Consider the following 405014-nt stretch of genomic DNA (forward strand, 5'->3'; position numbering starts at 1 on the left):
GCCCTTGGCAATCGGGCAAAACGGTGGAGGGACGCACGGTATTGAGCAAGGCCGGTTCCCCGCTCATCAGAGCCAAGCTGTACATGGGCGCCATAGTCGCCAAAGAGCGCAACCCCGACGTGAAAGCGCTGTATGAACGACTACTGGCACGCGGCAAAGCCCGAATGAGCGCCTTGGGCGCCGCCATGCGCAAACTGCTGCAGATTGCCTATGGTGTGCTCAAGACGCAGCGACCTTATCAACCACGACAGGCCCTTTAGAGGACCTGTTGTGATTGATGGGAGAGATGGTATCTACGGTGTCCCTGCCTGCAACCGCTTGAACTCCACCAAATCATGACTGCAGAACAGCGTCAGCCCCAAGTCCTGGCGCAGGGAAAGTTCGCGCAGGCGGGCCTGGTTGTCCAGGCGGCTGGCGCGGTCGGCTTCCATCAGCCGCTGGTAGAACCTCAGCCCCGGCGTGCAGTGGCGTTCGGGCCGGCGCATCTCGTCGCGGTAGAAATAGGCGTCGCCGGCGTGCAGCAACCAGCCCCCGTCGTGCTGGACGGCGACGCCGGCATGGCCCGGGGTGTGGCCGGGCAGGGGGATCATCAGGATTTCCGGCGGCAGGCCGGGCAGGTCGCGCACGCTGGCGAAGCCGTGCCAGGCCTCGCCCCGGGGCTCGTGGAAATGCCAATGGCGGATGCCTTGCCACTGCGCCGGACTGTAGCGGCGCCGACCGATGAAGCCGTGGCGCTGGCGCTGCGCATCCCACTCCCGCTGCAGCACATGGACCTGGGCCTGGGGAAAGTCGTCCAGGCCGCCGGCGTGGTCGAAATCCAGATGGGTCAGCACGATATGGCGGACATCGCCCGGACGAAAACCCAGGCGGCGGAGCTGCGCCAGGGCGCTGAGTTCGGGATCGTACTGGATGCGATTCATCAGCCGGAAGAAGGGGCTCAGGCGCCGGCCGCGCTCCCGCAGATCGGCTTCGCCAAAGCCGGTATCCACCAGCACCAGACCGTCCCGGTCGGTTTCCACCAGCAGGCAGTGACAGGCGAGGTGGGCGGCGAGTCCGCGGCTGAAGCCGTCGTACAGCGCCCCGCCCAGGGGGCACATGCAGCCGCAGTTGAGGTGATGGATACGCATGCTCGGCTCCGCGAAGGTGACCTCCGGTAGAAGAGGCGCGCGTGGGCAAAGTTCGAGCGCAGCGGCCATTCGCGCGGGTGTCGCAGCCAGTGAAGAGAGATCGACGGACCCGGGTGGCGACGATCGATCGACCGGAGCAGGCTCCCGGATTCAGCAGCGCCGAGGCGGGTAATGGCAGTGCCAGGGCCTCTGGCTGAACCCTGAGCCATTGGCGCTGACCAAGATAGGATCGCCAGCGGACCGGCTCTGCCACCCTGGCCCTCCCAGTGCAGACGGAGCCACCCATGCCCACAGCCTTTCCCCGCCGTTCCCTCCTGGCCGCCGGCCTTTCCCTTGGCCTGCTCGCCGCCGGTACCGCCCAGGCCGACAGCTGGTGCGCCAGCAAGCCGGTCAAGTTCGCCGGGGTGAACTGGGAGAGCGGCATGCTGCTCACCGAACTGATGGGCTTCGTCCTGCAGCACGGCTACGACTGCAAGGTGGATAGCATCCCCGGCAACTCCATCACCCTGGAACAAGCCCTGGGCAACAACGACATCCAGGTGTTCGCCGAGGAGTGGATCGGCCGGAGCGAGGCCTGGAACAAGGCCGCCGCGGCCGGCAAGGTGGTCGGCGTGGGCGCACCCATCGAAGGCGCCACCGAAGGCTGGTACGTGCCGCGCTATCTGGTGGAAGGCGAGGGCGCCAAGGCGCCCAAGCTGAAGAACATCGCCGACCTGGGCCAGTACGCCGAGCTGTTCCGCGATCCGGAAGAGCCGGGCAAGGGCCGCTTCTACAACTGCCCGGCCGGCTGGACCTGCGAACTGGAAAACACCCAGATGCTGCAGAGCTACGGCCTGAGCGACAAATACACCAACTTCCGCCCCGGCACCGGGCCGGCGCTGGATGCGGCCATCGTCTCGGCCACCAAGCGCAAGCAGCCGATCCTCACCTACTACTGGTCGCCAACGCCCCTGCTGGGTCGGGTCGACATGGTCCAGCTCAAGCCGCGCGATGGCGAAGCCAAGCGCATCCAGGTGCAGGCCGGCCTCTCCAAGCCCTTCCACGACGGCGCCCCCGAACTGGTGGCCGTGCTGAGTCGGGTCAATGTGCCCATCGAACTGCTCAACCGCACCCTGGCCGAGCAGGCCGACGCCAAGCAGGACGCCCCCGCCGCCGCCAAGGCGCTGCTCAAGGCCCATCCGGAACTCTGGCAGGCCTGGGTGACCGACGCCGCGGCGCGCAGCAAGATCCAGGCGGCGCTCTAGGATGTTTCCCGAAGGCCTGACCTTTTCCTTCGCCGACGCCGTCAATCGTGGCGTCGACTGGCTGGTGACACGCTACGGCGACGTCTTCCGAACCATCTCCGACACCCTGCTGCAGGCCATCGTCTGGCTCGAGGGCCTGCTGCGCGGCACCCCCTGGTGGGCGCTGTTGCTGATCGTCGCGGCCCTGGCCGCCCATGCCACCCGCCGGGTGCTGCCGACTCTGCTGATCACCGGCCTGCTGTTCCTGGTCGGGGCCCTGGGGCTGTGGGACAAGCTGATGCAGACCCTGGCCCTGGTGCTGGTGGCCACCGCCATCGCCGTGATCATCGGCGTGCCCCTGGGCATCCTCTGCGCCCGTAGCGCCCGCCTGCGCCTGGTGCTGATGCCGCTCCTGGACATCATGCAAACCATGCCCAGCTTCGTCTATCTGATCCCGGTGCTGATGCTGTTCGGCCTGGGCAAGGTGCCGGCGATCTTCGCCACCGTGATCTATGCCGCGCCGCCCTTGATCCGCCTCACCGACCTGGGCATCCGCCAGGTCGATCGCGAGGTCATGGAAGCGGTGAACGCCTTTGGCGCCAGTCGCTGGCAGCAGCTGTTCGGCGTGCAGCTGCCGCTGGCGCTGCCGAGCATCATGGCCGGCATCAACCAGACCACCATGATGGCGCTGTCCATGGTGGTGATCGCCTCCATGATCGGCGCCCGCGGCCTCGGTGAAGAGGTGCTGGTGGGCATCCAGACCCTGGACGTGGGCAAGGGCCTGCAGGCGGGCCTGGCCATCGTCATCCTCGCCGTGGTCATCGACCGCATCACCCAGGCCTATGGCCGCCAGCGCCATGAGGTGGAGCGATGAAGATCGTCGTCGAGCGGGTCTCCAAGATCTTCGGCAAGCGCGAACAGGCGGCCCTGGCGCTGCTGCGCGAGGGGCACGACAAGGCCGAGATCCTCGCCCGCACCGGTTGCGTGGTGGGGGTGGACGATCTGTCCCTGGAAATCGCCGAGGGCGAGATCTTCGTCATCATGGGCCTTTCCGGTTCCGGCAAATCGACCCTGGTGCGCCACCTCAACCGGCTGATCGATCCCAGCAGCGGGCGCATCCTCATCGATGGCCAGGACATCCTCCAGCTGCCGCTGCCGGCGCTGCGCGAATTGCGCCGCCAGCGCATCAGCATGGTGTTCCAGAGCTTCGGCCTGCTGCCCCATCGGCGAGTGCTGGACAACGTCGCCTACGGCCTCAAGGTGCGCGGCGAGCCCAAGGCGGTCTGCCGCGAACGGGCGCTGCACTGGCTGGAGGTGGTGGGTCTGGCCGGCTACGAGCGCAAATGGCCGCACCAGCTCTCCGGCGGCATGCGCCAGCGCGTCGGCCTTGCCCGCGCCCTGGCGGCCGATACCGAGATCATCCTGATGGACGAGGCCTTTTCCGCCCTCGATCCACTGATCCGCGCCGAGATGCAGGAGCAACTGCTGGAGCTGCAACAGCGCCTGCACAAGACCATCGTCTTCATCACCCATGACCTGGACGAGGCCCTGCGCCTGGGCAATCGCATCGCCATCCTGCGTGACGGTCGGCTGGTGCAGGTGGGCACCCCGGCGGACATCCTCGGCCAGCCGGCCGACGACTATGTGGCGCGCTTCGTTCAGCGGCGTACCGCTGCGACAGTTTGAAACAATTGCGGCAGAGGCCTTCACGAGCATTTCACAGATGCGAGGCTCTGATGGTGAGACCTGCGGCCTGACCCTGTCAGGCCTTTCTCTTCCCACTGGAACCGCGCCGCAATGGACTATCTGCTACAACTCGCCGCCGACCCGACCGTCTGGGCTGCTCTCGCCACCTTGATCGTGATGGAAGTGGTGCTGGGCATCGACAACCTCATCTTCATCTCCATCCTGACCAACAAGCTGCCCGCGCACCAACAGCAGAAGGGCCGCCGCATCGGCATCAGCCTGGCGCTGATCCTGCGCCTGGGTCTGCTCGGTACCGTGGCCTGGATCGTCCAGCTCACCGAGCCCATCATCGAGGTGTTCGGCAAGAGCTTTTCCTGGAAGGACCTGATCCTCATCGCCGGTGGCCTGTTCCTGCTGTGGAAGGCGACCAAGGAGATCCACCACAACGTCGATCCCGAGCCCGACAGCGCCCTGAGCAAGGGCGGCGAGACGGCGACCCTGGCCTTCGGTTCGGCCATCGTGCAGATCCTCCTGCTGGACCTGGTGTTCTCGGTGGACAGCATCATCACCGCCGTCGGCATGACCGAGCACCTGCCGGTGATGGTGATCGCGGTGGTGGTGGCGGTGACCGTCATGTTGCTGGCGGCCGACCCCCTGGCCAGGTTCATCAACGACAATCCCACCGTCGTGATGCTGGCGCTGGGCTTCCTGATCATGATCGGCATGACCCTGATCGCCGAAGGTTTCGGCGCCCATGTGCCCAAGGGCTACATCTACGCGGCCATGGCCTTCTCGGCGCTGATCGAGGGCCTGAACATGCTGTCGCGGCGGGCCAAGCGTCGCCAGCAGGCTGCCGGCAAGTGAGGGCAGGGCGTGTCGGAAAAGGCCTTGTTACATTCCGGCACGCCTATTGCTAACAATAACTGGCAAGGTTAGGCACTATCGGTCAAGACCTTTGTCATAGCAGCGTCACACGTGAGGTTTACAACTGAAGTCATGAACATACAAGCCCAAGCCCAGAACGCCATGCATGCCCTCAGCGCCGCTTTCGCGCCGATGAGCTGCGTCATCGACGCGCCCAGCAAGCGTGGTTTTTCCTTCATCGTCGTCAACGAGCATGGCGTGGCCAAGCACACCCGCCGGATCTACCGCGACGAATACAGCAACCCGAGCCGTCTGCAGGCCATCATCGACAGCACCCGCCTGGCCATCGCCGGCTGAGATTCAGCCGGCTCCCGCTCCACCCCTCCCGCTTTACCGTCTGCGCCCCACCCGAGCTACGGGTGTACCGGCGGCAGATAGGCCAACGTTCCCCCCAACAGCCATAGCAGCACCAGCACCAGGGGTGCATGGACCAGCAGCTGCACGAAGGAAAAGCCGACCAGGTCGCGCGCCTTCAGCCCCAGCACGCCCAGCAGCGGCAGCATATAGAAGGGATTGATCAGATTCGGCAGTGCCTCGGCGGCGTTGTAGATCTGCACGGCCCAGCCCAGGTGGTACTGCAGGTCGTTGGCCACCTGCATGACGTAGGGCGCCTCGATGATCCACTTGCCCCCGCCCGAGGGGATGAAGAACCCCAGCAGCGCCGAGTAGACGCCCATCAGCAGGGCGAAGGTGTCGTGGGTGGCGATCTGGGTGAAAAATGCCGCGATATGGTGCGCCAGAGTCTGGCCATCGGCGCCATTGACCTTGGTCAGGATGGCAGCGATGGAGCCGTACAGCGGAAACTGGATCAGCACTCCGGTGGTGGCCGGCACGGCGCGGGCCACGGCGTCGAGGAAATGCCGCGGCCGCCAGTGCAGCAGGGCGCCCAGGGAGATGAACAGCAGGTTGTAGGTGTTCAGCCCGGAAATGGCCTCGATGGCCGGCTTGCTGGCGAATTCCTGCACCAGCCAGCCCGCGGCCAGGAGCACCAGCAGCACGATCAGGATCGGACTGTATTCCAGCCATTCTCCCGGGCGGGTCGGTGTGGCGGCCGGCGTGGGCGCCGGGGTGACATCGACGCCACAGGCACGGGCATCGCGTGCGCTGTCCAGCCCGGGCGCGGTGACATAGGCGATCACCGCCGAGACCACCAGCAACACCAGCAGCAGGGCGCCGGATTGCCAGAGGAACAGCGTCTGGCTGAAGGGAATCACCCCGGTGATGGCGAGGATCGAGGGCGGCAGGCTGGCCGGATTGGCCTGCAGCTGCGCCGCCGACGACGACAGCCCCAGCGCCCAGACCGCGCCCAGGCCCAGGTAGGCCGCGGCGCCGGCGGCGCGATAGTCCATCTTGAGTTCTTCGCGGCGGGCCAGGGCGCGCACCAGCAGGCCGCCGAACACCAGGCTCAGGCCCCAGTTGAGCAGGGAGGCGAGCATGGCCACCAGGGCCACCCAGCACACCGCGCCGCGTCCGGTACGGGGCACCCGCGCCAGGCGCTCGACCAGGCGCCCGGCCGGACCGGAACTGGCCACCACATAGCCGCCGATGACCACGAAGGCCATCTGCATGGTGAAGGGAATCAGACTCCAGAAACCGTCGCCAAAGGCCTTGGCGGTCTTGGCCGCCGGCGCGCCCATGCCGAGGGCGGCCAGGGCCACCACGGCCACGGCGAGCACGGCGAACACCCAGGAATCGGGAAACCAGCGCTCGGCCCAGTTGGAACAGGCCAGGGCGAACCGCGCGCTGCGCGAATCGCGGGAGGGGGTTGAGCTCATGGGAGATCCTTTTGTTGTTGTTTTTCGGGGGAACATCAGGCGTAGCGTGGAAAACGGCGCAGCCTTTTCCACGCGGTTGGGGTCATATCGCGGCCATGGCGGTCCGCCGATGCGGCCGCTCCTACAGTGTGTCCGTATCTGTAGGAGCGGCCCACGGCCGCGATAGGGACTACCGCCGCTCCACCGCCAGGGCCACGCCCTGGCCACCGCCGATACACAGGGTCGCGAGACCTCGGCGTCCCTCGCGGCGACGCAACTCGTGCAGCAGCGTCACCAGCACCCGGCACCCCGAGGCGCCGATGGGGTGGCCCAGGGCGATGGCGCCGCCGTTGACGTTGACCTTCTCGTCATCCCAACCCAGCTCCTGGCCCACGGCCAGGGCCTGGGCGGCGAAGGCTTCGTTGGCCTCGATCAGGTCCAAGTCGGCCAGTTGCCAGCCGGCCTTTTCCAGGGTCTTGCGGGTGGCCGAGACCGGGCCGATGCCCATGATCGCCGGGTCGACCCCGGCGCTGGCATAGGCGGCGATATGCGCCAGCGGCGGGAGGCCCAGGGCGGCGGCCCTGGTCGCGCTCATTACCAGCACCGCGGCGGCTCCGTCGTTGAGGCTGGAGGCGTTGCCGGCGGTGACGCTGCCGTCCTTGGCGAAGGCCGGCCGCAGGCGGGCCAGGCCCTCGGCGCTGGTATCGGCGCGGATGCCTTCGTCGGTGTCGAACAGCAGCGGCTCGCCCTTGCGCTGGGGGATGGCCACCGGGGTGATCTCCTCGCGGAAACGCCCGGATTCCACCGCCGCCGCGGCGCGCTGCTGGGAGCGGGCGGCGAAGGCATCCTGGGCCTCGCGGCTGATCTGGTACTGCTGCACCAGATTCTCCGCGGTCTGGCCCATGTGGTAGTCGTTGAAGGCATCCCACAGCCCATCGCTGATCATGGAATCGACCAGCTCGGCATGCCCCAGGCGCAGGCCGCTGCGCACCTTGGGCAGCACATAGGGCGCAAGGCTCATGTTTTCCATGCCACCGGCGATGACGATCTCGGCGTCGCCGCAACGGATCGCCTGGACGGCCAGTTGCACCGCCTTGAGGCCGGAGCCACAGACCTTGTTGAGGGTCAGGGCCGGCACCTCGTGGGGTAGGCCGGCCTTGACCGCCGCCTGGCGGGCGGGATTCTGGCCGGCGCCGGCGGTGAGCACTTGACCGAGGATGACTTCATCCACCTCGGCCGGTGCCACACCGGTCTGCGCCAGCAGGGCGCGGATGACGGTGGCGCCGAGCTCCACCGCGGGTACGTTGGCCAGGGAGCCCTGGAAACTGCCGACCGCGGTGCGGGTGGCGGCGACGATGACGACGTCTTGCATGGCTGGGGTCTCCTCAGGCCTGGATGGGGGCGCCGGTGGCGGCGCGCAGTTCATCGAGGCTCACGCCTTCGGCCAGTTCCACCAGCTTGAGGCCGCCTTCGGTCACCTCCAGCACGGCCAGGTCGGTGATGATCAGGTCGACCACGCCGACCCCGGTCAGCGGCAGGTCGCAGGCTGGCAGGATCTTGTGGGCGCCCTTGGCGGTGTGCTCCATCAGCACCACCACGCGCTGCACGCCGGCTACCAGGTCCATGGCGCCGCCCATGCCCTTGACCATCTTGCCGGGGATCATCCAGTTGGCCAGGTCGCCTTGTTCCGACACCTGCATGGCGCCGAGGATGGCGAGGTTCACGTGGCCGCCGCGGATCATGCCGAAGCTCGCGGCGCTGTCGAAATAGCTGCTGCCGGGCAGGGCGGTGACGGTCTGCTTGCCGGCGTTGATCAGGTCCGGGTCGACCGTCTCGGCGGTGGGGAAGGGGCCGATGCCGAGCAGGCCGTTCTCCGATTGCAGCCAGACGTCCATGCCGGCGGGGATGTAGTTGGCCACCAGGGTCGGTAAGCCGATCCCGAGGTTGACGTAGAAGCCGTCCTGCAGCTCCCGGGCGGCGCGTTGCGCCATCTGTTCGCGGGTCCAGGCCATCTTACTTCTCCTCGCTCAGGGTGCGTTTCTCGATGCGTTTCTCGGGGCTGGCGTTGACGATCAGGCGCTGCACGAAGATGCCGGGCAGGTGGATCTGGTCGGGGTCCAGCTCGCCGGTCTCCACCAGCTCTTCCACCTCGGCCACGCAGACGCGACCAGCCATGGCGCACAGCGGATTGAAGTTGCGCGCGGTCTTGTTGAACACCAGGTTGCCGGCCTTGTCGGCGCGTTGCGCCTTGACCAGGGCGACGTCGGCGGTCAGCGCCAGTTCCAGCACATGGGGCTGGCCGTTGAAGTCACGGGTTTCCTTGCCCTCGGCCACCAGGGTGCCGTAGCCGGTGCGAGTGTAGAACGCCGGGATGCCGGCGCCGCCGGCGCGCAGCTTCTCGGCCAGGGTGCCCTGGGGGGTGAATTCCAGCTCCAGTTCGCCGGCCAGGTACTGGCGCTCGAATTCCTTGTTCTCGCCCACGTAGGAGGAAATCATCTTGCGGATCTGCCGGGTCTCCAGCAGCTGGCCGAGGCCGAAGCCGTCCACCCCGGCGTTGTTGCTGATGGCGGTCAGTTCGCGGGCGCCGGTGTCTCTCAGGGCGGCGATCAGCGCCTCGGGGATGCCGCAGAGACCGAAGCCGCCCACGGCCAGGGTGATGCCGTCGCTGACCAGCCCATCGAGGGCAGCCGCGGCGTTGGGATAGAGCTTGTTCATGATGGAGATCCTCTTGTCGTTATTGGGCGGTCCAGCCGCCGTCCATGGTCCAGGCGGCGCCCCGTACCTGAGCAGCGGCCTGGCTGCACAGGAACAGCGCCAGTTCGCCCAACTGGTCGGTGGTGACGAATTCCTGCGACGGCTGCTTCTCGCTGAGCAGGTCGCGCCGCGCCTGGTCCGGATCACTGCCACGGCTGTCCAGCTGCTGCTGGATCAGCGGGGTGAGCACGAAACCCGGGCAGAGGGCGTTACAGGTGATGCCGGTGCGGGCGGTCTCCAGGGCGGTGACCTTGGTCAGGCCCACCACGCCATGCTTGGCGGCCACATAGGCGGCCTTGCCGGTGGAGGCCACCAGGCCATGCACCGAAGAGATGTTGATGATGCGACCCCAGTCGCGCTCGCGCATGCCCGGCAGCGCCAGGCGGGTGGTGTGGAACACCGCCGAGAGATTGAGCGCGATCACCGCGTCCCAGCGTTCCACCGGAAAGTCTTCCACCGGCGCCACGTGCTGGATGCCGGCGTTGTTGACCAGGATGTCCACGCCGCCGAAGTCGCGCTGGGCGTAGGCGAAGAGCTCTTCGATCTCCTCCGGCCTGGACAGGTCGGCGCCGTGGAAGCCACTGCGGCCGGGCAGGCTGGCCTGGGCCGCAGCGGGATTGCCGAAGCCGTTGAGGATGAGGGTGGCGCCAGCGGCGGCCAGGCGCTGGGCGATGCCCAGGCCGATGCCGCTGGTGGAGCCGGTGACCAGGGCGGTCTTGCCGGTGAGGTCCATGGCTGTCTCCTTAGACGAGGCCGGTCAGGTAGTAGAGGGCGATGACGAAGAACACCGCCACGGTCTTGATCAGGGTGATCTTGAACACGCCGCCATAGGCTTCGCGGTGGGTCAGGCCGGTCACCGCCAGCAGGGTGATGACCGCGCCGTTGTGCGGCAGGGTGTCCATGCCGCCGCTGGCCATGGCCGCCACCCGGTGCAGCACCTCCAGGGGGATGCCGGCCGCGTTGGCGGCGGCGATGAAGGTGTCGCTCATGGCGGCCAGGGCGATGCTCATGCCACCGGACGCCGAGCCGGTGATACCGGCCAGCAGGGTCACGCTGACGGCTTCGTTGATCAGCGGATCGGGGATGGCCTTGAGGCCCTGGGCGAACAGCACGAAGCCGGGCAGGGCGGCGATCACCGCGCCGAAGCCGTATTCCGAGGCCGTGTTCATCCCGGCCAGCAGGGCACCGGAGACGGCCGTCTTGCTGCCTTCCGCCAGGCGTCCGCGGATGGCGCCGAAGCCGGTCGCCAGCACCAGCAGGATGCCCGCGAGCAGCGCGCCTTCCACCGCCCAGATGCCGGTCAGCTTGGCGACCTCCTGAGTCACCGGTTTGGCCATGCCGGGCAGGGCCAGGTTATGGGTGGCGCCGTACCATTCGGGAATCCAGCGGGTCAGCAGCAGGTTGAGCACGCCCACCAGCACCAGCGGCGCCAGGGCCAGCCAGGGATTGGGCAGCGGCAGGTCGGCAGCGGTCTCGGGTTCGTTGCGCAGCGGCACGCTGGCATAGCCTTCGCCACTGTTGCGCGCCTTGCGGCGAGCGCTGCCGAGGTAGGCCAGGCCCACGGCGATGACGAACAACGATCCGGCCAGGCCCAGCCAGGGCGCGGCCCAGGCGGTGGTCTGGAAGAAGCTGGTGGGGATGATGTTCTGGATCTGCGGCGTGCCAGGCAGGGCGTCCATGGTGAAGGAGAAGGCGCCCAGGGCGATGGTCGCCGGGATCAGCCGCTTGGGGATGTCGCTCTGGCGAAACATCTCCGCCGCGAAGGGATAGACGGCGAAGACCACCACGAACAGCGAGACGCCGCCATAGGTGAGCAGGGCGCAGACCGCGACGATCACCGGGATGGCCCGCTCGCGACCGAGCAGACGAATGGCCGCGGCGACGATGGCGCGGGAAAAGCCCGACAGCTCGATCAGCTTGCCGAACAGGGCGCCCAGCATGAACACCGGGAAGTACAGCTTGAGAAAGCCCACCATCTTGTCCATGAACACCCCGGTGAAGGCGGGCGCCACGGCGGACGGGTCGGTGAGCAGCACGGCGCCGAGGGCGGCGAGAGGGGCGAAGAGGATGACACTGAAACCCCGGTAGGCGGCGAACATCAGCAGCGCCAGGGCGGCGAGTGCGATCAGGACACTCATGGCTTCTCCTAGAGCTTCGCCTGGGGCGAAGCGGTTCTTGTTGTTATAGGGCGATGCAGAGATCGCCCGAATGCAGGAGCCAGAACCGTGCCAGATTTATAGGTTATTGTTTTGTATGGATTTTTATTTTGATCGCTGCCAATTACCGCCATTTTGTCTCAAAAGCTGGACCCCGTAGGTTGGCTTGAGCGCAGCGAAGCCCAACAACAGCTCGACGCCGGCCATGTTGGGCTTCGACGATAAAGCCTTCTCCACCCAGCCTGCGCATGACTCTGTAGGAGCGGCCCATGGCCGCGATAGATCGTCAATCGCGGCCATGGGCCGCTCCTACAGGCTTTGTCTCTATCTATGGATCTGTCTCATATTCGAGACGTAAGCCCCAGCGCCATCAGCTTCTTATATAGCGTAGAACGCCCCAACCCAAGGCGCCGGGCGGCTTCGTCCACCTTGCCGCCGCAGGCGCCCAGGGTCGCCTGGAACAATTCCCGGTCGAAGCGCTGGCGGGCTTCGGCGTAGGTTTCGCCGGTAGCACTCGTCACGGGCTTGGCTGGCAGTTCGGCGGAAACGCCCAAGGCCTCCGCCAGCGCCGAGGCGTCCAGCTGGCTGTCGTCGCCCAGCAGCACCGCGCGCTCCAGCACGTTGCGCAACTCGCGCACATTGCCGGGCCAGGGCTGGCGCTGCAGCAGGGCCAGGCCGTCGGCGGTGAGGTCGGGCGTCGACTGTCCGCCCACCTGCGGCAGCCCGTCGAGGATGGCCTCGGCCAGCACCGCCAGGTCGTCCAGGCGTTCACGCAGCGGCGGGATGCGGATCGGCAGGACGTTGAGGCGGTAGTAGAGATCGGCGCGAAAGCGTCCCTCGGCCACGGCGGTCTCCAGGTCGCGGGAGGTGGCGGCGATCATGCGCACGTCGCAGGCCAGCACCTCGTTGGAGCCCAGGGGTTCGTATTCCTTTTCCTGCAGCACCCGCAGCAGCTTGGCCTGCAAGGCCAGGGGCATGTCGCCGATTTCGTCGAGAAACAGGGTGCCGCCCTGGGCGATCTGCAGCTTGCCCGGGCGGGCGCGCCGTTCGGCACCGGTGAAGGCGCCAGGCGCGGTGCCGAAGAATTCCGCTTCCAGCAGGCTTTCCGGGATGGCCGCGGCATTGATGCTGACGAAGGGCCGCCCGGCCCGTGGCGAGGCGCCGTGGATGGCGTGGGCCAGCAATTCCTTGCCGGTGCCGGTCTCGCCCAAGAGCAGCACCGCAGCCTCGCTGGCGGCGGCGCGCCGGGCGCGGCGCTTGACCTCCAGGCTGGCCGGGCCGCTGCCGACGAAGTGGCCGAAACCGTACTTGGCGGTGCGCGCATGCTGCAGCGAGCGCCGGGTAGTGGCCAGTTCTTCCTGGATGCGCAGGTAGCGGGTCACCAGCGGCGCCAATTGCTGCAACTGGTCGAACAGGGCGAAACCGATGGCACCGATCAGCTCGCCCTCGTCGGTATGGATCGGCAGGCGCATCACCACCAGCGGTCCGTTGCGGGTCTCCAGCATGTCCAGCAGGATCGGCTGGCCATTGCGCGCCACCTCGCGCAGCAGGCTGTGGGGAATGATCTGTTCCACCGGCTGACCGATGGCGGCGGCGGCATCCGGCAGGCCGAAGTGCTGGGCGTATCTCTGGTTGATCCAGACGATGCGCGCCTCGCGGTCGACGATCACCGTGCCGTTGCTGGTCTGCTCGATGATCTCGAACAGCGAGCGGATCGCCCGCTGGCGGATGTCGGCGTAGTCTTCCAGCCCGGGCAGACCCGGCGGGGTGCGGCTCATGGCTTCAGCGCATGGCGCAGCTGGTGCAGGCGCCGCTGGACGATGCGCTCGCGCCGCGCCGCGTCCCACTCATGGAAGCCGTGGCCGCTGCGCAGGCCGGTACGGCCGGCGGCCACCTGGTCTTCCAGCAGCTGCAGCGGCGCCTCGTCCCGCGCCAGGGTCGGCCAGAGATGCCGGGCAATGTCGCGAAAGGTATCCAGGCCACCCATGTCCGCCGCTTCCAGCGGCCCGACCATGGCATAGCGCCGACCCAGGGAGGCGCGCATCACCCGGTCCACCGTCTCGGCATCCGCCGCGCCGCTCTGCACGATGTGCAGGGCCTCGCGCAGCAGGGCGAATTGCAGTCGATTGCCGACGAAGCCGGGAATGGCGCGCTGCAGGACCACGGCTTCCAGTTCCGCGGCTTCCAGCAGTAGGCGCACGGATTCCAGATGGGCGGGCAGGGTGGCCGTGCCGGGCACGAGCTCCACCAGGGGAATGAAGTGCGGTGGATTCCAGAAGTGCGCGATCAGCAGGCGCTCGGGATGGCGCAGGTGCGCGGCCAGCTCGTCCGGTGGCAGGCCGCTGGTGTTGCTGGCGATCAGGGCATCGGGGCGCAGTACGGCTTCGAGTTGGGCATAGAGGCGGTGCTTGAGCTCCAGGCGCTCGGGCACGGCTTCGAACAGCAGGTCGCAGTCGGCGAGCTCGGCCAGCTCGGTGGTGGTGCTGAGGCGGCCGATGACCGCCTCGGTGTCCACCGCGATGTCGGCTTCTTCCAGCTCGGCGAGCAGGGTGCGCGCGGTGGCGGCCACCTCGGCGAGGCGGCCGGGGTCGACGTCCTGCAACTGCACGGCATGGCCGTGGCGTGCCAGGTGCACGGCGATGCCGATGCCCATGAGACCGGAACCCAGGACGGCGAGGCGTGGCGTGGTCATGATCTTTTCCTTGTGAGACGGCCGCGGCAACCGTCTCACACTTGACCGCCCCCGGCCAAGGCACCGGGTAGCGCCTTGCACCAAAGACGGGCTCCAGGGACCGGCCGGCGAGGGCGTCCTGGCCTCTGCCATGCCGCTTGGCGAAGCCTGGCACGGCCACTGCTAAGGGTCAGGTACGCCCATCCCGAGGAATGCCTTATGAGCAACGCCGGCAACGACTATCCCCTGAGCGAAGTCCCGCCCCACGCCCGCAAGGGGCTGGCCTCCCTGGCCATGGTGCTGCTGGGCTTCACCTTCTTTACCGCCACCATGTTCGCCGGCGGCAAGCTGGGGGTGGCCTTCGGTTTCGCCGACCTGCTGTGGGTGATCGCCCTCGGCAATCTGCTGCTGGGTCTCTATGCCGCCGCCCTCGGCCATATCGCCTGTCGCAGTGGCCTCAACTCGGTGCTGATGGGGCGCTTCGCCTTTGGCGAACGCGGCAGCAAGCTGTGCGACCTGATCCTCGGCTTCACCCAGATCGGCTGGTACGCCTGGGGGACGGCCACCGCTGCCGTGGTGCTGGGCAGGTACTTCGGCCTGGAGCAGGGCGCGGTGCTGGCGCTGATGGCGGTATTCGGCCTGGGCTTCTGCGCCACCGCCTACATCGGCTACCGCGGCCTGGAGATCCTCTCCTGGATCGCCGTGCCGGCCATGGCGCTGCTGCTGATCCTGTCCATGAGCGTGACCACCGCCAAGGCCGGCGGCCTGGCCGGCCTGCTGGCGATCCAGCCCAGCGCCAGCCTGGACCTGTCCACCGCCATCACCCTGGTGTTCGGCACCTTCGTCAGCGGCGCCACCCAGGCCACCAACTGGACCCGCTTCGCCCGTTCCACCCGGGTGGCGGTGCTGGCCAGCCTGATCGGCTTCTTCATCGGCAACGGCCTGATGGTGCTGATCGGCGCCTATGGCGCCATCGTCTACCAGCAGCCGGACGTGGTGGAGGTGCTTATGCTGCAGGGCTTCGCCACCGCCGCCCTGGCCATGCTGCTGCTCAACATCTGGAGCACCCAGGACAACACCATCTACAACTTCGCCGTGGCCGGCTGCAACCTGGTGCGTACCAGCCGCCGCAAGACGGTGACCCTGGCCGGCGCCCTGATCGGTACCGCCCTGGCCGTGCTGGGCATGTACGACCTGCTGGTGCCCTATCTGGTACTGCTCGGCACGGTGATCCCGCCCATCGGCGGGGTGATCGTCGCCGACTTCTGGCTGCGCCATCGCGGGCGCTATCCGCTGCTCGCCGAGGCCCGCCTGCCGCACTACAACTGGCCGGGGCTGGCGGCCTACGGCCTGGGCACCATCGCCGCCTTCGGTTCGCCCTGGGTGGCGCCCCTGGTGGGCATCGGGGTGGCGGCGCTCGGCTATGGCGTGTTCAATGGCCTGAGTCGCGGTCGTCGTGCCGCCGCCCCCGCTTCGCTCTAGGAGATCGACCATGCGCATCCTCAACGCCCGCCTGCGTGACCGCGAAGGCCTGTATGACATCCGCCTCGAAGGCGGACGCATCGCCGCCATCGCCGAGCAGCTCATGCCGCCTGCGGTAGGGCCGGACGACATCGACGCCGCTGGCAACCTGGTGGTGCCGCCCTTCGTCGAGCCGCACATCCACCTCGACGCCACCCTGACCGCTGGCGAGCCGCGCTGGAACATGAGCGGCACCCTGTTCGAGGGCATCGAGTGCTGGGGCGAGCGCAAGGCCACCATCACCCAGGAAGACACCAAGACCCGCGCCACGCGCACCATCCGCGCCCTGGCCGCCCATGGCATCCAGCACGTGCGCACCCACGTCGACGTCACCGATCCCTCGCTGGCCGCACTCAAGGCCATGCTGGAGGTGCGCGAGGAGACCGCCCACCTGATCGACCTGCAGATCGTCGCCTTTCCCCAGGAGGGCATCGAGTCCTTCAAGAACGGGCGCGAGTTGATGGAGGAATCCATTCGCCTGGGCGCGGATGTGGTCGGCGGCATCCCGCACTTCGAATACACCCGCGACCAGGGCGTGAGCTCGGTGAAATTCCTCATGGACCTGGCTGAGCGCACCGGCTGCCTGGTGGACGTCCATTGCGACGAGACCGATGATCCCCATTCGCGCTTTCTCGAGGTGCTGGCCGAAGAGGCGCGCAGCCGCGGCATGGGTTCGCGGGTCACCGCCAGCCACACCACCGCCATGGGCTCCTACGACAACGCTTACTGCGCCAAGCTGTTCCGCCTGCTGACCCACGCCGGCATCAACTTCATCTCCTGCCCGACCGAGAGCATCCATCTGCAGGGCCGCTTCGACACCTTTCCCAAGCGCCGCGGCGTGACTCGGGTCAACGAGTTGCTGGAGGCCGGCCTCAACGTCTGCTTCGCCCAGGATTCCATCGTCGATCCCTGGTATCCGCTGGGCAACGGCAACATCCTGCGCGTGCTGGAAGCGGGGCTGCACATCTGCCACATGCTCGGCTATCGCAACCTGCAATCGGCGCTGGATCTGGTCACGGTCAACAGCGCCAAGGCCCTGTGCCTGGGCGATCGCTACGGCCTGGAGGAGGGGCGGCCGGCCAACCTGCTGGTGCTCTCCGCCGACAGCGACTACGAGATGGTCCGCAGCCAGGGCCTGCCGCTGTACTCCATCCGTAACGGCAAGGTGCTGATGCAGCGCCGACCGGCACAGGTGGAACTGGCGGATCGGTAACGGGTGGCGGTCAGCCGATGCGGACAGGCTTGTGCCGGTCGCCTGCGATTTTCAGGGCTGGCGAAGATCTGATTATCACTCGGACAACCCCCTCTCCCTCTGGGAGAGGGCTGGGGTGAGGGCGCCCCATGCCGAAGTCCCCGGTGGAAAAGGCTGCGCCGTTTTCCACGCTACGGCGCTACGACACTGATANCCATTCGGACAACCCCCTCTCCCTCTGGGAGAGGGCTGGGGTGAGGGCGCGCCTCATGCCGCAGTCCCCGGTGGAAAAGGCTGCGCCGTTTTCCACGCTACGACGCTGATCCTTGGTCGAAAATCCCCCTCTCCCTTTGGGAGAGGGTTGGGGTGAGGGCGCGCCCCATGCCGACGTCCCCGGTGGAAAAGGCTGTGCCGTTTTCCACGCTACGGCGTTGATCGCGGCCATGGGGCGCTCCTGCAGGGGAATCGGAATCCGTAGGAGCGGCCCATGGCCGCGATCGGCGTCCCCCGGCAACAGCGGATCGCCATAACCGCAACCAACATTACCCATGTCGCGTCCCATCGCGTCGGGCTTCGCAGGCGCTCAACCCAACCTACGCCGACCGGACTACCGCCCACTCTCGGCGAAATCCCGCAGCGCTGCGCCGTCCAGGCGATAGCGCACCCATTCGCTCTGGGCCTGGGCGCCCAGGCTTTCGTAGAAGTCGATGGCCGGGGTGTTCCAGTCCAGCACGCTCCACTCCAGGCGGCCGCAGTCGTTGGCCACCGCTTCCCGGGCCAGTTCGCGCAGCAGGCCCTTGCCCAGGCCAGTGCCGCGGGCGCTGGGGCTCACATAGAGGTCTTCCAGGTAGATGCCGTTGCGGCCCAGCCAGGTGGAATAGCTGTAGAAATACACGGCATAGCCCACCACCACGCCGTCGTGCTCGGCAACCAGCGCCCGGGTCGGGGTGTCGGCGGCGAACAGCGTCGCCTCGATCTGGGCCGGGCTGGCCAGCACCTCGTGGACGGCCTTTTCATAGTCGGCCAGTTCGACGATCAGTTCGTGAATGCGGGTGGCGTCTTCGCGGCGGGCGGGGCGGATCTGGGAGGTCATGGGGTCCTTGGCTAGGTCGCGGGGCGGCGGCGACCTCAGGAGGGCACCACGGCCCGATTGGCGGACCCGGACAGCATGGCGGCGACCTGCGCGGCCAACTGGTCCAGGGTGAAGGGCTTGGTCATCAGCTCCATGTTACCACCCAGGAAGGAGGTCCTACTGAGGGCGCCCTCGGCGTAGCCGGTGAGGAACAGCACCGGCAGCCGCGGCCTGAGCTGCTGGATGACCTCCGCCAGCTGGCGACCATTGAGGCCCGGCAGACCGACGTCGGTCACCAGCAGGTCCAGCTGCGGGATCTGATCCAGAAGACGCAGCGCGGCCTTGCCCTCGGCCGCGCTCCAGACCCGATAGCCCAAGGCTTGCAGCGCCTCCTGATTGACCAGCCGTACCGCATCGTCGTCTTCCACCAGGAGGATGGTCTGGCCGGCGCCCTGGACGAGCTCCGCCGGCTCGGCGCGCTGCGGCTCGCGGCGCTGTTCCGCCGTGGGCAGATAGACGCACACCCGGGTTCCGCTGGCGTCACTGGCGAGGGTCAGGCGGCCATTGCTCTGCCGGGCGAAGCCATAGACCATCGACAGCCCCAGACCGGTGCCCTGGCCCTGGGGCTTGGTGGTGAAGAAGGGCTCGAGCACCTTGTCCAGCAGGCGCTCCGGAATGCCGGTTCCGCTGTCCCGCACCTCGATACAGACATAGTCTCCTGGAGGCAGTGCCTCGTCTTCGGCCGCCGGCTCGGTGACCGTCACCGGATAGGTCGCCAGGGTGACGACGCCGCCATCCGGCATGGCATCGCGGGCATTGATCACCAGGTTGAGGAGGGCATTCTCCAGCTGGTTGGCGTCGGCCAGGATCCAGGGCGCCGTCGGGTCCAGTTCCAGCGTCACCGAGATCTGCTCGCTCACGGTGCCCTGCAGCAGATCCTGCAGCGCCAGGATCAGGTCGTTGGCCGACATCGGGCGCGATTCCAGCGATTGCCGGCGCGAGAAGGCCAGCAACCGCTGGGTGAGCGCCGCCGCCCGATGCGCCGAGTGCTGCGCCGCCTCCATGTAGCGCTCCAGGCCGGCAAGTTGCCCCTTGTTCTTGATCTTCATCAGGTCCAGGGCGCCCAGCACCCCGGTCAGCATGTTGTTGAAGTCATGGGCGATGCCGCCGGTGAGCTGGCCGACCGCTTCCATCTTCAGTGACTGACGCAGCTGCTCTTCGGCGCGACTGCGTTCGGCGGTTTCCCGCTGCAATTCGCTAAGGGTAAGCGCCAGGGTACGGGTGCGCTCCTCGACCTGGACTTCCAGTTCTTCGTTGAAGCGGCGCAAGGCCAGTTCCGCGCGTTTCTCCTCGCTGATGTCGGCGATCACCGTGGTCGCGCCGATGATCTGCTGGCCGGCGTCGTGAAGCGGCACCGCGCTCACCCGCAGCCAGGATTCCTCGCCGGTGGCACTGGTGTGATAGAAGTCCTGCCCCTTGACCCGCTCGCCACCCAGCGCCCGAGCGCCCGGGAAACGTTCGGGCGGCAGCAGCCGGCCATTGCTGTCGAGCGCGGTCCAGCGCGCCACTTCCTGCGGTTGCTGGGACGGAATGCGCTGACCCGGCACGTACTGCTCATAGAAGGGATTGCTGACCAGGGTGCGGCCCTGGGCATCCATGAAGCACACCCCCACCGGCAGGTTCTCCAGCAGCGTCTGCAGGCGTTCGCGCTCCTGGGCGAGTTCGGCGAGACGGTCGCGCATCTCGAACTGGCGCAGTCGCGACCGCCAGGCGGCGGCCACGCTGCTCAGCAGGGAGGCCCCACTCAGGGGCCGCTCCAGGATGACCAGATTGGTGGCGGCCGCGGGCAGCTGACGACGCAGGAGATCGTTGCCGCGGCCCGAGCGTTTGGAGTCGGAAGCCAGCAGCACCAGCGGGATGTCCGACCAGGTCGGCTGGCGCTCCAAGGCCTGCGCCAGAGCGTTCAGCTCCTGGCGCAGAGCCTCCTCGGTAAACACGATGATGCCCGTCTCGTCGCCCAGCGCGGCTGCAACCTCGTTGAGCGTGGACAGGTAGCGCGTGTGATAGCCCTGGGTGAAGAGTCGCTGCAGGCTGGCGGCATCGCCCCGGAGCGGGGCACAGATGATCAGCTCGCAGGAAGACGTCTTGGTCTCGGTCAATCGCGCTCTTCCATCAGGGGTTGCTTGGCACCGAAGTACTCCGGGGTGCCGGTCAGCACGCCGCGGAAGTCCACCAGGGGCTGACCCACCCGGATGCCCCGGGTATCGATGCGCAATTCCCGAATCGCGTCCTCGTGGCCGCCACCGCGGTGCTTGAGGATGGAAATGGCCTTGCGCAGTCGGCCCTGGGCCTCGAAGAAACGGATCAGCACCACGGTATCGGCGATGTAGGAGATGTCGAGGCTGGAGGTCATCGTCCCGACCAGACCGTGCTGGGGATTGATGAGAAAGGTCACCACCCCGGACTGACTCAGGTAGGAAAGCAACTCGTGCATCTGCAGGATCAGGTGTTGCTCCTGGGGCATGGCGGCGAGGTAGCCGTTGAGGCTGTCCATGACCAGCAGTCGGCAGTCGTTCTCATCGACATCCCGCCGTACGCGCCAGGCGAATTCGCCGGGAGACAGTTCGGCCGGATCGATCTGGTGGACCACCAGCAGACCCTCGTCGATATAGCGATGGAGCGGCATACCCATGCTTTCCGCGCGCTTGAGCAGGGTGCCGATACGCTCGTCGAATTCATAGACGGCGCACCTTTCGCCGCGCGCGCAGGCCGCGGTGACATATTGCAGGGCCAGGGTCGTCTTGCCGGTACCGGCCGGGCCGGTGATCAGGGTGCTGGTGCCGCGCAGGGGGCCACCATGCAGAAGCGCATCCATGTCCGCGATGTTGCTGGGCACGGGCTGGCCCACGAATTCCTGGTAGTGCCCCGCGGCGGTCATGCGCGGATAGATCTCCAGGCCGCCGCGGCGCAGGACGAAGTCGTGATAGCCGGCGATGAAGTCCACGCCACGCAACTTCTGGATCTGCAGGCGCCGGCGGGCGGCGCCGAAGTCCAGGGTCAGGCGCTCCAGGGTCAGCACCCCGTGGCAGAGGCTGTGCAGATGATTGTCGCGCTCGCCCCCACTGGCGGTCAGATCGTCCACCAGCAACACGGTCAGGCCGCGCCCGGCGAAGAATTGCTTGAGCGCGAGCACCTGGCGGCGATAGCGCAAGGGATCCTGGGCCAGCAGGCGCATCTCCGACAGGCTGTCGAACACCAGGCGGCGCGGCTGGAGTTCGTCGACGCGGGCCTGGATCAGCTCGATGGTGTCACCCAGTTCGGACTCCCAGGGATGCAGGATGGTCTGCTCCTGCGCACCGCCGAGCACGGCATCGGCGGCGGACAGTTCGAACAGGTGCACGCCGTCCAGGCTCCAGCCGTGGGACTCGGCCACGCACCGCAGCTCTTCGCTGGTCTCCGACAGGGTGATGTAGAGCACCGACTCGCCCTGGCGGACGCCTTCGAAGAGAAACTGCAAGCCCAGGGTCGTCTTGCCCGAACCTGGGGTGCCCTCCAGCAGGTAGAGCCGATCCTTGGGTAGACCGCCGCGCAGGACCTGATCCAGGCCGGCATTGCCTGTCGCGATAATGGACGCGCTAGAAGAATTCATGGATGGCCAAACCTCGCGGCGTCGGAAACGAAGAGCACGGAAAACATGCGGCGCAGACGGCTGCTGGAGCAGAGGCGCCGTGCGTTACGCTGAGGTGAAGGGAGCGATGGAGCTGCGTTGGAACCATGCAGCGGAAAAAACGGAGGGCGCGATCCGCGCCCCGTTAATCGTCAGTCTAATCGTGTCGCTGGTCCAAGGCCACTCCGACCCATCGACACGGCCCGGCCCCGGCGCGGGTAAGAGCGCTCGCACCCTCAGGCGATCCCGTTGGGTCCGTCCAGCACCCGGCGAATCTTGCGCGCCAAGTCGTTGGGGATGTAGGGCTTGGAGATCACATCGAATTCCGAACCGCCGATGTCGGTGCGCTCCAGCGAATTCTCGGCGTAGCCGGTGGTGAGCAGTATCTTCATCGCCGGGTGCAGGCGTTTCACCTCGCGCGCCAGCATCACCCCATTCATGCCGCCCGGCATGATTAGGTCGGTGAACACCAGGTCGAACGGCTGCTCGTCTTCGCGCAGCAGGCGTAGGGCTTCGCTGGCATTGAAGGCGATCTGCGCGGTGTAGCCGTAGTCTTCCAGCACCAGCTTGGCCAGTTCCGCAACGTCCGGACGGTCTTCCACCACCAGGATGCGCTCGGTACCGCTGCGGCGCTCCGAGCGCTGCTCGGCCTGTTGCTGGGTGACATGGCTGTCATCCACCGGAAAGTAAAGGCGCAGGGTGGTGCCGACGTCTTCTTCCGAATAGATGCGCACCGTGCCGCCGGATTGCTTGGCGAAGCCATAGACCATCGACAGGCCGAGCCCCGAGCCCTTGCCTTCTTCCTTGGTGGTGAAGAAGGGATCCATCACCCGATCGCGGATGCTGGCCGGCATGCCGTGGCCGTTGTCGGTGATCGCCAGGCTGACATAGCGCCCGGGCATGAGGCCGTCGTAGGACATGTTCGCCAGCTCGCGCACCTCGACGTTGCGCGTCTCGATGCCCACGCTGGGCTGCGGGCAATCCGCCAGGGCGTCGCGGGCGTTGATCAGGATATTGAGCAGCGCCACCTCGGCCTGGGTGGGATCGATGCGGCAATTCCACAGCTCGGGGTCCAACTGAGTGCGGATTTCCACGTCGCCCAGGGTCCGCTCCGCCAGTTCATGGGAGGTGCGGATCAGGTTGTTGAGGTTGAGTACCCGGCCTTCGAGCTTCTGCTTGCGGGAAAAGGCCAGCAGCTGCTGGGTGAGGGTACTGGCGCGCTCCGCCGCCGACTTGGCGTGGGTGGCGCTGCGGACGATGCGTTCCTGGTCGAAGCTGGGCTTTTCCGCAGTGCGCTGGATGATGTCGATATAGCCCATCATCACCTGCAGCAGATTGTTGAAGTCGTGGGCGATGCCGCCGGTGAGCTGGCCTAGCGCCTCCATCTTCTGCGCCTGGCGCAGGGCGTCCTCGGCGTCGCGCCGCCGGCTGACATCCAGCTGGGACGCGAAGTAGTAGGTCAGCTCGCCCGCGTCGTTGTACACCGGCGAGACGAACAGCGCATTCCAGAAGGTCGAGCCGTCCTTGCGGTAGTTGATGATCTCCACCGAGATCTCGCGCTCCTGCTCCACCGCCTCGCGAATCTGGCCGACCACCGAACGATCCGTCTCCGGTCCCTGCAGGAAGCGGCAGTTGCGCCCCAGCAACTCGTCCACCTGGTAGCCGGTCATGTCGGTGAAGGCGTTGTTGGCGAAGATGATCGGGTTGTCCGGCTGCTTGGGATCGGTCACCAGCATCGGCATCCGCGTGGTTTCCACCGCGGCAAAGAAGATGTTCTTGCCCTCGTGCGAAACATCGCTGGTAGCGGAATTGTCGACCCGCGCCTTGCGGGAGGGGGGCTGTCGGCTCACGGAGGCGGGGTCCTTGCGCAGGCGAAAAATGGGCGTCTTGGCCCTCAGACAGCCAAGCGGCGAAAAAACTTCATCCGCGCCCCTCACGAGGCCGTCTGGCATGGTTCTTTTAAGGGCTGAAAGCCAGGCGTGGCGCGGGTTTGAAGGCAATTGGCCAGCCTACCGCTCACCTGCCTCAGGTGACCGTTAGGTAGGTTCGGGGAGAACCTCTCCCGCCTTCGCTGTCTGAGCTGCCATGAAGCCGAGAAGCCTTGAAATACAAAGACAAATTCTTGTTCTGGAAGACGATCCGGGGCAGCGCGAGCTGCTGACCGAAATCCTCACCGAGCAGGGGCTGAACGTCGTGGCAGTCGCCTCCAGCGATGAAGCGATGGCTCATATGGACACCCGCGGCAGCGATACCAAGATGGTCATCGCCGACGTCAACGTGCCGGGCATGCTGGACGGTCTGGCCTTCGCCCAGCTCGCGGCGGTGAGCTGGCCCACGGTGCCCTTCATCATCATTTCCGGCTACATCGACCAGGATCTCGCCGTCCTGCCGCGGCGCGCTGCCTTCCTGCCCAAACCCTGGAGCGTGGCCGACCTCAGCCAGTTGGTCGAGAGCCTGCTGCCGCGTCGCTAGTGTCCTGTTTCCTGAGATAGGACGGTTGGTGCGACCTACCTACCCAGCTCTTGTCATCGCTCCTTTCGTCCTCCGAATAGACACGCTCGTCGGCCTCGACCGGTCGGCACTGGCCAAATGATATGACGTCCGTCGGCATGCCCGTTTTGCAGGGAACCAAATGCGCTGAACGCTATCAATGTGCCATCTATTCCCGACTGGCAAGGAGCGCTTCATGGACGCAGTCATCACCCAGATTTCTCAGATCACCGATTGGGAATTTCTCATTGCGCTGGAGCGCAGCCTGGAAAGCCGCGGTCGCCTCGACCTGGCCGCGCGAGAAGCCCTCGAACGCCAGGGCAATCTGCTCTCGCGCCGTTACCTGATGCAGAAGGGCAAGCTCGGCAACGGCCCCTTCACCCCGGTGGAAAACGAGATCCTCGACGTCCTGGCCATGGCCACCGCCGCTCTGCGTCGCAGCCGCCGTCTGCCCCATAACATCGTCAAGACCCTGCGTGCAGGTGGTCTGATCGAAGCGGTCGAGCGCAACGTCTGCCACGCCGGCGCCCTGCAGTGCCGCACCGACTTCGAAGCCGACGGCATCCCTCGCGGCACCCTGGAGCGCATCGTCGATCGCAATCCCCAGGCCTTCGAGCTGGAAGCCCGCCGCGCCGCCGCCCGCTACATCGCTGACCAGGAACCCGCCTTCCGCGCCGCCGGTTGAGCCTTGCCCTGGCCGCCTGCGGGCGGCCAGGGCAGTTCAAGAGCAAGCTGATCGCCGTTCTGACCCCGTGCTACCGTTTCGAGCCTCCCGCCGAAACGAGCCCTGCCATGCCCCTCGCCGACAACCTGCTGGCCTTCACCCTGGCCGCGTCCCTGCTCACCCTTACTCCAGGTCTCGATACCGCCCTGATCCTGCGCACCGCCGCGGTAGAGGGCCGCGCCCAGGCCTGGCGCGCGGCCCTGGGGATCAATGCCGGCTGCCTGCTCTGGGGCGCCGCCGTGGCCTTCGGCCTGGGTGCGCTGCTGGCGGTCTCGGAGCTGGCCTATACGCTGCTCAAGTACTGCGGCGCCGCCTACCTCTGCTGGCTCGGTCTCAACCTGCTGCTGCGCCCCCGTAACGCCATCGCCCCTGCGGAAGGCGCGGGCGGCTCAGGCTCCAACTGGTTTCTCAAGGGGATGCTGGGCAACGTGCTCAATCCCAAGGTCGGCATCTTCTACGTGTCCTTCCTGCCCCAGTTTATCCCCCAGGGCCAACCCCTGATCGCCTGGACCTTCGGCCTGGTCGCCATCCACGTGGCGCTGGGCCTGCTCTGGTCCCTGACCCTGATCGGCGCCACCCGCACCCTGGGCGAGACCCTGAGCAAAGCCGCGGTGATCCGCTGGCTCGATCGGGTGACGGGCGTGGTCTTCCTGCTGTTCGCCGCCAAGCTGGCGTTGAGTCGGCGATAGAGAGGGGGGAGGGCGGCGCTCCTTGGGGCGCCAAGGCCAAACCCCAGAAACGACAAAGCCCGCGCCGGGTGGACCTTGGGGTGACCCTTGCGGAGCAGATTGGTCGAGCGACTACGTCACAATGTTCCTATGGAGTGCCTGTTTTAGAGGGTTTTATCGTTTACCTAGTAAGCCTGGCATACACAGAGGCATACAGGAGCAATGTTGGCCGAGCTATACCTACTGAGCGACCGCAATCCCTGTATGACAGGCAAACGCATGAATCCTCGAGTCGCTTTGCCGCAAGTTCCTCACCTGTACTGCGATAGCATCTGTCACGCTTTAAGTATTCCTCGCTTTAGCAGCGGCTGCTGCAATCAGCTGCGTTTTGCTGGCGGGCCAAGTCTTTATCTCTGGCACACAACCGTCCCGATCCATAGCGTTGGCTCGGCAATGGTATGCGAGTGCGATTTTTCTCTTCCCCGACATCCGTAGCTCCCAAACGCTTGAAGTCTGTCATCTAGAACGCTAGCTCAAGAATTTGCCTGCTGCACCCTCAGCTACAGTTTTGAGTAAAAAATCGTCATGGCTGGGGTTCGGCGAGCTTCTAACTGATAGCTGTTGCCCGCTGTTTCCAAGGTTTTCTTGCTCGGCTGGATTTTGGGGATACATGAAGGGATGCAAGCTGACACGATCGTGTGTGTCAGTCGAGTAGCGAATACGTCAGAGCTCGACGTCAACAGGCGCTTATGTGCGTGGTTCTAACGACGCTGCTGAGGGGCACGCATCCACGTCGGGCTTGGGGGGATCTGGCGGCAATTTAAGGCGATTGAATCTTCGGAGCTTGCTTCCGTAGCGTCACAGATGTTGCGTGAATGACATAAAAACGTGTCATACATCAATGAACAGGAATTGAGGCGACCTATTCGCTTTTGTTCTCGAGAAGTTAGCTCTCTTGATTTTTTCAAAGGCCAACGTTCTTAGGAAGTATCTGGTAGTTACGAAGGCCGCAGCTGAGTGCGGCCTTCTGTAGGTGGAGCTAAATGTCTATATCTGTGTCTACGTTAATGTCTTGCGTTGTCGCATATTCGACTCTAGTCGCAAGCTGGCTCCGCAGAGAGTTATAGATGCTAGGCTCTCCATTCGGAGCTTCAAATGTAAGTACAAAAGCAACTTCCTGTTTCTCTAGCTCGTGGTGTGAGTTGAGTCCAAACTGATACAGGTCTCGCGTGTAAATTCTTGCATGAAGTCTCATCGATCCAGGCTTTACAAATTTTGATTTGAAGCTGTTTGCGTGTCGCCGTATAGGGCTCCATTTAGCCAGTTCTTTTCGTGCATTCTCTTCTTTTGTTTTGGACTCTTGCATGGTGCCCAGAAGATTAACAATGGAATCTTTTCCATTACGTGCCTGCAGCGCAACCTGTAGTCTTGTTGCAAAGTAGTTGTCGCTTCCGAGGTCGGAAACCCTGGGCTTTATGATCGCGGTGAGTGATATTTTGCCTGTTAGGTTCCCATTGGCTAGCATTTCAGGCGGGATAGGCAAGTCATTCCAGTAGTAGGCGCTGCCGGCATTAAGCATGGATACCCAAGCTAAAGTAACAGTCCCTTCCTTGCATAGCCAAGGCAACGCTTCAGCTGTCCAAGGTGTACCCCAGCCCAGCTCATTACAATGTGCGTTTAGATCGGAATTGTTAATTAAGAGCGCCCGTACTAGGTCTGCGGTTGGAGCTTTCAGATTACTGAATGTATGTGCTGCAAGAGAGGATACAAGTGGAGCGGCATAGCTCGTCCCTTTCGCAATCACACCTCCAATTACTCTGAGCTCAGAAAACCACGATACATCGGGCTTTTTCATTCCCGCCGGCGCTGGACCCTTGAGGCTGACGTTGCAGGCAGTTGAGGGTACTCCAGCTGACGCCTGACGACCGCTTACTGTAAGAGCACTTTCGCAATCGGCAGGAGGGCAAAGCTTCGATTTGTTGGCGTTTGACACGTTGCCTATAGATATAACAGGGAGTATGCCGTATTCCCTGGCTATTTTATTGATCTCGTGTCCAAGCAGGCTGATTTCGTTTGAGTTGAAGTTTGGAAGTATCTCGTTGAAAGATAGATTCCATACTTTTGCCTCGCCTGCCGTGTCTTTTGCAAGACCTCTCAGGTAACTCAAGAATTGAGTTTGCGTGGGTTGTTTCTGAACTCCATTTTTGGCTATTGCTCTCGCTGTTAAGAACTTGCAGTGCAGTTCTGGGAGAGATAGATTGTTATTCCAGGCAAAGCCGTTACAAACAAGCGAGGTAACCTGGTTTCCATGAACTCCATTGGCGCTTGTCAAGTCTATCAGTGGAGGGGCTGCTCTATGCTCAAAAGGCGCATAGCTTAAGGCAGTTCTTCCCCCGTCGACGACCACTACAATAGGAAGGCCGTCAGGCTTAATACTAGCAATAGACGGTTCAGGGCCAGTCCCGGGATGGATCTCATTAGCCATTAGCCTCTGGATAGGCTCAATTCTGTAGGTGGTTCCGGAGGCTGCTATTGCATGAAGCGTCTTTAGTTCTTTGATCTGCGCCGAAAACGATGCATTACCATTTTTAATGTAATTCGCGAAAATTTTGACCAGCTCTGGATCTATGCTGTATTTTTGAGAGTCGGTCTCTGCAATGTCAGCAAATATTCCTGAGAATTCTTTGTGGCCTAAAGTAAAGTCTTCCGACTTGCAAATTTCATAAAGCGTATTTACTGCTGATCGTCTGCTTTCCTCATCAGTAAAGGGCAAAAGCCAGAAGCTAAACTGTTTTTCTTTTTCTTCGGTTTCTTTCCATAATTCTTCCGCGGTTTTCCCCCTCAAAGTCTCTGTTTCGGAAAATAATTCCGCGGAGTCAACGCGGGAGATATCAACGCGGTTGTTAATGGTTTTGGTCGTAATTATTTTTTTTGCTAACAATTCAAAGCTTCTAATGTCGCTTTCGACGAGATAGCCGTTGTAAGCAGGTGCTATCACACGGCTACCAGTGTCGCTCGAAAATATGTCCTTTGGCGTCCAGGTAGGGGCATGAGACTTCTCATCCATCCTTACTATCAGATGAGTCTTAAATGCATGATGTTTTATCTGGTCCCTTCTTGCTGCAAAGGAAGTAAAGCTCTCATGTAGCTTTTTTCTTTGACTATCTAGCCGAGCTTTAAGAATATCCTTTTCTCCCTTTCCACCACCTTTTATCGCCGTGGGTGACGGCTCTTGAAGGAAGGATAGGATAGGGTTCGCTATTGGTTTTCCATTACCTGCGGCCATTTATTTACTCTCTTAAGTAGCTGGATACAGTTTGTCGAGATGTGGAAAGTAATTTAGCGAGATCGACTTGGGTTACGCTAAAGTCTTTGTTGAGAAGCGTTGCGATATTCTTTTTTGATTCGGTAGATAGCTCTCCATTCTCAGGTGTTGCCGTGTTCCCTGGATGGCTATTTAGTATTGCTGCTATTGTGGCCGCTAAGTTTACGGGTGTTTTTGATAATATTGATCTGCGCCTAGCTGCTATGGCTAAGCTCTCAATATCTGCACCTGTTAAGTTTTCTGAGATTCTGGCAAGTACGGAGATTATGTTTTCGTCGCCTTTGTCTTGAAATAAGAAATGGTCCCAGAGGGCTTTTCTTGTTTCAATCGTTGGGATGTCAAATTTTATTTTGTAGGGAAAGCGTCGCCATATGGCTGGGTCCAATAGTCCCGCGTGGTTGGTTGCAGCAATCACAATGCTATGGTCATCGAGAGAGTCGAGCCCTTGGATTAGCGTGTTTACGACTCTTTTCAGTTCGCCCAGCTCATGTTTGTCGTCCCTTAGCTTGGCGACGGCGTCCACTTCATCTAGAAAAAGAATTCCATTCTTTTTTGGGAAAAAGTCAAAAATTTGTCTTATGTTTTTCGCGGTATCCCCTAAAAGCGAAGATACGACTGCATCTAGTCTAACTACATAAAGAGGTCTGTTTAGCTGGGCGGCTATGTGGCCTGCAACTAGGGACTTTCCAGTGCCTGGTGGTCCAGATAAAAGAAGGTTCAGACGTCCAGATAATCCGTGTGATACTAATTCATCAACATTGGATATATCTGTTATGAATGTATTAAAAACATTCATCGCTTGCTCATTTAGGAATAGTGGAGTAACAGGCCATTGTGCTTCCTCTAGTAGAGGCGTTCTGGACTTGGGATCCACGGGTAGGTTTTCTATATAGCCAGAACTTTGTAAGGGAACCCCTCGTTTTCTTAGCGTTGATTTAATTTTCTTTGCAAACTCTAAATCGTGCTCGCTAATAGCCTTTGCAATTCTATTACTTGCCTTTCTTACGTCCGTATAGTTCGCATCAAGCGCAGCTTCAATCAGCTCGAAAATGTCATCTTGACTGATTTGCATAAGGGTGCCTTTAACTGGTGTGAGGTAACCAGGCATAGTTATGCGTCGAGCTTGGTGTGTCAAGCTAATCAAGAAAAATGTAAAGCTGAATCGAGATTTGTGTCAACCTCGCGGTTGATTTTTGACTTTTCCATGGCTTCCATCCCTGGATTGGGTGATCCCTAGGTAGCGGGTCTGCGTAAACGACGCCGGCTGCAGGGATCCGCAGGGTTTTTCGTACGCTTCATCTACTGTCATCGGCCAGGCATAGCGCTCCTTTAGGTTTGCCGCAGGGGTGCAGAAAAACCTACACATTTAGTCCGCAGGTGTGGCGGGGGGACAACGGCGCGCGCCGGGTGCAGACCCATGCTGCGCGGCCCCTAGTAGGCTGGGGCCGGGATCAGCTTGTTGGCGTGGCTTGGGCGATCGCCTGAGGCCTTTCGCCGGCCAGGAGGAGCGGGGTGATGCGCTTTGAGCATGCCTGCCAACTCTCCGTCGCGATCAACTGTACTGCGCGTGGATGCGGGGGGCTCATAGTGAATGGCGAGAGGTCAGCTGTGGCAATGCTGCCGCTTGGATTGGCCATGTCGATAGGGTTGGCGCTGATGATCAAGCTGCGTTGCGTTGACTTGCTCACGTCACCCCGCGCATCGTTGGCTTATGGGACTGGTTTGAATAAAGCCTTCCAAGGAACTGGATCACTCGATAGGAGCAGGGATGGGAGCTTTCACTCCGGCTGGAGAAACGCGTGTAGCAGTGCTCGTAGATTGCGACAACGTATCGCCCGAGATTCTGGAACACGCATTGCGCGTTGTGGCCCAGTTTGGACGTGTGGTTGTGAGAAGGGGGTATGGCAATCACGGCACCTTGGCCAACAAGTGGCAGGAGGCCTTGGTCCGATTGGCCTTTACGCCATGCCTGCAGTACCAATATGCAGCTGGCAAGAATACCTCGGATATCGCCTTGGCTCTCGAGGCAATGGAGGCGCTCTTCGATCACCGTGCGGATACGTTCTGCCTGGTGACCAGCGACTCCGATTTTGCCTACCTGTGCCGCAAGCTCAGAGAGCGCGGCGCTACCGTCTGCATAGTCGGTGAACCCAAGACGCCCGACGCACTACGCAATGCCAGCGACCAGTTCTTCGAGTGGCGCCGCGAGGAGCACTTAAAGGAACCCGCTGCGGAGCATGCCGACAAGCCGGTGGCCAAAACTGAAACAAGCTCCAAGCAGGAAATCCCTAAGCCCGAGGCCATCAAGCCAGTCGTCAAACGGCGACCAAGGTTTGTGGTGGACGCCGTGTCTCTGCTGGCAGGCGGAACCAGCGAAGGCAAGGTCACCCTGAGCGCCCTTGGGCAGTACCTCAAGCGTACCGATCCTGCCTTCTCACCAAACGCTTACGGTCATTCCGGTCTGCTCGACATGATCCGAACCTACGACCTGTTGCACCTGATCCAGGAGAGTGGTGGGCACTGGACGGTTGGGCTTGCAGCCAAGGAAGAGGAGTCGGCTGAGCACGCGGCGCACGTTTGAAAAGGGGCGGGTCAGGCCTGTGCAAGATCCGCTCGAATGGATCCGCTGTGGCCGACTCGACGGTAGGGCTACTCGGTCTACCTGAGTGCCAGGACAGGCTCTGGGTGTCTTGTGAGCAGCTCGTGTCTCTAGCGAGAGCGAACCTGCCCAGCCAAAGCAGATAGCCAAACCCCAGAAACGACAAAGCCCGCACTAGGCGGGCCTTGGGGTGATCCTTGCGGATCAAATTGGTCGGAGCGACTGGATTCGAACCAGCGACCTTCTCGTCCCGAACGAGACGCGCTACCAAACTGCGCTACGCTCCGTGATGGATGGCGCGCATTCTACCTAAAACTCATGCAAGCACAAGGGGTTAGGTAAAAAAATCGCGCCGGGCAGGAATCAGAGCTCCTTGATGGTGCGAACCTGGTCCTTGTTGATGCGGGTTGGCTTGCCGTCGAGCTGCTTGAAGGTATAGAAGCCCGAGTCGTCATCGTACTTCGGCGTGTCGGTGGCCTGGATCTCGCGGCCATCGTTGAGGGTGATGACGCTGGGCGTGGAGCAGCCGGCAAGCAGGGCGCTGGCAGCGACCAGCAGGGCGGCGGGGAGCAGGTGCTTGTTCATGTGACGGTCTCCTTTCTTGGCAACCAAGCGGGCTTAGGACCGCGGGTGCAGGGCCGAGTTCGTCCGGGAACCGGTGGGTCACGCCGTCTGGCCTAGTGGATCGCCGCGTTCAGACCGCGCTTTCCAGCGCCGCGGGGTCGTTGAAGTTGGCCAGGCGAATATCGTCTTCAGTGAAGTCCACGGCGGTCAGGCCAAGGGGCAGCAGGGCGCCACGCGGACTGCGCTCGCCATCCGCCCAGGCCTGGCGCAAGGCCGGCAACAGGCGCCGGGGCAGGGCGCTGAACAGCGGTTGCCAGAAGCCACTCTGGCGCGCCATCACCGGGCCCGCGCTCGCCTGGGCCGCCGCGAGCAGTTGCAGGGCGAGGGCGGCATCGATGCGCGGCGCATCGCAGGGCAGCAGCAGCACCCAGTCATGCCGCGCCACGGCGAGGCCGGCGAGGATGCCGGCCAGCGGGCCGGGAAAGTCCGGTTGGTCATCGGCCACCAGCTGGTCGGCCCACTGGGCATAGCGCGGCGCATTGCGGTTGCAGGAGATTACCAGGTCATCGGTCAGTGGCCTTACCGCGGCCTGCACCTGGGCCACCAGGGGTTGGCCGCGCCATTCCACCAGTCCCTTGTCGCGTCCGCCCATGCGCTGGCCGCGACCGCCGGCGAGGATCAGGATGGAAGCGGGCAGAAGGGACATGCAGCTGACCTCGGGCTTTCGGACGTGGGGAGCGGGCGTTCATCCTAGCCCGGTTTCGCCGCTGACAGTCGGCGGGAGCGGGGTTTGTCCGGGCGCAACGGCTGGGCTAGACTCGGGCGCGCCCCGTGCAAAGGGGCGTGCTAGACACCTTTGATCCTTGCCGTGCGGTGGCGGGGAGTCCCTGCCCAGAAGGAGTTTGGAAACGATGAAGACGATGTTGCTCCCTGCGTTGGCTCTGGCCGCCTTGCCCGCCTTTGGCGCGGGCGGTGGTGAGCCTCCCTCGGTCAAGGTCACCTTTGGCCAGCCGACCATTCGCCAGAAGCTGTTCTACGAAAAGCTCTACGAGAAGAAGCCCTATCCCGACGCCACCCTCTATTACTACAGCAACGGCGTCTACAAGATCATCTCGCCCGGCGAGGAGCACTACGGCGTCTATGTGGTGCACGGCAAGCTGACCGACGACCAGTATCAGGTGGATTTCATCTCCCTGCCGTCCGCGGACTGGGGTGGCAAAACGGCCCGGCATTTTCTCAAGTTCGATCGGAAGGCCGGCACCTTCACCCAGCAGGCAACCTGGGAGGAAGACCCGAACATCGCGCCCCAGTACGGCCGCTTCAGCCAGGATGCCAACGACATCGCCGATCCGCGTCCCATCAAATGGGAGACCCATGCCGAAGGCGAACAACGCCAGCGCTAGGCGTGGCCAGGCGCCCTCTCGGTTGAAGGGGCGCCGGCTTTTCCTCTAGGCTGTGACGATGCAGCCTTTTCGGACCTTCCCCGCGATCCTGGCCCACAGTGCCCCTGACTGTCGACGCGGCCACCTCCCGGTCGCTGCCAGTCCGGCGCTCACCCCCTCCGGGAAACCCGCGGCCCGTCCGGCGGTCTTCCGCTGCACCCTTTCTTTCGCACACTTCGGAAACCCAAGCAGATGAGCCACAAAGCCGAGGCGGTTTTCGTACCGCTGAACATCGCCGTCCTGACGGTCAGCGATACCCGCACCTTCGAGACCGACACCTCGGGTCAGCTGTTCGTCGACCGCCTGGAGGCCGCCGGCCATTTCCTCGCCGACCGCTTGCTGCTCAAGGATGACCTCTACCGAATCCGCGCCCAGGTCGCCCACTGGATCGCCGAAGACCAGGTCCAGGTGGTGCTGATCACCGGCGGCACCGGCTTCACCGGTCGCGACAGCACCCCGGAAGCCGTGGCCTGTCTGCTGGACAAGCAGGTGGATGGCTTCGGCGAACTGTTCCGCCAGATCTCCGTGGCCGATATCGGCACCTCCACCGTGCAGTCCCGCGCCCTGGCCGGCCTGGCCAACGGCACCCTGGTCTGCTGCCTGCCGGGTTCGACCAATGCCTGCCGCACCGCCTGGGACGGCATCCTCGCCGAGCAGCTGGACAACCGTCATCGCCCCTGCAATTTCGTGCCGCATCTCAAGCAGGCCGAACCCTGCGGGCCACGCGGATGAGCCTGCTGTCGCTGGAAGAGGCCCTGGCGCGACTGTTGGCCCTGGCGGCCGAAGACGGTCCCTTGCCCCTGGAGCAGGTCGCCCTGGAAAAGGCCGACGGGCGCATCCTGGCCGCGCCCCTGGTAGCCGACCTGGATCTGCCGCCCTGGGACAACAGCGCCATGGACGGCTACGCCCTGCGCCTGGACGACTGGCAGGGCGAACCGCTGCGGGTCTCCCAGCGCATCTTCGCCGGCCAGGCACCGGCCCCGCTGGAGCCGGGAACCTGCGCCCGCATCTTTACCGGTGCGCCGGTGCCGGCGGGTGCCGACTGCGTGGAAATGCAGGAAAACACCGAGGTGCTGGACGATGGCCGGGTGCGCTTCGTCGAGCAACTGCGGCTGGGCCGCAACATCCGGCGCCGCGGCAACGAGGTCAAGGTGAGTGACGAGGTCCTGTCGGCCGGCACCGCCCTGGGTCCTGCGGAGCTGGGCGTCGCCGCCTCCCTCGGCCGGGCCCAGCTGACTGTCTTTCGGCGCCTCAGGGTCGCGGTGCTGTCCACCGGCGATGAACTGGTGGCGCCCGGCCAGCCGCTCGGACCGGGGCAGATCTACAACAGCAATCGTGCTCTGCTGATCAGCTGGTTGCGGCGGCTGGGTTGCGAGGTGTCGGACCAGGGCATCCTGCCCGACGATCTCGCCGAGACGCGCCGGCGGCTGGGCGCGCTGCAGGCCGATCTGATCCTTTCCACCGGGGGGGTCTCGGTGGGCGAAGCCGACTACCTGGGGCAGGCCCTGCGCGAGGAGGGCGAGCTGACCCTGTGGAAGCTGGCGCTCAAGCCGGGCAAGCCGCTGACCTGTGGGCGCTTCCGCGGGATCCCGCTGATCGGCCTGCCGGGCAATCCCGCCTCGACCCTGGTGACCTTCGGTCTGCTGGCGCGGCCCTATCTGCTGCGGCGGGCCGGCAAGATCGACGTGGCCCCCTTGAGCGTCGAGGTGCCGGCCGGTTTCGACTGGCCGCGTGCCGGTGCGCGCCGCGAATACCAGCGGGCGCGCCTGGAGAATGGCCGGGCGGTACCCCACCGCAACCAGGGCTCCAATGTGCTGCAGACGGCGGCCTGGGCCCATGGCCTGGTGGAGATCCGCGAGGACCGCACCTTCGCCGTGGGCGATCCGGTGCGCTTCATCCCGCTCGCGGAATTGCTCAAGGCCTAGCCAACCGGCGGTCAGGACTGAACGTGGCCGTTGGGCCACAGTCCTAGTCTCCAGATTCGCTCGCCGGGCGCTGCCCGGTACCTGACGCGGCATCTCGCCGCGCAGCGCCAACCTTGGACGACAGACATGACGACGACAGGCACCCTGGCTGACGCAGCCCTGGTCATTCTCAATGGCAAGGAAACCGGTAACGAGGACGTTCGGGAGGCCATTCTCGAGCGGCGTGCGGCCGGTCATCGCATTGATGTGCGGGTGACCTGGGAAGAAGACGATGCCGCGCGCTTCGTCGAGCAGGCGACCCGCGAAGGCTACGGTACCCTGGTCGCGGCCGGCGGCGACGGCACCCTGCGGGCGGTGGCCGAGGCCATGGCGCAGAGCCACAGCCAGGCCCGTCTCGGCCTGCTGCCCCTGGGTACCGCCAACGACTTTGCCCGCGCGGCCGGTGTGCCGGTCGAGCCTGCCGCAGCGCTGGCGCTACTGGATGGCCCGACCAGCGCCATCGATCTGGTCGAGGCGGGAGGTCAGCTGTTTCTCAACATGGCCACCGGCGGCTTCGGCTCCCAGGTCACCGCCAACACCCCGGGTGAACTCAAGCGCCTACTGGGCGGCGCGGCCTACTTCCTCACCGGCCTGACCCGCTTCGCCGAGGTGCATTCGGCCCATGGCCGCTTCCGCGGTCCCGGTTTCGAATGGGAAGGCGAATTCCTCGCCCTGGGCATCGGCAACGGTCGCCAGGCCGGCGGCGGTCATGTGCTCTGTCCCACCGCCGTGGTCAACGATGGCCTGCTCGACGTGGGTATCCTGCCGGCGTCCCAGGACGTGCTCGGCACTCTGGGCGAATTCCTCAGCAAGGGCTTCAGCACCGAGGAGATGTTCATCCGCGCGCGACTGCCCTGGGTGGAGCTGGAAGCCGCCGAAGGCCTGGACATGAACCTCGATGGCGAACCGGTCAAGCGAGACCGGGTGAGATTCGAGGTGCGTCCGGGTATCCTGCAGGTCTGTCTACCGGTGGATTCGCCCCTGCTGGGCGAGACCGCCGGCACCCTGGCCGAGCCGGCGGCGACGTCCTGAGCAGGCGCCTGCGGAGGTAACGTTGGAGCTACTGATCAATGCGGGAATCGTGCTGGCCACCGTGGCCGGCATGGAGGCCTTCGCCTGGTGGTCGCACAAGTACATCATGCATGGCTGGGGGTGGGGCTGGCATGAATCCCACCACCGCCCGCGTACCGGCTGGTTCGAGAAGAACGATCTCTATGCGGTGGTCTTCGCCGGCCTCGCGATCCTGCTGATCGCCCTGGGCAATGCCGGCTACTGGCGCCTGCAGTGGATCGGCGCCGGCATGACCCTCTATGGCCTGCTGTACTTCATCGCCCACGACGGCCTGGTGCATCAGCGCTGGCCGTTTCGCTACATCCCGCGCAGCGGCTATTTGAAGCGGCTCTATCAGGCGCATCGCATGCATCATGCGGTGGACGGCAAGGACGGCTGCGTGTCCTTCGGTTTCCTGCTGGCGCCCACCACCAAGCAACTCAAGCAGCAGCTGCGCGAGATACACGGCGGCGCCCTGGATTCTTCGCGCGAGCGCAAGGCGCGGGATCAGGTGCAGGAAGGTGCGGACTAGGCGGGAGAGGGGAGCGCCTCCGAGGAGGCGCTAAGCGGGGTCAGGCGACGGCAGGGGTGTCGTCGTAGGCGGCGAACAGAGAGTGGGCGTACTGACTGCGTTCGCTTTCGTTGCGCAGCAGGTCGATGAATTCCTTGGCCGGCGGATTCAGGGTACCCGCTTCGGCGGCGGTGACCACCTGGGCCTGTTCACCGGCTGCCAATTCGGCGAAACCGGCACCCAGACGCTCAGTGCAATAGCTGTCCACCACGGCCAGACCGTCACGCAGCAGATCGCGCAGGTTGGCGCCCTGCTGGACCTGGGCCTGCTCGTCGAAGGGATCGACGATATTGGAGCGATCGCCGTGAGCGTAGGGGGTCAGCATGTGGCGATCGATGAACTCGGGCAGCCGGGCATCGGCCTGCTCGCTGTCGGCCTGCAGGTGAGCGCAGAGGGCGACCAGGGTACGCCACTGGGTGGCGTTGAAGAATTCGGGCTTGTAACCGGACTGCGCGTTAGCGGAAAGGCCAAGGGCAAGTAGTGACGAGGAGGCAGCGAAGCGATCGTGTGAAACAGCCATTTCCGTCTTGTGCATGTGCAAATCCCATACTCGTAGGCTGACTACCGGATGCAGCGCTCTGGCTCAGGCATCCATCCATCCGCGGCCCACCAGGGGTCGCTTTAATCCGACCCGTTTATCGCATAAAAGTTTGCAGGTGGGCAGCCCCAAGATGCGCACAAATGTGACCGAAGCGCGATCGCGGGCGTCATCGCCGCGGCCGGGTCCAGAGCTCGCTCGCGCGTGGCTCGTCGCGCTGGTGGCGGGACAGCATGGCGCGGGCGGCGCCGCGGCAGACCAGGCGCAGCTTGTCGGCGGTGCTGGTGCTGACCCGCTGATCCCAGGCCTGGGCGCCCAGGTGCAGCACCTGCACGCCGATCTCGCGATAGACGCCGCGGGCGGTGGCGATGGCCCAGGCCGAACGCAGGGGCAGGGCGGCCAGGCCCTGGCGTGCCGAGTCGTAGTAGGGCTCGGCCAGGCGCACCAGACGCTCGGCCAGCTGGGCGACGGCTTCGCGATGGCGCGGCGCGGCCAGTTCGTCCGCCGGCACCCCGAGTTCGTCGAGCCATAGCCGCGGCAGATAGACGCGGCCGATGCGGGCGTCCTCGACGATGTCGCGGGCGATGTTGGTGAGCTGGAAGGCCATGCCCAGGTCGCAGGCACGATCCAGGGTTTCCTCGTCTTCGGCGCCCATGATGCGCGCCATCATCACCCCGACCACCCCGGCGACGTGATAGCAGTACTCCAGGGTGTCTTCCAGTTCCACATAGACGCGCTCCTCGACGTCCATGCGAAAGCCGGCCAGGTGATCCAGCGGCAGGGCCAGGGGAATGCCGTGGCGCCTGACCACCCGCTGGAAGGCGGCGAAGGCCGGATCCTGCAGCGGCTCATCGCCGTAGGCGGCGCGGGTCAGGCGTTCCAGCTCGGCCAGGCGTTCCCCCCCGGCGCGGCGATCGCCGTCGACCTGGCCATGGCCCAGTTCCTGGCCATCGATGACGTCGTCGCAGTGGCGACACCAGGCATAGAGCAGCACGGCGCTCTCGCGGGTTTCGGGGGCGAACAGCTTGGCAGCCGCGGCAAAGCTCTTGGAACCGACGGCGATGCTCTGTTCGGCGTGGTCGACGACGTCAGGGGTGGCTGGCATGGCTAACCGTGCTCCTCGAGGATGACGCTGGCGGTGGCCTTGGCCGAGCCGACCACGCCCGGAACGCCGGCCCCGGGATGGGTGCCCGCGCCGACCAGGTAGAGGTTGGGAATGACACTATCGCGATTGTGCGGCCGGAACCAGGCGCTCTGGGTGAGGATGGGCTCCAGGGAGAAGGCCGAGCCGACATGGGCATTGAGCTCCTGGCGGAAATCGGCCGGGGTGAAGATGCGCGAGGTGACCAGGTTGGCCCTCAGGCCAGGCATGTAGCGCTCTTCCAGGTAGGCGAAGATCTTGTCTCTCAGGAGCGGGCCTTCCACGCTCCAGTCGACGTCGGCATTGCCCAGGTGCGGTACCGGCGCCAGCACGTAGTGGGAACTGTGGCCGGGCGGTGCCAGCGACGGATCGGTGACGCAGGGCGAGTGCAGGTAGAGCGAGAAGTCGTCCGGCACGCCCGGGCCCTTGAACAGTTCGTCGATCAGGCCGCGATAGCGCTGGCCGAAGCAGACCATGTGGTGTTCGAGACCCACCGGCGGCTGGCTCAGGCCGAAATGGATGACGAACAGCGACATGCTGTGTCTCTTGCGCTTGAGGCGATTGCCCTCGACCACGCCATGGGTGTGGTGGCCAAGCAGCTTGCGATAGGTATGCACCACATCGGCGTTGGAAGCCACCAGATCGGCCGCGAGCTGGCTGCCATCGGCCAGGCAGACGCCGGTGGCCCGATTGCCTTCGGTGAGGATGCGCTCCACCGGCGCGTTCAGCCGCACCTCGCCGCCGAGGTCGGTAAAGAGCTTCAGCAGGCCGAGTACCAGCTGGTGGGTACCGCCCTTGGCGAACCAGACGCCCCACTTGCGCTCCAGCGCATGGATCAGCGCATAGATCGAGGAGGTGGCGAAGGGGTTGCCGCCCACCAGCAGGGTATGGAAGGACAGCGTCTGGCGCAGCTTCTCGCTCTTCACGAAGCGCGACACCTGGGTGTAGACGCTGCGCCAGGCGCTGAGCTGGGCCAGCTTGGGACCGGCGGCGAGCATGTCGCCGACCTTGAGGAAGGGCTTGGCGCCGAGGCGGATGTAGCCTTCTTCGAATACCGCCTGGGAATAGGCCAGGAAGCGCTGGTAGCCGGCCACGTCGTCCGGCTCCAGGGCGCGGATCTGCTCGTCCAGCCGGGCCTGGTCGTTGACGTAGTCGAAGCGGGTGCCGTCTTCCCAGCACAGCTGGTAGAAGGGGCTGACCGGCAGCAGCTCCACATAGTCGCGCATCTGCCGACCGCTGAGGGTGAACAGCTCCTCCAGGGCCGAGGGATCGGTGATGACGGTCGGACCGGCGTCGAAGGTGAAGCCCGCGTCCTCGTAGACGTAGGCACGACCGCCGGGCTTGTCGCGGCCCTCGATGAGGGTGGTGGCGATGCCGGCCGACTGCAGACGGATCGCCAGGGCGATACCGCCAAAGCCGGCGCCGATGACGATGGCCCGCTTGGGCGCGTTACCTTGGGTCATGGTGCTTCCTTGAACTGAGGAGGACGAGCCAGCGCGGCATCCAGGGCCGGTTTCAGCGGTACCGGCGGTTTGCCGGACAGGATGCGCAGCCGATCGAAGGCGGTGAGGCGGCCGGCGTAGAAGCGCTGGATCAGCGGTTCTCCGAGGCCGTAGAACCTTTGCATGACGCGCACCCGGTGCTCGGGGCGGCCGGCGAGAAAGAGCATGCGATTGAGCAGGCGGAAGAAGCCCTGGCCCTGCCAGCGGCCCTGGGCGTACTGCCGCAGGCCGTCGCGCAGCACGGCGCTGGAGGTGAAGGGCTGGGCGGCCAGGTGCTCCGCCAGGCGTACCGCTTCGGGCAGCGAATAGCCGGTGGTGGGATGGAACAGCCCGGCGGCCAGGCCGATGGGGGCGCCGGCGGTGACGTTGTCCCAGTAGCGGTCCAGATCGCCGCCCAGGGTGATGGGCAGCACGCCCTGTTCCTCGCGCAGCACCTCGGCCATCTCCCAGCCCTGCTGCCCGGCATAGTCGGCCAGGTGCTGGCGCAGGCGCTCGACCGGCAGGCTCTCGCCATCGGCGTAGTAGGTGTCTTCGATCAGCAGCCGGTCGGGGGCCAGTGGCAGGCTGTAGACGAAGCGATAGCCGTCCAGCTGATCGACGGTGGCATCCATCACGATGGGTTCGGCCAGGCCATGGGGCCGCGTGAGGCGTACCTCCTGGCCGAGAAATTTCTGATAGCCGAGCCAGAGCGCCGGATCGGGTCGCGGTCCGCGGGCGTCGATCACCGCGCCGGCGGCCAGGGTGTAGCCATCGGCGAAGACCACGCCATCGTCTTGCAGGCGCAGCACCTCGCGTCCCAGCAGCAGGCGCTCGGCGGGCAGGCGCGCGCTCAATACCTCATGGAAGCGTTCGGCGCTGATGCTGGCGTAGCCGCTACCGAGTTGCCGCTGGCGCTGGGGGAAGCGCACCTCGTAGCCCGGCCAGCGATGGGCGACCAGCGGATCGATCCAGGCATGCTGCGGCGCGGTGAGGTCCGGCTCGTGGAAGGACCAGGTGTGGTTGCCGCCCAGGCGCGGACCGGCTTCCACCAGGCGCCAGTCCAGCTCCGGGCGGGTTTCGGCCAGGCGCAGGGCGAGCAGGCCGCCGGCCAGGCCGCCGCCGACGATCAGCAGGTCAGGACGCACGTTCGAGTCCTCGCCGGGCCAGGCCATCCACCAGGCGAGCGGCCGTGGCGACGCCGCCTGCCGCTCTGGCGATGGGCACGAAGCGTTCAGCCGCCTGGCGATAGCTGGGGTCGGCCAGCACGGCGCCCAGGGCCTGGGTCAGGCGGGCCTTGCTGGCCAACCGCGGTGCCATGCAGATGCCGGCGCCGACCCGCTCCAGGCGCCGGGCGATGCCCGGCTGGTCGAACACCATGGGCAGGGCGAGCATGGGCTTGCCGGCCGCCAGGGCGTCCAGCACGGTATTGAAGCCGCCGTGGGTGATGACCGCATCGGCGCGGGCAATGGCCGCTTCCTGGGGCGCGAAGTCGGTGACCCAGGTGGCGCCGTCGTCGAGCAGGCGGCGTTCGCCGCTGGCATCCAGACGCCCGCAGTGGGCGATCAGCACCTGGACGCCCAGCTGGCGACAGGCCTGGGCGATGCGGCGGAACAGGGGCAGACGGCCACCCTGCAGGGTGCCGAAGGAGGCGAAGACGAAGGGCCGGCGCGGATCGATCTCCAGCGCCAGCCGTTGCTCGCGCACCGCCGGCGAGCGCAGCGGCCCGACCTCGTGGAAATGCGGCGGCGGGGCCTTCCGCGGAAAGTCGAAGCCCGGCAGGCACTGGCTCAGCTGCAGATAGGGCGAAAAGCAGTCGTCGAGGGTCCGGCGGTCGCCAAGGCCGAAGGCCTGGGCCTGGCGCTGGATGACCTTGCCCTGGCCGCGCATCATCAGGTCGAACACCTGGGTGGCGCCCTGGACGATCTGCCGCTCCCGCTCGCTGGCGGGGTAGGCGAAGGGCAGGGTAGGCAGCGGCAGATGGAGCTCGCGATTCATCGGCACGGCGCAGGCCAGGGACGCATAGGGCAGGCCCAGGTGATCGCCGAGCAGGCCACCGGCCGGTTCCATCTGGTCGGCGATCAGGCAGTCGACCCTGAGGTCACGCAGGGCGGCCGGGCCTTCGCGGCAGAACAGTTCGGTATTGCGCGCCATGTCGGCGATCACGCCGAATACCGACCAGGGCTTGCTGCTGGCGGTACGGGCCAGCAGCGGCGCCAGGCTACCGCGCGGATGACTGGTCGCGCCTATCGCCTGGAAGCCAATACCCGCCGGCAGCGCCCGATCGCCCACCTCCACCTGGTGCAGCAGGGTGACCCGGTGACCGAGCGCGACCAGCGCCTCACCCAGCACCAGGTGGGTGGACAGGTGGCTCGGCAGCGGCGGCGAGATCAGGGCGACATGCATGGCGGTGTCCGGTCGGGTGTCGGCCACTATGGGCACCGCAGCGATGCGGCGTCCAGCAGCTCGGCCTGGCGCAAGCCGGCCAGATCGGCCGAGCCAGTGCAGAAGCAGGCAATGCGCAACTGTTCGATCACCACCTGGAAATGCGCGATCACCGCCTCGGTGGATTCGGTGGCGCCGGGCAGGGCCGCGGCGGCCTGGCCGGCCAGATCCGCGCCGAGACGGATCGCCTTGGCCACGTCGATGCCATCGCGGATGCCACCGGAGGCGATCACCGTCGCCTGGGGGCATGCAGCGCGCACCTGGCGCAAGCTCTCGGCGGTGGGGATGCCCCAGTCGGCAAAGGCGCGGGCAACGGCGCGCTGCTGGTCGTCACGGGCCCGTTCGGCTTCCACCGCCGCCCAGCTGGTGCCTCCGGCGCCGGCGACATCGAGTACCGCCACGCCAGCTTCCACCAATTGCTTGGCGACTCGGCCCGACAACCCGGCGCCGACTTCCTTGACGACGACCGGCACGGCCAGTTGTGTAACCAGATTTTCCAGAGCGAGAAGAATGCCGTGCCAGCGGCGATCGCCACCGGCTTGCACGGCTTCCTGCAGGGGGTTGAGATGCACGATCAGGGCGTCCGCCTCGATCATCTCCACCGCGCGGCGGGCTTCGTCTAGGCCATAGCCGGCCACCAGCTGCGCGGCGCCGAAGTTGGCCAGCAGTGGCACGTCCGGCGCCAGACGGCGCAATTCACCGGTGAGGCCCTGGTCGCCACCCTGCTGCAGGGCGATGCGTTGGGACCCGACCGCCAGGGCGATGCCGAGGGTCTGGGCCGCTTCGGCGAGATGGCGATTGATCAGCGCGGCCCGCTCTGGGCCGCCGGTCATGGAGCTGATCAGCAGCGGCGCGGCCAGGGGACGCCCGAACAGGCGGGTGCCGAGGTCGATATCGTCGAGGTTCAGTTCGGGCAGGGCGCAGTGCGTGAAGCGGTAGGCGTCGAAGCCCGTGGTGACGGCGCTGCGGGCCTTGTGGGGATCCAGCACGATGTCCAGATGATCGTTCTTGCGGCTTGCCAGTTCCCAATCCACCATGTCTTCTAGAGTCCGCCCTGAATGACCTTTCGTCGGTCGTTGTGGTCTGGTAGGGGACGACGGGTTCGCTTTGCGAAGACCTAATCCACCGAGGTGCGACCGTTCGTCGGTTCCACATATGGAGTATCTCGACTCATGGCGACCGTATTAGTGCCGAACGCGACAGACAATTTTGCCGCTGCGCTGCAATGGCAGCGTACCCGTATCGACGAGCGTCTGGCAGAGCTGTTACCGGCCGGCAGCGATCCGGTCGCCGCAGCGATTCGCAGTGGTGTGCTGGCACCCGGCAAGCGGCTGCGTCCGCTGCTGATGGTGCTGGCCGCCGAGGACCTGGGTCAGGCCGACGAGGCCGTCCTCGATCTGGGCTGCGCCGTGGAAATGGTGCACGCCGCCTCGCTGTTCCTCGACGACATGCCCTGCATGGACGACGCCCGCCTGCGCCGCGGGCGGCCGACCCTGCACGTCGAGTTCGGCGAGGACGTCGCCATGCTGGCTGCGGTGGCCCTGCTCAGCCACGCCCTGCGCCTGGTCGCGGGCCTCGCCGGGGTACCAGCGGAAACCCGTACCCAGATGGTCTGCCAGCTGGCCGATGCGGTCGGCACCGCCGGGCTGGTCTGCGGCCAGTACCATGACCTGCACGGCGGCCGCCAGGCACGGCCGGCCGATGCCATCGCCCTGACCAACCAGCTCAAGACCGGCGCGCTGTTCTCCGCGGCCATGGCCATGGCCGGTGCCACCCTGGTCACCACCGCCGTGCAGCGCGAGGCCTTCCACGTCTTCGCCTGCCAGCTCGGCCTGGCCTTCCAGTTGCTCGATGATCTGGACGACGGCAAGGGCCTGGGCAAGGACGCCGGCAAGGATGGCGACAAGTCCACCCTGGTCAGCCTGCTCGGCCGCGACCATGCGCAACGCCAGTTGCACGGTCACCTCAAGCAGGCCCGCGAGGCTCTGGCCCAGGCTGGTTGCGCCGACGGCGCCCTGGCCGGCCTGCTGGATATCGTCTTTCGTCCGCGTTAGGGCGAATTACTGGGGATCCGGCCCTCTAATCTCTCGATAGCCTTGTTTCCCCCTGAGGAGTCCTGAGATGTCGAAGTGGAAAATTGCTTACAGCAACGTTGACGGCAACACCTCGGTGGTCACCACCGACGCAGACCAGAAACCGGACATGGAGCGGATCGCCCAGATCGTCCGAGACGATGCCCTGGAAGAATACGACGACAGCGAAGTCCCCCGGGATTACGACGAACCCACGGTAGCCCTGCTGGAACGCCACGGCATCACCATCACCGGGATCACCGAAGAAGGCTGATCGCCGGGGTATCTGGCTCTAGCGCAAGGGCCAGATACCACCATCCCCCACCACGAAGATCCGCCGCGCTGGATCGGGTGCCAGCAGGTGCCCGCCGGTGAAGTCGCCAAAGGCCGGCAGGATCAGCACCTCGTCATTTTCCAGACAGAAGCAGGGCAGGCGCAGCGCCTGGCGCCCACGCCCCTGCAGGCGAAACGCCGGATGGATGTGGCCGGCCAGCACCGGCAGGCGCGGGTGTGGATCGGGTTCGTGCTGCAGCGACAGGCCGTCCAGCTCCAGCGGCTCCCCCACCACGTCGATGCCCAGGGCAGCGGGTGGATCCCCGGCGCGACGATCATGGTTGCCACGAATCAGCAGTAGCCGCAGATGGGCCTGGTGTTCCCGCCAGCGCTCGAGGGTGTCCAGGGTCAGGGGTGCGCGGGATTCCGGGGCGTGCAGGAAGTCGCCGAGAAAGATGATTTCGCGACAGCCGTAGCGTGCCAGTAGGCTGTCCAGGCGCGCGATGTTGCCCGCGGTGGTCCCATGGGGCACCGGCTGGCCCAGGGCCCGGAAGGCGGCCGCCTTGCCGAAATGGATGTCGGCCACCAGCAGCGCCTGGCGCGCCGGCCAATAGATGGCCTTTTCCGCGAGCAGCCAGAGCTCGACACCGGCGAGGATGAGAGGGTGATAGGCAGGCATGGGGTCTCCAGGAAGCGCTTCCTGCTCTGATGGCGGCCAGGTGCCAGGGTTCAGACCTGTTGCAGGGTAGGCCTGCTCGGCTAGCGTTCGCTCCCTGGGTGAGGAGGTTGGGGTGAGGGCGACCCTGACACGAATGCTCCAGTGGAAAAGGCCAGGCCGTTTTCCACGCTACGGGATTCGCATCCGCATAGGTCGGGTTGAGCGCAGCGAAGCCCAACAGCCCAATCCGGCATCGCCCCTGCCGGGCTTCGATGATGGAGCCGTCTCAACCCAGCCTATCGCGACGCCGGGCCGCGAGCCGAAACACAACCTATGACCCCCATTGAACCAGGCCAGGTGCACCGTCGTCGGCAGCCCGGTAAACTGGCGGTTCACTAGAGTCCGGAGCGACCCATGTCGACATCCTTCGCCCAGATGCTGGAAAACATCACCCCCGATATCTACGAAGGCCTCAAGCTGGCCGTGGAGATCGGCAAGTGGCCGGACGGCCGCAAGCTCAGTCGCGACCAGGTCGAGCTCTGTCTGCAGGCGGTGATCGCCTACGAGGCCAAGCACCTGCCCGAAGACCAGCGGACCGGCTACATGGGTCCCCAGGAGTGCGCCTCCAAGTCGGTGCCCATCGAGAACATCCTGTTCAAGTCCGACGCCATCCACTGATTGTCCGCGCCTTACCCCGACGAGGTGCCCTTCGGCGACGAAGAGGCACCTCGCGTCTTTTGGAAATCGAGAAATTCCTACCGTGATGACCGAACTGGGCCGTGGCGCCCTGCGCAAGATGGCCGTGACCCTGGCCGACCCCGTCAACTACGCCTTTCGCCTCGACGAGCGCGAGGTGCCGGTCAATCCGCTGATCGGCCGTCGCCTGCGCCTGGAATACCTGGGCGCCATCCACTGCACCCACTGCGGCCGCAAGACCCGCAAGAGCTTCAGCCAGGGCTACTGCTATCCCTGCTTCACCGCCCTGGCCCAGTGCGACAGCTGCATCGTCAGCCCCGAAAAGTGCCACTACGAGCATGGCACCTGTCGCCAGCCGGAGTGGGGCGAAGCCCATTGCATGGTGCCCCACGTCGTCTACCTGGCCAACTCCTCGGGCCTCAAGGTGGGCATCACCCGCGCCACCCAGCTGCCCACCCGCTGGATCGACCAGGGCGCCTACCAGGCGCTGCCGATCCTGAGGGTCGCCACGCGCCAGCAGTCCGGCCTGGTGGAAGACCTGCTGCGCAGCCAGGTGGGCGATCGCACCAATTGGCGCGCCATGCTCAAGGGCGTGGCCGCACCGGAAGACCTGGTGGCGGTGCGCGAGCGGATCTTCGACGCCTGCGCCCAGGGTCTGGACGATCTCCAGGGCCGCTTCGGCCTGCAGGCGATCCAGCCGGTGGTCGACATGGCGCCCATCGAGATCCATTATCCGGTGACGGTCTATCCCACCAAGGTGGTCAGCCACGACCTGGAAAAGACCCCCGTGGTGGAAGGCACGCTGCTGGGCATCAAGGGTCAATACCTGATGTTCGATACCGGCGTGATCAACATTCGCAAGTACACGGCCTATCAGCTGGCCGTGTCCGCCTCCGCAGCAGAGATGTAAGGACGTAAGCCATGCGCACCGACCAGCCCCAGACCATCTATCTCAAGGACTACCAGGCGCCCGAGTACCTCATCGAGGAGACCCGCCTCAGATTCGAGCTGCACGACGACCAGACCCTGGTGCATGCCGAATTGCGGCTGCAGCGCAATCCGGCCCGCGGCGCGGGCCTGCCGCCGCTGGTGCTGCATGGCGAGGAACTGGAGCTGCTGGCGGTGGCCCTGGACGACCAGGCCCTGGCCGCCGGCGACTATCAGGTCGAGGCGGGCAGCCTGACCCTGCAGCCCCAGGGCGAAGCCTTCGTGCTCAAGACCGCGGTGCGCATCCATCCGGAAAGCAACACCGCCCTGGAAGGCCTGTACGTCTCCGGCACCATGTTCTGCACCCAGTGCGAGGCCGAAGGCTTCCGCAAGATCACCTACTACCTGGATCGGCCGGACGTGATGAGCGTCTTCACCACCACGGTGGAAGCCGACAAGGCCAAGTACCCGATCCTGCTCTCCAACGGCAACCCGGTGGCCAGCGGCGAAGCCGAGGGCGGCCGTCACTGGACCACCTGGGAAGATCCCTTCCCCAAGCCGGCCTACCTGTTCGCCCTGGTCGCCGGTGACCTCTGGTGCGTCGAAGACAGCTACCGTACCGGCAGTGGCCGCGACGTGGCCTTGCGCATCTACGTCGAGCCGGAGAACATCGGCAAGCTGCAGCACGCCATGGACAGCCTGAAGAAGTCCATGCGCTGGGACGAGGAGGTCTATGGCCGCGAATACGATCTGGACATCTTCATGATCGTCGCGGTGAACGACTTCAACATGGGCGCCATGGAGAACAAGGGCCTCAACATCTTCAACTCCAGCGCCGTGCTGGCCAGCCCGCGCACCGCCACCGACGCCGCCCATCAGCGCGTCGAGGCCATCGTCGCCCACGAATACTTCCACAACTGGTCGGGCAATCGCGTGACCTGCCGCGACTGGTTCCAGCTGTCGCTCAAGGAAGGCTTCACCGTGTTCCGCGATGCCGGCTTCAGCTCCGACATGAATTCGCCCACGGTCAAGCGCATCGAGGACGTGGCCTTCCTGCGCACCAACCAGTTCGCCGAGGATGCCGGCCCCATGGCCCACCCGGTGCGCCCGGATCACTTCATCGAAATTTCCAACTTCTACACCCTGACGGTGTACGAGAAGGGCGCCGAGGTGGTGCGGATGCTGCACACCCTGCTGGGCGCCGAGGGCTTCCGCAAGGGCACCGATCTCTACTTCGAGCGCCACGACGGTCAGGCGGTGACCTGCGACGACTTCATCAAGGCCCTGGAAGACGCCAATGGCACCGACTTCAGCCAGTTCAAGCGCTGGTACAGCCAGTCCGGCACCCCGCGCCTGGCGGTCAGCGACGGCTATGACGCCGCGGCCCAGACCTATCGGCTGACCTTCAGCCAGAGCTGCCCGCCCACCCCGGGCCAGCCGACCAAGGAGCCCTTCGTGATCCCGGTCCAGCTCGGTCTGCTGGATGGCCAGGGGCGCGACCTGCCGCTGCGCCTGGAAGGCGAGGGCGCTGCCCAGGGCACCGACCGGGTGCTGTCGGTCACCCAGGCCGAGCAGACCTTTACCTTCGTCGACGTGCCCGAGCGCCCGCTGCCGTCGCTGCTGCGTGGCTTCTCCGCGCCGGTCAAGCTCAGCTTCCCCTACAGCCGTGAACAGCTGACCTTCCTCATGCAGCACGACAGCGACGGCTTCAACCGCTGGGACGCCGGCCAGCAGCTGGCCGTGCAGGTGCTGCAGGGCATGATCGCCGGCGAGCCGCTGGACACCCGGCTGGTGGAAGCCCTGCGCACCGTGGCGGCGGACGAGTCCCTCGATCCGGCCATGGTCGCCGAGATGCTCTCGCTGCCGTCCGAAGCCTATCTGGTGGAACTGTCCGAGCAGGCCGATCCCGGGGCCATCCACGGCGCCCGTCGTCAGGCGCGTCGGGCCATCGCCGAAGCCCTGCGCGACGTGCTCTGGCAGCGCTATCGCAGCGCCCGCGAGGCCTCGCGCACCACGCCCTACCAGGCCAGCGCCGACCATATCGCCCGCCGCAGTCTGCAGAACGCCGCGCTCGGCTATCTGATGCTGCTGGAAGAGCCGGAGGCGCGCGACGCCGCCCTGGAGCAGTTCGACAACGCCGACAACATGACCGAGCGCCTGGCCGCGTTGAGTGCCCTGGTCAATTCCGGTTTCGAGCAGGAAAAGGCCGACGTCCTGGCGCGCTTCTTCGAGGAGTTCAAGAGCGATCCGCTGGTCATGGACACCTGGCTCAGCGTCCAGGCGTCCAGCCCCCTGCCGGGTGGTCTGGCGCGCGTCCAGGCGCTGATGGAAAATCCGGTCTTCACCCTGAAGAACCCCAACAAGGTGCGGGCGCTGATCGGGGCCTTCGCCAACAGCAACCTGGTCAATTTCCACGCCGAGGACGGCAGCGGCTATCGCTTCCTGGCCGACCAGATCATCACCCTCAATCGGCTCAATCCGCAGATCGCCTCGCGCCTGCTCACGCCCCTGACCCGCTGGAAGAAGTACGGCCCGGCGCGTCAGGCGCTGATGCGCGCCGAGCTGGAGCGCATCCTGGCCAGCGGCGAGTTGTCCAGCGACGTCTACGAGGTGGTGAGCAAGAGCCTGGCGTAGGAGATCCGACTGGGCTGCTTGTTGGGCTTCGACGACAGAGCCGTCTCAATCCAACCTATTTCGTCCCGTAGGTTGGGTTGAGCGCAGCGAAGCCCAACATCCGCCCACCGTTGCAAAGCCTGACGTCCAGCGTCGGGCTTTTTTTTCGCCCGGATTTTCCCGCGCGGCCCTAGCCTATAGCGCCTCTGCTGCCTACGGAAAAAACCGCGCACATTCCCGTGCCTGACAATTCGTCTCCGCCCTGGCGCCGCTTGGCTGATAGAAATGCTTTAGGCTGCCAGCTGTATTCAAATCGGCTGCAGAACGAGGCGCCGCCGCCGACAGGGTAGGCGAGAGGTCTCGACAGGCCTTGGATCCAGTCACCGGAAAAGCACGGAGCGGCAGATGAGTCATGCACAGCTGATGGATTGGGGATTTGTCCTGATAACCCTGTGCAATATCCTGCTGATCGCCCTGGTGGTGTTTCTGCTGTGGCAGCGGTACGTCGCCAGCGACGCGGCTTCCAAGGCCGAGGGCGTTAACGAGGAGCAGGTGCCGGTCGCTCCCGAGGTGGTCGACAGCGCGCCTGCCGACGCTCCGCCGCCGCCACTTCCCGCCAGTCCCGCCCCGGCGGCGAACCGCAACGTCGACCTCTTCGACGAGGGTCCGGAAGAGGTGTACGACGCCAACTATCCCGAGTGGAAGAAAAGCGACGACCCCTATGTCGAGGAATTGCTGTCGCACCGCGAAGCCCTGGAGCTCAAGGTCGACAACATGGTCATGCGGCTGACGCGGGCGCACAAGGTGGTGACCGGCCTGCGCGCGCAGAATCGCGAATTGCGCGCCTCCGAGGCCCAGGCCCAGCGACTGCAGGAGGAACTGACCCGGACCCAGACCAGCCTCGCCCAGATGCGTCAGGAGCGCGATGCCCTGCTGCTGCAGCTCCAGCCCGGCCGCAAGGCGGACGCAGCGCCACGCCAGCCCACCGACCCGGGCACGCCATCCCCGTCTTGAACCGCGGTATGCCCCCCGGATTCACCAGCCATCCCCTCAACCGCCGCATCCGTCGCGCTGTGCAGCGGGCGCAGCGGCGCGCGCCCTAGACTGGAAATTCTCAGCACCTTCAAGGACGATTCGATGAAACTGCTGCTCCTGCTGGCTGCCCTGGTCGCTCTCGGCCTGTTCGCGATCAGCCTCTACAACGCTCTGGTCACGGCGCGTAACGCCTACCGCAACGCCTTCGCCCAGATCGATGTCCAGCTCACCCGCCGGCACGATCTCATCCCCAATCTGGTGGAAGCGGTGAAGGGCTATCTGCAGCACGAGCGCGAAACGCTGCAGGCGGTGATGACGGCGCGCCAGCAGGCGCAGTCCGGCCTGCACCAGGCCAAGACCCGGCCGGAGGATCCCGTCGCCCTGCACGCCCTGGAGCAGGGCGAGCAGGGACTCGGCATCGCCCTCGGGCGGCTGTTCGCCGTGAGCGAGGCCTATCCGGAGCTCAAGGCCAACGACACGGTCCTGCAGCTGATGGAAGAGCTGAGCTCCACGGAAAATCGCCTGGCCTATGCCCGTCAGGCCCATAACGATGCGGTGATGGACTACAACAATCGCTGCGAGACCTTTCCCGGATCGCTGCTCGCCCGTCGCTTCGGCTTTCGCCTGGCGCAGCCGCTGACCTTGCCGGACGGGGCCGCCCGCCAGACCCCGCGCATCAGCCTGAGCTGAGCGCGTGCGCTTTCTCGACGACCAGGCCGCGGCGCGCCGGCGCACCCGGCTGTGTCTTGCCTTGCTGGCCCTGGTGGTGCTGCTCATGGCGCTGGCCAGCGCCGGTCTGGCCCTGGTGTTCCTGCCGCGGGAGGTGATCGACTACCTCGGTGGGCGTGGGGCGACGCTGGTCAAGACCGGCCTGGCATTCACCGGCATCATCGCCGGCGCTTCCTTCTGGAAGGTGCGGCAACTGGCGCGCCAGGGCGGCGAGGCTGTGGTCAGGCGGCTGGGCGCCGTGCCATTGGACGATCAGACCGACCCCCGTACCCGTCAGCTGCACAACGTGGTGGCGGAGATGGCCCTGGCCGCCGGCGTACCGGTGCCGCGGCTGTACCTGCTGCCGGACGAGCCGGCCATCAATGCCTTCATCAGCGGCTACGGACCGGCAGATGCCAGCCTGTGCCTGACCCGCGGCGCGCTCCAGCTCTTGAACAGGGACGAATTGCAGGGTGTCGTCGCCCATGAATTCAGTCATCTGCTCAACGGCGACATGCGCCTGAATCTGCGCCTGCTGGGCTGGCTGCATGGCATCAGCCTGATCGCCGACCTCGGACAGGAGCTCTTCTCGGATCGCACCTCGACCATCACCCGGGTCGATGGCAACCACCTGCTGGGCTGGTTGCTGGGCACCGTGCTGCTGGCGGTCGGCGGCTGCGGACTGTTCTTCGCCAACCTGATCCAGGCTGCCGCGGCGCGCTCACGCGAGCGTCTGGCGGATGCCTCCGCCGTGCAGTTCACCCGCCAGCCTCAGGGTCTGGCCAATGCCCTGAAGAAGATCGCCGCCCATCCGCTGCAGGGGCGGCTCTATCACCGTCGGGCGCGCAGCGTCGCGCACATGGTGCTGGGCGACTCGGGCGCCTCCTGGTTCGCCACCCATCCCCCGGTGCTGGAGCGCATCCAGCTCCTGGAACCGGACTTCGACGAATGGCAGCTGGAGCGCCTCCGGGCGGAAGCCTTGCTGCCCATGGGCGTCGCCTATGTGGCAGGGGGTACGCCGCCCGCTTCGCCGCCGCCGACCGCCGTAGCGCTGCCGGTTGCACCGGCACTGGCCGATACGCCCCTGCGCACCCTTCCACCGGCCCTGCTCGAAGTGCTGCGCCAGCCGCAGCAGGCGGCGGAGCTGTTGCTGGCACTGGCCGGCACGCCGCCGGCAGCGGGCGGCGGGGAGGGCGCGCGCTGGGTGAACAGTCTGCATGCCTCTCTGCGGCTGCCGGTGGCGCAACTGACCTTTCCAGCCATCCGCCAACTGCCGCGGCCGGTCCTGCGCCAGCTGCTGATCGATCTCAAGGCAGGCTTCGCCGCTGCGCCGGACCTGGAGTTGTCCCGCTACTGCCTGGCGCAGGTCATCCAGCGTCAGCTGATCGCCAGCTTGGCGCCGGGTCGCCAACGGCTGTCGGGGCGGGGCAAGCTGGCGCAGGCCCGGACCGGGGTCCTTACCTTCTATGCGGTGGCCGCCGAACAGAGCCACGATGACGTCCAGGCCGCTCGTCGGGCCTTCCTGCTCGCCGTCGCCCGTACCTTTCCCGGTTTGCACTGTAGCTACGCGCCGCCGCGTCCCTGGCGTCCGGCGCTGGACGGCGCCCTGGCGCAGCTCGCCCAACTGAGCGTGGCGGCGCGCACCCTGGTACTGGAGGGCCTGCTCTGTCTCATCGAGGCGGACGAAAGGGTGCAAACCGCAGAGCTGGAGCTGCTGAGGCTCTATTGTACGGTCCTCGAATTGCCGTATCCCGCCCTGGACGAATACCTTTCACTCGCCGATGACAAGCTCTCGCAAAAAGGTTGCCGTTCGGCTGATACTGGCCAGGTGATATCTGCACTGTGATCCACACTGGCGCCCGCGGCGACAGCTCGCCGAGGGATAACGTGGCGTTCATAATTCAGGATGATGCATGAAGTTCCTCGTGGTAGACGACAGTCGAGCGGTCCAGACCATCATCAAGCGGATTCTGGCGAATACCGGTTACAGGGATATCGAATTGCGCGTGGCGTCCACCGGTGAGGAAGCCGTGGCGCTGCTGGAGAGTTGGACGCCCAACCTGGTGCTCACCGACTGGCACATGCCCGGCATGACCGGTCTGGAACTGCTCCAGGCGATCCGTCAGCGGGTGGGCGCCGACATCCACGTGGGTTTTGTCACCACCGAGTCGTCGGCGCGCAACATCGAGGCGGCCTACCGCAATGGCGCAGCCTTCGTGGTGACCAAGCCCTTCGCCCAGGAAACCCTGCAGCAGGCGGTGCTCACCGTGCTGCAGGATGGCGCCAGCGCCGAACAGGCCATTGAATCCTCCGGTCGCGAGAGCCTGCCGATCCCGACTCGTTTCAACCCTGATCCACAGCGCATCCGCCAGTTGCTCGGCCTCTCGTCCATCGTCTGCCAGATAGAGCCCATGGCGCCGATTCCGGTTGATCGGCTGGCCTTGCCCTATGTGATCGGCATCTATGGCCATCCGCAGAGCAAGGCACTGGAAGCCGTTTGCCTGCTGGACCTCAACGCGGCCTGCATTCTCGGTGGCTCCCTGGCCGGACTCGCGCCGGCAGCCATCCACAGCGCCATTGCCAGCGCGACCCTGAGCCGGGAAATCTACGAGAACGCCACCGCCTTCCTCGCCGACCTCAGCGGCATGATCTCCGCCGGCAAGGGTGGTGCGCCGCTGGTACTCAGCACCAGTCACCTGGTGCAGAAGCCCTTCGAGAAGCTCTACAGCCTCTGGCGGCAGAACAATGGTCGCGCCGATTTCAGCCTGTCCTTTCCCGGGCTGGGTGACGGCTTCATCGCCTTCCTGTTGAGCTAGGGGATGGCCGACTCGCGCTTCGTCGAATGGGGTTTCCTGCTGGTCACCCTGTCCAATGTCCTGCTCATCGCCCTGGTCCTGACCCTGCTCTGGCAGCGCCTCTTTCCACGCCCCGAGGCCGCGGTCGAGGACCCAGAGGTCCCTGCGGCGTCTGCGCCCGGCGAGCCGCTGCCGCTCACCAGTCAGGCCGAGACCGCGGCCAGCCTGATCGACGCGGCGCGGCAGGCGGATGTCGAGCCCCTGGGGCAGGCCATCAGCGACAGCCTGGATCTGGTAGGCCGCCTCGACGGGGTGGGCGGTGACGACTATCCGGACTGGAAGAAGACCAACCAGCCCTATATCGACGACCTGCTGTCCCATCGCGAGAGTCTGGAATTCAAGCTGGACGATCTCAAGTCCAAGCTGGACCGGGCGCACAAGCTGATCACCAACCTGCACGTGCAGAATCGCGAGATGCGCGGCGCGGAAGCCAAGCTGCAGCGCCTCAGTCTCGATCACGATCGGGTGCAGGGCACCCTGCTGGAAGTGCGCCGCGAGCGCGATCAGCTCAAGGTGAAGGTACAGCGACTCGGCGAAGAGCTGCTGCGGCTGCGGCAACAGCCCGCGGCGCCGGCTGCGGCGGGCGTGGCCGAGGTGGATGGGCGCCTGCAGGAGGAGCTGGAGACCCTGCGCGAGAGTCTCGAAGAGGAGCGGGCGAAGCTGTCGCGCACCCTGGTGGAAAAGGAGTTCATCGAGCAGGTGTTCATCGATACCGACGCCGTCACCGACAGCTATCAGGCCCTGCAACAGGAGCATGCCGCGCTGCAGGAGCAGCTGCAGGCGCTGCAGGCCCGGCTGGACGCCGCTCAGTCGCGGTAAAGGGCATCACGGATGGCGTCGGGGAAGGGGCCGCTCATGCCGGCGATCGCCGTGTTGGTGAGGATGACCACGCTCAGCTCGCGCGCCGGGTCGATGAACCAGGCATTGCCGTAGACGCCACCCCATTGCAGGGTGCCAGGCGTCTGCGGGGTCTTCGCCACCCGGGCATCGCGCAGCACCGCCGCGCCCAGGCTAAAGCCCCAGCCCGGGGCGTCGTCGCGCTGCAGCTCAGGGATCTGGTCTTCCGTGAACAGGCGCTGGCTGGCCGGCTGGAGCAGCCGCCCCTGGCGGAGCGCCTCCAGAAAGGCGAGATAGTCGCCCGCGCTGCCCTGCATGCCGCCGCCGCCCGAGGCGAAGGCCTGCGCGGAAAGGGCACGCGCCGGTGAATAGAGAATGCCGCCCTTGGGCATGGGTAGCAGATAGGGCTCGCTCATGGGTTCGGGGCGCGGATAGCCGTCGCGATAGGCCGTGGCCAGGCGCCCGGCGTCGCTGACGTGGAAGCTCAGGTCGTGCAGGCCCAGCGGTGCGGCCACCTCCCGCTGGACGACCTCCGGCAGGGGCTGCCCGGTGGCGGCCGCCAGCACGCCGCCTATCACGTCCAGCCCCAGGGAGTAGCGCCACTGGGTGCCTGGCTGGAAGTCCAGCGGCACCCCCGCCAGGCGTCGGAGGTTTTCTTCCAGGGTCAGGGGGGCGTCATCCAGGCCGTCGGATACCCCGGCGCGGTGATAGGGACCGTCCTGGTCTTCGCCGAAGCCATAGTGCAGGCCGGCGGTGTGGCTGAGCAGCTGCGCCAGGGTCGGCGTGGCCGCAGTGCCATCGGCCAGAGGCGGGGTGAAGTAGGGCAGGTAGCGACTGACCGGCGCCTGCAGATCCAGGCGACCCTGGTCCGCCAGCCGCAAGGCGGTCACGGCCACCAGCGGCTTGGTCAGGGAGGCGAAGCGAAACAGCTGGTCTTCCTGCATCGGCCGCCGGGCTTCGCGATCGGCGAAACCGGCGGCGCGCCGATACACCATCCGGCCCTGGTGGGCGACCATGACCACGGTGCCGACGATGCGCTGCTGGGCGATGGCCTGCTCCAGGATCGGATCGAGGCGGGCGGCGAGGGCCGCGTCCTCGGCCTGGGCAAGGGGGGTACTCAGGCCGAGGCCGAGTGCGCTGGCGAGCAGTAGGGAAGACATCTGGTTTAAGCTCCTGGCGAATCGCCGGCGGCTGGACCGGCCAAAGGAGGAATCCTCGCATGATTCGTGACATTTTGAAGATGGGCGATCCCCGCCTGCTGCGGTTGGCACCGCCGGTGGCGGCCGAGCGCTTCGGTTCGGCCGAGCTGCAGGGGCTGATCCAGGACATGTTCGACACCATGGCCGCCGCGGGTGGCGTGGGCCTCGCGGCGCCGCAGATCGGCGAAGACCTGCAACTGATGGTCTTCGGCTTCGAGCGCAATGTCCGCTATCCCGAGGCGGCGCCGGTGCCCCTGCAGGTGCTGATCAATCCGCGGATCGAGGTGCTGGACGCCAGCGAGGAGCTGGGCTGGGAAGGCTGCCTGTCGATCCCGGGGTTGCGCGGCGAGGTGCCACGGCCGCGGCGGATCCGCTATCGGGGCGTGGATGGCGACGGTCGTCCGGTGGACCAGGAGGCCGAAGGCTTCCATGCACGGGTGGTGCTGCACGAATACGATCACCTGATCGGGCGACTCTATCCCTCGCGCATCCAGGATTTCGCCCGCTTCGGCTTCACCGAGGTACTGTTTCCCGAGTTGACCGCGGCCGCGCAGCGCTAGGCTCCGGCGGCCTCGAGCTGCGCCCTGACGGCCGCCGCCAACTGGGCGAAGGGCACCGCGCCATCCAGGGCGCGAGCCTCTTCGACGGGCGCCCCGGCGGAGCGCAGCAGCAGCGTCGGCACCGCGGTGATGCCCAGGGCTTCGGCGCGATCCTCGGCGTGCAGCACGACATCGGTATGGTCGCCCCGGGCCAGGCTGGCTCTCAACGCCTCGCTGTCCAGACCGCTGTGACGCGCCAGGTCGAGCAGCACGTCCAGCTCGCCGATATCCCGACCCTCTTCGAAAAAGGCCTGGAAGACCGCCAGGTGGAAGGCGTCGAAGCGATCCTGCTCGCGGGCGAATTCCGCCGCCTCCAGCGCCAGGCGACTGCGGGGTTGCACGGGCGGCAGCCGCAGCACCATGCCGTATTCCGCCGCCATGGGATAGACGGCGCGATCCCAGGTCCGGCGCAGGTAGTCACCGGCAGGGTCGAGGGTGGGCGTGGGCTCGGGACGCAATTCGAAGGCATGCCACTCGATGGCCAGCTGGTCGCCGAATTCTTCCTGCAGACGCGCCAGCTGGGGCAGCTCCAGGTAGCAGAAGGGACAGACGTAATCGCTCCAGACATCCAGACGAACGCGCGGGGTGGCGGTCATGGCAGTGCTCCGGAAGGGCATGGTGTCTGTCGGACCGCACCCGAAAGCGGATGTTCGGTGAACGTGCCGATATCCACGGCCGATAGGGCCTCCAAGTACGGGTTGCGAGCCACAGGTTGGCAGCCAGCAACCGACGTCCTCTTCATATCCGGAAACGGAATGGCCACCGGCCAATTGCGTGAAATGGGTGGCGATCCGCGCTCTAGACGCTTGCCTTGAACCTGTCCCCGACCCCAGGTTCCTATGGCTGCATCCTTTCTTTCACGCGCTAAGGACTATCACCTTGGGTTTTTTCGAACGCAAACTGACATTCCTTCGGCAAACCTTCAGCTACGTCGGCTGGTCGGTTTTCTGGCTGCTGCTGTGGGACATCGCCGTCACCGTCGACTACATGATCTTCGTCGACCAACGGGCGCAGCTGCCCAACATCCCCCTGACCCTGATCGGCTCGGCGCTGATCGTGCTGACCAGCTTTCGCAATACCAGTGCCTATCAGCGCTGGTGGGAAGCGCGCACCCTCTGGGGCGGCATGGTCAACAGCTCGCGCAGCTTCGCCCGGCAGGCGCTGACGCTCATCGACGATGGCGACGAGCATTTCAACGCCATCAAGACGGTACTCATCGAGCGCCATCTCGCCTACGTCCGCTGCCTGGCCTGCCAGCTCAGCGGCGACCCGCTGCCCAAGGAAGTCCGCACCTACCTGGGCAAGGAGGAGTGGGCGATGCGCAAGGAGACCAACAACTTCGCCAACGCCATCCTCAGCGGCTCTTCCAGCCTGATCGCCCTGGAGTACCGCGCCGGTCGCCTGGACAGCATCCGCCTGGAGCGCCTGGAAGCCACCTTCGTCGACATGTCCAACTGGCAGGGCGGCATGGAGCGCATCGCCAACACGCCCTTGCCCTATCCCTATGTCAACTTCCCGCGGTTGTTCGTCTTCCTGTTCTGCGTGTTGATGCCCATCGGCCTGGTGGAAAGCCTGGAGTGGTACACGCCGCTGGCCTCCACCGTGGTGGGCTTCATGTTCCTGGCGCTGGAAAAGGTCGGGACCGATCTGCAGAGTCCCTTCCAGCGCAGTCGGCACCAGATCACCATGGGCACCATCTGCAATACCATCGAAGGCAACCTGCGCACCATGCTGCGCGATGCCCGCGGGGGTTACGCCTCGGTCAGCGAGATCGTGCGGGATTCGCGGTTGAGCTCGCCGGAGAAGGATTCCGTCTGAGCGGCGCCCGGTGGCTGGCCATCGCCAGCCCCGGGCATGGGCCTTACTTGAAGTCCCACTGCATCTGCGCCGGGATGCTGATGTCGCGCGAGGAATGCACGCAGACATCCAGGTAGTCGGTGAAGCGCGGCGGGGCGGCGATGCCTTCGTCCAGCAGACGCTGGTTGTCGAACAGGTAGTTCAGATCGGCGAAGCCGCCGTACAGCTTGAGCGCCCGCAGCACCAGCCGCGGATTCGCCGGGCCGATGCGTTCGTTGAAGTCGGCCGCCAGTTCCTTGAGATCGGCGCTGTCCACCTGGCGATAGCGCTCGCCCACCGGGGCATCGCCCATGGCGCCGGCATAGGCCTCGTCGATTTCACCAAAGGTGCAGGCGCCGGCATTGCCCGCCGAGATGTGATACAGGCTGTAGTTCAGCTTCGGCTTGAGGGCCAGTTCCACCAGGGCTTCGGCGCAGTAGTCCACCGGAATGACATCGATCTGCTCGTCCAGGCCACAGGTGAAGCGCTCCAGGGCGAAACCCATGCGGAACACCCAGAAGATGCTGCCTGACGCCTTGCAGCCGGAACGACGGTGACCCACCACGATGGAAGGGCGTGCCACCACCAGCGGCAGCAGCGGCAACTCGTTGCGCAGCTTGAGTTCGATGGCCGCCTTGGAGGCGGTGTAGTCCACCAGTTGCTGCTCCGGCTCGGGGAAGTCCCAGGTCTCGGCGACCGGTGACTGGCGCTGCGGACCGCAGGCCATGGCGGTGCTGACGTGCAGGAAGCGCTTCAGCCGCCGCGACTGGGCGCAGGCCTCGGCCAGGGCGAAGGTGCCTTCGACGTTGACTGGCCAGATCTTCGGATTGCGCGAGAAGGAGGCGACCGCCGCGCAGTTGATGACCTCGTCCAGCGTCTGCAGGAGCGGCTTGGCGGCGTCGATCCAGTGGGTGTCCAGCAGGTCGCCACAGAGGATCTGTTCGGGCCTGAGCAGGGCGGCCAGGCGCTCGTCGACGTCATGCACGCGCAGATTCTGCAGCAGGCGCTCCAGGCCTTCTGCGGGAGTCGCGGCCCGGACCAGGAATCTCAGCCCTTCGACATGGCCCAGCTCCAGCAGGCGCAGGGTGACGGCGCCGCCGAGAAAGCCGGTGGCGCCGGTGACGAGGATACGGCGCGGCGCGGCGGTGAATTGGATGGAAGAGACGGGAAGCGACATGGCGGAGGCCCTGGTTGGCGGAACGTGGGCGTACCTTAAGGGTCGACGCTGAAGGATTTATTAAGGCCGGGGAACCCCTCCAGGCTGGCGTCTTTCTAGATGCCCAGCGTAACGACCGATAACCGCCTGGAGACCCCCATGGAACTTCCCGTTCACGATCTGACGACCCTCTTCGAACAACTGGGCCTGGACTCCGATCCGGCTGCCATCGACGACTTCATCGCCAGTCATTCGCCACTGCCCGACGAGGTCAAGGTGTCCGAGGCCGACTTCTGGTCGCCGGCGCAAAAGGCCTTTCTCAAGGACGAAATCATGGGCGACGCCGACTGGGCGCCGATCGTCGACGAGCTGAACGTCCGTCTGCATAGTCATGACTAATGCTGTAGGGCTGGAGGTCTCCAGCCCTGCCACACCTCTCGTGTCCGGAGATTTGCCATGAACGCCGTCCATGCCCAGCAGCAGCCCAACGATCCGCCCGTCGCCGATGACGAGGACGAGGTCAGCGAAGAGCAACTCGACGAATCCGTCGAGGAAACCTTTCCCGCGAGCGATCCCATCTCGCCCTGATGGATTCTTGGCGCCGTTTCGACGGCGCTGTTCCTACCCCTGATCCGGCTTTCCTGCACTTTCGTCGTGCCGTTTTCCTCCGCTGACCAGCCTTTCCCGCCGCGGCTGCTAAGGTAATCGCGTCGCGCACGCATCGCGACCGGGGTCGCGCAGGCGATCCGATGGATCGTTCAACGCAGGGAATCTCATGATCAAGACCTTTTTCGCCACCCTGGCCGGCTCGCTTATCGCTTTGGCCATGCCCTTCGCCGTGGCCGAACCCATCGTCATCAAGTTCGCCCATGTGGTGACGGACGACACGCCCAAGGGGCGCGGTGCCCTGCAGTTGCAGAAGCTGGTGCAGGAACGCCTGGCGGGCAAGGTCAAGATCGAGGTCTATCCCAACTCCAGCCTGGTGGGCGATGCCGACGAACTGGAGGCGCTGCGCAGCAACAGGGTCCAGCTGCTGGCACCCTCGGTTTCCAAGCTCAATGCCCTGGCCAAGCCGCTTAAGGTCTACGATCTGCCCTTCCTGTTCGACAATATCGAGGCGGTCAAGCGCTTTCAGCGCCGCGACAAGAGTCGCGAGCTGCTGGGCAGCCTGGTCCCCCATGGCATCACCGGGCTTGCCTATTGGAACAACGGTGGCCGGCAACTCTCGGCCACCCGGGAAATCCACGTTCCCGCCGACCTCAGGGGCCTGAGCTTCCGCGTCGAGTCCTCCGATGTGCTGGCGGCCTACTACCAGCAGCTCGGCGCCCAGGCGGTCAAGCTGCCCTTCGCCCAGGTCTACGACGCCCTGCGCACCGGTAAGGTCCAGGGCGCGGAAAACCCCTGGTCGAACCTGCTGGGGCAGAAGATCAATACCGTGCAGCCCTACATCGTCGAGGACAACCACAGCTTCCTCACCTACATGCTCATCACCAACACCACCTTCTGGAACGGGCTGCCCTTCGAAATCCGCAGCGAGCTGGAGGCCATCCTCGACGAGGTGTCCCAGTCGGTGAATCGCGATGCCGAAACGATCAATGCCAAGGCACGCGAGCGGGTGGTGGCGGCCAATACCAGCAAGATCCTGGTGCCGACGGCTGCCGAGCGCGAGGCCTGGCGCGCGGCGGTGGCGCCCCTGATCAAGGGGTACGAAAGCGAAGTGGGCAGCGATGTCCTGCGCGCCGCCGAGGCGGCCAATCGGCGCTGAGATTGCACGGGCGTCCACCCCGGATTTGCGGCAAACTGGCACGGCGTCATCCCGACAACAAGAGGAATAGCCGTGCAGCACGCGGTCATCAGCGGTAGTGGGCTCTATACGCCGCCCGAAAGCATTTCCAACGACGAGCTGGTTGCGTCCTTCAACCAGTGGGCAGGCCAGTGGAATGCCGAGCATGCCGACGCCATCGCCCAGGGCAGCCTGGCGCCCCAGCCTGAATCCAGCGCCGCCTTCATCGAGAAGGCCTCCGGCATCCGCAGCCGCCATGTGGTCGACAAGGCCGGCATCCTCGATCCGGCGCGCATGGTGCCGCGTATCCCCGAGCGTTCCAACGACGAGCCCTCGATCCTCTGCGAGATGGGTGTCGCCGCGGCACGCGAGGCCCTGGATCGCGCCGGACGGACGGCCGCCGACATCGACGGCGTCATCGTCGCCTGTTCCAATCTGCAGCGGCCCTATCCGGCGGTGGCCATCGAGGTCCAGGCCGCGCTGGGTATCCAGGGCTACGGCTTCGACATGAACGTCGCCTGCTCCTCGGCGACCTTCGGCCTGCAGACCGCGGCCAACGCCGTGCAACTGGGCCAGGCACGGGCGGTGCTGGTGATCGATCCGGAGATCTGCACCGGCCACCTGAATTTCCGCGACCGCGACAGCCATTTCATCTTTGGCGATGCGGCCACCGCCCTGGTGGTGGAGCGTGCCGACCAGGCGACCTCGGCGCACCGCTTCGAGATCCTCGGCACCCGGTTGTTCACCCAGTTCTCCAACAATATCCGCAACAACTTCGGCTTCCTCAACCGCGCGGCGGAGGAGGGCATGACCCACCCGGACAAGCTGTTCGTCCAAGAAGGGCGCAAGGTGTTCAAGGAGGTCTGCCCCCTGGTGGCCGAGCTGATCGGCAATCACCTGGCCGAACTGGACATCCCCGTCGAGCGGGTCTCGCGCTTCTGGCTGCACCAGGCCAACCTGGCGATGAATCAGCTCATCGTCAAACGCCTGCTGGGGCGCGAACCCGAGCCCAACGAGGCGCCGGTCATTCTCGACACCTACGGCAACACCAGCTCGGCCGGTTCGGTCATCGCGCTGCATCTGCACCACGAGGATCTGGCCAGCGGCAGCCTGGGCGTGCTCAGCTCCTTTGGCGCGGGCTATTCCATCGGCAGCGTGGTGCTGCGCAAGGTCTGATCGACGGCAGGAGTCTTCCCGGGATGACCGTTGTCGGACCTGGGAAGACCTCTTGAAATAGGAAGACCCCGTGCCGCCAGGAAGCCTGCTCCAGGTGCAACTGCATCAGCTGCGCCCCACCCAGCCCGCGATCGGCCACGACCAGGTGCTGTACAAGCTCGGCAAGTACGCCTGCGACCGGCGCAAGCTGTTCGACGACTACTGCGAAGCCAACGGCCAGCACCTGAGTGGTGGCTTCCAGCCGAGCACCAGTCTGCGCTCGGCCGGCGACGCCCTCGGGGTACGGCCGCCGGGTAGCTGTCCGGATGAAATGAAGACCGTCGTCATAGGTCCGGGGCGGCAGCTCTATCTCACCGACGGCCACCACACCTTTTCCGCCTTCTGGGAGCACCCCGGTGGCGGCCCCGAGACCCCGGTATGGGTCAGGGTCACCGACGATTTCAGCGACGCCGCGAGCATGGCCGACTTCTGGATCCGCCTGCTCGACGAGCGCAAGGCCTGGCTCAAGGATCCCCAGGGCCGGCCCATCCTGCCCGAGCAGCTGCCGCCGACCCTGGGCCTCTCCGCCATGGCCGACGACCCCTACCGCGCGCTGGTCTATTTCACCCGCCAGATCGGCTACGACAAGCCGCGGACCCCGGATGGCCGGGTATTGCCGTCGGAATTCCTCGAGTTCTACTGGGCCGAGTGGCTGCGCATGCTGCTGCCGCTGCGGGACTACGATCTCGACGATCGCAAGAGCTACGCCAAGGCGGTGGAGCAGGCCGCCAGGCTGATGGTGGCCAACCCGGGCATGCTGATCGGCAGCTCGGGCCGTACGGCGCTGGAGATGGGGGCCTATCGCGCCCTGGACAAGAAGGTCCTGCGCAAGCTCTCTTCCAGCGATGGCAAGTTCACCTACCTGCTGGCCGCCCGCGCCCAGCGTGCGGCCCTGTCCCGGGCGATCTAGTCGGTTTCCGGCTTAAGTGTCTGTTACTAGCAGGTTTTTTTCTTATTGGTGTTGACAGGGGAGGCCGGGCCTCTTAACATGCGCCCCGTCCTGACCGACGGGGCTATAGCTCAGCTGGGAGAGCGCTTGCATGGCATGCAAGAGGTCGACGGTTCGATCCCGTCTAGCTCCACCAAATTTCGGTTTCGCCTTCGGGGGGAATCGGTAGAAGGTTTCGTCCCCTTCGTCTAGTGGCCTAGGACACCGCCCTTTCACGGCGGTAACAGGGGTTCGAGTCCCCTAGGGGACGCCATATCAGTCACGTATCCCAGACGTGGCGAACGTTGTACGCGGGGCTATAGCTCAGCTGGGAGAGCGCTTGCATGGCATGCAAGAGGTCGACGGTTCGATCCCGTCTAGCTCCACCAAATTCGCGGTTCGCAAGGACTGCACCAGGGTAACGTCCCCTTCGTCTAGTGGCCTAGGACACCGCCCTTTCACGGCGGTAACAGGGGTTCGAGTCCCCTAGGGGACGCCATATCGGTCACGTATCCCAGACGTGGCAAGATGCTGTACTTGGGGCTATAGCTCAGCTGGGAGAGCGCTTGCATGGCATGCAAGAGGTCGACGGTTCGATCCCGTCTAGCTCCACCAAATTCGTGATTCGTAAGGGTCGCACCAGGGTAATGTCCCCTTCGTCTAGTGGCCTAGGACACCGCCCTTTCACGGCGGTAACAGGGGTTCGAGTCCCCTAGGGGACGCCACACTCGAAAGAAACCGCCTCACGGCGGTTTTTTTTCGTCCGCACGAAAGCCAGCCGCCAGAGTCTTTCACAGGAGCCGTCCGGCTACTCATCTGTGTTAGACCTGTAGGCCGAGTCCAAGCAAGGGGAGTGGGATGATCGTCGAGTATCTCTACAGCCTGGCCCAGGTGCCTGCCGCCCAGTGGAACGCGCTGCTGGCGGACGACCAGCCCTTTCTACGCCATGAATTCCTCGCCACCCTGGAAGACAGTGGCAGCCTCGGGCAGGGGACCGGCTGGCAACCGGCGCACCAGATCCTCAGGGATGAACAGGGGCAGCTGCGGGCCGCCATGCCGGCCTATCTCAAGATGCATTCCTATGGCGAATACGTCTTCGACTGGGCCTGGGCCGATGCCTGCCGCCGGGCCGGGATCGACTACTACCCCAAGCTGCTGGCCGCGGTGCCCTTCTCACCGGTACAGGGCGCGCGCCTGCTGGGCGATCCCGCCGCCTGCGCGACCCTGCTGGACGCCACCACCGGCAGCCTGGCCGGCCTGGAGCTCTCCAGCCTGCACGTCAACTTCACTGATCCCAAGGCCGATGCGCTGCTCGAGGATCGGGAGGGCTGGCTGGCGCGGCTTGGCTGCCAGTTCCACTGGCACAACCGCGGCTATGGCGACTACGGCGACTTCCTCGCCGCCCTGACCTCGCGCAAGCGCAAGCAGCTGCGCAAGGAGCGCGACCAGGTCGCCGGCCTGGGGGTGAGCTTCGAATGGCGCCAGGGCGGAGAGTTGAGCGAAGCGGAGTGGGATTTCGTCTATGCCTGCTACGCCAACACCTACGAGGTGCGCGGCCAGGATCCCTATCTGACCCGTGCCTTCTTCAGTCTGCTGGCGGAGCGGCTGCCTGCGGCGATCCGGGTGGTGCTGGTCCGCCAGGGCAGCCGGCCGGTGGCCATGGCCTTCTATCTCAAGGACGGCGACACCCTCTATGGCCGCTACTGGGGCTGCCTGCAGGAATTCGATCAGCTGCATTTCGAGACCTGTTTCTACCAGGGGATCGAATACGCCATCGCCGAGGGGCTGCAGCGCTTCGATGCCGGCGCCCAGGGCGAACACAAGCTGATTCGTGGCTTCGAGCCGACCCTGACCCGTTCCTGGCACTACCTGGTGCATCCGGGCCTGAGAGCGGCAGTGGCGGAGTTTCTCGAGCAGGAGCGCGCCGGCGTCCAGGCCTATGCGCGGCGGGCTGCCGAGGCCTTGCCCTATCGCCAGGAGGACGGCGCGGCGCCATGCTGAACTATCTCTGGTTCCTGCTGGCCGCGCTGTTCGAGATCGCCGGCTGCTATGCCTTCTGGCTCTGGCTGCGGCTGGATCGCAGTCCCTGGTGGATAGCGCCGGGACTCGCCAGCCTGGTGCTCTTCGCCCTGTTGCTGACCCGTATCGAGGCGGCCTACGCCGGACGCGCCTATGCGGCCTACGGCGGCATCTATGTGGTGGCTTCGCTGGGCTGGCTGGCGCTGGTCGAGCGTACCCGACCGACCTGGACGGATCTGGCTGGTGGTCTGCTCTGCGTGGCGGGGGCCCTGGTGATCCTGCTGGCGCCGCGTGGCAGCGCCTGACAGGCGCGAGAGGCGCTAGTCGTCCAGCAGCTCGGGCGGCACGTCGCGGCGCAGCACCAGCTGGCAGAGGGCGCTGTCCGGATCGAAGAGGATCACGGCTTCGCCGGTTTCCAGGGCGCGGCGCGCACGCTGGGTCCGGGTCGCCAGGGGCGTTTCGTCACCGTTGTCGGTACCGTCGCGGGTGACGAAGTCTTCCAGCAGGTTGTCGAGGGTGGCGGCAGCGAGCTGGTCGTGGGGGATGATCATCGAGAGGTGCCTGGAAAAAGGCGCCCAGGATACCCCAGGCGCGTTGATCGAACGCTATTTGCTGCCGTCGCCGACGACCTCCTCCAGCGGCGGCAGGTGCGTCTGGTTGTCCATCTGGGTGTCTTCCGGCAGCAACTGGTGACCGAAGCGGTCGAGGGAGCTGTCGGCCGGCTGGGCATCGCTGTCGAACACCGGCGGGCTGAGCATGTAGCCGGTCAGCAGCTGGCTGAGCGCCGCCAGGCTGACGATATGGGTGCGCTCGTAGCCGTGGGTGGCGTCGCAGCCAAAGGCCAGCAGGGCTACCCGCACGTCCTGGCCGGAACTGATCGCCGAATGGGCGTCGCTGTAGTAGTAGCGGAACAGGTCGCGGCGCACCGGGATGTCGTTGCGTTGCGCCAGGCGCAGCAGGTGCCGCGACAGGTGATAGTCGTAGGGGCCGGCGGAATCCTGCATGGCCACGCTGACGCGGTGCTCGTCGGAGCGCTGGCCGGGCGCCACGGGGGCGATGTCGATACCGACGAATTCGCTGACGTCCCAGGGCAGGGCACCGGCGGCGCCCGAGCCCACCTCTTCGGTGATGGTGAACAGCGGGTGGCAGTCGATCGGCGGGGTCTGACCGCTTTCCTTGAGCATCTTCAGGGCGGTGAGCAGGGCGGCGACGCCGGCCTTGTCGTCCAGATGGCGCGAACTGATGTAGCCGCTGTCGGTGAATTCCGGAAGCGGATCGAAGGCGACGAAGTCGCCGATCTGCACGCCCAGCTGCTCGGTCTCGTGGCGACTCTTGGTCACGGCATCAAGGCGCAGCTCGATGTGGTCCCAGGTCACCGGCATCTTGTCGATCTCGGTGTTGAAGGCGTGGCCGGAGGCCAGCAGCGGCAGAACGCTGCCCCTCAGGGTGCCGTCATCGGTGAACAGGCTGACGCGGCTGCCTTCGGCGAAACGGCTGGACCAGTGGCCCACGGCTGCCAGACCCAGGCGGCCGTTGTCCTTGATCTCGCGGACGATGGCGCCAATGGTGTCCAGGTGCGCGGAGACCGCCCGGTCCGGACTCTCCTTGTGGCCCTTGATGGTGGCGCGGATAGTGCCGCGACGGGTCAGCTCGAAGGGGATGTCCAGTTCGTTGAGCCGTTCGGCGACGTACATGACGATGGTGTCGGTGAAGCCCGTGGGGCTGGGGATCGCCAGCATGTCCAGCAGGACCTTGCGCAGGTAATCCAGATCGGGCTCGGGCAAGCGATTCATAGCGGAACCTCCCGGGACAGCGGGAACAGCAGGTCGATGAAGCGTTCGGCGGTGGGGCGCGGCTCGTGGTTGGCCAGGCCCGGTCGCTCGTTGGCTTCGATGATGACGTAGTCGGGCGAATCGGCAGCGGGCACAAGCAGGTCCATGCCGGTGACCGGGATGTCCAGCGCCCGGGCCGCCTGGACGGCGGCGTCGGCCAGCACCGGATGGAGGCTGTCGGTGACGTCCTCCAGGATGCCGCCGGTGTGCAGGTTGGCGGTCTTGCGCACCGCCAGGTGGGTGCCGGTCGGCAGGACGCTGTCCCACTCGTAGCCGGCACTGCGGATGGCGCGCTCGGTTTCCTCGTCCACCGGGATGCGCGATTCGCCGCCAGTGGCGGCCTGGCGCCGGCGACTCTGGGCTTCGATGAGGTCCCTGACGCTGTGCTGGCCGTCGCCGACGATCTCCGCCGGGCGGCGAATGGCCGCGGCCACCACCTCGTGGCCAATGACCACCACGCGCAGGTCGAGGCCCTGGTGAAAGCTTTCCAGCAGGACCCGATCGTCATGCCGGCGCGCGGTCTGGATTGCCGCGGCGAGGTGCTCGGCGTCACGGATGTCCACCGCCACGCCCTTGCCCTGTTCGCCATTGACCGGCTTGACCACCAGGGCGCCGTGCTTCTCAAGAAAGGCGGCGTTGTCGTCGTCGCCGCCCGCCAGTTGCTGCTCCGGCACCCGCAGCCCGGCCCGGGCCAGGGTACGGCTGGTCAGCACCTTGTCGGCGCACAGGGTCATGGTCACCGCGGAGGTGAGGTCGGTCAGGGACTCGCGGCAGCGGATGCGCCGGTTGCCCTGGATCAGGGTGAAGAGACCGCCCTCGGCGTCATCCACCTGCACCTCGATGCCGCGCCGCAGGGCTTCGTCGACGATGATGCGCGCATAGGGATTGAGCTCGGCCGCCGGCCCCGGACCGAGGAACAGCGTCTGGTTGATGCCGTTCTTGCATTTGATCGCGAAGGTCTGCAGCGGCCGGAAGCCCAGTTTGTCGTAGAGCCGCTTGGCCTGCAGGTTGTCATGCAGCACCGACAGGTCGAGAAAGGCCAGGCCACGGCTGGCGTAGTGTTCGATCAGATGGCGCACCAGCGCCTCGCCGACGCCGGGTCTGCTGCAGTCCGGGGAGACCGCCAGGCACCAGAGCGAAGAGCCGCCATCCGGGTCCTGGAAGGCCTTGACGTGATTGAGCCCCATCACCGAGCCGATGATGGCGCCACTGTCGTCGTCCTGCGCCAGCCAGTACACCGGGCCGCCCTTGTGCCGCGGGGTCAGTCGCTCGGTGTCGACGGGCAGCATGTGGCGCTGCTGGTAGAGGCGGTTGATCTCGCTCCAGTCCTGGGCGGAGCAGGCCCGGCGGATGCGAAAGCCACGATAGATCCGTCGGGCCGGACGATAGTCGCTGAACCAGATCCGCAGGGTGTCGCTGGGGTCGAGAAACAGCTGTTGCGGTGCCTGGGCCAGCACCTGGTGGGGCGCGGCCACATAGAGGGCGATGTCGCGCTCGCCAGGCGTTTCGGTGAGCAGTTCCTTGGCCAGGCTGGCGGGGTCGGGATAGGTATGGCCGATGAGCAGCCGGCCCCAGCCGCAATGCAGGGAGAGCGGCTGGCAGGTCGGCTGGTCGCCTTCCGCCAGGCGCGCCTGCAGCCGTTCGTAGGAGGGCGTCTGGGCGCGCTGGAGGCGCTGGTTGTAGCTGGTCGCTTTCATGGGTGTTCCGCCCTTACAGTCCGTGCTCGCTCAGCCAGAGGTTGAGCGCCGCGAGTTGCCAGAGCTTGGAACCGCGCAGGGGGGTGATGCGGTCGGCCGGATTGGTCAGCAGGCGATCGATCTCGGCGGTCTCGAACAGACCGCGATCCTGGCTCGGATCCAACAGCAGTTCCCGTACCCAGGTCAGGGTATTGCCTTCCAGGTGCTTGAGGCCCGGCACCGGGAAATAGCCCTTGGGCCGGTCGATGACTTCCTGGGGAATGACCTTGCGCGCCGCCGCCTTGAGCACCTGCTTGCCGCCGTCGCCCAGCTTGAATTCGGCGGGGATGCGTGCCGAGAGTTCGGCCAGGCGATAGTCTAGGAAGGGCACCCGGGCTTCCAGGCCCCAGGCCATGGTCATGTTGTCGACCCGCTTGACCGGGTCGTCCACCAGCATCACGGTGCTGTCCAGGCGCAAGGCCTTGTCGACGCCGGCGCTGGCGCCGGGCTTGGCGAAGTGCTGGCGGACAAAGGTCTCGGCGGCGTCTTCCTCCAGGCGCACGCCGGCCTGCACGGTGGCGGCGTACTGGGCATAGTCGCGATCGAAGAAGGCGGCGCGGTAGGCGGCGAAGGGATCGGCGGCGCCATGCACCTGGGGATACCAGTGGTAGCCGGCGAAGAGTTCGTCCGCACCCTGGCCGCTCTGCACCACCTTGCAGTGCTTGGAGACCTCGCGCGACAGCAGATAGAAGGCGATGCAGTCGTGACTGACCATCGGCTCGCTCATGGCCGAGAAGGCACGTGGCAACTGCTGGATGATCTCGTCCTCGGCGATGCGCAACTGGTGGTGGCGGGTGCCGTAGTGATTGGCGATCAGGTCGGAATACTGGAATTCGTCGCCGCGCTCGCCACCGGCATCCTCGAAGCCGATGGAGAAGGTCAGCAGGTCCTTGACCCCCGAATCGTGCAGCAGGCCGACCAGCAGACTGGAATCCACCCCGCCGGAAAGCAGCACCCCCACCTCGCGCGCCGCCCGCTGCCGGATCGCCACGGCGTCCTTGAGGCCATGCAGGACCCGTTCGGCCCAGTCGTCCAGGGTGTAGCGACGCTCGTCTTCGTGGGGACCGTAGTCCAGGGTCCACCAGGTTTCCTGGTGCTGCTGGCCTGAGGCGTCCACGGTGATCCAGGTCGCCGGGGGCAACTTCTGCACGCCCTGCAGGATGGTGCGCGGCGCGGGCACCACGGCATGGAAATTCAGGTAGTGGTTGAGGGCGACCGGATCGATGCGGGTGTCGATGTCACCGGCTTCCAGCAGCGCGGGCAGGCTGGAGGCGAATCTCAGGCGCTTGTCGGTAAAGGACAGGTACAGCGGCTTGATGCCCAGGCGATCCCGGGCGATGAACAGCCGACCGCTGTCGCGCTCCCAGATGGCGAAGGCGAACATGCCATTGAGCTTGGGCAACATGGCCTTGCCCCAGGCGTGATAGGCCTTGAGCAGGATCTCGGTATCGCCGCCGGAGTGGAAGCGGTAACCCTTGGCTTCCAGCTCGCTGCGCAGTTCCGGGTAGTTGTAGATGGCGCCGTTGAACACCATCGACAGCCCCAGCTCGGGCTCGATCATGGGTTGGCCCGAGGCTTCCGCCAGATCCATGATCTTCAGCCGCCGATGGCCCAGGGCGACCGGCCCCTGGCTATGGAAACCCCAGGCGTCGGGGCCGCGCTGTTCGAGACGGTGGGTGATGCGCTCCACCGCGCTGATGGATGCAGGTTGACGATCGAAACGAAGCTCTCCGGCGATGCCGCACATGGTGCTGTGCCTCTTGAATCCTTGGGATGCGGCGCGGTGAGTTCAGTCCCGAACCCGGCGTGCGCATCCAATGCGTGTGGACTTCTCGCCATCCTTGAGAAGCCAATGCAGGGGCGCTGTGCGAGTGAACAGGGCAGGGTGGCGGACAGCTCGTCTGTCTGGCGCCGCGGGCCTGAACGCACGCACCGACCGACAGCGGGTCTCAGAGAGGGTGGGGTACCGCCGGTCAGGGCCTCAGGTTACGAGCCCCGCGCGCGGCGGATGGTTCCATTGCAAAGGCCATGGCTGCCGTCACCGTCACAGGCGGGGCTGCAAAAACGACCTTTATATGTTATAATGTATCTTTAATCGGTGCGCAGGAGACATTCCGTCTCGGGCGCCCAGACCAGGAGACGCCTCATGAAACCCGGTATCCATCCCAACTATCGTCCCGTGCTGTTCCACGACACCACCTCGGACACCTACTTCCTGATCCGCTCCACCGCCGAGAGCGACCGTACCCAGGAATACGAAGGCGAGACCTATCCCTACATCAGCCTCGACGTATCCAGCGCCTCGCACCCCATCTACACCGGCGAGCAGCGCCAGATGAAGGTCGAAGGCCGGGTTTCCAGCTTCAACAAGAAGTTCGCCGGCTTCCCGGGCGGCAACAGCAAGTAAGCCCCTCGCGAGCAGCGCGCCGGCTCAGCGCGCGCTGCTGACCCCCTCCAGGGTGGCGAAGGAGGTGTCCTTGGCGGTCAGCAGGAAATCCTGCATGAAGGGCGCCTCCAGCATGTCTTCGCGGATCGCCGCATAGAGCGTCGCATAGAGCCCTTTCTCGCCCAGCCGCCGCGCGGTCACATAGCCGCGCGAGCTGTACTCGTGGATCGCCCAGTTGGGCAGGCAGCAGACGCCACGCCCCGAGGCCACCAGCTGCAGCATCATCACCGTCATCTCCGCCGTGCGCACCGACAGCGGCTCGACATCGGCCGGATCGAGGAAGCGGGTGAAGATATCCAGCCGATCGCGCTCCACCGGATAGGTGATCTGCGTTTCCTGGGCAAGATCCTCGGGGACGATATAGGGCCGTTGCGCCAGCGGATGCTGGTTGGCTACCGCGAGCAGGGCCTCGTAGGTGAACAGCGGCACATAGGTCACCCCCGAGAGGTCGACCGGATCGGCCGTCACTACCAGGTCCAGATCGCCACGGGCCAGCGCCGGCAGGGGCGCGAAGGAAAAGCCGGAGGCCAGGTCCAGCTCCACTTCCGGCCAGGAATCACGAAACTGGTCGATGGTCGGCATCAGCCACTGGAAGCAGCTGTGGCATTCGATGGCCATGTGCAGGCGACCCGCCGTACCCCCGACCAGACGCGCCAGGTCCCGCTCGGCACTGCGCAGGTGCGGCAACACCGCGTCTGCGGTCTGCAGCAGCCGCAGGCCGGCACTAGTGAAGCGAATGGGTTTGGTCTTGCGGATGAACAGCGGGGTCCCCAGGCGCTCTTCCAGTTCCTTGAACTGATGGGAGAGCGCGGACTGGGTCAGGTGCAGTCGCTCTGCGGCTTCCACCAGGCTGGAGGATTCACGGAGAGCATGCAGGGTTTTCAGGTGACGGAGTTCGAACATGGCGCTGGTACTGGAGACAAAGGCGCATCATGAAGACTTTTCATGGTGCTGCCTATGCTCTGACGCCTCTGGCCAGTCCTTGCCGGTTCGATTGCCGGGTGAGTTCCGACCGTCCCCGAGCGGATTGCCCACTCGGAGACAACTCTTCCCGGGTCTCAGGCCGCGTTGCTGCCCTTGGTGGCCTGGGCCGGTTCCGAATGCGCCAGGAAGTCTTCCAGGGCCGTCCGCTCGGCGTCGGTGAACACCAGGCCCAGCTTGGTCCGCCGCCAGAGCACGTCATCGGCGCGAGTGACCCACTCGTGACGCTGCAGGTATTCCACCTCACGCACATGCAGATCGGCGCCTAGCACCGCACCCAGCTCCTCCACGGAGCGCGTATCGCCCAGCAGGGTCCAGACGCGGCTACCGTAGGTGGTCGCCCAGCGTTGTGCCAGGGCGGGCGTCAGGCCGCTGACCTTGTCCAGCAATTCGCGGGTCAGCGCCTGGGGCGTGGTCATCTGCTCGCCACCGGGCAGCGGTGCCGAGGCGGTCCAGCTGTTGCCCAGCTGCGGAAAGAAAGGCTGCAGCTGCGCCATGGCCGATTCGGCCAGCTTGCGGTAGGTGGTCAGCTTGCCACCGAACACCGACAGCAGCGGCGCGCCCTGTTCCTCGGCCAGCGACAGGGTGTAGTCGCGGGTGATGGCCGAGGGGTTGTCCGATTCGTCGTCGCACAGCGGGCGCACGCCGGAGAAGGTGTGCAGCACATCGTCGCGGCTGAGTTGCTTGCGGAAGTGGGCGTTGGCCACCCCGAGGACGTAGTCGATTTCCTGGTCGGTGATGGTCACCTTGGCCGGATCGCCCTGGTACTCGCGATCCGTGGTCCCCACCATGGTGTACTGGCCGAGATAGGGGATGGCGAAGACGATACGGCGGTCTTCGTTCTGCATGATGTAGGCCTGCTCGCCTTCGTACAGCTTGGGCACGATGACGTGGCTGCCCTGGATCAGGCGGATGCCATAGGGCGATTTCTGCTGCAGGTCCTGGCGGATGAAGCTGGCGACCCAGGGGCCGGCGGCATTGACCAGGCCCTTGGCGCGGATCTGCTGGCGGCCCTGGGGCCCCTCGACCTCGACTTCCCAGTGACCCTCGACGCGCCGGGCGCTGACGCAGCGGGTGCGGGTGAGGATGTCGGCACCCTTGTCGCGCGCCTGCATGGCGTTGAGCACCACCAGGCGGGCGTCGTCCACCCAGCAATCGGAATATTCGAAGCCGCGCTTGATCTCGGCCTTGAGCGGCCCCTGGGCATCGAACTTCAGGCCACGGGAGCCCGGCAGCTTTTCGCGCTTGCCGAGGTGGTCATAAAGGAAGAGACCGGCACGGATCATCCAGGCCGGACGCAGGTGCGGACGGTGGGGCAGGACGAAGCGCATCGGCTTGACGATATGGGGCGCCTTGGCCAGCAGCACCTCACGCTCGGCGAGGGCTTCGCGCACCAGGCGGAATTCGTGATGTTCCAGGTAGCGCAAGCCACCATGGATCAGCTTGCTGCTGGCGGAAGAGGTATGGCTCGCCAAGTCGTCGCGTTCACAGAGAAACACCGACAGACCCCGACCGGCTGCATCGGCCGCGATGCCTACACCGTTGATGCCACCGCCGATGACGGCGAGATCGTAAGTCCGGGGAGTTGCAGTGGGTGCCTGGGCCATGGTGCCTCCTGTGAAACGAACATAATTATTCGGTTTCGAACATAATAGCCCAGCAAAAACTCAGGTTCTAGCCAAGCCTGTGGCTTAAGACCGCTAAAACGAAAAAAAACGAATATAGACAGAGGTGAGGCGACGAATGGTCGTCGCCTCGAGGGATCAGCGCGGACGCGCCACTTCGACCTTGACCTGCCACTCGCGCAGGCAGCGTGCGAAGGCCGGGGAAGGCTCCTGCTCCGTGAACAGCTGGTCGATCTGTTCCAGGCTGCCGAGGCGGATCATGGCGTTGCGGCCGAACTTGCTGGAGTCGGCGGCGAGAAACACCTGGCGGGCGTTATGGATGATGGCCTGGGAGACGCAGACTTCCTGGTAGTCGAAGTCCAGCAGGGTGCCGTCTTCGTCGATGCCGCTGATGCCCACCAGGGCGTAGTCGACCTTGAACTGCTTGATGAAGTCGGCCGTGGCCTGGCCCACCACGCCGCCATCGCTGCGCACCTTGCCGCTGGCGATCAGCACGTCGAAGTCGTCCTTGGCGCTGAGAATGTTGGCCACGTGCAGATTGTTGGTGATGACCTTGAGGCTGCGATGCCCGAGCAGGGCATGGGCGATGGCCTCGGTGGTGGTGCCGATATTGATGAACAGCGAGGCGTGGTCGGGCACGGCTGCGGCCACGGCTTCGGCGATCAGACGCTTTTCCTCGCGCATCTGGCCCGCTCTCATGCTGTATTCGGTGTTTTCCACGCTGGAGTCGTGGGCGGCGCCCCCGTGGTAGCGCCGTAGCAGCCCGGCTTCGGCGAGCTGATTGATGTCACGACGGATCGTCTGGGGGGTGACGGAGAAATGCTGGGCCAGCTCTTCGATGCTGACGTAGCCGCGCTCACGGACCAGTTCGAGAATCTGCTGTTGGCGAGGCGCCAGGCTCATTACGGCTTCCTTGAGGTGATCGAGTAAATTCACAGAGGATGCCGTAGCTCTATCCGGGTGGAAAGCGCTTGTCGCGCAAAGCAAGACCGGCGTCGGAAGACGCCGGCCTGGTGGGGGAGTCTTGCGGGAAGCGGCCCGGCAGGTGCCGGTCGCCTCCCGGTCGGATTCGACTCAGTCCAGCGCCCAGCCGCGGGTACGCTCGACGGCCTTCTTCCAGCCCTTGTACAGGGTGTCTCTCTTGGTCGGATCACAGGCCGGTTCGAATACGCGCTCGATGGTGCTCTTGCTGCGCAACTCGTCCAGGCTGCTCCAGAAGCCGGTGGCGAGACCGGCCAGGTAGGCCGCGCCGAGGGCGGTAGTCTCCTTCATTTCCGGCCGCTCGACCCGGGTGCCGAGCACGTCCGACTGGAACTGCATGAGGAAGTTGTTGGCGGTGGCGCCGCCGTCCACCCGCAGGGACTTCAGGGCTTCGCCGGCGTCCTGCTGCATGGCGTCCAGCACATCGCGGGTCTGGAAGGCGATGGATTCCAGGGTGGCGCGAATGATGTGGTCCACCTTGACGCCGCGGGTCAGGCCGAACAGCGCGCCGCGGGCATAGGGATCCCAATAGGGCGCGCCCAGGCCGGTGAAGGCCGGGACCAGGTAGACGCCGTTGCTGTCGGTCACCTTGGTGGCGAAATACTCGGAATCCAGGGAATCGTTGATCACCTTGAGTTCGTCACGCAGCCACTGGACGGTGGAGCCGCCGTTGAAGATGGCGCCTTCCAGGGCGTAGTTGACCTCGCCGCGGGGACCGCAGGCGATGGTGGTCAGCAGGCCGTGCTGGGACTGCACCGCCTTCTCGCCGGTGTTCATCAGCAGGAAGCATCCGGTGCCATAGGTGTTCTTGGCCTGGCCCGGCTCCACGCACATCTGGCCGAACAGGGCCGCCTGCTGGTCGCCGGCGATACCGGCGATGGGGATGCCGGTGGTCTGGCCGCTACCCAGGTGCGCCTGGCCATAGACCTCGGAAGAGGACTTCACCTCAGGCAGCATCTCGCGCGGGATGTCCAGCACCTCGAGCATGGTGGCGTCCCACTCGCGCTTGTGGATATCGAACAGCAGGGTGCGCGAGGCGTTGGTGTAGTCGGTCACGTGGGCCTGACCCTGGGTCATCTTCCAGATCAGCCAGGTGTCCACGGTGCCGAACAGCAGTTCGCCGCGGCGGGCGCGTTCACGGCTGCCTTCGACGTGGTCGAGGATCCACTTGATCTTGGTGCCCGAGAAATAGGGGTCGATCACCAGGCCGGTGGTCTTGCGGATATGGTCTTCCATGCCGTCGCGCTTGAGCTGGTCGCAGATCGCGGTGCTCTGGCGGCTCTGCCAGACGATGGCGTTATAGATGGGACGACCGGTGGTCTTGTCCCAGACGATGGCGGTTTCACGCTGATTGGTGATGCCGATGGCCGCGATCTGCTCGTTGCTGATGCTGGCCTGGGCCAGGGCCTCGACGAACACAGCGCTCTGGGTGGCCCAGATCTCCATGGGATCGTGCTCGACCCAGCCGGCCTGCGGATAGATCTGCGCGAATTCGCGCTGGGCGATGGTCACCACGTTGGCATTGCGGTCCAGCACGATGGCGCGCGAACTGGTGGTGCCCTGGTCGAGCGCGACGATGTACTGCTTGTTCTGGTCGGTCATGGTCTTGTTCCTTATTGTGATTCGCGGCGATCAGGACGCTTTGGAGGCGGAGGTCACTTCGGTGCGGGCACTTTCCTCGGCCTTGGCCGGAACGTCGCAGGCACCGGAGGCCAGGCCGGGCAGATGGCGGCAGATCAGCGCCTTGTAACCGGCGGCGCCCAGGCAGGCACCGACGATGGGGCCGAAGATGGGAACCAGGAAGTAGGGGATGTCACGGCCACCGGTGAAGGCGATCTCGCCCCAGCCGGCAAAGAAGGTCATCAGCTTGGGTCCGAAATCCCGCGCCGGGTTCATTGCGAAGCCGGTCAGCGGGCCCATGGAGCCGCCGATCACGGCGATCAGCAGGCCGATCAGCAGGGGCGCGAGCGGGCCGCGGGGCAGACCGTTGCCGTCGTCGGTGAGGGCCATGATCATGGCCAGCAGGATCGCCGTGATGACGGCTTCGACGAGGAACGCCTGGCCAATCGACAGGGAAGGATGGGGATAGGTGGAGAAAACGCCGGCCAGCTCCAGGCTCGCCTGGCTGCCGCGGACCATGTTGTGGGCCTGTTCATAATCGAAAAACAGGCTGCTGTAGAGGCCGTAGACCAGAGCCGCGCCGCAGAAGGCACCGGCGACCTGGGCCAGGATGTAGGCGGGCACCTTGCGTCTTTCGAAGCCGCCGAACAGCCAGAGGGCGATGGTGACGGCCGGGCTGAGATGCGCGCCGGAGACCCCGGCGGACAGGTAGACCGCCATGCTCACACCCACGCCCCAGATGATGCTGATTTCCCACAGGCCGAGGGTGGCACCGCCGACCTTCGCGGCCGCCACGCAACCTGTACCGAAAAAGATGAGGAGGGCTGTGCCGAGGAATTCGGCGATGCATTGACCGCGTAGCGTTGGAGCGAGAAGAGTACTCATGGAGGAGCCTCGTGGTTGTTGTATTTATAGGTGGCCAGGGAGCCATTTGTTCGCAACCGAAAATCTAATTTCAAATATGAAAACTGTCAAAGCTCCTGAGCGCAAAAACAGTGACGACGTTCGACAATTCATTGCCGATGCGACGCCGCCTGCTATTTTGGTCATAGGACTTCTGGCGACAACCGGCCCGTTGGCAGGTCTCAAGAGGTAGCCGTTGCGGCCAGGGATCATCAGGGGTCTGGTGCCCGCGCGACGGCGACGCTCGCTGTTTTTCTTCTTCTGCTCAGGTAGCGCGCATGCCCCTAGAATTTCATCAGGTCGATGCCTTCACCGATCAGCCCTTTCGCGGCAATCCCGCCGCGGTCTACCGCCTGGACAGCTGGCCAGCCGACGAGCTGCTGCAGCGGATCGCCACCGAGCACAATCTTTCGGAAACCGCCTTCGTAGTGCAGGAGGGAGATACCTGGCGCATCCGCTGGTTTACCCCGCGGACCGAGGTGCCCCTGTGTGGCCATGCCACCCTGGCCGCGGCGCATGTCCTGTTCGAGGTGTATGGCGAGGCGGGCGACCGCCTGGCGTTCATCAGCCAGTCCGGCGTCCTGCGCGTGTTTCGCGAAGTGGACGGCCTGCTGGCGCTGGATTTCCCTGCGCTAGTGCCCACGGAGCTGGGGGTGACCCCCGAACTGGAGCGTGCCCTGCGGGTATCACCGGTGGATGCCCTGGCGGCGGACAAGCTGCTGGTGCTGTTGGAATCGGAACAGGCGGTGCGTGACTGCAAGCCGGATCTGGCAGCCATCGCCCGGCTGCCCTGGCAGGGCGTCATCGTGACCGCGCGTGGCCAGGAGGTCGACTTCGTGTCGCGCTTCTTCGCCCCTGCGGTGGGCGTGGACGAGGATCCCGTCACCGGTTCGGCGCACTGCAGCCTGATTCCCTATTGGTCGCGGCGATTGGCCAAGCGGATGCTCACCGCCCAGCAGCTTTCGGCGCGGGGTGGGCAGCTCAGGTGTCGGCTGGAAGGGGATAGGGTCAGCATCGCCGGACGCGCGGTAACGGTCATGCGCGGGCAGCTGCTGCTGTGATGGGGAGACCTCGGCGGCCAGGGTGCGGCCGAGGTCTTCGGCTCCGGATCAGGCGTGCAGTGGCGGCTTGATGAGGAATTCGAGCAGCGCCTTCTGGGCATGCAGGCGATTTTCGGCTTCGTCCCAGACCACGGCGCGCGGGTCGTCCAGCAGGGTATGGCTGATCTCTTCGCCGCGATGCGCCGGCAGGCAATGCATGAAGAGGACATCCGGCGCGGCGCCATCGAGCAACTCGGCGGTGACCTGGTAGGGCTTGAAGGCCGCCAGGCGCAGGCGGGTTTCCTCTTCCTGGCCCATGGAGGTCCAGACGTCGGTGCTGACCAGGTGCGCCTGGGCCACGGCCTCGCGCGGATCCCGGGTCAACCGGACGCGCTCGCCGGCGCGTTCGAGAAAGCGCGGATTGGGCTCGTAGCCTTCCGGGCAGGCGATGCGCAGATTGAAGTCGAGCTGTTCGGCCGCCTCGATATAGCTGTTGCACATGTTGTTGCCGTCGCCGATCCAGGCCACGGTCTTGCCACGGATATCGCCGCGGTGCTCGAAGAAGGTCTGCATGTCCGCCAGCAGCTGGCAGGGGTGCAGATCGTCCGACAGGCCATTGATCACCGGCACCTGGGAATGGGCGGCGAAGGTGGTCAGCATCTCGTGGGCGTAGGTGCGGATCATCACGCCGTCGAGCATGCTCGACATGACGCGAGCGCTGTCCGGGACGGGCTCGCCACGGCCGAGCTGGGTGTCCCGAGACGAGAGGAAGATCGCCTGGCCACCGAGCTGGATCATGCCGGCCTCGAAGGAGAGGCGGGTGCGGGTGGAGGCCTTCTCGAAGATCATGCCCAGGACGCGATTGCGCAGGGGCTCATGCAGCACGCCCCTGTTACGCAGGGCCTTGAGCTCGATGCCGCGTGCGATGAGTTGCCGGAGTTCCTCGGGGGAACAGTCCATGAAAGAAAGAAAGTGGCGAACCGTCATTTCGTTACCCTAGCGTCCCGTCCCGGTAACGGCCGTCCATGGAGGGCGCGGCGAACCTGAGAGCATGCCGTTTCAAACGGCGGAAAGACCAAAGGCGAAATGGTATAAGTTCATGTCGCATTTTACCACCATCCCAGCCTAGGCCCTTCGTTTCGAGCGGCTAGCCTGGGACGGGGTAGCGAAGGGGCGGTGCCTTACAGCAGGTCAGCGGGGACGTTGCCGCCGTTGTCGGCCAGCTTCTGCAGAACGGCCTTGTGCAGCCACATGTTCATCTGGGCGGAGTCGCCCATCTTGTCGGCGGGGCAGTTCAGTTCCTTGGCCAGCTCCTGGCGGGCGGTCAGGCTGCTGTCCAGGTCGAGCAGCTTGAGCAGGTCGACGATGGAGGTCTTCCAGTTGAGCTGTTCGCCTTTCTGGGCGGCCAGACCGTCAAGCTTGGCGGCGACGTCCACCTGGCTCATGGGGGTGGCGCCGGTCGGGGCGGCCGGGCTGCCGGCGGGTGCGGCGGTATCGGTCGCGCCGGTGGTGGGCGCAGCGGCGGGGGTATCCGCATGGGCTTCACCAATGCCGAGCTTCGAGAGGATCTTGCTGAACAGGCTCATGGAGTTCTCCTGGGTCTTGGATCAGGCGCACCGAGCGGCGCCTACCCTTAACCTGACCACGGCCCGGGCGCCAAAGTTTTGCCTGGCGCCGCTCGGGATGGTCATGGTGCTGGCGAACGGCCGGGTCGGAACGTGGTCGATTGCCAGGTCGAGCCGCGCCTGTCACGGGCTGGACGTCGCGGAAATCCCGGCGTTCCACCGGCCTTTCCGTTACAATCGTCCCACCGTATTAGCGAGGTGCATCGTGGACATCATCGATACCATCAAAGACCAGATTGCCAACAATCCCGTGCTGCTCTACATGAAGGGTTCGCCGAACGCGCCTCAGTGCGGCTTCTCTTCCCGTGCCGCTCAGGTGCTGATGGCCTGTGGCGAGAAATTCGCCTACGTCGACATCCTGCAGAATCCGGAAATCCGCGCCAATCTGCCCAAGTACGCCAACTGGCCGACCTTCCCCCAGCTGTGGGTCGGTGGTGAACTGGTCGGCGGCAGCGATATCCTCGCCGAACTCTACGAGAAGGGCGAATTGCAGACCCTGATCAAGCAAGCCGTGGAAACCAAGGACGCCTGAGTCCCTGGTCCACAAAAAAGCCCGCAATGTGCGGGCTTTTTTGTGGGCATCTGCCCGATCAATCGTCGTCGTCGTGCATCTGCGACTGGATGTAGTTCTCGATCCCGACACTGGCGATGAGGCTCAGCTGGGTTTCCAGCCAGTCGATGTGCTCTTCCTCGGATTCGAGAATGTCCTTGAGCATGTCGCGGCTGACGTAGTCCCGTACGCTTTCGCAGTAGGTGATGGCTTCACGCAGGTCGGCCACGGCGCTGATTTCCAGGCGCAGGTCGCACTGGATCATCTCCTGAGTGTTCTCGCCGATCATCAGCTTGCCCAGGTCCTGCAGATTGGGCAGGCCTTCCAGGAACAGGATGCGCTCGATCAGGCGATCGGCGTGCTTCATCTCGTCGATGGATTCCTTGTACTCGTGATGGCCGAGTTTGCGGATACCCCAGTCGTTGTACATCCGCGAATGCAGGAAGTACTGGTTGATGGCCACCAGTTCGTTGCCGAGGATCTTGTTCAAATGCTGGATGACGGTGATATCGCCTTTCATGGCCGGACCTGCGAATGGGGTGGGATTGCCGGCAGTCTGAGCGTGGAACAGTCCTTTGTCAAAAGCTTAAGTTGTTGAAAAATCGACGAAAATCGAACGGTAATCGGAAGCTTTTCCATCCTTTCCGTAAGCGTTTGATTAGACAATAAAAAAGCCGGACCCAGGTTCCGGCTTTTTTTACAGGGCTCGCGCTCAGGCGCGCGGCACGTCCAGCGCGTAGGCGAGCTGCTGGGCGCCGTGCAGTTCGCCGAGGGTTTCCTTGACCACCTGCTTGGCCAGGCAGGCGCACTTGCCGCACTGAGTGGCGCAACCGGTGCTTTCCCGAACTTCCCGATAACTGCAGCAGCCCTCGTAGATGGCTTCACGGATCTGCTTGTCGGTCACGCCACGGCAAAGACACACGTACATGGATCGCCTGCTGTATGAGTGGAGGTGCCGCCAAAGCTAATGACAATGAGAATGATTGTCAAAGTTGTAGGCGGCAAAATCTCATCAAAGGCAGGATCGGCGACGGACGGTCAGTCGAGATCGACCCAGCCACCCATCTCCCGCCAGCGATTGACGATGCCGCAGAACAGCTCGGCGGTCTTCTCGGTGTCGTAGCGGGCGGAGTGGGCTTCGCGGTTATCGAATTCGATGCCGGCCGCCTGACAGGCCTTGGCCAGCACCGTCTGGCCATAGGCCAAGCCGGCGAGGGTCGCGGTATCGAAGCTGGAGAAGGGGTGGAAGGGATTGCGCTTCAGGCCGCAGCGCAACACCGCGGCATTGAGGAAGCCCAGGTCGAAGCTGCTGTTGTGGCCGACCAGGATGGCCCTCTTGCAGCCGCTGGACTTGAGCGACTTGCGCACGCCCTTGAAGATCTCGCTGAGCGCCTGCTCTTCACCCACCGCCATGCGCAGCGGATGGTCGAGCTTGATGCCGGTGAATTCCAGCGCCGCCGCCTCGATGTTGGCGCCGGCGAAGGGTTCGACGCGGAAGAAGTAGGTGTGATCCGGATAGAGCACGCCTTCCTCGTCCATGGCCACGGTGGTGGCGGCGATTTCCAGCAGGGCATCGGTGGCGGCGTTGAAGCCGCCGGTCTCGACATCCACCACCACCGGCAGGTAGCCGCGGAAGCGGCGGGCCATGGGGATGCGCGAGTCGGACATCGGCTGGCTGGCGTCCAGTTCGTCGCTGAAGGTCTCGTCCATGCTCATGCACCCACCTCCAGGCGCCAGCGCAGGGTCTCGCCGGCGCGCAGCGGAATCACCTCGTGGTCACCGAAGGGCAGGGAAGCCGGCGCCTGCCAGTCCTCGCGCACCAGGGTGACGGTTTCGGCATTGCGCGGCAGGCCGTAGAAATCGGCACCGAAGTGGCTGGCGAAGCCTTCCAGGCGGTCGAGGGCATCGCGGCTCTCGAACGCCTCGGCATAGAGCTCCAGGGCGCCATAGGCGGTATAGCAGCCGGCGCAGCCGCAGGCCGCTTCCTTGGCGTGACGCGCGTGGGGCGCCGAATCGGTGCCTAGGAAGAACTTGGGATTGCCGCTGGTGGCGGCGTCCAGCAGGGCGCTCTGGTGGGTGTTGCGCTTGAGGATCGGCAGGCAGTAGAAGTGCGGCCGGATCCCGCCCACCAGCATGTGGTTGCGGTTGTACAGCAGGTGGTGGACGGTGATGGTGGCGCCGACGTTGGCCGGGGCCTCGCGCACGAAGGCGGCGGCGTCACCGGTGGTGATGTGCTCGAACACCACCTTGAGCGTCGGGAAGCGCTGGACGATGCGCACCAGGTGCTCGTCGATGAATTTCTTCTCGCGGTCGAAGACGTCCACCTCGGCGTGGGTGACCTCGCCGTGCACCAGCAGCGGCAGGCCGATCTCGGCCATGGCTTCCAGCGTCGGGAAGAGATTGTCCAGCGAGGTCACGCCGGAATCGGAGTTGGTGGTGGCGCCGGCCGGATAGAGCTTGGCGGCATACACGAAGCCACTGGCCTTGGCGGCGCGGACGTCTTCCGGGCTGGTGCGGTCGGTGAGATAGAGCACCATCAGCGGCTCGAAGCGGCTGCCGGCCGGGCGTGCCGCCAGGATGCGCTCGCGATAGGCGGCGGCCTGCTCCGCATTGCGCACCGGCGGTACCAGGTTGGGCATGACGATGGCGCGACCGAATTCCCGGGCGGCGTCGGCGACGGTCTGCTGCAAGGCGGCGCCGTCGCGCAGGTGAATGTGCCAGTCATCGGGACGGGCAAGGGTGATCCGGTCGGTCATGCGGGATTCCAGGCTGCGGGAAAGTAGGGAAATGCTACCGGAAAAGGGGGTAGCCGGCACCCGTGCGGCGGGACCGCGCTCAAGTTTTCCGCGTCCTTGACCGATAAGAACCCCAGGTACTTTTTCTTTCCGGAGTCCGACGTGCGCCCGCGTTACCTCTTCCTTTCCTGTCTGCTGCTCGCCGTTCCGGTCTGGGGGATGACCTTCCAGAGCCGGCTCGAGAGCGTGGAATGGAAGGTGGAGGGTGACATCTTCGCCTGTCGCCTGCTGCAGCCCATCCCGCGCTTCGGCAGTGGTGGCTTCCTGCGCCGCGCGGGCGAGTCCACGGTGTTCGAATTGCGGCCCAATGGCCAGTGGTTGCCGGCGGGCAGCGCCAGCCTGAAGGCGGCGGCGGTGCCCTGGAAGCCGGGGCTGGGCGATATCAGCCTTGGCTCGGTCAAGGTGGTTGAGGGCGAGCAGGCGCTGGCCACCAGCGCGCAGCAGGCGCAGCGCCTGCTGGCGGGGCTGATGGAGGGGCGCATGCCCCAGGTGAGTCGCTCGGGGGCCCTGGACGACCGCGTCGAGGTGCGACTGTTGCCAGTGCGCTTCGAACCGGCCTACCAGCAATTCCAGGCCTGCACCCAGAAGCTGCTGGCGGTCAACTTCGAGCAGATCCGCCATTCCCAGGTCAATTTCCCGGGCGGTGGCGATACCCTCGACGACCTCGCCAAGGCCAAGCTCGACCTCATCGACGAATACCTGAACGCCGATCCGACGGTCAATCATGTCATCGTCTCCGGCTACAGCGATAATCAGGGCACCCGCCTGGACAACCGCCAGGAATCGCGGCTGCGCGCCATCGCGGTGATGGAGTACCTCAAGAGCAAGGGCTTCGCCGCGGAGCAGATCGAATTGCGCTTCTTTGGCGAGCAGTACCCCGTGGCGCCCAACACCAGCAAGGCCAATCGCGCGCTCAACCGCCGGGTGACCCTGGTGTTCTCGCGGGTCCCGCCGAGCGGCGAGCCGCCGGCTGCGCCAGCCACCAGTACCGCGGCCAATCCGCCCGAATCGCTGGCGCCCACCCCGGCACCGCCGGCCAAGCCCAAGGGCTGACCCGCCCCGACCGCATGTCGCCCAGACATCAGAGTGCGTCGCGCCCCTGTAAAAGCAGCGAGGCGACCAGTAGAATTGTCGCTTTCCGACTCAACGCAATACACGGGAGCGAACGGCATGGCGGATGTGAAGAAGGTAGTCCTGGCGTATTCCGGCGGCCTGGACACCTCGGTGATCCTCAAGTGGCTGCAGGATACCTATAACTGCGAAGTGGTGACCTTCACCGCTGACCTCGGCCAGGGCGAGGAAGTCGAACCGGCACGTGCCAAGGCCAAGGCCATGGGCGTCAAGGAAATCTACATCGACGACCTGCGCGAAGAATTCGTCCGCGACTTCGTCTACCCGATGTTCCGTGCCAATACCGTCTACGAAGGCGAGTACCTGCTGGGTACCTCCATCGCCCGTCCGCTGATCGCCAAGCGCCTGATCGAGATCGCCAACGAGACCGGCGCCGACGCCATCTCCCACGGCGCCACCGGCAAGGGCAACGACCAGGTGCGCTTCGAGCTGGGCGCCTACGCCCTCAAGCCGGGCGTCAAGGTGATCGCGCCCTGGCGCGAGTGGGACCTGCTGTCCCGCGAGAAGCTGATGGACTACGCCGAAAAGCATCAGATCCCGATCGAGCGCCACGGCAAGAAGAAGTCGCCGTACTCCATGGACGCCAACCTGCTGCACATCTCCTACGAGGGCGGCGTGCTGGAAGACACCTGGACCGAGCATGAAGAAGACATGTGGCGCTGGACCAAGTCGCCGGAAGCCGCGCCGGATACCCCGACCTATCTCGAGCTGACCTACCGCAACGGTGACATCGTCGCCATCGACGGCAAGGAACTGAGCCCGGCCACCGTGCTGGCCGAACTGAACCGCATCGGCGGCGAGAACGGCATCGGTCGCCTGGACATCGTCGAGAACCGCTATGTGGGCATGAAGTCCCGTGGCTGCTACGAGACCCCCGGTGGCACTATCATGCTCAAGGCCCACCGCGCCATCGAGTCCATCACCCTCGACCGCGAGGTGGCCCACCTCAAGGACGAACTGATGCCCAAGTACGCCAGCCTGATCTACACCGGCTACTGGTGGAGCCCCGAGCGGCTGATGCTGCAGCAGATGATCGACGCCTCCCAGGCCAACGTGAACGGCGTGGTGCGCCTGAAGCTGTACAAGGGCAACGTCATCGTCGTCGGCCGCAAGTCCGACGAGTCGCTGTTCGACGCCAACATCGCCACCTTCGAAGAAGACGGCGGCGCCTACAACCAGGCGGACGCGGCGGGCTTCATCAAGCTCAACGCCCTGCGCATGCGCATCGCCGCAGGCAAGGGCCGCACCCTGCTGTAAGGGTCGCCTGGCAACGCAAAACCCCAGCCTCGGCTGGGGTTTTTTATGGCTTACAGATCGAAGTCGTACTCGGAAATCTGCCGCTTCAGGCGGCGCTCTTCGAGCATGTTGTCGATCAGCCGCCGCTTGGTCAGGTTGGTCTTGCTGACGACGGGTTCGACGGTCTCGGGCGCTTCGCCATCGGTCTCGAAATCATCGTCTACATCGATATCGCTTTTGTCTTCGGCCATTGGTAACTCCTGCAAGGCTGGACAGGATCACACGCACTCATCGACAGGGCTGCGGGACCTTTTCGCGCACCTTATAACGACAAAGCAGGGGCCGGTAAAAAAGATTTTTTCAATCGCCAAAGGGCTTTGACAGGCCCTTTTTCAATCGTCAGAGGTTTTCGCCTTGTATTCGCAGAGATCCTCGATCCGGCAGCTGCCGCAGCGGGGCTTGCGCGCCTGGCAGACATAGCGGCCGTGCAGGATCAGCCAGTGGTGGGCATCCAGCAGGAAATCCTTGGGCACCACCTTGAGCAGCCTGAGTTCGACCTCCACCACGTTCTTGCCGGGTGCCAGATTGGTTCTGTTGCTGACCCGGAAGATATGGGTGTCCACCGCCATGGCGAGCTGGCGGAAGGCGGTGTTGAGCACCACGTTGGCCGTCTTGCGGCCCACGCCGGGCAGCGCCTCCAGTTCCTCGCGGGTCTGGGGCACCTCGCCGCCATGGCGCTCCAGCAGCAGCCGGCAGGTCTCGATGACGTTCTTGGCCTTGCTGTTATAGAGGCCGATGGTCTTGATGTACTCCGACAACCCCTCCACGCCCAGGTCCAGGATGGCCTGGGGGGTGTTGGCCACCGGATAGAGGCGGGCGGTGGCCTTGTTGACGCTGACATCGGTGGCCTGGGCGGAGAGGATCACCGCGATCAGCAACTCGAACGGCGAGGCGTAGGCCAGTTCCGTCTTGGGATCGGGATTGTCCTCGTGCAGGCGGCGAAAGATCTCCAGGCGTTTGGCGGCGTTCATGGGCTGTTCGGGTTTTCCAGTGCGGCAAGACGGTGGGCAGCCTGCTGAGCGGCGCCGCGCAGGGCAGCCAGTTGAGCGCTCTGCTCGGGGGTGGGCGCGCTACCGAAGGCGCGCTCGGCCTTGGTCAGCTGGGCACGCGCCAGGGTGGCGGCGATGCGTGCCTGCTTGAGGGCGGCGGGGTCGGTGGCTGGCGTCGCCAGGGCCGGCGCCCTGGCGGTGGCCGCTCCACGCTGCGCGCTGTCCAGGGCCACCTGGGCCTGCTCGGCGGCTTCGCGCAGTTGCTGCACCTGGGCCTCCAGGGCCGGTGTGCCGTACTGCGCCAGTTGCCGTTCGGCCTTTTGCAGGGCGACCCGGGCCATGGCGGCGGCGATCTTCAAGGGTTTGAGCGCAGCGTCCGCGGTGGCCGGCGTCTCCGCCGGCGTGCTGACTGCAGGAGGCACCTGCCGCCGCTGGCGTTCGGCCTCCAGGCGCTCGCGGTCGCGCTGCAGGCGCGCCTGGCGGGCGTCGAAGCGGCGGCGGTAGTACTGCGCGCGGCGACGCTCCGCCGGGCGATCGACCGGGGCCGGTACCGCCACCAGGTCGATGCAGTCCACCGGGCAGGGTGCCAGACACAGTTCACAACCGCTGCATTCGCTCTCGATGACGGTGTGCATCAGCTTGGCTGCGCCAAGGATGGCGTCGGTGGGGCAGACCTGGATGCACTTGGTGCAGCCGATGCAGTCGGCCTCGCGAATCACCGCGCGCTGGCTGGGCGTTATCGGATAGGGCGAGTCCAGGGGCAGTGCCGGACGCTGGAGCAGCGCCGAAAGCTCGAGGATGGTGGCCGTGCCGCCGGGTGGACACTTGTTGTGCGCTTCGCCCGCGGCGATGCCCGCCGCATAGGGCTGGCAACCGGGATGGCCGCACTTGCCGCACTGGGTCTGCGGCAAGAGGGCGTCGATGGCGGTGATGAGGTTGGTTTGGGCGTTCATGGCTTGCACTTGAAAGGACGGCGCCCTGGGGCGCCGTCGCTATCACATCACCCGCTGGCCGGGCTTGGCGCCGCTGTCGGGGCTGAGCAGGTGGATCTCGGTACCGCCGGGGCCGGCGGCCAGGACCATGCCTTCGGAGACGCCGAACTTCATCTTGCGCGGCGCCAGGTTGGCGACGTACAGGGTCAGGCGGCCTTCGAGCTGGCTCGGCTCCGGATAGGCGCTCTTGATGCCGGAGAAGACGTTGCGCTTGGCATCGCCGATGTCCAGGGTCAGGCGCAGCAGCTTGTCGGCACCCTCGACGAATTCGGCCTTCTCGATCAGGGCGATGCGCAGATCGACCTTGGAGAAGGTGTCAAAGTCGATGGTCTCGGCCAGCGGGGCCTTGGTCAGTTCGCCGTTGCCGGCGGGCTGGGGTGCGGCCTGGGCGGCCAGGTCTTCCTTGGAAGCGTCGATCATGGTCTGCACCTTGGCGGGTTCGATGCGGGTGAGCAGGGGCTGGAAGGCATTGAGCTGATGATTGGCCAGGCGCGTGTCCAGGTCGGCCCAGGTCAGGGGGGCGACATTGAGGAAGCTCTCGGCGGCAGCGACCAGGTTGGGCAGCACCGGCTTGAGCAGGATCGCCAGCTGGCGGAAGAGCTCGATGCCCTGGGCGCAGATGGCCTGGACCTCATCCTGCTTGCCGTCCTGCTTGGCCAGACTCCAGGGCGCCTTATCGGCGATCCAGGCGTTGGCGCGATCGGCCAGGGCCATGATCTCGCGCATGGCGCGGCCGAAGTCGCGGGTCTCATAGGCCTCGGCGATGCTCGGCGCGGCGGCGCGGAAGGCGGCTTCCAGCTCGGGCGCGGCCTGGGCGTCCACCAGCAGGCCGGCGTTGCCCTTGTGAATGAAGCCGGCGCAGCGGCTGGCGATGTTGACCACCTTGCCCACCAGGTCGGAGTTGACCTTCTGCACGAAGTCTTCGAGGTTCAGGTCGATGTCTTCGACGTGACGCGAGAGCTTTGCGGCGAAGTAGTAGCGCAGGTACTCGGGATTGAGGTGATCCAGGTAGGTGCGCGCCTTGATGAAGGTGCCACGGGACTTGGACATCTTCTGGCCGTCGACGGTAAGGAAGCCGTGGACGTTGAGCGCGGTCGGCTTGCGATAGCCGGCGCCTTCGAGCATGGCCGGCCAGAACAGCGCGTGGAAGTTGACGATGTCCTTGCCGATGAAGTGGTACAGCTCGGCAGTGCTGTCCTTGTTCCAGAAGGCATCGAAGTCCAGGTCGTCGCGGCGATCGCAGAGATTCTTGAAGCTGGCCATGTAGCCGATGGGGGCGTCCAGCCAGACATAGAAGTACTTGCCCGGGGCGTCGGGAATCTCGAAGCCGAAGTAGGGCGCATCCCGGGAGATGTCCCACTCCTGCAGGCCGGCGTCCAGCCATTCGGCGATCTTGTTGGCGACCGATTCCTGCAGGGCGCCGCCGCGGGTCCAGCCCTTGAGCATGTCGGTGAAATCGGGGAGCTTGAAGAAGAAGTGCTCGGATTCACGCAGCACCGGGGTCGCGCCGGAGATGGCCGACTTGGGATCTTTCAGCTCGGTGGGCGCATAGGTGGCGCCGCACTTCTCGCAGTTGTCGCCGTACTGGTCGGCGCTGCCGCACTTGGGACAGGTGCCCTTGATGAAGCGATCGGCCAGGAACATCTGTTTGTCCGGGTCGAAATACTGGGTGACCGGACGGGTGGCGATGTGGCCGTTTTCGCGCAGCTTCAGGTAGATGGCGCGCGACAGCTCGCGATTCTCTTCCGCATGGGTGGAATGGAAGTTGTCGAAGGCCACGCCGAAGTCGGCGAAATCGGCGCTGTGCTCGCGCTTGACGTTGTCGATCAGCTGTTCGGGCGTGATGCCCTCGCGTTCGGCGCGCAGCATGATGGCCGAGCCGTGGGCGTCGTCGGCGCAGACATAGAGGCACTGGTTGCCGCGCAGCCGCTGAAAGCGCGCCCAGATGTCGGTCTGGATGTACTCGACCATGTGGCCGAGGTGGATGGAGCCGTTGGCATAGGGCAGGGCGCTGGTGACGAGAATCTTGCGGGGCTCGGTCATGGTCTTGGCTGGATCGCGACGCTGATAAGGTGACCGACCATCATAGCGAAATGGCCGGTCGGTTTCATCCGTGGGGATGGGCGGGTGCAGGTCCGGACTTAGAGATCCGCCAGCTGCCAATACAGGGCACTGACCATGGCGGCACCCAGGGCGGCGCTGCGGGCACCGTTCCAGCCGACGTCCGGGCGGGGATCGTTGGCGTTGTCCTTGAACGGCAATTCCAGGGTCAGCGCCAGGCAGCCATGGGTATGACCGACGTACTTGGTGGCGAGCTTGAGGGTCTCGCTGCCGAAGTGGCCGCGGGGATAGCCGTACTGGGTCTGGAAGTCCGGGCTGGCGCGCTGGAAGCGCTGCAGGAAGGCCCGTTGCTCGGCTTCCTCGCGCTCGCCGAAGTTGGGCAGGCCGTTGCAGCCGTCGACGAAGACATAGGGCAGGGCTTCGTCACCGTGGATGTCGAGGAACAGATCGCAGCCGCTCGCCGCGATGGCCCGGCGTACCGCCAGCACCTCGGGGCTGCGTCCTTCGTCCGGCTCCAGCCATTCCCGGTTGAGGTTGGCACCGGCGGCGTTGGTGCGCAGATTGCCCAGGGCCGAACCATCGGGATTCATGTTCGGCACCACGTGCAGCACCGCGTGCTCCAGCAGCTTGCCGCCCACCGGATCGCCCTGGTGTTCGCCCAGGCCCAGCAGCCGGCGCAGCAGGCCTTCGACGAACCACTCGGCCATGGGCTCGCCGGGGTGCTGGCGGGCGATGATCCAGATGTTCTTCTTGCCGGCGCCCGGCGTGCCGATGCGCAGCAGGTCCAGCGAACGCCCCAGCAGCGAACGGCCGACGGTTTCCAGACGGACGGCGGGATGCCGCTGGGCTTCGCCCACGAAGGCCAGGTGGCGGCTCTCCGGATAGGGCTCGAAATAGGCGAAGAACAGGCTGTCGTGCTCCGGGGTGACCGTCCAGCTCAGGGTCTTGCCGTCATAGCGGCTGGGGATGCGGAACCACTGCTGGCCGCAATAGCTGGCCACCACCCCATAGTCGCGCCAACCTTCGGGGTAGGCGCACTCGCCGGCGTTGTCGAAGCTCAGTTGGCAGGGCAGGCCGCGGGCGCCTTCGAGACGGAAATGGAACCACTGGGTGAAGGGCGAGGCGGTGTCCGGGCGGATGCGCAGGCGGATGTCGGCGTGGTCGGCCAGGGACAGCACCTCGACGGCGCCGCTGTCGAAGGTGGAACTGATGTGCAGGGAAGAGGCGTTCACGCAGGGCTCCACGGGCGAGGGGAAAGCCGGGAGTGTAGCGCCGCGTGGATAGGCTTTAGCAAGGACAGTGGGTAGCATAGGCCGCAGCTTCTCTTTCCTATCCGCTGTTTCCGGGAGTCTGCATGACCGCTCCGACTCGCGAGGCCATCGAGGCCGCGCTGCGCCAGTATCACGATCCCTATCTCGAACAGGACCTGCTCAGCGCCGGTGCCCTGCGCGACCTCGCGCTGGACGGTGGCCGGGTGCGCGCCCGCTTCGAGCTGGGCTATGCCGCCGGACTGTTCAAGGGTGGCCTGGCCCAGGTGCTCAAGACCGCGCTGGAGAACGTGCCCGGGGTCGACACCGCCGAGATCCAGGTCGACTGCATAATCGCGCCCCACGCCGCCCAGCCGCAGCTGGAAGCCATGGGCAACGTCAAGAACATCATCGCCGTGGCCTCGGGCAAGGGCGGGGTGGGCAAGTCCACCACCGCCGCCAACCTGGCGCTGGCGCTGGCCCGCGAAGGCGCCCGGGTCGGCGTGCTGGACGCCGACATCTATGGTCCCAGCCAGGGCATCATGTTCGGCTTCGCCGAGGGCACCCGTCCCGAGGTGCGCGACGAGAAGTGGTTCATCCCGCTGCAGGCCCATGGCGTCGAGGTCATGTCCATGGCCTTCCTGACCAACGACAAGACCCCGGTGGCCTGGCGTGGCCCCATGGTCTCCGGCGCCCTGATCCAGCTGATCACCCAGACCGCCTGGAATGACCTCGACTACCTGGTGATCGACATGCCCCCGGGCACCGGCGACATTCAGCTGACCCTGGCGCAGAAGGTGCCGGTGGCCGGCGCGGTGATCGTCACCACGCCCCAGGACCTGGCTCTGCTGGACGCCAAGAAGGGCGTGGAGATGTTCCAGAAGGTCAACATCCCGGTGCTCGGCGTGGTGGAAAACATGGCGGTGCACATCTGCTCCAACTGCGGCCACGCCGAGCACCTGTTCGGCGAAGGCGGCGGCGGCCGGCTGGCCGAGCAGTACGGCGTGGATCTCCTGGCCTCGCTGCCGCTGGCCATGGCCATCCGCGAGCAGGCCGACGCCGGGCGCCCCACCGCCATCGCCGATCCCGACAGCCAGATCGCACTGATCTACCAGGAACTGGCGCGCAAGGTCGGGGCCCGCATTGCCCTGGGCGGTCAGGCCGGCGGCGGCATGCCGACCATCACCGTGAGCGACGACTGATTTCGTCCGTTCGCCTTTGAGACCGCGCTGCGATCCTCTAGAATGCGCGGTCAATTTTTTCGCCCCGGAGCCAGACCTGCCATGAGCATCAAATCGGACAAGTGGATTCGCCGCATGGCCCAGGAGCACGGCATGATCGAGCCCTTCGTCGAGCGCCAGATGCGCGGCGCGGACGACAGCCGGGTGATCTCCTACGGGGTGTCCAGCTACGGCTACGACGTGCGCTGCGCCAACGAATTCAAGGTGTTCACCAACATCCATTCGGCGGTGGTGGATCCCAAGAACTTCGACGACAAGAGTTTCGTCGACGTGGTCAGCGACGTCTGCATCATCCCGCCGAACTCCTTCGCCCTGGCGCGCACCGTGGAATATTTCCGCATCCCGCGTGACGTCCTGACCATCTGCCTGGGCAAGAGCACCTATGCCCGTTGCGGCATCATTGTCAACGTCACCCCGCTGGAGCCCGAGTGGGAAGGGCACGTGACCCTGGAGTTCTCCAACACCACCACCCTGCCGGCCAAGATCTACGCCAACGAGGGCGTGGCCCAGATGCTGTTCCTGCAATCCGACGAGGCTTGCGAGGTGTCCTACAAGGATCGCGGCGGCAAGTACCAGGGCCAGCGCGGCGTGACCCTGCCACGCGCCTGAGTCGATGCCATTCGAGCGAAGCCGCCTGTCTGGCGGCTTCGCCGTTTCCGGGCCTCAAGAAAAGTCCACGGCCGCCGATAGCCTGTGACCTGACTTATCTTTGGAGTGGACTTTCCATGGCCGGCATTCTCGACACCGTCGATCAACGCACCCAGCTGGTTGGCGAGAATCGTCTGGAAATTCTCATGTTCCAGCTGTCCAGCCGGCAGATGTTCGCCATCAACGTGTTCAAGGTGCAGGAAGTCCTCAAGCTGCCGCGCCTGACCCAGATGCCCAAGCGCCACCCGATGATCTGCGGCGTGGTCCACCTGCGTGGCCAGACCCTGCCGGTGATCGACCTGGCCGCCGCCATCGGCATGCGACCCATCACGCCCGACGAGAACAGCACCATCATCGTCACCGAGTACAACCGCTCGGTGCAGGCCTTTCTGGTCGGCAGCGTCGATCGCATCATCAACCTCAACTGGGACAGCATCCAGGCCCCGCCCGGCGGCGCCGGACGGCAGCACTACCTGACCGCCATCACCCGCATCGAAGACCGCCTGGTGGAGGTGATCGACGTGGAAAAGGTGCTGGCCGAGATCGCCCCCTACAACGTCAAGGTCTCCCAGGAGCGCCTGGCCGATCCGCTGCTGGCCAAGGCCCGCGGTCGCGAGGTGCTGCTGGTGGACGACTCCAGCACCGCCATCGGCCAGCTGCGCGACACCCTGGTCCAGCTGGATCTGAAATTCCACGTCGCCACCGACGGCCTGCAGGCCCTGCGCAAGCTCAAGGCCTGGGCCGACGAAGGCGTGGTGCTGACCGAGAAGCTGCTGATGGTGCTGACCGATGCCGAGATGCCGGAAATGGACGGCTATCGCCTGACCACCGAGATCCGCCAGGATCCGCGCCTCGCCGACCTCTATGTGGTGCTGCACACCTCGCTGTCGGGCAGCTTCAACGAAGCCATGGTGAAGAAGGTCGGCTGCAACGCCTTCCTCTCCAAGTTCCAGCCCGATCAGCTGGTCGAGGAAGTCCGCCGCCGCCTGGCGCTGGCCGAGGGCTGATCCCCGCGGTTTCGCCGCTCCGGCGCCTCCCTTACACTGGCGGCCTTTGTCCGCCGCCAGGAAGCCGCGCCCATGTCGCACCTCAGTGCCCTCTATCGTTATCCCGTCAAGTCGACGGCCGTGGAATCCCTCGCCCAGGCCGAGGTGGATGCCCTGGGCCTGGTGGGGGATCGCCGCTGGATGGTGGTGGATGCCGACACCGGTCGCTTCCTGACCCTGCGCCAGCTGGCGCAGATGAATCACATCGAGGCGCGCTGGCTGGCCGCCGATCGACTGCGCCTGAGCGCGCCAGGGCGGACTCCGCTCGAGGTGGCGGTGCCCGATGCCACCGGTGAGCAGCTAGGCGTGACCATCTGGCGCGACACCCTGCAGGCGCCGGTCGCCGCCGAGGCCGATGCCTGGCTGAGCGACTTCCTCGGGCGCCGCTGCCGCCTGGTGTACATCGCCGAAAGCCATGCACGCCAGATCAATACCGATTTCGCCGAGCCGGGGCAGAAGGTCCACTTCGCCGACGGCTTTCCCCTGCTGCTGACCAGCGAGGCCTCCCTGGCCGATCTGGTTGAGCGGGTGGGCAAACCGCTGGAAATGCTGCGCTTTCGGCCGAATCTGGTGGTGGACGGCACCGCGGCCTATGCCGAGGACGGCTGGAAGCGCCTGCGCATCGGCACGGTGGATTTCGCCGTCGCCTGTCCCTGCTCGCGCTGCATCGTCATCACCCAGGATCCGGTGACCGGCGAAAAGGATCCGGATCGGCAGCCACTGACCGCCCTGCGCGAATACCGTTTCCAGGACAATCGCATGCTGTTCGGCATGAACGTCATCCCCCTGGGGCGCGGTGTCATCGAGGCTGGCATGCCGGTGGAGGTGCTGGAATGACTCCCGTGCGGCGTGTGGCGCTGGTCAGTCCGGCGGGTGCGGTCAAGCAGGAGCTGGTCACCGCGGCGATAGAACAGCTGCAGGCGGCCGGCATCGAAGCGGTGCTGGGCGAGCAGGCGCTCAAGCGTCATCGCTATCTCGCCGGCACCGCCGAGGAGCGGGCCGCGGATCTGCACTGGGCCTTCAGCCAGGCGGACGTGGATGCGGTCTGGTGCCTGCGCGGCGGTTACGGATCCGCACAACTGCTGCCGTGGCTGGACTGGTCGCGCCTGTCCAGCAGCAAGGGCCGGCCGCTGATCGGCTATTCCGACCTGACGGTGCTGCTGGAAGCCTTCCATCGCCGCGGTCTCACCGCCATCCATGGTCCTGGCGCCCTGGACTGGGGGCGCCGCGACGAGGATCCGGCCACCCAGGCGGCCCGGACCCGCTCGCTGGAATCGGTCCTGGAGCTGTGCGCCGGTGGCCGTCCGGCCTGGCAGCTGGAGCGCCTGGCCGGTCCGGCCCAGGTACCTGCCGGCGAGCTGATCGGCGGCAACCTGACCACGCTGGCCAGCGTGGTCGGAACCGCCGCGGCGCTGCGTCCCCATGACGGCGCCATCCTCATGCTCGAGGATGTCGGCGAGCCCTACTATCGACTCGAACGCAGCCTCTGCCAGTTGCTCGGCAACCTCACCGAGCACCGCATCGGCGCGGTCTGCCTGGGCACCTTCACCGACTGCCCGGCGCGCAACGTCGAGCAGTCGCTGGAAGAGATCTTCGCCGAATGGCTGGCGCCGCGCGGCATCGCCCTCTATCGCGGCCTGCCCAGCGGCCATGGCCCGGACAACCAGGCCTGGCCCTATGGCGCCCGGGTGCGCCTGGAAGCGGGTCGCCTGCAGGTGCTCTAGGCCCGACCGATCCTGGGCGGATCAGTCCGCCCAGGGCGAGGCCAGCTCCAGCTTGCGCAGCATCTGGCGCTTCTTGCTGTTATAGCCCTGCATCCGCACCAGCAGTTCATCCAGGGTGGCGACCGCCTTGAGGATGTGCGGGCCCTTGTTGAGCATCACGCATTCGGCGCGGACTCCGGTGGCGGCATCGGTGATCTCGGCGCGCGAAGGCGAACCCTTCTTGGCCAGATTCTCCAGCACCTGGGTCGCCCAGATCACCGGCACGTGGGCCGCTTCGCACAGGCAGAGGATATCTTCCTGCAGCGCCGCCAGGCGCTCGAAGCCGCCTTCCACCGCCAGGTCGCCGCGGGCGATCATCACGCCGAAGCCGCCGCGCTGCATGCCGGCCAGCAGCAGTGCGGGAAGGTTGTCGAAACCGCGGCGGGTCTCGATCTTCAGTACCACACCCAGGTGCTCGGCCTGCAGGCGCTCGAGTTCCGCGAGCAGCGCACGGACGTCGTCGGCGCTGTTGACGAAGGACATCTCGATGGCGTCGGCGTGCTCGGCGGCAAACGCCAGGGCTGCGAGGTCCTGTTCGCCCAGCGCTGCCAGCCGCAGGTTGCTCTGGGGAAAGTTGATGCCCTTGTCGCCCTTGAGCTTGGCGCCGCCCGGCGCGTGGGTGATACGGACCTGCAGCGCATCCTGATCGGCGCCTTCGATCACCCCGCCGATCTTGCCGTCGTCGAACCAGACCGGCTCGCCGCCGCGCACGTCGGCGAACACCTGGGGCAGGGTGCAGCCCAGGGTGGCGGGTGTCAGCAGGCGACCGCCGCTGTCCTGGCTGGCGGGCCGGCCGGGCGTCTGGTCGGCAGTCAGGATCAGCAGATCATCCTCGGCGAGGCGCAGGGCACCCGGCTGCGGGGCGAAATCACCAATGCGGCTGTGTCTCTTGCGCCCCTCGCGCGTGACGATCAGACGCAGTCCGGGCGCAAGGTAGGTGGTCTTGGTCGCCTCCGCCCAGCAGCCGCGGTCGCCGACCTCGACCACCGTCCAGCGCCGTTGCGCCTGCCGGGTGTCCACTAGGCGGATGCAGTCGCCCACCTGCAGATCCTTCAGCCAGCGTTCGCCCGCTTGGACACTGGCGGCTGCCGGGGAGGGCGCCGGTCGCGGCTGGCGACGGCCGGTCAGCCAGATCCGCGCCGGCTGGCAGACACGGCCCTGGGCATCGCGTTCGGGCTTCACCTTCTGCACCGCCGCGCCCGTGGCGATGGGCCCGGTACGCAGCTTAGGGCCCGGCAGGTCCATGAACACCTTGCAGGGCCGGTCCAGCTCCGCGCTGGCACGGCGCACGTGCTCGATCATCCGCTTCCAGCTGGCCGGTTCGTCGTGGGCGCAGTTGATGCGCACGCAATCCATATGCGCCGCCAGCAGACCCCGCACCAGGGAATAGTTGTCCGCGGCCTCGCGCGGCAAGGTGACCATGATGCGCACCTCCCGCTCGGTGGCAGGGGAGCCGAACAGCATGCGGGCGTGATCCGCCAGCGGGTTGGCGGCCTTGGCCGTGGGGCGGGCCGCCGGGCTCCCGCCGAGCAGTCGCTCCAGGGTGTTGATAAGGGTCGCCACTGCCGGCAGCACCGCGGCTTCGGAACGACCTAGCGACGACAGCCCCAGGGCGGAGAGGCGCAGCTGCAGGCCATGCAGATCGCCCTCGCGCAACGCCAGATAGGCGAGCAGGTTCTGGGCGCTGGCATGGTAGGCAGGATTGAGCGCCTGGCGATCCAGGCGCGGATCCGCGCTGGCCTGGTGCAGGGCATCCTGGAGGGCGCGCAGTTCAGCGAGGAGGGGGGCGAGATCGTGATCGGAGGTCCGGGAACGCGAGGTCGAACGGGGCGGCACGATAGGTCTCCAGCAGCGGGGCCCAGGCGAGACGCTCACCGGGCGTTCCTGTCTCGGACCCGTGACCGCCGGAGAAGTGAAAAGCCAAGTGTTGCCAGACATTAGCGGCAGATGGCCACTCATCGCGCAGGCCGCCGCTGGCGCCCATAGGGAGTCGGCCAGGATGCTGCTATGATGCGCGGCCTTGACGACCCCCGTTTTCAGGTACCCGCCATGGTGCAGATTTCCGAACGTCTCCTGGTCCAGGCCCATCTGGCCGCCAAGCAGCCCAAGGCGCTCGGGCCGGACGAGATCGCGGCCTACAAGACCGCCATCGCCCGCGAGCTCAAGGCGCAGAACGCGGTGCTGCTCGCCCACTACTACACCGATCCGCTGATCCAGGCGCTGGCCGAGGAGACCGGCGGTTGCGTCGCCGACTCCCTGGAGATGGCGCGGTTCGGCAATCGCCATCCGGCGTCCACCGTGGTGGTGGCCGGGGTCAAGTTCATGGGCGAGACGGCCAAGATCCTCAACCCGGAAAAGCGGGTGCTGATGCCGACCCTGGAAGCCACCTGCTCCCTGGACCTGGGCTGCCCGGTGGAGGAATTCTCCGCCTTCTGCGACCAGCATCCCGAGCGCACCGTGGTGGTCTACGCCAACACCTCGGCCGCGGTGAAGGCCCGGGCGGACTGGGTGGTCACCTCCGGCTGCGCGCTGGACATCGTCGAGCACCTGATGGACAACGACGAGACCATTCTCTGGGCCCCCGATCGCCACCTGGGTCGCTATATCCAGCGCGAGACCGGCGCCGACATGCTGCTCTGGGAAGGCTCCTGCATCGTCCATGAGGAGTTCAAGGCGAGCCAGCTGGAAGACCTCAAGCGGCTTTATCCGGAGGCGGCCATCCTGGTGCATCCGGAGTCGCCCGAGGCGGTGATCGAACTGGCCGACCATGTCGGTTCCACCAGCCAGATGATCAAGGCGGCCCAGACGCTGCCCAATCGCCAGTTCATCGTCGCCACCGATCGCGGCATCTTCTACAAGATGCAGCAGGCCTGCCCGGACAAGACCTTCATCGAGGCGCCCACCGCCGGCAACGGCGCCGCCTGCCGCAGCTGCGCCCACTGCCCGTGGATGGCGATGAATACCCTGGAGCGCACCCTCAACTGCCTGCTCGACGGCTCCGGCGAGGTGCTGGTCGATCCGGCACTCATCCCCCGGGCGGTCAAGCCGCTCAAGCGCATGCTCGACTTCACCCAGGCGCTGCAGCTGAAGGTCAAGGGCAACGCCTGAGGGCGCGGCCCAGGACGCTAGCGCAGGATTTCTTCGCTCAGCTTGCGCTGGGCAATCATCTCCTGCTGGCGGGCATCGATCCGCGCGGCCAGCTGATAGTTGCTGGCGGCGCGCTGCTTGGCGAAGCCCAGTTGCTGGATGGCCTGGTTGTAGTCACCGGTGAGGGCGAAGTACTCGGCGCGTGCCTGGTGTACGCCGACCAGGTCGCCGGCCTGACCGCGGACGTCCGCCGCCTGATTCCACAGATCCGGATCGATCGGCCGCTGCTTGAGCAGCTTGTCGAGCAGTTGGCTGGCGGCCTTGGCCTGCTTGGTGCGGCCAAGCAGGTCCACCTGGGCCAGGCTCACCGCCAGATCGTCCGGATAGAGCTCCAGCAGTCGCTGCACGCGTTTCTGGGCGTCGGGCAGGCGATTGGCGGTGATGTCCAGGTCGACCTGGGCGAGGTTGTAGCTGATCTCGTCCGGCGCCTTGCGCAGCAGCGGCGCCAGGGTGTCGCGCGCCTCGTTGAGCTGGCCCTGCTTGGTCAGGCCCATGGCCAGGCCGTAGCGGACCGCGTCGTTGTCCGGGTTTTCCTGCAGCTGGGCTCTATAGCGCTTCACCAGCAGGCCGGCGGTTTCCTCGAAATACATCTGAGCCCGCACCTTCATCAGCTGGAAGCGCTTGCTATCCTCGACGCCGCCCTTGGGAAAACGCTCGGCACGCGCCTGGGTATCGGCGATCCGGCTATCGGTGACCGGGTGGGTCAGCAGGAATTCCGGCGGGGTACGGTCATAGCGATACTGCCGGGCGAGCCGACCGAACATCTCCGGCATGGCGCGCGGATCGTAGCCGGCGCGCTCCAGATTGACGATGCCGACGCGGTCGGCCTCCTGCTCGTTGAGTCGGGAAAAGCGCAACTGGCTCTGGATGGCCGCCGCCTGGGTCGAGGCGATTGCGGCGATTCCCGCATCGCCGCCGCCTGCCGCGGCGGCCACGATGCCGGCGAGCAGGGCCGCCATCAGCGGCAACTGCATGCGCTGCTGGTTTTCCACCCCGCGGGCGAAGTGGCGCTGGATGAGGTGACCCAGCTCATGGGCCATGACCGCCGCGTACTCGGCTTCGGTCTCCGACTTGAGGAACAGCCCGCCATTGACCCCGATCACCCCGCCGGGCGCGGCGAAGGCGTTGATCTCGGGATCCTTGATCAGGATGAAGACCAGGCGGTGGTCCTGCAGGTCGCTGGTCTCGGCCAGCTTGTAGACGGTCTGCTCGACGAATTGCTTGAGCTGCGGATCGTTGATAGCCGGGACCTGGCCGCGCAACATGCTCAGCCAGGCGCGGCCCATCTGAAACTCCTGCTCGGGCGAGACGATCGAAGAGCTGGCATCGCCCAGTGACGGCAGATCGTTCGCTCCCTGCGCCAGATGGGGCGCGGCGAGTAGCGCCAGGGACAGCAGGGCGGGGCGCAGGACGTTCATGGCAAGACTCGTGGCCGCAAAAGGGCTACTTTAGCGGCCCGCCGTCTGGGTGCCTAGCAAACCCGGGCACTGACCTAGCCCCCAATGGAGAATCTCATGGCCGATCTGAGCCAACCCTACACCGGCGCGGTGACCGCCCAGCTGGACGCCAGTGGCCTGAGCTGCCCCATGCCGCTGCTCAAGGCCAAGCTGGAACTCAACCGCCTGTCTTCCGGCGAGGTGCTGGCCGTGGTGGCGACCGATGCCGGGTCGCAACGCGACTTCCGTACCTTCGCCAAGCTGTCGGGACACGCCCTGGTGGGCGAAGAGGTGGCGGGGGAAACCTTCCGCTACTGGCTGCGCAAGGCCTGATCAGGCCTTGTTCAGCGCCTGGGCGGCGGCCAGGACCTCGGCGACGTGCCCGGGGACCTTCACGCCGCGCCAGATCTGGCGCACCACGCCTTCCCGGTCGATGAGGAAGGTGCTGCGATCCACGCCGATGTAGTCCTTGCCGTAGAGCTTCTTCTGTCGCATCACGTCGAACAGCTGGCAGAGGGTCTCGTCCTTGTCGCTGATCAGCTCGAAGGGAAAGCCCTGCTTGGTACGGAAATTCTCGTGGGTGCGCAGGCTGTCACGGCTGATGCCGAAGACCTGGGTGTCGGCCGCGAGGAACTGCTCGTGCAGATCGCGAAAGCCCTGGCCCTGGGTGGTGCAGCCGGGAGTGTTGTCCTTGGGGTAGAAATAGAGCACCGCCTGGCGGCCGCGCAGACTGGCCGGCGAGACCTCGAGGCCGCTGGTGGCCTGGGCCTGGAAATCCGCAAGCGGTTGGTCGAGGGTCACGCTCATGGGCAGCTCCTTGGGGGTTCCGTCAATTGCTCTGCGGCCGCCAGGGCTCGATCAGGGCATCGAGATTGAGGGCGTCGGCGAAATCCAGGAACTGGTCGCGCAGCCAGCTGATCTGGGTGCCGGCGGGCAGGGTCACGGTGATGGTGGCGTTGAGCATGGTGCCGCCGGTCTGGGGCGCCTGGTAGGAATCGCAGACCAGGTTTTCCACTTCGATCTTGTGGTCGGCGAAGAACTGGCAGAGCTCGTTGAGGATGTCCGGGCGATAGGCGGCACTGACATAGACGACGTACGGCAGGGCCTGGGGGCGATTCTCCAGGGCGGCGCTGCGGGTGACGCCGACGGTGAAGCCGTGACGCTTGCCGAGGCCGGCGAGGCCGCCTTCGAGGCGCGCCAGGCCGTCCCAGTTGCCGGAGACCTGCAGGATCAGCGCGCTGTATTCCCCGTGCCGGCTCAGCCGGCTGCTGACCACTGCGCAGCGGTTGTCCATGCAGCTGCGGTAGAGCACGTTGGTCAGCTCCATGGGGTTGGCGCCCAGCGCGCTGATGACGAGAAATTGTTCGCGAATCGGGGGGGTGGCGGACATTAGGCTTCCTGGCAGGGGGAATTACAGACTGGCAAAGGCGAAAGGGTAGCGAAAAGCGCTCGCGGGGGGAATGCCCGTTGGGGGCGCGTTGCTTGTGCTGGCGCAGAGGCGTCAGTACCATTACCGCTCTCTTTTTCCGGCAGGAGCGGTTGCATGATTGCGGGGAGCATGGTGGCGCTGGTCACCCCTATGGACGCCCAGGGGCGTATCGACTGGGACAACCTGACCAAGCTGGTGGACTTCCATCTCGCCGAAGGCACCGACGCCATCGTCGCGGTGGGCACCTCGGGTGAATCCGCCACGGTCGACGTCGACGAGCACGTTGCCGTGATCCGTCATGTGGTCGAGCAGGTCAAGGGCCGCATCCCGGTCATCGCCGGCACCGGTGGCAATTCCACCCGTGAGGCCATCGACCTGACCCGCGCCGCCAAGGACGCGGGCGCCGACGCCTGTCTGCTGGTCGTGCCCTACTACAACAAGCCGACCCAGGAAGGGCTGTACCAGCACTTCCGCATGATCGCCGAAACCGTCGCCATTCCGCAGATCCTCTACAACGTGCCGGGCCGTACCGCCTGCGACATGCTGGCCGAGACCGTCGAGCGCCTGGCCAAGGTGCCGAACATCATCGGTATCAAGGAAGCCACCGGCGACCTGGCGCGCGCCCGCGACATCCTCTCCCGTGTCGGCAAGGACTTCCTGGTCTACTCGGGCGATGACGCCACCGCCGCCGAACTCATGCTGCTGGGCGGCAAGGGCAACATCTCGGTGACCGCCAACGTCGCGCCGCGCGCCATGAGCGAACTCTGCGCCGCCGCCATGCGGGGCGATGCCGACACCGCACGCGCGCTCAACGAACAGCTGATGCCGCTGCACAAGAATCTGTTCATCGAATCGAATCCGATCCCGGTGAAGTGGGCCCTGCATGAAATGGGCATGATCGACGCCGGTATCCGCCTGCCGCTGACCTGGCTGAGCTCGCGCTGCCACGAAGTGGTACGTCAGGCCCTGCGTCAGGCGGGAGTGCTGGCGTGATTAGGAAGCAGTCGATGAAACGTGTTCTGGGTTTGACGACGCTGGGTCTGGCCGTGGCCACCGCCAGTGGCTGCAGCTGGGTGTGGGGCGAGCATGGTTATTTCCGCGATCGCGGCAATGACTATCTCGAAGCCCGCGAAACCGGCCCGATGCAGGTGCCGACCGATGTCCAGGCCAAGCCGATGGATCCGCTGCTGCCGATTCCGGCCAACGTGGCCGATACCCAGAATCGCTCCTATGGCTTCGAAGTGCCGAAACCCCAGGCGCTGGCCGTCCAGGGCAGTGGCAACGAACAGTTCAGCGTGCAGCGCAGCGGCAACGCCCGCTGGCTGGCCGCCCAGAAGGTCCCCGCCAGCGTCTGGCCGGTGGCCCGTCAGTACCTGACCGACAACGGCTTCCGCATTGCCGAAGAGCGTCCGCAGACCGGTGAGATCATCACCGCCTGGCAGGCGCCCACCGAGCTGTCGACCCCGCTGGCCCGCAGTCTGAGCACCAACGGCCGCCTGCAGCCGGGCAACGAGCTGCGCACCCGCCTGCGCATCGAGCCGGGCGTGCAATCGGGCAGCAGCGAAATCTTCATCCAGACCCAGACCCGCAGCCAGGGCAGCTCCAGCGAGCCGTCCTGGTCCAGCAGCCAGAACAGCTCGGCACTCGATGACGCCCTGCTGAATCAGGTGCTGGCCGGCCTGGACCGCAGCGAGCAGGGCAGTGGCTCGGTCTCGCTGCTGGCCGCTGGTGGCTACGATACCCCCGAGCGCGTGACCTACGAGGTCGACGGCAGTGGCGTGCCCATGCTGGTGCTGGAAAGCGATCTGAATCGCGCCTGGTCCAGCGTGGGTCGCGCCATCGAAGGCGCCGACATCCGCGTCGACGACATGGATCGCAGCCTGGGCGTCTACTACGTGAACATCGCCGAAGGCGCGCAGAAGCCCGAAGAGCGCAAGCCGGGCTTCTTCGGCCGCATGTTTGGCAAGGGCGAGACCAAGGAAGAGGAAGACGCCCGCGCACGGCGCTTCCAGGTGCGCCTCACCTCGGTAGGCAATACCGTCCAGGTCACCCTGGACAAGACCATCAACACCGCAGCACCCCAGGACATCGCCGAAGGCGTGCTGAAAAAGCTTCAGACGAGCATGCAGTATGCGCTTCGCAATCCTGGGCAGCGGCAGTCGGGGCAACTCGACCCTGGTGCACAGCCATAACAGCTATGTGCTGATCGACTGCGGCTTCTCCCTGCGGGAAGCCGAACGTCGTCTGGCCCGGCTGGGCGTAGTACCTGCCCAGCTGGATGCCGTCCTGGTCACCCACGAACACTCCGATCACGTGCAGGGCGTCGAGCTCCTGGCGCGCAAGCACGGGGTGCCGGTCTATTACAGCGCCGGTACCGGTCGCGGCCTGCGCAAGCCGGTGGCCGCCCAGGGCCTGCTGGTGGACGGCGAACGGCTGGTGCTGGACGCGCTGGAAGTGACCGTGGTGCAGGTGTCCCATGACGCCCTGGAGCCGACCCAGTTCGTCTTCGACGATGGCCGCAAGCGCCTGGGCGTGCTCACCGATCTCGGCGAGGCCACCCCTGGGGTGCTGGCGCATTACCGTGGCCTGGATGCCCTGGTGATCGAAGCCAACCACGACAGCAACATGCTCGCCGCGGGCCCTTATCCCTATCACCTCAAGGCACGGGTCGGCGGGGTGCGCGGTCATCTCAACAACCGGCAATCGGCCGAGCTGGTGATGGAGCTGGCCTGTCCGGGCCTGCAGCATCTGGTGCTCGCCCACCTGAGCGAGAAGAACAACAACCCCTGGCTCGCCCGCGCCTGCTTCAGCAATGTGCTGGGCTGCGATGCGGACTGGCTGCAGATCGCCGATCAGCAGCAGGGGCTGGAGTGGCAGGCCATCGCCTGAGGCGCTGACCGGTTTTTCTTTAGCGGTCGGGCGTTGCTGCACGGCCAAAAGATCCACGATCCTATGTAAACTGCGCTTCCCGGCTGTACTCGTCCCGAACCGGTCGTCTCACCTGCGTTCGTCCACAGCCTGCAAGCCCTTCGAACCGGAGTCCAAGATGGAAAAACGCGCAGAACTCTACCGTGGCAAGGCCAAGTCGGTATTCACCACCGACGATCCCGATCGCCTGGTCCTGTTGTTCCGCAACGACACCTCTGCCTTCGATGGCGAGCGCATCGAGCAACTCGAGCGCAAGGGCATGGTGAACAACAAGTTCAATGCCTTCGTCATGCAGAAGCTCGAAGCGGCCGGCATTCCCACCCAGTTCGAGCAGCTGCTGGGCGACAACGAATGCCTGGTCAAGAAGCTCGAGATGATTCCGGTGGAATGCGTGGTGCGCAACTTCGCCGCTGGCAGCCTGGTGCGCCGCCTGGGCGTGGAGGAGGGCCTGGAGCTGACGCCGCCGACCTTCGAACTCTTCCTGAAGAACGATGCGCTGCACGACCCCATGGTCAACGAAAGCCATGTTCAGGCCTTTGGCTGGGCCACTCTCGACCAGTTGGCCGAGATGAAGGCGCTGACCTTCCGCATCAACGACATCCTCAAGCAGCTGTTCGACGACGCCGGTCTGCTGCTGGTGGACTTCAAGCTGGAATTCGGCCTGTTCCACGGCAAGGTCGTGCTGGGCGACGAATTCAGCCCGGACGGCAGCCGCCTGTGGGACAAGGAAACCCGCAAGAAGATGGACAAGGATCGCTTCCGCCAGGGTCTGGGCGGCGTGATCGAGGCCTACGAAGAGGTCGCCCAGCGCCTGGGTGTCCCGCTCTAAACGCAAGCCGCTGATACCAGAGCTTTTTTTGCAATTGCTTGTTCGCTTTTGCCCGCATGACTGGTATCATGCGCCGCGTTGGAGAGATGCCGGAGTGGTCGAACGGGACGGATTCGAAATCCGTTGAGTCAGCAATGGCTCCTAGGGTTCAAATCCCTATCTCTCCGCCAAATACGGAAAACCCCGAGCGTGCCAGGCACCTCGGGGTTTTTTATTGCCTGCGGATTGGCTAGTCGATCTTGCGGGTAGGGGAGGCTGCAGGCGTCTGCGCGGTCTCTGCATCGGCTGGGCCAGGAGCGGAGAATTCCTGGATCCGCTGGTAATGGCTTAGCCAGAAACCCAGCTCCAGGGCCAGCGTCTTCTGCTCCAGGGGGGAGAGGGCGTTCAGGCCCTGGCGGATGGCCCGTTCGGCATAGTCGATGGCCGCCAGCTGGCCCGTCGTGCGCGCGGGACAGTTTCTGATGGCATAACGGAGCGCCTCTTTGCAGTCGCTATCCAGGCCAGTCATAAAAGGTCCTTGAGTGGATAAGGGGTTCACCGAGGCGCCGCCCTGGATGGCCAGGGCGGCTGCAGGCCCTGCTGCTGGCGATTCGCGAAAAGGCGTTCAGCCGGTCAGGGATCCGAACGCGACCAGGCGCGGTTGCCTGGGCACCGGGACCGTCCAAGTCCTTGTCAGGGCTGCGATTTCGACCACTCCTGGCGATCACGGTTGGCCGAATACTAGTTCGCCGGAATCGTCTTGAGCAGCCAATATCGCCTTGCCTGATGGGCGGTACCAGAACTTGTACCCTTGTTGTATCCGGCTCTGGAATGGCGGTCTTGCGTGATCTCGAGGCGATAAAGCGGCCGGCAGACCCGATGTCATCTTGTATGGAAGTTGGACGAAGCCGCGGCGCTTCATGTCGCATCCAGGGCCGTTTGCGGTAGCTGCGTACCGTCGAGCGGTAGGGGCCAGCGCCCGGGAATGGCTGGACGCCTCAGGCAAATGGAGCGATGCTGGAAAGGCACGCCTCAGAGCGTGCGACCTCCGATGGCCGAGCGGCAAGCGGCAGCCATTGGACGGTGGCTTCGGCGCATAACAATAAGAGGAGTCGAGCGATGTTCTACAAGGTCAGCGTGTATTCCCGGCCTGAAGATCGTGGGCTGCTGGTATGGCGGTGGAAGAAGCAGTTTCTCGGTGAATGGGTGGAGTCGCGTCAGGAATTCGAGGACTGCGACCACTGCGTCCACCATGCCCTGCAGGATGCCAAGGGGCAGAGCGTTCACCTCGAGACCGATCGCTGCACTCTCTATCGTTACCGCTTCGAAAGCATGCTGCATCAATATGGCAGCTGCTATTGCCTGAGCGGCGGCCGCTCGGCCGAAGCCGTCCTGGATCTCATCGCCCAGATCGAAGAGCGCCACAACGTCATCGTCCTGCGCGACGGCCAGCCGTTCTTCGCCCACTATCGAGCGGATCTGCAGGCCGAAGGCACGCTGGCGCCGGAGCTCTGGCAAGGTGTTGAATGGCGTGGTCTGGAGGGGCGCTTCGAGTACGTGCGCAACCGCAACTCGCCCTGGTTGCGGTAGCGACGGTCGGTCAGCGGCGACTCAGAAGGGCAGCAATTCCTGCCGCATCACGCTGATGTCGGTCGGCGCCTGGATGCCTACCTGCACGCGGTCGCCCTGCACCTTGAGGATGCGGATGTTGATGCCGCCATTGAATAGCAGATCCAGCACCTGTTCTTCATCGGCCCCCGGCTTCAGGGAAAGGTTGATGATTTCGTCGGTGCGACGGGTCAAGACCAGATAAGACATGAGCATCCCTGCCATGATTTCAGGGCGCCGATGATAACCAGCTCCGCCTCTGGTGAGAATCAGTAGACAGATTGTTGGGCTCCGCCGGTTATCTGGCGCGATGTATTGAGCAACACCGACGCCCCAGTTGCCAGCGCCTTCCAACGAATCCCAGAGCGCCCGCAAGGACCACCAGCAGGTTGATGGCATTGGTCGGACCGCTGCCGTGATAACCCGCGAGCAAGGCGACCAGGGTGGTCAGAGCCCAGACGGAGATGGCGGCGGCGACGGCGGCAGCCATTTCGTTGAAGTCGGAATGCCCCGCCGGTTTCGAGCAGGGGTGCGGATCGCTTTCGTATTCTTCTGGCATGGGAAGCTCCGGCTGCTGTTCTTGTTGGAGAGTATCGCCGTGAGTCTTATCGACTGCTGATGAACAGTCTGGATGGGATCGATAGCGCGATCAGCGATTTTTTCCGCCGAACGGACGAGAGGTAGCGGCTAGAGCCCCGGGTGGTCAGCAGAAGCGGCCCGGGCGCCGTTTCGTCTCCGGACAGCTCGTCTGACGGCTGACAACTGCCGCGGACAGGCCCGGTCACTGCAGTGTTCGACGTGACTAGCCTGGAGACCACCATGAGCGACGACAAGATCACTCTCACGACCCGCCAGGGTCATCCGGTACGGGACAACCAAAGCCTGCGCAGCGTGGGCGAGCGGGGCCCCGCCACGCTGGAAAACTACCAGTTCATCGAGAAGATCACCCATTTCGATCGGGAGCGGGTGCCCGAGCGAGTGGTGCATGCCCGGGGCACCGCCGCCCATGGCTGGTTCGAGGCCTATGGCACCATCGGCGACGAACCCGCCAGCCGCTACACCTGTGCCAAGGTGCTGACCAAAACCGGGGTGAAGACGCCGGTCTTCCTGAGGTTCTCCACCGTCATCGGGGCCAAGGAGTCGCCCGAGACCGCGCGCGATCCGCGGGGCTTCGCGATCAAGTTCTATACCGAGGACGGCAACTGGGATCTGGTGGGCAACAACCTGAAGGTGTTCTTCATTCGCGACGCCATCAAGTTTCCCGACATGATCCATGCCTTCAAGCCCGACCCCATCACCAATCGCCAGGAGCCCTGGCGCTTCTACGACTTCGTCCAGCATCACCCGGAAGCGCTGCACATGGTGACCTGGGTGAAGAGCCCCTGGGGCATCCCCGCAGACTATCGGCACATGCAGGGTTCCAGCGTGAACACCTACAAGCTGGTCAACGACCAGGGCGTGGCGGTGCTGTGCAAGTTCTCCTTCGAGCCCAAGCAGGGCATCCGGAATCTCACCAGCGAGCAGGCGGCCGAGATCCAGAAGTACGACGTGGGCCATGCCAGTCGGGATCTCTACGACGCCATCGAGCGGGGTGACTATCCCGAGTGGGAGATGTGCGTGCAGATCATGGCGGACGAGGCGCACGACGAATTGCCCTTCGATCCCCTGGACGACACCAAGCGCTGGCCGGAAGACCAGTTTCCCCTGCTGCCGGTGGGCCGGCTGGTGCTGGATCGCAATCCCTCGAACGTCTTCGCCGAAACCGAGCAGGCCGCCTTCGGCACGGGGGTGCTGGTGGAGGGCATCGACTTTTCCGACGACAAGATGCTGCAGGGGCGGACGCTGTCCTATTCCGATACCCAGCGCTATCGGGTCGGCGCCAACTATCTGCAATTGCCGATCAATGCGCCCAAATGCCCCTACGCCACCAATCAGCGCGATGGCCAGATGGCGCTGCAGGTGGATCGCAGCGGGAGCAATCCCCACGTCAATTACGAGCCCAGCTCCCAGGGTGGCCTGAGCGAGGCGCCGCGGCCGCAGCACGAGTATCGTCAATGGATCGAAGGCCATCTGGGGCGCTATCAATCCCGCAAGACGGCTGCTGACTACCAGCAGACCGGTGCGCGCTATCGCAGCTTCGAAGACTGGGAAAGGGACGATCTCATCGCCAACCTGGTCGCCGACATGCAGGCCTGTCCCGAAGACATCCAGTTGCGCATGGTCTGGCACTTTTGGCACTGCGATCCGGACTATGGCACCCGGGTGGCCCAGGGCGCCGGCATCGACCTGGAAAGGGCCAAGGCGCTACCGAATCTGCCGGGCCATCCTGCGCCCAACGAGGACGTGGCTGAACCCACCTACCAGGGTGGGGAACGGGAGAGCCGTTGAGGGGGGGACGCCGTCGCCTGCGGCTGAAGCCGAGGCGACCCGGCGGGCAGGCGCCGCCGGGGTCCGGCCCGCTCAATTCAGCGTTCTATCGCGTTCGAACCGCGCCCAGCAGCGGTCGAAGTCGGCCTGCCAGTCCGGCAGGGCGTTCGGCAGGACCGCTTCGACCTTGCTGCAGTCGAGACACGAATAGAGCGGTCGCGTCGCCGGCGTGGGGTAATGTGCGGTCGTGGTGGGATAGAGGCGGGCACGCAGTTCGCCGCGTCGCTCCAGACGTGCGGCGATGGCGGCGGCGAAGCCGTACCAGGAGGTCTGGCCTGCATTGGTCAAGTGATAGAGACCGCCGACATCGCCATGCTCCAGCAGACGTTCGACCAGTTGGCGGGTGGCCGTGGCGATCGTAGGCGCCCAGGTGGGGGCGCCGAGCTGATCCTCCACTACGTGGAGTTCGTCGCGCTCGGCCAGCAGCTGGCGCATGGTGTTGAAGAAGCACTGGCCATCATGGGAGTAGACCCAGGAGGTACGCAGCACCAGGGCGCGGCCACCGGCCGCCAGTACCGCCTGTTCGCCCGCCAGCTTGGAGCGGCCGTAGACGCTCAGCGGCGCCGGCGCGCAAGCCTCGGTATAGGGCTGATGCCCCCGGCCATCGAAGACGTAGTCGGATGAATAGTGCACGAAGGGGATATCCCGCTCACGCGCCAACTCGGCCAGGATCTGCGGTGCCCGGGCGTTGATCGCCTCGGCGCGTTCGATTTCCGCCTCAGCCTGATCCACGGCGGTATAGGCGGCGGCGTTGAGGATGAGGTCGGGTTCCAGCCGGTCGAAGGCCGCGCGCAGTTGCCCGGTTTGGGCCAGATCGAGATCCGCCTGACCCAGCACGGTCAATTGATGGGTGCTACCGAACTCGCGCTGCAAGGCGCGCGAAACTTGGCCGGAACGGCCAGTGATCACAATATTCATGAAAGCATGCCTGAACGTCTTCAGCGGAAGACGTACGTCCTGTCGATCGATTCCTGAAAAGCCCTGGGCTTTTCCCACACGAATCAACGCCTGCCGCGCGAGGCGACAAAACGAGGATTCCGATCATCTTTCCTGGGGAAAGATGGCCGCCGCAGACTATGGCGGAGTGGGCATCGACAGGATGGACAGGGTGGTCATGCTGGGACTCGAACAAGGGTACGCGCCTAGGACTGCCGTCTGTCGGCAGAGTTCAGCGGGGTACCAGGGACAGTGGCAGCAGCTTGCCAAGCTGGAGTCCGGACGTCGAGGCAGTTAGCAGCGCGGTATGGAGAACCTGTTCAAGTTCGCGAATGTTTCCCGGCCAGGGATAGGCGATCAGCGCGGCTTCGTCCTCAGCCGTCAATTCCGGGGGTGTCCGGTCGAGACGTTCGGCATGCAGTCTGAGGAAATGCCGGGCGAGGGGGAGCAGATCGGCCGGTCGCTCGCGCAGGGGCGGTACCGCCACCTGCCCCGGCGCGAGGCGTTGCCAGAGGCGTTCGTCGAAGTGGCCGGCTGCGACGGCCAGCGCCAGATCGATACTGGAGCCGGCGATCAGGCGGACGTCCACCGAGGTGCGCTGACTGCTGCCGAGCCGCAGGATGCTTCCGTCGGACAGGACCTCGACCAGCTCCTCCTGCAGCGGGCGGGAGAGGTCGGCGATCTCGTCGAGATAGAGGCTGCCCCCGTGGGCGGTACCGAACCAGCCCACCCGACTGCCCGAGGTGCCGGCATAGGCGCGTGGGACATAGCCAAAGAGTTCGGCCGCAGCATGCCGACGACTGAGCGAGGCGCAGTCGAGGCTGCTGAACAGTCCGGTGCGGCCGCTGCGCTCGTGGAGCCGTCGCGCCAGCAATTCGCGCCCGGTGCCCCATTCGCCCGTCAGCACCACGGGGGAGGGGCGCGGCGCCAGGGCATCCAGGTGCTCGAGCAGTTGCCGCGAACGCGGGTCGGCGAAGGCCAGGGCCTTGGCGCGGATGGTCAGGGAGCTTTGTTGCTCCGCGGGCACGATCAGGAGGTCGGAGGAGAGCGTCGGCATGGCGATATCGCGGGCAGTCAAAGCCTCATCCTAGCGGCCATTTAATATATCTAAAAATAAGCTTTAGCTATTTTTTAATATCGATTGGTTTTTTGGGCGGAGCGCGATCCCTTGGTACTCGGCATGCAGGGAATCCCTGTGTCGGCCACGGGGTCTCTTGAACGGCCGGGAGACTCACTGTCTGGACGTTCTGTCGTGTCGCCCACTCGGCACCGCCGTCGTCAGAGTGAGGCGATCGGCGCTATCCTGCCGCTCCGGAACGAGAGGAAAAGACGTCACATGGCTTCCTTGCGTGCGCCCTGTCCGCCTGGCGTCTGTACCTGCGAGCGCGACGCCGTGCTGGCCGATCCGGCCGCCGATGCGCGGGCGCTGCTGCTCAATCGCCAGGAAGAACAGCGACTGCTGGAGCGCCTGGAAAACGTTACCAGCGTGACCGATCTGCAGCGCCTGCAACGGCGCCTGCAGGAGCAACTCGGCATCCAGCTGGAGATCGAGCCGGGACCGGGAGAGGTACGCAGCGCGCGTGGCATGCTCATCGAGCTGCAGCCACGCCCGGGACTGTGTCGCAAGCTCCATCAGACGATACCGGCCGCGGTGCGCCGCGGTCTCAATCAGCGTCCGGAAGTGCTCTTCGCCCTGCTCAACGCCAACGACCTGCTGCGCGACGCTTGAACGCCTTCAGTCAGGCGCCTTGAAGCGGATCCAGGTCGGCGCATGGTCGCTGGTCTTCTCCAGGTCGCGTACCCAGCGATGCACCCCGGCTTCCTGCAGGGACTTCTGCAGCGCCGGACTCAGCAACAGATGATCGATACGCAGACCGGCGTTGCGCTGCCAGCGTTGGCGGAAATAGTCCCAGTAGGTGTAGATCGCCTCATCCGGATGGCAGGCGCGCAAGGCGTCCAGCCAGCCCTGGTCCAGCAGCCGTTCGAAGCAGGCGCGACTCTCGGGTTGCAGCAAGGCGTCCTTGCGCCAGGATTTCGGGTCGTAGATGTCATGGTCAGTCGGCACCACGTTGTAGTCGCCTGCCAGCACCACGGGATGCCCACTCGCCATCAGTCCCTGGGCATGCTCGATGAAACGCTCGAACCAGGCCAGCTTGTAATCGAACTTGGGGCCCGGCCAGGGATTGCCATTGGGTAGATAGAGGCTGGCGACGACCACGCCCTTGACCGCGGCTTCCAGATAGCGGCGCTGGGGATCGTCGGTCATTCCCGGCAGGCCCCGGCGAACCTCCAGTGGCTGGTCATCGCGCGCCAGGATGGCGACCCCGTTCCAGGAGGGCTGGCCGTCCCAGAGCGCACCGTAGCCCGCAGCTTCCAGTTCCGCCTGCGGGAAGTCGGCGGACTTCGCTTTCAGTTCCTGCAGGCAGACGATGTCGGGCTGCTCCCGCTCCAGCCACTGCAGGAGGATGGGCAACCGGGCACGAATGCCATTGACGTTATAGGTCGCAAGGGTAAGGGAGGTCATGAAGTGCTCCGGAAGCGGTTATAGCCATGACCCGAACGAGATATGGGCAGTTCCTCAGCCATTTTTATGTGATCTGTTTCACGTTAATTTGCGACTTACTTTTTTTGGCACCTTCGGGAACTTTTGGTCGGTTGTCGGATTGTTCCGGAAATAAATTTGACGGCGGACTTGAATCGACGCGCTGAGGATTAGTGGTGAATGGATTCACCCATCGGAGCCGATGAACGGTAGTTATAGAAAAGCATTTAAAATCAGTAGCTTTGGAAACTTATCAATGATGTCTAAATAGTGGCCATAGTCAGGCGCTATGGAATTGGCATGTGGCTTGTATAGCAGGACATGCCTGGAGGCAACGTCGCGCTTGGCAACATGGCGCGACTCTTCTCTCACTTCATATCGGCCAGTGTTCAGGGAGCGGGCTGTCGATTTAGCGCAGTTGGTGATGATGAATCCATCCTTCCTGAAGTTTTCCCGCAGAGCAGCCCAGGTGCTGCCCTTCGTTGCCGCCCTGACCCTGGCTACCGGTGCCAAGGCCGAGCAGGTCAATCTGGTCGGCCTGAACCTGTCCGGGGCCGGTTTCGCTGGCCAGGTACTGCCGGGCGTCAACGGCACCCACTACATCTTTCCCGTCGAGGCCTACTTCAAGCAGTGGAGCGGCAAGGGCATCAAGCTGATCCGCTTCCCGATCATCTGGGAGCGCCTGCAACCGGTGCTGGGCGGTCCGCTGGACCCGACCTATGCGGCGCTGGTGGACCAGACCTTCGCCAATGCGCAGAAATACGGCATGCGCATCATCCTCGACCTGCACAACTACACCTTCTATCGCGGATCGGTGATCGGCAGCGCGGCGGTTCCCTATGACCGCTACCAGGAGATCATGACCCGGATCGCCCAGCGCTGGAGCAGTCAGCCTTCGCTGTATGCCTACGACATCATGAACGAGCCCCACGATTCCATGGCCCAGTGGCCGATCGCCGCCCAGTACGGCATCAACGGGGTCCGCGCGGTCGACAAGACCAAGCCGATCATGATCGAAGGCAACGGCTGGTCGGAAGCGACCCGCTGGCCGCTGTGGAACGACTCCCTGCTGGCGCTCAAGGATCCGTCCGACAACCTGATCTTCCAGGCGCATTCCTATTTCGATGAAAGCGCCGGCGGCAACTACACCGGCATCGATGTCGGCAAGCTGAGCCAGGACTATGGCGTGGAGCGGGTCCGTCCCTTCGTCGAGTGGCTGAAGAAGAACAAGAAGAAAGGCATGATCGGTGAATTCGGCGTGCCGGATAACGATCCCCGCTGGCTGCCGCTGATGGACCGGATGCTGGCCTATCTCAAGCAGAACTGCATACCCGCCACCTACTGGGCCGCCGGCCCGGGTTGGGGCAACTATTTCCTGTCGGTAGAGCCGATCAATGGCGTCGACCGGCCGCAGTGGCCGACCCTGAATAAGTACATCGATGACAGCAGCTGCACCGCCATCGGCCCGCTGGCCAGTGGTTCCGGCAGCACGCCAGCCAGCGGTACCGGTGCCACGGGCGGCTCCAGCGGCTCCACCGGCAGCAGCGGTGGCTCCACCAGCGGCAATACCGGCTCGAACAACGGTGGCAGCTCGGGCACCGGCGCCTCCGCGGGCACCGGCAACACCGGCGGCTCGACCACGACCGGGGTGACCACCTCGATCAACGATTTCACCAACGAGGACTGGCTGCACGGCGTCTATCGCAAGGCGGCCGGCTTCTCGATTCCGGCGTCGGCGGCCAACGTGGGCGCCTTCAAGGTGGGCGCGCAGATCACGCCGGCCGATGGCAAGAGCTACAAGGTGACCTATGCCCAGGTCGTCGGCAGCAACATGAGTGTCTTCATCGAGAGTCCGCAGCTCGATGGCAATGCCTACGGCTATCCCAAGACCCTGAAGACCGGGACCACCACCTCCGGCACGCCGACGACGGTGCCGGGGACCACGACGGGCTCTACGGGCAGTACCGGCAGCACCGGCAGCGCCAGTTCGGGCAGCAACTCGGGCAGTGCGACGCCGGCCGTGACGACGCCAGTGGCCGAGGTGAAGCCTGCGACCGGCACCGGCAGCACGGGCTCCTCGGGTGCCACCACGCCCGCCACCGGTTCGACGACCACACCCACGGGATCGACCGGCACGCCCGCCAACAGCGCCAAGCTCAACCTGGTGGGGCTGAATTTCTCGGGTGCCGCCTTTGCACCCCAGACGCTGCCCGGGGTTCTCAACGTCAACTACATCATGCCGGGCGAGGCGAATTTCCAGCAGTGGAGCGCCAAGGGCGTGCGGCTGATCCGCTTCCCGGTGATCTGGGAGCGCCTGCAGACCCGCTTCTTCGGTAGCCTGGAAGGGGCCTACACCCAGCAGGTCACCCAGGTGCTGGAGCTGGCCAAGAAGTACAACATGAAGGTGATCCTGGCGCTGGACAACGGCGGCCGCTACAAGGGCACCCTGATCGGCACCGGTACCGTCACCAACTTCAACTACTGGGATCTGATGTACCGCCTGGCCTACCAGTGGGGCAACCATGCCGCGCTCTATGGCTATGACATCATGGGCAAGCCCAATGGCGCCGACAGCAGCTGGCCGGTGACGGCCCAGTCCGGCATCGATGGCGTTCGCACCATGGACCGCACCCACCCGGTGATCGTCCAGGGCAATGCCTGGGGTAGCGCGGCCAACTGGCCCGGGGTGAGCAATGCCTTGCTCAATCTGAAGGATCCGGCCAACAACATCGTCTACGCGGCCAACGTCTACCTCGACGAGGACGGCAGTGGCACCTATGCCGCCCAGAATCCGAGCACCATCGATCCGCAGGTCGGGGTCAATCGGGTCAAGCCCTTCGTCGAATGGCTCAAGCGCAATGGCAAGCGGGGCATGATCGCCGAGTTCGGCGTACCCGCAGGCGACAGCCGCTGGCTGACCGCCACTGACAATATGCTGGCCTATCTGCAGCAGAACTGCATGCCGCTGACCTACTGGGCGGCCGGTCCGGGCTGGGGTGCTTCCGCGCTGGCGGTGGAGCCGGTCAATGGCGTGGAGCGTCCGCAGTGGCCGACGCTGAAGAAATACGTCGATGCCAGCAACAGCTGCACGGCGGTAGGCCCGCGTTAGCTTTTACCGCGTGTGTCCTGAAGGCGACTAACCTCCTCGGGTTCGTCGCCTTTTTTCTTGATCGTTCGGTGAGGAAAGATGCGCTTTTCACGCCTTGCACTGATGCATTCGCGAGACGAAACGGCTCTGCAGCGGTGGTCTAAGGGACGACGAACGGCTATAGCTCGACTTGTCGGGGCACGGTTAGAGTCCATTTGACACCCCAAGCACAAGGAGTAGGTGCCATGACGCAAACCACCCAGCAGCGGCTGCAGACGCTTGAAGAGCAGATCCGCAGTCATCGACAGGACCTTGCCCGGAGCCGTCAGAGCTTTCAGGAGCAATTCGTCATCTACACCCGCCAGTTCGCCCGGCTGAGCGTGCTCGAAGCCCAGCTCGAGTTGGTGCGCCGCAATACCAAGACGCCGAGCTGAAGTCAGCCAGACCTCAATCGTCGCGTGTCAGGACTTCCAGCAATTCGATTTCGAACCTCAGGTTGGCATGTGGCTTGATCAGCGCTCCGACCTGGCGTTCGCCATAGGCGAGCGCCGCCGGTACCTCCAGGCGCCGCTTGCCGCCGACCCGCATGCCCATCAGGCCCTGATCCCAGCCCTTGATCACCCGGCCAGTACCGATGACGCACTGGAAGGGCCGTCCCTTGGCGCGGGAGGAATCGAACAGGGTGCCGTCGTCCAGCCAGCCCTCGTAGTGGGTGGTGATCAGGGCGCCCTTGACCACCGCCTTGCCGTCGCCCACCACCAGATCCTCTATCCGCAATTCGTCACTCATCGCCATGCTCCAGGCAAAAGCCGGATTCTAGCCTGGGCGCGGCGTCCTGGCGGGGCGACTTACTCCGGTACGTCACCGAACAGGCCGGCCTGGTAGTCGCGGATCGCCTGACGGATCTCCTCGGCGCTGTTCATCACGAAAGGGCCGTGGGCGACGATGGGCTCGGCGAAGGGCGCCGCATGGCCATAGAGCACCACGGCGCCGTCGCGGCTGGAGACGTCGATGTGGTCGCCGTCATCGGCGAATTCGAACAGCTGCCATGGCGCTTCGTCCTGGCCGGCGATCTGCACGGTGCCGCGCACGCCATAGCAGAACACCGAGTTTCCGGCCGGGGCGGGCAGGGTGACGCGGCCACCCGGGGCGATCTCGACGGTCATCAGGGTGATGGGTGTCGGGGTGGCCACGGCGCCCTGGATACCCTCATGGCTACCCGATGCCAGGTGCAGGCGTACCCGGCCGTCGTCGGCTTCGATCAGGGGCAGGTCCGAGGCGGAAACGCCGTGGTAGGCCGGAGGGGTGAACTTGAGCCGGGCCGGAAGATTGACCCACAGCTGCAGGATTTCCAGGTCGCCACCATCGCGCTTGAAGGCGGCGGGGGACAGCTCGGCATGCACCAGGCCGCTGCCCGCGGTCATCCACTGGATGCCCCCGGCTTCGATGACGCTCTCATGGCCGCCGCTGTCGCGGTGGGCGAGCGAACCGGAGAGGATGAAGGTCACCGTCTCGAAGCCGCGATGGGGATGAGGACCAAAGGGCAGACCGGCATTGTGCGGCGGATAGACCTGGGGACCGTGGTGATTGAGGAACAGGAAGGGGTCCAGATGGGGCAGGCCGGGGCCGGGTAGCGGTCGCCGGGTCTGGAGATCGCCGATGTCGTCACGCCGGGCGGGATGGCGGTGCAGCAGGGTACGGGCGGTCATGCGGAGGCCTCACGGAGCAAAACTCCAGTGTAAGGCGCTCCATGGCCTGTCGGTACCCCGCCGGGTATGGCCACCCTTCAGATGGAAAAGCGGACCTCGCGTTCCGGCCGGGGCGCGAGCGGCCGACGGTGATTGACCACCAGCTCGCCGATACGGATCAGGTGGGCACGGGTGACGTTGCGGCTCAGCCCCAACAGGCGGGCGGTGTGGACCTGGTTGCGATGGCAGAAGCGGTAGGCGGCGCGGACCAGGGCATCTTCGACGCGCTCGTGCAGGGCCTCCGGTTGCTCTTCGAACAACTGGGCGAAGGCGTCGGTCAGCAGGCTGTCCACCGGCGCCGCCTCGGTCGGGCGCGGCGCCGCCGGGACCAGGCTGGGACGCTGGACGAACGACAGGTCACCGGCATCCAGCAGGCCCTGGGGCTTGAGCAGCAGGGCGTGCTGCAGGGTGTTTTCCAGTTCGCGGATATTGCCCGGCCAGGGGTGATCCAGCAGGCGTCGCTCCGCCGCCGGGGTCAGGGCGACCGGCGCCTGGGCATAGGCGTGGAGGAAGTGCCGGGCCAGCGGCAGGATATCGCCCTGGCGCTGGCGCAGCGGCAACAGCGGCAGGCTGACCACATTGAGGCGGTACCAGAGGTCTTCGCGAAAGGTGCCTTCGGCCACCGCCCGCTCCAGCGGGACGTTGGTGGCGGCGATGATCCGCACGTTCAGCGGCACGCTGCGGCGAGAGCCGAGTCGCACCACCTCGCGCTCCTGCAGGACGCGCAGCAGCTTCACCTGGACCGACAGCGGCAGGTCGCCGATCTCGTCGAGAAACAGGGTGCCGCCGTTGGCCTCCTCGAACCAGCCGGCGCGCGCGGCCAGGGCGCCGGTGAAGGCGCCCTTTTCATGACCGAACAACTCCGCCTCGACCAGGCTCTCGGCGAAGGCGCCGCAATTGACGGCGACGAAGGGGCCGGCATGGCGGTGACTCAGCGCATGGATATGCCGGGCGATCAGTTCCTTGCCGGTACCGGTTTCGCCGATCACCAGCACGCTGGCGTCGCTCGGGGCGATCTTTTCCAGGTGGGCGAGCAGGTCGCGCGACTTGGGATCGGCGAACACCTGGGCCGTTGCCCGGTAGCGGGGCACCTCGGGTGTGCGCGTCAGGGTCAGCAGGGTCATCGCGGGCTCCTCAGGAGTAGAAACTGGGGGTGGGCAGGGTGTCGTTGAGGGCCCAGTCGCCCAGCTCGTGCAGCTTGTAATCGACCGGATCGTGCAGGGTCTGGGTGCGCAGGTTGCGCCAGTAGCGATCCAGGCGCAGCGCGCCGGCGGTGGCGCGGGCCCCGCCCACCTCGAACAGACGGCTGGCGAGATCGAGACCGTGACGACTGGCGGCGACCTTGGCCGTGGCGATGGCGATGGCCAGTTCGCCCCGTGCCGCGGCGGTCAGCGCGGGGCCCTGCTGCCAGGCTTGGGCGAAGGCGCCGTTGGCGCGCTCCACCAGCAGCCGGCTGCTCTCCAGGGCCACCCAGAATTCTCCGTAGTGGCGCAGGATGTAGGGGTCTTCGCTGGCGCTGGCGGCGGGGGACTTGAACCAGGGACGCGCCTGGGTGGTGGTGTAGCGGCGCGCCTCGGCAAAGGCGCCTTCGGCCAGGCCGAGAAAGATGTTGGCGAAGATCAGCTGGGCCAGCAGCGGCCGCAGGCAGGCGAAGGGGGTGCTCAGCGGACCGGGATCGAGCAGCCATTCCTGTTGTTCGACCCGTACGCCGTCGAAGCGCGCGCTGCCGCTGTCGGTCTGACGCTGGCCGTTGTTGTCCCAGTCGTCGAACAGCTGGATGCCGGCACGGCCGGTGGGTACCACGGCGATCAGCAGGCGTCCGCTGTCATCGTTTTCCAGCGCGGAAAGCAGCAACAGATCCGAATCCAGGGCGCCACTGCAAAAGCTCTTCTGGCCATCCACCTGCCAGGCATCGCCGCTGCGGCGGGCGAGGGTACGGCGATCCAGGGGATTGAGGGCATTCCCCCAGAACAGACCATCGCGCGCGGTGCCCTCCAGCCAGGGTCGCCACTGCGCGGGCTGGCCGAACAGCTGGGCGGTGGCCAGCAGCAGGTGATGGAAGCCGAAGACGTGGGCCAGGGAGCTGTCGACCCGGGCCAGTCGCCGCACCGCCTCCAGCGTCTGTTCCCAAGAGGCGCCGAGGCCGCCCAGTTCCTTGGGAATGCTCAGGGCCAGGAGACCGCTCTGGCGCAGGGCATCGCGCTCGGCCTTGGGCGTGCCGCCCTGACGATCACGTTCCGCCGCGGTGGCAGCGAAGCGCTCCAGCAGGGGAGGGAGGGGGTCCAGCAGGGAATCGGACATGGGGGACTCTTGCAATGGAGAGAGCAGACAGGCGTTAGAACGTAATGCCGGCCAAACCCTGAGTTGAAATATTTTTTTGTTATTAGTTAATGGCCCGCCGCCATCCATCTTTCATTCCGGACATCTGGTCACTGTCCTGCTGACGGCATTAAAGGCCTGGCTAATCCCGGTCGATACAGCGGTAACCTAATCTCCCAACCAGGGGCGTGTCATGTTCAACAAAGGCCTAAAACAAGAACTGCAGCGCCTCCGCGAGCAGGTGGACTCCTTCAAGCGGCTGAAGGCCGAGCTCGACGTGGAAATGCTGGGCCTGGAACTGGATGGCCGCGGGTGCATCTCCGCGGTGAACGCCAACTTCGAAAAGGAGATGAGCGTGCGCGCCGCAGATGTGCTGGGACGCCCCCTGGCGGACCTCATTCCGGCGCACGTCCGCAACCAGGAATACAGCCGCCGACTGCAGCAGGCCCTGAGCCGCGGCGAGCCCTACAGCGGTGCCCTGCATCTCTTGCGTGGCGACGGTCAGGAAGCCTGGTTGCGCGGCATCCTGCACCCCTTCCATGACAGCCAGGGCCAGGTGACGCGCTTCCGACTGTTCTGCAACAACCTGACGCGAACCATCGAGACCTCGCGCGAGCACGAAAGCCTGCTCAAGGCGCTGCGCCGTTCCACGGCGGTCATCGAGTTCAACCTCCAGGGCGAGGTGCTCGATGCCAACGACAGATTCCTGCAGGCCATGGGTTATTCCCTGGCGCAGATCAAGGGCAAGCACCACCGGCTGTTCTGCGAGCCGGCCGAGGCCAATTCCGAGGCCTACGAGCAATTCTGGGCGCGCCTGCGTCGCGGCGAATTCGTCGTGGATCGCTTCAAGCGCCTGGATGCCCATGGCCGCGACGTCTGGCTGGAAGCCTCCTACAACCCGGTGATCGATGCCCATGACCGGCTGTACAAGGTGGTCAAGTTCGCCACCGTGATCACCGACCAGGTCCAGCAGGAGCAGGCGGTGTCCGAAGCCGCCAGCGTAGCCTTCGAGACCTCCCGGCACACCGACGACACGGCCCGCAAGGGCGCGGCGGTGGCGCAGCAGACGGTGGAGGTGATGCGCGCCCTGGCCACCCAGATGCAGGAAGCGGTGAAGGGCATCGAGGCGCTGGACAACCAGTCCCAGGTGATCGGGACCATCATCAAGACCATCAGCGGCATCGCCGAACAGACCAACCTGCTGGCGCTCAACGCGGCCATCGAGGCGGCCCGGGCCGGTGAGCAGGGTCGTGGTTTCGCCGTGGTGGCTGACGAGGTCAGGCAACTGGCCTCGCGCACCAGCAAGGCGACCGAGGAGATCGTCGGAGTGGTGCAGCAGAACCAGCAACTGGCCGGCGAGGCGGTGACGGTGATCGAGAACGGTCGGCGCCAGGCCGAGCAGGGCCTGGAACTGGCGGGGCAGGCCGGCCAGGTGATCGTGGAGATCCAGGACGGCGCCCAGCGAGTGGTCGGCGCCGTGGGACGGTTCGCCCGCCAGCTGTCGAACTGATCCGGCGCGCTGAATGCACAACGGCAACCCCAGGGTTGCCGTTGTGCATTCTGGTGGTCAGCCCTGCTTGCTGCCGCCGCCGATCTGCCAGACGAAGGGCGGTTCGCTGCCGTCGATCGCCCAGGCGCCGACGATGCGTTCCTTGTAGATCAGCGGATTGTGCGAGGCGGCGGTACGGGCATTGCGCCAGTGTCGATCGAGCCCCTTGCGGGTGCTGGTGGCCGACGCGCCCAAGGCATTGAACAGGTCACTGGTGGCCCGCAGCACCAGCTCGGCGACCGCCGACTGCGCCTGGGCCGATTCCAGCTCCGCCGCCACGTTGGCTTCATGCTCGGCGGCGGCATCCCCGGCATAGCGGGCCTCGAAGGCGGCCTGGGCCGCCGCGGCGGCGGCCAGGGTCGCGGCTTCGGCGGCATAGACGAAGGCCGAGGCCTTGCCCACCACCTGCTGCACCTGGGGATCGGCACTGGCCGCGCTGGCATTGCCATGGCTGTAGACCCGCGTGCGCCCGCGCACTTCGCCAGCGAATTCGCGCACGGCGGCCTGGCCGCTGCCGGTGATCACGGCCAGCAGCACCAGCTGGTAGAAGGCGGTCTGGTACTTGAAGCGGGTGGCGAAGTCGATGAGATTCTCGGGCGCCACCCGTACGTTTTCGAACACCGAGGTGCCGCTGGCGGTGGTGCGCTGGCCGAAGCCGTCCCAGTCGTCGGACTGGCGCACGCCCGGCTGGTCGGTGCGGATGGCGGCGATGACGTCGCCGCCGGTGTCGTCGCGCTGGGCATAGACGTCGATCCAGTCGGCGAACAGGCTGCCGGTGCTGTAGTACTTGGTGCCGTTGAGGCGCCATTCGCCGTCCCGCTGGCTGACCCGGGTGATGACCTCGCCGAGCTTGACCGTGCCGATCTCGGTCCAGGCGTTGCCCACCAGGTCGCCGGCGACGAAGCGCTCGAACCAGACCCGCTGGGAGGTGCTGGCATGGGCGTTGAGGCGGTCCTCGACAAAGGCGAAGTGGCCGCGCAGGGCCTGGGGCAGATTGCTGTCGGCGGCCGCCAGCTCGATCAGCAGCCGAACCAGTTGCGGCAGGCTGGCACCGCTGCCGCCGAATTCCACGGGTACCCGCACGGCGCCGAAGCCGGCGTCCTTGAGCCAGGCGACGGGCGCATAGGGCAGGGTGCGGTTGCGTTCGCGTTCCAAGGCGCCTTCGGCGATGCGCGCAAAGAGCGGACGGAAGCGGGCGGCCAGTTGTTCGTAGTCGGGGCTGGGCGCAGGGCTGGGCGGCAGATGGCGAGCGGGCAGATTCATGGTGATCCTCGGCGATTGAAAGGTCGACGCCAGAGGCTTTGCAAGAGCGCTGCCAGGGCCTGAAAGGCCGTTTTCGCGGGGTTTGCGGGGCCCGGGGTGCCTCGCCAGCAGCAGGAGTGCCTGGCCACTGTTGCCCGGGCGACAGTGGGGTGGCCGCGCTAGACTGAGCTTTTGCCCGGAGCCCCCATGGACCTCCTGTTTCTCGGCACCTCGGCCGGGGTGCCGACCCGGCGGCGCAATGTCTCCGCCCTGGCCCTGATCGAGGACCAGGGCAGGGGCTGGTTTCTCGTCGATTGCGGCGAGGCGACCCAGCACCAGCTGCTGCGTACCCCCTTGTCGGCCACGGATCTGCGCGCCATCTGCATCACCCATGTCCATGGCGACCACTGCTATGGCCTGCCGGGGCTGTTGGCCAGCGCCGCCATGAGCGGACGCAGCCAGCCGCTGGTGCTGGTCGCGCCCCAGGCGGTGGCGGACTGGCTCGCCGCCACCCAGGCGCTGACCGCGCTGCACCTGCCCTTCGAACTGCGCTTCCACGCCCTGGAAGATTTCGCGGGCGTCTCCGTCGGGGCCTGGGATATCGACGCCTTCGCGCTTTCCCACCGGGTGCTCAGTCACGCCTTTCGCTTCCGCGAGACCCGCCGGCCGCAGCGCCTCGATCCCGCGGCCCTGGCGGCTGCCGGGGTGCCGCGTGGCCCGCTGTGGGGCCGGCTGCATGGCGGCGAGGATGTGCTGCACGAAGGCCGCCTGCTGCGCAGCGCCGACTTCCTGCAGGCGGCCCATGGCGAACGACGGCTGGTGGTGGCGGGGGACAACGACGCGCCCGCCTTGCTGACAGAGGCCTGCCGGGGCGCTCAGCTGCTGGTCCATGAAGCCACCTATGCTCAGGCGCAGATCGACAAGACCGGGCAGAGCTGGGGCCACAGCAGCGCGGCGGGCGTCGCCCGTTTCGCCGAGGCGCAGGCGCTGCCGGCCCTGCTGCTCACCCATTTCAGTCCGCGCTACCAGGCCGAGGCGGGGCGTTCGCCGTCCATCGACGACCTGCGCCAGGAGGCCGCGGCCTGTTACCGCGGCAACCTGCAGCTGGCCGAGGATTTCGCGCGCTTTCGCCTGGATCGCCAGGGCCGGCTGAAAGCCCTGGACCAGAGCGGTGGGGCAGGGGCTGACGACCGGAACCCGATAGGAATTTGAACTCTTTCGGTCTTGTCTGACCTTTGCGCCTTGGGCATAGTGCGAACGTTTATCATTCCAGGATCGATTCGATCCCTCGCACCTCGTCCCTAGGAGAAGCAAATGGCGGTGTCTTTCAACAAGGTCTCGACGCTGGGCGCCATGGCGCTGCTGTCCCTGGCAGTGGCAGCCTGTTCCAATCGCCCGGAGGCACCGACGCCACCGCCACCCGCGCCGGCGCCCGTCGCCGCGCAACCGGCCGCGCCCCAGGCACCGGCCGAACTCAAGCGCATCGAACTGGGCTACGGCGTCTATGAGCTGGCCTACAGCCCGGCCAAGCAGTCGGTCTATGCGGCGACCGCCCAGTTGACCAAGGGCGTCACCGGTGGGGTGATCTATCAGCTGGATCCGGCCACCCTGGCCATCACCGGCCAGATCCACACCGATCTGAAGAACTTCGCCCTGACCACCGATGCCAGTGGCGAGACGCTGTTCGTCACCAACTCCCTGGACGGCGGCCTCAGCCGTATCGACCTGCGCACCGGCAAGGTGGAGAAGCGGCTGAAATTCAACGAGATGGGGCGTGACGGCCATCCGGTCAATCCGCGCCAGGTCATTCTCCACGACGGCTTGCTTTACGTCGGCGGGGTCGGCGATCCGGGCGTGATCTGGGTGGTGGACGCCAAGACCCTGACCCTCAAGGCGCGCATTCCCAATGCCGGCAAGTGGGTGACCGGCCTGCTGTACTCCGAGGACACCGGGCGCCTCTATGCGGCCAACGGCAGCGGCGAAGTGCTGGTGATCAATCCGCGCACCCGCAAGATCGAGCACCGCTGGACGCCGGGCGATGGCGGCAAGTACCTCTTGCTGAACCTGGCCGAGGATCGCGCGAACCACCAGCTGTTCGTGACCGACAACTCCGAAGCCAAGACCGTGCTGGTCTTCGATATTCGTAGCGGCAAGGTGATCAAGCGCCTGCCGGTGGGCGACGCCCTGGCCATCAAGCTCAACACCACCCGCAACGAGCTGTACATCACCCAGCGCGAGACCGGTCGCTTGCTGATCCTCGACGCCACCACCTACGCCGAGAAGAAGGCCTACGACCTCAAGCCCAATCCCAACAGCCTGCTGGTCAGCCCGGATGGCCAGACGCTGTATGCGACGGTGAAGACCCCCTTCGACAAGGAATACATGAACACCGCGCCGGAAAGCGTGGTGCGCATCGACCTCTCCGCGGTGAAGTAAACCGCGCCGCCCGGGCTGCCGCAGCGTCCTGCTGCGGTGGCCCCGGGCTTCCCAAGTCCGCCGGCTTGCTCTTGAATGCGGGGGTCCCCCCACCCAGGAGCCGCCGCCTTGTCCGCCACCGATCTCAGCCTGCTGCCGCTGCTGGACGCCTCCTACCGCCACTGGCTCGGTCAGCCGCTGCCGCGTCCTGTCGGCTTGCCTGAGGCCGACGTCCCTGCCTGGTTGCACGAGCAGGCACCCTATGCCCTGCTGGCCCACGGTACCGAGAGCGATCCGCTGTTCTGCTACGCCAACCGGCAGGCGCTGAGCTGCTTCGGCTATCCCCGCGCCCAATTCATCGGCATGCCTTCGCGTTACAGCGCCTCGCCCAGGGACCGCGACGAGCGACAGCGCCTGATGGAGGCGGTGGGGCGCCAGGGCTATGCCTCAGGCTACGAAGGCTGGCGCGTCGACAAGGCGGGAGAGGCCTTCCAGATCCATGCGGGGGTGGTGTGGAATCTGATCGATCCCGAAGGTACGCGGCGGGGGCAGGCGGCGCTGTTCTGGCCGGATCCGCAGCGGATCGGGCAGGTGGAGTGAGGCCGGATCGTTGGGCTCGGCTGCGCGCGGAAGATCGAATTCGTGGACAAGGCTGCGCCGTTGTCACCCTACGCATGCCCCCGCCGTAGGGTGGAAAACCGCGTAGCGTTTTCCACGCAGAGGTTGACGCCGGATTCCCACGCTTCACCAAGTTGGCCCCCTCTCCCTGAGGGAGAGGGTTGGGGTGAGGGGGACCACAACCCTCACTCATCCTCGACGATCAGCACCACCAGATCCTTGGGCCCGTGGGCGCCATAGGCCAGCACCTGTTCGATGTCGGCGGTCTTGGATGGCCCGGAGATCAGCAAGGCGTTGGTCGGCATGCCGTCCTGCCAGCGGTGTTGTTGCTGCAACTCGTAGAAGTTGTCCACCACGGTGCTGGCCCTGAGCAGGGCGATGTGCAGCGGGGGCACCAGGCTCATCAGGCGCGGCTCCTGGCGATCCGGCCAGAGCACCAGGCTGCCGGTGGCGGCCAGGGCGCCCAGGGTGCCGGTGAGGCTGGCCGGGGTGTCGTTGAACAGCTCGGCCTTCCATTCTTCCACGGGGCGATCATAGGCCTTCCAGCGCGGTGAGCCGTCGCCCTGCCAGCGCTCCACCAGGCGCGCGCCGTGGGGCGTGCCGGGGGCGATCAGCAGTTGGTCCAGCCCCCGTTCGGCGAGGATGCGCTCGACCAGCGTCGGCCAGTCCGCCGCGGTGGTCAAATGGGTTTCGGTATGCACCGTTTCCATCAGGGTACGCAGGCGGGCGACGCGTTCTTCAGGCGGATAGCGCCAGGGTTCGGTCACCAGGGCTTCGTCGAAGGTGTCCGCCAGCGGCTGGGTGCCCTGCAGACTGCCGCGCAGCTTGGCGAGGATGTTGTCGCGGGCGCTCATGGGCGTTTCTCCAGGTGTTCGCGGGCCAATTCGTGCAGCGAGCGGGATGCCGGCCTGGGCGCGCTGTGGTGTTCCGTCCAGGGGCCGAGCTGGCCCGGGGTGAAGCGGCCGAAGCGGGTGGCCAGGTAGCTGAAGCCACGGTAGAGCAGCGGCGAGGTGTAGAGGTTCTGCCAGGCGTGCCAGGTCCAGCGCTCCCGGGCGGAGAACTTGCTGCCCTGGCCGCGCAGCAGGTGCGGCTCGGCTTCGGGGGCCTTGACGTTCTCTTCGCGCAATCGCCGCAACAGCGCCGGAATCGGGATCTTGACCGGGCAGACCTCGCCGCAGGCGCCACACAGCGAGGAGGCGCTGGGATGATCCGGTGCGCGCTCCAGGCCGACCAGGTGCGGGGTGATGATGGCGCCGATGGGGCCGGGATAGACCTCGCCATAGGCGTGGCCGCCAATGCGGGTATAGACCGGGCAGTGATTCATGCAGGCGCCGCAGCGGATGCAGTTGAGGGTCTGGCGCAATTCGCTGTCGGCGAAGGCCTGGCTGCGACCATTGTCCAGCAGCACCAGGTGCACCTCGCGCGGGCCGTCCAGTTCCCCGGCCTTGCGCGGACCGGAGATCATGTTGACGTAGGTGGTGATCGGCTGGCCCAGGGCGGAGCGGGTCAGCAGCGACAGCAGCGGCACCACGTCGCGCAGATTCTCCACCACCTTCTCGATGCCGGTCACGGCGATGTGCACCGGCGGCACCGTGGTGGACATTCGCCCATTGCCCTCGTTTTCCACCAGCAGCAGGGTGCCGGTCTCGGCGACGGCGAAATTGACCCCGGAGATGCCGATGTCGGCCTCGAAGAATTTCTGCCGCAGCACCCGCCGACCGGTCTGGATGAGTTCGTCGACGTCGGTGGTGTAGGGCTCGTCCAGATGCTCGTGGAAGAGGGTGCCGACCTGCTGCCGGTTGAGGTGGATGGCCGGCATGATGATGTGCGACGGCTTCTCGCCGGCGAGCTGGATGATGTACTCGCCCATGTCCGACTCCAGGCAGTCGATGCCCTGGGCGCCGAGGACGTGGTTCATGTCCATCTCTTCGCTGACCATGGACTTGCCCTTGATCAGCAGTTTGGCCGCATGGCGCTCGGCGATCTGCTGGACGATGGCGTTGGCCTCGGCCGTGGTCTCGGCCCAGTGCACCTGGACGCCATTGCGCGTGAGGTTGGCCTCCAGGCGTTCCAGCAGCTCCGGCAGCTTGGACAGCGCCCGGGCACGGGTGCGATTGCCCAGTTCGCGCAGGCGCTCGCGCTCGTCGGCATCGCTCATGCTGGCCAGGCGCTTGGTCATCAGCGAATCCATGGCCGTGCGGAAGTTGCGCCTGAGCTGGTCGTCGCCCAGGGCCTGCCGCGCACGGGTCTTGAAGGGAGGCGCTTCGCTAAGGTCGGTGAGGGGGATCTTCAGCATCTCGTTCATGCGGCACCTCCGATACGGCGCCAGAGAAAGCTCGCCAGGTGTTCGCCACGCAGGGCGGCGCGCTGCTTTTCCAGGGCGCCGTTGATGTTCATCAGGCACCCGCAGTCGGCGGTGAGCACCTGGGCCGCGCCGCTGTCCTGCAGGGCACGGGTCTTGTCCGCCACCATGGCACCGGAGATGTCCGGCATCCGCACCGAGAAGGTGCCGCCAAAGCCGCAGCATTCGCTTTCGTGGTCATGGTCGACACGCTCCACGGCCTCTAGCTGGCCGAGCAGGGCGCGGCCGTGCAGGTGGGTCTGCATCTCGCGGCGGGCGCTGCAGGAGGTGTGCAGCGCCACCTTGGTCGGAGCGCCGCGATCCTGGTAGTCGACCTGGCAGACGTGCAGCAGGAATTCCGCGAGCTCGTAGGTGCGCTCGGCCAGATCCTGCACCTGACGCAGGGTCTCGGGTTCGTCGGCGAACAGCTCGGCATAGTGATGGCGCAGCATGCCGGCGCAGGAGCCGGAAGGCACCACCACCGGCCAGGGCTCGGCGAACAGCGCCAGCTGGGTGCGCGCCACGGCGCGGGCCTCCTCGGTGTAGCCCGAGGTGTAGGCCGGCTGGCCGCAGCAACTCTGCGCCTGGGGGAAATGCACGCGCAGGCCTTCGCGCTCCAGCAGGCGGATGCTGTCCATGCCGGCTTCGGGATAGAAGAGGTCCACCACGCAGGTGCCGAACAGATACACCTGGGTCGGCTTCTGCTGCGGATAGGTCCGCGGCGGCGCCAGCGGTGGCGCGGTGCGGGTGACGTTGGGGGCGGCGTTGTAGAAAAGATCGTTCATCAGGCGTCACTCCGGGTTGGCCCGGTAATAAGAGGACCGGCGACGGCCTGAACCGCCGCCGGGAACCGCGTGATCAGTGCACCAGCATGCCGGTGAACACATAGGCCTGCGCCAGGGTGATCAACCCGACCAGCACGGCGAAGCCGATGCTGTGGCGCACGGTGAAGCGGAACAGGTCGGATTCCTTGCCCACCATGCCGGTAGCGGCGCAGGCCACGGCGATGGATTGCGGCGAGATCATCTTGCCGGTCACGCCGCCGGAGCTGTTGGCCGCCACCAGCAGGGTGTCGGAAACACCGATCTGGTGCGCGGTGGTCGCCTGCAGCGAGCCGAACAGGGCGTTGGACGAGGTATCCGAACCGGTCAGGAATACCCCCAGCCAGCCCAGCAGCGGCGAGAAGAAGGGGAACAGCGCGCCGGTACCGGCCAGCAGCAGGGCCAGGGTGGTGGACATGCCCGAGTAGTTGACGACGAAGGCGAAGGCCAGCACCAGTCCGATGGACAGGATCGGCTTGCGCAACTCCACCAGGGTTTCCTTGAACACGCCCAAGGCGGTCGAGGGCTTGATGCGGAAGATGGCCATGGAGATCAGCGCCGAGATCAGGATCGCCGTGCCCGAAGCGGACAGCAGGTCGAGCTTGTAGACCGCCGGCATGGGCGTCGGGGTGGCCACGATCGGCAGCGTCTTGAGCACCAGCTTGTCCAGGTAGGGCACTGGCACGTTGATCACCAGGGCATAGAGGGCACCACCGCTGGCGAACAGCGCCTTGAAGGCCTTGGTGGTCCAGATCGTCACCACCACGGTCAGGATCAGGAACGGCGACCAGGCCTTGATCACGATGCCCAGCGAATGCTCGGGCGGCAGGCGACCGCCACTGCCGAAGCCCGCGCCGCCGCCCAGCATGGCGGCGCCGCCACCGCCAGCGACCACTGCAGTCGCACCCGCGGTAGCGTGCTGCGGCTGGCGCAGCTTGAGATAGCCGGTGAGGGCGATCATGGCGGCCAGCGACGAGGTGATGTCGGGCAGTTCCGGACCGATGAAGTTGGAGGTCAGGTACTGGAACACGGCAAAGGTGCCGCCGCAGATCAGCGCCGGCTTCCAGGTTTCCCGCAGGCCGCGCATGCCGTCCATCATGAACATCAGCCACAGCGGCACCAGCAGCGACAGCAGCGGCAGCTGGCGGCCGGTCATGGCGCCGATCTTGAAGGCGTCGATGCCGGTCACCTGGCCAGCGACGATGGTCGGGATGCCCAGGGCGCCGAAGGCCACCGGCGCGGTGTTGGCGATCAGGCAGAGCCCGGCCGCCTTCAGCGGATTGTGGCCCAGGCCCACCAGCAGCGCGGCGGTGATGGCCACCGGCGCGCCGAAACCGGCCGCACCTTCCAGGAAGGCGCCGAAGCAGAAGCCGATCAGCAGCACCTGCAGGCGTTGATCGTCGGTGATCGACAGCACCGAGCTGCGGATGATGTCGAACTGGCCGCACTTGACCGTCAGCTTGTAGAGGAACACCGCCGTGACGATGATCCAGGCGATGGGCCAGAGGCCGTAGAGGAAACCGTAGCCGGCCGAGGCCAGCGCCTTGTCCACCGGCATGCGATAGACGAACAGGGCGATGAGCAGGGCGATCGCCAGGGTGATGGCGCCCGCCACATGGCCCTTGAGCCGCAGGCCGGCGAGGGCGACGAAGAAGAACAGAATGGGCAAGGCGGCGACGAAGGCCGAAAGGCCCAGGCTGCCAAGGGGGAGATAGATCTGTTGCCAGGTTTCCATCGGGTGCTCCTTGATTGTTTTTGTAGGGAGGCGGCAGGACGGGGTTGCACAAGATCGCGACCTGTGGCAAAAATTGGTAAGACCAATTTACAAGGGCGACTTCACGCACGTTAAGCGGGGTCTTTGTGCCTGTCAAACCCCTTGATGTGCGACTTTCGTCGGCCCAGCTCTTCCGCCTGGCGGACGGCCGCTGCTGTCCGCAGCATTTTTCGAGGTTTTTCATGGGGTTCGAACCGGTCAAGCAACGTCGTCTGTCCGACGACATCGTCAAGCACCTGGAGGCGCTGATCGCCGAAGGCTCGCTGCGCCCTGGCGAGCGCCTGCCGGCCGAGCGGGTGCTGGCCGAGCGCTTCGGGGTGTCGCGACCCTCGCTGCGCGAAGCCATCCAGAAGCTGATCGCGCGCGGCCTGCTGCTCAGCCGGCAGGGCGGCGGTACCTATGTCACCGAGGCGCTCAACAGCGCCTTCACCGATCCCCTGCTGCCGCTGCTGGAAAGCCGCGAGGAAACCCGCCGCGATCTGCTGGAATTTCGCCACACCCTGGAAAGCGCCTGCGCCTACTACGCCGCCCAGCGCGCCACCGAGCCGGACCTGGCGCGGCTGACCCTGGCCTGGGAGCGCCTGGAGGACTGCTACCGCCGGCGCGAGACCCTGACCCGGGAAGAGGAGGGCGAGGCCGACGCGGCCTTTCACCTGGCCATCGCCGAGGCCAGTCACAACGCCGTTTACCTGCACAGCATCCGCAGCCTGTTCGAATTGCTACGCCACCACATGGTGACCAACATCGGCGGGATGCACGCCCAACGGGGTGAGACTCGCGAGCGGCTGCTGGAGCAACACCGGGCGCTGTACCAGGCGATTGTTGCGGGGGAAGCGGAGAATGCACGCGAGGCGGCGAGCCGCCATCTGGGCTATGTGAGAGAGGTTCTGGAGGAGGCCGGCGCCATGGCAGGCCGTCTAGCACGGGCCAAACGGCGCGATGAGCTCTAAAAAAAATCTGGCGTGAAATATCATGATGTCATTATGCTAGTAGCATAAATTGAGCGTCCGCGGCTAAAGTTTAGCGTTCCAGAGCTGATAACCCGGTCACACCTTCCCGCCTTCGCTGGCGTCTAGACCGGTACCCTCCTGTGGAACACGCCTCTTCTTCGCCCTCGCTCGTCGACCTTACCTTCACTCCTGCATTGCTCGGTGCATGCGGCACCGGGGCAATCCTGTTCGTGGGCGGCGTGACGCCGACCACCCTGGCCCTGAGTGCCACCCAGGTGGTCCTGGCCGCCGGGCTGGGCTTCTGGCAACTGCGTCGCGCCCAGGCGCGCCAGGCCGAGCGCGCCGCCGAGCAGGCCGTGAGCCAGAGCCCCGCCAGCGGTCGAGACGAAGCCCTCGAAGCGCTCTGCGTGGCGGTGCTGCCGGTCTGGTCCGAGCAGATCGAAGCCGCGCGCGCCCACACCGAGCAGGAAATCGTCAGCCTGACCAGTCGCTTCGCCGAACTGGCCGACCGCATCCACAGCGTGGCCGGCGCCGATCACGGCAGCGGCGATCGCCTGGTCAACCTCATGGCCAGCAGCCAGAACCAGCTGGACGGCATCCTCCAGGCCTTGCGCGAGGCGCTGTCCAGCAAGGGCGCGCTGCTCAACGAAATCAACGGCCTGGCCGGCCTGACCGAACAGCTGAAGAACATGGCGAAGGACGTCGGCGACGTGGCGCGCCAGACCAACCTGCTGGCCCTCAACGCCGCCATCGAAGCCGCCCGTGCCGGTGAAGCCGGGCGCGGTTTCGCGGTGGTCGCCGACGAGGTGCGCAAGCTCTCCACCCTGTCCGGCGATACCGGGCAGAAGATCGGCGAAACCGTGGAAACGGTGAACGGCGCCATCGCCCGCACCCTGGAGCTTTCGCAGCTCCACGCCGAGCGCGACACCGGCACCCTGAACCAGTCCGGCGAGACCATCGAGCAGGTCATCGGCACCTTTGGCGGCACCACCCGTGACGTGGTCGAGCGCAGCGATGCCCTGGCCGACAACGCCGCAGCCGTGGGCGGCGCCATCGCCGAGGTGCTGGTCGCCCTGCAATTCCAGGATCGCGTCAGCCAGATGCTCGGCCACATCCGTGACGACCAGGCCCGCCTCGAGCGCCTGGTGATCGACCGTCGCGCCCTGGCCGCCAGCGGTCAGCCGCTGCCGACCCTCGACACCCGCGGCTGGCTCGCCGACCTGGCCCGCACCTACACCATGGCCGAGCAGGTCGCCGTGCACCACGGCAAGCGACCGGCCGCCGCCCCCGCCGAATCCGATATCACGTTCTTTTAAGGAAAGCTGTCATGAGCAACAAGACCATTCTGATCGTCGACGACTCCATCTCCATCCGCCAAGTGGTGTCCATGACCCTGAAAAGCGCGGGCTACGACGTCATCGAAGGCTGCGACGGCCGCGATGCCCTGACCAAGCTGGACGGGCGCAAGGTGCACCTGATCATCAGCGACGTGAACATGCCCAACATGGACGGCATCACCTTCGTCACCGCGGCCAAGAAGCTGCCGGCCTACAAGTTCACCCCGGTGATCATGCTCACCACCGAATCCGATGCCGCCAAGAAGGCCGCCGGCCAGGCCGCCGGTGCCAAGGCCTGGATGGTCAAGCCGTTCCAGCCGGCGCAGATGCTGGCGGCGGTTTCCAAGCTGATCATGCCCTGATGGCCCCGGAGGCTGCCCCCATGAACGACATCGTTCGTACCCGCTTGCCCATTACCGGGCCGCTGACCATCTACACCGCGGCCGACAGCAAGCCGCTGCTGATGGAGCCCCTGACCGCCGGGGTCACCGTGGCGCTGGAACTGGCCGAGGTCGATGAATTCGACTCCGCGGGTCTGCAGTTGCTGCTGCTGGCCCACCGCGAGGCGCAGCGTTTGGGCGGCAGCCTCGAACTGGTCGACCCCAGCCCCGCCGTCACCGAACTGCTGGAGCTGGCAGGTCTTGCCGACTTCTTTACCGCGGCCGCCGCGGAAGGTGTTGCCGCATGAACATGGACGAGATCCTCAAGACATTCATCGCCGAGAGCGAGGAATTGCTGCAGCAGATGGAAGCCGCGCTGCTGCAGATCGAGCAGGCGCCGGATGACGTCGAGCTGATCAATGCCATCTTTCGCGCCGCCCACACCATCAAGGGTTCGGCCGGGCTGTTCGGCCTGGACCATGTGGTGGCCTTCACCCATGTCGCCGAAAGCGTGCTCGACCGCATCCGCAGCAACGAGCTGGCCTTCGACGAGACCCTGTCGGCGCTGTTCCTGGAGGTCTGCGACCACCTCAACGGCCTGATCGCCCGGGTATCGTCCGGCAGCGAGCCGGAGCCCGACTTCCAGGCCGCCGGCGCCGTGCTGGTGCAGCGCCTGGAGCACTATCTGCAGCCGAGCGCCAAGGCGGTCCAGCCGGTCGCCGCCGCCCGTACCCTGACGGCACCGGTCGATGGCGTCGCCGCCGGCCACTGGCACCTGTCGCTGCGCTTCGGTCCGGACATGCTGCGCAATGGCATGGATCCGCTGGCCTTCGTGCGTTACCTCAACAGCTTTGGCCGCATCGTCAACATCGTCACCCTGACCGATGCCATCCCGGCCGCGGCTGACATGGATCCGGAGACCTGCTACCTGGGCTTCGAGGTCGCCTTCGACAGCGACGCCGACAAGGCGACCATCGAGGCGGCCTTCGAATTCGTCCGCGAAGACAGCCAGATCCGCATCCTGCCGCCGCACAGCCGCAGCAGCGACTACTGTCAGCTGATCGACGACTTGGCCGAGGAAGACCTGCGCCTGGGCGAGATCCTGGTGCGCTGCGGCACCCTGACCGCCACCGAGCTGGACGAGGTGCTGCGTCGCCAGGCCGATCCGGCGACGCCGCGCCAGCCCATCGGCGAAGCCCTGGTGGAGGCCCAGTTGGTCAATCCGCCGGTGGTGGATGCGGCCCTGAACAAGCAGCGCAAGATCAAGGAGCAGCGCGCGCCGGCCGGCGAAGGCCAGCTGATCCGTATCGACGCGACCAAGCTCGATCAGCTGATCGATCTCATCGGCGAGCTGATCATCGCCGGTGCCGGGACCCAGCTGATCGCCCAGCAGAGCGGTCTGGCGGCTCTGGTGGAATCCACCGGGGTGCTGTCGCGCCTGGTGGAAGAGGTCCGCGACACCGCCCTGACCCTGCGCATGGTGCAGATCGGCACCACCTTCAATCGTTTCCAGCGCGTGGTCCGCGACGTCTCCAAGGAAATTGGCAAGGACATCGCCCTGCGCATCAGCGGCGGCGAGACCGAGCTGGACAAGACCGTGGTGGAAAAGATCGGCGATCCGCTGACCCACCTGATCCGCAACGCCATGGATCATGGCATCGAATCCGCCGAGCTGCGCCTGGCGCGAGGCAAGCCGGCCCAGGGCACCGTGGGGCTCAATGCCTACCACGAGTCGAGCAGCATCGTCATCGAGGTCACCGACGACGGCGGCGGTCTGTCGCGCGAGCGCATCCTGCGTAAGGCGACCGAGCGCGGCCTGATCGCCGAGGGCCAGGTGCTGGCCGACAAGGACGTGTTCAACCTGATCTTCGAACCGGGCTTCTCCACCGCCGAGCAGATCAGCAACCTGTCCGGTCGCGGCGTCGGCATGGACGTGGTGAAAAAGAACATCACCGCCCTGCGCGGCAGCGTCGACCTCACCAGCGAGGAAGGCCGCGGCACCACGGTGACCATTCGCCTGCCCCTGACCCTGGCGATCATCGACGGCTTCCTCATCGGCGTCGGCAAGGCTACCTACGTGGTGCCCCTGGAGGCGGTGGAGGAGTGCATCGAGCTGACCGAGGCGGCCAGTGTCCAGGCCAACGGCAACGACTACCTCGACCTGCGCGGCGAGGTGCTGCCGGTGCTGCGCCTGCGCCAGCTGTTCGCCATCGAGGAGGCGCCGCCGCGGCGGCAGAACGTGGTGGTGGTGCGCTACGCCGGCCAGCGCGCCGGTCTGGTGGTCGATCAGCTGCTCGGCGAATTCCAGACGGTGATCAAGCCGCTCGGTCCGCTGTTCGGCCACAACCGCAGCCTGGGCGGTTTCACCATCCTGGGTACCGGCGCCGTGGCGCTGATCCTCAACGTGCCCGGCCTGGTTGGCGAGGCCGCGTCCACCGGCGCCGCTGCGCCGGCGCACATTCCCGCGCTTACCTGACCGACAAGGATTTAGAGTCCATGACCGTTACCAAACGCATGTCCCTGCTGGTCCTATCCGCGCTGCTGGGGATCATCCTGCTGGCCGGCATTGCCTACCAGCAGCTGAGCCAGGTGTATGAGCGCGCCAACTATGGCAACGACAACACCGTGCCGTCGATTCTGGGTATCGATGCCATCGACGCCCATTCCGCCGACATCATCACCGGCATCTACCGCCATCTGGCCGCGGATGGCGAAGCAGCCACCCGTGAGGCCGAGAAGGAGCTGACCGAGGCCCAGCAGCTGACCGAGAAGGCGCTCAAGGACTATGAGCCGCTCATTTCCGACGAGACCGACCGGCGCCTGCTGCAGGACGATCGCCAGGCCATTGCGCAACTGAACGATCTGGTGGCCATCGTGCTGCCGCTGTCTCGGGCGAGCCAGGACGAGGACGTCAAGCGCATCCTCGGCGAGAAGCGCAAGGTCATCGACCATGTCGGCGACACCCTCGATGCGCACCGCGCCTACAACCAGAAACTGGGTAGCGAGCAGGCGCTGGTCGCCGGCCATACCATGAGCCAGGCCACCATCCTTTCCATCGGCATCGCCCTGGCGACCCTGCTGGCGGTTGGCCTGCTCGGCTTCTTCATCACCCGCAACCTGCTGCGCCAGCTGGGCGGCGAGCCGGCCGAGGTGGCCAAGGTCGCCAACCGCACCGCCGCGGGCGACCTGCCCGATGATCTGCAGCTGCGTGCCGGCGACGAGTCCAGCCTGATGGCCGCCATGCAGCGCATGGTGGTGACCCTGCGCGGTCTGGTGCAGGAGATGAGCACCATGGCCAGCGAGCACGATCGCGGCGAGACCGAGGTACGCATTCCGCTGGAGCGCTTCCAGGGCACCTTCCGCAACGTCGCCGAAGGTGTCAACGCCATGGTCGCCGGCCACCTCAGCGATTCCGCCAAGGCCATGGCCTGCGTCAAGCGCTTCGGCGAGGGCGATCTGGCTGCGCCGCTGGAGCGGTTCCCCGGCAAGAAGGCGGTGATCAACGACAACCTCGAGCAGGTCCGCGACAACATCCAGCTGCTGGTGGCGGAGATGGTGCAGCTGTCCGCCGCCCATGATCGCGGCGACACCGATGCGCGCATCCCCGTCGAGCGCTTCCAGGGCACCTTCCGTGGCATGGCCGAAGGCGTCAACGCCATGGTCGCCGGCCACCTGAGCGATTCCGCCAAGGCCATGGCCTGCGTCAAGCGCTTTGGCGAAGGCGATCTGTCGGTGGCGCTGGAGCGCTTCCCCGGGCAGAAAGCGGTGATCAACGACAACCTCGAACAGGTTCGCGACAACATCCAGCGCCTGGTCGAAGACGCCAACCAACTGAGCCAGGCGGCCATGGCCGGTCGTCTCGATACCCGCGCCGATGCCAGTGCCCACCAGGGCGATTTCCGCCGCATCGTCGCCGGCATCAACGGCACCCTGGACGCCATCGTCGCCCCGGTCAACGAAGCCATGGGCGTGATGGCCGGGCTCGCCCAGGGTGACCTGAGCCGCACCGTGCGCGGTGACTACCAGGGCCAGTTGCTGGAGCTCAAGGAGTCGATCAACGGCACCGTAGGCAAGCTGAACCAGATCATCGGCGACGTGCGTCTGTCGGCCGACTCCCTGGCCAGCGCCTCGGAAGAGATCTCCGCCACTGCCCAGAGCATGAGCCAGGCCAGCACCGAACAGGCGGCTTCGGTCGAAGAGACCAGCGCCAGTGTCGAACAGATGTCGGCCTCCATCGCCCAGAACACCGAGAACGCCAAGGTCACCGACGGCATGGCCGGCAAGGCCGCGCGGGAAGCCGGGGAGGGTGGTCAGGCCGTCAGCGAGACCCTGGTGGCCATGAAGACCATCGCCGACAAGATCGGCATCGTCGACGACATCGCCTACCAGACCAATCTGCTGGCGCTCAACGCCGCCATCGAGGCCGCCCGTGCCGGCGAGCATGGCAAGGGCTTCGCCGTNGTGGCCGCCGAGGTGCGCAAGCTGGCCGAACGCAGCCAGGTCGCTGCCCAGGAGATCGGCACCGTGGCCAAGAGCAGCGTGGCCCTGGCCGAACGCGCCGGCACTTTGCTGGAGCAAATGGTGCCGTCAATCAGCAAGACCTCCGACCTGGTCCAGGAAATCGCCTCGGCCAGCGAAGAACAGAGCAGCGGGGTGAGCCAGATCAACGGCGCCATGCTGCAACTGAGCCAGATCACCCAGCAGAACGCCTCGGCGTCCGAGGAGCTGGCCGGCACCGCCGAAGAAATGAGTACCCAGGCGGAGCAGCTGCAGCGCCTGATGGGCTTCTTCAATACCGGCGAAAGCCGGGTGGTACAGGACCTGGAACGCGCGCTGGAGGCCTCGCGGCCGAAGGCCATGCAGGTCCCGGGCAAGGCACTGCGTACGGGTACCTCGGGCGTGCCTGACGGCTACGTCCCCTTCGAATCCTGATCCCTATCCTACGGCCACCTGCGGGTGGCCTTTTTGAGACCACCGACATGACCGTCATCAAGAAAATGCTGCTGCTGGTGCTGTCAGCGCTATTGGGCATCCTGGTACTGGCCGGCACCGGGCAATACGAAATCGACAAGGTGTTCCAGGCGGCCAACTACGGCAACGACAATACCGTTCCCAGCCTGAAGGCGCTGGGTGATGTCAATGACAGCCGCTCCGACTACGTGGTGAGCATCTATCGCCACGTGCTGTCGACCAGCAGCGAAGCCATGACCACCGCCGAGCAGGATCTGGCCGCGGCCAAGGAACGCATTGGCCAGAGTCTCGCCAAGTACGAGACGCTGGTCTCGGACGACCGCGATCGTGGCCTGCTGGCCGCCGATCGCACCGCCTTCACGGCGCTGTTCAACCTGGGCGACCAGGTCATCGCCCTGTCGCGGCAGAATCGCAACGACGACGCCCAGGCCCTGATGCGCAGCCGCACCGACGTGATGCTGGCCATCAACAAGGCCCTCGACGAGCACGTCGGCTACAACGAGAGCCTCGCGCAGCAGGGCGTGCAGGTCGCCCAGAAGACCAAGGTCGAAGCCACCTGGCTGGCCCTGTCCATCGCCCTGGCGACCCTGCTGGCGGTGGCCCTGCTGGGCTTCTTCATCACCCGCAACCTGCTGCGTCAGCTGGGCGGTGAGCCGGCCGCGGTGGCGACCCTGGCCGGCCGTGTGGCCGCCGGTGATCTGCCCGATGACATCAAGCTGCGCGGCGACGACAAGACCAGCCTGATGGCGGCCATGCAGAACATGGTCACCACCCTGCGCGGCCTGATCGGCGAAATGAGCAGCATGTCGGCGGCCCACGACCGCGGCGAAACCGTGGTGCGCATCCCGGCCGAACGTTTCCAGGGCGCCTATCGCAGCATGGCCGAAGGGGTCAACGGCATGGTCGCCGGGCACCTCAGCGATTCCGCCAAGGCCATGGCCTGCGTCAAGAGCTTTGGCGAGGGCGATCTGTCGGTGCAGCTGGAGCGCTTCCCCGGCCAGAAGGCGGTGATCAACGACAACCTCGAACAAGTGCGCGGCAACATCCAGCGCTTGGTCGAAGACGCCAATCAACTGAGCCAGGCGGCCATGGCCGGTCGCCTCGATACCCGTGCCGATGCCAGTGCCCACCAGGGCGACTTCCGCCGCATCGTCGCCGGCATCAACGGCACCCTCGACGCCATCGTCGCCCCGGTCAACGAAGCCATGGGCGTCATGGCCGGGCTCGCCCAGGGCGACCTGAGCCGCACCGTGCGCGGTGACTACCAGGGCCAGTTGCTGGAGCTCAAGGAGTCGATCAACGGCACCGTGGGCAAGCTGAACCAGATCATCGGCGACGTGCGCCTGTCCGCCGATGCCCTGGCCAGTGCCTCGGAAGAGATCTCCGCCACCGCCCAGAGCATGAGCCAGGCCAGTACCGAACAGGCCGCCTCGGTCGAGGAGACCAGCGCCAGCGTCGAGCAGATGTCGGCTTCCATCGCCCAGAACACCGAAAACGCCAAGGTCACCGATGGCATGGCTGGCAAGGCCGCGCGCGAGGCCAACGAAGGCGGCGAAGCGGTGGGTGAGACCCTGGTCGCCATGAAGACCATCGCCGAAAAGATTGGCATCGTCGACGACATCGCCTACCAGACCAACCTGCTGGCGCTCAACGCGGCCATCGAGGCGGCCCGCGCCGGCGAGCATGGCAAGGGCTTCGCCGTGGTGGCCGCCGAGGTGCGCAAGCTGGCCGAACGCAGCCAGATCGCCGCCCAGGAAATCGGCACCGTGGCCAAGAGCAGCGTGGCCCTGGCCGAGCGCGCCGGGTCACTGCTCGACGAAATGGTACCGTCCATCAGCAAGACCTCCGATCTGGTACAGGAAATCGCCGCTGCGTCCGAAGAACAGAGTAGCGGAGTCACTCAGATCAATAGCGCCATGCTGCAACTCAACCAGATCACTCAACAGAACGCCTCGGCCTCGGAAGAGCTGGCCGCGACCGCCGAAGAAATGAGCGGTCAGGCCGAGCAGCTGCAGCGCCTGATGGGCTTCTTCCACACTGGCGAGGGTCGTGCGGTCCAGGACCTGGAGCGTGCCATCGAGCAGGCGCGCCCGGTCGCCAGCCGCGCGGCCTCGCCAACCTCGCGTCGTCCGCAGATGGCCGCGGGCGGCCTGCCGGACGGTTACGTCCGCTTCCCGGAGTAATGGCTTCATGACTGCCCTGACCCTTGGCGACATCGCCCACGAACACCTCGGCCATCAGCATCTGACCTTCGTGGTCGATGGGGAAACCTATGCGGTGGATACCCTCGCGGTGCGCGAGATCATCGAGTTCGGCCAGCTGACCCAGGTCCCGCTGATGCCGGCCTGCATTCGCGGGGTGATCAATCTGCGCGGCGCCGTGGTCCCGGTGGTCGATCTGGAAGCCCGCTTCGGCGGGCGACCGACCCGGGTCGGCCCACGGACCTGCATCGTCATCCTGGAAGTGTGCGCCGACGAAGACACCCAGGTGCTGGGCGTGGTGGTGGATGCGGTGAGCGAGGTGCTGGAAATCGCCGCGGCGGACATCCGTCCGGCGCCGGCCTTTGGCAGTCGCCTGGCGCCGCACTTCATCGCCGGCATGGTTAAGTCCGAGGACGGCTTTCTGACCCTGCTCGACGTGGCCCAGGTCCTGGATGTGCAGGAACTGGCGAGCCTGGCCCAGGCCGCCAGCTGAGACATCCCCGCATTGCACGGGCGACGTTAACCGGCGCCTCTAAAACGAAACAGTCGTAACCGGCGCCGGAGGCGCTTCCACCATGCTGAACACTCTTCGCGTCTCGACCAAGCTGGCGATCGGTTTCGGGACCGCCATCCTGATGCTGCTGCTGGTCATGGGTGTCGCCCTGCTGAACATGGGCACCATGAAGGACTCGGCCGACAACATGTCGAAATTCCGTTTCCCCATGACCGTCCAGGCCAACACCCTGGTACGCAACACCCTCGACAGCGGCCGCCTGATGCGCAACCTGCTGCTGCTGGACGATGAGCGCGCCCTGGCCAAGACCAAGGAAGACATCGCCAAGGTCCGTTCGGGCAACGGCGAGATCCTTGCCGATCTGCAGAAGAAGATCACCAGCGACGAAGGCAAGCAGAAGCTGGCCGCTGCCGTGGATGCCCGTCAGCGCCTGCAGGACAAGTACGGCGAATTCTTTCGCCTGCTGGACACCGACCGCGGCCAGGCTCGTGACTATCTGCTGAACGTCTTCGCCCCCAACAACAACGAGCTGGTGGCCGCCCTTGGCGCCCTGAACGACCTGCAGGCCCAGCGCATGCAGGAAGCTGGTGAAGCGGCGACCGACGCCTATGTAGATGCCCGCAATCTGATGATCGTGATAGGTACGGTGGCAGTCCTGATCTCCATCCTGCTCGGCTACCTGATCACCCGCAGCCTGATCCGGCAGCTGGGTGGTGAACCCGCCTATGCCGCCGAGGTGGTGCAGCGCGTCGCCCGCGGTGACCTGAGCGTCGAGGTGGCGACCCGCGAGGGCGATACCACCAGCATGCTGGCCGCCGTGCGCACCATGACCACCACCCTGGCGCAGATCATCAGTGACGTGCGCAGCTCGGCCGATGGCCTGGCCAGCGCCTCCGAAGAGGTTTCGGCCACCGCCCAGAGCATGAGCCAGGCCAGCACCGAGCAGGCCGCCTCCGTCGAGGAAACCAGCGCCAGCATCGAGCAGATGTCGGCCTCCATCGCCCAGAACACCGAGAACGCCAAGGTCACCGACGGCATGGCCGGCAAGGCCGCGCGGGAAGCGGACGAGGGCGGCCAGGCCGTGCGCGAGACCCTGGTGGCCATGAAGACCATCGCCGACAAGATCGGCATCGTCGACGACATCGCCTACCAGACCAATCTGCTGGCGCTCAACGCCGCCNGTGGCCGCCGAGGTGCGCAAGCTGGCCGAACGCAGCCAGGTCGCTGCCCAGGAGATCGGCACCGTGGCCAAGAGCAGCGTGGCCCTGGCCGAGCGCGCCGGGTCCCTGCTGAGCGAGATGGTGCCTTCCATCAACAAGACCTCCGACCTGGTGCAGGAAATCACCGCGGCCTCCGAAGAGCAGAGCGCCGGGGTCGAGCAGATCAATGGCGCCATGCTGCAGCTCAGCCAGATCACCCAGCAGAACGCCTCGGCGTCCGAAGAGCTGGCCGCCACCGCGGAAGAGATGAGCGGCCAGGCCGAGCAGCTCCAGCAGATGATGGAATTCTTCACCCTGAGCGGTTCGCCGGTGGCCCAGCAGGTCGCCCGTCCGGGCGCCAAGCGCTCGGGTCCGAGCCTGGCCGAGCGCGCTTCGGCACTGATCGATTCACCCCGGCGTGCGCCCCGTGGCAGCGTGCCGGCCGGTTTCGCCCGTTTCGAGGAGCAAGCCTGATGCTATTGCGCCAGTTTCTGACCTTTCAGCTCGCCGGTGATCTCTACGGCGTGAACACCGGTTGCGTGCGGGAGATCATCGAGTACGGCGCGGTCACCACGGTGCCCATGCTGCCGCCGGCGATCCGTGGCGTCATCAACCTGCGCGGCGCCGCCGTGCCGGTCATGGACCTCGGCGTGCGCTTTCGCAACGAGGTGACCGAGACCTCCCGCCGCAGCTGCATCGTGGTGCTGGAGATCCAGGTCGACGGCGGCCCCCAGGTGTTCGGCATCGTGGTGGACGCGGTCTGCGAGGTGCTGGAGATCGCCGCCGACGGCATCGAGCCGGCGCCGCGCTTCGGCGCCTCGATCCGCACCGACTTCATCCTCGGCATGGCCAAGCAGGGTGCCGGTTTCGTCATCCTGCTCGACATGGATCGGGTCCTGGGCGCAGACGATCTCGCCCAGCTCGCCGCCATGACGGCTGCCTGAGTCGCCGGCCATGGAACTCCCCGCGCTGACCGACAGCGAATTCCGTCAGTTTCGCAGCTTCATCTTCCGGGTCGCCGGCATCAGCATGTCCGATGCCAAGCGCCCGCTGGTGAGCGGTCGCCTGGCCAAGCGCGTGCGCCAGCGCGGTACGCCCAGCTACGACGCCTATTTCCAGCTGATCCAGCGTGACCAGGCAGAATGCCAGATGGCGGTCGATCTCTTGACCACCAACGAGACCTACTTCTTCCGCGAGCCCAAGCACTTCGACTTCCTGCGCGAGCAGGTGCTGCCGAACTGGGACAGACGCCAGCCGCTGCGACTGTGGAGCGGCGCCTGCTCCTCGGGGGAGGAGCCCTATACCCTGGCCATGACCCTGGCCGAAGGGCTGGGCGAGCGCCCCTGGGAAATCGTCGCCTCCGACCTCAGCACCCGGGTGCTGGCCAAGGCGCGCAACGCCCAGTATCCGCTCGCCGAAGCCGAGAACATCCCGCCGGCGCTGTTGCGGCGCTATTGCTTCAAGGGCGTGGGCGAGAACGACGGCACCTTTCTGGTGGATCCGCGGCTGACCGCGCGGATCGCCTTTCGCCAGATCAATCTGAACAACTCGCTGCCGGAGCTGGGCACCTTCGACATCATCTTTCTGCGCAACGTGATGATCTACTTCGACGTGCCCACCAAGCGCCAGGTGGTGGCCCGTCTGGTTCGCCACCTGCGACCCGGTGGCTACTTCTTCGTCAGCCATTCCGAGAGCCTCAACGGGGTGACCGACGCCCTGAAAATGGTCAGTCCTTCCATCTATCAACGTCCGCTCTAGCCATGGCAGCCGCGCCGGAACTGTTTCTGCGTCCTGGCGACTGGTATTTCGGCCAGGGCGATTTGCGGATCCGGACCATCCTGGGCTCCTGCGTGTCCTTTGTCTTCTGGCACCCGCGGCGACGCCTCGGCGGCATGACCCATGCGCTGCTGCCCACGCGCCAGCGCGCCGCTCCCGGCGCACCCGCCGACGGCCACTATGTCGACGAATCCCTGCAATTGATGCTGGGGGCGATCGCCCGCCACGGCGGCGATCTCTCCGGCTACCAGGTGCACCTCTACGGGGGTGGCAACATGTTTCCCCAGCTCCTGCGCGGGCGCGTCCGCAACATCGGCGACGTCAATGTCGAGGCGGCGCTGGCGCAATTGGCCCAGGCCGGTATCCACACGGTGCGGACCCACGTCCGCGGCGCCGGCCATCGCAAACTGTCCCTGGACCTCGTCGACGGCCGGGTGCTCATGCAACAGGTGGAGCTACCCTATGTTCCGCCGCTTACGAGACTTACTCCATGAACAAGATCAAGGTCCTTATCGTCGACGACTCCGCCGTGGTGCGGCAGGTGCTCGCCCAGAGTCTCGCGGAGGATCCGGCCATCGAGGTGCTGGGGGTCGCCGCCGACCCGGTGTTCGCCCAGGACAAGATGCGCAAGCAGTGGCCCGACGTCATCGTGCTGGACGTGGAGATGCCGCGCATGGACGGCATCACCTTTCTCAAGAAGATCATGGCCGAGCGCCCGACCCCGGTGGTGATCTGCTCGACCCTGACCGAGAAGGGCGCCGCCACCACCCTGCAGGCCATGGCCGCCGGGGCGGTCAGCATCGTCACCAAGCCCCAGGCCAACCTCAAGCAATTCCTCAAGGACGCCTCGGACGACCTCACCAGCGCGGTCAAGGCCGCCGCTCGGGCCAATCTCAAGCGCCTGGCGCCGCGTGGCGTGCCGGTGGTGCCGACGCCCAAGCTCAGCGCCGACGCCATCCTGCCGTCCGGCGGCAGCCCGGCCATGGCGCGCACCACCGAGCGCATCGTCGCCCTGGGTACCTCCACCGGCGGCACCCAGGCCCTGGAAGCGGTGCTGACCTCGCTGCCGCGGGTCTGCCCCGGCATCGTGGTGGTCCAGCACATGCCCGAGCGCTTCACCGCCGCCTTCGCCGAGCGCCTGGATCGCCTCTGCGAGCTGGAGGTGCGCGAAGCGCGGCATGGCGATCGGGTCCTGCCGGGACGGGTGCTGATCGCGCCGGGTGGTCGCCACATGCTGCTCAAGCGCAGTGGCGCCCAGTACCAGGTGGACGTGGTCGACGGCCCGCCGGTCAGTCGTCATCGCCCCTCGGTGGACGTGCTGTTCCGCTCGGTGGCGCGGGCCGCCGGCAGCAATGCCCTGGGGATCATCATGACCGGCATGGGCGACGACGGCGCCCGTGGCCTCAAGGAGTTGCGCGACGTCGGTGGCCGTACCCTCGGCCAGGACGAAGACAGCTGCGTGGTCTACGGCATGCCAAAGGAAGCCATGAAGCTCGGCGCGGTGGAGCAGGAGATCGGCCTCAACCAGATCGCCGCCGCCATCCTCAAAGGTGGGGTCTAGACGAACTTGCGGGGCAGGCGGGACTCCAAGCGCGAGCACGCGAGGAGAGCCCCATGTTCGACATCTGCCACTGGATCAACGAGCCTGAAACCTGGCTGGCCGAGCCCGAGCGGCTGCGGGTCATCACCGATCGCCACAGTGACTTCTGGAACCACACCCACGACGGCGGCGAGCGCCACAGCGGCCACTTCTTCGGCGCCCGGGTCACCAGCGGCTTCACCGCCCAGCTGCGGGTGGCGGCGCGCTGCAAGAACCAGGGCGACCATGCCGGCTTGATGGTGCGGATCGACGAGCAGCACTGGCTGCGGGCCGGCATCGGCTATTTCGACGATACCCCGCAATTGCTCAGCGTCCTGACCCTGGGACGCTCGGATCTGGCCGTGGGCGCACCGCTGGGCGAGCGCGAAGAGCTGTGGCTGAGGATTACCCTGACCCAGGGCACCCTGCGGGTCCAGGCCTCGCTCGACGGTCAGCGCTGGCCGCTGCTGCGCCTGGCCAGCCTGCCCGTCGCCGCCGAGTACCGGGTCGGCCCGGTCTGTGGCACCCCGGAGCGGGGTGGCATGGAGGTGGCGTTCAGCGACTTCAGTCTGCAGGCCCCGCTGCAGCGAGGCCTGGCCGATCTGAGTTGAGGTGGGGAGGGCGACTCAGCCGACGGTGACGGGGGGCAGTTCGACCTGCTGCACCTGCACCGGCTTGCGCGGGGCAACCACCTTGGCGACCCCGTCGACGACCTTGTCGCCGTGCTGGTTGAACACCCGGGTGGCCAGGTTCACGCGAAACTTCGGCAGCTTTTCCAGCACCTCGATTTCCACCGTCAGGGTATCGCCCAGCTTGACCGGCTTCTCGAAGGTCATGGTCTGGTCGACATAGAGGGTGCCCGGGCCCGGCAGGTTGCAGGCCACCGCGGCGCTGATCAGGGCGCCACTGAGCATGCCGTGGGCGATGGGCTCGCGAAACAGCGTCTTGGCGGCGAATTCGGCGTCCAGGTGCAGCGGGTTGCAGTCCCCGGAGAGGGCGGCGAACAGCAGCACATCGCGCTGCTCGATGGTGCGGGTCACGGTCACCTTCTGGCCGATCTCGAGGGCTTCATAAGGGATGTTTTCGGTCAGGCTCATGACGCGCTCCGGCAGCTGTGACAAGGCGGCGGACGCCGCGAAGCCGGGCATTCTACCCAGGCTCGCCGCCCGAGGCTAATCGACGCCCGGAAAAGCCCCGGGAGAAGGTGACCATAAGTGACCATCTGGTCATTAGGTGACGTTCAGGGCGGATATTGATGCTGTTGCGGGCAGGGCAAAGCTGCTAGGCTCGCAGGGCCGGTTCAGCGCTGATCACGGCACTCCAACGAACAATAACCATAGAGCGGGAGCGGGCTGCATGATGCCGAATTTCTGGAGTGACAAATATCCCGAGGGCATCCAGACAGACATAGACCTGGACCGTTATCGCAACGTCCTGGCGGTATTCCGCGAGGCCTGCCAGACCTACGCCGAGCGCCCGGCGTTCAGCAACCTGGGCCGCACCCTGAGCTACCGCGAACTCTATGAGCTGTCCGGTCAGTTCGCCGCCTACCTGCAAAAGCATACCGACCTGCAACCCGGCGATCGCATCGCCGTGCAGATGCCCAATGTGCTGCAGTATCCGGTGGTGGTCTTTGGCGCCATGCGTGCCGGCCTGGTGGTGGTCAACACCAACCCGCTGTACACCGCCCGCGAGATGCAGCACCAGTTCAAGGATTCCGGCGCCCGGGCGCTGGTCTGCCTGGCCAACATGGCGCACCTGGCCGAACAGGTGCTGCCGCAGACCGACATCCGGCACGTCATCATCACCGAGGTCGGCGACCTGCTGCCGACCTTCAAGCGCCTGCTGGTCAACGCCGTGGTCCGCCACGTCAAGAAGATGGTGCCGGCCTATCGCATTCCCCATTCCATCCGCTTCGTCGATGCCATGACCAAGGGCGAGCACGTCGATTTCGTCGACGCCGACCCGGCGGCCGAGGACGTCGCCGTGCTGCAGTACACCGGCGGCACCACTGGCATCGCCAAGGGCGCCATGCTGACCCACCGCAATCTGGTGGCCAACATGCTGCAGTGCCAGGTGCTGATGACCAAATACCTGGGCGGCGGCGCCCAAGTGATGATCGCGCCGCTGCCGCTCTATCACATCTATGCCTTCACCATTCACTGCATGGCCATGCTGATCCAGGGCAACCACAACGTCCTGATCACCAATCCGCGCGACCTGCCGGCGCTGGTCAAGGAACTGCGGCAGTGGCGCTTCAACGGCTTCGTCGGCCTCAACACCCTGTTCGCCGCCCTGTGCAACAACGAGGATTTCCGCCAGCTGGATTTCTCCCAGCTCAAGGTGACCTTTTCCGGTGGCATGGCGCTGCAGCAATCCGTGGCTCTGCGCTGGGAAGAGGTGACCGGCTGCGGCATCTGCGAAGGCTACGGCATGACCGAGACCAGTCCGGTGGTGAGCTTCAATCCGCTGGAGCGGCGCCGGCTGGGCACCATCGGCGTGCCGGTGCCAGGCACCGACTGCAAGGTGGTGGATGCCGATGGCGTGGCCCAGGGCTTCGATACCCCTGGCGAACTGTGCGTCAAGGGCCCCCAGGTCATGAAGGGCTACTGGCTGCGTCCCGAGGCCACCGCCGAGGTGCTGGACGCCGAAGGCTGGCTGCGCACCGGCGACATCGCCGTGATCGAGCCGGATGGCTATCTGCGGATCGTCGATCGCAAGAAGGACATGATCCTGGTGTCCGGCTTCAACGTCTATCCCAACGAGCTGGAAGAGGTACTCTCCCAGTTGCCCGGGGTGCTGCAGTGCGCCGCCATCGGTATCCCCGACGAGGTGGCGGGGGAGAAGATCAAGGTGTTCGTGGTGCCCAAGCCCGGTGCGTCCCTCACCACCGAGCAGGTGCTCAAGCACATGCACGACAACGTCACCGGCTACAAGCGACCCAAGCTGGTGGAGTTCCGCGACAGCCTGCCGACCACCAACGTCGGCAAGATCCTGCGTCGCGAACTGCGTGACGCCGAACTCAAGAAGGCGTAACAGGACTTCACTATGTCCCCCGCGCCGCTACCTCTCGTCGACTGGTAGCGGTGCCACCGGTTTCCAAGCATGGTTTTCGCAAGAGGTTCGGGTATAAACCGCAGGCGGCATTTTGCCGTCACCTCTCCGACCTCTTTCCTTGAGGACACACCATGCGAATTAGCGTACGCCAGGCCGTGCTGGGCCTCTTCCTGCTGGGCTCCAGCGTGCTCGGTCAGGTCCAGGCCGGTGAACCCATCCGCGTCCTGTTCGTGGGCAACAGCTACACCTTCGTCAACGATCTGCCGGCGATGGTCCGTCAAATGTCCGTTGACGCCGGTCAGTCGCGCCCGCTGGACGTCAAGCATGTGACCTTCAGCGGCGCCAGCCTCGAGGAACACTGGAAGCGCCACGACGTGCAGGACGAGCTGGCCAAGGCCAACTACGACTACGTGGTGATCCAGGACCACAGCATGATGCCGGTGAAAAATCCGGACCTGACCCGTCAGTACGTGCGCCTGATCGCCGACCTGGCGCGCAAGGACGGTGCCCAGCCGATCCTCTACCTGACCTGGGCCCGGCAGAACAACCCGACCATGCAGGCGCAGCTGGACAGCGTCTACACCCCCCTGGCCAAGGAAACCGGCGCGCTGCTGGCCCCGGTGGGCCAGGCCTGGCAGAAGGCCCTGGCTGATCAGCCGCAACCGGGTCTGTTCCTGCCCGACGGCAGCCACCCGTCCTTTACCGGTACCTACCTGACCGCCTCGGTCTTCTATGCCCTGATCTACGGCACCCGTCCGCCGCTGCCGGCCGCCGGCGAAAAGATCAAGTTCGATCATGCCGATCCCGCCGATCTGCAACAGGACGCCTGGAAGGCCCTACAGTCGCTGGACATGGCTCTGCGCACGCCGCCGGCCAAGCTGAACGTAGCCAGCGTCCAGGCCAAGCGCTGAGTCCGTTCCGCCGCTGCGCGCAGTCCGGCCGCGCAGCGGTTTTCCGCCCGCCGTTCTTGTAAAGCCCCGCCGCACCCCCCAACTCTTTTACACTTACCGGTCCAAGCGACCGCCGTCGAAAGAGTTTCATGACCGATACCCCCTCCGTTGCCCGTCTCGCCGCCAACCTGGATCAGGCCTTCAACGCCGATCGCCATCGCCTGAGGCGCCAGCTCCAGGCCCTGCAGAAACAGCCTGATCCGGCCCGCGAAGCCCAGTGGCTGGAGCGTTTCCAGGCGTCCTGCGCCAAGGTCGAGGCGCGGCGTGCCAGCGTGCCGACCATCCGTTACGACGACGCCCTGCCGATCGCCGCCAAGCGCGAGGAGATCAAGCGCGCCATCGCCGGCCACCAGGTGGTGGTGATCGCCGGTGAGACCGGTTCCGGCAAGACCACCCAGCTGCCCAAGATCTGTCTGGAATTGGGCAGGGGTGTGCAGGGGCTGATCGGCCACACCCAGCCGCGCCGGCTGGCGGCGCGCAGCGTGGGCGCCCGGGTGGCGGAGGAACTGGGTTCGCCGCTGGGCGAACTGGTCGGCTATCAGGTGCGGTTCGAGGATCAGAGCACCGATGCCACCCTGATCAAGCTGATGACCGACGGCATCCTGCTGGCCGAGACCCAGCACGACCGCTTTCTCGAACGCTACGACACCATCATCGTCGACGAGGCCCACGAGCGCAGTCTCAACATCGACTTCCTGCTGGGCTTTCTCAAGACCCTGCTGCCGCGTCGCCCCGATCTCAAGCTGATCATCACCTCGGCCACCATCGATCTGGAGCGCTTCTCCCGGCACTTCGACGGCGCGCCCATCGTCGAGGTGTCCGGGCGGACCTATCCGGTGGAGACCTGGTATCGCCCCCTCAGCGCCGAGGTGGACGAAGACGGCGAGCGCCTGGTGGACGATCTCTCGGTGGATCAGGGCATCCTCCAGGCACTGGACGAGATCGAGGCCCATGAGCGCAGCGTCGGTCAGCGTCCGGGCGATGTCCTGGTGTTCCTGCCCGGCGAGCGCGAGATCCGCGACTGCGCCGAGGTCCTGCGCAAGGCCCAGCTGAAATTCACCGAGGTGCTGCCGCTCTATGCGCGCCTGACGCCGGCCGAGCAGCAGAAGATCTTCCAGCCGCGTCCGGGGCGCAAGATCGTGCTGGCGACCAACGTCGCCGAGACCTCGCTGACCGTGCCGGGCATCCGCTACGTGATCGACAGCGGCACCGCGCGCATCAGTCGCTACAGCTATAGAGCCAAGGTCCAGCGCCTGCCCATCGAAGCCATCTCCCAGGCCAGCGCCAACCAGCGCAAGGGCCGCTGCGGCCGGGTCGAGCCGGGCATCTGCATCCGCCTCTACAGCGAAGAGGATTTCCTCGGTCGACCGACCTTTACCGATCCGGAGATCCTGCGCACCAACCTGGCGGCGGTGATCCTGCAGATGCTGCATCTGCGCCTGGGTCGCATCGAAGACTTCCCCTTTATCGAGCCGCCGGATGGCAAGGCGATCAAGGATGGCTTCACCCTGTTGCAGGAACTCTCGGCGGTGGACGTCGAGGGGCGCCTGCTGCCCCTGGGGCGGCAACTGGCGCGCCTGCCCGTCGATCCGCGCCTGGGCCGCATGCTGCTCGAAGCGACCGAGCAGGGCAGTCTCGCCGAGGTGCTGATCGTCACCAGCGCCCTGTCGGTGCAGGACCCGCGCGAGCGCCCCGCCGACCGCCAGACACAGGCCGATCAGGCCCATGCCCAGTGGAAGGACCCGGATTCGGACTTCGCCGCCCTGGTCAATCTCTGGCACGGTTTCGAAGAGCAGCGCCAGGCGCTGGGCTCCAACGCCCTGCGCAGCTGGTGCCGCAAACACTTCCTCAACTACCTGCGGCTGCGCGAGTGGCGCGATGCCCATCGCCAACTGACCCTGCTGTGCCGCGAACTGGGGCTCCAGGCGCGTAAGGCCGACAGTCCGGCGCCGGCACCGGCGGAAGTCGGCAACCGACCTGCGCCGACCACCGACAAGCACGTCAACGCCAAGGCCCAGCAACATGCCGAAGCCAGCGAGGCGGCGGTACGCGCCCGTGGCTATGCGGCGCTGCACAAGGCCATTCTCGCCGGCCTGCTCAGCCAGATCGGCCAGAAGAGCGAAGACGGCGACTACCTGGGGGCGCGCCAGCGGCGCTTCTGGATCCATCCCGGCAGCGTCATCGGCCGCAAGAAACCCAACTGGATCATGGCCGCGGAGCTGGTGGAGACCACCAAGCTGTTCGCCCGTATGGTGGCCAAGATCGAGCCGGACTGGATCGAGCCGGTGGCGGGCCACCTGGTCAAGAAGACGCACCTGGAGCCCCACTGGGAGAAGAAGCGCGGCCAGGTGGTGGCCTATGAACAGGTCACCCTCTATGGCCTGATCGTGGTCGGCCGCCGCCCGGTGCACTTTGGCCCCATAGATCCGCCTGCCGCCCGCGAGCTGTTCATCCGCGAAGGCCTGGTGCGCGGCGAGATCAACAGCCGCGCCAAATGCCTGGCCGCCAATCGGGCGCTGCTGGAGCGGCTGGACGAACTGGAAGCCAAGGCCCGCCGCCGCGACATCCTCGCCGATGAGGAAACGCTGTTCGACTACTATGCTGCGCGTCTGCCGGCGGACGTCTACCAGACCGCCACCTTCGACAGCTGGTATCGCCGCGAGAGCGCCAGGCAACCCGACCTGCTGATCATGCGCGAGGAAGACGTCCTCGCCCGCGAAGCCAGCGAGGTGACCGCTGCCCAGTATCCGGACACCCTGCGCCTGGGCGAGCTGATTCTGCCGCTGTCCTACGAATTCGACCCGACCCATCCGCGCGATGGCGTCACCCTGCGAGTGCCTGCGCCGCTGTTGCCGCAGCTGCCGCCGCAGCGGCTTGACTGGCTGGTGCCGGGATTGCTCTACGACCGCTGCGTGGCCCTGGTGCGCAACCTGCCCAAGGCGCTGCGCAAGAACTTCGTCCCGGTACCGGATTTCGTTCGCGCGGCGTTGGACAAGATCCCCTTCGGCGAGGGCTCGCTGCACGAGGCCCTGGGGCGCGAATTGCAGCGCATGACCGGCGCCCGTGTTCCCGACGAGGCCTGGCCGGAAGCCGAGGCGGGTCTCGATCCCCATCTGCGTATGAACCTGGAAGTTGTCGATGCCCAGGGCAAGCCGCTGGGCGAAGGCCGCGACCTGGCCGAGGTGACGGCGCGCTTCGCCCAGGAGAGCCAGGCGGCTCTGGCCCTGCCGACGCAGAAACGCCAGGAGCAGCGCCCGGTGGAGGCCAAGGCCTTCGCCGAGGTGGCGTCCAAGACCCAGCAGCAGGTGGCCGGCCTTTCCATGACGGTCTATCCGGCGCTGGTGGACGAGCAGGGCACGGTGCGCGAAGGCCGCTTCGCCACCCAGGCCGAAGCGCGCTACCAGCATCGCCGCGCCCTGCAGCGACTGCTGCTGCAGCAACTGGCGGAGCAGGCCAAGTTCCTGCGCGGCAAGTTGCCCGGCCTCACCGAGTTGGGCCTGCTGCACCGCGAACTGGGTCGGCCGGAGGCGCTGGTGGAAGACATCCTGCTGGCCAGTCTGGACGCGGCCATCCTCGCCGACGACGCCGAGCTGCCCCGCGATGGCGCCGGCCTGGCTTCACTGGCCGAGCGGCGCAAGGGCGGCTGGACCGAGCAGGCCGAACGGATCGCGCGCCTGACCCTGGAAATCCTCAAGCTCTGGCATGGCCTGCAGAAGAAATTCAAGGGTCGCATCGACCTGGCCCAGGCGGTGGCGCTGAACGACATCAAGGCGCAACTGTCCAGCCTGGTCTATCCCGGTTTCGTCCGGGATACGCCGCTGGAATGGCTCAAGGAGTATCCGCGCTATCTGAAGGCCATCGAGCAGCGCTTCGACAAGCTCGGCAGCCAGGTGCAGCGCGATCGCGTCTGGAGCGGGGAGCTGGCCGGGCTCTGGGAGCAGTATCGCGCCCGCGCCGCCAAGCATGGCCAGGAGGGCAAGCGCGACGCCAATCTGGAGCTCTATCGCTGGATGCTGGAGGAATACCGCGTATCCCTCTGGGCCCAGCAGCTGGGCACGCGGATGCCGGTGTCGGACAAGCGATTGAACAAGCAGTGGAGTCTGGTGGAGGCCTAGCGCGGTCATCCATCGGAACCCTCCCAGGCCCGGGTCGGCCGCTGGCATAGTGAGGCCATGACCCAGGCCAGCTTTCGCTTCCACGGCGCCCTCGAACGCTTTCTGGCCCCGACCCGTCGCGGCCGGGTGATCCGGGTCGAATGCGCCGCGGTGGCGAGCGTCAAGCATCAGATCGAAGCCCTCGGTGTGCCCCATACCGAGGTGGGTCTGCTGCTGATCAACAGCGAGGCGGCTGCGCTGACGCAGCGACTGGACGACGGCGATGAGGTCATCGTTCATCCGGCGCAGGCCGAGAGCTCAGGCGAATCCGCGCCTGGTCATCCAGGGGCAGGGCGTCCGCGCTTTGTCGCCGATGCACACCTCGGCGCGCTGGCGCGGCGTCTGCGCATGGCGGGCTTCGATACCCTGTACGACAACGCCTATGCCGATCCGGCCCTGGCCGATCTCGCCCGGCGCGAAAAACGTATCCTGCTCACCCGGGATCGTGAATTGCTCAAGCGACGGCAGGTGCTGCATGGCTGCTATGTGCATGCCCTGCGTCCGGAGGCGCAGCTGCAGGAGCTCTACCAGCGCCTGGGTCTGCGTCCCTGGGCATTGCCCTTTTCACGCTGTCTGGCCTGCAACTCGAGTCTGCAGGCGGTCAGCCTGGCGGAGGTCGCCGACCGCCTGCCTCCGCGCGTGCGGGAACGCCACCGGCATTTCCTGCACTGTCCGCATTGCGACAAGCTGTTCTGGGAAGGCAGCCACTGGCGCGCCATGCGCGAGCGGCTGGCGCTGGTCTAACGCGGCAATACCTGGCGCAGCGAGCCGCCCACGTCCGGCAGGTCCATCTCGATGCGCCGCCACCAGGCTTCCGCGAAGCTGTAGCAGGCGAAGGCGATCAGGCCGAGGCCGACCACGGACAGCACCAGTCCGCCAAAGGGCAGATTCTGCAGGCCGTTCAGGGCGTCCTTCATGCCCGGCGGATGCAGCGCCTGATAGCGCGAGCCGCTGACCACCAGCAGGACGGCGATCTCGACGAAGGCCACGCCCCGGGCGATCAGCCCGAAGCGGCCGATGGGCCGGATCAATCGCAGCTGCTCCGGACTGGCTTCGAGATAACGCTCGAAGCTGGCCTTCCAGCCCTTCACGAAATGGGCGAGGCCCACGCCCAGCGGAATCAGCGCGGCGACGTACACCAGCAGGTTGGAATAGCGCCAACCGAGGAGCGTTTGCAGTAGATCGTTGGTTTCCCCACCCGAGCCACCGCCCTGGCGCAGACCACTGACCAGCAGGCCCAGGGCGAAGAAGGCCAGGGCACCATAGGTGATGCCACCCACCAGCAGGCCGGCGCGGATCACCAGGCCCTTGGGCTTGCTGCCATGGTCATCCACATCGCGGATGGCCTGGAGGATGCGCCAGGCCGCGAAGGCGACCAGGCCGACCACCACCAGGCCGACCAGGAAGTGGCCGAAGGGCTGGGCGAGCAGGGCTTCGAGGCTGTCATGGCTGTCCGCCGGCTGGCCGGAGCCGCGTGCGGCCAGCAGCGCCAGCACACCGATGATGAGATAGACGAGACCGCGGGCGGCATAGCCGCCGCGGGCCAGGAGAGTGAGTCCGGTACGGGTGCGCATCTGTTATGTCCTGTTACATCCTGCCTTGTACTGACCGGCGGCCCGCGTACGGGTTCTGGCGGGCGGACAGGCGCACCGGGGGCGCTGGCGGGACGCGGCGTTAGGCCTTAGGCTCGCACCCTTTGCCTCGGCGACAGTTTCATGGACAAAGCTCGACTGCTCACCCTCATTCTCCAGGCGCTGGAAGCCGACCGCGAGGTCATCAGCCAGCAACTGGCGGCCAGCCATGAAGCGGCCACCCACAGCGAAAGCAAGGCCGAGAACAAGTACGACACCCGCGGTCTGGAAGCGGCCTACCTGGCCGATGGTCAACGCCGCCGTCTGCACGAGATCGAGCTGGCCCTGGCCGCCTACCGTGCGCTGACACCCGTGGCCATGAGCGACGGTGTCCGCGTCGGCGCCCTGATCGAACTCACTACCGCCACGGCCAGCCGCTGGCTGTTCCTCGGCCCGGATGCGGCGGGACTCAAGGTCAGGCTGGACGGTCAGGAGGTGCTGGTGATCTCCCCGCGTGCGCCCCTCGGTCAGGCATTGCTCGGGCGGGAGGAGGGCGACGAGGTGGCGGTGACCGTAGAAGGCAAGGTGCACCGGCAGGAGATCCTGGCGGTGTATTAGCGTAGGGCAGAGGTAACGTCCTATCTCTGTCGTGGCCTTGGCTCGCTCCCATGGACTGGGCAATGGCGGCGGATCGCAGGCTTGCCGGTGCCGATGGAGATGAATGCCCGCTCGGATAGCTCCCTCTCCTCTCGGCAGAGGGTTGGGGTGAGGGTGTCCTTCCACTAAGCCCCAGTGGAAAAGGCTACGCCGTTTTCCACGCTACGACGCTATGAAGCTGCGTTGGGGACAATCGCGGCCATGGGCCGCTCCTACAGACCTCGCTTCAGGGCGTCGACCATGTTGTGCGATTGGGACAAAGCTCCAACCATCCAGGTTGGCCGTAGGAGCGGTCGCATCGGCGGACCGCCATGGCCGCGATCAAGAGACGATGAGGTCTGTCGTGATTTCGGGATTGCCGCCAGGGCAATCCCTCTCTCAGGTCTCCACCCCTTCCACCGACCGGTTGGCCCTGGGCGGTGCGGTCTCTTCCTTTTCCTGCTTCGGCCGGTGCTGATCGAGCCAGGCGCGGCTCTGCTGCTGGGCCTCGTCGACCTTCCTGTTCAGCTCGTCGAGGGTTCCGCCCAGGGTTTCCCGGGCCTGTTCGCGGGCGGCTTCTTCCACCTTGGTGGCGAAGCTGTCCGCCGCCTTCTCGGCGCTGTCGCAGCCGCCGAGGCCGAGCAGCAGGAGGATGCCGGCGAGTCCGAGGATGGCTTTGGTGCTCATGTTCGTCCGCTCCTTGTCATGAAGGCCGCTTCAACGAATCGCGCGGCTCAGAACCGGCGGCGCTGTGCTTGGCTTCGCCGCGGGTCTTGTAAAGCGAGACCAGCACGCCACCGGCCAGCAGGCCCAGGGTCACGCTCAGGGAGATCGCCGGCGGAATCTTGCCGATGATGCCCACCAGGAAGATCTTGCAGCCGATGAACACCAGCACCAGCGCCAAGGCGTACTTGAGGTAGGCGAAGCGATGGATCATCGCCGCCAGGGCGAAGTACAGCGCGCGCAGGCCCAGGATGGCGAAGACGTTGGAGGTATAGACGATGAAGGGGTCCTGGGTGATGGCGAAGATCGCCGGCACACTGTCCACCGCGAACACCAGGTCGGCGCACTCGATCACGATCAGCGCCAGGAACATCGGGGTCGCCCAGAGCACCGCCTTGCCACTGGCATCGGGCTGGCGCACGAAGAAATGATCGCCATGCAGCTCATCGGTCACCCGCATTTTCTTGCGCAGGAATTTAATGAAGACGTTGTCGTCGAGGTTGGGCTCTTCATCCACCTTGGCGAACAGCATCTTGACCCCGGTGATCACCAGGAAGGCGCCGAAGATATAGAGGATCCAGTCGAACTGGTGGATGAGGGCCGCGCCCAGGCCGATCATGATGGCGCGCAGCACGATCACCCCGAGGATGCCCCAGAACAGCACCCGGTGCTGGTACTCGCGGGGGATGGCGAAGAAGCCGAAGATCACCGCCATCAGGAAGACGTTGTCCATGGACAGCGACTTTTCGATGAGGAAGCCGGTGACGTAGTCGAGACTGGCGTCGGCGCCCTTGAGCTGCCAGACGAAGAGGGCGAACAGCAGACCCGCACTGATGTAGCCGGCGGACAGCAGCAGGCTCTCCTTGACCTCGATGGGTTTGTTCTCCTTGTGGAGCACACCCAGGTCGAAGGCCAGCAGGGCGATGACGACGGTGAAGAAGGTGAGCCACATCCAGGTGGCGGTGCCGAGGAAATCGGCGAAGAAGAATGCATGCAGGGCGTTCATGAGCCCCTCCTTAGTCAAGTTTCAAGACTATGACTCGACATGGCGGCACACGCCGTCAGAGGGGCCCGGGTCACCAGGACAGGATTTCGAACTCGCGCACATTCGGCAAGGATTGCAGTTTTACAAAATGCAACCGCTCTAGCTCAGGCTTCTCGGGAAGAGTGGTGGCCGGTGATCAGCCAGCGGCCGTCGATCTGCTCGAAGGTGAAGAGGAAGCGCGCGGGCACGCTGATGGCCTGCTCGCCTTCCCGATAGTGGAAGACATAGAGCCCGCCGACCACCACGGTGCTGAGCTGACTGCTGACCCTCTTCTTGAAGATCTGCACATCGCACACCAGCCCGTCGTTGGCGAGGAAGTTGCGGAAGTACTCGCGGCGGCTTTGCTCGCTGTCGCGCACCTCGTTAGACAGGGTCGGCACCAGGATGGCGTCCGGCGCATAGAGGGCGAGGATGGCTTCCACATCGCGGGTGGCGACGGTCGCGGCCCAGGTGTACAGCGCGGCCTTGGCTCCGGCCAGACAGGCAATCTCTTCGTTGGAACGGGCAGGAGCGGCGATCGACATGACGGAATCCTCGGGCTGATAGGTGAGTGTTATAATATAACATTCAGTCCCGGATGGTTGCGCCGTGGCGACCTATCGCTCGAGGGTGACGCCTGCGCGAGGCGTCCGGGGCACGGAGGTGTCGCCGCCGGTTGCCGGCGACGGCGGGGGCGAGGTGGATCAGCGGTTGTCGATCGTCGAGCGCAACGGGATCTCTTCGCGCGAATCGGTCTGGCTCACCGGCTGGCCGACCATCTCTTCATAGACCGCCGGCTGGGCGATGAACAGGCGCACTTCCTTGACGTCATCGAGGATGCGCCGGGCTTCTTCCACCGAGGCCACGTGCAGGGTGGCGCCCTTGTCATCGGCGACCGGGACCGAGGTGCCTTCCACCAGCGCATGGATGACGTAGGAGCCGCCTTCCATGGACACCAGATTGACTTCCTTGACCGCGCCGGCCTTGACCTGCTGATTCAGCTCTTTGACATTCATCGACACACCTCGGTTATCACGCTAACGAGCCCTGCGCAGCGGCAGGAGTAGGTAAGGATTCGAGGCGGGAGCGGGGCCGGGAGTTCCGGAGTGAGATGCGTCCGGGAGGTGTCTCTCCGCTCTTGTCAGTACCCCGTCATTTCCAGGTAGCCCATCCCCCTGGCGCTGCCCTCCACCCTAACCGGACCTTCCCAGTAGGGTGTGCCCAGGGCCATCCAGGCATCGGGGTTGACTGCCGCGATATGCAGATCGAGCTGCTGCCCCGGTAGGGTGATGGACCAGCGTACCGGCACCTCGCGGCCGGCGACCCTGTGGGTGGACTCCGGCGCCAGGCGGATATCGCCGGGATGCAGCGGCTGGTTGTGGCCATCCGCAGCGATCAGGTTGCCGAACAGATAGTGCTGGCCGTCGGCCTGGCGCAGGCGGTAGAGCATCAACTGGCGACCATCGTCCAGATGCAGGGAAAACCAGTCCCAGCCCAGCTGGTCCGCGGCCAGGTGCTGGCTGCTCCATTCGCGATCCAGCCAGGCCAGGCCCTTGACCGGCACGCGCCGTCCTTCGATCTCCAATTCGCCCTGGGCCTGGAAGAAGGGCTGACTGTAGTAGTAGGACGCCTGGCCGCTGGCGGACTTGCGGCTGACCCCGCCTTCGCCCTGGAGCACCAGCGGGCCGGTGGCGGCGAGCTCCAGCCGATAGGCGAAGCCCGGGCCCTGCGCCTGGACCTGCGCCCGACCGGCCAGGTCACCCGCGAGGCGCCAGTCGTCGATCCAGGCGGCGAAGGGCGCGGCCGTCACCCCGGCCTGGCCGATGCCGCCGCGACCCTGGGTCTGGGCAGAGAACTGGCGGGTTTCGGTGGTGAGGCCGGCGTGGCCCAGCCAGAGGTTGCCGTTGCTCCAGCCGGGCTGGTCGGCACCGGGCCGCAGGGCATTGCGGAACAGCGTCCACTGCACGCCGTAGTGATGACCCTCGGCATCGCTGAGGTTGGCGGTGACGTACCACCATTCGATGCGAAAATCCGGATGAGCACCGTGATCGGCGGGAAAGCTGAAGACCTTGCCGGGCACGACGGGGGCGAAATTCTCGCTGCCCTGGCCGAGGCCGGCGAAGCCTTCGGAAGCCGGTTGCTGGTCGCAACCGGTAAGCAGCAGGAGTGCGACCAGCAGGGCCCTAACGTTCATTGCCGAGTTCTCGCAGCAGATCCAGCGGTTGACTGCGCTGCAGCCGCAGCAGCGGCCAGGCGGCCGCCAACAGGGTCGCCAGCAGGGCAATGGCGGAAAGCGCCAGCAACTGACCTGGAAAGACCTGCAGCGGCAGTCGCCAGCCAAAGGCCTGAACGTTCACCACCGCTACCAGGCACCAGGCCAGGAGAATGCCCAGCGGCATGGCCAGGGCCAGGGTGAGAAGGGCAAGCCCCAGCAGCTGCCCCAGGCTGAGCAGGATCAGCCGCGGTCGTTCGATGCCCAGCGCCCAGAGCGGCGCGAGCTGACCGAGACGCCGCTGCGCCTGGCCGAGCAGGGCGATGAACAGGGCGAGACCGGCCACCGCCAGGGTCAGGGCGTTGAGCGCGGCGGTGGCGCTGAAGGTGCGCTCGAAGACCTGGTCGGCATAGCGCCGCAACTGCCCCTGGTCGATGGAATGACTGGCGTCCAGCCCGAAGCGCTGCTGCAGTTCGCCGCGCAGGGCCTCTACCTGCGCCGGCGCCATGCGGATGACGATGCGCACCAGGGCGGCATCCGGCCATAGCGCCCGCAGGCGCGCCTGGGCCAGCAGCAGGTGGCCACGCGGATTGCCATAGTCGGCATAGGTGGCGAGCACCGGCGCGGACCAGCGCCCCTGGCTGCCCTGCAGCTCCACCCGCTGCCCTTTGGCCACCCCGAGGCGGCGCGCCAGTTGCTCGCTGAGCATCACGCCCTCTCCCGCGAAGAAGGGCGTCCAGGCGTCGCCATCGGCATCGAGCAGCGGCCAGTGCTGGCGATAGAGGTCAGCGTCCAGCACCCCGCTCAGGGTGGACGGCTGGCCTTCAATCCTGGTCTCTAGTTCGTACACCGGGAGCACCGCGCGGACGCTGGATTGCTGGGGTAGCCAGGCGAGCAGGGCCGCGGCCTGGGTAGCATCCTGCGGGCGCAGATAGATTTCGGCGGCCAGGCGCTGGTCGAGCCAGCCATCGAAGGTGCGGCGAAAACCCTCGGTCATGCTGCCCGCGCCGACATTGGCCGCCAGCGCCAGCAGCAGCGCCATCAGCGCCTGGGACAGCCCGGGCAGCTGCTGGCGGGCGTCCGCCAGGAACCAGCGTGAAAGTGGGCGCCGGGCCTGCTTGAGGAGCAGATCCAGCAGGGCGCTCAGCAGCGGCGGCAATGCCAGGGCCGCCGCCAGCAGCAGGCAACCGAGCAGGGCCAGGCCGCTGGCCAGGCTGTTGCCGCCCAGCCACAGCCCCAGCGCCGCCAGGCCGACCAGCAGGGCACCCAGGGCCTGGCGCCTGAGCCAGCGGCCATGGGCGGCGCGCCAGGCCTCACCCTGGGCCAGCGCCAGCAGCGGCAGCCGCGCGGCGCGCCAGAGGCCGTCGGCACCCGCCAGCAGGGCACCGCCCAGGCTGAGGCCGAGGCCGGCCAGCCACCAGGCCGGGCTTAGGGTCAGGCTGCCGGCGATCTCGGCGCCATAGAGTCCCCGCAGACTGGCCGCCACGTCGGGCAGCAGCAGCGCCGCCAGTAGATAGCCGCTGGCAACTCCCAGGGCGCCCGCTACCAGGGCGATCAGGGCCAGCTCCAGGGTCAGCGCCAGCACCAGGGTCGCAGCCGACAGGCCGCAGGCACGCAGGGTGCGCAGCAGGGCGCGGCGCTGCTCAAGCGCCAGACCGGTCGCGGCATGCACGATGAACAGGCCGACGGCGAAGGCCAGCAGGCCGAGCGCCAGCAGATTGAGGTGGAAGCTGTCGGTCAGGCGGTCCAGTTCGGCGCCCTGGTCGTTCTCCACCCGTTGCAGGTCGACCCCGTCCAGGGTGGGCAGGGCGCGCTGAAAGGTCTTTGGCAGGATCAGCCGGGAAAGCTGGTCCGGTGCGTCCAGCAGGCGCTGGGCCTGACCGATGTCCATGACCAGGGTGCCAGGCGCCAGGCCGGGGCGCGGCTGGAGCGGTGGTAGCGCCAGGCCATCGGCGCGGTGCAGCACCTCACCGGCCTGGAGCCGCCATTCACGTAACGTTTCCGGCGCGATCCAGGTGGTGCCGGTCGGACCGAGAAAGTCGAACAGGGCCTCGGGCGAAGCGCTGGCCGCCACCCCCCGGTCACTGGGCAGGGTGACCGGCTCGATGCCCAGCAGCGGCAGGGCGCCCTCGCGCTCGGCCAGGGTCAGGCGGCCCTGCAGGACGGGCGACACCGGCCAGCCCTGACGACGCAATTCGACGAACAGCGCCTGGGGAAAGCGTTTGCCGTCACGGGCTTCCAGACTCGACTGGTCGGCACCGAAGAGGGCGCTGGCCTGGGCATAGCTCTGGCGGGCCTGGGCATTGAGCGCCAGCACCCCGATCAGCAGCGCCGTCGCCAGCCACAGCCCGGCGATTAGGCCGGCCAGTTGCAGCGGATGGCGCCGCCAATGGCTGGCCAGGCTGTGCAGACTCCAGTAGAGCAGTCTCATGGCTGGCCCACGGCTGCGCCGCCGAGACGCCCGCGTTCCAGTTGCAGGGTGCGATCCAGATGGCTGGCGATGCGCGCGCTGTGGGTTACCATCAGCAGGCTGCTGCCGGTCTCGGCGACCAGTTCCAGCAGCAGGGCCAGGGCCTGGTCGCCACTGGCTTCGTCGAGATTGCCGGTGGGTTCGTCGGCGAGCAGCAGGGGCGGCCGGGAGGCGAGGGCGCGTCCCAGGGCCACGCGCTGCTGCTGGCCGCCGGAAAGCTGTTCCGGATAGCGCTCCAGCAGGGCGGTCAGCCCCAGGCGCTCGGCCAGCTCGGCTTGCCAACGCGGATCATGGCGCCCGGCCAGGCGCGCCTGGAAGGCGAGATTGTCGGCCACCGTGAGGCTGGCGATCAGATTGAATTGCTGGAAGATCAGCCCGATGCCCTCGCGGCGCCAGGCGGCCAGGGCCCGTTCGTTGAGACTGTCGAGCGCCTGGCCGGCCGCCTGGATGTGGCCCCGGTCAGGCCGGTCGAGGCCGGCGACCAGGTGCAGCAGGGTGCTCTTGCCACTGCCGGATTCGCCCATGAGCGCCAGACTCGCGCCCCGCGCCAGGCTGAGGTCCACGCCGCGCAGGACCGGCAGCGGGCCCTGGGGCGTCGGATAACTCTTGTGCAGATCGGTGATGGTCAGCATCGCGCCTCCAGCGCCGGTCGTGGTCTGCAATCGACCGGGCGGGGGCGGCGACGTTCAGCGCGGCTAGCGGCGCCTGGCCTTGCCCTTGCCGGCCTTCTCGTCTTCCTCGCGCTGCAGACGCTCGCACTTGCGCACCATGGTGAGGTAGTACACGGCGCTGCCGGCGAACAGGATGATGGGCAGTGCCAGGGACATCTGCAGCAGGCTGCCGGGGAAGGCGCTGGGCACCCAGTGGTGATAGAGCAGGATGCCGATCGCCAGCAGCACCGAGTACAGCAGGCCGTAGCCACCGGCCTTGCGCGATTCGCGGGCGAGGTCGAGAGGCGGGCGATTCAGATCGTTGGGCTCGAACATGGAGGTCTCTGGCAGGCTCTGAAGAAAGCGCTAGTTTAGCGCCTGGACTCGCGTCGGTCGCCATTGCCCGGGCGTCCCGGACAAGACGTCGCAGGGATAGCCCGCCGCTCGTTCACGCGATGTTCAGGCAGACATAAGCTTGAAATCTTATCCTTTGCAGCCATTTAGAGGCCTGGCGATGGCAAGCGAGCAGGTCTCCTTGTAAGCTCGATCAGTTATTTGAACGCGCACAATGCGCACGGATAAGGAATCAACATGAAACAGTATCGGTTGGCAGCAGCGGTGGCCCTGGTGGGTCTGGTTCTGAGCGGCTGCGACTCCAAGCCCAAGGTCGAGCTGGAAAGCCCGGCCCAGAAGGCGTCCTACGGCATCGGCCTGAACATGGGCAAGAGCCTGGCCCAGGAAGGCATCGACGACCTGGATCCCAAGGCCGTTGCCCTGGGTATCGAGGACGCCGTCGGCAAGAAGGACCAGAAGCTGACCGATCAGCAGCTGACCGAAGCCTTCGCCGCCCTGCAGAAGCGCGCCGAAGAGAAGATGACCAAGGTCAGCGAAGACAACGCCAAGGCCGGCAAGAAGTTTCTCGAAGAGAACGGCAAGAAGCCTGGCGTGATCACCACCGCTTCCGGCCTGCAGTATGAAGTGGTCAAGAAGGCCGATGGCCCGCAGCCCAAGCCCACCGACGTGGTCACCGTGCACTACGAGGGCAAGCTGGTCGACGGCACCGTGTTCGACAGCTCCATCAAGCGTGGCACCCCGATCGACCTGCCGGTCAACGGCGTGATTCCGGGCTGGGTCGAGGCGCTGCAACTGATGCACGTCGGCGAGAAGATCAAGCTGTACATCCCCTCCGAGCTGGCCTACGGCGCCCAGAGCCCGAGCCCAGCGATCCCGGCCAATTCCGTGCTGGTGTTCGACCTGGAACTGCTCGGCATCAAGGACGCCGCTGCCGCGGACGCCGAAGACGCTCCGGCCGCTCCGGCTGCCGAGGCGCCGGCCGCTGCCGAAAAGGCTCCGGCCAAGAAGTAAGCCGCACTCTTTGTGCCGAACGCCCTGCCTAGCAGGGCGTTTTACATTGGACGGCGGGAAACCCTGCCGCAGCGGTGCGATCCAAGCAAGGGCGCAAAGACCTGTGGTTTACGGGTCTCTGGCCAATGCTCTCTCCTGCTCGAGGTGTCCATGAAGCCGCCGAAGAATTTTGATCGCTACCTTGGTATCGCCCAGCGCCTGCTGATCCGTGGCCGCCTGCCCGCACTGTTGCTCGGCGTAGCGCGCAAGACCAGCAAGCGCGGACTCAAGCTGGGCGAGGCCCGCGACACCCTGAGTCTGTTCCATCAGCTGTTGCTGGCCTGGTGGCGAGGCGAATACCGCGGCGTGAGTCGCAAGACTCTGCTGACCGTCGCCGGGGGTCTGGTCTACTTCCTGCTGCCCATCGATCTCATTCCCGACTGGGTGCCCATGTTCGGTCTGTTCGACGACCTCGCCGTGCTGGCCTGGGTCGGCAAGGCCTGCAGCGATGAGCTGGACGGCTTTCGGGCCTGGCGCGCCAACCGCACCGCGAGCCAGCAGGCGGCCCTGGCGGCCCTGCCCGACAAGCACGAGCGGCCGGCGCCCGGCGTCGCCCTCGATCAGTTGCGGGATTGAGGGATTTGAGCGTACGCATCAGTCGCCAGCACTGGCTGGCCTTGCTGGATGAACTGGAGAGCGCGCGGCGCAGCCGCAGTCTCCTGACCTACCGCTCGGTGATCGAACGGCTGGGGCTGCCCCAGCCGGCGATGGTCACCCTGACCACGGCGCTAGAGTATCTGGCCGCCCTCGATCGGCGCGAGGGTCGGCCGCTGCGCAGTGCGCTGGTGGTCAGCCAGAGCGGTACGCGCATCCCCCGTGAAGGTTTCTTCGACTGTGCCCTGCGCCTGGGCGCCCTGGAAGGTTCGCCGCCCGTCACCGACGCCATCAGCTGGCATGCGGCCGAAGTGACCCGGGTGTTCGATCACCGCTATCCCGACCATCGCCAGGAATAGGCGTCAGGCCCGCATCAGGTGCAGGCTGTAGCCGGGCACCCTTTTGGCATTGCGCTTGGCCTCCGAGGCCAGCGCCGCCACTCCGCTGGCATCCACCCGCTGGCCGGCCTCTCGGTCCAGTTCCACCACCCCCAGGGACAGCGACAGCAGCGGATACTCGCGCCGGCGGCCGTCTCTGTCGTAGGCCAGGAAACAGCCGGCCTCCAGGTGCTCGCTGCGATAGAAATGTCGGCAGCGCTCCTGGAAGGCCGCCATCAGGCCATTGAGGCGCCGCCGCCAGTCCGCCGACCCCAGCACCACCAGGAAGTCGTCACCGCCGATGTGGCCGACGAAGTCCTGCTGTGGATCCAGGCGCTCGGACAGGGTCTGCGCCAGGCAGAGCAAGACCTCGTCGCCCTTGGCGTAGCCATAGAGGTCGTTGAAGGGCTTGAAGCCGTCGATGTCGACGTAGCACACCACGGCTTCGCGCTGCTGATCCAGCAGCCGGGTCAGGCACTGCTGGATGGGCACGTTACCGGGCAGCTGGGTGAGGGGGTTGGCATGCTTGGCCTGCTGGATGCGCTGTTCGGTGATCAGGCGCAGCACGTCCATCACCCGTCCGACGCCGACATAGCGACCGCCTTCGGTAATGATGAAATCCTCTTCGATGCGCTGGCGTGCTCGGGCGGTGAGCAGGCGGCTGACCTGCTGCAGCGACTGGCCGGATTCGGTCGCCAGGAAGTCCTGGCTCATCAGTCGGGCGATGGGCTTGCGCGCGAACACCTCGTGGGCGAAGGGCTTGAGCAGCGCCGAACTCAGTTCGTGATGGTGGACGATGCCCACCGGGCGATCGTCTTCGTCCACCACCGCCAGGGTGTTGAGGCTCGGCTGCAGGCGGAAACGCTCCAGCACTTCGGGAATGAGCATGTCCTGGCCGACCGCGACCTGCTCGACCCTGAGACTGGCAACGGTGGTCGATTCTTCGGCAAGCTCGGAACTGCGGACTTCCATCACCGGCAGCAGGGTCTGGATCTCGCGCGGTGGGGCGGCGGTCGGTCGACCCAGCAGATAGCCCTGGACCAGATCCACGCCCATGCTCGCCAGGGTCGAGAGCTCTTCGTGGGTCTCGATGCCTTCGGCGATCACCTGGGCGCGCGAGGCTTCGGCCATCTTCAGGATGGAGCCGACGAATTCGCGCTTCACCGCATCGCGGTGGATGGACTCGATGAAGTGGCGATCGATCTTGACGAAGTCCGGGCGCAATTCCGACCAGCGCCTGAGACTGGAATAGCCGGCGCCCAGGTCGTCGAGGGCGATGGAAAAGCCCATGGCGCGGTAGTGGTGCAGGGCGGTGGCCAGCAGCGCGAAGTCATCGATGGGCGCCTGCTCGGTGAGCTCGATCACCACCTGCGCCGGGGAGAGACCCAGGCGCTGCAGTAGCTTGAGGGTCTGGCCCGACTGGTGCGCCGGCTCCAGCAGGGTTTCCGGACAGACGTTGAGAAACAGCAGGCCATCCAGCGCCAGTTCGCGAAAGGTCTGGCAGGACTGCTGGCGTGCGGCGATTTCCAGTTCGGACAGGCGACCGGCCTGGCGAGCGGTGGCATAGAGTGGCAGGGGGGATTGCAGCGGAGTATTCGAGGCGCCGCGAATGAGGGCCTCGTAGCCGAGGATGCGTCGCTCGCTCAAGGACACTATGGGTTGAAAGAGCGAATGCAACTCGCGATTGGCGAGAATGCGATCCAACACCCCAGCCTGGTCGTTAAGCGTCATGATAAGCCTGCAGGAACCCGGAAACGAAAATGCCCGGGGGTCGCAGGTGGCGACCCCCGGGCATTTCACGACAGAGATGTGACGTTTTGATGTCAGCGCTTGGGCGGCGTCTGGCTCAGGTCCAGGTAGTCCAGCAGCACATGGCCGGACTCCATGAGATAGGCGTCGTCCTGCGGCTTGGTCTTGTCGTCGTCGATCGCCGGGTTGTCCTCGTCGATCTTCTTCAGCTCCTTGAGCGGGGCTTCGCCCTTGCCCTTGCGACGCTGGTTTTCCATGGCCAGCTGGCGCTCGTCCAGCGCGGTCTGCTCGGCGCGGCGCTTCTTCTCGTCGAGGCTGACGGTGGTATCCGCCGCCAGTTCCTGGGCCAGCTTCAGGCGCTCGCGGGCAAAGATGAAGTCGGGATCCTTCTGCACCCGCACGTCATGGCGCTTGACCAGTTCCGGCAGGTAGTTGGCGAAGGGATTGCTCAGACCGGTCACCGCCGGGGCGATGGTGTCCCAGGGCATGGAGTCGGGCAGGGCGCTCTCGCCGATCTGCTTGGTGTCCACCACCGCCGGATAGTCGATGTCCGGCAGTACACCCTGGTGCTGGGTGCTCTGGCCGGAGACGCGGTAGAACTTGGCGATGGTCAGCTTCAGCTCGCCATGGTTGAGCGGCTGGATGGTCTGGACGGTGCCCTTGCCGAAGGTCTGGCCGCCGACGATCAGCGCCCGGTGATAGTCCTGCATGGCGCCGGCGAAGATCTCCGAGGCCGAGGCGGACAGGCGATTGACCAGCACGGTCAGCGGGCCCTTGTAGAAGGCGCCGCCTTCGTCGTCGGCCAGCACCTCGACCTTGCCGTCGCCATTGCGCACCAGCACGGTGGGACCCTGGTCGATGAACAGCCCGGTCAGTTCGGTGGCTTCCTGCAGCGAGCCGCCGCCGTTGTTGCGCAGGTCCAGGACGATGCCATCGACCTTTTCCTTCTGCAGCTCGCCGATGAGCTTCTTCACGTCACGCGTGGTGCTCTTGTAGTTCGGGTCGCCGGCGCGATAGGCCTTGAAGTCCAGATAGAAGGCCGGTACGTCGATCACGCCGAGCTTGTAGTGCTTGCCCTCGTGGGGCACGTCTATCACGTGCTTCTGCGCCGCCTGCTCTTCGAGCTTGACCGCTTCGCGGGTGATGGTGACGATCTTGGTCTTCTGGTCGTTCGGCGCATTGCTCGCCGGGATGACCTCCAGGCGGACCTTGGAGCCCTTGGGTCCGCGGATCAGCTTGACCACCTCGTCCAGCCGCCAGCCGATGACGTCGACCATCTCGCCGTCGCCCTGGGCGACGCCGACGATCTTGTCCGCCGGCGCGATCTGCTTCGACTTGTCGGCCGGGCCGGCCGGTACCAGGCGCAGGATCTGCACGTAGTCGTTGTCGTTCTGCAACACTGCGCCGATGCCTTCCAGCGACAGGCTCATGTTGATGTCGAAGTTTTCCGCGCTTTCCGGGGAGAGATACTGGGTGTGCGGGTCGTAGGACTCGGCGAAGGCGTTGATGTAGGTCTGGAAGACGTCTTCGCTGCGGGTCTGGTTGAGCCGCGCCAGTTGATTCTTGTATCTCTTGGTCAGCTGCTGCTGGATCTGCTGATCGGTCTTGCCGGACAGGCGCAGGCGCAGGACCTCGTCCTTGAGCTTGCGGTGCCAGAGATCGTCCAGCGCAGCGGTGTCCGCCGGCCAGGCCGCCTTCTCGCGATTGGTGTTGAAGGATTCGTCGACGGTGAAGTCGAGCTTGCCGATGCCGGCGTTGAGCAGGCCCAGGCCGTAGTTCAGCCGCTCGGTCATGCGCTGGGCATAACGACGGTAGATGGCGAAGCCCGGTTCGAGGTTACCCTGCTTGAGGTAGTCGTCGAAGCGGGTCCGCGAGGCGTCGAATTCGCGAATGTCGGCGGCATTGAAATACAGCCGGCCGGGATCAAGCATCTTCAGATAGCTGTCGTAGATCTTGATCGACTGGGCATCGTTGAGCGGCGGCTTGCTGTAGTGGTGCCGCTTGAGCAGCTCGACGATGTTGAGGCTGGCGATGACCTGGTCGCGATCGGGTTGCAGTTTCTCGGCGCCTACCGGCGCGTTGGGCTTGGCGAAGAGGGGCGTTGCGCTGACGCCAAGCAGGACAACGAGGGCGGTACGGGACAAGAGCTGCTTCATGTGTATTCGACTAATGCACGGAAAGGAATAGGCTATAGGCCCTTCCCGGCCCGGGCGGTTCCGCGGCCAGGGGAAGTATGACGGGCGCTGACGAAAGTCGTCTGACGGCGGTCTTAAGGGTAGCGGCGATCGGAGGGGAAGGCTGTGACAGCCCCGCGTCTTCCGGTCCGCTCGACTCCCGCAGAACCCGCCGGCGCAGGCGCTTTTCGTCAAAGCCTGAGCCACTATGGAGGCACCGTGAACGCATTGCAAGGTATCGAAGGGCAACTGGAATGGCAGTCACTGAGCGCGCGCGCGCTGGCGCCTGGGGAAATTCGCATCAAGGTGGCGGCTGCCGGTCTCAACCGCGCGGACCTGCTGCAGCTGGCGGGCAACTATCCGCCGCCGCCCGGCGCGCCGGCGACCCTGGGCCTCGAATGTGCCGGGGTGGTCAGCGAGACCACTGCGGATTCGCGCTGGCAGGTCGGTGACCGCGTCTGCGCGCTGCTGGCTGGCGGTGGCATGGCCAGCGAGGTGGTGGTGGACGGGCGTCAGGCGGCCTCAGTGCCGGAAGGCCTGTCGCTGATCGAGGCCGCGGCGCTGCCCGAGGTCTGGGCGACTGCCTGGAGCAACCTGTTCGATCTGGCCGCACTGCAGCCGGGCGAAAAGGTACTGCTGCATGCCGGCGCCAGCGGCGTCGGCTCGGCCGCCATCCAGCTGTGCAAGGCCTTCGGTAATCCCTGCTGGGTCAGCGTCGGCTCCCAGGATCGCCTGGCGCATTGCGAGCGCCTCGGTGCCGAGGGCGGGGTGCTGCGCAAGACCGATCTGGAAGGGCTGCGCGATTTCGCCCCCTTCCACGTCATCCTCGATCCGGTCGGCGCGAACTATGCGTCGCTCAATCTGGATCTGCTGGGCCAGGACGGACGCTGGGTGCTGATCGGCCTCATGGGCGGTCGCCAGGCCGAGATGGATCTGGGCAAGGTGCTCGGCAAGCGCATCCGCATCATCGGCTCGACGCTGCGCAACAGATCCGTGGAATTCAAGGCCAAGACCATGAGATCCCTGGAGGCCAAGGTGTGGCCGCTGTTCGCCGAAGGCAAGCTGAACGTCAACCTGGAACGCCGCTTCGCCGCCCAGAACGCCGAAGCCGCCTTTGCTGCCCTGGAAAGCAACGAGGTGAACGGCAAGGTGGTGCTGGTGCTGGACGAAGGGCTGGAGTAGCACCCACGGCCAGGGTTATCGCGGCCATGGCGGTCCGCCGCTACGGCCGCTCCTACAGATCGAGTCCGCTGTAGGCGCAACTGTCTTTATCGCGGCCATGGGCCGCTCCTACGAGGGGTGATGCTTCTGTAGGAGCGGCCCATGGCCGCGATAACATACGTGTCTGACTGACTCTACCGCCAGCTGAGGATCGGCCAGCCAGCCTGTGCCGCGCGCTCGCGTAGTACCGGATCGGGGTTGACCACGTGCGGCTTGCCCACCGCTTCGAGCAGCGGCAGGTCGTTGCGCGAGTCGGAGTAGAAGCTGGCGCCAGACAGCAGGCTGCGGTCGCCGCCGAGCAGTTCCAGCAGGCGGGTCAGCTTGCCTTCGCGAAAGGTCATGACGCCCTCCACCTGGCCGCTGTAGACGCCGTGATTGACCTGCAGGTCGATGGCCAGCACTTCTTCCACGCCGAGGCGTTCGGCGATGGGCTCCACCAGATGCACCCCGGAAGCCGAGACGATGATCACCCGGTCGCCGGCCGCGCGGTGGGCGGCGATGCACTTCATGGCGTCGCTGAAGATCAGGGGTTCGATGACGTCCTCGACCCAGGGCCCGACCTCGAAATCCACTTCCTCGGGCGTGCGGCCCACCAGGGGTTCGAGGTGGAAGGCCATGTAGTCTTCCATGGCCAACTCGCCCTGGGCGTACGCCGCCATCAGCTCGCTGTCGCGCCGCACGAAGGACTCGCGGTCGACCCAGCCGAGCACGCCCATCTGCTGGCTCCACAGGCTGGAACAGTCACCGTCGATAAGGGTTTCGTCGAGATCGAAAATCGCCAGGGTCATGCCACTTCTCTCAGGCTGTCGGAATCGACGGCCAGGGTGACGGCTGTGCCGTTCGGCTGCAAGGCCGTCGGCCCATGGTTGAGAACGTCGACATTGAGTTCGCAGGCTTCGGTGGCGATCCGGTAGCGGATCACGTTGCCCAACAGGCTGTGACCGACGATGCGGCCGCTGAAACCGCCGGCGACGCCGAGTCGGATGGCCTCGGGGCGAATCGCCACCTGCCCCTGGAAGGTCTGGCCGAACAGGCGGCTGGCCTGGTCGGCGCTGAGCAGGTTGTAGTTGCCGATGAAGCCGGCGGCGAAGGCATCCACCGGTGCGGTGTAGAGGGTCTCGGCATCGCCGCTCTGGACGATGCGCCCCTCGCGCATCAGCACGATGCGATCGGACAGGGTGAGGGCTTCTTCCTGATCGTGGGTGACGAACACCGTGGTCAGGCCCAGCTCCTGCTGGATGGCGCGGATCTGTTCGCGCAGGTGGCGACGGATGCGGGCATCCAGCGCCGAGAGGGGTTCGTCCAGCAGCAGCAGCCGCGGCCGCACGATCAGCGAGCGCGCCAGGGCCACGCGCTGGCACTGGCCGCCGGAGAGCTGGTGCGGATAGCGCTCGGCGAAGCCCTGCAGTTCTACCAGGGTCAGGGCCTCGCGCACCCGCTGTTCGATTTCGTCCCGCGCCAGGCGCTGCATGCGCAGGCCGAAGGCGACGTTCTGCGCCACGGTCATGTTGGGAAACAGCGCATAGCTCTGGAACACCATGGCGATGCCACGGCGCTGCGGCGGCAGGTGGGTGATGTCCTGTCCCGCCAGCACGATGGCGCCGCGATCGACCTCGGTGAGCCCGGCCAGGCAGCGCAGCAGGGTGGACTTGCCGCAACCCGAGGGGCCGAGCAGGGTCACCAGTTCGCCCTGTTCCGCATGGAATTCGATGTCGGTGAACAGGGTATTGGCGCCGTAGCGCTTGTGCAGTCCCTTGACCGCGAGATAGCTCATGTCCGCTCCCGATTCAGGCGATTAGCGATCCAAGTCAGCAGCAGGACCGCGAGGAAGTAGGAGATCACCAGGGCGCTGGTCAGGTGGCCGCTGCCGTTGCGCAGGTTGTAGAGATAGATCTGCAGGGTCTCGTAGCGCGTCCCCACCAGCAGGTTGGCGAAGACGAATTCGCCGATGAGAAAGGAGAAGGACAGGAACAGCGCCACCATCAGGCCGGTGCGCAGATTGGGCAGCACCACCAGCAGGGCGGCGCGCCAGGAGCTGGCGCCGAGCAGGTGGGCGGCGTCCATCAGGTCGCGCAGATTCAGCGCCTGGAGGTTGTTGCTGATGGCGCGGTACATGAAGGGCAGGGCGATGGTGAAGTAGCAGAACACCAGGATCCAGGGCGTGCCGGTCAGCGGCAGCGGCCCGCTCGCATAGAGCTGCAGCAGGCCCACCGCCGAGACCACCGGCGGCACGGCGAAGGGCAGGAGGATCAGCACGTTCATCAGCGCATCCAGCCGGGGGAAGTGATAGGCGACGGCGAACATGGTCGGCAGGATCAGCACGCAGGACAGCGCCAGGGCGCCAAAGCAGATCGCCAGGGAGCGACCGAAGGCGGCGAGAAAGCGCGGATCGCTCCACAGCTGCAGGTACCACTTGAAGGTGAAGCCCGCCGGCAGCAGGGTCGCCGACCACTGGGTGGCCAGGGAATATATAAGGGTCGCGGCGAGGGGCGTGAACAGGATCAGGAACAGGATCCAGACCACCAGCCGATGGTAGAGGCGCTCAGCTCTGGACATGACGACTCCGCCGCAGCAGCCATTGATGGACGAGGGTGATCAGGGTCATGAAGGCCACCAGCAGCATGGCCAGCGCCGCGGCCAGGTTGGGCTCCAGATAGATGTCGCCGGAGACCAGGGCGGCGATGCGCACCGGCACCACGTTGAAGTTGCCGACGGTAAGGGCATAGACCGTGGCGTAGGCACCCAGGGCGTTGGCGAGCAGGATGATGAAGGTGCCGACCAGCGCCGGACTGAGCACCGGCAGGCCGATGTGCCGCCAGTATTGCCAGGTGCCGGCACCCAGCAGCGCCGCCGCGTCGCGCCAGTCCTGCTTCAGGGCTTCGAAGGCCGGGAACAGCAGCAGCACGCCCAGGGGAATCTGGAAGTAGGTGTAGATGAGGATCAGGCCGCCCTTGGTGTAGAGGTTGAAGCCTTCGATCAGCCCGAATTGCTTGAGCGCCAGGGTCAGGCAGCCGTTGATCCCCAGCAGGATGATGAAGGCGAAGGCCAGCGGCACCCCGGCGAAGTTGCTGGTCATGTTGGTGAAGGCCACTACGAAGCCGCGCAGCCGCGAGTCGACCCGGGTCAGCGAATAGGCGCCGAGCAGCGCGATCAGCAGGCCGCAGACGCTGGACCAGAGCGAAATCTCCAGGGAGAAGCGGATGGCCTGCAGGTAGAAGGGCGAGCCGAGGATTTCGGCGTAGTTGCCCAGGCCCCAGCCGCTTTCGCTGGAGTTGAAGCTGTTGAAGGCGATCCAGGCCAGGGGCGCCAGCTGGAAGGCGCCGAACACCAGCAGGAAAGGCAGGATCAGCAGCAGGGCGAGTCGGGGCCGCTTCATGCCAGCAGCTCCCGACACAGGGGCTTGTCATGGGCGAGGCCCAGCAGCGTGCAGACGGTGCCGCAGAGCTCCACCTGCAGCGGCGTCGCCTCGCCCAGGGAGAAGCCTGCGCCAAAGACGAACAGGGGCACCTCGCGTTCTTCCGGCAGCGTCCCGCCGTGACTGCGGTCGTCGTTCATGCCGTGATCGGCGGTCACCAGCACCTGGTAGCCGGCGTCCAGCCAGGCGGGCAGGTAGTGGGACAGCAAACCGTCGGCGCGGCGCGCGGCGTTGCGGTACTCGGGGCTGGAGAGCCCGTGCCGGTGACCGGCATCGTCGATGTTCATCGGATGCACCAGCAGGATGTCCGGGTCATGGGCCAGGCGCAGGTGCTCGGCATCGTCGAACAGATGGGAATCCGGATAGTGGTCGGCGTAATAGAAGTGGCCGTGCTGGATCGGCAGGGCGGTGTCGCTGACGTGCCTGTCCCGTGCCCGGTCGAAGGGGCTGCGATTGTAGAGTTCGCTGACCCAGTGATAGGCCGCCGCCGCCGTGGTGAGGCCGGCGGCCCGGGCCAGGTGGAAGAGGCTGGTCTGGTTGGACAGCCGGTCCACGCCGTTGTGGACGATGCCGCTGCGCACCGGGGGCACCCCGGTGAGCAGGCATTCGTAGAGCGGACGAGAGAGCGAGGGCAACTCGCATTCCAGCCGGTAGAGGCGACCCCGGCCGGCCAGGCAGAGCGCCTGGAGGAAGCCGAGTCCGTGTTCGGCGACCCTCAGGGCGAGTCCGTCCAGCACGACCAGGATAACCTTCATGATGTCACTGCTGCATATTGATCAGAACGTGTTCCTGCCAGAGCCGCGGCAGGCGCTTGGAGGTCTCTTCCCAGGCCTTGGCATCGGCGATAGGGCGGGCCTTGGCGTATTGCGCCTGGGGCAGCAGCTTGGCCTGGACGTCGGCCGGCAGGGTCAGGTGCTCGGCGCGGATCGGTCGGGCATAGCCCTGGGCCAGGTTGATCTGGCCGGCGTCGGAGAAGATGTACTCGCGGGCCAGCTTGGCGGCGCTGGGGTGCTTGGCGTACTTGTTGATGATGGTGGTGTAGCCGGAGGTCACCGAGCCATCGGAGGGGATCAGCACCTCGAAGCGCGAACGATCGATCTGGTCGCGATAGTTGAGGGCATTGAAGTCCCAGACCACGCCGACTTCCACTTCACCCTTCTCGAGGTTGGCCACCACCGGGTTGGTGAAGGCCAGGCGGCCCTGCTTGGCCAGCTTGGCGAAGAAATCCAGCGCCGGCTTGATGTTCTTTTCGTCGCCGCCGTTGGCATAGGCCGCCGCCAGTACGCCGCTCACCGCCTGGGAGGCCGCGCTGACGTCGCCGATGGTGACCTTGTAATTGCCCTTGAGCAGGTCGGCCCAGGAATGGGGAACGTCCTTGACGGTCTGCTTGTTGACGATGAAGGCGATGGTGCCGGTGTAGGCCAGCGCCCAGTGACCGTCGCTGTCCTTGGCCCAGCTCGGGACCTGGTCCCAGGTGCTGGGTTTGTAGGGCTGGGTAACGCCCTTCTGCACGGCGATGGGGCCGAAGGAAGCACCGACGTCACCGATGTCGGCGGAGGCGTTCTCGCCTTCGGCAGCGAACTTGGCGATCTCCTGGGCGGAGCTCATGTCGGTATCCTGGTGCTTGAGTCCGTACTTCTGCTCAAGGTCCTGCCAGGTGCCTTTCCAGTTCGCCCAGGTATCGGGCATGCCGACGCTGTTCACCTCGCCTTCCTTGCGGGCGGCGGCTTCGAGGGCTTTGAGATCGACGGTATCGGCGAAGGCGGTACCGGCCTGTACCGCAACGGCTGTGGCCAACAGGGAAGCAAGCAGACGGGTCATACGGGCGCTCCAGGGATTAGGGCTTGGTCTAGGTCAGCAAGACACAGGCCAATCTAGGACCGGGGTATGACGATTTGATGGCAATCCGCCCAGGTTCTCCGCTGGCACGGGCGCTGCAGTCGTCACCAAGCGGTCATCTGGCCGTCTTAGTCTCCAACCAAACCCTAGTCGAGGCGTTACGGGTGCACCAATCTGAAACTGGTCTAGTCCAAAGAAGTGCGCCAGGCGCCAGCGCCATCCGCCAGGCCCTGCAGGAGCAGATCGCCCATGGGCTGTTGCCGCCCATGGAGCGCCTGCCGTCCGAGCGCCAGCTGAGCGAACTCTTCGCCACCACCCGCATCACCCTGCGCGAAGCCCTGCTGCAACTGGAAGCCCTGGGCCTGATCTATCGCGAGGAACGCCGCGGCTGGTTCGTCGCCCCGCCGCGCCTGTCGTACAACCCCCTGGCGCGGACCCATTTCCATGCGATGGTGGAAGCCCAGGGGCGGGTGCCGGCGACCGAGGTATTGGCGGCGCGGCAGATGCTGGCGTCGGCGGAAATCTGCCGCCTGCTGGAGTTGCCGGCGCTGTCCAGCGTCTATCAGATCCGCCGGGTCCGCCGCGTGGATGGCCGACTGGTGCTCTATGTCGAGCACTACCTCAATGCCGCCTATTTCCCGGGCCTGCTGGAGCACGACCTGCAGCGCTCCCTCACCGAGCTGTATCGCGACCGCTACGATATCCGCTACGGCGAGGTGCGCTTCGAGATCCTGCCCACGGCGCTGCTGCCGGAAGCGGCCCAGGCGCTGCGGGTGGCCCAGGGCAGTCCGGCGCTGCACATCACCCGCATCAACCACGACCAGCAGGGACGCCTGATCGACTGCGACCTGGAATTCTGGCGGCACGACGCCATCCAGGTCAGGGTCGAGGTGCCGGACTAGACCGGCGTCAGAGCGGCAATTCGCTGCTCGAATAGAAGGCCGTCAGCACCTTGATCAGATGGCCCAGGTCGTGGCTGCCGGCCAATTCGCGGATGGAGTGCATGGCGAAGGTGGGCAGGCCGATGTCCACGGTGCGCACGCCCAGCTGTCCGGCGGTGATGGGCCCGATGGTGGAGCCGCAACCCATGTCGCTGCGCACCACGAAGCTCTGCACCGGCACCCCTTCGCGCTCGCAGAGGTCGCGGAAGAAGGCCGCGGTCTCGCTGCTGGTGGCATAGCGCTGGTTGGCATTCACCTTGATGACCGGCCCGGCGTTCAGTTTCGGGCCGTGGTTGCCATCGTGCTTGTCGGCGTAGTTGGGATGCACGCCATGGGCGTTGTCGGCCGAGATCAGCAGCGAGCGCTGCAGGGTGCGGGTAAAGGCATCCCCGGCGGGCAGCAGGCGCTGCAGCACCTGTTCGAGGAAGGGGCCGTCGGCGCCGCAGCAGGAGGTGGAGCCCACTTCCTCGTGATCGGTACAGACCAGTACGGCGTTTTCGTCGCCCTCGTCGGCCAGCAGGGCCTCCAGACCGGCATAGCAGGACAGCAGATTGTCCAGGCGCGCGGCGGCGATGAAATCGTCTTCCAAGCCGACCAGGGCAGCGGGCTGGACGTCATAGAAGCTCAGTTCGAAATCCAGCACCTCGGCGTCGTTGAGGCCGTGCTCCTGTTGCAGGCGGGTGGCCAGCAGGGCGCGGAAGTCGCGTCGCTCGCCGGCCGGCACCTGGGCCAGGATCGGCGGCAATTCGTTCTGGGCATTGATGGCCCAGCCCTGGTTGGCTTCGCGATTGAGGTGGATGGCCAGGTTGGGAATGATCGCCAGCGGCTTGCGGAAGTCGATCAGTCGACTCTGCACCCGGCCGCCGGCGCGAAACGTCACCCGGCCCGCTAGGGACAGGTCGCGGTCGAACCAGGGCGCCATCAGCATGCCGCCGTAGACCTCGACGCCCAGTTGCCAGAAGCCCTGCCGTTGCAACTCCGGCTGCGGCTTGACCTTGAGGCAGGGGCTGTCGGTATGGGCGCCGACCAGGCGCAGACCGCGCTCCAGGGGTCGGGCGCCCAGGCGTACGGCGATCAGCGAGGAATCGTTGCGGGTGACGTAGTAGCGGCCACCCGGCTGCACGGACCAGCTCTCGCGCTCGTCCAGGCGCTGGTAGCCGGCGGCTTCGAGACGGCGGGCGAGAGTGGCGGTGGCATGGAAGGGGGTGGGGGAACTGGCGAGGAAATCGATGAGGCCTTGGATCTGATCGGTACGCATGGACGACTCCGGACGACAAGGCGTCCAGTCTAGGTTCTGGACCCGGGGGAGTCGAGCGTAGCGCCGGGCCCAGCGGCACCGCCTTGCTCAGCGGCGCTGCAGCACCAGGTGATGGATGTGCCAGTGCTTGGGCCGCCCGACCGCGGTATGGCCGTCCTCTTCCTCTTCCCGGTGCAGGAGGACGTCCCAGTCCTGGAGCAACCGCCGCAGGGCCGCGGCGTCGACTACCGTCACGCCCTTGCTGGCCCAGCTGTCCCGCTCGCCGAAGAGCTGGCCGCAGAACAGACCACCCGGACGGACCGCCGCCGTGATCCCGTTCCACAGCGCGGGGAAATGCACCGGTTCGCAGAAGGGCAGGGCGAAGCTGGAATTGAGGAGGTCGCAGCGGGGGAGGGTGACCGTCTCGAAGCGGGCCTGGCGGGTTTCCAGGCGCCCCTGTAGCAGTGCCGGCGTGCGCTCGCGCAGCGCGCTCAGGGCCTCGGGCTCGGCATCCAGGGCCAGCACCTGCCAGCCCTGCTCCAGCAGCACCAGGGTGTCGCGACCGGTGCCACAGCCCAGGTCCAGCGCCAAGCCTGGCGGACTCGACCAGGACGAGAGCGCCTGCAGCAAGGTCTCACGCGGACCGCCTGCGGCGGTGGCGGTGTAGTAGGACGTCCATTGCGACAAGCGGCGTTCCTCCGGTCGAGTGCCTCAGTAGGCCAGCGAAGGATCAGAAAGGCGCGGGACTGGTAAAGCTCATCCGCTCGCCCGAGACGGGATGGGTCAGCGTCAGCAGGCTGGCGTGGAGGCAGAGGCGGGGCCGGAGCGCCAGCGCCTCGCCCTGGGCATAGAGCTGATCGCCCAGCAGCGGATGACCGATGCTGAGCATATGGACGCGCAACTGGTGGGAGCGGCCGGTGATGGGGGTGAGTTCCACCCGGCTGTAGTGACCGTGACGCTCCAGCACCTGCCAGAAGGTCAGGGCATGGCGCCCCAGTTGGTGATCCACCACGTGGCGCGGCTTGGTCGGCGGGTCGTAGCGCAGCGGCAATTCGATGCGACCGCTGTTGGCCTCCGGCTCGCCCCAGCAGAGGGCGCTATAGGCCTTTTCCGTTTCCCGGTCATGGAATTGCCGGGACAGCTCGCGGTGGCTGTCGGCATCCCGCGCCAGCACGATGACCCCGGAGGTCTCCCAGTCCAGGCGGTGGACGATACGGGCCTCCGGATAGCCGTTTTCCTGTAGGCGGGTCACCAGGCAGTCACGGTTGTCTTCGGCGCGACCGGGGACCGACAGCAGCAGGGTGGGCTTGTCGACCACCAGCAGGGCGTCGTCCTGGTGAATGATACGGATGTTGGAGAGGGGCATGGGCTTCCTGGGGGCCTGCTTGCGAAGCCGGCCCGCGCCTGACGGGCGCAGCGGATTCGACATGGCTTAAACGCCAACGGCGGCCCTGGGGCCGCCGCTGTCCTGCAAGACGCGCCTTAGCGGTCGGGCAGGGTGATGTTGAGTTCGAGGATCGAGCAGCTGCCCTGGTTTTCCAGTTCGACCTGGATCTGGTCCTGCTCGATGGGCACGTACTTGCGGATCACTTCCAGCAGGTCCTTCTGCAGTTGCGGCAGATAGTCCGGCTGCTCGTGGCGCCCACGTTCGTGGGCCACGATGATCTGCAGCCGCTCCTTGGCTATCGAAGCGCTGTTCTGCTTCTTCCGATCGCGAAAGAAGTCGAAGATGCTCATTCGCCACCACCCCCGAACAGACGTTGCAGGAAGCCTTTCTTCTTCACGTCGAGGAAGCGATAGGCCACTTCCTTGCCGAGCAGTCGCTCCACGGTATCACTGTAGGCCTGACCGGCGTCGCTCTGTTCGTCGAGAATCACCGGAATACCCTGGTTCGACGCCTTGAGCACCGCCTGGGATTCGGGGATCACGCCCAACAGGCGAATGGACAGGATCTCTTCCACGTCCTCGACGCCGAGCATTTCGCCCTTGGTCACGCGCTCGGGGTTGTAGCGGGTCAGCAGCAGGTGTTCCTTGATGGCTTCCTCGCCCTTTTCCGCGCGCCGCGACTTGCTGGCCAGCAGGCCGAGCATGCGGTCGGAGTCGCGGACCGAGGAGACTTCGGGGTTGGTCACCACGATGGCCTCGTCGGCGAAGTACATCGCCAGGTGGGCACCCTTCTCGATGCCGGCGGGGGAATCGCAGACGATGAAATCGAAGGTCTGCTTGAGTTCGTTGATCACGCGCTCGACGCCATCCTGGGTCAGGGCGTCCTTGTCACGGGTCTGGCTGGCGGCCAGCACGAACAGGTTCTCGAGACGCTTGTCCTTGATCAGGGCCTGGGTCAGGGTGGCTTCGTTGTTGATCACGTTGACGAAGTCGTACACCACACGGCGCTCGCAGCCCATGATCAGGTCGAGGTTACGCAGGCCGACGTCGAAGTCGACGATGACGGTCTTGTGGCCGCGCAGGGCGAGACCGGTACCGATGGCGGCGCTGCTGGTGGTCTTGCCGACGCCGCCCTTGCCGGAGGTGACTACGAGTACTTTGGCCAAACTGATTCACCTTGATCGAAAGTAATAACTGAAGCGACTCGGTGCCCTCGGTGACGAGATTGCAGGCAGTGTCGCGCTTCGTGTTGCCGTTGGCGGCTTAGGCGCCAACTGCGAAAAATTCGCGGAAGTATCCGTTAAAGACGGGTGATGTTCAACACATCTCCCACCAGGCTGACCTGTACCGGATTGCCCCATTGTGGATGGCGTCGCAGGTCTTCGGCGACCTTGTACTGGCCGGCGATGGAGAGCAGTTCCGCGGTCAGCTGCTGGCAGAAAATCCGCGCTTTAGTATCACCTTTGACGCCGGCCAGTGCCCGGCCGCGCATGGGGCCGTAGACATGAATATTGCCGTCGGCGAGCAGTTCGGCGCCCGGGCTGACCGGTGCCAGCACCACCAGATCACCGGCCGGAGCATAGAGCTGCACGCCGCCGCGCACCGGTGCGGTGATGATCTTGGTCGGATTGATCGGCGGGGCGGGCGGTACGACCGGTTTGGGCGGTTCCGCCGGCTTCACCGGTTCGCGATCGCGTGGTTCGACCTGGCGCTCGCGGCCGCCGGAGCTGGGCGGCAGGATCGGCAGGTCGTAGTCGTTGGCGGCGGCCAGGTCCCCGCTGCGGCTGGCACGCAGGGCCAGGGTGCGCAGACCGTGGCGGCGGCAGAGATCGAGGAGGGCGCCCAGGTCGAGCGGGCCGGCATCCTCGGCAAGCTTGTCCAGGCCCAGCACCAGCGGCGTTTCCTGGAAGAAGTTGGGGGCCTGGGCGACCTTCTGGGCCAGTTGCCGGTCCAGGCGCCCCAGGTCGTTGCGGAGAAGCTCCAGCACGGTCACGGCGAGCATGTTGCCCTTGAGCTGGAAGACGGAGTCGCTTTCGGAAGGATCGGCTGCGGTCATGGTGGGTACTTGTGCTTGGATGGCGGGACTTATAGCGGGATGCCCCGCGTGTCGCAACCCTCACCGGGTGCGGGGGGCCGTGACTGTGAAGGCTACGGGAAATCTGCGCGAGGCCTGTAGAATGGCGCGACTTTTTCATGCAGGAGTTCCGATGGAGCGGCCGTCTTTCCGCCTCGCCTTTCTCAATCCACGTTATTGGCCGCTCTGGCTAGGGCTCGGTCTGCTCTGGCTGCTGGTGCAACTGCCCTACGCCGTGCTGCTGCGTCTGGCCCGGGGACTCGGCTGGATCTTCTATCACGTCGCCGGGCAGCGGCGGGCCATCGCCCGCCGCAATCTGGAACTCTGCTTTCCCCAGCTCGACGAGCAGGCCCGCGACCGCTTGCTCCGGCGCAACTTCGCCAGCAGCGCCATGGCCCTGCTGGAGATGGCCATGAGCTGGTGGTGGCCGCGGCAGCGCCTGGCCCGGCTGGCGCATATCGAAGGCCTCGAGCACCTGCAGGCCGCCCAGCGCGACGGGCAGGGCGTGATCCTCATGGCGCTGCATTTCACCACCCTGGAAATCGGTGCGGCGCTGCTCGGTCAGCGGCACACCATCGATGGCATGTACCGCCAGCACAAGAATCCGGTGTTCGACTTCATCCAGCGCCGTGGTCGCGAGCGCCACAACCTGGACGCCACCGCCATCGAGCGCGAGGACGTGCGCGCCATGCTCAAGGTGCTGCGCGCCGGTCGTGCCATCTGGTACGCGCCGGATCAGGACTACGGCGCCAAGCAGAGCCTCTTCGTGCCGCTGTTCGGCATCCAGGCGGCGACGGTGACGGCCACCACCAAGTTCGCCCGTTTGGGGCGGGCCAGGGTGCTGCCCTTCACCCAGGAACGCCTGGCGGATGGTTCGGGTTATCGCCTGGTGGTCCATCCGCCGCTGGCCGACTTCCCTGGCGACAGCGAGGAAGCCGACTGCCTGCGCATCAACCAGTGGGTGGAGCGCTGCGTCAGCCAGTTGCCCGAGCAGTACCTCTGGGCCCACCGGCGCTTCAAGACCCGCCCGGCCGGTGAGCCCAAGCTCTATCCGAAGAAGAAACGCTAGATGAGTCTGGGCGGCGAAGGGCGCACGGGGCTGATACTGGCCGGCGGTGGCGCGCGGGCCGCCTATCAGGTCGGGGTGCTGCAGGTGGTGGCGGACACCCTGGCGGTCCGTTCCGACAATCCCTTTCCGATTCTCGTCGGTACCTCGGCGGGGGCGCTGAACGCCGCCGTGCTGGGCTGTGGCGCCCTGGATTTCGGCCGCGCGGTGGATCGCCTGGCGGCGGTCTGGGCAGGGCTGGACACGGCGATGATCTATCGCAGCGACTGGGCCGGGGCGACCCGCCAGGCTGCGCGCTTCGGGCTGCAGACGCTGTTCGGCGCCTGGCGCCAGGAACCCCTGGCCCTGCTCGACAACGCCCCGCTGCGAGCCCTGCTCAGCCGCGAGCTGGATTTCTCCGGCATCACCGCCGCCTTGCGCCAGCGCGCCCTGCGCGCCGTGGCAGTCACGGCGTTCGGTTACGCCTCGGGCCAGGCGATGACCTTCTACCAGAGTCATGGCGCCCTGGATCCCTGGTTTCGCCACCGGCGCGTCGGGGTTCCGGCGCGGCTGGCGGTCGACCACCTGCTCGCCAGCACGGCCATTCCGCTGTTCTTTCCGCCGGTGAAGGTGGGGCGTGAATACCTGGGCGATGGCTCGGTGCGGCAGACGGCGCCCATCAGTCCGGCGCTGCATCTGGGGGCGGATCGCATCCTGGTCATAGGGCTCGGCGCGCCCGGGGGGCACGAGCACGGCCTGCAGGGTCGGCCGCCGACGGTGGCGCAGATCGGCGGCCACCTGCTCAACAGCACCTTCGTCGATGCCCTGGACAGCGACACCGAAACCCTGCGGCGTCTCAATCTGCTGAGCAGTGCGCTGCCGGCGGGGGATCCGGTCAGCGGTCGGTTCTGCCGTCCCGTGGAGATGCTGGTGATCGCGCCCAGCCAGCCGCTGGCGGATATCGCCACCCACCATCGCAAGCGCCTGCCGCCGGCCTTGCGGCAGTTGCTGCGCGGCGTCGGGGTGAACCGGCCTTCGGGCAGTGCACTGCTCAGCTATCTGCTGTTCGAGGCGGCCTACTGCCAGGAACTCATGGCGCTGGGACGGGCCGATGCCCAGGCCCGCCTACCGGAGCTGCGGGCCTTTCTCGCCGGCGCCTAGGCCTTATTCGGCGATCTGCAGTTCCCGCGCCTTGGTGTAGAAGTAGCGGATCTTCTCGTACTCGAAGGGCGAGTTGAGCTGGCCGTATCTCATGTCGGTCACGTACCTGAGGTTGATGCCGCGCAGCACCATGATCTCCGGATGACGACTGCTCTCGTCGCTGACGTTGAGGAAGTTGATCTGCGCCTCGGCGGCGAAGTCCACCGCCAGGCCACCGGTGTCGCGCAGGTTGGACGGGCCGAGGATCGGCAGCATCAGGAAGGGGCCGTCACCCACGCCATAGAAGCCCAGGGTCTGGCCGAAGTCTTCCGGCTGCTTGATCAGCCCGACGCGGGTCGCCGGATCCCACAGGCCGAACACCCCCACGGTGGTGTTGAGCAGCAGCCGGCCGGTGGTGTCCAGGGCGCGGCGGCCCTTGAACTGCAGCAGGCTGTTGAGCAGGTTGTTGACGTCGCCCAGGTTGCTGAAGAAATTGCTCACGCCCGAGCGGACGAAGCGCGGGGTGATATAGCGATAGCCATTGACCACCGGCAGCAGGACCCACTCGTCCAGCCGATAGTTGAAGTGGTAGACGTGGCGGTTCCAGGATTCGAAGGGGTCGTAGACGTCCAGTGCCACCAGTGACGCCCGTTCGAATTCGCGCTGGTCCAGCCCCGGGTTGTACTTGAGGGTCGACAGCGGATTGCTGAAGCCGTCGGCGCCCACGGGCGCGGCCGGCATGGTGTCCGAGCCGATGGTCAGGGAGGAGGAGGGCGGCGGGCTCGATTCGGCAGCGAATACCGAGGCACTGGCCATCAGGAGAAGAGCGAGCAGGGACTTAACCACGGGCGAAGAACTCCAGCATGGCGTTCGCGTTGACGCGGTAGTTGAGATTGCCGCAATGGCCGCCGTGGGGATAGACGGTCAAGCGATCGCCAAAGGTCTTGCGCAGGAAACCGAGGTCGCCCGGGCCGAGGATGATGTCGTCGGCATTGTGCATGACGCCGATCTTCGGGCTGCTCTTCAGATAGTCTTCCAGCGCGGTGAGGCTGGACTTGCGCGCCAGATCGTCGAGGTTCTGCCCCTTGAAGTTCTTTTGCCAGAACGGCATCACCTGCTCGGTCATGTAGCAGTCGAAGTCGCACTGCAGCGAACGGGCGAAGAAGCGCGTCAGGCTGGTGCCCTCGCTGATCGGGTAGGTCGGCGGGGTGATCAGGCCGCGACGGTTGATCAGGTCGGAGGTAAAGGCGATGTCGGCTGCCGAGAAGCGGAAGGACGAGCCGATCAGCATGGCCAGTTCTTCGTTGCTCAGCCGCTCCGGCGAGCGCTGGAAGTCGCGCACCACGGCGTCGTTGAAGTCGACGTAGCCCTTTTCCTGGAAGTAGCGGGTCAGCTTGGACAGGATCAGCTCGTAGAAGGTGCGGTTGTTGGTGACGCCCTTCACCTCGGTCTGCACCAGGCGATCCAGGTTGCGTACCGAGGTCAGCAGATTGACCGGCGGATTGACCATCAGCACCTTCTTGAAGTTGAAGCTGCGCTGGCTCTCGTCCAGGTAGGACACGAAGGCGGCGTCCAGGCCACCCAGGCTGTAGCCGGTCAGGTAGTAGTCGGTGACCGGCAGCTTGGGATGCTGGGCGCGCACCGCCTGCATGGCCCGATAGAGGTCCTCGGCATCGTGCGGGGTGTAGCCCGGGGTGGCCGTACGCGACACCGACACCATGAAGTCCCAGCTGGTGGGCGAAGACAGCTGCACCACGTGGTAGCCGGCCGCGTAATACAGCCGCTTGAGGTATTCCTGGGTGCTGGAGGAATAGTTGGCCCCGGTGCCGGCGATCAGGAAGATCAGCGGCGCAGGATGGTCCTGGCGGGCGAGGCGGTAGTGAAACTTCTTGACCGGCCAGAAGTTGCCAGGCAGCTGGTATTCCCGCTCCGGACGCAGGTTGAGACTGTAGTCATCCTGGTCGATGGTGCTTTCGGGCGGCAGCTCGGGGCGGAATTTTTCCGGCGTGGTGACGATGGTGGCTTCGAAAGGATTGACCAGTGGATAGCCATAGGTGGCGGCATCCACTTCGGCGGCCGCGTGCGCGGTACCCCAGAGGCCGGAAAACAGCGCGCCCAGCAGGGCGGCGACGCGCAACGGAAGACGCATGGACAGAGTCCTTTCAGAGGGCTTGAGAGCGTAGGTAAGACAACGACTCGCCGATAGGTTGCATCGGCAAGCGAAGGTTTATGCGAGGCGTCGATTACAGAGCGGTCGACGGGCTGCGTCAAGCGACATCGGATGTCGCGAAAAGTGCAGCTCTTGTCGCTAACCGGTCGTTATGCGTCGTCCAGGCGGTAGTGGCCATCTTGCATTGCCCGAATGATGGGGGTGGGGCAACCGCCCGACTTCCATAGCGAGAGGACTGCTGCATGAGCATGGTGAAGAAACTGTTGGGAATAGGACTCGGTGTTGCGCTGACCTCGGCCATGAGCCTGGCCCAGGCGGCCAAGCCGGAAATCACCATCGGCTATGTCGATGGCTGGGCCGATAGCGTGGCCACGACCCATACCGCAGCTGAAGTGATCCGCCAGAATCTGGGCTATGAGGTCAAGCTCATGCCGGTTGCCGCCGGCATCATGTGGCAGGGGGTCGCGCGCGGCAAGCTCGACGCCATGCTCTCCGCCTGGTTGCCGGTCACCCACGGCGCCTACTACGAGAAGATGAAGGACCAGGTGGTCGATCTGAACGTCAACACCCCCGACGCCAAGATCGGTCTGATCGTGCCGGAGTACGTCAAGGCCAACAGCATCGCCGATCTGCAGGCGCAGAAGGCCGACTTCGGCGGCCGGATCGTCGGTATCGACGCCGGTGCCGGGGTCATGCTCAAGGCCGACCAGGCGATCAAGGACTACGGTCTGGACTACAAGCTGGTGGCCAGTTCGGGCAGCGGCATGATCGCCGAGCTGACCCGGGCGGAAAAGGATCAGAAGCCGGTCGTGGTGACGGGCTGGGTGCCGCACTGGATGTTCGCCAAGTGGAAGCTCAAGTTCCTCGAAGATCCCAAGGGCGTGTTCGGTGGCTCCGAGCATGTGGACACTGTGGCCAACCCGGCCCTCGAAGCCAAGGCCAAGCCGGTCTGGGATTTCCTGAAGAAATTCGCCTGGCAGCCGGGTGAGGTGAACGAGGTGATGCTGGCCGTGGAAGAAGGCAAGAAGCCGGAAGAAGCCGCCAAGGCCTGGATCGCTGCCCATCCGGATCGCGTGAAGTCCTGGCTGCCCTGAGGGTTGGCCGAATGAAGAACGGGCCCCGCGGGGCCCGTTTTGCTAGCTGTGCAGCTGCTCGGCCGCGTACAGCGTGTTTTCCAGCAGGCAGGCCCGCGTCATGGGGCCGACGCCACCCGGGACCGGGGTGATCCAGCTGGCGCGTTCGCAGGCGCTTTCGTATTCGACGTCGCCGACCAGGCGGCCATCGGCCTGACGATTGATGCCGACGTCGATGACGATGGCGCCGGGCTTGATCCATTCACCCTTGACCAGTCCGGGCTTGCCCACGGCAACCACCACCAGGTCGGCCTGGCTGACATGGTGCTCGAGGGAGCGGGTGAACCTGTGGGTCACGGTGGTGGTGCAGCCGGCCAGCAGCAATTCCAGCGCCATGGGGCGGCCGACGATATTGGAGGCGCCGACGACCACCGCATCCAGACCATAGAGGTCGACGCCGGTGCTGTGCAGCAGGGTCATGATGCCCTTGGGCGTGCAGGGGCGCAGCTGGGGATTGCGCTGCGCCAGCCGGCCCAAATTGTAGGGGTGGAAGCCGTCCACGTCCTTGTCGGTGCGGATGCGCTCCAGCAACCCGGTGGCGTCCAGGTGGGCGGGGAGGGGCAGTTGCAGCAGGATGCCGTCGACGCCGGTGTCGTCATTCAGACGATCGATCAGGGCTTCCAGCTCGGCCTGGCTGGTAGTGGCCGGCAGGTCATGGGCATAGGAGTCGAAACCGACCTCTTCGCAGTCCTTGCGCTTGTGCGCCACATAGACGCGCGAGGCGGGATCGTCGCCGACCAGGATGACGGCGAGGCCAGGGGCGCGCAGTCCGGCGCTACGACGTTGAGAGACTCGCTGGGCAATATCCTGGCGCAGGCGGGCGGCAATGGACTTGCCGTCGATCAGTTGGGCGGTCATGGGCGATTTCTGGTGGTGACGGAAAAGGGTCGGCTATTTTCGCATGGACGGGCCCGCTCGCAACAGAGAAGCCTCTGCGGCGGCTAACTCATTCTTCTGCTTAAAAATTTTTAAAAAATTAGTTGACGGACCTGCGCGAGCTTTATAACATTCGCCCCGCTTGCCGAGCACAGCCCAAGTCACTGACAAGGGCCAGGCAAGAGGCTTCTCACCAAGGAAGTCTCTGCTAGGGCAGCTGCCGTAACAGGCGCCCGTAGCTCAGCTGGATAGAGCATCCGCCTTCTAAGCGGATGGTCGCAGGTTCGAGTCCTGCCGGGCGCGCCATTGGCGGTTCGGCGACGGCAAGCAGGTAAGATATGGTGGGCGTAGCTCAGTTGGTAGAGCACAGGATTGTGGCTCCTGGTGTCGTGGGTTCGATTCCCATCGTCCACCCCATATTTAGCGAACGCCAGACCTTGTGTCTGGCGTTCGTGTTTCAAGCGTCTCGCGGACGTGGTGGAATTGGTAGACACACCAGATTTAGGTTCTGGCGCCGCAAGGTGTGAGAGTTCGAGTCTCTCCGTCCGCACCAATCAAGATGCACAGCAAGAGACCGGCCCAGTGCCGGTTTTTTTGTGCCCGCGATTTAGCGGGCGGCCAGAGGATCGCTAGCGCCGGCGCCGGACCTCAGTGCAGATGCCGCAGCAGCGGCGCGCAGAGGGCGAAGGCCAACGAAGTGCCGAACAGCAGGGCCCGGGTCCAGCGTTGCGCGGTGCGCCTGTGGCACACGGGCGGCGGCGAGCCTGCCGTGGCGGACTGATCGATGGCGCTGTCGAACAGGGTGATCGAGCGGGTCAATTGGGTTCGCATGATCCGACCTCTTGCCGTATGCACTAATTGTTATTGGCACCTTCAAGATAATGCGCTGGGCGGGTAATGCAAGCTGCCTGGAGAGCCCGGACGAGTGGCGGCGGCGCCGCTGGCCGCGCAGCCGGTCAGGGACGGCCGCGCCCCAGGGCGGGTCTGGCAGGAGGTGGCGACCAACGGTCAGTTGAGTGTTGAGGTCAGCAGGAAGAAGGCGCCGCCGAGGGCTCCGCCACTGATCAGGACCAGGCTGATCAAGGCGCCGCCCACGAACTGGGCGATGTCATCACTGATTTCGTATTCCGCTTTCATGCTGGGCTCCAGAAGGTAGATGCCGCTACAGATAGCAACCGCGCGTTACAGCGCGACGACACCGGTCGCATCAAGGCTAGCTGTTCGCCCAGTTCAGCCAGAGCGTCTGTTCTTCGCTGAGCTGACCCACTTCGCGCAGCGCCTGTTCCAGGTCTTCGCGAACCCGGCGCTTGAGATCGGCGTTGAGATCGACCTGGGCGCTCTCCGCCAGCCGATCGGCGAGCGAGAGATCCGCACTGAGCTGGCGCAGGCGGGGCCCGATGAAATCCTTCTGCTGCATGAGCCGCTCCTATCTCCTGACGCTTCGGAGTGTGGCATGGGGGAGCTTCGACTGAACACAGGTGGGAAAAATATTGTCTGACTTGATTGGTCAAAAGTCGGACTTTCGGCAGCTCATGTCGTTTTCAGGTCCGAGATGTCAGCTTTATAGAGGGAAGAACAGATCATGAGCGGGAATTCGACGCGCAAGTTGCTGGTGCTGACCGCAGGTTTCGGCCTGCTGGTGATCGCCGCGGTGGCCACTACCCATCGCAGCGACTCGACCGGCAGCGAGCCGGCCGTGGTGGCCACCACCACGCCGCCGGTAGCGGCCCATGCACCCACCACGGGTACCCATCCCGTCGCCGACGAACACAAGCAGGATCTCGCGAGCTTCCTGGCCCAGGCAGCCCTGACGCCGTGCGGGTCCACCCTACCAGCGACCATCACCGACCCTGCCTGTCGCGCCGCCATCGAAACCCATGCGCGGCGCGCCGGCTATGGCGACGACGAGGTGGCGGCCTATCTGAATGCCCACCAGGGCCGATGATCCCCTGGTTTAGCGTTTTCGGTTATAAGCAAAGACTCTTTTCATATAGGTCGGCATAACCTGAGTGGTTATTCTGTGCGGCCGCAAGATGAGCCGACAACGGCAATTGGGGCTGTAATGGAAGTAGGGTCGATGGGCTTCGTGGTCGCGGGGCTGGTGGTTGGCTTCATCGTCGGCATGACAGGGGTGGGCGGTGGCTCGCTGATGACGCCCATCCTGCTCTGGTTCGGGATCAATCCGGCCGCAGCGGTGGGGACCGATCTGCTCTATGCCGCCATCACCAAGGCGGGCGGCGTCTTCGTCCACCAGCGCAATAGCAACATCGACTGGAAGGTGACCGGTTGGCTGGCCGCCGGCAGCGTGCCCGCGGCGGCCCTGACGCTGCTCGCCCTGGCCCTGCTACCCGGTGATCAGCAGGCGACCAATACACTGATCAAGCATGCCCTCGGCATCGTGTTGCTGCTGACGGCCCTGGCCATCCTGTTCAAAAAGCAGATCTTCGTCTTTGCCAGCCGCCATGCCGGCGACAGATTCCACCTGAGCGCCGGGCGGCTCAATGCCCTGACGGTCCTGACCGGCGCGGTACTGGGCTTCATGGTGACCCTGACCTCCATCGGCGCGGGTGCCCTGGGTACGGTGGCGCTCTTTCTGCTCTATCCGCTGATGGCGACCCGGCGTCTGGTCGGCACCGAGATCGCCCATGCGGTCCCCCTGACACTGGTGGCAGGGCTGGGACACGCCGGCCTGGGCAATCTGGACTGGCATGTCCTGGGCTTTCTGTTGCTGGGTTCGCTGCCGGGCATCTTCCTGGGCAGTCATCTCTCCGGACGGGTACCGGACGCTGTCCTGCGGCCCTGCCTGGCGGTCATGCTGCTGGTCATAGGCACCAAGCTGGTGGTCTGAACCTAGATGGAAAACTTAAGGTCGTTCATCGGACGACTACTGGCGATCCGCTAGTGCAAAACATCTCTAGGATAGGCGGTATTAAAACTGTTATCGCGATTGCCGATAACCTGATCGCCGAGTCCTTTCCTGGAGCTGTCCCATGTCCTCCGCCACTGCCGAATTCGCCGCTGTTGACGATGCCTCTGCCTATCACGTGCTGCGCCAGGCGCTGGACCGCTCCCTGGCGGTGATCGAATTCGATCTGCAGGGCAATGTGCTGCACGCCAACGACAACTTCCTGGAGACCTTCGGCTATCGTCTCGAGGAGATCAGTGGGCGGCATCACCGGCTGTTCTGCCCGCCCGGGGTAGCGGAAAGCGACGACTATCAGGACTTCTGGGCAACGCTGGGGCGCGGCGAATTCCATAGCGGCGTCTATCGCCGCAGGCACAAGGACGGCAGCCTGAAGTGGATCCGCGCCACCTACAATCCGTTGCTGGATGCGCAAGGGCGCCCGCAGCGCATCATCAAGTTCGCCACCGACATTACCGAGGCGCGCCTGCAGGCGGTCGAGTACGAGGGCAAGATCGAGGCCATCCATCGTTCCCAGGCGGTGATCGAATTCGATCTGCAGGGCAACGTGCTCTGGGCCAACGACAATTTCCTTGGCATGACCGGCTATGCGCTGGACGAGCTGCGCGGGCGTCATCACAGCCTGATGTGCCCGGCCGACTATGCGCGCTCGGCGGAATACGCCCTGCTGTGGAATCGCCTGGGGCAGGGCGTCTTCGATACCGGCGTCTACAAGCGCATCCGCCGCGATGGCCGGCCGATCTGGATCCAGGCCACCTACAACCCCATCCTCGACAGCGACGGTAGGCCCTACAAGGTGGTGAAGTTCGCCACCGATGTCACCGATGCGCAACTGCAGGCCGCGGAGTTCGAAGGCAAGATGGCCGCCATCGATCGTGCCCAGGCGGTGATCGAATTCGATCTGCACGGCAATATCCTGACCGCCAACGAGAATTTCCTGTCGGCCATGGGTTACAGCCTGGACGAGGTGCGCGGCAAGCATCACCGGATCTTCTGTGAACCCGAGCTTGCCCGCTCACCGGGCTATCGGCTGTTCTGGGAGAAGCTCGGCCGCGGCGACTTCGATACCGGGCTGTACAAGAGACGCGCCAGCGACGGCCGCCAGGTGTGGATCCAGGCCACCTACAACCCTATCCTCGATGCCGAGGGCAAGCCGTACAAGGTGGTCAAGTTCGCCAGCGACGTCACCGAGAGTCAGCTGCGCAACAGCGACTACGAAGGCAAGGTGGCGGCCATCGACCGCTCCCAGGCCATCGCCGAGTTCTCCCTCGACGGCACGGTAATCACCGCCAACCGCAACTTCCTGCTTGCCCTGGGTTACCAGGCCGATGAAGTGGTGGGCAAGCACCACCGCATCTTCTGTCCCGACGACTATGCCCGTTCCGCGGAGTACCGGCTGTTCTGGGATAAATTGGCGCGGGGCGAATTCGACGCCGGGGTGTACAAGAGACGCAACAGCCGGGGCGAGGAGATCTGGATCCAGGCCACCTACAACCCGATCTTCGACGCCGACGGCAAGCCGTGCAAGGTGGTGAAGTTCGCCGTGGACATCACCGAGAGCCAGATTCGCAACAGCGACTATGCGGGCAAGGTGGCGGCCGTCGACCGCGGCCAGGCGGTGATCGAATTCGACCTGACCGGCAAGATCCTCGAAGCCAACCGCAACTTCCTGGCGACCCTGGGTTATCGCCTGGAAGAGATCCGCGGCCAGCATCACCGCATCTTCTGCGAGGCGGAGCACGTCGCCTCCGGCGAATACCGCGAGTTCTGGGCGCGGCTGGCCCAGGGCGAGGTGTTTGGCGGACGCTTCATGCGGCTGAGCAAGTTCGGCCAGCGCATCTGGATCCAGGCCACCTACAACCCCATCTTCGACGCCGACGGTCAGGTGCACAAGGTGGTGAAGTTCGCCACCGATATCACGCGCCAGGTGGAGCTGGAGCAGCACCTGCGGCAGAAGATCGAGCAGATGAATCTCTCGCTGCATGCCCTGACCCGCTCCATCAACCAGATCGCCGAGACCACCGACGACGCCAACCGCATGGCTCGACGCACCCTGGAGGAAGCCGAGCGCGGCTCCCTGACCCTGGGCCGCTCGCTGGACGCCATGGAGGCCATAGGCACCACCGCCGGGGGCATCCAGGACATCGTTCAGGTGATCAGCGACATCGCCAACCAGACCAACATGCTGGCCTTCAACGCCGCCATCGAGGCGGCCCGCGCCGGCGAACACGGACTGGGCTTCTCGGTGGTGGCCGACGAGGTGCGCAAGCTGGCCGAGAAGTCGTCCCAGGCGACCAAGGAGATCAACAAGCTGATCCTGGAGTCGGTCAAGAGCATCGCCCAGGGCAGCGAGATCTCGCGCAGCGTGGGCGAGGCCTTTGGCCTGATCGCCGAAGGGGTGGGCAAGACCCAGCAGTCCATCGAGGCCATCAACGGCTCCACCGCGGCCCAGCTCGAGGATGCGGCGCGGGTCAATCAACTGATCCAGGAGCTGGACGCGGCCACCACGCTCACGCCGGTGACCGGGGGAGCGCGATCGTGACCGCGATCCAGGGCGTCGTGCGGATCGGCGAACTGGAAGTCGCCCTGTCCGCCCAGGCCCTGGAACGCGTGGTGCCCTGGCCGGAGCGCCTGGCCCCTCATCCGAGTCCGGTGCCCTGGCTGCTCGGCCTCTTCGAGCTGGGCGGCCAGCCGCTGCCGCTGGTGGACGGTCATCGCCTGCTGGGGCTGCCGGCGGGCGAGGGCGAGCGGCGGATCGCCGTGATCCGCCAGGGCGGTGGACGCTTCGGCCTGGCCATCGATGGCGTGGTGGATCTCCTCGGTCTGGCGGATGACGTCATCGTACGGTTGCATGGGGCGCCTGGACGCCTGCTGGGGCGGGTGTACCTGCGCCCGGACAGCGGTCGGCTGGTGCACCTGCTGGACCTGGACGCCCTGGCCGCCTTGCCGGGCTTCGAGGTCAGTGCCGACGTGCCGTCGACGCGGCAGCAGGTTGCCCGCGGCAAGGAAGGGGAGCGCCTCTATCTGCTGTTCGAGTGCGACGGGCGCCGCCTGTGCCTGGACGCGGCGGTGGTGCAGGAGCTGGTGGATCGACCGCAACTGACCCCCAGCGAATTCGCCAGCGACAGCTGTCGCCACCAGGTGCAGCTGCGGGGCCAGGCCCTGCCGGTGCTGGAGCTGTCCGAGCTGCTCGGCCTGGCCACGCCGGCGAACGGTCACCATGAGCAGCTGCTGGTGCTGGCGGCGGGTGACCAGGGCCAGTATCGGGTCGCCTTCGGTTTCCAGCGGCTGCTTGGCATGTGGCGCCGGGATCCGGCGCAGTGTGCGCCACTGCTGGGCTTTGGCCTGGAGCAGCCGGCGCTGTTGCGTGGGGTATTCAGCGCCGCGGACGGCGAGGCGGCAATCGTGATCGATCATCTGGCCCTGGGGTGCCAGGAGGCGGCGGTCGCCTATGCGCGGATCTATCGCACCGATCGCGACCTGTTGCGCGAAAAGCGCCGCCAGGTGCGACGTCAGCCGTGCCTGACCTTTCTCGCCGAACTGCTGTTCGCCGTACCGCTGGAGCAGGTGGCCGAGGTCCTGCCGCTGCCGGCGCACTTCCTGCGCCTCGGTCAGCGGGATCCGCGGCTGCTGGGGGTGATGGAGGTCCGCGGCCAGCAGATCACCCTGGTGTGCCTGCGCACCCTCGCCGGCGCGGTGGCGATCGCTCCCGGCCCCGGCGATCAGGTGATCGTGGTGGAAGGGCAGCGCCAGCGCCTGGGCTTCGTGGTGCAGCGGGTGGAGGCTATCGAGGCCTTTACCGAATTGCGCGCCGATGCCCTGGCGCGCAGCTGGCAGTTGCCGGGTGAGGGCGGAGCGGTGCCGGCGCAGCGGGCGCAGAGCTGGGTAGGGGTAGGGGCTCCGGGCAACAGTCGCCAGGCGACCCTGATCGACCTCGGCGCCCTGGCACGGCGCCTGGAAGGCCAGCCACGCCAGACCCTGCCGGAGCCCTTGGCCGCGGCGATCTGACCTACCGCCCGTCGCTTCGCTGAGCGGTCGGGTAACGGATCTCCGGCCCGCTGGTCCGGCGCTGCCGGGCGCCATCATCGAAGCGGCAGCGGCAGGCTAGAGCCGCTCGGGTTTTCCCTCCGATGCCAGGCTGGGTGCGCGATCGGCGCTGTTGTTGCCGGCTCGGGAGCCAGGCGTTCATCAGCACCCGGTCAAGAAATCCCGCGGCGCGTCGAACCAGAGAAAGACACAACTTTCCTGGGTGATCCCATGTTCAACGCCGCACTCAAACGTCGCATCGCCGAACTCGAAGCCGAACTGTCCGAGCACCGCCAGGTGAGCGCGGCCTTCCATCAGGATTCGCTGCATCTGCTGCTGGACGCCCAGGGCCGGATCGAGGATTTCAACGAGAACTTCGCGCTCTGCCTAGGCTACGCCCCCGGCAGTCTGACCGGGCGCAATCTGGACGACATCATTCCGGACTACGTGAAGAAGCTGGTCTGCTACGGCGACCTGAAACGCAGCTTCAGCGAAGGCCGCCAGGCCAGTGGCATCTATCGGCTGCTGCGCGGAACGGGCGGCGTCGCCTGGCTCTATGCGATCTGGACGCCAGTGCGCGATAGCCAGGGCCAGGTCAAGCAGATCCGCTGCTATGCCTATGACCGTACCGAGCAGGTGGAGACCTCCACGGAACACTCGGGCATCATCAATGCGCTGCTGAGATCCACCGCGGTGATCGAATTCAACCTGTCCGGCGAGGTGCTGACCGCCAACGAGCGCTTCCTGCAGGGCATGGGCTATTCGCTGGCGCAGATCGTCGGCAAGCACCACCGGATGTTCTGCACCCGTGAAGAGGCTGAGTCGGCCGACTATCGCGCCTTCTGGGAACGGCTCAATCGCGGCGACTACGTGGCCAGCCGCTTCAAGCGCATCGACAGCCATGGCCGTACCGTCTGGCTGGAAGCCTCATACAACCCGGTACTCAACACCCGTGGCGAGCTGTACAAGGTCATCAAGTTCGCCACCGTCATCACCGATCAGGTGGAACAGGAACTGGCGGTGGCCGAGGCCGCGCGGGTCGCCTTCGACATCTCCCAGACCACCGACGAAAGCGCCCGCCAGGGCGCGGCGGTGGTGCAGGACACGGTCGCGGTGATGACCCGCATCGCCGACGAGATCCAGGTCGCCGCCAATGGCATCGAGGACCTCGGCAAGCAGTCGCTGGTGATCAGCGCCATCGTCAAGACCATCAGCGGCATCGCCGAGCAGACCAATCTGCTGGCGCTCAACGCCGCCATCGAAGCCGCCCGGGCCGGCGAGCAGGGGCGCGGCTTCGCGGTGGTGGCGGACGAGGTCCGGCAACTGGCCGGGCGCACCAGCAAGGCCACCGAGGAGATCGTCGGCGTGGTGCAGCAGAACCAGCAACTGGCGCAGACGGCGGTCAGCAACATGGCCGCCAGTCGCCAGCAGGCGGAGCAGGGGCTGCACCTGGCCAGCAACGCCGGGGTGCGCATCACCGAGATCCAGGAGGGCGCCCGCCAGGTGGTGGGCGCGGTCAGCCAGTTCGCCCGCCGGCTGAGTTAAGGCTGAGCGTCCCAGCCGGGGGCGCTGTACCACGCATAACCGGCCGCATCCAGCTCCAGCCAGCGGCCCTGGTGGATGACCATCCGGGTCGCCACCTCCGGGCTGGCCAGGCCGATGGCCACCAGCAGGCTGCGGATCAGGGCGCCGTGGGCCACCAGCAGGGTGGGACCCTGGAGTTCTTCCAGCAGGGGGCGCACCCGTTCGGCGGCATCGGCATAGCTTTCGCCACCGGGCACCCTAAAGGTATAGGGCTCGGCCATGCGCCGGGCGTGCTGCTCGGGATAGCGCTGGGCGATGGTCGGCATGTCCAGGCCTTCCCAGTCGCCAAAGGCCTTTTCCGCCAGGCGCGCATCGCGGCCCAGGCTGAGCGGCGCACCGGGCAGCTGCGCCAGGATCAGATCGAGGGTTTCGCTGACGCGCTGCAGCGGACTGCTCAGGCAGGTGAAGCGAGAGACGTCGAGGCGTTCGCGCAGGGCCAGGCCCACGGCCTCGGCCTGGGCCCGGCCACGGGCGTTGAGCGGTATGTCCTGGCGACCCTGGAGGCGGCCGCTGGCATTCCAGTCGGTTTCGCCGTGACGGATCACCAGCAAGGGAGCGGGGAAGGGCAAGGGCATCAGTCCAGGGCCGTGGGTAGGGTGAGAAGGAAACGCAGGCGGCCGTCATCCAGCCGCGCGATCAGGCTGCCGCCATGGCCGCGGGCGACCTCCTGGGCGAGGTAGAGGCTCAGCTCCAGGCGGGCGGGCTGTTCAGGCGTGGCCTGGCTCAGCGCCGGCTGGAACACCTGGCTCAGGCTGCCAGGATCCACCACGGCGGTGCGGCTTTCCACGGCCAGGCTGTAGCAGCGTTCCTGGATCAGGCCGCGTAATAGCAGGGTACCGCCGGGGGGATTGCGGCAAGCGACCCACTCCAGCAGCGCGCCCACGGCCTGTAGCAGGCGCGGCAGATCGAGGCGCAGCGCGGCGGGTAGCTCCGGCAGCTCGCTGCCCAGGGTCTGGTCGGGAAAACGGGCCTGCAGCGTGGCGAGCAGGTTGAGCAGACGCTCGTTGACGCCCTCCACCAAGTTCAGTTTCAGCGGCAGGCCGTGGCCGAGACGCACACGGACGAAATCGGCGGCCGCAGCGCTGCGTTCAGCCAGGCGCCGGGCCTCGGCCTGCCAGGGCTCGGCTTGTGCGGCGCTCGTGGGCAGGTCCTGCGCGGCCAGCGCCTGGAGCGGACGCCGCAGGTCTTCTTCCAGCAGCACCAGCAGTTGCTCGCGCAGCGGTGTGAGATCGAGGTCGCCACGCGCGCCGGGGCTCGCCTCGCGACGCTGTTCTTCCCGGGCGAGCAATTCCCCCAGCAGACGGGCGAAGCCGTCCAGGGTGTCGATCACCGGGCGCTGCTCCAGCCGCGGTGCGGGCTGGGGATCGAAGGCGCACAGCGTGCCGAAGAAGGTGCCATTGGGCCGGAACACCGGGACCGACAGATAGCTCTTCCAGCCATAGAGGCCGGGCGCCGGATGGTCGCAGTAAGTAGGGTTCTGGGTCACATCGCTGATGATCACGGCGTCGTGGGAGGAGCGCACGTGATTGCACAGGGTGGATTCGAGATCCAGTTCGGCGCCGGCTTGCAGGCCGAAGGCGATGCGATCCTCCACCGCGCAGGCGATCCAGCGCTGCTCGGTGACCTCGGCCACGGTGGCGACCCCGAGGCCGCTGATGTCGCAGACCACGCGCAGGAGCGCCGCGACGGAATCCAGGGACGTCAGCAGCTCGACGCTTTCGACGGTGCTGGAGGGTTGGCTGGGCATGGCGCGGTAGTTCTCTTACGGACAGGGCCTGAACGCTAGGCCAAGAGACGGCGGAGAGCAACCGTCAGGCCGCAGAGCCAGCCGCCAGGCCGATGCCGTCTAGCCGATCAGATCGGTGGCGTAGGCCAGCACCGTGAGGCAGAGCAGCAGCAACAGCAGGTTGGCCGGGGTAATGCTTTTCATTGGGGAGATCCTCTCACGCAAGGGCTGTTCCTTGTCCAGGTACGCCTGGGACTGCCATGCCGGTGCTGGGGATCTCGGGGGGTGGAGCGGGTAGGTTCATCTCTGCGTCTCGATACTGCTGGCAAAGGACAGGACTCGGAACGCCACTGTCGCCGTTCGTTCAGCCGCCGGCAGAGGAGGTGCGACATCTGGTCGAAGCGGCAGTGCGAGCGGTTCGCAGTTGCCAAGCGGCGGGCGAGTGGGTAGCGTGGCGCCCCATGCGAACCTTCCTTTGCCCCATCAGCGCCTATTACTCCTACCTGACCAATATCGGGTGGTAGGTACTGCGCTGCATGACCGAATCGCCCAGGGCGGCTCGGTCAAGGCAACTTCTCCCGGTCTCCCAGGCACCGTCCAGCCACAGGAGACCCCATGGACAGCACCACGCAAGACCTGCTCGCCACCCTCGAAGCCCGCGGCTTCGTCCATCAGACCACTGACCGTGACGGCCTCGCCCGCGCCTTTGCCAGCGGCCCGGTGACCGGCTATCTCGGCTTCGACGCCACCGCCGACAGCCTCCACGTCGGCCATCTGCAGGGCCTGATGCTGATGCGCTGGCTACAGCGCGCCGGCCATCCCATCCTGCTACTGATCGGCGGCGCCACCACCCGCATCGGCGATCCCAGCTTTCGCGACAGCAGCCGCCCGGTGCTCACCGACGGCCAGATCGCCCTGAACATGGCGGGCATCGCCAAGGCCTTCCACCGCTACCTGGAGGTCGGCGATGGCCACGGTCGCGCCCAGGTGGTGGACAACGCCGAATGGCTCGACGGCCTCGGCTACCTGAATTTCCTCGGCGCCGTGGGTCGGCACTTTTCCATCAATCGACTGCTGACCTTCGATGCCATCAGGAATCGCCTTGATCGCGAGCACTCGCTGTCCTTCGAGGAATTCGGCTACACCCTCCTGCAGGCCTACGACTTCGTCGAGTTGTCGCGCCGTTACGGCTGCACCCTGCAACTGGGCGGCGCGGACCAGTGGGCCAACATCATCAATGGCGTGGAGCTGTCACGCCGGCAGGGTGGCCCTCAGCTCCATGGCCTGACCATGCCACTGCTGGCCACCCGTGACGGCCGCAAGATGGGCAAGTCGGCTCAGGGCGCGGTCTGGCTCAACGAGGAGCGGCTGTCGGCCTTCGACTTCTGGCAATTCTGGCGCAATTGCGACGATGCCGACGTCGAGCGTTTCCTGGCGCTGTTTACCGAGCTGCCGCTGGACGAGGTACGGCGGCTGGCGGCCCTGGGCGGCGCGGAGATCAATCTGGCCAAGACCGTGCTGGCCAACGAGGCGACCCGCCTGGCCCACGGCGAGGCCGCCCAGCGCGCGGCCGAGGCGGCGGCCGCCGAGGTCTTCGCCGACCGGGACGGCGGTGGTCGCTTGCCGACGCTCGCCCTGAGCCGCCAGCAGCTCGAGGCGGGTGTCAGCCTGGTCGAGCTGCTGGTGCAGACCGGTGTGCAGCCGTCGCGCAGTGCGGTCCGCCGGCTGGCGGAAGGCGGTGGCCTGCGCCTGGACGAACTGCCCGTATCCGATCCCGATGTGCGGCTCACGGCGAGCGATGTCGGTCGACGGGTAAGTCTGGGCAAGAAGCGGCATCTGCGCATCACAGCGGTGGACTGAGGAGAAGGCGATGAAGGTCTGGGTGATAGGCGCCTCGCGGGGCATAGGACTGGGGCTGGTCGAGCGCTACCTGGGTCGTGGCGACCAGGTGCTGGCGCTGGTACGAACACCGAATGCGGCGCTGGACGCCCTGGCGGCGACCACCGCAGGGCGGCTGCGGGTGGTGACCGGCGATCTCTGCGATCCCGAGCTGGGCACGCGACTGCTGAGCGAAAGCCGCGATGAGCCGCTGGATCGGCTGATCGTCAATGCCGGCATCATGGGGCCGACAGAGGAGGAGGGGCAGCGGGCGACCGCCGCAGAGCTGGGCGAGCTGTTCCTGACCAATGCCGTGGCGCCGCTGCGGCTGCTGGAGGCCCTGGCGCCGCGGATGGCTGCGGCGGGAGTGGCGGCCTGCCTGAGTTCGCAGATGGGTAGCGTCAGCCTGGCACGGGCCGCCGACATGCCGCTCTATGGCGCCAGCAAGGCGGCGCTCAACAGCCTGTTGCAGAGCTGGGTCGCCGGGCAGCAACCCGCCTTCGCCGTGCTGGCGCTGCACCCGGGTTGGGTGCGTACCGCCTTGGGCGGGGCCGGCGCGCCGGTCGAGGTGGCCGCTAGCGTTGCCGGTCTGGTAGCGACGATCGAGGCGCGGGCCGGCCAGCGCGGCTGTGCCTTTCTCGACTACCAGGGCCAGGCCCTGCCCTGGTGAGCAGGGGGCCGGATCGCTCAGTGCGGCTGAGCGATCCGGCCCTTGTCCGACCTCTGTCGAGGATCGAAGATAAGTCCATCATCCTGGAGAGCCCGCCCATGCGCATCGACGAGCACACCTTTCTGGTAACCGGCGCCGGATCCGGCCTTGGCGCCGCCACCGCCGCGGCGCTGATCGCGGCAGGCGCCCGGGTGGCGCTGCTGGATCTGCAGGCCGAGGCCGTGCAGGCCCAGGCCGAACGACTCGGCGACCGGGCCCTGGCGCTCGCCGTGGACGTGACCGATGCCGAGGCCCTGAGCGCTGCCATGGATACCCTCCTGGCCCGCTGGGGCGGTCTGCAGGGGGCGATCAATTGCGCCGGCATCGTCGGCGGCGCGCGCATCCTCGGGCGCAACGGCCCCCACGATCTCGCCGCCTTCGCGCGCATCATCAACGTCAACTTGGTGGGCAGCTTCAATGTGCTGCGCCTGGCCGCCGCGGCCATGGCCCAGGGCGAGGCCGATGCCGGCGGCGAACGCGGCGTGATCATCAACACCGCCTCCATTGCCGCCTTCGACGGCCAGATCGGCCAAGCCGCCTATGCCGCCTCCAAGGGGGGCGTCGCCGCGCTCACCCTGCCGGCGGCGCGCGAATTGGCCGGGCAGGGCATCCGGGTCATGACCATAGCGCCGGGCGTCTTCGAGACGCCCATGATGGCCGGCATGACCCCCGAGGTGCGCGAGGCCCTGGCCGCCAACGTGCCCTTTCCGCCGCGCCTCGGTCGCGGCGAGGAATTCGCCGCCCTGGTCCGCCACATCATCGAGAATCCCATGCTCAACGGCGAGGTGATCCGTCTCGACGGTGCGCTGCGCATGGCCCCGCGCTAGGCCCTGTACGAAAAGTCGCCGAGCGATGGTCAGGCGAGGCGAAAAGCGCTGAGGAAGCGGACCGGGCTCGCGAGCGAGTTTACGAGTGGTAAATGAGCATTGCGACGGGGCTGGCCATCCAGGCGCTTTTCAACGAAGCATCACCGAGTGTAGGCACTTTTCGTAAGGGCCTAGGAGAGTTGTCATGAACGATCCCATTGTTATCGTCGCCGCCGCTCGCACCCCCATGGGCGCCCTGGGCGGCGAACTGGCGGCGCTCTCGGCGCCACAGCTGGGCAGCGCCGTGATTCGCGCCGTGCTGGAGCGGGGCGGTTGGTCGCCGGAGCGGGTCGACGAGGTGCTCATGGGCTGCGTGCTGCCCGCCGGCCTCGGCCAGGCACCGGCCCGCCAGGCGGCCCTTGGCGCCGGCCTGGACCAGAGCACGCGCTGCACCACCCTGAACAAGATGTGCGGTTCGGGCATGCAGGCCGCCATCCTCGGCCATGACCTGCTGCGCGCCGGCAGTGCCGAGGTGGTGGTGGCGGGCGGCATGGAAAGCATGAGTCGCGCGCCCTATCTGCTGGAAAAGGCCCGCAGCGGCTACCGCCTCGGCCACGGCGCCCTGATCGACAGCATGTTTCTCGACGGCCTGGAAGACGCCTACGAGCCCGGGCGCCTGATGGGCACCTTCGCCGAGGACTGCGCGGCGCGCCTGGGTATCGGCCGCGAGCGCCAGGATGCCTATGCCCAGCAGTCCCTCGCCCGGGCGCGCCAGGCGCAGGCCAGTGGCGCCTTCGTCGCCGAGATCGTCGCGGTGGAGGTGGCGGGGCGCAAGGAAACCCTGAGCATCGACACCGATGAACAACCGCGCCGCGCCGATCCGGCACGCATTCCCACCCTCAAGCCGGCTTTTCGCGAAGGCGGTACCGTCACGGCGGCCAACGCCAGCTCCATCTCGGATGGCGCCGCGGCATTGCTGCTGATGCGCGCCAGCACGGCGGTGCGCGAAGGCCTGACGCCGCTGGCGACGATCCGTGGCCATGCCGCCCATGCCGGCGCCCCGGGCGACTTTCCCACCGCGCCCATCGGCGCCATCCGCACCCTGCTCGCGCGCATCGACTGGCAGCTGAACGACGTCGACCTGTTCGAGATCAACGAAGCCTTCGCCGTGGTGGCACTGGCCGCCCAGGATGCCCTGGGGCTGGACCCGGAGCGCCTGAACGTGCACGGTGGCGCCTGTGCCCTGGGCCATCCCATCGGCGCCTCCGGCGCGCGGATGCTGGTGACCCTGATCCAGGCGCTGCGCCAGCGCGGTCTGCGCCGGGGCGTGGCCGCCATCTGCATCGGCGGTGGCGAGGCCACGGCCATGGCGCTGGAACTCAACGACTAGACAAGGACAAGACCATGAGCGAACCCTCTGCCGAATCGACCCTGCTGCTGGAGATCGAGGCGCGTGTCGCCCTCATCACCCTCAACCGCCCCAAGGCGCTCAACGCCCTCAATGCCCAGCTGCTGCACGAGCTGGATGCCATGCTGGCGCGTCTGGACGCCGATCCCGAGGTCGGTTGCGTGGTGCTCACCGGCTCGGCCAAGGCCTTCGCCGCCGGCGCCGACATCAAGGAAATGGCCGGGCAGGGCTATCCGCAGATCTACCTGGACGACTATTTCCGCGTCGCCGACCGCATCGCCGAGCGGCGCAAGCCGCTGATTGCCGCTGTGGCCGGCTACGCCCTGGGTGGTGGCTGCGAACTGGCGCTGCTGTGCGACTTCATCTATGCCGCCGACACCGCGCGCTTCGGCCTGCCGGAGATCACCCTGGGTGTCATTCCCGGCATCGGCGGTACCCAGCGCCTGACCCGCGCCCTGGGCAAGGCCAAGGCCATGGAGCTGTGCCTGACCGGACGCCAGCTGCCCGCCGCCGAAGCCGAGCGCGCCGGCCTGGTCGCCCAGGTGTTTCCCGCCGACGAATTGCTGGAGCGCACCCTGGAAGCCGCCCGCGGCATCGCCAGTCGCTCGCTGCCGGCGACCCTGCTGCTCAAGGAGAGCGTCAATCGCGCCTTCGAGACCAGCCTGGCCGAGGGTATCCGCTTCGAGCGCCGGGTCTTCCATTCGCTGTTCGCCAGCGCCGACCAGAAGGAAGGCATGGCCGCCTTCGTCGAGAAGCGGCCGGCGAAGTTCGAGCATCGTTGAGCGCTCCCGGCGCCTCTCGGAGGCGCTAGACTGGCCGTTTCCGCCCAGCGTCGCAGAGCCTTCGGATGCGTATCGACCCCTTGCCACCCCTGACCAATCTGATTGCCTTCGAGGCAACGGTCAGGCTTGGCAGCTTTACCCGTGCCGCGCTCGAACTCAATCTCACGCAAAGCGCCATCAGCCGTCAGGTGGCGCAGCTGGAGGCATTTCTCGGTCGCGCGCTGTTCCGGCGGGAGCACAAGCGGCTGCACCTGACCGTCTCCGGGCAGCGCTATGCCGAGCGGGTCCAGCAACTCTTGGCGGGCCTAGCGGAAACCACCGCCGAGGTCATGGACCTCAGTGGCGAGCAGCAACTGGTCCTGGCCTGCTCCTCGGGCGTCGCCGCCCTGTGGCTGGGTCCGCTGATCGGCCATTTTGCCAGTGCCTTTCCCGGCATCGACGTGCGCCTGCGGGTGCTGGACAACCTCGATACCCTGCTCAAGCCCGAATTCGATCTGGCGCTCTATTTCCTGCGGGAACCGCCGCCGCCGGGATTGGCCGGTCGCCAGTTGTTTCCCGAATGGGTAGGCGCCTATTGCGCCCCGGACTACCTGGGCGGCCAGCAGCTGTCTCCCCCGGAGCTGCTCGACCGGCGCCTGCTGATGATCGAGGACGGGCAGCGACGCTGGCTGTCCTGGACGGAGTGGTTCGCGCGGCTAGGCTACCCAGCCCCGCGGATCCGCCAGCGGCTCACCGTGAGTCAGTACCCCATCCTGGTCGATCTGGCGATTGCCGGTCACGGTATCGTCCTGGGCTGGCGCCCCATGATCGATGCCCACCTGCGCTCGGGTGCGCTGGTCGAAGCCTGTAGCGAATGCGTGCAGGGGCAGGGGGGTTACTACCTGCTGTGGCCGGGCGATCGCCAGCCGGGCCTGGCGACGCGCCGTTTCGAAGCCTGGCTTAACGACGCCCTGAGCGCGTCACCTTGACCCCTCTTGCATGCGCCTGGCGCATGCAAACCCCTGCAATCAGCGTTTTCCTGCGTCCCGGGTAGCCCCTTAAGCTCGGCGGCAGAGGGCGGAGATCCTCGTCCTGTTTCCTTTATCGAAACTGCCGTCGCCGGTGCAGGGACTCCCGAGTTTCCTGCGCGACTCGCATTCAGGGAGCCAACAATGCAGAGCGCTACGACCTTCCCGCAGCGGTCCACCGCCCACCGCCGCCAGGCCAACAAGGCGGTCGTCGCCACCGTGATCGGCAACGGTCTGGAGTGGTTCGACTTCACCGTCTACAGCTTCTTCTCCGTGATCATCGCCAAGGTGTTCTTTCCGACCGCCAGCGAACTCACCTCCTACCTCCTGGCCCTGGCCACCTTTGGCGTCGGTTTCTTCATGCGGCCAGTAGGGGGCATCCTGCTCGGCATCTACTCCGATCGCCGCGGCCGCAAGGCGGCGCTGTCGCTGACCATCCTCTTGATGGCCGCCGGTACCCTGATCATCGCCGTGACCCCGGGCTATGCCCAGTGGGGGCTGTTCGCCCCGGCGCTCATCGTCTTCGCGCGATTGCTGCAGGGCTTTTCCGCGGGTGGCGAGATGGGCAGCGCGACCGCCTTTCTCACCGAGCACGCGCCCGCTGGGCAAAAGGCCTACTACTCCAGCTGGATCCAGGCCAGCATCGGGGTGGCGGTCGCCCTGGGTGCAGGCGCCGGCGCGCTGCTGTCGGCGTTGCTGACCCCGGAGCAACTCGAGAGCTGGGGTTGGCGCCTGCCGTTCCTGTTCGGCTCCCTGATCGGCCCCGTCGGTTTCTACATCCGTAGCCGCATCGACGAAACCCCGGCCTATGCCACCGTCGAGCGTGCCCAGTCGCCGCTGCGGGAGGTAGTGCGCATCTATCCCCGCCAGACCGCGATCACCTTTTCCATGGTCGTGCTCTGGACGGTCTGCACCTACTCCGTGCTGTTCTACCTGCCGTCCTACTCCACCCGGGTGCTCGGTCTGCCCAGTGGGCTGGGCTTCACCGCCGGCGTACTCGGTGGCCTGGTATTGCTGGTGGCGACGCCGCTGGTAGGGCGCCTGGCCGATCGCCAGGGCAAGCGACCCTGGCTGCTGGGGTCGGCCATCGCCATCTTCTGCCTCGCCTGGCCGTTGTTCTGGATGCTCAATCGCTGGCCGGGCCTGGCTTCCCTGCTGGTGTTCCAGGCCGTGCTGGGACTGCTGATCTCCGGCTATCTGGGCGGTCTGCTGGCGGCCTTCGGCGAGTTGTTGCCGACCCGGGTGCTCTCCACCGGACTGTCGGTGGCCTACAACTTCGCCGTGACCCTGTTCGGCGGCTTCGCCACCTTTACCGTGACCTGGCTGATCGCCGCCACCGGCAGCCCGCTGGCGCCGGCCTTCTACATCATGTTCGCCGCGGCCATCAGTGCCGTGGGCGCGGCGCTGTTTCGCGACGCCGCCAGCGAGCAACCTTCGGGAGAATCCGCATGACTCAAAGCACCTCTCTACTGCTGCGCAACGGCAAGCTGCTGGATCTGGCGAGCGGCATTCTGATCACCGGCAAGGAAGTCCTGGTGGAGGGTGAGCGCATTACCGCCGTGCGCGACCAGAGCGCTGCGCCGCCGGCAGGCGTCACCGTCATCGATCTGGGCGGCCGCACCCTGATGCCCGGCCTCATCGATTGCCATGTGCATGTTCTGGCCTCCAGCGCCAACCTGGGTTTCAACGCCCTGCAGCCGAACGCCATCATCATGTACCGCGCCCTGCCGATCCTGGGCGCCATGCTCGAGCGCGGCTTCACCACCGTCCGCGATGCCGGCGGCGCGGACTGGGCGCTGGCGCGCTCCATCGCCCTGGGACTGGTGCCGGGCCCGCGGATCTTCGCCTCCGGCAAGGCGCTGTCGCAGACCGGCGGCCATGGCGACATGCGGGCGCGTGGGGAGCTGCTGCTGAACGAGCCGTGCAGTTGCTGCTTCCGCGCCGGTGCCATCGCCCGGGTGGTGGACGGGGTGGACAACGTGCGCAAGGCGGTGCGCGAGGAACTGCAGCAGGGCGCCAGCCAGATCAAGATCATGGCCTCCGGCGGGGTGTCCTCGCCCACCGATCCCATCGCCAATACCCAGTACAGCGAAGCCGAGATCCGCGCCATCGTCGAGGAAGCCGAAGCGGCCAATACCTATGTGATGGCCCATGCCTATACCGCCCGCGCCATTCGCCGCGCCGTGGCGTGCGGGGTGCGCACCATAGAGCACGGCAATCTGGTCGACCGGGAGACGGCGCAGCTGATGCGCGAGCGGGGCGCCTTCGCCGTGCCCACCCAGGTGACCTACGAGATGCTCGCCGAGCACGGCGCCCGCTATGGGCTGCCAGCGGATTCCGTGGCCAAGATCGAAGACGTCCGCCTGGCCGGCCGTCGCGCCCTGGAATTTTTCGCCGAGGCGGGCGTACCCATGGGCTACGGCTCCGACCTGCTGGGCGAGATGCACGAATACCAGACCCAGGAACTGCGCATCCGCGCCGAGGTGCTGGGCAATCTGGAAGCCTTGCGCAGCGCCACCAGCGTCGCGGCGCGCATCCTCGAACGGGAGGGCGAGCTGGGTTGCATCGCGGCTGGCGCCCTGGCGGATCTGCTGGTCGTGGATGGCGATCCCTTGACCGATATTTCCTGCCTGGTGGGGCAGGGCGAGCGGTTGGACGTCATCCTGCAGGGCGGCCGTCTGGTAAAGAATCGCCTCGGGTGAAGGGAGACTTGCCGGCCTGGCGTGGTCCCCTGTAGCAGTCAATGACCATGGAGAATTCGTGATGCCCCTCGCCGCAACCGAACTCGGCAGTCACTACCAGGCCTACCTCGACTGCCTCAACCGCCAGGCCTGGACGGAGCTGGGCCGTTATGTCGACGAAGCCGTCGAGCACAACGGCCGGCCCCTGGGATTGGCGGGCTACCAGGCCATGCTGGAAGGCGATCATGCCGCCATTCCCGATCTGCACTTCGCGGCGCGCTTGCTGGTCGTGGAAGCGCCCTGGCTGGCCGCGCAACTGGACTTCGACTGCACGCCACGGGGCGAGCTGTTCGGGCTGGCAGTGAACGGACGGCGGGTGCGTTTCAGCGAGCACGTCTTCTATCGCTTCGAGAACGGGCGAATCCGGGAGGTGCGCTCGGTGATCGACACCGCCGCCATCGCTGCCCAGCTGGCCGAGGGCTAACCCGCTCGGGTCTGGCGCTGGCGATAGCCCAGGGGGCTCAAGCCCGTCCACTTGCGAAAGGCGCGCTGGAAGGAGCGGGGATCGGCGAAACCCAGACGCAGGGCCAGCTCCTCCAGGGGCAGAGCGCCTTGATCCAGCTGGCGGCAGGCCAGGCGGCAGCGACGTTCGTCCTTGAGGCGCTGGTAGGTCTGGCCGCTCGCCGCCAACTGGCGTCTCAGGGTCGCAGCCGAAAGACCCAGGGTCGCGGCCAGGCTGACGGCGTCCGGCCAGTCTTCCGGGGCACGACTGCGCAGCAGGGCGCGGATGCGGGCGATCAGACTGGCGTCGTCGCGATAGTGCACCAGCAGATTGCCCGGTGCGGCGGCGATGAAGCGACGCGCATCCGCGGCACTGCGGCGGATCGGCAGGCCCAATACGGCGGCGTCCAGCAGCAGGCAGTCTTCGCCGTGGGCGAAGCTGAGGTGGGTGCCGAAGCGCTGGCGATAGTCGGCCAGCAGTTCCGCCGGCGGCTCCTGGGCGGTCAGGCGAATCTCCGCCAGTGGCAAGCGGCGGCCTACCAGCCAGCAGGCCAGGCCGTGCAGGATCAGCCAGAGGGTAAAGACGGCAAAGCTACCCGGCAGGCTGCCGGGGGCCAGCCGCAGGGTCGCCTGCTCGCCATTGCGCTGCAGGCGCAGATCGACGCCCAAGGTCAGGCGCAGGAAGTCGGCGCTCTGCCGCAGGGCGTCGCCCAGGGTCGGTTGCAGGCGGGTGCTCTGGCAGAGAAAGGCAAAGCTGCCGGCCGGGAGCGGGCGTGGGCCAAGGGCGAAGAACTCGTCATCGAAACGCCGCGCCAGGCGATACCACAGCTGGCCGAACAGCGGCGCCGAGAGGCGCTCGCGGTCGAGCAGCAGGTCGGCTGGCTGCACGCCTTCGGTAGCGAGCAGGGCCTCCGGTGCCTGACCACTGCGCCGGCACAGCCCGGCCAGGGCCTCGTCGAGGATGCCCGGCGCCAGGCTGTCGCGCGGCAGGCCGGTCACAGATGCAGGGCCCGGCCCAGCGCCCGCAGCGCCGCTTCCTGCACCGCTTCGCCCAGGGTGGGATGGGGGTGCAGGGTGGCGGCGACGTCTTCCAGTTGCATGCCCATTTCCAGGCTGTGGGAAAAGGCCGTGGCCAGTTCCGCCACCTGCTGCCCGGTGGCCTGCCAGCCAAGGATGCGATGGTCGTCCGCACGAGCCACCACCCGCACGAAGCCTTCCGGCGCCTCCAGGGTGAGGGCACGGCCATTGGCGGCGAAGGGGAAGCTGGCGACCTTGGTCTCCAGCCCCTGGGCCTTGGCCTGCTCGGGGGTCAGGCCGACCACCACGATCTCCGGATCGGTGTAGCAGACCGCCGGGATGGCGACCGGCGCGAAGCGCCGCCGCTTGCCGGCGATCAGCTCGGCCACCACCTCGCCCTGGGCCATGGCGCGATGGGCCAGCAGGGGTTCGCCGGTGAGATCACCGATAGCCCAGACGTCGGTCATGCTGGTACGGCAGCCGTCGTCGACGCGGATATAGCGGCCGTCGTAGTCCAGCGGCAGGCGCTCCAGGCCTTCGGTGCGGGGCCGGCGACCGGCCGCCACCAGGATGCGCTGGGCCGGCAGGACCTGCTCCTCGCCGTCACCGCGGGTCATCCGCAGGCCAGCGCCGTCCGCGGCCAGACCGGCGACGGTGCAGCCCAGGTGCAGCTCGATGCCCAGCCGTTCCAGGCGGTGGCGCAGCGGGGCGGTAAGTTCGGTGTCGTAGCCGGGCAGCAGCCGCGACTGAGCCTCCACCACCGCGACCCGGGCGCCCAGCTTGCGATAGGCGATGCCCAGCTCCAGGCCGATATAGCCGGCGCCCACCACCACCAGATCCTCGGGAATCTCTGTAGGCGACAAGGCCTCGGTGGCCGAGATCACCGGGCCACCGAAGGGCAGGCTGGGCAATTCCACCGAGGTGGAGCCCATGGCCAGCACCAGGTGTTCGGTACGGATGCGCAGCCGTTCGCCACCGGCGCGCTGCACCTCCACGGTCTTGCCGTCGAGGATCTCGGCCCAGCCCTCGACCACCGTCACCCCCTGCTTCTTGAGCAGGGCGGCGACGCCGGTGGTGAGGCGATCGACGATGCCGTTCTTCCAGGCCACGGCCTGGCCGAGGTCCAGTTCCGGGCGGCCATGGCGGATACCAAGGGCGCCCTGGTCGGCGCGACCGCAGGCGCGATGGAATTCCTCGGCGACATGGATCATCGCCTTGGAGGGGATGCAGCCGACGTTGAGGCAGGTACCGCCAAGGGCGGCGCCCTCCACCAGGGTGGTGGCGATGCCCAGCTGAGCGGCGCGCAGGGCGGCGACATAACCGCCGGGGCCGCCGCCGATGATGAGGAGTCGGGTGTCCATGGCTACTCCAGGAAGAGGGTGGCGGGTTGTTCGAGCAGCTGGCGCACGGCCTGGATGAAGCTGGCGGCGTCCTGGCCATCGATCAGCCGGTGGTCGAAGGAAGCGGAGAGATTCATCAGCTTGCGCGGTACCACCAGCCCATGGCGGAAGGCCGGGCGCTCGACGATGCGATTGACGCCGATGATGGCCACCTCGGGATGGTTGATGATGGGCGTGGAGGCGATGCCCCCCAGCGGACCCAGGCTGCTGATGGTCAGGGTCGAGCCGGAGAGTTCGTCGCGACCGGCCTTGCCGCCGCGCACCGCGGTGGCCAGCCGCGCCACCTCCTGGGCGCAGCCCCAGAGATCCAGCGCCTCGGCGTGGCGGACCACCGGCACCGCGAGCCCCTGTTCGCCCTGGGTGGCGATGCCCAGGTGCACCGCGCCATAGCGCGTCACTGTGCTGCTCTCTTCGTCGAAGCGCGCATTCATCTGCGGAAAGTCCCGCACCGCCACCACCAGGGCGCGCGCCAGGAAGGGCAGCAGGGTGAGGTGGGCACGACGACCCTGCCAGCGCTGATTGAGGGTGGCGCGCAGGGCTTCCAGCTCGGTGACATCCACCTCTTCCACATAGGTGAAGTGGGGGATATGCCGTTTGGCGGCCTGCATCTTCTCAGCGATCTTGCGTCTCAGGCCGATCAGCGGGATGCGCTCCTCGCCACTGCGTTTCGCCAGGCCACCGCCGCCGGTGGCGGGCGGCAAGCCGGCGTCGCGTTGCTGCACATAGGCCTCCAGATCGCCATGCAGGATGCGCCCGCCGTGACCGCTGCCGGTGACGAAGCGGAGTTCGATGCCCAGGTCCCAGGCGTGCTGGCGCACCGCGGGAGATGCCAGCGGCGGACTGCCGGGGGCCGGGCGGGAAGCTGGTCGGTCGTCGTCGCGCGGGACCTCCGCCTCCGCGCGACGCGGGGCTGGGGCCGCCGCGGGCGTGGGCGCTTCCGCCTTCGGTGCTGACGCCGGCGCGGCTGCCACCGGCGCGGGGCGACTGGTCTCGCGCAGATTGCCGTCGCCGGCCACCTCCAGGCGGATCAGCTCGGCGCCCACCGCCAGCACCTGACCGGGCTCGCCGCCCAAGGCGACCACCCGGCCCACCACCGGCGAGGGGATCTCCACCATGGCCTTGTCGGTCATGACGTCGGCCAGGGTCTGGTCTTCGCCGACCTCGTCGCCCACCGCCACGTACCACTTGACCAGTTCCACCTCGGCGATGCCTTCGCCGATGTCGGGCATCTTGATGACATGGGTACCCATCTCAGACCTCCATCACGCGCTTGAGCGCGGCGCCGACCCGGGACGGACCCGGGAAGTAGTCCCATTCCTGGGCGTGGGGATAGGGGGTATCCCAGCCGGTCACCCGCTCGATGGGCGCCTCCAGGCGATGGAAGCAGTGCTCCTGCATGAGGGACACCAGCTCGGCGCCATAGCCGCAGGTGCGGGTGGCTTCGTGGACCACCACGCAGCGGCCGGTCTTGTTCACCGAATCGGTGAGGGTCTGCAGGTCCAGCGGCCAAAGGCTGCGAATGTCGATCACCTCGGCGTCGATGCCGGTCTCGGCGGCCGCCGCCAGGGCGACCCAGACGGTGGTGCCATAGGTCAGCACCGTGACCTGCTTGCCGGGACGGACCACCGCGGCGCGTTCCAGCTCGACCCGGTAGTAGCCGTCCGGCACGGCGCTGGCCGGATGGCCGGACCAGGGCGTCACCGGGCGGTCGTGATGGCCGTCGAAGGGGCCGTTGTAGAGGCGCTTGGGTTCGAGAAAGATCACCGGATCGTCGCTCTCGATGGAGGCGATCAGCAGGCCCTTGGCGTCATAGGGATTGGAGGGCATCACGGTGCGCAGCCCGCAGACCTGGGTGAACATGGCCTCGGGACTCTGGCTGTGAGTCTGGCCGCCATAGATGCCGCCACCGCAGGGCATGCGGAACACCAGCGGCGAGGTGAACTGGCCCACCGAGCGATAGCGCAGGCGCGCCGCCTCGGAGACGATCTGGTCGATGGCCGGGTACACGTAGTCGGCGAACTGGATTTCCGCCACCGGCCGCAGGCCGTAGGCGCCCATGCCCACCGCGGCGCCGGCGATACCGTTCTCCGAGATGGGCGCGTCGAATACCCGCGAGGCGCCATATTTGGCCTGCAGGCCCTCGGTGCAGCGAAAGACGCCGCCGAAATAGCCGACGTCCTCGCCGAACACCACCACATTGCTGTCGCGTTCGAGCATCACGTCCATGGCCGAGCGGATGGCCTGGATCATGGTCAGGGTGCTGCGGCTGCCGGCCTGGGTCGGCAGGTCGGTTTCCTGTTGTACGGTCATGGCGTCACTTCCCGAGCTGTTGGCGTTGGCGGCGCAGGTGCGGCGGCAGGTCCTGGTAGACCTCCTCGAACATGTCGGCGGCGCTAGGGGCGAGATCGCTGGCAAAGGTGCCGTGGGCTTCGGCGGCCTTCTGGGCAGCGGCCACCTCGGCTTCCAGCTCGGCGCTCAGCGCCTGGTGCCGTTCCTCCGACCAGAGGCCACGACCGATCAGGTGCGCCTTGAGCCGGTCGATGGGATCGCCCAGGGGGAAGTGCGTCCAGTCATCGGCGGGACGGTATTTGGACGGATCGTCCGAGGTGGAGTGGGGGCCGGCGCGATAGGTCACCCACTCGATCAGGGTCGGCCCCAGGTTGCGCCGGGCGCGTTCGGCGGCCCAGCGCGAGGCGGCCAGCACGGCGAGGAAGTCATTGCCATCCACCCGCAGGGCGGCGATGCCGTAGCCCAGGCCACGGGTAGCCAGGGTGATGCCCTCGCCGCCGGCGATGGCCTGGAAGGTGGAAATGGCCCACTGGTTGTTGACTATGTTGAGGATCACCGGCGCCCGGTAGACGTGGGCGAAGGTGAGGGCGGCGTGGAAGTCGCCTTCGGCGGTGGCGCCGTCGCCGATCCAGCCGGCGGCGATGCGGGTGTCACCCTTGATCGCCGAGGCCATGGCCCAGCCCACCGCCTGGATGTACTGGGTGCCCAGGTTGCCGGAGATGGAAAAGAAGCCGAGGTCGCGGTAGGAGTACATCACCGGCAATTGCCGCCCCTTGAGCGGATCCCGGGCGTTGGACAGCAGCTGGCAGATCATCTCGTCCAGCGGCGCCTCGCGGGCGATGAGGATGCCCTGCTGGCGATAGGTGGGGAAATGCATGTCGTCCGGGCGCAAGGCCAGGGTCTGGCCGACGGCGATGGCTTCCTCGCCCAGGCACTGCATATAGAAGGACAGCTTCTTCTGCCGCTGGGCCTTGAGCATCCGCGCATCGAACAGCCGCGTCTTGAGCATGGCCCTGAGGCCCTGCAGCAGCAATTCGGGCGCTTCTTCGGTGGCCCAGGGCCCGACGGCGCGACCCTCTTCGTCGAGGATGCGGATCAGCTGGGTCGCCAGCTCGCGGGTATCAACCGGTGCCACGTCGATGGGCGGCTTTTCCGCACGGCCGGCGGGGCAGAGTTGCAGGTAGCTGAAGTCGGTGGGACGTCCCGGTCGGCCGCTAGGTTCGGGAACGTGCAAGCGCAGGGGTGGGTAGTCGCTCATGGCCGCCCCTCCTGGTGGAAGAGGGTGCGGGTGGGTCGCAGGACGGGTTGGCCGTCCGGATGCGATGCAGGGTGCCACATGGTGGAGGCCTCGGCATTCTTGTTATTGGTCGCCTGAGTATAGGCCGGCATGGCTAGCCGTTTTGCCGCAATTTCGGGGTGGGCAGTCCGGCCTTTTGGTGCTATTGAACTTCGTACAAGAACAACAGTAGAGGTTTTGCACCATGGCTGGTCTGGACCGTATCGACTTGCGCATCCTCAACGCCCTGTCCGCCGATGGCCGCCTGAGCTGGCGCGATCTGGCGCAGAAGATCGGGCTGTCGCTGACCCCGACGCTACGGCGGGTCAAGCGACTGGAGGAGGAGCGTTACATCCAGGGCTATCACGCCCAGCTCGATGAAACCCGGCTGGCCGGCAGTGTCAGCGTCTTCGTGTCGGTGCGCCTGGAAAAGCAGTCCACCGACTACCTGCGCGCCTTCGAGCGGGAGATCGTCAAGGCGCCCCAGGTGATGAGCTGTTTCCAGATGACCGGGGATGCGGACTACGTATTGCGGGTGGTGGTGCAGGATCTCGCAGCCTACCAGCACTTTCTCGCCGAGACCCTGACCTGCATTCCCGGGGTGGCCAGCGTGACCTCTGCCTTTTCGCTCAAGGCCGTGCTGTTGCGACCGGCGCCGCCGCTATGAGGCGCGTGCAACGACTAGCGGATACCGAGGGAAGTGCGGACCTGCTGCGCCTGGGTTGCGCAATAGGCGCGGTCGCGCAGGCGGGCGGTATCCAGCATCAGGGTCAGGCGACGTTCGCTGGCGGGACGACAGACTTGCACCGGCAGACCGCCATCCGGGGTCAGGGGGCCGAACAGGCAGTCGATGTTGGGCAGCTGGGCGACGAACTGGTGGGTGAGGGCAAGCATTGTTGTTGTCCGAAGTACCGAGGTGGCGATGTGACACCATTCACATCGCCAGGGTTCCTCGATCTTCAGGCACTGGGCGTAACAGAATAGGCGACGCCATTCACGGCATCGATCAATTGACCGATCGACCAGGGCTTGGGCAGGAAGCGCACCTTGCACTTGATGCTGGCGGTAGACGGCGTTTCGTAGCCGGACATGACAATAATGGGCATATCTGCCCAGCGTTGGCACACCAGATTGGCCAGTTGAGCGCCATCCATGGAGCCGGGCATGCGGATGTCCGTCAACAGGATGTCGATATTGGCGTCCTCTTTCTCCAACAGTGACAAGGCAGCATCGGCGGAGTCAGCGGCGATGATATTGAAGCCTTCGGGTTCGAGGATCTCGGTAACGAAATCCGCGACCAGTGGCTCGTCGTCCACCACCAGGATGGTGGGTCGGAAGACAGGGGTTCCCGGCTGTTCTGCGCGCATGACTGGACCTTATATACAAGACGTTGCTGAGCCTTGGATAGCGGCGATCCGGGAAAATTCCCCAGGCCATGTGCCACTGAATTTGGCGTCAGATTTCTGTCTTCCTGCCGTGATTATTTTGTCGCGTGCAGCTTTCGCACGCTGCGACGCCATGCCACGCATATTTGGTTACGTTTCCTGCAAAGGCTCTAGAGCGGTGCTTTGCGACACCCTGCGGTCGTGCATGACCACCGCCGCGGTGAAAGGTTTCAGCGACCTGGCATATGACTTGTATTGGGTAAGGCAACTGCAGGACGCAGAGTGCTTTTCTTGTCACGTCCCAGTGGCCTTACCTAAACCCAGGCTTTGCTCGTACACAAAGGACATCGACGCCACGCCTCCCAAAGCAGTATCTGTCCATGACGCCTATCCGCTCCCTCGCTACCGCCCTTCGTCGTCCGCTCGCCGCGGCCGCTACCGTTCTCGCGCTGTCCGCTGGCGTTGCCCAGGCCGAGCCTGTCAGCCTGGTCGGTCTGAATCTGTCGGGTGCGGGCTTCGCGCCCCAGGTGCTGCCCGGCATCAATGGCACCAACTACATCTTCCCGGTGGAGGCCTACTTCCAGCAGTGGAGCGCGCGGGGCGTCAAACTGATCCGTTTCCCCATCATCTGGGAGCGCCTGCAACCCAAGCTGGGCGGCCCACTGGACAGTGCCTACGTCGCCCTGGTGAACCAGACCTTCGGCTATGCGCAAAAGCACGGCATCAAGATCATCCTCGACCTGCACAACTATGCCCGCTATCGCGGTCAGGTGATCGGCACCAGCGGCGTCCCCTACGCCCGCTATCAGGAGATCATGACCCACATTGCGCGGCAGTGGAGCGGCCAGTCCTCGCTGTACGCCTACGACATCATGAACGAGCCCCACGATGCCATGGCCTACTGGCCGACCGCGGCCCAGTACGGCATCAATGGCGTGCGCGCGGTGGACAGCACCCGTCCGGTCATCGTCGAAGGCAACGGCTGGTCGAGCGCCACCCGCTGGGCCGAGTTCAACGATGCCCTGCTGGGGCTGAAGGATCCGGCCAACAACATCATCTTCTCGGCGCATTCCTACTTCGACGAGAACGCTGGCGGCAGCTACGACAAGACCGACGTCAACAAGCTCGACGCCAACTATGGCGTGACCCGGGTGAAGCCCTTCGTCGACTGGCTGAAGAAGAACGGCAAGCGCGGCTATATCGGTGAATTCGGCGTACCGGACAACAATCCGCGCTGGAACCTGCTGATGGACAACATGCTGGCCTACCTCAAGCAGAACTGCATCCCGGCCTCCTACTGGGCCGCGGGTCCGGGCTGGGGCAGCTACTTCATGTCGGTGGAGCCGATCAATGGCCAGGAGCGGCCGCAGTGGCCGACCCTGCGCAAGTACTTGGACGACAGCAGCTGCACCGCCATTGGCCCGGTCGCCAGCGGCAGCACCACCCCGGCCAACGGTGGTGGCACGGCCGGCAACAGCGGTTCGGCTGGCGGTAGCGCCGGCGCCGTGGGCAATTCCGGCAGCGGCAGCAGCGCCGGCAACACCGGAAACGCAGGCAGTAATGCAGGCGTTCAGGTGCCGCCGAGCAATGGCGCGACCGCAGGCACGGTTACCTCGGTGATCAACGACTTCACCAACTCGGACTGGCACAAGGGGGTGTTCCTCAAGAAGGCCGCCGTCTCGGTACCCGGGACCGCGGTGAATCGCGCCGCCTTCAAGGCCGGTGCCTACCTGACCACCGCGGATGGCCAGGTGCGGCGGATCTCCTCGGTGCAGGCCGGCAACAGCCTGGGGGTCTTCACCGAAGGCACGCCCTTCAACGGCAACGCCGTGGGCTATCCCAAGACCGTGACCGTGTCGCCCACCGGGGTGACCAGCGCCGCCAGCGTCAGCAGCGCCATCAACGACTTCACCAATGCCGACTGGAATCGCGGCGTCTACCGTCGCGCCGCGGCCATCTCCATCCCGGCCACCGCGGCCAATCGCTCGGCCTTCAAGCTGGGTGGCTCGGTGCGCCTGGTCAATGGCCAGATCCTCAAGATCAGCTATGTGCAGGATGGCGCCAACAACCTGGGGGTGTTCTTCGACGCCAGCCGCCTGGATGCCAGCGTCGGCTACCCCAACACCCTGGTGTCCTTCAGCCGCTGATCCCCGGGGTCGGGCAAGAAAAAACCCGGTGGCCAAAGGTCACCGGGTTTTTTATTGCCTGCTCAGAGATGGATGAAGGTGGTGACCTCACCCGGCTGCACGCGGCATTCGTCGACGGCATGGATCACCCCGGTGGTCAGGGCCGCTTCCGGACTCAGCAGCCGGGCGTTGGCCTTGAGGCAGCTGTGGATGTCCAGGGCCTCGGCGGCACCGGCGGTGCGCTCGGCGACGATGCGGGCATAGAGATCCAGGTCGTAGTCCAGGCACATGGCGTATTCGGCCATGCGCGCATGGTCCACCGAGTTGTTCAGATTCCAGTAGAAGGAGTGGTAGAGGAATTTGCTGTGACGACTGGCGGTGCGGTGTTCGCCGGCCAGGAAGAGGATGTTGCCCATGGACTCGACGGTGCCCAGGTTGTGGGTATGCACCGGCAGCGGCAGGGACAGCAGGAAGTTGTACATCGTGAAGCCGTAGCTGCAATCGCCGCCCATGGTGGCGATCTTGAGCAGGATGCGCGAGGCGTCCTGCTGCACGGCCTGGGAGCACTGGGCGATCAGCTGGCCGCAGCTGGTGGAATTGATGGGACCGGTGAAATGGATGACATGGGTGCTCATGGGGCCTACCGACGCGCCGGGGAGCCCGACAGAGGGCAGGGCTCTATGTCTTCTGCTTCGGCGATTTTCGGGTGGGCTTGAGCCCTGGCGTCGGCTGGCCGACGAAGCGCGTCCCGAGCGGATGGGCTGTGCCCGGGTAGAGGCGCGGTCTCAGCGCAGCAGCAGCATCGGTACTTCGGTCTTGTGCAGCAGCTGGGTGGTGCGACTGCCGCGCAGGAAGCGCCAGACCGAGGAGTGACTGTAGGCGCCCATGATCAGCAGGTCGGCCCGGCGTTCGTCGAGGTGGCGGGGGACGATGCGCTCCACGTCGCCATGGGCCACGGTGGTATCGACCCGGCAACCGGCGCTGCGCAGCAGCAGGGCAAGGTCATCCAGGCGCTTGCGCAGGATCGGATCGTCTTCGCCGACGCGCAGCAGGGTGCCGCTCATGCCGGCCAGCAGCGGACTGCGCGCCAGCGCCAGGATGCCCTGGTGGGTGGCTTCCCGGCCGTCGTAGGCGATGGTGAATTGCCGCGGCGGCTTGAACGGCCCGGAGCAGATCAGGATCGGCCGGTGCACGGCGCGGACCACGGCCTCCAGCTGGCTGCCGATGCCGCTGTCCCCGGAGCGCTCGCCGCGCTTGCCGATCACCAGCAGGCGGGTGTCGGCTTCCAGGGTCTTGAGGGTATCCACCAGCCCCTCGGGGCGGCGCAGGATCTGCGGCGCCGAGGTTAGGCCCTGCTGCAGCAGGCGTTGGCGGGCATTGAGCAGCAGCGCCTTGGCCATGCCGGCGCCGACGTCATCGTCCAGATAGACCGGGGCGCCGTTGGCGACCTTCTTGCCGCTGCTGGCCGACTCCTGCACGTGCAGCAGGGTGACGGGCGCGTCCAGTCGTCGCGACAACCAGGCGGTGTGGTCGCAGACGCTTTCGGCGTGGGGAGATCCATCGATGCAGGCGAGCAGGGAGGCCATAACGGTATTCCTTGGCAAGACCGGGACCAGACACGATCCCTGTCAGGAGCGTAGCACCCGCCCAGTGCTGTCCAGATGACGCCTGGGTGTCATCTTCGGCTTTTGCTGGGCAGGTCACGGCCGTCATCCCGGACGCCCTCACATTTCGTAGCGATCGAGTTCCCGGGTGATCAGCAGGCGCTGGATTTCACTGGAGCCTTCGTAGATCTGGGTGATGCGGATGTCGCGGTAGTACTGCTCCACCGGGTAGTCCTCCAGGTAGCCGTAGCCGCCATGGATCTGGATGGCCTTGGAGCACACCCATTCGCCCGTCTCGGTGGCGAACAGCTTGGCCTGGGAGGCTTCGCTCAGGCAGGGCTGGCCCGCCGTGCGCAGCCGCGCCGCATGCAGGATCAGCAGCCGCGCGGCATTGAGGCGCGTATGCATGTCCGCCAGCATGTTGGCGATGCTCTGGTGCTGGATGATCGCCTTGTCGAACTGGATGCGCTCGCGGGCATAGCCGAGCGCCGCTTCGAAGGCCGCGCGGGCGATCCCCAGCGCCTGGGCGGCGATGCCGATGCGGCCGCCTTCCAGGTTGGACAGGGCGATGGCCAGCCCCTTGCCGCGCTCGCCCAGCAGGTTGGCCGCCGGGATGCGGCAGTTGTCCAGGGTGACCGCGCAGGTGTCGGAGGCGCGCAGGCCCATCTTGTGCTCGGTGCGCTCGACGCGAAAGCCGGGGGTGTCGGTAGGCACCAGAAAGGCCGACAGGCCCTTCTTGCCCAGCTCCGGATCGGTCACCGCGAAGACGATGGCCAGGCCCGCGCGGCGACCGTTGCTGACGAATTGCTTGCTGCCATTGAGCACCCAGCTGTCGCCGTCGAGTACCGCCCGGGTGCGCAGGTTGTGCGCCTCGGAGCCGGCCTGGGGTTCGGTCAGGCAGAAGCAGCCGATGACCTTGCCGGCGGCCAGGTCGGGCAGCCAGCGATCCTGCTGTGCGGCACTGCCGTAGCGCAGCAGCGGGCCACAGCCCACCGAACTGTGGATGCTCATCAGGGCGCCGAGGCTGCCGTCGCCGGCGGAGATCTCTTCCACCGCCAGGGCATAGGCGACGTAATCCAGGTACGTGCCGCCCCATTGCTCGGGCACCACCATGCCCAGCAGGCCCAGTTCACCCAGCTGGGCGACCACGGCGTCGTCGATCCACTCGGCCTTTTCCCAGGCGCGGGCGTGGGGCGCGACCTCGCGGCGGGCGAAGTCACGTGCCAGGTCGCGGATCATGCGTTGTTCTTCGGTGAGTTCGATGTCGTGCATGGGGGCCTCCCTCAGGAATGGCGAAAATCGGCGAAAAAGGCAGCGACGCGGCGTGGATCCAGGTCCTGCCAGCGGGCCGGATTCCAGTGCGGCGTGCGGTCCTTGTCCACCAGCATGGCGCGCACCCCCTCTACGATCTCGCCCTTTTCGAACCAGCGGCGATCCAGGTGCAGCTCCAGGGCGAAGCACTGTTCCAGCGACAGCCCGCCGCCCTGGCGCAGCAACTCCAGGGCGGTGGCGACCGCCAGCGGCGAACGGGCGTCCAGGGTGGCGAGAGTCTCCTGCGCCCAGTCGCGATAGGCGGGGCGCTGCTCCGCCTCCAGGCTGGCGCGCAGCTCCTCGACGGTGGCCGCCGCGAAGTGCTCGGCGATGGCCGGGCGCAGATCGGTCAGGCGCGCGGCTTCGGCCGGCGCCGCGGCAAATTCCTGCAGCAGGGCGGCCAGGTCGGTGGGGCCCTGGGCAGTGGCTGCCTCCAGGCGCTGCAGCAGGTCGGCGTTGGCCGCTTCGGGAATGAAGACATCGGCCAGGCCGGCGGCCAGGGCATCGGCCGGACCGATCTGCACGCCGGTCAGCCCCAGATAGAGACCCAGGTGGTCGGGCAAGCGCGGCAGGAAATGGCTGGCGCCGACGTCGGGGAAATAGCCAATGGCGGTTTCCGGCATGGCCATGCGGGTGCGCTCGCTGACGATCCGCAGCCGCGCCGCCTGGACCAGGCCCATGCCGCCGCCCAGCACCAGCCCCTGGGCCAGGGCCAGCACCGGCTTGGGATAGCGGTGCAGCGCCAGGTCGAGGGCGTATTCCTCGGTGAAGAAGGTCAGGTGCAGGTCGTCGCCGCGCTGGTAGCTGTCGTACAGCGCCCGGACATCGCCGCCGGCGCAGAAGGCCTTCGGCCCGTTGCCGCGGAGCACGATCACCCGCACGCCCGGGTCCTGCTCCCAGTCGCGCAGCGCCCCGTGCAGGGCGCGCACCATGTCCAGATCCAGGGCATTGAGCCCGGCCGGGCGATCGAGGGTCAGGTAGCCGACCCCGCCGCGTCTTTCCAGCAGTACCTTGGCGTCGCTCATGCACCGTCCTCGTCCAGGTAGTCCTGGATGATGGCCGAGAAATCCAGCCCGCCGCCACCCGCGCGGCTGAATCTCTGGTAGAGCTGTTGCGCCACTGCGCCGAGGACCACCGGCTGCTGCACGGCGCGCGCCGCCTCGGTGGCGAGGCCCAGGTCCTTGAGCATGAGGTCGGCGGCGAAGCCGCCCTGGTAGCCGCGCGAGGCCGGCGCCTGGGGCAGTACGTCCGGATAGGGGTTGTTGACCTCCGAACTCCAGCAGCGCCCGCTGCTGGTATTGATCACTCCGGCCAGGGTCTTGGCGTCCATGCCCAGGCGGGTGCCCAGGGCCATGGCCTCGGCCACCCCGATCATGGAGATGCCCAGCAGCAGGTTGTTGGCCACCTTGGCCACCTGGCCGTTGCCGCTGGCGCCGCAGTGCACCAGGTTGCGGCCCATGGCGGCCAATAGTGGCTGGGCGCGCTGGAAGCCGGCTTCGCTGCCGCCGACCATGAAGGTGAGGGTGCCCGCCGCGGCGCCGCCGGTGCCGCCGGAGACCGGTGCGTCCAGCAATTCCAGACCGCGCTCGGCGGCGGCGCTGGCCACCGCCCGGGCGCTGAGCGGATCGATGGTGGAGGAATCGATCAGCAGGGTGCCCGGCCGGGCCCGAGCGATCAGCCCGTCGTCGCCCAGATAAACCGTCTTCACATGGGCAGCCGCGGGCAGCATGGTGATGATCACTTCCGCGCCGCTCTCGGCAACGGCGGTGGGCGAGGCGGCGACCTCGGCGCCTTCGGCGCGCAGCGCTTCGAGGGCGGCGGTGGAAAGGTCATAGACGGTCAGCTGATGGCCGGCCTTGAGCAGGTTGCGGGCCATGGGCGCGCCCATGTTGCCCAGTCCCAGAAATCCCAGATGCATGCTGGCGTCTCCCTTACTTGAGGGTGATGGTGGTGTTGACGACCCCGGCGCTGCCGACGTCCTGCTCGTCGGGCCAGCGCGTGGTGATGGTCTTGGTCTGGGTATAGAAGAGCACCGCCTGCTTGCCATAGGGCCCCAGGTCGCCCAGCTTGGAGGCGCGCGAACCGCTGAAGGAGAACAGCGGCACCGGCACCGGGATGGGCACGTTGATGCCGACCTGGCCGACGTCGATGTCTTCCTGGAAGCGCCGCGCCGCGGCGCCGGAGCGGGTGAAAAGGGCGACGCCGTTGCCATTGGGGTTGGCGTTGATCAGGGCGATGGCCTCGTCGAGGGTGGCCGCGTGCATCACGCATAGCACCGGTCCGAACAGCTCTTCGCGATACAGGGTCATGTCGGTGGTCACCCCGGAGAACAGCGTCGGGCCGACGAAGTTGCCCTTCTCGTAGCGCTCGACCTGGATGTTGCGACCGTCCAGCTCCAGGGTCGCGCCTTCGCTCACGCCGCGCTCGATCAGGCCGCTGACCCGGTCCAGCGCCTGGCAGGAGATCAGCGGGCCGACGTCGGTGCCGTGCTCGTGACCCGCACCCACCTTGAGGCTGCGCGCCTTGGCCACCAGGTCCGGCACCCAGCTGTTGGCTTCGCCTACCAGCACCACCACCGAGACCGCCATGCAGCGCTGACCGGCCGCGCCGAAGGCGGCGCCCACCAGGTTGGCCAGCGTCTGCTCGCGGGGCGCGTCGGGCATCACCACCGCGTGATTCTTGGCTCCCATCATGCACTGGACGCGCTTGCCGGCTTCGCTGGCGCGGCGATAGACGTGGGTGCCCACGCGCGTGGAGCCGACAAAGGACAGCGCCTTGATGTCCGGATGATCGCAGAGGGCGTCCACCACCGCCGGTCCGCCATGGACCACGTTGAGCACCCCGGGCGGCACCCCGGCTTCCAGCGCCAATTCGGCCAGGCGCATGGTCACCAGCGGATCCTGCTCCGACGGCTTGAGGACAAAGGTGTTGCCGCAGGCAATGGCCATGGGAAACATCCACAGCGGAATCATCGCCGGGAAGTTGAAGGGGGTGATGCCGGCGCACACGCCCAGGGGTTGCAGCAGGGTGTAGGTGTCCACCCCGCTGGCGACATTGTTGGCCAGCTCGCCCAGCTGCAGGTTGCCGATGGCCGCGGCGTGCTCCACCACCTCCAGGCCGCGGAAGACATCGCCCTCGGCGTCGGCCAGGGTCTTGCCCTGTTCGGCGGTGAGCAGCGCGGCCAGTTCGCTCATGTGCTCGCGGATCAGCTGCTGATAGCGCAGGAAGATGCGCGCCCGGGCGCCGATGGGCGTCTTGCGCCAGGTGGCGAAGGCCGCCTTGGCACTGGCGACGGCGCGCTGCACCTCCTCGGCGGTGGCGAAGGGCACCCGCGCCAGCACCTCCTGGGTCGCAGGATTGATCACCTCGCGGCTTTCGCGGCTGGTGGAGGAGACGAACTGGCCGTCGATCAGCAGCGGCACGTCTTTGATGGCGGTCTGGGTCATGACAGGGATTCCTGAGCGGTGGCCGGGGTGGCCGGGGCAGGTTGGGCGGCGAAGTCTTCTTCGGCGTAGTCGTGGAGGTCGGCGCTGCCGCCGGCGCGGCGCTGGGCCTCGCCGAGGCGCAATTCGATGCGGCGGATCTTGCCGGACAGCGTCTTGGGCAATTCGCTGACGAATTGCAGGCGGCGTACCCGCTTGTAGGGCGACAGGCAGCCGCGGGCGAAGCCGAGCAGCTCCTGCGCGAGTTCAGGCGAAGGCGCGTGGCCGGCGGCCAGGATGACGAAGGCCTTGGGCACATTCAGGCGCAGGGGGTCGGGGCTGGGCACCACCGCCACCTCCATCACCGCCGGGTGCTCGATCAGGGCGCTCTCCAGTTCGAAGGGGCTGATGCGGTAGTCCGCCGACTTGAAGACGTCATCGGCGCGGCCGACGAAGGTGATGTAGCCCTCGACGTCACGCACCGCGGTATCGCCGGTGCGGTAATGGCCGTCGCGCATCACCTCGGCGGTCTTTTCCGGGCTGTCTTCGTAGCCCAGCATCAGCCCGGCCGGCCGTGGCTGCAGGGCCAGGGCCACCTCGCCGTCGTCGCCCGGCCGGCCATCGGCATCTAGTAGCGCGATGTGACACCCGGGCAGCGGGCGCCCCATGGAGCCCGGCTTGAGCGGCTGTCCGGGGGTGTTGCCCACCAAGGCGGTGGTTTCCGACTGGCCGAACCCATCTCTCAGGGTCAGCCCCCAGGCCGCCTGCAGACTGTCGATGATCTCGGGATTGAGCGGTTCGCCCGCGCCGACCAGCTCGCGGAGCTGCAGGCGCTCGCGATAGGCGGCGAGATCCTCCTGGATCAGCATCCGCCACACCGTGGGCGGCGCGCAGAGGCTGGTGACCGGATAGCGCGCCAGCACCTCCAGCAGCGCCTGGGGCTTGAAGCGCGGCACGTCATGGATGAACACGCAGGCGCCGGCGTTCCAGGGCGCGAAGACGCAACTCCAGGCATGCTTGGCCCAACCGGGGGACGAGATGTTGAGGTGCACATCGCCCGGTTGCAGACCGATCCAATACAGGGTGGACAGGTGCCCGACCGGATAGCTGCTGTGACTGTGCAGCACCAGCTTGGGCCGCGAGGTGGTCCCCGAGGTGAAGTAGAGCAGCAGCGGATCCGTGGCGAGGGTCGGGCCATCCGGCAGGAAGTCGCTGGCACAGGCGGCCGGCGCATAGGACTGCCAGCCGGGCACCGGCGCCCCGACGCAGATGCGGGTGAGGCCGGCATCCAGACTGGCGCAACGCTCCGTGTGCGCACTGCCCACCACCAGGTGGGCGATGCGCCCGCGCTGCACCCGATCCTGCAGATCGGCGTCGCTGAGCAGAGTGGTGGCGGGCACCACCACGGCGCCCAGCTTGAAGGCGCCAAGCAGCGTCTCCCACAGCGCCACCTCGTTGCCCAGCATCACCAGGATGCGTTCGCCGCGGCGCACACCCTGGGCGCGCAGGAAATTGGCGGTGCGATTCGACGCCTGGCGCAACTCGGCGAAGCTGTAGCGCTCTTCCCGGCCCTCGGCGTCGAGGCGCCACAGCGCCGGACCGGCATGCTCCTCGGCCAGGCGATCGAAATGGTCCAGCGCCCAGTTGAACTGTTCCAGTTGCGGCCAGCGGAAATCGCGGACGGCGGTGGCGTAGTCGGTGCGATGGCGCAGTAGGAAGTCCCGCGCTTCGCGAAAGGCGTCGCCGGCCGTCATGGGCGATACCCCGCGGCCTGCAGGGGCGGGAGGGAAGGGCAGCGTCCGGCCTGGCGCCGGGATGGGGCGTAAGGGTGGGTCATGGTGGCCTGCTCGTTATTGTTGTTGGCTAGCAGAGGTTCGCGCCATCACCGCTCGTGACGCGACCTGGTAAGCAGTATAGTTCCGGCAAAAGTCTCCTGGCTTCCGACAAAAACGCCCGACCGATATGCAAAAATCCAATAACCCGGCTGCGCGTCTCGACTGGGACGACCTCAGATTCTTTCTCGAAGTGGCGCGCACCCAGAAGGCCAGTGCGGCCGCCCGGCGGCTGGGGGTCGACTACACCACCGTGTCGCGGCGGATCGCCGCCCTGGAAAAAGCGCTGGGCGCGCTGCTGTTCGAGAAGTCGCGCAGCACCGGCTTCAGCCTCACCATGGAAGGCCAGCGCCTGCTGGTGCACGCGGAAACCCTGGAGAGCACCCTGCAGACCGCCTGCGAGCAGATCTCCGATACTCGGCTGGCGCCTTCCGGCCAGGTGCGCATCGGCGCCACCGAAGGCTTCGGCAGCTACTTCGTCGCGCCCCAGTTGAGCTTCTTCCAGGATCGCTACCCGGGCATCACCCTGGAGGTGCTGCCGGTGCCGCACTTCGTCAACCTGTCGCGCCGCGAAGCCGACATCGCCATCACCCTGGAGCGGCCCGAGCGGGGGCCCTATGTCTGCCGCAAGCTCTGCGATTACCGCCTGCGGCTCTATGCCGCCGCCGACTACCTGGCCAGCCATCCACCCATCGTGCAACTGGCCGATCTGCAGCGCCACAGATTCATCACCTATGTCGACGATCTCGCCTTCAGCCCCGAGCTGCTCTATCTGGAGCGGATCCTGCCCGAGGCCAGCAGCGGCCTGCGCAGCACCAGCGTGATCGCCCAGTACCGGGCGGCCCTGTGCGGGCACGCCCTGGCCATCCTGCCGTGCTTTGTCGCCGAGCCCGATCCGCGGCTGGTGGCGCTGCTGCCGGAGCAGATCCAGATCACCCGGCAATTCTGGCTCTATTACCGCGAAGACCTGCGTCGCCTGCGGCGCATCACCCTGGTGACCGACTACCTGCGCGCCTGCACCGACGCCAATCGCGACTTCCTGCTGGGTGAAACCCGCACGCCAGTGCTGGGCTGGCCGACGCCCTGAGGCCCGTCGCCGATCGGTGCGGCACCCCGGGACCCGGCTGGGGTCTCAGAGCTGTCGGTCGTCCGTCGACGGCCTCCAGTGAACAGATGGGAACGGCAATGGAACGATATCAGGCATTGAGTCAGGCGCTGAGCAAGGCGGCCGAGCGGGAAGAAGCCTATTGGCAGGGACTGGAGCGCCGCCTGCATGAATTGCCGGACTGCTTCACCCGCTACCTGGGCCTCACCCCGGCCGATCAGGTGGATGCCGGGCTGGGCCTGGAAAAGCGCGTGGATGGCAATATCGTGCGCGAACTGGAGGTCTATGCCCGCTATGACCTCACGGTGATCGTCGATGACCTCGCCGGCACGCCCCAGACCTTCGCCATCGGCCTGTCCTTCTTCTATACCAACGACCACTTCGTGCTCAAGGAGCGCGAGGGCGAATTCTCCGTCGCCCTCGAACCCCAGGACGATCCCGACCGCTTCTGGGCCGAAGGCTGCCGCGAGATCTACGACTCCCTGGCGCGCCGCATCCGCGGCAAGACCCTGCCGGCCATCGAGTAGCCCGTAGGCGCCTGCCGTTAGACCGGCGTGACCAGGCGTCCCTCGGCGAAATAGCGCTCCACGTTGGCCAGCACCAGGTCGGCCATGGCCTGGCGGGTCTCGTGGGTGCCGCTGCCGAGGTGCGGGGTGAGCACCACGTTGTCCAGCGCCAGCAGTGCCGCGGGCACCTCGGGCTCCTCGGCGAAGACATCCAGGCCGGCGCCACCCAGGCTGCCGGCCTGCAAGGCGGCCACCAGGGCGAGCTCGTCGACCACGCTGCCGCGGGCGATATTGATGAGATAGCCGTGCGGTCCCAGGGCGGCGAGGATCCGGGCGTCGACCAGCTTGTCGGTGGCCGGTCCGCCGGGCAGCGACAGGACGAGGAAATCCGCCGCCTCCGCCAAGTCTTCCAGCTCGGCGTGATAACGATAGGGGACGTCCGGCTGCGGTTGGCGTCCGTGATAGGCCACCTCCATGCCGAAAGCTTCTGCCCGCCGGGCGATGCTCTTGCCGATGTTGCCCAGGCCGACGATGCCGCAGGTCTTGCCGGCCAGGCGCGAGGTCAACGGAAACTTGCCCTGCCGCCAATCGCCGCGGCGCACGAAACGATCCGCGGCGCTGATGCCCCGTGCCACGTCGATCAGCAGGGCGAAGGCGGTATCGGCGACGCAGTCGTCCAGCACGCCAGGCGTGTTGCTCACCACCACGCCTAGATCCCGTGCCGCGGCGATGTCGATGCTGTCGTAGCCCACCCCGAAGCTGAACACCGCCTGCAGGCCGGGCAGGGCGCTCATCAACTCGCGTGTCGCACCGTGCACGCCGGAGGTGACCAGGGCCACCACGTCCCGCCCACGCGCGGCGAGCAGGGCGGCCTGATCGGGTGCTTCCCAGAGCCGCAGCACCTCATGGCGTGAATTCAGGGCGTCCTGCAGGGCAGGCAACAGCGGACCTACCTGCAGCAGCAGCGGACGTTCGTTCTGTTCAGGCATCTCTAGACTCCTTGAAGAGGCAGGGGCGGCGAATCCACCCCCGAAGGGGAGGACCTAGCCCAGCAGCTGCAGGCCGAGCTGGATCGCGACCCAGATCGCCAGCAGGGTGGCGAAGCCCAGCGCCAGGTTCTCGAACCAGTTGTTGCGGTACTTGTCGCCCAGCAGCGACTTCTGGTTGGACATGATCAGCAGCCCCAGGGAGATCACTGGCAGGCCGACGATGTTGAGGGCATTCACGCCGATGGTCAGGGTCACGAAGTCGGGCATGCCCGGCAGCGACCACACCAGCGGCGTCACCAGGATGAAGAGCAGGAACCACTTGTGCGCCGGGTCCTTGTGAAAGGTCTTGCCATAGCGTTCGCGGCGTTCCGGACGGATGTGCTGCAGGGCGTCGGTGATCAGCATGGGAAAGGCGGTGGTCTTGCCCACCACGCTGGCGAACAGGGTGGCGAAGACCCCGGTGAAGAAGATCAGCCAGCCGCCGGCGCCAAAGAACAGCTCCAGGGCCGCGCCCAGGTCACTCAGGGTGTTCACCTGCAACCCATTGGGTCTGAGGATCTCCACCCCGACCACCCAGATCGCCAGGTTGATGACGATGCCGACCACCACCGCGAAGAGCAGGTCGTTGCGCTGGATGCGCTTGTGTTCCGGGCCGGTCCAGCCCTTTTCCTTCATCACATAGGGATGCACGAAGTTGGCGATGGAGCCGGCCACGGCGCCGATCACCGACACGGCCACCAGCAGGGCGCCGTGCACGCCTTCGTCCGGCGGGATGCTGAAGCCGATGGTGCCGCGCAGGATGCCGCCCAAATCCGGACCCGACATCACCGCCAGGGTGATGAAGGCCAGCGTCATGACCGCCAGCAGCAGTTTCATCACGCCCTCGATCAGCGCGTAGAAATTGCGGCCCACCAGCAGCCAGACCGCGATCACCACCGCCGCCGAGCAGAGCAGCGGCTGGTCGAGGTGGAGCAGGGTGGCCAGGGCTTCGCCCGCGCCCTTGAGCATATAGGCATTGGTCAGGTGCCCCATGATCAGCGCATAGCCGAGCATGAACCAGGCGAACGCCGGGTGCAGCTGGGCATAGCCTTCCAGGATCGACATGCCGCGGTTATTGCACAGCTGGAAGCGGGCAATGATGTTGACGATGAGAAAGCGCAGCAGCAGGGACACCGCCAGCACCCACATCATGGCGTAGCCGTAGTTGGCGCCCGCCACCGAGGAGGTGATGAGGTCCCCGGCGCCCAGCCAGGACAGCACCGCGATGATGCCGGGGCCCAGCAGCTTCGCCAGGCGGCGCAGGCCGGAGCCTTGCGCCTTGTTCAGGGTTACGGATTTTTCGACGGAACCGGATCGCTCCATGGGGGCGGCTCTCCTAACGATTGTTGTTGTTGTGAATGGGCCGCAGGCGGCCTTTTCGTTAGCTTGCCCTCTGGGTTTAGCACTACATACGACGTCGTACAACGTTAAGCGGACGACAAAATGTTGCCTTCCTCGGGCTCGGCCGGGCTCGCTTCGGTGGCACCCGTACGCACCGCTGGATCAAGCCAGGTGACTTCGCCTGAGACTGTCTCTAGAATGGTCGCCCTTGATTCTGGGGGGTCGGAGTGCCGGCCTGTTCTTGTGCCACGAGGAATATCCATGCAAGTTTCCGTTGAAAACACCTCTGCTCTCGAGCGTCGCATGACCATTGGCGTGCCGGCCGAGCGTATTGAAACCGAAGTGAACAAGCGTCTGCAGCAGACTGCACGGCGTGCCAAGGTTCCCGGTTTCCGCCCGGGCAAGGTACCCATGAGCGTCATCCGCCAGCGCTACGAAGCCTCGGCTCGTCAGGAAGCCTTGGGTGATCTCATTCAGGAAACCTTCTACGAAGCCGTTGTCGAGCAGAAGCTCAACCCGGCCGGCGCACCCGCCGTCGAACCCAAGGTGTTCGAAAAGGGCAAGGACCTGGAATACGTCGCCACCTTCGAAGTCTTCCCCGAGTTCGAAGTGAAGGGCCTGGACGGCATCGAGATCGAGCGTCAGGACGCAAGCGTCGAAGACGCCGACATCGACAAGATGCTCGACGTGCTGCGCAAGCAGGGCACCCGCTACGAAGCCGTTGACCGCGCTGCCGCCAACGACGACCAGGTCACCATCGACTTCGTCGGCACCCAGGACGGCGAAGCCTTCGCTGGCGGTTCCGCCGAAGGCACCAAGCTGGTGCTGGGTTCGGGCCGCATGATCCCCGGTTTCGAAGACGGTCTGGTCGGCGCCAAGGCCGGTGACGAGCGCGTGCTCGACCTGACCTTCCCCGAGGACTACCAGAACCTGGATCTGGCCGGCAAGGCCGCCCAGTTCAAGGTCACCGTCAAGGAAGTGGCCGCGCCCGAGCTGCCCGAGCTGAACGAAGCCTTCTTCAAGCAGTTCGGTGTGGAAGAGACCACCGTCGAAGGTTTCCGCGCCGAAGTACGCAAAAACATGGAGCGCGAGCTGCGCCAGGCCCTCAAGACCAAGGTCAAGAACCAGGTCATGGACGGTCTGCTGGCTGCCAACCAGATCGACGTCCCGGCTGCCCTGATCAGCAACGAAGTGGATCGTCTGCGCGTCCAGGCCGTCCAGCAGTTCGGCGGCAACATCCAGCCCGAGCAGCTGCCGGCCGAGCTGTTCAGCGAGCAGGCCAAGCGCCGCGTGCTGCTGGGTCTGATCATCGCCGAGATGGTCAAGCAGTTCGAGCTCAAGCCCGATGACGCCCGCGTTCGCGAGCTGATCGAAGAGATGGCGGCGGCCTACCAGGAGCCCGAGCAGGTAGTGAAGTGGTACTACCAGAACGAGCAGCAGCTGAACGAAGTGCGTTCGGTTGTACTGGAAGAACAAGTCGTGGATACTGTCCTCAAGCAGGCAAAAGTCACCGACAAGCAGGTCTCCTACGAGGACGCGGTCAAACCGGCCGAGGCTCCGCAAGCAGCCTGATCTGCCTCCAGTTGCTAGTTCACCTAAGCCAGCCTCGTGCTGGCTTATGTGTTTTTGACAGGTCATCCAGATAGGGAGCTAGTGCAGGACATGTCCCGCAATTCATACATGCAATCCATGCCCGATATTCAAGCCGCTGGCGGTCTGGTACCCATGGTGGTGGAGCAATCCGCCCGGGGCGAGCGCGCTTACGACATCTACTCCCGGCTGCTCAAGGAGCGGGTCATCTTCCTGGTCGGCCAGGTCGAGGACTACATGGCCAACCTGGTCGTCGCCCAGCTGCTGTTCCTGGAAGCGGAGAATCCTGACAAGGACATCCACCTCTATATCAACAGCCCGGGTGGTTCGGTGACCGCCGGCATGTCGATCTACGACACCATGCAGTTCATCAAGCCCGACGTTTCCACCATCTGCATTGGCCAGGCCTGCAGCATGGGCGCCCTGCTGCTGGCAGGCGGCGCCGCCGAGAAGCGTTTCTGCCTGCCGCACTCGCGGATGATGATTCACCAGCCCCTGGGCGGTTTCCAGGGTCAGGCTTCGGACATCGAAATTCACGCCCGTGAAATTCTGACCATCCGCGAGCGTCTGAATAAGGTGCTGGCGCATCACACCGGTCAGCCGATGGACGTGATCGCCCGCGATACCGACCGTGACAACTTCATGAGTGGCCCCGAAGCCGTCGCCTACGGCCTGATCGACAAGGTCCTCGAGAAGCGCAACATCCCCGCCTGACCCCGCCTCGACCACCTGCCCAGGCGCCGGTCGTTTGGGCAGGTAGGCTTGAAAAACCGTGCAATAGGCTCCATCTTGTTGATGTAAGCACATTCCATTGGATCGATCGAATGACAGATACGCGCAATAGCGACGATAACGGCAAGCTGCTTTACTGCTCCTTCTGCGGCAAGAGTCAGCACGAAGTACGTAAATTGATCGCTGGACCCTCCGTCTTCATCTGCGACGAATGCGTCGACCTGTGCAATGACATCATCCGCGAGGAAGTCCAGGAAGCTCAGGCCGAAAGCAATGCGCACAAGCTGCCAGCGCCGAAGGAAATCAGCGCCATCCTCGACCAGTATGTCATTGGTCAGCAGCGTGCCAAGCGGGTCCTCGCCGTTGCCGTCTACAACCATTACAAGCGTCTGAATCAGCGCGAGAAGAAAGACGACGTCGAACTGGGCAAAAGCAACATCCTGCTCATCGGTCCGACCGGTTCGGGCAAGACCCTGCTGGCGGAAACGCTGGCGCGCCTGCTCAACGTACCTTTCACCATCGCCGATGCCACCACTCTGACCGAAGCCGGTTACGTGGGTGAAGACGTCGAGAACATCATTCAGAAGCTCTTGCAGAAGTGCGATTACGATGTGGAAAAGGCCCAGATGGGCATCGTCTATATCGACGAGATCGACAAGATCTCGCGCAAGTCCGACAACCCCTCCATCACCCGTGACGTCTCGGGCGAGGGCGTGCAGCAGGCGCTGCTGAAGCTGATCGAAGGTACCGTGGCGTCGGTTCCGCCCCAGGGTGGCCGCAAGCATCCCCAGCAGGAATTCCTGCAGGTCGATACGCGCAACATCCTGTTCATCTGTGGCGGCGCCTTCGCCGGCCTGGAAAAGGTCATCCAGAACCGTTCCACCAAGGGCGGCGGCATCGGCTTCAATGCCGAGGTGCGCAGCCAGGAACTGGGCAAGAAGATCGGCGAATCCCTGCGTGACGCCGAGCCCGAGGATCTGGTCAAGTTCGGTCTGATCCCCGAGTTCGTCGGTCGTCTGCCGGTCATCGCGACCCTGGACGAGCTGGATGAACCTGCACTCATGCAGATCCTGACCGAGCCGAAGAACGCCCTGACCAAGCAGTACGCCAAGCTGTTCGAGATGGAAGACGTGGATCTGGAATTCCGTCCCGACGCGCTCAAGGCGGTTGCCCGCAAGGCGCTGGAGCGCAAGACCGGTGCCCGGGGCCTGAGATCCATCCTCGAAGGCATCCTGCTCGAGACCATGTACGAGATTCCTTCGCAGAAGGAAGTCAGCAAGGTGGTCATCGACGAGAGCGTCATCGACGGGAGTTCCCAGCCGCTGCTCATCTACGAGAACAGCGAGCCCGCCAAGGCGGCGCCAGACGCGTGACAAAAGGGGCTTCGGCCCCTTTTTCATTTCAGCGACGGTTGTATTTTGCGGCGCCCAACCTCATGTTAGAGAAAACCGAGGCCTTAACCGCATCTGCGGCCGATTATTTGCCGAGACCCGTATCCCATGACTACGACGATAGAACTTCCCCTGCTGCCCCTACGTGACGTAGTGGTCTATCCCCACATGGTCATCCCATTGTTCGTCGGAAGGGAAAAGTCCGTCGAGGCCCTCGAGGCCGCCATGGCTGGCGACAAGCAGATCCTGCTGGTCGCGCAGAAGAATCCCGGCGACGACGATCCCGCCGCGGATGACATGTATCACATGGGTACGGTCGCCACCGTTCTCCAGCTGCTCAAGTTGCCCGACGGCACCGTCAAGGTCCTGGTCGAGGGCGAGCAGCGTGGCCGTATCGAGTCCTTCGTCGAGAACCAGGCCTATGCCCGTGCCCTGGTCACCCTGATCGAGGACAGCGAAGCCCCGGATCGCGAATCCGAGGTGTTCTCGCGCAGCCTGATGAGCCAGTTCGAGCAATACGTGCAACTCGGCAAGAAGGTCCCCGCCGAGGTGCTGTCTTCCCTCAACAGCATCGAAGACCCCAGCCGCCTGGTCGATACCATGGCCGCGCACATGGCGCTGAAGATCGAGCAGAAGCAGGAGATCCTCGAGATCACCGAGCTGGGAGCCCGCGTCGAGCACGTGCTGGCCATGCTGGATGCGGAAATCGACCTGCTGCAGGTGGAAAAGCGCATCCGTGGCCGCGTCAAGAAGCAGATGGAGCGCAGCCAGCGCGAGTACTACCTCAACGAACAGATGAAGGCCATCCAGAAGGAACTGGGCGACATCGATGAAGGGCACAACGAGGTCGACGACCTCAAGCGTCGCATCGAGGCCGCCGGTCTGCCCAAGGATGCCCTCGCCAAGGCCAATGCCGAGCTGAACAAGCTCAAGCAGATGTCGCCCATGTCGGCCGAAGCCACCGTGGTGCGCTCCTACATCGACTGGCTGGTGAACGTGCCGTGGCAAGCCGAGAGCAAGGTCCGTCTGGACCTGGGCCGCGCCGAGGAAGTCCTCGACAAGGACCACTACGGTCTCGAGGAAGTGAAAGAGCGCATTCTCGAATACCTCGCCGTGCAGAAGCGCGTGAAGAAGGTGCGGGGCCCGGTGCTGTGCCTGGTCGGTCCGCCCGGCGTGGGCAAGACCTCGCTGGCCGAGTCCATCGCCCGCTCCACCGGTCGCAAGTTCGTGCGCATGGCCCTGGGTGGCGTGCGTGACGAAGCCGAGATCCGTGGTCACCGCCGCACCTACATCGGCTCCATGCCGGGTCGTCTGATCCAGAAGATGACCAAGGTCGGGGTGCGCAACCCGCTGTTCCTGCTCGATGAAATCGACAAGATGGGCAACGACATGCGTGGCGATCCCGCCTCCGCATTGCTCGAGGTCCTGGATCCGGAACAGAACCACACCTTCAACGACCATTACCTCGAGGTGGACTACGACCTCTCCGACGTGATGTTCGTCTGCACCGCCAACTCCATGAACATTCCGGCGCCGCTGCTGGACCGCATGGAAGTCATTCGGTTGCCCGGCTACACCGAAGACGAGAAGGTCAACATCGCCACCCGCTACCTGATTCCCAAGCAGGTCAAGGCCAACGGCCTGAAGAAGGGCGAGGTGGAATTCGATGAAGCCGCCCTGCGCGACATCATCCGCTACTACACCCGTGAAGCGGGCGTGCGCAGTCTGGAGCGTCAGGTGGCCAAGGTCTGCCGCAAGGTGGTCAAGCAGCACGCCCTGAGCAAGGAGCGTACCGCCAGCGTCACCGTGGACACCCTGGAGCACTGGCTGGGCGTCCGCAAGTTCCGCTACGGTCTGGCCGAGCAGCAGGATCAGATCGGTCAGGTCACCGGCCTGGCCTGGACCCAGGTGGGCGGTGAACTGCTGACCATCGAGTCCGCCGTGGTCCCCGGCAAGGGTCAGATGATCAAGACCGGTTCGCTGGGCGACGTGATGGCCGAGTCCATCACCGCGGCCCTGACCGTGGTCCGTAGCCGTGGTCGCAGCCTGGGTATCCCCAGGGACTTCCACGAGAAGCACGACATCCATATCCACGTTCCCGAAGGCGCCACGCCCAAGGACGGTCCGAGTGCCGGTATCGGCATGTGCACGGCGCTGGTGTCGGCGGCCACCCGCATTCCGGTACGCGCCGACGTGGCCATGACCGGCGAGATCACCCTGCGTGGTCAGGTGCTGGCCATCGGCGGCCTCAAGGAAAAGCTGCTCGCAGCCCACCGCGGCGGCATCCGTACCGTGATCATTCCGGAAGAAAACGTCCGGGATCTGCGGGACATTCCGGACAACATCAAGGCCGACTTGCAGATCAAGCCGGTCAAATGGATTGACGAGGTCTTGGAGGTTGCGCTGCAATACACGCCGGAGCCGCTTCCGGACGATGGTCCGGAGCTCGTCAGCAAGGACGAGAAGCGGGATCAGGAAGGCAAGGAGCGCGTCAGTACCCACTGACGGCGCCCCTGGGCTTGATGGGCGGGCCCCCAGCTGAAGCTGCTGGTGTTCCGCCGTCCTGCTGGATGCAAGGTCCTTGATCGACGAAAAGGCGCATCTCGAGATGCGCCTTTTCGCTATTTGCTATTCGACGATTTCGCCATGGCCGGTCCGGCCACAGCTCGTGGGGGGAACATGCTACAAAACATCAGGGACCGTTCGCAGGGATGGATTGCCAAAGTCATCATCGGATTCATCATCCTGCTGATGGCACTGACCGGCTTCGAAGCGATCATCCGCGCCACGGGTCACCAGGGCGCCGTCGCGCTGGTCAATGGCGACGAGATCAAGCAGACGGAGCTGGCGCAGGCCGTGGAAATGCAGCGTCGCCAGCTGCAGCAGCAACTGGGGCAGGGGTTCGATCCGTCCACCTTGGATGACCGTCTGCTGCGCGAATCCGCGCTCAAGGCACTGATCGACAAGCAACTGCTGCTGCAGAGCGCCAAGGCCGATCGCTTCGCCTTCTCCGAGCAGGCACTGGATCAGCTGATCCTCAATACCCCCGAATTCCAGACCGAAGGGCGTTTCGATCCGCAGCGCTTCGATCAGGCCGTTCGCCAGATGAACTACAACCGCCTGCAATTCCGCGATCTCCTGCGCGACGAGATGCTGATCGGTCAGCTGCGCGCCGGCATCGTCGGCAGCAACTTCGTCACCGATGCCGATATCGAGGCCTTTGCGGCCCTCGAACGGCAGACCCGTGACTTCGCCCTGCGTACCGTCAAGGCCTCGCCGGCCGGCATCACGCCGACCCAGGACGAGATCCAGGCCTACTACGACAGCCACAAGAACGCCTTCATGACCCCCGAGCAGGTGGTCATCGAGTACGTCGAGCTGAAGAAGGATGCCTTCCTGGCCAAGGCCAAGGTCGACGAAAGCCGCCTGCAGGCCGCCTACAAATCCGAGATCGCCAATCTGTCGGAGCAGCGTGACGCCGCCCATATCCTCATCGAGGTCAATGACAAGCAGAACGACGAGCAGGCCAAGGCTAAGATCCAGCAGATCCAGGAACGCCTGAAGAAGGGCGAGGACTTCGCCAAGCTGGCCAAGGAGTTCTCCCAGGACCCGGGCTCGGCGGCCAATGGCGGTGACCTCGGCTTTGCCGGTCGCGGCGTCTATGATCCGGCCTTCGAAGAGGCGCTCTATGCGCTGGCACCGCAGCAGGTGTCGGCTCCGGTGCGCACCAGCTTTGGCTGGCACCTGATCAAGCTGCAGGGCGTACAGGCACCGGAAGTGCCCACCCTGGCCAGCGTCCGGCCGCGTCTGGAACAGCAGCTCAAGGCGGAAGACGCCGATCGCCTGTTCGTGGAAGCGGGCCGCAAGCTGGAAAGCTCCGCCTATGAGTCCTCCGACCTGGGCCAGCCGGCCCAGGAGCTGGGCCTGCAGGTCAAGACCAGCGCGCCCTTCGGTCGTGAAGGCGGCGAGGGGTTGACCGCCAACCGCCAGGTGATCGAGGCGGCCTTCAGCGAAGACGTCCTGCGCAACGGGGCCAACAGCACCGCGCTGCAACTGGATCCGGAGACCCTGGTGGTGATTCGTGACAAGGAGCACCGTACGCCGCAGCTGCAACCTCTGGATGCGGTCAGAAATGAGATCGTGACCCGCCTGACCCAGGAAAAGGCCGCAGCCGTGGCCAAGCAGACGGGTGAGCAGCAGCTCAAGACCCTGCGCGACGGCGGCAAGGCCGTGGCGGGCGACTGGCGTACCGTCGAAGCCGCCACCCGCAACCAGGAGGGTATCGATCCTCAGGTGTTGCAGGCGGCCTTCCGCATGGCCAAGCCGGAAGGCGACAAGCCGTCCTATGCCGGTGTCAGCCTGCAGAACGGTGACTTCGTCCTGATCCGGCTGCAGGGTGTCGGGGTGCCCAAGGAAGCCCTGAGTGCCGAGGACAAGGCGTTGTATCGTCGCTACCTCGCCTCGCGCGCCGGCCAGGTCGATTTCGCTGCCTACCGTCGGGCCCTGGATGCCAAGGCCGAGATCAAGCATCTCTGATACGAAAAAAGCCCGGGAAACCGGGCTTTTTCTTGGGCGGTGGTAACGCGGTCCAGGCCTCTCCGGTGGCGCCCTCAGGGGAGGGCGGGGCTGCGGGCGTTACTGAACCAGTTCCTGCTCGTCGAACAGGCCATCGAAGAGCATCGTCGACAGATAGCGCTCACCGGAATCCGGCAGGATGACCACGATGGTCTTGCCCTGCATCTCCGGCGTCTCGGCCAGCCGGACCGCGGCCGCCATGGCGGCGCCGCAGGAGATGCCACAGAGAATGCCTTCCTCGCGCATCAGGCGCTGGGCCATCAACTTGGCCTGCTCATCGCTCACCTGCTCGACGCGATCGACCATGGCGAGGTCCAGGTTGCCGGGTACGAAACCGGCGCCGATGCCCTGGATTTTGTGCGGGTTGGGCTTCACCTCGGCACCGGCCAGGGTCTGGCTGATGACCGGCGAGGTTTCCGGTTCCACGGCGACCGAGAGGATCGGCTTGCCCTTGGTGTTCTTGATGAAGCGCGAGATGCCGGTCAGGGTACCGCCGGTACCGACGCCGGCCACCAGCACATCGATGGCGCCATCGGTGTCGTTCCAGATCTCGGGGCCGGTGGTTTTTTCATGGATGGCCGGATTGGCCGGGTTGTCGAATTGCTGCGGCATGAAATAGCGATCGGGCTCGCTCTCGGCGATCTCCCGCGCCTTCTCGATCGCGCCCTTCATACCCTTGGCCGGCTCGGTCAGCACCAGCTCCGCGCCCAGCGCCTTGAGCACCTTGCGCCGCTCCAGGCTCATGGAGGCCGGCATGGTCAGCACCAGGCGGTAGCCACGCGCGGCGGCGACATAGGCCAGGCCGATGCCGGTATTACCCGAGGTGGGCTCCACCAGGCTCATGCCGGGCTTGAGCAGCCCCTTGGCTTCGGCGTCCCAGATCAGGTTGGCACCGATACGGCATTTGACCGAATAGCCCGGATTTCGTCCCTCGATCTTGGCGAGCAGGGTGACGCCCTTGGGGCCGAGGCGATTGATGTAGACCAGCGGCGTGTTGCCGATGGACTGGGCGTTGTCAGCGAAGATGCGGCTCATGGCGGATCCTGTACGGCGCGGAAAACTCGCAGCCTAGGCCTTGCGTCCGATGGCGTCCAGCCCAGGCGCGGCGTGCTATCGTCAGGCGAAACAGCTGCCGAGGATCAGTGATGGCCTTTCAGGGTACCGAGCGTTATGTGGCCACGGCCGAACTCAGTCTGGCGGTCAATGCCGCCATCCAGCTGGGGCGTCCGCTGCTGGTGAAGGGCGAGCCGGGCACCGGCAAGACGCTGCTGGCCGAGCAGGTGGCCGAGAGCCAGGGGGCGCGGCTGATCACCTGGCACGTCAAGTCCACCACCAAGGCGCAGCAAGGGCTCTATGAGTACGACGCTGTGAGTCGCCTGCGCGATTCCCAGCTGGGGGATCCCCGGGTGCAGGAGGTGGCGAACTACATCAAGCCGGGCAAGCTGTGGGACGCCTTCACCGCCGAGGATCCGGTGGTGCTGCTGATCGACGAGATCGACAAGGCCGACATCGAGTTTCCCAACGATCTGCTGCTGGAACTCGATCGCATGGAGTTCCACGTCTACGAGACCGGCGAGACCATTCGTGCCCAGCGGCGACCCGTCATCATCATCACCTCTAACAACGAAAAGGAACTGCCGGACGCCTTTCTGCGCCGCTGCTTCTTTCACTTCATCCGCTTTCCCGAGCGCGACACCCTCGAACGTATCGTCCAGGTGCACTATCCCGATCTCCAGGGGCGCCTGGTCAAGGAGGCGCTGGATCTCTTCCTCGACCTGCGCAGCGTGCCGGGGCTGAAGAAGAAGCCGTCCACCTCGGAGCTGGTGGACTGGCTGGCGCTGTTGCTGGGCGATGAGGCGGCGCAGCGGGCGCTGCACGGCGAGGGCGGTCTGCCGCCCCTGGCAGGGGCCCTGGTAAAGAACGAACAGGATCTGCAGTTGCTCGAACGCCAGGCCTTCATGCGTCGGCGGCGGAGCTGAGCGCGGCATGTTCCTCGATTTCTTCACCCGACTCAGGGCCGCGGGCATCCCGGTGTCCCTGGGCGAACTGCTGGATCTGCACGCTGCCCTGGATGCCGGCCTGGCGGTGGCCAATCCCGACGCCTTTTATCTGCTGGCGCGCGCCGTGCTGGTCAAGGACGAGCGCTTCTTCGACCGTTTCGATCAGGTCTATGCCGGCGAACTGGCCAGGTCGGAGCGTGCGCCGGATGCGCAGGCGATTCCCGCGGACTGGCTGCGGCTGGAGCTGCAGCGGCGGCTGTCTGAGGAGGATCGTCAGCGGCTGCAGGCCCTGGGTGGCCTCGATGAACTGCTCGATACCCTGCGGCAGCGTCTCGCCGAACAGCGCGAGCGGCACGCCGGCGGCAACAAATGGATCGGCACGGGCGGTACCAGTCCCTTCGGCAGCGGTGGCTACAATCCCTTCGGTGTGCGCGTGGGCGACGCCGGTACTCGCCAGGGGCAGGCGGCCAAGGTCTGGGAGCAGCGCGACTACCGCAATCTGGATGACCGCGCGCCCCTGGACCGCCGCAACCTGCAACTGGCCCTGCGCCGGCTCAGGCGCTTCGCCCGCCAGGGCGCGGCGGCGGAATTCGACCTGGAGGGGACCGTCGCGGCCACGGCGCGCGAGGGCGGGCTGCTGGACGTGCGCTATCGCCCGGAGCGCCACAACGCGACCAAGGTGCTCCTGCTGCTCGATGTCGGCGGCTCCATGGACCTGCATGTACAGCTGTGCAGCGAGCTGTTCAGCGCCTGTCGCCTGGAGTTCCGCCACCTGGAGTACTACTACTTCCACAACTGCGTCTACGAACGCGTCTGGCGGGACAATGCCCGGCGCCACGAAGAGGGGCTGGCGACTGGCGAGCTTCTGCGCCGCTATGGCGCGGACTACCGCCTGGTGATCGTCGGCGATGCCAGCATGGGGCCCTATGAGCTCACCCACCCGGGGGGTAGCGTCGAACACTGGAACGAAGAGCCCGGCGCACTCTGGATCCAGCGGCTGTGCCAGCACTTTCCGCGGGCTGCCTGGCTCAATCCCTATCCACGCGATGGCTGGGATTTCAGCACCTCCATCGGCCTGTTGCGCGAGCTGATGGGGCAGCGCATGTTCCCCCTGACCGGCGAAGGCCTGGGCGAAGCCATCCGCAGCTTGACCCGCCCATGAAAAAACCCGGCCTTGGCCGGGTTTTTTTCATCGCTCGAACTCAGCGCTGGCCGTAGCGGCGCAGGGCTTCGATGCGGTCTTCCAGCGGCGGGTGGCTCATCAGCAGACCGGCCAGGCCGTTCTTCAGCGAGCCGTTGATGCCGAAGGCGTTCAGGGTGTCGGGCATCTGCACCGGGATACCCTGTTCGGCACGCAGGCGCTGCAGGGCGCCGATCATGGCATTGGGGCCGGCCAGGCGCGCACCGGCTTCGTCGGCGCGGAATTCGCGTTTGCGCGAGAACCACATGACGATGATGCTGGCCAGGATGCCCAGGACCAGTTCGGCGACGATGGTGGTCACGAAGTAGGCGATACCGTGGCCTTCCTCGTTCTTGAAGATGGCCTTGTCGACGAAGTTGCCGAAGATCCGCGCGAAGAACATCACGAAGGTGTTCACCACGCCCTGGATCAGTGCCAGGGTCACCATGTCGCCGTTGGCGACGTGGCCGATCTCGTGGGCCAGCACCGCACGCACCTCTTCGGGCGAGAAACGCTCGAGCAGGCCCTGGCTGACCGCGACGAGGGCGTCGTTGCGGTTCCAGCCGGTGGCGAAGGCGTTGGCCTCGTAGGCCGGGAAGATGCCGACCTCGGGCGTCTTGATGCCGGCTTCGCGGGCCAGCTCTTCGACGGTCTGCAGCAGCCACTGCTCATGGCGGGTACGCGGCTGGCTGATGACCTCGGTGCGGGTGCTCATCTTCGCCATCCACTTGGAGATGAACAGCGAGACCAGCGAGCCGGCGAAACCGAACACGGCACAGAACACCAGCAGACTGCCATAGTTCTGACCGGTGTAGCGATCCACGCCAAGCACCTTCAAGGTGATGCTGGCAACGATCAGCACCGCCAGGTTGGTAGCCAGAAACAACAGAATGCGCATCATGGTGGGGTACAGCTCCTCACAGGTTTATCTGCCGGCTATATAAGGTTCCGTCCCGGTCCGTTCAACGTTTCCACTATTGCAAACTGTGTCGTCTGCCGGCCGGTTGGGCTGGCGGCGGCCAGCGCGCGAGCGCCAGCGCCGGTTGACGCCGCTGGGGGTGCCAACCGGTGAAAGACCCGGAAATGCTTTGCCGCTACTGGGCGTAGCCGCCGAGGAAGTTGCCGATGCGGCCGATCGCCTGCTCCAGGTCATCGACGCGGGGCAGGGTGACGACACGGAAGTGGTCGGGCCAGGGCCAGTTGAAGGCGGTGCCCTGGACCACCAGCAGCTTTTCCGACAGCAGCAGGTCGAGGACGAATTTCTCGTCGTTGTGGATGGGGCAGACCTTGGGATCGATCCGCGGGAAGGCGTAGAGAGCGCCCATCGGCTTCACGCAGCTGACCCCGGGGATGTCGTTGAGCAACTCCCAGGTGCGATTGCGCTGTTCCAGCAGGCGCCCGGGCGGCAGGACCAGGTCGTTGATGCTCTGGTAGCCGCCCAGCGCGGTCTGGATCGCGTGCTGCGCCGGCACGTTGGCGCACAGGCGCATGTTGGCGAGGATGTCGAGGCCTTCGATATAGCTGTGGGCGCGGTGCTTGGGCCCCGAGACGATCAGCCAGCCCGACCGGAAGCCGGCGACGCGATAGGACTTGGACAGGCCGTTGAAGGTCAGGCACAGCACGTCCGGCGCCAGGGAAGCGGTGGAGATGTGCTGGGCCTCGTCGTAGAGGATCTTGTCGTAGATCTCGTCGGAGAACAGCACCAGGTTGTGTCGCCGCGCCAGCTCGACGATGCCTTCCAGCACCGCCTTGGGGTAGACCGCACCGGTGGGGTTGTTCGGATTGATCAGCACCAGCGCCTTGGTGTTGCTGGTGATCTTGGCTTCCATGTCGGCCAGATCGGGGAACCAGCCGGCCTGTTCGTCGCACAGGTAGTGCACCGGCTTGCCGCCGGCCAGGCTGACCGCGGCGGTCCACAGCGGATAGTCCGGCGCCGGGATCAGCACCTCGTCGTTGTTGTTGAGCAGCGCCTGCATGGCCATGACGATCAGCTCGGAGACGCCATTGCCCAGGTAGATGTCTTCGATGCCGACACCCTCGATGCGCTTCTGCTGGCAATACTGCATCACCGCCTTGCGCGCGCTGAACAGGCCCTTGGAGTCGCTGTAGCCCTGGGCGGTCGGCAGATTGCGGATGACGTCCTGCAGGATCTCCTCGGGCGCCTCGAAGCCGAAGGGCGCCGGATTGCCGATGTTGAGCTTCAGGATGCGGTGGCCTTCTTCTTCGAGGCGCTTGGCATGCTTGAGGACCGGGCCGCGGATGTCGTAGCAGACATTGGCGAGCTTGTTCGACTTGGAGACCTGCATGGGGAAATGAATCCTGGAAAAGGGCGAGAAAGACTCGGCGGGGACGGACGCCGACCGGCGCTTGGCAGCATCCGGGGGCGGATGCCAGACTGAGCGGGAATCATACGGCCGCATCGCCTGTTACAAAAGATGCGCCGGCATCCAGAGAGGTCATCATGGAAAAAGTACAGCGTAGCCCGGAAGACTGGCGTGAGCGCCTGACCGACGATCAGTTTCGCGTCTGTCGCCTGGCCGCCACCGAAAGACCCTATACCGGTGCCTACTGCAACACCAAGACGCCCGGCGTCTATCACTGCGCCTGCTGCGAGCTGGCGCTGTTCGACTCCAGCACCAAGTTCGATTCCGGCTGCGGCTGGCCCAGCTATTACGCACCCATCGATGGCGAGGCGGTGCGGGAAAAGGAAGACTTCAGCCACGGCATGCACCGCGTAGAGGTGCTCTGCGCCCGCTGCGACGCCCATCTGGGCCACGTCTTCCCCGACGGTCCGCCGCCGACCGGCCTGCGCTACTGCATCAACTCGGTGGCGCTGCAGCTGCAACCCAGGGCTTCCGCGTGATCAGGGACCTCCTCAGCCTGCCGTTCGAGACCGCCGATGGCCAACGGGCCTGCCTGGCCGACTGGCCGGCGCGGGCCTATCTGGTGGTCAACACCGCCAGCCGTTGTGGCTTCACTCGCCAGTACGACGGCCTCGAGGCGCTGCAGCAGCGCTATCTGGCCGAAGGACTGCGAGTGATCGTCTTTCCCTGCAATCAGTTCGGCGGCCAGGAGCCGGGCAGCAATGCCGAGATCCAGACCTTCTGCCTGACCCGCTTCAACGTCAGCTTTCCGGTGATGGCCAAGCTCGACGTCAATGGTGACGGTGCCCATCCGCTGTTCGTCGCGCTGAAAAAGAGAGCGCCAGGGCTGTTGGGTGGCGCGATCCGCTGGAACTTCACCAAGTTTCTCATCACGCCGGCGCAGGGGCGTGTGCAGCGCTTCGCGCCCATCACCCGTCCGTCTCAGCTGGAAAAGCATGTCCGCCAGGCGCTGGCCTCCTAGGGGGCCCTCCAGCCGGGCTTTGTCTGGATGGTAAAAGTCATACGATAATGCCCGGCCTGAAGGGCGGCTGACCCGCTTTCTCTTTTCGTCGTCAAGGATCATCCCCGTGAATGCCTCCCTAGAAGACTTTCTGCTCCACGCCCGGCAGGTGCTGGAGCGCCTCGAACCCCTGTTGCCCCATCGTCGCGAACCGCTGGACTGGCAGCACTGCTATGCGGCGCGCTGGCGGCGGGAAGGCCATGGCGGCTATCTGCAGCCGCTCGAGGTCAATCTGGAACTACGCCTGGCCGACCTGCTGGGTATCGATCGCCAACGCGATCAACTCGCCCGCAACACCCGTCAGTTCGTGGCCGGACTGCCGGCCAACCACACGCTGCTGTGGGGCGCCCGGGGCACCGGCAAGTCGTCGCTGATCCGGGCGCTGCTGGCGGAATATGCCGGCGAGGGTCTGCGGCTGATCGAAATCGAACGCGACGATCTCGCCGATCTGCCGCGCGCCGTTGAGCAACTCGCCGGTCAGCCGCAGCGCTTCGTGGTGTTCTGCGATGACCTCTCCTTCGATTCCGGCAGCGACGACTACCGGGTGCTCAAGAGCGTGCTGGACGGTTCCCTGGAGCAGGCGCCGGACAACGTGGTGCTCTATGCCACCTCCAACCGCCGCCACCTGGTGGCCGAGCGGCAGAGCGACAATGCCAACTGGGAGCACGTCGACGGCGAACTGCACCCCAGCGAAGCGGCCGAAGACAAGATCGCCCTGTCGGATCGTTTCGGCCTCTGGCTGTCCTTCTATCCCTTTACCCAGGATCACTATCTGGCCGTGATGCGCCACTGGTGCGCGGCCCTGGCCGGCAAGTCCGGACTGCAGCTGGAGTGGTCGGAAGAAGCGGATCGCGAGGCCATCCGCTGGGCGTCCGGTCGCGGCAACCGCAACGGTCGCTGCGCCTATCAATTCGCCCGGCAGTGGGTCGGGCTCAAACTCTTGGAGAAAGCATGACCGTAGAACTGACGGGCGTAGGGGCCGGACTCGAGGGCTATGCCATGCTGGCCGCCCAGGTCGAAGCCCTGCTGGCCGGCGAGCGCAATCTGGTGGCCAATGCCGCCCAGCTGTCGGCCTTCATCTATCAGGAAGTACCGGACCTGAACTGGGCTGGCTTCTATTTCGTCGAGGGCGAGGACCAGCTGCTGCTCGGCCCCTTCCAGGGCAAGGTGGCCTGCATGCGCATTCCCTTCAGCAAGGGCGTGTGCGGCGCGGCAGCCCGCGAGCGGCGCACCCAGCGCGTCGAGGACGTCCATGCCTTTCCCGGGCATATCGCCTGTGACGCCGCGTCGCGCAGCGAACTGGTGGTGCCGCTGGTCCAGGGCGGTCGCCTGATCGGCGTGCTGGATCTGGACAGTCCGCATCCGGCGCGCTTCAGCGCCGCGGATCAGGCCGGTATCGAAGCCCTGGTAGAGGCCTTTCTGGCCGCGACCGATTGCTGATCGACGGGGAGGGCAGGGAAGCCCTCACTCGTAGTCGTTCTTCTTGCGCCAGCTGTCGTCCTTGAGCGTATCCACGCTGTCCGACAGCTCGTTGGCGCTGCTGCTGGCCTGCTCGGCCAGTTCGCTCTGCTGGCGTTTCACCTGGGCGATCTGCTCCTCCAGATGGGCTAGCAACTCGGTATAGCGCTCGGGTTGCTGCTGCTTGCGAATTTGCATGATCGCCCGCTCGTAGGACTGACGCGCCTGGATGTAGTGCTCGCTCTTGATCTGCTGTTCGGCCTGGTAGCGGAAGAACTCCACATAGGTCGCCGTGAGCAGATAGCGCATCTCGCCGACCCAGCGCTGCGCCTCCTGGCCGTCGAGAATGCCGATCTGGTTGGCATGGGCGACGAGTGCATGGAGCATCTCCATGTAGCCGCGGACTTCCTTGACCCGCGCCTCGGTATGCACCGGCCGGGCCGCGTTGGCGACTTCGATGTCATCGCCCTTGGCCAGGACTTCTTCCAGTTCGGTCTTGCGCGCGGTGAGACTGGCGGAAGGGGCCTGCAGGGCGGCGAGGCGCGCGATCAGCCCCAGTTCGATGCGATGGAACAGCTGCTTTAGCGGCGGGGTCATCAGCTGCCCGGGCAGGCTGCCGCCCAGTTGGGCACAGCGCTTGATGCGGTCGGTGAGGTCGGCGACCAGGCGCTGTTTTTCCAGGCGTCCCGCTTCGAGCTTCTGGTTGACGAAGGCGATCATGATCAACAGGAGGATGCCAAGCCCCACTACCGCTGCAATCATCGTTGAGGACATGACCTTCTCCATGGTGCTTGCCCGCCGTTTGTCGTACGAGCGAAGTCGTTGATTTGAAAAGTATTTAATCAGCTATTGACGCCCAGGGTAAGGCTCCCTAGAATGCGCGCACTCCCAACGGCGGCAAGCGTCAGCCGAGTGGTAGGCCGGAGTCCTCAGGGATTCTACCTGGTCCCCTTCGTCTAGTGGCCTAGGACACCGCCCTTTCACGGCGGTAACAGGGGTTCGAGTCCCCTAGGGGACGCCAAAAATTGCGGGAATAGCTCAGTTGGTAGAGCACGACCTTGCCAAGGTCGGGGTCGCGAGTTCGAGTCTCGTTTCCCGCTCCAAATACAGTCCGGTTGCCTCAGGGCAGGCGGATGCAAGGTGAAAGGCCTTGCGGAAAGAGGTTTCGTCCCCTTCGTCTAGTGGCCTAGGACACCGCCCTTTCACGGCGGTAACAGGGGTTCGAGTCCCCTAGGGGACGCCATATTGCGGGAATAGCTCAGTTGGTAGAGCACGACCTTGCCAAGGTCGGGGTCGCGAGTTCGAGTCTCGTTTCCCGCTCCAAACACAATCTCACGGTTTCATGACAGTGGGATGCAAGGTGAAAGGCCTTGCGGAAAGAGGTTTCGTCCCCTTCGTCTAGTGGCCTAGGACACCGCCCTTTCACGGCGGTAACAGGGGTTCGAGTCCCCTAGGGGACGCCACATTGCGGGAATAGCTCAGTTGGTAGAGCACGACCTTGCCAAGGTCGGGGTCGCGAGTTCGAGTCTCGTTTCCCGCTCCAAATAAACAAAGACACTGCCTCCGGGCGGTGTTTTTGTGTGCGCGTCATTCATGCCCGCCGGACGCCCGGCACCTGGCCGGGCGCGAGCCTGTCACTGGGGCGTATAGATCTGGTCGAAGACCCCGCCATCGGCGAAGTGGGTCTTCTGGATACCGCTCCAAGGGCCGAATTCCTTCTGCGCATCGATCAGTTCCAGCTTGGGAAAGCGATCGGCGTACTGCGCCAGGATCTGGGCGTTGCGCGGGCGCAGGAAGTTGTCCGCGGCGATCTTCTGGCCCTGGTCGGACCAGAGATACTTGAGGTATTCCTCGGCCTCGGCGCGGGTGCCCTTCTTGTCGACGACGCTGTCGACCACGCTCACCGGCGGTTCGGCCTGCACCGAGATGCTCGGATAGACCACCTCGAAGCCGCCGCGACCGAATTCCCGGGCGATCATCTCGGCTTCGTTCTCGAAGGTCACCAGGACATCGCCCTGCTGGTTCTTCATGAAGGTGGTGGTGGCGGCGCGACCGCCGGTGTCCAGGATGGGCACGTGCTTGAACAGGTCGGCGACGAAGGTGCGGGCCTTCTGCTCGTCCCCGCCCGGTTGGCGCAGCGCATAGGTCCAGGCGGAGAGGTAGGTGTAGCGACCGTTCCCGGAGGTCTTGGGATTGGGCACGATCACCTGGACGCCGTCCTTGAGCAGATCGGACCAGTCATGGATGCCCTTGGGGTTGCCCTGGCGGACGATGAGCACCGTGGCCGAGGTGAAGGGCGCGCTGCGATCGGGCAGGCGGGTTTCCCAGTCCTTGGGCACCAGGCCGCGATCGGCCAGGGCCTGGATGTCGGTAGCCTGGTTCATGGTGATGACGTCGGCCTGCAGGCCATCGATGACCGCACGCGCCTGCTTGCTGGAGCCGCCATGGGACATCTGGATCACTGGGGTGTCGCCGTGCTCGGCTTTCCAGTGCGCCTGGAAGGCCGGGTTGTAGTCCTTGTAGAAGTCGCGCATGACGTCGTAGGAGACGTTGAGCAGCGGCGGCGCGGCCAGGACCTTGGCGCTGGCCGCCAGGGCGGCGGCGAGCAGGGTGAAGCGAAGGATCTTCATGGGGGCATCCTGCGATTGGGGGGTGCAGGACTATAGCCTGTCGGCCCGGTAGCGTGCAGAACGCCTGGAAATAAGCTCATGCGCGGCAACGGCAGGCGGGCCGCCAATGGTAGACTTTCGCCCTTTCGCCTGCGGTTGGGCACGGCGCGGTGAACAAGGGCTCCTGATATGCGGTTGAGGTCGATCAAGCTGGCGGGATTCAAATCCTTCGTCGATCCGACGACGGTGAATTTCCCGAGCAACATGGCAGCGGTGGTCGGCCCCAACGGTTGCGGCAAGTCGAACATCATCGACGCCGTGCGCTGGGTGATGGGCGAGAGCTCGGCCAAGAATCTGCGCGGCGAGTCGATGACCGACGTCATCTTCAACGGCTCCAACAGCCGCAAGCCGGTGTCCCAGGCCTCCATCGAACTGATCTTCGACAACTCCGACCATACCTTGGTGGGCGAATACGCCAGCTACGCGGAAATCTCCATCCGCCGGCGGGTGACCCGCGAAGGTCAGAACACCTATTTCCTCAACGGCACCAAGTGCCGCCGGCGCGACATCACCGACATCTTCCTCGGCACCGGCCTGGGGCCGCGCAGCTATTCGATCATCGAGCAGGGAATGATCTCCAAGCTGATCGAGGCGCGGCCCGAGGACCTGCGGCACTACATCGAGGAAGCCGCCGGCATCTCCAAGTACAAGGAGCGGCGGCGCGAGACCGAGAATCGCATCCGCCGCACCCAGGAGAATCTCGCCCGCCTGACCGACCTGCGCGAAGAGCTGGAGCGCCAGCTGGAACGGCTGCACCGCCAGGCGCAATCGGCCGAACGCTTCCAGGCGTTCAAGCAGGAAGAGCGGCAGCTCAAGGCGCAATTGCAGGCGGTGCGCTGGCGCGAGCTGGATGGCCGTGTCGAGCAGCGCGAAAAGGTGATCCGCGACCAGGAGACCGCTCTCGAAGCCCTGACCGCCGAGCAGCGCCAGGCGGACGCCGGCATCGAGCGGCTGCGCGACGGTCATCATGAGCTGAGCGAAGCCTTCAATCTGGTGCAGGGGCGCTTCTACTCCCTGGGGGGTGACATCGCCCGCCTGGAGCAGACCATCCAGCATGGTCAGCAGCGTCAGCGCCAGTTGCAGGACGATCTGCGCGAAGCCGAACAGGCCCGCAGCGAAGCCGAGTCCCACCTGGAGCACGACCGGGTGCTGCTCGCCACCTTCGAAGAAGAGCTGGCGATGCTCGAACCGGAAGAAGAGGCGGCTCGGGAGCTGGGCGAGGAGGGCAGCGCCGCGCTGGAAGAGGCGGAACTGGCGCTGGCGGACTGGCAGCAACGCTGGGAAGCGCTCAGCGCCGCGAGCGTCGAGCCGCAGCGGGAGGCCGATGTGCAGCAGGCGCGCATTCGCTCCCTGGAGCAGAGCCTGGAGCGCGGCATGGAGCGGCAGCGCCGGCTGCGCGACGAGCGCACCCTGCTGGGCGAGGATGGTCCCTCCGAGCGGCTGGTCATGCTGGAAGAGCAGATCGCCGAAGACGAATTGCTGCTGGAAGGCCTGGCCGAGCAGGAATTGCAGGTCGCCGAGGGCTTGCAGCGACTGCGGGAAGAATTGCTGGGACTGGCCAATGAGCAGAGTCAGCGTCAGGGCGAATTGCAGCGGCTGGAAGGCCGCATCGCCTCGCTGGAGGCCTTGCAGCAGGCGGCGCTGGCCCCCGATACCGGCGCGGCTCAGTGGCTCGAAGCCGAGGGGCTCGCCGCGGCGCCGCAGCTGGCGGACGAGGTCCAGGTCACTCCCGGCTGGGAGCTGGCGGTGGAAACCGTCCTCGGCAGCGACCTGCAGGCGGTTTGTCTGGATGATCTGGAGGCCCTGCGTCTCGACAGCTTCGCCAGTGGCGCCCTGAATCTGGCACTGCCCGGCGCGGTGCCGGTCGCCGCGGGCAGCCTGCTCGAGCAGGTGCAGGCCCCGCGCGACCTGTCACCCTGGCTGGGTCAGGTGCTGATCGCCCACAGCTACGACGAGGCCCTGGCGCGCCGGGCGGCCCTCGCACCGGGCCAGAGTCTCATCACCCCGGAAGGCTACTGGCTCTCCCGGCACTTCTTGCGCGTGCGCCGCGCCCAGGCGGCCGAGGGCAGTGTGCTGGCGCGTGGGCGTGAACTGGAGGAATTGCAGGCACGCCGCCTGGAACTCGGCGAGGCGCTCGCCATGCAGGAAGAGCGACTGGAGGAGCGTCGCGCTGCCCAGCAGCGGTTGGAAAGCGAACGCGAAGAGGCGCGGCGGCGCCAGCAGCAGGAGCAGCTGCGCCTGGCCGAATCCCGCGCCCAGCTGTCCGCGCAGCAGGCGCGGGCCGAGCAGTTGAGCATTCGTCGCCGGCAGCTGGAGGCGGAGCTCAGGGATGTCGAGCAGCAGGTGGCGCGTGAGCAGGAAGAGTTGGGCGAATGCCGGTTGCGGCTGCAGGACGCTCTCGATGCCATGGCGGTGGATACCGAGCAGCGCGCGCAGCTGCAGGAGCAGCGCGACCGGCATCGCCAGGCGGTGGATTCGGCGCGGCAGCGTCAGCGCCAGGCCCAGGAACAACTCCATCAGCTGACGGTGCGGCTGACCACCCTGAGAGCCCAGCGCCAGTCGACCCTCCAGGCCCTGGAACGACTGGAATTGCAGACCGCGCGCCTCGGCGAGCGCTGCGAGCAGCTCTCGCTCAACCTGGAAGAGGGCGGCGAGCCCCTCGACGAGGTGCGGCTGCGTCTGGAGGAGTTGCTGGAGCGGCGCCTGCAGGTGGACGAGGAGATGCGCACGGCGCGCCTGGCCCTGGAAGACGCCGATCGGGAATTGCGCGATTTTGAGCGGCGGCGTCTGCAGGCGGAGCAGCAGGGGACCCTGCTGCGCGGTCAGTTGGAGCAGCATCGCCTGGAATGGCAGGGGCTGGCGACGCGGCGCAGCGGCTTCGCCGAGCAGCTGGCGGCCGATGGCTACGACCTGCCGACGGTGATCGCGACCCTGCCCGCCGAGGCCAGCGAGGCCGCCTGGGAAGAGCAGCTGGAAGCGGTCGCGGCGCGGATCGCGCGACTAGGACCGATCAACCTGGCGGCCATCGACGAATATCAGCAGCAGGCCGAGCGCAAGACCTATCTGGATGCCCAGAACGCCGATCTGGTGGAGGCGCTGGAGACGCTGGAAAGCGTCATCCGCAAGATCGATCGGGAAACCCGCAATCGCTTCAAGGACACCTTCGACCAGATCAATCACGGCCTGCAGGCGCTGTTCCCAAAAGTTTTCGGTGGCGGCAGCGCCTACCTGGAACTTACTGGAGAAGATTTACTCGATACCGGGGTTGCGATCATGGCGCGCCCGCCGGGCAAGAAGAACAGCACCATCCATTTGCTGTCGGGTGGCGAAAAGGCCCTGACGGCACTGGCGCTGGTATTTGCCATCTTCCAGTTGAATCCGGCGCCGTTCTGCATGCTCGATGAAGTGGATGCTCCTCTCGATGATGCCAACGTCGGCCGTTATGCCCGCCTGGTCAAGAGCATGTCGGAGAAGGTGCAATTCATTTACATCACGCACAACAAGATCGCCATGGAGATGGCCGATCAGTTGCTGGGTGTGACCATGCACGAACCGGGCTGTTCGCGGCTGGTGGCGGTGGATGTGGAAGAGGCGGTGGCCATGGTCGATGCCTAGTACCCCACAGCCTCGTGGCTTGGCGGTGTAAAGTTGGCAGCAGTCGTGCTAGCTTATGGCCGCGCTAGCGGTAAGTGGAAAAAGCTAAGAAGAACACTGACTTGGCGTAGGTTTCGGAGGTTTTGGAAAGACCTCGCAAGCGTCGACTTTCCAAAGTTTCCCGACGGCTGTCGGTCCATTATTTTCACAGGGGTATGTCTTTTTCATGGATATGGGTCTGCGCGAGTGGCTGATCATCATCGGCGTCATCGTCATCGCCGGTATTCTGTTCGATGGTTGGCGTCGCATGAGCGGCAAGGGCAAGCTCAAGTTCAAGCTTGACCAGTCGCTGAGCAATCATCCGGACCACGAGGACGAGGATCCGGAAATCGTCGGTCCGACGCGGGTGGTAGAGCCCAAGGAGCCGTCGCTGGACGATCCGGGCGAGCCGACACCGCCACGCTCCACCCAACGCAAGCGTCGCGAAGAACGGCGTGAAGAACCCAGTGCCGACAGCTTCGATCTGTCCGCGGGCGATGAAGGTCTGGCGGGCCTGGCGGTCGATTCCGACGAGGTGGCGACCCGGGGTCGCGACAAGCCGCGCAAGGAAAAGCCGCTGAGCAGCAAGGCGCCCGAGCGCGAGCCGGTCAGCGAGCCCGTCGGCAGCGGCAGCAGTCAGGCCGCCATGGCGCCGGTGGACGAGGTGCTGGTGATCAATGTCATCTCCCGCGACGAAAAGGGCTTCTCCGGTCCGGCACTGCTGCAGAACATCCTCGAAAGCGGGCTGCGATTCGGTGACATGGACATCTTCCATCGCCACGAGAGCATGTCGGGTAATGGCGAGGTGCTGTTCTCCATGGCCAACGCCGTGCGTCCGGGCACCTTCGACCTGGATGCCATCGACGACTTCCACACCCCGGCGGTGAGCTTCTTCCTGGGTCTGCCCGGTCCGCGTCATCCCAAGCAGGCCTTCGACCTCATGGTCGCCGCGGCGCGCAAGCTGTCCTCGGAGCTCAATGGCGAGCTGAAGGACGAGCAGCGCAGCGTGATGACCGCCCAGACCATCGAACACTACCGCCAGCGCATCGTCGACTTCGAACGCAAGAGCCTGATGCTCAAGCGTTAATCGCGCCGGAGCGAACCAAGAGCAGCCTCGGCTGCTCTTTTTGTTTGTAAGTTTTGCCGCGGCGCCGCTGGTGCCGTCAGGGCCACCCCCTGGGGTGGCGACAGTGAGAGACCGCCATGACCGACGCCCAAGATGCTGTCACCCGCATCGCCGCCCTGCGCAGCGAGATCGACGCCCACAACTACCGCTACTATGTGCTGGACGAGCCGAGCGTGCCCGATGCCGAGTACGACCGGCTGTTCGGCGAACTCAAGACGCTGGAGGCCGACCATCCCGAACTGGTGACGCCCGACTCGCCCACCCAGAGGGTCAGCGGCTCGGCCCTGGCCGCCTTTGGCACCATCCGCCACGAGGTGCCCATGCTCAGCCTGGGCAATGCCTTCGCCGACGAGAATCTGCAGGACTTCGACCGCAGCGTCGGCAAACGCCTGCGCGAGGAGTTCGGCGAGACCGACTTCGCCGGGCCGGATTCCGGCGTCGAGTACACCTGCGAGCCCAAGCTCGATGGCCTGGCGGTCAGCCTGCTGTACGAGGCAGGGGTGCTGACCCGCGGCGCCACCCGCGGCGACGGCACCACCGGGGAGGACATCACCGCCAATGTGCGCACCATCCGCAACATCCCGCTGCGCCTGCAGGGCGAGGGCTGGCCGACGGTGCTGGAGGTGCGCGGCGAAGTGTTCATGTCCCGCGCCGGCTTCGAGGCGCTCAATGCCCGGGCCATGGAGAGCGGCGGCAAGACCTTCGCCAATCCGCGCAACGCCGCAGCTGGCAGCCTGCGTCAGCTGGATTCGCGGATCACCGCCCAGCGGCCGCTGGAGTTCTGCTGCTACGGTTTCGGGCGGGTCGAGGGCGGGACACTGCCGGAGACCCAGTACGACATCCTGCAGCGGCTGCGTGACTGGGGCATTCCCATCAGTCGCGAGTTGCGCAAGGTACAGGGCGCGGAAGGCTGCCGCGCCTACTACCAGGACATCGGCCAGCGCCGCGATACCCTGGCCTACGAAATCGACGGCGTGGTCTACAAGGTCAACCGCCTGGACTGGCAGGGCGAGCTGGGTTTCCGCGCCCGCGAGCCGCGCTGGGCCCTGGCGCACAAGTTTCCGGCGCGCGAAGAGCTGACCGAATTGCTCAACGTCGAATTCCAGGTGGGGCGCACCGGTGCCATCACCCCGGTAGCCCGCCTCAAGCCGGTACAGGTGGCCGGCGTCACCGTGACCAATGCCACCCTGCACAACATGGACGAGATCGCCCGGCTGGGCGTGATGATCGGCGACAGCGTCATCGTGCGTCGCGCCGGGGACGTCATTCCGCAGATCATGCAGGTGGTGCCGGAACGGCGGCCGGCGAATGCGCGCCCGGTGGAGATCCCCACCCATTGCCCGGTGTGCGGGTCGGCCGTGGAGCGTACCCAGCTGATCAAGCGCGGCAAGGGCAAGGAGTCGGTGAGCGAGGGCGCGGTCTATCGCTGCGTCGGCCGGCTGGCCTGCCAGGCGCAACTCAAGCAGGCGATCATCCATTTCGCCTCGCGGCGGGCGATGGACATCGACGGCCTGGGCGATCGTATCGTCGAGCAACTGGTGGATCGCGCGCTGGTGAAGTCGCCGGCGGATCTCTATCCCCTGACCTACGAGCAGGTGGTCGAACTGGAAGGCTTCGCCGAGGTGTCCAGTCGCAACCTGCTGGCCGCCATCGAGGCCAGCCGCCGGCCAGCGCTGGCGCGCTTCATCTTCGCCCTGGGCATCCCCGAGGTGGGAGAGGAGACCGCCAAGCGCCTGGCACGCGCCCTGGGCAGTCTGCAGCGCATCCGCGAGGCCCTGCCGGAGGTGCTGGTCTATCTGCCGGACATCGGGCCCGAGGTGGCCTTCGAGATTCACAACTTCTTCCAGTCCGCGCACAACCGCGACGTGCTGGAGGCGCTGCTGGCCAACGGCATCGAGCTGGCCGACGAGGGGGAGGTGCATGCCGAATTTTCCGGCTACGCGGCCTTTGCCGATTTCCTCGACCAGTTGCACATTCCCTACCTGGGCAAGACCGGGGCCAAGACCCTGGCCGCGGCCTTTCCCAGCCTGGCGGCCCTGATCGAAGGCTCGCAGGACTGGCTGACCTTCAAGACCCTGTCCGGCCTCAACGAGCGAGCCAAGCAGGGGCTGCGCGAGTACTTCGCCGAGGCGGACCACGTCGCCCAGGCGCTGGCCATCGAGGCGCAGCTCAAGGCCTTCGGCATGCATTGGGAAAGTACCCGGCAGGCGGTGCAGGGTTTGCCGTTCGCCGGCCAGACCTGGGTGCTCACCGGAACCCTGGAGGCCATGAGTCGCGACGAGGCCAAGGAGCGCCTGGAAGCCCTGGGTGCCAAGGTGTCGGGGTCGGTGTCGGCCAAGACCGCCGTGGTGGTCGCAGGACCAGGGGCGGGTTCCAAGCTGACCAAGGCGAACGAACTGGGGGTCAAGGTGCTGGACGAGGATGCCTTCCTGCAGATCCTCGAGGCGCAAGGCGTCCGCTAGCCCCAGGGATCAGGCCCGCAAGGGTCTGATCTTCACTCGTTCTGCCAATAACTGCAGGCGTTGTTGGTTATAACGAAGCGGTAATAAAGACGTACCCATAGTTGTCGCTTCGTTTAAAAACTGCTTCAAGGCAGTGCCAAGGCAATAACTGAAAAAATAAGGCTTCGTTTGGTTTAAGCGAAGCCTTATTTATCGGCCATAATAATTTCCAGGTTCAAGCGGAACGCGTGGCGGGTTCGCTCGCACGTTGTTCTTTTTCGAGAACTTCTTCCACGGCGATAGCCGCCTTGGCCGTCTGGCGATAGCCATGGGGATTGAGCGACTGCCAGCGCCAGGCATCTTCCAGCATAGTGGCGAGGCTGCGTTCGGCGCGCCAACCCAGTTCCTGCCAAGCCTTTTCCGGATCGGCCCAGCACTGGGCCACGTCCCCCGCGCGTCGCGGGGCGAAGTGACAGGGGATGTCGCGGCCCAGTTGCTGTTCCAGGGTCGCCACCACCTCCTTGACCGAATGTCCGCGTCCGGTGCCCAGGTTCCAAGTCGAAACCCCGGGGCGCTCGGCCAGGGCGTTGAGCGCCGCCAGATGACCGCGGGCCAGGTCCTGGACATGGATGTAGTCGCGCACGCCGGTGCCATCGGGCGTCGGGTAGTTGTCGCCGTAGACATCCAGCCATGGCCGGCGACCATTGGCCACCTGCAGCAGATAGGGCACCAGGTTGTTGGGCGTGCCCTGGGGGTCTTCGCCGATCAGTCCGGAGGGATGGGCGCCGATGGGATTGAAGTAGCGCAGCACGGCGATGGACCAGCGCGGATCGGCCCCGGCCAGCCCGCGCAGCACCTGCTCGGCCATGAGTTTCGACTGGCCATAGGGGTTGGTCGGCTCGGCAGTCGGGCAGCTTTCGCTGATGGGTGGAATGCAGTGACCGTAGACGGTGGCAGAAGAGCTGAAGACCAGCTGGTGCACCCCGGCGGCGGCCATGGCCTGGCAGAGCACCAGGGTGCCGCCGACGTTGTTGTCGAAATAGCGCAGGGGGTGCTGCACGCTCTCGCCGACCGCCTTGAGTCCGGCGAAATGCAGGACCCCGGTGATCGGCAGCTCCTGAAACAGCCGATCCAGGAGGGCGCGATCCCGGACGTCCCCGCGCACGAAGACAGGCGCCCGCCCGGCGAGCGTAGTAAGGCGCTGCACGGCCTCCACCCGGCTGTTGACCAGGTTGTCCAGTATCACCACTTCGTGGCCCGCACGGAGCAGCTCCAGCGTCGTATGGGAACCTATGTAGCCTGCGCCGCCCGTGATCATCAACATGCAACCGTCCTCACCAAGCCTGTAGCCATTAATTCGAAATAACTGTTTCGTGCAGACTCGAGTGCAACTAACGCTTCGCTTCAATTATTTTCGAGCGAAGCGTTAGTTATGCCAATTCATCGAGCAGACGTTGTTCTGAAGTTGAATGAGGATATTGGTTCTAGCGAAGCGGAAGTTCATCGATAAAGTTATGAACCCTTGCCAATTGGATAAGTCGATAACGTTGCTCGATATCGCGCAGTCAGACTGCCGATACCTTCGGGACGGTCTCTGGACGTTTTGCAAGTTGCCAAGGCGCCGGCCGAGGCGCGGCTGTTTTGCCGCCTTCGGCCAGGCGTCCGATCTCACAGGAGCACACCATGAGTTGGGCCGGCCCCCATACCGAAACGATCGGCAAGACCAAACAGCCCGCGCGCGTTGCGGAGCGCCCCCTGGATCCCGCCAGGCCGCTGCTGCTATGCCTGGCCCATCTGCGCTGGAGCTTCGTCTACCAGCGTCCGCAGCACGAGATGGTGCGCTTCGCCGAGCACTACAACGTGCTCTATTGCGAAGAGCCGCTGGATGCCACGGATGGCCGGTCGCACCTCGAGGTGCGTGTGGAAGAGAACGGCGTGCGGGTACTGGTGCCTCATCTGCCTCGCTGCCTGTCCGCGGAAGCCCGAGCCTGCGCCCAGCAGGAACTGCTGCAGACCTATCTGCAGGAGTTGCGGCAACCGGTGGCGGTGGCCTGGTATTTCACGCCCATGGCGCTGGACTATGCCGGCGAGATCCCGGCGCAGACCCTGGTCTACGACTGCATGGACGAACTCTCGGCCTTTCGCGGCGCGCCCCCGGCCCTGCTGCAGCGGGAGCGGGAATTGCTGCAGCGCGCCGACCTGGTGTTTACCGGGGGCTACAGCCTCTACGAGGCCAAGCGTGACCGCCATCCGCGGGTCTTTCCCTTTCCCAGCAGCGTGGACGTGGCGCACTTCGGTCAGGCTCGCGCGGCCCTGCCGGAGCCTGCGGACCAGGCCGGTCTGGCGCGGCCGCGGCTGGGCTTCTATGGCGTGATCGACGAGCGCCTGGATCTCGACCTGCTGGCCGCGGTGGCGCGGCTGCGTCCCCAGTGGCAGTGGGTGATCCTGGGCCCGGTGGTCAAGATCGATCCGGCCAGCCTGCCGCAGCTGCCCAATCTGCATTACCTGGGCGGCAAGACCTATGACGAGTTGCCGGCCTACCTGGCGGGCTGGGACGTGGCCCTGATGCCCTTTGCCCTCAACGAGGCGACACGTTTCATCAGCCCCACCAAGACGCCCGAATACCTGGCCGGCGGCTGCCCGGTGGTGTCGACGCCCATCACCGATGTGGTGCGCACCTATGGCGACAGCGGCGTGGTCTGGATCGCCGAAGGCGCCGAGGCCTTCGTCGCTGCCTGCGAGGCGGCCCTGGCCAGTCAAGATCAGCGCGAAGCCTTTCTGGCGCGCGCCGATGCCCTGCTGACCGGGATGTCCTGGGACAGCACCTGTGACCTGATGCGGGAGAAGATCCAATGGCGGTAACGGCGCTTGAGCGTTTCGACTATCTGATCGTGGGGGCCGGTTTCGCCGGCAGCGTGCTGGCGGAACGGCTGGCCGCAGGGCTGGGCAAGCGCGTGCTGGTGGTGGATCGGCGCCCGCACATTGGCGGCAATGCCTTTGATCACTATGACGATGCCGGGGTACTGGTGCACCGCTATGGTCCGCACATCTTCCACACCAATTCCCAGCGCATCGTCGACTACCTGTCGCGCTTCACCGAGTGGCGGCCCTACGAGCACCGGGTCCTGGCCGACGTCGCGGGTCAGCAGGTGCCCATCCCGATCAACCTGACCACGCTCAATCGCCTCTATGGCCTGGAGCTGGACGAGCAGGGTGCCGAAGCCTTTCTCGCCGCCCGCGCCGAGCCGGTCGAAGACATCCGCACCTCCGAGGACGTGGTGATCAACCAGGTCGGGCGCGAACTCTACGAGACCTTCTTTCGCGGCTATACCCGCAAGCAGTGGGGACTGGATCCGTCGCAACTGGACCGCTCGGTGACGGCGCGGGTGCCGACCCGGACCACCACCGACGATCGCTACTTCGGCGACACCTTCCAGCAGATGCCCCTGCATGGCTTCACCCGGATGTTCGAGCGGATGCTGGATCACCCCAACATCAAGGTGATGGTCAATACCGACTACCGCGAGATCCGCGAACTGATCCCCCATGAGCACCTGGTCTACAGCGGACCCATCGACGAATTCTTCGACTATCGCTTCGGCCGCCTGCCGTATCGTTCCCTGACCTTCAAGCACGAGACGCGCGATACGCCGCGCTTCCAGCCAGTGGCGGTAGTCAACTATCCCAGCGAAGCGGTGCCCTACACCCGCATCACCGAGTACAAGCACCTCACCGGCCAGACCCACGAGCGCACCAGCCTGACCTACGAATATCCCAGCGCGGACGGCGAGCCCTATTATCCGATTCCACGCCCGGAAAACGCCGAGCTGTACCGGCGCTACCAGCACCTGGCCGAGGCGACCCCCAAGGTCATCTTTATCGGCCGTCTGGGGACCTATCGCTACTACAACATGGACCAGGTGGTAGGCCAGGCGCTGGCCGCCTACAAGCGCATCGAGGAGGCGGAGCTCGGGCCGGCGGCGGGGGAGAGCGCCGAACACCACGAAAGCCTGGCAAGGCAGGCCCCATGAGAGACGTGATGGCCGAAGGCTCGCCCTTCCAGAGTTTCTTCATGGCCGGCTTCGAATGCTCCAGCCACAGACGCGCCGATGGCCGACGCCTGGATCTGCTCGCCAGCACCGGCCATGACCGCTGGGCCGCGGAAGACTATGGCGCGGTGGCCGCCCAGGGCCTGCGCACCGTGCGCGATGGCGTCCGCTGGCACCGGGTGGAGGCCCAGGCCGGGCACCATGACTGGTCGAGTGTCCTGCCGCAGGTGCGAGTCGCGCGGGCGGCCGGCGTCCAGGTGATCTGGGACCTCTGCCACTATGGCTGGCCCGATCACCTGGATATCTGGCGGCCGGCCTTCGTCGATGCCTTCGCCCGTTATGCCGCCGCCTTTGCCCGGCTGTTGCGGGAGGAGGGCGAGACCCGTCCGTGCCTGGCGCCGATCAACGAGATCTCCTACTGGGCCTGGGCTGGCGGCGATCAGGGCCTGTTCAATCCCGGCGCTCGCGGCCGCGGTCAGGAACTCAAGCATCAACTGGTGCGCGCCAGCATCGCCGCCATCGAGGCGATTCGAGCCGAGTTGCCCGCGGCGCGCTTCCTGGCCATCGATCCGCTGATTCATGTGGTCGCGCGCCGCCCCGAACAGCGCGAGGCCGCGGAGGCCTATCGCCAGGCCCAGTTCGAGGCCTGGGACCTGCTCAGCGGGCGCCAGTGGCCAGGGCTGGGCGGGCGCCCCGATTACCTGGACATCCTGGGTCTGAACTACTACTCCGACAACCAGTGGTATCTGGACGGCGGTACCCTGGCGGCGGAGGATCCGGCCTATCGACCCTTGCAGGGCATGCTGGCCGAAGTCCACCAGCGCTATGGCCGGCCGTTGCTGATCGCCGAGACGGGGGCCGAAGGCCCGGCGCGCGCCTCCTGGCTGGAACACGTGGCCGATCAGGTCGGGCGGGCGCTGCGCCAGGGCGTGCCGGTGCAGGGCATCTGCCTGTATCCGGTACTCGACTATCCCGGCTGGGACGATGACCGCCTCTGTCCCACGGGGCTGTTCGGCGTGGCCGACGGGGCAGGGCACCGGGCGCTGCACGAGCCTCTGGCCGAGGTCCTGCAGCGTCAGCGCCAGCTACTGGCAGGCGGAGAGGAGCGATGAGCGCAGCTCGGCGGCGCGAGCGGCGGCGCGCCGAATGGCCCCTGCCGGAACGGGTCGGCGCCTTTCTCTGGCGCTATGTCCGCCTGCGACCCTGGCACTTCGGCGGCCTGCTGTTGCTGGTGGTCGGCGCGGCGACCTGTGCGGTGGCAGTGCAATACGGCATGAAGCTGCTGGTCGATGCCATGGCCGATCCGGCACGCCGGGCGGCGGTGTGGGGGCCCTTTTGGCTGTTCATCTCGCTGATCGTGCTGGAGAACCTGTTCTGGCGTAGCGGTGGCTGGCTGGGTTGCCGCACGGTGGTGGCCAGCTGCGCCGATCTGCGCGTCGATCTGTTCCGCTACCTCACCGGCCATCCGATGCACTACTTCTCCCAGCATTTCGCCGGGGCCCTGGGCAATCGCATCTCCGCCACCGGAGCGGCCGCGGGGGCCATCTACGGCGGCCTGGCCTGGAAGATCATGCCGCCCTGCGTCGACTTCATCGGCGCGGTGGTGGTGCTCTGCACCGTGGACCTGCGCATGGCCGGGGCGCTGGTGGCCTTCGTGCTAATCGTGGCGCTGGTGATCACCGCCTTCGGCATTCGCGGGCGGGCGCGGCACCAGCGCTTCGCCGCTCAGTCGGCCCATGTCGGCGGCGAGCTGGTGGACCTGGTGCAGAACGTCTGGACCATCAAGGCCTTTTCCGCCCGGGAGCGCGAGGTGCAGCGACTGGCCCAGGCCATCGGCGTAGAGGCGCGTGCCCAGCGCAGCAGCTGGATGCATCTGGAGCAGGCCCGGGTACTCCACGACACCTGCCTGTCGCTGATGGCCGGCGGCATGCTGGCCTGGGCCATCGCACTGTGGAGCCGCGGCAGCATCACCGCCGGCGACGTGGTCATGGTCAGTGCCCTGACCTTTCGCATCCTGCACGGCTCCCGTGACCTGGCCCTGGCGCTGGTGGACACCACTCAGCAACTGGGCGCCATCGGCGAGACCCTGCGCATCCTTATCCAGCCCCACGGCCAGAGCGACGTCGAACGGCCCCTGACCCAGGCGCGCGGCGCCCTGAGCTTTACCGGCGTGCACTATCGCTATCCCGATGGTCGGCAGGTGTTCCAGGGTTTCGATCTGGAGGTGCCGGCCGGCCAGAAGATCGGGCTGGTGGGGCCGTCGGGCGCCGGCAAATCGACCCTGATCGGCCTGTTGCAGCGCCTCGACGATATCCAGCGGGGGAGGATCTGCATCGATGGCGAGGACATTCGCACGGTCAGTCAGGACAGCCTGCGCCAGCGCATCGCCGTGGTGCCCCAGGAGACCGCGCTGTTCAATCGCAGCATTCGCGAGAACATCCGCTATGGCCGGCCGGAAGCCAGCGACGCCGAGGTGGAGGCGGCGGCTCGTCACGCCTATTGCGACGACTTCATCCGCGAGTTGCCGCTGGGCTACGACACCCCGGTGGGCGAGCGCGGCGTTCTGCTTTCCGGTGGTCAGCGCCAGCGTCTGGGCATCGCCCGGGCCTTTCTCAAGGATGCGCCCATTCTCATCCTCGACGAAGCCACCTCGGCGCTGGACAGCCACTCCGAGACGGTCATCCAGCGAGCCCTGCTGGAGTTGATGGAAGGTCGCACCGTGGTGGCGGTGGCCCATCGGCTCTCCACCCTGACCGGCTTCGACCGCATCCTGGTGCTGGAGCAGGGCGTCATCGTCGAGGACGGCCCACCGCAGCGGCTGCGCGAGGGGGAGGGCAGTTTCGCTGCGCTCTGGGACCTGCAGGCAGCACCCTAGCGAACCTAAGTCCTTGTATGGCTTGCAACTTCGCCCCAACCGCGTAGAATGACGCACCTCACCTCAGGGTGAGGCGTTATGGTGGCTCTGTCGGTCCCCCCGCAACGATCAACCGTGAACCCGGTCAGGCCCGGAAGGGAGCAGCCGCAGCGGTGATGTCGTGTGCCGGGGTGTGGCTGGCGGGGCCACCTCCATTTCTGCCCCGCGCTTTTCCTCTTCCGCGTTTCCCTCCTCTTTTTCCGCCTCGTCTCCCAGCGCTCCGCGAATTACGCCACAGGGCTTTCGTGACGAAATGCACTGTTTTGGTTCATGGCTCTGTGCCATCATGCGCGCCGTACCCTCACCACTGGACAGATGTCCAAGGATCTCTTGTGAAGAACGGACTCGAATGCGCAGGACGCGCCCTGAGCAATGGCCTCCATCCCTATCGTGTCGACTGCCGACGCGACACCGAGACGACGCTGGTCGCGCAGATCTACCACCCCAGCGAGCCCCTGCTGCTGATCAGGATCGACCTGACCAACGAAGAGGCGATCAATCCCTTCAAGATGAACGCCACCGTGACTCGCCTGCGCAGCCAGCTGGATGCCCTGGCAGCCTATGTCGCAAGCGTGGTCCTGGCCGATGGTGAGGACCACTGCCGGCGTGCCTGAAGCGGCTTTTTACCCGCCGTTTTCCCTCCTGATCGCTTGAAAATCCGCCAGGCCGCCTCCATCTAGGGAGGTAGCCACAGCCCGCCCGGCGTCGCCCCGATGCCACGCCGCGGGATGCATTCGCGGCCCCTCTTCGTTAGCATGGGCGCCCCCCACGTCTTCTCCTGATCAGGTCTCGATGAGTTACCAGGTTCTTGCGCGCAAATGGCGCCCGCGGTCATTCCGCGAAATGGTCGGCCAGACCCATGTGCTCAAGGCGCTGATCAATGCGCTGGATAACGAGCGGCTGCACCACGCCTATCTGTTCACCGGTACCCGCGGGGTGGGCAAGACCACCATCGCGCGGATCCTGGCCAAGTGCCTGAATTGCGAGACCGGCATCAGCTCCACGCCCTGTGGCAGCTGCTCGGTGTGCCGCGAGATCGATGAAGGCCGCTTTGTCGATCTCATCGAAGTGGACGCCGCCAGCCGCACCAAGGTGGAAGACACCCGCGAGCTGCTGGAGAACGTGCAGTACGCGCCGTCCCGCGGTCGCTACAAGGTGTACCTCATCGACGAGGTGCACATGCTTTCCACCCACAGCTTCAATGCCCTGCTCAAGACGCTGGAAGAGCCACCACCCCACGTCAAGTTCCTGCTCGCCACCACCGATCCGCAGAAGCTGCCGGTCACCATCCTCTCGCGCTGCCTGCAGTTCTCGCTGAAGAACATGCCGCCGGAGCGGGTCGTCTCCCACCTGCAGCAGGTGCTCGCCGCGGAAAGCATTCCCTTCGAGGACGATGCGCTCTGGCTGCTGGGTCGTGCGGCGGATGGCTCCATGCGCGATGCCATGAGCCTGACCGACCAGGCGATCGCCTTTGGCGAGGGCAAGGTACTGGCCGCCGATGTGCGCGCCATGCTCGGGACCCTCGATCATGGCCAGGTCTACGACGTACTCCAGGCCTTGCTGGACGGTGACGGTCGCGCGGTGCTGGACGCGGTTCGCCATCTGGCCGAGCAGGGCCCCGACTGGGGCGGCGTGCTGGCCGAGCTGCTCAATGTGCTGCACCGCGTGGCCATCGCCCAGGTGCTGCCCGATGCCGTGGACAATGGCCAGGGTGATCGCGAGCGGGTGCTGAGTTTGGCGCAGACGCTGCCGGCGGAAGATGTCCAGTACTACTATCAGCTGGGTCTGGTCGGGCGGCGCGATCTGCCGCTGGCACCGGATCCGCGCCACGGCTTCGAGATGGTCCTGCTGCGCATGCTGGCCTTCCGGCCCGCCGGTGCGGTGGTGGCCGAGCGACCGGCACTAAAGACGACGGGAGCCAGCCCGGCCACGGCTGACTCCAACCCCCGTCCGGTGGCCGCGGCGGTTCCGGCAGTGGCTGCGCCTGCGCGCCCGTCGCCACGCGAGGCAGCACCTGCGCCGGTGCCGGCAACGCCTGTCTCCAGTAATACCACCCCTGTAGAAGAGCCGGTGGATCTCCCCTGGGAGGATCCTGCGCCCGTGGCGGTCAAGGCGGCTCCGACTGCAGCTCCAGCTCCGGCTCCGGCTCAAACTCCGGTCGAAGCGGCTGGTGCGCCGGTCGCCCCCAGGGCGCTACCGACTCCCCAGGTCGAGGCGACCCCTGAGGCCACGGTGATCGCCGAATTGCCCGCGGACACCTCCGGTGACGAACTGGACGGTGACGAAGAGCCGCCGCCGGCCGAGGATTACTACGAGGTCGGGCTGGACGACTATCTCGACAGCCTGGGTGAGCCGGCTGCCGAAGCGGTGACCGCGGCGCCGGCGCCGGCGGTGCAGCCGGCGACCGGTCTGGCAGCCGATTGGCAGACCCTGTTCCCCGACCTCAAGCTGGGCGGGTTGACCGCCAGCATCGCGGCCAACTGCACCCTGGTGGCGGTGGACGGCGATCGCTGGCACCTGCACCTGGATCCGGCGCAGAGCGCCCTGTTCAACGCCAACCAGCAGCGCCGGCTCAACGATGCGCTGAACCAGCAGCAGGGACGTCCCATCACGCTCGAGGTCACCATCCAGACCCCCGAGCAGGAGACGCCCGCCCAGGCCGCCGCCCGGCGCCGGGCGGAGCGTCAGCGGCAGGCGGAGCAGTCCATCCAGGACGATCCGTTGATCCGCCAGATGATGCAACAGTTCGCCGCCACGGTGCGCGCGGGTACCATCGAGCCGGTCGACACCCAAGCCTGACCGGTTTTCCATTCATAGTTCGAGGTAGCAGACATGATGAAAGGTGGCATGGCCGGCCTGATGAAGCAGGCCCAGCAGATGCAGGAAAAGATGCAGAAGATGCAGGAAGAGCTGGCGAACGCCGAAGTGACCGGTCAATCCGGCGCCGGCCTGGTCAGCGTCGTCATGACCGGCCGACACGACGTCAAGCGCGTCAGCCTGGACGACAGCCTGATGCAGGAAGACAAGGAAATCCTCGAAGACCTGATCGCCGCCGCGGTGAACGACGCCGTGCGCAAGATCGAGCAGAACAGCCAGGACAAGATGTCCGGCATGACCTCCGGAATGCAGCTCCCGCCCGGCTTCAAGATGCCTTTCTAGGTTGTTCCAGCTGCGGGTGTCCAGCGGGCACCCGTCTCTCCCGCCTTCCAGTACGGTAGTCCATGAGCTTCAGTCCCCTGATTCGCCAATTGATCGATGCGCTCCGGGTCCTGCCCGGTGTCGGCCAGAAGTCCGCCCAGCGCATGGCCCTGCAACTGCTCGAGCGCGAACGCCAGGGTGGCCAGCGCCTGGCCTCTGCCCTCAGCGCCGCCATGGAAGGGGTCGGTTACTGCCAGCGCTGCCGCACCCTCAGCGAAGACCAGATCTGCAGCTTTTGCGCCGACACCCGGCGTGACGACAGTCTGCTCTGCGTGGTGGAGGGGCCCATGGACGTCTTCGCCGTCGAACAGACCGGCTATCGCGGGCGCTACTTCGTGCTCAAGGGACACCTGTCGCCCATCGATGGCCTGGGGCCGGACGCCATCGGCGTACCCGAACTCGAGCGGCGCGTCAGCGAGGGTGGCTTCACGGAAATGATCATCGCCACCAACCCCACGGTGGAAGGCGAGGCGACCGCCTATTACATCGCCCAGCTGCTGGCGCCCAAGGGCCTGACCATCTCGCGTATCGCCCATGGCGTGCCCCTGGGTGGCGAGCTGGACCTGGTCGATGGCGGCACCCTGACCCACGCCTTCGCCGGGCGCAAGCCGATCAGTCTCTAACGCTCTACCTTGGCCGTCTGCGCACCTCGGGCGCACGACACGGCTGTATCTTGTGATCGAGAAGCATTATCATTATCGGAAATCAGCGGCTTCCGAGGATGGTGATGCAGACGCTCGAGTCCGACCGGTATGGACACATCCGGACCCTCTACCAGGATCATCACGGCTGGCTGCGCGAGCGGCTGCAGCGGCGGCTGGGTTGCCTGGGGCAGGCGGCCGATCTGGCCCAGGACACCTTCGTGCGGCTGCTGGCCCGGGAAGGGGAGCTGGAGCGCCTGCGCGAACCTCGCGCCTTTCTCGCGACCGTCGCCCAGGGCCTGCTGGCCAACCACTGGCGGCGCCAGGCCCTGGAGCGCGCCTATCTCGAGGCGCTCGCGGCCCGACCGCAGGCCGTGCAGCCCTCACCGGAAGCCCAGGCGCTGATCCTGGAAACCCTGACCGAACTCGATGCGCTGCTCGACCGCCTGCCTGCTCGGGTGCGCCAGGCCTTTCTGCTGGCGCAACTGGAAGGCCTCACCTATGCCGTCATCGCCGAGCGCCTGGGCGTGTCGGAGCGGATGGTCAAGAAGTACATGGCCCAGGCCATGCTGCACTGCCTGGAACTGGTGTCTTGAGTGCGCTGACGCCAGGCGGCGGCGGACCTCTGGCAGAAGCGGCGGACTGGTTCGCCGAATTGGCTGCCGACGAGGTGGATCCGGCCACCGAGCGGGCCTGGGAGCGCTGGCTACAGGCGGATAGCCGCCACGCGGTGGCCTGGGCACGGGTGGAGGAAATCAGTGCGCGCTTCAGCGGTCTGCCGCCGTCCGGGCGCCTGGCCCTGGCGCGGCGCGAATCCCTGGGCCGGCGGCGGGCGCTCAAGGTGCTGGGTCTGGCGGTGGGCGGACTGGCCCTGGGCTGGGCGCGGCCGGACGACTGGCGGTTGGGGGAGGGCGCCACCCTGAGCACGGCGGTCGGCGAGATCCGTGCCTTCGACCTGACCGCCGGGGTGCGCGTCTGGCTCAACACCGACAGCCGGTTGGCGCAGGAGGCCGCAGACCGCTGGCGGCTGCTGCGCGGCGAGGTGCTGCTGGAAGGCCGTAACGGGGCGGCGCCGCTGCGACTGGACACGGCGTTCGGCCAGGTAAGACCCGGTCCGGGCTGCTGCGCAGTGCGGTTGCGTGACGACGGGCTGGAGGTCGCGGCCTATGCCGGCGCCCTGCAGCTGGCGCCACTCCAGGCCCGTGCTCAGGTCCTGACCCGGGGCCACCGGGCCCTCATGACCGCGACTGCCGTGCGGCCACTGGGGCCGGTCGATCCGGGGCGGCAACTCTGGCGCCAGGGGCGGCTGGTGGTGGACGACTGGTCGCTGGCGGCGCTGGTGGCGGAGCTGGGGCGCTATCGCCCAGGCCTGCTGACCTGCACCGCCACGGTCGCGCAATTGCGGGTGGTGGGCAGCTATCCCCTGGCTGACACCGACCGCGCCCTGGCCGCACTGGCCGACAGCCTGCCGGTGCGGGTGGAGCGACGCCTGCCCTGGTGGGTGCAGATCGTGCCCGCCTGAAAAAATTTGCGGCGAGCGGTTCCCCTTTGGCGCGCTCGCGGGGCTTGGGGGAAACGATCTCCGCTTCGAGGCCCCTCATGCATCGCCAAACCCGTTTCACCCTGCATCCGTTGCGCCGCGCCCTGCGCGTCTTCGCCCTGGCCGTACCCCTGGGCATCACCGGCCTGGCCACGTCCCAGGGCCTGGCCCAGGCGGTGCCCCTGGCGCAGGAATACCGCATCGAGGCGGGCAGTCTGGCCACGGTGGTGAGCACCTTCGCCGCCCAGAGCGGTGTACTGCTGTCGGCCCCCGCCCAGGGGCTGGAAGGTCGGCGCAGTCCGGGCCTGCAGGGTCGCTACACGCCGGCCGAGGGCTTCCAGCAGATCCTCCAGGGCAGTGGCCTGCAGGCGGTGCGCCAGGCGGATGACAGCTATCGCCTAGAGGCCATACCCGCGAGCGGTGTGACCTCCCTCAGCGAGACCACGGTGACCGGCTTCGCCCTGGGCAATGCCCTGGGCGAGACCGATGGCTACCTGGCGACCCACAGCGACGTGGCCACCAAGACCAGCAAGGGACTGCTGGAAACCTCCCAGTCGGTCTCGGTGGTGACCCGCGAACAGATCGATGACCAGGGCGCCAAGACCGTGCAGCAGGCCATGAGGTACACCCCGGGGATCTTCACCGGCCAGATCGGCGCCTCCAATCGCTACGACTACGTGGTGATGCGCGGCTTCGCCGACAACAGCGTCGACAACGTCTTTCTCGACGGCCTCAAGACCATGGGCGACAGCGGCACCTTCAGCTCGCTGCAGGTCGATCCCTATTTCCTCGAACGCATCGACGTGGTGAAGGGACCGGCCTCGGTGCTCTATGGCCGCAGCCTGCCGGGCGGCCTGGTGGCCCTGACCAGCAAGAAGCCGCTGTACCAGCCCTACCACCAGGTCCAGGCCACCCTGGGCAATCTCGGCCAGCGCGGCGCCGGTTTCGATTTCGGTGGACCGCTGGACGAGGAGGGGCATATCGCCTATCGCCTGGTGGGGCTGGCCCAGCACAGCGACACCCAGTTCGATCACGTGGAGGAAGAGCGCTATGCGCTGGCGCCCAGTCTGGCCATCGACCTGAGCGACGACACCACCCTGACCCTGCAGGCCTATCTGCAAAAGGATCCAGATGGCGGCTACCACAGTGGCGTCCCCGCCGAAGGCAGCCTCTATCGCCGCAATGGCCGCTACATCAGCAACCACTTCTTCGACGGCGAGCCCGATCACGACAAGTTCGAGCGGACCCAGCAGATGGTCGGCTATCAGTTCGAGCACAGATTCAACGACGTCTGGAGCGCGCGGCAGAATTTCCGCTATGCCAAGTCGCGGGTCAAGCTGGAGCAGGTCTATGGCTACGGCTATGTCGGCAGCAGCGACCTGCTCAATCGCTACTACTCCGGCGGCCGCGAGAATCTGCACGCCTATACCCTGGACAACCTGGTGCAGGCGGACTTCGACTGGGCCGGCAGCCGCCATACCCTGCTGGCCGGCCTGGACTACCAGCGCCGCTGGACCCACGTCGACTGGCCCAGTGGCACGGCGGATCCGCTGGACGCCTTCGAGCCCAGCTACGGTGGCCAGGTGACCGTCTACCCGGGCAGCGAATACCGCCGCGAACTGGAGCAGACCGGTGTCTACCTGCAGGATCTGATCGAACTGGATCGCTGGCGCTTTTCGCTCGGCCTGCGCCAGGACTGGGTGGAGATCGGCATCGAGGATCGCCAGGCGGGGACCCGCAGCAGCGCGCGCCGCGGCCAGGCCAGCGGGCGCGCCGGGGCGCTCTATCTGTTCGACAACGGCCTGGCGCCCTACCTGAGCTATTCCACCTCCTTCAATCCCAATGCCTACAACGATGCCGCGGGCAATCCGCTGGAGCCTACCGAGGGCAAGCAGTGGGAGCTGGGCCTGAAATACCAGCCGCCGGGCAGCGCCAGCTTCTACACCGCCTCGCTGTTCCACATCACCCAGGAAAACGTGGCGACCAAGCTGCCCCAGGAAGACTTCTATTCCTCGGTGGGCGAGATCCGCTCCCGGGGCCTGGAGCTGGAGGGCCATCTGCAACTGGCCGAGCGGCTCAAGCTGCTGGGCAGCTACACCTTCACCGATATCGAGTACACCCAGGCGCTGGACGGCACCCAGGGCAATACGCCGAATCAGGCGCCGCGGCACCAGGCCTCGCTGTGGGGGCAATACGAGCTGGCCGGGCCCCTGGCGGGCTTCAGCGTCGGCGCCGGCGCCCGCTACGTGGGCACCAGCTGGGCGGACAAGTCCAACACGCGCAAGGTACCGGCCTACACCCTGGTGGACGCCATGCTCGCCTATGACTTCACCCGCCTGGGACTGCCGGGACTCACGGCGCGGGTCAATGCCAACAACGTGCTGGGCAAGGACTACGTGGCGTCCTGCTACAGCCTGGATTTCTGCTACTTCGGCGAGGAGCGCAACGTGACCGCGACGGTCAGCTACAGCTTCTAGGGGCTCGGGGTCCTGCCGCTCAGGCAGGACCCCTGGCCTCAGCCCTCCAGCTGACCGCCGGCCAGGGCGCAGAGGCGGGCGGAATCGAGGATGCGCACCTCCTTGCCTTCGGCCGCCAGCACCCCGCTCTGCTGGAAGCGGGTGAACACCCGGGACACGGTTTCCACCGCCAGGCCAAGGAAGTTGCCGATCTCGTTGCGCGACATGCTCAGGCGGAATTGCTGGGCGGAAAAGCCGCGGGCATGGAAGCGGGCGGAGAGATTGACCAGGAAGGTGGCGATGCGCTCGTCGGCACTCTTCTTCGACAAGAGCACCATCATCTGCTGGTCATCGCGGATCTCCCGGCTCATCACCCGCAGCAGCTGGCGGCGCAGTTGCGGCAGCTGCTCGGAGAGTTCGTCCAGGCGCTCGAAGGGGATCTCGCAGACGGTGGTGGTCTCCAGCGCCCGGGCCGAGACCGGATAGCGCTCGGTGTCCATGCCCGACAGGCCGACCAGTTCGCTGGGCAGGTGGAAGCCGGTGATCTGCTCCTCGCCGGCATCGCTCAGGCTGCTGGTGCGCAGGGCGCCGGAACGCACCGCATAGACCGAGCCGAAGGTATCGCCCTGGCGGAACAGGTGGTCACCCTTGGCCAGCGGCCGGCCGCGCTTGACGATCTGGTCGAGGGCGTCCAGGTCTTTCAGATCGAGCGACAGCGGCAGGCACAGCGAGGCGAGGCTGCAATCCTTGCAATGGGCCTGGGCGTTGCGCAGCTTGAGGGGCTCGGTCATGGGGGAAGATCGCTTCTCGTCTGGTTCCAAAAGTCTAACTTTAGCAGTCGTGGCAGGCATGGGTCATATCACCCGGGAAAAGCGCTGGTTGTCGTGGCCCGGCAGATAGCGGTCGAACAGCATGCACAGGGCGCGGATCAGCAGGCGGCCCGGCGCCAGCACCTGCAGGCCACGCGCATCGAGGCGGATCAGGCCGTCGGCGGCCATGGCCTCGAGGTGCGGCCAGGCGTCGGCGAAATACTGGCGGAAATCCAGCTCGCAGCTGCGCTCGATGGCGGCGAAATCCAGCTGGAAATGGCAGATCAGCTGGGCGATCACCGCACCGCGGATGCGGTCGTCCCGCGAACGGCGCAGGCCGCGGGCCACCGCCAGTTCGCCCTGGCCCAGGCGGTCCTGGTAGCGGGCGAGATCGGGGGTGTTCTGGCAGAGCACCTCGCCGACCTGACTGATGGCGGAGACGCCGAGGCCCAGCAGGTCGCAGTGGCCGTGGGTGGTGTAGCCCTGGAAGTTGCGCTGCAGGGTGCCGTCTTCCTGGGCGATGGCCAGGTCGTCGTCGGGCAGGGCGAAGTGGTCCATGCCGATGTAGCGATAGCCGGCGGCCAGCAGCTGTTCCACGGTGCGCTGCAGCATCTCCAGCTTGGCCGCTGGGTCCGGCAGTTCGCTGGCTTCGATGCGCCGCTGCGGCGGAAAGCGCTGCGGCAGATGGGCGTAGTTGAACACCGACAGGCGATGCGGCTGCAATTCCAGCACCCGCTCCACGGTGTGGGCGAAGCTGGCCGGGGTCTGCCGCGGCAAGCCGTAGATGAGGTCCAGGTTGATGGAGCGATAGTCGAGGGCGCGAGCGGCCTCCACCAGGGTACGGGTGTCGTCGAAGGGCTGCAGGCGATTGATCGCCAGCTGCACCTGCAGGTCGAGGTCCTGGACGCCGAAGCTGACGCGGTTGAAACCCAGCTCGCGGAGCAGCCCCATGGTGCTCCAGTCGGCTTCACGCGGATCTATCTCGATGGAGTAGTCGCCCCGGTCGCCGTCGGCCAGGGTGAAGTGCCGGCGCAGGTCGGCCATCAGCTCACGCAGCTGCATGGGGTTGAGAAAGGTCGGGGTGCCACCGCCGAGGTGCAGCTGCTCCACCCGCTGCCCGCCGTCCAGGTGCCGGCTGGTGAGGGCCATCTCCTGACGCAGGGCCTGGAGGTAGGCGACGCTGCGGCTGCGGTCCTTGGTGATGACCTTGTTGCAGGCGCAGTAGTAGCAGATGTTGGCGCAGAAGGGCACGTGCAGGTAGAGCGACAGCGGGCGTCCGGCCTGGCGACTCAGGCGCAGGGCGCCGAGCAGGTCGAAGGGACCGATGCCGTCGTGGAATTGCACGGCCGTGGGATAGGAGGTGTAGCGGGGGCCGGCGCGATCGTAGCGGGCGATGAGGTCGGCGTCCCAGACGAGGGCGGCTGTCATGCCGGGCTCCAATGGTTTCGAGGTGCCCAGTGTGAGGGGCGCGGCCTGCGCTTTATTGATCCAGATCAATGGATAGCCGGTTAAGCTTTGGCGTTTGGACGAGGAGTAGCCCATGGCAGACGAGTTGTACCTCGACAGCTTTCGCGAATGCCGACCCGCAGGTCCGCCGCTGGCGACCCTGTTGCTGGCCCATGGGGCGGGGGCAGGGATGGACAGCCCCTTCATGGAGCAGCTGGCCGAGGCACTGGCGCGGCGCGACATCCGCACCCTGAGATTCGACTTTCCCTACATGGCGCGGGCCCGCGCCGAAGGCCGGCGCCGCCCGCCAAATCCGGCGCCGGTCCTGCTGGAGCACTGGCGGGCCATGGTCGCCACCTGGCGTGCGGCAGAAAGCGGTCCGTTATGGCTGGCGGGCAAGTCCATGGGCGGGCGGATGGCCAGTCTGCTGGCCGACGACCTGGGCGCGACGGGCCTCGTCTGCCTGGGCTATCCCTTCCATCCGGCCGGCAAGCCCGAGCGGCTGCGTACCGAGCATCTGGCGACCCTGGCCACGCCGACGCTGATCGTCCAGGGCGAGCGGGATGCCCTGGGCACCCGTACGGAGGTGGCCGGCTATGCCCTGGCGCCCACGCTCGAGGTGCAGTGGATCGCCACCGCCGACCACGATCTCAAGCCGCTCAAGAGCAGCGGCCTGAGCCAGACCCAGGCGCTGGTGGAAACGGCGGCCTGGGTGGCGGCCTTCGTGCGGAGTAGCGGCTAGATCACCCGGAAGCCACTGGTGCCATCGCGCCGCAATTGCTCGACCAGGCCGAATTCCCAGTCCAGGTAGGCCTGCATGGCCGCGCGCGGAGCATCGGTGCCTTCATAGGGGCGCCGGTAGCGATCGCGCCGGGTCGACAGCAGCCGTGTTTCGCCGCCTTCCACCGGCAGACCCGCAGCCAGCCAGGCCGCGGTGCCGCCCTCCAGCAGAAGGACCGGCCGGTCGGTAATGGCCTGGACATCGACGGCGACGAAGGCGGCCAGTTGGCCACTGCCGCAGGTGAAGACATAGCGCTCGGCCGGCGGCAGCGCTGCCGGCAGATCGGCACGCAGCACCCAGGCGGCGCCCGGGATGTGCCTCTGGACATAGTTGGCGCTGGCGGTGACATCCACCACCAGGGTGCCGGGCTCCGCCAGCAATTCCTGCAGGCGCGTCACCGAGATGCGCTCCACCGGCCCGGGGACGGGGGCGGGCGGCTGCCATGGACCGGTGACGTTCAGGGCGCCGGCCGGGATGGCGTCGACCACCGCCACCTCCCAGCCCATCTGCGCCAACCAGGAGGCACTCATGTTGGCGCGCACGCCGTCGTCGTCCACCAGGGCCAGGCGGGCACCGCGTACCGGGGCGCTGTGATCGGTCTCCTGGACCAGCTGGCCACCCGGCGTCGAGCGGGCGCCGGGCAGGTGGCCAGTGGCGAATTCCTCGGGGGTGCGGACATCGATCAGGTAGTTCGTCCGCTGCGCCTCGGTGCGCCAGGCCGCCAGTTCGCCGAAGGCCAGCCGGGCGACACCGGCGCGATCGGCGACCTGACGCGCGCGGGTCGCGGCGGTCGCTTGGGTCGCCGGACTCACCGCGCCGAAGCGGCGTTGCTGGCCGTGTTCCAGGGTCTGGCCGGCCAGCGTCCAGCCGATGGTGCCGTTGCGCAGGGCGGCCACCGGATTGGGAATGCCGGCATTGATCAGCGACTGGGCGCCGATCAGGCTGCGGGTCCGGCCGGCGCAGTTGACGATGACCCGGGTCCGCGGATCGGGTGCCAGCTCGGCGACCCGCAGCACCAGTTCGGCGCCCGGCACGCTGACCCCGCCGGGAATGCTCATGGTCTGGTATTCCTCGAAGCGGCGTGCATCGAGGATCACCAGGTCGGCGTCCTGATCCAGCAGCGCCTTGACCTCCTCGGCGGGCAGCGAGGGGGTATGGCGGCGCGCTTCCACCAGCTCGCCGAAGGCCTTGCTCGGCACGTTGACGTCGATGAAGAGTTCGCCGCCGCTGGCGCGCCAGCCCGCCAGGCCGCCCTCGAGCAGGGCGACGTCGGTGTAGCCCAGGGCGTGTAGGCGTTCGGCCGCGCGTTCCGCCAGGCCTTCGCCATTGTCATAGAGGGTGATGGCCACGTCGCGTCGCGGCAGCCGCGACCAGGCCTCCAGTTCCAGGCGCGATAGCGGCAGATTGGCGGCCCACAGCGGGTGGCCGGCAGCGAAGGGGTCTTCTTCGCGGACGTCGAGCAGGGCGACTTCGGTGCCGGAGAGGAGGGCCTGGCGGATGTCCTCGGCGGTGCGGATGGCGGTCATGGTGTGGCGGTCTCCTGGGACAGGTCCCACAGGTTGGGCAGGTGGCGATTGGTGTAGCCGGAGATGAAGGGCTTTTCCTGGCCATCGGCGGCATAGACGGCGCGGCGCACGGCGCCGATGTTGCTGCCATAGACGTGGATGCTGATGGAGGTGCGGTCGGCATAGGCGTTGCTGACCTGGTGGACGTCGCCCACCCGCGGCGAGACCGCTTCCACCTGGCCCGGCTCCAGACGCACGGGGGCGCCTTCCGGCTGCAGGCGGCCGGCGGGATCGCGGGCGAAGCCCTGAGCGGTCTCGGCGCCGCGCAGCATGCCGATCAGGCCCCAGGTGCGGTGGTCATGCACCGGCGTGGCCTGGCCCGGCCCCCAGACGAAGCTCACCACCGAGAAGCGCTGACGGGCATCGGCATAGAGCAGGTACTGGCTATAGCGCTCGGGGTGGGGCAGGGCGCAGTCCTCGGGCAGCCAGTCGTCATGGCGGACCAGTTCGCCGAGCAGGGCGGCGCCGCGCTGCAGCAGCTGCGGCTCGGCAGGGTGTTCGTCGACCAGGGTGGCGAGGTCATGCAGGAACAGGCGCAGGCGGTCGAGCCTAAGGGTCATGGAGGGCTCCACGAGTAAGCCGGGTGGGCGATGACGGCCATTAAAGCAAGGCCAGCGCCCAGCACCTTAGATCGATTGGTTCTGTGCTGAAACCATTATTCGCATAACTATCTGTTTGGGTTATCCATGCTGTGCATATTAGGTTATGCGCAATCGATATTTCCATCTCGGCGAGTCACAACGTTAGGTTCTAAGCAGACCAGGGCAACGCCCGTCGCCCTGGCGCCCCTTCTGCTTCCGGAGCCGCCGCATGACCGCCTTCCACAACGCCCTCGCCAGCGTCCGCGCCCAGGTGTCCGCCGCCGAATGGGAGGCGCGGGTCAAACTCGCCGCCGCCTATCGGCTGGCTGCCCGCGAACGCTGGACCGACCATATCTACACCCACTTTTCGCTGCGGGTGCCGGGCCCGGAGGCGCACTTCCTGATCAATCCCTTCGGCCAGACCTTCGACGAGATCACCGCCCCTTCGCTGGTGAAGGTGGATATCGACGGCGAGATCGTCCTCGACCCCACCGGACTGGGCATCAATCCGGCCGGCTACGTGATCCACAGCGCCATCCACCGTGCCCAGCCGGAACTCCATGCGGTGCTGCACACCCACACCGCCGCCGGCATCGGTGTCTCCGCCCAGCGCGGCGGCCTGCTGATGCTTTCCCAGCACGCCATGAGGTTCTTTGGCCGCCTGGCCTATCACGGCTACGAGGGCGTGGCCCTGGATCTGGACGAGCAGAGTCGGCTGGTGGCCGACCTCGGGGCGCACCCGGCGATGATCCTCTGCAATCACGGCCTGCTCACCGTGGGCGCAAGTCTGGAAGAAGCCTTCTGGCACCTCTATTACCTGGAGCGCTCCTGCGCCGCGCAACTGGCGGCCCAGAGCGGCGGCGCCGAGCTGGTGATAGCGCCCGACGCCGTCGCGCAGAAGGTCAGCGACCTCATCCCCGGCAATCTGGCGCGCGGCGCCCATGTCCGTCACTGGGAGGCGGCGGTGCGCCAACTGGAGCGTCACGAAGGCCGGGAGTACGCGCAATGAAGCGACTGCTCGCCACGCTGGGCCTGGCCTTGCTGCTGGGGCAGGCCCAGGCGGCGCCGGATCTCTCCGGCGTGACCCTGGTGCTGGGCGACCAGGCCCGCGGTCTGCGCGCCATGATGGAAGCCGCCGGCACCCTCGAAGGCGCGCCCTACAACTATCGCTGGGCCAACTTCCAGGGCGCCGCGCCACTGTTCGAGGCGCAGCGCGTCGGCGCGGTGGATACCTCCTATGCCGGTGACCTGCCGGTGCTGATGGCCGCGTCCGGCGGCGTGCCGCTCAAGCTCATCGCCACCAATGTCGGCTACCCCCAGGCCAACGGCCTGCTGGTACAGAAGGATTCACCTATCCATTCGGTCAAGGATCTCAAGGGGCGCACCGTGGTGGTGTCCTCGGCCAAGGGCAGCATCTCCCAGCACCTGCTCTATGCCGCCCTGGAAGAGGCCGGGCTCAAGCGTGAAGACGTCACGGTCAAGTTCGTGCTGCCCACCGACGCCAGTGCCGCCTTCAATGCCGGGCAGATCGACGTCTGGGCGACCTTCGATCCCTATCTCGGCATCGCCGAGCAGCACGGCGCCCGGCTGCTGCGCGATGGCCAGGGGCTGACCACCGCCCTGGGCTTTCTCACCGCCACCCCGGTGTCGCTGGAGGACCCGGCCAAGCGCGCCGCCATCGCCGATTTCGCCGGGCGCCTGGCCCAGGCACGGGCCTGGGCGGTTGCCCATCCGCAGGACTATGCGCGCGTCTACGCCGAGCTGACGCGCCTGCCGGAAGGCGCCGCGGCAGCCATTTCCACCCGCACCTCCCGTGGCCTGCGCCCGGTGCAGCCGGCGGACGTCGCCGCGGTGCAGCAGGTGGCCGATCTGTTCAGCGAACTCCAGGTGCTGCCCAAGCCGGTCGACGTCGCCGCCCTGGCCGATGCCAGTGTCTTTACCGAGGAAGCCAAACCATGACCCTCATCCGCCGTACCCTGCTGGCGCTACCGCTGCTGCTCGCCGCCACCGCGGCCCTGGCCGCCGAGCCCCTGACCCTGCGCATCGCCGACCAGAAGGGCAACATGCGCGCCCAGCTGGAGGCCGCCGACGGCCTGCGCGACCTGCCGGGTTATCGGATCCAGTGGGCGGAATTTCCCGCCGCCGCGCCCCTGGCCGAGGCGCTCAATGCCGGCGCGGTGGACGCCGGCATCATCGGCGATGGCCCGCTGCTGTTCGCCCTGGCCGCTGGCGCGCCGGTCAAGGCCATCGCCGTGGACAAGTCCGATCCCTATGGCACGGCGGTGATCGTGCCGCGCGACTCGCCGCTGCGTAGCGCGGCCGATCTCAAGGGCAAGCGCATCGCCACCGGGCGTGGCTCCATCGGCCATTACATCGCCCTCAAGGCGCTGGACTCGGTGGGCCTGACCGCCCAGGACGTGAGCTTTCGCTTCCTCGGCCCGGTGGATGCCAAGATGGCCCTGGCCAATGGCTCGGTGGACGCCTGGGCGACCTGGGAGCCCTACACCGCCCAGGCCGAGCAGGTCGACGGCGCCCGGGTGCTGGTCAGTGGTCGCGGGCTCTGGGCGGGCAACAGCTTCCTGGCGGCCACCGACACGGCCCTGGCCGATCCGGCCCGGCGCGCGGCGCTGCAGGACTATCTCGACCGTCTGGCCGCCGCCCAGCGCTGGGGCTATGCCCACCTCGATGGCTATGCCAGGACCCTGGCGCAGATCATCGGCTTTCCCGAGGCGGTGGCCCGGCTGCAATTCGAGCGCCGTCAGCTGCACTGGGAGCCCATCGACCCGCAGGTGATGGCCGACCAGCAGGCGACGGCGGATTTCTACCACCGTAGCGGCCTGATTCCACAGCGCCTAGAGGCCCGGGCGACCTTCGCCGAGGGATTCCGGGTAAGCAAGCCGGACGCGCCGCGGCAGGCGGCGCGGGAGTAGGGTGGGATGCGGCGTGGTGTTGGGCTTCGCTTCGCTCAGCGCCAACCTGCTTACGGTGGAGCGCCCCCTCTCCCTCTGGGAGAGGGGTGGGGTGAGGGAAAAGCCACACCGCCCCTCGACCTATCCATATAACCCATCCTTATTTCAAAAACGCTGAACAGCTTGAGTAGGCTATAAGCCACTTCCAAGGATGAGCGCACCCCGATGCCCCCACGTCTTCCCGTCACCCGTCGTCCCCTGGCCCTGGGGCTCGCCGCCAGCCTGCTCGCCGGACTGGTCGTCGCACCCCAGGCAGCCCAGGCCGAGGGCACCCTGCGCATCTCCGAACAATTCGGCGTCTCCTACGTGATCCTGCATGTGCTGCGTGACCAGCAATTGATCGAAAAGCACGGCCAGCAGGAGGGCGTCGACATCAAGGTCGACTGGATAAAGCTGTCCGGTGGCGCTGCCGTCAACGAGGCGGTGCTGTCGGGGGCGGTGGACGTCGGCTCCGCCGGGCTCGGGCCGCTGTTCACGCTCTGGGACCGCACCCATGGTCGGCAGAACGTCAAGGCCGTGGCCAGCCTGGGGGCCTTTCCCAACTACCTGGTCACCAACAATCCGCAGGTGAAGACCCTGGCCGACTTCACCGCCAAGGACCGCATCGCCGTGCCGGCGGTCAACGTCTCGGTGCAGTCGCGCTTCCTGCAGTACGCCGCCGCCCAGGCCTTTGGCGAGAAGAACTGGAATCGCCTGGATCCCCTGACGGTAGCGGTGCCGCATCCGGACGCCACCGCGGCGGTGATCTCCGGTGGTACCGAGATCAACAGCCACTTCGCCAATCCGCCGTTCCAGGAGCAGGAACTGGCCAGCGGCAAGGTGCACAAGGTGCTCAGTTCCTATGACGTGCTGGGTGGGGCCGTCTCGCCCAACCTGGTGTTCGTCACCGAGAAATTCCGCCGGGACAATCCCAAGACCTACAAGGCCTTCCGCGAGGCGCTGGTCGAGGCCGGACAGATCATCGAGAAGGACAAGGCCGCCGCCGCCCGTACCTATGTGAAGGTCGAGAATTCGCGCCTCGATCCGGCGCTGATCCAGCAGATCATCGAAAGCCCCGAGGTCAACTTCGACACGGCGCCGCAGAACACCCTGAAGCTGGCGGAATTCATGTACCGCATCGGGGCCATCCGCAACCAGCCCAGCAGCTGGCAGGACTATTTCTTCGTCGACACGCCCGACCAGAAGGGCAGCTGATCCCCTTTCCCTTACGGGTTCCACCGGACCACCGGACGAGCCCTCGACATCTCGAGGTCTCCCATGGCTATTCCTCCACTTTTCCAGCGCCTCGGGCTGCTCCTGGCGAGCACCACCCTGGCGCTGTCCGCCCAGGCCGCCGAGCCGCAGAAGATCCGCCTCGGCATCAACGACAGTCCGCAGAACGCCGCCCTGGAGCGCGCCGCCGAGGTGGCGCGGGAGCGGGGTGTGGAGGTGGAAATCGTCGCCTTCAGTGACTGGAACACGCCGAATCTGGCGCTCGCCCACGGCGACATCGACGTCAACTACTTCCAGCATCAACCCTTCCTGGAAAACGCCAATGCCCAGAACGGCTACGGCCTGGTGCCCATCGCCTATGGCGTGGAAAACAAGGTCGGTCTCTATTCCAAACGGGTGAAGAGCTTCGCCGAGGTGCCGGACGGCGCCACCGTGGCGGTGGCCGACGATCCGGTCAACCAGGGCCGCGGGCTGCACCTCTATGCCCGGGCCGGCCTGATCCAGCTCAAGCCCGGTACCGGGCCCAAGGCCAGCCTGCAGGACATCGTCGCCAATCCGCGCCACCTGAAATTCATCGAACTGCCCGGTCCGCAACTGGCGCGGGTGCTGGACGACGTGACCCTGGCGCAAAGCTATCCCTCGCACATCCTCGCCGCCGGCACCACGGATCCCAACAGCGCCCTGCTGTTCAGCGACGACGAGGCCAGCGGTCACCTCTATGCCCTGAGATTCGTGACCAAGCCGGACAAGGCCGATGACCCGGCGATCCGCACCTTCATCCAGGTGTTCCAGAACGATCCGCGGGTGCGCGAGGCCATCGCCCAGGCCTATGGCAATCCGCAGCTGTACAGCCTGGCCTGGCTGAACCGGCAGGAGGCCGCCCGATGAGCAATGCACTACTCAGAACCGCACCGGCGCAGCCGCCCGCCGAACCCCAGGCCGCTCCCGCGCGCGAGCATCTACGCCTGAGCGGCGTACAAAAGATCTACACCGGCGGCGCGCTGCCGGTGACCGCCCTGGCGGACATCGACCTCAGCATCGCCCGTGGCGAGATCTTCGGCATCATCGGTCGCAGTGGCGCCGGCAAGTCCAGTCTGATTCGCACCCTCAATCGCCTGGAAGACGTCAGCGCCGGTCAGGTCCTGGTCGACGGCGTCGACATCGGCACCCTGAAGGGGGATCGCCTGGTGGCGCTGCGGCGGCGCATCGGCATGATCTTCCAGCACTTCAATCTGCTGGCCTCGCAGACGGTGCTGGAGAATCTGGCCTTGCCGCTCAAGGCCGCCGGCTTTCGCCGCGACGAGATCGAAGCCCGGGCGCGGGAACTGCTCGAGCTGGTCGGGTTGCAGGGCAAGGAACAGGTCTATCCCTCGCGGCTGTCCGGGGGCCAGAAGCAGCGGGTGGGCATCGCCCGCGCGCTGATGCTGAGGCCCGAGCTGCTGCTCTGCGACGAGGCCACCTCGGCGCTGGATCCGGAGACCACCCAGTCGATCCTGGCGCTGTTGCAGGACATCAATCGCCGCCTGGGACTGACCATCGTGCTCATCACCCACGAGATGGCGGTGATCCGCCAGATCTGCGACCGGGTGGTGGTGCTGGAACACGGCCGCATCGTCGAACAGGGCCCGGTGTGGCAGCTGTTCGGCGCGCCCCAGGCCGAAGCCACCCGGGCGCTGCTGGCACCCCTGGCGGCGCAGCTGCCGGCGGATCTGGCCAGGCGGCTCGGTGCCACCCGGCAACCGGGTGCCCGCGCGGTGCTGGAACTCAGCTACGACGGCCAGGGCGTGGAGCCCGACTTCCAGGCGCTGGGCCAGGCCCTCGGCGCACCGGTCGAACTGCTGCATGGCGGTATCGACCGTATCCAGGGCCACGCCCTGGGCCGCCTGCTGGTGGCGACCGCGGCACCGGAGCGGCGGCTGGCAGGCTTCCTGACCCAGGCCGGGTTGTTCGCCCGGGCGGAGGTGCTGGGCTATGTCTGACTTCATGCTCAAGGCGCTGTGGAAGGCCTTTCTCGATACCCTGACCATGGTCAGCGTGTCGGCGGCCATCGTCTGGTTCGCCGGCATCGCCCTGGCAGTGGTGCTGGTCACCACCGGGCGCGGCGCCATCTTTGCCGCGCCCACCCTCAACCGGGTGCTGGGCACCCTAATCAACGCCTTTCGCGCCACGCCCTTCATCATCCTGCTGGTGGCCCTTATCCCGCTGACGCGGCTGATCACCGGGACCACCATCGGCGTCTGGGCGGCGGTGGTACCCATCACCCTCAGCGCCACGCCGTTCTTTGCCCGGATCGCCGAGGTCAGCCTGCGCGAGGTCGGCGGTGGGGTGATAGAAGCGGCCCAGGCGCTGGGCTGCGAGCGGCGCCACATCGTCTTCAACGTGCTCCTGCCGGAGGCGCTACCCGGCATCATCGGCGGCTTCACCGTGACCCTGGTGGCCATGATCGGCGCCTCGGCCATGGCCGGCGCCATAGGCGCGGGCGGGCTCGGCGACCTGGCGATCCGCTATGGCTACCAGCGCTACGACACCCAGGTGATGGCCGTGGTGATCGTCATCCTGGTGGTGCTGGTGTGCGGCATCCAGTTCATCGGCGACCGCTACGTGCGGCACCTGCGGGCACGCTAGTGTGGTGTTTCAGACGTTCGCGCAAGAGTTGGCGAGTGATTTTTGGCGGTTCGGCGTTCCGAGCTGGCTAGGCGCCGCGACGAGTCATAGCAGGGCTATGGCGAGGAGTGGGAACGCCGCCGGGGCCTAAAAAGCGCCGCCAAAATTGTGCAGATAACGTCTGAAACACCACACTAGCTGAGGCGCTCCAGGTAGGCCGGCAATTCCGGGTCGGGCAATACCGAGAGCACCTTGAGCCGCTGCAGGGTGCGATCGCGGCCGCGCAGGAGGTGATTGCGCAACTGGCTGGCCGCCGAGTCCGGACTGCCCACCAGCAGGGATTCCAGCACCAGGCGATGCTCCACCAGCACCGCCTCGTCCAGCGGCGTGCCGAGCGACTGGTGGAAGATGCGTGAGACGTTCAGTGGACTCTGGCTGTGGGCGATCAGCTGGGCCAGCTTGCGATTGCGCAGGCCGGCCAGGCACCGCCCATGCAGATCCGCCTCGATGCGCTCCACCGCCGCCCAGGAGGTGGGGGCAGGGTGGGCGGCCAGTTGCTCCAGCCGTTCCAGCATCGCCAGCAGCTCGCTACGCGCCAGACCCGGCGCGGTCTGTAACAGCGCCTCGGGTTCCAGCAGGGCGCGGATCTCGTAGTCGTCGCGGATGGCCTGGGCGGTGAGCGGACCGGCCAGCCACTGGCCATAGGGTTCCTTTTCCACCAGGCCGCGGTCGCGCAGGCGCATCAGGGCTTCGCGCACCACGGCGCGACTGACGCCCAGGTGGTCGGCCGCCCGTTGCTCGTCCAGCCGGAAATGGCCGAAGAGCAGGGCGTGGCTGACACAGGCGGCGATCTCGTCGCCGACGCGCTCGCCCAGGGAGCGCGTATCGATCAGGTCATCGCTGCTGTCCAGCCCGAGCAATTGGCGGGTCAGTGGCTGGCGCTGCGGCTCGCCCGCGGTGCCGGCCGGATCGATCAGATAGCCGCGCCCCTCGAAGCGGCGGATCAGGCCTTCCTCCTGCAACAGCGTCAGCGCCTGGCGCACCGGCACCCGGCTGGTGCCGAACAGTTGCGCCAGCGGCGCCTCGACCAGCACCAGCCCTGGCGCCGCGCGACCGGCCAGGATGGCTTCGCGCAGGGCACTGCGGATCATCGCGTAGCGCGCGGCGGTACGACTGTCATCGAGGGGGGCGGGGACTGCTGCCGACATCGGGGACCTTCCGGAAACGAGATGAGAATTGTGGCACAGGCCTACGGCCTTTCGCGCGTTACCGGCTGGGCCAGGTGCACGCACGGTAACGGGGCAGGCGTTACGGTTCTGCACAAAAATGGATCTATTTAATTTAAGTACATTTTATAGGGTGATACCGGGAAAAGGCCCAGGCGACCGCTAGAGGTCAGCGTTTCGAGTCTGCGGCGTCCTGTTTTTTCAAGCTGGCACAAAGCCTGCTCTGTTAAACGTACCAAATTATAAAATGTACGTTTAAGGAGCGCCGATGGAACCCGCCCACGCCCTGTCCCTGGATGCCGTCGCGCTTGGCGAGGCCTATGCCGCCGGCACCCTCGATCCGGTCGCGGTCTTCGAGGCGGCACTGGCGCGCGCCCAGGCATCCTCGGCCGTATTCATCACCCTGACCGCCGAGCGCGGACGCGCCGAAGCCCTGGCGGCGCGCGAGCGCTGGCAGGCCGGGCAGCCGCGGTCCCCGCTGGATGGGGTGCCGCTGGCCTGGAAGGACCTGTTCGACCTGCAGGGCGAGGTCACCACCTGCGGCGCCGAGCTGCGCCGCCTGGCGCCACCGGCCACCACCGATGCCGTGCTGGTGCAGCGCCTGAGCCAGGCCGGCCTGGTCAGTCTGGGCAAGGTCAATCTCAGCGAATTCGCCTATTCCGGCGTCGGGTCGAATCCCCATTTCGGCACGCCCGCCAATCCGCGGATGCAGGGCGAGGTGCGCATTCCGGGAGGCTCTTCCTCGGGTTCGGCGGTGGCCGTCGCCGCCGACATCGTGCCCCTGGCGTTCGGTACCGACACCGCCGGTTCGGTGCGCCTGCCGGCCGCCCTCAATGGGCTGGTGGGGTATCGGCCCAGCCTGGGGCGCTATCCGGCGACCGGGGTCTTTCCACTGGCCGCGTCCTATGACGTGCCGGGTCCGCTGGCGCGCAGCCTGCGCGATGTGCAGTGCCTGGATCGCCTGCTGACGGGCGCGGCTGCCCGCCCGTTGCCGGCGCCAACGGAACTGCGGGTGGTGCTGGACCTCAGCGTGCTGGACGACGCCCGGGTGGAGCCGGCGGTGCGGGCCAATCTGCTGGCCGCTGCCGAGCGGCTGGCCCGCGGCGGAGTGAACGTGGAGCGCCGCGCCCGCACGGTCTTTGCCGAGGCCCTGGACGTTCTCGCCGCAGAAGGTTGGCCAGGGGCCCTGGAAGCCTTCGCCCTGCACCGGGAAGTGCTCGACGGTCCCGCGGCCGAACGCCTGGATCCGCGGGTGCGGCAGCGCCTGGAGCGAGCGCGGGCCTTGCCCGACGGTCACCTGGCGGTCCTGCATGAACGCCGCGACCGATTGCGGGCAGCCTTTGCCGCCGAATTCGCCGAGGCGCTGCTGCTGGTGCCGACGGTCGGCCGGGTGGCGCCGCCGCTGGCCCCTCTGGAAGCCGACGCCGACCTCTTCGCCGCCACCAATCTGGAGCTGCTGCGCCTGACCATGGCCGGCAGCCTGCTCGACGCGCCGGGTGTCTCGCTACCCAGCGGTCGCGATGCCCAGGGCCTGCCCACCGGGCTGTTGCTGGTGGCCCCGGCCGCCGCGGACGAACGCCTGCTCGATGCCGCCACGGCCGTGGAAGCCCTGGTCAGCGCCTGAATTCAAGCGGCGGTGGCGGGGGCCCGGCTCCGCCATCGACCTGGCTTTCTTCCGGGTACTGGAGAGTGCAACGATGGCCAAAGAAATCTTCGTTTCCATCGGCGTCGACGTCGACGCGGTTGCGGGCTGGCTCGGTTCCTACGGCGGGGAGGATTCGCCCGATGACATCTCCCGCGGCCTGTTCGCCGGCGAGGTGGGGTCGCCCCGACTGCTCAAGCTGTTCGAGCGCTACGGCCTCAAGACCACCTGGTTCATTCCGGGCCATTCGGTAGAGACCTTTCCCGAGCAGATGCAGGCGGTGGCCGCGGCGGGCCACGAGATCGGCATCCATGGCTACAGCCACGAGAATCCCATCGCCATGACCCCCGAGCAGGAGGAGGCGGTGCTGGATCGGTCCATCGAGCTGATCACCGCCCTGGCCGGCAAGCGGCCCACCGGCTATGTCGCGCCCTGGTGGGAATTCAGCCGGGTGACCAACGAGCTGCTGCTCAAGAAGGGCATCAAGTACGACCACAGCCTGATGCACAACGACTTCTCTCCCTACTACGTGAGGGTCGGCGACAACTGGACCAAGATCGACTACAGCCAGCAGCCCGAGAGCTGGATGAAGCCGCTGGTGCGCGGCCAGGAAACCGATCTGGTGGAGATTCCGGCCAACTGGTACCTCGACGACCTGCCGCCGATGATGCTCATCAAGAAGGCGCCCAACAGCCACGGCTTCGTCAATCCGCGCCATCTGGAAGAGATGTGGCGCGACCAGTTCGACTGGGTCTATCGCGAGCTGGACTACGCCGTCTTCCCCATCACCATCCACCCCGATGTCTCGGGGCGGCCGCAGGTGCTGCTGATGCTCGAACGCCTGATCGAGCATATCCAGGGTCACGCCGGGGTGCGCTTCGCCACCATGGACGAGATCGCCGACGACTTCCTGCGGCGCCAGCCGCGCCAGCGCTAAGCGCCCAGCCCACAGGTACAGGACCATGACCCTCCCTGCCGCCAGCTCGCTCCACCCGGAAACCCCCACGGCTGCCTGGAAACCGCAGCCGCTGTCTTCCGGTGATGTCCGCTACGCCACCTGGATCGCCTTCTTCGCCTGGGTGTTCGCCGTCTACGACTTCATCCTGTTCGGCACCCTGTTGCCGGTGATGGGTGGGCACTTCAACTGGAGCGAAGCCGAGCAGGCCGAACTCGCCACCTGGGTAGCCCTGGGCGGGGCCATCATCGCCTTCGCCATCGGCCCGCTGGTGGACCGGATCGGTCGCCGCGGCGGCATCATCGTCACCATCGGCGGCACGGCCCTGTGCTCGGCACTGACCGCGCTGTGCGCCGGCATGGGCAAGGTGCCGCTGGTGCTGGTGCGTTCGGTGGCCGGCCTGGGCTATGCGGAGGAGGGGGTCAACGCCACCTACCTGACCGAGGTCTATGCCGCCTCGGACGATCCGCGGTTGATCCGCCGCCGCGGCTTCATCTACAGCCTGGTGCAGAGTGGCTGGCCGATCGGCGCGCTGATCGCCGCGGGCCTCACCGCCTTGCTGCTGCCACATATCGGCTGGCAGGGCTGCTTCGTGTTCGCCGCCGTGCCGGCCTTCGTCATCGCCGTGCTGGCGCGCAAGCTCAAGGAAAGCCCGCAATTCCAGGTGCATGCCCGGATCCAGCGCCTGCGCCGCGAAGGCCAGGAGCAGGACGCCCGCAGCCTGGCGCGGGAATACGGCGTGGACTACGAAGAGCACGCCAAGGCCGGCGTGGCCATGGCCTTCAAGGGCCAGGCCCTGCGACCGACCCTGGTGCTGAGCCTGGCCATCCTGCTCAACTGGTCGGCGATCCAGGTGTTCAGCGTGCTGGGGACCTCGGTGATCGTCAGCGTGCACAAGCTCAGCTTCGAGAATTCGCTGTGGATCCTGGTGCTGTCCAACGCCGTCGGCTTCATCGGCTACCTGTTCCATGGCTGGCTGGGCGATCGCATCGGTCGGCGCAACACCGTGGCCCTCGGCTGGATGTGTGGCGGCCTGGCCTTCTTCGCCATGCTGCAGGCGCCCAGCCAGCTGGTACCGGTGGTGGCGCTCTACAGCCTGGGACTGTTCTTTCTCACCGGACCCTATTCGGCCATGTTGTTCTTCATGGGCGAAAGCTTCCCCACCAGCATCCGCGCCACCGGTGGCGCCATCGTCCACGCCATGGGGCCGCTCGGCGCCATCCTCGCCGGCCTCGGCATCACCAGCGTGCTCGGCAGCGGTGGCCAGTGGCACAGCGCCGCGCTCTGGTTCGGGGCGCTGCCGTGCTTTCTCTCCGGCCTGGTGATGTGGGCCGCGCGCCACGTCGAACCCACCAGTCTCAAATGACAGGAGCCTCCATGACAGCTCATACCTCTCCCGTCGCCCTGATCACCGGTGCCGCCAGCGGCATCGGCCAGGCCCTGGCCGTGGCCTATGCCCAGCGGGGCGTGCGGGTGGTCGGCGGCTACTACCCCGGCGATCCCCATGACCCGGAAGAGACTCGCCAGAAGGTGATTGCAGCGGGGGGCGACTGCCTGCTCGAACCCCTGGACGTCCGCGACAGCGCCTCGGTGGACGCCCTGGCCGATGCCGCCCTGACGCACTTCGGCCGCCTCGACTACGCCGTGGCCAATGCCGGTCTCCTGCGCGCCGCGCCGCTGCTGGAAATGAGCGACGCGCGCTGGCAGGAGATGCTCGACGTCGACCTCACCGGGGTCATGCGCACCTTTCGCGCCGCCGCGCGGCACCTGGGGGAGGGCGGGGCCCTGGTGGCCATCTCCTCCATCGCCGGTGGCGTCTACGGCTGGCAGGACCATGCCCACTACGCCGCGGCCAAGGCCGGGGTGCCCGGGCTGTGCCGCTCGCTGGCCGTCGAACTGGCGCCGCGGGGCATCCGCTGCAACGCGGTGATCCCCGGGTTGATCGAGACGCCCCAGTCGCTGGACGCCAAGAACTCCCTGGGGCCGGAGGGCCTGGCCAAGGCCGCCCGCAGCATTCCCCTGGGGCGGGTCGGCAAGCCCGAGGAGGTGGCGGCGCTGGTGCGTTTCCTGACCAGCCCCGAGGCCAGCTACATCACCGGCCAGAGTCTGATCGTCGATGGCGGTCTCACTGTCCGCTGGCCCGATTGAGGAGCAGAAGATGTTCGAGCTGACAGACCGCCGCGCCCTGGTGACCGGCGCGGCCAGCGGCATCGGCGCCGCCATCGCCCGCAGCTATGCCGCTGCGGGGGCGCGCCTGGTGCTGGCCGACCGCGACAGCGAGCGCCTGGCGCAGGTGGCCGCGGAATGCCGCGCCCTGGGGGCCGTGGTGACCGAGACCGTCGCCGACGTCGGCGAGCCGGAGGGTGCTTGGGCCGGAGTGGACGCCTGCGTGGCGGCCCATGGCGGCATCGACATCCTGGTCAACAATGCCGGGATGCTGACCCAGGCGCCCTGCGTCGACCTGACCCTGGCGCAGTGGAACGACATGCTGCGCGTCGACCTCACCAGTGTCTTTCTCGCCAGCCAGCGCGCCCTGCCGTTCATGCAGGCGCAGCGCTGGGGACGCATCATCAACGTCGCTTCCCAGCTCGGCATCAAGGGCGGCGCCGAACTCTGCCACTATGCTGCGGCCAAGGCCGGGGTGATCGGCTTCACCAAGTCGCTGGCCCTGGAGGTGAGCCGCGACAACGTGCTGGTCAACGCCATCGCCCCCGGACCCATCGAGACCCCGCTGGTGGAGGGCATCAGCGCCGACTGGAAGGCGGCCAAGGCCCGCGAATTGCCGCTGGGCCGCTTCGGCCGGGCGGAGGAGGTGGCGCCGGTGGCGCTGCTGCTGGCCAGCGATCCGGGGGGCAACCTCTTCGTCGGCCAGACCCTGGGCCCCAATTCCGGCGACGTCATGCCCTAGGAGGTAGCCATGTGCGGACTGTGCGGCCTGCTCGGGCCGGATCTCCACTGGAGCGATCCGCTGGGCGACGACCTGCCCCGGCGGCGCGAGCGCCTGCGCCGGGTCGCCGCCATCAACCGGGTGGTGGCGCCGTTCCGGCTGACGGTGAGCGACGTCCAGGGCGCCTCCTACCTGATCCAGGGACCGACCGGGCGCCAGGCCCTGGCCGAAGGCCTGGACGACCTCTGGCGCCAGGCCGAAGCGGTGCTGGGACGACCGCTCGATCCCCTGGATCCGCGGGTGCTGGCGCCGCTGGAGGGAGTGTCTTGAGCCTCGCCATCAATGTCATCACCGGTTTTCTCGGCAGCGGCAAGACCACCCTGCTGCGCCGCTTGCTGGCCCAGGAGGCCCTGGGCGAGACGGCGCTGCTGATCAACGAATTCGGCGAGGTCGGCATCGACCACCTGCTGGTGGAAGAGGTGGCCCCGGACACTGTGCTGCTGCCCAGCGGCTGCGTCTGCTGCTCGGTGCGCGGCGATCTCAAGGCGGCGCTGCTGACCCTGCACGGGCGGCGCAGTCGCGGCGAGATCCCGGCCTTTCGCCGGGTACTGCTGGAGACCACCGGCCTAGCCGATCCGGGGCCGATCCTGGCCACCCTCAATCTCGATCCCCAGTTGCGCGGACGCTTCCACCTGGGCTTGCTGGTGACCGTGGTGGACGCCGAGCACGCCGCCTTGCAGGAAGGGCTGCACCCGGAGTGGCTCAACCAGGTCACCGCAGCCGACCGGCTGTTGCTGAGCAAGGCTGACCGGGTCGCGCCTGCCGTGCTGGAGCGGCTGGATCGGCATCTGGCCCAGCTCAATCCCACCGCCACCCGCGCCCTGGCGGCGGCGGTGGCCAGCGGCGATGACCTGTTGCTGGGCGAGGGCCTGCGCGCCGCCGATCCGGCGGCCGAGGTCGGTCGCTGGCGCCTGTTCGCCGCCGTCGCCGAAGGCCGTCATGGCAGCGCCGAGGTCTGTTGCCTGGAGTTCGACCGTCCCCTGGACTGGATGGCCTTCGGGGTGTGGCTGTCGATGCTGCTAAGATGCCACGGGCAACGCATCCTGCGAGTCAAGGGCATCCTCGACGTGATCGACGCCAGCCAACCCATCGTCATCCACGGCGTGCAGCACAGCCTGCATCCGCCGGTGCACCTGCCGGCCTGGCCGGCGGGCGAACGCCGCTCGCGGCTGGTGTTCATCGTCCGCGAGCTGGACACCGCGCTGCTCAGACGCTCCTTCGCCGCCTTCATGGGCGGCCTGGGACGGGCCGCATGAGCACGCCGCTGACCCTGCGGGTGCTGGGCACCTCGGTGACCCTGCTCGAACCCATCCGCCAGCGGGCGGAGGCGGAATTGGGCATCCGCCTGGTCTACCAGATCCACGACGTCCAGACCGCCCAGCGCATCGCGGTGCTGGAACCGGGCAGCTACGACCTCTATGACCAGTGGTTCCACAACGTCGACTTCGTCTGGCCGGCGCGGGCGATCCAGCCCATCGACATCCGCCGCATCGCGCTCTGGGAAGAGATCAACGACCTGCCCAAGCGCGGCCGGCTGCATGCCACGGATCGCCTGGCGCCCGGCTGTCGGCCGTGCGACCGCCTCTATGTGCAGCATGACGGCAGCCTCGGCGGCCAGCCCAGCGAGCGCATCAGCATGCTGCCGCTGACCCACAACGCCGACAGCTTCGCCTATCGCCCGGAAAGCCTGCCTACCGCCCTGGCGGGTCAGCAGGAGAGCTGGGCCTGGCTGATCGACGAAGGCTGGTGCGGCCACAGCGCCCTGCAGAGCGACGCCGCCATCGGCGCGCTGGACGCCGCCCTGGCGATCCAGGCCGCCGGCCTCGCCCGGTTCGACGACATCGGCAACCTGCGCCTGGAAGAGATTGACCGCCTGGCCGAGTTGCTGGTGGAGCGTCAGCGTCATCGGCACTTCGCGGCGTTCTGGTCCGACGACCGCAGCGCCGGCGAGCTGACCCTGGCCGCCGGGGTGGACATCCAGAGTCTCTGGTCGCCCATGCTCATGGCCCTGCACCGGGCGGGGGTGGATTACCGGGTGGCGGTCCCGCGCGAGGGCTATCGCGCCTGGTTCGGCGGTCTGTCGCTGTCGCGCTGCGCGGAAGGCCGGGTGCGCGACGCCGCCTATGCCTACCTCAACTGGTGGCTGGCCGGCTGGCCCGGCGCGGTGATGGCGCGCCAGGGCTTCTATATCGCCAATCCGGTGCGTGCGCGGGATCACCTCAGCGCCGCCGAGTGGGATTTCTGGTACGGCGGCCTGCCGGCCCGGGAAGAACTCGCCGGCAGCGACGGCCTGCCGCTGATCGAGGTGGGTCAGCGGCGCGAAGGGGGTTCCTACGCCCAGCGCATGAGCCATATCGGGGTGTGGAATTCGGTGATGGACGAACACAACTACCTGGTGCGGCGCTGGAGCGAATTCCTGCGCACCACGGCGGCCTGAGCCGACGGCTTCCGGGCGAGAAGGGCGTGCCAGACGCCTCGCTGCGCTGTTGCCCAGGGGACAGCGACTGAACAGCTGCCCTTGGCGCTACAACGGAAATCGTCTTACTTTTTCTCGCAACTCATTGATTGAAAACGCTTTTTAGACTTGGTTCGGTTCTTGATTGAAGGCTCAGGGTCACTGTTTCGCTCGCCCTCGCGGCGAGCCCAACCCGGAGAGCCTTTGCATGTCGCAGAACCCCGTCAAATTCGCCTATTGGGTCCCCAACGTCAGCGGCGGCCTGGTGGTCAGCACCATCGAGCAGCGCACCCACTGGGGCATCGACTACAACCGCAAGCTGGCCCAGCTCGCCGAGCAGGCCGGCTTCGACTACGCCCTGACGCAGATCCGTTTCACCGCCGGTTACGGCGCTGAATACCAGCATGAATCGGTGGCCTTCAGCCATGCGCTGCTGGCCGCCACCGAGCGTCTCAAGGTGATCGCCGCCATCCTGCCCGGCCCCTGGAATCCGGCGCTGGCGGCCAAGCAGCTGGCGACCATCGACCAGCTTACCAACGGCCGGGTCGCCATCAACCTGGTGTCCGGCTGGTTCAAGGGCGAATTCCATGGCATCGGCGAGCCCTGGCTCGACCACGACGAGCGCTATCGGCGTTCCGAGGAGTTCATCCGCGCCCTCAAGGGCATCTGGACCCAGGACAACTTCAGCTTCGCCGGCGACTTCTATCGCTTCCGCAACTACACCCTGAAACCCAAGCCGCTGCAGCAGCCGCACCCGGAGATCTTCCAGGGCGGCAGCTCCCGGGCCGCGCGGGACATGGCGGCGCGGGTCTCCGACTGGTACTTCACCAACGGCAACACCCCCGAGGGCATCCGCGCCCAGGTCGAGGACCTGCGCGCCAAGGCCGCGGCGAACGGCCACGCGATCAAGGTCGGCGTCAACGCCTTCGTCATCGCCCGGGACACCGAGGCCGAGGCCCGCGCGGTGCTCGACGAGATCATCGCCAAGGCCAACCCGGAGGCGGTCCAGGCCTTCGGCCACGAGGCGCGCAATGCCGGCGCGGCCAGTCCGGAAGGCGAGGGCAACTGGGCCAAGTCCAGCTTCGAGGATCTGGTGCAGTACAACGACGGCTTCAAGACCAACCTGATCGGCACCCCCGAGCAGATCGCCGAGCGCATCGTCGCCCTCAAGGCGGTGGGCGTGGACCTGGTGCTGGCCGGTTTCCTGCACTTCCAAGAAGAGGTGGAGTACTTCGGCAAGCGGGTGCTGCCGCTGGTGCGCGACCTCGAAGCCCGGGCCGCGGCCCAGGCGGCGGCCTAGGCCATGGATGCGGCTCTGGCCAAGCCATCGCCGGTGCTGCTGGAGGTCAGCGACCTGGCGCTGGCCTTTGGCGGGGTCACGGCCTTCGCCGAGGTCGGCTTCCAGGTTCGCGAAGGCGAGATCTGCGCCCTGATCGGGCCCAATGGCGCCGGCAAGAGTTCCTTGCTCAACGTGATCAACGGCCTCTACCGACCGCAGCGGGGCAGGGTGCAATTGGCCGGCAGCAGCGCGGCGCTGCGCCGCCCGCAGACAGCGGCGCGGGCCGGGGTCGCGCGTACCTTTCAGAACCTGGCCTTGTTCAAGGGCATGAGCGTGCTGGACAACGTGCTCACCGGGCGCGGCCGCCATCGGCGCGCCTCCTGGCTGGAACAGACGCTGGGCCTGGGCCGCGCGCCGGCCGAAGAGCGGGTGCAGCGGGCGGTGGCCGAGTGGGCGCTGGACTTCCTGCACCTGGGTCCCTGGCGCGACGTCCCGGTGGGCAGCCTGCCCTATGGGCTGCAGAAGCGCGTGGAGCTGGCCCGGGCACTGGCGGCCGAGCCGCGGCTGCTGCTGCTGGACGAACCCATGGCCGGGATGAACGCCGCAGAGAAGCGCGAGCTGAGCGGCTACATCCGGGCCATCAACCGCGAGCGCGGAGTGACCGTGGTGCTGATCGAGCACGACATCCAGGTGGTGATGCAGCTGGCGGATCACGTAGTGGTACTGGACTACGGCCGGCTCATCGCCGATGGCGCACCCGCCGCGGTGCGGCAGGACCCGGCGGTGATCGCCGCCTACCTGGGCACTCGTCACTAGGGAATACCTACGCCACAGGGAGAAGACCATGGCGTTTTTCTTGGAAGTCTTGCTCGGCGGCCTGCTCGCCGGGGTGATGTACGCCCTGGTGGCGTTGGGCTTCGTGCTCATCTACCGGGCGTCGGGCGTGTTCAATTTCGCCCAGGGCGCCATGCTGCTGTTCGCCGCCCTGACCTACGTCAGCCTGGTAGAGCGCGGCCTGCCCGGTTGGCTGGCACTGCTGGTCACGGTGGGCGTCATGATCCTGCTGGCCGTGGCGGTGGAGCGCACGGTGCTGCGGCCGCTGGTGAATCGCTCGCCGCTGGTGCTGTTCATGGCCACCCTGGGGCTGGCCTATTTCATCGAGGGCGCGGCCCAAGCGCTGTGGGGCGCTCAGGTGCACGGCCTGGATCTCGGCATCGAGGATAGTCCGCTGGAAGTGGGCGACCTGCTGCTGTCGTCCTTCGATCTGTTCGCCGCAGCGGTGGCGGCGCTGCTGGTACTGGGCCTGTCGCTGCTGTTCGAACGCACCCGGCTGGGCATCTCACTGCGCGCCGTGGCCGACGACCCCCTGGCGGCCCAGGCGGTGGGTATCCGCCTGCCGCGGATCTGGGCGCTGGTGTGGGCGGTGGCGGGCTGCGTCGGCCTGGTGGCCGGGCTGCTCTGGGGTGCGCGGCTGGGCGTGCAGTTCTCGCTGTCGCTGATCGTACTCAAGGCGCTGCCGGTGCTGATCATCGGCGGCTTCTCCTCGATCACCGGCGCCATCGTCGGCGGTCTGCTGATCGGCGCCAGTGAAAAGCTCGCCGAGGTCTATCTCGGCCCCCTGATCGGCGGCGGCATCGAGAACTGGTTTCCCTATGCCTTCGCCCTGGTCTTCCTGCTGATTCGACCGGTCGGCCTGTTCGGCGAACCCACGGTCGAGCGCGTCTAGAGGATTCACTATGAGCACCATCGTCGACGGCGCTCGCCGCGCGTCCGCTGTCTCCCCGTGCGCCCGCGATTCGGCCGGCGCGCCTGGTATTAGCTGCCATTCTGGCCTTGGCCTTCGGCGTACTGCCCTGGGTTGGCAACGACTATCTGTTCAACGCCCTGCTGATTCCCTTCCTGGTGCTGGCCCTGGCCGGATTGGGGCTGAATCTGCTCACCGGCTATGCCGGGCAGTTATCGCTTGGGTCAGCCGCCTTCATGGCGGTGGGCGCCTTCACCACCTACAACCTGCAGGTACGCCTGGGACTCCCTCTGCCGCTGTGCCTGTTCGCCGGTGGCCTGCTGGCGGCCCTGGTCTCCTTGCTGTTCGGCCTGCCCAGCCTGAGGATTCGTGGCTTCTACCTGATCGTCTCCAGCCTGGCGGCGCAATTCTTCATTCTGTGGGCGTTGACCCGCTTCGATTGGTTCTCCCATGGCAACGCCTCGGGGGTGATCAGCGCGCCGCCACTGGTGCTCTTGGGTCAGGATTTCGGTGCGCCGCTGGGTCGCTATCTGGCCACCCTGGTGGTGGTGCTGGTGGCGTTCGCCTTCGCTGCACGCCTGGTTCACGGCGAACTGGGCCGCACCTGGATGGCGGTGCGCGATCGCGAGACGGCCGCGGCGGTGATGGGCCTGTCGGTGGTGCGAGCCAAGCTGCTGGCCTTCGCCTTCAGCGGCTTCTACCTGGGCATCGCCGGCGCGCTCTGGGCCTTTACCTACCTAGGCACCGTGGAGCCTAACGGCTTCGATCTGAGGCGCTCCTTCCAGATCCTCTTCATCGTCATCCTCGGCGGCCTGGGCAGCCTGGCCGGCAGCCTCTACGGCGCGGCCTTCATCGTGCTGTTCCCGCTGTTGCTCTCCAACCTGGCCGGCTGGCTGCCGGGCGACCTCATCGCCGCCGGCCAGCTGGAGAACCTGCAGAAGATGGTCTTTGGCGCCCTGATCATCCTGGTGCTGATCAAGGAGCCCGAGGGGCTGGCCCGGCTCGCCACGCGCGGCTGGCAACGCCTGCAGCGCGCCTGATCCCCTTCGCCGGCGGCCAGGCTCGCCGGCCCAACACCCCCACAAGGAAAGTCCCCATGCTCAAACGTCATCTGCTCGGCAGCCTCGTCCTGGCCCTGGGCCTCACCTCCCTCGGCCCGGTCCAGGCCGCCGGCGAGCAATACTTCCCGCTGCAGAGCTATCGCGTCGGCCCCTATGCCGCCGGCGGCACCGGCTTCTTCGGTGGCTTCATCGACTACATGAAATACGTCAACGCCAATGGCGGGGTGAATGGCGTCAAGCTGGTGTGGAGCGAGTGCGAGACCGAGTACATCGTCGAGAAGGGCGTGGAGTGCTACGAGCGCCTGAAGAACGGCCATGACGGCGCGCCCGCCGCTGCCACCAATCCGCTGTCGGTGGGCATCGCCTATGCCACCCTGGAGCGCTCCACCGCCGATCACCTGCCGCTGATCACCATCAACCACGGCCGCACCGACTCCACCGATGGCAGCGTCTTTCCCTATGTCTTCCCGCTGCAGCTCAATCCCTATTCGGAGGTCTCGGCCATCCTCAACTGGATAGGCCAGCAGGGCGGTGGGGTCGACAGCCTCAAGGGCAAGAAGATCGTCACCCTCTACCACGGCTCGCCCTACGGCAAGGAGACCAACGAGGTCCTGCAGAAACTGGCGGATCGCTATGGCTTCGAGCTGACCCTGCTGGAGGTGCCGCACCCGGGTAACGAGCAGCAGTCCCAGTGGCTCAACATCCGCCGCCTCAAGCCCGACTGGGTGATCCTGCGTGGCTGGGGGGTGATGAACCCGGTGGCTATCAAGACCGCGCAGAAAGTCGGCTTCCCGGTTGACCACATCATCGGCAACATCTGGAGCAACTCCGAGGAAGACGTGCGTCCGGCTGGCGCGGCGGCCAAGGGCTTCCTGGCCATCACCACCCACCCTTCGGGCACCGCCTTCCCGGTGCTGCAGGGCATCGAACGCGACGTGGTGGCCAAGGGGCAGAGCGACCTGGCCGATCCCAAGCGTTTCGGCACCGTCTACTACAACCTCGGCGTGGTCAACGGCATCCTCAATGTCGAGGCCTTGCGCCTGGCCCAGGCCAAGTATGGCGACAAGCCCCTCAGCGGCGAGCAGGTGCGCTGGGGCTTCGAACACCTGAAGCTGGACGACGCCCGCCTGCAGGCCCTGGGCGCCAAGGGGCTTGTGCAGCCGCTCACGCTTTCCTGCGCCGACCACGAAGGCGGCGGCGCCATCCGCATCCAGCAGTGGGATGGCGAGCAGTGGCAACTGGTGAGCGACTGGGTGCAGGCCGATCGCGCCTTCCTGCGACCGATCATCGAGGCCTCGGCCCGGCAGTACGCCAAGGAAAAGGGCATAACCCCCCGTGATTGCAGCAAGGAGAGCTGACCCATGACGACCACCCCCTTGTTGGCGGTCGAAGCCATCGAAGTCCGTTACGACGGCGCCATCCTAGCCGTCGATGGCGTCAGTCTGGAGGTCGGCCAGGGCCAGATCGTGGCCTTGCTGGGCGCCAATGGCGCCGGCAAGAGCACCACCCTCAAGGCCCTCTCGGGGCTGCTCGGCGCCGCTCGCGGCGCCCTGGTCCGCGGCGCCATCCGCTACGAGGGGCGGGACCTCGCGGGCCAGTCGGCCGATGCCCGGGTCCGTGCCGGACTGGTCCAGGTGCTGGAAGGGCGCCACTGTTTCGGGCGACTCAGCGTGGAGGAAAATCTGCTCAGTGGCGGTTTCGTCCGCCGCCTCGGGCGCGCCGCGCAGCGCGCGGAACTGGAGCGCATCTATGCCTGGTTTCCCCGCCTGGCCGGCAAGCGCCGGCAGCTGGCGGGTCTGACCTCGGGCGGCGAGCAGCAGATGATCGCCCTGGGTCGTGCACTCATGGCGCGGCCCCGCCTGCTGCTGCTGGACGAACCCTCCATGGGCCTGGCGCCGCTGCTGGTGGAGGAAATCTTCGCAAGCGTCGCCCGGCTCAACCGCGAGGAGGGCCTGAGCGTGCTGATGGCCGAGCAGAACAGCGCCATCGCCCTCGACTACGCCCACCAGGCTTTCGTGCTGGAAAGCGGGCGGGTGGTGCAGTCCGGCGTGCCCGGCATGGGTCTGACGCACGAGACGGTGCAGGCGGCCTACCTGGGGGTGGGCTAAGCTCCCGGAACGACCAGGGAGCCCACGCCATGAACAAGACCTCCTACAACGCCATCGCCGACAGCTTTCGCCAGGCCCGGGTCAGCCTCAGGGACGACGAGCGTCGCTACCTGGAGGTGCTCCTGGAAAAGCTCGAACCCGGCGCCACCCTGCTCGATCTGGGCTGCGGCACCGGCACGCCGGTCGCCGCCGCCATCCTCGCCCAGGGGCATCGCGTGCTCGGGGTCGATCAGGCGGCCGCCATGCTGGCCCATGCGCGGCGGGAATTTCCCAAGCAGCGCTGGATCGAGGCGCGGCTGGAAACCTATGCCTGCGCCGAACCCTACCAGGGCGCGCTGCTGTGGGATGCGCTGTTCCATCTGGAGCGCCGCTGGCACGCGACGCTCCTGGCGCGGGTGATCGCCGGGCTTCCGCAAGGGGGGCGGCTGATGTTGACGGCGGGCGGCTCGGCGGCGGATGCCTTCGTCGATACCATGTTCGACCAGCCGTTCTTCTATGACTCCCATCCGCCCGAGGAACTGCGCGCCCTACTGCTGGGGCAGGGCGTGCGCATCCTCATCGACGAATTCATGGACCTGCCCGACGGCGGGCGCAACCGTGGACGCTGCGCCTTCGTCGTGGAGAAGCTCTGACGCTCCAGGTGCCGTTCTCGCCAACAGAATGGGGCGCCAGTCAGTCCTTCCAGCCCGGCTGGTAGAGGGTGCCGTGGGCCTGGTCCAGGGCGGCGCGGACCTTGGGCGAGTGCTGGTAGAGGTCGATCAGCTTGGCCAGGCGCGGATCGTCCCTGTTGTCCGGACGGGCGACGAACTGGATGACGTACTCGGGGTAGTCGAGGCCATCGAAGAGCAGGGCCTGGTTGGGATCTATGGTCTTGGCCAGGCGCAGGTAGTGCGGATAGCCCTGGGCCACGTCGACGTCGTCCAGCGAGCGGGCCAGCTGCACGGCCTCCAGTTCGACGATCTGGATATCGCGTGGATTGCCAGTGATGTCCGCCAGGGTGGCGTGGTAGCCGACGCCGGGCTTGAGGGTGATGAAGCCGGCCTTCTCCAGCAGCAACAGGCCACGGCCGCCGTTGATGGCATCGTTGGCGATGGCCACCCGCGCGCCCTTGGGGATCTCGGCCAGGGTGCGGTACTTCTTCGAATAGAGCCCGACGTTGTTGATGATCCCCGGCGCCACCGCCACCAGGTCATAGCCGGCGGTGCGCTTGGCGTTCTCCAGGAAGGGGATGTGCTGGTAGTAGTTGGCATCGATGTCGTGGTTGGCGAGGCTGGTGTTGGGGGCGATCCAGTCGCTGAATTCGACGATCTCCACGTCCACCCCGGCAGCCTTGGCCTCCTGCACCGCGACTTCCAGTGGCGGGGCGAAGGCGGCGGTGGTGCCTATCTTGAGCGGCGCGGCCAAGGCTGCGGTGCTGAAGAGGCCGAGGGCGAAGAGCAGGGGCTTGAGGCGGGTCATGGGGCGTCCTTGAATGGTCAGGCCTGGCGGAAACGGCTGCCGAAATGGCGGGTGTCGAGGTGGTCGCCACGGCCGAACAGCTTGTGTCTGAAGCTGCCGTCGGCATAGGCGGTCTTGTAGCGACCCCGGCTCTGCAACTCCGGGATCACCAGGTCGATGAAGTCGCCATAGCACTCGGGCGTGACGGTGCGGGCCAGGTTGAAGCCGTCCAGCCCGGTTTCGTCGATCCAGCCGAGCAGGGCGTCGGCCACCTGCCCGGGATCGCCGACCAGGGCGGTGTAGCGGCCACCGAGGGCGTGCTGCTCCAGCAGCTTGCGGCGGGTCCAGCCGGCGTCCTTGGCGACCAGGCGCTTGAGCGCCGATTCGATGGCCTCGGTCCGTTGCGGGCGGATGGGTTCGTCGAGGCTATAGGCGGCGAGGTCTATGCCCACCGAGGCCGAATGGTGGGCGACCCCGGCCTCGGGGCTGGCGTAGTGCAGGTATTCGGCGTGCTTGTCGCGGGCTTCGGCAGCGGTGGGGGCGACGATCACCGTGAGGCCCATGAACAGCTTGACGTCATCCGCGCGGCGGCCGGCGGCCACTGCCGCGCCCCGCACTCGGTCGACCTGGGCGCGGGTGGCGGCCTGGTCCTGCCCGGAGATGAACACGCATTCGGCATGGCGCCCGGCAAAGGCCAGGCCGCGGTCCGAGGAGCCGGCCTGGAACAGCACCGGGGTGCGTTGCCGCGAGGGCTCGCAGAGGTGATAGCCCTCGACATCGAAGAATTCGCCATGGTGCGCGACCTTGCGCACCCGCTCGGGGCGGGCATAGATCCGCTGGACGCGATCCCGGACCACCGCATCGTCGGCCCAGCTGCCTTCGAGCAGCTTGTAGAGCACTTCCAGGTATTCGTCGGCCTGGTCGTAGCGACGGTCGTGGGCGATCTGCCGGTCCAGGCCCATGGCGCGGGCGGCGCTGTCCAGGTAGCCGGTGACGATGTTCCAGCCAACTCGGCCTTCGCTCAGGTGATCCAGGGTGGAGAGGCGGCGGGCGAAGGGATAGGGCGGCTCGTAGGTGAGGTTGGCGGTGAGGCCAAAACCCAGGTGCCGGGTGCTGGCAGCCATGGCCGAGACCAGCAGGAAGGGGTCGTTGACCGGCAGCTGGATGGATTCGCGCAGGGTCAGGTCGACATTGCCGCCGTAGACGTCGTAGACGCCCAGGATGTCGGCGATGAACAGCCCATCGAACAGGCCGCGCTCCAGCAGCTGGGCCAGCTCGGTCCAGTAGCCGAGGGTGTGATAGCGGCTGGAGGTGTCACGCGGATGGGTCCAGAGGCCATGGTTGATATGGCCCACGGTGTTCATGTTGAAGGCGTTGAGCAGCACCTGCTTGGCGGGAGCGGTCATGGGGCGGGCGCCCCCATGGGGATAAGAGTCCGGAGCACAGCCATGGGATCCTCGGGTTCAAGGCGAAAGGAGAGATCCGGTGGTCCGGTGGTTATACGTTAGCTTTCAGAAAGACAAGGCTTTAAATAGCCTTTCGGAATAACGTTAGGGCTGTCTTGGTACGGCAGTCGCCTCTAACCAAATTCCAAATCGGTATTAATCTGACCTTTGCTTATTCCTTATCGTGGCGGCCATTCATTCGCCGCTCGCTGAGGCATTCATGGCCGCTATCCGCTATTCGTTCCGCGCAGGTCTCCGCCGCGGGCTGCTCGCCCTGGGTCTGCTGGGCCTCGCCTGCGCCGCCCAGGCCGATACCAGCCTGCGTATCGGCTACCAGAAATCCTCCACCCTGCTGGTGCTGCTCAAGGAGCAAGGCACCCTGGAGCGGGATCTGGCAGCCAAGGGCATCACCGTCAGCTGGCATGAGTTCTCCAGCGGCCTGCCGCTGCTGGAATCTCTCAACGTCGGCAATGTGGATCTCTCCGCCGACGTCGCCGATACCGTGCCGGTGTTCGCCCAGGCGGCGGGCGCCAAGCTCACCTATTTCGCCCGGGAAACGCCATCGCCCCAGGCCCAGGCCATCCTGGTCCCGGAGGGCTCGCCGCTGCACGCCCTCGCCGATCTCAAGGGCAAGCGGATCGCCGTGACCAAGGCCGCCGGTAGCCACTACCTGCTGATCGCCGCCCTGCAGAAGGCAGGGCTGACCTTCGCCGATATCCAGCCGGCCTATCTCACCCCGGCGGACGGTCGCGCCGCCCTGGAGAATGGCAAGGTGGATGCCTGGGTGACCTGGGAGCCCTTCGTCGCCAGCGCCCAGCGCCAGCAGCACGTCCGCATCCTCGCCTCGGGCGAGGGCCTGGCCAGCTACCAGCGCTATTACTTGGCCGCCACGCCCTATGCCCAGGCTCATCCCGAGGTGCTGGGCCTGGTGTTCGCCGAGCTGCAGCACACGGGGCAGTGGGTGAAGCAACACCCCGCCGAGGCGGCACGGATTCTCGGTCCGCAGTGGGGTCGCCTGGACGAGGCTACCGTCGAGCTGGCCAACGGCCGCCGCACCTACGATGTCCAGCCGGTCAGCCGCGCCGCCCTCGGCGAGCAGCAGCGCATCGCCGATGCCTTTCACGCCGCCAGGTTGCTGCCCACTGCGGTGGACGCGAGCGCCGTGGACCTCTGGACCCCCAGCGCCCCCCTGACCTCCCGCTAGTCGACAAGGAACTCGAGATGCAGAAGACCACGCTACGCTGGGCCGCCGGTCTGGCCCTGCTCGGCAGCGCGCTGCTGGCGCAGGCCGCACCGCCCAAGGAAGTCCGCCTGGACTACGCCTACTACGCCCCCACCAGCCTGGTGCTCAAGGAGCAGGGTCTGCTGGAAAAGCGCCTTGGCGAGCAGGGCATCGCCGTGCGCTGGGTGTTCAGCCAGGGCAGCAATCGCTCGCTGGAATACCTCAACAGCGGCAGCACCGATTTCGCCTCCACCGCGGGGCTCGCAGCGCTGCTCAGCCGCGCCAATGGCGCCCCGATTGAAACCCTCTATCTCGCCAGTCGCCCGGAATGGACCGCGCTGGTGGTGCCCAAGGATTCGCCGCTCAAGTCCCTGGCCGATCTCAAGGGCAAGAAAATCGCCGCGACCAAGGGCACCGATCCCTATCTGTTCCTGCTGCGCAGCCTGCGCGAGGCGGGCCTGAAGAAGGGCGACGTGGACATCGTCCATCTCCAGCACCCGGACGGTCGCGCCGCCCTGGAGCGCGGCCAGGTGGATGCCTGGGCCGGGCTCGATCCGCACATGGCCGCCAGCGAATTGCAGGCGGGCTCGCGCCTGCTCTATCGCAATCTCGACCTCAACAGCTATGGCGTGCTGAGCACCACCGAGGCCTTCGCCAAGGCCCAGCCGGAGCTGGTCAAGGCGGTGCTGGGCGCCTATGAGGACGCGCGCCACTGGACCCTGGCCCATCCCCAGGAGACCGCCGAGTTGCTGGCCAAGGCGTCCGGCCTGCCGCTGGAAGTCGCCCAGCGCCAGCTCGCCCGTACCGATTTCAGCCAGCCGCTGCCCGGTCCGCAATTCGTCGCCGCGCTCAAGGGCGCCGCGCCGCTGCTGGCTGAGGAAGGTCTGGTACGCCCCGGCGTGGACGCTGTCGCGGCGGTCGATGCCCTGGTCCAGCCCGCGCTGGCCCAGGCGGTGATCAAGGCCGAACCCGCCGTGGCCAAGGCGACCGCGCCGTGAGTGATGAACTGACCCAGGCCGCGCCGCTGGTCCAGGCCGCCCGACCCGCCCGCGGCGCGGGTGGCCGCTGGCGCGGCGCCGTGCTGCCCCTGGGGCTGGTGGTGACGCTGGAAGCGGTGGTGCGCCTGGGCTGGCTGCCGGCTTACCAGATGCCACCGCCGAGCGAGGTGCTGCGGACCCTGTGGCTGCTGGGGGAAGGGGAGTTGTGGCGGCACCTGGCGGCCAGTCTGGCGCGGGTCGCCAGTGGCTTCGCCCTGGGCGCGGGTCTGGCGCTGCTGATCGGCGCCTGGGTCGGACTGTCGCGCCGCGCCGAGGCCTATCTCGATCCGCTGTTCCAGGCGCTGCGCGCCATTCCCAGCCTGGCCTGGGTGCCCCTGCTGCTGCTCTGGCTGGGTATCGATGAAACGCCCAAGATCGTGCTGATCGCCCTGGGTGCCTTCTTTCCACTGTACCTGGCGCTGGTCAGCGGCATCCGCGACGTCGATCGCCGCCTGGTGGAAGTGGGGCGCCTCTATCGCCTGTCACGCCCGGCGCTGATCCGCCGCATCCTGCTGCCGGCTGCCTTGCCCAGTCTGTTCACCGGCCTGCGCGGAGCCCTGAGCATGAGCTGGATGTTCCTGGTGGCCGCCGAATTGATCGCCGCCACCGCCGGCCTGGGCTACCTGCTCAGCGACGGTCGGGAGACCTCGCGACCGGACGTGGTCATCGCCGCCATCCTGGTGCTGGCGGTGCTCGGCAAGCTCAGTGACGAACTGCTGCTGCGCCTGGAACGTCGGGCGCTGGCCTGGCGTGACACCTACCAGGGTGGTCAGTGATGAGCGAACCCCTGCTGTCTCTCGAACGCATCGGCAAGACCTTTGCCGGGCGTCGGGTGCTGGAGGGCGTCGACCTGACCCTGGCCGCCGGCGAGGTGGTCAGCCTGCTGGGTGCCAGTGGCTGCGGCAAGAGCACCCTGCTGCGCATCGCCGCCGGGCTGGACGACGCCTTCAGTGGCCACATGACCCTGGCCGCGGCTAGCCAGGGCGTCGGCGTGGTGTTCCAGGAGCCGCGGCTGATGCCCTGGCTGGACGTGGCCGCCAATGTCGGTTTCGCCGACGGCGCGCGCTTCGATCGTGCCTGGACGGCGCAGTTGCTCAGTGACGTCGGGCTGGAGGGGCAGGGCGCCTTGCTGCCCAAGCAACTCTCCGGCGGCATGGCCCAGCGGGTCGCCATCGCCCGCGGACTCTATGGTCGCCCACGGCTGCTGTTGCTCGACGAGCCGTTCAGCGCGGTGGACGCCTTCACCCGCTGGCAATTGCAGGACCTGGTGCTGCGCCTGGTGGCCCGGTATCACATCGGCGTGCTGCTGGTGACCCACGATCTGGACGAAGCCTTCTACCTGGGCGACCGCGTCCTGGTCCTGGGCGGCGCGCCCTCCCGCGTGCAGCGCCGCTTCGCCGTGGCGGCGCCCCATCCGCGTGAAAGGCGAGCCCCCGCCTTGCTGGCCCAGGCCGCCGAGGCCTATGGGGAATTGCAGCGGCTCAGGGTGTGAGGCAACGAGCACGGAAGGGTCGACGAAGGCGTGCGCAATCGCCCGCGAGCGGGCAGTATCGGATGGCCGCGGCGAGCCCCAGCCGCACCCCGACAGTCGACCCCTCCAAGGAGCTTCCATGAGCCCATCCGCAGCGGTATTGGCCGAACTGGCCCCCCAGGGCGTTCTTCGCACCGCGATCAACTACGGTAATCCGGTGCTGGCGCAACGCGGCGCCGATGGCGAGCCGGCCGGTGTCTCGGTGGCCCTGGCCCGGGCGCTGGCCGAGCGCCTGGGCGTGCCGGTGCAGTTCACGACCCATGACGCCGCCGGCAAAGTCTTTGCCGCGCTGCAGGAAGACGCCTGGGACCTGGCTTTTCTCGCCATCGAACCGGTACGCGCGGCGCAGATCGCCTTCAGCGAACCCTATGTCATCATCGAGGGCACCTACCTGCTGCGCGCGGACGATCCGGCCCAGGGCGTGGCCGAGCTGGACCAGGCCGGGCGCCGCATCGCCGTGGGGCAGGGCGCGGCCTATGACCTCTATCTCAGTCGCACCCTGACCCAGGCGGAGCTGGTGCGAGCGCCCACCTCGCCAGCGGCCATCGACTGGTTCGTCGATCAGCGCCTGGACGCCGCCGCCGGGGTGCGCCAACCCCTGGAAGCCTATGCCGTGGCTCATCCGGGCTATCGGGTGCTGGCCGACAGCTTCACCGAAATCCGCCAGGCCATGGCCGTACCCAAGGGGCGCGCCGCCGCAGCGGCCTTCGTGCAGGACTTTCTCGATGAGCAACTGCGCAGCGGCCTGGTAGCCCGCGCGCTGGCGGCCAGCGGGCAGGGCGACGTGCGGATCGGCGCGCCCTCGACGGGCGGCTGAAGGGCCGCCCGGCGCCAGGCGGAATCGATCCGCGGCGCCGTTTCGTCGGCTGGATGACAGCTTGGGGCGCTATTCTTGGCGCCGCGGCAGGGGCCCGATGAAATCATCGACGGCTCCTGCTGCCCAATGCCTGTCCCAGCACCCTTAGCTTCGAGGTCGATCTTGCTCGCCACCCTGTCCGATCCCGCCTTTCTCACCGGTCTCCTGCAGATCGTCATCATCGATATCCTGCTCGGCGGCGACAACGCCGTGGTGATCGCCCTGGCCTGCCGGCGCCTGCCGGATGCGCAACGACGCAAGGCCATTCTCGGCGGTGTCGCCGGCGCCGTGATCCTGCGCATCCTGCTGCTGTTCGTCGCCAGCTATGTGCTGGGCTGGCCGCTGCTCAAGGTGGTCGGAGGCGTGCTGCTGCTGTGGATCGGCATCAAGTTGCTGATGCCCGAAGAGGACGAGGCCAACGTCAAGGCCGGTACCACCCTGGGCCAGGCCATCTGGATCATCATGGTGGCCGACGTGGTGATGAGCCTGGACAACGTCATCGCCGTGGCGGGCGCCGCCCAGGGGCACCTGGGCCTGGCCATCGCCGGGGTGCTCATCAGCATTCCCATCATCATCTTCGGCAGCCAGCTCATCCTGAAGCTCATGGAAAGGTTTCGCTGGCTGGTGGTGGCCGGCGCGGCGCTGCTGGGCTGGATCGCCGGCAAGCTGATCGCCAGCGACGAACTGCTGCAGGGCTGGCTGGGCTTTGCCGATGTGCACTGGGTACCCTATGCGGCCGGGGCGGTCGGCGCGGTCTTCGTGCTGGCGGTGGGTCAGTTGCTGGCGCGGCGCACCGTCACGGCTTGAGCTTCGCCAGCTGCCCTGGACCCGCTCCATGGCAGCTCCCAAGTGACGGCGCACCTGAGCTGCGCCGTCACTGCATATCGTTAGTCAAATTCCGTCTTTACCAAAAGTTATAACAGCTCATTAGCCTATAACGCTTTCGGATGGCCAGTCGGCCCGGAGCGGGATGATGAGCAGGGTAGGGAAGGGCTTGGCGGCGATCGCCGCGGTGGTGGGTGCCCTGGGCTTCGCGGGCGGTGCCGCCGCCGAGGGCAGGATCAGCATCGCCCAGCAATTCGGCATCGGCTATCTGATCCTCGACGTGGTGCGCGATCGGCAGTTGATCGAAAAGCACGGCAAGGCCGCCGGCCTGGACATTCAGGTGGACTGGAACAGCATCTCCGGCGCCACCGCCATGAACGAGGCGCTGCTGGCCGGCTCGCTGGACGTGGTCTCCGCCGGGGTGCCGCCGATGCTGACCGTCTGGGATCGCACCCGCGGACGGCAGAACGTCAAGGCCATCGCCGCCCTGGGCGCCATGCCCAACTACCTGCTGAGCAATCGCGCCGAGGTCAGGTCGATCAAGGATCTGACCGACCAGGATCGCATCGCCGTGCCGGCGGCGGGCGTGGGCTTCCAGTCGCGCACCCTGCAGATCGAGACGGCCAAGGTCTTCGGCGACGCCCAGTTCAGGAAATTCGATGCCATCAGCGTGAGTCTGCCGCACCCCGATGCCAGTGCCGCCCTGATGGCGGGCGGCGCGGAGATCACCACCCACTTCTCCAGCCCGCCATTCCAGTACCAGGCGCTGGAGAATCCCCGGGTCCACCGCATCCTCAGCAGCTACGACGTCCTCGGCGGACCGGGCACCTTCAACGTGCTCTACACCACCGAGAAATTCCACGACGAGAATCCCAAGACCTACCGCGCCTTCTATGACGCCCTGGTGGAAGCCGCCGCCTTCATCCGCGCCAACAAGGCGGCCGCGGCCGAGGCCTATATCCGCGTGGAGAACTCCAAGCTGCCGCTGGCCCTGGTGCAGCGCATCGTCGAGGACCCGGAGATCGACTTCACCGTCGAACCACAGCGCACCTTCGTCTACGCCCAGAAGCTGCATGAGCTGGGCGTGCTGAAACACCAGGCTGCCTCCTGGCAGGACTACTTCTTCCCCGAAGCCCACGAGCGTCCCGGCAGCTGAGCTGGACCACCAAGGAGAAAACTCCAATGACTCTCGCATCCCCCCGTCCGGCCGCCGGCCAGACTTTCGAGATCCGTCCCTTCGGCAACCTGGGTGCCGAGATCCTCGGCATCGATCTGGCCCGGCCGCTCAATGGCGACGACTTCGCCCGCGTCCATCGCGCTCACCTGGACCACCATGTGGTGGTGTTCCGCGACCAGCGCATCACCCCCGAGGAGCAGATCGCCTTCAGTCGCCGCTTCGGCGAGTTGCAGATCCATGTGCTCAAGCAGTTCCACCTGGCCGGCCACCCGGAGATCCTCATCGTCTCCAACATCGTCGAAGACGGTCAGCCGATCGGCCTGGGCGACGCCGGCAAGTTCTGGCACTCGGATCTCTCCTACAAGGAGCTGCCGAGCCTGGGTTCCATGCTGCATGCCCAGGAGTTGCCGGAGGAGGGCGGCGATACGATCTTCGCCAACATGCACCTGGCCTACGACACCCTGCCGGAGGCGCTCAAGCGCCAGCTCGACGGTCTGCAGGCCGAGCATTCCTACACCGCCACCTATGCCAAGCCCAAGTTCGAGGGCAACTGGCGGCCGACCCTGACCGCCGCGCAATTGGCCGAGGTCAAGGCGGTGGTGCATCCGGTGGTGCGCACCCATCCGGAGAACGGCCGCAAGGCGCTGTTCGTCAGCGAGGGCTTCACCACCCATATCGTCGGCCTGCCGGAAGACGAGAGTCGCGAGCTGCTGGCCGAGCTGTACGCCCACAGCGTCAAGCCCGAGCACCTCTATCGCCACCAGTGGCAGCCCCATGATCTGGTGTTCTGGGACAATCGCTCGCTGCTGCATCTGGCGGCCGGCTGCCCCAACCATATGAGGCGCAAGCTGTATCGCACCACCATCCAGGGCGATGCGCCTTTCTGAGGGAGGAGACGACCATGACCGCTCCTCTCGCTTCCCGCCCGCACCTGACCCTGGCGCAGACCCAGCCGTTGCTGCAGGTGCAGGATCTCGACCTCGAATACCGCACCCGCGAGCGCCGGGTGCGGGCCACCCACCAGGCATCCTTCGAGGTGCATGGCGCCGACCGTTTCGTCCTGCTCGGCCCGTCCGGCTGCGGCAAGTCCAGTCTGCTCAAGTCGGTGGCGGGCTTTCTGCCGCCGCTGCATGGCGAGATCCGTCTGGAAGGCCAGCCGATCAAGGGCCCGGGACCGGATCGCATCGTGGTGTTCCAGGAATTCGATCAGCTGCCGCCGTGGAAGACGGTGCTGGAGAACACCATGTTCCCGCTGCTCGCCAGTCGCCAGGCCAGTCGTGGCGAGGCGCGCGAGCGGGCGCTGCACTACCTGGACAAGGTCGGCCTGGCGCGCTTCGTCGATGCCTATCCGCATCATCTTTCCGGCGGCATGAAGCAGCGGGTGGCCATCGCGCGCGCCCTGGCCATGCAGCCCAAGATCCTGCTGATGGACGAACCCTTCGCCGCCCTGGACGCCCTGACCCGGCGCAAGATGCAGGAAGAATTGCTGGCGCTCTGGGACGAGGTGCGCTTCACCCTGCTGTTCGTCACCCATTCCATCGAAGAGGCGCTGGTGGTGGGTAATCGCATCCTGCTCCTGTCGCCCCATCCGGGCAGGGTCCGCGCGGAACTCAACTGCCACCAGTTCGGCCTCGAGGACTTCGGCGGCGCCGAATTCCAGAGCACCGCACTGCGCATCCACAACCTGCTGTTCCCCGACGACGTCCAGACCCTGCCACCGGAGGTCGCCGACGAGCGCCTGCGCCTGCAGCAGGCCATCGTCCAGGGCCGCATTTCCTACTAGTTTCGAGGTAGACCCATGACTCGACAGCCCCCGGTGCGGGCCGAATACCAACGGGACCTCGCGCCCCTCGACGACTTGCCGCTGGCGGTCGAGCTACCCCTGGCGACGCGCCTGTGGAGCCAGGCCTGGCTGCGCAAGCTGGTGATCCTGGCGATCCTGATGCTGGCCTGGGAAGTGGCCGCCCGCTGGCAGGGCAACGACCTGCTGCTGCCCAGCTTCCTGCAGACCGCCGCGGCCTTCTGGGATGGCCTGGCGACCGGCGAGTTGCCGGCCAAGGTCGCCATCTCCCTCGGCACCCTGCTCAAGGGCTATCTGCTGGGCGTGGTCCTGGCCCTGGCGCTGAGCGCCCTGGCCGTCTCCACCCAGTTCGGTCGCGACCTGCTCGGCACCCTGACCTCGATGTTCAATCCGCTGCCGGCCATCGCCCTGCTGCCCCTGGCGTTGCTCTGGTTCGGCCTCGGCGAGAACAGCCTGGTGTTCGTGCTGGTGCATTCGGTGCTCTGGCCCATGGCGCTCAACACCTATTCGGGTTTTCTCGGCGTCTCCGACACCCTGCGCATGGCCGGGCGCAACTACGGTCTCAAGGGCCTGCGGTACGTCGGGCTGATCCTCATCCCGGCGGCGCTCCCGGCCATCGTCTCGGGCCTGAAGATCGGCTGGGCCTTCGCCTGGCGCACCCTGATCGCCGCCGAGCTGGTGTTCGGCGCCTCCAGCGGCAAGGGCGGCCTGGGCTGGTATATCTTCCAGAATCGCAACGAGCTCTACACCGACCGCGTCTTCGCCGGCCTGGCCGCGGTGATCATCATCGGCCTGCTGGTGGAGGGCCTGGTCTTCGCCACTCTGGAACGGCTGACGGTGAAGAAGTGGGGCATGCAGCGGTAGGGTCTGGCGCCTTTTTGTTGGGCTTCGCTGCGCTCAACCCGACCTACGGAATAGCACCATGGGTTGGGTTGAGACGGCCTTATCGTCGAAGCCCAACAAATTGCAGGATCTGCACGGGCAACGTCGCTTCAACTCTCACTCGGACCACCCCCTCTCCCCCTGGGAGAGGGCTGGGGTGAGGGCGCCCCTCGCAGCGAAGTCCTCCAGCGGAAAAGGCTGCGCCGTTTTCCACGCTACGAAGCTCGACCCTCACTCGGACCACCCCCTCTCCCCCTGGGAGAAGGCTGGGGTGAGGGCGCCCTTCGCACCCGATCCCCAGTGGAAAAGGCTGCGCCGTTTTCCACGCTACGGAGCTCGACCCTCGCTCGGACCACCCCCTCTCCTTTGGGAGAGGGCTGGGGTGAGGGCGCCCTTCGCAGCGAAGTCCTCCAGTGGAAAAGGCTACGCCGTTTTCCACGCTACGGAGCTCCAACCTTACTCGGACCACCCCCTCTCCCTTTGGGAGAGGGCTGGGGTGAGGGCGCTTCCACACCTGATCCTGCAGTGGAAAAGGCTGCGCCGTTTTCCACGCTACGGTGTCGTCGCGGAAGAAAAGGAAGCTCCGCACTATCTGCCTTAAATGCGCACAGTAAATAAAACTCGAATTAGGATATGCGCATAAGGAATTTCCTTCTTATGCCCTGGCTACCTAAGGTGGACCCCAGCCAACGCCTTCCAAGAAGGCCTCCCCTTACCTCGGCACGGGATTCACCACCATGAGCATCCAATTCCTCGGCATGATCGGTCATCGCCTCACCTCCGAGATCATCGCCCCCTCCGGTCCCATCTTCGACAAAGGCTACGTCACCCGCTTCGCCCAGGCCCACGAGCAGGCCGGCTTCGACCGTATCCTGGTCGGCTACTGGTCCGATCAGCCCGATGGCTTCCTGGTTACTGCCCTGGCGGGGCAGGCGACGCAGACGCTCAAGTTCCTGCTGGCCCACCGGCCCGGTTTCGTCGCCCCGACGGTGGCGGCGCGCAAGCTGGCGACCCTCGACCATCTGCTCGACGGCCGCCTGGCGGTGCATATCATCAGCGGCGGCAGCGACGGGGAGCAGCGCAAGGACGGCGACTGGCTCGACCACGACCAGCGCTACGCCCGCACCGAGGAATTCCTCGACGTGGTGCGCCAGGAGTGGACCAGCACCCAGCCCTTCGACCACGAGGGTGAGCACTACCGGGTGGCGAACGGCTTCTCCGCCATCAAGCCGCTGCAGCAGCCGAGCCTGCCGGTCTATTTCGGCGGCTCCTCGCCCGCCGCCCTGCGGGTCGCCGGCAAGCACGCCGATGTCTTCGCGCTCTGGGGCGAATCCCTGGCCCAGACCCGCGAGACCATCGCCGCGGTCCGCGCCGAGGCGGCGCGCCACGGCCGTACCCCCAGGTTCAACGTCTCCTTCCGAGTGATCCTGGGCGATACCGAGGAGGCCGCCTGGGCCAAGGCCGAGGCCATCCGCCAACAGGCCAAGGCGCGCCTGGCCGCAGAAGGCGCCGTACATCCGGCCAAGCCGGAGGCGGTCGGGGCCCAGCGCCTGCGCGATACCGTGGCCTTGGGCGACCGGGTAGATCGCCGGCTCTGGACTGGCATCGCCGCCCTGGTCGGCGGTGGCCACAACTCCACCGCCCTGGTGGGCACCGCCGAGCAGGTGGCCGATGCCCTGCTGGACTACTACGACCTGGGCGTCGACAGCTTCCTGATCCGCGGCTTCGATCCGCTCAACGACGCCGTCGAATACGGTCGCGAGCTGATTCCCCTGACCCGGGAGAAGGTCGCCGCGCGCCTGGCCGGCGCTCGTCGCACCGGCTGAAACTTTCTGACCAACTCACCGCGCGACCGTACCCACGGAGCGCTCCCGATACCCTCGAGGAGACGCCTTCGTGATCAAGGGATTGCTATTCGCCGCCGGCCTGCTGGCCGGCACCTCCGCCGGCCTGGCCCAGGCGGTCACCCTCACCATCGGTGACCAGTTCTACTACAGCAGCACCCTGCTGGAGCAGGCCGGCGAACTCAAGGATCTGCCGTACCAGATCGAGTGGAAGAGATTCAACGCCGGCGGGCCGGCGGTGGAGGCGCTCAACGTTGGCTCCATCGACTTGGGCATCGTCGGCGACACCCCGGTGATTGCCCTGGCGGCCCGCGGTGGCCCGGTCAAGGTAGTGGCGGTGACCCGCAACCGCCCGGACGGCACCGCCATCGTGGTCGGCAAGGATTCGCCGATCAAGACGGTGGCGGACCTGGCTGGCAAGCGCGTGGCCATCTGGAAGGGCTCCTGGAGCCAGCAACTGGTCTATTCGGCGCTGGAGCAGGCCGGCCTGCCCAGCGATGCGCCGCACTACAGCTACCTGATGCCCACCGAGGCGGTCGCCGCCGTAAGCCAGGGCACCCTGGATGCCACCGCGACCTGGGAGCCCTATGTCAGCATGGTGGAACGCCAGGGCGGACGGGTGCTGGTCACCGCCAAGGACCTGATGCCGGCTCCAGTCTATGTGGTGGCTAACACCGGCCACCTGGACGAGAACCGCGCCGCCATCGGCGATTTCGTCGCCCGTTTGCAGCGGGCGCGCAGTTGGGCGCGGGACCACGTCGACGTCTATGCCCAGGCCTGGGCCAGGCGCAACAACTCCGATCCGGCCATCGCCGAGAGCTGGTTCCGCCGCGACGCCACCTGGGTCGAGCCAATCAGCGCCCAGACCCTCGCCGACGGCCAGCAGACCGCCGATTTCCTGGTCAAGGCCGGAGTGTTGCAACAGCCCTACGACGTCAAGCCGCTCTATGACCAAAGCTTCAACCGCTATCTGCAGACGCCCCGGGAGGCCAGCCGATGAGCCGTCAACTGCACCTCGCCGGCTTTCTGCTGGCCGGCCCGGTCGTCCATAGCCATGCCGTCTGGCGCCATCCCGAGACCCAGGGCGACTTTCTCGACCCGGACTACTACGTGCGTGCGGCCAAGGCGCTGGAGGAAGGGCTGTTCGACTTCCTGTTCTTCGCCGACCGCCTGGCCGTGGGCGACCAGCTCGGCGGCTCGCGGGAGACCGCCCTGCGCCTGGGCGCCCAGGACGCCACCCGGCTCGACCCCTTGCCGCTGCTTTCCTACCTGGTGGCCCATACCCGTCGTCTTGGCCTGGGCTGCACCCGCTCCACCACCTACTACGAGCCGGCTCATGTGGCGCGGGCCTTCGCCACTCTGGATCACCTGTCCCGCGGGCGCGCGGCCTGGAACATCGTCACCTCGATGAACGACAGCGAGGGCCGGCTGTTCGGCAAAGCGCGCCACCTGGAGCACGACCTGCGCTACGACCGCGCCGACGAATTCGTCGAGGTGGCCGTCAAGCTGTGGCGCAGTTGGGGAGCCGACGCGCTGCGCCTGGATCGGGCCGCCGGCGTGCTGGCCAACCCCGCGCAGGTGCGCGCCCTCGATCACCAGGGCGACTGGTTCCGCGTGGAAGGACCGCTCAATATCCCGCGCAGTCCCCAGGGGCGCCCGGTGCTGATCCAGGCCGGTTCCAGCGGCCGCGGCCGATGCTTCGGCGCGCGCTGGGCCGAGGCCATCTTCACCATCCAGCCCAATCTCGCCGCCATGCGTGCCTTTCGCGACGACGTCCGCCGCCAGGTGCTGGAGCAGGGGCGCTCGCCGGATGGGTGCAAGATCCTTACCTCGGTGATGCCCTTCATCGGTGGCAGCGAAGCCGAGGCCCGTGCCAAGCAGGAAAGACACAACGCCCTGGCGCAACCGGAAGTGGGGCTGATCACCCTCTGCTCCCAGCTCAACATCGACCTGTCGCGCTTCACCCTGGATACCGCCCTGGGCGAGGTGGTCGAGGTCGCCGACCTGCCGCCGCCCGCTGCCGAGAAGCTGCTGGCGCTGGGGTCGCGCACCACCCTGGCCGAATTGGGTCGCAGCTACGCCGCCAGCGTCCGCGTACCGCAACTGGTGGGTACCGGTGCCCAGATCGCCGACCAGCTGGCCGAGCTGTTCGAAGCCGGTGGCTGCGACGGCTTCGTGATTTCCCCCGGCTACCTGCCGGGTTCCTTCGTCGAGTTCAGCGAGAGCGTGGTGCCGCACCTGCAGCGTCGCGGGCTGTTCCGGCGCCAGTACCAGGGCGAGACCCTGAGAGATCACCTGGGCCTCGGCCCATTGGAGGACTAGATGAGCACATCCAAGGATGCCGAGGGCTGGCTGACGCTGGCCCGCGAGATCGGCGCGGAGTTCGCCGCCCGGGTGGTGGCCGACGAGCGCGACCGCATTCGTCCCGATGCCCAGCTGCAACGACTCAAGGACAGCGGCCTGACCAACCTGGTCATACCTGTGCGGCTCGGAGGTGCCGGCCAGCCCTGGTCGCTGGCCATGCGCGTGCTGCGCGAGATCGCTGCCGGTGACGGCTCGGTGGGCCTGCTCTTCGGCTATCACCTACTTAACACCATCAACCTGCGCCGCGAGCCCCAGCCGCGGCGTGACCGCCTGCTGGCGGAAATCGCCGAAGGCCGGCTGTGGCTGGCCGGGGTGGTCAATCCACGGGATGACGACATCCTCGCCACGCCGAGTGCTGACGGCGGCTATCGCCTGACCGGGCGCAAGGGATTCTGCAGCGGCGCCGCCTTCGCCGATCGGCTCACCATCAGCGCCCGCGATCGAGAGAGCGGGGCGCGCCTGATGGTCACCCTGCCGGCGGACCGGCCGGGACTGGCCTATGCCGACGACTGGGACCACTTCGGCGTGGCCCGCAGCGACAGCGGCAGCTTCACCCTCGACGACGTCTGGGCCAGTGCCGAGGAGGTCCAGGTCTGCGACCTGGAAGACGCGGGTGACTTCGCCGCGGTGATCCGCACCCCGGTCAACCAGTCGGCCTTCACCCAATACTACCTGGGCGCCGCCCAGGGCGGCCTGCGCGAGGCGCGGCGCTATCTGCACGCCGAGGCGCGACCCTGGGTGCATTCCCTCGCCGCCAGCGCCAGCGAGGATCAACTGGTGTTGAGCCAGGTGGGCGAACTCTGGATCGCCCTGCAGGGCGCCGTGGCCCTGGCCGATGTGGCCGCGCGGCAGGTGGACGCCTTGCTGGCCGCCGATGATGCCTTCACCGCCGAGCTGCGCGGCGAGACGGCCATCGCCGCGGCCAGCGCCAAGGTGCTGGCCGCCCGTACCGCCCTCGACGTCACCACCCGGGTATTCGATGCCCTGGGCGCCCGCGCCACCCACAACCGCCTGGGCCTCGATCGCTTCTGGCGCGACGTGCGCACCCACAGCCTGCACGACCCCCTGGCCTACAAGGTGCTGGAGGTCGGGCGCTATGCGGTCAACAGCCAATATCCCGACATCCGCGCCTACACCTGAGGAATTTCCATGCTGCGCAAGACCCTCGTCGGCCTCACCCTCGGCCTGCTGGCCGCTACCCAGGCCCTGGCCACCACCCTGGTGGTGGGCGACCAGATCTACAACACCCGTACCGTGATGGAAGCCGCCGGCGTCCTGAGCGACCTGCCGTATCAACTGGAATGGAAGCAATTCACCGCCGGCTCGCCGGTGGCCGAGGCGCTCAATGTCGGCAGCCTCGACCTGGGCCTGCTGGGCGATGCGCCGCCGCTGTTCCTCGGTGCCCTGGGCGCACCGATCAGGGTGGTCGGCATCAGCCGCCAGAGCCTGGAAGGGGTGGCAGTGCTGGTGCGCGGCGACTCCAGCATCCATAGCCTGGCGGATCTGCAGGGCAAGACGGTGGCCATCTGGAAGGGCTCCTGGAGCCAGCAGCTGGCGCTGGCCGCGCTGGACCGCGCCGGGGTGCCGCGCGAGCAGGTGAACTTCCGCTATCTCAACGCCCTGGACGCCTCCCATGCCCTGGAAGGCGGCTCGGTGGACGCCATCGCCACCTGGGAACCCTATGTCACCCAGGCCCAGCGCCACGGCGCCCGGGTGCTCACCACCGCCGAGGGCCTGATCCCCGCGCAGAGTTTCGTAGTGGCCAGTCAGGGTGCGCTGAACGATGTCGCCCGGCACCAGGCCATCGCCGATTTTCTCCGGCGGCTGCAGCAGGCCCGGACCTGGGCCAATGCCGATCCCGAACACACGGCGCGCTACGCCAGCGCCTGGGCCGAGCGTACCCGTGCCGACGCCGCCATCGCCCAGGCCTGGTTCGCCCGGGCGCGCACCGCTATCGGACCGGTGACTCCTGCGGCCATCGCCCAGGCCCAGCGCACCGTCGACTTCTTTGCCGGCGAAGGGCTGGTCAAGGGCTATGAGGCCAGTCGCCTGTTTTACGACGGCTTCCAGGCAGCCCTGGAACCCCCGGCGCAGACCGCGCAACGCTGAGTACGACACCCACGGAGGCGGCCTTGCGTTATGCTTGAGGCGCATGTCCAGCAACGGGAAGTCAGACGCCTCCTCATGAAGACCGACGATATCGAAGCCTTTGTCGCGGTGATTCGCAGCGGCTCCCTCAATGCCGCTGCCCTGTCCCTGGGGCTCACCCAGCCGGCCATCACCCGCCGCCTGCAGAGTCTCGAACAGGACCTCGGCGTCGACTTGCTCGACCGCCACACCAAGCCGCTCAAGCCGACCCGCCTGGGGCAGGAGGTCTATGGGCATTGCCGTGCCATCCTGCGCGAGATGGACGCCCTGCGCGAGCGGGTGGCGGGCGATGCGCCGCCCTCCGGGCTGCTGCGCCTGGGCGTACCCCAGACCTTGGGCGATGCGCTGTTGCTGGAGGCCGTGAAAGACATCCGCACCCGCTACCCGGAGCTGCGCACCCAGGTGGCGACGGGTTGGGGCAGCGTGCTGGTCAACCGTATCGAGCAGGGTGAGCTGGACGGCGCCCTGGTGCTGTTTCCGGCCAACAAGGTGTTTCCCGATGGCGTCGAGGCCCGGCCACTGGGCGCCATGCCCTTGCAGGTAGTCGGTGCCCATGACCAGGTACCGGGCAGGGCGCAGCGGCTGGCCGACATCCAGGGCCAGGGCTGGGTGCTCAATCCCGACGGCTGCGGTTTTCGCTCCAGTCTGCAACGCACCCTGGCCGAGCAGGGCCAGGCGCTGCGCATCAACCTGGAGACCTACGGCACCGAACTCCAGCTCGGTCTGGTCGCCGACGGCCAGGGCCTCGGCCTGGTCCCAGCGCCGCTGCTGGCCCGCAGCGCCCACCGCGACCGCCTGGCCGCGATCCCGCTGAAGGACTTCAAGCCGGAGATCCAGCTGTGGCTGATCCATCCGCCCTTTCTCGGGGCGTTGCAGGAAGTGGTCGAGGGGTTTGGGCGAGGAGCGCAAGGCTTACTAGAGGGCTGAGGCCACTCACTCGATAGCTGAGCCTATGCAGCGAGAGAATATTTGTTCCAGTGCAAGGTAGTCGCAGTGGACGGCGTCGATATTGGCAGCTATCCATTCATCGCGCGTCACCAGTGACCAATCGATCTCGTAGCCCGCATTGATGATGAGATGCTCGAACAGCAGGCGCTGGGCACGGCCGTTGCCATCGCGGAAAGGGTGCACCATGTTCAGATCGCCGTAGAGCTCGGCGCTCAGCCCGATCAGTACGTCACGAGATTGCCCTTCGAACCAGTTTTCGGCCTGCAGTTTGGAAAACAGCTTGCTGGCCTCGGGTACCAGCCGGCGCACTGTACAGAAGCGGGTGCTGTCCTTGGCAATGTCGAGGGTGCGCAGTTCGCCAGCCCAGGGGTAAATGTCCTGGAACAACAGTCGATGCAACTGGCACAGATAGTCAAGGTTGTAGGGCGGTAGCTCGAACGTCAACTTGCTGGCCGCGAGGCGAGAAAGGTCGCGCTCGGCTGCAGCCAGGAGTTCATCATCTCGGATGTCGAGCAGGTTGCGTAAGGTCGTGGTACCGGGATAGCAGTACGGATCCTGGCTGGCTCCGTACTTATCGATCATTGCGCCTGGCTCAGACGTCGGTAGTGCGCAAGTAGGGCGTGCTTATCTTTCCCCACGGTTTCCGGGACGTCAGATTTCAGGTCGAAGCCTTCCAGTTTCAAGCTGGCTGCATAGTTGGCCTGCCGCATGCGTACGAAGTAGCGGCGTTTCCTATCCAGATTGGGCTGGGGCATGAGGATACCTCTCACAGGTCACTCACAAGTTTAGCTGAAAGCCTGTGCGTTATCAGCCAGAGCGTCCTGGTGGAGTCCCGCCGTTCGAGCCCAGATGGCGCGAACGCTTATGCTAGAAGTGAGAGGTTGCCCCGGTCGGCGTGACCGGGGCGCGTGACCTCAAGCCGCCGGCTTGGCCAGGAACTCCCGCAGCACGAAGTGCAGGATGCCGCCGGCCTTGAAGTAGCTCACCTCGTTGAGCGTGTCGATGCGGCAGAGCACTTCCACGCTTTCGCGGCTGCCGTCCTCGCGGGTGACCTCCAGGGTCAGCGGCATGCGCGGACGCAATTCGACGCCGTCGATGCCCAGCACGGCGATCTTCTCCTTGCCGGTCAGCCCCAGGGATTTGCGATCCACGCCGTCCTTGAACTGCAGCGGCAGCACGCCCATGCCCACCAGGTTGGATCTGTGGATACGCTCGAAGCTCTCGGCGACAACGGCTTTCACGCCCAGCAGGTTGGTGCCCTTGGCCGCCCAGTCACGGGAGGAACCGGTGCCGTATTCCTTGCCGGCGATGATCACCAGCGGGGTGTTTTCCAGCTCGTATTTCATGGCCGCGTCGTAGATCGACAGCTTTTCACCGGTGGGCACGTGGAAGGTGTTGCCGCCTTCCTCGCCACCGAGCATCTCATTCTTGATGCGGATGTTGGCGAAGGTGCCTCTCATCATGACTTCGTGATTGCCGCGGCGGGAGCCATAGGAGTTGAAGTCGGCGTAGTCCACGCCATGCTCGGCCAGGTAGCGGCCGGCGGGGCTGTCCTTCTTGATGTTGCCGGCGGGGGAGATGTGGTCGGTGGTGACCGAATCGCCCAGCAGCGCCAGGATGCGGGCGTCGTGGATGTCGGCGATGCGGGGCGGATCGCCGGCGATGCCCTCGAAGAACGGCGGATTCTGGATGTAGGTGGAGTCGGCGTCCCAGACGTAGGTCTCGGCGTCCGGCACTTGGATGGCCTGCCACTTCTCGTCGCCGTCGAACACGGCGCCGTATTGCTTGTGGAACATGGCGGTGTCGAGCTTCTGCACGGCGTCGGCCACTTCCTGCTGGGTGGGCCAGACGTCCTTCAGATAGACCGGCTGACCATCGTTGCCGGTGCCCAGCGGCTCCTGGGTCAGGTCGACCTTCACGCTGCCGGCCAGGGCATAGGCCACCACCAGCGGCGGCGACGCCAGCCAGTTGGTCCGGACCAGGGGATGCACCCGGCCTTCGAAGTTGCGGTTGCCGGACAGCACCGAGGCTACGGTGAGGTCGGCGTCCTGGATGGCTTTCTCGATCGGATCGAGCAGCGGACCGGAGTTGCCGATGCAGGTGGTGCAGCCGTAGCCGACCAGGTCGAAGCCGAGGTCGTTGAGATAGGACGTGAGGCCCGCGGCGTTGTAGTAGTCGGTCACCACCTTTGAGCCCGGGGCAAGGGACGACTTGACCCAGGGCTTGCGCATCAGGCCCTTCTCGGCGGCCTTCTTCGCCAGCAGACCGGCAGCCATCATGACGCTGGGGTTGGAAGTGTTGGTGCAGGAGGTGATGGCGGCGATGACCACGGCGCCGTCTTCCAGCTGGAAGGTCTCGCCATTCACCTGGACCTCGACGCTGCTGCCGACCTTGGCGGCCTCGGCCTTTTTCGGCGCCAGCGCGGTGAAGTCAGTAAAAGTCTTGGCGACCTCGCCGAGCAGCACGCGGTCCTGGGGCCGCTTGGGACCGGCCAGGCTGGACTGGACCTCGCCCATGTCCAGTTCCAGCACATCGGTGAACACCGGCTCGTCGCCGGGATTGCGCCACAGGCCCTGGGCCTGGGTGTAGGCCTCCACCAGCTGCACGGTTTCCTCGGGGCGACCGGACAGGCGCAAATAGTCCAGAGTGATCTGGTCGACTGGGAAGAAGCCGCAGGTGGCGCCGTATTCCGGGGCCATGTTGCCGATGGTGGCGCGGTCGGCCAGGGGCAGGGTGGCCAGGCCGTCGCCGAAGAATTCGACGAACTTGCCCACTACGCCCTTCTTGCGCAGCATCTGGGTCACGGTCAGCACCAGGTCGGTGGCGGTGATGCCCTCGCGCAGCTTGCCGGTCAGCTTGAAGCCCACCACCTCGGGGATCAGCATGGACACCGGCTGGCCGAGCATGGCCGCCTCGGCCTCGATGCCGCCCACGCCCCAGCCCAGCACGCCCAGGCCATTGATCATGGTGGTGTGGGAGTCGGTACCCACCAGGGTGTCGGGGAAGGCATAGGTGCGGCCGTCTTCGTCCTTGGTCCAGACGCTGCGGCCCAGGTATTCCAGGTTGACCTGGTGGCAGATGCCGGTGCCCGGTGGCACCACGCGGAAGTTGTCGAAGGCGTTCTGGCCCCAGCGCAGGAAGGCGTAGCGCTCGCCATTGCGCTCCATCTCGATCTCGACGTTCTCGTGATAGGCGTTCTCGCTGGCGTAGCGGTCCACCATCACCGAGTGGTCGATCACCAAGTCGACGGGGGAGAGCGGATTGATCCGCTGCGGATCGCCGCCGGCCTTGGCCACAGCTTCGCGCATGGCAGCCAGGTCGACCACCGCCGGTACGCCGGTGAAGTCCTGCATCAGCACCCGCGCTGGGCGGTACTGGATCTCGCGGTCGGCGGAGCGGGTCTTGGTCCAGTCGGCCAGGGCCTGGAGGTCTTCGCCGGTGACGGTCTGGTTGTCTTCCCAGCGCAGCAGGTTCTCCAGCAGCACCTTGAGCGACTTGGGCAACTGGTCGAGATTGCCCAGGGTCTTGGCCGCATCGGGCAGGCTGTAGTAGTGATAGGTGCGCTCGCCGACCTGCAGGGTCTTGAGGCTATTGAGGCTGTCCAGGGCTGGCATCAGGGGTCTCCTAATCGACGTTTCGACGGTTGCCCGCTGGCCGTTCGGGCCTCGAAAGGTGAAAGAGAGCCGAACCAGCGCTGGGCGGACTGATTTTTCTAGGTGTAGTACTGGACCGATAGGCGCCGCCGGCGTTCCCCAGTGGGCGCGCTGGGGTATAGTGCGCGCCCTGCGTGACCCCTTGAGGAAGCCCTGTCGTGAATACCCTGTTGCTGCTGTGCCGTACCGGATTCGAAGGCGAGGTCTGCGCCGAGCTCGGCGAACGGGCGGCGCTGCTCGGCGTGGCCGGCTACGCCAAGGGCAAGCCGGGTGCGGCCTATGCCGAATTCGTCTGCGGCGACGCGGCGGACGCGGCGCGGTTGATGCAGCAGCTCAGCTTCGCCGAGCTGATCTTTCCCCGCCAGTGGTCGCGTGGCGCCTTTCTCAGCCTGCCCGAGCAGGATCGCATCGGTCCGCTGCTCGAGTTGCTGGCGGACTATCCCGTCTGCGGCAGCCTGGCCCTGGAGATGCCCGACACCAACGACGGCAAGGCGCTCTCCACCTTCTGCAAGAAGTTCGAACGCCCCCTGACCCTGGCGCTGCGCAAGGCCGGCCGCCTGGTGGACGATGCCCGGGCGCCACGCCTGCAGCTGACCTTTCTCAGCGGGCGCGAGGTCTTCGTCGGCCTGGTCGAACCGGACAACGCCGCGCTCTGGCCCATGGGCATCCCGCGGCTGAGATTCCCGCGCGAGGCCCCCAGTCGCTCGACCCTCAAGCTGGAAGAGGCCTGGCACCACTTCATCCCCCGTGCAGACTGGGAGACGCGGCTGTCGTCCGAGATGCGCGCCGTGGATCTGGGCGCCGCCCCGGGCGGCTGGACCTGGCAGCTGGTGGCCCGCGAGATGCTGGTGACGGCGGTGGACAACGGCCCCATGAACGAGGCGCTGATGGACAGCGGCCTCGTCGAGCACCTGCAGGTCGACGGCTACGCCTTCGTGCCCAAGCACCCGGTCGACTGGATGGTCTGCGACATCGTCGAGAAGCCCGCGCGCACCGCGGCCCTGATCGAACGCTGGATCGGCGAGGGTCATTGCCGCGAGGCGGTGGTCAATCTCAAGCTGCCGATGAAACAGCGCTATCGCGAAGTGGCCGGTATCCTCGAGCGGCTGCACGCGCATTTCGCCGCTCGCGGCCAGCGCGTCACCATCGGCTGCAAGCAGCTCTACCACGACCGCGAGGAAGTGACCTGTCATTTGCGCCGGCTGGATCGGAAACCCTAGGCCGCCGTCAGGCTCTGAATGCAGATCGCTGTAACCGTTCTATCCCTTGGAGACCCCATGACCCTCGAAGCCGATGCCACCCTCGACGCCAGCGGGCTGAACTGCCCGGAGCCGGTGATGATGCTGCACAACAAGGTGCGCGACATCGCCCCCGGCGCCCTGCTCAAGGTCATCGCCACCGACCCCTCCACCCAGCGCGACATCCCCAAGTTCTGCGTCTTCCTCGGCCATGAACTGGTGGAAAAGAGCGAAGGGGAAGGGCGTTATCTGTACTGGATTCGCAAGAAGGTGGAGTGAGGCCAGGCACCGCTCCGCAGCCTGTCGAGCACCTGTAGGAGTGGCCGCATCGGCGGACCGCCATGGCCGCGATAAAGCGGGCTCATCTCGTCACTTCGAGCCAGGGCCTAAGCTCCTATCGCGGCCATGGGCCGCTCCTACACAGGGAGTCAGCCGTAGGTCGGGTTGAGACGGCTCCCTCGTCTAAGCCCAACAGGCCAATGCCAAGCGAGTCGTAGCGTGGAAAACCGCGCAGCGTTTTCCACTGTGGGCGCCTATGTTCAGACGACACCCAGGCCCCTTACCACCCCCACCAGATGTTCTCCCAGCCGGCGATGCTGGTCCGCCTCGAAATGCACGCCGTCCACCGGACTCACCTGGATGATCTCGCCCGCATCGACGAAGGCCGCGCCCTGGGCTGCGGCCACCTGGCGATAACGTGCGGCCAACTCGCGGGACTTGGCCGCACCACCAACGAAGATCTCGCCGAGAAAGCCCACTTCCTCGATGGGCGCCGGCGCCATGACGATGAGCTGGGGCGTGGCGCCATCCGGGCCGGCGTTACAGCGTCTGATCTCTTCCAGCAGCGCCTGCAGCGCGCTGGCGATGTCCGCCGGTGTCACCGACAGCCGCGCCTTGAGGTCGTTGGTGCCCAGCATCAGCAGCAGGACATCCACCGGTAGCTGACTTTCCAGGCAGGGCCTGAGATAGCTGAGGCCATTCTTGTGATGGCCGTCGATGGGATCGTCGTGCACCGTGGTACGAGCGGGCAGGCCTTCCTCTATCACCCGCCAGTCGGCGCCCAGCCCGCGGGCCAGGACGCCGGGCCAGCGTTCGTCCCAGCCAAAGCGTTCGAGTACGCCGGGCTGGGTCAGGGGGCGGGTGCCGTGGGTGTTGGAGTCGCCATAGCAGAGCAGGGTACGCAAGGGCATGGGAAAGCCTCGTCGGGACAGGTCATCCCCACCCTAGAAGCTATTCCCGCCGATCGCGAGGGCCGGCGGTCGTGCCAGCGCAGCGGGGTCAGCCCTAGCTCGGCGCCTGGCCGCCCCGCGTCGCCTGATCCAGCGGCGAGCCACCCACCTCGTAACGCACGTTCATGCGCGGCGAGGCCAGCTCGATGCCGGCGTCATCCAGGTAGCGCTTGAGCCTGAGGTTGAAGGCCCGTGACACCTCCCACTGCTTGATCGGCGCGGTCTTGAAGCGGAATCTGAGGATCGCCATGCCGGAATCGAAGCTTTCCACCCCCTGCAGCTCCAGCGGCGACCAGATGTCCCGGCCCATCAGCGGATCCTGGCGCAGCGAGCGGCCGACCTCCTGGACCATCTCGATGGCCTTGTCCACCGACAGCGCCTGCGGAATCGGCAGACGGAAGATGGCGTAGCCGAATTGCCGCGAGTAGTTCTGGATACTCTTGATCTCGCTGAACGGGATGGTGTGGACGATGCCGTCGATGTCCCTCAGTCGTACGGTGCGGATGGTTAGGCCCTCGACGGTACCCAGGTGGTTGCCGACGTCGACGTAGTCGCCGATGGCCAGGGAGTCCTCGATGATGATGAACAGCCCGGTGATGAGGTCGGCTACCAGGCTCTGGGCGCCGAAGCCCACCGCCAGGCCGATGACGCCGGCACCGGCCAGCAACGGGGTGACGTTCACGCCCATGTTGGCCAGGGCGACGATCAGGGCGATGACGAAGATGGTCAGGAACAGCACGTTGCGGATCAGCGGCAACATGGTCTGGGCGCGGGCGTTGTTCGGGCTGACGCGGTGCAGGTTGAGGCCGCGGTGGATGGCGGTGTCGGCCAGGATCCACACCAGCCACGCCAGCAGCAGGGTGCCACCCAGGCCGAAGAACTTGCTGGCGACCGCATGGCCGTCACCCTGGCTGAATCTCAGCAGCGAGAGATTCCAGGCGCGCAGGGCCAGCTCGATCCCCACCAGCCAGATGGCGATGCCCAGCACCAGGACGAAGAAGGCGCGCAGCCGTTCGGCATAGGCCTCTTGGATACGGCCGTGCGGCCGCCGGCGCAGCAATCGCGCTCGCACCAGGGCGTTGAGTCCCAGGGCGGCGCCCATGGTCACGGCGAACAGCAGCGCCCGGCGCAGGGCGTCGCTGGTATCGCCGGCGGAGACGAAGGTGGCGACCACCGAGACCGCCACCAGGATCAGCAGCGGCAGGTGCCAGAGCCGGGCGATCAGGTGGCGCACGCCCTGCAGACCGTGCAGCGCCTGGCGCTTGGCCAGCGGCTGGTTGCGGATCAAGTGGGCGATGGGGCGGCGGAATCTCAGGGCGAACTGGGCGGTGAGCAACGCCGCGCAGATGTTGGCGCCGATGGCGATGACCGCGGCCAGGTGTGGCCCCAGGGTCTCGGCCAGGTGCGGATCGCTGGCGGCGCCGCCCAGCGCGGCCAGGCTGCCGATGATCCACAGCGGGCGGAAGGCGCGGCGGCGCAGGATCAGCAGGGCGCGACTGCGATGGGCGCCGCTGGGCAGCGAGCAGATCACCACCACGGTAGCGGCGAACAGCGGGCCGGTGACGGCGGCATAGGCCAGGGCGACGGCCACAGTCTTGCCCAGCGAATCCGGCAGCCACAGCGACACCACCAGGGTCAGGATGAAGGCCAGCAGCCAGGGCGCCAGCTTGCGCAGGGCGAAACGGACCAGGTCCAGGGTGCGCGGCCTGAGCGGCAACTCCTCGGAAAGTCCGAATCTCACCCGCAGGCGATGGCTGATGGTCTTCAGGCCCAGGGCGCAACCGGCCCAGAAGGCCAGGGTGACGACAAAGCCGGAGAGCAGATTGAGGCGCTGTTCGGGCGCCGGCGCCAAGGCGGCCAGCTCGGCGCCGGCTTGGTCCAGCTGGTACTGCCAGCGTTCGCGCAGGTTGTCGCGCTGCAGCTGCTGCTCGACCACCGTCAGGGTGTCGGTGATCAGCCCGATCACGCCCTGGGAGGCGCTGGGCTCGGCCTTGTTCTGTGCCGCCTGCAGCTTCTTGAGATCTGCCAGCAGGCGATTGCGCTGCTGGTCGCTCTCCAGGGTCTTGATGACCTGGTCCAGGGACTGGCCGAATTGCGGATCGACCTGGTCCTTCTGGGCGCCCGGCAGTCCGGGCAGGGCGGCCTGAACCGGGCCGATGAGCAGAAAGCAGAGGCAGAGGAGTTGTAGCAGGCGAAAGATCATCGAAGCCGCACGCTCGCGAAAGAGGGAAACGCCCGTCCCGGTCGGCAGGACAGCCGGCCGGGGCGAGGGCGCCAGTGTAGCAAGGGCAGCGCGCTAGGCGCTGTGGATGCGTCGACGGGCGCTGCGGGCCAGCCGCACCGACAGCAGGATGGCCGCGCAGGTCAGGCCCAGCACCAGCCCCTGCCAGAGGCCGGCCGGACCCCGCGGGGCACCGAACCAGTCGCTCAGGCCCAGCGCCCAGCCCACCGGCAGGCCCACGCCCCAGTAGGCCAGCAGGGTGATGATCATGGTCGCGCGGGTGTCCTGGTAACCGCGCAGGGCGCCGGCGGCGGTCACCTGGATGGCATCGGAGAACTGGAAGATGCCGGCGAACACCAGCAGCGAGGCCGCCAGCTGGATCACCGCCAGGTCCTGGGAATAGAGCTCGGCGATCGCCGTGCGCGCGGTCAGCATCAGGGTGCAGGAAACGCAGGCGCAGAGCAGCCCAGCAGCCATGCCGACCCCGGCGGAAAAGCGCGCCTCGCGGGGTTCGCCGCGCCCCAGCGCCTGGCCGACCCGCACCGTCACCGCCATGCCCAGCGCCAGGGGCACCATGAACACCAGACCGGAGAAGTTGAGCGCCACCTGGTGCCCGGCGACCACGGTCGGCCCCAGTTCGCCGATCAGCAGGGCCACCACGGAAAAGATACTGGATTCGGCGAAAATCGCGATGCCGATGGGCACGCCGATGGCCAGCAGGGCGCGCAGCGTCGGCCCATGGGGCCGCTCGAAGCGGGCGAAAAGGGCGCAGGCGCGATAGCGCTCGGTGCGGATGATCGCCAGCATGGCCAGCAGCATCGCCCACATCACCGTACCGGAGGCGAAGCCGCAGCCGGCGCCGCCCAGCGCCGGCATGCCGAGGTGGCCGTAAATGAAGATCCAGTTCAGCGGCACGTTCAGCGCCAGGCCGGCGAGTCCTACCAGCATGGCCGGGCGGGTACGCCCGAGGCCGTCGCTGAAGCAGCGCAGCACATAGTAGAAGGCCGTGGCGGGCAGGCCCATGGCGATGCCCTTGAGATAGAGCAGGGTCGGCCCGATCAGCTGGGCGTCGACATGCATGGCCACCAGCAGCGGGCGGGCGTTGAGCAGCAGCAGGCTGGCGATGAGGCCACAACCCAGGGCCAGCCACAGCGCCTGGCGCACCAGCGGACCGATCTCCTGGCTGCGGCCGCCGCCGTGGCGCTCGGCTACCTTGGGGGTGGTCGCCAGCAGGATGCCGGTCATCAGCAGGAACACCGGAATCCACACGGAGTTGCCCAGGGCGACGGCGGCGAGGTCGAGCGGGCCGACCCGGCCGGCCATGACGGCGTCGACGAAGCCCATGGCCGAATGGGAGAGCTGGGCGATGACGATGGGCGCGGCCAGGGAGAGCAGGGCGCCGAATTCACGTCTGATGCGGGGCAGGGAGGAGGTCACTTGATCGTTCGGTCAGCTTCGGGGCCGATAGTCTAGTCCTCATGGCCCGGGTGGCAACCCTCGCGGCGACCGTTGCCTGCCGCCGATGGCCTGCTAAAGTGCCGGTCCCCGCCCTTGCGAGTGCCCAGGCATGCACATTCTCGCCGACGAAAACATTCCGCTGCTGGACGCCTTCTTCGGGCCCCACGCCACCCTCGAGCGCCTTCCCGGCCGCGCCTTTGATCGCGCCGCCGTGAGTCGCGCCGATGCGCTGCTGGTGCGCTCCATCACCCGTGTCGACGCCGCGCTGCTGGCCGGGTCCAGGGTCGGCTTCGTCGGCACCTGCACCATAGGCACCGATCACCTGGACCTGGGCTATCTCGACCAGGCCGGCATCCGCTGGAGCAATGCGCCAGGCTGCAATGCCCGCGGCGTGGTGGACTGGGTGCTCGGCGCCCTGCTGGCACTGGCCGATGGTGCCGGCGCCGAGCTGGCCCAGCGCACCTATGGCATCGTCGGCGCCGGGCAGGTCGGTGGCCGCCTGGCCGAGGTGCTGCGCGGACTGGGCTGGACGGTGCTGGTCTGCGATCCTCCCCGCCAGGCCGCGGAGGGGGGTGACTTCCACAGCCTCGACGAATTGCTCGAGCGCTGCGATGTGCTCTGTCTGCATACCCCGCTGATCCGGGACGGCGAGCAGCGCACCTTGCACCTGTTCGATGCCACTCGCCTGGCCAGCCTGCGCCCGGGGACCTGGCTGCTCAACGCCTGCCGGGGCGAGGTGGTCGATAACGCCGCGCTGCGGACGCATCTGGCCAGCGGCGCCGAGCTCAGGGTGGCGCTGGATGTCTGGGAAGGCGAGCCGGGCATCGATCCTGAACTGGCCCGCCTGTGCCAGTTGGTGACGCCCCATATCGCCGGGCACAGCCTGGAAGGCAAGTGGCGCGGCACGGCGCAGATCTACGAAGCCTTCTGCGCCTGGAGCGGGGAGACACCGCGGCTGAATCTGGGCGATCTGTTGCCGCCGCAGCAGCTGGAGCGCCTGGTGTTCAGCGGGGATACGCCCGAGGCGACTGTCTTCAGGCGGGTCTGCCGCGCGGTCTATGATCCGCGTGACGACGATGCGGCGCTACGCGCGACCCTCGGCTTGCCGGCCGTGGCGCGCGCCCAGGCGTTCGACGCCCTGCGCAAGGGCTATCCCATGCGTCGGGAGATTCCGGGGCTGGTGCTCGATGGGGCGGGCGTGGCTCGGCTGGCGAGGGCCCTGGGCTGCAGCTGGCGACATGGCGACGGCTCCGAAAGCGGCGGTGTCGCTTAGGACCGAGGCGCGGCGCAAGCGTTCAGGCGGGGTAGCGGCCTCCCGCCAGCCGGCCCGGACGGCCGAATGACGGGAGCGCAAGGCGCGGGAGCCGCATGGCTCCCCCGGACTTAGTGGTATTCGCAGAGGTAGGCGGTGTCTTCCGCGACCTTGAGCTGGAACTTGGCATTGGCCGGCACGGTGAACTGGCTGCCCGCGGCGAAGGTTTCCCAGGTCTCGCTGCCCGGCAGCTTGACGGTCAGGGCGCCGGCCACCACGTGCATGACTTCCAGCTGGCTGGTGCCGAACTCGTATTCACCGGGGGCCATGACGCCCAGGGTGGCGGGCTTGGACTTGAGGCTGAAGGCGATGGATTTGACGGTGCCGTCGAAGTATTCGTTGACCTTGAACATCGGATTTCCTTGTGCGAAAGCGGTTGGGACCGTCGGCGAGTATGCCCAAGGCCGAGGCCCACTGTCACCGCTCCAGACGAGGCTAGCGCGCGAAGGCCGGCAGGCTGGCGGGCAACAGCTTGGCGGTGTTGCGGGCGTCGGTCTCGGCGCGGTGCAGCACCCCGGTAAAGGCCAGTCCCGCCGATTCCAGGGCGGCGGTGAGTCCCAACGGGCGCGCCAGGCCGCGGGCCTTGGCGAAGGCCTGCTTGAGATTGCGATGCGGCACCCGGGCCAGGTGGGTATGCAGATCGTGCTCGCGCCAGGCGCGTTCAAGCAGGCGACGGTCGAAATCGCCCCAGCTGCACCAGCCGGCGAGGGTGGTCTCATAGGCGCCCAGCCAGGCCTCGAACGCCGGCCAGGTGCTCTCCAGCGGATCGGCGCCATCGACGTCGGCCTGGCTGATATGGGTGAGGTCGCGGCAGAAGGGCGTCAGCAGCGGCAGCCGCCGGGGCTGGACGAAGCTCTGATAGCGACCGAGCTCCTGGCCTTCGGCGTCCACCATCACCGCACCGATCTCGATGATCTCCATCAACTCCAGGGGCCAGCCGCCTTCGTCGGTGGTCGCTTCCAGGTCCAGCACCAGCCAATGCTTCATCGTCACGCCCTCGGGGAGCCGCCTCGATCGTCGCAGATAAGACGGTGGAAAGGCCGCGGGGTTGCGTGGCGAGGTGCGAATGAATGTTACATTCATGACTCGATAGCGACATCTGGTCACGATTCGCTTGTGAGGCCCCAGCCTTGCTCTTAAGCTTGAAGCCTCCTTATCTGCGAGTTTCACCCATGGAGTGCCGTCCAGGTTGTGGCGCCTGCTGCATCGCGCCGTCGATATCCTCACCGCTGCCACGCATGCCCCAGGGCAAGCCCTCCGGCGTGCGCTGCGCCCACCTGGACAGCACCAACCGCTGCGACCTGTTCGGCTCGCCGCTGCGTCCGGCGGTGTGCGGCGGCTTCCAGGCCGAGCTGGCGTTCTGCGGCACCAGTAGCGCCGAAGCCATGGCCATCCTGCTGCGCCTCGAAGGTGAAACCGCCGCCTGATCCGGTTTTGAATTGCGCTCTCCGACAACCACAACAACAAGGGACGTCCCATGCACAAGCCGCTTCGCTCCATCCTCGCCCTGACCCTGCTCGCAGCCACCGGCCTGGCCCAGGCCGAGGACTGGCAACTCGCCAAGCAGGAAGACGGCATCCAGGTCTACACCCGCGCGGTCGCCGGCTCCAAGTACAAGGCCTACCGCGGCGTGGTCCAGATCAAGGCCGATCCGGCCACCATCGCCAAGCTGCAGGACGACCCCGTGGGTTCCTGCAAGTGGATCTTCCGCTGCCAGTCGCTGCAGGTGCTCAAGCGCCAGGACAATCAGGCCTGGACCTACATGCGCATCGACATGCCCTGGCCGGTGACCGCCCGTGACGTGGTGCTGCACATCACCGAGCAGAAGACCCCCGATGGCGGCTTTACCCGCACCCTCGAAGGCCAGCCGGACTATCGGTCTGCCGCCGACGGCTATGTACGGGTCGCCAGCTTCCAGGGTCAGTGGCGCGTGGTGCCGAAGAACGGCGGCTCGGAAGTGACCTACGAGGCCCAGAGCGAGCCGGGTGGCAGCGTGCCGTCCTGGCTGGCCAACAGCTTCGTGGTTGATGCCCCGCTCAACACCCTGAAGGGCCTGCGCCAGGCCGCGCAGCGCTGATCGACCGCCTTCGGGCAAAGGCCTGGCCCGTTGGCGCCAGGCCTGTTCAATACCTCCCCCGCGCCAAGCCGTGGCGGTCCACCCGCATTCCTGAGTAGGCGTCTTTAATACCACCCATATGGTTTTGATGCATGAAGGGCGAACCCCTCTGCCTCGACGCTGGTAATCAGCGAGCAGGGGCAGTGGCTGCCCGGCTGCGTCTCTTGCGACGCCAGCCATCCACCAGCCGGAAGGCCAGCAGCGCGGCGCCGATGGTGGCGTAGATCGCCCACTCTTCCAGGTCCGAACGCACGATCCAGAGGTAGTGCAGCAGCCCCAGACCCAGCACCAGGTAGGCCAGCCGATGCAGCTCCTTCCAGCGCTTGCCCAGGCGGCGCATGGCCGGGCGATTGGAGGTGACGGCCAGGGCCAGCAGGATCAGCAGGGCCGCGGCCCCGACGATGATGTAGGGCCGGCGCTGCAATTCCACGCCCAGCTGCGACAGGTCGAAGCCCAGCACGAAGGCCAGGTAGCCGAGGAAGTGCAGCAGTGCATAGGTGAAGGTCCATAACCCGAGCTGGCGGCGGATCACCGGCCAGAGCTTCCAGCGGGTGAGGCGCGACAGCGGGGTCAGACTCAGGGTCAGCAACAGCAGCACCAGGGCGCCGGTGCCCAGCTTGTCCACCAGTGCCTTGCCCGGGTCCGGGCCGAGGGCGAAGATCCAGGCCTGGTACAGCCACCACAGCGGCGGGCAGAGCGCGGCGACGAACACCACCACTCGCCAGAGCAGTACACCCATCAATAGTTTCTCCGCAGATCCATGCCGCTGTAGAGCGAAGCCACTTCCTCGCCATAGCCGTTGAACATCAGCGTCGGTCGCACGTTGGGGCTGAACAGGCCGCTGGGCAGGCGCCGTTCGCGGGCCTGGCTCCAGCGCGGGTGATCCACTTCCGGATTGACGTTGGCATAGAAGCCGTACTCGTTGGGCGCCATGCCCTGCCAGGTGGTGCGCGGCTGCTCTGCCACCAGACTGATGCGGACGATGGACTTGATGCCCTTGAAGCCATACTTCCAGGGCACGATCAGGCGCAGCGGCGCGCCATTCTGGTTGGGCAGCACCCGCCCGTACATGCCCACCGTCATCAGCGTCAGCGGATGCATGGCCTCATCCAGGCGCAGGCCTTCCACATAGGGCCAGTCCAGCAAGGCGAAGCTGGAATTCATGCCGGGCATGTGCTGCGGATCCTTGAGCGTCTCGAACCTCACGTAGCGCGCCTTGCCGGTGGGCTCGACGCGCTTGAGCAGGCTGGCCAACGGAAAGCCCAGCCAAGGGATGACCATGGACCAGGCCTCGACGCACCTCATGCGGTAGATGCGCTCTTCCAGGGTATCCGGGCCGAAGAGGTCTTCCAGGCCGTAGGTGCCGGGCTTGCCCACCTCGCCATCGACCACCACGCTCCAGGGCTGGGTCGGCAACTGGGCGGCATGGGCCGCGGGATCGCTCTTGTCCGGGCCGAATTCATAGAAGTTGTTGTAGTGGGTGGCGTCCTTGAAGGGGGTGATGTCCTCGCCCTTGACCGTGGCCGCCTGCCAGCGGGTATCCGGTAGCTTGCGCTCGAACCAGTCCGGGCCCTTGGCGGCTTCGACGTCGCCGTAGTTGGAGGCGGCGGCCAGCGCCCAGCCGGGCAGGGCGGCGCCGGCGAGCAGGGCACCGCTGGCACCGAGCAGTTGGCGCCGGGACAGGTAGACGGCTTCGGGGGTGATCTCCGACCCACGACAGGCAGAGCGTGGAACGATCTTGATCGGCATGACGGACCTCGACGGGGAGCGCGCAGAAGCGCGGCTGGCTAACAGCGTGAGACATCCCGGTCGTGAAAAGCTTCCCGGGCCAACGATAGCCTGCCGTCCCGGTCCGGCGGAAGGCCGTTGCGCGCCTGTCAGTCGGCCGTTCAGGTCGCTGCCAGGCAGGCGCGGGACCCCGTGCCATACTGCGGCGACCTCTCGCCCTCAGGAGTCCCCGATGAAGAAGCTGATCAATAGCCCCACCACGGTGGTTCGCGAACTGCTCGAAGGTCTCGTCAGCCTGGATCCCGGCCTGGCCCTGCTGGCCGAGGAACAGGTCATCCTGCGCCAGCCCCTGGCCGCAGCGGGCGGGCGCCCGGTGGCGGTGATTTCCGGCGGCGGCAGCGGCCACGAACCGGCCCATGCCGGCTATGTCGGCGAGGGCATGCTGACCGCGGCGGTGGCGGGAGACGTCTTCACCTCACCGAGCGTGGATGCCGTGCTGGCCGCGATCCGGGCCGCGGCCGGTCCTGCCGGCGCCCTGTTGGTGGTCAAGAACTACACCGGCGACCGTCTCAACTTCGGCCTGGCCGCCGAACTGGCGCGCAGCGAAGGCATTCCGGTCGAGACGGTATTGGTGGCGGACGACGCGGCCCTGCGCCACACGGTGGCGCCGGAAAGGCGCCGGGGCATCGCGGGCACCGTGCTGATCCACAAGCTCGCGGGCGCGGCAGCCGCCGCCGGACGTCCCCTGGCCGAGGTGGCCGCCCTAGCCCGCGCCGCGAGCGCCGAGTTGCGCAGCATGGGCGTGGCCCTGGGCGCCTGTACGGTGCCGGCGGTGGGGCATCCGGGTTTCCAGCTGGCGGACGACGAGGTGGAATGGGGCCTCGGCATCCATGGCGAGCAGGGCGTCGAGCGCGGCCCCCGGCTGGGCGCCGACGCCACCGTGGCGCGGCTGCTGGATACCCTCATCGAAGACGGCGGCTATCCAAAGGGCACGCGCCTGGCTCTGCTGGTCAATGGCCTGGGCGCGACGCCGCCGCTGGAACTCGCCCTGGTGGCGCGGGCTGCACTGAGCCAGTTGCGCGAGCGGGGCCTGGTAGTGGAACGCGCCTGGACCGGCACCTTCCTCAGCGCCCTGGACATGCCCGGCTGTTCGCTGTCGCTGATGCCAGTGGATGAGGCGTGCCTGGCGCTGCTCGATGCGCCGACCCAGGCGCGAGCCTGGCCGGGTGACGGCCGGGTCCCGGCGGCGCTCACCCTGTTGCCCGCACCCGCGGCGGCAGCCGAAACGATCCCTCGCACCCCCGGTCCCCTGGCCGCGCGGCTGCAGGCGGCGGCAGATGCCGTCATCGCCAGCCTGCTGGCCCACGAAGCCCGCCTCACCGATCTGGACAGTCGCGCCGGCGATGGCGACCTGGGCACCAGCCTGGCCCGGGGCGCCGAAGCCATGCGCGCCTTGCCGGCCAGTGCCTGGTATACCCCGGCCAGCGCCCTGGCCGCCACCGGTCAGGCGCTGCGCCGGGCCATTGGCGGCAGCTCCGGCCCCTTCTATGCCTGCGCCCTGGTTCGCGCCGCCCAGGTGCTGGATGGGGTGGAGCGTCCGACCCTTGCGCAGTGGGCTGAGGCGTTCGACGGGGGCGTCCAGGCCCTGGCCGAACTGGGTGGCGCCCAGCCGGGCCAGCGCACCATGCTCGATGCCTTGCGCCCGGCCGCGGATGCCCTGCTGGCCGGCGCCCAGGCGGGCGCCAGCCCGACGCAGGCCTTTGCCGCTGCCCTCGCCGCTGCCCGTGAGGGCGCCGAGGCCACCGCCGAGATGCTGCCGGCCCAGGGCCGTGCCAGCTACCTGGGCGAGCGCGCCCGCGGCATTCCCGATGGCGGCGCCGTCGCGGTGGTCTGCTGGCTGGAGGCGCTGGAACCCGTAATGGCCCGCTAGGCCGAGCCAGGGCCCTGACTAGTCCTGCGGCGTCCGGGCCAGCCATGGCGGCAACCCAGGGAGAGCAGGGCGCCGAGAAAGGCCAGGGCCATGTCCTTTTGCGCATCCCAGGGATCGCCCTGGGCGCCGACGAAGGCCTCCCCGGCGTCTTCCGCGAGCAGGTCGGCGCCCAGCCACTCCATCAGTTCGTAGCCGGCCGAGGAAGCCAGCACGAATTCCAGGGCCACATAGGCGCTCCGCCAGCCACGCAGGCCGCTCAGGCCCTGGACCACCTCGCGAACGGGGCGCGCCAGCAGCAGGCCGTAGGCGAAATGCACCAGCCGGTCGTAGTGATTGCGCTGCAGGCCCAGCGCCTCGTCCAGGCGAAAGCCGGTCAGCGCCTGCCAGGCCTCCTCGTAGGGCACCTGGGAATAGGTGTAGTGAGCGCCAATCTGGTGCAGCACCAGAAAGCCGCAGAGTTGCAGACTGGCGCTGGCCGACAGCTGGAAGCGCCGCTGCACGAGGGCGACGCCTGCCAGCGCAGCGATCACCAGCAGCTGCTCGATCATCCAGGTGAGACGGTCGCTGGGTGCCCAGCCGAGCGTCAGGGTCAGTAGCGCCAGCATCAGCAGCAGGGCGAGTTGCAGACGAGAGCAGCGGGTGGTGTTCAAACACGAGCGCCTTGTGCGGAAAGCGGAGCATCGCGACGGCGATCCCAGCAGCATGGACCGGCATTCGAGCGCTGCCGTTCCAGCGCAGCGATCCCGTGTCGGCGCGGCTTCGCTGGCAAAAACCGCAAGCGCAACGGCGGCACCGGCGCCGCTTGCCGGCGGTCCCACGAGCAGGTCTTTCCGCTACCCTGGAGCCTCTCCGATGTCCATCCTGCCCAAGCTCCCGGCCTTCGATTCGAGCCTGACACTGCTGCGCGAAGGCTATGCCTTCATCAGCAATCGCTGTGAACGTCTGGAAAGCGATGTCTTCGCCACGCGCCTGCTGCTGCAGCCCACCCTCTGCCTGCGCGGCCCGGCGGCGGTCGAACTGTTCTATCGCGAAGAGCGCTTCAGCCGGGTGGATGCTGCGCCTCGTCAGCTGCGCAAGACGCTCTTCGGCGAAGGCGGCGTCCAGGGCCTGGACGGGGCGGCCCATCGCCAGCGCAAGGCACTCTTCGTCGACATCACCCGATCGACGCGGGTGGAGGTCTTGGTGACCCGGGCGGAACAGGAGTGGCGCGCCAGACTGGCCAGCTGGCAGAGCCGCGGCGAGATCGTCCTGCTGGACGAATTGCATCGCCTCTATACCCGCGCGGTCTGCGACTGGGCGGGTGTCGCCCTGGACAGGGAGGAGGAAGGGCAGCGCTGTGCCGAGCTGGTCGCCCTGATCGAGGGCGGTGGCCGCGTGGGTCTGGGCAACCTGGGCGCCCGTCGCGCTCGACAGCGGCTGGAGCTCTGGCTCGGTCGCCAGGTCGAGCAGGCCCGCCAGCGGCCGGCGCCTGCCGGCAGCGCCCTGGCGCTGATCGCTCAGCACCGGGAAGCGGATGGCCAGCCGTTGTCGCCGCGGGTGGCCGCGGTGGAACTGCTCAATGTGCTGCGGCCAACGGTGGCCGTGGCACGCTTTTCCACCTTCGCCGCCCTGGCGCTGTACAAGCAGCCGGCCTGGCGCGAACGGCTGAGAGCCGATCCCGCCGCCCGGGTGCCCTTTGCCCAGGAGGTACGACGCTTCTACGCCTTCTTTCCCTTCACCGTAGCGCGGGTGCGGGAGAGCTTCGAATGGCACGGCGTCGCCTTTCCCCGCGGCACGCGGGTCTTGCTCGATCTCTATGGCACGAACCGCGATCCGCGCAGCTGGTCACGTCCCGAGGTGTTCGATCCCACGCGTTTTCTCGCAGAACAGCCTCCGGAGGCCGCCTTCGTACCCCAGGGCGGCGGTGAGGTGGCCCACCAGCACCGCTGTCCGGGTGAGGGCATCGCCCTGGAACTCATGACCTCCGCCCTGCGCCTGCTGCTGCAGGACATGACCTACCAGGTACCGACCCAGGACCTGCGCATCGACCTGGCCCGGATGCCGATGCGCCCGGCCAGCGGCCTGATCCTGAGCGAGGTTCAGGCGGTGTCATCAAGCCGTCGTGCGGTCGGCTAGGCATCATCCAGCCAGCTCGCTGCGTATCGCATCCAGCACGATAGCCGATAGCCTTCCAGTGAGAGGCTCAGGAGCGGCCTCTCGGCGATGTAGGGTCAGCGCTATGGATGGCAGTGTCGGTAGACCAAAGGCACCTTCTGGCAACAGCTCTGTTCCCTGCTGCAGACCTAGGCCGGTGCGGATCGAATAGCCCAAGCCTGCCTCAGTCGCTGCGGACAGGCCGCTCAGGCTCGAACTGGTAAACGATATACACCATGGCATTCCTGCCTTATCGAGCGCTTCTGTTGCGGTGGTGAAGAAGGGACAAGGCGCATCGAAAGCAATGATCGGTAGCGGTACGTCGTCTTCCGGATGCCAATGCAAAGGGTACCGAGAGGTACCTATCCAGCGCATCGGAAGCTCGGCAACCGTTTCAACTTGACCCGTGCATTCCGATCCGGCCCAGGTAACCGCGAGGTCTAGCGATCCATTGTCTATGCGAGCAAGAAGATCGGCATTACGCGCTATACGGGCTTCAACTCGGACATCAGGATGGGCGCGCACGAAGCGGCCTAGCACCTTCGGTAAGAAACCGCCTAGGTCCTCCTGCAGACCTAGGCGTATCCAACCCTTGAGTTTTAGCTCCGAGACCGCCGCGACAGTTTCGTCGTTGAGGTTCAACAGCTTACGAGAATAATTGAAAAGGACTTCCCCCGTATCTGTCAGCGCCAGCTTACGGCCAGCCTTTTTGAACAGTGGAGCTCCCGCCTGAGCTTCGAGCTTTTTCAACTGCGCGCTCACGGCTGAAGTCGAGCGTGACAATTTGTTCGCAGCCTTGGCAAAACTCCCCAGCTCGACACCTGTAACGAAGGTACGCATCACGTCGAGATCGAAACTAACGGGGCGCATGACAATCCTGTTTTTCGGGAAATAGACGTAAATAAATTTGATTTTCGAAACGATAGCGTCGTGTGAAGCTCGCGTACACATTTTTTTCGGCGAGCAAATCCATGGTCACAGGTAAGAGTCACCGCTGGAAAGTCCTAGGCGTAGGGGTCGCGGCGAATGCAAGCTTCTCCAGCGTTGTAGGAGGGCTACCAGCAACGGCGGTATTCATGCGTAGCACTTTCAGCTGGGCAACACTGAGCTTGGACTTGTGTTGGGAATGCTAGGGTTGGGCATTGCAGTCAGCGAGATCCCGTGGGGACTTATCACTGACCGTTGGGGGGATCGTCCCGTCTTGCTGGCCGGCCTGTTCAGCTCGGCCATTGCCATGCTGACGCTCGCCCTACTGGCAGCCTTTGCGCCCACGGCTATGTTGCTAGCCGCTGGCCTCTTTGCGGTAGGCCTACTAGGCAGCAGCGTCAATGGCGCGAGTGGCCGCGCAATCATGGCATGGTTTAAAGAAGGCGAGCGGGGCCTCGCCATGAGCATTCGCCAGACAGCAGTACCGGGCGGCTACGCCCTAGGCGCAGTCTTCCTGCCATGGCTGGCTCATGCCCATGGATTCTTCGAAGTGTTCGCCGTGTCCGCCGCGGCATGCGTAGTATCAGGTCTATTTGCCTGGGCCTGGCTATTTGAGCCTGATTTCACGAGCCCCGTCAGCGTTGAGGCAGGTTCTACAGGTAAAGGCCCTTTGCAGGATCTTGGGGTCTGGAGGATCGTGCTGGCGATTGGTCTACTCTGTGCCCCTCAATTCGCTACCCTTACCTACGCAGCAATATTTCTCCATGACTTCGGCAAGGTCGACATCACAGTTGTCTCCGCCACACTTGCTGCAATTCAGGCTGGTGCCATTGTCAGCCGTATTTGGAGCGGGCGTTGGACAGACAAGCACAACAATCGCCGTTCCTATCTGAAGACCTGTGCTTCGCTTAGCGCCATTACCTTTCTCCTGCTCGGCCTGACAGTGAGCGTTGCCAGTACCAGCGGATTAAACACATCCCCAATATTTGTATGGGTGATCATCGGTGTGATGGTCGTGGCCGGCATTGCCGTATCTGCCTGGCATGGAGTTGCTTATACCGAACTAGCAACTCTGGCCGGAGCCAGTCGGGCAGGTACCGCCCTGGCTATGGGCAATACCTGCGTCTTTATCGTGCTATTCCTCACGCCAATCGCGGCTTCAGCCTTGACGAGTCATATCTCCTGGGCCTCGGTATGGCTAGCAGGCTCTATCTGTGCCTTGGTAGCAGTGCCGTTATTTCCGCATGTGCTGAAAAGTCCTGCGGTAGCGCTGAAGTCGCATGACGCTTGATGCATTTGCGTTGTAAGCAAAAAGCACCTGGTATTGCGGAGTTTCCTTAGTCCCTGGCTTCTCGCTTGCCCACTGCGTGGCCTATATAGCCGATGATCAGGCGGCCCGCGCCGCCACCTGGGAGCGCGCCGTGAGCAGACTTACCACCACGAAGCTGACCAGGCTCAGGCCGAGGCTGAAATAGATCGGCGTATTCGCCTCCAGGCCGTCCTTGAGCATGAAGACGATGGCCGCGCCGGAACCCAGCAGCATGCTGGCCAAGGCACCCGCCGTGGTGGCGCGCGGCCAGAGGATGGCACCCAGCAGCGGCACCAGGATGCCACCTACCAGCAGGTTGTACGCCAAGGTCAGGGCGCCGATGACGTCATTGACCAGCAGCGCGATGGCGAGCACGGCGAGTCCGGTGAGCAGGGTGAACAACCGGGCCATGCCCAGGGTCGAGGCCCGGCCGCCGCGCAGTCGCGGCAGCAGGTCTTCGGTCAGGGTGGTGGACGCGGCCAGCAGACCGGCACTGGCGGTGGACATCATGGCGGCCAGGGCAGCGGCGATCACCAGGCCGCGGATGCCGTCCGGCAGGGCGCTGCGGACGATGGCGGCGAAGGCGTTGTTGGCGTCGGCGAGATCCGGCAGCAGCACCCGGGCGCACATGCCGATCAGCGCGCCCACCAGGCCGTAGATCACGCAATAGACGCCGGCCAGGCTGCCCGCCACGCGCGCCACGCCTTCGCTGCGCGCGGTGAAGACCCGCTGCCAGATGTCCTGGCCGATGAGGATGCCGAAGAAATAGATCAGGAAGTAGGTGAAGATGGTGTCGTAGCCGAGGGTGGTCAGGGCGAAGGCGCTGGCCGGCAGCTTGGCCACGAGGGCATCCCAGCCACCGACCCGGGTCAGGCAGATCGGCAGCAGCACGAACATCAGGCCCGCGGTCTTGATGACGAACTGGACGATGTCGGTCAGCGTCAACGACCACATGCCGCCGATGCTGGAATAGATCACCACTACGCTGCCACCGAGCAGGATGGCGCTCCAGAAGGGCAGCTCGAACAGCACCTGGATCACCGTGCCCATGGCCAGCACCGAGACCACGCTCAGCATCAGCGCATAGACGAACATGATGGCGGCGCTGGCCTGCCGGGCCAGGGGCGTATAGCGCCGTTCCAGCACCTGGGTCACGGTGTAGATGCGCAACTTCAGCAGGGGTTTGGCGAGAAACAGATTGAGCACCAGGATGCCACCACCCAGCATGGCGCACAGCCAGAAGCCGGACAGCCCGTGGACGTAGCCCAGGCGCACCGTGCCCACGGTGGCGGCGCCACCCAGCACCGTGGCGGCCATGGTGCCCAGGTAGCAGCCCGGGCCGAGGTTGCGACCGGCGACGAGGAATTCTTCCTGATTGCGGGCGCGGCGCATGCCGTACCAGCCGAGCAGGAGCATGGCCAGGGCGTAGGCCAGAACGACGGAAATATCCAGGAGCATGACGGAATCTCTTGCAGGACTAGACAGGGCCGGGCGCACCGACCCCGTGACAGGGTTCAGGTATCAGGCGGCGCGGATGCCCGGGAGCGAGGTGCGGGCACGACTGCGTCTGGAGCGTCGCGGGCCGGTCGGGCCATAGACGGCCGCCGGTTCCGGGAACAGCAGGAGCAGCAGCAGATAGAGCAGGGCGGCGCTGCCCAGGGCCAGCGGCAGGCTCAGGTCGATGCCGCCCGCCAGTTCACCCAGGGGCCCGACGAACTGACCGGACAGATTGACGAAGGCGAGGCCGAGCAGGGCGCTGGGAATCCAGGCGCCCATGCCGCGCCAGTTCCAGCCATGGTGGAACCAGTAGCGGCCACCCTGCTCGCCGCGGGTGAACACCTGCAGATCGTCCGGGCAATAGAAGCCGCGGCGGACCACCAGCCCGAGGATCATGATCACCATCCAGGGGCTGGTGCAGGTCACGATCAGCACGGCAAAGGTGGAGACGCTCTGCACCAGGTTGAAGCTGAAGCGCCCGATGAAGATGAAGGCGATGGCCGCCAGCCCGATCAGCAGGGTCGCCCGTACCCGGGTCAGCAGCCGGGGTAGCACGCTGGAGAGATCCAGGCCGGTGCCATAGAGCGCGGTGGTGCCGGTGGACAGGCCACCGATGATCGCCAGCAGGCATACCGGCAGGAAGTACCAGGTGGGCGCGATGGCCAGCAGACCGCCCACATAGTTGTTTTGCGCGATGTAGTCGGGTGCCCTGGTCGCCACCAGCGAGGCGGTGGCCAGGCCGAACAGGAAGGGGATCAGGGTGGCGGCCTGGGCCGCGATCACCGCCAGCAGGATGCGCAGGCGGGGCGTCTGCCGCGGAATGTAGCGCGACCAGTCGCCGAGAAAGGCGCCAAAGGACACCGGATTGCTCATGGCCACCAGGGCCGCGCCGATGAAGGCTGCCCAGAAGCCCGGCTGACCCGCTTGCAGGGTGCCGGCGTAACCGGCGTCGAAACTGCCGGCGAAGGCCGGGATGCCGAGCAGGAACAGCAGGCTGGCACTGACCACGGCGATCTTGTTGACCCACAGCATGAAGCGAAAGCCATAGAGGCACACCGTCAGCACCAGCACGGCGAACAGCCCGTAGGCCAGCCCCAGGCTGAGCGCGTTCTCCGGCAGTCCGACCAGGCGCTGGGCACCGCCCACCAGGGCATCGCCGGAACTCCAGACCGACAGCGAAAAGAAGGCGATGGCGGTCAGCAGCGAGAGAAAGGAGCCGACGATACGGCCGTGGACGCCGAAATGGGCACCGGAGGAGACGGCGTTGTTGGTGCCGTTGAGCGCGCCGAACAGCCCCATGGGCGCGAGGATCAGGGCGCCACACAGGACCCCGCTCGCAATGGCCAGCACCCCGGCCTGGAAGGACAGGCCGAACAGGATCGGAAAGCTGCCGAGCACGGCGGTGGCGAAGGTGTTGGCCCCGCCAAAGATCAGGCGGAACAGGTCGAAGGGGGTGGCATGGCGTTCGTGGTCGGGAATCTGCTCGACGCCAAAGGTTTCGATACGGGTGATGCCGTCATGATGGTCCATGGATGACGCCTCGACACGGTTATACGCAGGCCGGACCCGCGTTCTTGTTGTCGGCGGACCAGGCGGTCCGCCGGTGTTCGGCAGCGAAAAGACAGCGGGTGGGCGACCGTCATGGCGGGTCGCCGCACCTTGGAGCGTCAGCGGTAGGCGACCCCCGGCAGCACGCAGAGCATCTCGTAGAGCAGGTTGGCGCCGAGCAGCGCGGTATTGCCGGTGGTGTCATAGGGCGGCGAGACCTCGACCAGGTCGCAGCCCACCAGCTCGAGTCCTCGGCAGCCGCGGATGATCTCCAGTGCCTGGATGGTGGTCAGGCCGCCGATCTCCGGCGTGCCGGTCCCCGGCGCCCAGGCAGGGTCGATGCTGTCGATGTCATAGGACAGATACACCGGTCCGCCCCCGACCCGCTCGCGCACCTCGGCCATCAGCGGCGTCAGCGATCTGTGCCAGCATTCCTCGGCCTGCACCACCCGAAAGCCCTGCTCGCGGCACCAGTCGAAATCGTCGGCGGCGTAGCCCTGGGCGCGCAGGCCGATCTGCACCACCCGGTCGCAGTCGAGCAGGCCTTCCTCCACCGCCCGGCGGAAGGTGGTGCCATGGGCGATCTTCTCGCCGAACATGTGCTCGTTGACGTCGGCGTGGGCATCCACGTGCACCAGGCCGATCTTGCCGTACTTCTTCTTCATGGCGCGCAGGATCGGCAGGGTCAGGGTGTGATCGCCGCCCAGGGTGAGGGGGATGACGTCGTGCTCCAGCACCCGGTCGTAATGCGCCTCGATCAGGCGCACCGTATCGAGCAGATTGAAGGTATTGATGGCCACATCGCCCAGGTCGGCGACACTCAGGGAATCGAAGGGCGCCGCGCCGGTGGCCATGTTGTAGGGCCGGATCATCACCGATTCGCTGCGCAGCTGGCGCGGACCGAAGCGGGTGCCGGAGCGCAGCGAGGTGCCGATGTCCAGCGGGATGCCGATGAAGGCGGCATCGAGGCCTTGAGGGGAGGCGAGGTGGGGCAGTCGCAGCATGCTGGCGATGCCGCCGAAACGGGGCATCTCGTTGCCGCCCAGCGGCTGGTGCAGGATCTTTTCCACGGGTCATCCTCGTCGTAGTGATGTCCCGATTGTGCAAAGCCTATGGCGGCTGAAAAATCGGCCCGGACAAAAAATCACTTCAGAGATTTCTGAACTAATGGCTAGACTGCCGGGCTGCGTCCACCGGAGTCCGCCATGGCCAATGCCCTCCACGACATCCGCCTGCTCAAGCTATTCGCCTGCGTGGTCCGCCACCAGGGATTCGCCGCGGCGCAGCAGGAATTGAACCTGTCCACCTCGGCCATCAGCACCTACATGAGCCAGCTGGAGGGTCAGCTCGGCGTCACTCTCTGTCATCGCGGCCGGGGCGGTTTCGCCCTGACCAGCAAGGGTGAACTCTTCCATCAGGAAACCCTGCGCATCCTGGGCGAGATCGAGGGCTTCGAACGCTATGCCAACACGCTCAGGGGCGAACTGAGCGGCACCCTCAACCTCGGCGTGCTGGATTCGCTGTCCAGCGAACCGGCGCTGCCGCTGGCGCAGGTGATTGGCCGCTACACCCATGACTATCCCGGCGTGCATCTGCACCTGGCCGTGACCAGCCCCTATGAATTGCAGCTCGGCGTCCTGGAAGGACGGCTGGATCTCGCCGTGGGCGCCTTTTCCGCCCGTATGAACGGGGTGGTCTACCAGCCGCTGTATCGCGAGCAGCACTGGCTCTATTGCAGCGATCGGCATCCACTGTTCCAGGAGCGGCGCATCCCGGCCGAGATGATCACCCGCCAGCGGATGGTGCGACGCGGCTACTGGAGTCAGGCGGAGCTGGCTCGCCATGGCTTCAAGGAAAGCGCCGCCACCGTGGAAAGCATGGAAGCGCAGTTGATCCTCATCCTCTCGGGTGCCTATATCGGCTATCTCCCGGAGCACTATGTCCACGCCTGGGTCGACCAGGGGCGGCTCAAGGCCCTGCAACCGGCCACCTTTGGCTATCAGGCGCCGTTCTCCCTCATCAGCCGTCGAGGGCGCGGAAAGGAGCCGCTTATCCAGAGTTTTCAGCGCATCCTTAAAGCCCAGATGCAACATGCCGATAGCTAGTATGACGATAACCAAATGGTTACCGTCGGCGCCTGTGACGGCAGTTGGCCACCATTGAACTGGTTGATGTCGCACGGAGTAGATAACCCGCTAGATAAGGCACCCGCATGCGCACGAATTTGCCGGTCACCCAGCAAGGCCGTACCTTCAAGGAAGAAGAACGACTCATCTCCACCACTGACCTGCAGGGGAACATCACCTACTGCAACGAGGCCTTCATCGCCATCAGTGGCTATACCCGGGAGGAGCTGATCGGCAGTCCGCACAATCTGGTGCGTCATCCCGACATGCCGCCGCCGGTGTTCGGCCACATGTGGGCGACCCTCAAGGAGGGCAAGCCGTGGATGGGCATCGTCAAGAATCGCTGCAAGAACGGTGATTTCTACTGGGTGAGCGCCTATGTCACCCCGATCCTCGAGCAGGGCCGGGTGATCGGTTACGAATCCGTGCGTTCGCTGCCCAGCGCCAGCGAAGTCCGTCGCGCCGGCGAACTCTATGCCCGCATCAATGCCGGCAAGGCCCCCGTGCCCATGACTCGCCGCCTGGGCAGCGCCATCGCCGCCTGCTGGTCGACGGTGGCAGCCACTGGCGTCATCCTCGGCGGCCACTTCCTGCTTGATGACACGTCTCAGGCGGTCCTCATCGTCGCGGCGCTGCTGGGTATCAGTGGCCATCAGCTGTATCGCCAACGTGCCAGCATCGAGCGCATCCTCGCCGATCATCCAAAGATGTTTTCCAGTGCCGTGGTCGCCCCGACCTACAGCGACCAGTGCGGCGCCCCGGCCCGCCTGGACCTGGCGCTGCACAGCGAAGCCGCGCGACTGCAGACGGCCCTGACCCGCCTGGCCGATGTCGGCGACAGCGTGCGCCTGAAGGCCCGCGAATCCTCCCAACTGGCCCAGTCCGAGGCCGAATTGCTGGATCAGCAGCGCCATGAGACCGACCAGTCCGCCGCTGCCATCACCCAGATGACTTCCACCATCCACGAGGTCTCGCAGAACGTCCAGGAGACCGCCCAGGCCGCCGCCAATGCCGAGAGTCTGGTGCATTCCGGGCGGGACAAGGCCGAAGAGAGCCTGACCTCCATGCGCGAACTCGGCGCGGCGGTCAGCGACATCGGTCAGGCCGTTGGCGAGCTGGCCAACTCGACCCAGAGCATCGGCAGCGTTGCCGACGTCATCACCGCCATCGCCGAACAGACCAACCTGCTGGCGCTCAACGCCGCCATTGAGGCCGCCCGCGCCGGCGAAGCCGGTCGCGGTTTCGCCGTGGTGGCCGACGAGGTCCGCTCGCTGGCCTCGCGCACCCGCGAATCCACCGAACAGATCCACCAGATCATCGCCAATCTGCAGGCCAATGCCGACCGCGCCGTGGCCACCGCCAGTCGCGGCGAAGAGACCTCGCGCCAGAGCGAACGCCACTCGGCAGCGGTACGCGAGTCCCTGGAAGGCATCAGTGCCTCGGTCAGCCTCATCACCGCAATGAGCCAGCAGATGGCCACTGCGGTGGAAGAGCAGAGTCACGTGTCCGAGGACATCAACCGCCAGATCAGCCGCATCGCCGATCTTTCCGACCACAGCTCGGCCCAGGCCCGTCGCGGCTCGGAACTGAGTCGCGAACTGGAAGGCATGGCCGACTACCTGCACGATCTCACCGCGCGCTTCAATCGCTAGGGCGGAGCAGGGCGGCGGCGATCCGGTATGATCGCCGCCCCGATTCGCTCCGGAAGCCCTGATGTCCCGTCCCGCCTGCGCCCGCTGCCAGCGTCCCCTGTCGCTCTGCCTGTGCGCGCTGATTCCTGCCCTGGCCAGTCGCACCCGGGTGCTGCTGCTGCAGCATCCCAGCGAGCGGCGCCATCCGCTCAACACGGCGCGCCTGGCCGCCCTGGGGCTCGACAATGCGCAGCTGGAGATTGGCGAGACCTTTCCCGACCTGCCGCTCTGGCTCGCCGATCATGACGCCTGGCTGCTGTTTCCCGGACCCGAGGCGGTCACGGTCGATCTGTTGCCGCCTGCTGCCGTGACCAAAGCGCCACGGCTGCTGGTGATTCCCGACGGCACCTGGCGCAAGGCGCGCTTGCTGCTGCACGCCAATCCGCTGCTGGCGGCCCTGCCCAGGCTTACCCTGCCGCCTGGCGCACCTTCGCGCTACCGGGTGCGCAAGGCCCCGGCGCCGGATGCGCTGTCGACCGTGGAGGCCGTGGTCGCGGCGTTGAATGCGCTGGAGGCGCCGCGCCGCTTCGATGCCTTGCTGGCACCCTTCGAGGCGCTGATCGACGGCCAGATCGCCGCCATGGGGCCGGAAACCTTTGCACGCAATCATGGCGGCGCAGAGCCGCGCGACTGAGGGAATTACCCGGGTGCCGGACCACTCTACCTAGAGAGAGTCAGCAGAGGAGTCACCCCATGTCCCGCTTCCCGATCCGCCAGCACGACGAATTCGCCAGCCTTGCCATGCCCCGTGCTGGCGGTGAACCCGATCAGCCCGATCCGGCGCCCATCCAGCCCAGCGAGCCGGGCGAGCCCACCGTCCCCGATCAGGCACCGCCGACCCCCATGGCCAGAGCCGCCTGAGCGCCGCTGCGTTTCCCATGAAAAAAGGGCGATCATCACTGATCGCCCTTTTTTCATGCCGGTCGCGCGGCTAGCGCCGGGTCTTCTGCCGGAGCAGGTAGACCGTCACCGCCGCGCAGCTGGTGAAGGCCGCTACCCGTGCCCAGACGTAGGGCACCAGCCAGCAGGAAAAGCCCACGCTGATCCACATGGCGACGATGGCGTAGACCTTGCCCTTGAGCGGGATGCCTTCGCCTTCCAGATAGGGCTTGACCCAGGGTCCCAGCCATTTGTGGTTGATCAGCCACAGATAGAAGCGCTCCGAACTGCGCATGAAGCAGGCCGCGGCCAGGAGCAGGAAGGGCGTGGTGGGCAGCAAGGGCAGAAAGGCGCCGATGATGCCCAGGGCCACGCTGAGCCAGCCGAGGCCCAGCAGCAGGTAGCGGACCCAGCCCTTGCGCTGGCGGGGTCTGGGGGTGGCCTCGTCCATCGCTCAGTGACGCGGCTTGAGCAGCGCCGGCTTTTCTTCGGGGGAATGGCAGAGCAGGAACAGCTGGGTCAGCAATTCCGGGATCTGCACCATCATGTCGGCGACCAGGCGACGGTCCTGGGCGATCTCGGAGAACTCCGGCTGTTCGTCGAACAGACCCGAACCCACCATGATCGGCAGCAGCAGCTCGCTGACCTCGTCTTCGGCGTCTTCGAACCACACGGCTTCGCGGAGGAACACGCCTTCCATGAAGCCGATGCACCAGCCGCGCAGTTCGGAGTCGTCCGGCTCGGGGCCGAGATCCAGGTCGCAGGGCAGGTCCAGCTCTTCGTCACTGCCCAGCACGCGCAGGATATGCGCCTTGAGCTGCACCAGGGAGCGCTCGATCTCCTCCTGCTGGGCGGCGTCGCGATACTGCGGCGGCTCGGCGAAGAGGGCGTCGATCCACTCGCGTTCGGGAACCTCTTCCGGGCAGATGGACAGGGCGGTCAGGTAGCCATGGGCGGCTACGTAGTCGAGCGCTTCTTCGTGCAGATCGTCTGCATCGAGAAAATCGCGCAGACGGGTCAATTGTTCGGCGAAGGACATCGGCTACTTACCTCGGAAAGGATTCGAAAGGGCAGAACGGCCGGAATTGTAGACGAGCGCCCCGGTCACGTCGAACCTGACGGCCCGGCGCCGGCGGACGGAAAAGCACCGCCGCAGCGACCTCGGCATCCGTATAATGGCCGTTCCATTCGAGGAGGCTTCATGTCAGAACCTGCGCTGCGCATCCTTAAAGACGTCTTTGGCTACGACGCGTTCCGTGGCAACCAGGCCCGGATCATCGAGCGCGTGGCCAGCGGTGGCGATGCGCTGGTGCTGATGCCCACGGGCGGCGGCAAGTCCCTGTGCTATCAGGTGCCGGCCCTGCTGCGGCCCGGCGTGGCCGTGGTGGTCTCGCCGCTGATCGCGCTGATGGACGACCAGGTCGCCACCCTGCTGGAACTGGGCGTGTCGGCGACCGCGCTCAACTCCACCATGACCGGCGAACAGCAAAGAGCCGTCGCTGCGCAGCTGGAGCGCGGCGAGATCAAGCTGCTTTATCTCGCACCCGAGCGCCTGGTCCAGCCGCGCATGCTGGATTTCCTCAAGCGCCTGCCGATCGCCCTGTTCGCCATCGACGAAGCCCACTGCGTGTCCCAGTGGGGCCATGACTTCCGCCCGGAATACATGCAGCTCGGTCAGCTGGCCGAACACTTTCCCGGCGTGCCGCGCCTGGCGCTCACCGCCACCGCGGATTCCCGTACCCGCGAAGAGATGGCCAGCCGCCTGCACCTGGAACAGGCCGAGCGCTTTCTCTCCAGCTTCGACCGACCCAACATCTTCTATCGCATCGTGCCCAAGGAGTCGCCACGCAAGCAGTTGCTGGCCTTTCTGGCCGAGCGTCGCGGCGATGCCGGCATCGTCTACTGCATGTCGCGCAAGAAGGTGGAGGAGGTGGCCGAGCAGCTCAGCAACCAGGGTTTTCCGGCCTTGCCCTATCACGCCGGCCTGCCCAATGACGTGCGCGCCGCCAACCAGAAGCGTTTCCTCAACGAGGAAGGGCTGATCATGGTCGCCACCATCGCCTTCGGCATGGGCATCGACAAGCCCAACGTGCGCTTCGTCGCCCACCTCGATCTGCCCAAGAGCCTGGAAGCCTACTACCAGGAAACCGGACGTGCCGGCCGTGACGGCCTGCCGGCCGATGCCTGGATGGCCTACGGCCTGCAGGACGTGCTGCTGCTGCGGCAGATGATGCAGAACTCCGAGGGCGACGAGCGCCACAAGCGCATCGAGCGGCACAAGCTCGAAGCCATGCTGGCGCTGTGCGAGGAAACCCGCTGCCGGCGCCAGGTGCTGCTGGCCTATTTCGACGAGCACCTGCCCCAGCCCTGCGGCCATTGCGATAACTGCATCGATACCGTGGAGACCTGGGACGCCACCGAACCGGCGCGCCAGGCGCTGTCGGCCATCTACCGTAGCGGTCAGCGCTATGGGGTAGGGCACCTGGTCGACATCCTGCTCGGTCGGGAAACCGAAAAGATCGTGAGCCTCGGCCATCAGCGCCTGGCCGTGTTCGGCCTGGGCAAGGCCCGCGGCGAAGACGAATGGCGCACCCTGTTCCGCCAACTGGTCGCCCGTGGCCTGGCCGAGGTGGATGTCGACGGCTTCGGCGGCCTGCGCCTGACCGAAAGCTGCCGCCCCCTGCTGCGCGGCGAAGTGCGCATCGAATTGCGCCGCGATCCCAAGCCCCAGCGCGGGCGGGGCAGCAGTGGCAGTGGTTCGGCCAGTGCCGCCAGCCAGTTGGTGCGCGCCGACGAACGCGAACGCTGGGAGGTCTTGCGCACCCTGAGACGCAAGCTGGCCGAGGAGCACTCGGTACCGCCCTATGTGATCTTCCCCGACGCCACCCTGCTGGAGATGCTGCGCAGCCAGCCGCGCTCGCTGGACGAGATGAGCCGGGTCAGCGGCGTGGGCGCGCGCAAGCTGGAGCGCTATGGCCAGGCCTTTCTCGACGCGCTCAATGACGGCGACGCCGCGCCAGCGCCGGTCGCCGACGTGCGGCACGAGGTGCTGACCCTGGTACGCGCCGGGATGACGCCCGAGCAGGCGGCGCGCCAGCTCAATTGCTCGGAAAAGAATGTCTATGCACTATTGGCCGAGGCCATCGCCGGACAGCAGATCGCCCTGGAGCAGGCCCTGGACCTGCCAGAGGATCTGCTGGCGGAAATCCAGGATGCCTTCCTCGAAGATGAGGGCGAATTGCCGCCGGTAGCCCAGGTCGCCGCGCGCTTCGAAGGGCGGGTGGCGGCGGGTGCACTGTACTGCGTGCGGGCAGCCTTGCAGGCGGAATTGGCGGACTAGCGAGGCGCGGCGGTTGCCCCGCCATGCCGGTAAACAGAATAATGAGAAAATCCAAGTACAAGGTTTAGCCTGAATGACCCCTACCGATCCACACCTGTTTGGCCGCCAGATCTTCCACGTGTCCCGTGCCTGGCGCGCCGAACTCGACCGGCGCCTGAGTCATCTGGGGCTGTCTCAGGCGCGTTGGCAGGTATTGCTGAACCTGGCGCGGATGAAGGGCGTCCAGCCCACCCAGCGTGAGCTCGCCCAGAGCATCAGCATCGAGGGGCCGACCCTGGCACGGCTGCTGGACGGTCTGGAAAAGCAGGGGCTGGTGAAGCGCCTGGCGGTCACCGAGGACCGGCGTGCCAAGCGCATCATGCTGACCCAGGAGGCCGGTCCGCTGATCGAGAAGATCGAGACCATCGCCGAAGCCCTGCGCAAGGAGCTGCTCAGCGGCCTGGACGACGAAGAGATCGCCATCTGCCAACAGGTCCACCAGCGCGTCCTGGCCAATCTCGAGCGCGGTTGACTGCCGTCTGGCGGCTTGCCCCTCGCGGGTAGCGCCCCCCGCCATCAACACCCACTTCGGCCGAGGCGTCTGGGTCGCCTATCGCGCCCAGTCGCCTTCGCGGTGGGCTTTTCGGCGCGTGCGGCCATCGGTTTGCCGTCTGTCGGTATCGATGCTACGTTCCAGCGTAGCGGAGGCGATTTTTGTGAGCCACCGCGCTAAAACACCGGTTTACTCGAATACCTGACGCAGCGGTATCCATGGTCGCGAAACGCCGTCCCCTTGCCTTTGTCATCCTGTCGGCCGCCGCGCTGACCACTCTTCCTCAAGCGGCGTTCGCGCTCGGCCTGGGGGGCATCACCCTGCAGTCCGCTCTGAACGAGCCCCTGCGCGCGCGGATAGAGCTGGTCAATATCGGCGATGCCGATGCCGGGGACTTCCGCATCCACCTGGCGGCGAACGAGGCGTTCGCCCAGGCTGGCGTGGACCGCACCCAGTTCCTCGATGACCTGGTGTTCACCCCGCACCTGCGCACGGCGGCCGGCAGCTACATCGAGGTCACCTCGCGCCGCTCGCTGGTCGAGCCCTATCTCGGCTTCATCGTCCAGCTGGAACAGCCAGGCGGCAAGCAGCTGCGCGAATTCACCCTGCTGGTGGATCCCCCGCGCAGCGGTGGCGCCCCTACCAGCGTCGCCAGTACGGCGCCGGCGCGGGTCCAGGCTGCACCCGCGCGCGCCGCCGCTGCGGCCCCCGCCACGGGCTCGATGGCTCGACAAGCCGTTTCGGCGCCGCGCCAGGGGCTGGCACCTTCGCCGGATCTGGCTGCCGGGGAAGGCGTCTACCAGACGCGTCCCAAGGACACCCTCTGGAGCATTTCCAAGCGCCTGGGGCCCATGGCGAACCGGTCGGCGGAGCAGCTCATGGCCGATCTGTTCGCGCTCAATCCGGCGTCCTTCGCCAACAACGATCCCGGGCGACTCAAGGCCGGGCAGCGCCTGCGGCTACCGGTGGGGGTCAGCGAGCCTGCGCCGCGGCAACCCGTGGTGGCCAAGACCGCCCCATCGCCGGCGCCCACCCCGGTGCCCGCGGCACCGGTCGCCGCCGCGCCGGTGCTGGCACCTGCACCCGCGGCCTCGGCAGCCGCACCAGCGCCCGTCGCGGCCCCAGCCCCGGCAAGCGAAGGGGCGGCGCCACCCGTAACGGCGCCGCAGCCCGCCGCAAGCCCTGCCGAGGACACCAAGCCGCTGCTGGTGACCCAGGACCTGGGTCGGCAGGTCGGCGATCTGGAGGGTCAGCTCACCCAGCTGCAGGAGCGCTACGACGCGCTGCTGGCGCAGAAAGAGGCGATGATCGAACAGCTTCAGCAGGACCGCGACGGTCTGCAGCAGCAGTTGAAGCAGGCGCGTTCGGTGGCCCTGGCCGCGCCGACGCCGGTAGGCACCCCCGCGGCACCTGCAACGCCAGCGCCGCAGGCGGCACCCGTTGTGGGTTCCACGTCCGACAGCGCCGACGAAGGCCTGCTGTCCCTGCGCTCGCTGTTGCTGGCTGGCGCCGCGGCCATTCTGGCCCTGGCCGGGGTGCTCTGGTGGCGTCGGCGGCAGGCCGAAGAGGCTGCTGTCGACGTGGAGGACGAGGTCGAGCAGCTCGACAGGGCGGAGCCCCTGCCCGAGCCCGTCCTGGCCGCTACCCAGCCGGTGCCTGCCAAGGCCAGGCCGGCGACCGTCGCCAGCCCGGCGCCGGTCGACGATCATGCCGGTCGTGCGGAGATCTACATCGCCTATGGCCGTTACGGCCAGGCGCGAGAAGTGCTGGAAAGCGGTCTCGCCGAAGACGATCGGCGGCAGGATCTGCGGCTGCTGCTGCTCCGGGTACTGGCCACCCTGGGCGAGGCCCAGGCGTTCCGGCAGCACGAACAGCGCTTTCTCGCGCTGGGCGGCGTGGCGGCGAGCCTGGCAGTGCTGCATGCCCAGTTTCCCGGGATGTCCGCCGAACCGGTGGACCCCCTGCTGGAGGATGATCTGGACCTCGACCTGCCGGCGTTCGACGCGCCAGCGAGCGAGTGGTCGGCGGAATTGCAATTCGCCGAGCCGGCGGCGCCTGCCCCGGTGACCGAAGAGCACTATGACCTGGATCTGGCCGACCTCAGTCTCGATGAGGCCATTGCCCTGACCGAGGAGCTGGATGCCGATTCCGGGTGGAAGCAGGTCGATGCCCTGGAGCTCAGCCTCGAGGACGACTTCCCCGAAGGCCTGGGCGAGTTGCCGGCGGTCATGGAGCTGGACCTGAGTCTCGACGAGCACTTCATGGCCGACACCATCGCCCGGCGGTTCGCCGAGGCCGAGGCCTGTCTCGACCAGGGCGACGTCCAGCACGCGACCTCGTTGCTGCAGGAGATCGTCAGCGAGGGCAGCGACAGTCAGCGCGAGCGGGCCGAGATCCTGCTGTCCCGCATCGCCTGATCAGAAGCTGTTGCCCAGGTTGATGTAGAAGGCGTGCTCGCCCTGGTCGCTCAGGCCATAGGTGAACTTGAGCGGCCCCAGTGGCGTATCCAGGCCGAGGAACAGGCTGGCTGCGCTGATGTTGCCGCTGTCGTAGTCGTCGTCGCGGTTCCAGATCCGCCCCTGCTCCAGGCTGCCACCCAGGTACACCGGGGTGTCCAGTGGGAACAGCGAGCGTTGCGTGAGCTGGTGGTAATAGATCAGCCGCGCCAGACCGTAGTTCTGCCCGGACAGGGCGTCCTGCCGATAGCCCGAGAGCTGCCAGGCTCCGCCCAGCAGGAAGCTGCTGGTCACCACATTGGTGTCGCTGTCGGTCGATAGGGTGCGGCCCAGACCGCCACCCAGCACGAAGGTGTTGTAGCCGTAGCTGAGCGCCTTGTTCAGGTGCAGATCCAGCTGACGATAGCGCGAATCCGAGCCCAGGCTCGGATCGAATTGCTTGAGCGTCAAGGCCAGGTCCTGGCCCTCGCGCGGGAAGTTCACGTCGTCCAGATCGTCCAGCGAATAGCGCAATACGTAGAAGCCTTCGGTAAAGGACTCCTCGGGTGTCTCTCGCGGGCCGACGTGCACCTTGGTGCTGCCCCAGTCGTGGCCGATGCCCAGGCGTATCTCGGCCTTGTTGCCGATCTGCCTACCCACGTTCAGGCCGAAGCCATAGCGTTCGCGGCGGTATTCGGCGATGGGGTCGTTGCGTTCCAGCTGTTCGATGTTGCGCGCCTCGCCGCCGATATAGGGGGCGATGAAATAGCGTGAGCCGACGTCCAGCGGCTGGTAGAACTCGCTGTAGAGCTCCTGGTGATCGCCGATCTGCACCCGCGTCAGCCATTCGCCACCCAGGCGATTGAGGCCATTGATGCGATAGCTGGCACCGAAGTTGAAGGCGCTGTCGCCTCGCAGGTCATCCGACAGATTCAGGCCCAGCCGCAGGAAGTCCGTGCCGCTGCGCTTGCCGCGGGCGTAGATCACCAGCACGTTGTCACCGGGGCCATCCCGGCGGATGCGGTATTCCACCTGGTCGAAGTAGTCCAGGCCATAGAGGGTGCTCATGTCATCCTGCAGGCGCTCCACGTTAAGGGGTTCGCCCAGGCGCTGGCGAATGTAGTGGCGGATGACCTCGTCCTCGACCTTGGAATCGTTTTCGATGCGGATGGCGTCGATGACCGGGGTGCGGCTGCTGGGCGCACGCGCGGCCGCCACCGCGGTGGTGCGTTCGTTCTTCGCGTCCTTGCGCAGCACCGCGAGCTCGCCGGCCATGGCCATCGTCGCCCGGTAGCCCGCATCGATCAGCGCCTTGACCTCGCTGAAGTCGGCGCTGGTATAGCTGGCCAGCGGCGGCTGGATCAGCAGGTCCTGCTTGCCCAGGGTCGCCAGTTGCGCCTGGGAGTTGTTGCGGGTCATCAGGGTGGTGGACTGATTGAGCACGTCCAGCACCGTGGTCAGGTCCTTGCGTTTGAGCAGCGGGGTGCCGATGTCGACCACCACCACCCGCTGCGCGCCCATGTCCCGCGCTACGTCGATGGGGATGTTGTCGACCATGCCGCCGTCCACCAGCAGCCGGCCGTCGATCTCCACCGGGGCGAACACCGCCGGAATCGACATGCTGGCGCGGATGGCCCGGGGCAGGTGGCCGTGGTCGAACACCACCTTCTCGCCGGTGGTGATATCCGTGGCCACGGCGCGGAAGGGGATGGCCAACTGGTTGAAATCCCGGGTGTCGCTGGTATGTACGAACAGCTTTTCCAGCATCATCCCCAGGTTCTGGCCCTGGATCACCCCGATCGGCAGGCCCAGGGTGCCATCGTCGCGAAAGCTCAGCTTCTGCTTGACCAGGAAATCTCGGTCGTCCTGCTTGCGCCTGAAGGGCACGTCCTTGCGTGGCGGCTGGTCGGAGAGCACCTGGCCCCAATCCATGTCCAGCGCGATGCGTTCCAGTTCCTCGGCGCTGTAGCCGGCGGCATAGAGACCACCGATCACCGCGCCCATGCTGGTGCCGGCGATGGCGTCGACCTGGATGCCCTGTTCCTCCAGCGCCTTGAGCACGCCGATATGCGCCAGCCCCCGGGCCGCGCCGCCGGACAGCACCAGTCCCACCTTGGGCGGTGGCGCACCCCAGGCCAGGGCGGACAGCAGAAGGCAGACTACGGGCAGCAGCAGGCGCATAGGACGGACCACATGGCGGACGGGATCGGGGGCTGCGTATTATAGGGAGCCCAGGCCTTGCGAGGTGTACCGTGGCGAACGCCAAACCTGTCATCACCATCCACTACTGCACCCAGTGCCAATGGCTGCTGCGCTCGGGGTGGCTGGCTCAGGAGCTGCTCAGCACCTTTGGTACCAATCTGGGTGGGGTGACGCTGCTGCCGGGGACCGGTGGCGTGTTCGAGATCGCCTGTGGCGGAGAGGTGCTCTGGGAGCGCAAGCGGGATGGCGGCTTTCCCGATGCCAGAACGCTGAAGAACCGGGTCAGGGACCTGGTGTTTCCGGAACGCGATCTGGGGCACAGCGAGGGACAGCGGCGCGAAGGCGGGGATGGCGCCCCCGAAGGGGCGTGAGATCAGGCTTCCGAGCTGACCGTATCCCGTACATCGAGGGTATTGGTGACTGGCGCTGCGGCGGGTGCGCTCACTTCGGCCGCGCGAATCTCGACGGCGTGCAGGCCCTTGGGACCCTGAACGATATTGAAGTTGACCGCCTGGCCCGCCTTGAGTGTGCGGTAACCGTCCATCTGAATGGCCGAGTAATGAGCGAATAGGTCTTCATCACTGTTATCTGCAACGATGAAGCCATATCCTTTGGCGTTGTTGAACCATTTGACCTTGCCACTGAGCATACCGGCTCCCTCTGCAAAGGACTCCAAGCCTGGAGTATCATTCGACTACAGTTCCAGTGAATCCACACAGACGCCACTACAACGGAACCCTTGGTACCTCGTCGGGTACAGGATGTTTGTAACACCCTTTCAGTCTTAGTCAAGGCAAGGCACTAGGCGGCTGAGACGTGGATCAAGCTCTTTTTTTCCTGCTATTCATCCCGTAATTCGGAATCGATCAGAATGCGTGTAATCGACCCCATCCGACTGGCGGCGGACGACAACGAACATCAGGACGGCGACAACGGTGGCCTGGCGGTGCAGGAAGCCAAACCTGCACTAAAACGGCCAGCCAGATATCGCGTTCTGATGTATAACGATGACTACACCCCGATGGAGTTCGTCGTCGAGGTGCTGGAACGCTACTTCAGCATGAACCGCGAAGCGGCTACCCAGGTGATGCTCACTGTGCATACTCAGGGAAAGGCGGTCTGCGGAACATTTACTCGCGATGTCGCTGAAACCAAGGCCATGCAAGTCAATCAATATGCGAGGGAGTGCAACCACCCGCTGCTGTGTGAAATCGAAATCGAAAGTTAGATCTGTGCTGCTTGGGCTACTGTGCTGCTTGGGCTATGAGGTGAAGCTATGTTGAATCGTGAGCTCGAAGTCACCCTGAATCTCGCCTTCAAGGAGGCGAGGACGAAGCGTCATGAATTCATGACCGTTGAGCACCTCCTGCTGGCGCTGCTGGACAACGAAGCGGCCGCCACCGTGTTGAGAGCCTGCGGCGCCAACATCGATCGCCTGCGTCGCGATCTGTTGGAATTCATAGATTCCACCACGCCCCTGATTCCACAGCAGGATGACGAGCGCGAAACGCAGCCGACGCTGGGCTTCCAGCGGGTCCTGCAGCGTGCGGTCTTCCACGTGCAGAGCTCGGGCAAGCGCGAAGTGACCGGGGCCAACGTCCTGGTCGCCATCTTCAGCGAACAGGAAAGCCAGGCGGTGTTCCTGCTCAAGCAGCAGAGCGTGGCGCGGATCGACGTGGTCAACTTCATCGCCCACGGGATCTCCAAGGTGCCCGGCGCCGCTCCCGAAGCCGAACAGGATCAAGACGCCGCCGAGGAGGAGGGTGCCGAACCCAGTTCCTCCAACAATCCGCTCGAAGCCTACGCCAGCAACCTCAACGAGCAGGCGCGGCAGGGCCGCATCGACCCGCTGGTCGGCCGCGAGCACGAAGTCGAGCGCGTTGCCCAGATCCTCGCCCGGCGTCGCAAGAACAATCCGCTGCTGGTGGGTGAGGCCGGGGTCGGCAAGACCGCCATCGCCGAAGGCCTGGCCAAGCGCATCGTCGACGGTCAGGTCCCCGACCTGCTGGCGGACAGCGTGGTCTACTCCCTGGACCTCGGTGCCCTGCTGGCCGGCACCAAGTACCGTGGTGACTTCGAGAAGAGATTCAAAGCCCTGCTGGCCGAGCTGAAGAAACGGCCCCATGCCGTGCTCTTCATCGACGAGATCCACACCATCATCGGTGCCGGCGCGGCCTCGGGCGGGGTGATGGATGCCTCCAACCTCCTCAAGCCGCTGCTGTCCTCCGGCGAGATCCGCTGCATCGGCTCCACCACCTTCCAGGAATTCCGCGGTATCTTCGAAAAGGACCGGGCACTGGCTCGGCGCTTCCAGAAGGTCGACGTGGTCGAGCCCTCGGTGGACGACACCTACGGCATCCTGCGTGGCCTCAAGGGGCGCTTCGAGCAGCATCACCACATCGAGTACACCGATGAGGCGCTGCGTGCGGCAGCCGAGCTGGCCGCCCGCTACATCAACGACCGCCACATGCCTGACAAGGCCATCGACGTCATCGACGAAGCCGGCGCCTATCAGCGCCTGCAGCCCGAGGATCGTCGCGCCGAGCGCATCGACGTGCAGCAGGTCGAGGACATCGTCGCCAAGATCGCGCGGATTCCCCCCAAGACCGTCAACAGTTCCGACAAGGAGCTGCTCCGCAACCTGGAGCGTGACCTCAAGCTGACCGTGTTCGGTCAGGATCTGGCGATCGAATCCCTGTCCACCGCCATCAAGCTGTCCCGTGCCGGTCTGAAGTCGCCGGACAAGCCGGTCGGTTCCTTCCTCTTCGCCGGTCCCACCGGCGTGGGCAAGACCGAGGTGGCGCGGCAGCTGGCCAAGGCCATGGGTGTGGAGCTGGTGCGCTTCGACATGTCCGAGTACATGGAGCGGCATACAGTGTCCCGGCTGATCGGTGCACCTCCCGGCTATGTCGGTTTCGACCAGGGTGGTCTGCTGACCGAGGCCATCACCAAGACGCCGCACTGCGTGCTCCTGCTCGACGAGATCGAGAAGGCCCACCCCGAGGTGTTCAACCTGCTCCTGCAGGTCATGGACCATGGCACCCTGACGGACAACAACGGTCGCAAGGCCGACTTCCGTAACGTGATCCTGATCCTGACCACCAACGCCGGTGCCGAAACCGCATCCCGTGCCTCCATCGGCTTCACGCTGCAGGATCACACCACGGATGCCATGGAAGTCATCAAGAAGAGCTTCACGCCGGAGTTCCGCAACCGTCTGGACACCATCATCCAGTTCGGCCGCCTGAGTACCGAAGTCATCAAGAGCATCGTCGACAAGTTCCTCACCGAACTCCAGGCGCAACTCGAGGACAAGCGAGTGCAGCTCGAGGTCAGCGATGCGGCCCGTGGCTGGCTGGCAGAGCGTGGCTATGACGTGCAGATGGGTGCTCGTCCCATGGCTCGCCTCATCCAGGACAAGATCAAGCGGCCGCTGGCCGAGCAGATCCTGTTCGGTGATCTGGCCGACCATGGCGGTATCGTGCACATCGATGCGGTGAACGACGAGCTGGAGTTCGAGTTCGAGACCACGGCCGAACCTGCCTGAGGGCAGGTCGCGGTTTACAATCGCTCATGAAAAAGCCCGGCATCGCCGGGCTTTTTCATGAAAGGATTCGCTTAACGCGCGCGGTAGGTGATCCGGCCCTTGCTCAGATCGTAAGGCGTCAGCTCCACGCGAACCTTGTCCCCCGTGAGGATGCGGATGTAGTTCTTACGCATCTTTCCGGAGATGTGCGCGGTGACGACGTGCCCATTTTCCAACTCCACGCGAAACATGGTGTTGGGCAGGGTGTCGACGACAGTACCTTCCATTTCGAAGCTGTCTTCTTTCGACATATATAGAAAAGCCCTCGGTGACAAGATAGGCCCAGAGCAGTCCGGGCGAAAAAGGCCCATATTCTGACAGAAATTCAGAAAAAGCGCTATTTCGTCAGGCCAGGGCGACCCAGCGCTGATTGACGAAGAGCTCGATGGGGCGATACTCGGTCTTATAGGACATCTTGCGACACCCTTTGATCCAGTAACCGAGATAAACCGCATCCAGGCCGAGGCGCCGGGATTCCGCGATCTGCCAGAGGATGCCGAAGACGCCGAGGCTGCGCTTCTCCTCGCTGGGATCGTAGAAGGTATAGACGGCCGACATGCCGTTGGGCAGGACATCGGTAACGGCGATCCCGATCAGACGATCTTCCACCCGCATTTCATAGAAGAAGGCGTAGGGCAGGTTGCTGACCAGGAAGGTGGAGAACTGGCCGCGACTCGGCGGGAACATGTCGCCGTCGGCGTGCCGCTCGCTGATGTAGCGGGCGTACAGCTGATAGCGTTCTTCGGTGAAGCCCGGGTCACAGCGGCTGACCTTGATGTCGAGGTTGCGCTTGAGGACGCGATTCTGCTTGCGGCTGGGGCGAAAGCGGGCGACGGGAATGCGGGCGGGGACACAGGCCTTGCAGAGCTGGCAGTGGGGGCGATAGAGGTGGTCGCCACTGCGGCGGAAGCCCAGTTCGGACAACTCCGCGTAGATCTGGCCGTTCATGGGCTGCGAGGGGTCGAGAAACAGCGTGGTCGCCTGCTCGTTGGGCAGGTAACTGCAAGCGTGAGGCTGGGTTGCGTAGAACTTGAGTCTCGCCAGCTCGGTCATGTCGAACCTCTACATAAGCCTAGCCTGAGTGTAAGTCACCCGCAGGAGGTAGGCCAGGCGGCCATGCTGGCCTGATCCAGGTATTTGGCCAGGTATTCGGCAAAGCGTTCCCGAGAGAGACAGCTCGCGCCGAGACTCTGCAGATGTGCGGTTTGCATCTGGCAGTCGATCATCACGAAGCCCCAGGCCGCCAGGTCCCGGACCAGGGTCACGAAGCCGATCTTGGAGGCGTTGTCGACGTGGCTGAACATGGATTCGCCGAAGAACAGCTTGCCCATGGCGATGCCATAGAGCCCGCCGACGAGCTGGTCGCCGTCCCAGACCTCCACGGAGTGGGCCCAGCCCTGGGTGTGCAACTGCTGGTACGCCTGACGCATCTCCGCGGTGATCCAGGTGCCGTCCGCATCGCGGCGCGGACCGGCGCAGGCCAGGATCACCCGCTCGAACGCCTGGTCATAGGTGACCCGCAGCGGCGTCTTGCGCAGAGTCTTGGCCAGGCTGCGAGAGACGTGCAGATCCGGCGGAAAAAGCACCGTCCGCGGATCCGGCGACCACCAGAGCAGGGGCTGGCCGGCCTGGTACCAGGGAAAGCAGCCATGTCGATAGGCGCTGATCAGGCGCGCCGCACTCAGGTCGCCGCCGATGGCCAGCAGGCCGTTGGGTTCGCGTAGCGCCTGCTGCAGCGGCGGAAAGTCAGGGCTTTCGCGGGTCAGCCATTTCACCATGGTAGGGGAGGGCGCCTTCTGATGGGTGGAGCCGAAGCTGTGCCGCTTGTGCGTAACAAGCTCAAGAAATCGTCATAACTCTTTGTCAGGACAACGAAAGAATGCTCCAATGTTGTGCCTGAAGGCGGTTCCGGTACGGCCGGCCGCTATCGTGCCATGTTTCGCCGTGGGACTGTAGAAGCAGGGCCCGGGCGATCTAGAATGGCGCACTGTTTTTGATTCACGGTCACACGTTCCGTGTGCGGGAAAAGCGCGCTTGAAGCAATCCAGTTCTGTCAGCCACGTCAACCAATGGCGTGAGCATCTGCATTATCGTCTCAAGGAGGTGGTGCTCATCGCACTGGCCGCCTTGTGCCTGTATCTGCTCATGGCTCTGCTGAGCTACGACCCCTCAGATCCGGGCTGGACCCACACCAGTCGCATCGATCAGGTCCATAACACCGCGGGCCGCGCCGGCGCCTGGCTGGCCGACGTGCTGTTCATGGCCCTCGGCTATTTCGCCTTTGTGTTTCCCGTACTGCTCGCCGTCAAGACCTGGCAGATCTTCCGCAAGCGGCATCTGCCCTGGGAATGGAGCGGCTGGCTGTTTTCCTGGCGGCTGACCGGCCTGGTGCTGCTGGTGATCTCGGGTTCGGTACTGGCCTATATCCATTTCCATGCGGCTTCGGCACTGCCGGCGTCCGCCGGCGGCGCGCTGGGCGAGAGCCTCGGGCAGCTGTCGGTCGCCGCCCTCAATGTCCAGGGCAGCACGCTGCTGTTCCTCGCGCTGTTCCTGCTGGGGCTCACCGTCTTCACCGACCTGTCCTGGTTCAAGGTGATGGATTTCACCGGCAAGGTCGTGCTCGATCTGCTGGATCTGGTGCAGGGTGGCTTCAGCCGCCTGGCCGGCGGTCGCCGTCAGGCTCCGGAGCTGGACGTCTTCGACGAGCCGGTGTCACCGCCGGTCGCCCGCAAGAGCAAGGCGCGTGACGTGCCGGTTCCGGTCGCCGACGAAGACCTCGACGACCTGCTCGACATCGCGCCCCCGCCACGGGTCGAGCGCGCCGCGCCGCGCATCGAGATGCCGGCGCCCAGTCGCTTCGTCGCCGAGCCGGCGGAGTCCGCACCAGTTGCAGCCGCACCCGTCGCGGCGGCTGCCAGCGTGGCCATGCCCAGCCCGCCGCCGCGCAAGGCTGCGCCGGCGCCAGCCCCTGCGCCTTATGCGCCGGCAGCCGCCGTCACCCGTGTCGATGCGGACCTGGAGGGCACCCTGCCGCCGCTATCGATCCTGGATCGCGCCGAAAAGAAACAGCAGAGCTACTCGCCGGAATTCCTCGAAAACATGTCGCGCCTGCTGGAGGTCAAGCTCAAGGAGTTCGGCGTCGAGGTGCTGGTGGAGAGCGTCCATCCCGGCCCGGTGATCACCCGCTTCGAGATTCAGCCGGCGGCCGGGGTCAAGGTCAGTCGCATCTCCAACCTGGCCAAGGACCTGGCGCGCTCCCTCGCCGTGTTCAGCGTCCGGGTGGTGGAAGTCATTCCCGGCAAGACCACCGTGGGTATCGAGATTCCCAACGAGGATCGCCAGATGGTGCGCTTCTCCGAGGTGCTCGAATCGCCCGAGTATGCCGCGGCCAAGTCGCCCGTCACCCTGGCCCTGGGTCACGACATCGGCGGCAAGCCGGTGATCACCGACCTGGCCAAGATGCCGCACCTGCTGGTCGCCGGTACCACCGGCTCCGGTAAGTCGGTGGGCGTGAACGCCATGCTGCTGTCGATCCTGTTCAAGTCCAGCCCGGAAGACGCGCGGCTGATCATGATCGATCCCAAGATGCTGGAACTCTCGATCTACGAGGGCATTCCGCACCTGCTCTGTCCGGTGGTCACCGATATGAAGGAAGCCGCCAACGCCCTGCGCTGGAGCGTGGCGGAGATGGAGCGGCGCTACAAGCTGATGGCGGCCATGGGCGTGCGTAACCTGGCTGGCTTCAACCGCAAGGTGAAGGACGCCGAGGAAGCGGGCACGCCGCTGACCGATCCACTCTATCGTCGCGAGAGCATGGACGACGAGGCGCCGCTGCTGAAGACCCTGCCGACCATCGTGGTGGTGGTGGACGAATTCGCCGACATGATGATGATCGTCGGCAAGAAGGTCGAAGAACTGATCGCGCGGATCGCGCAGAAGGCGCGAGCGGCCGGCATCCACCTGATCCTGGCCACCCAGCGTCCCTCGGTGGACGTCATCACCGGTCTGATCAAGGCCAACATCCCGACGCGGATGGCCTTCCAGGTGTCGAGCAAGATCGACTCCCGGACCATTCTCGACCAGGGCGGCGCCGAACAGCTGCTCGGTCACGGTGACATGCTCTATCTGCCGCCGGGTACCGGCCTGCCAATTCGTGTCCACGGCGCCTTCGTGTCCGACGACGAGGTCCATCGCGTGGTCGAGGCCTGGAAGGAGCGCGGCGCCCCCGACTACATCGAAGACATCCTCAGCGGCCCGGACGAGGGCGGCGGGGCAGGCTTCGAGGGGGGTGGTGGCGAAGGCGGCGAGAGCGACGAGGACGATCCGCTCTACGACGAAGCGGTGCGCTTCGTCACCGAGAGTCGTCGGGCTTCCATCTCCGCGGTCCAACGCAAGCTCAAGATCGGTTACAACCGGGCGGCACGCATGATCGAAACCATGGAAATGGCCGGTGTCGTATCGCCCATGAACACCAACGGCTCGCGTGAGGTCACAGCGCCTGCTCCGGTGAGAGACTGACATCCATGAGGACCTCGATGCACAAGCTGCGTTGCTTCGCCCTGGCCGCCCTGGCCGCCGTAAGCTTTTCCGCCCATGCCGACCAGGCGTCGGTGGGTCGCCTGTCGCAATTGCTGGACAAGGCCCAGACCCTGACCGCGCGCTTCTCCCAACTGACCCTGGATGGCTCGGGTACCCGCCTGCAGGAAACCGCCGGCAACATGAGCCTCAAGCGTCCCGGGCTGTTCCGCTGGCATTCCGATGCCCCCCAGGAGCAACTGCTGGTGTCCGATGGCAAGCAGGTCTGGCTGTACGACCCGGACCTGGAGCAGGTCACCATCCGCAAGCTGGACCTGCGCCTGACCCAGACGCCGGCGCTGCTCCTGTCGGGCGACATCTCCAAGATCGAAAGCAGCTTCGACGTCACCAGCAAGGACGCCGGCAACGTCGTCGACTTCGTGCTCAAGCCCAAGACCAAGGACACCCTGTTCGACAGCCTGCGGCTGTCCTTCCGCAACGGCGTGATCAACGACATGCAGTTGATCGACGGTGCCGGTCAGCGAACCAACATCCTCTTCTTCAACGTCAAGCTCAACGAGCCGGTGGCCGCGTCCCAGTTCACCTTCCAGGTGCCCAAGGGAGCCGACGTCATCCAGGAGTGATCGCACCCCATGGATCTCTTCAGCACCGCACCCGTCGGGCAGCCCTTGGCTGCCCGCATGCGTCCCGAGACCCTCGATGAATACGCGGGTCAGCAGCACCTGCTGGCACGGGGCAAGCCCCTGCGCGAGGCGCTGGAGCAGGGTGCGCTGCATTCGATGATCTTCTGGGGGCCGCCAGGGGTGGGCAAGACCACCCTGGCGCGGCTGCTGGCGCAGGTCTCCGATGCCCATTTCGAAACGCTGTCGGCGGTGCTCTCCGGGGTCAAGGAGATCCGCCACGCGGTGGAGGTGGCCAAGCAGCAGGCTGCCCAGTATCGTCGCCGCACCATCCTCTTCGTCGACGAGGTGCACCGCTTCAACAAATCGCAGCAGGATGCCTTTCTGCCCTATGTCGAGGATGGCACCCTGATCTTCATCGGGGCGACCACCGAGAATCCCTCCTTCGAGCTCAACAACGCGTTGCTCTCGCGAGCGCGGGTCTATGTGCTCAAGAGCCTGGACGACGAGGCCCTCGCCGGCCTGGCACGCCGCGCCCTGACCAGCGCCAAGGGCCTGGGCGAGCGCCAGCTGAGTCTGCCCGACGACGCCCTGGCGCTGCTGCTGGCCGCCGCCGACGGCGATGGCCGCCGACTGCTCAACCTGCTGGAAAACGCCGCGGACCTGGCCGAGGATGGCGGCGTCCTGGACGCCGAGCTGTTCCAGAGTCTGCTGGGCGATCAGCGCAGGCGCTTCGACAAGGGCGGCGAGGCCTTCTACGACCAGATCTCGGCGCTGCACAAATCGGTGCGGGGCTCGAATCCCGATGGCGCGCTCTACTGGTTCGCGCGGATGATCGACGGTGGCTGCGATGCACTGTACATCGCCCGGCGGGTGGTGCGCATGGCGAGCGAAGACATCGGCAACGCCGATCCGCGCGCCCTGAGCCTGTGCCTGGACGCGTGGGATGTACAGGAGCGCCTGGGCAGTCCGGAAGGCGAGCTGGCCATCGCCCAGGCGATCGTCTATCTGGCCTGCGCGCCCAAGAGCAATGCCGTCTACCTGGGTTACAAGGCCGCCCTGGCCGATGTGCGCCAGAACGGCTCGCGCGAGGTGCCGCTGCACCTGCGCAACGCACCGACCAAGCTGATGAAGAATCTCGGCTACGGCGACGAATACCGCTATGCCCACGATGAGCCTGAGGCCTATGCCGCGGGCGAGGACTACTTTCCCGAAGAGCTCGAGCCGCGCCGCTACTATGAGCCGGTTCCCCGTGGGCTGGAGCTGAAGATCCGCGATAAACTGCAGCACCTGGCGGACCTCGACCGGTCCAGCCCGCGCCAGCGCCGGCGGCGTTCCTGACCCCCCCGCCCGCGCCGTTGCCCCCATTCCTAAGCAAGAGAAACGGACATGCTTGATTCGAAACTGGTTCGCACCCAAACCGAGGAGGTGGCCGCACGTCTGGCGACCCGTGGCTACGTCCTGGACGTCAGCCTGGTGGAGTCGCTGGAAGCTCGTCGCAAGGCCGTGCAGACCCGCACCGAGACCCTGCAGGCCGAGCGCAATGCCCGCTCCAAGGGGATCGGCCAGGCCAAGGCGCGCGGTGAAGACATCGCGCCGTTGCTGGCCGAGGTCGATCGCATGGGCAGCGAACTGGAAGAAGCGAAGCGCGAGCTGGATCTGGTCCAGGGCGAGCTGGATGCCCTGCTGCTGGGCCTGCCCAACCTGCCCGACGCCTCGGTGCCGGTCGGCAAGGACGAAGACGACAACGTCGAAGTCCGTCGCTGGGGCACGCCGCGTGAGTTCGACTTCGAGATCAAGGATCACGTCGCCCTGGGCGAGACCCACGGCTGGCTGGACTTCGAGACCGCCGCACGTTTCTCGGGCGCCCGCTTCGCCGTGATGCGTGGCCCCATCGCCCGCCTGCATCGTGCGCTGGCGCAGTTCATGCTCAACCTGCACACCGGCGAGCACGGCTACGAAGAGACCTACACGCCCTACCTGGTGCAGGCCGAAACCCTGCAGGGCACCGGTCAGCTGCCCAAGTTCGAGGAAGACCTGTTCAAGATCGGCCGCGAAGGCGAGAGCGATCTCTACCTGATCCCCACCGCCGAGGTCACCCTGACCAACCTGGTCGCCGGCCAGATCCTCGACGCCAAGCGTCTGCCGCTCAAGTTCACCGCCCATACCCCCTGCTTCCGCAGCGAAGCCGGGGCCTCGGGGCGCGACACCCGCGGCATGATCCGTCAGCACCAGTTCGACAAGGTGGAGATGGTCCATATCGTCGAGCCGAGCACCTCCTTCCAGGCCCTGGAAGAGCTGACCGGCCACGCCGAGACCGTACTGCAGCGCCTGGAACTGCCCTACCGGGTGCTGTCGCTGTGCACCGGCGACATGGGCTTCGGTGCCACCAAGACCTACGACCTGGAAGTCTGGGTGCCGAGCCAGGGCAAGTATCGCGAGATCTCGTCCTGCTCCAATTGCGGTGATTTCCAGGCGCGCCGCATGCAGGCCCGCTATCGCAACGCCGAGGGCAAGCCCGAGCTGGTGCATACCCTCAACGGCTCCGGCCTGGCCGTGGGTCGTACCCTGGTCGCCGTGCTGGAGAACTATCAGCAGGCCGATGGCAGCATCCGCGTTCCCGACGTCCTCAAGCCCTACATGGGTGGCCTCGAGGTCATCGGCTGATGGACTACCTGCCGCTCTTCCACAAGCTCGACGGCCGTCCGGTACTGGTGATCGGCGGGGGCGATATCGCCCTGCGCAAGAGCGTGCTGCTGGCCGAAGCCGGCGCGCTCATCACCCTGGTGGCGCCGGAGATCGAGCCTGAGGTGCGCGCCTTCGTCGAGGCGCGGGGCGGCAGTTGCCGGGTCGAGCGCTATGCGGCGGACCATCTCGCCGGACATTGCCTGGTGATCGCGGCCACCGACGATGACGAGGTCAACGAGAGGGTGTCCCACGATGCCCAGGCCCTGGGCCTGCCAGTCAACGCGGTGGATGCGCCGAAGCTGTGCACCGTGATCTTCCCGGCCATCGTCGATCGTTCGCCCCTGGTGATCGCCATTTCCAGCGGCGGTGACGCCCCGGTGCTGGCGCGCCTGGTGCGGGCCAAGCTGGAGAGCTGGATCCCGGCGACCTACGGGCAGCTGGCGCAACTGGCCCAGCGCTTTCGCGCCCGGGTGAAGACGCGCTTCGCCGATCTGCAGGCGCGGCGGATCTTCTGGGAAGAGGTGTTCCAGGGCGAGGTCGCGGAAAAGGTCTTTTCCGGCCAGCCCCAGGCGGCCGAGCAATTGCTGGAAGCCAAGCTGACCAGCGAGACCGCCACCTTTCGCGGCGAGGTCTATCTGGTCGGCGCCGGTCCCGGCGATCCGGATCTGCTGACCTTCCGCGCCCTGCGGCTGATGCAGCAGGCCGACGTAGTGCTCTACGACCGCCTGGTGGCCCCAACCATCCTCGACATGTGCCGGCGCGATGCCGATCGCATCTATGTCGGCAAGCGTCGCGCCGAGCATGCGGTGCCGCAGGATGATCTCAATCGCCTGCTGGTCAAGCTGGCCCGGGAGGGCAAGCGGGTCCTGCGATTGAAGGGAGGCGATCCCTTCATCTTCGGTCGCGGGGGCGAGGAAATCGAGGAGCTGGCGGCCGAAGGCATTCCCTTCCAGGTGGTGCCGGGCATCACCGCGGCCAGTGGCTGTGCGGCCTATGCCGGCATTCCCCTGACCCACAGGGACCATGCCCAGTCGGTGCGCTTCGTCACCGGCCATCTCAAGGACGGCTCGGCCGATCTGCCCTGGACCGATCTCGTGGCGCCGGGGCAGACCCTGGTGTTCTACATGGGCCTGGTGGGACTGCCCACCATCTGCGAGCAACTCATCGCCCATGGCAAGGATCCGGCAACGCCGGCGGCGTTGGTGCAACAGGGCACCACGCTCAATCAGCGGGTATTCACCGGTACCCTGCAGGATCTGCCGCAGCTGGTTGCCGAGCATGAGGTCCACGCGCCGACGCTGGTGATCGTCGGCGAAGTGGTGGCACTACGCGAGAAGCTGGCCTGGTTCGAAGGCGCCCAGACGACGGTCTGACACCTAGACCGCGCCCTGGATGCCGGCACTGCTCAGGGCCTCGCGGCCATGGGGCAGATCCAGCTCCAGGGCCGGCCCCTTGGGCACGATACCGGTCGGATTGATCTGCGCATGGCTGCCGTAGTAGTGGTGCTTGATGTGCTCGAAGTCCACGGTCTCGGCGATCCCCGGCCACTGATACAGCTCCCTCAGCCAGCCCTGTAGCGCCGGATAGTCCCGGATGCGCCGCAGGTTGCATTTGAAGTGGCCGTGGTAAACGGCGTCGAAGCGAATCAGGGTGGTGAACAGGCGCCAATCGGCTTCCGTCAGCCATTCGCCGGTGAGATAGCGCTGGGTCTGCAGCAGCTTTTCCAGGTTGTCGAGGGTGGCGAAGACCTCGTCGAAGGCCTCTTCGTAGGCCTCCTGGGTGGTAGCGAAGCCAGCCCGGTAGACGCCGTTGTTGACCGTCGGATAGATGCGCTCGTTGAGGGCGTCGATGCGCCCGCGCAGGGCCTCCGGGTAGAGGTCCAGGCGATTGCCGGTCAGCTCGTCGAAGGCGCCGTTGAACATGCGGATGATCTCGGCGGATTCGTTGCTGACGATGCGCTCCTCCTGGCGATCCCAGAGCGCCGGCACGGTAACTCGGCCGGTGTAGTCGGCCTGGTCGCGCTGATAGAGCTGGTAGAGACGCTCAAGGTGATAGAGGTCGTCACCACTGGAGCCCTTGGCCAGGTCGAAGGTCCAGCCTTCCTCGCGCATCAGCCAGCTGACCACCGAGACGCCGATCAGGTCCCTGAGGCCCTTGAGCTGGCGATAGATCAGGGTGCGGTGGGCCCAGGGACAGGCCAGGGACACATAGAGGTGGTAGCGCCCGGCTTCCGGGGCATAGCGCGAGGCGCCTTGCGGAATGGCTTGCTCGGGGCGGGCGATCCAGTCCCGACGCTGGGCCTCTTCCCGTTTGAAATGGCCATCCTTGCCATTGTCGTACCAGCGGTCCTGCCACTGCCCATCGACCAACAAGCCCATATCGTCATCCTCCGCTGCGTTGCGGTTAGGAACCCGGGGAGCCGCTCCGGGTTCCTGAGGCGACGTCAGAGCGTCCGGTCGCGCGCTTCCCAGCGTCGCTCGGCTTCGCGCTGGGCGCTGGCCTGGTCCTGGCCCAGGGCGCGCAGGGCCACGGCCAGGGTGGCGATGACCGCCAGGCGCCCATAGGGGTCTTCCGCTTCCCCCCGCCAGGTGGCGGCGAGCAGGACCGGATCGAGGCGCTCCGGCTTGACCTGGCGACGCTCCGTCAGCGCCGGCCAGCTTTCGTCCCAGGCTTTGCCACCACGGGTGCCGTAGAGGTGGGCGATGACATCGGGATTGCGCTCGACTTCACCGCCTTCGCCCTTGATGACGATGCTGTCATCACCCAGCAGACGACTGGCCTCGCGGTGCACCTCTTGGTAACCCGGATGGAAGATGCTCTGCAGGATGCAGCGCGCCTGGCTGGGGTTGAGCAGCCGGACCAGGGAGTGGATCGGCGAGCGCAGGCCGAGCTCGGCCTTGAGATCGATCATCCGCTGCAGGGCCGGCATCCAGGCGGCCAGCGGCAGAAAGGCCGGCTGACCGCGATCGAGCAGGGCGCCGACGTCCTGCCAGTCAGTGGCGGTCGGCATCCCCAGGTCGGCCAGGCACTGTTCGGTATAGAGTCGGCCCGCGGTGTGGGTACCACCGCCATGCACGACCACCCGCACGCCACTGCCGGCCAGGCATTTCACCGCCAGCAGGTACCAGGGCAGGTGACGCTTCTTGCCCGCGTAGGACGGCCAGTCGAGATCGACGGCGAAACCTGGCGGCTGCAGCCGCGCCCGAACGGCGCGGGTAAAGCCGGCCAGTTCCTCGGCGCTCTCTTCCTTGTGTCTGAGCAGCATGAGAAAGGCGCCGAGCTGGGCTTCGGTCACCTGGCCGTCGAGGATCAGGCCCATGGCCATCTCCGCCTCGGCCTCGGTCAGACTGCGGGCGCCGCGCTTGCCCTTGCCCAGGGCCCGGACATAGACGGCGAAGGGATGTTCTTCGGGCGTGGTGAGGGTCATAGGCAATTATCCGGTTTCGGCAGGCCGGCCAGTTTGGCGCCGAGCTTGGCCGGCGCGCCCTTGAACAGCAGATTGAGCTGCAGACTGGTGCCCAATTCCGGGCCCAGCGCCTGGGCAATGTACTTGATCAGCGGCCGGTTGGCTGGTGAAAGCTGGAATTGCGCGTAGAAGTCACGCAGCGCCTGCAGCACCTGCCAGTGGCGCTCGGTCAGCTCGATGCCTTCCTTGAGTGCCAGTTGCTGGGCTACTTCGGGACTCCACTGGGAGAGGTCGCGCAGATAGCCTTCGGGGTCGAGGTCGAGAGGCATGGCTAGGTCCAGCTGATGACCTTGGCGCAGCTCACGCTCAGGTCGACGAAGGTGGGGTAGTCGATCAGGGTCACGGCCCGCTCGGGTTGTAGGCGACGCGCCTGGACGTCTTCCGCCAGGGCATAGAGGGCCGCCTCGGCCGGGAGTTGCGTCAACAACTCCGCCGCCGCGCTGCCAGGGCGCAGGGCCTCGACGGCAGCGCCGGTGAGCAGAACGGCGTCTTCGCCGCGGACCCAGCTCAGGCCGTCCAGGGCGCCGGCGTCCAGCAGCGGCGAGCGGGAAAACAGGTGCAGGGTAGTCAAATGGAAATCACCTGGTCATGGTCGTGGATCAGCGCCATCAGCCCCTCGGGCTCCAGCGGAGTCACCCAGGCGGGCAACTGCTCCGGCGTGATGCCCAGGCGGTGTAGGGCGGCGGCTTCAGCGTAGATGGCCTCGACACCGAACAGCGGCAGCGCAGAGAGGTTGGCGCTCAGGTCCTTCTGCTCAATGGCTGCACTGTCGGCCGCCAGCAGCTGGGTTACGCCAGGACCCGCGAACAGCAGCGCCAGGGGCAATTCGAAGGCACCACCGGCCAGTACGATATCCAGCGCCTCGCGCGGACCGGGGCCGCTCAGGGCCGGTTGGCGGGAGATGACGAGAGTACTCCTGGCCATGCTAGTCGCCTCCAAAGCAGAGCAGGCGATCGGCGTCCTGCACCGCCTCGTGCAACTGGCCCAGGCCGGACAGCTGCCAGGGCGCCCGCACGTTCACCGCGCCCTCACGTTCGTAGCGCCGCGCTTCGTTCTCGTCCAGCAGCCCGCGCTTGAGGGCGGCGGCGATGCACACCACGGCGTCGATCTGGTGGCGTTCGATCAGCTCGCGCCAACGGACGGGCAGATCGGATTCGTCCTGGCCACTCACGAGGGCGTGAGAGGCGTTATGGACGCCGTCGCGGTAAAGAAAGAGGCGCGACAGCTCGTGACCCCCGGCCAGCAGCGCCTCGCAGAAGCGCAGGGCCCGACGCGCCGAAGGCGCCTGGGGTGGAGAAAGGACAACGATGGCAAATTTCATGGATGTAAAAAGGCCCGCCGAAGCGGGCCTCTTGGGCTACCGCTGGTGATCAATCGTTGTTGCTGGCGAATCCGAAGATCTGCAGCAAGCTGATGAACATATTGTAGATCGAGACGTATAGGGTGATGGTAGCCATGATGTAGTTGTCTTCACCACCGTGCACGATGGCGCTGGTCTGGAACAGGATGGCCGCGGCGGCGAACAGCACGAAGCCCGCGCTGATGGCCAGTTGCAGGCCGCTGATCTGGACGAAGAAGGACAGCACCACGGCGCCCAGCAGGATCCAGAAGCCCGCCATCAGAAAGCCACTGAGGAAGCTCATGTCCTTGCGGCTGATCAAGGCGTAGGCCGACAGGCCGAAGAAGGCCAGGGCGGTCATGCCGGCAGCGGAGGCGATCACGCTGCCACCGTTGGGCAGGCCCAGGTACATGTTCAGGATCGGGCCCAGGGTGTAGCCCATGAAGCCGGTGAGGGCGAAGGTACTGACCAGACCCCAGCCGCTGTCGCGGGTCTTCACGGTCAGGAAGAACAGGCCATAGAAGCCGATCAGGACCACGAAGATGTTGGGGTAGGGCAGCCGCATCTGCTGCGAGACGAAGGCGACCAGGCCGCTGAACGCCAGAGTCATGGCCAGCAGGGCATAGGTGTTGCGCAATACACGGCTGACGTCCCGCGGTTGCGCGATAGCAGGGTTGTAGGCGTATTGACGCTCGTTCATGGTGTACTCCAAAGCTAAATTAACGGTGTGATGTACCGTACGACCCCGAAGATAGCAAATGTTGCTTAAGGATCGCTTGCGACTGTTTGACAGTGTGTTGCCATCAGGTACTATGCGCCCCTCTTACGGAAGTGTGGCCGAGTGGTTTAAGGCAGCGGTCTTGAAAACCGCCGACTCGCAAGGGTCCCAGAGTTCGAATCTCTGCGCTTCCGCCATCTGCGAAGCCCCGTTCTTACGGGGCTTTTTGCTGTCTGCAGGGTCGAATTTCAAGAGCGCTCGGGCGAGAAAAAAGAGCTGTTCCGAAGTTCTTTCGGAACGGCGCCGATGCCTGACCTTCTATAGCCCTCGACTTGATGAGGGTGAGCATCGCGGCAACCCTGGCCCCCGAACGAGAGCCAGGGCTGAGCTGAGTGCGATCGTGGGGAACTGCCTTTTGAGATGAGCAGGCAGAACGGCTTGAGTCAGGACGTGCCAAGCATCGTCAAACTATCGGTCATCCGCTGAAGCTGACGACCCTGGTCACGCGCCATCGTCAGCAGGCCACCATGGCCACCACGAAGATAGTTGCCAACCCGATACACATGGCACCCAGGGTGAGCGCCAGTAGGCCCTGATCGCTGGCCAGCGATCGTGGACGAATGAGTGCAGATTTGAGCGGGACGCTATTTAGCCGGCCGTGGGGCCTCGACTCGAAGAGCGTCACTGTCCTTGTCAATTGATAGCGCAACTGAAATATCCTTTTCAGTTTCGGTACTGGGCTGCGGCACCCAGCTATTGGCCGCGATTGTGGCTTCAGCGAAGCTCAACAGCAAGACCATTGCTGCTACGCAGGTTCCTATGGCAATCGCATTGATTACCTTCTGTTCTTTCACAGGCGCATTCATGTTGCTTGCCTAGCCCGGGTCCACGTCGAATGAGGTGGTCTGACAACCGCAGGCGGCAGAAGTGCGGAGGCATTAGGTTTTCGCGATCAACCCAGGCCCCCGTCACCGCGGTAAGGCGTCGCTATTCAGCGCGATACCGCGATCCACAGCTGAGCGTTGCGCTCAGCTCAGTTGAATACCGGTTTCGCCCGCTATCCTGTCTGACGACTTTGTACTCCGGTCTTCCTGCTCCCACATGCCACCGCCGCCGATGACTGCAACTCGGCTGAAACCCCTCGTGCGCCCCGGCGTTCGTATCGATGGCGGTGCGATATGCTCCGCTGCGGATCCAGTTCCAGTATCTGGACATGAAAAAGCCCGCGCGAAGCGGGCTTTTTCCAGACCGAGGAGCAGCGTCCCAGTCAGGGCGTGTTGCCCTTGGCCAGGGCGGCAGCGATGGCCGGTGCGTCGATGGCGTTGGTCAGGACCTGGGTGCCCGAAAGGATGACATTGTTGGTCGGGCCGCTGCCTTTGATCTCGTCGCTGGCGAGCAGCTTGCCCTGGTCGTCGAGGACCTGGGTGATGACGTCATAGTCGAAGCGGACGCGCATGTAGGCGTCGGATTTCCACTCCCGCAGTTTCAGCACCAGCAGCTTCTGGCCCTGGGGCGCGCGGTCGCTGGCCTGGCTGGGCATGGCGGTGATGGCGGCGCGGGCCAGGGCCTTTTTCACGGCGTCCTGCAGGTCGGCGGAGAGGGGGCTACCGCTGTAGGTGCGGACGCTCCAGGGGTTGTAGTAGAGACCGCGGATGTTGCCGACGTAGGTGGCGTCCTTGTTCTGGGCGACCACATAGGGGCGCTCATCGAGTACCGCGACGGCGACCGGCTTGTCGGCCTTGACGGTGAGTTGCGGGGCGGTCTGGCGGTAGTCGATCTTCTGGCCGATGGCGCAACCGGCCAGTTGCAGCGCAGCGAAGGTGATGAACAAGAGATGGGACGGCTTCATGCGAAACTCCTTTTTCGAGAGGCGCGCAGTCTAAGCCATCAGCTCCGTCATGCCAAAATAATGTGATGCAGGTCACTAAATATCTGGATGGCCACGAGTCGATTGCCGGGCTCCGCAGCCGGGTGGATGCGCCTGGCACGCTTATCAGTGGGGTAGGCAGGCCAGGGGATTACCTGCCTTTCAGTGGCGGGGACTCACGCAGCCTCAAGGCAAGGCACAGCGCTCAATGATAAGACAGTCCCCAGATTCTGCCCCGACCCGGGCGGGCTACAGCGTCTTCTTGTATTCCTTGTCCACCTTCTTGTCTTCGTGGTGGCGTTCCTTGTCCAGGTGGGTATCGGTGCGGTTGGCTTCGTCGGCGGCATGGGCCGCACCCTTGTCGACTTCCTTGCGGTCGTGGCGGGCGTCCTTGCTCACATCCCGGCCGTCCTGGCGGATGCTCTTTTCCACCGGGCTTTCGGCCAGCGCGACACCTGTGGCGAGGACACTCAGCAAAACGGTCATGGCTGCTGCGGTAAGGCGGGATTTCATCGAGAAGCGCTCCTGAATCGAGAGAGAGGGAGTGGCCGTCCAGAGCGACCGCTTCGTTTGCAGTAAAGCGGTAAAGCGGCCGTTTTGAAAGGAAAGCTGCAGAGACGCCCTGTTCAAGCGGGCGAGCTGGAGGCCCAGGCGGACGCATCGTGCGGATGCAGACTCTCCAAATGGCGCACCTGGAGGCTCACGTCCCGGTAGTTGTCACGCAGGGCGACCAGCAGGCGGCGGGCGGCGTCCTCGACGAACATCAGGTTGCTGCCATTTAGCGCGGCGAAGGCCTGTTCGTCGGCGCGCTTGACGGCGGTCTGCACCGGCGTGCCCAGGGCCTGTTCGCACTGGTCGATCAGGGGCAGCAAGCCGAAGTCGACTGCCCCGGCCGGCAGGCTGATCCGTACCCGGGCCAGGCTGCGCTGGCTGTGCGGGGTGGCCAGGGAGGCGTGACGGCTCAGCCAGTGGGCGACGGTGGCGGGATCGAGCTGCGTGGTGGTCCCGTGTTCGGCCAGAAAGGCCCGTTCGATCAGTTGCCGGGACAGGGCGGCGGAGCAGGGACAGGTGGAGGCGTAAAGGATCTCGACGCGCGCGCTGAGCTTGAAAGCGCCGGCTACCCAGCTGGCTTCCAGGCGTACGGGATAGCGTTTCCAGCCACTTAGCTCGGCGGTCACCAGGGCGGGGCGGCGGATCAGCAGGGCGAAGTCCAGCCGCAGGCGGGCGGCGCGGGAATCGCAGCTGCGGTGGCTGGCGACCATGTCGCTCAGCAGCAGACGCAGACGCTCTGGCGTCAGGAGAGCTTCGCCGCCCAGGCGATCCAGCAGTTGATAGAGGCGGGACATATGGATGCCCTTGGCGGTGGCCGCGGGCAGGTCGACCTGGACGTCGGCCCTGGCGGGCAACAGGCCGCCGAGATCGGCGTGGCCGAGGCGGATCGGCAGGTCGATACCCTGCATGCCGACCCAGTCGAGGGCGGCGGGCAGGGTGGCGGTCTCGCTGAGGGAGACATCGGGGAGGATGGCGTTCATGGGCAGGGCTCGCTTCAGTGCGGATCGGTGGCCTGGGGCCAGTCGCTGAAGGGGTTGTGCAGGCGCATCCAGGCCGCGGGGCCGGCGGCGAGTTCGCTGTCGGTCAGCAGGCAGGCATCCAGGCGGGCGCGCAGGGCGGCTTCGTCCATGTCCATGCCGATGAGTACCAGTTCCTGGCGAGCATCGCCGACGCCCTCGTGCCATTTTTCCTTGATGAGGGCGACGGTTTCTTCATCCTCCGGCCACTGCTCGGGCGGTACCGCGGCCCACCAGCGCCCGGCCACGCCATGGCGGGCCACGGCGCCGGCCTGGGACCAGGTGCCGGCATGGGCGGGATGGCTAGCCAGCCAGAAGTAGCCCTTGGAGCGGATCACGCCAGGCCATTCCCCCTCGACCAGGGCGAAGAAGCGCTCGGGATGGAAGGGGCGGCGGGCCTGATAGACAAAACTCGAGATGCCGTATTCCTCGGTCTCGGGGGTATGTTCGCCGCGCAGCTCCTGCAGCCAGCCCGGCGCCTGGGCGGCTTTGTCGAAGTCGAAGAGTCCCGTCTGCAGCACCCGCTCCAGCGGTACGGCGCCAAAGCTGGCCAGTTCCAGTCGTGCGCGGGGATTGAGGCTGCGCAGGATGGCCAGCAGCCGATCGCGTTCCGCCGGTTCGATGAGGTCCAGCTTGTTCACCACCAGGACGTCACAGAATTCGACCTGCTCGATCAGCAGGTCGACCACGGTGCGTTCGTCTTCCTCGCCCAGGGATTCGCCGCGGGATTCCAGCAGATCGGTGGAGGCGTAGTCGCGCAGGAAGTTGAAGGCATCCACGACGGTGACCAGGGTGTCGAGCTGGGCGACGTCGCCCAGGCAGCGCCCGTCTTCGCCGGCGAAGGTGAAGGTTTCGGCCACGGGCAGGGGCTCGGAGATCCCGGTGGATTCGATGACCAGCTGATCGAAGCGGCCCTCGCGGGCGAGGCGTTCGACTTCCAGTAGCAGGTCTTCGCGCAGGGTGCAGCAGATGCAGCCGTTGCTCATCTCCACCAGCTTTTCCTCGGTGCGCGACAACTCGGCGCCGCCGTCGCGGACCAGGGCGGCGTCGATGTTGACCTCGGACATGTCGTTGACGATGACCGCCACCCGCCGGCCTTCGCGGTTGTTGAGAATATGGTTGAGCAGGGTGGTCTTGCCGGCGCCGAGAAAGCCGGAGAGCAAGGTGACAGGGAGTTTCTGGCTGGGGAGGCTGGCTAGGGTCGTCATGGTCATCACGGCTAGGGTAGGTCGTAGGGCGGGCGCGTCCCTGTAGGGGATGCTCCAGAACTTTATAACACGTTATAACATAACATTTAGTGCAGGTTAAGGACGGACCTGTTCCCTGCACGGCGTCTTCTTCAGCTAACCGGGTGGGTGACTCGAGCCGCCCGCCATTGATCCAGGCGGACTGCCCTCGGTCACAGGCGCCAACTAGACGTGCTGACCGCCGTTGATATGGATCTCGGCACCGTTGATGTAGCAGGAGCGTTCGCTGCAGAGGAAGTAGATGGTCTCGGCCACTTCGTCGGGGGTACCCAGGCGCTTGAGCGGGACCTCGGCTTCCACCAGGCCATCGGTACCGGGCGAGAGGATGGAAGTGGCGATCTCGCCCGGTGCTATGGCGTTGGCGCGGATGCCACGGGGACCGAATTCATGGGCCAGTTCCCGGGTCAGCGCGGCCAGGCCTGCCTTGGAGGCGGCATAAGCCACTCCGGCGAAGGGATGCACTCGCGAACCGGCGATGGAGGTGACGTTGACGATGCTGCCTCGAGCGGCTTCAAGCTCCGGCAGCAGGGCGCGGGCCAGCAGGGCGGTGGAAACCAGATTGACGTTGAGGACGTGGGTCCAGGTCTCGGCATCCGACGCGGCTACCCCGAGGCGACCGCCATCCGGCCCCTTGGGCGAGATGCCGGCATTGTTGACCAGGGCATCCAGCTTGCCGCTGGGCAGGCGCTCGCGGACGGTGGCGACCAGGCGATCGATCTGGGTGAGGTCGGCGAGATCGGCCTGGATGTGCGCGTCGCGGGCTTCCGGCCAGGCGCATTCTTCGGAGAACGGGTGGCGGGAGACGGTGAGCAGACGCCAGCCCAGGCTGCGGAACAGCTTGACCGTGGCGTGACCGATTCCGCGACTGGCGCCGGTGAGCAGCATGGTGCGCTGGGTCATGGGCTACCCCGGCAGGCAGCGGGGCGGACGAGGGGCGACAGGACGGGCATGGTGGGTGACTCCGGCGTCTGGCAGGCCGGTTCACTATGCCCAAGCAGGACAGGTGGGGCAATCGATGGACCTGTCCTCACCGGCGGACCGATGAGGACAGGGTGCCTTCAGGCTTCTTCGAGGGCGCGCGGGCGGGCACTGCGCTGCTCGGCGGTGGGTTCTTCGGCGGGCTGCAATTCGAAGTCGAAGTCGATTTCGGCGAACTGGCTGCCGTCGAGGCCACGGGCGCGGGCGGCGTTGGCGTCGTCGTGGAAGTGGATGTCGGCGATGAGTTCGTCGCGGGTGGCGTAGGCGAAGTCATCGTGCAGGTACTTGTCGCCGGCCAGGTTGATCTGGGTGGTCAGGTGGCGATGGCCGGGAGCGGAGATGAAAAAGTGGATGTGCGCCGGGCGCTGGCCATGGCGGCCGAGGCCGTCGAGCAGGCGCTGGGTGGGGCCGTCCGGCGGGCAACCGTAGCCGGAGGGCACGATGCTGCGGAAGGCGTAGCGGCCCTCGGCGTCGGTGCGGATGCGTCGGCGCAGGTTGAATTCGGACTGCGCCGGATCGAAGTAGGAATAGGTGCCGCCGGTGTTGGCGTGCCAGACGTCCACCAGGGCGCCGGCCAGCGGGCGACCCTCGGTGTCGCGCACCTGGCCGGTCATGAACAGCGGCACGCCGGCGTCCTGGCCATCATCGAGCCGGGCTTCGCCTTCGCACAGAGGGGCACCGGCCACATAGAGCGGGCCTTCGATGGTGCGCGGGGTGCCACCGGTGCGGCCGGCCTGTTCGTCCTGGGCATCCAGCAGCAGATCCAGATAGTGCTCCAGGCCGAGGCCGGCGACCAGCAGTCCGGCTTCCTGGCGCGCGCCCAGGTCGTTGAAGTAGCTCACCGCCTGCCAGAATTCCTCGGGCGTCACCTCCAGGTCCTCGATCATGCGGATGCTGTCGGTGAGGATACGGTGCACGATGGTCTTGAGGCGCGGATTGCCGGCGTCCTGCTCGAAGCCGCTGGCGACTTCAAAGAACTTCTGCACATCGGCGGTCTGGGAAAGGGCTAGGGTCATGGAGCGATCCTCGGTGTTGTTGTTATGGGCGGCCAATCAACGGTCGTCGGTGTGGATGGAGGAGGGGTGCCGGCACAGGGCGGTGACCTCGATCTCCATATAGGGGTAGAGCGGCAGTTGCAGCAGGGTATCGTGCAGCGCCTGGGTATCGGCCACGTCGAAGATGCTGACGTTGGCGTAGAGCCCGGCGATCCGCCAGAGGTGGCGCCAGGTGCCCTGGCGCTGCAGCTCCTGGGCCAGTTCCTTTTCCGCCTGCTTGAGTCGCGTGGCGTCGGCGGCGGGCAGATCGTGGGGCAGTTTGACGGTCATGCGGACCATGAACAGCATGGTGAATCCTCCACGGGGCGTGATCAGGCGGTGGCGACGGCGAGGTTGCTGCGATCGCGACGGAAATGGGCGAGGCGGTCTTCGTCGAGGCTGACGCCGAGGCCGGGACCCTGGGGTAGCAGCAGCTGGAAGTCGCGATAGGTCGGCGGCTCGACGAGGATGTCCTCGGTGAGCAGCAGTGGACCGAACAACTCGCTGTGCCAGTCCAGCCGCTCCAGGGTGGCGAAGGCATGGGCCGAGGCCAGGGTGCCGATGCTGCCTTCGAGCATGGTGCCGCCATAGAGGCCGATGCCGGCCGCCTGCGCCAGGTGGGCGACCTTGAGCACCGCCCGCGGACCGCCGGTCTTGGCGATCTTGAGCGCGAATACCGGGGCGGCACCGGCACGGGCCAGGGCGAAGGCGTCGGGGAGGCTCTCGATGGCTTCGTCGGCCATCACCGGCGCCGGACTGCGGGCGCTGACCCGCGCCAGGGCCTGGACGTCATGGCGCGGCACCGGCTGTTCGATCAACTCCACCCCGGCGTCGGCCAGGGCCTGGCAGGCGCGCAAGGCCACGCCTTCGCTCCAGGCCTGGTTGACGTCGACCCGCACGCTGGCGCGATCGCCCAGGGCGCGCTTGATGGCTGCCACGTGGGCGATGTCCCGGGCCGGTTCGGCCGCGCCGATCTTGAGTTTGAAATGGCGATGGCGGCGCAGGTCGAGCATGCGTTCGGCTTCGGCGACGTCCTTGGCGGTATCGCCGCTGGCCAGGGTCCAGGCCACCTCCAGTCCCTGTTGTACCCGGCCGCCGAGCAGTTCGGCGAGGCCCAGGCCGCGACGCTGGCCCTGGGCGTCGAGCAGGGCGGTCTCCAGGGCCGACTTGGCGAAGGTATTGGCGCGCACGCTGCGCTCCACGCGCTGCATCACTGCATTGAGGTTGTCGGCGTCCTGACCGATCACCAGGGGCGCCAGATAGGTGTCGAGGTTGGTCTTGATGCTTTCCGGGCTCTCCCCGGCGTAGGCCAGGCCGCCGATGGTGGTGGCTTCGCCGAGGCCCTGGCTGCCGTCGCTGCAGGTCAGGCGCAACAGCACCAGGGTCTGCCGCTGCAGGGTATGCATGGCCAGCTTGTGCGGGCGGATGGTGGGCAGGTCGACGAGGCAGGTGTCCAGGCGTTCGATGCTGATCATGGGCCGAATCCATCAGGGGCGGTCGTTGCCGCGTGTTCTTGTAGGGACGGCCTTCAGCTTGCGAGTTGCCTCCACGGCAGTCCAATATCCGTTGCGTGTTCTACGATACCCTGGAGGTATGATGGAGCTGCGGCATCTGAGGTACTTCTTGGTCCTGGCGGAGACCCTCAACTTCACCCGCGCGGCCGAACGCCTGCACATGGCCCAGCCGCCGCTCAGCCGGCAGATCCAGCAACTGGAAGAAGAGCTGGGGGTGAGCCTGCTGGAGCGCGGCCGGCCCTTGCGCCTCACCGAGGCCGGGCGCTATTTCCAGGAACACGGCAGTCGGTTGCTGGCGCAGCTGGACGAGGTGCGCGACGGCACCCGGCGGGTGGCCGAGGGGCGCAAGCGCTGGTTGGGCATCGGATTCGCGCCGTCCACCCTCTATGGCGCCCTGCCGGAACTGATCCGCCGACTGCGCACCGATGCCGGGCTGGAGCTGGGGCTGTCCGAGCTGATCACCCTGCAGCAGCTGGAGGCGCTCAAGAGCGGACGCATCGACATCGGTTTCGGTCGCATCCGCATCGAGGATGCCGCGGTGGTACAGGAGGTGTTGCACGAGGACCCGCTGGTGGCGGTGCTGCCGGCCGGGCATCCGTTGCTGGGCGCGCCGGTGAGTCTGGCACGCCTGGCGCAAGAGCCCTTCGTGCTCTATCCCTCCGCGCCACGACCCAGTTATGCCGACCACGTGCTGGCGCTGTTCGCTCGCGAAGGAGTGAACATCCGCGTGGCGCAGTGGGCCAACGAATTGCAGACGGCCATCGGCCTGGTGGCGGCCGGACTGGGGATCACCCTGGTGCCGGCCTCGGTGCGCCGGCTGCACCGCGACGACATCGACTACGTCTCCCTGAGCGATACCCAGGCGGTTTCGCCCATCGTCATCAGCTACCGGGCCGGCGATCGCTCGCCGCTGCTGGCGCATTGTCTGGCGCTGGTGCAGGAGACCGCTGCGCAACAGGCCTGAAGCCCCGACCAGCCGTGGCCTGGGCGGGATTCACCCGACGCCCGGGTGGCGGCCGCCGCGTAATTAGCTGCGCCAAGGGGATGGTCGCGGCAGTCTGCGGACAGCCCCGCAGCGCGCACCGCGCCGAAGATGATTCCAGACCTGAGCAACCTGGAGTCTCTTGCGATGACCGGATCCTATATCCACGTACCTGCGCCGTCCGGCGCCTTCGACGCCTACTTCGTGCCCTCCATCGACGGTCGCGGTCCGGGCATCGTCCTGTGCCAGGAGATCTTCGGCGTCAACGCCGCCATGCGCGCCGTGGCCGACCAACTGGCCGAGGAGGGCTACAGCGTGCTGGTGCCGGACCTCTACTGGCGCCAGGCGCCGCGCATCGAACTGGGCTACACCCCCGAGGATTTCGAGAAGGCCTTCGGCCACTACCAGGCCTTCGACGAGGGACTGGGCGTGGTGGACATCGGCGCCGCCCTCGACCATTTGCGTAGCCTGCCCGAAGTGAGCGAAGCCGGGCTCGGCGTGGTGGGCTACTGCCTGGGTGGCAAGCTGGCCTACCTGGCCGCCTGCCGCTTGCGCCAAGTGGCTTGCGCCGTCGGCTACTACGGAGTCGGTATCGAAAAGGCCCTGGGCGAGTTGGAAGGCTTGAGTGGGCGCCTGGTGCTGCATTTCGCCGAGGCCGACCAATTCTGTCCGGCGCCGGCGCGGGAAGCCATCCTGGCGGCCCTGGCCGAGCGGCCGGGTACCGAGGGTTACGTCTACCCCGGCGTCGACCATGCCTTCGCCCGGCCCGCCGGCCATCACTACGACAAGCCCGCCGCGCTGCTGGCCCATGAGCGCACCATCGCCGCGCTGCGCCGCACCCTTGGCCCCGACTACAACCTGTCGGCGCTGTGGGAAGAGCACATCCGCCACGAATTCGATACCCGCGACGTGCCGGCAACCATGGCCACCATGGTGCCCGAGCCCTACGTCAACCATATCCCGACCATGACCGGCGGGGTCGGCTATCGCGAACTGGCGCGCTTCTATCGCTACCACTTCGTGCATGGCAATCCCAAGGATATGAAGCTCACGCCGATCTCGCGCACCGTGGGTGCCTCGCAGATCGTCGACGAATTCGTCATGAGCTTCACCCACGACGAGGCCATCGACTGGATGCTGCCGGGCGTCGCGCCGACCGGCCGCCATGTCGAGATCCCCATGCTGGGGGTGGTGAAGTTTCGCGGACCCAAGCTCTACCACGAGCACATCTACTGGGATCAGGCCAGCGTGCTGGTGCAGATCGGCCTGCTCGACCCCCAGGGGCTACCGGTGGCGGGCGCCGAGACCGCGCACAAGCTGCTCGACGAGACGCTGCCATCCAACACCCTGATGCCGAGCTGGGCTTCCAGCGCAGGCAAGTCCATCGAGGAGTGAGGCCATGAGTCTGCATTCCCTCGATGGCAAGACGGTGGTCATCAGCGGCAGTGCCACCCTGATCGGCCAGGCGGTGGCCGAGGCACTGGTCGCGGCAGGCGCTCGGGTGGCCCTGCTGGACATCGACCCGAACGGCGCGGCCGGTGCTGAGGTGCTCGGCGAAGCGGCGTTCTTCCTGACCGTGGACCTGACCGACGATGCGGCGTTGGCGCTCGCGATAGCTGCCATCCGCGAACGCTTCGGCGCGGTGGCTGGCCTGGTCAACCTGGCCTGTACCTATCTCGACGATGGCCTGGAGTCGTCGCGCGGCGACTGGCTCAAGGCGCTGGACGTGAACCTGGTGTCGGCGGTGATGCTGGCCAAGGCGCTGCACCCCGACCTCAAGGCGCGGCGCGGGGCCGTGGTCAACTTCACCTCCATCTCCGCCGACTGCGCCCAGACCGGTCGCTGGCTCTACCCGGTGTCCAAGGCGGCGCTCAAGCAACTGACTCGCAGCATGGCGCTGGACCTGGCGGCGGACGGCATCCGCGTCAACTCGGTGTCGCCGGGCTGGACCTGGTCGCGGGTGATCGCCGAGGTCAGCGGCGGGGATCGCGCTCACGCCGACCGCGTCGCCGCCGACTTCCATCTGCTCGGCCGCCTCGGCGAGCCGGCGGAAGTGGCCCAGGTGGTCGCCTTCCTCTTGTCGCCGGCGGCGAGTTTCGTCACCGGCGCCGACTACGCCGTGGACGGTGGTTATTCGGTCATGGGACCGGAGCGCAACCAGCCGGCCATTCCACGCCTCGCCGAACGGGAGTGATGCCATGCAGAACCCCTTCTGGCGCCTGTTCAACGGCTTCACCCCCACCCGCAACTCGACTCCCCGGAGAACCTCCATGCGTCGTATCGCCATCGTCGGGGCCGGCCAGGCCGGCCTGCAACTGGGCCTGGGCCTGCTCGCCCAGGGCTATCATGTCACCCTCACCACCAACCGCACCGGCGAGCAGGTGCGCGCTGGCAAGGTCATGTCCAGCCAGTGCATGTTCAACACCTCATTGCAGACCGAGCGCGACCTGGGGTTGAATTTCTGGGAAGACCAATGCCCCGCGGTGGAAGGCATCGGCCTGGCCGTCCCCGATCCCGTGCACCCAGACCGTCCCGCCTTCCAGTGGAGCGCCCGCCTGGAGCGCTATGCCCAGGCGGTGGACCAGCGCCTGAAGATGCCGGCCTGGATGGACGAATTCGAGCGCCGCGGTGGCGAGCTGATCATCCAGGACGTCGGCTTGGCCGAGCTGGAAACCCTGAGTGCCAGCCACGACCTGACCCTGCTGGCCGCCGGCAAGGGCGAGGTGGTCAACCTGTTCGCCCGGGATACCGAGCGCACCGTCTTCCAGCAGCCGCAACGCGCCCTGGCGCTGACCTACGTGAAGGGCATGACGCCCATGTCGCCCTATTCGCGGGTGGCCTTCAATCTCATCCCCGGCGTGGGCGAGTACTTCGTCTTCCCCGCGCTGACCCTGAGCGGACCCTGCGAGATCATGGTCTTCGAAGGTATCCCCGGCGGCCCCATGGACTGCTGGCAGGACGTCACCTCGCCGGAACAGCACCTGGAGCGCAGCCTGGAGATCGTCCGCCGCTTCGCGCCCTGGGAGGCCGAGCGCTGCCAGAACCTGGAGCTCACCGATGCCGGCGGCGTGCTGGCCGGGCGCTTCACGCCCATGGTGCGCAAGCCGGTGCTGCGCCTGCCCTCGGGCCGGCCGGTGTTCGGCATGGCCGACGCCCTGGTGGTCAACGATCCCATCACCGGCCAGGGCTCCAACAATGCCGCCAAGTGCAGCAAGGTCTACCTGGAGGCCATCCTCGCCCAGGGCGACGCCGCCTTCACCCCTGACTGGATGCACCAGACCTTCGAGCGCTACTGGGACTATGCCGGCGAGGTGGTGAAGTGGACCAACAGCCTGCTGACCCCGCCACCACCGCACATCCTCGACCTGCTCGGCGCCGCCAGCCAGTCCCAGGCCATCGCCTCGAACATCGTCAACGCCTTCGACGATCCCCGGCGTTTCGCGCCCTGGTGGTTCGAGGCGGATGCCTGCCAGACCTTCATCCGTGAACGCCTGAGCCAGGCCGCCTGAGGAACTCGCCATGACCCTAGACGCACTCGAACTCATCGCCGCCGATCCGACCAATCCACGCGCCTTGCGCAACCTGCTAGGGCAGTTCGCCACCGGCGTCACCGTGATCACCACCCGCGGTCGCGATGGCCGCAAGGTGGGCATGACCGCCAACTCCTTCTCCTCGGTGTCCCTGGAGCCGCCGCTGGTGCTCTGGAGCCTGGCCCGTCAGGCACCGAGCCTGCCGGACTTCCTGGCCGCCAGCCACTTCGCCATCCACGTACTGGGCAGCGACCAGCACCAGCTCTCCGGCCACTTCGCCCGGCCGGCGGAGGACAAGTTCGCCGGCATCGCTCACGTAGAGGGCACCGCCGGGGTACCGCTGCTGGAGGAGGCGGTGGCCACCCTGATCTGCCGCAACCACGTCCAGTACGAGGGTGGCGACCACCTGATCTTCCTTGGCGAGATCGAGCACTACCGACACAGCGGCGGAGAACCGCTGGTCTTCCACGCCGGCCAGTACCGGGTCGCCAGCGCGCATCCGGCGCTGAGCGCCTGAGCCTCGGCAGCGCCCGTCGATTCCACTCGATCGGCGGGCGCTGCCCTTTCGAATCTGCCTTTCGCGAGCACGAACAGCCGTATTCAAGGAGCCTTGCATGACCCGGATTCGCTATCTTTCCCTCGCCGGTGCCCTGGTTGCCGGAACCGCCCAGGCCTATGACCTGCCGGTGGTCAACCTCGGCCTCACCAGCTTTCTCGACGGCGGTCTGCCTGCGGGCAACGGCTGGTACCTGCAGCAGTATTTCCAGAACTACAGCAGCCATCGGCTGACCGATCAAAACGGTGACAAGCTGGGGCTGCCGAAGACCAGGCTGGACTACCAGGTATCGGTGACCCAGCTCAGCTACGTATCGGACCTGCGCCTGGGCAACGGCAACCTGGGTCTGAACATGTTGCTGCCGGTGGTGACGCGGATGAAGGTCGACGACGGCCTGAACAACGCGGCGCTCAAGGACCAGGGTGGCGTGGGCGATCTGCTGATAGGACCCTTCATCCAGTTCGATCCGGTGATGGGCGCCAATGGCCCGCGGTTCGTCCAGCGTGTCGAGTTCCAGATCAACGTGCCCACCGGCGAGTACGACCGCGACAAGGACATCAACCCCGGCAACCATGCCTGGTCGTTCGACCCCTATTGGGCCGCCACCTACTGGTTCACCCCGAACTGGACCGTCTCGGTGCGCGCCCACTACCTCTACAACTTCAAGAACGACAAGCCGAGCTATGCCTTCGGCGACGTCTCCGACATCCAGGCCGGCCAGGCGCTGCACGCCAACTTCGCCACCGAATACGCCGTCACCCCGCAACTGCGCCTGGGCATCAACGGCTACTGGCTCAAGCAGATCACCGACACCCAGGTCGACGGCCACGACGTCTCCGGGCGCCGCGAGAAAGTCTGGGCCATCGGCCCCGGCGCCATGTACAGCTTCTCCAAGAACGACCACCTGGTGGCCAACGCCTATTTCGAGCAGGACGCGGAGAACCGTCCGGAGGGCAGCCGGGTGCAGGTGCGCTACATCCATCACTTCTGACCGGACGGAGTTCAGCTCCCTTCGTCCTTTTCAAGCCTGCCGGGGATGGCAGGCTTTTTTTGCACGGCGTTTGGGCGGGAAGCTCAACCAAGGGCGTGTCCAGGTGGTTCAGATATAGCGGCAGACGATGCGGGGTTGGCGCCGGAGGTTATGGTCCTATTGGTCTTGGACGGTTGCGCCGTCTCATTCCAGTCTCCGGCCCATCGAGGCTATAGCGTTCCGCCGTAGCGACCGCTCCTACGGCATCACTCACCTCTGTAGACGTCGATAACCGTAGCGTGGAAAACGGCGCAGCCTTTTCCACTGGAATCCGTCGCGATGCGTGCCCTCACCCCAACCCTCTCCCGAGGGGAGAGGGGGCTAGCCGAGCAGGCGTTCGGCCCTTCAGCTCCGGTGGGATCCTGGCCCTCACCTGGGTAACGACTGTCTTGAGGCTACCATCGCCGCGATGGAGCGGTGACTGCCAAGGGCCGCGTTAGGTTCGGCTGAGCGCAGCGAAGCCCAACAGAGAGGCCCCGCCAAGCGATCCAGGCCAAGCGGTGGAGATCGATTGATGCCGCCGGAAGAATGGTTGCTGTCGGGCTTCGACGATGGAGCTGTCTCAACCCAACCTATCGGAATCGTCGCGTTGAGCGGTAGCTTGGGTTGAGCGCAGCGAAGCCCAACAGAGACCTCTCACCAAAGCGATTCATGCCAAGAGGTAGACGCCGATTAATGCCGCTGGAAGAGGAGCTGTCGGGCTTCGAAGGTGTAGCTGTTTCAGCCCGACTTACAAATGCGAAGCCCGGCAGGCGAGCTGTCGGGCTTATTGAAAGAGGCAGCGCAGCGTTAACGCGAAGACGCACTCTGCAAAAACTTCTCGCTATACAGCCGCGTCTCCTCGCCCAACCCCTGCTGGTCGAGCCAGGTCTTGACCGCCTCGACCATGGGCGGCGGGCCGCAGAGATAGAGGTCGCAGGCCTGGTCGGTGAGGAAGCGCCGGTCGAAGTGCTCGGGGATATAGCCGCTGAGGCCCTGCCACGCCGGACCCGGCTGGCTGACCACCGGCTGGTAGTCGAAGTCGGCGATGCGCGCGCGGTAGGCCTCCAGCCGGGCGCCCTCGCAGAGATCCTGCTCCTGGGTGACGCCATAGAACAGCCGCACCGGCTGGCCGCAGCCGCCTTTCTCGGCCATCTCGTCGAGCATGCCGAGGAAGGCCGACAGGCCCGTGCCGCCCGCCACCAGCACCAGCGGCCGCTCCACCTGGCGGAGATAGAAGCTGCCCAGGGGTGCCTCCAGTTCTAGGTTGAGGCCCGGCTGGCAGCGTTCGCGCAGGAAGTTGCTCATCACCCCATCCGGCAGCAGACGGATGAGGAATTGCAGCTGGTTCTGCGCATTGGGCCGGTTGGCGAAGGAGTAGGCGCGCCAGTCATCGGTGCCGGGGATACGCAGCCGGGCGTACTGGCCGGGTAGGAATTGCAGCTGCCGGGGGGCAGAACTGGCGTCCAGATGCAGGATGGCGGTGGTGGCCGAGACCAGCTCCACCGAGATCACCTGGGCACTGATGCGCTCGGGCTCTTCGGCATGGCAGAGGCTGGAGTCGTGGTCGAAATAGAAGGCGGCGTCGGACGTCACCCGGGTCTGGCAGGCGAGCATCTTGCGTTGCGCCAGGTCACGCTCGGAAAGGGCTTCCTCGTCGACGTAATCCTGGCTGTAGGCGCCGGCTTCGCAGCGCCCCTGGCAGGTGCCGCAGACGCCTTCGCGGCAGTCCAGCGGCAGGCTGATGCCCTGGCGCAGGGCTGCGTCCAGCAGCAGTTCGTTGGGCTTCACCGCGATGAACAGCGTCTTGCCGTCGGCGAAGCTCAGAGCGACGTTGTGGCTCATGGCGGTGGCCTCAGAGATGGTAGAAGTCGAGTACGGAGTTGATGACGTCGTTGAGCAGCAGCACCTGCTTGCGGACGATACGGAAGTCGCCGTCCACCTCGCGCAGGTGATAGGTCACCTGACCGTAGAACTGCTCGGACACCCCATGACGGGCATAGAGCGTCAGCCAGCCGGCGCGCACCTCCAGCAGACCGTCGTCAGCCCGGGCGACGCGCACGTTGCTGATCTGGTGCAGGGTGCGCGGCAGTGGCGTGGAGGCGGCCGACTTGCCGGTGCGCAGTCGGAACACCCGGTCCTCCAGGCCGGAGCGGTCGGCGTAGTAGATATAGGAGAGACCCTGGGTGGGATCGGTCACGTACTCGTGCTCGCTGATCCATTGCGGCAGGTGGAAGACGCTGTCGGCCTCGAACAGCGCCAGATAGGCGTCCCAGTCCTGGGCATCGCAGAGCGCGGCCTGGCGATAGAGGAATTGTTCCACGGCGTATTGCAGATCAGGATTCATGCCGACACCTCCGTCGGTTGCAGGGCTTTGTTGGCCAGGCCATCGAGCAGGAAGCGCTGCCAGGCGCCGTGCTGGTTCACATAGAGGCCTTCATGGGTAAATTCGGTACCGGTGAGCACCGGCTGGATGCCCAGGGCCTCGCTGTTCACGGTGGGGCCGGCGGTCCAGCGATGATGGCCGCGGGAGATGTCATTCCAGCGCTCCAGGCGGGCCTGAAAGCCGCGCTGGGCCTCGCGGAATTCCACCAGATCGTCGGGCGTACCCATGCCGGAGACGTTGAAGAAGTCCTCGAACTGGCGGATGCGGTTGGTGCGGTCGGCGGGCGCCTCGCCCTTGACGCCGATGCACTGGCTGATGATCTCGGTCTTGTTCCAGGCCACCGGCCGCACGATGCGCAGCTGGGAGCTGATCTGGTCCATGAAGAACAGGCTGGGGTAGATGTTGAGGTTGCGCAGGCGATGCATCATCCACTCGGCGCGGGCCTGGCCGTATTCCTCGACCAGGCGCGGCATCACGCTGGCGTAGCCGGGGCGCACCGTGGGGTTGGGCATGTCGCTGAACAGCAGGCTGTGGCCATTCCTGAAGGAGAACCAGCCATCGTCGGTCTCGGCATCGCCGGCGCCGAGCTTGCTGTAGTCCAGGGTGCTGCTGGCACCGCCTTTCTCGGCATTGACCTGCTGGCGGTGCTGCACGGTGGAGACGTAGTTGTAGTGCACGGTGCTGACGTGATAACCGTCGAGGCCGTTCTCGTTCTGCAGCTTCCAGTTGCCGTCGTAGGTGTAGGTGGACTTGCCCGGCAGGATCTCCAGCTCGCCGGTCGGCGACTGGGCCACCATCATGTCGAAGAAGACCTTGGCGTCGCCCAGGTAGTCTTCCAGGGAGTCACTGCCCTGGGTATCCAGGCTGACGAAGACGAAGCCCTTGTAGCTCTGGATGCGCGCCTTCTTCAGGCCGCGGGTGGCCTTGTCGAAGCCATCGGGGTACTCGCCCGGCGCCTTGACCTTCACCAGGCGGCCGTCGCTCTTGTAGCACCAGGCGTGGAAGGGGCAGGTGAAGGTGGACTGGTTGCCGCGCGCCACGCGGGTAAGGGTGGCGCCACGGTGCTGGCAGGCATTGATCAGCGCGTGGAGCTCGCCGTTGCCATCGCGGGTGATGATCAGCGGCTGGCGGCCGGCGCGCATCGTGACGAAGTCGTGGGGCTTGGCAATCTCGCTTTCGTGGCAGGCGTAGATCCAGACCTTCTCGAAGATCAGCTCCATTTCCAGTTCGAACAACTCGGGTTCGGTAAACAGGTCGCGGGCGATGCGATAGACGCCGTCGGCCGGACGGAAGTCCAGGCAACCTTGGATGTAATCCTGCCATTGGGCAATGCTGCGGGTGCTCATCAGGGGTGTCCTCTAGAGTGAGACTCACCTCGATTGAAGCCCCGCCACCCCAACCCCTCTATCCGCTTTTTCACTGATCGCTAGCCGAATTTTTTCGCTCGCCGGACTGGCCTGCACTCTGCGGATAGTGGCGGCGGCACGCGGCGTGCAGCATGGAACCAGCCAGCGGAGGAGCCCAGCATGCAGCAGACGAATTTCGAGGTGCAGACGCACAGTGGCCAGGTCGCCGAGGCGTGTCGCTGGATGAGCGCGGTGGCCGGTCCGCATCGCCTGGAAACCCGCAGCGGCGCCGAATTGAGTTTCCATCACCAAGGACTGCGACTGCCGGGCCGAGCCACGGTGCTGGGGCGGATCGGCTATGGCGCCGCGGTGCAGATCGGCATCGACGCCCTGGATGCCTACAGCCTCAGCCTGCCGCTGCAGGGGCGCCAGTCGCTGGCCAGCCGCGGCGCGCGCGTGCGTTCCGACAGTCAGTGCGGGATGGTCGTCGCGCCCCACGAATGGCAGCGGCTGGACATGGCCGCCGACTGCCTCAAGCTGCAGGTGGTGATCCGCCGCGAAGCCCTACAGGAGGTGGCGGAGGGCCTGCTGGGCCGGCCCTTGGCGGCGCCCCTGAGCTTTGCCGGCGAGATGGAACTGGCGCGCCCGGCGGTCGCGGCGTGGTGGCAGGGGGTGCGCCAATTGCTGGACGGCTGGAGCGCTGTCCAGGCGCTCTACGGCCAGCCAGCACTGGCCAACGACCTGGAAGTGATGCTGCTCAAGGGCCTGCTGCTGGCCCAGCCGCACAACTACTCCGCGGCTCTGGAGGAAGGCGTAGGGACGGGCTATCCCGAGTTTCTCCTGCGGGCGCGGCGTTATCTCGAAGCCCATGCGCGGGAGAGTCCCTCGCTGGAGAGTCTGGAGCGCGTGGCCGGCGTATCCCGGTCCAAGCTCTATGCCAGCTTCCGCCGCTATCACGGCCAGCCGCCCATGGCCTATCTCAAGCGGCTACGGCTGGAAGAGGTGCGGCGCCTGCTGCTGGCGCGTCGTGACGGCGCGAGCGTCTCGCGCATCGCCCTGGATTGGGGCTTCGAGCACCTGGGGCGCTTCGCCAGCGACTACCGCCAGGCGTTCGGCGAGACGCCGTCGCAGACCCTGGCGGGACGGCGTCTCAACTAGCTGGAGAGCGCCCCGCGAAAGCGGCGGGTTTCCGAAGGAGACTCGCCGTAGCGGCGCTTGTATTCCTGAGCGAACCTGCCGAGGTGGGCGAAGCCCCATTTGTAGGCGGTGTCCGTCACCGATTCCACCCGGCCGCTGCGCAGTTCTTCGTTGACCCGCTCCAGGCGCAGGTCGCGCAGATAGTGCATGGGGGTGGTGCCGCGATAGGTGCGGAAGCCGGCGAACAGGGTGCGCACGCTGACGCCGCCATGTTCGGCCAGGGTTTCCACGCTGAGCGGCTCGTGCAGGTGCTCGGCGATATAGGCCTCGATGCGCTTGATGAAGTAGGGCGAGACGTTGCGCTCCCGCGTGCCTTCCAGCTGGCCATGCAGCGAATGCGGCTGGCCATAGAGCAGGGCGTTGAGCAGCGAGGATTCGAATTGCTTGAGCACCAGCGGCTGGTGGATCGGATGCGCCGGGTCCGCCAGGCCTTCCATGAGCAGGCCGAGCAACTGTAGGAAGTAGCTGCCGCCGGCTTGGCGCAGGTCCAGGCGCGGATCGAATTGCGGCAGGCGGCCCTGCTGGGGCAGGTGCTGGGCGCAATGATGGTCCAGGTCGGCCCGCTCCAGGCGCAGCACCAACTGGGCTGCACCGCCGTACCACCTCATGCGCACCGGCAATTCCGGCGAGAGCAGGGCGGCCAGGTGCGGTGAGGACTGGAAGTCCGTCGCGCCGCACTGGATGTTGGCGCCACCGGCGAGGGGAATCTGGATCAGGTAGAAGTCCTGCAGGCACTGCGGATCGATGTCGACGTCGGTGCCGTATTCCAGGCGATTGAGCGACAGCCGCCCGCGGCTGACGTGGTGCAGGCTGGCGCTGACGCTGTCGCCGCGGTGCACCGGCTTCAGCTCGTGGGGCTTGAACACCTTGCTGACACCCTGGCAGGCCGCATCCCGGTCGGCCACGAGAAATTGCAGGCTACTCGAACAGAACAGCCGGGTCTGGCGAAAGCGCTCTCCGCTTTCGGAGGGCGTGACGTCTTGGGTCATTGTTACCTCCTTGCACACAGGCGTGGCCCCGCGCACCCTTTTGTTTCCTGCCGATTGCAGCCAGCGGATAGCGGCTGCAGTCAGCGGATAGTCGGTGGGCAGCGGAAATCGTTCTTGGCCGATCGCGGTCGGCCTTGCAGGGGAATTTGCAAGGGGCGGGCCAAGCAAGGCGTCTAACAAAGGGTTTCGGGCGATCAGCGGCCAGGCCAGTCGCCATCCGCTCAGGCGTCGTCTTGGCGCAGTCGCCCATGCTCGCTGCGCACTGCCGCCATGAAGGTCTGCATGGCCGAGGACTGCACCCGGTGGCGGCGACGGATCAGTCCATAGGGCGGCAGGCGCGGTTCGAAGGCGATGGGCAGCACCGCCAGCAGGTGCCGGCCGGGATAGTCGTTGACCACCGACAGCGGCGTCACGCCGAGCATGTCGGTCTGCTGCAGCAGCGCCAGCAGGGTCATGATGGAGGTGGTTTCGACGATGCTGCCGGGGATGTCGACCCGGGCATCGTGGAAGGCCTGGTTGATGATGGCCCTCATCGGGCTGGGGTGCTGTTGCAGCACCCAGGTGTGCTCCTGCAATTCGCCCCAGGTGAGGTGAGTGGCCTGGGCAAGGGGATTCTGGGCGCCGGCGATCACGCAGAGCACCTCTTCGCCGAGGCTGTCGAACAGCAATTCCTCAGCGCGGGCTCCGGTAGGAATGCGGCCCAGGACCACGTCGAGCTGGTCCTGCAGCAGCGCCTGGACCAGCACGTCGCTGGTGTCCACCTGGATGGACATGGACAGCCGCGGATGGCTCTGCTTGAGGGTAGCGATAGTGCGGGTCAGCAGGCCCGAGGCCAGCGCCGGGATGGCGCCCACGGCGACCCGGCCCAGATTGCCCGATTCCAGCGCGACCAGCTCCTCGCGCATGCCCGAGAGTTCGGCGAACACCATCCGCGCGTAGTAGATCACCGTGTCGCCAAAGGCCGTGGCGCGCATGCCGCGCGGCAGCCGCTCGAACAGCCCCACGCCCAGCAGGCTCTCGATCTCGTGCAGCATCTTGGTGGCGGCCGGCTGGGTCATGCCGATGTCGTCGGCGGCGCGGCGCAGCGAGCCGAATTCCGCCAGTGCCAGCACCAGCCGCAACTGGCGCAGGCGCAGACGGCTGTGGATGGTATGGGCATCGGGAATGCGCGTCATGCTGGCGGACCTTGGGGCAGGGGAGCCGGCTAGGGTAGCGCATGAGCCCGGGCCTGGCGTCGGTGGGGTGCGTCCGCGCCAGGCCGGGGCGTTCACGACGGCCGTACCTTGGCCCGCGGCTGGCCCAGGCGCAGCGCCTGCAGGCCCCGCGCGAGCAACGGCCAGCAGAGCATCAGCAACGCCGCGGTGGTCAGACTGCCCACCAGCGGGTTGGACCAGAAGATGCTCAGCTGGCCATCGGAGAACAGCATCGATTGGCGGAAGGCGTCTTCGGCCTTGTCACCAAGCACCGCCGCCAGCACCAAGGGGGCGACGGGATAGCCGAGCTTCTTGAAGGCATAGCCGAGGATGCCGAAGCCGAGCATCAGCCAGACGTCGAACAGGCTGTTGTGCACCGAGTAGGCGCCAATCACGCAGACGGTAAAGATGATCGGCGCGATGATGCAGAACGGGATGCGCAGGATGGCGGCGAACAGCGGCACCGTCGCCAGCACCACGATCAGGCTGACCACGTTGCCCAGGTACATGCTGGCGATCAGACTCCAGACGAAGTCGTGCTGTTCGGCGAACAGGGTCGGCCCCGGATGCAGGCCCCAGATCATCAGGCCACCGAGCATCACCGCGGCGGTGGCGGAGCCGGGAATGCCCAGGGTCAGCATCGGCAGCAGGGCACTGGTGCCGGCGCTGTGGTCGGCGGTCTCCGGCGCGATCACCCCTTCCAGTTCGCCCTTGCCGAAGCCCTCGCGGTTCTTCGAAAAGCGCCGCGCCAGGCTGTAGCTCATGAAGGAGGCGGCGGTAGGGCCACCGGGCGTCACGCCCATCCAGCAACCGACCAGGGCGCTGCGCAGCCAGGTCAGCCAGTAGCGCGGCAGTTGCTTCCAGGTGCCGAGCACGGTGCGCAGGGTGATGCGCGCCTGCTCGCCACGAAAGACCAGGCCTTCCTCCACGGTGCAGAGGATCTCGCCGATGCCGAACAGGCCGATCACCGCCACCTCGAAGCTGATGCCCGACAGCAGTGCCGGCTGGTCGAAGGTCAGGCGCAGATTGCCCGACACCGTATCCATGCCCACCGCCGCCATGGCGAAGCCGATCATCATGGCGGCCACCGTTTTCAGCGGTGGATTCTTGCTCATGCCGATGAAGGTGCAGAAGGCCAGCAGATAGACGGCGAAGAACTCCGGCGAGCTGAATTCCATGGCGAAGGCGGCGATGCGGCTGGAGAGGAAGGTCAGCAGCAGCACCCCGACCAGGGCCCCCAGCAGCGCCGAGGTGAAAGCCGCCGTAAGGGCCTCGCCGGCACGACCCTGGCGCGCCAGGGGGTAGCCATCGAAGGTGGTGGCCACCGACGAGGGTTCGCCGGGGATGTTGAACAGGATCGAGGTGATGGAGCCGCCGAACAGCGCGCCCCAGTACATGCAGGAGAGCAGGATGATGGCCGAGGTCGGACTCATGGTGAAGGTCAGCGGCAGCAGCAGGGCGACGCCATTGGGCGCGCCCAGGCCGGGCAGCACCCCGACCAGGATGCCGAGCAGCACGCCGATCACCATCAGGGCGAGGTGATGGAAGGACAGGATCAGGCTCATCCCGTGCATCAGGGAGTCGAATTCGCTCATGACAGGCTCCTCAGCAGGCGGGCGAGGTCGGCCAGGGGGCCGGCATCCAGCGGCACCTTGAACCAGAGGGCGAAGATCAGATAGCTGGCCAGGCTCACGCCGCCGGCGGTGGCGAGGATCTGCCAGACGCCATAGCGCCTTTGTCGCTGGCGATCCCGTGCCATGAACCAGGCGATGAACAGGAAGGCCGTCAGATAGAGGCCCAGCAGGGGCAGGGCGACGACGAAGGCCAGCATCGGCAGGAACACCCGCAGCACCTGGCCGAAGGCGGCGCGTTCGACGAAGCTGGTGCGCAGCGCCTGCCAGCGCCACAGGGTCTGCAGCGCCGTAGCCAGGCTGGCCAGGGTCAGCAGCAGGCCGATGTAGAAGGGGAAGTAGCCCGGCTCGGGGCCGGCATCGCCCCAGCCGATACCCTGTTCCAGGCTGCCCACCATCACGATGCCGCCAAGGCCAGCGGTAAAGGCCGCCAACCCCAGTTCCACCCAGCGGGTGGTGATCAGAGAATCTCCGGCCATGGCCGTCTCTCCTGTGTCGGTGCGCCGATCAGCGCTTGAGCCAGCCCGCGTCCTCGAACACCGGGGTGACCCGTGCGGTGTCCTGGGCGATGTAGTCCTGCAGCGCCTGGCCTTCGAGGAAGGTCGGCACCAGCGCATTGCGCTCGATGTAGGCCTTGAACTCCGGCGTCTGGCTGACCTTGCGCAGCAGTTCCACATAGAAGGCCCGTTGTTCCTCGCTGACCCCGCCCGGCAAGAGCACGGTGCGCGGGAAACGGTACTGGTCGATGCCCAGCCCCTGCTCCTTGCAGGTGGGCACGTCGGTCCAGGCCTGGGTCTCGGTGACCTTGGCGGTATAGGTCATGCGCGCCTGGCTGAACACGCACAGCGGCACCACCTGGCCGCCGCGCCACTGGCTCAGGCTCTCGCTGGGGTTGTTGACGTTGGAAGTGATGTGCTTGCCGGCCAGCTGGGTCGCCGCCTCGCTGCCACTCTTGAAGGGAATGTAGGTGAGCTTGGTGCCCTCGGTGCGATTGAGCAGCAGGGTCAGGGTCTGGTCGACGTCCTTGGACTGGCTGCCACCCATGCGCTTGCCGGCCGGATCCTGCTTGATGGCGTCGAGGTAGCCCTGGGCGTCCTTCCAGGGCGCGTCGGCGTAGCTCCAGAGGATGAAGTCATCCTCGGCGATGGCCGCCACCGGGGTGAGGTCGGCGAGCTGGTAGCCGAGCTTGGCGGTCAGCGGCAGCAGATAGACGTTGTTGGTGGCGATGACCAGCTTGTCCGCCTCGCCCTTGGCCATCTTCATCTCCAGGAAGGCCTCGGCGCCGTTGCCGCCACCCTTGTTCATCACCACGGTGCTGGCGTCGAGCAGCCTGTGCTGCGTGATGATCGACTGGATCAGTCGGCCGAGCTGGTCGGTGCCGCCACCGGGACCACCGGCGACCACGATCTCCACCTTGCCCTCGGGTTGCCAGGCAGCCTGGGCGACGGGAGCCACCACAGCGGCCAGGCACAGGGGGAGGGCGGCGAGCAGGAGAGTGCTGCGCATGGGACTACCTCTTTCTTGTCGTTGTTTTGGGTGGGCCGAGTGTGCGCAGCACCCGGCGATCCTGACCAGTCAAAAGAAGGCATGCACCTATAGCCTGGGGTTATGCCTGGCGCTGCTCTTCATCTGACTCCGCACGGCAAAAGGGCTGTAGCGACGAGCGAAAACCGACCTATATCCTGCAGCTATACACCTATGCGCAGATTTGATTAGACGGTTATCGCCCCTCGGCTGATAGTCGACCTCGCCAGCCGGCAGCTGAACACCCATAACAAGAATCCCAGGGGTCCATGCCATGCTCTCGACGTCCCGTTCCTCACGCCTCGGCGAAGCCGCCGTGCCCACGGCGCTCCAGGCTTCCCGCGTCCGCTGGCGCATCTTCGCCATCATCTTCGGCCTTACGGTCATCAACCTGGTGGATCGCGTGTCGCTGTCCATCGCCATGCCCACCATCGCCCGCGAATTCCAGCTGACGCCGGCCACCCAGGGGCTGATTCTCAGCAGCTTCTTCTGGGCCTATGCGCTCCTGCAGATTCCCGGCGGCTGGCTGATCGATCGCTACGGCCCGCGCCGCGTCATCGGCTGGTCCACCGGGCTCTGGGGCGTCTTCCAGACCCTCGCCGCCTTCGCCACCGGCGGGCTGTCGCTGATCTTCGCCCGGGTCGCCCTGGGCGCCGCCGAGGCGCCGCTGTTCCCGGCCGGTGGCAAGCTCAATTCCCTCTGGCTGGCTTCCAGCGAGCGCGGCCGTGGCGCGGTGCTGATGGATTGCGGCGGACCGCTGGGCGTGGCCCTGGGCGGACTGCTCATCGCCTACCTGATCGCCGTCTTCGGTTCCTGGCGCACCGCCTTCTTCATCGCCGGTATCGCCACCCTGGCCATGGCCTGGCTCGCCTGGCGCTATCTTCGGGACGACCCAGCCGCCCACCCCGGGGTCAATGCCGCCGAGCTGGCGCGCATCAACGAAGGTCGCACCACCTCGGTGGCCCAGGCGGCCAAGGCCGGCGCCCGGGGCCTGGGCATCGCCCGTCGCTCCCTGGCCGGCATCCTCATCGGTCGCGCCAGTTGGGCCATGGTCTTCTTCGGCCTGCTGACCTGGGGGCCCAGCTACCTGGCCCAGGCCCGCGGCTTCGACATCAAGGGCATCGGCGCCGCTACCTTCGTCATCTTCCTCTGCGGGGCGGCCGGCTCCCTGGTCGGTGGCTTCCTCTGCGACCTGCTGGTGCGCAAGGGCGTGCGTCGTGGCCTCGCCGCCAAGGCACTGCTGTCCTGCTCCGGCCTGGTGGCGCTGGCGGCCTTCCTGCTGCTGCCGCGGCTGACCGATCCCTATGCCGCCGTGGCGCTGCTGTCGCTCACCGCCTTCTTCCTCATGTGGGGCAGCCTCTACTGGAGCTTCCCGGCGCTGCTGGCGGTGCCGGCACGCGTCGGCCTTATCGGTGGGGTGATGAACCTGGCCGGCAGCCTCGGCGGCATCGCCGTACCCATCCTGGTCGGCCTGCTGCTGCAGCACCTGGGTGGCTATCCCGCGGTGCTGGGCTTCTTCGCTCTCTGCTCGGGCCTGTTCATCCTCGGCACCCTGTTGATCGCCCTGGACCAGCGGGAGGTGCAGCATGGCTGAGCTCTATGACGGCCCCATCGTCGATGCCCATCATCACTTCTGGGAGCCCCGGCGCAACTTCCACCCCTGGCTGTCAGGCACGGAAACCATCCCCTTCCGCTATGGCGACTACAGCGCCATCAAGGTTGACTATCTGCCCGAGCACTACCTGGCCGACGCGGCCGGTCATGAGGTGGTCCAGACCGTCTATGTCGAGACCGAGTGGGATCCGCGCGATCCCCTGGGCGAGACCCGCTACGTCCATGACCTGGCACGCTGCCATGGCGCGCCCCATGCGGTGGTCGCCCAGGCCTGGCTGGATGCGGCAGACGCCGCCGAGCTGCTCGCCGCCCAGGCCGCCTTCGAACGGGTGCGCAGCGTCAGACACAAGCCCGGTGGCCCGGCGCGCCCGGAAGAGGTGGGCAGCCAGCGCACCCTGATGAGCGACGAGCGCTGGCGCCAGGGCTACGCCGAACTGCAGCGCCACGGCCTGCACTTCGACCTGCAGACGCCCTGGTGGAATCTCGACGAAGCCTGTCGCCTGGCGCGGGACTTCCCGGCCACCCAGCTGATCCTCAACCATACGGGGCTGCCGTCCGACCGCAGCGCCGAAGGTCTGGCCGCCTGGCGCGCGGCCCTGGCCCGCCTCGCCGAATGGCCCAACGTGGCGCTGAAGATCTCCGGCCTGGGCCTCGCCGGCCAGCCGTGGCGCGCCGAAGACAACGCCTGGATCGTGCACGAGGCCATCGCCGTCTTCGGCGCGGAACGCGCCATGTTCGCCAGCAACTTTCCCGTCGATCGTCTGTGCGGCAGCTACGACACCATCATCGGCGGCTTCAAGCGTCTGGTGGCCGACCTGCCCATCACGGCCCAGCGCCAACTCTTCCACGACACCGCCCAGCGTCTGTATCGCCCGGTGGCCGACGTCTTTCGCCTGGACACCTACCTGAGGACTTCCGCATGAGCAATTCCACGCTTCCCCGCCTGGCCCTGGTGCTGGGTGATCCGGCCGGCATCGGCCCCGAGCTGATCGCCCGCCTGCTGGCCGATCCCGAGGTGCGCAGCCGCGCCCGCCTGGTGCTGATCGCCGACGAGGAGGAGGCCCGCGCCGGCATGCGCATCGCCGGTTGCGAATATCCCTACCGCCCCATCGATAGCCTGGATGCCCTCGATTTTCAGGACGACGTACCCCTGCTGTATCCCTACCGGGGCGCTGCGGAAGGCGCCTTTCCCCGCAGCGAAGCCAGTGTCGTCGGCGGCCGCTACAGCCTGGACACCCTGGCCGTCGCCCTCGACCTGACTCAGGCGGGTCACACTGACGCCATCCTCTTCGGTCCGCTGAACAAGACCTCCCTGCACCTGGCAGGCATGGGCCACAACGACGAATTGCACTGGTTCGCCGAGCACCTCGGCTACCAGGGGCCATTTTGCGAATTCAACGTGCTCGACGATCTCTGGACCTCGCGGGTGACCTCCCATGTCGCCCTGAAGGATGTCCCTGGCTTGCTCAGCCAGGAGCGGGTGATCGAAGCCATCCAGCTGATCGACAACGAACTCAAGCGCAGCGGCCTGGCGCGACCGCGCATCGGTGTCTGCGGCCTTAATCCGCACAATGGCGACAACGGCAGCTTCGGCCGCGAGGAGATCGACCTCATCGGCCCGGCCGTCGAGCGCGCTAGGGCGCTGGGCATCGCCGCCGACGGCCCCTATCCCGCGGACACCATCTTTCTCAAGGTCCAGGGCGACGCCCGCGCCTTCGACGCCGTGGTGACCATGTACCACGACCAGGGCCAGATCGCGATCAAGCTGATGGGCTTCTCCCGTGGGGTCACGGTGCAGGGCGGCTTGCCCATTCCCATCGCCACGCCCGCCCACGGCACCGCCTTCGACATCGCCGGTCAGGGCCGCGCCAATGTCGGTGCGACCCGTCAGGCCTTCGAGATCGCCTGCCGCCTGGGCGCTTCCCGCCACTGATAGCTGCCGAGGCGTCCAGGCGCCTCCCGAATCCGCCGAACCGGTCCCTGGGGCCGGACGGCCTTACTCATGCTCGAAAAAGGAACCTCAACATGAAAATCACCAGCGTTCGCACCCGCGTCTTCGAATGGAAGGGCAAGGTCGTCCCGCCTCAGGCGCACTTCTGCACCAACGCCACCGACATCCTCTATGAGCGCGGCGACGCCATGGGCTCCTTCCGCTTCCACGGCTGGCTGGTGGTGGAGATCGAAACCGACAGCGGCCTGGTCGGCCTCGGCAACTGCGCCCTGGCGCCGCGGGTGGCCAAGGAAATCATCGACCTCTACCTGACCCCCATCGTCCTGGGCCAGGATCCTTTCGACAACGAATACCTTTGGCAGAAGATGTATCGCCGCACCCACGCCTGGGGCCGCAAGGGCATCGGCATGGCCGCCATCTCCGCCGTGGACCTGGCGCTCTGGGACTTGATGGGCAAGGCGGTAGACAAGCCGGTGTTCAAGTTGCTGGGTGGCCGGACAAAGGAAAAGATCCCCTGCTACGCCTCCAAGCTCTACGCCAATGACAATCTGGATCTGTTTCTGGAAGAGGCCCAGGGCTATCTCAACCAGGGCTTCGATGCCCTCAAGATGAGATTCGGCTACGGGCCGAAGGACGGTCCCGCCGGCATGCGCCGTAACATCGAGCAGGTGCGCGCCTTGCGTGAACTGGCTGGTCCCGACGTCGACATCATGCTGGAGTGCTACATGGGCTGGACCCTGGAATACGCCCGCCGCATGCTGCCCAAGCTGGCCGAATTCGAACCGCGCTGGCTGGAAGAGCCGGTCATCGCCGATGACATCGAAGGCTACGTCGAACTCAAGAAGATGGGCATCATGCCCATCTCCGGCGGCGAGCACGAATTCACCTCCTACGGTTTCAAGGACCTGCTCGAACGCCGCGCCGTGGACGTCATCCAGTACGACACCAACCGCGTCGGCGGCATCACCGCCGCGCGCAAGATCAACGCCCTGGCCGAAGCCTGGTCGGTCCCGGTCATCCCCCACGCCGGCCAGATGCACAACTACCACCTGACCATGGCCAGCACCGCGTCGCCCATGGCCGAGTTCTTCCCGGTATTCGACGTGGAGGTAGGCAACGAACTCTTCTACTACGTCTTCAAGGGCGAACCCCAACCGGTCGGCGGCTACCTGCAACTCGACGATGACAAGCCCGGTCTGGGCCTTGAGCTGTCCGAAGAACACCTCAAGGATTTCGATGTGATCGAGTAGTGGTCTGGTCTGGCTGCCGCCCGTGCTGTGCGGCAGCCATCCTGCGTTCATGCGGCGGGTGACAGCACTCGCCACGCCACCTGACTCAACCCGCCAATATCGCCGCCGCACCTCGTGGCTGCCGGGTGTACCACAGCACCCGGCTGACCCCACGGGTCACCGCCACATAGCTCAGGCGCAACGCCTCGTCCGCCATGGCGTCGTCATAGCTTTGCTGGAAGTGTCCGCTGGTCGCATAGAGGGCGTTGCGCAGCGGATGGGGCTGCTGGGGCTGGCCATCGTCCAGCACGATCGCCACCTCGGCCTGCAGGCCCTTGGCTCGGTGAATGGTGCAGGTGCGTACGCCTGGCTGACGTCCCAACTGCTCGTTGATGGCTTTCAAGGGCGCGTTCAGGCGACTCATCACCATGACCGCGCACCGCTCCGGCCGCTCTCGTTCCGCGGCATAGGTCCGTTGCGCCTCGATCTCGTACAGCAACGCAGCCAACTGGCGGGCGATATCGAATTGCGGCACGACCTTGACCCCATGACCCTGGTCATCCGCCGCGTGAAAGGCCTGGGTCTTCTTGGGCTGCTTGTGGCGTACCTGCGTCAGGATGCGTTCGCCGTCCGCCACGATGTCCGGTGAAGAACGGTAGTTGGTCCCCAGCATCAGTGTCTGGCTGGGCGTCTGGCCTGGAAACCAGCGGTCGAAGTGAATGAACAGCTCCGGCGAGCTGCCTCTCCAGCCGTAGATGGATTGCCAGTCGTCACCGATGGCCATCAGCGAAGGCGCGGCCTGCTCCTCGGCGAGCCTGCGCTGTACCTGCTGCAGCCAGAGGGCGATCTGCGGCGAGATGTCCTGGAATTCATCGATCAGCAAATGGGTGAAGGGCTGCAGACGGGCAATCAGGGCGCGACTGGGCTTCTTTTCCAGGCGATCCGTCAGCACGGCGAAGGCGGTATTGAAGGTGATCAGCCGCTGTTCCTTCAGCAGCTTGCCGAAGTGTCGCCAGAATTGCTGCATGGCCTCCAGGAAGATCCGGTCCCGCGTCGAGCACTCCAGCTGAGTGCTCTTTATAGAGCCGACCCGCAACCCCAGGGTCTCGGCGAATGAGGCCTGGCCATAGAAGAGGTCGGGCAGCGGTTGGGGTTGACGTTCGCCATTGAGGACGAAGGGCTGCAAGGGTGGCGCGCCGGGTGGCTCCTCCTCATTGGGCGGCGCCAGTTCCAGCAACAGATGGACCCGACGCCGAAAGCCGGCGTCCTCTCGGTAGCATTGCTCGTAGGCCTGTATCAGGAGCTGCCGTTGAGCCTCGTTCAGGCTGGCGCCAGCCAGCATGCCGTTGTCCGGTTCGTCGTCACCTTTCGATTGGCTGGACAGCTGCTCGAACCATTGCGTCGCCCTCAGTTCGGTGCGCGCCAACTGTGCCAGGGCCGAGTGAAAGGTTCTTACCAGCTCGCGTGCCGCCTCGTCATCCAGCGGGGCCTCCCAGAAGGCCAGGACGCGCTTGAGCTGGGCGCGCAACTCTTCGCAGGACGCCTTGGTGAAGGAGATGACGGTCAGCTGCTCGCGCGGGAGGTCGAGGTGGCACAGCATGAACACCACTCGCAGCACCAGCGTCGTGGTCTTGCCCGAACCGGCCCCCGCGAAGATACGGGTAGCCGGAGCCCGCGCGAGGATCATCTTCCACTGCTCAGGTGAGGGTGGCTGGATGATGCCCTGAGCCACGGCCTGCTCGACCCGTACCTTCATCCGCTGCTCCTGGGAGCGCTTGATGGTGAGTGCGGGACCATAGATGCCCGCGGGGGAGGGGATGGCCGGGGTAGCCTGTATAACGGATTGCTCGCTGTTCGCCGCCTTGACCGAGACTTTGGGATCGGCCTGCCGTTTGCGGGCCTTGGTCGGTTGCACCTTTTTCTGGCCGCTAGGCGTCTGCTCTCCTTTAAGGAAGAGCGTGGTACGGGGAAACCAGTCGCCCAGGGTGTTTCTCAGCTGTTGTCGATAGCGAGCCAGGATGGAAGTCATGCAGTCCTCGAAACATGGTCTGCCAGCATCTTACCTCGCACAGGTGACAGCTCGCCTTTTGGTGGCCTTTTTCATCCCTGCTGAAAGATTCTTGAAATTACCTGTTGACCTGTCCTGAAACTCCCCTATAATGCGCCCCACTTCCGGCGCAGACGCTGAAGCGGCTTGAAAATCAAGCACTTAGGTCTGAGTCGGGCGAGGGGTCTACGGATTCTTCGCCTTTTGGCTCTCACCTTCGGGTGACAGCGAGATGAAGCGGAGGGGTTGACAGCGTCTCAGGATGCTGTAGGATTCGCCTCCCGCTGCCGAGATTGGTTAGACCGATCAGGCAAGCGCAAGTGGTTGAGTTGAAACGAAAAAGTTCAAATCAACGCTTGACAGGATGTGAGGACAGCGTAGAATGCGCGCCTCGGTTAGCGACACGGTCGCAACCAACTGCTCTTTAACAAGTTGAATCAAGCAATTCGTGTGGGTGCTTGTGAGATAAGTCTGATGTCGCAAGATTATCAGCAACACAAGTAACTCGTGAATTCATGAGTTTTTTGCGATTGCTGAGCCAAGTTTAGGGTTTTCTCAAAACCCGATCAGTCTACTTAACTGAAGAGTTTGATCATGGCTCAGATT

General features: G+C 66.2%; 373 protein-coding genes, 18 tRNA genes, 1 other RNA gene and 9 pseudogenes. 227 read left to right on the plus strand and 174 right to left on the minus strand.

Annotation, left to right across the window (positions count from 1 at the left end):
* Window positions 1-260: transposase (locus tag PSK12I2_RS23690; RefSeq protein WP_037007534.1), on the plus strand; the 260-nt coding region annotated here is incomplete at its 5' end.
* 33 nt (window positions 261-293) lie between these two features.
* Here PSK12I2_RS23690 and PSK12I2_RS0105075 read toward each other — a convergent pair.
* Entirely contained in the window at window positions 294-1127 is an 834-nt protein-coding gene (locus PSK12I2_RS0105075) for an MBL fold metallo-hydrolase (RefSeq protein WP_027597555.1), read from the minus strand.
* A 284-nt stretch (window positions 1128-1411) separates the two neighbouring features.
* Between PSK12I2_RS0105075 and PSK12I2_RS0105080 the strand changes: the two genes are divergently transcribed.
* The 5 genes from PSK12I2_RS0105080 (at window position 1412) to PSK12I2_RS0105100 (ending at window position 5257) form a co-directional block, all read left to right on the plus strand.
* Window positions 1412-2371 carry an ABC transporter substrate-binding protein gene (locus tag PSK12I2_RS0105080; protein WP_027597556.1) on the plus strand — a complete coding sequence of 320 codons (960 nt, stop codon included), beginning with the start codon at window positions 1412-1414 and terminating at the stop codon, window positions 2369-2371.
* A gap of 1 nt (window position 2372) precedes the next feature.
* Window positions 2373-3224 carry a proline/glycine betaine ABC transporter permease gene (locus PSK12I2_RS0105085; RefSeq protein WP_027597557.1) on the plus strand — a complete coding sequence of 284 codons (852 nt, stop codon included), beginning with the start codon at window positions 2373-2375 and terminating at the stop codon, window positions 3222-3224.
* Entirely contained in the window at window positions 3221-4036 is an 816-nt protein-coding gene (locus PSK12I2_RS23695; RefSeq protein ID WP_007159039.1) for a glycine betaine/L-proline ABC transporter ATP-binding protein, read from the plus strand. Before PSK12I2_RS0105085 ends, PSK12I2_RS23695 begins: the two co-directional genes overlap by 4 nt.
* A 111-nt stretch (window positions 4037-4147) precedes the next feature.
* Window positions 4148-4900, plus strand: coding sequence for a TerC family protein (locus tag PSK12I2_RS0105095; protein WP_007159038.1), 753 nt, complete (start codon window positions 4148-4150; stop codon window positions 4898-4900).
* A 132-nt stretch (window positions 4901-5032) separates the two neighbouring features.
* Window positions 5033-5257, plus strand: coding sequence for a hypothetical protein (locus PSK12I2_RS0105100; RefSeq protein WP_007159037.1), 225 nt, complete (start codon window positions 5033-5035; stop codon window positions 5255-5257).
* A gap of 56 nt (window positions 5258-5313) precedes the next feature.
* Here PSK12I2_RS0105100 and PSK12I2_RS0105105 read toward each other — a convergent pair whose 3' ends face one another.
* From PSK12I2_RS0105105 to PSK12I2_RS0105140, 8 genes are all read right to left on the minus strand, one after another.
* Window positions 5314-6735 (minus strand): short-chain fatty acid transporter, encoded by a 1422-nt coding sequence (locus tag PSK12I2_RS0105105; RefSeq protein ID WP_027597558.1) that lies wholly within the window; start codon window positions 6733-6735, stop codon window positions 5314-5316.
* Window positions 6736-6904: 169 nt separating this feature from the next.
* Window positions 6905-8086: an acetyl-CoA C-acetyltransferase gene (locus PSK12I2_RS0105110; protein ID WP_027597559.1), complete on the minus strand. Its 1182-nt coding sequence runs from the start codon at window positions 8084-8086 to the stop codon at window positions 6905-6907.
* Between the two features lie 13 nt (window positions 8087-8099).
* The gene (locus PSK12I2_RS0105115) at window positions 8100-8726 is read right to left on the minus strand and encodes a CoA transferase subunit B (protein WP_007162849.1); all 627 of its coding nucleotides are present in this window, start codon (window positions 8724-8726) and stop codon (window positions 8100-8102) included.
* A gap of 1 nt (window position 8727) precedes the next feature.
* On the minus strand, window positions 8728-9429 hold the full coding sequence (locus PSK12I2_RS0105120; protein WP_027597560.1) for a CoA transferase subunit A: 702 nt from the start codon (window positions 9427-9429) through the stop codon (window positions 8728-8730).
* Between the two features lie 19 nt (window positions 9430-9448).
* Window positions 9449-10201 carry a 3-hydroxybutyrate dehydrogenase gene (locus tag PSK12I2_RS0105125; protein ID WP_027597561.1) on the minus strand — a complete coding sequence of 251 codons (753 nt, stop codon included), beginning with the start codon at window positions 10199-10201 and terminating at the stop codon, window positions 9449-9451.
* Between the two features lie 10 nt (window positions 10202-10211).
* Window positions 10212-11606 carry a GntP family permease gene (locus PSK12I2_RS0105130; RefSeq protein ID WP_027597562.1) on the minus strand — a complete coding sequence of 465 codons (1395 nt, stop codon included), beginning with the start codon at window positions 11604-11606 and terminating at the stop codon, window positions 10212-10214.
* Window positions 11607-11965: 359 nt separating this feature from the next.
* A complete protein-coding gene (locus PSK12I2_RS0105135; protein ID WP_027597563.1) occupies window positions 11966-13402 on the minus strand; it encodes a sigma-54-dependent Fis family transcriptional regulator in 1437 nt (478 codons plus the stop codon).
* A complete protein-coding gene (locus PSK12I2_RS0105140) occupies window positions 13399-14316 on the minus strand; it encodes a 3-hydroxyacyl-CoA dehydrogenase family protein (RefSeq protein WP_027597564.1) in 918 nt (305 codons plus the stop codon). The genes PSK12I2_RS0105135 and PSK12I2_RS0105140 overlap by 4 nt, the downstream gene beginning before the upstream one ends.
* 198 nt (window positions 14317-14514) lie before the next feature.
* On the opposite strand from PSK12I2_RS0105140, the gene codB reads away from it, so the two are divergent.
* A complete protein-coding gene (gene codB / locus PSK12I2_RS0105145) occupies window positions 14515-15777 on the plus strand; it encodes a cytosine permease (protein WP_027597565.1) in 1263 nt (420 codons plus the stop codon).
* Window positions 15778-15787: 10 nt separating this feature from the next.
* The gene (gene codA / locus PSK12I2_RS0105150) at window positions 15788-17029 is read left to right on the plus strand and encodes a cytosine deaminase (protein ID WP_027597566.1); all 1242 of its coding nucleotides are present in this window, start codon (window positions 15788-15790) and stop codon (window positions 17027-17029) included.
* A 586-nt stretch (window positions 17030-17615) separates the two neighbouring features.
* On the opposite strand, the gene PSK12I2_RS0105155 is transcribed toward codA, so the two are convergent.
* The 4 genes from PSK12I2_RS0105155 to PSK12I2_RS0105170 all read right to left on the minus strand — a co-directional run bounded on the left by PSK12I2_RS0105155 (window position 17616) and on the right by PSK12I2_RS0105170 (window position 23597).
* On the minus strand, window positions 17616-18101 hold the full coding sequence (locus PSK12I2_RS0105155) for a GNAT family N-acetyltransferase (protein ID WP_027597567.1): 486 nt from the start codon (window positions 18099-18101) through the stop codon (window positions 17616-17618).
* Window positions 18102-18136: 35 nt separating this feature from the next.
* On the minus strand, window positions 18137-20239 hold the full coding sequence (locus tag PSK12I2_RS0105160; protein WP_027597568.1) for an ATP-binding protein: 2103 nt from the start codon (window positions 20237-20239) through the stop codon (window positions 18137-18139).
* Window positions 20236-21729 (minus strand): ATPase domain-containing protein, encoded by a 1494-nt coding sequence (locus tag PSK12I2_RS0105165; RefSeq protein WP_027597569.1) that lies wholly within the window; start codon window positions 21727-21729, stop codon window positions 20236-20238. Before PSK12I2_RS0105165 ends, PSK12I2_RS0105160 begins: the two co-directional genes overlap by 4 nt.
* A gap of 254 nt (window positions 21730-21983) precedes the next feature.
* Window positions 21984-23597, minus strand: a complete 1614-nt coding sequence (locus PSK12I2_RS0105170; RefSeq protein ID WP_007162860.1) for a histidine kinase famiy protein — start codon at window positions 23595-23597, stop codon at window positions 21984-21986.
* 235 nt (window positions 23598-23832) lie between these two features.
* On the opposite strand from PSK12I2_RS0105170, the gene PSK12I2_RS24505 reads away from it, so the two are divergent.
* The 3 genes from PSK12I2_RS24505 (at window position 23833) to PSK12I2_RS0105185 (ending at window position 25650) form a co-directional block, all read left to right on the plus strand.
* Window positions 23833-24219, plus strand: a complete 387-nt coding sequence (locus PSK12I2_RS24505) for a response regulator (protein WP_052504098.1) — start codon at window positions 23833-23835, stop codon at window positions 24217-24219.
* Between the two features lie 214 nt (window positions 24220-24433).
* The gene (locus PSK12I2_RS0105180; RefSeq protein WP_027597570.1) at window positions 24434-24922 is read left to right on the plus strand and encodes a hypothetical protein; all 489 of its coding nucleotides are present in this window, start codon (window positions 24434-24436) and stop codon (window positions 24920-24922) included.
* A 107-nt stretch (window positions 24923-25029) separates the two neighbouring features.
* The gene (locus PSK12I2_RS0105185; protein ID WP_027597571.1) at window positions 25030-25650 is read left to right on the plus strand and encodes a LysE family translocator; all 621 of its coding nucleotides are present in this window, start codon (window positions 25030-25032) and stop codon (window positions 25648-25650) included.
* Window positions 25651-26668: 1018 nt separating this feature from the next.
* Here the strand turns inward: PSK12I2_RS0105185 and PSK12I2_RS23705 are convergent.
* On the minus strand, window positions 26669-28915 hold the full coding sequence (locus tag PSK12I2_RS23705) for a S8 family serine peptidase (RefSeq protein ID WP_037007536.1): 2247 nt from the start codon (window positions 28913-28915) through the stop codon (window positions 26669-26671).
* Between the two features lie 4 nt (window positions 28916-28919).
* Window positions 28920-30026 (minus strand): AAA family ATPase, encoded by a 1107-nt coding sequence (locus tag PSK12I2_RS23710; RefSeq protein WP_037007538.1) that lies wholly within the window; start codon window positions 30024-30026, stop codon window positions 28920-28922.
* 696 nt (window positions 30027-30722) lie between these two features.
* Here PSK12I2_RS23710 and PSK12I2_RS0105190 point away from each other — a divergent pair.
* Window positions 30723-31535: an NYN domain-containing protein gene (locus PSK12I2_RS0105190; RefSeq protein WP_027597572.1), complete on the plus strand. Its 813-nt coding sequence runs from the start codon at window positions 30723-30725 to the stop codon at window positions 31533-31535.
* Window positions 31536-31763: 228 nt separating this feature from the next.
* Here the strand turns inward: PSK12I2_RS0105190 and PSK12I2_RS0105195 are convergent.
* The 3 genes from PSK12I2_RS0105195 to mobA all read right to left on the minus strand — a co-directional run bounded on the left by PSK12I2_RS0105195 (window position 31764) and on the right by mobA (window position 32823).
* Window positions 31764-31840 (minus strand) — tRNA-Pro (locus PSK12I2_RS0105195).
* Between the two features lie 76 nt (window positions 31841-31916).
* Window positions 31917-32138, minus strand: a complete 222-nt coding sequence (locus PSK12I2_RS0105200; RefSeq protein ID WP_007162865.1) for a YgdI/YgdR family lipoprotein — start codon at window positions 32136-32138, stop codon at window positions 31917-31919.
* A gap of 109 nt (window positions 32139-32247) precedes the next feature.
* Entirely contained in the window at window positions 32248-32823 is a 576-nt protein-coding gene (gene mobA, locus PSK12I2_RS0105205; RefSeq protein ID WP_027597573.1) for a molybdenum cofactor guanylyltransferase MobA, read from the minus strand.
* 205 nt (window positions 32824-33028) lie between these two features.
* Here mobA and PSK12I2_RS0105210 point away from each other — a divergent pair, with 205 nt between their 5' ends.
* The 5 genes from PSK12I2_RS0105210 to PSK12I2_RS0105230 all read left to right on the plus strand — a co-directional run bounded on the left by PSK12I2_RS0105210 (window position 33029) and on the right by PSK12I2_RS0105230 (window position 37105).
* Window positions 33029-33520, plus strand: coding sequence for a hypothetical protein (locus PSK12I2_RS0105210; RefSeq protein WP_027597574.1), 492 nt, complete (start codon window positions 33029-33031; stop codon window positions 33518-33520).
* Between the two features lie 231 nt (window positions 33521-33751).
* Window positions 33752-34291, plus strand: coding sequence for a molybdenum cofactor biosynthesis protein B (gene moaB / locus PSK12I2_RS0105215; protein ID WP_027597575.1), 540 nt, complete (start codon window positions 33752-33754; stop codon window positions 34289-34291).
* Window positions 34288-35484, plus strand: a complete 1197-nt coding sequence (gene glp / locus PSK12I2_RS0105220; RefSeq protein WP_027597576.1) for a gephyrin-like molybdotransferase Glp — start codon at window positions 34288-34290, stop codon at window positions 35482-35484. Before moaB ends, glp begins: the two co-directional genes overlap by 4 nt.
* Window positions 35485-35610: 126 nt before the next feature.
* On the plus strand, window positions 35611-36555 hold the full coding sequence (gene yegS / locus PSK12I2_RS0105225) for a lipid kinase YegS (RefSeq protein ID WP_037007540.1): 945 nt from the start codon (window positions 35611-35613) through the stop codon (window positions 36553-36555).
* Window positions 36556-36577: 22 nt separating this feature from the next.
* Window positions 36578-37105 (plus strand): sterol desaturase family protein, encoded by a 528-nt coding sequence (locus PSK12I2_RS0105230; RefSeq protein ID WP_027597578.1) that lies wholly within the window; start codon window positions 36578-36580, stop codon window positions 37103-37105.
* Window positions 37106-37145: 40 nt separating this feature from the next.
* Here PSK12I2_RS0105230 and PSK12I2_RS0105235 read toward each other — a convergent pair whose 3' ends face one another.
* From PSK12I2_RS0105235 to fni, 6 genes are all read right to left on the minus strand, one after another.
* Entirely contained in the window at window positions 37146-37664 is a 519-nt protein-coding gene (locus PSK12I2_RS0105235) for a gluconate 2-dehydrogenase subunit 3 family protein (protein ID WP_256203950.1), read from the minus strand.
* A gap of 187 nt (window positions 37665-37851) precedes the next feature.
* Window positions 37852-38787 (minus strand): phytoene/squalene synthase family protein, encoded by a 936-nt coding sequence (locus PSK12I2_RS0105240; protein WP_027597580.1) that lies wholly within the window; start codon window positions 38785-38787, stop codon window positions 37852-37854.
* Window positions 38788-38789: 2 nt separating this feature from the next.
* A complete protein-coding gene (locus PSK12I2_RS0105245) occupies window positions 38790-40286 on the minus strand; it encodes a phytoene desaturase (RefSeq protein ID WP_007162874.1) in 1497 nt (498 codons plus the stop codon).
* Window positions 40283-41476, minus strand: coding sequence for a lycopene beta-cyclase CrtY (gene crtY / locus PSK12I2_RS0105250; protein ID WP_115946145.1), 1194 nt, complete (start codon window positions 41474-41476; stop codon window positions 40283-40285). Before crtY ends, PSK12I2_RS0105245 begins: the two co-directional genes overlap by 4 nt.
* A complete protein-coding gene (locus PSK12I2_RS0105255) occupies window positions 41439-42734 on the minus strand; it encodes a glycosyltransferase (RefSeq protein WP_027597582.1) in 1296 nt (431 codons plus the stop codon). The genes crtY and PSK12I2_RS0105255 overlap by 38 nt, the downstream gene beginning before the upstream one ends.
* A complete protein-coding gene (fni, locus tag PSK12I2_RS0105260; protein WP_027597583.1) occupies window positions 42734-43783 on the minus strand; it encodes a type 2 isopentenyl-diphosphate Delta-isomerase in 1050 nt (349 codons plus the stop codon). Before fni ends, PSK12I2_RS0105255 begins: the two co-directional genes overlap by 1 nt.
* 135 nt (window positions 43784-43918) lie before the next feature.
* Here fni and PSK12I2_RS0105265 point away from each other — a divergent pair, with 135 nt between their 5' ends.
* Window positions 43919-44800 (plus strand): polyprenyl synthetase family protein, encoded by an 882-nt coding sequence (locus PSK12I2_RS0105265; RefSeq protein WP_027597584.1) that lies wholly within the window; start codon window positions 43919-43921, stop codon window positions 44798-44800.
* 67 nt (window positions 44801-44867) lie between these two features.
* Window positions 44868-45092, plus strand: a complete 225-nt coding sequence (locus tag PSK12I2_RS0105270; protein WP_027597585.1) for a hypothetical protein — start codon at window positions 44868-44870, stop codon at window positions 45090-45092.
* An 18-nt stretch (window positions 45093-45110) separates the two neighbouring features.
* Here PSK12I2_RS0105270 and pdeM read toward each other — a convergent pair whose 3' ends face one another.
* Window positions 45111-45770, minus strand: coding sequence for a ligase-associated DNA damage response endonuclease PdeM (pdeM, locus tag PSK12I2_RS0105275; protein WP_027597586.1), 660 nt, complete (start codon window positions 45768-45770; stop codon window positions 45111-45113).
* A gap of 393 nt (window positions 45771-46163) precedes the next feature.
* On the opposite strand from pdeM, the gene PSK12I2_RS0105280 reads away from it, so the two are divergent.
* The 8 genes from PSK12I2_RS0105280 to PSK12I2_RS23720 all read left to right on the plus strand — a co-directional run bounded on the left by PSK12I2_RS0105280 (window position 46164) and on the right by PSK12I2_RS23720 (window position 55402).
* Window positions 46164-46427, plus strand: coding sequence for a YeaC family protein (locus PSK12I2_RS0105280; RefSeq protein WP_007162881.1), 264 nt, complete (start codon window positions 46164-46166; stop codon window positions 46425-46427).
* A gap of 85 nt (window positions 46428-46512) precedes the next feature.
* Window positions 46513-47355 (plus strand): DUF2797 domain-containing protein, encoded by an 843-nt coding sequence (locus tag PSK12I2_RS0105285; RefSeq protein WP_027597587.1) that lies wholly within the window; start codon window positions 46513-46515, stop codon window positions 47353-47355.
* A gap of 11 nt (window positions 47356-47366) precedes the next feature.
* Entirely contained in the window at window positions 47367-50006 is a 2640-nt protein-coding gene (pepN, locus tag PSK12I2_RS0105290) for an aminopeptidase N (RefSeq protein WP_027597588.1), read from the plus strand.
* Window positions 50007-50390: 384 nt separating this feature from the next.
* Window positions 50391-50999, plus strand: coding sequence for a hypothetical protein (locus PSK12I2_RS0105295; RefSeq protein ID WP_027597589.1), 609 nt, complete (start codon window positions 50391-50393; stop codon window positions 50997-50999).
* Window positions 51000-51122: 123 nt separating this feature from the next.
* Window positions 51123-51710 (plus strand): LemA family protein, encoded by a 588-nt coding sequence (locus tag PSK12I2_RS0105300; protein WP_007162885.1) that lies wholly within the window; start codon window positions 51123-51125, stop codon window positions 51708-51710.
* A gap of 4 nt (window positions 51711-51714) precedes the next feature.
* On the plus strand, window positions 51715-53574 hold the full coding sequence (locus PSK12I2_RS23715; RefSeq protein WP_051398685.1) for a M48 family metallopeptidase: 1860 nt from the start codon (window positions 51715-51717) through the stop codon (window positions 53572-53574).
* 67 nt (window positions 53575-53641) lie between these two features.
* Window positions 53642-54544: a response regulator gene (locus PSK12I2_RS0105310; protein WP_027597590.1), complete on the plus strand. Its 903-nt coding sequence runs from the start codon at window positions 53642-53644 to the stop codon at window positions 54542-54544.
* A 3-nt stretch (window positions 54545-54547) separates the two neighbouring features.
* The gene (locus PSK12I2_RS23720; RefSeq protein ID WP_051398686.1) at window positions 54548-55402 is read left to right on the plus strand and encodes a hypothetical protein; all 855 of its coding nucleotides are present in this window, start codon (window positions 54548-54550) and stop codon (window positions 55400-55402) included.
* On the opposite strand, the gene PSK12I2_RS0105320 is transcribed toward PSK12I2_RS23720, so the two are convergent.
* Window positions 55390-56580, minus strand: a complete 1191-nt coding sequence (locus PSK12I2_RS0105320) for a serine hydrolase (protein ID WP_027597591.1) — start codon at window positions 56578-56580, stop codon at window positions 55390-55392. The two genes, PSK12I2_RS23720 and PSK12I2_RS0105320, sit on opposite strands and share 13 nt — an antisense overlap.
* A 59-nt stretch (window positions 56581-56639) precedes the next feature.
* Here PSK12I2_RS0105320 and def point away from each other — a divergent pair, with 59 nt between their 5' ends.
* On the plus strand, window positions 56640-57179 hold the full coding sequence (def, locus tag PSK12I2_RS0105325) for a peptide deformylase (protein ID WP_027597592.1): 540 nt from the start codon (window positions 56640-56642) through the stop codon (window positions 57177-57179).
* On the opposite strand, the gene PSK12I2_RS0105330 is transcribed toward def, so the two are convergent.
* A complete protein-coding gene (locus PSK12I2_RS0105330; protein WP_027597593.1) occupies window positions 57176-57814 on the minus strand; it encodes a DsbA family protein in 639 nt (212 codons plus the stop codon). The genes def and PSK12I2_RS0105330 overlap by 4 nt on opposite strands.
* Before the next feature lie 283 nt (window positions 57815-58097).
* Between PSK12I2_RS0105330 and PSK12I2_RS0105335 the strand changes: the two genes are divergently transcribed.
* Window positions 58098-59036, plus strand: a complete 939-nt coding sequence (locus tag PSK12I2_RS0105335) for a bestrophin family protein (RefSeq protein WP_027597594.1) — start codon at window positions 58098-58100, stop codon at window positions 59034-59036.
* A 43-nt stretch (window positions 59037-59079) separates the two neighbouring features.
* On the opposite strand, the gene cprA is transcribed toward PSK12I2_RS0105335, so the two are convergent.
* Window positions 59080-60231 carry a cationic peptide resistance protein CprA gene (gene cprA, locus PSK12I2_RS0105340; RefSeq protein WP_037007239.1) on the minus strand — a complete coding sequence of 384 codons (1152 nt, stop codon included), beginning with the start codon at window positions 60229-60231 and terminating at the stop codon, window positions 59080-59082.
* Window positions 60232-60369: 138 nt separating this feature from the next.
* Here cprA and PSK12I2_RS0105345 point away from each other — a divergent pair, with 138 nt between their 5' ends.
* The 13 genes from PSK12I2_RS0105345 to PSK12I2_RS0105405 all read left to right on the plus strand — a co-directional run bounded on the left by PSK12I2_RS0105345 (window position 60370) and on the right by PSK12I2_RS0105405 (window position 66460).
* Complete coding sequence (locus tag PSK12I2_RS0105345; RefSeq protein WP_007162892.1) at window positions 60370-60609, plus strand: DUF2789 domain-containing protein; 240 nt, start codon at window positions 60370-60372, stop codon at window positions 60607-60609.
* A 57-nt stretch (window positions 60610-60666) separates the two neighbouring features.
* On the plus strand, window positions 60667-60798 hold the full coding sequence (locus tag PSK12I2_RS25190) for a hypothetical protein (RefSeq protein WP_007162893.1): 132 nt from the start codon (window positions 60667-60669) through the stop codon (window positions 60796-60798).
* A gap of 187 nt (window positions 60799-60985) precedes the next feature.
* The gene (locus PSK12I2_RS0105355; RefSeq protein WP_027597596.1) at window positions 60986-61975 is read left to right on the plus strand and encodes a DctP family TRAP transporter solute-binding subunit; all 990 of its coding nucleotides are present in this window, start codon (window positions 60986-60988) and stop codon (window positions 61973-61975) included.
* Window positions 61976-62047: 72 nt separating this feature from the next.
* On the plus strand, window positions 62048-63169 hold the full coding sequence (locus tag PSK12I2_RS0105360; RefSeq protein WP_027597597.1) for a beta-ketoacyl-ACP synthase III: 1122 nt from the start codon (window positions 62048-62050) through the stop codon (window positions 63167-63169).
* Between the two features lie 70 nt (window positions 63170-63239).
* Window positions 63240-64118: a ParB/Srx family N-terminal domain-containing protein gene (locus PSK12I2_RS0105365; RefSeq protein ID WP_027597598.1), complete on the plus strand. Its 879-nt coding sequence runs from the start codon at window positions 63240-63242 to the stop codon at window positions 64116-64118.
* Between the two features lie 99 nt (window positions 64119-64217).
* Window positions 64218-64293: transfer RNA gene (locus PSK12I2_RS0105370), tRNA-Ala, on the plus strand.
* A gap of 41 nt (window positions 64294-64334) precedes the next feature.
* A tRNA-Glu gene (locus tag PSK12I2_RS0105375) sits at window positions 64335-64410 on the plus strand.
* A 39-nt stretch (window positions 64411-64449) separates the two neighbouring features.
* Window positions 64450-64525: transfer RNA gene (locus tag PSK12I2_RS0105380), tRNA-Ala, on the plus strand.
* A gap of 34 nt (window positions 64526-64559) precedes the next feature.
* Window positions 64560-64635, plus strand: a tRNA-Glu gene (locus PSK12I2_RS0105385).
* 40 nt (window positions 64636-64675) lie between these two features.
* Window positions 64676-64751, plus strand: a tRNA-Ala gene (locus PSK12I2_RS0105390).
* 34 nt (window positions 64752-64785) lie between these two features.
* Window positions 64786-64861, plus strand: a tRNA-Glu gene (locus PSK12I2_RS0105395).
* Between the two features lie 133 nt (window positions 64862-64994).
* Window positions 64995-66137: a GNAT family N-acetyltransferase gene (locus PSK12I2_RS0105400; RefSeq protein ID WP_027597599.1), complete on the plus strand. Its 1143-nt coding sequence runs from the start codon at window positions 64995-64997 to the stop codon at window positions 66135-66137.
* On the plus strand, window positions 66131-66460 hold the full coding sequence (locus PSK12I2_RS0105405) for a YnfA family protein (RefSeq protein WP_007162734.1): 330 nt from the start codon (window positions 66131-66133) through the stop codon (window positions 66458-66460). The genes PSK12I2_RS0105400 and PSK12I2_RS0105405 overlap by 7 nt, the downstream gene beginning before the upstream one ends.
* A gap of 15 nt (window positions 66461-66475) precedes the next feature.
* Here the strand turns inward: PSK12I2_RS0105405 and PSK12I2_RS0105410 are convergent, their stop codons facing one another.
* Genes PSK12I2_RS0105410 through PSK12I2_RS0105425 form a run of 4 tightly spaced genes read right to left on the minus strand, consistent with a single transcriptional unit; the run spans window position 66476 to window position 71470 of the window.
* Window positions 66476-66706, minus strand: a complete 231-nt coding sequence (locus tag PSK12I2_RS0105410) for a YheU family protein (protein WP_007162735.1) — start codon at window positions 66704-66706, stop codon at window positions 66476-66478.
* A 54-nt stretch (window positions 66707-66760) separates the two neighbouring features.
* Complete coding sequence (locus PSK12I2_RS0105415; RefSeq protein WP_027597600.1) at window positions 66761-67948, minus strand: osmoprotectant NAGGN system M42 family peptidase; 1188 nt, start codon at window positions 67946-67948, stop codon at window positions 66761-66763.
* On the minus strand, window positions 67945-69684 hold the full coding sequence (ngg, locus tag PSK12I2_RS0105420) for an N-acetylglutaminylglutamine synthetase (RefSeq protein ID WP_027597601.1): 1740 nt from the start codon (window positions 69682-69684) through the stop codon (window positions 67945-67947). Before ngg ends, PSK12I2_RS0105415 begins: the two co-directional genes overlap by 4 nt.
* 13 nt (window positions 69685-69697) lie before the next feature.
* Window positions 69698-71470, minus strand: coding sequence for an N-acetylglutaminylglutamine amidotransferase (locus tag PSK12I2_RS0105425; RefSeq protein WP_027597602.1), 1773 nt, complete (start codon window positions 71468-71470; stop codon window positions 69698-69700).
* 399 nt (window positions 71471-71869) lie between these two features.
* Here PSK12I2_RS0105425 and PSK12I2_RS0105430 point away from each other — a divergent pair, with 399 nt between their 5' ends.
* A complete protein-coding gene (locus tag PSK12I2_RS0105430; RefSeq protein WP_007162739.1) occupies window positions 71870-72130 on the plus strand; it encodes a type B 50S ribosomal protein L31 in 261 nt (86 codons plus the stop codon).
* Window positions 72131-72154: 24 nt separating this feature from the next.
* Here PSK12I2_RS0105430 and metR read toward each other — a convergent pair whose 3' ends face one another.
* The 5 genes from metR to PSK12I2_RS0105455 form a co-directional block, all read right to left on the minus strand.
* Window positions 72155-73072 (minus strand): transcriptional regulator MetR, encoded by a 918-nt coding sequence (metR, locus tag PSK12I2_RS0105435; protein ID WP_007162740.1) that lies wholly within the window; start codon window positions 73070-73072, stop codon window positions 72155-72157.
* Between the two features lie 155 nt (window positions 73073-73227).
* Window positions 73228-74757, minus strand: a complete 1530-nt coding sequence (glpD, locus tag PSK12I2_RS0105440) for a glycerol-3-phosphate dehydrogenase (RefSeq protein WP_027597603.1) — start codon at window positions 74755-74757, stop codon at window positions 73228-73230.
* Between the two features lie 156 nt (window positions 74758-74913).
* Window positions 74914-75678 carry a DeoR/GlpR family DNA-binding transcription regulator gene (locus PSK12I2_RS0105445; protein WP_007162742.1) on the minus strand — a complete coding sequence of 255 codons (765 nt, stop codon included), beginning with the start codon at window positions 75676-75678 and terminating at the stop codon, window positions 74914-74916.
* A 171-nt stretch (window positions 75679-75849) separates the two neighbouring features.
* Window positions 75850-77358 carry a glycerol kinase GlpK gene (gene glpK, locus PSK12I2_RS0105450; RefSeq protein WP_027597604.1) on the minus strand — a complete coding sequence of 503 codons (1509 nt, stop codon included), beginning with the start codon at window positions 77356-77358 and terminating at the stop codon, window positions 75850-75852.
* Window positions 77359-77388: 30 nt separating this feature from the next.
* Window positions 77389-78261, minus strand: coding sequence for an MIP/aquaporin family protein (locus PSK12I2_RS0105455; RefSeq protein ID WP_027597605.1), 873 nt, complete (start codon window positions 78259-78261; stop codon window positions 77389-77391).
* Window positions 78262-78557: 296 nt separating this feature from the next.
* Between PSK12I2_RS0105455 and PSK12I2_RS0105460 the strand changes: the two genes are divergently transcribed.
* A complete protein-coding gene (locus tag PSK12I2_RS0105460) occupies window positions 78558-79340 on the plus strand; it encodes a PhzF family phenazine biosynthesis protein (protein WP_007162745.1) in 783 nt (260 codons plus the stop codon).
* A 48-nt stretch (window positions 79341-79388) separates the two neighbouring features.
* Here PSK12I2_RS0105460 and argF read toward each other — a convergent pair whose 3' ends face one another.
* Both argF and PSK12I2_RS0105470 read right to left on the minus strand, forming a co-directional pair.
* The gene (gene argF, locus PSK12I2_RS0105465; RefSeq protein WP_007162746.1) at window positions 79389-80306 is read right to left on the minus strand and encodes an ornithine carbamoyltransferase; all 918 of its coding nucleotides are present in this window, start codon (window positions 80304-80306) and stop codon (window positions 79389-79391) included.
* A 194-nt stretch (window positions 80307-80500) separates the two neighbouring features.
* Window positions 80501-80905: a DUF3597 domain-containing protein gene (locus PSK12I2_RS0105470; RefSeq protein WP_007162747.1), complete on the minus strand. Its 405-nt coding sequence runs from the start codon at window positions 80903-80905 to the stop codon at window positions 80501-80503.
* A gap of 244 nt (window positions 80906-81149) precedes the next feature.
* On the opposite strand from PSK12I2_RS0105470, the gene grxD reads away from it, so the two are divergent.
* Complete coding sequence (gene grxD / locus PSK12I2_RS0105475) at window positions 81150-81476, plus strand: Grx4 family monothiol glutaredoxin (protein ID WP_007162748.1); 327 nt, start codon at window positions 81150-81152, stop codon at window positions 81474-81476.
* A 58-nt stretch (window positions 81477-81534) separates the two neighbouring features.
* Here the strand turns inward: grxD and bfr are convergent, their stop codons facing one another.
* The 4 genes from bfr to pyrC all read right to left on the minus strand — a co-directional run bounded on the left by bfr (window position 81535) and on the right by pyrC (window position 84250).
* Window positions 81535-82014 (minus strand): bacterioferritin, encoded by a 480-nt coding sequence (bfr, locus tag PSK12I2_RS0105480; protein WP_027597606.1) that lies wholly within the window; start codon window positions 82012-82014, stop codon window positions 81535-81537.
* A gap of 192 nt (window positions 82015-82206) precedes the next feature.
* A complete protein-coding gene (locus tag PSK12I2_RS0105485; RefSeq protein ID WP_007162750.1) occupies window positions 82207-82422 on the minus strand; it encodes a bacterioferritin-associated ferredoxin in 216 nt (71 codons plus the stop codon).
* Window positions 82423-82532: 110 nt separating this feature from the next.
* A complete protein-coding gene (gene rnt / locus PSK12I2_RS0105490) occupies window positions 82533-83204 on the minus strand; it encodes a ribonuclease T (RefSeq protein WP_371099723.1) in 672 nt (223 codons plus the stop codon).
* Between the two features lie 2 nt (window positions 83205-83206).
* Entirely contained in the window at window positions 83207-84250 is a 1044-nt protein-coding gene (pyrC, locus tag PSK12I2_RS0105495; protein WP_027597607.1) for a dihydroorotase, read from the minus strand.
* A 141-nt stretch (window positions 84251-84391) separates the two neighbouring features.
* Between pyrC and PSK12I2_RS0105500 the strand changes: the two genes are divergently transcribed.
* Window positions 84392-85342 carry an OmpA family protein gene (locus PSK12I2_RS0105500; protein WP_027597608.1) on the plus strand — a complete coding sequence of 317 codons (951 nt, stop codon included), beginning with the start codon at window positions 84392-84394 and terminating at the stop codon, window positions 85340-85342.
* Between the two features lie 117 nt (window positions 85343-85459).
* Window positions 85460-86677 carry an argininosuccinate synthase gene (locus tag PSK12I2_RS0105505; protein ID WP_007162754.1) on the plus strand — a complete coding sequence of 406 codons (1218 nt, stop codon included), beginning with the start codon at window positions 85460-85462 and terminating at the stop codon, window positions 86675-86677.
* Between the two features lie 50 nt (window positions 86678-86727).
* Here PSK12I2_RS0105505 and PSK12I2_RS0105510 read toward each other — a convergent pair whose 3' ends face one another.
* The 5 genes from PSK12I2_RS0105510 to PSK12I2_RS0105530 all read right to left on the minus strand — a co-directional run bounded on the left by PSK12I2_RS0105510 (window position 86728) and on the right by PSK12I2_RS0105530 (window position 91990).
* Window positions 86728-86907, minus strand: coding sequence for a PA3496 family putative envelope integrity protein (locus PSK12I2_RS0105510; protein WP_007162755.1), 180 nt, complete (start codon window positions 86905-86907; stop codon window positions 86728-86730).
* A gap of 141 nt (window positions 86908-87048) precedes the next feature.
* Window positions 87049-87687: an endonuclease III gene (gene nth / locus PSK12I2_RS0105515; protein ID WP_027597609.1), complete on the minus strand. Its 639-nt coding sequence runs from the start codon at window positions 87685-87687 to the stop codon at window positions 87049-87051.
* A complete protein-coding gene (locus PSK12I2_RS0105520) occupies window positions 87684-88658 on the minus strand; it encodes an RnfABCDGE type electron transport complex subunit B (protein ID WP_027597610.1) in 975 nt (324 codons plus the stop codon). The genes nth and PSK12I2_RS0105520 overlap by 4 nt, the downstream gene beginning before the upstream one ends.
* Window positions 88659-88700: 42 nt before the next feature.
* The gene (gene metG, locus PSK12I2_RS0105525; protein WP_027597611.1) at window positions 88701-90740 is read right to left on the minus strand and encodes a methionine--tRNA ligase; all 2040 of its coding nucleotides are present in this window, start codon (window positions 90738-90740) and stop codon (window positions 88701-88703) included.
* Between the two features lie 98 nt (window positions 90741-90838).
* Window positions 90839-91990: a M14-type cytosolic carboxypeptidase gene (locus PSK12I2_RS0105530; RefSeq protein WP_027597612.1), complete on the minus strand. Its 1152-nt coding sequence runs from the start codon at window positions 91988-91990 to the stop codon at window positions 90839-90841.
* A gap of 122 nt (window positions 91991-92112) precedes the next feature.
* On the opposite strand from PSK12I2_RS0105530, the gene apbC reads away from it, so the two are divergent.
* From apbC to PSK12I2_RS0105555, 5 genes are all read left to right on the plus strand, one after another.
* Window positions 92113-93207, plus strand: a complete 1095-nt coding sequence (gene apbC, locus PSK12I2_RS0105535) for an iron-sulfur cluster carrier protein ApbC (protein WP_027597613.1) — start codon at window positions 92113-92115, stop codon at window positions 93205-93207.
* A gap of 81 nt (window positions 93208-93288) precedes the next feature.
* Window positions 93289-93855 carry a dCTP deaminase gene (gene dcd / locus PSK12I2_RS0105540; RefSeq protein ID WP_007162761.1) on the plus strand — a complete coding sequence of 189 codons (567 nt, stop codon included), beginning with the start codon at window positions 93289-93291 and terminating at the stop codon, window positions 93853-93855.
* Window positions 93856-93971: 116 nt separating this feature from the next.
* A complete protein-coding gene (locus PSK12I2_RS0105545) occupies window positions 93972-94901 on the plus strand; it encodes a chemotaxis protein CheV (RefSeq protein WP_007162762.1) in 930 nt (309 codons plus the stop codon).
* A gap of 72 nt (window positions 94902-94973) precedes the next feature.
* The gene (locus tag PSK12I2_RS0105550) at window positions 94974-95777 is read left to right on the plus strand and encodes an MOSC domain-containing protein (protein ID WP_027597614.1); all 804 of its coding nucleotides are present in this window, start codon (window positions 94974-94976) and stop codon (window positions 95775-95777) included.
* Window positions 95774-96664: an LD-carboxypeptidase gene (locus PSK12I2_RS0105555; protein ID WP_027597615.1), complete on the plus strand. Its 891-nt coding sequence runs from the start codon at window positions 95774-95776 to the stop codon at window positions 96662-96664. Before PSK12I2_RS0105550 ends, PSK12I2_RS0105555 begins: the two co-directional genes overlap by 4 nt.
* Before the next feature lie 21 nt (window positions 96665-96685).
* Here the strand turns inward: PSK12I2_RS0105555 and PSK12I2_RS0105560 are convergent, their stop codons facing one another.
* A complete protein-coding gene (locus tag PSK12I2_RS0105560; RefSeq protein WP_027597616.1) occupies window positions 96686-98539 on the minus strand; it encodes a pyruvate kinase in 1854 nt (617 codons plus the stop codon).
* 213 nt (window positions 98540-98752) lie between these two features.
* Here PSK12I2_RS0105560 and nadA point away from each other — a divergent pair, with 213 nt between their 5' ends.
* The gene (gene nadA / locus PSK12I2_RS0105565; RefSeq protein WP_007162766.1) at window positions 98753-99811 is read left to right on the plus strand and encodes a quinolinate synthase NadA; all 1059 of its coding nucleotides are present in this window, start codon (window positions 98753-98755) and stop codon (window positions 99809-99811) included.
* Window positions 99812-99828: 17 nt separating this feature from the next.
* Here nadA and PSK12I2_RS0105570 read toward each other — a convergent pair whose 3' ends face one another.
* Window positions 99829-101268, minus strand: a complete 1440-nt coding sequence (locus PSK12I2_RS0105570) for a M48 family metalloprotease (RefSeq protein ID WP_007162767.1) — start codon at window positions 101266-101268, stop codon at window positions 99829-99831.
* Window positions 101269-101364: 96 nt separating this feature from the next.
* Here PSK12I2_RS0105570 and PSK12I2_RS0105575 point away from each other — a divergent pair, with 96 nt between their 5' ends.
* Window positions 101365-101619, plus strand: a complete 255-nt coding sequence (locus tag PSK12I2_RS0105575) for a sulfurtransferase TusA family protein (RefSeq protein ID WP_007162768.1) — start codon at window positions 101365-101367, stop codon at window positions 101617-101619.
* Here the strand turns inward: PSK12I2_RS0105575 and PSK12I2_RS0105580 are convergent, their stop codons facing one another.
* Both PSK12I2_RS0105580 and PSK12I2_RS0105585 read right to left on the minus strand, forming a co-directional pair.
* Window positions 101620-102093 (minus strand): peroxiredoxin, encoded by a 474-nt coding sequence (locus PSK12I2_RS0105580; RefSeq protein ID WP_027597617.1) that lies wholly within the window; start codon window positions 102091-102093, stop codon window positions 101620-101622.
* Window positions 102094-102115: 22 nt separating this feature from the next.
* Entirely contained in the window at window positions 102116-102676 is a 561-nt protein-coding gene (locus tag PSK12I2_RS0105585; RefSeq protein WP_007162770.1) for a glycine cleavage system protein R, read from the minus strand.
* Between the two features lie 153 nt (window positions 102677-102829).
* Here PSK12I2_RS0105585 and dapA point away from each other — a divergent pair, with 153 nt between their 5' ends.
* The 5 genes from dapA to PSK12I2_RS0105610 all read left to right on the plus strand — a co-directional run bounded on the left by dapA (window position 102830) and on the right by PSK12I2_RS0105610 (window position 106642).
* Window positions 102830-103708 carry a 4-hydroxy-tetrahydrodipicolinate synthase gene (gene dapA, locus PSK12I2_RS0105590; protein WP_007162771.1) on the plus strand — a complete coding sequence of 293 codons (879 nt, stop codon included), beginning with the start codon at window positions 102830-102832 and terminating at the stop codon, window positions 103706-103708.
* Window positions 103709-103722: 14 nt separating this feature from the next.
* Window positions 103723-104907 (plus strand): outer membrane protein assembly factor BamC, encoded by a 1185-nt coding sequence (gene bamC, locus PSK12I2_RS0105595; RefSeq protein ID WP_007162772.1) that lies wholly within the window; start codon window positions 103723-103725, stop codon window positions 104905-104907.
* Window positions 104846-105604, plus strand: coding sequence for an MBL fold metallo-hydrolase (locus PSK12I2_RS0105600; protein WP_027597618.1), 759 nt, complete (start codon window positions 104846-104848; stop codon window positions 105602-105604). The genes bamC and PSK12I2_RS0105600 overlap by 62 nt, the downstream gene beginning before the upstream one ends.
* Window positions 105605-105761: 157 nt before the next feature.
* A complete protein-coding gene (purC, locus tag PSK12I2_RS0105605) occupies window positions 105762-106472 on the plus strand; it encodes a phosphoribosylaminoimidazolesuccinocarboxamide synthase (RefSeq protein ID WP_007162774.1) in 711 nt (236 codons plus the stop codon).
* Between the two features lie 80 nt (window positions 106473-106552).
* Window positions 106553-106642 (plus strand) — tRNA-Ser (locus tag PSK12I2_RS0105610).
* Window positions 106643-106701: 59 nt separating this feature from the next.
* Here the strand turns inward: PSK12I2_RS0105610 and PSK12I2_RS0105615 are convergent.
* Complete coding sequence (locus PSK12I2_RS0105615) at window positions 106702-106980, minus strand: hypothetical protein (protein ID WP_027597619.1); 279 nt, start codon at window positions 106978-106980, stop codon at window positions 106702-106704.
* A 590-nt stretch (window positions 106981-107570) separates the two neighbouring features.
* Here PSK12I2_RS0105615 and PSK12I2_RS0105620 point away from each other — a divergent pair.
* Window positions 107571-108041 (plus strand): hypothetical protein, encoded by a 471-nt coding sequence (locus tag PSK12I2_RS0105620; protein WP_007162776.1) that lies wholly within the window; start codon window positions 107571-107573, stop codon window positions 108039-108041.
* A 21-nt stretch (window positions 108042-108062) separates the two neighbouring features.
* Here PSK12I2_RS0105620 and PSK12I2_RS0105625 read toward each other — a convergent pair whose 3' ends face one another.
* On the minus strand, window positions 108063-108269 hold the full coding sequence (locus PSK12I2_RS0105625; protein ID WP_017640335.1) for a carbon storage regulator: 207 nt from the start codon (window positions 108267-108269) through the stop codon (window positions 108063-108065).
* Window positions 108270-108357: 88 nt separating this feature from the next.
* On the minus strand, window positions 108358-108618 hold the full coding sequence (locus PSK12I2_RS24810; protein ID WP_139346994.1) for a hypothetical protein: 261 nt from the start codon (window positions 108616-108618) through the stop codon (window positions 108358-108360).
* Between the two features lie 260 nt (window positions 108619-108878).
* Between PSK12I2_RS24810 and PSK12I2_RS0105635 the strand changes: the two genes are divergently transcribed.
* Window positions 108879-110447, plus strand: a complete 1569-nt coding sequence (locus tag PSK12I2_RS0105635; RefSeq protein ID WP_027597621.1) for a catalase — start codon at window positions 108879-108881, stop codon at window positions 110445-110447.
* Between the two features lie 72 nt (window positions 110448-110519).
* Here PSK12I2_RS0105635 and rfbD read toward each other — a convergent pair whose 3' ends face one another.
* Window positions 110520-111404, minus strand: coding sequence for a dTDP-4-dehydrorhamnose reductase (rfbD, locus tag PSK12I2_RS0105640; RefSeq protein WP_027597622.1), 885 nt, complete (start codon window positions 111402-111404; stop codon window positions 110520-110522).
* Between the two features lie 250 nt (window positions 111405-111654).
* The gene (locus tag PSK12I2_RS0105645; protein ID WP_027597623.1) at window positions 111655-112500 is read right to left on the minus strand and encodes a sigma-54 dependent transcriptional regulator; all 846 of its coding nucleotides are present in this window, start codon (window positions 112498-112500) and stop codon (window positions 111655-111657) included.
* 258 nt (window positions 112501-112758) lie between these two features.
* On the opposite strand from PSK12I2_RS0105645, the gene PSK12I2_RS0105650 reads away from it, so the two are divergent.
* Window positions 112759-113151 (plus strand): hypothetical protein, encoded by a 393-nt coding sequence (locus PSK12I2_RS0105650; protein WP_027597624.1) that lies wholly within the window; start codon window positions 112759-112761, stop codon window positions 113149-113151.
* Window positions 113152-113157: 6 nt separating this feature from the next.
* Here the strand turns inward: PSK12I2_RS0105650 and xth are convergent, their stop codons facing one another.
* Window positions 113158-113946: an exodeoxyribonuclease III gene (gene xth / locus PSK12I2_RS0105655; protein WP_027597625.1), complete on the minus strand. Its 789-nt coding sequence runs from the start codon at window positions 113944-113946 to the stop codon at window positions 113158-113160.
* Window positions 113947-114388: 442 nt separating this feature from the next.
* Here xth and PSK12I2_RS23725 point away from each other — a divergent pair, with 442 nt between their 5' ends.
* Both PSK12I2_RS23725 and PSK12I2_RS0105670 read left to right on the plus strand, forming a co-directional pair.
* The gene (locus tag PSK12I2_RS23725; protein ID WP_037007541.1) at window positions 114389-117073 is read left to right on the plus strand and encodes a glycoside hydrolase family 5 protein; all 2685 of its coding nucleotides are present in this window, start codon (window positions 114389-114391) and stop codon (window positions 117071-117073) included.
* Window positions 117074-117297: 224 nt separating this feature from the next.
* A complete protein-coding gene (locus PSK12I2_RS0105670) occupies window positions 117298-117486 on the plus strand; it encodes a hypothetical protein (RefSeq protein ID WP_027597626.1) in 189 nt (62 codons plus the stop codon).
* A 13-nt stretch (window positions 117487-117499) separates the two neighbouring features.
* Here PSK12I2_RS0105670 and PSK12I2_RS0105675 read toward each other — a convergent pair whose 3' ends face one another.
* The 4 genes from PSK12I2_RS0105675 to PSK12I2_RS0105690 all read right to left on the minus strand — a co-directional run bounded on the left by PSK12I2_RS0105675 (window position 117500) and on the right by PSK12I2_RS0105690 (window position 121101).
* Window positions 117500-117841: an FKBP-type peptidyl-prolyl cis-trans isomerase gene (locus PSK12I2_RS0105675; protein WP_027597627.1), complete on the minus strand. Its 342-nt coding sequence runs from the start codon at window positions 117839-117841 to the stop codon at window positions 117500-117502.
* A 59-nt stretch (window positions 117842-117900) separates the two neighbouring features.
* Window positions 117901-118761, minus strand: coding sequence for a pirin family protein (locus PSK12I2_RS0105680; protein ID WP_027597628.1), 861 nt, complete (start codon window positions 118759-118761; stop codon window positions 117901-117903).
* 77 nt (window positions 118762-118838) lie between these two features.
* Window positions 118839-119924, minus strand: coding sequence for a sigma-54-dependent Fis family transcriptional regulator (locus PSK12I2_RS0105685; protein WP_027597629.1), 1086 nt, complete (start codon window positions 119922-119924; stop codon window positions 118839-118841).
* Window positions 119925-119934: 10 nt separating this feature from the next.
* Window positions 119935-121101: an acyl-CoA dehydrogenase family protein gene (locus PSK12I2_RS0105690; RefSeq protein WP_037007542.1), complete on the minus strand. Its 1167-nt coding sequence runs from the start codon at window positions 121099-121101 to the stop codon at window positions 119935-119937.
* 301 nt (window positions 121102-121402) lie between these two features.
* Here PSK12I2_RS0105690 and PSK12I2_RS25405 point away from each other — a divergent pair.
* Together PSK12I2_RS25405 and PSK12I2_RS25410 are read left to right on the plus strand one after the other, a co-directional pair.
* A pseudogene (locus PSK12I2_RS25405) lies at window positions 121403-122089 on the plus strand (PAS domain-containing protein); the annotation flags it as partial.
* A gap of 144 nt (window positions 122090-122233) precedes the next feature.
* Window positions 122234-122629: pseudogene (locus PSK12I2_RS25410) on the plus strand (methyl-accepting chemotaxis protein); the annotation flags it as partial.
* Between the two features lie 57 nt (window positions 122630-122686).
* Here the strand turns inward: PSK12I2_RS25410 and PSK12I2_RS0105700 are convergent.
* Complete coding sequence (locus tag PSK12I2_RS0105700; RefSeq protein WP_027597632.1) at window positions 122687-123931, minus strand: acyl-CoA dehydrogenase family protein; 1245 nt, start codon at window positions 123929-123931, stop codon at window positions 122687-122689.
* A 186-nt stretch (window positions 123932-124117) separates the two neighbouring features.
* Between PSK12I2_RS0105700 and PSK12I2_RS23730 the strand changes: the two genes are divergently transcribed.
* The 3 genes from PSK12I2_RS23730 (at window position 124118) to PSK12I2_RS0105715 (ending at window position 126925) form a co-directional block, all read left to right on the plus strand.
* Window positions 124118-125122 carry a ribonuclease Z gene (locus tag PSK12I2_RS23730; RefSeq protein ID WP_037007543.1) on the plus strand — a complete coding sequence of 335 codons (1005 nt, stop codon included), beginning with the start codon at window positions 124118-124120 and terminating at the stop codon, window positions 125120-125122.
* A gap of 102 nt (window positions 125123-125224) precedes the next feature.
* Window positions 125225-126346: a YncE family protein gene (locus PSK12I2_RS0105710; RefSeq protein ID WP_007162793.1), complete on the plus strand. Its 1122-nt coding sequence runs from the start codon at window positions 125225-125227 to the stop codon at window positions 126344-126346.
* Window positions 126347-126454: 108 nt separating this feature from the next.
* Entirely contained in the window at window positions 126455-126925 is a 471-nt protein-coding gene (locus PSK12I2_RS0105715; RefSeq protein WP_037007544.1) for an MEKHLA domain-containing protein, read from the plus strand.
* 203 nt (window positions 126926-127128) lie between these two features.
* Here the strand turns inward: PSK12I2_RS0105715 and PSK12I2_RS0105720 are convergent, their stop codons facing one another.
* The 4 genes from PSK12I2_RS0105720 to PSK12I2_RS0105735 form a co-directional block, all read right to left on the minus strand.
* Window positions 127129-127797: a lactate utilization protein C gene (locus tag PSK12I2_RS0105720; protein ID WP_027597634.1), complete on the minus strand. Its 669-nt coding sequence runs from the start codon at window positions 127795-127797 to the stop codon at window positions 127129-127131.
* A complete protein-coding gene (locus PSK12I2_RS0105725) occupies window positions 127794-129248 on the minus strand; it encodes a LutB/LldF family L-lactate oxidation iron-sulfur protein (RefSeq protein ID WP_027597635.1) in 1455 nt (484 codons plus the stop codon). Before PSK12I2_RS0105725 ends, PSK12I2_RS0105720 begins: the two co-directional genes overlap by 4 nt.
* Window positions 129245-130069, minus strand: coding sequence for a (Fe-S)-binding protein (locus PSK12I2_RS0105730; RefSeq protein WP_027597636.1), 825 nt, complete (start codon window positions 130067-130069; stop codon window positions 129245-129247). Before PSK12I2_RS0105730 ends, PSK12I2_RS0105725 begins: the two co-directional genes overlap by 4 nt.
* Window positions 130070-130142: 73 nt before the next feature.
* Window positions 130143-131840 (minus strand): lactate permease LctP family transporter, encoded by a 1698-nt coding sequence (locus PSK12I2_RS0105735; protein ID WP_027597637.1) that lies wholly within the window; start codon window positions 131838-131840, stop codon window positions 130143-130145.
* 221 nt (window positions 131841-132061) lie between these two features.
* Here PSK12I2_RS0105735 and PSK12I2_RS0105740 point away from each other — a divergent pair, with 221 nt between their 5' ends.
* From PSK12I2_RS0105740 to PSK12I2_RS0105805, 15 genes and pseudogenes are all read left to right on the plus strand, one after another.
* Window positions 132062-132829, plus strand: coding sequence for an FCD domain-containing protein (locus PSK12I2_RS0105740; RefSeq protein WP_027597638.1), 768 nt, complete (start codon window positions 132062-132064; stop codon window positions 132827-132829).
* 566 nt (window positions 132830-133395) lie between these two features.
* The gene (locus PSK12I2_RS0105745; RefSeq protein ID WP_371100358.1) at window positions 133396-134145 is read left to right on the plus strand and encodes a methyl-accepting chemotaxis protein; all 750 of its coding nucleotides are present in this window, start codon (window positions 133396-133398) and stop codon (window positions 134143-134145) included.
* Window positions 134146-134156: 11 nt separating this feature from the next.
* Window positions 134157-134528, plus strand: a complete 372-nt coding sequence (locus PSK12I2_RS0105750; RefSeq protein WP_007162125.1) for a response regulator — start codon at window positions 134157-134159, stop codon at window positions 134526-134528.
* A 20-nt stretch (window positions 134529-134548) separates the two neighbouring features.
* Entirely contained in the window at window positions 134549-134854 is a 306-nt protein-coding gene (locus PSK12I2_RS0105755; protein ID WP_027597640.1) for a lipid asymmetry maintenance protein MlaB, read from the plus strand.
* Complete coding sequence (locus tag PSK12I2_RS0105760) at window positions 134851-137022, plus strand: chemotaxis protein CheA (protein WP_027597641.1); 2172 nt, start codon at window positions 134851-134853, stop codon at window positions 137020-137022. The genes PSK12I2_RS0105755 and PSK12I2_RS0105760 overlap by 4 nt, the downstream gene beginning before the upstream one ends.
* Before the next feature lie 20 nt (window positions 137023-137042).
* Window positions 137043-138563, plus strand: a pseudogene (locus PSK12I2_RS25415) (MCP four helix bundle domain-containing protein); the annotation flags it as partial.
* Between the two features lie 57 nt (window positions 138564-138620).
* Window positions 138621-139337 (plus strand): annotated as a pseudogene (locus PSK12I2_RS25420) (methyl-accepting chemotaxis protein); the annotation flags it as partial.
* Window positions 139338-139525: 188 nt separating this feature from the next.
* The gene (locus PSK12I2_RS0105770) at window positions 139526-141700 is read left to right on the plus strand and encodes a methyl-accepting chemotaxis protein (protein ID WP_027597643.1); all 2175 of its coding nucleotides are present in this window, start codon (window positions 139526-139528) and stop codon (window positions 141698-141700) included.
* A 7-nt stretch (window positions 141701-141707) separates the two neighbouring features.
* Window positions 141708-142211, plus strand: a complete 504-nt coding sequence (locus PSK12I2_RS0105775; protein WP_027597644.1) for a chemotaxis protein CheW — start codon at window positions 141708-141710, stop codon at window positions 142209-142211.
* Window positions 142212-142293: 82 nt separating this feature from the next.
* Window positions 142294-143905, plus strand: a pseudogene (locus tag PSK12I2_RS23735) (methyl-accepting chemotaxis protein).
* Complete coding sequence (locus tag PSK12I2_RS0105785) at window positions 143905-144375, plus strand: chemotaxis protein CheW (protein WP_027597645.1); 471 nt, start codon at window positions 143905-143907, stop codon at window positions 144373-144375. The pseudogene PSK12I2_RS23735 and the gene PSK12I2_RS0105785 overlap by 1 nt, the downstream one beginning before the upstream one ends.
* Window positions 144376-144385: 10 nt before the next feature.
* A complete protein-coding gene (locus PSK12I2_RS0105790) occupies window positions 144386-145189 on the plus strand; it encodes a protein-glutamate O-methyltransferase CheR (RefSeq protein WP_027597646.1) in 804 nt (267 codons plus the stop codon).
* Window positions 145190-145191: 2 nt separating this feature from the next.
* The gene (locus PSK12I2_RS0105795; protein WP_027597647.1) at window positions 145192-145701 is read left to right on the plus strand and encodes a chemotaxis protein CheD; all 510 of its coding nucleotides are present in this window, start codon (window positions 145192-145194) and stop codon (window positions 145699-145701) included.
* The gene (locus PSK12I2_RS0105800) at window positions 145698-146768 is read left to right on the plus strand and encodes a chemotaxis response regulator protein-glutamate methylesterase (protein ID WP_027597648.1); all 1071 of its coding nucleotides are present in this window, start codon (window positions 145698-145700) and stop codon (window positions 146766-146768) included. The genes PSK12I2_RS0105795 and PSK12I2_RS0105800 overlap by 4 nt, the downstream gene beginning before the upstream one ends.
* A 53-nt stretch (window positions 146769-146821) precedes the next feature.
* The gene (locus tag PSK12I2_RS0105805) at window positions 146822-147397 is read left to right on the plus strand and encodes a DUF1349 domain-containing protein (RefSeq protein WP_027597649.1); all 576 of its coding nucleotides are present in this window, start codon (window positions 146822-146824) and stop codon (window positions 147395-147397) included.
* 15 nt (window positions 147398-147412) lie between these two features.
* Here the strand turns inward: PSK12I2_RS0105805 and PSK12I2_RS0105810 are convergent, their stop codons facing one another.
* Window positions 147413-147883, minus strand: a complete 471-nt coding sequence (locus PSK12I2_RS0105810) for a MaoC family dehydratase (protein ID WP_007162137.1) — start codon at window positions 147881-147883, stop codon at window positions 147413-147415.
* Between the two features lie 259 nt (window positions 147884-148142).
* On the opposite strand from PSK12I2_RS0105810, the gene PSK12I2_RS0105815 reads away from it, so the two are divergent.
* From PSK12I2_RS0105815 to PSK12I2_RS23740, 4 genes are all read left to right on the plus strand, one after another.
* Window positions 148143-149822, plus strand: a complete 1680-nt coding sequence (locus PSK12I2_RS0105815; protein WP_007162138.1) for a long-chain fatty acid--CoA ligase — start codon at window positions 148143-148145, stop codon at window positions 149820-149822.
* 152 nt (window positions 149823-149974) lie between these two features.
* Window positions 149975-150754: an SGNH/GDSL hydrolase family protein gene (locus tag PSK12I2_RS0105820; RefSeq protein ID WP_007162139.1), complete on the plus strand. Its 780-nt coding sequence runs from the start codon at window positions 149975-149977 to the stop codon at window positions 150752-150754.
* A 128-nt stretch (window positions 150755-150882) separates the two neighbouring features.
* Window positions 150883-154908 (plus strand): ATP-dependent RNA helicase HrpA, encoded by a 4026-nt coding sequence (hrpA, locus tag PSK12I2_RS0105825; RefSeq protein ID WP_027597650.1) that lies wholly within the window; start codon window positions 150883-150885, stop codon window positions 154906-154908.
* Window positions 154909-154965: 57 nt separating this feature from the next.
* Entirely contained in the window at window positions 154966-155691 is a 726-nt protein-coding gene (locus tag PSK12I2_RS23740) for a Mut7-C RNAse domain-containing protein (protein WP_037007545.1), read from the plus strand.
* Here the strand turns inward: PSK12I2_RS23740 and PSK12I2_RS0105835 are convergent.
* Window positions 155688-156521 carry a DUF1206 domain-containing protein gene (locus PSK12I2_RS0105835; protein WP_027597651.1) on the minus strand — a complete coding sequence of 278 codons (834 nt, stop codon included), beginning with the start codon at window positions 156519-156521 and terminating at the stop codon, window positions 155688-155690. The two genes, PSK12I2_RS23740 and PSK12I2_RS0105835, sit on opposite strands and share 4 nt — an antisense overlap.
* Before the next feature lie 141 nt (window positions 156522-156662).
* Here PSK12I2_RS0105835 and PSK12I2_RS0105840 point away from each other — a divergent pair, with 141 nt between their 5' ends.
* Complete coding sequence (locus tag PSK12I2_RS0105840; protein ID WP_027597652.1) at window positions 156663-157136, plus strand: GreA/GreB family elongation factor; 474 nt, start codon at window positions 156663-156665, stop codon at window positions 157134-157136.
* A gap of 417 nt (window positions 157137-157553) precedes the next feature.
* Here PSK12I2_RS0105840 and PSK12I2_RS0105845 read toward each other — a convergent pair whose 3' ends face one another.
* From PSK12I2_RS0105845 to PSK12I2_RS0105880, 8 genes are all read right to left on the minus strand, one after another.
* Window positions 157554-157841, minus strand: coding sequence for a hypothetical protein (locus PSK12I2_RS0105845; RefSeq protein WP_027597653.1), 288 nt, complete (start codon window positions 157839-157841; stop codon window positions 157554-157556).
* Between the two features lie 16 nt (window positions 157842-157857).
* On the minus strand, window positions 157858-158883 hold the full coding sequence (locus PSK12I2_RS0105850; protein WP_027597654.1) for a TerC family protein: 1026 nt from the start codon (window positions 158881-158883) through the stop codon (window positions 157858-157860).
* A 143-nt stretch (window positions 158884-159026) separates the two neighbouring features.
* Window positions 159027-159446, minus strand: a complete 420-nt coding sequence (locus PSK12I2_RS0105855; protein WP_027597655.1) for an SgcJ/EcaC family oxidoreductase — start codon at window positions 159444-159446, stop codon at window positions 159027-159029.
* A 159-nt stretch (window positions 159447-159605) separates the two neighbouring features.
* Window positions 159606-159917 carry a DUF6482 family protein gene (locus PSK12I2_RS0105860; RefSeq protein ID WP_027597656.1) on the minus strand — a complete coding sequence of 104 codons (312 nt, stop codon included), beginning with the start codon at window positions 159915-159917 and terminating at the stop codon, window positions 159606-159608.
* Between the two features lie 125 nt (window positions 159918-160042).
* Window positions 160043-161095 (minus strand): lipocalin-like domain-containing protein, encoded by a 1053-nt coding sequence (locus PSK12I2_RS0105865; protein WP_027597657.1) that lies wholly within the window; start codon window positions 161093-161095, stop codon window positions 160043-160045.
* On the minus strand, window positions 161085-163544 hold the full coding sequence (locus PSK12I2_RS0105870) for an FtsX-like permease family protein (RefSeq protein ID WP_027597658.1): 2460 nt from the start codon (window positions 163542-163544) through the stop codon (window positions 161085-161087). The genes PSK12I2_RS0105865 and PSK12I2_RS0105870 overlap by 11 nt, the downstream gene beginning before the upstream one ends.
* Window positions 163541-164215 carry an ABC transporter ATP-binding protein gene (locus PSK12I2_RS0105875; RefSeq protein WP_027597659.1) on the minus strand — a complete coding sequence of 225 codons (675 nt, stop codon included), beginning with the start codon at window positions 164213-164215 and terminating at the stop codon, window positions 163541-163543. The genes PSK12I2_RS0105870 and PSK12I2_RS0105875 overlap by 4 nt, the downstream gene beginning before the upstream one ends.
* 63 nt (window positions 164216-164278) lie before the next feature.
* Window positions 164279-164569, minus strand: a complete 291-nt coding sequence (locus PSK12I2_RS0105880) for a hypothetical protein (protein ID WP_027597660.1) — start codon at window positions 164567-164569, stop codon at window positions 164279-164281.
* A gap of 255 nt (window positions 164570-164824) precedes the next feature.
* On the opposite strand from PSK12I2_RS0105880, the gene PSK12I2_RS0105885 reads away from it, so the two are divergent.
* The 3 genes from PSK12I2_RS0105885 to PSK12I2_RS0105895 all read left to right on the plus strand — a co-directional run bounded on the left by PSK12I2_RS0105885 (window position 164825) and on the right by PSK12I2_RS0105895 (window position 166590).
* A complete protein-coding gene (locus PSK12I2_RS0105885) occupies window positions 164825-165598 on the plus strand; it encodes an FKBP-type peptidyl-prolyl cis-trans isomerase (RefSeq protein WP_007162159.1) in 774 nt (257 codons plus the stop codon).
* A gap of 150 nt (window positions 165599-165748) precedes the next feature.
* Window positions 165749-166213 carry a YkvA family protein gene (locus PSK12I2_RS0105890; RefSeq protein ID WP_007162160.1) on the plus strand — a complete coding sequence of 155 codons (465 nt, stop codon included), beginning with the start codon at window positions 165749-165751 and terminating at the stop codon, window positions 166211-166213.
* Between the two features lie 5 nt (window positions 166214-166218).
* Window positions 166219-166590 carry a hypothetical protein gene (locus PSK12I2_RS0105895; RefSeq protein WP_007162161.1) on the plus strand — a complete coding sequence of 124 codons (372 nt, stop codon included), beginning with the start codon at window positions 166219-166221 and terminating at the stop codon, window positions 166588-166590.
* A gap of 3 nt (window positions 166591-166593) precedes the next feature.
* Here PSK12I2_RS0105895 and PSK12I2_RS0105900 read toward each other — a convergent pair whose 3' ends face one another.
* Together PSK12I2_RS0105900 and PSK12I2_RS0105905 are read right to left on the minus strand one after the other, a co-directional pair.
* Window positions 166594-168339 (minus strand): bifunctional diguanylate cyclase/phosphodiesterase, encoded by a 1746-nt coding sequence (locus PSK12I2_RS0105900; protein WP_027597661.1) that lies wholly within the window; start codon window positions 168337-168339, stop codon window positions 166594-166596.
* A gap of 92 nt (window positions 168340-168431) precedes the next feature.
* The gene (locus PSK12I2_RS0105905) at window positions 168432-170513 is read right to left on the minus strand and encodes a carboxy terminal-processing peptidase (protein ID WP_007162163.1); all 2082 of its coding nucleotides are present in this window, start codon (window positions 170511-170513) and stop codon (window positions 168432-168434) included.
* Window positions 170514-170750: 237 nt separating this feature from the next.
* Here PSK12I2_RS0105905 and PSK12I2_RS0105910 point away from each other — a divergent pair, with 237 nt between their 5' ends.
* Complete coding sequence (locus PSK12I2_RS0105910) at window positions 170751-171713, plus strand: NAD(P)H-quinone oxidoreductase (RefSeq protein WP_027597662.1); 963 nt, start codon at window positions 170751-170753, stop codon at window positions 171711-171713.
* Between the two features lie 173 nt (window positions 171714-171886).
* Here the strand turns inward: PSK12I2_RS0105910 and PSK12I2_RS0105915 are convergent, their stop codons facing one another.
* Genes PSK12I2_RS0105915 through PSK12I2_RS0105940 form a run of 6 tightly spaced genes read right to left on the minus strand, consistent with a single transcriptional unit; the run spans window position 171887 to window position 176988 of the window.
* Window positions 171887-172540 carry an HAD family phosphatase gene (locus tag PSK12I2_RS0105915; protein WP_027597663.1) on the minus strand — a complete coding sequence of 218 codons (654 nt, stop codon included), beginning with the start codon at window positions 172538-172540 and terminating at the stop codon, window positions 171887-171889.
* The gene (locus PSK12I2_RS0105920) at window positions 172537-173526 is read right to left on the minus strand and encodes an ABC transporter ATP-binding protein (RefSeq protein WP_027597664.1); all 990 of its coding nucleotides are present in this window, start codon (window positions 173524-173526) and stop codon (window positions 172537-172539) included. The genes PSK12I2_RS0105915 and PSK12I2_RS0105920 overlap by 4 nt, the downstream gene beginning before the upstream one ends.
* Complete coding sequence (locus PSK12I2_RS0105925; RefSeq protein WP_027597665.1) at window positions 173523-174308, minus strand: ABC transporter permease; 786 nt, start codon at window positions 174306-174308, stop codon at window positions 173523-173525. The genes PSK12I2_RS0105920 and PSK12I2_RS0105925 overlap by 4 nt, the downstream gene beginning before the upstream one ends.
* Window positions 174295-175128, minus strand: coding sequence for an ABC transporter permease subunit (locus PSK12I2_RS0105930; RefSeq protein ID WP_027597666.1), 834 nt, complete (start codon window positions 175126-175128; stop codon window positions 174295-174297). Before PSK12I2_RS0105930 ends, PSK12I2_RS0105925 begins: the two co-directional genes overlap by 14 nt.
* Window positions 175125-175922 carry an alkaline phosphatase family protein gene (locus tag PSK12I2_RS0105935; RefSeq protein ID WP_027597667.1) on the minus strand — a complete coding sequence of 266 codons (798 nt, stop codon included), beginning with the start codon at window positions 175920-175922 and terminating at the stop codon, window positions 175125-175127. The genes PSK12I2_RS0105930 and PSK12I2_RS0105935 overlap by 4 nt, the downstream gene beginning before the upstream one ends.
* Before the next feature lie 4 nt (window positions 175923-175926).
* Window positions 175927-176988, minus strand: coding sequence for an ABC transporter substrate-binding protein (locus tag PSK12I2_RS0105940; protein ID WP_027597668.1), 1062 nt, complete (start codon window positions 176986-176988; stop codon window positions 175927-175929).
* Window positions 176989-177170: 182 nt separating this feature from the next.
* On the opposite strand from PSK12I2_RS0105940, the gene phnR reads away from it, so the two are divergent.
* Complete coding sequence (gene phnR, locus PSK12I2_RS0105945; protein WP_027597669.1) at window positions 177171-177908, plus strand: phosphonate utilization transcriptional regulator PhnR; 738 nt, start codon at window positions 177171-177173, stop codon at window positions 177906-177908.
* A 7-nt stretch (window positions 177909-177915) separates the two neighbouring features.
* Here the strand turns inward: phnR and PSK12I2_RS0105950 are convergent, their stop codons facing one another.
* The 6 genes from PSK12I2_RS0105950 to minC form a co-directional block, all read right to left on the minus strand.
* Window positions 177916-179205 carry a M18 family aminopeptidase gene (locus PSK12I2_RS0105950; protein WP_027597670.1) on the minus strand — a complete coding sequence of 430 codons (1290 nt, stop codon included), beginning with the start codon at window positions 179203-179205 and terminating at the stop codon, window positions 177916-177918.
* An 87-nt stretch (window positions 179206-179292) separates the two neighbouring features.
* Window positions 179293-179871: a trans-aconitate 2-methyltransferase gene (locus tag PSK12I2_RS0105955; protein ID WP_027597671.1), complete on the minus strand. Its 579-nt coding sequence runs from the start codon at window positions 179869-179871 to the stop codon at window positions 179293-179295.
* 43 nt (window positions 179872-179914) lie between these two features.
* Complete coding sequence (locus PSK12I2_RS0105960) at window positions 179915-180550, minus strand: RluA family pseudouridine synthase (RefSeq protein ID WP_027597672.1); 636 nt, start codon at window positions 180548-180550, stop codon at window positions 179915-179917.
* Window positions 180551-180666: 116 nt separating this feature from the next.
* Entirely contained in the window at window positions 180667-180921 is a 255-nt protein-coding gene (minE, locus tag PSK12I2_RS0105965; RefSeq protein WP_007162175.1) for a cell division topological specificity factor MinE, read from the minus strand.
* The gene (gene minD / locus PSK12I2_RS0105970) at window positions 180918-181736 is read right to left on the minus strand and encodes a septum site-determining protein MinD (RefSeq protein WP_027597673.1); all 819 of its coding nucleotides are present in this window, start codon (window positions 181734-181736) and stop codon (window positions 180918-180920) included. Before minD ends, minE begins: the two co-directional genes overlap by 4 nt.
* A 134-nt stretch (window positions 181737-181870) precedes the next feature.
* Window positions 181871-182626 (minus strand): septum site-determining protein MinC, encoded by a 756-nt coding sequence (gene minC / locus PSK12I2_RS0105975; protein ID WP_027597674.1) that lies wholly within the window; start codon window positions 182624-182626, stop codon window positions 181871-181873.
* A 151-nt stretch (window positions 182627-182777) separates the two neighbouring features.
* Between minC and PSK12I2_RS0105980 the strand changes: the two genes are divergently transcribed.
* Window positions 182778-183713 carry a lipid A biosynthesis lauroyl acyltransferase gene (locus tag PSK12I2_RS0105980; RefSeq protein ID WP_027597675.1) on the plus strand — a complete coding sequence of 312 codons (936 nt, stop codon included), beginning with the start codon at window positions 182778-182780 and terminating at the stop codon, window positions 183711-183713.
* On the plus strand, window positions 183714-184850 hold the full coding sequence (locus PSK12I2_RS0105985) for a patatin-like phospholipase family protein (RefSeq protein WP_027597676.1): 1137 nt from the start codon (window positions 183714-183716) through the stop codon (window positions 184848-184850).
* Window positions 184851-184853: 3 nt separating this feature from the next.
* Here the strand turns inward: PSK12I2_RS0105985 and PSK12I2_RS0105990 are convergent, their stop codons facing one another.
* Both PSK12I2_RS0105990 and PSK12I2_RS0105995 read right to left on the minus strand, forming a co-directional pair.
* Window positions 184854-185570, minus strand: a complete 717-nt coding sequence (locus tag PSK12I2_RS0105990) for a VacJ family lipoprotein (protein ID WP_223855461.1) — start codon at window positions 185568-185570, stop codon at window positions 184854-184856.
* Window positions 185571-185667: 97 nt separating this feature from the next.
* A complete protein-coding gene (locus PSK12I2_RS0105995; protein ID WP_027597678.1) occupies window positions 185668-186978 on the minus strand; it encodes an alpha/beta fold hydrolase in 1311 nt (436 codons plus the stop codon).
* Between the two features lie 269 nt (window positions 186979-187247).
* On the opposite strand from PSK12I2_RS0105995, the gene PSK12I2_RS0106000 reads away from it, so the two are divergent.
* Entirely contained in the window at window positions 187248-188093 is an 846-nt protein-coding gene (locus PSK12I2_RS0106000; protein ID WP_371099721.1) for a glycine betaine ABC transporter substrate-binding protein, read from the plus strand.
* A 42-nt stretch (window positions 188094-188135) separates the two neighbouring features.
* Here PSK12I2_RS0106000 and folD read toward each other — a convergent pair whose 3' ends face one another.
* The gene (folD, locus tag PSK12I2_RS0106005; RefSeq protein WP_007162183.1) at window positions 188136-188990 is read right to left on the minus strand and encodes a bifunctional methylenetetrahydrofolate dehydrogenase/methenyltetrahydrofolate cyclohydrolase FolD; all 855 of its coding nucleotides are present in this window, start codon (window positions 188988-188990) and stop codon (window positions 188136-188138) included.
* Window positions 188991-189237: 247 nt separating this feature from the next.
* Between folD and PSK12I2_RS0106010 the strand changes: the two genes are divergently transcribed.
* The 3 genes from PSK12I2_RS0106010 (at window position 189238) to PSK12I2_RS0106020 (ending at window position 189561) form a co-directional block, all read left to right on the plus strand.
* A tRNA-Arg gene (locus PSK12I2_RS0106010) sits at window positions 189238-189314 on the plus strand.
* Between the two features lie 35 nt (window positions 189315-189349).
* Window positions 189350-189425: transfer RNA gene (locus PSK12I2_RS0106015), tRNA-His, on the plus strand.
* A 51-nt stretch (window positions 189426-189476) separates the two neighbouring features.
* Window positions 189477-189561: transfer RNA gene (locus PSK12I2_RS0106020), tRNA-Leu, on the plus strand.
* Between the two features lie 95 nt (window positions 189562-189656).
* Here the strand turns inward: PSK12I2_RS0106020 and PSK12I2_RS0106025 are convergent.
* The 3 genes from PSK12I2_RS0106025 to PSK12I2_RS0106035 form a co-directional block, all read right to left on the minus strand.
* The gene (locus PSK12I2_RS0106025; protein WP_007162184.1) at window positions 189657-189839 is read right to left on the minus strand and encodes a hypothetical protein; all 183 of its coding nucleotides are present in this window, start codon (window positions 189837-189839) and stop codon (window positions 189657-189659) included.
* 177 nt (window positions 189840-190016) lie between these two features.
* Entirely contained in the window at window positions 190017-190145 is a 129-nt protein-coding gene (locus PSK12I2_RS25195; RefSeq protein ID WP_007162185.1) for a hypothetical protein, read from the minus strand.
* 76 nt (window positions 190146-190221) lie between these two features.
* Window positions 190222-190425 (minus strand): hypothetical protein, encoded by a 204-nt coding sequence (locus PSK12I2_RS0106035; RefSeq protein ID WP_007162186.1) that lies wholly within the window; start codon window positions 190423-190425, stop codon window positions 190222-190224.
* A gap of 165 nt (window positions 190426-190590) precedes the next feature.
* Here PSK12I2_RS0106035 and PSK12I2_RS0106040 point away from each other — a divergent pair, with 165 nt between their 5' ends.
* The 7 genes and pseudogenes from PSK12I2_RS0106040 to PSK12I2_RS25435 form a co-directional block, all read left to right on the plus strand.
* The gene (locus PSK12I2_RS0106040; protein ID WP_007162187.1) at window positions 190591-190953 is read left to right on the plus strand and encodes a hypothetical protein; all 363 of its coding nucleotides are present in this window, start codon (window positions 190591-190593) and stop codon (window positions 190951-190953) included.
* A 117-nt stretch (window positions 190954-191070) separates the two neighbouring features.
* The gene (locus PSK12I2_RS0106045) at window positions 191071-191856 is read left to right on the plus strand and encodes a sulfite exporter TauE/SafE family protein (protein ID WP_027597679.1); all 786 of its coding nucleotides are present in this window, start codon (window positions 191071-191073) and stop codon (window positions 191854-191856) included.
* Between the two features lie 142 nt (window positions 191857-191998).
* Window positions 191999-192385, plus strand: a pseudogene (locus PSK12I2_RS25425) (PAS domain-containing protein); the annotation flags it as partial.
* The gene (locus PSK12I2_RS0106050; protein WP_371100360.1) at window positions 192383-194473 is read left to right on the plus strand and encodes a PAS domain-containing methyl-accepting chemotaxis protein; all 2091 of its coding nucleotides are present in this window, start codon (window positions 192383-192385) and stop codon (window positions 194471-194473) included. The pseudogene PSK12I2_RS25425 and the gene PSK12I2_RS0106050, both read left to right, overlap by 3 nt.
* The gene (locus PSK12I2_RS0106055) at window positions 194470-195939 is read left to right on the plus strand and encodes a chemotaxis protein CheW (protein WP_027597681.1); all 1470 of its coding nucleotides are present in this window, start codon (window positions 194470-194472) and stop codon (window positions 195937-195939) included. Before PSK12I2_RS0106050 ends, PSK12I2_RS0106055 begins: the two co-directional genes overlap by 4 nt.
* A gap of 249 nt (window positions 195940-196188) precedes the next feature.
* Window positions 196189-196959, plus strand: a pseudogene (locus PSK12I2_RS25430) (PAS domain-containing protein); the annotation flags it as partial.
* Window positions 196960-197064: 105 nt separating this feature from the next.
* Window positions 197065-197502 (plus strand): annotated as a pseudogene (locus tag PSK12I2_RS25435) (methyl-accepting chemotaxis protein); the annotation flags it as partial.
* Here PSK12I2_RS25435 and PSK12I2_RS0106065 read toward each other — a convergent pair.
* Together PSK12I2_RS0106065 and PSK12I2_RS0106070 are read right to left on the minus strand one after the other, a co-directional pair.
* Window positions 197499-198110: a histidine phosphatase family protein gene (locus PSK12I2_RS0106065; protein WP_177324637.1), complete on the minus strand. Its 612-nt coding sequence runs from the start codon at window positions 198108-198110 to the stop codon at window positions 197499-197501. The pseudogene PSK12I2_RS25435 and the gene PSK12I2_RS0106065 sit on opposite strands and share 4 nt — an antisense overlap.
* 5 nt (window positions 198111-198115) lie before the next feature.
* A complete protein-coding gene (locus PSK12I2_RS0106070) occupies window positions 198116-199288 on the minus strand; it encodes a GAF domain-containing protein (RefSeq protein ID WP_027597684.1) in 1173 nt (390 codons plus the stop codon).
* Window positions 199289-199882: 594 nt separating this feature from the next.
* Between PSK12I2_RS0106070 and tyrS the strand changes: the two genes are divergently transcribed.
* From tyrS to PSK12I2_RS0106120, 9 genes are all read left to right on the plus strand, one after another.
* Window positions 199883-201127, plus strand: a complete 1245-nt coding sequence (tyrS, locus tag PSK12I2_RS0106080) for a tyrosine--tRNA ligase (protein ID WP_027597685.1) — start codon at window positions 199883-199885, stop codon at window positions 201125-201127.
* 10 nt (window positions 201128-201137) lie between these two features.
* Window positions 201138-201815: an SDR family oxidoreductase gene (locus PSK12I2_RS0106085; RefSeq protein ID WP_027597686.1), complete on the plus strand. Its 678-nt coding sequence runs from the start codon at window positions 201138-201140 to the stop codon at window positions 201813-201815.
* Between the two features lie 98 nt (window positions 201816-201913).
* Window positions 201914-202681, plus strand: a complete 768-nt coding sequence (locus PSK12I2_RS0106090) for an SDR family NAD(P)-dependent oxidoreductase (RefSeq protein ID WP_027597687.1) — start codon at window positions 201914-201916, stop codon at window positions 202679-202681.
* Window positions 202682-202865: 184 nt separating this feature from the next.
* On the plus strand, window positions 202866-204050 hold the full coding sequence (locus PSK12I2_RS0106095; protein WP_027597688.1) for an acetyl-CoA C-acyltransferase: 1185 nt from the start codon (window positions 202866-202868) through the stop codon (window positions 204048-204050).
* Between the two features lie 14 nt (window positions 204051-204064).
* Entirely contained in the window at window positions 204065-204850 is a 786-nt protein-coding gene (locus tag PSK12I2_RS0106100; RefSeq protein ID WP_007162199.1) for an enoyl-CoA hydratase, read from the plus strand.
* Window positions 204851-204915: 65 nt separating this feature from the next.
* Window positions 204916-205818, plus strand: coding sequence for a LysR substrate-binding domain-containing protein (locus tag PSK12I2_RS0106105; RefSeq protein WP_027597689.1), 903 nt, complete (start codon window positions 204916-204918; stop codon window positions 205816-205818).
* A gap of 183 nt (window positions 205819-206001) precedes the next feature.
* Window positions 206002-207309, plus strand: a complete 1308-nt coding sequence (locus tag PSK12I2_RS0106110; RefSeq protein ID WP_051398687.1) for an MFS transporter — start codon at window positions 206002-206004, stop codon at window positions 207307-207309.
* On the plus strand, window positions 207306-208559 hold the full coding sequence (locus tag PSK12I2_RS0106115; RefSeq protein ID WP_027597691.1) for an amidohydrolase family protein: 1254 nt from the start codon (window positions 207306-207308) through the stop codon (window positions 208557-208559). The genes PSK12I2_RS0106110 and PSK12I2_RS0106115 overlap by 4 nt, the downstream gene beginning before the upstream one ends.
* Window positions 208560-208620: 61 nt before the next feature.
* Complete coding sequence (locus tag PSK12I2_RS0106120; protein ID WP_027597692.1) at window positions 208621-209022, plus strand: ester cyclase; 402 nt, start codon at window positions 208621-208623, stop codon at window positions 209020-209022.
* On the opposite strand, the gene PSK12I2_RS0106125 is transcribed toward PSK12I2_RS0106120, so the two are convergent.
* Genes PSK12I2_RS0106125 through PSK12I2_RS0106145 form a run of 5 tightly spaced genes read right to left on the minus strand, consistent with a single transcriptional unit; the run spans window position 209019 to window position 215003 of the window.
* Window positions 209019-210038 carry an AraC family transcriptional regulator gene (locus tag PSK12I2_RS0106125; RefSeq protein WP_027597693.1) on the minus strand — a complete coding sequence of 340 codons (1020 nt, stop codon included), beginning with the start codon at window positions 210036-210038 and terminating at the stop codon, window positions 209019-209021. The two genes, PSK12I2_RS0106120 and PSK12I2_RS0106125, sit on opposite strands and share 4 nt — an antisense overlap.
* Window positions 210035-211417 (minus strand): dihydrolipoyl dehydrogenase, encoded by a 1383-nt coding sequence (gene lpdA / locus PSK12I2_RS0106130; protein WP_027597694.1) that lies wholly within the window; start codon window positions 211415-211417, stop codon window positions 210035-210037. The genes PSK12I2_RS0106125 and lpdA overlap by 4 nt, the downstream gene beginning before the upstream one ends.
* Before the next feature lie 2 nt (window positions 211418-211419).
* Window positions 211420-212706 (minus strand): dihydrolipoamide acetyltransferase family protein, encoded by a 1287-nt coding sequence (locus PSK12I2_RS0106135; protein ID WP_027597695.1) that lies wholly within the window; start codon window positions 212704-212706, stop codon window positions 211420-211422.
* A 1-nt stretch (window position 212707) separates the two neighbouring features.
* Window positions 212708-213766 carry an alpha-ketoacid dehydrogenase subunit beta gene (locus PSK12I2_RS0106140; protein ID WP_007162204.1) on the minus strand — a complete coding sequence of 353 codons (1059 nt, stop codon included), beginning with the start codon at window positions 213764-213766 and terminating at the stop codon, window positions 212708-212710.
* A gap of 4 nt (window positions 213767-213770) precedes the next feature.
* On the minus strand, window positions 213771-215003 hold the full coding sequence (locus tag PSK12I2_RS0106145) for a thiamine pyrophosphate-dependent enzyme (RefSeq protein WP_027597696.1): 1233 nt from the start codon (window positions 215001-215003) through the stop codon (window positions 213771-213773).
* Between the two features lie 223 nt (window positions 215004-215226).
* Here PSK12I2_RS0106145 and PSK12I2_RS0106150 point away from each other — a divergent pair, with 223 nt between their 5' ends.
* Entirely contained in the window at window positions 215227-215688 is a 462-nt protein-coding gene (locus PSK12I2_RS0106150; protein WP_027597697.1) for an Lrp/AsnC family transcriptional regulator, read from the plus strand.
* A gap of 14 nt (window positions 215689-215702) precedes the next feature.
* On the opposite strand, the gene PSK12I2_RS0106155 is transcribed toward PSK12I2_RS0106150, so the two are convergent.
* Together PSK12I2_RS0106155 and PSK12I2_RS0106160 are read right to left on the minus strand one after the other, a co-directional pair.
* Window positions 215703-215915 (minus strand): hypothetical protein, encoded by a 213-nt coding sequence (locus PSK12I2_RS0106155; RefSeq protein WP_007162207.1) that lies wholly within the window; start codon window positions 215913-215915, stop codon window positions 215703-215705.
* 65 nt (window positions 215916-215980) lie between these two features.
* Window positions 215981-216388 (minus strand): response regulator, encoded by a 408-nt coding sequence (locus PSK12I2_RS0106160; protein WP_007162208.1) that lies wholly within the window; start codon window positions 216386-216388, stop codon window positions 215981-215983.
* Window positions 216389-216786: 398 nt separating this feature from the next.
* On the opposite strand from PSK12I2_RS0106160, the gene PSK12I2_RS0106165 reads away from it, so the two are divergent.
* On the plus strand, window positions 216787-218553 hold the full coding sequence (locus PSK12I2_RS0106165; RefSeq protein ID WP_027597698.1) for a glycoside hydrolase family 5 protein: 1767 nt from the start codon (window positions 216787-216789) through the stop codon (window positions 218551-218553).
* Window positions 218554-218615: 62 nt separating this feature from the next.
* Here the strand turns inward: PSK12I2_RS0106165 and PSK12I2_RS0106170 are convergent, their stop codons facing one another.
* The 7 genes from PSK12I2_RS0106170 to PSK12I2_RS0106200 form a co-directional block, all read right to left on the minus strand.
* The gene (locus PSK12I2_RS0106170) at window positions 218616-219167 is read right to left on the minus strand and encodes an ATP-dependent Clp protease proteolytic subunit (RefSeq protein ID WP_007162210.1); all 552 of its coding nucleotides are present in this window, start codon (window positions 219165-219167) and stop codon (window positions 218616-218618) included.
* 150 nt (window positions 219168-219317) lie between these two features.
* The gene (locus PSK12I2_RS0106175; RefSeq protein WP_007162211.1) at window positions 219318-220118 is read right to left on the minus strand and encodes a universal stress protein; all 801 of its coding nucleotides are present in this window, start codon (window positions 220116-220118) and stop codon (window positions 219318-219320) included.
* 138 nt (window positions 220119-220256) lie between these two features.
* On the minus strand, window positions 220257-221408 hold the full coding sequence (locus PSK12I2_RS0106180; RefSeq protein ID WP_007162212.1) for an acyl-CoA dehydrogenase family protein: 1152 nt from the start codon (window positions 221406-221408) through the stop codon (window positions 220257-220259).
* A gap of 11 nt (window positions 221409-221419) precedes the next feature.
* Entirely contained in the window at window positions 221420-222472 is a 1053-nt protein-coding gene (locus PSK12I2_RS0106185; protein ID WP_027597699.1) for an enoyl-CoA hydratase/isomerase family protein, read from the minus strand.
* Window positions 222469-223365 carry a 3-hydroxyisobutyrate dehydrogenase gene (gene mmsB / locus PSK12I2_RS0106190; RefSeq protein ID WP_027597700.1) on the minus strand — a complete coding sequence of 299 codons (897 nt, stop codon included), beginning with the start codon at window positions 223363-223365 and terminating at the stop codon, window positions 222469-222471. The genes PSK12I2_RS0106185 and mmsB overlap by 4 nt, the downstream gene beginning before the upstream one ends.
* A 13-nt stretch (window positions 223366-223378) precedes the next feature.
* Complete coding sequence (locus tag PSK12I2_RS0106195; protein ID WP_027597701.1) at window positions 223379-224893, minus strand: CoA-acylating methylmalonate-semialdehyde dehydrogenase; 1515 nt, start codon at window positions 224891-224893, stop codon at window positions 223379-223381.
* Window positions 224890-226623, minus strand: coding sequence for an AMP-binding protein (locus tag PSK12I2_RS0106200; RefSeq protein ID WP_027597702.1), 1734 nt, complete (start codon window positions 226621-226623; stop codon window positions 224890-224892). The genes PSK12I2_RS0106195 and PSK12I2_RS0106200 overlap by 4 nt, the downstream gene beginning before the upstream one ends.
* Window positions 226624-226831: 208 nt before the next feature.
* Between PSK12I2_RS0106200 and PSK12I2_RS23745 the strand changes: the two genes are divergently transcribed.
* Together PSK12I2_RS23745 and PSK12I2_RS0106210 are read left to right on the plus strand one after the other, a co-directional pair.
* The gene (locus PSK12I2_RS23745; RefSeq protein WP_037007546.1) at window positions 226832-227788 is read left to right on the plus strand and encodes a LysR family transcriptional regulator; all 957 of its coding nucleotides are present in this window, start codon (window positions 226832-226834) and stop codon (window positions 227786-227788) included.
* Window positions 227789-227886: 98 nt separating this feature from the next.
* Window positions 227887-228333, plus strand: a complete 447-nt coding sequence (locus PSK12I2_RS0106210) for a hypothetical protein (RefSeq protein ID WP_169742432.1) — start codon at window positions 227887-227889, stop codon at window positions 228331-228333.
* Between the two features lie 17 nt (window positions 228334-228350).
* Here the strand turns inward: PSK12I2_RS0106210 and PSK12I2_RS0106215 are convergent, their stop codons facing one another.
* Together PSK12I2_RS0106215 and PSK12I2_RS0106220 are read right to left on the minus strand one after the other, a co-directional pair.
* Window positions 228351-229301: a 2-hydroxyacid dehydrogenase gene (locus PSK12I2_RS0106215; RefSeq protein ID WP_007162219.1), complete on the minus strand. Its 951-nt coding sequence runs from the start codon at window positions 229299-229301 to the stop codon at window positions 228351-228353.
* 54 nt (window positions 229302-229355) lie between these two features.
* On the minus strand, window positions 229356-230663 hold the full coding sequence (locus PSK12I2_RS0106220; RefSeq protein WP_007162220.1) for an Nramp family divalent metal transporter: 1308 nt from the start codon (window positions 230661-230663) through the stop codon (window positions 229356-229358).
* A gap of 279 nt (window positions 230664-230942) precedes the next feature.
* Here PSK12I2_RS0106220 and tig point away from each other — a divergent pair, with 279 nt between their 5' ends.
* The 5 genes from tig to PSK12I2_RS0106245 all read left to right on the plus strand — a co-directional run bounded on the left by tig (window position 230943) and on the right by PSK12I2_RS0106245 (window position 238930).
* A complete protein-coding gene (gene tig / locus PSK12I2_RS0106225) occupies window positions 230943-232253 on the plus strand; it encodes a trigger factor (protein ID WP_007162221.1) in 1311 nt (436 codons plus the stop codon).
* A gap of 90 nt (window positions 232254-232343) precedes the next feature.
* Complete coding sequence (gene clpP, locus PSK12I2_RS0106230; protein WP_007162222.1) at window positions 232344-232985, plus strand: ATP-dependent Clp endopeptidase proteolytic subunit ClpP; 642 nt, start codon at window positions 232344-232346, stop codon at window positions 232983-232985.
* A gap of 110 nt (window positions 232986-233095) precedes the next feature.
* Window positions 233096-234376, plus strand: coding sequence for an ATP-dependent Clp protease ATP-binding subunit ClpX (gene clpX, locus PSK12I2_RS0106235; RefSeq protein WP_007162223.1), 1281 nt, complete (start codon window positions 233096-233098; stop codon window positions 234374-234376).
* A 126-nt stretch (window positions 234377-234502) separates the two neighbouring features.
* Complete coding sequence (gene lon, locus PSK12I2_RS0106240; protein WP_027597703.1) at window positions 234503-236899, plus strand: endopeptidase La; 2397 nt, start codon at window positions 234503-234505, stop codon at window positions 236897-236899.
* A 174-nt stretch (window positions 236900-237073) separates the two neighbouring features.
* Entirely contained in the window at window positions 237074-238930 is a 1857-nt protein-coding gene (locus PSK12I2_RS0106245; protein WP_027597704.1) for a SurA N-terminal domain-containing protein, read from the plus strand.
* A gap of 99 nt (window positions 238931-239029) precedes the next feature.
* Here PSK12I2_RS0106245 and cysK read toward each other — a convergent pair whose 3' ends face one another.
* On the minus strand, window positions 239030-240004 hold the full coding sequence (gene cysK / locus PSK12I2_RS0106250; RefSeq protein WP_007162226.1) for a cysteine synthase A: 975 nt from the start codon (window positions 240002-240004) through the stop codon (window positions 239030-239032).
* A 110-nt stretch (window positions 240005-240114) separates the two neighbouring features.
* On the opposite strand from cysK, the gene PSK12I2_RS0106255 reads away from it, so the two are divergent.
* Both PSK12I2_RS0106255 and PSK12I2_RS0106260 read left to right on the plus strand, forming a co-directional pair.
* The gene (locus PSK12I2_RS0106255) at window positions 240115-240948 is read left to right on the plus strand and encodes a MoxR family ATPase (protein WP_027597705.1); all 834 of its coding nucleotides are present in this window, start codon (window positions 240115-240117) and stop codon (window positions 240946-240948) included.
* A gap of 7 nt (window positions 240949-240955) precedes the next feature.
* Complete coding sequence (locus PSK12I2_RS0106260) at window positions 240956-242131, plus strand: VWA domain-containing protein (RefSeq protein WP_027597706.1); 1176 nt, start codon at window positions 240956-240958, stop codon at window positions 242129-242131.
* A 40-nt stretch (window positions 242132-242171) separates the two neighbouring features.
* Here PSK12I2_RS0106260 and htpX read toward each other — a convergent pair whose 3' ends face one another.
* Both htpX and PSK12I2_RS0106270 read right to left on the minus strand, forming a co-directional pair.
* Complete coding sequence (gene htpX / locus PSK12I2_RS0106265) at window positions 242172-243050, minus strand: protease HtpX (protein WP_007162229.1); 879 nt, start codon at window positions 243048-243050, stop codon at window positions 242172-242174.
* A 193-nt stretch (window positions 243051-243243) separates the two neighbouring features.
* On the minus strand, window positions 243244-244455 hold the full coding sequence (locus PSK12I2_RS0106270) for a pyridoxal phosphate-dependent aminotransferase (RefSeq protein ID WP_027597707.1): 1212 nt from the start codon (window positions 244453-244455) through the stop codon (window positions 243244-243246).
* Between the two features lie 155 nt (window positions 244456-244610).
* Here PSK12I2_RS0106270 and msrB point away from each other — a divergent pair, with 155 nt between their 5' ends.
* The 4 genes from msrB to PSK12I2_RS0106290 all read left to right on the plus strand — a co-directional run bounded on the left by msrB (window position 244611) and on the right by PSK12I2_RS0106290 (window position 246973).
* Window positions 244611-245012, plus strand: a complete 402-nt coding sequence (msrB, locus tag PSK12I2_RS0106275; RefSeq protein ID WP_007162231.1) for a peptide-methionine (R)-S-oxide reductase MsrB — start codon at window positions 244611-244613, stop codon at window positions 245010-245012.
* Window positions 245009-245494: a glutathione peroxidase gene (locus PSK12I2_RS0106280; protein WP_027597708.1), complete on the plus strand. Its 486-nt coding sequence runs from the start codon at window positions 245009-245011 to the stop codon at window positions 245492-245494. Before msrB ends, PSK12I2_RS0106280 begins: the two co-directional genes overlap by 4 nt.
* A gap of 106 nt (window positions 245495-245600) precedes the next feature.
* Window positions 245601-246488 carry an ATP-binding protein gene (locus PSK12I2_RS0106285; protein WP_027597709.1) on the plus strand — a complete coding sequence of 296 codons (888 nt, stop codon included), beginning with the start codon at window positions 245601-245603 and terminating at the stop codon, window positions 246486-246488.
* Window positions 246485-246973 carry a GAF domain-containing protein gene (locus tag PSK12I2_RS0106290; protein ID WP_027597710.1) on the plus strand — a complete coding sequence of 163 codons (489 nt, stop codon included), beginning with the start codon at window positions 246485-246487 and terminating at the stop codon, window positions 246971-246973. Before PSK12I2_RS0106285 ends, PSK12I2_RS0106290 begins: the two co-directional genes overlap by 4 nt.
* A gap of 24 nt (window positions 246974-246997) precedes the next feature.
* On the opposite strand, the gene PSK12I2_RS0106295 is transcribed toward PSK12I2_RS0106290, so the two are convergent.
* Entirely contained in the window at window positions 246998-247765 is a 768-nt protein-coding gene (locus PSK12I2_RS0106295) for a hypothetical protein (protein ID WP_244898830.1), read from the minus strand.
* A gap of 171 nt (window positions 247766-247936) precedes the next feature.
* Between PSK12I2_RS0106295 and PSK12I2_RS0106300 the strand changes: the two genes are divergently transcribed.
* The 6 genes from PSK12I2_RS0106300 (at window position 247937) to PSK12I2_RS0106325 (ending at window position 248534) form a co-directional block, all read left to right on the plus strand.
* A tRNA-Glu gene (locus PSK12I2_RS0106300) sits at window positions 247937-248012 on the plus strand.
* Between the two features lie 6 nt (window positions 248013-248018).
* A tRNA-Gly gene (locus PSK12I2_RS0106305) sits at window positions 248019-248094 on the plus strand.
* Between the two features lie 64 nt (window positions 248095-248158).
* A tRNA-Glu gene (locus PSK12I2_RS0106310) sits at window positions 248159-248234 on the plus strand.
* A gap of 4 nt (window positions 248235-248238) precedes the next feature.
* Window positions 248239-248314 (plus strand) — tRNA-Gly (locus PSK12I2_RS0106315).
* 64 nt (window positions 248315-248378) lie between these two features.
* A tRNA-Glu gene (locus PSK12I2_RS0106320) sits at window positions 248379-248454 on the plus strand.
* 4 nt (window positions 248455-248458) lie between these two features.
* Window positions 248459-248534, plus strand: a tRNA-Gly gene (locus tag PSK12I2_RS0106325).
* A 91-nt stretch (window positions 248535-248625) separates the two neighbouring features.
* Here the strand turns inward: PSK12I2_RS0106325 and PSK12I2_RS0106330 are convergent.
* Complete coding sequence (locus PSK12I2_RS0106330) at window positions 248626-249621, minus strand: sulfate ABC transporter substrate-binding protein (RefSeq protein WP_027597712.1); 996 nt, start codon at window positions 249619-249621, stop codon at window positions 248626-248628.
* A gap of 168 nt (window positions 249622-249789) precedes the next feature.
* On the opposite strand from PSK12I2_RS0106330, the gene smc reads away from it, so the two are divergent.
* From smc to ligA, 3 genes are all read left to right on the plus strand, one after another.
* Complete coding sequence (gene smc / locus PSK12I2_RS0106335) at window positions 249790-253275, plus strand: chromosome segregation protein SMC (protein ID WP_027597713.1); 3486 nt, start codon at window positions 249790-249792, stop codon at window positions 253273-253275.
* 205 nt (window positions 253276-253480) lie between these two features.
* Complete coding sequence (gene zipA, locus PSK12I2_RS0106340; RefSeq protein WP_007162238.1) at window positions 253481-254380, plus strand: cell division protein ZipA; 900 nt, start codon at window positions 253481-253483, stop codon at window positions 254378-254380.
* Window positions 254381-254496: 116 nt separating this feature from the next.
* Complete coding sequence (gene ligA, locus PSK12I2_RS0106345; RefSeq protein WP_027597714.1) at window positions 254497-256881, plus strand: NAD-dependent DNA ligase LigA; 2385 nt, start codon at window positions 254497-254499, stop codon at window positions 256879-256881.
* 214 nt (window positions 256882-257095) lie between these two features.
* On the opposite strand, the gene galE is transcribed toward ligA, so the two are convergent.
* Window positions 257096-258184, minus strand: a complete 1089-nt coding sequence (gene galE, locus PSK12I2_RS0106350) for a UDP-glucose 4-epimerase GalE (RefSeq protein WP_007162240.1) — start codon at window positions 258182-258184, stop codon at window positions 257096-257098.
* A 359-nt stretch (window positions 258185-258543) separates the two neighbouring features.
* On the opposite strand from galE, the gene PSK12I2_RS0106355 reads away from it, so the two are divergent.
* From PSK12I2_RS0106355 to PSK12I2_RS0106405, 12 genes are all read left to right on the plus strand, one after another.
* Window positions 258544-259722 carry a glycosyltransferase family 1 protein gene (locus tag PSK12I2_RS0106355; protein WP_027597715.1) on the plus strand — a complete coding sequence of 393 codons (1179 nt, stop codon included), beginning with the start codon at window positions 258544-258546 and terminating at the stop codon, window positions 259720-259722.
* A complete protein-coding gene (gene glf, locus PSK12I2_RS0106360; protein WP_027597716.1) occupies window positions 259713-260891 on the plus strand; it encodes a UDP-galactopyranose mutase in 1179 nt (392 codons plus the stop codon). The genes PSK12I2_RS0106355 and glf overlap by 10 nt, the downstream gene beginning before the upstream one ends.
* An 8-nt stretch (window positions 260892-260899) precedes the next feature.
* Window positions 260900-262021: a beta-glucosidase gene (locus tag PSK12I2_RS0106365; protein ID WP_027597717.1), complete on the plus strand. Its 1122-nt coding sequence runs from the start codon at window positions 260900-260902 to the stop codon at window positions 262019-262021.
* Entirely contained in the window at window positions 262018-263784 is a 1767-nt protein-coding gene (locus tag PSK12I2_RS0106370; protein ID WP_027597718.1) for an ABC transporter ATP-binding protein, read from the plus strand. The genes PSK12I2_RS0106365 and PSK12I2_RS0106370 overlap by 4 nt, the downstream gene beginning before the upstream one ends.
* An 88-nt stretch (window positions 263785-263872) precedes the next feature.
* An RNA gene (ffs, locus tag PSK12I2_RS24510) (signal recognition particle sRNA small type) lies at window positions 263873-263969 on the plus strand.
* Between the two features lie 186 nt (window positions 263970-264155).
* The gene (locus tag PSK12I2_RS0106375; protein ID WP_027597719.1) at window positions 264156-264437 is read left to right on the plus strand and encodes a hypothetical protein; all 282 of its coding nucleotides are present in this window, start codon (window positions 264156-264158) and stop codon (window positions 264435-264437) included.
* 178 nt (window positions 264438-264615) lie between these two features.
* Window positions 264616-266622, plus strand: coding sequence for a DNA polymerase III subunit gamma/tau (gene dnaX / locus PSK12I2_RS0106380; RefSeq protein WP_084222064.1), 2007 nt, complete (start codon window positions 264616-264618; stop codon window positions 266620-266622).
* Window positions 266623-266655: 33 nt separating this feature from the next.
* Window positions 266656-266982: a YbaB/EbfC family nucleoid-associated protein gene (locus PSK12I2_RS0106385; protein WP_007162246.1), complete on the plus strand. Its 327-nt coding sequence runs from the start codon at window positions 266656-266658 to the stop codon at window positions 266980-266982.
* A 62-nt stretch (window positions 266983-267044) separates the two neighbouring features.
* Complete coding sequence (gene recR / locus PSK12I2_RS0106390; RefSeq protein ID WP_027597721.1) at window positions 267045-267644, plus strand: recombination mediator RecR; 600 nt, start codon at window positions 267045-267047, stop codon at window positions 267642-267644.
* Window positions 267645-267748: 104 nt separating this feature from the next.
* Complete coding sequence (locus PSK12I2_RS0106395) at window positions 267749-268258, plus strand: sigma-70 family RNA polymerase sigma factor (protein WP_027597722.1); 510 nt, start codon at window positions 267749-267751, stop codon at window positions 268256-268258.
* Window positions 268255-269184, plus strand: coding sequence for a DUF4880 domain-containing protein (locus tag PSK12I2_RS0106400; protein WP_027597723.1), 930 nt, complete (start codon window positions 268255-268257; stop codon window positions 269182-269184). Before PSK12I2_RS0106395 ends, PSK12I2_RS0106400 begins: the two co-directional genes overlap by 4 nt.
* 77 nt (window positions 269185-269261) lie before the next feature.
* The gene (locus tag PSK12I2_RS0106405) at window positions 269262-271679 is read left to right on the plus strand and encodes a TonB-dependent siderophore receptor (RefSeq protein WP_027597724.1); all 2418 of its coding nucleotides are present in this window, start codon (window positions 269262-269264) and stop codon (window positions 271677-271679) included.
* A gap of 38 nt (window positions 271680-271717) precedes the next feature.
* On the opposite strand, the gene fnr is transcribed toward PSK12I2_RS0106405, so the two are convergent.
* Window positions 271718-272449 carry a fumarate/nitrate reduction transcriptional regulator Fnr gene (fnr, locus tag PSK12I2_RS0106410; RefSeq protein WP_007162251.1) on the minus strand — a complete coding sequence of 244 codons (732 nt, stop codon included), beginning with the start codon at window positions 272447-272449 and terminating at the stop codon, window positions 271718-271720.
* A 63-nt stretch (window positions 272450-272512) separates the two neighbouring features.
* The gene (hemN, locus tag PSK12I2_RS0106415) at window positions 272513-273895 is read right to left on the minus strand and encodes an oxygen-independent coproporphyrinogen III oxidase (RefSeq protein WP_027597725.1); all 1383 of its coding nucleotides are present in this window, start codon (window positions 273893-273895) and stop codon (window positions 272513-272515) included.
* Between the two features lie 112 nt (window positions 273896-274007).
* Here hemN and PSK12I2_RS0106420 point away from each other — a divergent pair, with 112 nt between their 5' ends.
* Window positions 274008-274655, plus strand: a complete 648-nt coding sequence (locus PSK12I2_RS0106420; RefSeq protein ID WP_027597726.1) for an alpha/beta family hydrolase — start codon at window positions 274008-274010, stop codon at window positions 274653-274655.
* Here the strand turns inward: PSK12I2_RS0106420 and PSK12I2_RS0106425 are convergent.
* Both PSK12I2_RS0106425 and PSK12I2_RS0106430 read right to left on the minus strand, forming a co-directional pair.
* On the minus strand, window positions 274652-276220 hold the full coding sequence (locus PSK12I2_RS0106425) for a rhodanese-related sulfurtransferase (protein ID WP_027597727.1): 1569 nt from the start codon (window positions 276218-276220) through the stop codon (window positions 274652-274654). The genes PSK12I2_RS0106420 and PSK12I2_RS0106425 overlap by 4 nt on opposite strands.
* Window positions 276217-276819, minus strand: coding sequence for a cysteine dioxygenase (locus PSK12I2_RS0106430; RefSeq protein ID WP_027597728.1), 603 nt, complete (start codon window positions 276817-276819; stop codon window positions 276217-276219). Before PSK12I2_RS0106430 ends, PSK12I2_RS0106425 begins: the two co-directional genes overlap by 4 nt.
* 250 nt (window positions 276820-277069) lie before the next feature.
* On the opposite strand from PSK12I2_RS0106430, the gene PSK12I2_RS0106435 reads away from it, so the two are divergent.
* The 7 genes from PSK12I2_RS0106435 to PSK12I2_RS0106465 all read left to right on the plus strand — a co-directional run bounded on the left by PSK12I2_RS0106435 (window position 277070) and on the right by PSK12I2_RS0106465 (window position 283646).
* Entirely contained in the window at window positions 277070-277849 is a 780-nt protein-coding gene (locus PSK12I2_RS0106435) for a class II aldolase/adducin family protein (RefSeq protein WP_027597729.1), read from the plus strand.
* Window positions 277846-278799, plus strand: a complete 954-nt coding sequence (locus PSK12I2_RS0106440; protein ID WP_027597730.1) for an ABC transporter substrate-binding protein — start codon at window positions 277846-277848, stop codon at window positions 278797-278799. The genes PSK12I2_RS0106435 and PSK12I2_RS0106440 overlap by 4 nt, the downstream gene beginning before the upstream one ends.
* 5 nt (window positions 278800-278804) lie before the next feature.
* Complete coding sequence (locus tag PSK12I2_RS0106445) at window positions 278805-279770, plus strand: ABC transporter substrate-binding protein (protein ID WP_027597731.1); 966 nt, start codon at window positions 278805-278807, stop codon at window positions 279768-279770.
* A gap of 204 nt (window positions 279771-279974) precedes the next feature.
* Window positions 279975-281003: an ABC transporter substrate-binding protein gene (locus PSK12I2_RS0106450; RefSeq protein WP_027597732.1), complete on the plus strand. Its 1029-nt coding sequence runs from the start codon at window positions 279975-279977 to the stop codon at window positions 281001-281003.
* Between the two features lie 63 nt (window positions 281004-281066).
* The gene (locus tag PSK12I2_RS0106455) at window positions 281067-281909 is read left to right on the plus strand and encodes a MetQ/NlpA family ABC transporter substrate-binding protein (protein WP_027597733.1); all 843 of its coding nucleotides are present in this window, start codon (window positions 281067-281069) and stop codon (window positions 281907-281909) included.
* Window positions 281906-283000 (plus strand): methionine ABC transporter ATP-binding protein, encoded by a 1095-nt coding sequence (locus tag PSK12I2_RS0106460; RefSeq protein ID WP_027597734.1) that lies wholly within the window; start codon window positions 281906-281908, stop codon window positions 282998-283000. The genes PSK12I2_RS0106455 and PSK12I2_RS0106460 overlap by 4 nt, the downstream gene beginning before the upstream one ends.
* Complete coding sequence (locus PSK12I2_RS0106465) at window positions 282993-283646, plus strand: methionine ABC transporter permease (RefSeq protein ID WP_027597735.1); 654 nt, start codon at window positions 282993-282995, stop codon at window positions 283644-283646. The genes PSK12I2_RS0106460 and PSK12I2_RS0106465 overlap by 8 nt, the downstream gene beginning before the upstream one ends.
* A gap of 173 nt (window positions 283647-283819) precedes the next feature.
* Here PSK12I2_RS0106465 and PSK12I2_RS0106470 read toward each other — a convergent pair whose 3' ends face one another.
* Window positions 283820-284833, minus strand: a complete 1014-nt coding sequence (locus tag PSK12I2_RS0106470) for a GntR family transcriptional regulator (RefSeq protein WP_027597736.1) — start codon at window positions 284831-284833, stop codon at window positions 283820-283822.
* Window positions 284834-285119: 286 nt separating this feature from the next.
* Between PSK12I2_RS0106470 and PSK12I2_RS0106475 the strand changes: the two genes are divergently transcribed.
* The 15 genes from PSK12I2_RS0106475 (at window position 285120) to PSK12I2_RS0106545 (ending at window position 299674) form a co-directional block, all read left to right on the plus strand.
* The gene (locus PSK12I2_RS0106475; protein ID WP_037007548.1) at window positions 285120-286475 is read left to right on the plus strand and encodes an amidase; all 1356 of its coding nucleotides are present in this window, start codon (window positions 285120-285122) and stop codon (window positions 286473-286475) included.
* 73 nt (window positions 286476-286548) lie between these two features.
* Window positions 286549-287430 carry a polysaccharide deacetylase gene (locus PSK12I2_RS0106480; RefSeq protein ID WP_027597738.1) on the plus strand — a complete coding sequence of 294 codons (882 nt, stop codon included), beginning with the start codon at window positions 286549-286551 and terminating at the stop codon, window positions 287428-287430.
* Window positions 287431-287455: 25 nt separating this feature from the next.
* Window positions 287456-288814 carry an MFS transporter gene (locus tag PSK12I2_RS0106485; protein WP_027597739.1) on the plus strand — a complete coding sequence of 453 codons (1359 nt, stop codon included), beginning with the start codon at window positions 287456-287458 and terminating at the stop codon, window positions 288812-288814.
* A gap of 11 nt (window positions 288815-288825) precedes the next feature.
* A complete protein-coding gene (locus tag PSK12I2_RS0106490) occupies window positions 288826-289596 on the plus strand; it encodes an SDR family NAD(P)-dependent oxidoreductase (RefSeq protein WP_037007550.1) in 771 nt (256 codons plus the stop codon).
* A gap of 10 nt (window positions 289597-289606) precedes the next feature.
* Window positions 289607-290356 (plus strand): SDR family NAD(P)-dependent oxidoreductase, encoded by a 750-nt coding sequence (locus tag PSK12I2_RS0106495; RefSeq protein WP_027597741.1) that lies wholly within the window; start codon window positions 289607-289609, stop codon window positions 290354-290356.
* A gap of 9 nt (window positions 290357-290365) precedes the next feature.
* Window positions 290366-290665, plus strand: a complete 300-nt coding sequence (locus PSK12I2_RS0106500; RefSeq protein ID WP_027597742.1) for a hypothetical protein — start codon at window positions 290366-290368, stop codon at window positions 290663-290665.
* Window positions 290662-291651, plus strand: coding sequence for a GTP-binding protein (locus tag PSK12I2_RS0106505; RefSeq protein WP_027597743.1), 990 nt, complete (start codon window positions 290662-290664; stop codon window positions 291649-291651). The genes PSK12I2_RS0106500 and PSK12I2_RS0106505 overlap by 4 nt, the downstream gene beginning before the upstream one ends.
* On the plus strand, window positions 291648-292832 hold the full coding sequence (locus tag PSK12I2_RS0106510; RefSeq protein ID WP_027597744.1) for a PotD/PotF family extracellular solute-binding protein: 1185 nt from the start codon (window positions 291648-291650) through the stop codon (window positions 292830-292832). Before PSK12I2_RS0106505 ends, PSK12I2_RS0106510 begins: the two co-directional genes overlap by 4 nt.
* A gap of 226 nt (window positions 292833-293058) precedes the next feature.
* Window positions 293059-294150 (plus strand): dimethylsulfone monooxygenase SfnG, encoded by a 1092-nt coding sequence (sfnG, locus tag PSK12I2_RS0106515; RefSeq protein WP_027597745.1) that lies wholly within the window; start codon window positions 293059-293061, stop codon window positions 294148-294150.
* Window positions 294151-294153: 3 nt separating this feature from the next.
* Window positions 294154-294945, plus strand: coding sequence for an ABC transporter ATP-binding protein (locus PSK12I2_RS0106520; protein WP_027597746.1), 792 nt, complete (start codon window positions 294154-294156; stop codon window positions 294943-294945).
* Window positions 294946-294973: 28 nt separating this feature from the next.
* The gene (locus tag PSK12I2_RS0106525) at window positions 294974-295855 is read left to right on the plus strand and encodes a branched-chain amino acid ABC transporter permease (RefSeq protein WP_027597747.1); all 882 of its coding nucleotides are present in this window, start codon (window positions 294974-294976) and stop codon (window positions 295853-295855) included.
* Between the two features lie 47 nt (window positions 295856-295902).
* Entirely contained in the window at window positions 295903-296913 is a 1011-nt protein-coding gene (locus PSK12I2_RS23750; protein WP_051398688.1) for a branched-chain amino acid ABC transporter permease, read from the plus strand.
* A gap of 56 nt (window positions 296914-296969) precedes the next feature.
* Window positions 296970-298292, plus strand: a complete 1323-nt coding sequence (locus tag PSK12I2_RS0106535) for an ABC transporter substrate-binding protein (protein WP_027597748.1) — start codon at window positions 296970-296972, stop codon at window positions 298290-298292.
* A gap of 3 nt (window positions 298293-298295) precedes the next feature.
* Window positions 298296-299042: an ABC transporter ATP-binding protein gene (locus PSK12I2_RS23755; protein ID WP_037007551.1), complete on the plus strand. Its 747-nt coding sequence runs from the start codon at window positions 298296-298298 to the stop codon at window positions 299040-299042.
* A gap of 29 nt (window positions 299043-299071) precedes the next feature.
* Complete coding sequence (locus PSK12I2_RS0106545) at window positions 299072-299674, plus strand: trans-aconitate 2-methyltransferase (RefSeq protein WP_027597749.1); 603 nt, start codon at window positions 299072-299074, stop codon at window positions 299672-299674.
* 40 nt (window positions 299675-299714) lie between these two features.
* Here the strand turns inward: PSK12I2_RS0106545 and PSK12I2_RS0106550 are convergent, their stop codons facing one another.
* Entirely contained in the window at window positions 299715-300500 is a 786-nt protein-coding gene (locus PSK12I2_RS0106550) for a MetQ/NlpA family ABC transporter substrate-binding protein (protein ID WP_027597750.1), read from the minus strand.
* A gap of 17 nt (window positions 300501-300517) precedes the next feature.
* Entirely contained in the window at window positions 300518-301885 is a 1368-nt protein-coding gene (locus PSK12I2_RS0106555) for an LLM class flavin-dependent oxidoreductase (RefSeq protein WP_027597751.1), read from the minus strand.
* A 259-nt stretch (window positions 301886-302144) separates the two neighbouring features.
* Between PSK12I2_RS0106555 and PSK12I2_RS0106560 the strand changes: the two genes are divergently transcribed.
* The 16 genes from PSK12I2_RS0106560 to PSK12I2_RS0106635 all read left to right on the plus strand — a co-directional run bounded on the left by PSK12I2_RS0106560 (window position 302145) and on the right by PSK12I2_RS0106635 (window position 318538).
* On the plus strand, window positions 302145-303128 hold the full coding sequence (locus tag PSK12I2_RS0106560) for an aliphatic sulfonate ABC transporter substrate-binding protein (protein WP_027597752.1): 984 nt from the start codon (window positions 302145-302147) through the stop codon (window positions 303126-303128).
* 17 nt (window positions 303129-303145) lie between these two features.
* Window positions 303146-304144: an aliphatic sulfonate ABC transporter substrate-binding protein gene (locus PSK12I2_RS0106565; protein WP_027597753.1), complete on the plus strand. Its 999-nt coding sequence runs from the start codon at window positions 303146-303148 to the stop codon at window positions 304142-304144.
* 8 nt (window positions 304145-304152) lie between these two features.
* The gene (locus PSK12I2_RS0106570; RefSeq protein ID WP_037007561.1) at window positions 304153-304959 is read left to right on the plus strand and encodes an ABC transporter permease; all 807 of its coding nucleotides are present in this window, start codon (window positions 304153-304155) and stop codon (window positions 304957-304959) included.
* A complete protein-coding gene (locus tag PSK12I2_RS0106575; RefSeq protein ID WP_027597755.1) occupies window positions 304959-305675 on the plus strand; it encodes an ABC transporter ATP-binding protein in 717 nt (238 codons plus the stop codon). Before PSK12I2_RS0106570 ends, PSK12I2_RS0106575 begins: the two co-directional genes overlap by 1 nt.
* Window positions 305676-305793: 118 nt before the next feature.
* Window positions 305794-306531 (plus strand): ABC transporter substrate-binding protein, encoded by a 738-nt coding sequence (locus tag PSK12I2_RS0106580; protein WP_027597756.1) that lies wholly within the window; start codon window positions 305794-305796, stop codon window positions 306529-306531.
* Window positions 306532-306693: 162 nt separating this feature from the next.
* Complete coding sequence (locus PSK12I2_RS0106585) at window positions 306694-307377, plus strand: TerC family protein (RefSeq protein WP_027597757.1); 684 nt, start codon at window positions 306694-306696, stop codon at window positions 307375-307377.
* 166 nt (window positions 307378-307543) lie between these two features.
* Window positions 307544-308551: an ABC transporter substrate-binding protein gene (locus PSK12I2_RS0106590; RefSeq protein WP_256203952.1), complete on the plus strand. Its 1008-nt coding sequence runs from the start codon at window positions 307544-307546 to the stop codon at window positions 308549-308551.
* Window positions 308552-308577: 26 nt separating this feature from the next.
* Entirely contained in the window at window positions 308578-309459 is an 882-nt protein-coding gene (locus tag PSK12I2_RS0106595) for a TauD/TfdA family dioxygenase (RefSeq protein WP_027597759.1), read from the plus strand.
* Between the two features lie 14 nt (window positions 309460-309473).
* The gene (locus PSK12I2_RS0106600; RefSeq protein WP_027597760.1) at window positions 309474-310355 is read left to right on the plus strand and encodes an ABC transporter ATP-binding protein; all 882 of its coding nucleotides are present in this window, start codon (window positions 309474-309476) and stop codon (window positions 310353-310355) included.
* Window positions 310356-310370: 15 nt separating this feature from the next.
* Window positions 310371-311237, plus strand: coding sequence for an ABC transporter permease (locus tag PSK12I2_RS0106605; RefSeq protein ID WP_027597761.1), 867 nt, complete (start codon window positions 310371-310373; stop codon window positions 311235-311237).
* Between the two features lie 755 nt (window positions 311238-311992).
* Window positions 311993-313081, plus strand: coding sequence for an LLM class flavin-dependent oxidoreductase (locus PSK12I2_RS0106610; RefSeq protein ID WP_027597762.1), 1089 nt, complete (start codon window positions 311993-311995; stop codon window positions 313079-313081).
* A 70-nt stretch (window positions 313082-313151) separates the two neighbouring features.
* The gene (locus tag PSK12I2_RS0106615; protein WP_027597763.1) at window positions 313152-314099 is read left to right on the plus strand and encodes an ABC transporter substrate-binding protein; all 948 of its coding nucleotides are present in this window, start codon (window positions 313152-313154) and stop codon (window positions 314097-314099) included.
* Window positions 314096-315421: an LLM class flavin-dependent oxidoreductase gene (locus tag PSK12I2_RS0106620; protein WP_027597764.1), complete on the plus strand. Its 1326-nt coding sequence runs from the start codon at window positions 314096-314098 to the stop codon at window positions 315419-315421. The genes PSK12I2_RS0106615 and PSK12I2_RS0106620 overlap by 4 nt, the downstream gene beginning before the upstream one ends.
* Window positions 315422-316603 (plus strand): acyl-CoA dehydrogenase family protein, encoded by a 1182-nt coding sequence (locus PSK12I2_RS0106625; RefSeq protein ID WP_027597765.1) that lies wholly within the window; start codon window positions 315422-315424, stop codon window positions 316601-316603. It begins immediately after the preceding gene.
* 3 nt (window positions 316604-316606) lie between these two features.
* The gene (locus tag PSK12I2_RS0106630; RefSeq protein ID WP_371100362.1) at window positions 316607-317572 is read left to right on the plus strand and encodes an ABC transporter substrate-binding protein; all 966 of its coding nucleotides are present in this window, start codon (window positions 316607-316609) and stop codon (window positions 317570-317572) included.
* 75 nt (window positions 317573-317647) lie between these two features.
* Window positions 317648-318538, plus strand: coding sequence for a LysR family transcriptional regulator (locus tag PSK12I2_RS0106635; RefSeq protein ID WP_027597767.1), 891 nt, complete (start codon window positions 317648-317650; stop codon window positions 318536-318538).
* A 6-nt stretch (window positions 318539-318544) separates the two neighbouring features.
* Here PSK12I2_RS0106635 and PSK12I2_RS0106640 read toward each other — a convergent pair whose 3' ends face one another.
* The 3 genes from PSK12I2_RS0106640 to acnA all read right to left on the minus strand — a co-directional run bounded on the left by PSK12I2_RS0106640 (window position 318545) and on the right by acnA (window position 322173).
* Entirely contained in the window at window positions 318545-319141 is a 597-nt protein-coding gene (locus tag PSK12I2_RS0106640; protein ID WP_027597768.1) for a Fic family protein, read from the minus strand.
* Window positions 319138-319314 (minus strand): YhfG family protein, encoded by a 177-nt coding sequence (locus PSK12I2_RS24815; RefSeq protein WP_143008566.1) that lies wholly within the window; start codon window positions 319312-319314, stop codon window positions 319138-319140. Before PSK12I2_RS24815 ends, PSK12I2_RS0106640 begins: the two co-directional genes overlap by 4 nt.
* Before the next feature lie 159 nt (window positions 319315-319473).
* Entirely contained in the window at window positions 319474-322173 is a 2700-nt protein-coding gene (gene acnA, locus PSK12I2_RS0106650) for an aconitate hydratase AcnA (RefSeq protein ID WP_027597769.1), read from the minus strand.
* A 197-nt stretch (window positions 322174-322370) separates the two neighbouring features.
* Between acnA and rlmM the strand changes: the two genes are divergently transcribed.
* Complete coding sequence (gene rlmM, locus PSK12I2_RS0106655) at window positions 322371-323432, plus strand: 23S rRNA (cytidine(2498)-2'-O)-methyltransferase RlmM (protein WP_027597770.1); 1062 nt, start codon at window positions 322371-322373, stop codon at window positions 323430-323432.
* Window positions 323433-323489: 57 nt separating this feature from the next.
* Window positions 323490-323729 carry a sulfurtransferase TusA gene (gene tusA, locus PSK12I2_RS0106660; protein ID WP_027597771.1) on the plus strand — a complete coding sequence of 80 codons (240 nt, stop codon included), beginning with the start codon at window positions 323490-323492 and terminating at the stop codon, window positions 323727-323729.
* Window positions 323730-323989: 260 nt separating this feature from the next.
* On the opposite strand, the gene PSK12I2_RS0106665 is transcribed toward tusA, so the two are convergent.
* From PSK12I2_RS0106665 to PSK12I2_RS0106675, 3 genes are all read right to left on the minus strand, one after another.
* Complete coding sequence (locus PSK12I2_RS0106665; RefSeq protein ID WP_027597772.1) at window positions 323990-324640, minus strand: SGNH/GDSL hydrolase family protein; 651 nt, start codon at window positions 324638-324640, stop codon at window positions 323990-323992.
* 94 nt (window positions 324641-324734) lie between these two features.
* Complete coding sequence (locus PSK12I2_RS0106670) at window positions 324735-326882, minus strand: mechanosensitive ion channel family protein (RefSeq protein ID WP_027597773.1); 2148 nt, start codon at window positions 326880-326882, stop codon at window positions 324735-324737.
* A 93-nt stretch (window positions 326883-326975) separates the two neighbouring features.
* On the minus strand, window positions 326976-328337 hold the full coding sequence (locus tag PSK12I2_RS0106675; RefSeq protein ID WP_027597774.1) for an MATE family efflux transporter: 1362 nt from the start codon (window positions 328335-328337) through the stop codon (window positions 326976-326978).
* A gap of 130 nt (window positions 328338-328467) precedes the next feature.
* Here PSK12I2_RS0106675 and pdxB point away from each other — a divergent pair, with 130 nt between their 5' ends.
* Window positions 328468-329631: a 4-phosphoerythronate dehydrogenase PdxB gene (pdxB, locus tag PSK12I2_RS0106680; protein ID WP_027597775.1), complete on the plus strand. Its 1164-nt coding sequence runs from the start codon at window positions 328468-328470 to the stop codon at window positions 329629-329631.
* A 110-nt stretch (window positions 329632-329741) separates the two neighbouring features.
* Here pdxB and PSK12I2_RS0106685 read toward each other — a convergent pair whose 3' ends face one another.
* Window positions 329742-330023, minus strand: coding sequence for a pyrimidine/purine nucleoside phosphorylase (locus PSK12I2_RS0106685; RefSeq protein ID WP_027597776.1), 282 nt, complete (start codon window positions 330021-330023; stop codon window positions 329742-329744).
* An 82-nt stretch (window positions 330024-330105) separates the two neighbouring features.
* Entirely contained in the window at window positions 330106-330657 is a 552-nt protein-coding gene (locus PSK12I2_RS0106690; protein ID WP_027597777.1) for an exonuclease domain-containing protein, read from the minus strand.
* Between the two features lie 185 nt (window positions 330658-330842).
* Between PSK12I2_RS0106690 and PSK12I2_RS0106695 the strand changes: the two genes are divergently transcribed.
* Entirely contained in the window at window positions 330843-331097 is a 255-nt protein-coding gene (locus tag PSK12I2_RS0106695) for a YkgJ family cysteine cluster protein (protein ID WP_027597778.1), read from the plus strand.
* A gap of 50 nt (window positions 331098-331147) precedes the next feature.
* Window positions 331148-331747 (plus strand): START domain-containing protein, encoded by a 600-nt coding sequence (locus PSK12I2_RS0106700; protein WP_027597779.1) that lies wholly within the window; start codon window positions 331148-331150, stop codon window positions 331745-331747.
* A 166-nt stretch (window positions 331748-331913) separates the two neighbouring features.
* Here PSK12I2_RS0106700 and msrQ read toward each other — a convergent pair whose 3' ends face one another.
* Both msrQ and msrP read right to left on the minus strand, forming a co-directional pair.
* Window positions 331914-332525 (minus strand): protein-methionine-sulfoxide reductase heme-binding subunit MsrQ, encoded by a 612-nt coding sequence (msrQ, locus tag PSK12I2_RS0106705; RefSeq protein ID WP_027597780.1) that lies wholly within the window; start codon window positions 332523-332525, stop codon window positions 331914-331916.
* Window positions 332525-333535 carry a protein-methionine-sulfoxide reductase catalytic subunit MsrP gene (msrP, locus tag PSK12I2_RS0106710; RefSeq protein WP_027597781.1) on the minus strand — a complete coding sequence of 337 codons (1011 nt, stop codon included), beginning with the start codon at window positions 333533-333535 and terminating at the stop codon, window positions 332525-332527. Before msrP ends, msrQ begins: the two co-directional genes overlap by 1 nt.
* A gap of 211 nt (window positions 333536-333746) precedes the next feature.
* On the opposite strand from msrP, the gene PSK12I2_RS0106715 reads away from it, so the two are divergent.
* The gene (locus tag PSK12I2_RS0106715) at window positions 333747-335444 is read left to right on the plus strand and encodes a dihydroxyacetone kinase family protein (protein WP_027597782.1); all 1698 of its coding nucleotides are present in this window, start codon (window positions 333747-333749) and stop codon (window positions 335442-335444) included.
* Here PSK12I2_RS0106715 and PSK12I2_RS0106720 read toward each other — a convergent pair.
* Window positions 335441-336094 (minus strand): DUF2238 domain-containing protein, encoded by a 654-nt coding sequence (locus PSK12I2_RS0106720; RefSeq protein WP_027597783.1) that lies wholly within the window; start codon window positions 336092-336094, stop codon window positions 335441-335443. The two genes, PSK12I2_RS0106715 and PSK12I2_RS0106720, sit on opposite strands and share 4 nt — an antisense overlap.
* Window positions 336095-336296: 202 nt before the next feature.
* Here PSK12I2_RS0106720 and PSK12I2_RS0106725 point away from each other — a divergent pair, with 202 nt between their 5' ends.
* Window positions 336297-337559, plus strand: coding sequence for a cytochrome P450 (locus PSK12I2_RS0106725; protein WP_027597784.1), 1263 nt, complete (start codon window positions 336297-336299; stop codon window positions 337557-337559).
* A 3-nt stretch (window positions 337560-337562) separates the two neighbouring features.
* Here the strand turns inward: PSK12I2_RS0106725 and PSK12I2_RS24515 are convergent, their stop codons facing one another.
* Window positions 337563-338447 carry a LysR family transcriptional regulator gene (locus PSK12I2_RS24515; RefSeq protein WP_084222065.1) on the minus strand — a complete coding sequence of 295 codons (885 nt, stop codon included), beginning with the start codon at window positions 338445-338447 and terminating at the stop codon, window positions 337563-337565.
* 256 nt (window positions 338448-338703) lie between these two features.
* On the opposite strand from PSK12I2_RS24515, the gene PSK12I2_RS23760 reads away from it, so the two are divergent.
* Window positions 338704-339795 (plus strand): MFS transporter, encoded by a 1092-nt coding sequence (locus PSK12I2_RS23760; protein ID WP_256203953.1) that lies wholly within the window; start codon window positions 338704-338706, stop codon window positions 339793-339795.
* A gap of 96 nt (window positions 339796-339891) precedes the next feature.
* Here the strand turns inward: PSK12I2_RS23760 and PSK12I2_RS0106735 are convergent, their stop codons facing one another.
* The 3 genes from PSK12I2_RS0106735 to speB all read right to left on the minus strand — a co-directional run bounded on the left by PSK12I2_RS0106735 (window position 339892) and on the right by speB (window position 343928).
* Window positions 339892-341271: a sodium:solute symporter gene (locus PSK12I2_RS0106735; RefSeq protein WP_027597785.1), complete on the minus strand. Its 1380-nt coding sequence runs from the start codon at window positions 341269-341271 to the stop codon at window positions 339892-339894.
* A 63-nt stretch (window positions 341272-341334) separates the two neighbouring features.
* On the minus strand, window positions 341335-342840 hold the full coding sequence (locus PSK12I2_RS0106740) for a cytosine permease (protein ID WP_027597786.1): 1506 nt from the start codon (window positions 342838-342840) through the stop codon (window positions 341335-341337).
* Between the two features lie 137 nt (window positions 342841-342977).
* The gene (gene speB / locus PSK12I2_RS0106745; protein WP_027597787.1) at window positions 342978-343928 is read right to left on the minus strand and encodes an agmatinase; all 951 of its coding nucleotides are present in this window, start codon (window positions 343926-343928) and stop codon (window positions 342978-342980) included.
* A gap of 135 nt (window positions 343929-344063) precedes the next feature.
* Between speB and PSK12I2_RS0106750 the strand changes: the two genes are divergently transcribed.
* The 5 genes and pseudogenes from PSK12I2_RS0106750 to PSK12I2_RS25030 all read left to right on the plus strand — a co-directional run bounded on the left by PSK12I2_RS0106750 (window position 344064) and on the right by PSK12I2_RS25030 (window position 347536).
* Complete coding sequence (locus PSK12I2_RS0106750; RefSeq protein ID WP_027597788.1) at window positions 344064-344963, plus strand: LysR family transcriptional regulator; 900 nt, start codon at window positions 344064-344066, stop codon at window positions 344961-344963.
* 107 nt (window positions 344964-345070) lie between these two features.
* A pseudogene (locus PSK12I2_RS25440) lies at window positions 345071-345400 on the plus strand (PAS domain-containing protein); the annotation flags it as partial.
* A 93-nt stretch (window positions 345401-345493) separates the two neighbouring features.
* The gene (locus tag PSK12I2_RS0106755; RefSeq protein WP_371100364.1) at window positions 345494-346636 is read left to right on the plus strand and encodes a methyl-accepting chemotaxis protein; all 1143 of its coding nucleotides are present in this window, start codon (window positions 345494-345496) and stop codon (window positions 346634-346636) included.
* A gap of 61 nt (window positions 346637-346697) precedes the next feature.
* Window positions 346698-347309, plus strand: coding sequence for a tRNA-uridine aminocarboxypropyltransferase (locus tag PSK12I2_RS0106760; protein ID WP_007162288.1), 612 nt, complete (start codon window positions 346698-346700; stop codon window positions 347307-347309).
* A gap of 59 nt (window positions 347310-347368) precedes the next feature.
* Complete coding sequence (locus tag PSK12I2_RS25030) at window positions 347369-347536, plus strand: hypothetical protein (protein ID WP_007162289.1); 168 nt, start codon at window positions 347369-347371, stop codon at window positions 347534-347536.
* Between the two features lie 70 nt (window positions 347537-347606).
* Here the strand turns inward: PSK12I2_RS25030 and PSK12I2_RS0106770 are convergent, their stop codons facing one another.
* Window positions 347607-348005, minus strand: a complete 399-nt coding sequence (locus tag PSK12I2_RS0106770) for a YbaN family protein (RefSeq protein WP_007162290.1) — start codon at window positions 348003-348005, stop codon at window positions 347607-347609.
* Between the two features lie 3 nt (window positions 348006-348008).
* On the minus strand, window positions 348009-348593 hold the full coding sequence (locus PSK12I2_RS0106775) for a YecA family protein (RefSeq protein ID WP_007162291.1): 585 nt from the start codon (window positions 348591-348593) through the stop codon (window positions 348009-348011).
* 162 nt (window positions 348594-348755) lie between these two features.
* Here PSK12I2_RS0106775 and recQ point away from each other — a divergent pair, with 162 nt between their 5' ends.
* From recQ to PSK12I2_RS0106790, 3 genes are all read left to right on the plus strand, one after another.
* On the plus strand, window positions 348756-350894 hold the full coding sequence (gene recQ / locus PSK12I2_RS0106780) for a DNA helicase RecQ (protein WP_027597790.1): 2139 nt from the start codon (window positions 348756-348758) through the stop codon (window positions 350892-350894).
* Between the two features lie 73 nt (window positions 350895-350967).
* Window positions 350968-351405, plus strand: coding sequence for a MarR family transcriptional regulator (locus PSK12I2_RS0106785; protein WP_007162293.1), 438 nt, complete (start codon window positions 350968-350970; stop codon window positions 351403-351405).
* A 239-nt stretch (window positions 351406-351644) separates the two neighbouring features.
* Window positions 351645-353843 (plus strand): FimV/HubP family polar landmark protein, encoded by a 2199-nt coding sequence (locus PSK12I2_RS0106790; protein WP_027597791.1) that lies wholly within the window; start codon window positions 351645-351647, stop codon window positions 353841-353843.
* Here the strand turns inward: PSK12I2_RS0106790 and PSK12I2_RS0106795 are convergent, their stop codons facing one another.
* Window positions 353844-356042 (minus strand): patatin-like phospholipase family protein, encoded by a 2199-nt coding sequence (locus tag PSK12I2_RS0106795; RefSeq protein WP_027597792.1) that lies wholly within the window; start codon window positions 356040-356042, stop codon window positions 353844-353846.
* Between the two features lie 71 nt (window positions 356043-356113).
* Between PSK12I2_RS0106795 and PSK12I2_RS0106800 the strand changes: the two genes are divergently transcribed.
* On the plus strand, window positions 356114-356434 hold the full coding sequence (locus PSK12I2_RS0106800; protein ID WP_027597793.1) for a SelT/SelW/SelH family protein: 321 nt from the start codon (window positions 356114-356116) through the stop codon (window positions 356432-356434).
* 2 nt (window positions 356435-356436) lie between these two features.
* Here PSK12I2_RS0106800 and cspD read toward each other — a convergent pair whose 3' ends face one another.
* Complete coding sequence (gene cspD, locus PSK12I2_RS0106805; protein ID WP_007162297.1) at window positions 356437-356712, minus strand: cold shock domain-containing protein CspD; 276 nt, start codon at window positions 356710-356712, stop codon at window positions 356437-356439.
* Window positions 356713-356934: 222 nt separating this feature from the next.
* Here cspD and clpS point away from each other — a divergent pair, with 222 nt between their 5' ends.
* The gene (clpS, locus tag PSK12I2_RS0106810; RefSeq protein WP_007162298.1) at window positions 356935-357291 is read left to right on the plus strand and encodes an ATP-dependent Clp protease adapter ClpS; all 357 of its coding nucleotides are present in this window, start codon (window positions 356935-356937) and stop codon (window positions 357289-357291) included.
* Window positions 357292-357339: 48 nt separating this feature from the next.
* Window positions 357340-359610 (plus strand): ATP-dependent Clp protease ATP-binding subunit ClpA, encoded by a 2271-nt coding sequence (clpA, locus tag PSK12I2_RS0106815; protein ID WP_007162299.1) that lies wholly within the window; start codon window positions 357340-357342, stop codon window positions 359608-359610.
* 71 nt (window positions 359611-359681) lie between these two features.
* Here clpA and infA read toward each other — a convergent pair whose 3' ends face one another.
* The 3 genes from infA to aat all read right to left on the minus strand — a co-directional run bounded on the left by infA (window position 359682) and on the right by aat (window position 361427).
* Window positions 359682-359900: a translation initiation factor IF-1 gene (gene infA / locus PSK12I2_RS0106820; RefSeq protein ID WP_002553999.1), complete on the minus strand. Its 219-nt coding sequence runs from the start codon at window positions 359898-359900 to the stop codon at window positions 359682-359684.
* A gap of 94 nt (window positions 359901-359994) precedes the next feature.
* Window positions 359995-360702 carry an arginyltransferase gene (locus tag PSK12I2_RS0106825; RefSeq protein WP_007162300.1) on the minus strand — a complete coding sequence of 236 codons (708 nt, stop codon included), beginning with the start codon at window positions 360700-360702 and terminating at the stop codon, window positions 359995-359997.
* A gap of 35 nt (window positions 360703-360737) precedes the next feature.
* A complete protein-coding gene (gene aat / locus PSK12I2_RS0106830; protein ID WP_027597794.1) occupies window positions 360738-361427 on the minus strand; it encodes a leucyl/phenylalanyl-tRNA--protein transferase in 690 nt (229 codons plus the stop codon).
* 256 nt (window positions 361428-361683) lie between these two features.
* Between aat and PSK12I2_RS0106835 the strand changes: the two genes are divergently transcribed.
* From PSK12I2_RS0106835 to cysG, 5 genes are read left to right on the plus strand one after another with little or no spacing between them, the layout of a single operon-like run.
* On the plus strand, window positions 361684-364167 hold the full coding sequence (locus PSK12I2_RS0106835; protein ID WP_027597795.1) for a DNA translocase FtsK: 2484 nt from the start codon (window positions 361684-361686) through the stop codon (window positions 364165-364167).
* Window positions 364168-364184: 17 nt separating this feature from the next.
* On the plus strand, window positions 364185-364808 hold the full coding sequence (gene lolA, locus PSK12I2_RS0106840; protein ID WP_007162303.1) for an outer membrane lipoprotein chaperone LolA: 624 nt from the start codon (window positions 364185-364187) through the stop codon (window positions 364806-364808).
* Between the two features lie 9 nt (window positions 364809-364817).
* The gene (locus PSK12I2_RS0106845) at window positions 364818-366146 is read left to right on the plus strand and encodes a replication-associated recombination protein A (protein ID WP_027597796.1); all 1329 of its coding nucleotides are present in this window, start codon (window positions 364818-364820) and stop codon (window positions 366144-366146) included.
* 48 nt (window positions 366147-366194) lie between these two features.
* Window positions 366195-367472: a serine--tRNA ligase gene (gene serS, locus PSK12I2_RS0106850; RefSeq protein ID WP_027597797.1), complete on the plus strand. Its 1278-nt coding sequence runs from the start codon at window positions 366195-366197 to the stop codon at window positions 367470-367472.
* Window positions 367472-368866: a siroheme synthase CysG gene (cysG, locus tag PSK12I2_RS0106855; RefSeq protein ID WP_007162306.1), complete on the plus strand. Its 1395-nt coding sequence runs from the start codon at window positions 367472-367474 to the stop codon at window positions 368864-368866. Before serS ends, cysG begins: the two co-directional genes overlap by 1 nt.
* 3 nt (window positions 368867-368869) lie before the next feature.
* Here the strand turns inward: cysG and PSK12I2_RS0106860 are convergent, their stop codons facing one another.
* The 7 genes from PSK12I2_RS0106860 to PSK12I2_RS0106890 form a co-directional block, all read right to left on the minus strand.
* Complete coding sequence (locus PSK12I2_RS0106860; protein ID WP_027597798.1) at window positions 368870-369871, minus strand: glutathione S-transferase family protein; 1002 nt, start codon at window positions 369869-369871, stop codon at window positions 368870-368872.
* Window positions 369872-369936: 65 nt separating this feature from the next.
* Entirely contained in the window at window positions 369937-370920 is a 984-nt protein-coding gene (locus PSK12I2_RS0106865) for a glycosyl transferase family protein (RefSeq protein ID WP_027597799.1), read from the minus strand.
* On the minus strand, window positions 370917-371228 hold the full coding sequence (locus PSK12I2_RS0106870) for a TusE/DsrC/DsvC family sulfur relay protein (RefSeq protein WP_027597800.1): 312 nt from the start codon (window positions 371226-371228) through the stop codon (window positions 370917-370919). The genes PSK12I2_RS0106865 and PSK12I2_RS0106870 overlap by 4 nt, the downstream gene beginning before the upstream one ends.
* Before the next feature lie 2 nt (window positions 371229-371230).
* Complete coding sequence (gene tusB / locus PSK12I2_RS0106875; RefSeq protein WP_027597801.1) at window positions 371231-371530, minus strand: sulfurtransferase complex subunit TusB; 300 nt, start codon at window positions 371528-371530, stop codon at window positions 371231-371233.
* Window positions 371527-371883, minus strand: a complete 357-nt coding sequence (gene tusC, locus PSK12I2_RS0106880) for a sulfurtransferase complex subunit TusC (RefSeq protein WP_007162311.1) — start codon at window positions 371881-371883, stop codon at window positions 371527-371529. The genes tusB and tusC overlap by 4 nt, the downstream gene beginning before the upstream one ends.
* A gap of 1 nt (window position 371884) precedes the next feature.
* Window positions 371885-372280 (minus strand): sulfurtransferase complex subunit TusD, encoded by a 396-nt coding sequence (gene tusD / locus PSK12I2_RS0106885; RefSeq protein WP_027597802.1) that lies wholly within the window; start codon window positions 372278-372280, stop codon window positions 371885-371887.
* Between the two features lie 49 nt (window positions 372281-372329).
* Window positions 372330-372998, minus strand: coding sequence for a Bax inhibitor-1/YccA family protein (locus tag PSK12I2_RS0106890; RefSeq protein ID WP_007162313.1), 669 nt, complete (start codon window positions 372996-372998; stop codon window positions 372330-372332).
* A 127-nt stretch (window positions 372999-373125) separates the two neighbouring features.
* On the opposite strand from PSK12I2_RS0106890, the gene PSK12I2_RS0106895 reads away from it, so the two are divergent.
* A tRNA-Ser gene (locus tag PSK12I2_RS0106895) sits at window positions 373126-373213 on the plus strand.
* Between the two features lie 1070 nt (window positions 373214-374283).
* On the opposite strand, the gene PSK12I2_RS0106900 is transcribed toward PSK12I2_RS0106895, so the two are convergent.
* The 8 genes from PSK12I2_RS0106900 to PSK12I2_RS0106935 form a co-directional block, all read right to left on the minus strand.
* Entirely contained in the window at window positions 374284-374865 is a 582-nt protein-coding gene (locus PSK12I2_RS0106900) for a hypothetical protein (RefSeq protein WP_027597803.1), read from the minus strand.
* A 267-nt stretch (window positions 374866-375132) separates the two neighbouring features.
* Window positions 375133-375396, minus strand: coding sequence for a hypothetical protein (locus PSK12I2_RS0106905; protein ID WP_027597804.1), 264 nt, complete (start codon window positions 375394-375396; stop codon window positions 375133-375135).
* 113 nt (window positions 375397-375509) lie between these two features.
* The gene (gene folE2, locus PSK12I2_RS0106910) at window positions 375510-376415 is read right to left on the minus strand and encodes a GTP cyclohydrolase FolE2 (protein ID WP_027597805.1); all 906 of its coding nucleotides are present in this window, start codon (window positions 376413-376415) and stop codon (window positions 375510-375512) included.
* A gap of 14 nt (window positions 376416-376429) precedes the next feature.
* Window positions 376430-377665 (minus strand): zinc metallochaperone GTPase ZigA, encoded by a 1236-nt coding sequence (zigA, locus tag PSK12I2_RS0106915; protein ID WP_027597806.1) that lies wholly within the window; start codon window positions 377663-377665, stop codon window positions 376430-376432.
* Between the two features lie 198 nt (window positions 377666-377863).
* Window positions 377864-378598 carry an SDR family NAD(P)-dependent oxidoreductase gene (locus tag PSK12I2_RS0106920; RefSeq protein WP_027597807.1) on the minus strand — a complete coding sequence of 245 codons (735 nt, stop codon included), beginning with the start codon at window positions 378596-378598 and terminating at the stop codon, window positions 377864-377866.
* Window positions 378599-378756: 158 nt separating this feature from the next.
* Complete coding sequence (gene catA, locus PSK12I2_RS0106925; RefSeq protein WP_027597808.1) at window positions 378757-379692, minus strand: catechol 1,2-dioxygenase; 936 nt, start codon at window positions 379690-379692, stop codon at window positions 378757-378759.
* Window positions 379693-379728: 36 nt separating this feature from the next.
* Window positions 379729-380019: a muconolactone Delta-isomerase gene (catC, locus tag PSK12I2_RS0106930; RefSeq protein WP_027597809.1), complete on the minus strand. Its 291-nt coding sequence runs from the start codon at window positions 380017-380019 to the stop codon at window positions 379729-379731.
* Between the two features lie 23 nt (window positions 380020-380042).
* On the minus strand, window positions 380043-381185 hold the full coding sequence (locus PSK12I2_RS0106935) for a muconate cycloisomerase family protein (RefSeq protein WP_027597810.1): 1143 nt from the start codon (window positions 381183-381185) through the stop codon (window positions 380043-380045).
* A gap of 121 nt (window positions 381186-381306) precedes the next feature.
* On the opposite strand from PSK12I2_RS0106935, the gene PSK12I2_RS0106940 reads away from it, so the two are divergent.
* From PSK12I2_RS0106940 to PSK12I2_RS0106965, 6 genes are all read left to right on the plus strand, one after another.
* Window positions 381307-382188 (plus strand): LysR family transcriptional regulator, encoded by an 882-nt coding sequence (locus PSK12I2_RS0106940; RefSeq protein WP_027597811.1) that lies wholly within the window; start codon window positions 381307-381309, stop codon window positions 382186-382188.
* A gap of 165 nt (window positions 382189-382353) precedes the next feature.
* Complete coding sequence (locus PSK12I2_RS0106945; RefSeq protein ID WP_027597812.1) at window positions 382354-383601, plus strand: dienelactone hydrolase family protein; 1248 nt, start codon at window positions 382354-382356, stop codon at window positions 383599-383601.
* Between the two features lie 4 nt (window positions 383602-383605).
* Entirely contained in the window at window positions 383606-384400 is a 795-nt protein-coding gene (locus PSK12I2_RS0106950) for an SDR family oxidoreductase (protein WP_027597813.1), read from the plus strand.
* Between the two features lie 76 nt (window positions 384401-384476).
* Window positions 384477-385715: a styrene monooxygenase/indole monooxygenase family protein gene (locus PSK12I2_RS0106955; RefSeq protein WP_027597814.1), complete on the plus strand. Its 1239-nt coding sequence runs from the start codon at window positions 384477-384479 to the stop codon at window positions 385713-385715.
* A 10-nt stretch (window positions 385716-385725) separates the two neighbouring features.
* Window positions 385726-386253, plus strand: a complete 528-nt coding sequence (locus PSK12I2_RS0106960; protein ID WP_027597815.1) for a flavin reductase family protein — start codon at window positions 385726-385728, stop codon at window positions 386251-386253.
* A 97-nt stretch (window positions 386254-386350) separates the two neighbouring features.
* Complete coding sequence (locus tag PSK12I2_RS0106965) at window positions 386351-387283, plus strand: transporter (RefSeq protein WP_037007554.1); 933 nt, start codon at window positions 386351-386353, stop codon at window positions 387281-387283.
* 828 nt (window positions 387284-388111) lie between these two features.
* Here PSK12I2_RS0106965 and antC read toward each other — a convergent pair.
* Genes antC through antA form a run of 3 tightly spaced genes read right to left on the minus strand, consistent with a single transcriptional unit; the run spans window position 388112 to window position 391033 of the window.
* The gene (antC, locus tag PSK12I2_RS0106970; protein WP_027597817.1) at window positions 388112-389146 is read right to left on the minus strand and encodes an anthranilate 1,2-dioxygenase electron transfer component AntC; all 1035 of its coding nucleotides are present in this window, start codon (window positions 389144-389146) and stop codon (window positions 388112-388114) included.
* Window positions 389147-389156: 10 nt separating this feature from the next.
* On the minus strand, window positions 389157-389648 hold the full coding sequence (gene antB, locus PSK12I2_RS0106975) for an anthranilate 1,2-dioxygenase small subunit (protein WP_027597818.1): 492 nt from the start codon (window positions 389646-389648) through the stop codon (window positions 389157-389159).
* The gene (gene antA, locus PSK12I2_RS0106980) at window positions 389645-391033 is read right to left on the minus strand and encodes an anthranilate 1,2-dioxygenase large subunit (protein WP_037007555.1); all 1389 of its coding nucleotides are present in this window, start codon (window positions 391031-391033) and stop codon (window positions 389645-389647) included. The genes antB and antA overlap by 4 nt, the downstream gene beginning before the upstream one ends.
* A 180-nt stretch (window positions 391034-391213) precedes the next feature.
* Here antA and PSK12I2_RS0106985 point away from each other — a divergent pair, with 180 nt between their 5' ends.
* A complete protein-coding gene (locus tag PSK12I2_RS0106985) occupies window positions 391214-392191 on the plus strand; it encodes an AraC family transcriptional regulator (protein WP_027597820.1) in 978 nt (325 codons plus the stop codon).
* On the opposite strand, the gene PSK12I2_RS0106990 is transcribed toward PSK12I2_RS0106985, so the two are convergent.
* The 5 genes from PSK12I2_RS0106990 to PSK12I2_RS0107010 form a co-directional block, all read right to left on the minus strand.
* Window positions 392188-393219 carry an AraC family transcriptional regulator gene (locus tag PSK12I2_RS0106990; protein WP_027597821.1) on the minus strand — a complete coding sequence of 344 codons (1032 nt, stop codon included), beginning with the start codon at window positions 393217-393219 and terminating at the stop codon, window positions 392188-392190. The genes PSK12I2_RS0106985 and PSK12I2_RS0106990 overlap by 4 nt on opposite strands.
* A 221-nt stretch (window positions 393220-393440) precedes the next feature.
* Window positions 393441-394394 carry a LysR family transcriptional regulator gene (locus PSK12I2_RS0106995; RefSeq protein WP_027597822.1) on the minus strand — a complete coding sequence of 318 codons (954 nt, stop codon included), beginning with the start codon at window positions 394392-394394 and terminating at the stop codon, window positions 393441-393443.
* A gap of 92 nt (window positions 394395-394486) precedes the next feature.
* Window positions 394487-396007, minus strand: coding sequence for a tripartite tricarboxylate transporter permease (locus PSK12I2_RS0107000; RefSeq protein WP_027597823.1), 1521 nt, complete (start codon window positions 396005-396007; stop codon window positions 394487-394489).
* Window positions 396004-396522 (minus strand): tripartite tricarboxylate transporter TctB family protein, encoded by a 519-nt coding sequence (locus PSK12I2_RS0107005; RefSeq protein WP_027597824.1) that lies wholly within the window; start codon window positions 396520-396522, stop codon window positions 396004-396006. The genes PSK12I2_RS0107000 and PSK12I2_RS0107005 overlap by 4 nt, the downstream gene beginning before the upstream one ends.
* Window positions 396523-396550: 28 nt before the next feature.
* The gene (locus PSK12I2_RS0107010) at window positions 396551-397549 is read right to left on the minus strand and encodes a tripartite tricarboxylate transporter substrate binding protein (RefSeq protein WP_027597825.1); all 999 of its coding nucleotides are present in this window, start codon (window positions 397547-397549) and stop codon (window positions 396551-396553) included.
* 292 nt (window positions 397550-397841) lie between these two features.
* Here PSK12I2_RS0107010 and PSK12I2_RS0107015 point away from each other — a divergent pair, with 292 nt between their 5' ends.
* From PSK12I2_RS0107015 to PSK12I2_RS0107030, 4 genes are all read left to right on the plus strand, one after another.
* On the plus strand, window positions 397842-399161 hold the full coding sequence (locus PSK12I2_RS0107015; RefSeq protein WP_027597826.1) for an MFS transporter: 1320 nt from the start codon (window positions 397842-397844) through the stop codon (window positions 399159-399161).
* A complete protein-coding gene (locus PSK12I2_RS0107020) occupies window positions 399154-400104 on the plus strand; it encodes an amidohydrolase (protein WP_027597827.1) in 951 nt (316 codons plus the stop codon). The genes PSK12I2_RS0107015 and PSK12I2_RS0107020 overlap by 8 nt, the downstream gene beginning before the upstream one ends.
* Window positions 400101-401114 (plus strand): 4-hydroxythreonine-4-phosphate dehydrogenase PdxA, encoded by a 1014-nt coding sequence (locus PSK12I2_RS0107025; protein ID WP_027597828.1) that lies wholly within the window; start codon window positions 400101-400103, stop codon window positions 401112-401114. The genes PSK12I2_RS0107020 and PSK12I2_RS0107025 overlap by 4 nt, the downstream gene beginning before the upstream one ends.
* Before the next feature lie 92 nt (window positions 401115-401206).
* A complete protein-coding gene (locus PSK12I2_RS0107030; RefSeq protein ID WP_027597829.1) occupies window positions 401207-402382 on the plus strand; it encodes an L-rhamnonate dehydratase in 1176 nt (391 codons plus the stop codon).
* Window positions 402383-402467: 85 nt separating this feature from the next.
* Here PSK12I2_RS0107030 and PSK12I2_RS0107035 read toward each other — a convergent pair whose 3' ends face one another.
* A complete protein-coding gene (locus tag PSK12I2_RS0107035) occupies window positions 402468-404390 on the minus strand; it encodes a UvrD-helicase domain-containing protein (protein ID WP_027597830.1) in 1923 nt (640 codons plus the stop codon).
* Window positions 404391-405014: the final 624 nt, after the last annotated feature.

This window comes from Pseudomonas sp. MOIL14HWK12:I2, assembly GCF_000510745.1.
Lineage (GTDB): Bacteria > Pseudomonadota > Gammaproteobacteria > Pseudomonadales > Pseudomonadaceae > Chryseomonas > Chryseomonas oryzihabitans.

Coding starts and splice junctions, on each gene's coding strand:
- PSK12I2_RS0105675 (WP_027597627.1), bottom strand. CDS start 117,841: ATGAGTGACGAATTGCGGATAGAGGATCTGGTGGTGGGCGACGGCAAG.
- PSK12I2_RS0105265 (WP_027597584.1), top strand. CDS start 43,919: ATGGCGACCGTATTAGTGCCGAACGCGACAGACAATTTTGCCGCTGCG.
- PSK12I2_RS23725 (WP_037007541.1), top strand. CDS start 114,389: ATGATGAATCCATCCTTCCTGAAGTTTTCCCGCAGAGCAGCCCAGGTG.
- PSK12I2_RS0106155 (WP_007162207.1), bottom strand. CDS start 215,915: ATGCTTGCCCTCACCCACCAGTTCGTCGCCCAGCTGCCCAACATCGAC.
- PSK12I2_RS0106670 (WP_027597773.1), bottom strand. CDS start 326,882: ATGATCTTTCGCCTGCTACAACTCCTCTGCCTCTGCTTTCTGCTCATC.
- cysG (WP_007162306.1), top strand. CDS start 367,472: ATGGACTACCTGCCGCTCTTCCACAAGCTCGACGGCCGTCCGGTACTG.
- PSK12I2_RS0105200 (WP_007162865.1), bottom strand. CDS start 32,138: ATGAACAAGCACCTGCTCCCCGCCGCCCTGCTGGTCGCTGCCAGCGCC.
- PSK12I2_RS0105760 (WP_027597641.1), top strand. CDS start 134,851: ATGAACATGGACGAGATCCTCAAGACATTCATCGCCGAGAGCGAGGAA.
- purC (WP_007162774.1), top strand. CDS start 105,762: ATGGAAAAACGCGCAGAACTCTACCGTGGCAAGGCCAAGTCGGTATTC.
- PSK12I2_RS0107030 (WP_027597829.1), top strand. CDS start 401,207: ATGAAAATCACCAGCGTTCGCACCCGCGTCTTCGAATGGAAGGGCAAG.
- crtY (WP_115946145.1), bottom strand. CDS start 41,476: ATGGCCTGGCCCGGCGAGGACTCGAACGTGCGTCCTGACCTGCTGATC.
- clpS (WP_007162298.1), top strand. CDS start 356,935: ATGCGTGTAATCGACCCCATCCGACTGGCGGCGGACGACAACGAACAT.
- lolA (WP_007162303.1), top strand. CDS start 364,185: ATGCACAAGCTGCGTTGCTTCGCCCTGGCCGCCCTGGCCGCCGTAAGC.
- clpP (WP_007162222.1), top strand. CDS start 232,344: ATGTCCCGCAATTCATACATGCAATCCATGCCCGATATTCAAGCCGCT.
- PSK12I2_RS0105710 (WP_007162793.1), top strand. CDS start 125,225: ATGGCGGTGTCTTTCAACAAGGTCTCGACGCTGGGCGCCATGGCGCTG.
- fnr (WP_007162251.1), bottom strand. CDS start 272,449: ATGACCGAGCCCCTCAAGCTGCGCAACGCCCAGGCCCATTGCAAGGAT.
- htpX (WP_007162229.1), bottom strand. CDS start 243,050: ATGATGCGCATTCTGTTGTTTCTGGCTACCAACCTGGCGGTGCTGATC.
- recQ (WP_027597790.1), top strand. CDS start 348,756: ATGTCAGAACCTGCGCTGCGCATCCTTAAAGACGTCTTTGGCTACGAC.
- PSK12I2_RS0106740 (WP_027597786.1), bottom strand. CDS start 342,840: ATGGACCATCATGACGGCATCACCCGTATCGAAACCTTTGGCGTCGAG.
- PSK12I2_RS23755 (WP_037007551.1), top strand. CDS start 298,296: ATGACGACCACCCCCTTGTTGGCGGTCGAAGCCATCGAAGTCCGTTAC.
- fni (WP_027597583.1), bottom strand. CDS start 43,783: ATGGTGGATTGGGAACTGGCAAGCCGCAAGAACGATCATCTGGACATC.
- PSK12I2_RS0106790 (WP_027597791.1), top strand. CDS start 351,645: ATGGTCGCGAAACGCCGTCCCCTTGCCTTTGTCATCCTGTCGGCCGCC.
- PSK12I2_RS0106430 (WP_027597728.1), bottom strand. CDS start 276,819: ATGACCCTTAGGCTCGACCGCCTGCGCCTGTTCCTGCATGACCTCGCC.
- PSK12I2_RS0105820 (WP_007162139.1), top strand. CDS start 149,975: ATGCGAATTAGCGTACGCCAGGCCGTGCTGGGCCTCTTCCTGCTGGGC.
- PSK12I2_RS0106070 (WP_027597684.1), bottom strand. CDS start 199,288: ATGCCCAGCCAACCCTCCAGCACCGTCGAAAGCGTCGAGCTGCTGACG.
- PSK12I2_RS0106045 (WP_027597679.1), top strand. CDS start 191,071: ATGGAAGTAGGGTCGATGGGCTTCGTGGTCGCGGGGCTGGTGGTTGGC.
- PSK12I2_RS0106735 (WP_027597785.1), bottom strand. CDS start 341,271: ATGCTCCTGGATATTTCCGTCGTTCTGGCCTACGCCCTGGCCATGCTC.
- PSK12I2_RS25190 (WP_007162893.1), top strand. CDS start 60,667: ATGAACGCCGTCCATGCCCAGCAGCAGCCCAACGATCCGCCCGTCGCC.
- PSK12I2_RS0105930 (WP_027597666.1), bottom strand. CDS start 175,128: ATGAAGCGGCCCCGACTCGCCCTGCTGCTGATCCTGCCTTTCCTGCTG.
- antA (WP_037007555.1), bottom strand. CDS start 391,033: ATGAGCACCCGCAGCATTGCCCAATGGCAGGATTACATCCAAGGTTGC.
- PSK12I2_RS0106090 (WP_027597687.1), top strand. CDS start 201,914: ATGCGCATCGACGAGCACACCTTTCTGGTAACCGGCGCCGGATCCGGC.
- PSK12I2_RS0106160 (WP_007162208.1), bottom strand. CDS start 216,388: ATGCGCGCAGAACAGCCGGGAACCCCTGTCTTCCGACCCACCATCCTG.
- PSK12I2_RS0105460 (WP_007162745.1), top strand. CDS start 78,558: ATGCCCCTAGAATTTCATCAGGTCGATGCCTTCACCGATCAGCCCTTT.
- PSK12I2_RS0106955 (WP_027597814.1), top strand. CDS start 384,477: ATGCGTCGTATCGCCATCGTCGGGGCCGGCCAGGCCGGCCTGCAACTG.
- glf (WP_027597716.1), top strand. CDS start 259,713: ATGGCGGTAACGGCGCTTGAGCGTTTCGACTATCTGATCGTGGGGGCC.
- PSK12I2_RS0105835 (WP_027597651.1), bottom strand. CDS start 156,521: ATGCGCACCCGTACCGGACTCACTCTCCTGGCCCGCGGCGGCTATGCC.
- xth (WP_027597625.1), bottom strand. CDS start 113,946: ATGACCTCCCTTACCCTTGCGACCTATAACGTCAATGGCATTCGTGCC.
- PSK12I2_RS0105130 (WP_027597562.1), bottom strand. CDS start 11,606: ATGAGTGTCCTGATCGCACTCGCCGCCCTGGCGCTGCTGATGTTCGCC.
- moaB (WP_027597575.1), top strand. CDS start 33,752: ATGAGCCACAAAGCCGAGGCGGTTTTCGTACCGCTGAACATCGCCGTC.
- bfr (WP_027597606.1), bottom strand. CDS start 82,014: ATGAAAGGCGATATCACCGTCATCCAGCATTTGAACAAGATCCTCGGC.
- PSK12I2_RS0105920 (WP_027597664.1), bottom strand. CDS start 173,526: ATGAGCTATCTCGCGGTCAAGGGACTGCACAAGCGCTACGGCGCCAAT.
- PSK12I2_RS0105240 (WP_027597580.1), bottom strand. CDS start 38,787: ATGCCAGCCACCCCTGACGTCGTCGACCACGCCGAACAGAGCATCGCC.
- PSK12I2_RS0105405 (WP_007162734.1), top strand. CDS start 66,131: ATGCTGAACTATCTCTGGTTCCTGCTGGCCGCGCTGTTCGAGATCGCC.
- PSK12I2_RS0105270 (WP_027597585.1), top strand. CDS start 44,868: ATGTCGAAGTGGAAAATTGCTTACAGCAACGTTGACGGCAACACCTCG.
- PSK12I2_RS0106950 (WP_027597813.1), top strand. CDS start 383,606: ATGAGTCTGCATTCCCTCGATGGCAAGACGGTGGTCATCAGCGGCAGT.
- PSK12I2_RS0106495 (WP_027597741.1), top strand. CDS start 289,607: ATGTTCGAGCTGACAGACCGCCGCGCCCTGGTGACCGGCGCGGCCAGC.
- zipA (WP_007162238.1), top strand. CDS start 253,481: ATGGATATGGGTCTGCGCGAGTGGCTGATCATCATCGGCGTCATCGTC.
- lon (WP_027597703.1), top strand. CDS start 234,503: ATGACTACGACGATAGAACTTCCCCTGCTGCCCCTACGTGACGTAGTG.
- PSK12I2_RS0105995 (WP_027597678.1), bottom strand. CDS start 186,978: ATGCGTCTTCCGTTGCGCGTCGCCGCCCTGCTGGGCGCGCTGTTTTCC.
- PSK12I2_RS0105410 (WP_007162735.1), bottom strand. CDS start 66,706: ATGATCATCCCCCACGACCAGCTCGCTGCCGCCACCCTCGACAACCTG.
- PSK12I2_RS0106215 (WP_007162219.1), bottom strand. CDS start 229,301: ATGCCTGAACAGAACGAACGTCCGCTGCTGCTGCAGGTAGGTCCGCTG.
- PSK12I2_RS23720 (WP_051398686.1), top strand. CDS start 54,548: ATGGCCGACTCGCGCTTCGTCGAATGGGGTTTCCTGCTGGTCACCCTG.
- PSK12I2_RS0106575 (WP_027597755.1), top strand. CDS start 304,959: ATGAGCGAACCCCTGCTGTCTCTCGAACGCATCGGCAAGACCTTTGCC.
- PSK12I2_RS0105585 (WP_007162770.1), bottom strand. CDS start 102,676: ATGTCCGCCACCCCCCCGATTCGCGAACAATTTCTCGTCATCAGCGCG.
- PSK12I2_RS0105790 (WP_027597646.1), top strand. CDS start 144,386: ATGGAACTCCCCGCGCTGACCGACAGCGAATTCCGTCAGTTTCGCAGC.
- PSK12I2_RS0106460 (WP_027597734.1), top strand. CDS start 281,906: ATGAGCAATGCACTACTCAGAACCGCACCGGCGCAGCCGCCCGCCGAA.
- folD (WP_007162183.1), bottom strand. CDS start 188,990: ATGACCGCCCAACTGATCGACGGCAAGTCCATTGCCGCCCGCCTGCGC.
- PSK12I2_RS25030 (WP_007162289.1), top strand. CDS start 347,369: ATGTCCCGCTTCCCGATCCGCCAGCACGACGAATTCGCCAGCCTTGCC.
- PSK12I2_RS0105940 (WP_027597668.1), bottom strand. CDS start 176,988: ATGACCCGTCTGCTTGCTTCCCTGTTGGCCACAGCCGTTGCGGTACAG.
- dnaX (WP_084222064.1), top strand. CDS start 264,616: ATGAGTTACCAGGTTCTTGCGCGCAAATGGCGCCCGCGGTCATTCCGC.
- PSK12I2_RS0105870 (WP_027597658.1), bottom strand. CDS start 163,544: ATGAGACTGCTCTACTGGAGTCTGCACAGCCTGGCCAGCCATTGGCGG.
- PSK12I2_RS0106395 (WP_027597722.1), top strand. CDS start 267,749: ATGCAGACGCTCGAGTCCGACCGGTATGGACACATCCGGACCCTCTAC.
- PSK12I2_RS0106260 (WP_027597706.1), top strand. CDS start 240,956: ATGTTCCTCGATTTCTTCACCCGACTCAGGGCCGCGGGCATCCCGGTG.
- PSK12I2_RS23745 (WP_037007546.1), top strand. CDS start 226,832: ATGCAAAAATCCAATAACCCGGCTGCGCGTCTCGACTGGGACGACCTC.
- hemN (WP_027597725.1), bottom strand. CDS start 273,895: ATGACAGCCGCCCTCGTCTGGGACGCCGACCTCATCGCCCGCTACGAT.
- PSK12I2_RS0106725 (WP_027597784.1), top strand. CDS start 336,297: ATGTCCATCCTGCCCAAGCTCCCGGCCTTCGATTCGAGCCTGACACTG.
- PSK12I2_RS0106825 (WP_007162300.1), bottom strand. CDS start 360,702: ATGACCGAGCTGGCGAGACTCAAGTTCTACGCAACCCAGCCTCACGCT.
- PSK12I2_RS0106700 (WP_027597779.1), top strand. CDS start 331,148: ATGCACAAGCCGCTTCGCTCCATCCTCGCCCTGACCCTGCTCGCAGCC.
- PSK12I2_RS0106295 (WP_244898830.1), bottom strand. CDS start 247,765: ATGTCCTCAACGATGATTGCAGCGGTAGTGGGGCTTGGCATCCTCCTG.
- PSK12I2_RS0106665 (WP_027597772.1), bottom strand. CDS start 324,640: ATGCCCTTGCGTACCCTGCTCTGCTATGGCGACTCCAACACCCACGGC.
- mmsB (WP_027597700.1), bottom strand. CDS start 223,365: ATGCATCTGGGATTTCTGGGACTGGGCAACATGGGCGCGCCCATGGCC.
- PSK12I2_RS0106610 (WP_027597762.1), top strand. CDS start 311,993: ATGAGCATCCAATTCCTCGGCATGATCGGTCATCGCCTCACCTCCGAG.
- PSK12I2_RS0106405 (WP_027597724.1), top strand. CDS start 269,262: ATGCATCGCCAAACCCGTTTCACCCTGCATCCGTTGCGCCGCGCCCTG.
- mobA (WP_027597573.1), bottom strand. CDS start 32,823: ATGTCCCTTCTGCCCGCTTCCATCCTGATCCTCGCCGGCGGTCGCGGC.
- PSK12I2_RS0106755 (WP_371100364.1), top strand. CDS start 345,494: ATGACTCGCCGCCTGGGCAGCGCCATCGCCGCCTGCTGGTCGACGGTG.
- PSK12I2_RS0106770 (WP_007162290.1), bottom strand. CDS start 348,005: ATGGACGAGGCCACCCCCAGACCCCGCCAGCGCAAGGGCTGGGTCCGC.
- PSK12I2_RS0106685 (WP_027597776.1), bottom strand. CDS start 330,023: ATGTTCAAGGTCAACGAATACTTCGACGGCACCGTCAAATCCATCGCC.
- PSK12I2_RS0106175 (WP_007162211.1), bottom strand. CDS start 220,118: ATGGCCTCCCTGCTCGCCTGCATCGATGGATCTCCCCACGCCGAAAGC.
- PSK12I2_RS23710 (WP_037007538.1), bottom strand. CDS start 30,026: ATGCAAATCAGTCAAGATGACATTTTCGAGCTGATTGAAGCTGCGCTT.
- PSK12I2_RS0105985 (WP_027597676.1), top strand. CDS start 183,714: ATGAGTCTGGGCGGCGAAGGGCGCACGGGGCTGATACTGGCCGGCGGT.
- PSK12I2_RS0105855 (WP_027597655.1), bottom strand. CDS start 159,446: ATGTCGATCGCCGCTCCTGCCCGTTCCAACGAAGAGATTGCCTGTCTG.
- PSK12I2_RS0105185 (WP_027597571.1), top strand. CDS start 25,030: ATGCCCCTCGCCGACAACCTGCTGGCCTTCACCCTGGCCGCGTCCCTG.
- PSK12I2_RS0107000 (WP_027597823.1), bottom strand. CDS start 396,007: ATGAGCGAATTCGACTCCCTGATGCACGGGATGAGCCTGATCCTGTCC.
- PSK12I2_RS0106330 (WP_027597712.1), bottom strand. CDS start 249,621: ATGAAGATCCTTCGCTTCACCCTGCTCGCCGCCGCCCTGGCGGCCAGC.
- PSK12I2_RS0106695 (WP_027597778.1), top strand. CDS start 330,843: ATGGAGTGCCGTCCAGGTTGTGGCGCCTGCTGCATCGCGCCGTCGATA.
- argF (WP_007162746.1), bottom strand. CDS start 80,306: ATGACGGTTCGCCACTTTCTTTCTTTCATGGACTGTTCCCCCGAGGAA.
- PSK12I2_RS0106000 (WP_371099721.1), top strand. CDS start 187,248: ATGGTGAAGAAACTGTTGGGAATAGGACTCGGTGTTGCGCTGACCTCG.
- PSK12I2_RS0106185 (WP_027597699.1), bottom strand. CDS start 222,472: ATGAGCGACGCCAAGGTACTGCTGGAAAGACGCGGCGGGGTCGGCTAC.
- PSK12I2_RS0106040 (WP_007162187.1), top strand. CDS start 190,591: ATGAGCGGGAATTCGACGCGCAAGTTGCTGGTGCTGACCGCAGGTTTC.
- msrP (WP_027597781.1), bottom strand. CDS start 333,535: ATGCCGATCAAGATCGTTCCACGCTCTGCCTGTCGTGGGTCGGAGATC.
- PSK12I2_RS0106135 (WP_027597695.1), bottom strand. CDS start 212,706: ATGGGTACCCATGTCATCAAGATGCCCGACATCGGCGAAGGCATCGCC.
- dcd (WP_007162761.1), top strand. CDS start 93,289: ATGAGCATCAAATCGGACAAGTGGATTCGCCGCATGGCCCAGGAGCAC.
- msrB (WP_007162231.1), top strand. CDS start 244,611: ATGGAAAAAGTACAGCGTAGCCCGGAAGACTGGCGTGAGCGCCTGACC.
- PSK12I2_RS0106985 (WP_027597820.1), top strand. CDS start 391,214: ATGCAGCAGACGAATTTCGAGGTGCAGACGCACAGTGGCCAGGTCGCC.
- PSK12I2_RS0106140 (WP_007162204.1), bottom strand. CDS start 213,766: ATGACCGTACAACAGGAAACCGACCTGCCGACCCAGGCCGGCAGCCGC.
- clpX (WP_007162223.1), top strand. CDS start 233,096: ATGACAGATACGCGCAATAGCGACGATAACGGCAAGCTGCTTTACTGC.
- PSK12I2_RS0106945 (WP_027597812.1), top strand. CDS start 382,354: ATGACCGGATCCTATATCCACGTACCTGCGCCGTCCGGCGCCTTCGAC.
- antB (WP_027597818.1), bottom strand. CDS start 389,648: ATGAATCCTGATCTGCAATACGCCGTGGAACAATTCCTCTATCGCCAG.
- PSK12I2_RS23740 (WP_037007545.1), top strand. CDS start 154,966: ATGACCCAGGCCAGCTTTCGCTTCCACGGCGCCCTCGAACGCTTTCTG.
- zigA (WP_027597806.1), bottom strand. CDS start 377,665: ATGACCATGACGACCCTAGCCAGCCTCCCCAGCCAGAAACTCCCTGTC.
- yegS (WP_037007540.1), top strand. CDS start 35,611: ATGACGACGACAGGCACCCTGGCTGACGCAGCCCTGGTCATTCTCAAT.
- PSK12I2_RS23705 (WP_037007536.1), bottom strand. CDS start 28,915: ATGGCCGCAGGTAATGGAAAACCAATAGCGAACCCTATCCTATCCTTC.
- PSK12I2_RS0106025 (WP_007162184.1), bottom strand. CDS start 189,839: ATGCGAACCCAATTGACCCGCTCGATCACCCTGTTCGACAGCGCCATC.
- codB (WP_027597565.1), top strand. CDS start 14,515: ATGAGCAACGCCGGCAACGACTATCCCCTGAGCGAAGTCCCGCCCCAC.
- PSK12I2_RS0106425 (WP_027597727.1), bottom strand. CDS start 276,220: ATGACCGCCATCCGCACCGCCGAGGACATCCGCCAGGCCCTCCTCTCC.
- PSK12I2_RS0105795 (WP_027597647.1), top strand. CDS start 145,192: ATGGCAGCCGCGCCGGAACTGTTTCTGCGTCCTGGCGACTGGTATTTC.
- glpK (WP_027597604.1), bottom strand. CDS start 77,358: ATGACCGACCAGAACAAGCAGTACATCGTCGCGCTCGACCAGGGCACC.
- bamC (WP_007162772.1), top strand. CDS start 103,723: ATGAAACGTGTTCTGGGTTTGACGACGCTGGGTCTGGCCGTGGCCACC.
- PSK12I2_RS0106485 (WP_027597739.1), top strand. CDS start 287,456: ATGACCCTCCCTGCCGCCAGCTCGCTCCACCCGGAAACCCCCACGGCT.
- PSK12I2_RS0105190 (WP_027597572.1), top strand. CDS start 30,723: ATGGGAGCTTTCACTCCGGCTGGAGAAACGCGTGTAGCAGTGCTCGTA.
- PSK12I2_RS0106440 (WP_027597730.1), top strand. CDS start 277,846: ATGAAGCGACTGCTCGCCACGCTGGGCCTGGCCTTGCTGCTGGGGCAG.
- PSK12I2_RS0106580 (WP_027597756.1), top strand. CDS start 305,794: ATGAGCCCATCCGCAGCGGTATTGGCCGAACTGGCCCCCCAGGGCGTT.
- PSK12I2_RS0105900 (WP_027597661.1), bottom strand. CDS start 168,339: ATGACGCTTAACGACCAGGCTGGGGTGTTGGATCGCATTCTCGCCAAT.
- PSK12I2_RS0105625 (WP_017640335.1), bottom strand. CDS start 108,269: ATGTCTTATCTGGTCTTGACCCGTCGCACCGACGAAATCATCAACCTT.
- PSK12I2_RS0105635 (WP_027597621.1), top strand. CDS start 108,879: ATGAGCGACGACAAGATCACTCTCACGACCCGCCAGGGTCATCCGGTA.
- PSK12I2_RS0105755 (WP_027597640.1), top strand. CDS start 134,549: ATGAACGACATCGTTCGTACCCGCTTGCCCATTACCGGGCCGCTGACC.
- PSK12I2_RS0106600 (WP_027597760.1), top strand. CDS start 309,474: ATGACCGCTCCTCTCGCTTCCCGCCCGCACCTGACCCTGGCGCAGACC.
- antC (WP_027597817.1), bottom strand. CDS start 389,146: ATGAGCCACAACGTCGCTCTGAGCTTCGCCGACGGCAAGACGCTGTTC.
- PSK12I2_RS0105620 (WP_007162776.1), top strand. CDS start 107,571: ATGTTCTACAAGGTCAGCGTGTATTCCCGGCCTGAAGATCGTGGGCTG.
- PSK12I2_RS0106865 (WP_027597799.1), bottom strand. CDS start 370,920: ATGACCCTCACCACGCCCGAAGAACATCCCTTCGCCGTCTATGTCCGG.
- PSK12I2_RS0106760 (WP_007162288.1), top strand. CDS start 346,698: ATGTCCCGTCCCGCCTGCGCCCGCTGCCAGCGTCCCCTGTCGCTCTGC.
- PSK12I2_RS0106115 (WP_027597691.1), top strand. CDS start 207,306: ATGACTCAAAGCACCTCTCTACTGCTGCGCAACGGCAAGCTGCTGGAT.
- galE (WP_007162240.1), bottom strand. CDS start 258,184: ATGTTGATGATCACGGGCGGCGCAGGCTACATAGGTTCCCATACGACG.
- PSK12I2_RS0106455 (WP_027597733.1), top strand. CDS start 281,067: ATGGCTATTCCTCCACTTTTCCAGCGCCTCGGGCTGCTCCTGGCGAGC.
- codA (WP_027597566.1), top strand. CDS start 15,788: ATGCGCATCCTCAACGCCCGCCTGCGTGACCGCGAAGGCCTGTATGAC.
- nadA (WP_007162766.1), top strand. CDS start 98,753: ATGGTGCAGATTTCCGAACGTCTCCTGGTCCAGGCCCATCTGGCCGCC.
- PSK12I2_RS0106370 (WP_027597718.1), top strand. CDS start 262,018: ATGAGCGCAGCTCGGCGGCGCGAGCGGCGGCGCGCCGAATGGCCCCTG.
- tusC (WP_007162311.1), bottom strand. CDS start 371,883: ATGGCCAGGAGTACTCTCGTCATCTCCCGCCAACCGGCCCTGAGCGGC.
- PSK12I2_RS0106210 (WP_169742432.1), top strand. CDS start 227,887: ATGGAACGATATCAGGCATTGAGTCAGGCGCTGAGCAAGGCGGCCGAG.
- PSK12I2_RS0105135 (WP_027597563.1), bottom strand. CDS start 13,402: ATGAGCCGCACCCCGCCGGGTCTGCCCGGGCTGGAAGACTACGCCGAC.
- PSK12I2_RS0107015 (WP_027597826.1), top strand. CDS start 397,842: ATGCTCTCGACGTCCCGTTCCTCACGCCTCGGCGAAGCCGCCGTGCCC.
- PSK12I2_RS0106245 (WP_027597704.1), top strand. CDS start 237,074: ATGCTACAAAACATCAGGGACCGTTCGCAGGGATGGATTGCCAAAGTC.
- PSK12I2_RS0105775 (WP_027597644.1), top strand. CDS start 141,708: ATGACTGCCCTGACCCTTGGCGACATCGCCCACGAACACCTCGGCCAT.
- PSK12I2_RS0106480 (WP_027597738.1), top strand. CDS start 286,549: ATGGCCAAAGAAATCTTCGTTTCCATCGGCGTCGACGTCGACGCGGTT.
- catA (WP_027597808.1), bottom strand. CDS start 379,692: ATGACCCTAGCCCTTTCCCAGACCGCCGATGTGCAGAAGTTCTTTGAA.
- PSK12I2_RS0106990 (WP_027597821.1), bottom strand. CDS start 393,219: ATGACCCAAGACGTCACGCCCTCCGAAAGCGGAGAGCGCTTTCGCCAG.
- nth (WP_027597609.1), bottom strand. CDS start 87,687: ATGAACGCCGCCAAACGCCTGGAGATCTTTCGCCGCCTGCACGAGGAC.
- PSK12I2_RS0107025 (WP_027597828.1), top strand. CDS start 400,101: ATGAGCAATTCCACGCTTCCCCGCCTGGCCCTGGTGCTGGGTGATCCG.
- PSK12I2_RS0105750 (WP_007162125.1), top strand. CDS start 134,157: ATGAGCAACAAGACCATTCTGATCGTCGACGACTCCATCTCCATCCGC.
- PSK12I2_RS0105730 (WP_027597636.1), bottom strand. CDS start 130,069: ATGAACGATCTTTTCTACAACGCCGCCCCCAACGTCACCCGCACCGCG.
- PSK12I2_RS0105210 (WP_027597574.1), top strand. CDS start 33,029: ATGAAGACGATGTTGCTCCCTGCGTTGGCTCTGGCCGCCTTGCCCGCC.
- PSK12I2_RS23730 (WP_037007543.1), top strand. CDS start 124,118: ATGGACCTCCTGTTTCTCGGCACCTCGGCCGGGGTGCCGACCCGGCGG.
- PSK12I2_RS0105295 (WP_027597589.1), top strand. CDS start 50,391: ATGAGTCATGCACAGCTGATGGATTGGGGATTTGTCCTGATAACCCTG.
- PSK12I2_RS0106255 (WP_027597705.1), top strand. CDS start 240,115: ATGGCCTTTCAGGGTACCGAGCGTTATGTGGCCACGGCCGAACTCAGT.
- PSK12I2_RS0105285 (WP_027597587.1), top strand. CDS start 46,513: ATGACCGAACTGGGCCGTGGCGCCCTGCGCAAGATGGCCGTGACCCTG.
- PSK12I2_RS0106595 (WP_027597759.1), top strand. CDS start 308,578: ATGACTCTCGCATCCCCCCGTCCGGCCGCCGGCCAGACTTTCGAGATC.
- rfbD (WP_027597622.1), bottom strand. CDS start 111,404: ATGAATATTGTGATCACTGGCCGTTCCGGCCAAGTTTCGCGCGCCTTG.
- PSK12I2_RS0105505 (WP_007162754.1), top strand. CDS start 85,460: ATGGCGGATGTGAAGAAGGTAGTCCTGGCGTATTCCGGCGGCCTGGAC.
- PSK12I2_RS0106935 (WP_027597810.1), bottom strand. CDS start 381,185: ATGATCAGCATCGAACGCCTGGACACCTGCCTCGTCGACCTGCCCACC.
- PSK12I2_RS0105550 (WP_027597614.1), top strand. CDS start 94,974: ATGTCGCACCTCAGTGCCCTCTATCGTTATCCCGTCAAGTCGACGGCC.
- PSK12I2_RS0105875 (WP_027597659.1), bottom strand. CDS start 164,215: ATGCTGACCATCACCGATCTGCACAAGAGTTATCCGACGCCCCAGGGC.
- hrpA (WP_027597650.1), top strand. CDS start 150,883: ATGACCGATACCCCCTCCGTTGCCCGTCTCGCCGCCAACCTGGATCAG.
- catC (WP_027597809.1), bottom strand. CDS start 380,019: ATGCTGTTCATGGTCCGCATGACCGTCAAACTGCCCCACGATCTGCCC.
- PSK12I2_RS0106180 (WP_007162212.1), bottom strand. CDS start 221,408: ATGCACGACATCGAACTCACCGAAGAACAACGCATGATCCGCGACCTG.
- PSK12I2_RS0105865 (WP_027597657.1), bottom strand. CDS start 161,095: ATGAACGTTAGGGCCCTGCTGGTCGCACTCCTGCTGCTTACCGGTTGC.
- PSK12I2_RS0105520 (WP_027597610.1), bottom strand. CDS start 88,658: ATGAACGCCCAAACCAACCTCATCACCGCCATCGACGCCCTCTTGCCG.
- PSK12I2_RS0106555 (WP_027597751.1), bottom strand. CDS start 301,885: ATGACCGCTCCCGCCAAGCAGGTGCTGCTCAACGCCTTCAACATGAAC.
- PSK12I2_RS0106525 (WP_027597747.1), top strand. CDS start 294,974: ATGGCGTTTTTCTTGGAAGTCTTGCTCGGCGGCCTGCTCGCCGGGGTG.
- PSK12I2_RS0106120 (WP_027597692.1), top strand. CDS start 208,621: ATGCCCCTCGCCGCAACCGAACTCGGCAGTCACTACCAGGCCTACCTC.
- metR (WP_007162740.1), bottom strand. CDS start 73,072: ATGTTCGAACTCCGTCACCTGAAAACCCTGCATGCTCTCCGTGAATCC.
- PSK12I2_RS0105095 (WP_007159038.1), top strand. CDS start 4,148: ATGGACTATCTGCTACAACTCGCCGCCGACCCGACCGTCTGGGCTGCT.
- acnA (WP_027597769.1), bottom strand. CDS start 322,173: ATGCCAGCCCTGGACAGCCTCAATAGCCTCAAGACCCTGCAGGTCGGC.
- PSK12I2_RS0105180 (WP_027597570.1), top strand. CDS start 24,434: ATGGACGCAGTCATCACCCAGATTTCTCAGATCACCGATTGGGAATTT.
- PSK12I2_RS0105120 (WP_027597560.1), bottom strand. CDS start 9,429: ATGAACAAGCTCTATCCCAACGCCGCGGCTGCCCTCGATGGGCTGGTC.
- ligA (WP_027597714.1), top strand. CDS start 254,497: ATGACCGACGCCCAAGATGCTGTCACCCGCATCGCCGCCCTGCGCAGC.
- PSK12I2_RS0105915 (WP_027597663.1), bottom strand. CDS start 172,540: ATGACCCTGGCGATTTTCGATCTCGACGAAACCCTTATCGACGGTGAC.
- PSK12I2_RS0105345 (WP_007162892.1), top strand. CDS start 60,370: ATGGAACTTCCCGTTCACGATCTGACGACCCTCTTCGAACAACTGGGC.
- PSK12I2_RS0105980 (WP_027597675.1), top strand. CDS start 182,778: ATGGAGCGGCCGTCTTTCCGCCTCGCCTTTCTCAATCCACGTTATTGG.
- PSK12I2_RS0107020 (WP_027597827.1), top strand. CDS start 399,154: ATGGCTGAGCTCTATGACGGCCCCATCGTCGATGCCCATCATCACTTC.
- PSK12I2_RS0105905 (WP_007162163.1), bottom strand. CDS start 170,513: ATGAAGCAGCTCTTGTCCCGTACCGCCCTCGTTGTCCTGCTTGGCGTC.
- PSK12I2_RS0105580 (WP_027597617.1), bottom strand. CDS start 102,093: ATGAGCGTGACCCTCGACCAACCGCTTGCGGATTTCCAGGCCCAGGCC.
- PSK12I2_RS0105075 (WP_027597555.1), bottom strand. CDS start 1,127: ATGCGTATCCATCACCTCAACTGCGGCTGCATGTGCCCCCTGGGCGGG.
- PSK12I2_RS0106715 (WP_027597782.1), top strand. CDS start 333,747: ATGAAGAAGCTGATCAATAGCCCCACCACGGTGGTTCGCGAACTGCTC.
- PSK12I2_RS0106640 (WP_027597768.1), bottom strand. CDS start 319,141: ATGATCGATAAGTACGGAGCCAGCCAGGATCCGTACTGCTATCCCGGT.
- PSK12I2_RS0106550 (WP_027597750.1), bottom strand. CDS start 300,500: ATGACCCGCCTCAAGCCCCTGCTCTTCGCCCTCGGCCTCTTCAGCACC.
- PSK12I2_RS0106290 (WP_027597710.1), top strand. CDS start 246,485: ATGACCGTAGAACTGACGGGCGTAGGGGCCGGACTCGAGGGCTATGCC.
- PSK12I2_RS0105355 (WP_027597596.1), top strand. CDS start 60,986: ATGATCAAGACCTTTTTCGCCACCCTGGCCGGCTCGCTTATCGCTTTG.
- PSK12I2_RS0107035 (WP_027597830.1), bottom strand. CDS start 404,390: ATGACTTCCATCCTGGCTCGCTATCGACAACAGCTGAGAAACACCCTG.
- PSK12I2_RS0106465 (WP_027597735.1), top strand. CDS start 282,993: ATGTCTGACTTCATGCTCAAGGCGCTGTGGAAGGCCTTTCTCGATACC.
- PSK12I2_RS0106690 (WP_027597777.1), bottom strand. CDS start 330,657: ATGAAGCATTGGCTGGTGCTGGACCTGGAAGCGACCACCGACGAAGGC.
- PSK12I2_RS0106890 (WP_007162313.1), bottom strand. CDS start 372,998: ATGAACGAGCGTCAATACGCCTACAACCCTGCTATCGCGCAACCGCGG.
- infA (WP_002553999.1), bottom strand. CDS start 359,900: ATGTCGAAAGAAGACAGCTTCGAAATGGAAGGTACTGTCGTCGACACC.
- PSK12I2_RS0105700 (WP_027597632.1), bottom strand. CDS start 123,931: ATGAATCTGCCCGCTCGCCATCTGCCGCCCAGCCCTGCGCCCAGCCCC.
- PSK12I2_RS0105245 (WP_007162874.1), bottom strand. CDS start 40,286: ATGACCCAAGGTAACGCGCCCAAGCGGGCCATCGTCATCGGCGCCGGC.
- PSK12I2_RS0106195 (WP_027597701.1), bottom strand. CDS start 224,893: ATGACCCAGACCGCCATCAAAGACGTGCCGCTGCTGATCGACGGCCAG.
- PSK12I2_RS0105600 (WP_027597618.1), top strand. CDS start 104,846: ATGCGCTTCGCAATCCTGGGCAGCGGCAGTCGGGGCAACTCGACCCTG.
- PSK12I2_RS0105485 (WP_007162750.1), bottom strand. CDS start 82,422: ATGTACGTGTGTCTTTGCCGTGGCGTGACCGACAAGCAGATCCGTGAA.
- PSK12I2_RS0105575 (WP_007162768.1), top strand. CDS start 101,365: ATGGCCGATCTGAGCCAACCCTACACCGGCGCGGTGACCGCCCAGCTG.
- PSK12I2_RS0105445 (WP_007162742.1), bottom strand. CDS start 75,678: ATGAGCCTGGCGCCTCGCCAACAGCAGATTCTCGAACTGGTCCGTGAG.
- PSK12I2_RS0105330 (WP_027597593.1), bottom strand. CDS start 57,814: ATGACCGCCACCCCGCGCGTTCGTCTGGATGTCTGGAGCGATTACGTC.
- PSK12I2_RS0105770 (WP_027597643.1), top strand. CDS start 139,526: ATGACCGTCATCAAGAAAATGCTGCTGCTGGTGCTGTCAGCGCTATTG.
- minE (WP_007162175.1), bottom strand. CDS start 180,921: ATGAGCATCTTCGACTTCTTTCGCGATCGGAAGAAGCAGAACAGCGCT.
- folE2 (WP_027597805.1), bottom strand. CDS start 376,415: ATGAACGCCATCCTCCCCGATGTCTCCCTCAGCGAGACCGCCACCCTG.
- PSK12I2_RS0105885 (WP_007162159.1), top strand. CDS start 164,825: ATGAAACAGTATCGGTTGGCAGCAGCGGTGGCCCTGGTGGGTCTGGTT.
- PSK12I2_RS0106795 (WP_027597792.1), bottom strand. CDS start 356,042: ATGCGCCTGCTGCTGCCCGTAGTCTGCCTTCTGCTGTCCGCCCTGGCC.
- PSK12I2_RS0105815 (WP_007162138.1), top strand. CDS start 148,143: ATGATGCCGAATTTCTGGAGTGACAAATATCCCGAGGGCATCCAGACA.
- PSK12I2_RS0106355 (WP_027597715.1), top strand. CDS start 258,544: ATGAGTTGGGCCGGCCCCCATACCGAAACGATCGGCAAGACCAAACAG.
- PSK12I2_RS0105725 (WP_027597635.1), bottom strand. CDS start 129,248: ATGAACGAGATGCTGAAGATCCCCCTCACCGACCTTAGCGAAGCGCCT.
- metG (WP_027597611.1), bottom strand. CDS start 90,740: ATGACCGAGCCCCGCAAGATTCTCGTCACCAGCGCCCTGCCCTATGCC.
- PSK12I2_RS0105085 (WP_027597557.1), top strand. CDS start 2,373: ATGTTTCCCGAAGGCCTGACCTTTTCCTTCGCCGACGCCGTCAATCGT.
- PSK12I2_RS0105845 (WP_027597653.1), bottom strand. CDS start 157,841: ATGAGCACCAAAGCCATCCTCGGACTCGCCGGCATCCTCCTGCTGCTC.
- PSK12I2_RS0105690 (WP_037007542.1), bottom strand. CDS start 121,101: ATGTCCGATTCCCTGCTGGACCCCCTCCCTCCCCTGCTGGAGCGCTTC.
- PSK12I2_RS0106870 (WP_027597800.1), bottom strand. CDS start 371,228: ATGCCTCTCGACCTCGACCCCGAAGGCTATCTGCGCGACCTCTCCCAG.
- PSK12I2_RS0105155 (WP_027597567.1), bottom strand. CDS start 18,101: ATGACCTCCCAGATCCGCCCCGCCCGCCGCGAAGACGCCACCCGCATT.
- PSK12I2_RS24515 (WP_084222065.1), bottom strand. CDS start 338,447: ATGCGCCCCGTTAGTTTCGATCTCGACGTGATGCGTACCTTCGTTACA.
- PSK12I2_RS0106170 (WP_007162210.1), bottom strand. CDS start 219,167: ATGAGCACCCATGTCATCCATTTCACCGGTCCCATCAATTCCACCAGC.
- sfnG (WP_027597745.1), top strand. CDS start 293,059: ATGTCGCAGAACCCCGTCAAATTCGCCTATTGGGTCCCCAACGTCAGC.
- PSK12I2_RS0105745 (WP_371100358.1), top strand. CDS start 133,396: ATGGCCAGCAGCCAGAACCAGCTGGACGGCATCCTCCAGGCCTTGCGC.
- tyrS (WP_027597685.1), top strand. CDS start 199,883: ATGGACAGCACCACGCAAGACCTGCTCGCCACCCTCGAAGCCCGCGGC.
- PSK12I2_RS0105800 (WP_027597648.1), top strand. CDS start 145,698: ATGAACAAGATCAAGGTCCTTATCGTCGACGACTCCGCCGTGGTGCGG.
- PSK12I2_RS0105805 (WP_027597649.1), top strand. CDS start 146,822: ATGTTCGACATCTGCCACTGGATCAACGAGCCTGAAACCTGGCTGGCC.
- PSK12I2_RS0105685 (WP_027597629.1), bottom strand. CDS start 119,924: ATGACCCTGCTGACCCTGACGCGCACACCCGAGGTGCCCCGCTACCGG.
- pdxB (WP_027597775.1), top strand. CDS start 328,468: ATGCACATTCTCGCCGACGAAAACATTCCGCTGCTGGACGCCTTCTTC.
- PSK12I2_RS0106385 (WP_007162246.1), top strand. CDS start 266,656: ATGATGAAAGGTGGCATGGCCGGCCTGATGAAGCAGGCCCAGCAGATG.
- aat (WP_027597794.1), bottom strand. CDS start 361,427: ATGGTGAAATGGCTGACCCGCGAAAGCCCTGACTTTCCGCCGCTGCAG.
- PSK12I2_RS0105545 (WP_007162762.1), top strand. CDS start 93,972: ATGGCCGGCATTCTCGACACCGTCGATCAACGCACCCAGCTGGTTGGC.
- PSK12I2_RS0106860 (WP_027597798.1), bottom strand. CDS start 369,871: ATGGGCTTGTTGGTCGATGGGCAGTGGCAGGACCGCTGGTACGACAAT.
- minC (WP_027597674.1), bottom strand. CDS start 182,626: ATGACCGCAGCCGATCCTTCCGAAAGCGACTCCGTCTTCCAGCTCAAG.
- PSK12I2_RS0105850 (WP_027597654.1), bottom strand. CDS start 158,883: ATGAACGCCCTGCATGCATTCTTCTTCGCCGATTTCCTCGGCACCGCC.
- PSK12I2_RS0105105 (WP_027597558.1), bottom strand. CDS start 6,735: ATGAGCTCAACCCCCTCCCGCGATTCGCGCAGCGCGCGGTTCGCCCTG.
- PSK12I2_RS0106145 (WP_027597696.1), bottom strand. CDS start 215,003: ATGAGCGACTACCCACCCCTGCGCTTGCACGTTCCCGAACCTAGCGGC.
- PSK12I2_RS24505 (WP_052504098.1), top strand. CDS start 23,833: ATGAAGCCGAGAAGCCTTGAAATACAAAGACAAATTCTTGTTCTGGAA.
- PSK12I2_RS0107005 (WP_027597824.1), bottom strand. CDS start 396,522: ATGGCCGGAGATTCTCTGATCACCACCCGCTGGGTGGAACTGGGGTTG.
- tusA (WP_027597771.1), top strand. CDS start 323,490: ATGACCCTCGAAGCCGATGCCACCCTCGACGCCAGCGGGCTGAACTGC.
- PSK12I2_RS0106605 (WP_027597761.1), top strand. CDS start 310,371: ATGACTCGACAGCCCCCGGTGCGGGCCGAATACCAACGGGACCTCGCG.
- PSK12I2_RS0106845 (WP_027597796.1), top strand. CDS start 364,818: ATGGATCTCTTCAGCACCGCACCCGTCGGGCAGCCCTTGGCTGCCCGC.
- PSK12I2_RS0106785 (WP_007162293.1), top strand. CDS start 350,968: ATGACCCCTACCGATCCACACCTGTTTGGCCGCCAGATCTTCCACGTG.
- PSK12I2_RS0105925 (WP_027597665.1), bottom strand. CDS start 174,308: ATGTCCAGAGCTGAGCGCCTCTACCATCGGCTGGTGGTCTGGATCCTG.
- PSK12I2_RS0107010 (WP_027597825.1), bottom strand. CDS start 397,549: ATGCGCAGCACTCTCCTGCTCGCCGCCCTCCCCCTGTGCCTGGCCGCT.
- PSK12I2_RS0106965 (WP_037007554.1), top strand. CDS start 386,351: ATGACCCGGATTCGCTATCTTTCCCTCGCCGGTGCCCTGGTTGCCGGA.
- PSK12I2_RS0106940 (WP_027597811.1), top strand. CDS start 381,307: ATGGAGCTGCGGCATCTGAGGTACTTCTTGGTCCTGGCGGAGACCCTC.
- PSK12I2_RS0105455 (WP_027597605.1), bottom strand. CDS start 78,261: ATGAGTACTCTTCTCGCTCCAACGCTACGCGGTCAATGCATCGCCGAA.
- PSK12I2_RS0105300 (WP_007162885.1), top strand. CDS start 51,123: ATGAAACTGCTGCTCCTGCTGGCTGCCCTGGTCGCTCTCGGCCTGTTC.
- PSK12I2_RS0105125 (WP_027597561.1), bottom strand. CDS start 10,201: ATGGACCTCACCGGCAAGACCGCCCTGGTCACCGGCTCCACCAGCGGC.
- ngg (WP_027597601.1), bottom strand. CDS start 69,684: ATGAAAGCGACCAGCTACAACCAGCGCCTCCAGCGCGCCCAGACGCCC.
- glp (WP_027597576.1), top strand. CDS start 34,288: ATGAGCCTGCTGTCGCTGGAAGAGGCCCTGGCGCGACTGTTGGCCCTG.
- PSK12I2_RS0105110 (WP_027597559.1), bottom strand. CDS start 8,086: ATGCAAGACGTCGTCATCGTCGCCGCCACCCGCACCGCGGTCGGCAGT.
- PSK12I2_RS0106105 (WP_027597689.1), top strand. CDS start 204,916: ATGCGTATCGACCCCTTGCCACCCCTGACCAATCTGATTGCCTTCGAG.
- PSK12I2_RS0105165 (WP_027597569.1), bottom strand. CDS start 21,729: ATGAATTCTTCTAGCGCGTCCATTATCGCGACAGGCAATGCCGGCCTG.
- PSK12I2_RS0105510 (WP_007162755.1), bottom strand. CDS start 86,907: ATGGCCGAAGACAAAAGCGATATCGATGTAGACGATGATTTCGAGACC.
- PSK12I2_RS0106490 (WP_037007550.1), top strand. CDS start 288,826: ATGACAGCTCATACCTCTCCCGTCGCCCTGATCACCGGTGCCGCCAGC.
- PSK12I2_RS0105470 (WP_007162747.1), bottom strand. CDS start 80,905: ATGAGCCTGTTCAGCAAGATCCTCTCGAAGCTCGGCATTGGTGAAGCC.
- PSK12I2_RS0105680 (WP_027597628.1), bottom strand. CDS start 118,761: ATGACCGCCCGTACCCTGCTGCACCGCCATCCCGCCCGGCGTGACGAC.
- pyrC (WP_027597607.1), bottom strand. CDS start 84,250: ATGACCGACCGGATCACCCTTGCCCGTCCCGATGACTGGCACATTCAC.
- PSK12I2_RS0106220 (WP_007162220.1), bottom strand. CDS start 230,663: ATGGAGCGATCCGGTTCCGTCGAAAAATCCGTAACCCTGAACAAGGCG.
- PSK12I2_RS0106110 (WP_051398687.1), top strand. CDS start 206,002: ATGCAGAGCGCTACGACCTTCCCGCAGCGGTCCACCGCCCACCGCCGC.
- PSK12I2_RS0106270 (WP_027597707.1), bottom strand. CDS start 244,455: ATGCAGGTCTCCAAGTCGAACAAGCTCGCCAATGTCTGCTACGACATC.
- PSK12I2_RS0105615 (WP_027597619.1), bottom strand. CDS start 106,980: ATGACTGGCCTGGATAGCGACTGCAAAGAGGCGCTCCGTTATGCCATC.
- PSK12I2_RS24810 (WP_139346994.1), bottom strand. CDS start 108,618: ATGCCAGAAGAATACGAAAGCGATCCGCACCCCTGCTCGAAACCGGCG.
- PSK12I2_RS0105720 (WP_027597634.1), bottom strand. CDS start 127,797: ATGAGCGCCCGCGACAACATCCTCGCCAAGCTGCGCGGCAGTCTGCAG.
- smc (WP_027597713.1), top strand. CDS start 249,790: ATGCGGTTGAGGTCGATCAAGCTGGCGGGATTCAAATCCTTCGTCGAT.
- PSK12I2_RS0105140 (WP_027597564.1), bottom strand. CDS start 14,316: ATGACCACGCCACGCCTCGCCGTCCTGGGTTCCGGTCTCATGGGCATC.
- cspD (WP_007162297.1), bottom strand. CDS start 356,712: ATGCTCAGTGGCAAGGTCAAATGGTTCAACAACGCCAAAGGATATGGC.
- PSK12I2_RS0105880 (WP_027597660.1), bottom strand. CDS start 164,569: ATGTTCGAGCCCAACGATCTGAATCGCCCGCCTCTCGACCTCGCCCGC.
- PSK12I2_RS0105080 (WP_027597556.1), top strand. CDS start 1,412: ATGCCCACAGCCTTTCCCCGCCGTTCCCTCCTGGCCGCCGGCCTTTCC.
- PSK12I2_RS0106095 (WP_027597688.1), top strand. CDS start 202,866: ATGAACGATCCCATTGTTATCGTCGCCGCCGCTCGCACCCCCATGGGC.
- PSK12I2_RS0105555 (WP_027597615.1), top strand. CDS start 95,774: ATGACTCCCGTGCGGCGTGTGGCGCTGGTCAGTCCGGCGGGTGCGGTC.
- PSK12I2_RS0105860 (WP_027597656.1), bottom strand. CDS start 159,917: ATGAATGTCAAAGAGCTGAATCAGCAGGTCAAGGCCGGCGCGGTCAAG.
- PSK12I2_RS0106775 (WP_007162291.1), bottom strand. CDS start 348,593: ATGTCCTTCGCCGAACAATTGACCCGTCTGCGCGATTTTCTCGATGCA.
- tig (WP_007162221.1), top strand. CDS start 230,943: ATGCAAGTTTCCGTTGAAAACACCTCTGCTCTCGAGCGTCGCATGACC.
- clpA (WP_007162299.1), top strand. CDS start 357,340: ATGTTGAATCGTGAGCTCGAAGTCACCCTGAATCTCGCCTTCAAGGAG.
- PSK12I2_RS0105890 (WP_007162160.1), top strand. CDS start 165,749: ATGAAGCCGCCGAAGAATTTTGATCGCTACCTTGGTATCGCCCAGCGC.
- PSK12I2_RS0106450 (WP_027597732.1), top strand. CDS start 279,975: ATGCCCCCACGTCTTCCCGTCACCCGTCGTCCCCTGGCCCTGGGGCTC.
- PSK12I2_RS0105235 (WP_256203950.1), bottom strand. CDS start 37,664: ATGGCTGTTTCACACGATCGCTTCGCTGCCTCCTCGTCACTACTTGCC.
- PSK12I2_RS0105425 (WP_027597602.1), bottom strand. CDS start 71,470: ATGTGCGGCATCGCCGGAGAGCTTCGTTTCGATCGTCAACCTGCATCC.
- PSK12I2_RS0105950 (WP_027597670.1), bottom strand. CDS start 179,205: ATGCGTACCGATCAGATCCAAGGCCTCATCGATTTCCTCGCCAGTTCC.
- PSK12I2_RS0106960 (WP_027597815.1), top strand. CDS start 385,726: ATGACCCTAGACGCACTCGAACTCATCGCCGCCGATCCGACCAATCCA.
- PSK12I2_RS0106620 (WP_027597764.1), top strand. CDS start 314,096: ATGAGCCGTCAACTGCACCTCGCCGGCTTTCTGCTGGCCGGCCCGGTC.
- cysK (WP_007162226.1), bottom strand. CDS start 240,004: ATGAGCCGCATCTTCGCTGACAACGCCCAGTCCATCGGCAACACGCCG.
- tusD (WP_027597802.1), bottom strand. CDS start 372,280: ATGAAATTTGCCATCGTTGTCCTTTCTCCACCCCAGGCGCCTTCGGCG.
- PSK12I2_RS0105650 (WP_027597624.1), top strand. CDS start 112,759: ATGGCTTCCTTGCGTGCGCCCTGTCCGCCTGGCGTCTGTACCTGCGAG.
- PSK12I2_RS0106535 (WP_027597748.1), top strand. CDS start 296,970: ATGCTCAAACGTCATCTGCTCGGCAGCCTCGTCCTGGCCCTGGGCCTC.
- PSK12I2_RS0105670 (WP_027597626.1), top strand. CDS start 117,298: ATGACGCAAACCACCCAGCAGCGGCTGCAGACGCTTGAAGAGCAGATC.
- PSK12I2_RS0105990 (WP_223855461.1), bottom strand. CDS start 185,570: ATGCCGGCCGCGCCCGTGGGCGCCGACGGCTTCAGCAATCCGCTGTCG.
- PSK12I2_RS0106625 (WP_027597765.1), top strand. CDS start 315,422: ATGAGCACATCCAAGGATGCCGAGGGCTGGCTGACGCTGGCCCGCGAG.
- def (WP_027597592.1), top strand. CDS start 56,640: ATGATTCGTGACATTTTGAAGATGGGCGATCCCCGCCTGCTGCGGTTG.
- PSK12I2_RS0105280 (WP_007162881.1), top strand. CDS start 46,164: ATGTCGACATCCTTCGCCCAGATGCTGGAAAACATCACCCCCGATATC.
- PSK12I2_RS0105100 (WP_007159037.1), top strand. CDS start 5,033: ATGAACATACAAGCCCAAGCCCAGAACGCCATGCATGCCCTCAGCGCC.
- PSK12I2_RS0105400 (WP_027597599.1), top strand. CDS start 64,995: ATGATCGTCGAGTATCTCTACAGCCTGGCCCAGGTGCCTGCCGCCCAG.
- PSK12I2_RS0106165 (WP_027597698.1), top strand. CDS start 216,787: ATGACGCCTATCCGCTCCCTCGCTACCGCCCTTCGTCGTCCGCTCGCC.
- PSK12I2_RS0106435 (WP_027597729.1), top strand. CDS start 277,070: ATGACCGCCTTCCACAACGCCCTCGCCAGCGTCCGCGCCCAGGTGTCC.
- PSK12I2_RS0105415 (WP_027597600.1), bottom strand. CDS start 67,948: ATGAATCGCTTGCCCGAGCCCGATCTGGATTACCTGCGCAAGGTCCTG.
- PSK12I2_RS23760 (WP_256203953.1), top strand. CDS start 338,704: ATGCTAGGGTTGGGCATTGCAGTCAGCGAGATCCCGTGGGGACTTATC.
- PSK12I2_RS0106900 (WP_027597803.1), bottom strand. CDS start 374,865: ATGAAGCCGTCCCATCTCTTGTTCATCACCTTCGCTGCGCTGCAACTG.
- PSK12I2_RS0106905 (WP_027597804.1), bottom strand. CDS start 375,396: ATGAAATCCCGCCTTACCGCAGCAGCCATGACCGTTTTGCTGAGTGTC.
- dapA (WP_007162771.1), top strand. CDS start 102,830: ATGATTGCGGGGAGCATGGTGGCGCTGGTCACCCCTATGGACGCCCAG.
- msrQ (WP_027597780.1), bottom strand. CDS start 332,525: ATGGGTGTACTGCTCTGGCGAGTGGTGGTGTTCGTCGCCGCGCTCTGC.
- pdeM (WP_027597586.1), bottom strand. CDS start 45,770: ATGCCTGCCTATCACCCTCTCATCCTCGCCGGTGTCGAGCTCTGGCTG.
- PSK12I2_RS24815 (WP_143008566.1), bottom strand. CDS start 319,314: ATGCCCCAGCCCAATCTGGATAGGAAACGCCGCTACTTCGTACGCATG.
- PSK12I2_RS23695 (WP_007159039.1), top strand. CDS start 3,221: ATGAAGATCGTCGTCGAGCGGGTCTCCAAGATCTTCGGCAAGCGCGAA.
- PSK12I2_RS0106560 (WP_027597752.1), top strand. CDS start 302,145: ATGGCCGCTATCCGCTATTCGTTCCGCGCAGGTCTCCGCCGCGGGCTG.
- PSK12I2_RS0106995 (WP_027597822.1), bottom strand. CDS start 394,394: ATGACGCGCATTCCCGATGCCCATACCATCCACAGCCGTCTGCGCCTG.
- PSK12I2_RS0106565 (WP_027597753.1), top strand. CDS start 303,146: ATGCAGAAGACCACGCTACGCTGGGCCGCCGGTCTGGCCCTGCTCGGC.
- apbC (WP_027597613.1), top strand. CDS start 92,113: ATGACCGCTCCGACTCGCGAGGCCATCGAGGCCGCGCTGCGCCAGTAT.
- PSK12I2_RS0105115 (WP_007162849.1), bottom strand. CDS start 8,726: ATGGCCTGGACCCGCGAACAGATGGCGCAACGCGCCGCCCGGGAGCTG.
- PSK12I2_RS0106750 (WP_027597788.1), top strand. CDS start 344,064: ATGGCCAATGCCCTCCACGACATCCGCCTGCTCAAGCTATTCGCCTGC.
- glpD (WP_027597603.1), bottom strand. CDS start 74,757: ATGGCCCAGGCACCCACTGCAACTCCCCGGACTTACGATCTCGCCGTC.
- PSK12I2_RS0105430 (WP_007162739.1), top strand. CDS start 71,870: ATGAAACCCGGTATCCATCCCAACTATCGTCCCGTGCTGTTCCACGAC.
- PSK12I2_RS0106200 (WP_027597702.1), bottom strand. CDS start 226,623: ATGACGGCCGGCGACGCCTTTCGCGAAGCGCGGGACTTCCTACTGCGC.
- PSK12I2_RS0106475 (WP_037007548.1), top strand. CDS start 285,120: ATGGAACCCGCCCACGCCCTGTCCCTGGATGCCGTCGCGCTTGGCGAG.
- PSK12I2_RS0105785 (WP_027597645.1), top strand. CDS start 143,905: ATGCTATTGCGCCAGTTTCTGACCTTTCAGCTCGCCGGTGATCTCTAC.
- PSK12I2_RS0106520 (WP_027597746.1), top strand. CDS start 294,154: ATGGATGCGGCTCTGGCCAAGCCATCGCCGGTGCTGCTGGAGGTCAGC.
- PSK12I2_RS0106470 (WP_027597736.1), bottom strand. CDS start 284,833: ATGTCGGCAGCAGTCCCCGCCCCCCTCGATGACAGTCGTACCGCCGCG.
- PSK12I2_RS0105960 (WP_027597672.1), bottom strand. CDS start 180,550: ATGCCCCTCTCCAACATCCGTATCATTCACCAGGACGACGCCCTGCTG.
- recR (WP_027597721.1), top strand. CDS start 267,045: ATGAGCTTCAGTCCCCTGATTCGCCAATTGATCGATGCGCTCCGGGTC.
- PSK12I2_RS0106365 (WP_027597717.1), top strand. CDS start 260,900: ATGGCCGAAGGCTCGCCCTTCCAGAGTTTCTTCATGGCCGGCTTCGAA.
- PSK12I2_RS0106635 (WP_027597767.1), top strand. CDS start 317,648: ATGAAGACCGACGATATCGAAGCCTTTGTCGCGGTGATTCGCAGCGGC.
- PSK12I2_RS0105310 (WP_027597590.1), top strand. CDS start 53,642: ATGAAGTTCCTCGTGGTAGACGACAGTCGAGCGGTCCAGACCATCATC.
- serS (WP_027597797.1), top strand. CDS start 366,195: ATGCTTGATTCGAAACTGGTTCGCACCCAAACCGAGGAGGTGGCCGCA.
- PSK12I2_RS0106510 (WP_027597744.1), top strand. CDS start 291,648: ATGAGCACGCCGCTGACCCTGCGGGTGCTGGGCACCTCGGTGACCCTG.
- PSK12I2_RS0106590 (WP_256203952.1), top strand. CDS start 307,544: ATGAGCAGGGTAGGGAAGGGCTTGGCGGCGATCGCCGCGGTGGTGGGT.
- PSK12I2_RS0105735 (WP_027597637.1), bottom strand. CDS start 131,840: ATGGAAACCTGGCAACAGATCTATCTCCCCCTTGGCAGCCTGGGCCTT.
- PSK12I2_RS0106150 (WP_027597697.1), top strand. CDS start 215,227: ATGGCTGGTCTGGACCGTATCGACTTGCGCATCCTCAACGCCCTGTCC.
- rnt (WP_371099723.1), bottom strand. CDS start 83,204: ATGGACGAGACCTTCAGCGACGAACTGGACGCCAGCCAGCCGATGTCC.
- PSK12I2_RS0106920 (WP_027597807.1), bottom strand. CDS start 378,598: ATGACCCAGCGCACCATGCTGCTCACCGGCGCCAGTCGCGGAATCGGT.
- PSK12I2_RS0105570 (WP_007162767.1), bottom strand. CDS start 101,268: ATGAACGTCCTGCGCCCCGCCCTGCTGTCCCTGGCGCTACTCGCCGCG.
- PSK12I2_RS0106035 (WP_007162186.1), bottom strand. CDS start 190,425: ATGCAGCAGAAGGATTTCATCGGGCCCCGCCTGCGCCAGCTCAGTGCG.
- PSK12I2_RS0105740 (WP_027597638.1), top strand. CDS start 132,062: ATGGGGTTCGAACCGGTCAAGCAACGTCGTCTGTCCGACGACATCGTC.
- PSK12I2_RS0105840 (WP_027597652.1), top strand. CDS start 156,663: ATGGACAAAGCTCGACTGCTCACCCTCATTCTCCAGGCGCTGGAAGCC.
- pepN (WP_027597588.1), top strand. CDS start 47,367: ATGCGCACCGACCAGCCCCAGACCATCTATCTCAAGGACTACCAGGCG.
- lpdA (WP_027597694.1), bottom strand. CDS start 211,417: ATGGACACCCGACTCCTCATCATCGGCGGCGGCCCCGGCGGTTATGTC.
- PSK12I2_RS0106545 (WP_027597749.1), top strand. CDS start 299,072: ATGAACAAGACCTCCTACAACGCCATCGCCGACAGCTTTCGCCAGGCC.
- PSK12I2_RS0106500 (WP_027597742.1), top strand. CDS start 290,366: ATGTGCGGACTGTGCGGCCTGCTCGGGCCGGATCTCCACTGGAGCGAT.
- PSK12I2_RS0105320 (WP_027597591.1), bottom strand. CDS start 56,580: ATGTCTTCCCTACTGCTCGCCAGCGCACTCGGCCTCGGCCTGAGTACC.
- PSK12I2_RS0106420 (WP_027597726.1), top strand. CDS start 274,008: ATGGCAGACGAGTTGTACCTCGACAGCTTTCGCGAATGCCGACCCGCA.
- PSK12I2_RS0106100 (WP_007162199.1), top strand. CDS start 204,065: ATGAGCGAACCCTCTGCCGAATCGACCCTGCTGCTGGAGATCGAGGCG.
- PSK12I2_RS25195 (WP_007162185.1), bottom strand. CDS start 190,145: ATGAAAGCGGAATACGAAATCAGTGATGACATCGCCCAGTTCGTGGGC.
- PSK12I2_RS0105935 (WP_027597667.1), bottom strand. CDS start 175,922: ATGAAGGTTATCCTGGTCGTGCTGGACGGACTCGCCCTGAGGGTCGCC.
- PSK12I2_RS0106085 (WP_027597686.1), top strand. CDS start 201,138: ATGAAGGTCTGGGTGATAGGCGCCTCGCGGGGCATAGGACTGGGGCTG.
- PSK12I2_RS0105810 (WP_007162137.1), bottom strand. CDS start 147,883: ATGAGCCTGACCGAAAACATCCCTTATGAAGCCCTCGAGATCGGCCAG.
- cprA (WP_037007239.1), bottom strand. CDS start 60,231: ATGTCGCTTCCCGTCTCTTCCATCCAATTCACCGCCGCGCCGCGCCGT.